General features: G+C 65.0%; 407 protein-coding genes, 14 tRNA genes, 5 other RNA genes, 4 pseudogenes and 2 riboswitches (1 of these 432 running past the window's edge). Of the genes and pseudogenes, 285 read left to right on the top strand and 145 right to left on the bottom strand.

The genetic code is table 11. The features are described from left to right. The 5 genes from dapF to hslU form a co-directional block, all read left to right on the top strand. Positions 1-701 carry the 3' portion of a diaminopimelate epimerase gene (gene dapF / locus HLH45_RS08040; protein WP_008571699.1) on the top strand. It extends 154 nt beyond the left edge of the window, so only the last 701 of its 855 coding nucleotides appear in the window; its start codon lies off the left edge, out of view; its stop codon occupies positions 699-701. Beyond that, complete coding sequence (locus HLH45_RS08045; protein ID WP_008571700.1) at positions 698-1369, top strand: DUF484 family protein; 672 nt, start codon at positions 698-700, stop codon at positions 1367-1369. The genes dapF and HLH45_RS08045 overlap by 4 nt, the downstream gene beginning before the upstream one ends. Before the next feature lie 180 nt (positions 1370-1549). Further along, entirely contained in the window at positions 1550-2467 is a 918-nt protein-coding gene (gene xerC / locus HLH45_RS08050; RefSeq protein ID WP_008571702.1) for a tyrosine recombinase XerC, read from the top strand. Positions 2468-2663: 196 nt separating this feature from the next. Continuing rightward, the gene (gene hslV / locus HLH45_RS08055) at positions 2664-3215 is read left to right on the top strand and encodes an ATP-dependent protease subunit HslV (protein ID WP_005997221.1); all 552 of its coding nucleotides are present in this window, start codon (positions 2664-2666) and stop codon (positions 3213-3215) included. Between the two features lie 100 nt (positions 3216-3315). Continuing rightward, a complete protein-coding gene (gene hslU / locus HLH45_RS08060) occupies positions 3316-4683 on the top strand; it encodes an ATP-dependent protease ATPase subunit HslU (protein ID WP_008571704.1) in 1368 nt (455 codons plus the stop codon). Between the two features lie 202 nt (positions 4684-4885). On the opposite strand, the gene HLH45_RS08065 is transcribed toward hslU, so the two are convergent. From HLH45_RS08065 to HLH45_RS08080, 4 genes are all read right to left on the bottom strand, one after another. Beyond that, positions 4886-5341, bottom strand: coding sequence for a nucleoside deaminase (locus tag HLH45_RS08065; protein WP_008571705.1), 456 nt, complete (start codon positions 5339-5341; stop codon positions 4886-4888). After that, positions 5338-5838 (bottom strand): GNAT family N-acetyltransferase, encoded by a 501-nt coding sequence (locus HLH45_RS08070; RefSeq protein ID WP_008577306.1) that lies wholly within the window; start codon positions 5836-5838, stop codon positions 5338-5340. Before HLH45_RS08070 ends, HLH45_RS08065 begins: the two co-directional genes overlap by 4 nt. 113 nt (positions 5839-5951) lie before the next feature. Next, complete coding sequence (locus tag HLH45_RS08075) at positions 5952-7040, bottom strand: HlyD family secretion protein (RefSeq protein WP_008577304.1); 1089 nt, start codon at positions 7038-7040, stop codon at positions 5952-5954. Next, the gene (locus HLH45_RS08080; RefSeq protein ID WP_008577302.1) at positions 7037-8689 is read right to left on the bottom strand and encodes an MFS transporter; all 1653 of its coding nucleotides are present in this window, start codon (positions 8687-8689) and stop codon (positions 7037-7039) included. The genes HLH45_RS08075 and HLH45_RS08080 overlap by 4 nt, the downstream gene beginning before the upstream one ends. An 87-nt stretch (positions 8690-8776) precedes the next feature. Here HLH45_RS08080 and ubiE point away from each other — a divergent pair, with 87 nt between their 5' ends. The 11 genes from ubiE to HLH45_RS08135 all read left to right on the top strand — a co-directional run bounded on the left by ubiE (position 8777) and on the right by HLH45_RS08135 (position 24143). Then, positions 8777-9538 carry a bifunctional demethylmenaquinone methyltransferase/2-methoxy-6-polyprenyl-1,4-benzoquinol methylase UbiE gene (ubiE, locus tag HLH45_RS08085; RefSeq protein WP_008577300.1) on the top strand — a complete coding sequence of 254 codons (762 nt, stop codon included), beginning with the start codon at positions 8777-8779 and terminating at the stop codon, positions 9536-9538. A 190-nt stretch (positions 9539-9728) separates the two neighbouring features. Next, on the top strand, positions 9729-10619 hold the full coding sequence (locus tag HLH45_RS08090; RefSeq protein ID WP_008577298.1) for a GGDEF domain-containing protein: 891 nt from the start codon (positions 9729-9731) through the stop codon (positions 10617-10619). Between the two features lie 120 nt (positions 10620-10739). Continuing rightward, on the top strand, positions 10740-12686 hold the full coding sequence (locus tag HLH45_RS08095) for a M1 family metallopeptidase (protein ID WP_014089316.1): 1947 nt from the start codon (positions 10740-10742) through the stop codon (positions 12684-12686). Between the two features lie 197 nt (positions 12687-12883). Beyond that, positions 12884-13603 carry a hypothetical protein gene (locus HLH45_RS08100; protein WP_008577295.1) on the top strand — a complete coding sequence of 240 codons (720 nt, stop codon included), beginning with the start codon at positions 12884-12886 and terminating at the stop codon, positions 13601-13603. 346 nt (positions 13604-13949) lie between these two features. Further along, positions 13950-14603 (top strand): HAD family hydrolase, encoded by a 654-nt coding sequence (locus HLH45_RS08105; protein WP_008577294.1) that lies wholly within the window; start codon positions 13950-13952, stop codon positions 14601-14603. Positions 14604-15085: 482 nt separating this feature from the next. Next, the gene (locus tag HLH45_RS08110) at positions 15086-17110 is read left to right on the top strand and encodes a methanol/ethanol family PQQ-dependent dehydrogenase (RefSeq protein WP_074053240.1); all 2025 of its coding nucleotides are present in this window, start codon (positions 15086-15088) and stop codon (positions 17108-17110) included. Continuing rightward, positions 17107-18867, top strand: a complete 1761-nt coding sequence (locus HLH45_RS08115) for a quinoprotein dehydrogenase-associated putative ABC transporter substrate-binding protein (protein WP_033479303.1) — start codon at positions 17107-17109, stop codon at positions 18865-18867. Before HLH45_RS08110 ends, HLH45_RS08115 begins: the two co-directional genes overlap by 4 nt. 26 nt (positions 18868-18893) lie before the next feature. Further along, positions 18894-19562 carry a c-type cytochrome gene (locus HLH45_RS08120; protein WP_031420966.1) on the top strand — a complete coding sequence of 223 codons (669 nt, stop codon included), beginning with the start codon at positions 18894-18896 and terminating at the stop codon, positions 19560-19562. Further along, the gene (locus tag HLH45_RS08125; RefSeq protein ID WP_033478736.1) at positions 19559-20605 is read left to right on the top strand and encodes a beta-propeller fold lactonase family protein; all 1047 of its coding nucleotides are present in this window, start codon (positions 19559-19561) and stop codon (positions 20603-20605) included. Before HLH45_RS08120 ends, HLH45_RS08125 begins: the two co-directional genes overlap by 4 nt. A 35-nt stretch (positions 20606-20640) precedes the next feature. After that, positions 20641-21747 carry an S-(hydroxymethyl)glutathione dehydrogenase/class III alcohol dehydrogenase gene (locus HLH45_RS08130; protein ID WP_008573360.1) on the top strand — a complete coding sequence of 369 codons (1107 nt, stop codon included), beginning with the start codon at positions 20641-20643 and terminating at the stop codon, positions 21745-21747. 11 nt (positions 21748-21758) lie between these two features. Then, entirely contained in the window at positions 21759-24143 is a 2385-nt protein-coding gene (locus HLH45_RS08135) for a TonB-dependent receptor (protein ID WP_033478735.1), read from the top strand. Positions 24144-24227: 84 nt separating this feature from the next. Here HLH45_RS08135 and HLH45_RS08140 read toward each other — a convergent pair whose 3' ends face one another. Together HLH45_RS08140 and HLH45_RS08145 are read right to left on the bottom strand one after the other, a co-directional pair. Continuing rightward, positions 24228-26213, bottom strand: a complete 1986-nt coding sequence (locus HLH45_RS08140; protein ID WP_008573358.1) for a sigma-54-dependent Fis family transcriptional regulator — start codon at positions 26211-26213, stop codon at positions 24228-24230. Positions 26214-26469: 256 nt separating this feature from the next. Then, the gene (locus HLH45_RS08145; protein ID WP_008573357.1) at positions 26470-27402 is read right to left on the bottom strand and encodes a carbohydrate kinase family protein; all 933 of its coding nucleotides are present in this window, start codon (positions 27400-27402) and stop codon (positions 26470-26472) included. A gap of 275 nt (positions 27403-27677) precedes the next feature. Here HLH45_RS08145 and HLH45_RS08150 point away from each other — a divergent pair, with 275 nt between their 5' ends. From HLH45_RS08150 to HLH45_RS08195, 10 genes are all read left to right on the top strand, one after another. After that, positions 27678-28724, top strand: coding sequence for a rod shape-determining protein (locus HLH45_RS08150; protein ID WP_003482734.1), 1047 nt, complete (start codon positions 27678-27680; stop codon positions 28722-28724). 172 nt (positions 28725-28896) lie between these two features. Next, positions 28897-30240, top strand: a complete 1344-nt coding sequence (mreC, locus tag HLH45_RS08155; RefSeq protein WP_008573356.1) for a rod shape-determining protein MreC — start codon at positions 28897-28899, stop codon at positions 30238-30240. Beyond that, positions 30237-30722 (top strand): rod shape-determining protein MreD, encoded by a 486-nt coding sequence (gene mreD, locus HLH45_RS08160; protein ID WP_005911183.1) that lies wholly within the window; start codon positions 30237-30239, stop codon positions 30720-30722. The genes mreC and mreD overlap by 4 nt, the downstream gene beginning before the upstream one ends. A gap of 3 nt (positions 30723-30725) precedes the next feature. Beyond that, complete coding sequence (gene mrdA, locus HLH45_RS08165; protein ID WP_008573355.1) at positions 30726-32786, top strand: penicillin-binding protein 2; 2061 nt, start codon at positions 30726-30728, stop codon at positions 32784-32786. Continuing rightward, complete coding sequence (rodA, locus tag HLH45_RS08170; protein WP_008573354.1) at positions 32783-33901, top strand: rod shape-determining protein RodA; 1119 nt, start codon at positions 32783-32785, stop codon at positions 33899-33901. Before mrdA ends, rodA begins: the two co-directional genes overlap by 4 nt. Before the next feature lie 288 nt (positions 33902-34189). Then, complete coding sequence (locus HLH45_RS08175; protein WP_161597853.1) at positions 34190-34408, top strand: hypothetical protein; 219 nt, start codon at positions 34190-34192, stop codon at positions 34406-34408. 719 nt (positions 34409-35127) lie between these two features. Beyond that, positions 35128-36522, top strand: a complete 1395-nt coding sequence (locus tag HLH45_RS08180; RefSeq protein WP_008573353.1) for a glycoside hydrolase family 28 protein — start codon at positions 35128-35130, stop codon at positions 36520-36522. A gap of 357 nt (positions 36523-36879) precedes the next feature. Next, the gene (mltB, locus tag HLH45_RS08185) at positions 36880-38028 is read left to right on the top strand and encodes a lytic murein transglycosylase B (protein ID WP_011346339.1); all 1149 of its coding nucleotides are present in this window, start codon (positions 36880-36882) and stop codon (positions 38026-38028) included. Beyond that, positions 38025-39437, top strand: a complete 1413-nt coding sequence (locus HLH45_RS08190; RefSeq protein ID WP_046932245.1) for a septal ring lytic transglycosylase RlpA family protein — start codon at positions 38025-38027, stop codon at positions 39435-39437. Before mltB ends, HLH45_RS08190 begins: the two co-directional genes overlap by 4 nt. A 442-nt stretch (positions 39438-39879) precedes the next feature. Next, on the top strand, positions 39880-41085 hold the full coding sequence (locus tag HLH45_RS08195; RefSeq protein WP_008577895.1) for a D-alanyl-D-alanine carboxypeptidase family protein: 1206 nt from the start codon (positions 39880-39882) through the stop codon (positions 41083-41085). A 124-nt stretch (positions 41086-41209) separates the two neighbouring features. Here HLH45_RS08195 and HLH45_RS08200 read toward each other — a convergent pair whose 3' ends face one another. Beyond that, a complete protein-coding gene (locus HLH45_RS08200; RefSeq protein ID WP_008577896.1) occupies positions 41210-42271 on the bottom strand; it encodes a lipid A deacylase LpxR family protein in 1062 nt (353 codons plus the stop codon). 271 nt (positions 42272-42542) lie between these two features. On the opposite strand from HLH45_RS08200, the gene HLH45_RS08205 reads away from it, so the two are divergent. From HLH45_RS08205 to HLH45_RS08220, 4 genes are all read left to right on the top strand, one after another. Beyond that, positions 42543-42821, top strand: coding sequence for a YbeD family protein (locus HLH45_RS08205; RefSeq protein ID WP_008577897.1), 279 nt, complete (start codon positions 42543-42545; stop codon positions 42819-42821). Then, a complete protein-coding gene (lipB, locus tag HLH45_RS08210) occupies positions 42809-43507 on the top strand; it encodes a lipoyl(octanoyl) transferase LipB (RefSeq protein WP_008577898.1) in 699 nt (232 codons plus the stop codon). The genes HLH45_RS08205 and lipB overlap by 13 nt, the downstream gene beginning before the upstream one ends. Positions 43508-43522: 15 nt before the next feature. Beyond that, entirely contained in the window at positions 43523-44536 is a 1014-nt protein-coding gene (lipA, locus tag HLH45_RS08215; protein WP_008577899.1) for a lipoyl synthase, read from the top strand. Positions 44537-44954: 418 nt separating this feature from the next. Continuing rightward, positions 44955-47114: a carboxy terminal-processing peptidase gene (locus tag HLH45_RS08220; protein ID WP_008577900.1), complete on the top strand. Its 2160-nt coding sequence runs from the start codon at positions 44955-44957 to the stop codon at positions 47112-47114. Between the two features lie 84 nt (positions 47115-47198). Here HLH45_RS08220 and HLH45_RS08225 read toward each other — a convergent pair whose 3' ends face one another. Beyond that, the gene (locus tag HLH45_RS08225) at positions 47199-47942 is read right to left on the bottom strand and encodes a sulfite exporter TauE/SafE family protein (protein WP_014089333.1); all 744 of its coding nucleotides are present in this window, start codon (positions 47940-47942) and stop codon (positions 47199-47201) included. Between the two features lie 87 nt (positions 47943-48029). Here HLH45_RS08225 and HLH45_RS08230 point away from each other — a divergent pair, with 87 nt between their 5' ends. After that, positions 48030-48935 (top strand): LysR family transcriptional regulator, encoded by a 906-nt coding sequence (locus HLH45_RS08230; RefSeq protein ID WP_008577903.1) that lies wholly within the window; start codon positions 48030-48032, stop codon positions 48933-48935. Between the two features lie 89 nt (positions 48936-49024). Here HLH45_RS08230 and HLH45_RS08235 read toward each other — a convergent pair whose 3' ends face one another. Beyond that, a complete protein-coding gene (locus tag HLH45_RS08235; protein ID WP_008577905.1) occupies positions 49025-49888 on the bottom strand; it encodes an endonuclease/exonuclease/phosphatase family protein in 864 nt (287 codons plus the stop codon). 183 nt (positions 49889-50071) lie between these two features. Here HLH45_RS08235 and HLH45_RS08240 point away from each other — a divergent pair, with 183 nt between their 5' ends. The 8 genes from HLH45_RS08240 (at position 50072) to gnd (ending at position 58640) form a co-directional block, all read left to right on the top strand. Next, entirely contained in the window at positions 50072-51127 is a 1056-nt protein-coding gene (locus HLH45_RS08240; RefSeq protein ID WP_008577907.1) for a bifunctional nicotinamide-nucleotide adenylyltransferase/Nudix hydroxylase, read from the top strand. Between the two features lie 122 nt (positions 51128-51249). Next, on the top strand, positions 51250-52653 hold the full coding sequence (locus tag HLH45_RS08245; RefSeq protein ID WP_008577908.1) for a nicotinate phosphoribosyltransferase: 1404 nt from the start codon (positions 51250-51252) through the stop codon (positions 52651-52653). Positions 52654-52675: 22 nt separating this feature from the next. Further along, positions 52676-53776, top strand: coding sequence for a hypothetical protein (locus HLH45_RS08250; RefSeq protein WP_008577909.1), 1101 nt, complete (start codon positions 52676-52678; stop codon positions 53774-53776). Then, positions 53769-54833, top strand: coding sequence for a DNA methyltransferase (locus HLH45_RS08255; RefSeq protein ID WP_008572104.1), 1065 nt, complete (start codon positions 53769-53771; stop codon positions 54831-54833). The genes HLH45_RS08250 and HLH45_RS08255 overlap by 8 nt, the downstream gene beginning before the upstream one ends. A gap of 74 nt (positions 54834-54907) precedes the next feature. Then, positions 54908-55666, top strand: coding sequence for a DUF2242 domain-containing protein (locus tag HLH45_RS08260; RefSeq protein WP_008572106.1), 759 nt, complete (start codon positions 54908-54910; stop codon positions 55664-55666). 124 nt (positions 55667-55790) lie between these two features. After that, complete coding sequence (locus tag HLH45_RS08265) at positions 55791-56171, top strand: glycine zipper 2TM domain-containing protein (RefSeq protein ID WP_008572108.1); 381 nt, start codon at positions 55791-55793, stop codon at positions 56169-56171. A 163-nt stretch (positions 56172-56334) separates the two neighbouring features. After that, positions 56335-57678 carry a hypothetical protein gene (locus HLH45_RS08270; protein ID WP_033478622.1) on the top strand — a complete coding sequence of 448 codons (1344 nt, stop codon included), beginning with the start codon at positions 56335-56337 and terminating at the stop codon, positions 57676-57678. A 20-nt stretch (positions 57679-57698) separates the two neighbouring features. Next, positions 57699-58640 carry a phosphogluconate dehydrogenase (NAD(+)-dependent, decarboxylating) gene (gene gnd / locus HLH45_RS08275; protein ID WP_008572111.1) on the top strand — a complete coding sequence of 314 codons (942 nt, stop codon included), beginning with the start codon at positions 57699-57701 and terminating at the stop codon, positions 58638-58640. Positions 58641-58715: 75 nt separating this feature from the next. Here the strand turns inward: gnd and HLH45_RS08280 are convergent, their stop codons facing one another. After that, positions 58716-59771 (bottom strand): oxidoreductase, encoded by a 1056-nt coding sequence (locus tag HLH45_RS08280; protein ID WP_008572112.1) that lies wholly within the window; start codon positions 59769-59771, stop codon positions 58716-58718. A gap of 150 nt (positions 59772-59921) precedes the next feature. Between HLH45_RS08280 and HLH45_RS08285 the strand changes: the two genes are divergently transcribed. The 5 genes from HLH45_RS08285 to folK all read left to right on the top strand — a co-directional run bounded on the left by HLH45_RS08285 (position 59922) and on the right by folK (position 64937). Next, the gene (locus HLH45_RS08285) at positions 59922-60293 is read left to right on the top strand and encodes a BON domain-containing protein (RefSeq protein ID WP_008572114.1); all 372 of its coding nucleotides are present in this window, start codon (positions 59922-59924) and stop codon (positions 60291-60293) included. A gap of 281 nt (positions 60294-60574) precedes the next feature. Next, a complete protein-coding gene (locus tag HLH45_RS08290) occupies positions 60575-62386 on the top strand; it encodes a sensor histidine kinase (protein ID WP_008572116.1) in 1812 nt (603 codons plus the stop codon). After that, entirely contained in the window at positions 62383-62823 is a 441-nt protein-coding gene (locus tag HLH45_RS08295; protein ID WP_003482689.1) for a response regulator, read from the top strand. Before HLH45_RS08290 ends, HLH45_RS08295 begins: the two co-directional genes overlap by 4 nt. A gap of 3 nt (positions 62824-62826) precedes the next feature. After that, positions 62827-64329 carry an ATP-binding response regulator gene (locus HLH45_RS08300; RefSeq protein ID WP_008572118.1) on the top strand — a complete coding sequence of 501 codons (1503 nt, stop codon included), beginning with the start codon at positions 62827-62829 and terminating at the stop codon, positions 64327-64329. Positions 64330-64421: 92 nt separating this feature from the next. Continuing rightward, a complete protein-coding gene (gene folK / locus HLH45_RS08305) occupies positions 64422-64937 on the top strand; it encodes a 2-amino-4-hydroxy-6-hydroxymethyldihydropteridine diphosphokinase (RefSeq protein ID WP_008572120.1) in 516 nt (171 codons plus the stop codon). A 144-nt stretch (positions 64938-65081) separates the two neighbouring features. On the opposite strand, the gene HLH45_RS08310 is transcribed toward folK, so the two are convergent. Further along, positions 65082-65819, bottom strand: a complete 738-nt coding sequence (locus HLH45_RS08310) for a pteridine reductase (protein ID WP_008577850.1) — start codon at positions 65817-65819, stop codon at positions 65082-65084. On the opposite strand from HLH45_RS08310, the gene HLH45_RS08315 reads away from it, so the two are divergent. Both HLH45_RS08315 and HLH45_RS08320 read left to right on the top strand, forming a co-directional pair. Further along, on the top strand, positions 65818-67071 hold the full coding sequence (locus HLH45_RS08315; RefSeq protein WP_008572125.1) for a class I SAM-dependent methyltransferase: 1254 nt from the start codon (positions 65818-65820) through the stop codon (positions 67069-67071). The two genes, HLH45_RS08310 and HLH45_RS08315, sit on opposite strands and share 2 nt — an antisense overlap. Beyond that, a complete protein-coding gene (locus HLH45_RS08320; protein WP_008572126.1) occupies positions 67059-67478 on the top strand; it encodes a VanZ family protein in 420 nt (139 codons plus the stop codon). The genes HLH45_RS08315 and HLH45_RS08320 overlap by 13 nt, the downstream gene beginning before the upstream one ends. Before the next feature lie 251 nt (positions 67479-67729). On the opposite strand, the gene HLH45_RS08325 is transcribed toward HLH45_RS08320, so the two are convergent. Continuing rightward, positions 67730-69775, bottom strand: a complete 2046-nt coding sequence (locus HLH45_RS08325; protein ID WP_008572129.1) for a TonB-dependent receptor — start codon at positions 69773-69775, stop codon at positions 67730-67732. 297 nt (positions 69776-70072) lie between these two features. Then, on the bottom strand, positions 70073-70933 hold the full coding sequence (locus HLH45_RS08330) for a 2OG-Fe(II) oxygenase (RefSeq protein ID WP_008572131.1): 861 nt from the start codon (positions 70931-70933) through the stop codon (positions 70073-70075). 185 nt (positions 70934-71118) lie between these two features. On the opposite strand from HLH45_RS08330, the gene HLH45_RS08335 reads away from it, so the two are divergent. The 20 genes from HLH45_RS08335 to HLH45_RS08430 all read left to right on the top strand — a co-directional run bounded on the left by HLH45_RS08335 (position 71119) and on the right by HLH45_RS08430 (position 95254). Further along, positions 71119-72591 (top strand): beta-helix domain-containing protein, encoded by a 1473-nt coding sequence (locus HLH45_RS08335; protein WP_011346363.1) that lies wholly within the window; start codon positions 71119-71121, stop codon positions 72589-72591. A gap of 77 nt (positions 72592-72668) precedes the next feature. Then, positions 72669-75326 (top strand): TonB-dependent receptor domain-containing protein, encoded by a 2658-nt coding sequence (locus HLH45_RS08340; RefSeq protein ID WP_033478623.1) that lies wholly within the window; start codon positions 72669-72671, stop codon positions 75324-75326. Between the two features lie 159 nt (positions 75327-75485). After that, complete coding sequence (locus HLH45_RS08345) at positions 75486-76304, top strand: type II secretion system protein N (protein ID WP_008572136.1); 819 nt, start codon at positions 75486-75488, stop codon at positions 76302-76304. Then, positions 76301-78379 carry a type II secretion system secretin GspD gene (gene gspD / locus HLH45_RS08350; RefSeq protein WP_008572137.1) on the top strand — a complete coding sequence of 693 codons (2079 nt, stop codon included), beginning with the start codon at positions 76301-76303 and terminating at the stop codon, positions 78377-78379. The genes HLH45_RS08345 and gspD overlap by 4 nt, the downstream gene beginning before the upstream one ends. Beyond that, a complete protein-coding gene (gene gspE / locus HLH45_RS08355; RefSeq protein ID WP_046935158.1) occupies positions 78324-79871 on the top strand; it encodes a type II secretion system ATPase GspE in 1548 nt (515 codons plus the stop codon). The genes gspD and gspE overlap by 56 nt, the downstream gene beginning before the upstream one ends. After that, complete coding sequence (gspF, locus tag HLH45_RS08360; protein WP_046932238.1) at positions 79858-81060, top strand: type II secretion system inner membrane protein GspF; 1203 nt, start codon at positions 79858-79860, stop codon at positions 81058-81060. Before gspE ends, gspF begins: the two co-directional genes overlap by 14 nt. A gap of 28 nt (positions 81061-81088) precedes the next feature. Next, positions 81089-81553 carry a type II secretion system major pseudopilin GspG gene (gspG, locus tag HLH45_RS08365; RefSeq protein WP_014089352.1) on the top strand — a complete coding sequence of 155 codons (465 nt, stop codon included), beginning with the start codon at positions 81089-81091 and terminating at the stop codon, positions 81551-81553. 57 nt (positions 81554-81610) lie between these two features. Beyond that, positions 81611-82075 carry a GspH/FimT family pseudopilin gene (locus tag HLH45_RS08370; protein WP_033479187.1) on the top strand — a complete coding sequence of 155 codons (465 nt, stop codon included), beginning with the start codon at positions 81611-81613 and terminating at the stop codon, positions 82073-82075. Then, positions 82059-82439 carry a type II secretion system minor pseudopilin GspI gene (gspI, locus tag HLH45_RS08375; RefSeq protein ID WP_008576731.1) on the top strand — a complete coding sequence of 127 codons (381 nt, stop codon included), beginning with the start codon at positions 82059-82061 and terminating at the stop codon, positions 82437-82439. The genes HLH45_RS08370 and gspI overlap by 17 nt, the downstream gene beginning before the upstream one ends. Further along, positions 82436-83038, top strand: coding sequence for a type II secretion system minor pseudopilin GspJ (gene gspJ, locus HLH45_RS08380; RefSeq protein ID WP_008576733.1), 603 nt, complete (start codon positions 82436-82438; stop codon positions 83036-83038). The genes gspI and gspJ overlap by 4 nt, the downstream gene beginning before the upstream one ends. Continuing rightward, the gene (gene gspK / locus HLH45_RS08385) at positions 83038-84027 is read left to right on the top strand and encodes a type II secretion system minor pseudopilin GspK (protein ID WP_008576734.1); all 990 of its coding nucleotides are present in this window, start codon (positions 83038-83040) and stop codon (positions 84025-84027) included. Before gspJ ends, gspK begins: the two co-directional genes overlap by 1 nt. Next, positions 84024-85112, top strand: coding sequence for a type II secretion system protein GspL (gene gspL / locus HLH45_RS08390; RefSeq protein ID WP_008576735.1), 1089 nt, complete (start codon positions 84024-84026; stop codon positions 85110-85112). Before gspK ends, gspL begins: the two co-directional genes overlap by 4 nt. Beyond that, a complete protein-coding gene (gspM, locus tag HLH45_RS08395; protein ID WP_008576736.1) occupies positions 85109-85585 on the top strand; it encodes a type II secretion system protein M in 477 nt (158 codons plus the stop codon). Before gspL ends, gspM begins: the two co-directional genes overlap by 4 nt. 5 nt (positions 85586-85590) lie before the next feature. Then, positions 85591-86301, top strand: coding sequence for a type II secretion system protein N (gene gspN, locus HLH45_RS08400; RefSeq protein ID WP_008576737.1), 711 nt, complete (start codon positions 85591-85593; stop codon positions 86299-86301). 395 nt (positions 86302-86696) lie between these two features. Next, positions 86697-87419 (top strand): GntR family transcriptional regulator, encoded by a 723-nt coding sequence (locus tag HLH45_RS08405; RefSeq protein WP_008576739.1) that lies wholly within the window; start codon positions 86697-86699, stop codon positions 87417-87419. 43 nt (positions 87420-87462) lie between these two features. Beyond that, on the top strand, positions 87463-88740 hold the full coding sequence (locus HLH45_RS08410) for a sugar MFS transporter (RefSeq protein ID WP_008576740.1): 1278 nt from the start codon (positions 87463-87465) through the stop codon (positions 88738-88740). Between the two features lie 40 nt (positions 88741-88780). Continuing rightward, complete coding sequence (locus HLH45_RS08415) at positions 88781-89848, top strand: LacI family DNA-binding transcriptional regulator (RefSeq protein WP_003482633.1); 1068 nt, start codon at positions 88781-88783, stop codon at positions 89846-89848. Between the two features lie 6 nt (positions 89849-89854). After that, positions 89855-90883: an SIS domain-containing protein gene (locus tag HLH45_RS08420; protein WP_008576748.1), complete on the top strand. Its 1029-nt coding sequence runs from the start codon at positions 89855-89857 to the stop codon at positions 90881-90883. 2 nt (positions 90884-90885) lie between these two features. After that, positions 90886-92040, top strand: a complete 1155-nt coding sequence (gene nagA, locus HLH45_RS08425; protein ID WP_033479168.1) for an N-acetylglucosamine-6-phosphate deacetylase — start codon at positions 90886-90888, stop codon at positions 92038-92040. Between the two features lie 544 nt (positions 92041-92584). Next, complete coding sequence (locus HLH45_RS08430) at positions 92585-95254, top strand: TonB-dependent receptor (protein WP_033479170.1); 2670 nt, start codon at positions 92585-92587, stop codon at positions 95252-95254. A 47-nt stretch (positions 95255-95301) separates the two neighbouring features. On the opposite strand, the gene HLH45_RS08435 is transcribed toward HLH45_RS08430, so the two are convergent. The 10 genes from HLH45_RS08435 to HLH45_RS08480 all read right to left on the bottom strand — a co-directional run bounded on the left by HLH45_RS08435 (position 95302) and on the right by HLH45_RS08480 (position 105768). Then, positions 95302-95377, bottom strand: a non-coding RNA gene (locus tag HLH45_RS08435) — sX9 sRNA. Positions 95378-95573: 196 nt separating this feature from the next. Further along, entirely contained in the window at positions 95574-96806 is a 1233-nt protein-coding gene (locus tag HLH45_RS08440; RefSeq protein ID WP_008576751.1) for a multifunctional CCA addition/repair protein, read from the bottom strand. Between the two features lie 157 nt (positions 96807-96963). After that, entirely contained in the window at positions 96964-98634 is a 1671-nt protein-coding gene (gene betA / locus HLH45_RS08445) for a choline dehydrogenase (RefSeq protein WP_011346382.1), read from the bottom strand. Between the two features lie 124 nt (positions 98635-98758). After that, complete coding sequence (betB, locus tag HLH45_RS08450) at positions 98759-100231, bottom strand: betaine-aldehyde dehydrogenase (protein ID WP_008576753.1); 1473 nt, start codon at positions 100229-100231, stop codon at positions 98759-98761. Between the two features lie 40 nt (positions 100232-100271). Then, positions 100272-102251: a choline BCCT transporter BetT gene (gene betT / locus HLH45_RS08455; RefSeq protein ID WP_008576754.1), complete on the bottom strand. Its 1980-nt coding sequence runs from the start codon at positions 102249-102251 to the stop codon at positions 100272-100274. A gap of 143 nt (positions 102252-102394) precedes the next feature. Beyond that, a non-coding RNA gene (locus tag HLH45_RS08460) (sX9 sRNA) lies at positions 102395-102470 on the bottom strand. Between the two features lie 62 nt (positions 102471-102532). Beyond that, the gene (locus HLH45_RS08465) at positions 102533-103270 is read right to left on the bottom strand and encodes an endonuclease/exonuclease/phosphatase family protein (protein ID WP_010377815.1); all 738 of its coding nucleotides are present in this window, start codon (positions 103268-103270) and stop codon (positions 102533-102535) included. Positions 103271-103319: 49 nt separating this feature from the next. Then, positions 103320-104135 (bottom strand): thiol:disulfide interchange protein DsbA/DsbL, encoded by an 816-nt coding sequence (locus tag HLH45_RS08470; RefSeq protein WP_008576756.1) that lies wholly within the window; start codon positions 104133-104135, stop codon positions 103320-103322. A gap of 91 nt (positions 104136-104226) precedes the next feature. Beyond that, a complete protein-coding gene (locus HLH45_RS08475; RefSeq protein ID WP_008576757.1) occupies positions 104227-104877 on the bottom strand; it encodes a thiol:disulfide interchange protein DsbA/DsbL in 651 nt (216 codons plus the stop codon). Between the two features lie 93 nt (positions 104878-104970). Next, positions 104971-105768 carry a c-type cytochrome gene (locus tag HLH45_RS08480; RefSeq protein WP_008576758.1) on the bottom strand — a complete coding sequence of 266 codons (798 nt, stop codon included), beginning with the start codon at positions 105766-105768 and terminating at the stop codon, positions 104971-104973. Positions 105769-105911: 143 nt separating this feature from the next. On the opposite strand from HLH45_RS08480, the gene yihA reads away from it, so the two are divergent. Together yihA and HLH45_RS08490 are read left to right on the top strand one after the other, a co-directional pair. Further along, entirely contained in the window at positions 105912-106535 is a 624-nt protein-coding gene (gene yihA / locus HLH45_RS08485; RefSeq protein WP_008576759.1) for a ribosome biogenesis GTP-binding protein YihA/YsxC, read from the top strand. A gap of 391 nt (positions 106536-106926) precedes the next feature. Continuing rightward, positions 106927-108291 carry a glutamate--cysteine ligase gene (locus HLH45_RS08490; RefSeq protein WP_008576760.1) on the top strand — a complete coding sequence of 455 codons (1365 nt, stop codon included), beginning with the start codon at positions 106927-106929 and terminating at the stop codon, positions 108289-108291. 187 nt (positions 108292-108478) lie between these two features. Here HLH45_RS08490 and HLH45_RS08495 read toward each other — a convergent pair whose 3' ends face one another. Both HLH45_RS08495 and HLH45_RS08500 read right to left on the bottom strand, forming a co-directional pair. Next, positions 108479-109981 (bottom strand): ATP-binding protein, encoded by a 1503-nt coding sequence (locus HLH45_RS08495; RefSeq protein WP_008576761.1) that lies wholly within the window; start codon positions 109979-109981, stop codon positions 108479-108481. Continuing rightward, positions 109978-110697, bottom strand: a complete 720-nt coding sequence (locus tag HLH45_RS08500; protein ID WP_011050505.1) for a response regulator — start codon at positions 110695-110697, stop codon at positions 109978-109980. Before HLH45_RS08500 ends, HLH45_RS08495 begins: the two co-directional genes overlap by 4 nt. Positions 110698-110834: 137 nt before the next feature. Between HLH45_RS08500 and HLH45_RS08505 the strand changes: the two genes are divergently transcribed. The 6 genes from HLH45_RS08505 to fghA all read left to right on the top strand — a co-directional run bounded on the left by HLH45_RS08505 (position 110835) and on the right by fghA (position 116049). Then, a complete protein-coding gene (locus HLH45_RS08505; protein WP_014089370.1) occupies positions 110835-111935 on the top strand; it encodes a glycosyltransferase in 1101 nt (366 codons plus the stop codon). A 445-nt stretch (positions 111936-112380) separates the two neighbouring features. Then, entirely contained in the window at positions 112381-112737 is a 357-nt protein-coding gene (locus HLH45_RS08510) for a hypothetical protein (RefSeq protein ID WP_033479191.1), read from the top strand. 327 nt (positions 112738-113064) lie between these two features. Further along, positions 113065-113340 carry a metal/formaldehyde-sensitive transcriptional repressor gene (locus tag HLH45_RS08515; protein ID WP_005911021.1) on the top strand — a complete coding sequence of 92 codons (276 nt, stop codon included), beginning with the start codon at positions 113065-113067 and terminating at the stop codon, positions 113338-113340. Between the two features lie 66 nt (positions 113341-113406). Further along, positions 113407-114516 (top strand): S-(hydroxymethyl)glutathione dehydrogenase/class III alcohol dehydrogenase, encoded by a 1110-nt coding sequence (locus HLH45_RS08520; RefSeq protein WP_008576768.1) that lies wholly within the window; start codon positions 113407-113409, stop codon positions 114514-114516. 68 nt (positions 114517-114584) lie between these two features. Then, entirely contained in the window at positions 114585-115160 is a 576-nt protein-coding gene (gfa, locus tag HLH45_RS08525) for an S-(hydroxymethyl)glutathione synthase (RefSeq protein WP_029818656.1), read from the top strand. A 58-nt stretch (positions 115161-115218) separates the two neighbouring features. Continuing rightward, the gene (fghA, locus tag HLH45_RS08530; RefSeq protein ID WP_008576770.1) at positions 115219-116049 is read left to right on the top strand and encodes an S-formylglutathione hydrolase; all 831 of its coding nucleotides are present in this window, start codon (positions 115219-115221) and stop codon (positions 116047-116049) included. A gap of 167 nt (positions 116050-116216) precedes the next feature. Here fghA and HLH45_RS08535 read toward each other — a convergent pair whose 3' ends face one another. Together HLH45_RS08535 and ettA are read right to left on the bottom strand one after the other, a co-directional pair. Continuing rightward, a complete protein-coding gene (locus tag HLH45_RS08535; protein ID WP_008576771.1) occupies positions 116217-116555 on the bottom strand; it encodes a hypothetical protein in 339 nt (112 codons plus the stop codon). A gap of 187 nt (positions 116556-116742) precedes the next feature. Further along, complete coding sequence (gene ettA, locus HLH45_RS08540) at positions 116743-118404, bottom strand: energy-dependent translational throttle protein EttA (protein WP_005910999.1); 1662 nt, start codon at positions 118402-118404, stop codon at positions 116743-116745. A gap of 223 nt (positions 118405-118627) precedes the next feature. On the opposite strand from ettA, the gene HLH45_RS08545 reads away from it, so the two are divergent. The 5 genes from HLH45_RS08545 (at position 118628) to ribD (ending at position 122790) form a co-directional block, all read left to right on the top strand. Beyond that, positions 118628-119125 (top strand): RcnB family protein, encoded by a 498-nt coding sequence (locus HLH45_RS08545; protein ID WP_008576772.1) that lies wholly within the window; start codon positions 118628-118630, stop codon positions 119123-119125. 197 nt (positions 119126-119322) lie between these two features. Continuing rightward, positions 119323-120576: a serine hydroxymethyltransferase gene (gene glyA, locus HLH45_RS08550; RefSeq protein ID WP_008576774.1), complete on the top strand. Its 1254-nt coding sequence runs from the start codon at positions 119323-119325 to the stop codon at positions 120574-120576. A 102-nt stretch (positions 120577-120678) separates the two neighbouring features. Next, on the top strand, positions 120679-121203 hold the full coding sequence (gene nrdR / locus HLH45_RS08555) for a transcriptional regulator NrdR (protein ID WP_003490311.1): 525 nt from the start codon (positions 120679-120681) through the stop codon (positions 121201-121203). Continuing rightward, the gene (locus HLH45_RS08560; RefSeq protein ID WP_008576777.1) at positions 121200-121688 is read left to right on the top strand and encodes a GNAT family N-acetyltransferase; all 489 of its coding nucleotides are present in this window, start codon (positions 121200-121202) and stop codon (positions 121686-121688) included. Before nrdR ends, HLH45_RS08560 begins: the two co-directional genes overlap by 4 nt. Continuing rightward, on the top strand, positions 121681-122790 hold the full coding sequence (ribD, locus tag HLH45_RS08565; protein ID WP_008576779.1) for a bifunctional diaminohydroxyphosphoribosylaminopyrimidine deaminase/5-amino-6-(5-phosphoribosylamino)uracil reductase RibD: 1110 nt from the start codon (positions 121681-121683) through the stop codon (positions 122788-122790). Before HLH45_RS08560 ends, ribD begins: the two co-directional genes overlap by 8 nt. A 95-nt stretch (positions 122791-122885) precedes the next feature. Here ribD and HLH45_RS08570 read toward each other — a convergent pair whose 3' ends face one another. Continuing rightward, positions 122886-123509 (bottom strand): hypothetical protein, encoded by a 624-nt coding sequence (locus HLH45_RS08570; RefSeq protein WP_008576780.1) that lies wholly within the window; start codon positions 123507-123509, stop codon positions 122886-122888. 219 nt (positions 123510-123728) lie between these two features. Next, a riboswitch (FMN riboswitch) is annotated at positions 123729-123907 on the top strand. 168 nt (positions 123908-124075) lie between these two features. On the opposite strand from HLH45_RS08570, the gene HLH45_RS08575 reads away from it, so the two are divergent. The 13 genes and pseudogenes from HLH45_RS08575 (at position 124076) to HLH45_RS08635 (ending at position 140350) form a co-directional block, all read left to right on the top strand. Then, entirely contained in the window at positions 124076-124678 is a 603-nt protein-coding gene (locus tag HLH45_RS08575) for a riboflavin synthase (protein ID WP_008576782.1), read from the top strand. Next, positions 124675-125815: pseudogene (gene ribB, locus HLH45_RS08580) on the top strand (3,4-dihydroxy-2-butanone-4-phosphate synthase). The gene HLH45_RS08575 and the pseudogene ribB overlap by 4 nt, the downstream one beginning before the upstream one ends. Before the next feature lie 289 nt (positions 125816-126104). Continuing rightward, positions 126105-126569: a 6,7-dimethyl-8-ribityllumazine synthase gene (ribH, locus tag HLH45_RS08585; protein ID WP_003490334.1), complete on the top strand. Its 465-nt coding sequence runs from the start codon at positions 126105-126107 to the stop codon at positions 126567-126569. Continuing rightward, entirely contained in the window at positions 126566-127054 is a 489-nt protein-coding gene (gene nusB / locus HLH45_RS08590) for a transcription antitermination factor NusB (RefSeq protein ID WP_005910971.1), read from the top strand. The genes ribH and nusB overlap by 4 nt, the downstream gene beginning before the upstream one ends. A 110-nt stretch (positions 127055-127164) precedes the next feature. Beyond that, positions 127165-128139 carry a thiamine-phosphate kinase gene (thiL, locus tag HLH45_RS08595; RefSeq protein WP_008576787.1) on the top strand — a complete coding sequence of 325 codons (975 nt, stop codon included), beginning with the start codon at positions 127165-127167 and terminating at the stop codon, positions 128137-128139. A 457-nt stretch (positions 128140-128596) separates the two neighbouring features. After that, positions 128597-130177 carry a CocE/NonD family hydrolase gene (locus HLH45_RS08600; RefSeq protein ID WP_008576798.1) on the top strand — a complete coding sequence of 527 codons (1581 nt, stop codon included), beginning with the start codon at positions 128597-128599 and terminating at the stop codon, positions 130175-130177. A 224-nt stretch (positions 130178-130401) separates the two neighbouring features. Then, the gene (gene xopI / locus HLH45_RS08605) at positions 130402-131754 is read left to right on the top strand and encodes a type III secretion system effector F-box protein XopI (protein WP_008576800.1); all 1353 of its coding nucleotides are present in this window, start codon (positions 130402-130404) and stop codon (positions 131752-131754) included. Positions 131755-132201: 447 nt separating this feature from the next. Beyond that, complete coding sequence (locus HLH45_RS08610; RefSeq protein ID WP_005910961.1) at positions 132202-132294, top strand: potassium-transporting ATPase subunit F; 93 nt, start codon at positions 132202-132204, stop codon at positions 132292-132294. Positions 132295-132309: 15 nt separating this feature from the next. Beyond that, complete coding sequence (kdpA, locus tag HLH45_RS08615) at positions 132310-134103, top strand: potassium-transporting ATPase subunit KdpA (protein WP_033479173.1); 1794 nt, start codon at positions 132310-132312, stop codon at positions 134101-134103. Positions 134104-134115: 12 nt separating this feature from the next. Next, positions 134116-136164, top strand: a complete 2049-nt coding sequence (kdpB, locus tag HLH45_RS08620) for a potassium-transporting ATPase subunit KdpB (RefSeq protein WP_039419306.1) — start codon at positions 134116-134118, stop codon at positions 136162-136164. A 40-nt stretch (positions 136165-136204) separates the two neighbouring features. Then, on the top strand, positions 136205-136834 hold the full coding sequence (gene kdpC / locus HLH45_RS08625) for a potassium-transporting ATPase subunit KdpC (protein ID WP_014089384.1): 630 nt from the start codon (positions 136205-136207) through the stop codon (positions 136832-136834). Positions 136835-136983: 149 nt separating this feature from the next. Beyond that, complete coding sequence (locus tag HLH45_RS08630) at positions 136984-139644, top strand: DUF4118 domain-containing protein (protein WP_008571515.1); 2661 nt, start codon at positions 136984-136986, stop codon at positions 139642-139644. Beyond that, positions 139634-140350, top strand: a complete 717-nt coding sequence (locus HLH45_RS08635) for a response regulator (protein WP_008571514.1) — start codon at positions 139634-139636, stop codon at positions 140348-140350. Before HLH45_RS08630 ends, HLH45_RS08635 begins: the two co-directional genes overlap by 11 nt. On the opposite strand, the gene HLH45_RS08640 is transcribed toward HLH45_RS08635, so the two are convergent. The 5 genes from HLH45_RS08640 to HLH45_RS08660 all read right to left on the bottom strand — a co-directional run bounded on the left by HLH45_RS08640 (position 140331) and on the right by HLH45_RS08660 (position 145033). Next, positions 140331-140939, bottom strand: a complete 609-nt coding sequence (locus HLH45_RS08640) for a hypothetical protein (protein ID WP_046932260.1) — start codon at positions 140937-140939, stop codon at positions 140331-140333. The two genes, HLH45_RS08635 and HLH45_RS08640, sit on opposite strands and share 20 nt — an antisense overlap. 67 nt (positions 140940-141006) lie before the next feature. Further along, positions 141007-142404 carry an FAD-binding oxidoreductase gene (locus tag HLH45_RS08645; protein ID WP_008571512.1) on the bottom strand — a complete coding sequence of 466 codons (1398 nt, stop codon included), beginning with the start codon at positions 142402-142404 and terminating at the stop codon, positions 141007-141009. After that, the gene (locus HLH45_RS08650; RefSeq protein WP_033478494.1) at positions 142401-142940 is read right to left on the bottom strand and encodes a metal-dependent hydrolase; all 540 of its coding nucleotides are present in this window, start codon (positions 142938-142940) and stop codon (positions 142401-142403) included. Before HLH45_RS08650 ends, HLH45_RS08645 begins: the two co-directional genes overlap by 4 nt. Before the next feature lie 29 nt (positions 142941-142969). After that, positions 142970-143338, bottom strand: a complete 369-nt coding sequence (locus HLH45_RS08655) for a YraN family protein (RefSeq protein ID WP_008571510.1) — start codon at positions 143336-143338, stop codon at positions 142970-142972. Between the two features lie 3 nt (positions 143339-143341). Continuing rightward, the gene (locus HLH45_RS08660; protein ID WP_171309882.1) at positions 143342-145033 is read right to left on the bottom strand and encodes a penicillin-binding protein activator; all 1692 of its coding nucleotides are present in this window, start codon (positions 145031-145033) and stop codon (positions 143342-143344) included. Between the two features lie 120 nt (positions 145034-145153). Between HLH45_RS08660 and rsmI the strand changes: the two genes are divergently transcribed. Both rsmI and rnpB read left to right on the top strand, forming a co-directional pair. After that, the gene (gene rsmI / locus HLH45_RS08665; RefSeq protein WP_008571550.1) at positions 145154-145975 is read left to right on the top strand and encodes a 16S rRNA (cytidine(1402)-2'-O)-methyltransferase; all 822 of its coding nucleotides are present in this window, start codon (positions 145154-145156) and stop codon (positions 145973-145975) included. Positions 145976-146121: 146 nt separating this feature from the next. Beyond that, an RNA gene (rnpB, locus tag HLH45_RS08670) (RNase P RNA component class A) lies at positions 146122-146471 on the top strand. 478 nt (positions 146472-146949) lie between these two features. Here the strand turns inward: rnpB and HLH45_RS08675 are convergent. The 3 genes from HLH45_RS08675 to HLH45_RS08685 are packed head-to-tail and all read right to left on the bottom strand — an operon-like array spanning position 146950 to position 148345. Then, positions 146950-147267, bottom strand: a complete 318-nt coding sequence (locus HLH45_RS08675; protein ID WP_008571283.1) for a CcdB family protein — start codon at positions 147265-147267, stop codon at positions 146950-146952. Further along, on the bottom strand, positions 147264-147515 hold the full coding sequence (locus tag HLH45_RS08680) for a type II toxin-antitoxin system CcdA family antitoxin (RefSeq protein ID WP_008571282.1): 252 nt from the start codon (positions 147513-147515) through the stop codon (positions 147264-147266). Before HLH45_RS08680 ends, HLH45_RS08675 begins: the two co-directional genes overlap by 4 nt. Positions 147516-147562: 47 nt before the next feature. Then, a complete protein-coding gene (locus HLH45_RS08685) occupies positions 147563-148345 on the bottom strand; it encodes an NRDE family protein (RefSeq protein WP_008571281.1) in 783 nt (260 codons plus the stop codon). A 300-nt stretch (positions 148346-148645) separates the two neighbouring features. Here HLH45_RS08685 and mraZ point away from each other — a divergent pair, with 300 nt between their 5' ends. The 15 genes from mraZ to lpxC all read left to right on the top strand — a co-directional run bounded on the left by mraZ (position 148646) and on the right by lpxC (position 166472). Continuing rightward, positions 148646-149101 (top strand): division/cell wall cluster transcriptional repressor MraZ, encoded by a 456-nt coding sequence (mraZ, locus tag HLH45_RS08690; RefSeq protein WP_005910933.1) that lies wholly within the window; start codon positions 148646-148648, stop codon positions 149099-149101. 14 nt (positions 149102-149115) lie between these two features. After that, positions 149116-150159 (top strand): 16S rRNA (cytosine(1402)-N(4))-methyltransferase RsmH, encoded by a 1044-nt coding sequence (rsmH, locus tag HLH45_RS08695; protein WP_008571990.1) that lies wholly within the window; start codon positions 149116-149118, stop codon positions 150157-150159. Next, on the top strand, positions 150156-150419 hold the full coding sequence (ftsL, locus tag HLH45_RS08700; protein ID WP_005910928.1) for a cell division protein FtsL: 264 nt from the start codon (positions 150156-150158) through the stop codon (positions 150417-150419). Before rsmH ends, ftsL begins: the two co-directional genes overlap by 4 nt. Positions 150420-150630: 211 nt before the next feature. Beyond that, entirely contained in the window at positions 150631-152499 is a 1869-nt protein-coding gene (locus tag HLH45_RS08705; protein WP_008571988.1) for a peptidoglycan D,D-transpeptidase FtsI family protein, read from the top strand. Between the two features lie 8 nt (positions 152500-152507). Beyond that, entirely contained in the window at positions 152508-153983 is a 1476-nt protein-coding gene (locus HLH45_RS08710; protein ID WP_008571987.1) for a UDP-N-acetylmuramoyl-L-alanyl-D-glutamate--2,6-diaminopimelate ligase, read from the top strand. Beyond that, positions 153980-155491 (top strand): UDP-N-acetylmuramoyl-tripeptide--D-alanyl-D-alanine ligase, encoded by a 1512-nt coding sequence (locus tag HLH45_RS08715; protein WP_008571986.1) that lies wholly within the window; start codon positions 153980-153982, stop codon positions 155489-155491. The genes HLH45_RS08710 and HLH45_RS08715 overlap by 4 nt, the downstream gene beginning before the upstream one ends. Then, positions 155481-156566 (top strand): phospho-N-acetylmuramoyl-pentapeptide-transferase, encoded by a 1086-nt coding sequence (gene mraY / locus HLH45_RS08720; RefSeq protein WP_003485285.1) that lies wholly within the window; start codon positions 155481-155483, stop codon positions 156564-156566. Before HLH45_RS08715 ends, mraY begins: the two co-directional genes overlap by 11 nt. Beyond that, positions 156566-157942 carry a putative lipid II flippase FtsW gene (gene ftsW / locus HLH45_RS08725; RefSeq protein ID WP_008571985.1) on the top strand — a complete coding sequence of 459 codons (1377 nt, stop codon included), beginning with the start codon at positions 156566-156568 and terminating at the stop codon, positions 157940-157942. Before mraY ends, ftsW begins: the two co-directional genes overlap by 1 nt. Further along, positions 157939-159231 carry an undecaprenyldiphospho-muramoylpentapeptide beta-N-acetylglucosaminyltransferase gene (gene murG, locus HLH45_RS08730; RefSeq protein ID WP_031421105.1) on the top strand — a complete coding sequence of 431 codons (1293 nt, stop codon included), beginning with the start codon at positions 157939-157941 and terminating at the stop codon, positions 159229-159231. The genes ftsW and murG overlap by 4 nt, the downstream gene beginning before the upstream one ends. Further along, the gene (murC, locus tag HLH45_RS08735) at positions 159228-160661 is read left to right on the top strand and encodes a UDP-N-acetylmuramate--L-alanine ligase (RefSeq protein ID WP_008571982.1); all 1434 of its coding nucleotides are present in this window, start codon (positions 159228-159230) and stop codon (positions 160659-160661) included. The genes murG and murC overlap by 4 nt, the downstream gene beginning before the upstream one ends. Continuing rightward, the gene (locus HLH45_RS08740; RefSeq protein WP_008571981.1) at positions 160658-161614 is read left to right on the top strand and encodes a D-alanine--D-alanine ligase; all 957 of its coding nucleotides are present in this window, start codon (positions 160658-160660) and stop codon (positions 161612-161614) included. Before murC ends, HLH45_RS08740 begins: the two co-directional genes overlap by 4 nt. Positions 161615-161720: 106 nt before the next feature. After that, positions 161721-162548 (top strand): cell division protein FtsQ/DivIB, encoded by an 828-nt coding sequence (locus HLH45_RS08745; RefSeq protein WP_008571979.1) that lies wholly within the window; start codon positions 161721-161723, stop codon positions 162546-162548. Next, positions 162545-163780 (top strand): cell division protein FtsA, encoded by a 1236-nt coding sequence (gene ftsA, locus HLH45_RS08750; protein WP_003485272.1) that lies wholly within the window; start codon positions 162545-162547, stop codon positions 163778-163780. Before HLH45_RS08745 ends, ftsA begins: the two co-directional genes overlap by 4 nt. Positions 163781-164087: 307 nt before the next feature. Then, positions 164088-165326: a cell division protein FtsZ gene (gene ftsZ, locus HLH45_RS08755; RefSeq protein WP_008571978.1), complete on the top strand. Its 1239-nt coding sequence runs from the start codon at positions 164088-164090 to the stop codon at positions 165324-165326. Positions 165327-165560: 234 nt separating this feature from the next. After that, on the top strand, positions 165561-166472 hold the full coding sequence (gene lpxC / locus HLH45_RS08760; protein WP_008571811.1) for a UDP-3-O-acyl-N-acetylglucosamine deacetylase: 912 nt from the start codon (positions 165561-165563) through the stop codon (positions 166470-166472). Between the two features lie 185 nt (positions 166473-166657). Here lpxC and HLH45_RS08765 read toward each other — a convergent pair whose 3' ends face one another. After that, on the bottom strand, positions 166658-167104 hold the full coding sequence (locus HLH45_RS08765) for a DciA family protein (protein WP_008571812.1): 447 nt from the start codon (positions 167102-167104) through the stop codon (positions 166658-166660). On the opposite strand from HLH45_RS08765, the gene HLH45_RS08770 reads away from it, so the two are divergent. The 3 genes from HLH45_RS08770 to HLH45_RS08780 all read left to right on the top strand — a co-directional run bounded on the left by HLH45_RS08770 (position 167105) and on the right by HLH45_RS08780 (position 172211). After that, positions 167105-168046, top strand: a complete 942-nt coding sequence (locus HLH45_RS08770; RefSeq protein WP_008571813.1) for a M23 family metallopeptidase — start codon at positions 167105-167107, stop codon at positions 168044-168046. A 156-nt stretch (positions 168047-168202) separates the two neighbouring features. Beyond that, on the top strand, positions 168203-170941 hold the full coding sequence (gene secA / locus HLH45_RS08775) for a preprotein translocase subunit SecA (protein ID WP_011346428.1): 2739 nt from the start codon (positions 168203-168205) through the stop codon (positions 170939-170941). A gap of 322 nt (positions 170942-171263) precedes the next feature. Further along, complete coding sequence (locus HLH45_RS08780) at positions 171264-172211, top strand: Nudix family hydrolase (RefSeq protein WP_008571815.1); 948 nt, start codon at positions 171264-171266, stop codon at positions 172209-172211. Between the two features lie 111 nt (positions 172212-172322). On the opposite strand, the gene HLH45_RS08785 is transcribed toward HLH45_RS08780, so the two are convergent. The 3 genes from HLH45_RS08785 to HLH45_RS08795 are packed head-to-tail and all read right to left on the bottom strand — an operon-like array spanning position 172323 to position 175247. Then, positions 172323-172952: a hypothetical protein gene (locus tag HLH45_RS08785; protein WP_046932407.1), complete on the bottom strand. Its 630-nt coding sequence runs from the start codon at positions 172950-172952 to the stop codon at positions 172323-172325. A 45-nt stretch (positions 172953-172997) separates the two neighbouring features. Further along, positions 172998-173825 (bottom strand): methylenetetrahydrofolate reductase [NAD(P)H], encoded by an 828-nt coding sequence (metF, locus tag HLH45_RS08790; protein WP_008573251.1) that lies wholly within the window; start codon positions 173823-173825, stop codon positions 172998-173000. A 39-nt stretch (positions 173826-173864) separates the two neighbouring features. After that, entirely contained in the window at positions 173865-175247 is a 1383-nt protein-coding gene (locus HLH45_RS08795; protein ID WP_033478719.1) for a glycoside hydrolase family 2 TIM barrel-domain containing protein, read from the bottom strand. A gap of 411 nt (positions 175248-175658) precedes the next feature. Here HLH45_RS08795 and HLH45_RS08800 point away from each other — a divergent pair, with 411 nt between their 5' ends. Next, positions 175659-176636, top strand: a complete 978-nt coding sequence (locus HLH45_RS08800) for an NAD(P)H-quinone oxidoreductase (protein ID WP_008573514.1) — start codon at positions 175659-175661, stop codon at positions 176634-176636. A 239-nt stretch (positions 176637-176875) separates the two neighbouring features. Then, a complete protein-coding gene (locus HLH45_RS08805; RefSeq protein WP_033478758.1) occupies positions 176876-178633 on the top strand; it encodes a S53 family peptidase in 1758 nt (585 codons plus the stop codon). A gap of 79 nt (positions 178634-178712) precedes the next feature. Here the strand turns inward: HLH45_RS08805 and HLH45_RS08810 are convergent, their stop codons facing one another. Continuing rightward, complete coding sequence (locus HLH45_RS08810) at positions 178713-179117, bottom strand: VOC family protein (protein ID WP_033478767.1); 405 nt, start codon at positions 179115-179117, stop codon at positions 178713-178715. 374 nt (positions 179118-179491) lie between these two features. Between HLH45_RS08810 and HLH45_RS08815 the strand changes: the two genes are divergently transcribed. Further along, positions 179492-180427 (top strand): Gfo/Idh/MocA family protein, encoded by a 936-nt coding sequence (locus HLH45_RS08815; protein ID WP_008573520.1) that lies wholly within the window; start codon positions 179492-179494, stop codon positions 180425-180427. Between the two features lie 403 nt (positions 180428-180830). Here the strand turns inward: HLH45_RS08815 and HLH45_RS08820 are convergent, their stop codons facing one another. Further along, positions 180831-182258, bottom strand: a complete 1428-nt coding sequence (locus tag HLH45_RS08820) for an alpha-amylase family protein (protein WP_046932400.1) — start codon at positions 182256-182258, stop codon at positions 180831-180833. A 658-nt stretch (positions 182259-182916) separates the two neighbouring features. Between HLH45_RS08820 and HLH45_RS08825 the strand changes: the two genes are divergently transcribed. The 5 genes from HLH45_RS08825 (at position 182917) to HLH45_RS08845 (ending at position 187346) form a co-directional block, all read left to right on the top strand. Then, a complete protein-coding gene (locus tag HLH45_RS08825; protein ID WP_008573524.1) occupies positions 182917-183462 on the top strand; it encodes a DUF2058 domain-containing protein in 546 nt (181 codons plus the stop codon). A gap of 234 nt (positions 183463-183696) precedes the next feature. After that, on the top strand, positions 183697-184254 hold the full coding sequence (locus HLH45_RS08830) for a DUF3228 family protein (RefSeq protein WP_008573525.1): 558 nt from the start codon (positions 183697-183699) through the stop codon (positions 184252-184254). 150 nt (positions 184255-184404) lie between these two features. Continuing rightward, positions 184405-185091: a sulfotransferase family protein gene (locus HLH45_RS08835; protein ID WP_005910850.1), complete on the top strand. Its 687-nt coding sequence runs from the start codon at positions 184405-184407 to the stop codon at positions 185089-185091. A gap of 508 nt (positions 185092-185599) precedes the next feature. Beyond that, positions 185600-186532: a sulfotransferase domain-containing protein gene (locus HLH45_RS08840; RefSeq protein ID WP_033478759.1), complete on the top strand. Its 933-nt coding sequence runs from the start codon at positions 185600-185602 to the stop codon at positions 186530-186532. Between the two features lie 31 nt (positions 186533-186563). Beyond that, the gene (locus tag HLH45_RS08845; RefSeq protein ID WP_008573532.1) at positions 186564-187346 is read left to right on the top strand and encodes a class I SAM-dependent methyltransferase; all 783 of its coding nucleotides are present in this window, start codon (positions 186564-186566) and stop codon (positions 187344-187346) included. Positions 187347-187584: 238 nt separating this feature from the next. On the opposite strand, the gene ahcY is transcribed toward HLH45_RS08845, so the two are convergent. Next, entirely contained in the window at positions 187585-189027 is a 1443-nt protein-coding gene (ahcY, locus tag HLH45_RS08850) for an adenosylhomocysteinase (RefSeq protein ID WP_005910841.1), read from the bottom strand. 31 nt (positions 189028-189058) lie between these two features. Further along, positions 189059-189171, bottom strand: a riboswitch (S-adenosyl-L-homocysteine riboswitch). Between the two features lie 125 nt (positions 189172-189296). Between ahcY and HLH45_RS08855 the strand changes: the two genes are divergently transcribed. From HLH45_RS08855 to HLH45_RS08880, 6 genes are all read left to right on the top strand, one after another. Next, positions 189297-191831: a S9 family peptidase gene (locus tag HLH45_RS08855; RefSeq protein ID WP_046932397.1), complete on the top strand. Its 2535-nt coding sequence runs from the start codon at positions 189297-189299 to the stop codon at positions 191829-191831. A 351-nt stretch (positions 191832-192182) separates the two neighbouring features. After that, entirely contained in the window at positions 192183-194897 is a 2715-nt protein-coding gene (gene ppc, locus HLH45_RS08860; RefSeq protein ID WP_011346444.1) for a phosphoenolpyruvate carboxylase, read from the top strand. A gap of 136 nt (positions 194898-195033) precedes the next feature. After that, entirely contained in the window at positions 195034-195606 is a 573-nt protein-coding gene (locus tag HLH45_RS08865; protein WP_008573539.1) for a TetR/AcrR family transcriptional regulator, read from the top strand. Further along, entirely contained in the window at positions 195603-196640 is a 1038-nt protein-coding gene (locus HLH45_RS08870; protein WP_008573541.1) for a DUF4105 domain-containing protein, read from the top strand. Before HLH45_RS08865 ends, HLH45_RS08870 begins: the two co-directional genes overlap by 4 nt. Further along, positions 196637-198631 (top strand): esterase/lipase family protein, encoded by a 1995-nt coding sequence (locus HLH45_RS08875; protein WP_033478760.1) that lies wholly within the window; start codon positions 196637-196639, stop codon positions 198629-198631. Before HLH45_RS08870 ends, HLH45_RS08875 begins: the two co-directional genes overlap by 4 nt. Before the next feature lie 81 nt (positions 198632-198712). Further along, positions 198713-199975, top strand: coding sequence for an OmpA family protein (locus HLH45_RS08880; protein WP_033478761.1), 1263 nt, complete (start codon positions 198713-198715; stop codon positions 199973-199975). Positions 199976-200115: 140 nt separating this feature from the next. Here HLH45_RS08880 and HLH45_RS08885 read toward each other — a convergent pair. Further along, positions 200116-200468: pseudogene (locus HLH45_RS08885) on the bottom strand (hypothetical protein). Here HLH45_RS08885 and HLH45_RS08890 point away from each other — a divergent pair. Further along, a complete protein-coding gene (locus HLH45_RS08890) occupies positions 200467-203238 on the top strand; it encodes a TonB-dependent receptor (protein ID WP_033478762.1) in 2772 nt (923 codons plus the stop codon). The pseudogene HLH45_RS08885 and the gene HLH45_RS08890 sit on opposite strands and share 2 nt — an antisense overlap. Beyond that, positions 203228-204841, top strand: a complete 1614-nt coding sequence (locus tag HLH45_RS08895) for a histidine-type phosphatase (RefSeq protein WP_033478763.1) — start codon at positions 203228-203230, stop codon at positions 204839-204841. Before HLH45_RS08890 ends, HLH45_RS08895 begins: the two co-directional genes overlap by 11 nt. Positions 204842-205411: 570 nt before the next feature. On the opposite strand, the gene metK is transcribed toward HLH45_RS08895, so the two are convergent. Then, complete coding sequence (gene metK / locus HLH45_RS08900) at positions 205412-206623, bottom strand: methionine adenosyltransferase (RefSeq protein WP_005910819.1); 1212 nt, start codon at positions 206621-206623, stop codon at positions 205412-205414. Between the two features lie 244 nt (positions 206624-206867). Here metK and HLH45_RS08905 point away from each other — a divergent pair, with 244 nt between their 5' ends. After that, a complete protein-coding gene (locus tag HLH45_RS08905; RefSeq protein ID WP_008573554.1) occupies positions 206868-207968 on the top strand; it encodes a metal-dependent hydrolase in 1101 nt (366 codons plus the stop codon). On the opposite strand, the gene HLH45_RS08910 is transcribed toward HLH45_RS08905, so the two are convergent. The 5 genes from HLH45_RS08910 to HLH45_RS08930 form a co-directional block, all read right to left on the bottom strand. Next, positions 207962-208789 (bottom strand): class I SAM-dependent methyltransferase, encoded by an 828-nt coding sequence (locus tag HLH45_RS08910; protein WP_008573555.1) that lies wholly within the window; start codon positions 208787-208789, stop codon positions 207962-207964. The genes HLH45_RS08905 and HLH45_RS08910 overlap by 7 nt on opposite strands. 28 nt (positions 208790-208817) lie before the next feature. Then, positions 208818-209816 (bottom strand): tRNA dihydrouridine synthase DusB, encoded by a 999-nt coding sequence (gene dusB, locus HLH45_RS08915; RefSeq protein WP_008573556.1) that lies wholly within the window; start codon positions 209814-209816, stop codon positions 208818-208820. A 108-nt stretch (positions 209817-209924) separates the two neighbouring features. After that, positions 209925-212267 carry a glycoside hydrolase family 98 domain-containing protein gene (locus HLH45_RS08920; protein ID WP_008573558.1) on the bottom strand — a complete coding sequence of 781 codons (2343 nt, stop codon included), beginning with the start codon at positions 212265-212267 and terminating at the stop codon, positions 209925-209927. Between the two features lie 524 nt (positions 212268-212791). Continuing rightward, positions 212792-213742 (bottom strand): ribokinase, encoded by a 951-nt coding sequence (locus tag HLH45_RS08925; RefSeq protein WP_008573562.1) that lies wholly within the window; start codon positions 213740-213742, stop codon positions 212792-212794. A 90-nt stretch (positions 213743-213832) separates the two neighbouring features. Beyond that, positions 213833-215131: a NupC/NupG family nucleoside CNT transporter gene (locus HLH45_RS08930; protein WP_008573564.1), complete on the bottom strand. Its 1299-nt coding sequence runs from the start codon at positions 215129-215131 to the stop codon at positions 213833-213835. Between the two features lie 887 nt (positions 215132-216018). Between HLH45_RS08930 and HLH45_RS08935 the strand changes: the two genes are divergently transcribed. The 5 genes from HLH45_RS08935 (at position 216019) to HLH45_RS08955 (ending at position 221468) form a co-directional block, all read left to right on the top strand. Continuing rightward, positions 216019-216987 carry a potassium channel beta subunit family protein gene (locus HLH45_RS08935; RefSeq protein ID WP_014089419.1) on the top strand — a complete coding sequence of 323 codons (969 nt, stop codon included), beginning with the start codon at positions 216019-216021 and terminating at the stop codon, positions 216985-216987. A 161-nt stretch (positions 216988-217148) separates the two neighbouring features. Beyond that, positions 217149-217388: a hemin uptake protein HemP gene (gene hemP, locus HLH45_RS08940; RefSeq protein WP_031421158.1), complete on the top strand. Its 240-nt coding sequence runs from the start codon at positions 217149-217151 to the stop codon at positions 217386-217388. 259 nt (positions 217389-217647) lie between these two features. Next, positions 217648-219879 (top strand): TonB-dependent hemoglobin/transferrin/lactoferrin family receptor, encoded by a 2232-nt coding sequence (locus HLH45_RS08945; protein WP_008573571.1) that lies wholly within the window; start codon positions 217648-217650, stop codon positions 219877-219879. A gap of 5 nt (positions 219880-219884) precedes the next feature. Continuing rightward, positions 219885-220487 (top strand): hypothetical protein, encoded by a 603-nt coding sequence (locus HLH45_RS08950; RefSeq protein WP_033478765.1) that lies wholly within the window; start codon positions 219885-219887, stop codon positions 220485-220487. A gap of 57 nt (positions 220488-220544) precedes the next feature. Beyond that, positions 220545-221468: a DUF6607 family protein gene (locus HLH45_RS08955; protein ID WP_033478766.1), complete on the top strand. Its 924-nt coding sequence runs from the start codon at positions 220545-220547 to the stop codon at positions 221466-221468. A 126-nt stretch (positions 221469-221594) separates the two neighbouring features. Here HLH45_RS08955 and HLH45_RS08960 read toward each other — a convergent pair whose 3' ends face one another. The 7 genes from HLH45_RS08960 to HLH45_RS08990 form a co-directional block, all read right to left on the bottom strand. After that, positions 221595-221948 (bottom strand): DMT family protein, encoded by a 354-nt coding sequence (locus HLH45_RS08960; RefSeq protein WP_005910790.1) that lies wholly within the window; start codon positions 221946-221948, stop codon positions 221595-221597. Between the two features lie 79 nt (positions 221949-222027). After that, entirely contained in the window at positions 222028-222912 is an 885-nt protein-coding gene (locus HLH45_RS08965; RefSeq protein WP_008573578.1) for an ABC transporter permease, read from the bottom strand. Further along, positions 222909-223742 carry an ABC transporter ATP-binding protein gene (locus HLH45_RS08970; RefSeq protein ID WP_008573580.1) on the bottom strand — a complete coding sequence of 278 codons (834 nt, stop codon included), beginning with the start codon at positions 223740-223742 and terminating at the stop codon, positions 222909-222911. The genes HLH45_RS08965 and HLH45_RS08970 overlap by 4 nt, the downstream gene beginning before the upstream one ends. A 3-nt stretch (positions 223743-223745) precedes the next feature. After that, a complete protein-coding gene (locus HLH45_RS08975) occupies positions 223746-224792 on the bottom strand; it encodes an ABC transporter substrate-binding protein (protein ID WP_008573582.1) in 1047 nt (348 codons plus the stop codon). Between the two features lie 40 nt (positions 224793-224832). Beyond that, positions 224833-225750 carry a TauD/TfdA dioxygenase family protein gene (locus HLH45_RS08980; protein WP_008573584.1) on the bottom strand — a complete coding sequence of 306 codons (918 nt, stop codon included), beginning with the start codon at positions 225748-225750 and terminating at the stop codon, positions 224833-224835. 248 nt (positions 225751-225998) lie between these two features. Beyond that, positions 225999-228482: an ABC transporter permease gene (locus tag HLH45_RS08985; protein WP_008573586.1), complete on the bottom strand. Its 2484-nt coding sequence runs from the start codon at positions 228480-228482 to the stop codon at positions 225999-226001. Continuing rightward, a complete protein-coding gene (locus tag HLH45_RS08990) occupies positions 228479-229084 on the bottom strand; it encodes an ABC transporter ATP-binding protein (RefSeq protein ID WP_011346467.1) in 606 nt (201 codons plus the stop codon). Before HLH45_RS08990 ends, HLH45_RS08985 begins: the two co-directional genes overlap by 4 nt. Before the next feature lie 103 nt (positions 229085-229187). On the opposite strand from HLH45_RS08990, the gene HLH45_RS08995 reads away from it, so the two are divergent. The 3 genes from HLH45_RS08995 (at position 229188) to HLH45_RS09005 (ending at position 232075) form a co-directional block, all read left to right on the top strand. Beyond that, a complete protein-coding gene (locus HLH45_RS08995; protein ID WP_005910775.1) occupies positions 229188-229856 on the top strand; it encodes an arylesterase in 669 nt (222 codons plus the stop codon). Between the two features lie 91 nt (positions 229857-229947). Further along, positions 229948-230661 (top strand): response regulator transcription factor, encoded by a 714-nt coding sequence (locus HLH45_RS09000; protein ID WP_002811889.1) that lies wholly within the window; start codon positions 229948-229950, stop codon positions 230659-230661. A 142-nt stretch (positions 230662-230803) separates the two neighbouring features. Further along, positions 230804-232075 carry a sensor histidine kinase gene (locus HLH45_RS09005; RefSeq protein WP_008573593.1) on the top strand — a complete coding sequence of 424 codons (1272 nt, stop codon included), beginning with the start codon at positions 230804-230806 and terminating at the stop codon, positions 232073-232075. Between the two features lie 418 nt (positions 232076-232493). Here the strand turns inward: HLH45_RS09005 and HLH45_RS09010 are convergent, their stop codons facing one another. Continuing rightward, positions 232494-233195: an SGNH/GDSL hydrolase family protein gene (locus tag HLH45_RS09010; RefSeq protein WP_008573595.1), complete on the bottom strand. Its 702-nt coding sequence runs from the start codon at positions 233193-233195 to the stop codon at positions 232494-232496. A gap of 181 nt (positions 233196-233376) precedes the next feature. Here HLH45_RS09010 and HLH45_RS09015 point away from each other — a divergent pair, with 181 nt between their 5' ends. From HLH45_RS09015 to HLH45_RS09050, 8 genes are all read left to right on the top strand, one after another. Beyond that, entirely contained in the window at positions 233377-233757 is a 381-nt protein-coding gene (locus HLH45_RS09015) for a diacylglycerol kinase (protein ID WP_008573596.1), read from the top strand. 96 nt (positions 233758-233853) lie between these two features. Then, on the top strand, positions 233854-234492 hold the full coding sequence (locus tag HLH45_RS09020) for a LemA family protein (RefSeq protein WP_008573598.1): 639 nt from the start codon (positions 233854-233856) through the stop codon (positions 234490-234492). A gap of 343 nt (positions 234493-234835) precedes the next feature. Further along, complete coding sequence (locus HLH45_RS09025) at positions 234836-235732, top strand: TPM domain-containing protein (RefSeq protein WP_031421176.1); 897 nt, start codon at positions 234836-234838, stop codon at positions 235730-235732. Beyond that, entirely contained in the window at positions 235732-236223 is a 492-nt protein-coding gene (locus tag HLH45_RS09030; protein ID WP_014089431.1) for a TPM domain-containing protein, read from the top strand. Before HLH45_RS09025 ends, HLH45_RS09030 begins: the two co-directional genes overlap by 1 nt. 54 nt (positions 236224-236277) lie before the next feature. Further along, a complete protein-coding gene (gene lgt, locus HLH45_RS09035; RefSeq protein ID WP_008576385.1) occupies positions 236278-237168 on the top strand; it encodes a prolipoprotein diacylglyceryl transferase in 891 nt (296 codons plus the stop codon). Continuing rightward, complete coding sequence (locus HLH45_RS09040) at positions 237165-237959, top strand: thymidylate synthase (protein ID WP_008576386.1); 795 nt, start codon at positions 237165-237167, stop codon at positions 237957-237959. Before lgt ends, HLH45_RS09040 begins: the two co-directional genes overlap by 4 nt. A gap of 60 nt (positions 237960-238019) precedes the next feature. Continuing rightward, positions 238020-238532: a hypothetical protein gene (locus HLH45_RS09045; protein WP_033479102.1), complete on the top strand. Its 513-nt coding sequence runs from the start codon at positions 238020-238022 to the stop codon at positions 238530-238532. A gap of 1 nt (position 238533) precedes the next feature. Then, positions 238534-239028 (top strand): dihydrofolate reductase, encoded by a 495-nt coding sequence (locus HLH45_RS09050; RefSeq protein WP_029818724.1) that lies wholly within the window; start codon positions 238534-238536, stop codon positions 239026-239028. Between the two features lie 51 nt (positions 239029-239079). On the opposite strand, the gene HLH45_RS09055 is transcribed toward HLH45_RS09050, so the two are convergent. The 9 genes from HLH45_RS09055 to HLH45_RS09095 all read right to left on the bottom strand — a co-directional run bounded on the left by HLH45_RS09055 (position 239080) and on the right by HLH45_RS09095 (position 248408). Beyond that, entirely contained in the window at positions 239080-240036 is a 957-nt protein-coding gene (locus HLH45_RS09055) for a symmetrical bis(5'-nucleosyl)-tetraphosphatase (RefSeq protein ID WP_008576392.1), read from the bottom strand. 28 nt (positions 240037-240064) lie between these two features. Then, positions 240065-240448, bottom strand: a complete 384-nt coding sequence (gene apaG / locus HLH45_RS09060; RefSeq protein ID WP_007965232.1) for a Co2+/Mg2+ efflux facilitator ApaG/CorD — start codon at positions 240446-240448, stop codon at positions 240065-240067. A 36-nt stretch (positions 240449-240484) separates the two neighbouring features. After that, positions 240485-241273, bottom strand: coding sequence for a 16S rRNA (adenine(1518)-N(6)/adenine(1519)-N(6))-dimethyltransferase RsmA (gene rsmA, locus HLH45_RS09065; protein ID WP_008576393.1), 789 nt, complete (start codon positions 241271-241273; stop codon positions 240485-240487). 117 nt (positions 241274-241390) lie between these two features. Continuing rightward, entirely contained in the window at positions 241391-242362 is a 972-nt protein-coding gene (pdxA, locus tag HLH45_RS09070; RefSeq protein ID WP_008576395.1) for a 4-hydroxythreonine-4-phosphate dehydrogenase PdxA, read from the bottom strand. Between the two features lie 19 nt (positions 242363-242381). Continuing rightward, complete coding sequence (locus tag HLH45_RS09075; protein WP_008576397.1) at positions 242382-243773, bottom strand: peptidylprolyl isomerase; 1392 nt, start codon at positions 243771-243773, stop codon at positions 242382-242384. Beyond that, on the bottom strand, positions 243770-246193 hold the full coding sequence (gene lptD, locus HLH45_RS09080) for an LPS-assembly protein LptD (RefSeq protein WP_074053464.1): 2424 nt from the start codon (positions 246191-246193) through the stop codon (positions 243770-243772). Before lptD ends, HLH45_RS09075 begins: the two co-directional genes overlap by 4 nt. Positions 246194-246321: 128 nt before the next feature. Further along, positions 246322-247230 (bottom strand): histone deacetylase family protein, encoded by a 909-nt coding sequence (locus HLH45_RS09085; protein WP_008576401.1) that lies wholly within the window; start codon positions 247228-247230, stop codon positions 246322-246324. A 38-nt stretch (positions 247231-247268) separates the two neighbouring features. Beyond that, the gene (locus tag HLH45_RS09090) at positions 247269-247826 is read right to left on the bottom strand and encodes a cob(I)yrinic acid a,c-diamide adenosyltransferase (RefSeq protein ID WP_008576403.1); all 558 of its coding nucleotides are present in this window, start codon (positions 247824-247826) and stop codon (positions 247269-247271) included. Between the two features lie 3 nt (positions 247827-247829). Further along, entirely contained in the window at positions 247830-248408 is a 579-nt protein-coding gene (locus HLH45_RS09095; protein ID WP_008576405.1) for a hypothetical protein, read from the bottom strand. 340 nt (positions 248409-248748) lie between these two features. Between HLH45_RS09095 and ubiH the strand changes: the two genes are divergently transcribed. From ubiH to HLH45_RS09120, 5 genes are all read left to right on the top strand, one after another. After that, positions 248749-249957 (top strand): 2-octaprenyl-6-methoxyphenyl hydroxylase, encoded by a 1209-nt coding sequence (gene ubiH, locus HLH45_RS09100; protein ID WP_008572568.1) that lies wholly within the window; start codon positions 248749-248751, stop codon positions 249955-249957. Beyond that, on the top strand, positions 249954-251135 hold the full coding sequence (locus HLH45_RS09105; RefSeq protein ID WP_033478662.1) for a UbiH/UbiF family hydroxylase: 1182 nt from the start codon (positions 249954-249956) through the stop codon (positions 251133-251135). Before ubiH ends, HLH45_RS09105 begins: the two co-directional genes overlap by 4 nt. A gap of 127 nt (positions 251136-251262) precedes the next feature. After that, positions 251263-251985 (top strand): alpha/beta fold hydrolase, encoded by a 723-nt coding sequence (locus HLH45_RS09110; protein WP_014089440.1) that lies wholly within the window; start codon positions 251263-251265, stop codon positions 251983-251985. A 102-nt stretch (positions 251986-252087) separates the two neighbouring features. Then, positions 252088-252519 carry a nuclear transport factor 2 family protein gene (locus HLH45_RS09115; protein ID WP_008572574.1) on the top strand — a complete coding sequence of 144 codons (432 nt, stop codon included), beginning with the start codon at positions 252088-252090 and terminating at the stop codon, positions 252517-252519. A gap of 149 nt (positions 252520-252668) precedes the next feature. Further along, positions 252669-253700 carry a SphA family protein gene (locus HLH45_RS09120; RefSeq protein ID WP_033478659.1) on the top strand — a complete coding sequence of 344 codons (1032 nt, stop codon included), beginning with the start codon at positions 252669-252671 and terminating at the stop codon, positions 253698-253700. A 166-nt stretch (positions 253701-253866) separates the two neighbouring features. On the opposite strand, the gene HLH45_RS09125 is transcribed toward HLH45_RS09120, so the two are convergent. Next, positions 253867-254541, bottom strand: a complete 675-nt coding sequence (locus tag HLH45_RS09125; protein ID WP_005917283.1) for a GntR family transcriptional regulator — start codon at positions 254539-254541, stop codon at positions 253867-253869. 233 nt (positions 254542-254774) lie between these two features. Here HLH45_RS09125 and HLH45_RS09130 point away from each other — a divergent pair, with 233 nt between their 5' ends. The 3 genes from HLH45_RS09130 to HLH45_RS09140 all read left to right on the top strand — a co-directional run bounded on the left by HLH45_RS09130 (position 254775) and on the right by HLH45_RS09140 (position 257109). Then, the gene (locus HLH45_RS09130; RefSeq protein WP_011346486.1) at positions 254775-255671 is read left to right on the top strand and encodes a gallate dioxygenase; all 897 of its coding nucleotides are present in this window, start codon (positions 254775-254777) and stop codon (positions 255669-255671) included. A 10-nt stretch (positions 255672-255681) separates the two neighbouring features. Then, complete coding sequence (locus HLH45_RS09135; protein ID WP_011346487.1) at positions 255682-256041, top strand: protocatechuate 3,4-dioxygenase subunit alpha; 360 nt, start codon at positions 255682-255684, stop codon at positions 256039-256041. 66 nt (positions 256042-256107) lie between these two features. Further along, the gene (locus HLH45_RS09140; RefSeq protein ID WP_008572588.1) at positions 256108-257109 is read left to right on the top strand and encodes a LysR substrate-binding domain-containing protein; all 1002 of its coding nucleotides are present in this window, start codon (positions 256108-256110) and stop codon (positions 257107-257109) included. A 177-nt stretch (positions 257110-257286) separates the two neighbouring features. Here HLH45_RS09140 and HLH45_RS09145 read toward each other — a convergent pair whose 3' ends face one another. The 7 genes from HLH45_RS09145 to HLH45_RS09175 all read right to left on the bottom strand — a co-directional run bounded on the left by HLH45_RS09145 (position 257287) and on the right by HLH45_RS09175 (position 264312). Continuing rightward, positions 257287-258765 carry an AMP-binding protein gene (locus HLH45_RS09145; protein ID WP_008572590.1) on the bottom strand — a complete coding sequence of 493 codons (1479 nt, stop codon included), beginning with the start codon at positions 258763-258765 and terminating at the stop codon, positions 257287-257289. A gap of 206 nt (positions 258766-258971) precedes the next feature. After that, positions 258972-260441: an aldehyde dehydrogenase gene (locus tag HLH45_RS09150; protein ID WP_008572592.1), complete on the bottom strand. Its 1470-nt coding sequence runs from the start codon at positions 260439-260441 to the stop codon at positions 258972-258974. An 83-nt stretch (positions 260442-260524) separates the two neighbouring features. Further along, a complete protein-coding gene (locus HLH45_RS09155) occupies positions 260525-261352 on the bottom strand; it encodes a p-hydroxycinnamoyl CoA hydratase/lyase (RefSeq protein WP_008572593.1) in 828 nt (275 codons plus the stop codon). A 45-nt stretch (positions 261353-261397) separates the two neighbouring features. Then, positions 261398-261871 carry a MarR family winged helix-turn-helix transcriptional regulator gene (locus HLH45_RS09160; protein ID WP_008572595.1) on the bottom strand — a complete coding sequence of 158 codons (474 nt, stop codon included), beginning with the start codon at positions 261869-261871 and terminating at the stop codon, positions 261398-261400. A 129-nt stretch (positions 261872-262000) separates the two neighbouring features. Next, positions 262001-262402, bottom strand: a complete 402-nt coding sequence (locus tag HLH45_RS09165; RefSeq protein WP_029818729.1) for an EF-hand domain-containing protein — start codon at positions 262400-262402, stop codon at positions 262001-262003. Between the two features lie 200 nt (positions 262403-262602). Then, on the bottom strand, positions 262603-263325 hold the full coding sequence (locus HLH45_RS09170) for a hypothetical protein (protein ID WP_014089445.1): 723 nt from the start codon (positions 263323-263325) through the stop codon (positions 262603-262605). Positions 263326-263406: 81 nt separating this feature from the next. Beyond that, entirely contained in the window at positions 263407-264312 is a 906-nt protein-coding gene (locus tag HLH45_RS09175; protein WP_008572599.1) for an SMP-30/gluconolactonase/LRE family protein, read from the bottom strand. 123 nt (positions 264313-264435) lie between these two features. Here HLH45_RS09175 and HLH45_RS09180 point away from each other — a divergent pair, with 123 nt between their 5' ends. After that, positions 264436-265545: a Gfo/Idh/MocA family protein gene (locus HLH45_RS09180; RefSeq protein ID WP_033478660.1), complete on the top strand. Its 1110-nt coding sequence runs from the start codon at positions 264436-264438 to the stop codon at positions 265543-265545. A 490-nt stretch (positions 265546-266035) separates the two neighbouring features. Here HLH45_RS09180 and rlmM read toward each other — a convergent pair whose 3' ends face one another. From rlmM to HLH45_RS09195, 3 genes are read right to left on the bottom strand one after another with little or no spacing between them, the layout of a single operon-like run. Further along, on the bottom strand, positions 266036-267079 hold the full coding sequence (gene rlmM / locus HLH45_RS09185) for a 23S rRNA (cytidine(2498)-2'-O)-methyltransferase RlmM (protein ID WP_008572601.1): 1044 nt from the start codon (positions 267077-267079) through the stop codon (positions 266036-266038). A 39-nt stretch (positions 267080-267118) separates the two neighbouring features. Continuing rightward, a complete protein-coding gene (locus HLH45_RS09190) occupies positions 267119-267679 on the bottom strand; it encodes a nucleoside deaminase (protein ID WP_008572602.1) in 561 nt (186 codons plus the stop codon). Next, positions 267679-268059 carry a hypothetical protein gene (locus HLH45_RS09195; RefSeq protein WP_046932418.1) on the bottom strand — a complete coding sequence of 127 codons (381 nt, stop codon included), beginning with the start codon at positions 268057-268059 and terminating at the stop codon, positions 267679-267681. Before HLH45_RS09195 ends, HLH45_RS09190 begins: the two co-directional genes overlap by 1 nt. 265 nt (positions 268060-268324) lie before the next feature. On the opposite strand from HLH45_RS09195, the gene HLH45_RS09200 reads away from it, so the two are divergent. Next, positions 268325-268399: non-coding RNA, sX9 sRNA (locus HLH45_RS09200), on the top strand. Between the two features lie 326 nt (positions 268400-268725). Here the strand turns inward: HLH45_RS09200 and HLH45_RS09210 are convergent. The 3 genes and pseudogenes from HLH45_RS09210 to HLH45_RS09220 all read right to left on the bottom strand — a co-directional run bounded on the left by HLH45_RS09210 (position 268726) and on the right by HLH45_RS09220 (position 271778). Next, the gene (locus HLH45_RS09210; RefSeq protein ID WP_014089450.1) at positions 268726-269655 is read right to left on the bottom strand and encodes a DMT family transporter; all 930 of its coding nucleotides are present in this window, start codon (positions 269653-269655) and stop codon (positions 268726-268728) included. Positions 269656-269666: 11 nt separating this feature from the next. Further along, positions 269667-269873 (bottom strand): annotated as a pseudogene (locus tag HLH45_RS09215) (hypothetical protein). 165 nt (positions 269874-270038) lie between these two features. Then, a complete protein-coding gene (locus tag HLH45_RS09220) occupies positions 270039-271778 on the bottom strand; it encodes a glutamine--tRNA ligase/YqeY domain fusion protein (RefSeq protein WP_008572605.1) in 1740 nt (579 codons plus the stop codon). 416 nt (positions 271779-272194) lie between these two features. Here HLH45_RS09220 and HLH45_RS09225 point away from each other — a divergent pair, with 416 nt between their 5' ends. Beyond that, positions 272195-272836 carry a glutathione S-transferase family protein gene (locus HLH45_RS09225; RefSeq protein ID WP_008572606.1) on the top strand — a complete coding sequence of 214 codons (642 nt, stop codon included), beginning with the start codon at positions 272195-272197 and terminating at the stop codon, positions 272834-272836. Between the two features lies 1 nt (position 272837). Next, positions 272838-273068, top strand: coding sequence for a putative signal transducing protein (locus tag HLH45_RS09230; protein ID WP_014089453.1), 231 nt, complete (start codon positions 272838-272840; stop codon positions 273066-273068). A gap of 94 nt (positions 273069-273162) precedes the next feature. On the opposite strand, the gene HLH45_RS09235 is transcribed toward HLH45_RS09230, so the two are convergent. The 3 genes from HLH45_RS09235 to HLH45_RS09245 are packed head-to-tail and all read right to left on the bottom strand — an operon-like array spanning position 273163 to position 276238. Next, positions 273163-273627: a response regulator gene (locus HLH45_RS09235; protein WP_008572608.1), complete on the bottom strand. Its 465-nt coding sequence runs from the start codon at positions 273625-273627 to the stop codon at positions 273163-273165. Next, positions 273624-275534: an ATP-binding protein gene (locus HLH45_RS09240; protein WP_008572609.1), complete on the bottom strand. Its 1911-nt coding sequence runs from the start codon at positions 275532-275534 to the stop codon at positions 273624-273626. The genes HLH45_RS09235 and HLH45_RS09240 overlap by 4 nt, the downstream gene beginning before the upstream one ends. Next, a complete protein-coding gene (locus tag HLH45_RS09245) occupies positions 275531-276238 on the bottom strand; it encodes a helix-turn-helix transcriptional regulator (protein WP_008572610.1) in 708 nt (235 codons plus the stop codon). Before HLH45_RS09245 ends, HLH45_RS09240 begins: the two co-directional genes overlap by 4 nt. Before the next feature lie 124 nt (positions 276239-276362). On the opposite strand from HLH45_RS09245, the gene HLH45_RS09250 reads away from it, so the two are divergent. Both HLH45_RS09250 and msrA read left to right on the top strand, forming a co-directional pair. Then, positions 276363-276878 (top strand): SgcJ/EcaC family oxidoreductase, encoded by a 516-nt coding sequence (locus HLH45_RS09250; protein WP_011346501.1) that lies wholly within the window; start codon positions 276363-276365, stop codon positions 276876-276878. 95 nt (positions 276879-276973) lie between these two features. Beyond that, entirely contained in the window at positions 276974-277624 is a 651-nt protein-coding gene (gene msrA / locus HLH45_RS09255) for a peptide-methionine (S)-S-oxide reductase MsrA (RefSeq protein WP_008576346.1), read from the top strand. A 417-nt stretch (positions 277625-278041) separates the two neighbouring features. Here msrA and HLH45_RS09260 read toward each other — a convergent pair whose 3' ends face one another. The 3 genes from HLH45_RS09260 to rnk all read right to left on the bottom strand — a co-directional run bounded on the left by HLH45_RS09260 (position 278042) and on the right by rnk (position 280434). Continuing rightward, positions 278042-278611: a type 1 glutamine amidotransferase family protein gene (locus tag HLH45_RS09260; RefSeq protein ID WP_008576347.1), complete on the bottom strand. Its 570-nt coding sequence runs from the start codon at positions 278609-278611 to the stop codon at positions 278042-278044. A gap of 362 nt (positions 278612-278973) precedes the next feature. Beyond that, positions 278974-279942, bottom strand: coding sequence for a transaldolase (gene tal, locus HLH45_RS09265; protein WP_008576348.1), 969 nt, complete (start codon positions 279940-279942; stop codon positions 278974-278976). Positions 279943-279993: 51 nt separating this feature from the next. Next, a complete protein-coding gene (rnk, locus tag HLH45_RS09270) occupies positions 279994-280434 on the bottom strand; it encodes a nucleoside diphosphate kinase regulator (RefSeq protein WP_011346504.1) in 441 nt (146 codons plus the stop codon). Between the two features lie 81 nt (positions 280435-280515). On the opposite strand from rnk, the gene HLH45_RS09275 reads away from it, so the two are divergent. Continuing rightward, complete coding sequence (locus HLH45_RS09275) at positions 280516-280776, top strand: hypothetical protein (RefSeq protein ID WP_008576350.1); 261 nt, start codon at positions 280516-280518, stop codon at positions 280774-280776. 203 nt (positions 280777-280979) lie between these two features. On the opposite strand, the gene HLH45_RS09280 is transcribed toward HLH45_RS09275, so the two are convergent. From HLH45_RS09280 to ahpC, 3 genes are all read right to left on the bottom strand, one after another. Then, complete coding sequence (locus HLH45_RS09280) at positions 280980-281921, bottom strand: LysR substrate-binding domain-containing protein (RefSeq protein WP_008576351.1); 942 nt, start codon at positions 281919-281921, stop codon at positions 280980-280982. A 91-nt stretch (positions 281922-282012) separates the two neighbouring features. After that, the gene (ahpF, locus tag HLH45_RS09285; protein WP_008576352.1) at positions 282013-283605 is read right to left on the bottom strand and encodes an alkyl hydroperoxide reductase subunit F; all 1593 of its coding nucleotides are present in this window, start codon (positions 283603-283605) and stop codon (positions 282013-282015) included. A 186-nt stretch (positions 283606-283791) separates the two neighbouring features. Continuing rightward, on the bottom strand, positions 283792-284355 hold the full coding sequence (ahpC, locus tag HLH45_RS09290) for an alkyl hydroperoxide reductase subunit C (protein WP_003488826.1): 564 nt from the start codon (positions 284353-284355) through the stop codon (positions 283792-283794). 202 nt (positions 284356-284557) lie between these two features. Between ahpC and prmC the strand changes: the two genes are divergently transcribed. Further along, positions 284558-285418, top strand: a complete 861-nt coding sequence (gene prmC, locus HLH45_RS09295) for a peptide chain release factor N(5)-glutamine methyltransferase (RefSeq protein ID WP_008576354.1) — start codon at positions 284558-284560, stop codon at positions 285416-285418. A gap of 234 nt (positions 285419-285652) precedes the next feature. Next, a complete protein-coding gene (pip, locus tag HLH45_RS09300; RefSeq protein ID WP_008578123.1) occupies positions 285653-286594 on the top strand; it encodes a prolyl aminopeptidase in 942 nt (313 codons plus the stop codon). Positions 286595-286804: 210 nt separating this feature from the next. Here pip and HLH45_RS09305 read toward each other — a convergent pair whose 3' ends face one another. The 4 genes from HLH45_RS09305 to HLH45_RS09320 are packed head-to-tail and all read right to left on the bottom strand — an operon-like array spanning position 286805 to position 289692. Further along, entirely contained in the window at positions 286805-287593 is a 789-nt protein-coding gene (locus HLH45_RS09305; RefSeq protein WP_008578124.1) for an N-formylglutamate amidohydrolase, read from the bottom strand. Then, a complete protein-coding gene (locus tag HLH45_RS09310) occupies positions 287586-288137 on the bottom strand; it encodes an NUDIX hydrolase (RefSeq protein WP_008578125.1) in 552 nt (183 codons plus the stop codon). Before HLH45_RS09310 ends, HLH45_RS09305 begins: the two co-directional genes overlap by 8 nt. Further along, entirely contained in the window at positions 288134-289120 is a 987-nt protein-coding gene (locus tag HLH45_RS09315) for a 5'-3' exonuclease (protein ID WP_008578126.1), read from the bottom strand. The genes HLH45_RS09310 and HLH45_RS09315 overlap by 4 nt, the downstream gene beginning before the upstream one ends. Next, positions 289117-289692, bottom strand: coding sequence for a nitroreductase family protein (locus HLH45_RS09320; RefSeq protein ID WP_008578127.1), 576 nt, complete (start codon positions 289690-289692; stop codon positions 289117-289119). The genes HLH45_RS09315 and HLH45_RS09320 overlap by 4 nt, the downstream gene beginning before the upstream one ends. Positions 289693-290284: 592 nt before the next feature. Between HLH45_RS09320 and HLH45_RS09325 the strand changes: the two genes are divergently transcribed. Next, positions 290285-292642 carry a PacR family protein gene (locus tag HLH45_RS09325; RefSeq protein WP_033479528.1) on the top strand — a complete coding sequence of 786 codons (2358 nt, stop codon included), beginning with the start codon at positions 290285-290287 and terminating at the stop codon, positions 292640-292642. Between the two features lie 146 nt (positions 292643-292788). Next, positions 292789-293886: an NAD(P) transhydrogenase subunit alpha gene (locus HLH45_RS09330; protein WP_008578130.1), complete on the top strand. Its 1098-nt coding sequence runs from the start codon at positions 292789-292791 to the stop codon at positions 293884-293886. 419 nt (positions 293887-294305) lie between these two features. Here the strand turns inward: HLH45_RS09330 and HLH45_RS09335 are convergent, their stop codons facing one another. The 3 genes from HLH45_RS09335 to HLH45_RS09345 are packed head-to-tail and all read right to left on the bottom strand — an operon-like array spanning position 294306 to position 295713. Continuing rightward, the gene (locus HLH45_RS09335) at positions 294306-294797 is read right to left on the bottom strand and encodes a DUF3106 domain-containing protein (RefSeq protein ID WP_011346513.1); all 492 of its coding nucleotides are present in this window, start codon (positions 294795-294797) and stop codon (positions 294306-294308) included. A gap of 5 nt (positions 294798-294802) precedes the next feature. After that, entirely contained in the window at positions 294803-295153 is a 351-nt protein-coding gene (locus HLH45_RS09340; protein ID WP_008578132.1) for a hypothetical protein, read from the bottom strand. After that, positions 295150-295713, bottom strand: coding sequence for an RNA polymerase sigma factor (locus HLH45_RS09345; RefSeq protein ID WP_008578133.1), 564 nt, complete (start codon positions 295711-295713; stop codon positions 295150-295152). Before HLH45_RS09345 ends, HLH45_RS09340 begins: the two co-directional genes overlap by 4 nt. 123 nt (positions 295714-295836) lie before the next feature. Here HLH45_RS09345 and HLH45_RS09350 point away from each other — a divergent pair, with 123 nt between their 5' ends. Both HLH45_RS09350 and HLH45_RS09355 read left to right on the top strand, forming a co-directional pair. Then, entirely contained in the window at positions 295837-296142 is a 306-nt protein-coding gene (locus HLH45_RS09350; protein ID WP_008578134.1) for an NAD(P) transhydrogenase subunit alpha part 2, read from the top strand. Then, positions 296139-297596 carry an NAD(P)(+) transhydrogenase (Re/Si-specific) subunit beta gene (locus tag HLH45_RS09355; RefSeq protein WP_046932510.1) on the top strand — a complete coding sequence of 486 codons (1458 nt, stop codon included), beginning with the start codon at positions 296139-296141 and terminating at the stop codon, positions 297594-297596. The genes HLH45_RS09350 and HLH45_RS09355 overlap by 4 nt, the downstream gene beginning before the upstream one ends. A gap of 565 nt (positions 297597-298161) precedes the next feature. On the opposite strand, the gene HLH45_RS09360 is transcribed toward HLH45_RS09355, so the two are convergent. Beyond that, complete coding sequence (locus HLH45_RS09360; protein WP_014089469.1) at positions 298162-298581, bottom strand: hypothetical protein; 420 nt, start codon at positions 298579-298581, stop codon at positions 298162-298164. A 186-nt stretch (positions 298582-298767) separates the two neighbouring features. Between HLH45_RS09360 and sufT the strand changes: the two genes are divergently transcribed. From sufT to HLH45_RS09385, 5 genes are all read left to right on the top strand, one after another. Continuing rightward, a complete protein-coding gene (gene sufT / locus HLH45_RS09365) occupies positions 298768-299322 on the top strand; it encodes a putative Fe-S cluster assembly protein SufT (RefSeq protein WP_003488784.1) in 555 nt (184 codons plus the stop codon). A gap of 64 nt (positions 299323-299386) precedes the next feature. Then, complete coding sequence (locus HLH45_RS09370) at positions 299387-300472, top strand: branched-chain amino acid aminotransferase (protein ID WP_008578139.1); 1086 nt, start codon at positions 299387-299389, stop codon at positions 300470-300472. Between the two features lie 306 nt (positions 300473-300778). Next, positions 300779-302512: a serine protease ExpR gene (locus HLH45_RS09375; protein ID WP_014089471.1), complete on the top strand. Its 1734-nt coding sequence runs from the start codon at positions 300779-300781 to the stop codon at positions 302510-302512. Positions 302513-302771: 259 nt separating this feature from the next. Continuing rightward, positions 302772-304181, top strand: coding sequence for a S8 family peptidase (locus HLH45_RS09380; protein WP_008578141.1), 1410 nt, complete (start codon positions 302772-302774; stop codon positions 304179-304181). Positions 304182-304523: 342 nt separating this feature from the next. Beyond that, a complete protein-coding gene (locus tag HLH45_RS09385; RefSeq protein WP_033479529.1) occupies positions 304524-306221 on the top strand; it encodes a S8 family peptidase in 1698 nt (565 codons plus the stop codon). 198 nt (positions 306222-306419) lie between these two features. Here HLH45_RS09385 and ybaK read toward each other — a convergent pair whose 3' ends face one another. After that, positions 306420-306893: a Cys-tRNA(Pro) deacylase gene (gene ybaK / locus HLH45_RS09390; protein WP_008578143.1), complete on the bottom strand. Its 474-nt coding sequence runs from the start codon at positions 306891-306893 to the stop codon at positions 306420-306422. Between the two features lie 4 nt (positions 306894-306897). Further along, a complete protein-coding gene (locus HLH45_RS09395) occupies positions 306898-307383 on the bottom strand; it encodes an asparaginase domain-containing protein (RefSeq protein ID WP_008578144.1) in 486 nt (161 codons plus the stop codon). 511 nt (positions 307384-307894) lie between these two features. Here HLH45_RS09395 and HLH45_RS09400 point away from each other — a divergent pair. After that, complete coding sequence (locus HLH45_RS09400) at positions 307895-309115, top strand: glycoside hydrolase family 30 beta sandwich domain-containing protein (protein WP_014089476.1); 1221 nt, start codon at positions 307895-307897, stop codon at positions 309113-309115. Between the two features lie 222 nt (positions 309116-309337). Here the strand turns inward: HLH45_RS09400 and HLH45_RS09405 are convergent, their stop codons facing one another. Together HLH45_RS09405 and wrbA are read right to left on the bottom strand one after the other, a co-directional pair. Beyond that, the gene (locus HLH45_RS09405) at positions 309338-309682 is read right to left on the bottom strand and encodes a DUF2069 domain-containing protein (protein ID WP_008578146.1); all 345 of its coding nucleotides are present in this window, start codon (positions 309680-309682) and stop codon (positions 309338-309340) included. Further along, positions 309679-310275, bottom strand: coding sequence for an NAD(P)H:quinone oxidoreductase (wrbA, locus tag HLH45_RS09410; RefSeq protein ID WP_014089477.1), 597 nt, complete (start codon positions 310273-310275; stop codon positions 309679-309681). Before wrbA ends, HLH45_RS09405 begins: the two co-directional genes overlap by 4 nt. A 111-nt stretch (positions 310276-310386) precedes the next feature. Between wrbA and HLH45_RS09415 the strand changes: the two genes are divergently transcribed. The 4 genes from HLH45_RS09415 to HLH45_RS09430 all read left to right on the top strand — a co-directional run bounded on the left by HLH45_RS09415 (position 310387) and on the right by HLH45_RS09430 (position 313862). Further along, positions 310387-311664 (top strand): YihY family inner membrane protein, encoded by a 1278-nt coding sequence (locus tag HLH45_RS09415; RefSeq protein WP_008578148.1) that lies wholly within the window; start codon positions 310387-310389, stop codon positions 311662-311664. After that, positions 311661-312281 carry a TlpA family protein disulfide reductase gene (locus HLH45_RS09420; protein WP_008578149.1) on the top strand — a complete coding sequence of 207 codons (621 nt, stop codon included), beginning with the start codon at positions 311661-311663 and terminating at the stop codon, positions 312279-312281. Before HLH45_RS09415 ends, HLH45_RS09420 begins: the two co-directional genes overlap by 4 nt. Next, positions 312281-312547 carry an acylphosphatase gene (locus HLH45_RS09425; RefSeq protein ID WP_008578150.1) on the top strand — a complete coding sequence of 89 codons (267 nt, stop codon included), beginning with the start codon at positions 312281-312283 and terminating at the stop codon, positions 312545-312547. Before HLH45_RS09420 ends, HLH45_RS09425 begins: the two co-directional genes overlap by 1 nt. An 85-nt stretch (positions 312548-312632) precedes the next feature. Further along, positions 312633-313862: a hypothetical protein gene (locus HLH45_RS09430; protein ID WP_008578151.1), complete on the top strand. Its 1230-nt coding sequence runs from the start codon at positions 312633-312635 to the stop codon at positions 313860-313862. Here the strand turns inward: HLH45_RS09430 and ppk2 are convergent. From ppk2 to hemA, 5 genes are all read right to left on the bottom strand, one after another. Beyond that, on the bottom strand, positions 313844-314626 hold the full coding sequence (gene ppk2 / locus HLH45_RS09435; protein ID WP_008578152.1) for a polyphosphate kinase 2: 783 nt from the start codon (positions 314624-314626) through the stop codon (positions 313844-313846). The genes HLH45_RS09430 and ppk2 overlap by 19 nt on opposite strands. Before the next feature lie 32 nt (positions 314627-314658). Then, entirely contained in the window at positions 314659-315177 is a 519-nt protein-coding gene (moaB, locus tag HLH45_RS09440; protein WP_011346528.1) for a molybdenum cofactor biosynthesis protein B, read from the bottom strand. Between the two features lie 404 nt (positions 315178-315581). Further along, complete coding sequence (locus tag HLH45_RS09445; protein WP_008578154.1) at positions 315582-317288, bottom strand: O-linked N-acetylglucosamine transferase, SPINDLY family protein; 1707 nt, start codon at positions 317286-317288, stop codon at positions 315582-315584. Continuing rightward, entirely contained in the window at positions 317285-318370 is a 1086-nt protein-coding gene (gene prfA, locus HLH45_RS09450) for a peptide chain release factor 1 (RefSeq protein ID WP_008578155.1), read from the bottom strand. Before prfA ends, HLH45_RS09445 begins: the two co-directional genes overlap by 4 nt. After that, entirely contained in the window at positions 318348-319646 is a 1299-nt protein-coding gene (gene hemA, locus HLH45_RS09455; protein WP_008578156.1) for a glutamyl-tRNA reductase, read from the bottom strand. The genes prfA and hemA overlap by 23 nt, the downstream gene beginning before the upstream one ends. A 65-nt stretch (positions 319647-319711) precedes the next feature. Between hemA and HLH45_RS09460 the strand changes: the two genes are divergently transcribed. From HLH45_RS09460 to tuf (HLH45_RS09580), 25 genes are all read left to right on the top strand, one after another. Next, entirely contained in the window at positions 319712-321400 is a 1689-nt protein-coding gene (locus HLH45_RS09460) for a tetratricopeptide repeat protein (protein WP_046932505.1), read from the top strand. Next, entirely contained in the window at positions 321397-322050 is a 654-nt protein-coding gene (lolB, locus tag HLH45_RS09465) for a lipoprotein insertase outer membrane protein LolB (protein WP_008576040.1), read from the top strand. Before HLH45_RS09460 ends, lolB begins: the two co-directional genes overlap by 4 nt. Further along, positions 322032-322919, top strand: a complete 888-nt coding sequence (gene ispE, locus HLH45_RS09470) for a 4-(cytidine 5'-diphospho)-2-C-methyl-D-erythritol kinase (protein ID WP_008576042.1) — start codon at positions 322032-322034, stop codon at positions 322917-322919. The genes lolB and ispE overlap by 19 nt, the downstream gene beginning before the upstream one ends. Before the next feature lie 3 nt (positions 322920-322922). Next, positions 322923-322999, top strand: a tRNA-Gln gene (locus tag HLH45_RS09475). Between the two features lie 165 nt (positions 323000-323164). Beyond that, entirely contained in the window at positions 323165-324124 is a 960-nt protein-coding gene (locus tag HLH45_RS09480) for a ribose-phosphate diphosphokinase (protein ID WP_003486761.1), read from the top strand. A gap of 108 nt (positions 324125-324232) precedes the next feature. After that, the gene (locus HLH45_RS09485; RefSeq protein WP_003486759.1) at positions 324233-324868 is read left to right on the top strand and encodes a 50S ribosomal protein L25/general stress protein Ctc; all 636 of its coding nucleotides are present in this window, start codon (positions 324233-324235) and stop codon (positions 324866-324868) included. 51 nt (positions 324869-324919) lie between these two features. Then, a complete protein-coding gene (gene pth / locus HLH45_RS09490; RefSeq protein ID WP_008576043.1) occupies positions 324920-325501 on the top strand; it encodes an aminoacyl-tRNA hydrolase in 582 nt (193 codons plus the stop codon). A 77-nt stretch (positions 325502-325578) separates the two neighbouring features. Further along, a complete protein-coding gene (gene ychF, locus HLH45_RS09495; protein ID WP_011346536.1) occupies positions 325579-326670 on the top strand; it encodes a redox-regulated ATPase YchF in 1092 nt (363 codons plus the stop codon). A 154-nt stretch (positions 326671-326824) separates the two neighbouring features. Next, positions 326825-326910 (top strand) — tRNA-Tyr (locus HLH45_RS09500). A gap of 29 nt (positions 326911-326939) precedes the next feature. Continuing rightward, positions 326940-327013 (top strand) — tRNA-Gly (locus HLH45_RS09505). A 33-nt stretch (positions 327014-327046) separates the two neighbouring features. Further along, positions 327047-327122 (top strand) — tRNA-Thr (locus HLH45_RS09510). A gap of 46 nt (positions 327123-327168) precedes the next feature. Beyond that, positions 327169-328359 (top strand): elongation factor Tu, encoded by a 1191-nt coding sequence (tuf, locus tag HLH45_RS09515; protein ID WP_003486726.1) that lies wholly within the window; start codon positions 327169-327171, stop codon positions 328357-328359. A gap of 106 nt (positions 328360-328465) precedes the next feature. Beyond that, positions 328466-328541, top strand: a tRNA-Trp gene (locus HLH45_RS09520). A gap of 49 nt (positions 328542-328590) precedes the next feature. Beyond that, positions 328591-328998, top strand: a complete 408-nt coding sequence (gene secE / locus HLH45_RS09525; RefSeq protein WP_005917581.1) for a preprotein translocase subunit SecE — start codon at positions 328591-328593, stop codon at positions 328996-328998. A gap of 13 nt (positions 328999-329011) precedes the next feature. Continuing rightward, positions 329012-329569, top strand: a complete 558-nt coding sequence (gene nusG / locus HLH45_RS09530; RefSeq protein WP_011346537.1) for a transcription termination/antitermination protein NusG — start codon at positions 329012-329014, stop codon at positions 329567-329569. Positions 329570-329767: 198 nt separating this feature from the next. Beyond that, on the top strand, positions 329768-330196 hold the full coding sequence (rplK, locus tag HLH45_RS09535) for a 50S ribosomal protein L11 (RefSeq protein ID WP_008574191.1): 429 nt from the start codon (positions 329768-329770) through the stop codon (positions 330194-330196). Between the two features lie 3 nt (positions 330197-330199). Beyond that, positions 330200-330898, top strand: coding sequence for a 50S ribosomal protein L1 (gene rplA / locus HLH45_RS09540; protein ID WP_003486747.1), 699 nt, complete (start codon positions 330200-330202; stop codon positions 330896-330898). 542 nt (positions 330899-331440) lie between these two features. Further along, positions 331441-331974 carry a 50S ribosomal protein L10 gene (rplJ, locus tag HLH45_RS09545; RefSeq protein WP_005930748.1) on the top strand — a complete coding sequence of 178 codons (534 nt, stop codon included), beginning with the start codon at positions 331441-331443 and terminating at the stop codon, positions 331972-331974. 54 nt (positions 331975-332028) lie between these two features. Beyond that, positions 332029-332394 (top strand): 50S ribosomal protein L7/L12, encoded by a 366-nt coding sequence (rplL, locus tag HLH45_RS09550; RefSeq protein ID WP_008574194.1) that lies wholly within the window; start codon positions 332029-332031, stop codon positions 332392-332394. Positions 332395-332679: 285 nt separating this feature from the next. After that, a complete protein-coding gene (gene rpoB / locus HLH45_RS09555; RefSeq protein WP_029818764.1) occupies positions 332680-336831 on the top strand; it encodes a DNA-directed RNA polymerase subunit beta in 4152 nt (1383 codons plus the stop codon). 100 nt (positions 336832-336931) lie between these two features. Next, positions 336932-341146 (top strand): DNA-directed RNA polymerase subunit beta', encoded by a 4215-nt coding sequence (gene rpoC / locus HLH45_RS09560; protein WP_011346539.1) that lies wholly within the window; start codon positions 336932-336934, stop codon positions 341144-341146. Positions 341147-341364: 218 nt separating this feature from the next. Further along, positions 341365-341739 (top strand): 30S ribosomal protein S12, encoded by a 375-nt coding sequence (rpsL, locus tag HLH45_RS09565; RefSeq protein ID WP_002811712.1) that lies wholly within the window; start codon positions 341365-341367, stop codon positions 341737-341739. Positions 341740-341751: 12 nt separating this feature from the next. Continuing rightward, positions 341752-342219: a 30S ribosomal protein S7 gene (gene rpsG, locus HLH45_RS09570; RefSeq protein ID WP_005917592.1), complete on the top strand. Its 468-nt coding sequence runs from the start codon at positions 341752-341754 to the stop codon at positions 342217-342219. Between the two features lie 137 nt (positions 342220-342356). After that, complete coding sequence (gene fusA / locus HLH45_RS09575; RefSeq protein ID WP_008574200.1) at positions 342357-344474, top strand: elongation factor G; 2118 nt, start codon at positions 342357-342359, stop codon at positions 344472-344474. Positions 344475-344522: 48 nt separating this feature from the next. Continuing rightward, complete coding sequence (tuf, locus tag HLH45_RS09580) at positions 344523-345713, top strand: elongation factor Tu (RefSeq protein ID WP_003486726.1); 1191 nt, start codon at positions 344523-344525, stop codon at positions 345711-345713. Positions 345714-345992: 279 nt separating this feature from the next. Here the strand turns inward: tuf (HLH45_RS09580) and HLH45_RS09585 are convergent, their stop codons facing one another. After that, the gene (locus tag HLH45_RS09585) at positions 345993-346661 is read right to left on the bottom strand and encodes a hypothetical protein (RefSeq protein ID WP_031421265.1); all 669 of its coding nucleotides are present in this window, start codon (positions 346659-346661) and stop codon (positions 345993-345995) included. A 1010-nt stretch (positions 346662-347671) separates the two neighbouring features. Here HLH45_RS09585 and rpsJ point away from each other — a divergent pair. From rpsJ to HLH45_RS09725, 28 genes are all read left to right on the top strand, one after another. Continuing rightward, positions 347672-348007: a 30S ribosomal protein S10 gene (rpsJ, locus tag HLH45_RS09590; RefSeq protein WP_008571672.1), complete on the top strand. Its 336-nt coding sequence runs from the start codon at positions 347672-347674 to the stop codon at positions 348005-348007. A gap of 11 nt (positions 348008-348018) precedes the next feature. Next, positions 348019-348669, top strand: coding sequence for a 50S ribosomal protein L3 (gene rplC / locus HLH45_RS09595; protein ID WP_005917121.1), 651 nt, complete (start codon positions 348019-348021; stop codon positions 348667-348669). A gap of 12 nt (positions 348670-348681) precedes the next feature. Further along, complete coding sequence (rplD, locus tag HLH45_RS09600) at positions 348682-349287, top strand: 50S ribosomal protein L4 (RefSeq protein ID WP_005917124.1); 606 nt, start codon at positions 348682-348684, stop codon at positions 349285-349287. After that, a complete protein-coding gene (gene rplW, locus HLH45_RS09605) occupies positions 349284-349583 on the top strand; it encodes a 50S ribosomal protein L23 (protein ID WP_002811694.1) in 300 nt (99 codons plus the stop codon). The genes rplD and rplW overlap by 4 nt, the downstream gene beginning before the upstream one ends. A gap of 10 nt (positions 349584-349593) precedes the next feature. Further along, positions 349594-350421, top strand: a complete 828-nt coding sequence (rplB, locus tag HLH45_RS09610) for a 50S ribosomal protein L2 (protein ID WP_003486715.1) — start codon at positions 349594-349596, stop codon at positions 350419-350421. Positions 350422-350427: 6 nt separating this feature from the next. Next, positions 350428-350697, top strand: a complete 270-nt coding sequence (rpsS, locus tag HLH45_RS09615; RefSeq protein WP_005917128.1) for a 30S ribosomal protein S19 — start codon at positions 350428-350430, stop codon at positions 350695-350697. A gap of 12 nt (positions 350698-350709) precedes the next feature. After that, a complete protein-coding gene (rplV, locus tag HLH45_RS09620; protein WP_003486710.1) occupies positions 350710-351045 on the top strand; it encodes a 50S ribosomal protein L22 in 336 nt (111 codons plus the stop codon). Positions 351046-351062: 17 nt separating this feature from the next. Beyond that, a complete protein-coding gene (rpsC, locus tag HLH45_RS09625) occupies positions 351063-351797 on the top strand; it encodes a 30S ribosomal protein S3 (RefSeq protein WP_008571670.1) in 735 nt (244 codons plus the stop codon). Between the two features lie 5 nt (positions 351798-351802). Next, entirely contained in the window at positions 351803-352216 is a 414-nt protein-coding gene (gene rplP / locus HLH45_RS09630; protein WP_003486706.1) for a 50S ribosomal protein L16, read from the top strand. Then, the gene (gene rpmC, locus HLH45_RS09635; protein WP_003486703.1) at positions 352216-352401 is read left to right on the top strand and encodes a 50S ribosomal protein L29; all 186 of its coding nucleotides are present in this window, start codon (positions 352216-352218) and stop codon (positions 352399-352401) included. Before rplP ends, rpmC begins: the two co-directional genes overlap by 1 nt. 11 nt (positions 352402-352412) lie before the next feature. Next, entirely contained in the window at positions 352413-352682 is a 270-nt protein-coding gene (gene rpsQ / locus HLH45_RS09640) for a 30S ribosomal protein S17 (RefSeq protein WP_003486701.1), read from the top strand. Positions 352683-352696: 14 nt separating this feature from the next. Continuing rightward, a complete protein-coding gene (gene rplN / locus HLH45_RS09645; RefSeq protein WP_003486699.1) occupies positions 352697-353065 on the top strand; it encodes a 50S ribosomal protein L14 in 369 nt (122 codons plus the stop codon). A gap of 15 nt (positions 353066-353080) precedes the next feature. Beyond that, positions 353081-353398, top strand: a complete 318-nt coding sequence (gene rplX / locus HLH45_RS09650) for a 50S ribosomal protein L24 (RefSeq protein ID WP_008571669.1) — start codon at positions 353081-353083, stop codon at positions 353396-353398. An 11-nt stretch (positions 353399-353409) separates the two neighbouring features. Continuing rightward, on the top strand, positions 353410-353952 hold the full coding sequence (gene rplE, locus HLH45_RS09655) for a 50S ribosomal protein L5 (protein WP_008571668.1): 543 nt from the start codon (positions 353410-353412) through the stop codon (positions 353950-353952). A gap of 18 nt (positions 353953-353970) precedes the next feature. Then, positions 353971-354276, top strand: a complete 306-nt coding sequence (gene rpsN / locus HLH45_RS09660) for a 30S ribosomal protein S14 (RefSeq protein ID WP_008571667.1) — start codon at positions 353971-353973, stop codon at positions 354274-354276. A gap of 205 nt (positions 354277-354481) precedes the next feature. Beyond that, on the top strand, positions 354482-354880 hold the full coding sequence (rpsH, locus tag HLH45_RS09665; RefSeq protein WP_003486688.1) for a 30S ribosomal protein S8: 399 nt from the start codon (positions 354482-354484) through the stop codon (positions 354878-354880). Positions 354881-354895: 15 nt separating this feature from the next. Continuing rightward, positions 354896-355423: a 50S ribosomal protein L6 gene (rplF, locus tag HLH45_RS09670; RefSeq protein WP_008571666.1), complete on the top strand. Its 528-nt coding sequence runs from the start codon at positions 354896-354898 to the stop codon at positions 355421-355423. A 91-nt stretch (positions 355424-355514) separates the two neighbouring features. Next, on the top strand, positions 355515-355874 hold the full coding sequence (gene rplR, locus HLH45_RS09675; protein WP_003486684.1) for a 50S ribosomal protein L18: 360 nt from the start codon (positions 355515-355517) through the stop codon (positions 355872-355874). A 158-nt stretch (positions 355875-356032) separates the two neighbouring features. Continuing rightward, positions 356033-356575 carry a 30S ribosomal protein S5 gene (gene rpsE, locus HLH45_RS09680; RefSeq protein WP_003486682.1) on the top strand — a complete coding sequence of 181 codons (543 nt, stop codon included), beginning with the start codon at positions 356033-356035 and terminating at the stop codon, positions 356573-356575. Beyond that, a complete protein-coding gene (gene rpmD, locus HLH45_RS09685) occupies positions 356568-356759 on the top strand; it encodes a 50S ribosomal protein L30 (protein ID WP_003486678.1) in 192 nt (63 codons plus the stop codon). Before rpsE ends, rpmD begins: the two co-directional genes overlap by 8 nt. A gap of 4 nt (positions 356760-356763) precedes the next feature. Next, complete coding sequence (gene rplO / locus HLH45_RS09690; protein ID WP_003486676.1) at positions 356764-357207, top strand: 50S ribosomal protein L15; 444 nt, start codon at positions 356764-356766, stop codon at positions 357205-357207. A gap of 7 nt (positions 357208-357214) precedes the next feature. Beyond that, entirely contained in the window at positions 357215-358579 is a 1365-nt protein-coding gene (gene secY / locus HLH45_RS09695; protein ID WP_008571664.1) for a preprotein translocase subunit SecY, read from the top strand. Positions 358580-358911: 332 nt separating this feature from the next. After that, the gene (gene rpsM / locus HLH45_RS09700) at positions 358912-359268 is read left to right on the top strand and encodes a 30S ribosomal protein S13 (protein WP_003486672.1); all 357 of its coding nucleotides are present in this window, start codon (positions 358912-358914) and stop codon (positions 359266-359268) included. Positions 359269-359278: 10 nt separating this feature from the next. Continuing rightward, a complete protein-coding gene (gene rpsK, locus HLH45_RS09705) occupies positions 359279-359671 on the top strand; it encodes a 30S ribosomal protein S11 (protein WP_003486671.1) in 393 nt (130 codons plus the stop codon). A gap of 15 nt (positions 359672-359686) precedes the next feature. Further along, positions 359687-360313 carry a 30S ribosomal protein S4 gene (gene rpsD / locus HLH45_RS09710; RefSeq protein WP_002811641.1) on the top strand — a complete coding sequence of 209 codons (627 nt, stop codon included), beginning with the start codon at positions 359687-359689 and terminating at the stop codon, positions 360311-360313. A gap of 53 nt (positions 360314-360366) precedes the next feature. Next, positions 360367-361365: a DNA-directed RNA polymerase subunit alpha gene (locus tag HLH45_RS09715; protein WP_002811635.1), complete on the top strand. Its 999-nt coding sequence runs from the start codon at positions 360367-360369 to the stop codon at positions 361363-361365. A 180-nt stretch (positions 361366-361545) separates the two neighbouring features. Beyond that, a complete protein-coding gene (gene rplQ / locus HLH45_RS09720) occupies positions 361546-361929 on the top strand; it encodes a 50S ribosomal protein L17 (RefSeq protein ID WP_003486665.1) in 384 nt (127 codons plus the stop codon). Between the two features lie 441 nt (positions 361930-362370). Continuing rightward, positions 362371-362889 carry a disulfide bond formation protein B gene (locus tag HLH45_RS09725; protein ID WP_008571663.1) on the top strand — a complete coding sequence of 173 codons (519 nt, stop codon included), beginning with the start codon at positions 362371-362373 and terminating at the stop codon, positions 362887-362889. 145 nt (positions 362890-363034) lie between these two features. Here HLH45_RS09725 and HLH45_RS09730 read toward each other — a convergent pair. From HLH45_RS09730 to HLH45_RS21635, 3 genes and pseudogenes are all read right to left on the bottom strand, one after another. Then, a pseudogene (locus HLH45_RS09730) lies at positions 363035-363335 on the bottom strand (hypothetical protein). A 59-nt stretch (positions 363336-363394) separates the two neighbouring features. Next, complete coding sequence (locus tag HLH45_RS09735) at positions 363395-365518, bottom strand: TonB-dependent receptor (RefSeq protein ID WP_008571662.1); 2124 nt, start codon at positions 365516-365518, stop codon at positions 363395-363397. A 37-nt stretch (positions 365519-365555) separates the two neighbouring features. Then, entirely contained in the window at positions 365556-365741 is a 186-nt protein-coding gene (locus tag HLH45_RS21635) for a hypothetical protein (RefSeq protein WP_008571661.1), read from the bottom strand. A gap of 24 nt (positions 365742-365765) precedes the next feature. Between HLH45_RS21635 and HLH45_RS09740 the strand changes: the two genes are divergently transcribed. Both HLH45_RS09740 and HLH45_RS09745 read left to right on the top strand, forming a co-directional pair. Continuing rightward, positions 365766-367163, top strand: coding sequence for a class II 3-deoxy-7-phosphoheptulonate synthase (locus tag HLH45_RS09740; protein ID WP_008571660.1), 1398 nt, complete (start codon positions 365766-365768; stop codon positions 367161-367163). An 85-nt stretch (positions 367164-367248) separates the two neighbouring features. Then, a complete protein-coding gene (locus HLH45_RS09745; protein WP_008571659.1) occupies positions 367249-368376 on the top strand; it encodes a mechanosensitive ion channel family protein in 1128 nt (375 codons plus the stop codon). A gap of 240 nt (positions 368377-368616) precedes the next feature. Here the strand turns inward: HLH45_RS09745 and HLH45_RS09750 are convergent, their stop codons facing one another. From HLH45_RS09750 to typA, 3 genes are all read right to left on the bottom strand, one after another. Further along, a complete protein-coding gene (locus HLH45_RS09750) occupies positions 368617-370266 on the bottom strand; it encodes an amidase (RefSeq protein ID WP_008571658.1) in 1650 nt (549 codons plus the stop codon). A 104-nt stretch (positions 370267-370370) separates the two neighbouring features. Beyond that, positions 370371-370790: a DUF2127 domain-containing protein gene (locus tag HLH45_RS09755; protein ID WP_008571656.1), complete on the bottom strand. Its 420-nt coding sequence runs from the start codon at positions 370788-370790 to the stop codon at positions 370371-370373. Positions 370791-370857: 67 nt separating this feature from the next. Next, a complete protein-coding gene (typA, locus tag HLH45_RS09760; protein ID WP_003486646.1) occupies positions 370858-372687 on the bottom strand; it encodes a translational GTPase TypA in 1830 nt (609 codons plus the stop codon). A 241-nt stretch (positions 372688-372928) separates the two neighbouring features. On the opposite strand from typA, the gene HLH45_RS09765 reads away from it, so the two are divergent. Then, on the top strand, positions 372929-373423 hold the full coding sequence (locus HLH45_RS09765; RefSeq protein WP_003486644.1) for a peptidylprolyl isomerase: 495 nt from the start codon (positions 372929-372931) through the stop codon (positions 373421-373423). A 118-nt stretch (positions 373424-373541) separates the two neighbouring features. Next, positions 373542-374528, top strand: a complete 987-nt coding sequence (locus tag HLH45_RS09770) for a malate dehydrogenase (protein WP_008571655.1) — start codon at positions 373542-373544, stop codon at positions 374526-374528. Between the two features lie 83 nt (positions 374529-374611). Here HLH45_RS09770 and HLH45_RS09775 read toward each other — a convergent pair whose 3' ends face one another. The 4 genes from HLH45_RS09775 to HLH45_RS09790 form a co-directional block, all read right to left on the bottom strand. Next, complete coding sequence (locus HLH45_RS09775) at positions 374612-375226, bottom strand: glutathione binding-like protein (protein ID WP_008571654.1); 615 nt, start codon at positions 375224-375226, stop codon at positions 374612-374614. Between the two features lie 408 nt (positions 375227-375634). After that, on the bottom strand, positions 375635-376096 hold the full coding sequence (locus tag HLH45_RS09780; RefSeq protein ID WP_005915848.1) for a cell wall hydrolase: 462 nt from the start codon (positions 376094-376096) through the stop codon (positions 375635-375637). A gap of 1353 nt (positions 376097-377449) precedes the next feature. Continuing rightward, positions 377450-379489, bottom strand: a complete 2040-nt coding sequence (locus tag HLH45_RS09785) for an NADPH-dependent 2,4-dienoyl-CoA reductase (RefSeq protein WP_008571652.1) — start codon at positions 379487-379489, stop codon at positions 377450-377452. Between the two features lie 203 nt (positions 379490-379692). Then, positions 379693-380715: a zinc-binding alcohol dehydrogenase family protein gene (locus HLH45_RS09790; RefSeq protein ID WP_033478525.1), complete on the bottom strand. Its 1023-nt coding sequence runs from the start codon at positions 380713-380715 to the stop codon at positions 379693-379695. A gap of 415 nt (positions 380716-381130) precedes the next feature. Here HLH45_RS09790 and HLH45_RS09795 point away from each other — a divergent pair, with 415 nt between their 5' ends. The 3 genes from HLH45_RS09795 to HLH45_RS09805 all read left to right on the top strand — a co-directional run bounded on the left by HLH45_RS09795 (position 381131) and on the right by HLH45_RS09805 (position 383816). Continuing rightward, positions 381131-382228, top strand: a complete 1098-nt coding sequence (locus HLH45_RS09795; protein WP_008571649.1) for an OmpA family protein — start codon at positions 381131-381133, stop codon at positions 382226-382228. Between the two features lie 192 nt (positions 382229-382420). Continuing rightward, a complete protein-coding gene (locus HLH45_RS09800) occupies positions 382421-382936 on the top strand; it encodes a hypothetical protein (protein WP_007968908.1) in 516 nt (171 codons plus the stop codon). 19 nt (positions 382937-382955) lie between these two features. Then, a complete protein-coding gene (locus tag HLH45_RS09805; RefSeq protein WP_011346555.1) occupies positions 382956-383816 on the top strand; it encodes a pseudouridine synthase in 861 nt (286 codons plus the stop codon). On the opposite strand, the gene HLH45_RS09810 is transcribed toward HLH45_RS09805, so the two are convergent. Both HLH45_RS09810 and kbl read right to left on the bottom strand, forming a co-directional pair. Then, positions 383767-384159: an HNH endonuclease gene (locus HLH45_RS09810; RefSeq protein WP_029818779.1), complete on the bottom strand. Its 393-nt coding sequence runs from the start codon at positions 384157-384159 to the stop codon at positions 383767-383769. The two genes, HLH45_RS09805 and HLH45_RS09810, sit on opposite strands and share 50 nt — an antisense overlap. 2 nt (positions 384160-384161) lie before the next feature. Beyond that, complete coding sequence (gene kbl / locus HLH45_RS09815; protein WP_008571645.1) at positions 384162-385370, bottom strand: glycine C-acetyltransferase; 1209 nt, start codon at positions 385368-385370, stop codon at positions 384162-384164. A gap of 90 nt (positions 385371-385460) precedes the next feature. Between kbl and HLH45_RS09820 the strand changes: the two genes are divergently transcribed. The 5 genes from HLH45_RS09820 to HLH45_RS09840 all read left to right on the top strand — a co-directional run bounded on the left by HLH45_RS09820 (position 385461) and on the right by HLH45_RS09840 (position 390405). Beyond that, complete coding sequence (locus HLH45_RS09820) at positions 385461-386558, top strand: sulfate ABC transporter substrate-binding protein (RefSeq protein WP_029818780.1); 1098 nt, start codon at positions 385461-385463, stop codon at positions 386556-386558. A 3-nt stretch (positions 386559-386561) separates the two neighbouring features. Then, positions 386562-387422: a sulfate ABC transporter permease subunit CysT gene (gene cysT / locus HLH45_RS09825; protein WP_011346559.1), complete on the top strand. Its 861-nt coding sequence runs from the start codon at positions 386562-386564 to the stop codon at positions 387420-387422. Next, on the top strand, positions 387419-388372 hold the full coding sequence (gene cysW, locus HLH45_RS09830) for a sulfate ABC transporter permease subunit CysW (RefSeq protein WP_011346560.1): 954 nt from the start codon (positions 387419-387421) through the stop codon (positions 388370-388372). Before cysT ends, cysW begins: the two co-directional genes overlap by 4 nt. 7 nt (positions 388373-388379) lie before the next feature. Continuing rightward, positions 388380-389411: a sulfate/molybdate ABC transporter ATP-binding protein gene (locus HLH45_RS09835; RefSeq protein WP_008571641.1), complete on the top strand. Its 1032-nt coding sequence runs from the start codon at positions 388380-388382 to the stop codon at positions 389409-389411. Between the two features lie 277 nt (positions 389412-389688). Beyond that, the gene (locus HLH45_RS09840) at positions 389689-390405 is read left to right on the top strand and encodes a TorF family putative porin (RefSeq protein WP_011346562.1); all 717 of its coding nucleotides are present in this window, start codon (positions 389689-389691) and stop codon (positions 390403-390405) included. 664 nt (positions 390406-391069) lie between these two features. Here the strand turns inward: HLH45_RS09840 and tdh are convergent. Next, the gene (tdh, locus tag HLH45_RS09845; RefSeq protein WP_008571638.1) at positions 391070-392104 is read right to left on the bottom strand and encodes an L-threonine 3-dehydrogenase; all 1035 of its coding nucleotides are present in this window, start codon (positions 392102-392104) and stop codon (positions 391070-391072) included. 272 nt (positions 392105-392376) lie between these two features. After that, a complete protein-coding gene (locus HLH45_RS09850) occupies positions 392377-394800 on the bottom strand; it encodes a TonB-dependent receptor (RefSeq protein WP_074053227.1) in 2424 nt (807 codons plus the stop codon). A gap of 106 nt (positions 394801-394906) precedes the next feature. Between HLH45_RS09850 and HLH45_RS09855 the strand changes: the two genes are divergently transcribed. The 10 genes from HLH45_RS09855 (at position 394907) to HLH45_RS09900 (ending at position 408654) form a co-directional block, all read left to right on the top strand. Continuing rightward, the gene (locus HLH45_RS09855; protein ID WP_008571635.1) at positions 394907-396988 is read left to right on the top strand and encodes a phosphocholine-specific phospholipase C; all 2082 of its coding nucleotides are present in this window, start codon (positions 394907-394909) and stop codon (positions 396986-396988) included. A gap of 236 nt (positions 396989-397224) precedes the next feature. Then, positions 397225-399309 carry a S46 family peptidase gene (locus HLH45_RS09860; protein ID WP_170922818.1) on the top strand — a complete coding sequence of 695 codons (2085 nt, stop codon included), beginning with the start codon at positions 397225-397227 and terminating at the stop codon, positions 399307-399309. Positions 399310-399393: 84 nt separating this feature from the next. Then, complete coding sequence (locus HLH45_RS09865; RefSeq protein ID WP_008571633.1) at positions 399394-400038, top strand: histidine phosphatase family protein; 645 nt, start codon at positions 399394-399396, stop codon at positions 400036-400038. A gap of 329 nt (positions 400039-400367) precedes the next feature. Further along, positions 400368-401666, top strand: coding sequence for a bifunctional tetrahydrofolate synthase/dihydrofolate synthase (gene folC, locus HLH45_RS09870; protein ID WP_008571632.1), 1299 nt, complete (start codon positions 400368-400370; stop codon positions 401664-401666). 67 nt (positions 401667-401733) lie between these two features. Further along, on the top strand, positions 401734-402801 hold the full coding sequence (locus tag HLH45_RS09875) for an SPOR domain-containing protein (protein WP_008571631.1): 1068 nt from the start codon (positions 401734-401736) through the stop codon (positions 402799-402801). Between the two features lie 213 nt (positions 402802-403014). Continuing rightward, complete coding sequence (locus HLH45_RS09880; RefSeq protein WP_008571630.1) at positions 403015-403761, top strand: CvpA family protein; 747 nt, start codon at positions 403015-403017, stop codon at positions 403759-403761. A gap of 30 nt (positions 403762-403791) precedes the next feature. After that, positions 403792-405258 (top strand): amidophosphoribosyltransferase, encoded by a 1467-nt coding sequence (purF, locus tag HLH45_RS09885; protein WP_008571628.1) that lies wholly within the window; start codon positions 403792-403794, stop codon positions 405256-405258. Between the two features lie 174 nt (positions 405259-405432). Beyond that, entirely contained in the window at positions 405433-406278 is an 846-nt protein-coding gene (locus HLH45_RS09890) for a ferritin-like domain-containing protein (protein ID WP_014089506.1), read from the top strand. A gap of 568 nt (positions 406279-406846) precedes the next feature. After that, entirely contained in the window at positions 406847-408100 is a 1254-nt protein-coding gene (locus tag HLH45_RS09895; RefSeq protein WP_008571625.1) for a zinc-dependent metalloprotease, read from the top strand. 134 nt (positions 408101-408234) lie between these two features. Next, positions 408235-408654 carry a hypothetical protein gene (locus tag HLH45_RS09900; RefSeq protein WP_008571624.1) on the top strand — a complete coding sequence of 140 codons (420 nt, stop codon included), beginning with the start codon at positions 408235-408237 and terminating at the stop codon, positions 408652-408654. A 182-nt stretch (positions 408655-408836) separates the two neighbouring features. Here the strand turns inward: HLH45_RS09900 and lpxH are convergent, their stop codons facing one another. The 8 genes from lpxH to HLH45_RS09940 form a co-directional block, all read right to left on the bottom strand. Further along, entirely contained in the window at positions 408837-409580 is a 744-nt protein-coding gene (gene lpxH, locus HLH45_RS09905; protein ID WP_008571623.1) for a UDP-2,3-diacylglucosamine diphosphatase, read from the bottom strand. A 518-nt stretch (positions 409581-410098) separates the two neighbouring features. Further along, positions 410099-410641, bottom strand: a complete 543-nt coding sequence (locus tag HLH45_RS09910; protein WP_008571423.1) for a phosphatase PAP2 family protein — start codon at positions 410639-410641, stop codon at positions 410099-410101. Further along, positions 410622-411758, bottom strand: coding sequence for a glycosyltransferase family 4 protein (locus HLH45_RS09915; protein WP_008571424.1), 1137 nt, complete (start codon positions 411756-411758; stop codon positions 410622-410624). Before HLH45_RS09915 ends, HLH45_RS09910 begins: the two co-directional genes overlap by 20 nt. A 216-nt stretch (positions 411759-411974) precedes the next feature. Beyond that, complete coding sequence (gene ppx, locus HLH45_RS09920; protein WP_008571425.1) at positions 411975-413495, bottom strand: exopolyphosphatase; 1521 nt, start codon at positions 413493-413495, stop codon at positions 411975-411977. Between the two features lie 177 nt (positions 413496-413672). Beyond that, on the bottom strand, positions 413673-415775 hold the full coding sequence (ppk1, locus tag HLH45_RS09925) for a polyphosphate kinase 1 (RefSeq protein ID WP_008571427.1): 2103 nt from the start codon (positions 415773-415775) through the stop codon (positions 413673-413675). Positions 415776-415887: 112 nt separating this feature from the next. Further along, entirely contained in the window at positions 415888-417216 is a 1329-nt protein-coding gene (gene phoR, locus HLH45_RS09930; RefSeq protein ID WP_011346580.1) for a phosphate regulon sensor histidine kinase PhoR, read from the bottom strand. Between the two features lie 73 nt (positions 417217-417289). Next, the gene (gene phoB, locus HLH45_RS09935; protein WP_003483753.1) at positions 417290-417979 is read right to left on the bottom strand and encodes a phosphate regulon transcriptional regulator PhoB; all 690 of its coding nucleotides are present in this window, start codon (positions 417977-417979) and stop codon (positions 417290-417292) included. 183 nt (positions 417980-418162) lie between these two features. Then, the gene (locus HLH45_RS09940; protein ID WP_033837401.1) at positions 418163-419809 is read right to left on the bottom strand and encodes a M48 family metalloprotease; all 1647 of its coding nucleotides are present in this window, start codon (positions 419807-419809) and stop codon (positions 418163-418165) included. A gap of 149 nt (positions 419810-419958) precedes the next feature. On the opposite strand from HLH45_RS09940, the gene grxC reads away from it, so the two are divergent. The 3 genes from grxC (at position 419959) to HLH45_RS09955 (ending at position 421893) form a co-directional block, all read left to right on the top strand. Then, positions 419959-420267, top strand: coding sequence for a glutaredoxin 3 (gene grxC / locus HLH45_RS09945; protein ID WP_033478922.1), 309 nt, complete (start codon positions 419959-419961; stop codon positions 420265-420267). After that, positions 420264-420659, top strand: coding sequence for a carboxymuconolactone decarboxylase family protein (locus HLH45_RS09950; protein ID WP_008575003.1), 396 nt, complete (start codon positions 420264-420266; stop codon positions 420657-420659). Before grxC ends, HLH45_RS09950 begins: the two co-directional genes overlap by 4 nt. A gap of 226 nt (positions 420660-420885) precedes the next feature. Next, the gene (locus HLH45_RS09955) at positions 420886-421893 is read left to right on the top strand and encodes an isocitrate dehydrogenase (RefSeq protein ID WP_008575004.1); all 1008 of its coding nucleotides are present in this window, start codon (positions 420886-420888) and stop codon (positions 421891-421893) included. Between the two features lie 134 nt (positions 421894-422027). Here HLH45_RS09955 and HLH45_RS09960 read toward each other — a convergent pair whose 3' ends face one another. Beyond that, positions 422028-422789, bottom strand: a complete 762-nt coding sequence (locus tag HLH45_RS09960; protein WP_008575005.1) for a Bax inhibitor-1/YccA family protein — start codon at positions 422787-422789, stop codon at positions 422028-422030. Positions 422790-422939: 150 nt separating this feature from the next. Between HLH45_RS09960 and HLH45_RS09965 the strand changes: the two genes are divergently transcribed. The 4 genes from HLH45_RS09965 to HLH45_RS09980 all read left to right on the top strand — a co-directional run bounded on the left by HLH45_RS09965 (position 422940) and on the right by HLH45_RS09980 (position 423413). Further along, a tRNA-Pro gene (locus tag HLH45_RS09965) sits at positions 422940-423016 on the top strand. A 42-nt stretch (positions 423017-423058) separates the two neighbouring features. Continuing rightward, positions 423059-423135: transfer RNA gene (locus tag HLH45_RS09970), tRNA-Arg, on the top strand. A gap of 32 nt (positions 423136-423167) precedes the next feature. Next, positions 423168-423244, top strand: a tRNA-His gene (locus HLH45_RS09975). Positions 423245-423337: 93 nt separating this feature from the next. Next, positions 423338-423413: transfer RNA gene (locus HLH45_RS09980), tRNA-Lys, on the top strand. A 391-nt stretch (positions 423414-423804) separates the two neighbouring features. On the opposite strand, the gene HLH45_RS09985 is transcribed toward HLH45_RS09980, so the two are convergent. Beyond that, positions 423805-425073, bottom strand: coding sequence for a PAS domain-containing sensor histidine kinase (locus tag HLH45_RS09985; protein WP_008575006.1), 1269 nt, complete (start codon positions 425071-425073; stop codon positions 423805-423807). Between the two features lie 248 nt (positions 425074-425321). Between HLH45_RS09985 and HLH45_RS09990 the strand changes: the two genes are divergently transcribed. The 10 genes from HLH45_RS09990 to HLH45_RS10035 all read left to right on the top strand — a co-directional run bounded on the left by HLH45_RS09990 (position 425322) and on the right by HLH45_RS10035 (position 434742). Beyond that, positions 425322-425406: transfer RNA gene (locus HLH45_RS09990), tRNA-Leu, on the top strand. A 201-nt stretch (positions 425407-425607) separates the two neighbouring features. Continuing rightward, entirely contained in the window at positions 425608-426900 is a 1293-nt protein-coding gene (gene tig, locus HLH45_RS09995) for a trigger factor (RefSeq protein WP_005913863.1), read from the top strand. 92 nt (positions 426901-426992) lie between these two features. Then, the gene (gene clpP / locus HLH45_RS10000; RefSeq protein ID WP_002806026.1) at positions 426993-427619 is read left to right on the top strand and encodes an ATP-dependent Clp endopeptidase proteolytic subunit ClpP; all 627 of its coding nucleotides are present in this window, start codon (positions 426993-426995) and stop codon (positions 427617-427619) included. A 125-nt stretch (positions 427620-427744) separates the two neighbouring features. Then, positions 427745-429031, top strand: a complete 1287-nt coding sequence (clpX, locus tag HLH45_RS10005) for an ATP-dependent Clp protease ATP-binding subunit ClpX (RefSeq protein WP_003483788.1) — start codon at positions 427745-427747, stop codon at positions 429029-429031. 144 nt (positions 429032-429175) lie between these two features. Then, positions 429176-431647 carry an endopeptidase La gene (gene lon, locus HLH45_RS10010; RefSeq protein ID WP_008575007.1) on the top strand — a complete coding sequence of 824 codons (2472 nt, stop codon included), beginning with the start codon at positions 429176-429178 and terminating at the stop codon, positions 431645-431647. A 213-nt stretch (positions 431648-431860) separates the two neighbouring features. Then, positions 431861-432133 carry a non-specific DNA-binding protein Hbs gene (locus HLH45_RS10015; RefSeq protein ID WP_002806049.1) on the top strand — a complete coding sequence of 91 codons (273 nt, stop codon included), beginning with the start codon at positions 431861-431863 and terminating at the stop codon, positions 432131-432133. Between the two features lie 11 nt (positions 432134-432144). Then, a tRNA-Val gene (locus HLH45_RS10020) sits at positions 432145-432219 on the top strand. 28 nt (positions 432220-432247) lie between these two features. Then, positions 432248-432324 (top strand) — tRNA-Asp (locus tag HLH45_RS10025). A gap of 94 nt (positions 432325-432418) precedes the next feature. After that, a tRNA-Asp gene (locus HLH45_RS10030) sits at positions 432419-432495 on the top strand. 276 nt (positions 432496-432771) lie between these two features. Continuing rightward, positions 432772-434742, top strand: a complete 1971-nt coding sequence (locus HLH45_RS10035; RefSeq protein ID WP_008575008.1) for a peptidyl-prolyl cis-trans isomerase — start codon at positions 432772-432774, stop codon at positions 434740-434742. A 656-nt stretch (positions 434743-435398) separates the two neighbouring features. Here HLH45_RS10035 and HLH45_RS10040 read toward each other — a convergent pair. Continuing rightward, entirely contained in the window at positions 435399-436577 is a 1179-nt protein-coding gene (locus tag HLH45_RS10040; RefSeq protein ID WP_008575009.1) for a lytic transglycosylase domain-containing protein, read from the bottom strand. Further along, the gene (gene gloB, locus HLH45_RS10045; protein WP_008575010.1) at positions 436574-437341 is read right to left on the bottom strand and encodes a hydroxyacylglutathione hydrolase; all 768 of its coding nucleotides are present in this window, start codon (positions 437339-437341) and stop codon (positions 436574-436576) included. Before gloB ends, HLH45_RS10040 begins: the two co-directional genes overlap by 4 nt. Positions 437342-437353: 12 nt before the next feature. Between gloB and HLH45_RS10050 the strand changes: the two genes are divergently transcribed. From HLH45_RS10050 to dnaQ, 3 genes are read left to right on the top strand one after another with little or no spacing between them, the layout of a single operon-like run. Continuing rightward, positions 437354-438010, top strand: coding sequence for a class I SAM-dependent methyltransferase (locus HLH45_RS10050; protein ID WP_003483816.1), 657 nt, complete (start codon positions 437354-437356; stop codon positions 438008-438010). A gap of 27 nt (positions 438011-438037) precedes the next feature. Beyond that, a complete protein-coding gene (gene rnhA, locus HLH45_RS10055) occupies positions 438038-438490 on the top strand; it encodes a ribonuclease HI (RefSeq protein ID WP_008571574.1) in 453 nt (150 codons plus the stop codon). Positions 438491-438498: 8 nt separating this feature from the next. Next, a complete protein-coding gene (gene dnaQ, locus HLH45_RS10060; protein ID WP_008571573.1) occupies positions 438499-439233 on the top strand; it encodes a DNA polymerase III subunit epsilon in 735 nt (244 codons plus the stop codon). 41 nt (positions 439234-439274) lie between these two features. Here dnaQ and HLH45_RS10065 read toward each other — a convergent pair whose 3' ends face one another. Continuing rightward, positions 439275-439979: a PP2C family protein-serine/threonine phosphatase gene (locus tag HLH45_RS10065; protein ID WP_033478511.1), complete on the bottom strand. Its 705-nt coding sequence runs from the start codon at positions 439977-439979 to the stop codon at positions 439275-439277. A 197-nt stretch (positions 439980-440176) separates the two neighbouring features. Between HLH45_RS10065 and HLH45_RS10070 the strand changes: the two genes are divergently transcribed. Then, a tRNA-Ser gene (locus HLH45_RS10070) sits at positions 440177-440267 on the top strand. Between the two features lie 88 nt (positions 440268-440355). Continuing rightward, on the top strand, positions 440356-441837 hold the full coding sequence (locus HLH45_RS10075) for a site-specific integrase (protein ID WP_033478510.1): 1482 nt from the start codon (positions 440356-440358) through the stop codon (positions 441835-441837). A gap of 14 nt (positions 441838-441851) precedes the next feature. Here HLH45_RS10075 and mobQ read toward each other — a convergent pair whose 3' ends face one another. Then, the gene (mobQ, locus tag HLH45_RS10080) at positions 441852-443831 is read right to left on the bottom strand and encodes a MobQ family relaxase (RefSeq protein WP_008571572.1); all 1980 of its coding nucleotides are present in this window, start codon (positions 443829-443831) and stop codon (positions 441852-441854) included. A gap of 246 nt (positions 443832-444077) precedes the next feature. Here mobQ and HLH45_RS10085 point away from each other — a divergent pair, with 246 nt between their 5' ends. Then, positions 444078-444431 (top strand): conjugal transfer protein TraD, encoded by a 354-nt coding sequence (locus tag HLH45_RS10085; RefSeq protein WP_008571571.1) that lies wholly within the window; start codon positions 444078-444080, stop codon positions 444429-444431. A 185-nt stretch (positions 444432-444616) separates the two neighbouring features. Here the strand turns inward: HLH45_RS10085 and HLH45_RS10090 are convergent, their stop codons facing one another. Beyond that, positions 444617-445489: a DNA adenine methylase gene (locus tag HLH45_RS10090; RefSeq protein ID WP_008571570.1), complete on the bottom strand. Its 873-nt coding sequence runs from the start codon at positions 445487-445489 to the stop codon at positions 444617-444619. A 57-nt stretch (positions 445490-445546) separates the two neighbouring features. Between HLH45_RS10090 and HLH45_RS10095 the strand changes: the two genes are divergently transcribed. Together HLH45_RS10095 and HLH45_RS10100 are read left to right on the top strand one after the other, a co-directional pair. After that, positions 445547-445783 (top strand): type II toxin-antitoxin system RelB family anti-toxin, encoded by a 237-nt coding sequence (locus tag HLH45_RS10095; protein WP_008571568.1) that lies wholly within the window; start codon positions 445547-445549, stop codon positions 445781-445783. After that, on the top strand, positions 445780-446655 hold the full coding sequence (locus tag HLH45_RS10100; protein WP_050541573.1) for a DUF7687 domain-containing protein: 876 nt from the start codon (positions 445780-445782) through the stop codon (positions 446653-446655). Before HLH45_RS10095 ends, HLH45_RS10100 begins: the two co-directional genes overlap by 4 nt. Before the next feature lie 747 nt (positions 446656-447402). Here HLH45_RS10100 and HLH45_RS10105 read toward each other — a convergent pair. Both HLH45_RS10105 and HLH45_RS10110 read right to left on the bottom strand, forming a co-directional pair. Further along, positions 447403-447798, bottom strand: coding sequence for a hypothetical protein (locus tag HLH45_RS10105; RefSeq protein WP_008571567.1), 396 nt, complete (start codon positions 447796-447798; stop codon positions 447403-447405). Positions 447799-447809: 11 nt separating this feature from the next. Next, on the bottom strand, positions 447810-448553 hold the full coding sequence (locus HLH45_RS10110; RefSeq protein ID WP_223866290.1) for a hypothetical protein: 744 nt from the start codon (positions 448551-448553) through the stop codon (positions 447810-447812). A 134-nt stretch (positions 448554-448687) separates the two neighbouring features. Between HLH45_RS10110 and HLH45_RS10115 the strand changes: the two genes are divergently transcribed. Together HLH45_RS10115 and HLH45_RS10120 are read left to right on the top strand one after the other, a co-directional pair. Then, positions 448688-449023 carry a helix-turn-helix domain-containing protein gene (locus HLH45_RS10115; RefSeq protein ID WP_074038610.1) on the top strand — a complete coding sequence of 112 codons (336 nt, stop codon included), beginning with the start codon at positions 448688-448690 and terminating at the stop codon, positions 449021-449023. Positions 449024-449407: 384 nt separating this feature from the next. Then, a complete protein-coding gene (locus HLH45_RS10120) occupies positions 449408-449812 on the top strand; it encodes a DUF6165 family protein (protein WP_008571564.1) in 405 nt (134 codons plus the stop codon). 371 nt (positions 449813-450183) lie between these two features. Here the strand turns inward: HLH45_RS10120 and HLH45_RS10125 are convergent, their stop codons facing one another. Next, positions 450184-451233 (bottom strand): glycosyltransferase family 9 protein, encoded by a 1050-nt coding sequence (locus HLH45_RS10125; protein ID WP_008571295.1) that lies wholly within the window; start codon positions 451231-451233, stop codon positions 450184-450186. Positions 451234-451253: 20 nt separating this feature from the next. Here HLH45_RS10125 and HLH45_RS10130 point away from each other — a divergent pair, with 20 nt between their 5' ends. The 7 genes from HLH45_RS10130 to HLH45_RS10160 are packed head-to-tail and all read left to right on the top strand — an operon-like array spanning position 451254 to position 455367. Next, a complete protein-coding gene (locus HLH45_RS10130; protein WP_008571294.1) occupies positions 451254-452003 on the top strand; it encodes a 3-deoxy-D-manno-octulosonic acid kinase in 750 nt (249 codons plus the stop codon). Further along, complete coding sequence (locus HLH45_RS10135) at positions 452003-452752, top strand: MBL fold metallo-hydrolase (protein ID WP_008571293.1); 750 nt, start codon at positions 452003-452005, stop codon at positions 452750-452752. Before HLH45_RS10130 ends, HLH45_RS10135 begins: the two co-directional genes overlap by 1 nt. Beyond that, positions 452752-453783 (top strand): GTP 3',8-cyclase MoaA, encoded by a 1032-nt coding sequence (moaA, locus tag HLH45_RS10140; protein WP_008571292.1) that lies wholly within the window; start codon positions 452752-452754, stop codon positions 453781-453783. The genes HLH45_RS10135 and moaA overlap by 1 nt, the downstream gene beginning before the upstream one ends. Next, the gene (locus HLH45_RS10145) at positions 453780-454160 is read left to right on the top strand and encodes a nuclear transport factor 2 family protein (RefSeq protein ID WP_008571291.1); all 381 of its coding nucleotides are present in this window, start codon (positions 453780-453782) and stop codon (positions 454158-454160) included. Before moaA ends, HLH45_RS10145 begins: the two co-directional genes overlap by 4 nt. A gap of 24 nt (positions 454161-454184) precedes the next feature. Continuing rightward, positions 454185-454682 (top strand): cyclic pyranopterin monophosphate synthase MoaC, encoded by a 498-nt coding sequence (moaC, locus tag HLH45_RS10150; protein ID WP_008571290.1) that lies wholly within the window; start codon positions 454185-454187, stop codon positions 454680-454682. Beyond that, positions 454679-454924, top strand: a complete 246-nt coding sequence (moaD, locus tag HLH45_RS10155; protein WP_008571288.1) for a molybdopterin converting factor subunit 1 — start codon at positions 454679-454681, stop codon at positions 454922-454924. The genes moaC and moaD overlap by 4 nt, the downstream gene beginning before the upstream one ends. Next, positions 454921-455367, top strand: a complete 447-nt coding sequence (locus HLH45_RS10160) for a molybdenum cofactor biosynthesis protein MoaE (RefSeq protein ID WP_008571286.1) — start codon at positions 454921-454923, stop codon at positions 455365-455367. The genes moaD and HLH45_RS10160 overlap by 4 nt, the downstream gene beginning before the upstream one ends. A 161-nt stretch (positions 455368-455528) precedes the next feature. Here HLH45_RS10160 and ffs read toward each other — a convergent pair. From ffs to HLH45_RS10185, 5 genes are all read right to left on the bottom strand, one after another. Then, an RNA gene (gene ffs, locus HLH45_RS10165) (signal recognition particle sRNA small type) lies at positions 455529-455625 on the bottom strand. Between the two features lie 861 nt (positions 455626-456486). Continuing rightward, complete coding sequence (gene pycC, locus HLH45_RS10170; RefSeq protein WP_046932286.1) at positions 456487-457182, bottom strand: Pycsar phage resistance system uridylate cyclase PycC; 696 nt, start codon at positions 457180-457182, stop codon at positions 456487-456489. A gap of 8 nt (positions 457183-457190) precedes the next feature. Beyond that, positions 457191-458102 carry a Pycsar phage resistance system effector protein PycTIR gene (pycTIR, locus tag HLH45_RS10175; RefSeq protein WP_008573463.1) on the bottom strand — a complete coding sequence of 304 codons (912 nt, stop codon included), beginning with the start codon at positions 458100-458102 and terminating at the stop codon, positions 457191-457193. 72 nt (positions 458103-458174) lie between these two features. Further along, positions 458175-458534: a hypothetical protein gene (locus HLH45_RS10180; protein WP_008573464.1), complete on the bottom strand. Its 360-nt coding sequence runs from the start codon at positions 458532-458534 to the stop codon at positions 458175-458177. Between the two features lie 29 nt (positions 458535-458563). Then, positions 458564-458866 (bottom strand): DUF3892 domain-containing protein, encoded by a 303-nt coding sequence (locus HLH45_RS10185; RefSeq protein ID WP_008573465.1) that lies wholly within the window; start codon positions 458864-458866, stop codon positions 458564-458566. Positions 458867-458990 lie beyond the last annotated feature (124 nt).

Genomic DNA, 458990 nt, shown 5'->3' on the forward strand with positions numbered 1-458990 from the left:
ATCAGATCCTGACCATCGAGGCACCGCGCAGCCAAGGTGCCGTGGCGGCCTACGGCATCTGGAATTCCGATGGCTCGCCCGCCCGCCAATGCGGCAACGGCGCACGCTGTGTCGCCGCGTGGCTGGTGCGCGACGGCACGGCCCAGGGCGAGCGCTTCATCATCGACAGCCCAATGTCCGCGCACGCGGTCGAGCGCCTCGACGGCGACCGCTACGCGGTGGCGATGGGTGTCCCGCAGTTCGAGCCCGCCCAGATTCCGCTGGCCGGGTTTGCACATGCGCGCGACGAATATGCGCTGCCGGTGCACGGCGAGACCGTGCGCTTTGGCGCGGTGTCGATGGGCAACCCGCACGCGGTGGTCGAAGTCGGTCGCGTCGATGCAGCACCGGTGGAACGCGTAGGCGCGCTGCTGCAGCAGAACGCGGCGTTTCCCGATTCGGTCAATGTGGGTTTCGTGCAGGTGGTCGACCCCGCGCATGTGCGCTTGCGCGTGTTCGAGCGCGGGGTGGGCGAAACGCTGGCCTGTGGGAGTGGCGCCTGTGCGGCCGCGGTGGTGTTGATGCAACGCGGCCGTGTCGAGCGCGATGTGCAGGTGTCCTTGCCCGGTGGCGAGTTACGCATTCGTTGGCCCGGCGACCAGGAGCAGGTGGTCATGTCCGGCCCGGCGGTGTTCGTCTTCGATGGAGAATGGAACCGATGAGCGAGAACACGGACAAATTCGGCGCGCACGAAGTGGCCACCTGGTTGCGACGTCACCCGACCTTCCTCAAGCAGTTCCCGGATCTGGCGGTGAGCTTGCTGGTGCCGCGCGACGACGGCCCCACCGCTTCGTTGGCCACCTACCAGTTGGAAGTGCTACGCGACAAGAACCGCGAACTCTCGCGCCGCCTGCACGAGCTCGGCAGCAACGCGCAGGAAAACGAGCGGCTGTCAGTGCGCACGCATCAACTCACGCTTGCGTTGATGCGCCAGACCAGCGCGGCCGACACGCTCAAGGCGATGGCCGCCTCGCTGGCGGAAGATTTCAACGGCGAACTGGTGCGGCTGGTGTTGCTAAAGCCCGTCGATGCGCTGGATGCGGACTGGCTGCAGACCATCGCAATCGACGATGCACGGCTGGCGCCGTTCCGCGATTGCCTCAACGATGGCGAGCCCATCTGCGGCCGCCTGCAAGCTGAAAAACACACGCTGCTTTACGGCGCACAAGCGGGGCAGGTGCACTCCACCGCGTTGCTGCCGCTGCCGGGCATCGGCCTGATCGCGGTGGGGAGCAGCGATGCCAACCGGTTCTATCCCGGCATGGGCACGCTCTTCCTGCGCATGATGGGCGAATCGTTGAGCGTGGCGTTGCAGCGCTTCGACGTGTGAGGCCCATGGCTGCGCACACAGGCGTTGGCGACATGGGGCGCTGGTGGTGGCGCTGCTTCTGCAGCAGGGAGAGTGAGGTGTTGGCAGTCGAGTCTCTGCGTTGTCTGCACCTGCAGGGCGCGCGCGTCGCGCGCGTGTTGCAGATGACGGCAGTCACCCCGCGCAATCGGGAGCGCTGAGGTGTCATCGGTCGACGAGTTCCTGACGTACCTGCAGGTCGAGCGGCAAGTATCGGCGCACACGCTGGACGCGTATCGGCGCGACCTTGCAGCCCTGGTCGTCTGGGCGGCCGAGCAGGCGACCGAAGCTGGCGTGCAGGACGCTGCAGTGCCTGGCGAGACTGCACAGCTCGACAGCGCGCACTTGCGGCAATTCGTTGCGGCAGAGCATCGACGCGGGCTGTCGGCAAAGAGCCTGCAGCGCCGCCTGTCGGCATGCCGCAGTTATTACGCCTGGTTGCTCAAGCATGGCCGCATTTCGGCCAGCCCGGCGGCGGCGCTGCGTGCGCCCAAGGCGCCGCGCAAGTTGCCGCAGGTGCTGGACGCCGACGAAGCCGTGCGTCTGGTGGAAGTGCCGACCGATGCGCCACTTGGCCTGCGCGACCGCGCGCTGCTGGAAGTGTTCTACTCGTCCGGGCTGCGCCTGAGCGAGTTGTGCGCGTTGCGCTGGCGCGACCTGGACCTGGACAGCGGCCTGGTGATGGTGCTCGGCAAAGGCAGCAAGCAGCGCCTGGTGCCGGTGGGCTCGCACGCGATCGCCGCCTTGCGCGAGTGGCGACGCGACAGTGGTGCAAGCGCCGACAGCCATGTCTTCCCTGGCCGTGCCGGCGGTGCGATTTCGCAACGTGCAGTGCAGATCCGCATCAAGCAGCTGGCCGTGCGCCAGGGCATGTTCAAGGACGTGCACCCGCATATGCTGCGCCACAGCTTCGCCAGCCATATCCTGGAATCGTCCGGCGATCTGCGCGGCGTGCAGGAGTTGCTGGGCCATTCGGACATCGCCACCACCCAGATCTACACGCATCTGGATTTCCAGCACTTGGCCAAGGTCTACGATGCCGCGCATCCGCGTGCCAGGCGCAAGAAAGCTGCAGAGTGAGCGCCAAGCTGTAAGCGGCCGGCAGCCGGCGTCATCGATTCGTGCGGTTCATTGCCGCAGGTCGGTCTGCATGTCGCGTGCAACCGTGTTGCTGTCTCGCAAGTGAGCGCCGCCATCCCTGCCTGCGGCGACTGGTCGCGGCGTGCTTGAACCCGGCAGGGGCGTCCCCACCTCCTTGGAAACCCTCGGAGGATCCATGGACCCTAGCCAGAACCCCAATATCGTTCACGCCACCACCATCATTTCGGTTCGACGTGGTGGGCATGTCGCCGTCGCCGGCGATGGCCAGGTCACCCTTGGCCATACGGTCATGAAGGGCAATGCACGCAAGGTGCGTCGGCTGGGGCGCGAGGGCCAGGTGCTGGCCGGTTTCGCCGGTGCGGCAGCCGATGCGTTCACCTTGTTCGAATTGTTCGAAGCCAAGCTCGACAAGCACGGCCAGCTGACGCGCGCTGCAGTGGAACTGGCCAAGGATTGGCGCACCGAGCGCCGGCTGGGCAAGCTCGAAGCGCTGCTGGCCGTGGCCGACAAGGAAACTTCGCTGATCATCAGCGGCACCGGCGATGTGATCGAACCGGAAGACGGCATCATCGCCATCGGTTCTGGCGGCTCGTACGCCTTGTCGGCCGCACGCGCGCTGCTGGCGCACACCGAGCTGGATGCCAAGACCATCGCCACCGAAGCGATCAATATTGCCGGCGATATCTGCATCTATACCAATCGCAACGTGGTGGTCGAAGAGCTGTGATTCGGGATTCGGGATTGGGGATTCGCAAAAGCGCTCCTTTCCCTCCGCCCGGATATCCATCGATCGTTCCCATTCCGCTTTTACGAATCTCAAATCCCTAATGCCAAATCCCGATACCGCCACCATGACTCCGCGCGAAATCGTGCAGGAGCTCGACCGTCATATCGTTGGCCAGCACGATGCCAAGCGCGCGGTTGCCATCGCGCTGCGTAACCGCTGGCGCCGCATGCAGTTGCCGGAAGAACTGCGCAACGAAGTGATGCCCAAGAACATCCTGATGATCGGCCCCACTGGCGTGGGCAAGACCGAGATTGCGCGGCGCCTGGCGACGTTGGCCAATGCGCCCTTCGTTAAGGTCGAAGCCACGCGCTTTACCGAAGTGGGGTATGTGGGCAAGGATGTGGAGCAGATCATCCGCGACCTGGCCGATACGTCCGTCAAGCTGTATCGCGAGCAGGCCAAGGTGCGCGTGCGCAACCAGGCCGAAGAGCGTGCCGAAGACCGCATCCTGGACGCATTGCTGCCACGTCGCGCGGCCGGGATTGGGTTTGATCCGGAAGCGGCGCGCAACGAGCCCTCGTCGCAGGACAACGAAACCCGCATCAAGTTCCGTCGCATGCTGCGCAACGGCGAGCTGGACGAGCGCGAGATCGAACTGGAAGTGGCGGTGAACGCCAGCATGGACATCATGACCCCGCCGGGCATGGAGGAAATGGGCCAGCAATTGCGGCAGATGTTCTCCAATCTGGGCAGCGGCAAGTCGCAGAAGCGCAAGCTCACCATCAAGGCGGCGCGCCCGCTGTTGATCGAGGAAGAAGCCGGCAAGCTGGTCAACGAAGACGACGTGCGCACTGCGGCCATCGAGGCGTGCGAGCAGCATGGCATCGTGTTCATCGATGAGATCGACAAGGTGGCCAAGCGCGGCGAAGCCGGCTCCAGCGGCGGCGATGTCAGCCGCGAAGGCGTGCAGCGCGATCTGTTGCCGCTGGTGGAAGGCTCCAACGTGTCCACCAAGTACGGCACGGTCAAGACCGACCACATCCTGTTCATTGCATCCGGCGCGTTTCATCTGGCCAAGCCCAGCGATCTGATTCCGGAGCTGCAGGGCCGCTTCCCGATCCGCGTGGAACTGACCGCGCTGACCAAGGCCGATTTCGTGCGCATCCTCACCGAGCCCAAGGCCGCCTTGATCAAGCAGTACGAGGCCTTGCTGCAGACCGAAGGCGTGGCATTGACGTTCGCACCCGACGCGGTGGATCGGCTTGCCGAGATTGCCGCGCAGGTCAACGAGCGCCAGGAGAATATCGGCGCCCGTCGCCTGCACACGGTGTTGGAGCGTCTGCTGGATGTGTTGAGCTATGAAGCGCCCGATCGCGATGGGCAGAGCGTGACCGTGGACGCCGCCTATGTGGATGCGCAGCTGGGTGAGCTGGTACAGGATCCGGACCTGAGTCGCTACATCCTCTGATGGTGCTGCACGGCGACGTGCGAACGGTTTTAGAAAAGACCCGCCATTGGCGGGTCTTTTTGTTTGCAGAAGGCACTGCTGACAAGCCAGGTCTTGGCGCAGATCGGCACTGCGATGCAAGCCAAACAGCAGCGCCACTGCGCAGTGGCATTGCCTGTCATCTGTCACCGCGCACGGCTACGCACCTGCAGTGGCGCTGACGTCAATCCTCGCCAATATCTTCGTTCCACACATCCGGGTTGGCGGAAATATAGCCGCCAAGCAGGTCGATGCATTCCTGGCTCTGCAGATCGATCACGTTGACGCCGTGCTCGCGCAACCACGCGATGCCGCCCTGGAACGTGACCGATTCCCCGACCACCACCGTGCCGATGTTGAACTGGCGTACCAGCCCGCTGCAGTACCAGCACGGCGCCAACGTGGTGACCATGATGGTGTCCTTGTAGCGGCGCTGGCGGCCGGCCTTGCGAAATGCGTCGGTCTCGCCGTGTACCGAGGGGTCGTTTTCCTGCACGCGGCGGTTATGGCCGCAGCCGAGCAGGCGCCCGTCGTTGTGGTATAGCGCCGCGCCGATCGGGATGCCGCCTTCGGCCAGGCCCTGGCGTGCTTCGGTGATGGCGGTGTCCAGCAACGCGCGGTAGTCGGGGGTGGTGATCATGCGAACTCCAAAGGGGCCGCGCCGGCAGGGCGCAGCATGTCGAGATGGGGAATGCCATCTTCCAGGTACGGTGCGGAAGCAGGTGCAAACCCGTGCGCCGCGTAGAACGATTGCAGGTGCGCCTGCGCACCGAGCTGGATCGCGTGACCCGGCCACTGCGTGTGCACCAACCGGATGCCTTCGCCTAACAGCGCATGCGCCAGTCCAGTGCCACGAAATGCAGCGGCGACGACCACGCGGCCGATGCTCGGTTCGGAATAACTCAAGCCCGGCGGCAGCACGCGCAGGTAAGCCGCCAACGCGGCGTCATTGGCGGTGCCCAGCAGATGCAGCACCGCCGGATCGGTATCTTTGCCATCCAGTTCCGGATAGGCGCATTGCTGCTCCACCACGAACACATCCGTGCGCAGCCGCAGCAGCGCATACAGCTGCGTGGTGTTCAGTTGCGCAAACCGCAGGTGCTGCCAGTGCAGGGCAGGAAGGGGCATGGTGGGCATCACTGCATGATAGCGGCAGTGCCGCCGTTGAGCTGCGACGTCATGCCGGTGTGGGGTACTGGCTGCCTGACCTGCGCCGACACTGGTGCCCACGCGCGGATACCGGTTTGTGCCTAGTCGACTGCGCTGTCGGTATCGACGGCCACCACCACCGACATGCCCGGCCGCAGCCGCGGCGCCAACGGCTGGTCCGGATCGACGCTGATGCGCAGCGGAATGCGTTGGGCAATCTTGACGAAGTTGCCGGTGGCGTTATCGGCCGGCAGCACGCTGAATTCGGAGCCGGCAGCCGGCGAAATGTCCTGTACGCGGCCATGCAGGCGCGCGTTGTCCAGCGCATCCACGGTGAAGCTGGCGCGCTGGCCGATGCGGATCCTGGCCATCTGGGTTTCCTTGAAATTGGCCACGATCCACAGCGTGTCCGGCACCAGCGACATCAGCTGCGTGCCGTTGGTGACGTAGGCGCCCTGGCGCACGCCAAGCTGGCCGAGCTGGCCGTCGCGCGGGGCCAGGATGCGCGTGTTGTCCAGGTTGATCTGTGCCAGCTGCACGGTGGCCTGTGCATTGGCGAGCGCGGCTTCCAACGCGGCGCGGTTGACGGTCACGCTGCGGGCGTTTTCTTCGGCAGCCTGCACTGCGGCACGTGCCTGCGCCACGCCGGCATCGGCTTGCGCGCGCGCGGCAAATGCGGTGTCGCGGTCCTGCTCGGAGACCAGTTGCTGGCTGGCCAGCTGCTGCGTCCGTGCATAGGCCGAATGGGTGCGCTCGCGTTGTGCCTGGTTGCTGCTCAGCGCCGCGCGTTGCTCGGCGATCGTGGCTTCGGCGCTGTGGCGTTGTTGATCCCAGTTGGCGAGGTTGGCCTGGGCGGTCTGCACTTGCGCCTTGGCCTGTTCGAGTTGCTGGGCATAGATGCGATCGTCGATGCGTGCCAGCAACTGGCCGCGCTTGACGTGCGCAAAGTCCTGCACCGGTACCTGCGTGACATAGCCGCTCACCTGCGGCGCAATCACCGTGATCTGACCGTGCACCATCGCATTTTCGGTGCGTTCGATCGCACTGACGAACGGCGGCAGGCGCCAGGCATACAGCACCAGCGCCACGCCGATCAGGGCAAGCCCGCCGAAGCCGATGACCCCGGCCAGACGACGACGCCGACGACGTTGCCGGTCGGCAGGCGGGGAGGAATCTGCTGGTGTCTTCATGGGCGCGCAGTGGGAGCAGGAGGAGGAGGGGGCGATACCGAGGGGCGCAGATAGCGGCGCCACAGCAGCACGGACAGGATCCACACGCCGGTGGCGATGGCGATGCAGCCGATCAACAGGAACACGTCGTTGTACGCCAGCACATTGGCCTCGCGCGTGGCGACCGTGCCCAGCGTGCGCACGCCTTGGGCCTGACGCAGTGCCGGGTCGCCGATGCTGCGGCCATACAGGCTTGCATAGGCCTGTACGCGCGCGGCCACCTGCGGGTCGGTCAGCGCCAGATGTTCCACCAATTGGCTGGAATGGTATTTCTCGCGCACCACCTGCACGGTGCCGAGCAGGGCGCTGCCGAGCAGGCCGCCCATGTTCTGCGCCATGCCGAACAGCACGATGAAACTGATCAGGTTGCCCGGCTGCGCGATCACCCGGCCGATGCCGGCCACCATCGCCGGGCCGATGAAGAACGTGCTGCCGAAGGCGAGCAGGAACTGGCTCACATACATCTGTTCGGGGCGGGTGAGGCTGGTGGCATCGGCATCCATGAAGCAGCCCACACAGATGGCCGCCACCGCGATGATCAGATGTTCGGCAACCCGCGCCGGGTTGATCAGCCACGCGCTGGCCGCCACGCCGACCACCGCGCCCAGCAGCATCAGCGCAAACAGGGTCTGCAGTTGCGTGTTGGCCAGGCCCAGCGTCTGGAAGAAGCCGATGGCGCCGGTGCTTTGTTCCGACAGCACCAGGCGGATCAACAGGATCGCCAGCCCCAGCCGCAACATGTCCGCACTGGCCAGCCAGCGCGTGTTGATCATCGGATTACGGCGGTTGTGTTCGATCCAGGCCGCCGTGCACAGCAGCACGATGGACGCGGCCAGCACCACGCCCAGCCACGGCGTGCTGGTCCACCACAGCAGGCGCCCGAGCGAGAGCACCGCGGCCAGGCCGGCGGCGCCGGCGGCGAACAGGCTGAAGGTGAGGAAATCCAGCGGCTCGAACACGCGATACCGGTCGCTTGGCGGTAACTTGAGCGCCAGCACGCAGGCCAGCGCGAACACCGCCAGCCCGCACTCGAACAGGTACAGGCCTTGCCACTCGCCAAATTCCAGCAGGTCGGTGGAAAACACCCGCGCCAGCGGCAACGCCAGCTGGGTCATGCCCAGGCCCAGCACCACGGCCTTGAGCCGATATTTGCTCGGGAACGCCTGGATCACGTAATACAGACCCAGCGAGCTGAGCGCCGCGCCCACCAGCCCATGCGCGGCACGCACGGTGATCGCCGAGCTCAGGCTGTGCACGAACAGGTGCGCGAAGGCGATGAGCGCGTACAGCGCCAGGAAGATTTCGGTGAACCGGCGCAACCCGAACTGCTGGCGAAACTTCACCAGCAGCAGGTTCGCCGACATGTTGGTCATCACATAGGCGGCCGGCAGCCACGCCATTTCGGTGGCATAGGCGCCCAGCGTGCCTTGCAGGTAGGTGAGGTTGGCAGTGACCAGGGCGTTGCTCAGTCCTCCGGTGAGCGCCACCACCACGCCCACCAGGCCGTACTGAATACGCCGCCGGATAGGGTGCAGGGGGGTGGAGGCCGACCCCGGCAGGGTGGGCCGCTCGTGGGGCTGCCAGTCGCGCTGGACGTACTTGTCGCGCACTGAGTGCTCGCAGGGCCGGTCGCAGGTGAAAACGCGATTGTGGTCCGGTTGCGGTCATGGCGGCGTCAGCAGTGCGATAATCCAGCCATGAGCGAATCCCCCTATACCTCCGGTACCACCCATTTCGGCTTTCGCGATGTCGCTGCCAAGGACAAGCAGAAGCTGGTCGGCGAAGTGTTCACCTCGGTCGCGCGTAACTACGACCTGATGAACGATCTGATGAGCCTGGGCGTGCACCGCGCATGGAAACGCTACTTCGTGGCGACCGCGCAGGTGAAGCCAGGCGACCGCGTGCTGGACCTGGCCGGCGGTACCGGCGACATCGCCGTGCTGCTCAAGGAGCGCGTGGGCAATGAAGGTGCGGTGGTGCTGGGCGACATCAATGCCGGCATGCTGTCGGTGGGCCGCGACCGGCTGACCAACCGCGGGCTGGTGTCCGGTTTCGACTACGTGCAATGCAATGCCGAAGCGCTGCCGTTCCCGGACCAGAGTTTCGACCTGGTGACCATTTCCTTCGGCCTGCGCAACGTCACCGACAAGGACGCCGCCTTGCGCGAGATGTACCGCGTACTGAAGGTCGGCGGCCAGGCGCGCGTGCTGGAATTTTCCGAAGTCACCGCCGAGTGGTTCAAGCCGATCTACGACTTCCACTCGTTCAAGATCCTGCCCAAGCTGGGCCAGTTGTTCGCGCGCGATGCCGATAGCTACCAGTACCTGGCCGAAAGCATCCGCAAGCATCCGCCGCAGGAATCGCTCAAGGGCATGATGGGCGAGGCCGGGTTTGCGCGTTGCCACTTCAAGAACCTGACCGGCGGTATCGTGGCCATCCACTCCGGCTACAAGATCTAAGCAGGTCGTTTCAGCCTGGTTGGCGTCGGCGCGCGTAGCGTGCGCTGGCGCTCGCCCGCCGCGTGCACGGGATCGCGCGTGGCGTGGAAGCGGTGTCGCACATGGATACACCAGCGAAGTTCTGAGACTTCCGTCGCGTTGGCTCCACACGCTCTCGGCGACACTAAACGCTCTTTTGCCGGAGTGTTGGATGCGCTTGTACGCCGGGCTCTCGCGCGTGTTTCCCCGCTCCTTCAGCGCCAAACTGCTGGCGGTGACCTTCCTGGGCATCCATCTGCCGTTGCTGTTGTTGATCGCCTGGTTGGCAGCGCAGAGCGAACTGGACGGGCGCCCGCTGTGGTCGGTGGTGATCGTGGCATTGCTGGCCACCCTGGCCGGCACGGCGCTAACCTTGGTCGCGCTGTACCGGCTGCTGGCGCCGCTGCGCATCGCTGCCGATGCGCTGGATTCGTATTACGCCGATCAACGCCTGCCTACGCTTCCCGAACAGGGTGACGATGAATTGGGCCGCCTGTTGCGCGGCATCAACCGCAGCCTGCGCGGCATCGATGCCGGCATGCGCGATCTCAAGAAACACGCCTTGTTCGACCCGTTGACAGAAGCGCTGAACCGGCGCGGCTGCGAACAGGCGATGCGCGATTCGGTGATCGCCTCCCAGCGCGAAGGCTGGCCGTTCGTGCTGTTCGTGCTGGACATGGACAACCTCAAGCAGATCAACGACCGCTTCGGCCATCTGGCTGGCGACCGCGTGCTGGTGCGTCTGGTGAACTCGGCGTACGGCTGGTTGGGCGCGCAGGACTGGGTCGGGCGTTGGGGCGGCGACGAATTCCTGATCGGCATCCATGCCAGCGAAGACGACGCCACGCTCAAGCTCAACCAATGGCTCTCGATGCTCGAGCGCGAAGATGCCGACGAGGCGCCGCTGCATGTGAGCGCCGGCAGTGCGGTGTGCGAACAAGGGCTGGATGCCACCGAACTGTATCGCCGCGCCGATGCGGCGATGTACCGCGCCAAGTTCTCCGGCGGCCGGCGTCTGGTGCGCGACGGGCACGACGCCCCGCGCGGCCATCCGGTGGCCTGACCTGGGCAAGCCGGTTGCGACAGCGCGTGGCAGGCCATCGCGCGCATGGCCACCGATGGCACGGGCAGGCTGCGGCGCAGGGCGTTAAAATGCCTCATTCTCCTTGCTGCGGTGCCGTCGATGCGCTTCCCGTTCCTGTCGCTGTCCCTGGCCGTGTCCATCGCGCTGGCCGGCTGTTCCAATGACTCCACGCCGTCGGCCTCCCCCACCGCGCCGGCCGCCACTGCCAAGGCCCCCGTGAAAGCAGACGCCCGCAACCACGACGAAAGTTCCTACGCCCAGCCGCAGCTGGTGGTCATCAAGGACCTGGCGCTGGACCTGAAGCTGGATTTCGATGCCAAGCAGATCGGCGGCACTGCCACCTACACGCTGGAGTGGAAGGACAAGGCCGCCAAACAATTGGTACTGGATACGCGCGAGTTGAGCATTGCGCAGGTACAGGCGGACGATGGCAAGGGCGGCCTGTCGTCGCTGCAGTTCGCCCTGGCACCGGCCGACAAGACCTTCGGTAGCAAACTCACCATCGAAGCGCCGAATCAGCCGGGCAAGGTGGTGATCACCTATCACACCGCACCCACCGCCTCGGGCCTGCAGTGGCTGGAGCCGTCGATGACCGAAGGCAAGCAACTGCCTTTCATGTTCAGCCAATCGCAGGCGATTCACGCGCGCAGCTGGGTGCCGCTGCAGGACACCCCGAGCGTGCGCTTCACCTATAGCGCGCATGTCACCTCGCGCCCGGACGTGATGGTGCTGATGAGCGCCGACAACGACCCCAAGGCGGCACGCGACGGCGATTACAGCTTCAAGATGCCCGAGCCGATTCCGTCCTACCTGCTGGCGATCGCCGCCGGCGACGTGGTGTTCAAGCCGATTTCCGCGCGCTCGGGCGTGTGGGCCGAGCCGGCCATGGCCGACAAGGCCGCCAAGGAATTCGAAGACACCGAAAAGATGATCGGTGCCGCCGAAAAACTGTATGGCCCGTATCGCTGGGGCCGTTACGACATGCTGGTGCTGCCGCCGTCGTTTCCGTTCGGCGGCATGGAAAATCCGCGCCTGACCTTCGCCACGCCTACCGTAATCGTCGGCGACAAGTCGCTGGTCTCGCTGGTCGCGCACGAACTGGCGCATAGCTGGTCCGGCAACCTGGTGACCAATGCCAGCTGGAAGGACATCTGGCTCAACGAAGGGTTCACCACCTACGTGCAGGGCCGCATCACCGAGGCGCTGTACGGCAACGAGATGGCCGAGATGGAGCGCGAAATCGATCAGGGCGATTTGCTGGCCGAAGTCAAAGACATGCCGCCGGCCGACCAGGTATTGGAGTTGCCGCCGCTGGCCCAGCGCGACCCTGACGAGGCCTTGAGCCAGGTTGCCTACGTCAAGGGCGCGTGGTTCCTGCAGTTCCTGGAGCAGCGTTTCGGCCGCGAAGTATTCGACCCGTTCCTGCGCGGCTGGTTCGACGATCATGCCTTCCAGAGCGCCACCACCGACCAGTTCGTCGATTACCTGAAGAAGAACCTGCTGGACAAGCATCCCAACACGGTCAGCGCAGCCGAAGTGGATGCGTGGCTGAAGCAGCCTGGCATTCCGGCCTTCGCCGCCAAGGCGCGCTCGCGCAGCTTTTCGATCGTGGATACCGCACGCATCGCCTGGAGCGGCAGCGGCACCTTGCCGAACAAGCAGGTCACCAGCGAGTGGGGCACGCAGGAATGGGTGCACTTCCTCAGCGGCATGGGCGCCACGCTCAAGCCCGAGCAGCTCAAGCAGCTGGATGAGGCGTACCACTTCACCGGCACGCCGAATGGCGAGATCGCCATGCGCTGGTATCCGCTGGCCATTCGCAGCGGCTACACCGATGCGCGCGCTGCCGCGGGCGAGTTCATCGAACGCGTCGGCCGCCGCAAGCTGGTGCTGCCGATCTACGCCGAATTGTTGAAGACGCCCGACGGCATCGCGTTCGCCGAACAGGCCTTCGAAAAGGCCAAGCCCAGCTATCACCCGATCACCACCGCATCGGTGGCCGAGATGATCGCCAAGGCCAAGGCGGCACCGCCGGCGCAGCCGTAAGGGCAGCGGAGGGCGTTGCAGACGCCCTCCGGCCACCTCCATCGCTGCCGTAGGAGCGCACCCGGGCGCGAGGTGGCTTTACCGGGAATGCTCCATCGCGCCCAGGTGCGCTCCTACGGTCGCCGGCGGTTTGATCGCGGCTGTCGCGGGCAGGCTGCTATCGTGGCTGTCGTTTTCCATGCCTTTCGGAGTCGACGATGAAGTATCTGCTGAGCGCGGCCTTGTGCGTTGCCGCCTTGAGTGCCTGCACTGACCGCGAGGCGCAACGTCAGGCGCAGGCCACCGCGCAGGCGCAGGCCAGGGAAGCCCAGGCCGATGCGCTCGCCAAGCAATACGACGAAGCGGTGAAAGCGCAGAACTGGGACATGGCGCGTGCGCATGGTGCGGCCTTGATCGAAGGTTATGCCGGCACCGCGGCTGCCACGCGTATCGAACCGGGCTATGCCGATATCAAGGCCAAGGGCGAGCAGGCGCGCGAGCTGCGCCGCATGCAGGCGCTGTGGCAGTACTCGCAGGTGCCGGCCAAGGGCGGTACGCAGCGCTCGGCGATGATCGACGCCAAGCAACGTGTGGATGTGGATGGCAGCGGGCCCAAGCCGGTCAGCCTGGTGTTTCGCGATCATCCGCAGTGGAAGCGCCACAGCTACCTCGTGCTCAAGGCCGGCGATTTCAATTGCTACGGTGGCTGCAAGGTGCAGGTGGCGGCCGATGGCGGCGCGCCGCGTGCCATGGCGGCGCACCGCCCGGACACCGACGAAGCCATTGCCATGTTCATCGACGATGACAAGGCGTTGTGGAAGCTCGTACGCAACGCCAAGCGCATCAGCATCACGTTCCCGGTCAAGGCCGGCGGTACGCGCACCGCAGAGTTCGAGGTCGGCGGCCTGGACACCACGCAGATGCCCGGGTGGAAGTAGGCCGGCTCGCGATGACATGCCGGCGTACATCGAATGTGTGTGCGGGCTGGTGCAGCACTAGCGGGCTTGATCGACTGTGCGGTACCCCGGTGTGATGGCGCTGCAGCGCGTCGGCACTGCGCGCTCGGGGCGGTCGGCAAAGCTGGCGCGCATTCGTTCGGTGGCAGGCGCGCGCGCGTTGGAGTGTCCGCGCAAGTACATGCCGAGCGGGCGCCACACGCACCGGCTTGGCGGTGCGTGCAGACGCCATGTCGACCGCGTTGGGCGAAGTCGCTGATGGCGCCCTGCAAGTTGGCCGCACCGCCGCATGCCGCATCGAATCGATCACTTTCTTGTCTTTGCACGGATGGACAGCATGACACTCACCGCGCGCGCTCCCACGTTGTCCGACTACCGCCATTGGGTCTTCGACATGGACGGCACCCTGACCGAGGCTGCGCACGATTTCGCCTTGATCCGCCGCGCGCTGGACATCCCGCCAGAGGCGGACATCCTGCACCACCTGGCCGCGCTGCCGGCCGACGAAGCGGCGACCAAGCATGCCTGGTTGCTCGAACACGAGCGTGCGCTTGCCCAAGGCGCACGCGCCGCGCCGGGCGCAGTGGCGCTGGTGCGCGCGCTGCATGCTGCCGGTTGCCGGCTTGGCATGCTCACCCGCAACGCACGCGAGCTGGCAAAGATCACGTTGCAGGCGATCGGTCTGGACGATGCGTTCGCCTGGGACGACATCGTCGGCCGCGACGAGGCGGCCCCAAAACCTGCGCCCGACGGGCTGCACTATTTCGCGCAGCGCTGGTCGGTGCAGGGCAGCGCGCTGGTCATGGTCGGCGATCATCACAATGACCTGGCCTGCGGCCGCGCCGTCGGTGCGTGCACTGTGCTGGTCAATACACCCGGCGATCCCTGGCCCGGTTTCGCCGACTGGCGCCTGCACAATTGCACGCAGTTGCTCGCGCAATGGGAGGGCCAGGCGCGCGTTGTGCCTGTGCAACGCGGGTAACGTGCAGCCGATCGGGCATCGGAATGGTTAACTGCCTGCCGACGCCATGACGCGTCTCAAAGGGGGCTCGCCGTATCCGCATCCGCCTTTCGGACACCTGCTCCCGGCGGAAGAAGAAATGCGTGGCGCCACCGCGCGGTGTTGCTTGCCTTAGCGCATCGCGCTGCACCAGCGGCGCAGCGATCGGGGTCCAGCACACGCCCGGCATTGCTGAAACATCTTTCCCGACCGTCTGCACCACTGTGTCACAGCACGTTCGGCGCAAACTGTGCCAAAACCGTGACAGCGCCAAGTGCCCAGCTCGCCGTCATTGCCCCCAACCCTTGCCGACTCGACGTGGTGCGGCGCACCAGTGTGCTGGCATGACGTTTGCTCAGGTCTCTCCCGACGTTTCCTACGTCCGCATCGCCACGGCGGTGACAGCGCCTGCGCTGCGGGATGTTTCAACCGACTGGTTGTTCAAACGAGAGGGGTAGACGCACATGCACCAATCTTCCTGTCGCAGCGTATGCAGCACTGCGCTGCTTATGCTTGCGCTGAGCGCCGTTCTGTCTGGCTGCAAGAAAGACACACCGACCGAAACTGCGGCGCCGGCAACGGCTGCAACACCTGCCGCTGCGCCCGCCGCTGCACCTGCCGCCGCGGTCGATACCGATAGCGAGTTCACCGCCAATGCCAGCAATGCGGACAACTGGGGCGGTGTGGGGCGCGACTTCGCACTCACCCGGCATAGCCCGCTGGCCGAGATCAATCGCGACAACGTCAAGAATCTGAAGATGTCGTGGGAGATGAAAACCGACGCCACGCGCGGCCACGAAGGCCAGCCGCTGGTGATCGGCAGCATCATGTACATGGTCAGTGCGTATCCGAACAACGTCTTCGCCATCGATCTGGCGGCGCAGGACGACGGCGGCAAGGTGTTGTGGAAATACACCCCGCAACAGGACGAACGGTCGGTGGCGGTGGCGTGCTGCGACACGGTCAACCGGGGCGCCTCCTATGCCGATGGCAAGCTGGTCTTCGGCAGCCTCAGCGGCGATGTGATCGCACTCGATGCCAAGACCGGCAAGGAAGTGTGGAAGCAAAAACTCGCCCACCCGGACAAGGGCGAAACCATCACCATGGCGCCGATCATCGCCGACGGCAAGGTGGTGGCCGGCATCAGCGGCAACGAATTCGGCGTGCTCGGTCGCGTGGCCGCCTACAACCTCGCCGATGGCAAGCAGGCCTGGTCCTGCGGTGCGGCCGGCACCGACAAGGCGATCTGCCTGGGTCCGGATTTCAACAAGGCCAATCCGCAGCATGGCCAACTCGGCGACCTGGGCGTCAAGACCTTTCCCAACGAAGAATGGAAGCGCGGCGGCGGTGCAGCGTGGGGCTGGTACAGCTACGACCCGAAGTTGAAGCTGGTGTACTACGGCACCGGCAATCCCGGCCTGTGGAGCCCGTCGTATCGTTGCGGCAAGACCTCGCAGGAGGAGTGCAACAACGGCGAGCATGACAACAAGTGGTCGATGACCCTGTTCGCCCGCAAGATCGATACCGGCGAGGCGGTGTGGGGCTACCAGAAGACCCCGTTCGACCAGTGGGATTACGACGGCATCAACGAGCCGATCCTGGTCGACCTGACCATCGACGGCAAGCAAGTCCCCTCGGTGGTGCAGTTCGATCGTAACGGCTTTGCCTACGTGCTCGATCGGCGCGATGGCACGCTGCTGCGCGCGCACAAGTTCGTGCCGGCCAACTGGGCCGAACGCATCGACATGAAGACCGGTCGCCCGGTCAAGGTGGCTGCGCATTCTCCGCTGGAACGCGGCAAGAAAGTGCAGGCGTTTCCGTCGGCGATGGGCGGCAAGGACCAGCAGCCGTGCTCGGTGGATCCGGCCAATGCGGCGGTGTTCTTCTGCGGCACCAATAACTGGCACATGGAGCTGGAACCGCAGGAGCGCGGCAACACCATGATGGGCCTGCCGTATGTGTTCGCCAACGTGATGATGAAGCCGAACGAGCCGGGCGCGCTGGGCATCGTCAAGGCGTTCGACGTGGTGGAAGGCAAGTCCAAGTGGGAGATCAAGGAGAAGTACCCGGTGTGGAGCGGCACCTTGGTCACTGACGGCGGGCTGGTGTTCTACGGCACGCTGGATGGTTGGTTCCGCGCGGTGGACAAGGACACCGGCAAGAAGCTGTGGGAGACCAAGCTGCCGTCCGGCATCATCGGTAACCCCATCGCTTATAAAGCCAACGGCCATCAGTACGTGGCGGTGTTCTCCGGTATCGGCGGGTGGATCGGCCTGCCGGTCACTGCGGGCCTGGATCCGTCCGATCCGTATGGCGCGCTGGGTGCGGCAGGGCTGGCATTCGGTGCGGGCTTTGACAAGATCCCGCTCGGCGGCATGGTCCACAGCTTCCGTATCGATGGCGCCGGCAAGACCGTGACTGCCACTGCGACCGCCACTGCGGCCGCAGGTGGCGGTACCGCCAATGCCGCAGCGAAGACGGCACGATGATCTGCACGCAAGGCGTTGGACGCGCACCTCGGCAGCTTGCTGCCGGCGTGCGCGGCATCACCCGGCACCTGCAGCAGGTGCTGGTGCTGGTGCTGTGCAGCCTCGGACTCGTCGCCGCAGGCTGCACACGCGAGCCGTCTTCACCGACGGCTCGCGCTTCTCGTTCGGATGTGGTGCCCGCTGCGGCACCTGCATCAACCAACTCGCCGGCAACACCGCCGCCAGCGCCCGACCCGCACGTGCTGCGCGTGTGCGCAGACCCGGGCAACATGCCGTTGTCCAACAAGGCCGGCGAAGGCTTCCAGAACAAGATTGCCCAGGTCGTGGCCGCTGCCATGGGCCGGCGCCTGGAATACGAATGGCGCACCTACTACCAGCGCGGGCTGGCACGCAGCACGATCAACGTGGGCCGTTGCGATGTGCTGATGGATCTCAACAGCGATTTCGAGCAAGGGGTGGTCACGCGCCCGCTCTATCGCTCGACCTATGTATTGGTCACACGCAAAGGCTTGAATGTGCGGCCTGCTTCGCTGGACGACCCGGCGCTGAAGAAGCTGCGCCTGGGCGTGTTCCAGAGCTCGCCTGCGCGTCAGGCGCTGTACGAGCATGGCATCAGCGGTGAGGTGCAATACCTGTTCTACGACTCGGCCACTGCGCCGGAAGAACACCCCGGCAAGCTGGTCGAACGGGTTGCCGCCAACACGCTGGATGCGGCCGAATCCTGGGGCCCGGTGGCCGGGTATTACGCACAGCGCAACGGTCTGGGAATGGTGCCCTTGAACACCATCGACGATGCGGTGCTGGAGTATTCGATGGCCTGGGCGGTGTCGCGCAAGAATGCAGACCTGCGCGATGCGTTGAACACGGCGCTGCAGCAGAGCGCGGCAAAGATCGACCAGATCCTGCGCAGGTATCACGTGCCGCTGGTGCGCTGTAGCGACTGCGTGGTGGCCGGCGATCTGGCGTCGCACGGGCCGTATGTCACGCCGACACCGGCATCCACTGCACCCAGTCCGGCGGCCTCGTCGCAAGAGTTGGCGCAGCTGCAATTGCGCATCGCCGACGGTGCAGACCCGAACCAGGAACTGGCGCATGCACTGGACGCGGGCGATGCCGTGCGTGCGGCATGGCTGCTGCGCCATGGCGCCGATGCCAATCACGCGAACCTGCTGGGCGAGCCGCCGTTGCACCAGGCCATCCGCAACCAGGAGCCGGACCTGGTCGGCCTGCTGCTGGATGCCGGCGCGCGCATCGAGGCGCGCGACGCCAGCGGCTGGACCGCACTGATGAAAGCCGCCTGGACCAATGACGCCGACAGTGTCGGCAGGTTGCTGGCCAAGCGCGCGCCGGTGGACACCGTGTCCAGCGACGGCTGGAGCGCGCTGGATCTTGCGGTGTCCTATGCCGACGTGGGTGTGGTGCAGGCGCTGCTGGACAAGGGCGCGACCGTGCGGCGCGCCAACCCCACCGGGTTCACCCCGGTGATGTTTGCGGTGGCGCGCGACGACCCGGCCATTGTGGAGGCTGTGCTGGCACGCGGCGCCGAGGTCAACCACGCCAATCAGGCCGGTGTCACAGCGCTGATGCTGGCTGCCGCGGCCGGGCGCGAAGCGGTTGCCCGACGCCTGCTGGCCGCAGGTGCCGACCCGTCTGCGCGCAACCGCGACGGCAAGAGCGCTGCGGATTTGGCGCAGGCACGTGGCGACACCGCGCTGGCCACGCTGCTCGCCGAGGCCCGGCGCCCGGCACCCAAATGATTGCCTCACCCGTCGCGCGCACCGGAGTGCGCGGCGTTCCCTCCGATCAAAAAGGTTCGTTCATGCGCACGTCCACTACACGTTATCTCGATCGTTCCGTCCGCGCACCGCTGTGCGCGTTGATGTTCAGCGTCGTGTTGGCGGCATGCGGCAAGGACGCGCCGCCGGCCCCGGCCGCCGATGCGCCGCCGCCAGCGCCCCCGGCGGCCGCCAGCGCACCGGCGCCTGCGCCAGCCGCCGACAGCACAGCGTCTGCACCTGCACCTGCGGCCGCAGGGATGCCGAATGTGGCGGCCGGGCCTGCCCCGGATCCAGCGACGCCGGTCGCACCACCTGCCACGATCGTGCCGATTCCCAAGGGACCCGAGGTCAAGGTCACGCCCGAACTGGTCGCCGAAGGCAAGAAGATCTATTTCTCGGCCGGCTGTAATGCCTGTCATGGCGGTACCGGTGGCGGTGGCATGTGCCCGCCGCTGACCAACGACATCTGGGTGTACGGCAGCGACGACGACACCCTGCGTACGCTGATCAATGAAGGCACCGCGGCCATGATCACCCACGGCAAGACCCGCGTCGGGCACGAAAAGGTCGTCGGGCAGATGCCGCCATTCGCGCCGGTGCTCAAGCCCGGCGATACCGAAAAGTTGCTCGCCTTCATCCACTCGATCAACAAGACTGCAGGCAAGGCGCAATGAGGCCAGCGCCTGCTCGCTGGCCATGCATGCTTGCGGCAACGCTGCTGGCCACGCTGCTGCTGGCCGGCTGCCAGCGCGACGCTGCCTCGCCGGCCTCCACCGCCGCACCCGCGACGACGGGCCCTGCAGCACCGGCGCCGGCAACGCCGCCGGTGTTTGCGTATGTGCCCAATCAACGCAGTGGCACCGTCTCGGTAATCGATACGCACACCGATACCGTGGTGCGCACGCTCAGCGCGCAGGGCCAGCTCGGCAAGCGCTTGCAGCAGCTATTGCCCGGCCCACAGGGGCATCTGTATCTGATCGATGCCGAGCATCACCGGCTGGTCGAGCTCGATGCCGAAAAAGATGCGGTGTTGCGCAGCGTGGACATCGGCGAGAACGCCGAAGGCATCGCGTTGTCGCCGGACGGCAAGCAGTTCGCGGTATGCGTGGAAGGCCAGAATCAGGTGACGCTGATCGACGCGGCGCAATTTGTCGTGCAGCAGGTGATCGCCACGCGCGGGCAGGCGCCGGAGCATTGCGCCTACACCCCGGATGGCAAGTGGTTGCTCACCAGCAATGAAGGCTCCAACGACATGGACATGATCGAGCTGGCCACGCATCGATCGCGCGGCGTGGTGGCCACCAGCGGGCATCCGCGCGGCATGGCGTTCGCACCCGATGGGCACAGCGTGTACATCGCCCAGGAAACCGCCAATGTGGTGGACGTGATCGACCTGCAGACGCGTCAGCGGCGCGCCAGCCTGCCGGCCGGCGTGCGCACCGCCGGCGTCGCGCTGTCGGGAGATGGCGCGCGGCTGTATGCCTCCAACGGGGGCGCCGGCACGGTCAGCGTGATCGATCTCAAGACCGCACGCACCCTGGCCGAGATCCCGGTCGGGCAGCGTCCGTGGAATCCGGCGCTGACGCCGGCCGGCGACAAGCTCTACGTTGCCAACGGGCGTTCCAACAGCGTGAGCGTGATCGACACCGCCAGCTTGCGCGAACTCAAACAGATCCCCGTCGGCGAGCTGCCGTGGGGCGTGATCATCGCGCGCTGAGCGGCCGGCAGGCCGACGCGCGTCAGGGAGGCCGGATGAAGACACGCGCTGCGGTGGCCTGGGGTCCGCACCAGCCGTTGACCATCGAAGAGGTAGACCTGCAGCCACCGCGTCCCGGTGAGGTGCTGGTGCGCCTGGTCGCTACCGGCATTTGCCATGGCGATGCGCATGCGTTGGCGCATGGCCACGCCGGCAGCTTCCCGGCGATCCTGGGGCAGGAGGGTGCCGGTGTTGTCGAAGACGTCGGGATCGGCGTCACCAGCGTGCGGGCCGGCGATCACGTGATTCCGCTGTACATGCCCGAATGCGGCGTGTGCAAATTCTGCCGTTCCGGCCGTACCAATCTGTGCCAGGCGATTCGCAGCAGCCAGGAACGTGGCCTGATGCCCGATGGCAGCAGCCGGTTCTCGTTGCACAGGCGGCCGGTCCTGCATCACATGGGCACCAGCACGTTTTCCGAATACACGGTGTTGCCGGAGATTGCGGTCGCACGCATCCATCCGGATGCGCCGCTGGAGCAGGCCTGCCTGCTCGGTTGCACGGTCACTACCGGCGTCGGTGCGGTGCTCAACAGCACGCATGTGCGGCCGGGAGATTGCGTGGCGGTGTTCGGGTTGGGCGGCATCGGATTGTCGGTGATACAGGGCGCAGTGCTGGCCCAGGCCGGTCGCATCATCGCGGTGGACATCGACCCTGCGAAATTCGCACTGGCACGCAAGCTGGGCGCCACCGATTGCCTGGATCCGCGCGACTACGGTGCGCCGATCCAGCAGGTGATCGTGGACCTGACCGATGGCGGCGCCGACCACAGCTTCGAATGCATCGGCGATGTCGGTGCGATGCGCGCCGCGCTGGAGTGCTGCCACAAGGGGTGGGGCGAGAGCGTCATCCTGGGCGTGGCCGAGGACACGCAGGAAATCAGCACGCGCCCGTTTCAATTGGTCACCGGGCGGGTGTGGCGCGGCAGCGCCTTTGGTGGCGTCAAAGGCCGCAGCGAGTTGCCTGGCTATGTCGAACGCTATCTGCACGGCGACATTCAACTGGCGCCGCTGATCACGCGCACGCTGGCGCTGGACGACATCAACCAGGCGTTGGCGGACCTGCGTGCGGCACGCGGCATCAAATCCATCGTGGTGTATTGAAGGAGACGCACATGGCAGCAGGCAGATGCAGGACAGCGACGCTGCATCGCAGGGGATTGGCAGGCGCATGCGCCATGACCTTGCTCGCACGCAGCGCAGTGGCCGTTGCAGCGGAAGCGCCGCAAGTCACCTGGTTGGACCGTATCGAGGTGACCGCCACGCCGATCCCGGGCACCACCATCGATGCGGCGCAATTGCCGTACATGGTGCAGTCGGCAAGCAATGCCGAACTGTCGCGTGGGCGCAGCAACAACCTGAGCGATCTGCTGCAGCGCCGCTTTATTGGAGTGGACGGTAACGACGTGCAGGGCAGTGCGTTCCAGAACGATCTCACCTTCCATGGCTTTCGTGCGTCGGCGCTGCCGGGCGCCTCGCAGGGGGTGTCGGTGTATCTGGATGGCGTGCGCTTCAACGAACCGTTCGCCGATATCGTCAGCTGGGACATGCTGCCCGAAGCGGCAATCAGCGCCGTGACGCTGATGCCGGGTTCCAACCCGCTGTTCGGGCCGAACACGCTGGGTGGCGCGGTGGTGCTGTCTACCGCCTCCGGGCTGACCGCGCCCGGATTACAGGGGGAAGCGAGCATCGGCAGCGGCGCGCGCAAGCGGCTGGATGCCAGTTACGGCGTTGCCGGCGCCGACGGCTGGCATGGCTTTGTCGCGCTGACCGGCTTCGACGAAAACGGCTGGCGCGCTGCCTCCGAAGGCCGGCTTGGCACCGTGTTCGGCAAGGTCGGTAAGCAAGGCGAGCAGACCGACTGGAGCCTGTCGCTGCTGCACGGGCGCAGCCGTCTGATCGGCAATGGTCTGCTGCCCGATACACGCTACACCGACGAAGGTCCGGAGCCCGGCTTGTATCGCGCCGATCGGCGCTCGGTCTACACATCGCCCGATCTCACCCGCAATCGCACTACGCTATTGAGCGTGCAGTTGGACCATCGTTTCGATGCAGACACTGCGCTGCACGCGCTGGCTTATTCGAAGATGGGGCGGCGCGACACCGTCAATGGCGACATCGGGCAGGACTACGAGGAATTCGTCGAAGAGTGCGCTTCCGGTTACGCCACCGATGGCAGCGCACTGGATGCCGATTGCGACGTCGCCCGCACCGATGCCGACACGCTGCACACCGGCGCGCTCAACACCACCCAGATGCGTCAGCACGCGCAGGGCGTTGCGCTCAATCTGAGCATGCAATGGGGCGCGCATGCGCTCACCACCGGCGCCACTTTCGATCGCGGCCATGTGCGTTATCGGCAATTCGCCCGCGACGGGTGGGTGCAGCCCGACCGCTCGGTCGTTGCAGATCCGGCGACCGACCGCACGTTCTTTTCCGGCGTGCGCGGCAGTACGCAGACATTGGGCGTGTTCCTGGCCGACACCTGGGCACTGGACGATGCCACCCATCTCACCGCCGCGGTGCGCTGGAATCATGTGGTGGTGGACAACGTTCTTTCCACCGCCGACGACGGCGACCGCCCACGCGAGCGCTTCGTTTATGCCAAAGCCAACCCGTCGCTGGGGCTGACCCGGCGGCTCGCGTCGGCGGTGACGCTCTACGGCTCGGTCGCGCAGAACAGCCGTGCACCGACCGCCATCGAATTGGGCTGCGCTGATCCCACCCAGCCATGTCGGTTGCCGACCGGTCTGCAGGCCGATCCGCGCCTGGAGCAGATCATCTCGCGCACCTACGAACTGGGCGCGCGCTGGACGCCGTCGGCCGATCGCAACGCCACGCTGTCGGTCTACCGCGCCGACAATCGCGACGACATTCTGTTCTTGCGCGCACCGGACACGCAGTTGGGTTACTTCGACAATGTCGGCCGCACGCGCTATCAGGGCGTGGACGCGGCACTGCATCTGCGCAGCGGCGATTGGCAGTGGTCGGCCGGCTACAGCTACCTGGATGCCACTTACCGCAGCGACGGCCAATTGCTGTCCGGCGAGCGTGTGATCGCGCTGCGGCCGGGACTGCGGATCGCCGCGCTACCGCGGCACAACCTCAAGCTCGGGATGGAGTGGCAACGCGATGCGCTGACGCTGGGCGTGGGCGTGCGTGCGGTCTCCGGGCGGGTGGCCAGCGGCAACGAAGATGGCCAGGTCGACAATGCCGAAGAAGGCCAGGCCGCGCCCGAGCGTCTCGACATCGGCACCGCCGGCTATGCCCTGGCGGACCTGCAGGCGCGCTGGACCATCAACGCGCGGGTGTCGCTGTTCGCCCGGATCGACAACGTCTTCGACCGCCGCTACGCCACCTATGCCGCCGTGGCCGAAGACGTGTTTCCCGACGGCGAACTCGCACGCCCGCAGGATGCGCCAGTGGAAACCGGCCCGGCACGATTTCTCGCACCGGGGGTGCCCCGGCAGTACCTGATCGGCGTGCGCTGGGCGCTTTGATCGCGGGAAATCGGGAATCGGGAATCGTAGAGCGTCAGCGCGCTGCTTTTATCTATTCCCGATTCCCGATTCCCGATTCCCGATTCATCCGGTCTCCAGGCCGTGCTTGCGCAACTTGCGGTACAAGGTGTTACGGCTGATGCCCAGGGCATCGGCAGTGCGGCTGACATTCCAGCGATGGCGTTCGAGTTGTTGCTGCAGCACCAGCCGTTCGGCCTGATCCAATGCAACGCGGCCGGGCATATCGTCGGCCGCGACCGCGCGCGCATCGACCAGGCAAGGTGCGCTGCCCGCGTCGACGATCTCCTGCGGCAGATTCGGCAGGCGAATGACCTCGTCACTGCACAGCACGGCCGCCGTGCGCAGCACATTGCGCAATTGGCGCAGGTTGCCCGGCCAGGCGTAGCTGAGCAGCTTGTGCAGCGCATCTTCGCTGATGCGCACGCTGCGCTCGCTGTTTTCCTCGCGCAACAGGGTGCGGATCAGTTCGGCCTTGTCGCTGCGTTCGCGTAGCGGCGGCAGATGCAGCACCACGCCGTTGAGGCGGTAGTACAGGTCCTCGCGGAATTCGCCGGCGGCCACCATCTGCGCCAGGTCGCGGTGGCTGGCGCTGATCACGTGCAGCTCCAGCGGGATTGCCCGGTCGCTGCCCAGCGGGGTCACGCTCTGTTCTTCGAGCACGCGCAGCAGCCGCGTCTGCAGCGGCAGCGGCATGTCGCCGATTTCGTCCAGGAACAAGGTGCCACCGCTGGCCTGCAGCAGCTTGCCGTGGCGGCCTTCGCGCGCGGCATCGGTGAACGCGCCGCGCGCGTAGCCGAACAGTTCGCTCTCGATCAGCGCCTCGGGAATCGCCGCGCAGTTCACCGCCACGAACGGCCGCGCTGCCCATGGCGAGCCGCGGTGCACCGCCTTGGCGAACTCCTCCTTGCCGGTGCCGGTGGCGCCGCACAGCAGGATCGACACGCGATGCGCGACCAGCTTCAGCGCATTGTCCAGGTTGTGGCGCATGCGCGGATCGGAGCCGACGTGCTCGCGTGCGTAAGCGGCCTCGCCATCGTCGGCTGGGGTGGCGTGCGCGCCGCCAGCAACCGCGTTGCGGCGCGGCGGCTGCGCCAGGGCGAAGAAACGGCGCCCGTGGCAGGCGCAGCGGATCGACCACAGCGTGCTGGCAGCGTTGCGCGCACGCTGCTCCACGGTGTCGAAGTCCAGCTGCATCACCTGCGAGATGTCGCGCCCGACCAGCAGGCTGCGGTCGCCCTTGCCGAGCTGTTCCAGCGCCGCTTCGTTGACGGCCAGCACGCAGCCGTCGGCGCCGATCGCCATCAGCGCCTCGTGCAACAGGCCGGCGAACTCCGGGCGGCTGTGGAAGCGCAAGATCCACGCATGCCTGTACTGCTCCAGGAAATACGAACGCGCGATCTGTGCCGCCGACATGCGCACCAACGCGCTGGTGTGGCGCTGTACCAGCTTGGTGTCGCGCGCGTCCGGCGTGGACGCATCCAGCACCGCCAGCAATTGCCCGTGCGGGTCGAGGATCGGCGCACCGCTGCACGACAGCGGCAGATGCCGGGCCAAGTAATGCTCGCCGCGGTGCACGCCTAGCGCGCTGCGCTCCACCGCGCAGGTGCCGATACCGTTGGTGCCCTGGTAGCGCTCGGCCCAGCTGGCGCCGCAAAACAACCCGGTCTGGCGGAATTCGCGCAGCAGTGCCGGGTCCTGCACGCTGTGCAGCAAGGTCGCCTCGGCGTCGGCGAACACCACGGCATAGCCGCCGCCGGCGATCTGCTCGTAGAGGTTCTCCATCTCCACCTTGGCGATGCGCAGCACTTCCTCGAGCCGCTGCTGGCGCTCGCGCAGCCCGCTGCCGTCGTGGACCATCGGCAACGGGGGGGCATCCGGACTCAGCCCATACTCGTCCAGGCAGCGCTGCCACGAGCGCGCCAGCGCCGGCGGCAGCGGTTCGATCTGGCGGAAGCGGCGCATCCGCGCCAGCAGCGCCGATTCGGCCTGGGCATCGGACAAGGGCCCGGCCGTGGCCTGCAGGAGGTTGGCGACAGTCACTTCCGACACGTGGCGCTTCCTCGGTCCCTACCCGGGGCCAGAGCGGCAGTGACGCATAAACCGGGGCGAGGCTCAAACCGCGGTGCAGCAAACGCCGGGGATGCGGATTCGGGATTCGGGATTGGCAAAAGCGGCTCGGCTGGGGGCGGCTGCCTTTTCGCCTGGGCCAAAACGAAAAAACCGCGCCATCGCGCGGTTCCTCGTGGCCTCGAGGCGCCAGGACCCAGCTTTTATGACTCCCGACTCCCGAATCCCCACCTCCCGGCTACAACGCGTAGCCGAACTGCTGCTTGAACTGGTCGTTGAACTCGGCGAAGTCGAAGCGCTGGTTCTGGGTGCCCGGGTGTTCCACTTTCAGCGCGCCCATCAGGTTGCCCATGCGGCCGATGGTCAACCAGTCGTAGCCGCCCTGGATGCCGTAGATCAGCCCGGCGCGGAATGCATCGCCGCAGCCGGTCGGGTCGACCACGCGGCGCTCGTGCGCCGGCGGAATGTCGTAGGTCTTTTCCGGCGTATGCACCAGCGCGCCCTTCGGGCCCTGCGTGGTGATGTAGGCCTGCACGCGCGAGACGATGTCTTTTTCGTCCCAGCCGGTGCGTTCCTGCAACAGGTTCGACTCGTAGTCGTTGACCACTACGTACTGGGCCTGTTCGATGAACTGGCGCAGCTCCGGGCCGTTGAACAGCGGCATCGCCTGGCCGGGGTCGAAGATGAAAGGGATGCCGCCGGCAGCGAACTCTTCCGCGTTCTGGATCATGCCTTCGCGCCCGTCCGGGCCGACCAGGCCCAGGGTCACGCCCGGCACATCCTTCACGTGGTTTTCGTAGCTGCGCATCATCGCGCCCGGATGGAAGGCGGTGATCTGGTTGTTGTCGTGGTCGGTGGTGATGAACGCCTGCGGGGTGAACAGGTCGTCGATGATCTTCACCCGCGACAGGTCGATGCCCAGCGTTTCGAAGTGTTCGCGGTACGGGCCGAAATCCTGGCCGACGGTGCCCATCGGGATCGGCGCGCCACCGAGCAGATGCAGGTTGTAGGCGATGTTGCCGGCGCAGCCGCCGAACTCGCGGCGCATGCGCGGCACCAGGAACGACACATTCAGGATATGCACCTTGTCCGGCAGGATGTGGTTCTTGAACTGGTCCGGAAACACCATGATGGTGTCGTAGGCGAGGGAACCACAGATCAGTGCGGACATCGAGTCGGGCCTTTGCGTTGGGAAAACCCGCCAATTGCCGGGCATGGCAGCGGGACGGCGCGTGCGCCGCGGCGCAAAGGGTAACGGCTGCGGCCGATCAGGGCCACAACCGCATGCCATGGCCGGCGTGACCGCCACATGAAAACGGGGGCGAAATCGCCGATTTTTCCTTGCTCACCCCGGGGGGGATTGCTAGGCTAGCCGACTTCGTTTTCTGCCCAAATTTTCGCCAGTCTGGCGGCGGGCACGCGACTCACCCAGGAACGACTCCCTCGATGTTCAAGAAACTCCGCGGCATGTTCTCCAACGACCTGTCCATCGATTTGGGCACGGCCAATACGCTGATCTACGTGCGCGGACAGGGCATCGTGCTGAACGAGCCGTCGGTGGTTGCGGTGCGGCAGGATCGCGCAATCGGCGGCACGCGCTCGGTCGCTGCCGTCGGCGCGGAGGCCAAGCAGATGCTCGGCCGTACCCCCGGCCACATCACCACGATTCGCCCGATGAAGGACGGCGTCATCGCCGACTTCACCTACACCGAGGCGATGCTGAAGCACTTCATCAAGAAGGTGCACAAATCGCGCTTCCTGCGCCCCAGCCCGCGCGTGCTGGTGTGCGTGCCGGCTGGCTCCACGCAGGTCGAGCGCCGCGCCATCAAGGAATCTGCGGAAGAGGCCGGTGCGCGCGATGTGTATCTGATCGAAGAGCCGATGGCCGCAGCGATCGGCGCCGGCATGCCGGTGACCGAGGCGCGCGGCTCGATGGTCATCGACATCGGCGGCGGCACCACCGAAGTGGCGGTGATCTCGCTCAACGGCATCGTGTACTCGCAATCGGTCCGTGTGGGCGGCGACCGTTTCGATGAGTCGATCACCAATTACGTGCGCCGTAACCACGGCATGCTGATCGGTGAAGCCACCGCCGAGCGCATCAAGCTGCAGATCGGTTGCGCCTACCCGCAGGACGAGGTGCAGGAGATGGAAATCTCCGGCCGCAACCTCGCCGAGGGCGTGCCGAAGATGATCAAGATCAACTCTAACGAAGTGCTCGAAGCGCTGCACGAGCCGCTGTCGGGCATCGTCTCGGCGGTGAAGCTGGCGCTGGAGCAGACCCCGCCGGAACTGTGTGCCGACGTGGCCGAGCGCGGTATCGTCCTTACCGGTGGCGGCGCGCTGCTGCGCGACCTGGACCGCCTGATCTCCGAAGAAACCGGCCTGCACGTGCAGGTGGCCGACGATCCGCTCACCTGCGTGGCCCGCGGCGGCGGCCGTGCGCTGGAGCTGGTGGACATGCACGGCAACGAGTTCTTCGCGCCGGAGTAATGGAGCTGGGAATGGGGAATCGGGAATGGGGAATCATGAAAGCATTCCCCGCCTGCGGCCCTGAGCGGTTGCGACGCGATCCCGCCCCTGTGAGTTTTCGCCTCAATCGTCTCGGAGGCAGCCGACTGCTTCCCGATTCCCCATTTCCGATTCCCCATTCCCGGCCCTGACAGTGCCCTCCTACGCCGGTCCTCCCGTCGCCTCCCGTCCGGGCGAAGTCACCTCCACGCTGCGGCTGCTGGTCTATCTGGTGCTGGCGGTGGTGCTGATCGCGCTCGATAGCCGCGGTGGCTGGCTGAGCCAGGTGCGCATGCAGGCCAATCTGCTGATCCAGCCGATCTGGGCGGTGGCCGGGCTGCCGGGGCGCATCGGCTCGCAGGTGCGCGACAACGCCGCAACGCATGCGCAACTGGTGGAAGAGACCCGGGATCTGCGCAATCAGCTATTGGTCGCCAATGCGCGCCTGACCCGGTTGCAGACCGCGGCCCTGGACAACGCGCAACTGCGCGAACTGCTCAACGTGGCCGAGCGCCGCGGTCTGGATGTGCAACTGGCGCCGATCCTGAACATCGATCTGGATCCGACGCGCCAACGCCTGCTGCTGGACGCCGGTAGCCGCGAAGGGGTGGTGCTGGGCCAGGCGGTGATCGATGCCGGCGGCCTGATGGGACAGGTGATCGAAGTCACCCCGCTGCATTCCACCGTGTTGCTGCTCACCGACCCCGACCACGCCGTGCCGGTCAGCGTGGCGCGCAATGGCGTGCGGCTGATCGTCTACGGGCGCGGCGACCGCCTGGAACTGCGCGACATCCCGCTCAGTGCCGGCGTGCAGGTGGGCGATGAAATCGTCACCTCGGGGCTGGGCGGCCGCTTCCCGGCCGGCTTCCCGGTCGGCAAGGTCTCCGAACTGCATCCCGACGATACCCACGCCTTCCTGGTCGGCGAACTGACCCCGGCCGCCAAGCTCGATCGCGGCCGGGATGTGTTGCTGCTGCGTGCCGGCAAGCCGTTGCGGTTGGTGCCGGGGGCCGGGATTGGGGATTCGGGAGTTGGGATTCCCAATAGCGACAACAGCAACGGCGGCGCGGCAGCCGCCAGCGCGCCGGTGGCTGCCACGCCACGCACGCCGGTGGGCGGGATTTCCAACGTAATGATTGATACCGCGCGTCCGACGGCCGCTGCGGCATCGGGCACCGGCACTGTTCCCGCGCCGCGCACACAGTCCGTGTCGACACCTGCCGCGCCTGGTGTCCAGTCGGCCCGCGCATCAGCGTCAGCATCCAGCGGCCACGCCAGCCTGCCGGCCAGTCCTCCTGGGTCGAACGGCCCTGAACTCCAGACCCGCGGTTCCCGCGCAGCGTCATCGCAGGGCTCACAGGCTTCAGGGAGTGGAGACGCTGGAAGGGGCAACGGCAACGGCAACGGCAACGCCGCACCAGCACAGGCGGCCGCTTCTAACCAATCCCCAATCCCCAATCCCCAATCCCGTTCTTCTCCGCAGGAGACGGACCAATGACCCGCATGCGCAACACCTGGATCCTGCCGGCGAGCATCTTCATTGCGCTGGTCCTGGGCCTGCTGCCGTTGCCGATGGTGGTGCAGCCGCTGCGGCCGTACTGGCTGGCGCTGGTGCTGGCGTATTGGGTGATCGAGGAGCCGGACCGGGTTGGGCTGGGCCTGGCCTTCGTGGCCGGCGTGCTGGCTGATCTGCTGTATGGCGGGCTGCTCGGCGAACAGGCGCTGCGGCTGGTGATCATGACCTTCATCCTGCAGCGCTTCCGCGCGCGCATGCGTTTTTTCCCGGTCTCGCAACAGGCGCTGGCCATCGGCGGGCTGCTGCTCAACGACCGCATCGTGTCTTCGGCGGTGCATCTGGCCGTGGGCGAGCCAACCCTGCCGTGGAGCTACTGGTGGGCGCCGCTGCTGGGCATGGCGCTGTGGCCGCCGCTGTTCGTGGTGCTGGATGCGGTGCGGCTGGGCAAGCGGGGCAAGAAGTAAGCCATGCACGGGCGCCGTCATCCCAAGAATCCGCATGCGGAGGCCGAACAGTTCCGCCGTCGCGCGGTGCTGGGCTTTGTGATGGTGGTGATCTGCCTGGTCGGCCTGGGCGGCTGGTATTTCAAGTTGCAGGTGCTCGACCACGAGGTCTACGCCACCCGTTCGGAGGCCAACCGCATCAAGCCCAAACCGGTGGTGCCCGGGCGCGGCATGATCTACGACCGCACCGGCCGGCTGCTGGCCGAAAACGTGCCGGCCTTCCGTCTGGACGTGACCCCCGACAAGGTCGCCGACATGAACGCCATGCTGGACGCGTTGGGCAAGGTGATCCCGATCGCGCCGGAGGATCTGGAGCGCTTCAACCGCGAGCGCCGCGCACGCCGCAGCTTTTTGCCGGTGACGCTCAAGCTGCGCATGAGCGATGAAGAGATGGCACGGTTCGCGGTGGAGCGCTGGCGCTTCCCCGGCGTGGAGCTGGAACCGTATCTGACCCGGCGTTATCCCTACGGCCCGTTGTTCGCGCACATCATCGGTTATGTGGGCCGGATCGACGAAAAAGACCTGGCAGTGCTGGGCGAGGGCAATGCTGCGCTCACCCATATGGGCAAATCCGGGCTGGAGCGCTACTACGAGCAGGATCTGCGCGGGCAGGTCGGTTACGAGCAGGTCGAAACCAATGTGCAGGGGCGGGCCATCCGCACCGTCGGCCGGGTCGCCCCGCAGTCGGGTGCGGATCTGCGCCTGTCGGTAGACGCCGACCTGCAGCGCGCGATGGTGGCCGCCTTCGGCGAGCACGAAGGGGCGGCCATTGCGATGGACCCGCGCACCGGCGAGATCCTGGGCATGGTCAGCCTGCCCAGCTACGACCCCAACCTGTTCGTCAACGGCATCTCGCATACCGATTTCAAGATGCTCAACGACAACCCGTCCCGGCCGCAGTTCAACCGGCTGGTGCTGGGCGGCGTGGCGCCGGGCTCCACGCTCAAGCCGCTGATCGCGTTGGCCGGCCTGGACAGCGGCCTGCGCCGGCCGGAAGACCGGGTGCTGTCCACCGGCATGTTCTACCTGCCCGGCGTCAGCCGCGGTTGGGGCGATTCGCACCGCGGCGGGCATGGCTGGACCGACCTGCGCAAGTCGATCGCCCAGTCGGTCAATACCTACTACTACCGCCTGGCGGTGGATATGGGCATCGAGCGCTTCGACCACTACATGTCCGAGTACGGCTTCGGCCAGCCTACCGGGGTGGACCTGCTGGGCGAAATCGGCGGCATCCTGCCGTCGCCCGCCTACAAGTACAAGACGCGCAAGGAGCGCTGGTATCCCGGCGACACGGTCAACATCGCCATCGGCCAGGGCGACTGGAAGGTCACGCCGCTGCAGCTGGTGCGCGGCGTCTCGGCGATCGCCAGTGGCCTGCTGCTGCGCCCGCACCTGGTGCTGGAAGAACGCACCGGTTTCGATCATCCCTGGGAGCCGATGATCCAGCCGCCCGGCAAGCCGCTCAGCCAGAACCCGGCGCATCTGCAGGTGGTGCGCGAGGGCATGATGGACACCATGCGGCCCGGCGGCACCGGCTATGCGATCACCCCGGGCGCGCCGTACCAGATGGCGGGCAAGACCGGCACCGCGCAGGTGGTCAGCCGCAAGGGCGTGGCGGCAGTGGACCCGCGCAGCCTGCCGTTGCACCTGCGTCACCGCGGCCTGTTCGTCGGCTTCGCGCCGGCCGACAACCCGGTCATCGCGGTGGCGGTGGCGGTGGAAGGCGGCGGTTTCGGCACCAGTTCGGCGGCGCCGATCGCACGCAAGATCTTCGATGCCTGGCTGCTGGGCAAGATGCCCGCCGGTCTGGAGCCGCTGGACAGCGAGCTGGGCATGACCGCCGTGGGCGTCAATCAGTTCGAAGCCGGCGTCACCGACGCGCGCGCCGCCGGCGACGCCGCCGCTGCCACGCTGGACGAGCTGCCGGTGGTGATCGGCCAGAGCGCCGTTGCGCTGGACCCCAACACTCCCGCGCAACCGGTGGTGCCGGATGTGCCGGACGCGGTGCAGGAGACCGACCATTGAGCGACATCCTGCGCTGGTTGGTGGACATGGCTGCGCGCTTTACGCGCAGCCTGGACTGGGTGCTGTGCCTGGCGCTGGGCGGCCTGATGGCCATCGGCCTGTCGGTGCTCAAGAGCGCCGGCGGCACTGCCAATGGCGAGCACCTGATGCTGGCGCAGGGCATCCGCTTCATTATCGGGGCAGCAGCGATGTGGGGCATTTCACGCATGTCGGTACTGCGCCTGCGCGCCTGGACACCGTGGGTGTACGGCTTGTCGATGCTGCCGCTGCTGGCGGTCTTCGCGCTGGGCACCGGTAAGTACGGCCGGCAGTGGCTGGACCTGAAAGTGTTCTACCTGCAGCCGGCAGAACTGCTCAAGATCAGCCTGCCGATGATGGCGGCCTGGTATCTGCACCGCATGCCGCTGCCGCCGCGCATTGCCACCGTGCTGGTGACCGGCGTGATTATCGGCGTGCCCACCGCGCTGATCATGTTGCAGCCGGACTTCGGCACCGGCGTGTTGATTGCTGCCAGCGGCGTGTTCGTGCTGTTGCTGGCCGGCCTGCCGTGGTGGTGGGTGGCCGTTGGTGTGGGCGGTGTGTCCGCGGCTGCGCCGGTGGCGTGGTTCTGGCTGCTGCGGCCGTACCAGAAGGACCGCATCATGATGTTCCTCAACCCCGAAAACGACGCGCTTGGCGCGGGCTGGAACATCATCCAGTCAAAGATCGCGATCGGTTCGGGCGGGTTGAACGGCAAGGGCTGGGGTCTGGGCTCGCAATCGCACCTGAACTTCATTCCCGAACAGACCACCGACTTTGCGTTTTCCGTGCTCAGCGAAGAATTCGGCTGGATCGGTGTCGCCACCGTGCTGACCCTGTACCTGATCGTCATCGGCCGCTGCCTGTGGATCGCCTCGCAGGCGCGCGACACCTATTCGCGCCTGGTTGCCGGCGCCACCGGCCTGGCGTTCTTCGTCTACGTGCTGGTCAACGGCGGCATGATCTCCGGCCTGCTACCGGTGGTGGGCGTGCCGATGCCGCTGATGAGTTACGGCGGCACCTCGGCGGTGTCGTTGCTGGCCGGCCTGGGCCTGGTCATGGCAGTAAAGTCGCATCGCCCGGTGCACGGTTACTGAGCCGTGCCGGAAATATGCTCGTACGGCAGGCGCGCCTTGAACATTGTCCCTTTTGCTGGCGACGCGGCAGCCCCTGGCAGGAAGGGCTGCCGCGCGTGTCAGTGCTGAGCGTTGCAGCCTTATTGGGAAACTCGGATGCTGCCGTTAACGTCGATAAAGACTTGAAACACGTTGCCGACTGTAAACGTCGGCTGGTTCAGGGTTCGCAGCGCAGTGCCGAGTCTGCAGTCGGTCGTGCTGAATCCACCCACTTGAAATGTGGAGCCGACAAGAACCGAGGCAAGGGTTGTGGTCCTGCCGTTCGAAGGTACCGGGGTGCAGCTCCATCCGCTGCGAACGTTGACGTTCTGTACGAAAATTGCTTTTACGCCGGGGTTTTTATTTGTCGCAAAAATGGGAACGGCCTGCTGCGCGCTGGCCGTCGTGGCGACTCCCGCTGCCAATGCGAGCAAGGCACAGCATGCGGCTTTCCTGAAATCACGTGCGTTCGAATATATGGTCATTTAAATTTTATTTGGGTTGGAGAAGGGCGGCCTGTTGCAGGCTGCGGGGGATATCGCCAGTGGCGCATTTAATTGTTGCCTGAGCGTCGCGCATTTTGTCTATAGTGAAGTTAATGGATAAGATGGAATTGCGGAGAAAGTCACGAAAGCGCGTGGGTCGGATATGGATGTATATAACGGGGAATTTTATCTAATATAATTCGAGTAAATGGAGCGGTGGGCCGGGGTATTATTTGCCACTGAAAACTACGCGAATTAAATTCACTGGTGCCCTTGGATAAACTGGTCAAGCCGGCCGCGTGTGGTGACTGGAATGTTGGCTCAACAAGACCCATGCCATCGCGCGTGCAAGGCACCTAGGAGCGCAGTCCTGTGCAGCAGCCAGCGCAGGTGATCGTCGGCCGCTCGCCGTCGGGCAGATGCAGTGCATCGCCATGGCTGCTTCAGTCGGCATCGACGGCGATGGCAGTCGGCGTTCAGACGGAGGATCGCCACTCTGCTGAGGGCTCTTGATCCCGCGACCTTGAAGTCGCGTCGGCGTCTGGAGTTTTGCGGGAGCCTGTAAAAAACGGCTCCCTGGGCGACTGGTTCGGTGCCACGGTGGCCGATTCGCAATCGCTGCCGCCAGCTGCGCCGGGCGCTTGTAGAGTCCGCACGCTGGCGCGACTGCGTCGATCGCAACGTGCAGGCGACACATTCCTTCGCATTCGAGTGATCTCCCCGATGAAACTGCTCGCCACCGCCATCGGCGGTGCCTGTCTGGCGCTGGCCGGTCATGCCGCCGCCATCGATTTCGCCACTGGCGATTCCCGTCCGCTGTCCGAGCCGGTCGTTCCGGCCACCTGCAAGCTGCTGCGTGCCGGCCGGACCGCCAGCGATCGCCAATTCGACCCGGCATTGGAAAGCGCGCCGCCCGATACCCAGGCCATCCAGACCGCGCTGACCGATTGCGCCAGCAAGCACGGTAGCGTGTTGTTGACCACCGGCAGCGGCGACGCCTTCCTGACTGGCCCGTTGTCGATCCCCGCTGGCGTGACACTGGTCGTCGATCAAGGCGTCACCGTGTACGGCTCGCGCAACCCGGCCGACTACGGCAACGGTTGCGGTACGGCAGGCGCCAGAAGCGGAGGCTGCCTGCCGTTGATCGCCATCAAGGGCGCTCGATCCGGCGTGATGGGGGTGCGCCGCAATGGCCACCAGGGCACCATCGATGGCCGCGGCGATCTGCCCATGCTGGGCAAGACCACCACCTGGTGGGAGTTCGGCGAGGCCGCCAAAGGCGCCGGCCAGGTGCAGAACAGCCCGGACCTGGTCAAGTTGCAGAACGCCAGCGCTTTCACGCTCTACGACATCAACCTGGTCAATGCACCGTACTTCCATTTCTTTGCGCATATCGTCGACGGCCTGACCATTTGGGGCGTGCGCGTGAAGTCGCCGGCCACCAGTCCCAATACCGACGCGCTGGACCTGGACAGTGTGCTCAATGCCACCATCCAGGACAGCGACGTGATGAGCGGCGATGATGGCGTGGCGATCAAGACCATTGCGTCCAGGTCGGCCAACATCAGCGTGCTGAATTCGCGCTTCTATGGCACCCACGGCATCTCGATCGGTAGCGAATTGATGTCCGGTGTCAGCAACGTGCTGGTCGACAACAACGTCATCGTATCCACCGATGCCAACGGCAATCGCAGCACCGACAACAATGGCCTGCGCATCAAGACCAGCCTGGCCAAGGCAGGGGCGGTCGACCTGGTGACCTACCGCAACACCTGCCTGTACGGAGTGAGCAACCCGCTGGTGATCAATCCGTTCTACGGCAGCGCCCGCGGCGGCAACGTCCCGACCTTTCGCAGGATCGTGGTCGATGGCTTGCGCAGCGTCGACGGGCGCGGCGGCAAGGGATGGCTCCTGCAGGGCGCCGATGCGAGCGCTCCGCTCGATCTGGTGCTGGCGAACGTGGCGTCCGACAACCTCGGCAATACCACCGGCAATGCGCGGATCGGTCTGAGCAATAGCGCGTTGACGCCGAGCGGCAGCAACGTGGTGACCACCGCAGTCCAGCTCGACGGTGCGGTGCCTACCTGCCCGGGCGCTTCGCAGTTTCCAGAGCTATAAGCGGTGCGGCGCGACCTTCGCCGGTCGTGTCGCTGACGAACGCTCCTGCGCAGCAGCGCAGGCCGGCTGCGAGAAGGCAGCCTATGCTCCGGAGAAGGGGGCCGACGCCGGGCTTGGCCCGGCAGATCGGCAGGGCCACGCGACGATAGCGGCCTCATCCATCTGCCCGAGGCCGCGGTGCTGCCACCACCGCCAGCCGCAGGCCTTGGGAAGCGCCCTTCAGCGCCCGCCGCGGACCACTGGCCGGTTCGCTCTGGCGGAGGCGGCATGCTGCGGAGAGTCTTGACATTGGCCAAAGTTCTTCGTTTTCATGGCCTTATTGCCAGAAGTTCATCTGATGTCTGTTACCCTCGGCCGATGATTCGACGCACCCTGACCTGCCTGCTCACCCTCGGCCTTGTCGCCTGCGCGACCCAGCCCAGTCCTCCGTCGCCGCCACCGGCTGCCAGCGCGCCGCCGGCCAAGCCGCCGCTTGCGCCATCGGCATCAGCACCGCCGGCCAGCGCCGCCGCCGAGGCGCCCGCGCTTCCGCCAGTCGACCTGACTCCGGTGCCGTTCGAGATCGCCCGCGCCAACTTCGTGCGCGACACCTCGGCCAGGTACGGCATCGATGCCGCGCAGATCGAAGCGGTGCTGGCGCAGGCGCAATTCAAGGACGCCATTGTCACTGCGATGTCGCGCCCGGCCGAACGGGTCAAGCCGTGGAACGAATACCGGCCGATGTTCATCACCCAGGCGCGCATCGATGGCGGCCGCAAGTTTCTCGCCGAACATCGCGCCGAGCTGAGCAAGGTCGAAGCCGCCACCGGTGTGCCCGCGCAGGTGATCGTGGCCATCATCGGGGTGGAAACCAGCTACGGCAGCAACGCCGGCAAATACCGCGTGCTGGACGCGCTGTACACGCTGGCGTTCCGCTATCCGCGCAGCGGCGACCCGGCCAAGCTCGAACGCGAAGTGCGCCGCGAACTGTTTTTCCGCGACGAACTCGCCCAGTTGTTCGCGCTCGGCAAGGAAGAGCAACTCGACGTCAGCACCCTGATCGGCAGCTATGCCGGCGCAATGGGCATGGGCCAGTTCATGCCGTCCAGCTATCGCCAGTTCGGCGTGGATGGCGATGCCGACGGCAAGCGTAATCTGTTCACCGACTACAACGACGTATTCGCCTCGATCGCCAATTACTTCGTCAAGAAGGGCGGCTGGGTGCGTGGCGGGCAGGTCGCGGTACCGGCCACGCTGGCCGCCGGGCACGAAGAATTCAATCCCACCGACTGGTCGCCGGTGTACACGCTGTCCGACCTGTCGGCGCGCGGCTATCACCCGAGCGCACCGGTGGTGGCCGGCAGCACCGCTACCCCGATCAGCCTGGACGACGCCAACGGCAAGCAGTACTGGCTGGGCTTCCAGAACTTTTACGCGATCACCCGCTACAACATTTCCAAGATGTATGCGATGGCCGTGTTCCAGCTGTCCGAGGCCATCGCCGGCAAGGAGTTACCCCCGGCATGAACAACATTGCAGGCCCCAAGTGGCTGATCCCGATGGCGCTGATGCTCGGCCTGGCGGCCTGTAGCAGCGCACCGAAGAAGACCGCCGGCGGCACCGGCAGCGGCGCGATCAAGGGTGTGAAGGTCGAAGGCAAGGGCCCGGCGTATGTCGCCACCGGTTGCCCGTCCACCTCGCCGTATGCGCCCGCCAAGGAAGATCCGTCCACGCGCGGCGACTACACCGCCGGCGGCTTGTACAAGCCCGGCGTGAAAGACTCCACGCCCGATCATGTGCCCAATGTGGCCTGCATCCCCGAGCCGCTGGTGACCAACGAGCCGCGCTCGGCGGTGGGCAATCGTTCGCCGTACGAAGTGCTGGGCAAGCGCTATGTGGTGATGGACAACCCCGGCGACTATGTCGAACGCGGCACCGCCTCGTACTACGGCAACAAGTTCCATGGCCGGCTGACCTCCAACAAGGAGGTGTACGACATGTACGCCTTCACCGCCGCGCACAAGACCTTGCCGCTGCCCAGCTTTGCGCTGGTGACCAACACCGACACCGGCCAGTCGGTGGTGGTGCGCGTCAACGACCGCGGCCCCTTCCACGACGGCCGGGTGATCGATCTGAGCTACGCCGCGGCGGTGAAGTTGGGCATCACCGGCAAGGGCACCGGCAATGTCGAAGTCCGCGGCCTGACCGAAGCCGACAACGGCAATCTGCTCGCCAAGCGCCGCAGTGGCCAGACACCGGTGAATACCGCCGTTGCCGCGGCGCGGCCGGCTGCCGGCGCCAGCCAGATCGATGGCCTGGTGCAGCGCTTGCCCACCCGCACCGTGCCGCCGCGTGCGGTCGCCACCGGTACCGCCACCGCGGTTGCCACAACTGCCGCTGCACCCACTGCCGGTGCACCGGTCACTGCGGCCGGCGAGCGTTGGCGCTACCGCGTCGCCGATTCGCGCCAACCCGGCAATGCCGACAACTTCGATGCCTGGATGAAGGCGCAGGGCGTGCGTGTGGCCACCGGCAAGCCGGCTGCTGCGGCCCCGCGACCGGCCCCGTCAGCGTCCGCCGCCGTGCCCGCCGCGGCGCCGCCAGTGGCGGTTGCGGCGGTCAAGCCGTCCGAAAGCACTGCCTCGCGCCCGCTCAAGGCCGACCCAGCGCCCGCCAAGGCGCCCAGCGTGGCCGAAGCTGCGCTCGGCGACATCCTGCTGCAGGTCGCCAGTTTCGCCAGCCGCGAAAACGCCAATCGCGCACTGTCGCAACTGGCTTCGGCGGGGATTGCCGGCGCCAGCGTCAGCGACATCGTAAGTGGCGGGCGCACGCTGTGGCGGCTACGCGTGAATGCACGCGACCATGCAAATGCGTCGGAGATTGCCCAGCGCATCGCCGGCCTCGGGTTCGGTCGCCCGCAGATCGTGGTCAATTAGCGCGCCTGGGTGGGCCACTGCGACGCCGATCGGGCGTGAGCGCATCCGTGCTTGCGCGCTGGCTGCAGTGGCATTATCGGGAACGGCTGAGCCCACCCGGTCAGCGGGTAAACATTGCGCATCTGCATTGCGCATCTGCGAGGCGGATGCGGCCAAGGTCGGCTTCGATATGCACGTCGCGCACGTCAAATCCTTCGCGTCCTCTGCCTCCAGCTCACGCCTGCGCACCAGCGTCGCCCGTCGAATGCGCTGCAAGCAATGCCGCACGTGTGCGTGTCGCCGCATTCGGCAGTTCGCCTCGGGCACCGCAAGCGTCCGTGCGCCTGGCTGCCATCGCTGAACTGCGCAAGCGCACGCATCGCGCAACGCGTCGCCCTGATCGCCGCGGCGCCTTACAATTTCGCATTGCCCGGCTTTCGGGCCCGTCAGGAGTCGTTCTTCAATGAAATTCCGCTTCGCCGCCGCTGCCGTGGCCACGTTCGCCTTCGGCCTGGTCTGCGCCCAGACACCTGCGCCGCAGCCGACTCCTGCCGTGGCTGCCGCCCCGGCCGCCTTGCCGGTACCGCCGGCGCCCGCACCGGCCGTGTCCAAGTCCTGGATCCTGATGGACTACGCCACCGGGCAGGTGCTGGCCGGTGAAAACATCCACCAGCAGCTGGCGCCGGCCAGCATCACCAAGGTGATGACCTCCTACGTGGTCGCCGCCGAGATCAAGAACGGCAAGGTCAAGCGCGACGACCAGGTCATGATGAGCGAACGCGCCTGGCGCGAAGGCGGCGCGGGCACCGACGGCAGCTACAGCGGCTTCCCGGTCAACCAGACGGCGCGTCTGGAAGACATGGAAAAGGGCATGGCGATCCAGTCCGGCAACGATGCCGCCATCGCGCTGGCCGAGCACGTGGCCGGCAGCGAAGAAGCCTTCGCCTCGCTGATGAACAGCTACGCCGCCAAGATCGGCATGAAGGATTCGTACTTCGTCAACGCGCACGGACTGAGCGCCGAAGGGCATCACTCCACCGCCTACGACCTGGCCCTGCTGGGCCGCGCGATGGTGCGCGATTACCCGGAGACCTACGCCTACAACAAGATCAAGGAATTCCAGGTCGGCACCATCAAGCAGAGCAACCGTAACCGGCTGCTGTGGCGCGACTCGGCGGTGGACGGCATCAAGACCGGTCACACTTCCGAAGCCGGCTACTGCCTGCTGAGCTCGGCCAAGCGCGGCGATCAGCGCCTGATCGCGGTGGTGATGGGCGACAGCTCCGAAGAACAGCGCGCCACCGATAGCCTGGCGCTGCTCAACTGGGGCTTCCGCTTCTTCGAAACCCACAGCCTGTATGCGCCCGGCAAGGTCGTCACCAAGCAGAAGGTCTGGAAGGGTCAGCAGGATGAAGTGCAGCTCGGCGTGGCACAGCCGCTGCTGGTCAGCCTGCAGCGCGGCCGCTACAACGATCTCAAGCCCAGCATGGAAGTGCCCAAGAACCTGCAGGCACCGATCAAGCAGGGGCAGCAGGTTGGCACCGTGAAGGTCAGCCTGGACGGCAAGGTCATCGCCCAGGCCCCGCTGGTCGCCATCAACGCGGTCGAAGAGGGCGGATTCTTCAAGCGCCTGTGGGATGCGTTCTGGATGTGGTGGGAATCGGAGTGAAGAAAATGCCGGCGAAAGCCGGCATTTTTTTGGAATCGGGAATTGAGAATCGGGAATGGTTTAAAAGCTAGGGCACAGCCTTGGCTTTTGCGATTCCCCATTCCCCATTCTCGATTCGCCGCCCTCAAAGCATTCGACTGATAGTAAAACTGCCATACACCGGCGTTTCGCGCTGGGTGTCGAATTCGCGGGTACGGTGGTAGCGGGCGAGGGCGAATTTCCAGCGGCCGTACATCACTGCCAGGCCGTAGCCCACATCGCCGACGAACGGGCGCTTGTCCACGCTGTGGCTGTTGCGGAAGGTGTTGCCGTCCAGGGTGATGTCGCGGATCACCCAGCGCGCGTCGGTGGTGACGAACAGGTGGCCGGACCAGCCGCTGGCGCGCCCGAGCCGGCTGGGGGCGGTGTTTTCGCCCGCGGGGCGGGTCGGGGTGCTGCCGAAGTCGTCAGGCAGCTTCCAGCCGAAGCGCGCTTCGCCGCCGGCATTCAAGTGCGTGGCCATGTTGCCGACCGCGCCGCCCCAATGCGAAATGAAATCCCAGCCGAACCCACCGGCATTGCCGCTGGCATCGGCCGGCCAGCGATGCATGCGCTCGTGCACCAGGTTGATCAGCGGTTCGTTGTGCAGCTGGTTGTCCCAGCCCTGGAATTTCTCGTCCCCGAGTGCATCGTGGATCGCATCCTGCGCTTCCTTCGCAAGCGCCCACGGGCCGACAACGCCGACCTGCAACTGCGTGGTGCGCAGGTGCGCATCGTTACGCGCGTTGTAGCCGAAGCTCGCCAGCAGGATGCCGGCATAGGGGCGGTCGTCCGGGATGACGTCGCGGCGGGTGTAATCGGTCGGGGTGAAGATCGCCTGGCCGATGGAAAACACCATGTTCTGCTGGTCGAACTCGCCCGGGTGCAGCCGCTCCAGATAGCTGTTGACCCACCGCGCAGTCCGCGGCAGGCACGGGTCGTCGGTGTAATCGACCAGGTTCGGCGACACCAATGTCAGTACCGCGCCGTTGGAATACCCCTGGTCCTGATCCTCGCCGCCGAACAAGTCGTTATCGACACGGAAGTTCACCGCAGGCGGCGTGCGCCCAAGACGGCTGGAATCGCACTGATCCGCCGCCAGGGCCGGCAACGACAGCCCGGAGAGAGAAAGCAGCAAGGCAGCAGACAACGCGCGCGGTCGGAGCATGGAGGACCTGGGGGAGGAGAGCTGGAATCGGAAAAATGCCTGCGTCTTCTGTTGCGCCGTGTGAAGTGCGTGGTCGCGACTGCAGCCTCTGCCGCTTCGGCTTGCGACCGCGTTGCCAGCTACCCATGGCTGCGCTCGGTTCATCAGCGTGGTTGCGTCACGTTTTTTGGAAAGTTCGGTGCCGATTGCATGGCGGCACTACAGACCAACCAGGCGCGGCGATCGGCTGCAGAGGCTTGGGTTTGCCCATCGTCGGCCCGATAATGGGCGGATGGATATCAGCACCGACAACCCCGATCACGGTTTTCAGTTTCCCGGCACCTTCGAGCTCAGCGCCATGGGCACGGCCGAGCGCGGCCTGGAAACCGAGCTTCCGCGCCTGCTTGCTGCCACTGGCGTGGAGCTGCTGCAGGAGAGCGTGAGCTGGAAGCATTCTTCCAGCGGAAAGTATGTCTCGGTCAAAATTGGCTTCCGTGCTGAAAGCCGCGAGCAGTTCGAGGCCGCACATCAGGCGCTACGCGATCATCCGGAAGTGAAGTGGACGCTGTAGCGGCCGAGCCCGTGAGCAGCTCTACGGTTGGCTTGCCTGCGCAATTACGCGACCTCGGCCAGCAGGACTACGCGCCTGTGTGGCGTGCAATGCAGCGTTTCACCGATGCGCGTGGTGAACACACGGCCGATGAGGTCTGGGTGGTCGAGCATGCGCCGGTGTTTACGTTGGGTCAGGCCGGCAAACCCGAGCATGTGCTGGCCCCGGGCGAGATTCCGGTGCTGCAGGTCGATCGCGGCGGGCAGGTCACCTATCACGGCCCGGGCCAATTGGTCGTTTACCCGTTGCTGGATCTGCGCCGGCTGAAGATCGGTGTGCGCGATTACGTGTGCAAGATCGAGCAGGCGCTGATCGATACGCTGGAGGAGTGGAACATCGTGGCCGAGCGCCGCGACGGTGCTCCTGGCGTGTACGTGGGCGGGGCCAAGATCGCCGCGCTCGGGATTCGCGTGCGGCGTGGCTGCACCTTCCACGGGTTGTCGTTCAACGTGGCGATGGACCTGGAACCGTTCCACCGCATCAACCCGTGTGGCTACCAGGGTCTGCAGGTGACCTCGGTGCTAGACTTGGGCGGCCCCTCCGGGATGGACGCCGTCAAGGCGGTGCTGCTCGACCAGCTGGCGCGCCAGTTCGGCCTCGTGCTGCAGCCCACTTCCGCATTGCCCGACCTTTCGCTTCCGGCCTGAGCGCCCCGTATCGTCATGACCCAGCCTATCGCCCGTTCCATTCCCTTGCAGGTCGTCTCCGGCGACACCGCCGCGCCTGCGCCGCTGCAGACCGGCGTCAAGCAGATCGGTGGCGACAAGATCAACCGCTCGCCGGTGCAGTTCGTCGACGCGCCGGTGCTGCGGAAACCGTCGTGGATCCGGGTGCGGATTCCCTCCGGCAATGCGGTACAGAACCTCAAGGCCAAGTTGCGCGAAAACCGCCTGGTCACGGTGTGCGAAGAAGCCAGCTGCCCGAACATCCACGAATGCTTCAGCCACGGCACCGCGACCTTCATGATCCTGGGCGAGGTCTGCACGCGGCGCTGCTCGTTCTGCGACGTGGCGCATGGCCGGCCGAAGCCGCCCGACGCGAGCGAGCCGGCCAGCCTGGCCGCCACCGTGGCCGACATGGGCCTGAAGTACGTGGTGGTAACCAGCGTGGACCGCGACGACCTGCGCGACGGTGGCGCCCAGCATTTCGTCGACTGCATTTCGGCCATCCGGGCCAGTTCGCCCAACACGCGTATCGAAATCCTGACTCCGGATTTCCGCGGCAAGGGCCGCATGGACCGCGCGCTGGAGATCCTGGCGCTGAGCCCGCCGGACGTGTTCAACCACAATATCGAAACCGTGCCGGACCTGTACCCGAACGTGCGCCCCGGCGCGGACTACCAATGGTCGCTGACGCTGTTGCAGCGCTTCAAGGCGCAGCATCCGTCCATCGCCACCAAGTCCGGCATCATGCTGGGCCTGGGCGAAACGATGGAGCAGGTGCAGGCCACGCTACGCGACCTGCGCGCGCACGATGTGGACATGATCACCATCGGCCAGTATCTGCAGCCCACGCCGCACCATCATCCGGTGATGCGTTACTGGACGCCGGAGGAATACAAGGCGCTGGAAGACTACGGCAATGCGCTGGGCTTCAGTCATGTCGCCTCCGGCCCGATGGTGCGTTCGTCGTACCACGCCGATCGGCAGGCTGCAGGCGCTGGCGTCGCCGCCTGAGTCGGTAACAGCCGCCTGAGTCGGTAACAGGCAATCGGGCGACTGCCGCGGCCGTGTGCGATCGATGTCGGAACCAGCCCCGCGGTGCGGGTGCGTTCGATGCAGGCCGGTCCTGCGTGTTGTCGGTAGGCCGCTGATCGACCAGTGGCGACGCGCTACGGCCGGCCATATCGCGATGCCAATCAACGACAGCCCCGTGCATCGCGCGGGGCTGTGTCGTCTCTGGCCCATGCGGCGCGCAGCCGCAAGGTACGGTCTCGTTCACAATCCGCTACAGGCCCGGCGCTAGGCTGATTCAGCCAGCGGATGACAACGCCAGCAACTTTCGGCACTGTCATGCTGTCTGATCCGTTCACCGCCCTTCTTTCGTCGGCCTCGTGCCGAGAGCCATTCGATGACCTACAACGTTTCTTCGTGCATGAAGGCCGGCCTGCTGGCGCTGGTGTTGACCACTCCGATGGCCTTGCTTGCACGCGCCGATACTGCGCTGCCCGCCGCCGCCACGCCCGACCAGGCGACGGCCACCAAACTCGTCTACGGCCTGCTCTCCGACAGCCGCTATGCCTACCGGCCGCGCACGCTGGACGAGGCGATGTCCAAGGACGTGTTCAAGCGCTACCTGGAAACGCTGGATGGCGGCAAACAGTTCTTCACCCAGGCCGATATCGACAGCTTCGCGCCGCTCCAGGCCGGCGTGGGCGACGCGTTGCGAGGCGGCAACCTGGAGCCGGCGTTCCAGGTGTTCTCGGTCTACAAGAAGCGCGTCGATCAACGGGTCAAGTACGCGCGCGACCTGCTCAAGCAGGACTTCGATTTCAGCGGGAACGACAAGTTCGAGTACGACCGCAAGGACGTGCCGTGGGCTGCAGACGACAAGCAGTTGGACGTGCTGTGGCGCCAGTCGGTGATGAACGATTGGCTGCGCCTGAAACTGGCCGGCAAGAAGCCCGACGACATTCGCAAGACGCTGGACAAGCGGTATGTGGCACTGGCCGATTCGGTCAAGCAGCTCAAGGGCGAAGATGTGTTCCAGTTCTTCGTCAACGCCTATACCAATGCCGTCGACCCGCATACCGATTACTTCACCCCGCGCACTGCCGAAACGTTCAACCAGCAGATGTCACTGTCGCTGGAAGGCATTGGCGCGCAGCTGCAGAAGCAGGACGACATGGTGGTGATCCGCGAGGTGATCCCGGGCGGTCCGGCGGCGGTGGACGGCACGCTCAAGCCGGGCGATCGCATCGTCGGCGTTGGGCAGTCCAAGAATGGCGCGATCGAAGATGTGATCGGCTGGCGCATCGATGACGTGGTGGCCAAGATTCGCGGCAGCAAGGATACCCAGGTGCGCCTGGAGTACATCCCGGCCGAGTCGGGCATCGACGGCAAGCACCGCACGGTGACTCTGACCCGTCAGAAGGTGCGTCTGGCCGAGCAGGCTGCCAAGGGCGAAACCATCACCTTGCCGGCCACCGGCAGCGAGCCGCAGCGCCGCATCGGCATCATCAAGCTGCCGGGCTTCTACCAGGATTTCGAAGGCCGTCGCCGTAACGCAACCGACTACGCCTCGGCCACGCGCGACGTCGCCAAGCTGCTGGCCGGCTTCAAGACCGACAAGGTCGATGGCGTGGTGCTCGACTTGCGCAACAACGGCGGTGGGTCGCTCGACGAGGCGATCGAACTGACCGGCTTGTTCATCGAGCAGGGGCCGGTCGTGCAGGTCCGCGAATCCGGCGGCCGCGTCACCGTCAACGGCGACAGCGACCCCAAGGTCGCCTGGGACGGCCCGCTGGCTGTCTTGATCAACCGCGGCTCGGCGTCGGCATCGGAGATCTTTGCCGGTGCCATCCAGGACTACGGTCGTGGTCTGGTGATCGGCGAAACCAGCTTCGGCAAGGGCACCGTGCAGAACATCGTCGACCTGGATCGCTGGCCTGCTGCAGAAGGGCAGCGGTATGGGCAGGTCAAGTTGACGATCGCGCAGTTCTTCCGCGTCAGCGGCTCGAGCACCCAGCACAAGGGTGTGGTGCCGGATATCGCCTTCCCGGCCAGCGTGGATGCCACCGAGTTCGGTGAGAGCACCTACGACAATGCATTGCCGTGGACGCGTATCGCCGCTGCGCCGCACACCCAGTACGGCAACTTCGCACCGCTGCTGCCCAAGTTGCAGGCTTTGCACACTACGCGCATCGCCACCGACAAGGAATTCCAGTGGTGGGAAGAAGACGTCAAGCAGTTCCGCGACGAAAAGGCCAAGAAGTACATTTCGTTGAATGAGGCCGAGCGCGTTGCCGAGCGACAGAAGCAGGATCAGCAACGCAAGGATCGCCAGCAGATTCGCAAGCAACTCGGCCTGCCGCTGGATCCGCTTGCCGAAGACAGCGACGACGGCCTGACCGGTAACGAGCGCGACATCGTCAAGGACACTGCACGCGAAAAGGCCGCCGAAAAGCGTCCGGATCCGCTGCTGCATGAGTCGGCGGCCATCCTGGCCGATGCGCTGGGCTTGCTGTCGCAGGACAAGCCGTTGTCGGCGCAGGTGCTGCCGAAGTCGACCGCACCGGGACGTTGGGCAGACTGAGCCAGACTGCCGATTCAATGCATGGGCGCCACCGCTTGCCGGTGGCGTTTTCATTTGGACAGTAGGGTTGCCGATGGCAGCGTCTCAGGCGATGGCCTGCCAGCAGGCCTGCAGGCCGAGCAGCAGCAAGGTGCCGAAAAATATCCGGCGGAATGCCTCGGCAGAGATGCGGCGTCGCAGCTTCGTACCGGCCCACACTCCCAGCGCGGTGGGCAGCAACGCCAGCAGCGATGGCAGGCCGGCCGAGAGCGGCACGCCACCGTGCCAGACCAGTGCGATTGCCAGCGCAAGCGTTGCCGTGCCGAAGCACGCGGCCAGTGCGCGGATCAACACCTCGCGTGGCAGGCCCAGTGCAGAGAGGTACGGCACCACCGGGAGGACCAGCACGCCGGTGGCGCCATTGAGCAGGCCACCGACCAGGCCGATCAGCGGGCTGCCCCAGCGCTCGTGACGTGGCGGCAGGGTCCATTGCCGGCGGGCAAGCCCCAGCAGGGCATAGGCAACCAGCAGGACCCCAAGTGCGCCGCGCAGGTAACGCGGATGACCGCCAATCATCAACCCGGCGCTCAACCAGGTGCCCGCCACCACCATCGCCAGCACCGGCCACAGACGCCGCAACAGCTCGGTCGCAGCTGGCCCCCAGGCCTGTTGCAGATTCGTCACCAACGAAGGCAGCACCAGCAGCGCGGCGGCTTGGCTGGGCGGAAGCCACAGCCCCAGCAACCCCATTGCCACCGTTGGCAGCCCCATGCCGGCCACGCCTTTGACCGCGCCAGCCAACAGGAATACCGCGACAACCATGATCAGCTGCGAGACGTCTTCATTCATGGGGAGCAGCATCGGCGCGGGGGCGGTGCCCGGCAAGCTGTCTTTGTTTGAGGCAGACTTCGGCCACACCGAAGGCTGGAGGTGCAGATGCAGGTGGAATTCACCGACTTGCGGATCTTTGTTGCGGTGGCCGATACCGGCAGCATCACCGCCGGCGCCGACCGCGTGGCGCTATCGCTGGCGGCCACCAGTGCGCGTATTCGCGCGCTGGAGCTGCAGGTCGGCGCGGCCCTGTTCGAGCGTGGCCGGCGGGGCGTGACGCTCACCGCCGCCGGCCAGGTCCTGCTGCGTCATGCACGGGTGCTGGCACGGCAGGAACAGGCGATGCGCAGCGAGCTTGGCGATTACGGGCTCGGTGGACAGGTCACCCTGCGGCTGGCCGCGAACACCGCCGCACTCTCCGAATGGCTGCCCGAGTGCGTCGCGGATTTTCTGCTGGCCCATCCGCGGGTGGACCTGACCCTGGCCGAATGGGGCAGCGAGGAGGCGGCCGATGCAGTGCGCGACGAACGTGCCGACCTGGCCGTGGTGGCCGGGCATGCCGACTTCACCGGCCTGCAACGGCGCCCGTTTCGGCAGGATCGCCTGGTAGTCGCGGTGGCCGCCGGCCATCGGCTTGCCGGCGCCGACAGCCTGCGCCTGGCCGATATCGCGCCGATGCAGTTGCTGGCGCTATCGGCCGACAACGCCTTGCAGCGCCACCTGCGGACGCATCTGGCCCGTGCCGGCGTGCAGCTGCGCATCCGCGCACGCGTGCCGGGCATCGAAACGCTGTGCCGCATGCTGGCACGCGGCGTGGGTGTGGCCATCGTGCCGCACGCGGCGCTGGCTTGCTCCAGTGTCAGGCAGCAGCTGGCGGCAGTACCGCTGGAGGAGACCTGGGCGCGGCGCGAGCTGTCCATCATCTGGCGCGACGCCCCCTCGGCCACCCTGCAGGCCTTGCTGGAATGGCTGCAGGCCAGCGCCGCGAACGCCGGCATTCACCCGGCTTGATCACCGCAGCGCTGCGTGCATCGGCTGGACCGTGTCACCGCCGGCGCGCGCGCCGGCTGCCGGCCGCTGGCTCTTGCGCGCTCTTGTCCTCAGCGTGGCCAGTCGAACTCGGCCATCACCGGGTAATGGTCCGACGGCAGAATGCCGCCGGGACGATCGTCCAGGGTCGCGAAGCGGGTAGGACGCAATCCGCGATACAGGATCCAGTCGATGCGCCGGGTCGGGTGCGTGGTGAAGTCCTGGAAGGTGTTTTCCGGCCCGCTGCGCTTGCTGGCCTGTGCACGTGCATCGCGAAGTACCGCGGTCAGCGTGGGGTAGGTGATTTTGTCCGGATCGCTGTTGAAGTCGCCGGTCAGCACCACCGGGACAGTGGCGGGCAACTGCGCGATGCGCGACAGGATCAGGCGCGCGCTGCGCTCGCGGGCGGGCTCGTCCTCATCGCGATACGGAAAGTGCGTGTTGAACAGATAAAAGCGGCGTTTGTCGCTGCGTCGCTCGAACAGCGCCCAGGTGGCCATGCGTGGCAGCACATTGCCCCAGGTAATGCTGCCGGCGCGTTCGGGCGTGTCGGACAGCCAGAAGTTGCCCGACTCCACCACCTTCAGTACACGCGCGTCGTAGAACACGCCCATGTGCTCGTCGCTGTCATCGCCGCGCCGGCCCTGGCCGAACCAGCGGTAGTCGGGCAACTGTTCGGCCAGAAAGGCAGCCTGTTCGCTTACCAGTTCCTGCGTGCCGAACACGTCCGGATGCGTCTGTTTGATCAACGCGACCATGGCAGCGCGACGCACCTGCCAGCGTTTGTCGCCATCGGTATCGGCCGGCACGCGCACGTTGAACGACATGACCCGCAGTGGCGCGGCCGGCGCGACAGCCAGCGCGGGTAAGGCGATACACAACAGTGCACCGATTGCGAGAAGGCGGCGCAGCACCTGCGCGATGGAGCGTGGCATGCAGGGAAATTCCTTGAAGAAGCAAGAGCGCCGAGTCTAGCCAGAGATGATGACCGCTGCGTCACGGCGACGACCACCGATGCAGAGGCAATTGGCCGCTTGACGCCATCGTGCATCGGCGTAGCATTTGCACCAGGCAGGCGGACAGACCGCCAGCCCACCACTCAACCGTGAGGGATTCTCATGGCAACACCGTACGACTATCTCGTGTTCATCGGGCGTTTCGAGCCCTTTCATAACGGCCACGCCGCCGTCGCCCGCCATGCGCTGGGCAAGGCGAAAAAGCTCATCGTGCTGATCGGCTCGGCCGACACGCCGCGCACCATTCGCAATCCTTGGACCGTCGCCGAACGTGCGGTGATGATCGAATCCGCGTTGCCGGACGAAACTGCGCGGCTGATCGTGCGCCCGCTACGCGATCATCTGTACAACGAAAGCCTGTGGATTGCCGAAGTGCAGCGGCAGGTTGCCGAAGCGGTGCAAGCCGATGGCGGCTCGCTGGATGCGAACATTGGCCTGATCGGCATGGACAAGGATGCCAGCAGCTACTACCTGCGTGAGTTTCCGCAGTGGCCGCTGGAAGATGTGCAACACACCGCAACGCTGTCTGCCACCGAATTACGCCGCTACCTGTTCGAAGCCGGCGACATCGGTTTTCACGGCGGCCTGTTGATGCTGCGCGGCAATGTGCCGGCGCCTGTCTACGACATGCTGGAAGCGTTCCGGCGCAATTCCCCCAGCTACGCGCAGCTGGTGGCCGAATACCGCTTCATCGAGCAATACCGTGCTGCGTGGAAAGACGCGCCATATCCGCCGACGTTCGTGACCACCGATGCGGTGGTGGTGCATTCGGGCCACGTGCTGCTGGTGCGGCGTCGCGCCGAACCGGGCAAGGGCTTGTGGGCATTGCCCGGCGGTTTCGTCGGCCAGGAGGAAGGACTGCTGGACTGCTGCCTGCGCGAGCTGCGCGAGGAAACCCGGCTCAAGCTGCCGGTGCCGGTGCTCAAGGGCTCGTTGCGTGGCAAGCAGGTCTTCGATCATCCCGAACGCAGCCAGCGCGGACGCACCATTACCCATGCGTTCCATTTCGAGTTTCCGGCCGGCGAGTTGCCTGCGGTGCGCGGCGGCGACGATGCCGACAAGGCGCGCTGGATTCCGATCGCCGAAGTGATGGCGATGGGCCCGCGCCTGTACGAAGACCACCTGCATATTCTTGAATTCTTCCTGGGCCGTGGCTGACGCGCGGAACGACGACGTGCTGCCGCGATACCACCAGGGCCGCACATGCCGTGACCGTTTGAACCGTGACCTCCCGCCGGCGGACAGACCGCCGGTTCATTCGACGCGAAGGAGCTTCCGTCATGCATTACCTCGATAACCTGCTGCTCAACACCGATAGCTACAAGGCCAGCCACTGGCTGCAATATCCGCCCGGCACCGACGCGTCGTTTTTCTATGTCGAATCACGCGGCGGACTTTACGAGCAGACCGTGTTCTTCGGCCTGCAGTCGATCCTGAAGGAAGCGATCAACCGGCCGGTGACGCACGCCGACATCGACGATGCAAAAGCGTTGCTGGCCGCGCATGGCGAGCCGTTCAACGAAGCCGGCTGGCGCGATATCGTCGACCGGCTTGGCGGTCAGTTGCCGATCCGCATCCGCGCGGTGCCCGAGGGCGCCGTGGTGCCAACGCACAACGTGCTGATGACCATCGAGTCCACCGACGCCAAGGCGTTCTGGGTGCCGTCGTATCTGGAAACCTTGTTGCTGCGCGTGTGGTACCCGGTGACGGTGGCCACGGTGAGCTGGCAGGTGAAGCAGATCGTGCGCGGCTACCTGGAGCGCACCAGCGACGATCCGGAAGGGCAGTTGCCTTTCAAGCTGCACGATTTTGGCGCGCGCGGCGTGTCCAGTCTTGGCTCGGCCGCCTTGGGCGGTGCCGCGCACCTGGTGAACTTTCTGGGTACCGACACCTTGTCGGCATTGCTGCTGGCGCGTGCGCATTACCACACGCCGGTGGCCGGGTATTCGATTCCCGCTGCCGAGCACAGCACCATCACCAGCTGGGGCCGCGAGCGCGAGGTGGATGCGTATCGCAACATGCTGAAGCAGTTCGCGCGTCCGGGTTCGATCGTGGCGGTGGTGTCGGACAGCTACGACATCTACCGCGCCATTGCCGAGCATTGGGGTACCACCTTGCGCGAGGAAGTGATCGCCTCCGGCGCAACGGTGGTGATTCGTCCGGATTCGGGCGACCCGGTGGATGTGGTCGAGCAGTGCCTGCTGTTGCTGGACGAAGCGTTCGGCCATCAGGTCAATGGCAAGGGCTACAAGGTGCTCAACCATGTGCGGGTGATCCAGGGCGATGGCATCAATCCCACCTCGCTACGCGCGATTTTGGAGCGCATCACCGCCGCCGGCTACGCCGCCGACAATGTCGCCTTCGGTATGGGCGGTGCGTTGCTGCAGAAGGTGGACCGCGACACGCAGAAGTTTGCGTTGAAGTGCTCGGCGGTGCGCGTGGACGGCCGGTGGGTCGATGTCTACAAGGACCCGATCACCGACCAAGGCAAGCAGAGCAAGCGCGGCCGCCTGACCTTGCTGCGCAACCGCAACGATGGCAGCTACCGCAGCGCCTTGCTCGATGAGATGGACGCCTACCCCGACAGCGAAGACGCGCTGGTGACGGTGTGGGAAAACGGCGTGTCGCAACAGGAGTGGACGCTGGAGCAGGTGCGCGCGCGTGCCAACGCCGCACGTCGCTGACGCGCGGCGCGCAGGGTTCGCCATGCACGCTTCCATCGACGACATCTCCTTGTTGCCTGCTTCGGCGCTGTTGGCGCGCCTGCGCGCCGCAGCACCCCACCTGCAGCGGCGCGTGCCGCTGCAGGACGAGGCCAGCCGCTGGCATGCGCTGCGCATCGGCGCGCGCACCTATCGCGCAGCGTTGCCGATCACCTTTACCCCGTATGCCTCGGTGCGGCCGTGTTCGGCGCACTGCGGGTTCTGTTCGGAAAATCTGCGGCAGCACGGCGGCGGTCGTGCGGCAGCGACGTTGCGACCCGGGCCTGCGTATTTCCAGCAGCTGAGCGCTGTCTTGCAGTTGCTGCGCGATGTGCCGTTGTCGTATTCGTTGTCCGGTCTGGAAATGACCGACGATGCGGCGTGGTTGCAGACCTTGCTGCGGACCCTGGCAACCACGCCCAATGGCCCGCGCGTCGAGCAGCGCGTGCTGTACAGCAACGGTGCCGGGCTGGCGCGTGCGCACGGTGCGCGCTTGATCGAGGCGCTGGTCGCCTTCGGGCTGTCGTGGGTCGAGCTGTCGCGTCACCATCGGCTGCAGGAGCGCAACGACGCGATCATGCGTTTCCGCCCCGACGAGCCGATCGCCGATGTGGCGACCTTCGTACAGACGGCACGGCGGCTGGCAGCACGGCTGCCGCTGCGACTGGTCTGCATCGTGCAGCGCGGTGGCGTGGACAATGCCGACGCCATTGCGCAGTACATCGCGTGGGCGCGCAGCTGCGGCGCCAGCCAGGTGATCTTTCGAGAATTGTCGCGATTGGACGATGCCTATCGCAGCAACGGCACGCTGCGCTACATCGGCGAGCACCGCGTCGGCGTGGACACACTGCTGGAGGAGTGCATGCAGCAGCCCTGGTGGTCGCGCTGGCAACCCGATGGCCTGACCGAAGGCTATTACTTCTGGAATGTGCGGCTGCGCGATCAGACGGGCTTGCAGGTGGTCTTCGAAAGCGCCGACTACGCCGCGATGCATGCGCGCCACGCGACCGGCGATCTGTACAAGCTGGTGTTCTTCGCCAACGGCCGTCTCTGTGCGGGCTGGGATCCGGATGCCGATGTGCTGTGGGAGCCCACCGATGGATGAGTTCGATCAGCGCAGCTGGTGGACGCCGGCCCCGGACGATGCTGCCTGGGCGCTGCCCGACGATCTGCGCGCGGCCGACCCGCTGAGCGGGCGCGATTGTGGCTGGGTCAATCAGATGCGCCCGTTTGTGCGCCATTTCAGCCGGCCGGGCGAGCAGGTGTTCGACCCGTTCTGCGGCTTTGGCAGCACCTTGCTGGCGGCCGCGCTGGAAGGCCGCAACGCGCATGGCATGGAAATCGATCCGGCACGCGCGCAGTTGGCACACACGCGTCTGGCGCGGCATGCGGTGGCGGCGCCGGTGGTGGTCGGCAGCCTGGCCGATACTGCCCCGGCAGGGCCGATCGACCTGTGTCTGACCAACGTGCCGTATTTCGGCTGCCACTGGCATGGCGACGTGCTGCCCGGGCAGCTTTATGCGAGCAGCGACTACGCCAGCTATCTGACCGGCATGCGCGCGGTCTTCCATGCGCTGCGCAAGCAGATGCGCCCCGACGGCGTGGGTGTGGCGATGGTGCAAAACGTGGTGGTCGGCGGCCGCGTGATTCCGCAGGCCTGGGATCTGGGCCGCATCCTGGCCAGCCTGTTCACCCTGCGCGAAGAGCGGGTCCTGTGCTATCGGCGTCCGGCCGCAGCGCTGGCGCATGCCAAGACACAGAGCGATCGCAGCCACGAATACGCGCTGATTTTTCAGCATTGTCGTGCCCGGCTGGATCTGCGGCAGGCTGCGCAATTGCTGCAGGCGGTGCAGGCACAGGGCCTGCCGGTCGTGGTGCATGGCAGCTACGCGCGCTGGCTGGCGTCGCCGACCTTGGTGCCCGAAGGCCCGGCCGATCTGGACCTGATGCTGCGTGGCGAACAAGCGCTGTGGGACCGCCTCACCCTCTGGCTGCAGCAGCAGGGCTTCGCGTTGAGCCTGTGGGGCGAACCGTGCCGGGCGCCGGTGGCAGTGGCAGTGGTGCGTGCGCACCACTACCTGCGTGCCGAGCGCATCGGTGCCGATGGCCGCCGCCTGCAGGTAGACCTGCAATTGCCAGTGGATGAACCGCCGTTGCCCTGACCCGGCAGCGCGACGCCGCGCGCACACGGGTTGCCGCTATGCTCTGTGCCGGTTTTGGATGCCGGAATCTCCCTATGTCTTGTTCTTCCCTGATCGCGCGCGGCGCACTGCTTGGCGCGCTGGCAACCCTGGCTGGCTGCGGCGGCAGCAAGGGCGACACGATGCTGATGCGCGAGTCGTTCAATTCCGATGACACCTATTCGCGCAGCGTGGCGGCCAGTTCGCCGCAAGCCTGCGAGGCGGCGCGGCGTGTGCTGTTGAGTCAGGGCTACGCCGTCACGCGCGCAGATGCCGCCGCGGTGGAAGGCAGCAAGAACTTCCAGCTCAAGGAAGCAGACCAGAGCGAACAACTCAATCTGCGCATTTCCTGCGCCAGCCAGGACGGCGGCAAGGCGCAGGTCTTCGTCAGTGCGTTGCAGGACCGTTACGCACTGAAAAAGAGCTCCACCTCGGCCAGCGTGGGCGTCGGCGTGCTGGGCTCGTTATCGTTGCCGGTCGGCAGCAGCGGCGATTCGCTGGTGCGCGTATCCAGCACCACGGTGCAGGATGCGGCTTTCTACAAGCGCTTTTTCGAACGCCTGAATTCGTATCTTCCCAAGGTCACCGAAGCGGCACCTGCTGCGGTGAGTGCAGCGCCCGCACCTGCACCTGCAGCCACACCAGCGCCGGCAGCTGCGGCCGCGCCTGCCGCAACCACCACGACGTCGGCAGCTCCTGCTGCGGCTCCCACCACGGTTGCACAGCCTCCGGTTGCGCCATTGCCCGTCGAAGCGCAAGACCCCCCACCGGCACCGGCGAAGGTGCCGCAAACCGAGCCTGCCACGCAGCCGTGACGGCGCGGTTCACGCTCCGCTCCAAAGCCTGAATAGCGACTGCGCGCTTCACGTTGTGTTCTCGACCCAGCGGCCAGAGTGCGCCCATGCCTCGCCGAGCGAGCGAGAAACGTGGAGAACAACGATGAAAATGCGCACCTCCCTGCTGGGTATGTCCCTGATCGGCCTGATGGCGACGAGCACTTTCGCACAGGCTCAAAACTACGCGCATCAGCAGCGCTATACGGAAGCGGACGAAGGTCGCAGGTTCAATGACGGCACCCGCGTGCGCTGCCGCAATGTCGAAGTGCAAAAGAACTCGACCGACCCGAACCGCATCGGCGGTACGCTGGCCGGCGCTGCAATCGGTGGCCTGTTGGGCAACCAGGTTGGCGGCGGTAACGGCAAGAAGCTGGCGACCGTGGCAGGTGCCGTGGCGGGTGGCGCGGCAGGCCGCACCATTCAGGGCAATCGCCAGCAGGCCAACGGCAATCGCCAAGTTGAGCGCGTCTGCGAACGTCGCTGAAGTTCGGTGCGGCGATTGGTCTAAGTTGAGTCCTGCAAGCCCCGGCCATGCCGGGGCTTGCTACGTTTGAGGGTGGCGTCGTGCCGACGATTCATTGCGTATGCCATCGATGAGTGTTGTCCACGCGCATGGCAGTTCGTCATCGCGCGCACCATCGGCGCCGATGCCTCCGCGGTATGCGCGCCTGCGCCGGCTTGCCGCGCTGGCATGTGCAAGCGGTTTGCTGGCGGGGCAGCTGCTGCAGGTCGCCGATGCTGCACCGAGCCAGACCGCACGTGCTGCCAGCGCAGAGTGCCTGGAAGCACTGCTGCGACGGCTGGGCTGGACCATCCAACGCGCCGCAGTGAGCGAACCTGTACTAAAGCGTGGTGAACCGTGTACGCGCGGCACGCTTGCGCAGGCGCAGGCCGCCGGCGATCTGCAACTGACGCTTCCAGCCGATTGGAACACGCACCAGCGCGGCGCGGCGCTCACCGCTGTGCTGGACGATGCAGCCACGCACTGCGCCTACGCGTTCGAACTCGGTGCGGCCACCCGCCGCGCGGTCACGCAATTGCAGAACAACCCGCGCTACCGCTTCTCGGCGCTGCAGCTGGGTTGGGTCGGATTCGGCTGGCGGGGCGCAGCGGCGCAGGGCTGGAGCGGTTTTCGCAGTTTCGGTCGCGGGTATCAACCGCGCGGCAGCAATGCGCGGGCGCTGGATGCGTTCTATCGCGGCCAGGTGCGTTCCGAGTGCGGCGTGGGTCGACAAGTAGCTCAGCTCGCCACCCAGCGCGAATTGTTCGGCGATGCCGGGTTCGATGACGTATTTACGCCTGGCGAATTGTCGATCGGCACGTTCCTGACCTTGCACGACACCGACAGCATCCTGCTCGGTACGCATGCCGGCGACTTCTTTGCCGACGGCAAGGCGGTGAAAACCTCACAGCTCGGGCGGCAGGCGTTCGTGGGCGCACCAGGCTTCATCGCGCATGTGTTCGATAAGTCCTACCTGGATGACATCCACAATCAGGCCGAGAATTTCGTGGTGGTGGATGTCAGCGATGCAGCCGCGCAGGCGCTGGCGCAGCACGGTGGCTTTGCGTACTACGACGCGCGCAACCGGCAGATCTGGGAGCTGGCCAAACAGTTGCGCGGGCCAGGCAAGCGCCGCTTCGAGCGCCTGCTTTACGAGCGTGATGCAGCCCTGCGCGCCACGCTCGACCCGCAGCAGCAGACCCAGCTGCAGCAGCTGCAGGCGCTGCTGGACGACCCGTTCTACCAAGGCTTTTGGGTTTATGTGCACCCCAAGGGCACCAAGCCGATCGGCTACCACGTGGCACGCCTGCTCGACCGTAACCCGCGCACGCCGTACGCCATCGACCTGACCTTGCACAATCTGCGCACCACCTTGTACTGGCGATGGATCGACTGGCAGCTGCAGCAGTGCAGCGCCGCCACCGTCGCGGAACAATCCATTGAGAATTCCGCCACGCCAGCATACGCCGAGCGTGGCACCCTGCACTGATCAGATCATGAGGAGCGATTATGGAACTGGGTATGGTGGGACTGGGCCGCATGGGCGCCAACATGGCCGAGCGCCTGGTCAATGGCGGGCATCGCGTGCATGGCTACGATCCGGGCGCGAACGCGCGCACCAGCGCGCAAGCCAAGGGCATCGTCACCGCCGATGCGCTGGCAGCGCTGGTGTCGGCACTGCCGAGCCCGCGCGTGGTGTGGCTGATGGTCCCGGCCGGCAAGATCGTCGATGACACGCTGGCGCAGCTGCTGCCCCTGCTGCAGGCCGGCGACATCGTCATCGATGGCGGCAATTCGTACTACAAGGATTCGCAGCGGCGCGCAGCGTTGCTGCAGGACAGTGGCATTGCGTTTGTCGATTGCGGCACCAGCGGCGGCATCTGGGGTCTGCAGGAAGGCTATAGCTTGATGGCGGGTGGCGACGAAGCGGCGGTGACGGCCTTGCATCCGATCCTGGCAACGCTCGCGCCGGCGCCGGACAAGGGCTGGGGACGGGTTGGCCCGAGCGGTGCAGGCCACTTCACCAAGATGGTCCACAACGGCATCGAATACGGAATGATGCAGGCCTATGCGGAAGGCTTCGCGCTGATGCAGCACAAGGCCGATTTTGCGCTGGATCTGCACCAGGTTGCCGAAATCTGGCGCGATGGCAGCGTGGTGCGTTCGTGGTTGCTGGACCTGACGGCCGATGCGTTGACGCATAACCCGACCATGGCCGGCATCGCGCCGTTCGTGGCCGATTCGGGCGAGGGCCGCTGGACGGTTGCCGAAGCGATTGATCTGGAAGTCTCGGCACCGGTCATCACGTTGTCGCTGATGGAACGGCTGCGCTCGCGCGACAAGGATTCGTTTACCGACAAACTGCTCGCAGCGATGCGCAACCAATTCGGCGGCCACGCGGTGATGACCACCACCCCGGCAGCGCCGACTATCGGTAGCAAGGACGCGTAAGGACTTGGATGCAACCACGGTGCGCGCCGGGACTACGGCGCGCGCTGTTGGAAGTGCAAAACCGTTGCAGCGTGATCAACCGCGCGCGGCATCCAGCCACTGCACTCGGCCGTCCGCAGCGCTGCGTTGCGCAAGGTCCACCAACCGCATCAGTTGCACCGCATCGCTGCTGCTGACCGGCGCTGTGCCGGTGCCTGCCAGCGCGTCGCGAAAGGCGGCGTAGCACTGCCGATAGTCGCCCGGCAGGTTGTCGGGCTGATGGGTGTGGACGCGGCCTTCGTCATCGACGCGGGTGAGCGTGCCCGGTAACGGGTCCACGCCCCAGCCGACCGTGCCGGGGCGACGGCCGGCGCGCAGCTGGTCTTCCTGTGTATCCAGGCCGTGCTTGAGATAACTGCCGCGCGTGCCATGCACGGCGAAGCGCAGGCTGCCATCGGCCACCAGCGATCCCGCGTGCAGAATCACGCGCAGCCGAGGGTAGTGCAGGGTGACGTGGAAATAATCCACGCTGCGCGCCTGGTCGCGCTGACGTTGCAGATCCGCGCCAATGCCCTGCGGCATACCGAACAACTGCATTGCCTGATCGAGCAGATGCGGGCCCAGGTCGTACCACAGTCCGGCACCGGGGCTGTCGCTCTCGCGCCAACGGTCGCGCACCTGCGGGCGATAGCGGTCGAAGTGCGAATGAAATTCCACCACCTCGCCCAGCTGGCCTTCTTCGATCAGCCGGCGCACGGTGAGAAAGTCCGCATCCCAGCGGCGATTCTGGAACACGCTGATGATGCATCCCGCCGCATCGGCGGCATCGACCATCTGCTGCGCTTGCGCCGCATCCAATGCAAATGGCTTGTCCACCAGCACATGCTTGCCGGCGGCCAGGGCCTTCAGCGCGAAGGGTGCGTGGGTGTGGTTCGGGGTGGCCAGCACCACGGCATCCAGTGCCGGATCGGCCAGCGCACTGTCCAGATCGGCCACCACGGTGACGCCGGGAAAGTCGGCCTGTGGCTGTTGCGGCTTGGACGACACCACGCTGTGCAACTGCAGGCCGGGGGTGCTTGCGATCAGCGGTGCATGAAAGGTGCGGCCGACATAGCCATAGCCGACGACGGCCAGATTGAACAGTTTAGGCATTGAAAACGGTTCATCGCAACGACGGAGGGAGCCCGCATGGTATTGCACCTGCCCGTGTGCGCAGGGTTCACAACCTCTGCATGCAACGGTCACGTCTGCTCGACGAGCGCCACCGCAAGCTGCGCCCACATTCAACAGGAGGTGCTTGGTATGAAGAACATGACGCATGCACGCAAGCTGCTGGCTCTGTCGCTGTCGCTCGGTCTGACCCTCGGCGCGTCGCAGGCATTTGCGGCACCGCAGGAACATGCCGACCACAAGGACCACGCTGCCGGCATGAACGAGTCCAAGAAGCCGGTCACCGACACCTGGATCACCACCAAGGTCAAGGCCGACCTGCTGGCGACCGACAATGTCTCGGGTACCGACGTGAAGGTCGAGACCAAGAACGGCATCGTGACCCTGACCGGCGCGGTTGCCACCCAGGCCGAGCATGACAAGGCCGTTGCCGTTGCCAAGGGCATCGAGGGCGTCAAGAGCGTCAAGTCGACCGGCCTGAAGGTCACCGCTGCGAAGAAGTAAGCGCAGCTGCTGCGAATGCCGGGCCGCCGAGGCGAGGCGGCGACCCGAGCACCAGGCGCACTCCACGGAGTGCGCCTTTTTTGTTTTTGATGAACCGGCCGGCAAGCCGACAGCTGGCAGGGCGCTCGCGCCATTTTCACGCATGCTGCACGTATGCTATGCCCATTCAGCTATGTCACAGACTGACCTGATTTCTCTGAATCATTAATCTGGCAAGCTGCGTGATCGGAGACAATGCCGGTCAGCCCTTGGCCCTGCAGCGAGTGCAATTCGGTCCAGCAATGCAAACAACGGTCCAAGCAGACAAGTGGGATCGCTGGCGCCTGCCTCTGTTGGCGGCCGCCGTGTTCCTGATTGTGGTGGTGCCCTCCTTGTTGCTGCAGCAGATGGCCCGCAACGCCAACCAGGCCGCGTCCTGGGTGTCGCATAGCCAGGAAGTGCAGGAGACCGCGCAGCGCCTGGAGGCGGCGATGCGCGATACCGAATCGGCGGCGCTGATGCGCTCGCATGGCGTGGAGCGCGAGGCGCTGAACGAGCGTATGCGCCGCGGCCGGCGCGAATCGCTGGCCGCCGTGCAGCGACTGATCGAACTGACCAAGGACAACCCCGCCCAGCAAGTACGCATGGGGCGCATCCAGAGCACCATCGAACGGCGTCTGCTGTTGGCCGAGCGCATTGCGGTGACCACTGCGCCGGAGCAGATACGCGCGCTGATCAACGACATGACCCTGAACAACCCGATCCGTGTGCTGATCGACGACCTGCAGAGCGCCGAAGGCCGGTTGCTGGCGCTGCGCAATGCGCGCGCCGCAACCGAGCGCATGCATTACGCGGTGCTGAGCTGGGCGGCGCTGGCGGTGCAGTTGCTGTTGCTGGGCACGGTGACCTGGCTGCTGCAGCGGCAGATCCGCCGCCGGCTGGCGGCCGAGCAGGAATACCTGCGCGCCAACGGGCGCGCCAGCTCGGTGCTGCAAACCGTGCGCGAGCCGATCGTGCTGCTGGATGCCAGCCAGCGCATCGTGCTGCATAACCCGGCCTTCGCCGACCTGTATGGCCTGGAAGAGCGCGGCAACGAATTGATGCCGCTGGAAGAGGTGGGCGATGGCGTCTGGCGCGATGCGCAGATCCATCAACGGCTGGCGGACGTGTTGTTGCGTGGACGCGAGTTGTGGGATTTCGAACACGAGCAGCGCGCCGCCGACGGCGTGCTGCGCACCATGTTGATCAATGCACGCCGCATGCCGCTGCCCGACAGCACCGACGAAGACGTGGTGCTGATGACGGTGAGCGACATCAGCCTGCAGAAGGCCGCGCAGTTGCGTATCCAGGAGCTCAACCGGCAGATGGAAGGCAAGGTGGAGCAGGTCTCGGAAGTCAATCGCGAGCTGGAAGCCTTCAGCTACTCGGTCTCGCACGATCTGCGCGCACCGCTGCGGCACGTGGCCGGATTCTCCGACAAGTTGGCGCGCCATCTGGGCGATGCGGCCGACGAGAAGTCGCGCCATTACATGGAGGTGATCAGCAGCTCGGCGCGGCGCATGGCCTCGCTGATCGACGATCTGCTGGTGTATTCGCGCCTGGGCCGCGGTGCGCTGCGCCTGCAGGCGGTGGACATGCAATCGCTGGTGGCCGAAACGCGTGCGATCCTGGATTCCAACGTGCAGAGCGAGAACACCGGCCACCGGGTGGAATGGCATATCGCGCCGCTGCCGGTACTGGTTGCCGACGAAAACATGATGCGCCAGCTGTGGATGAACCTGCTCGGCAATGCGGTCAAGTACAGCGCCAAGCGCGAGGTGGCCAAAATCGAGGTCAGCTATACGCCGATGTCCGACGGCGGCCACCAGTTCAGCGTGCGCGACAACGGCGCCGGTTTCGATATGGAATACAGCGGAAAATTGTTCGGTGTGTTCCAACGTTTGCACAAGGCCAGCGAATACGCTGGTACCGGCATCGGCCTGGCCAGCGTGCGGCGCGTGTTGACGCGTCACGGCGGCCGGGTGTGGGCCGAAGGCGTCGTCGACGAGGGCGCCACGTTTTATTTCGTGTTACCTCCTGCGCTTGAAGCGCCCAACCAAGAGTTCATTGCATGACCGCCATCCGTACCATTCTTCTGGCAGAAGACAGCCCGGCCGATGCGGAGATGGCGGTCGACGCCTTGCGCGAAGCCCGCCTTGCCAATCCCATCGTGCACGTCGAAGACGGCGTGGAAGCCATGGACTACCTGTTGCGCCGTGGCATGTTCGCCGACCGCGAGGAAGGCCTGCCGGCCGTGCTGCTGCTGGACATCAAGATGCCGCGCCTGGACGGGCTGGAAGTGCTCAAGCAGGTGCGCAGCGACGAAACGCTCAAGCGCCTGCCGGTGGTGATCCTGTCGTCCTCGCGCGAAGAAAGCGATCTGGCCCGCAGCTGGGACCTGGGCGTGAATGCCTATGTGGTCAAGCCGGTGGACGTGGATCAGTTCTTCAACGCGGTCAAGACGCTCGGTACCTTCTGGGCGGTCATCAACCAGGCACCGGAGCTGGACTGAACCATGCCGCATGAGGGGGGCAACCTGGAGCAGCTGAAGATCCTTCTGGTGGAAGATTCACCGGAAGACGCCGAGCTGTTGTCCGATCAGTTGCTCGAGGCCGGACTGGATGCGGCATTCGAGCGCGTGGACAGCGAGCCGTCGCTGCGCGCCGCGCTGGATGACTTCCAGCCGGACATCGTGCTGTCGGACCTGAGCATGCCGGGCTTTTCCGGCCACCAGGCGCTGCGCCTGGTGCGCCAAAACGGCGCCACGCCCTTCATCTTCGTCTCCGGCACCATGGGTGAGGAGACCGCGGTCAAGGCGCTGCAGGATGGTGCCAACGACTACATCATCAAGCACAACCCGACGCGTTTGCCGAGCGCGGTGATCCGCGCGATCCGCGAAGCACGCGCGGATCTGGAACGCCAGCGCGTAGAAAGCGAACTGATGCGCGCGCAGCGCCTGGAAAGCCTGGCGATGCTGGCGGCCGGTCTGAGCCACGACCTGCGCAATATCCTGCAACCGTTGTTGATCGTGCCTGACCTGCTGGCCGGGCGCACCGACGACCCGCAGCTGCGTCAGCTGGCCAACGTGGTGGCCGAATGCGGCCGGCGCGGGCATGAGATGGCCGAGTCGATGCTGTCGTTCGTGCGTGGTTCCAACAAGCCACGCGAGCAGGTGTCCATCGCCAACCTGTTCCAGGCCGTGCAGATGCTGCTCAAGAGCAGCCTGCCCGATGGGGTACGCCTGCAGATGGACACCATCGCTGCGGATCTGACCATCGAGGCCAACTACACCGAATTGCAGCAATGCCTGCTCAACCTCGGCTTGAACGCGATCCAGGCGATGCCCGAGGGCGGCAGACTGATCCTGGCAGCCGATCGCTACGATGCCTCGCGCGTGCGCATGAGCGTGGCCGACACCGGCGTGGGCATGAGCGGTGAAACCCGCGCGCGCCTGTTCAGTCCTTTCTTCACCACCAAGGCCGATGGCACCGGGTTGGGACTGATTTCGTGCAAGCGCATCATCGAAAGCTATGGTGGCAGCATCGTGGTCGATAGCCGGCTGGGCGAAGGGACGCGCTTTGACATGATCGTGCCGATGCGTGCGGTGTCGGCGGCGGTGACCGAAGCCGAACTGCCGCTTCCGCTTGGCCATGGGCAGCGCATTTTGCTGGTGGATGGCGAGGCAACGCGCCTATCGCTGCTGGGCAATGCGCTCTCCAGCCAGGGCTATCAGCCGCAGCTGGCCAGCGATGGCGCCGCGGCGCTGCAGCTGGTGCAGCAGCACGCGATGCCGGACCTGGTGATCATCGACAGCGACATCATCCTGCTCTCGGCCGTGAGCGTGCTGCTGAGCATGCAGGAGCTGGGGTACCAGGGCCCGGCGATCGTGCTGGAAGATGTCGGTGCGCCGTTGCAGCGTGCGCATTTCCCGTCGGATCTGCCGGTGCATGTGCTGCGCAAGCCGCTGGAAATGCGCCGGGTGTTCCGCGCCGTTTCGCATGCGCTGGAAGTGGCCTGACACCACGTTTGCGCGCACCCGGCGCATGCGTCGATGGGTGCAACGCGATTGCAACAGTTGACGTCCGTGCCGGCCGCATGCGCGAATAACGTATGACCACCGTGCTTCTCAGCCTCGGCAGCAACGTCCAGCCGACCCACTACCTGCGCCTGGCTGTCGTCGCCCTGCGCGCGCGCTTTGGCCAGATCGTCGTGTCACCCGCGTACCGCACGCCTGCGGTGGGCTTCGAAGGGCCGGACTTCGTCAACAACGCGGTGGTCTTGCAGACCGATCTGGAGCTGGACGCGCTGGATCACTGGCTGCATGCACTGGAAGATGCGCATGGGCGCGATCGCAGCGGCCCGCGTTTCAGCGACCGCACCCTGGATCTGGACGTGGTGTTCTTTGGCGACCGTATCGTCGAAGGCCCCGGGCATCTGCGCATCCCGCGGCCCGAGCTGAAGCACGCATTCGTGCTCAAACCGCTGGCCGACATCGCGCCGGACTTCGTCGACCCGCTGAGCGGGCAGGCGTTGGCAGCCCTGTGGCAGGCGCACCCGCAGTACGGCAGCGCGTTTGCCACGGTGGAGCTGGATGCGGCTGCGCCGCAGTTGAGCGTCACGCAATAGTGCTGTTCTGGCAGCGCGGTTGAGCGCACGGACGTGTGCAACCGTCTGGCAATGTCGCATTCGGCGAGGTGGCAACCGGGCGCACGTGCATGACACGGGGGGCGTCCCTTTGCAGCGAAAGTGCGCAGGCCCCGGAAGCGTCGTTCAACTGAGCTGGCGGCCGCCATCGACGTGCAGGGTATGGCCGGTGACGAAGCTGGCCTCGTCCAGCAACCAGCGCACCGCTTCGGCAATTTCCTCCGGCGTGCCGATGCGCGCCAGCGGCGTACGCGCGAGCAACGCCTGCTTGGCATCGGCGGACTTGCCTTCTTCCGGCCACAGGATGGCGCCAGGCGCGACCGCGTTGACACGCACGTGCGGCGCCAGTTCCAGCGCCAGCGAACGGGTCAGCATTTCCAGCGCGCTCTTGGAGGCGCCGTACAGCGGGTGGTTGCGCATCGGCGCCTGCGCGTGCAGATCGGTGAGGTTGACGATGGCCCCGCGGCGCTGGCGCAACTGTGCGGCGGCCGCTTGCGCGATGAAGAACGGCGCGCGTGCATTGACCGCAAACAACTCGTCCCATTGCGCTGCAGTGGCCTCGCCAATGGCGGTGGAGTAGAACGCCGAGGCGTTGTTGACCACCCCATCCAGGCGACCAAACGCGGCGACGCAGTCGGCCACCAACTGCACAGGCGCGTCGGGCATCCGCAGATCGGCGTGCAAGGCCTGTGCGCTGCCGGCACGCTGGGCGCACAGTTCGGCCACGCGTGCGTCGAGCACCTCGGCGGAACGGTGTGCGTGCAGTGCAACGCGGTAGCCGGCAGCGTGCAGCGTGGTGGCGATCTGCGCACCGATGCGGCGGGCGGCACCGGTGATCAACACCACCTTGGAACTGTCTGTCATGGCGTACTCGCTCGGCGTTGCGGAGGGCTCGGCTATCCTGTGCATTGTCCCCGCAACCGGTGCCCGCATGCACGCCGACCTTCCCACACCCGATCCGGACGCGCTGGCCCACAGCGACCGGCTGGCTGCGCATGTGCGCGCCGAAATCCAGGCCGCCGGCGGTGCGATCCCGTTCTCGCGCTTCATGGAGCTGGCGCTGTATGCGCCTGGCCTGGGCTATTACAGCGCCGGCGCCAGCAAGTTCGGCGAGGCCGGCGATTTCGTCACCGCCCCGGAATTGGGGCCGTTGTTTGCGGCCACCGTCTCCGGCGCGTTGGCGCCGGTATTGCAACAGCTCGGGCCGCAGGCGCGGGTGCTGGAAGTGGGCGGCGGCAGCGGCGCGTTTGCCGAAGTCACGCTCAAGCGGCTGCTGGAACTGGACGCGTTGCCCGAGCGTTACGCGATCCTGGAGCCCAGCGCCGACCTGCGCGAACGTCAACGCGAGCGGTTGGGGCGCAGCCTGATTCCGCCGGTGTTCGATCTGGTGGAATGGCTGGATGCGCCGTTCCCGGACGATTGGGATGGCGTGCTGTTTGCCAACGAAGTCATCGACGCCTTGCCCACGCCGCGTTTCGCACTGCGCGATGGGCAGGTGTATGAAGAAACCGTGGTGCTGGATGCCCAGCAGCAATTCGCGCGCGGCGAGCAACCGGCCGATGCGTTGCTGAGCGCGGCCGTGCGTCACCTGGAGCGTTATCTGGAGCAGCCGTTCGCCGATGGCTATCGCTCCGAGTTGCTGCCGCAGTTGCCGTACTGGATCCAGGCGGTAGCCGGCGGTTTGAAGCGTGGCGCGATGTTGTTCGTCGACTACGGTTACCCGCGCGGCGAGTTCTATCGTGCGCAGCGCGAGGACGGCACGTTGCGCGCGTTTTACCGGCATCGCATGCACGAAGATCTCTACCGTTGGCCGGGCCTGCAGGATCTGACCGCATCGGTGGACTTCACCGCGTTGGCCGAGGCAGGCACCGGCGCAGGTTTCGAGTTGGCCGGGTATTGCACGCAAGCAAGCTTCCTGCTCGGCAATGGGCTGGACGCATTGTTGGCGCAGGCCGATCCGCGCACCGATGAAGTGGGGCGCATGCGTCTACGCGAACAGATCAAGCGGCTGACGCTGCCCAGCGAGATGGGCGAGCGCTTCCAGGTGATGGGCTTCTCGCGCGATGTCGATTTTGCCCCGGCATTCCTGTCCGGCGATCTCACATGGCGGTTGTGAGTTCGGCACTCCGGCCGTTTCACCGGCCGCGGTTGTGGGTGGGCGTGTGGATCGCCGCAATCGTCGTGGTCATTGCCGTGTGCCTGGGGCCGCCGCCGGAGTTTCCTGAGTTGCCGTCCAACAGCGACAAGGCCGAGCACTTCATCACGTTCGCGTTGTTGTGCTGGGGAGCGGTGCAGTTGTTTGCGACCCGGCGCGCGCTGGCGTTGGCTGCGTTCGGATTGGTGTTGCTGGGCATCGGCATCGAAATCGCGCAAGGCGCGCTGACCACCAATCGCAGCGCCGACCCGTACGATGCATTGGCCGATACCTTGGGCATTCTCGCCGGGCTCTGTCTGGCATGGACGCCGTTGCGATGTGTGATGTTGCGGATCGATCGGCGCCTGTTTGGACAGCGGCGACGGTGACGGAACGATGCCTCGGCAGGCCAGGCGCCTGCCCGCTGCCGTAAACGGAGCCAGGCGGCGACGCGATCCTGATCAGCCTGGCAGCGTATATCCGCAGCGATCTGAAGCATCGTACGCCAGGACCGCTTGCGCCAAGCGGCGTGCCGACGCCGCGACGGGGCGCCACGTGCCGGCTTGGCGATGACGGCTTGTGCAGCCGCTACGCTGCGTCGCGGACCCGTGGTTCGCACCTCGCCACCGCTGCCGCGGCGTTACAGCTTCATTCTCAGCCCGAGATACAGCTGCCGTCCGGCCGCTGGCGAGAACATGGGCTGCGCCTGTGCCCAGAAGAAGCTGTCGTACCACACGTAGGCATACTTGCGACCGGTGGCATTGCGGACCTGCACGTCCACGCTCCAGTTCGGGTTGATCGTATAGCGCGCGGTGAGGTCGAGCGTTGCAAAGCCGCCGTACTTGCCCGCCACGTTGCGCTCTTCCAGGTAGTAGTTGCCCTGGGCGCGTCCCTGCAGGCCCAGTTGCAACGCCTCGGTCGCGCGGTAATCCACGCCGATGTTGCTGATGTAGCGGGGCGTGGCGATGACTTCGTTGCCTTGCAGCGAAAGCGCGGCGGCACGGTCGTCGCGCGTGATCCTGGCATCCTGGTAGGCATGCGATGCCCAGAGCGTCCAGCGATCACCCAGCTGTGCGCTGATCTGCGCATCCACGCCGCGGCGACGCGTCTTGCCCAAGGTGACGGTGGTGCCGGTGGCCGGCATGTTCGATACCTCGTTTTCCGCATCCTGTTGCCAGACGGCGATACGCGCCTGGCTGCCTGCAAATGGGCTGAATTTCATACCCAGCTCGACGCCGGTGTTGGTGGAAGGGCGGATGCCGGCTTGCCCTGGGGTGAGATAGGCCGGGGCGGTGGAGCCGGTCAACACCTGGAAGGTACGGCCCCAGTTGGCGTACACGTTGGTGCTGGGCGTCAGGGCGTAGATCACGCTGAGTTTGGGTTGCCCGATGCTGCCGTAACGCTGCAGCGGTGCGCGCACCGCACCCGGTAGCTGCGTGTCGCCGTCGAAGCGGTCCACGCGATAGGCCGGCACCAGCTTCAGGGCCTCGACCGGCTGATAGATGGCCTGTACGTAGGCGCCCCAATTGTCGAAGGTATAGCGGTCGTCGTTCTGGATGCGCGCTGGCACTGCGGCAAAGTCGGTGGGCTCGGCATAGTTGAAGCGTTCGCGCCGGTACGCATTGTCCTGATGTTCGTAGTTGATGCCGCCTTCCAAGGTCAGCAGGTCGTTGGCGCGCCAGGTCAGGGTGTTGAGCATGCCCACCTGCGTTTCGTTCCAGCGCCGACGCTGGCGCGGGGCATTGCCGGTGGGCAGGTCGCTGAAGGTCACCCGGCGGTCGTCCTCGTAGCGGTTGTAGTAAAGCTTGCTGCCCAGGAACAGGGTGTCGGTCAGTTTCAGGTCCAGATGCACGCCGAGCTGCTGCATGTCGCGGTCGTCGCCATCGTTACGGTTGCGGCGGTCCGAGCTGCGACGGTCCGCCTGCAACTCTGCTGCGGTCATGAAGCCCGGCTCGTCGGCCTGGGTGCGGTACGCGCGTGCCGTCAGGCCGATGCGCATGCCGTCGTCGAGACTGCCGTAGAACCATTTGCCGCCCAGCACATGCTTGCTGGAGCGATCGTGCGCACGATAGCCATCCGACGCCTGTGCGCCGATGAAGTAGTTCTGCGCGAATCCGTCGCGTTCGCGCCCTATCGCGATCTGCGCATCGCGGCTGGCGTAACTGCCGTAGGCCACGCGGGCATCGGTGTAACTGCCGCCCTGGCGGGTGCCGAAGTTGATGTTGCCGCCGATGTTGTGCAGCCCATAGCGCGGATCGTTGGTGCCACGCACCACCTCGATGTAGCTGATTTCCAGCGGAAACAGCATGTCGATGAAGCGCTGGTTGCCGCTGTTGACGTTGCTGGGAATGCCGTCGATCAGGGTCTTGATGGCATTGAGATAGCCCTCGCCGTTGAAGGCGCGGAAGCTGACCTTGCCCGATTCGGCGCCCTGTCGGGTTTCGGTCAACTGCATGCCTGGCATCTGCCCCAGCAATTCCCAGCTGTAGGACACGTTCTTGTCCTCGATCTGGTCGGCGCCCAGGACATCCACCGACGTCAGCACCTGATGCGCACTGAGCTGGCCTTCGTGATGCTGATGGACGTCGACCTTGCCGAGCGTCAGCGCCGAATCGGAGGACTGCGCGCGTGCGTCGGCAGCAAACAGCAGAGCGGCGACAGTCGCCACGAGGGGATGGATCTTCATGAAGCGGGCAATACCTGCGGGCCAATGGAATCGTGTCAGTAATGACATGTTATAACATATTCTGACAAATTCAATTCGCGTCGCGCTGCTGCCGCCTTGGGGGACGATCGGCAAGTGATCGTGTTGCAACGCCTGATGGCCGCCTGCGTGTTGGCGATGTGCCGCTCGCGGCGTGGGGAACAGCCAACAGCCAATGGCGCTGCATCCGACAGCCGCAGCACGCAGGCGATGCAGGTGCCGTGTCGCTCCGCGTTGGCGGCGGACGGGGTCGATCCCGCCGGCGCGGTGTTGCGGTGCTTATCCGGGCATGCGCACTGCGCGCTCGCGCAGCCACTTGGTGGCTACCCACTTGTCGCCGGCCAATACCGGCGCACCGGCGTGCAGGCTGCGTGTCATCGGGTGCGGGCGGTCGTAGCTGAAAAACACTGCATTGCCCTTGACCGCAGCGACATCCAGATGCGCATCAGGAAAACGCGTCGCACCGCCGCGTTCTGGCGTGTTGAGGTACATCACCAGCGAGGCGACGCGTTGCCCGCCGGCCTGCACCAACACCGGGGTGCCGGCTGCGTCCGGATCGAAGTAATCGTAATGCGGCCGGTATTCCGCACCGGTGGCGTAGCGCAGCACTTGCAACCCTTCGCCGTGATCGACCGGCCAGTCGAGCAGGCGCGCGATGCGCGCTTCGATACGTTGACACAGCGCATCCTGGCCAAGGCGCAGGCACATGCTGTCGCTGGTGCGCGCGGCATGCACCACGTGCTCTCCGTTTGCATTGTCCACGGTGCGCGAGCGCGCCAGATGCGGCCGGGCCAAGGCGATCAATGCATCGCATTCCTCGTCGGAAAGAAAGCCGCCGAGTACCACCACGCGCGGCAGCAACAGGCTGACCAACACGCGCACATCGCGGTCGCCCAACGCAAGCAGCGAGGCATCGGCGTCTTGTTGCAACGCGGGCACGCGCACCGGCATCGGCAAGTCGTTCGCTTGCGCGTGTTGCCGGATGTGGGCACGGACCAGTGCCTCGACCGCATCGATGGCGTCCTGTTCGTTCCAGCCCTGATCCAGTAGCGGCTGTAGCGCTTGCTCGGGCGGATGGCCGGCCACGGCTTGCGCCACGATCCAGTCGGCCAGCGGGGTCGGGATATCGGTGTGTGTCATCGCTCTACAGTGCATGTCGGCATGTGGCATTCGTATGTCAATTGTGTCGTGGTAAGACAAATGAAACAGATGCCCTCTATAAAAGTGACGGGGATCTTGAACGTGCTCGCCACTGCAGTGCGCGGAACGCCACCAATTCTTGACGACTCCTCTTCATACCGACCTTTGACCTGGAGATCAGCCGCATGGCCGTTCGCAACAGCAGCAAGACACTTCTCATGACCTTTGGTACCGCACTGGCGCTGTCGGCCTGTGGTGGCGGAGCCGACCGTGTCGCCTCGCCAGGTGAAGGCGCATTCCCGCCGGCACCGGCCCCCACACCGACGCCGGCGCCCACGCCTGCACCAACGCCGGCACCCGCACCGAGCGGTCCGGCCGCCGATTGCCCGAGCGGTTTTTCCAACGTCGGCACCATCGCCAACAACACGCTACGCGCCTGCCAGTTGCCGGAAACCATCAACGGCAACCTGGTGGTGCCGGCGCGCGCGGGCACCGTTTACTCGATCAGCGGCCGCGTCAATGTCGGCACCGACCGCGGCGGCAACGCCACCGCACCGGCCGCCGGCAGCACGCAGGGTGTCTTGACCATCGAGCCGGGCGTAACCCTGTTCGGGTCGGCCGGTAGCGACTACATCGTGGTCAATCGCGGTTCGCAGATCTTTGCCGAAGGCAGTGCGACTGCGCCGATCGTCTTCACCGCACGTCAGGCGCTGGAGAGCACGGTCAGTGCCAATACCATCGGCCTGTGGGGCGGCATCGTGGTGCTGGGGCGCGCGGCGATCAACAACTGCCCGGGCACCACGGTGTCGGGGACGCCGGAATGTCAGGCGCAGGTCGAGGGGACCAACGCGTTCTATGGCGGCAACAACGCTACCGACAACAGCGGGTCGATGCGCTACCTGCGCGTGATGTATTCGGGCTTCGAAATTTCGCCCAACAACGAATTGCAGGGCATCACCCTGGCGGGCGTGGGAAGCGGCACCAAGCTGGATTATGTGCAGATCCACAACAGCTCCGACGACGGCATCGAATGGTTCGGCGGGACGGTCAACGGCAGCCACCTGGTCATCACCGGTGCCGACGACGATTCGCTGGATACCGATGCTGGCTGGAGCGGTGCACTGCAGTTCGGCATCGTGGTGCAGCGCGCCGGTGGTGGCGACCGCATGAACGAGTGGAGCAGCCTGCGTCGCCAGCCGTATTCGCGCCCGAAAGTGGCCAACTTCACCTACGTGGGTAACGCGCGCGCCGGTGCGGCGATCATGCTCAACCAGGGCACCCAGGCCGCGTTCTACAACTCGGTGGTCACCCGCCCAGCCGGCGGCACTGGTGATGGCCTGGTATGCTTCAACCTGGCCGATACCGACACGCTCGGCACCTTCAACTCGGTGTTCTTCGCCTGCCCGACGGCCTTCGGCAGCGACGCGCGTGCGGCCAGCCAGTTCGCAGCCGGCACCAACAATGTCGCCAACGGCGTGTCCACCTTGCAGAACACCTTCGTCAATGGCGCCAATGAATCGGCAGTACCGGCGTTCCAGGGCCTGAACGGGGTGAGCAGCTTCTTCCAGCAGGTGAACTACATCGGTGGCGTGCGCGATGCCAACGATACGTGGTGGCAGGGCTGGACCTGCGGGCTGACCGCCGACCGTCCCTGCTGAGGCATGGCATCGCACGGCGGCCATCGGTCGCCGTGCGATGCGTCCAGCTTCATCTTTCTGTTGCCAGGGCTCCCACGATGCGAACCTCTGCTGTTGCCCGTCTCTCGCGGACGGGCCTGTCTCTTTCCATTTCCACCTTGCTGATGTCCGGCGCCGCCATGGCGCAGTCGACCACCAGCGACGCCGACGCCGGCAGCAGTACGTCCAGCGCGGCCAGTACCAGTGTGCCCAAGCAACTCGACCAGGTCGTGGTGCGTGGCGACTACATTCCCGAGCCGATGCTGCAAACCTCCGAAGTGGCCTCGTTCGTGACGCGCGAAGACATGGAGCGCACCGGCGACAGCAGCGCCGCGGTGGCGCTGACGCGTGTCACCGGGCTGAGCCTGTCGCGCGGCAAGTATGTGTATGTGCGCGGTCTGGGCGAGCGCTATTCGTCTGCGTTGTTCAACGGTTCGCCGCTGCCCAGCCCAGAGCCGATGCAGCGCGTGGTGCCGCTGGACCTGTTCCCCAGCGATGTGCTGGCCAGCGTGACCGTGCAAAAGACCTATTCGGCCGATTATCCGGGCGAATTCGGCGGCGGCGTGATCGATCTGCAATCGATGGAGATCCCCGACACGCCGTTCCTGTCGTTGACCGTGGGTGGTGGGGCCAACAGCGTCAGCACCGGCGAAAAAGGCCTGACCTATTACGGCTCCGACGATGACGAGTGGGGTTTTGATGATGGCATCCGCAAGCAGCCTACCGCCTTGCGCGATGCGATCAGGACCGGCCGCCGAGTCGATCTGGGCAGCTTTTCGCGCGAGGACATCCGTCGCATCGGGCGCAGCTTGAACGATGCCAACCTGTATGTGCTGCAGGAAAAGGACAGCATCGCTCCGGACGTCAATGTCGGCGGCACCGCCGGCTACAGCATGGATGTGGGCGAGGCCAAGCTGGGCATCATCGCGGTGGCCAGCTACGACAACGAATGGCGCACGCGCACCGGCAAGCAGCAGGACGGCATCTTTGTCGGCGACAGCGTCGAGTTCAATTCCAACTACGACTTCGCCACCACCCGCAACAACGTGCGCAGCAACGGCATGCTGGGGCTAGGGTGGGAATATGGCCGGCATACCATCGGCTGGACCACGCTCTACGTGCACGACACCTTGAAGGTGGCGCGCAGCCGCGCCGGTCGCGACGAACTGGCAGGTTTCGACGTGCGCGACGACAACACCGAGTGGTACGCGCGGCAGTTGATCAACAACCAACTACGCGGCACGCACGCCTTCGGCGAATACGACGACCTGAAGATCGAATGGCGCGCTGCAGTGGCCAACGCCAGCCGCGATGTGCCTTACGAAACCGGGATTCGTTACGAGCGGCTGGACGGCTACTGGGCGCACGATGCCTCACGCGTGCAGAACTACACGCGTTTCAGCAAGGTCGACGACAAGGTGGCCAGCGGTGGCGTGGATGTCACCTGGCGCTTGCCGATGGAGCACGACCTCACCGTCAAGGGCGGGCTGGCCTATCTGGACAACGACCGCAGCGCGTGGAGCCGCGAATTCCGTTTCCTGGCGCTGGACGGGCCGCTGCCGTTCCTGAACCAGTACCAGCGCGTGGATTATCTGTTCTCCGATTACAACCTCAGCAACGATCTGCTGCGTCTGCGCGAAACCACCGGCAGTTTCGGTGCGGCTGCCTACGACGCGACCTTGAAGGTCAAGGCGGCGTATCTGCAGGCAGAGGGCGAGATCGTGCCGACGCTGCGCGCCACGGCGGGCGTGCGTTACGAAGACGCCACCCAGGCGGTGCACCCATACGACATCTTCAGCGGCACGCGCCAGGACGGCGTGGCACCGTTGCACAACAGCTATGCGCTGCCGTCGGCCACGGTCACCTGGAATTTTGCCGAGAACCAGCAGCTGCGCTTTGGCGCTTCCAAGACCATCGCACGCCCGCAGTTTCGCGAAATGGCGCCACAGCAGTATCTGGACCCGGACATCGACCGCCAGTTCTTCGGCAACCCGTTTTTGGTCGACAGCGAGCTGGTCAATCTGGACGCACGCTACGAATGGTTCTTCGAACCGGGCCAGTACGTCACCGTCGGCGCGTTCTACAAGAACATCGACAAGCCGATCGAAGCCATCGTCAACGACGCCCCCGGCGGCGGCATCGTGCAGAGCTTCATCAATGCGCCCAAGGCGACGCTGTACGGCGTGGAGCTGGAGGCCAAGAAGTATCTGGAGTTGCCGATCGCTGCCGACTGGTGGGGCGACAAACGCATGTTCGTGTCCGGCAATTACACCCGCACCACGTCCGAGGTAAGTGCCAGCGATGGCGATACGGTGCAGCCGTTCGGCTTCAGCGCACCGGTGCAGGCGACCTTGTTCATCCGCGATGGTTCGGCATTGCAAGGCCAGTCCGATGACATCGCCAACCTGCAGATCGGGGTGGAAAGCGAGCGCACGCTCAGCCAGGCGACGTTGATCGCCAACTACGTGGGCAAGCGGGTGTCCGCGCGTGGTCGCCCCGGGCAGCCGGATTACATCGACAAGCCGGGCACCTCGCTGGATCTGGTGATCAAGCAGGGCCTGACGTGGTCCGGCGAGACGGTGTCGGTGAATTTTGCCGCGCGTAACCTGCTCAAGACCAAGTACCAGGAGTACCAGAAGGTAGGGAGCAACCGGGTGGACCTGTACACCTACCAGCCTGGCATCAGCTATGACATCAGTGTGACAGCGCGCTTCTGATCTGAGGTGCAGTTGCCAGTGTCGCAAGCGCCCGCTGTGCGTTGCATGGCGGGCGTTTGCGTTTAGTCGTATGGCGCCGTGTGTCGGTCTGTGTCATCGGTTTCTTCGAACTGACACATTGCAGCCGCATTCTGTCATCCAATCGAAATCCTGAGACGGATGTCCGCTTTGCAGCGCGCCTGGCCCTCGTTGAATTCCTTGTTGCTGGCGCCAGGCGTTCGCACGGCGGTGGCGTGTTGCGTGGTTGCGTTGCTGGTGCTGCAAGGTGTGCGCCTGTTGTGGCTGGTGCTCACGCCGATCGGGCCGTTGGGCACTGCGCAGCGCGGTCGCGTCACTACTCTCGACGTGTCCGCATTGCGTCGCGATGTGTTCCATCGCAGCGCCTCCGACACCAATCGCGATGGCATGGTGCTGCATGGCGTGCGTGCTGGCGGCACCCAGGCGGCCGCCTATCTCAGCGGTAGCGATGGCCGGCAAGGCGTCTACCGCGTCGGCGACACGGTTGCGCCCGGCGTGGTGGTGCAGGCGATCGCGGCCGATCAAGTGCTGCTGCGCGCTGGCGCCAGTGTGCGTCGCATTGCATTGGGCGAGGCATCTGCTGCGGGTGCATCGCTCCGGCCTGCAGCAACGAGCGCAACCGCGCCGACCGTTGCTCCGGCAGCCGTGCAATCGAATGTCACCACGGCAGCAGGCGCGAGCGCAGCCACCGCCGTCGATGCGCAGCAGCTGCTCGCCAGTGCCGGCTTGCGCGCCAGCGCCGATGGTGGCGGTTTCACCATCATGCCGCGCGGCGATGGCGCACTGCTGCGTCAGGCCGGTCTGGCGCCGGGCGATGTGCTGACCCAGATCAACGGCCGCACGCTCGATGCAGAACATCTGCGCGAGCTGCAGGACGAATTGCGCGATGGCCAGAGCGCCACGCTGACCTACCGCCGCGACGGCCAGACCCACACCATGACCTTGAAGCGCCCGCAATGACTGCTGTTCGCCCGCTCTGGCTGCTCTCGGCCACGTTGTTGCTCGCGCTGCCCGCGGTGCCGATGACTGCGTTGCATGCCGCCGATGCACCGGCCGTGCGCCTGCAGGACGTGGACCTGCGCGCTTTCATCCAGGACGTCTCGCGTGCCACCGGCATTACCTTCATCGTGGACACGCGCGTGCAGGGCTCGGTCAACGTGGCGCGCGCGCAGGCGATGTCCGAAGCCGATCTGCTGGGCATGCTGCTGGCCGTGTTGCGCGCCAATGGATTGATTGCGGTGTCCAGCGGGCCATCGACCTATCGCATCATTCCCGACGACACCGCCGCGCAGCAGCCGGGTAGCGCCGCCAACGGCAACCTGGGATTTGCAACGCAGGTCTTCACCCTGCAGCGCGTGGACGCACGCAGCGCGGCAGAAATCCTCAAGCCGCTGATCGGGCGCGGTGGTGTGATCATGGCGATGCCGCAAGGCAACAGCCTGTTGATTGCCGACTACGCCGACAACCTGCGACGCATTCGTACGTTGGTGGCGCAGATCGACACCGACCGTGCGGCCATCGATACGGTGACGCTGCGCAACAGCTCGGCGCAGGAACTGGCGCGCACCCTGACCTCGCTGTTCGGGCAAGGCGGCGAGCGCAGCAATGTGTTGTCGGTGTTACCGGTGGAAAGCAGCAATTCCTTGATCGTGCGCGGCGACCCCGCACTGGTGCAGCGCGTGGTACGCACCGCAGTCGATCTGGACGGGCGCGCCGAGCGCCGCGGCGACGTGAGCGTGGTGCGCCTGCAGCACGCCAGTGCCGAGCAATTGCTGCCGGTGCTGCAGCAGCTGGTCGGGCAGACGCCCGGCAACGAGGCGCAGGCCGGGCAGGACACACGTTCCACTGCGATGGACGTGGCTGCGGCGAGCGGCGCGGCGCAGACGCAGGTGATCGCGCCGGCGGCAGGCAAGCGCCCGGTGATCGTGCGCTACCCGGGCTCCAATGCGTTGATCATCAATGCCGACCCGGAAACACAGCGCGCCCTGATGGATGTGATCCGGCAGCTGGATGTGCATCGCGAGCAGGTATTGGTCGAAGCGATCGTGGTGGAGATCTCAGACACCGCCGCCAAGCGCCTGGGTGTGCAGCTGCTGCTGGCTGGCCGCAACGGCACGGTGCCGCTGATCGCCACGCAATACAGCGGCGCCTCGCCGGGCATCGTGCCGCTGGCTGCGGCGGCGGCTGGCACGCGCAGCGGCAATGCCGACGACGATTCGGTGCTGGAACAGGCACGCAACGTGGCTGCGCAATCGCTGCTGGGCCTGAGCGGTGGCCTGATCGGCCTGGCCGGGCAAAGCAACGACGCGGTGTTCGGCATGATCATCGACGCAGTCAAGAGCGACACCGGCTCCAACCTGTTGTCCACGCCCTCGATCATGACCCTGGACAACGAGCAGGCGCGCATCCTGGTAGGCCAGGAAGTGCCGATCACCACCGGCGAAGTGCTCGGTGCGGCCAACGACAACCCATTCCGCACCATCCAGCGCCAGGACGTGGGCGTGGAGCTGGAAGTGCGCCCGCAGATCAACACGGCCGGCGGCATCACGCTGGCGATCAAGCAGGAAGTCTCGGCCATTGCCGGGCCGGTCAGCGCGCAATCCTCGGAGCTGGTGTTCAACAAGCGCCAGATCGAAACGCGCGTGGTGGTGGAGAACGGTGCCATCGTGGCGCTTGGCGGCCTGCTCGATCAGAACGACCGCCAGACCGTGGAGAAGGTGCCGCTACTTGGCGATGTACCCGGCCTGGGCGCGTTGTTCCGGCACAAGTCGCGCAACCGCGACAAGACCAATCTGATGGTGTTCATTCGCCCCACCGTCATTCGCGATGCAGCCGATGCCCAGCGCATGACCGCGCCACGCTACAACTACCTGCGCGAGCGTCAGCTGGCCGATGGCGATCCGGAAGCGGCGCTGGATGCGCTGGTGCGCGACTACTTGCGTGCGCAGCCGCCGCAGCTGCCGGCCGGTCCATCGTCGGTTGCGCCGGCACCGGCAACAATACCTGCGCCCGGCGCACGTCCCGTGCAGCGTTGATGCCATGAGCAGCGCCCGCGCCAGCATTTCCTATGCATTCGCCAAGCGTCACGGCGTAGTGCTGCTTGGCAGCGACACCACCGCGCAGATCGGTTTGCGCGAAGGTGGCGATGTGCAGGCCCTGATCGAGTTGCGCCGCGCGTTGGGCATGCCACTGCAGGTGCGCACGCTGGCGCCGCCAGTGTTCGACCGGCAGGTATCGGAGATCTACGCCGATGCCGGGCTGGAGCAAGGTGTGCAGGTGGAAGCGCTGTATCTGCATGGCAGCCTGGATTCGTTGATCGACGACATTCCCACCGCCGATCTGCTCGACAGCCAGGACGATGCGCCGATCATTCGTTTGATCAACGGCATCATCGCCGAGGCCGCGCGGCTGGGTGCATCCGACGTGCATCTGGAATCCTACGAGTCGCGCCTGCGCGTGCGCCTGCGCGTGGATGGCGTGATGCGCGAGGCAGCCACGCTGCCCGGACGCATCGCACCGCTGCTGGTGTCGCGCGTCAAGGTGATGGCGCGGCTGGATATCGCCGAAAAACGCATCCCACAGGATGGGCGCGTGTCGCTGGTGATGGGGGCCAAGGCACTGGACGTGCGTGTGTCCACGTTGCCCACGCGCGGCAGCGAGCGGGTGGTGTTGCGTATCCTTGATAAGGAGCAGGGCACGCTGTCGCTGGCGCAGCTGGGCATGCCACCTGCGGTGATGCACACCGTGCAGCGCGCATTGCAGGTGCCCAATGGCATCGTGCTGGTCACCGGGCCCACCGGTTCGGGCAAGACCACGACCTTGTACGCGGCGCTGCGCCTGCTCAACGATGGCTCGCGCAACATCCTCACCGTGGAAGATCCGGTGGAATACGCCATCGATGGCGTCGGCCAGACCCAGGTCAACGCACGTGTCGGCATGACCTTCGCCGCCGGCCTGCGCGCGATCCTGCGCCAGGACCCGGACGTGGTGATGATCGGCGAGATCCGCGATACCGAGACCGCGCAGATTGCGGTGCAGGCCAGCCTCACCGGCCATCTGGTGCTCTCCACCGTGCACACCAACGATGCGGTGGGCGCGGTCACGCGGTTGCGCGATATGGGGATCGAGCCGTTCTTGCTGGCTTCCAGTCTGCGACTGATCCTGGCGCAGCGGCTGGTGCGGCGCTTGTGCCCGCAATGCCGTAGCGAGCGTTCGATCGATACCGGCACGCGTCAACTGCTGGATGCGCCGGCCGATGCAGTGATCTACACCGCCATGGGCTGCAACGCTTGCCACCACAGCGGCTACGCCGGCCGCGTGGGCATCTACGAGGCGATTGCGGTAGACGATGCGATGCGCCGTTTGATCGGCGACAACGCCGACGAAGACGCGCTGGCTGCTGTGGCCTTCGCACGCGCGCCGCGGCTGGGCGATGCCGCACGCGCTGCCGTGCTGCAAGGCCTGACTACGCTGGAAGAAGCGCTGCGTGTGACCCGCCAACAGGACGACGCGCATGCCGCAATTTGATTACACCGTGCTCGATCTGCATGGGCGCAACCGGCACGGCGTCATCAGTGCCGACAGCGTGCACGGCGCACGTGCGCTGCTGGAACAGCGGCAATGGGTGCCGGTGCGCCTGGAAGTTGCGGCCGCGGCCGGCAGCACGGCCGGCCGCGCAGCGCGCTTCAGCGGCAAGGATCTGGTGCTGTTCACCCGCCAGCTTGCCACGCTGGTGGAGACCGCGCCGCTGGAAGAGGCCTTGCGCACCATCGGCACCCAGTCCGAACGCCGCGGCGTGCGTCGGGTCACCAGCCAGACGCATGCATTGGTGGTCGAAGGATTCCGCCTGTCCGATGCGATGGCACGCCAGGGCAAGGCGTTCCCTGCGTTGTATCGGGCGATGGTGGCCGCCGGCGAAAGCGCGGGTGCGTTGCCGCAGGTGCTGGAACGACTGGCCGATCTGCTCGAACGCCAGGCACAGGTGCGCAGCAAGTTGCAGTCTGCATTGGTCTATCCGGCGGCGCTGGCAGCGACGGCCGGTGCGGTGGTGATCGTGCTGATGACCTTCGTGGTGCCCAAGGTGGTGGACCAGTTCGATTCGATGGGCCGTGCCCTGCCGTGGCTGACACGCGCGGTGATCGGCGTGTCGCATTTTCTGCTGCATGCCGGTATCCCGCTGCTGATCGCGCTGGTGATTGCGGTGGTTGCGGCGTTGCAGCTGCTCAAACGCCCGGCACTGCGCCTGACGGCGGACCGCGCGTTACTGCGTGCGCCACTGCTGGGCCGGTTGCTCCGCGATCTGCACGCCGCGCGCATGGCGCGCACCCTGGCCATCATGGTCAACAGCGGCTTGCCGTTGATGGAGGGGCTGATGATTGCCGCACGCACCGTGGACAACCGCGCGTTACGCCTGGCCACCGACGGCATGGTCACCGCGATCCGCGAAGGCGGCAGCCTGGCCGCGGCCATGAAGCGCGCGGGGGTGTTTCCGCCAACGCTGCTGTACATGGCCTCCAGCGGCGAAAACAGCGGACGCCTGGCGCCGATGCTGGAGCGTGCCGCTGACTACCTGGAGCGCGAATTCGAGACCTTCACCGCCGCCGCGATGAGCCTGTTGGAGCCGGCCATCATCGTGCTGCTCGGCGGCGTGGTGGCGGTGATCGTGTTGTCGATCCTGCTGCCCATCTTGCAATTCAACACCCTCGCGCTTGGTTGAGCGCGTCCGCTTATCCATGGAGATCGTCATGCAGTCCATCCATCCACGTGCACGCCTTGGCTCGCTGACGGCACATCGACGCAGCCGTGGTTTCACCCTGGTCGAACTGATGGTGGTCATCGTCATCATCGGCCTGCTCGCCACGGTGGTGATGATCAATGTGATGCCCAGCCAGGATCGCGCGATGGTGGAAAAAGCCCGCGCCGACGTGGCGGTATTGGAGCAGGCGCTGGAAACCTATCGCCTGGACAACCTCAGCTACCCAAGCACCGAACAAGGGCTGCAAGCCTTGCTCAACCCGCCGGTCGGATTGACGCGGCCGGAGCGCTATCGGCAGGGCGGTTACATCCGCCGGTTGCCGGAAGACCCATGGGGCCATGCATACCAATACCGGCGCCCCGGCCGCCATGGCGGCTTTGACGTGTACTCGTTTGGCGCAGACGGTGCCGAAGGTGGCGATGCCGACAATGCCGATATCGGCAACTGGCGCTGAGTGACGGCCGTGTCTGCAATGCTGGGCCCTCCAAGGCCGTGTTCATCGCGCATGCCGATGCGCGTGGCGAACCGATGCGCGCGTGGCTTCACCTTGCTTGAGGTGCTTGCCGTGTTGGTCATTGCCGCGCTGGCCAGCACGTTGGCGGTGATGACCTTGCCGGATACGCGGCGCGATCTGCACGATCATGCCGACACCCTGGCCAGCGCGCTGATGCATGCACGCGACGAGGCGATCATGAGTTTGCGCATGGTGGAGGTCAGCATCGATGCCGGCGGCTATGGTTTCCGTCGTCAGGCCCAGCAGCAGTGGGTTGCCTTGGATCAAGCGCCATTTGCCGCGGTCCGCTGGCCGCAGGGCATCCAGGCGCAGCTGCCTGTCGACAGCAGACACATAAGTGTGCGCTTCGACCCCACCGGTGCGGCCACGCCGCAGCGCATCGCGTTGGGCGATGGCCGGCAACAGATGCAGATCGTGGTAGATGCCGCAGGCGTGGTGCAGGTCGATGCGCCATCTCGCTAACGCACGCGCATCAAGTGGATTTTCGCTGCTCGAACTGATCGTCGCGCTGGCGATCTTCGGCATGGCGGTGGTCGGCCTGTTGAACCTTTCCAGCGAGAGTACCCGCACCGCCGTGGTGCTGGAGGAGCGCGCGTTAGCCGCGGTGGTGGCGGAAAATCAGGCGATCGAGGCGACGCTGGCGCCAGCTGCCGCGATCCGCGCGCCGGCGAACGGGCAGGTGGTGCTCGGCGGGCGCAGCTGGGAGTGGCAGCGCCAGTCGATGCCGGCCGGCGCGGCAGGTTTGGTGCAAATCGAGGTGCGCGTGCGCCCTGCAGGCCAGGCGCAGGAAGTTGCCGATCTGAATGTCTTGCGGAGCGCCGAATGATCGGCAAGCAACGCACGCGCGGCTTCACCTTGATCGAATTGCTGGTGGCCCTGGCGGTGTTCGCGTTGGTGGCCGCAGCTGCGGTGGTGGTGATGCGGCAGAGCATCGACCAGCGCGATGCCGTGCGCGCGCGGCTGCAACAGATTCGCGACTTTCAACTGGCCCATGGCCTGCTGCGCAGCGACCTGCAGCAGGCGGCCGTGCGCCGCACCCGCAACAGCGAGGGCAGCGCCGCACGCAGTGCATTTGTCGCCAGTGCGCCCGGAACGTACGGGCCCTTGTTCGGGTTTGTGCGACGTGGCTGGAGCAATCCGGACCAGGCACCGCGTGCGTCGCTGCAATACGTGGAGTACCGCGTCGTGGATGGGCGGCTGGAGCGCAGCGCACGCTCTGCGCTCGACGGCGCGGCAGCTGGCACGCCGCAGGTACTGTTGCGCGGCGTGCGTTCGGCGGCGGTGGCATTCCATTACCGGGCGCAGTGGAGCGATGGCTGGAGCGGCGGGCTTGAAGCATTGCCGGACGCGGTCGCACTGGAGCTGGACCTGGAGCACTGGGGGCGCGTGCGCCAACTGTTCCTGTTGCCGGAAGGGCGCACGTGATGGCACTGCACGTACCTGCCAGACAACGCGGCGTGGCCTTGCTCACGGTATTGCTGCTGGTTGCCGTGATGACCTTGCTGATGGCGGCCGTGCTGGAAGACCTGCGCTTTGGTCTGCGTCGCAGCGGCAATGGCCAGGCGATGACGCAGGCGCAGTGGTACGCCCTGGGCAGCGAGGCCGTTGCGCGGCAGCGCTTGCAGGCGCTGTCCCAGCGGGATCCGCTGCGCACCACGCTGGACGGCGGCTGGAAAGACCAGCCGGTCCGCTTTCCGCTGGACGACGGTGCGGTGAGCGTGCGCCTGCGCGATCGCGGCGGCTGCTTCAATCTCAACAGCGTGGTCGTTGGTGCGCCCGAACAATGGCAGCGTAGCGATGAGGGAGCACGCCAATATCGCGCATTGCTCCAGGTGTTGGGCATCGCCCCGCAACAGGCGTATGCGCTGACCGACGCATTGGTGGACTGGATCGACTCCGACACACAGCCGGGCGTGCACGGCGCCGAAGACGACCGCTACCTGCAGGTCGCCGCGCCGCGGCGTACCGGTGCAACCTTGCTGGCAGGCGTCAGCGAACTGCGCGCCATCGCCGGTTACACGCCGCAATTGATCGCGCAACTGCAGCCGTATGTCTGCGCATTGCCGGAGGGGCGCTTGTCGCCGATCAATATCAACACGCTGCGCCTGGACGATGCACCGGTGCTGGTGGCGTTGACCGGAGGAGCGCTGGAGCTGCCGGCCGCACGACGCGTTATCGCTGCACGGCCGGCTGGAGGATGGCGCGATGTCAGGATGTTTCTCAGCCAGCCGGCGCTGATGCAGGCCGAGCTGTCCAATGCGGTATTGGAACAGCTCGAACTACGCACCCGCTACTTCTCTCTCTACAGCCAGGTCGACCATGCCGGCGCGCAGGTCATGCTGGAAGCGTTGCTGCAACAGGAAACGGCCGGCCGGGTCCGACTGGTCGCGCGCCAATGGAGTTCTGACCAATGACCACCACGTTGTTGTTGCTGCCAGCCGATGCAGCCGCCCAAGCCACTGCAGTGCGTGTGGACGCGCAGGGGCAAGTGCAATCGATGGGTCAGGCCGCCACGCCGCCTGGGCCATCCACGCGCAACCTCCTGGTGGTGCCGGGTGTGGATGTCCATCTGCGCTGGTTGAGTTTGCCTGGCCGCAGCATTGCGCAATCGCGGGCCGCTGCGCGCCTGCAATTGGCCGAGCATCTGGCTGTCGACGCGCAGGCCTTGCATGTGGTGATCGCCGCTGGCGCTGAGGCCGATGGCACGCGCCTGGTCGCCGCAGTGGACAGCGTGGTGATGCAGCACTGGCTGGCGCGCGCAACGCAACTGGGCTTCGTTCCCGATGCGGTGGTGCCGGATTGCCTGCTGCTGGAGCCCGGTGCCGATGCGAGGGTCGCGGTGATGCACTGGGACGGCCGATGGCTGATCCGCGGCGCACAGCTGGCCTGCAGCCTGGAGCCAGAGGCGGCGCGTCTGCTGTTGGGCGATCGTGTGCCGGCCGTGCCGCCGGTGCCCGACGCGACGCAGTCCATTGCCTGCGTTGCGCGCAATGCTGCCCACGTGCCGATCGATCTCCTGCAGCACCCGTTCGCGAACAAGGCCGCTGCTGAGCAACGGCGCGCTCCGCGCCGTCTGGCGGTGTTGGCCGCATTGCTGCTGCTATCGCCGGGGGTGCTGTTGCTGGGGCAGACCTTGCGCTACGAGATCGGTGCGCGTGTACTGCAGGCGCGCGCCGCCACGCAGTTGGGTGTGCGCGATGCAGCGGCGGTACCGGCCGCATTGCAGGCGCGTCGGCAGGCCGGCACGGCGACCGATCGCCTGGCGGTGCAACTGAGCACCTTGTTCGGCGCAGTCGATACCCTTCCAGCGGCAGAACTGGATCAGCTGGACTACAACGCCGCACAGCCGTTGCGCGCGACCTTGCTGCACACCGATGACGCCAGCCTGCAGCAGCTCTCGGCGCGGCTTGCGGATGCCGGCTGGCACGTGGATCCGGGCAGCAGCCAGGTCGAAGACGGTCGCATGCGGACACCGTTGGCGCTGGAGCCATTGCGATGAAGACATCTGTGCCAAGCGGCACGTACTGGTGGCAGACACGGGCGCCGCGTGAGCGGCGCATGCTGGGTGTGATGTGCGCCGCACTGGCGGCATTCGTGGGCTGGTATGCGCTTTACATGCCATTGCGGCACTGGCATGACCGGGCTTGGGCGCGCTATGCCGACGCTGCGCAGCTGGTGCTCGATGCATCTGCACAGGCGGCATCGACCAGACGCACCGCCGCACCGGGACCAGCGGCTTTGGCCGAGATCATCGCAAGCAGCGCACGCGATGCCGGCATCAACATCACCTCGCAACAGCGCAGCGCCGCGGGCGGGGTGGAGGTGCAGATCGAGGCCGTCAGTGCCGCCACGCTGTTCGGCTGGCTTGAGCGGTTGCGACAGGCGCACGGCCTGGCGCCGACCCAACTGCACGTGGCACGCGAGCAGGGCCAACTCCGCGTACGCTGCGGGTTTGCGGAATCGGAACCGTGACACGCATGCGCTGGGCCTTGCTCTTGGTGTCGATGGTGGGGGTCGCGCTGCTGGCGTTTGTCCCGTTGCGCCTGGTGCTGCCGCGCGAGGGACTTCCGTTCTCGGTGCTGGATGTGGAGGGCCCGATCTGGGCCGGCACGTTGCGGCAGGTGCAATGGCAAGGCATCGCCTTCGGCGATGTGGCGGTGCGGCCGCGGCTCTGGCCGTTGGTGCGTGGCGAACGCCAGGTGCAGTTGCAGTCCACACAGCTGCACCTGCTGTTGGTGGATGGGGCGCAACGCGGCATACGCAATGCACGGGGCCAATTGCTGGTGCGCCAGCCCGGTGGCGTGGCGCTGATCGATCTGGCGTTGCAGCTGCAGCAGGTGGATCTGCTCTTCGATGCCACCGGTTGCGTGCAGGCGCATGGGCGGGTCAGCCTGCAAGTGCTGGCAAGCGGTGCGGGCGAGCTGCCCGGTCTGCCGCCGCTGCGCTTGTCCGGGCAGCCGGCGTGCGTGGATCACACCGCCGTGCTGACCTTGCTGCCCGACACCGCATTGCCCGCCGGCGTGCAGGCCGAAGCACAGCTGCAACTGTGGCCCGACGGACGCTGGCAGCTACAGTCGCGTGTCGATCCGGCGCAGGACGCGGTGTTGGGCGTCGGCCTGCAATTGCTGGGCTTCGCCGCCACGCCGGAGCGCGGGATGGTGCGCAACGACCACGGTCAATTGCGCTAGTGGCGATGTGGCTGGCTGCGCGCCGTAGTGCCGGTTTTCTGCACCATGCACGTGCGCGCGGCACCGCTGGCGCATCCATTGCGGCCGATTAAGCGACACGCCGGGGCATCCGCCGACAAACCTGTCGTCATGGTGCGGTGGCGAGTGGTTACGGCACGTCAGCGCGCACGCAACCTGCATAGCAGCTCCGGCACGCCTGCACTTTGGCGGCCGAAGGAGTGCAGCCGGTCTGCCGCGGCCGGATGCGTCGCCGATCCGGCGCTTTCGCGATTGCACGCGGTCTGATGCGCGCGGGGCAAATTGGTACTATATTGGACCTAACAAATCCAAGTCGGTCCGGAGGACAGGCAGTGGCCAAACCGAGAACCAATGCCAGGACGGACGACGACCCCAGGATGGACGCGCTGGCGCTGGAGGCTTCCGCGCCGACGCCGCTGTATCTGCAATTGGCCGCCAAGCTCAGCGACGCCATCCGTGGCGGGCAGTGGAAGGCCGGCGAGGCGCTGCCGGCCGAGCGCCAGCTGTGCGAACGCCTGCAGATCTCGCGGGTAACCCTGCGCCAGGCGGTGGATGTGCTGGTCGAACAAGGCCTGGTCTCGCGCCGGCAGGGCGCCGGCACCTTTGTCACCACCCAGATCCAGCATCAGCTCAGCGGCCTGACCAGTTTCAGCGAGACGCTGCGCATCAAGGGCTATGAACCCGGGACGCGCTGGCTGGAACGGCGGCTGCGCCCGGCGCATGGCGAAGAAATCCTGCGGCTGGGCTTGTCGCCGGATGCGGCGGTGGCCTCGCTGACGCGTCTGCGCAGCGCCGACGACCGCGTGATGGCCTATGAGCACGCGGTGTTGCCGCAGCGCATCGTCACCGACCCGCAGCAGATCGGCGATTCGCTCTACAGCTATCTCGATGCCCAGGGCACGCCGGTGGTGCGCGCGCTGCAGTACTTCCGCGCCATCAATCTGCCCGCGCGGCTGGCCGAGCATCTGCGCATGAAAACCGGCGAGGCGATTTTGCATGTGGTGCGCGTGGGCTATGCCCGCGATGGCAGCGCGATCGAATTGACCGACACCTATTGCCACAACGACTTCTACGACTTCGTCGCCGAACTGCGCCGCTGACGCCAACGGCATTCCTTACGACAACCTCAGAGCCAGCCGATCCATGACTACCGCCAGGCCCGCAAATCCCGTTGTCTCGATCGCCATCGTCGGCGTGCTGTTTTTCATCATCGGCTTTTTTACCTGGATCAACGGGCCGCTGATCACCTTCGTGCGGCTGGCGTTCGACCTCAACGAGGTCAATGCGTTCCTGGTGCTGATGGTGTTCTACCTGTCGTACTTCTTTCTGGCCTTGCCCTCGTCGTGGATTCTCAAACGCACCGGCATGAAGAAAGGCCTGGCGCTGAGCCTGGTGGTGATGGCCGTGGGCGCAGCAGGCTTCGGCCAGTTCGCCACGCAGCGCTGGTATCCGGGCGCACTCGGCGGCTTGTTTGTCATCGGCAGCGGCCTGGCCTTGCTGCAGACGGCGATCAACCCGTACATCAGCATTCTCGGGCCGATCGAAAGTGCCGCGCGCCGCATTGCCTTGATGGGCATCTGCAACAAGATCGCCGGCATCCTGGCGCCGATCCTGATCGGCTCGCTGGTGCTGCACGGTATCGGCGACCTGTCCGCTCAGGTGGCCAGCGCCGATGCGGCGACCAAGGAAGCCTTGCTCACCGCCTTCGCCGCCAAGATTCACGCGCCATATCTGGTGATGTCCGGCGTCCTGCTGCTGCTGGCCATCGGCGTGCTGTTCTCGCCATTGCCCGAGCTCAAGCCCTCCGAGGCCAACGCCACGCCGGGCGCGACCGGTGGCGTGCAGAAATCCAGCATCTTCCAGTTCCCGCACCTGTGGCTGGGCGTGCTGTGCCTGTTCGTCTATGTGGGCGTGGAAGTGATGGCCGGCGATGCCATCGGCACCTACGGGCACGGCTTCAATCTCCCGTTGGACAGCACCAAGATCTTCACCTCCTACACATTGGGCGCGATGTTGCTGGGCTACATCGCCGGCCTGGTACTGATTCCGCGCGTGATCTCGCAGGCGCGTTACCTGAGCGTGTCGGCGGTGCTGGGCGTGCTGTTCTCGCTCGGTGCCTTGTTCACCCACAACTACGTGTCGGTGGGCTTCGTCGCCGCGCTTGGCTTTGCCAACGCCATGATGTGGCCGGCGATCTTTCCGCTGGCCATTCGCGGACTGGGCCGGTTCACCGAAATCGGCTCGGCACTGCTGGTGATGGGCATCGCCGGCGGCGCGATCATTCCGCAGCTGTTCGCCATCCTCAAGCAGCATTACGACTTCCAGGTCGTGTTCGCTGCGCTGATGGTGCCGTGCTATCTGTACATTCTGTTCTATTCGCTGCGCGGTCATCGCGTGGGCCTGCCGGCCCAGGCCAAGTGATCGCGGCGGCATGATGCGTTCCGACGGACAAGGTACCTCCATGCGCAGGCCCACCATCAAAGATGTCGCCGAACGCGCCAAGGTCTCGTTGAAGACCGTGTCGCGGGTGATCAACAACGAGCCGTCGGTGATGCAGGCCACGCGCGCGCGCGTGCTGCGCGCCATCGCCGACCTGGATTACGAACCCGACCCGTCCGCGCGCAATCTGCGCAGCGGCACGCCGTTCGTGATCGGCCTGGTGTACGACAACCCCAACCCGTACCACATCATCGGCATCCAGAACGGCGTGCTGGCCGCGTGCCGGGAAACCGGCTTTGGCCTGCAGATCCATCCCTGCGATTCCACCTCGCCGTTGCTGGCCGAAGAACTGGCCGAATGGGTGCAGCGCTCGCGCCTGGCCGGGGTGGTGTTGACCGCGCCGATGTCCGAACGCCCGGAATTGCTGGCCGGTCTGGCCGCGCGCGGCATCAAGAGCGTGCGCATCATCGCCTCCACCGACGACCCCGGCGACGGCCCGTGCGTGTACATCGACGACCGCGATGCCGCCTATGAAATCACCGAGCACCTGATCCAGCTCGGCCATCAACGCATCGGCTTCCTGTGGGGCGGCCCGCAACATCGCTCCAGCGGCGAGCGTTACGCCGGCTATGAAGCGGCATTGAAGGATTACGGCATCAGCCTGGACAAGCACCTGGTGATTCCCGGCGACTACACCTTCGACGATGGCTTCCGCGGCGCACGCCGGCTGTTGTCGCTGCGCGAACCGCCCACCGCCATTTTCGGCAGTAACGACGAGATCGCTGCAGGCGTGCTGGCCGCAGCCAAGTCCACCGGCATGAACGTGCCGTATCAATTGTCGATCGCCGGTTTCGAAGACAGCCCGTTCTCGCGCCAGTCGTGGCCGGCATTGACCACCGCCAAACAGGCCACCGATGACATCGCGCGGCACGCCGCACGCTTGTTGATCAGCCAGCTGCGCAGCGACGCCTACGACGACCAACCGGCGCAATTGCAGAGCCGTGGTTTCGTGCCGCAGTTGGTGGTGCGCGGCTCCACCGCGCCGGCGCCCGCGTCCACCGGCAAACCCCTTCCTCCTGAATCTGCCTGAGCCACGATGAGCCTTCCCTCCGAAACCGAGACCTTGATGTTCCGCGAAGCGGCGCAGACCGCCGATGTGGTGGCTGCACAGTTCGCGCGTAATGCCGACACCATCGCCGCGCTCGCGCAGTCGCTGCGCCAGACGCCGCCGCCGTTCGTGGTGACCTGCGCGCGCGGTAGCTCCGATCATGCGGCCACCTATGCCAAGTACCTGTTCGAAACCCAGCTCGGCATCGTCACCGCATCTGCGTCGCCATCGGTGGGCTCGGTCTATGCAGCGCCGCTGCAGCTGCGTGGCGCGCTGTACATCGTGATTTCGCAATCGGGCAAGAGCCCGGATCTGCTGCGCAATGCCGAAGCGGCCAAGGCGGCCGGCGCGCGCGTGGTCGCGCTGGTCAACGTGGAAGATTCGCCGTTGGCGCAACTGGCAGAGGTGGTGATTCCGCTGGGCGCAGGCCCGGAAAAGAGTGTGGCCGCCACCAAGAGTTATCTTGCCTCGCTGGCCGCGGTCCTGCATCTGGGCGCGGTGTGGAAAAACGACCCGGCCCTGCTTGTCGCGCTCGACGCATTGCCGCAACAGTTGCGCAGCGCGTGGCAGGCCGATTGGTCGGCGCTCACCGCCGGCCTGGTGCCTGCGCACAACCTGTTCGTGCTCGGCCGCGGCCTGGGCCTGGGCGCAGCGCAGGAAGCAGCATTGAAGTTCAAGGAAACCTGCGGCCTGCACGCCGAAGCCTACAGTTCGGCCGAGGTCAAGCACGGCCCGATGGCCCTGGTGGGGCCGGGCTTCCCGGTGCTGGTCTTCGCACAGCCCGACGAAACCGGTGCCGGCACCCGCGCACTGGCCGAAGAATTCCGCGCGCGTGGCGCGCAAGTGTGGCTGGCCGCGCCCGGTGGCGATCTGCCGCTGGCAGAAGCCGCGCACCCGGCTTGCGCGCCGCTGCTGACCGTGCAGAGCTTCTATCGCGCGATCAATGCGCTGGCGCTGCAGCGCGGCAACAATCCCGATCTTCCGCCGCATCTGAACAAGGTCACGGAAACCGTCTGATCATGCACGCTCTCGCGACTCAGGCACTGTGTAATGCACGCGTGCTCACCGACAACGGATTGCAGGACGGCCTGGTCGTGGTACTGGCTGGCACGCAGATCCAGGCGATCGTGCCGGCCGACGATGCGCGCGTTGCGCAGGCGCATACGCGCGTGGATCTGGGCGGCGCCACCTTGTTGCCGGGCTTTATCGACATCCAGGTCAACGGCGGCGGCGGCGTGTTGTTCAACAACGCACGCGACCCGCAGGCGCTGGCCACCATTGCGGCCGCACATCGCCGCTTCGGTACCACCGGCATGCTGCCGACCTTGATCAGCGATACCGCGCAGGTAATGGCCGAGGCGATCGATGCCACGCGCCAGGCCATCGCACAAGGCGTGCCCGGAGTGCTCGGCATCCATCTGGAGGGCCCGTACCTGAGTCCTGCGCGCAAGGGCACGCACGACGCAGGCAAATTCCGCGTGCCGGACGCGCACGAGATTGCCGTCGATACCTCATTGGACAACGGCGTCACCCTGATCACGCTCGCACCCGAGCGCGTGCCGCTGGACGATATTCGTGCCTTCGTTGCCGGTGGCGCGATCGTGTTCGCCGGCCACACTGCGGCCACCTACGAGCAGGCGTGCGAGGGCATTGCCGCCGGCGTCAGCGGCTTCACGCACGTGTACAACGCGATGTCCCAGCTGGCTGGCCGCGAACCCAATGCAGTCGGCGCAGCGCTGGAAGACCCCAACGTGTGGTGCGGCGTCATCGTCGACGGCGTGCACGTGCATCCGGCCAGCCTGCGCGTGGCGCTGGCGGCCAAGCCACGCGGTAAATTGCTGCTGGTCACCGACGCCATGCCGATGGTCGGCAGCGACAGCGCCAGCTTCGACCTCTACGGCGAAACCATCACCGCCGTGGACGGCGTGGTGCGCAATGCCGATGGTGCATTGGCCGGCTCTGCATTGGACATGGCCACCGCCGTGCGCAACAGCGTGCGCTTGCTGGGCGTGGACCTGGCCGAAGCTGCGCGCATGGCCTCCACCTATCCCGCGCAATGCATTGGCCTGGGCGAACGCCTGGGACGCATCGCACCTGGCTACCAAGCCGATCTGGTACTGGTGGATGACGATGTGCAGGTGTTGAGCACGTGGGTGGCTGGGCAGCGCGATTAGGCGGCACTGGCAACATGACTTGGCCAATCTACGCATCGTGCGCGCCGCATTGCGTAATGCGGCACGCGTGTCGTGTTTGATTTTTGAAATGCAGGGGCGTGCAGCGGCCCATGCACATCGAATTGGCGCATGTCGCATGCCTCGCCTTGCTTACCCGCCCCCTTATGCGAACAGGCCGCAAGGCGCAGTGGTCTGCATCGGCGCCAAGGGCAGTGAGACAGCGATCACGCCGTCATCCCGATATCTGCAGGGAAGCCGGTGTTTAGCGCATAAAAATAGACGTATGCAGCAGCGGGTTGACACTGCAACCCACCGAAGGCACCTTCGCTGGTAACGTTCTCAGCGAAGAAACGTCTGCTCCACGTTTGAGAAGACGACAACCGGCCGTTGTTCCAGCGGTCCGGCGTGTACCCGCATGTGGTCATGCAATGCGGGCAGTTGTTCGTATCCGGCACAGGGGACGGATCACGGGCATGGCACGCGCGTCGCGCGCCGTTGTGCAACCAGGCGGTTGCCATCCGACATCAGTGATGAGGTCCACGCAATGCTGCTTTCCCGTCTGTTCGCGTCATCCCCTTGCGTTCCGGTATCTGCGTTCGTCAACCCACTGCGCCGCTCATCGTTGAGCGCTGCTGTCAGGCGCCTGCTCATGGGTGGCGCCAGCCTGGCCTGCGTCGCAAGCCTTCCCGCATTTGCGCAGGAGCAGCCCGCACCCGCGCAGCAACAGACACCACCACAAACCAGTCCCTCGGTCTCCACCCTGGACGAAATCAAGGTGGTGGGTTACCAGGCCAGCCTGGGCAAGGCGCTCAACGTCAAACGCAACGCCGATGCGATCGTCGATGCGATCAGCGCCGAGGATATCGGCAAGTTTCCCGATACCAATGTTGCCGAATCGCTGTCGCGGTTGTCCGGCATCACCGTGGACAGACAGTTCGGCGAAGGCGAAAAAGTCAGCATCCTCGGTACCGATCCGGCACTCAATCGCGTGCTGCTCAATGGTCAGACCATTGCATCGACCAGCTGGGGCGGCGACCCCAACGACCCGGACAGCCGCTCGTTCAACTACAGCACGCTGGCGCCGGAAGTGGTCGGCCTGATGGAGGTCTATAAGACGCCCGAAGCGCGCATCGACGAGGGCTCCATCGGTGGAACCGTGATCGTGCATACGCGCAAACCGCTCGATCTGGATCGCAATACGCTCACCGGCACCGTGAGTTATGGCTACAACGATCGTTCCGACGAAGGCAAGCCGAACGCATCGGCGCTGTATAGCTGGAAGAATCAGGACCAAACGTTGGGCGTGCTTGCCTCGGTGATGCATTCGCAGCGCGTTCTGCGCCGCGACGGCGTTGAAATTTTCGGCTACGACAATGTGCAGGGCGCCGGGTTTCCGCCCGGTGTGGTCGGCAACAACACCGGCGTGTTTCCGACGTCGATCAACACGGCGTTATTCCAGCAGACGCGCAAGCGCGACGGTGTCAGCGCGGCGCTGCAATGGAAGCCGGACAGCGATTTCGAGCTCAACCTGACCGGTTTGTACGTCAAGGAAAGCTTCGACAACTACAACCAGAGCCGCTACGGCTACTGGGGCTCGACGCCCGGCGATGCGCAGGCCTTGGGCTTCGAAAACGGTATCGCCACTTCGGGTACCTTTGGCGATCAGTCCAACACCTATCTCGACGGCTATCTGCGCAATAGCCAGGTCAGCACCGGCAGCATCCACTTGCGCACCGACTGGCATGGCGAGGGTTGGAACGCCTCCAGCCAGGTGGGCTACACCAGTTCGCAAGGCGGCGCCGAGCGTATCTACGGCATCCAGTTCCGCAATCTGGCTGGCTACAGCTACGCCATCGACGGGCGCCGGACCGCGATGGACTACAGCACCGATCCCACCAATGCGGCGGCGATGCAGCTCAACAACGCCTCGGCCAGCCATAGCCCGCAATACGACAAGGAGCGCTATCTGCAGCTGGATTTCGATCATGCGGTGGAGTGGGGGCCATTCACGCAGATCCTCACCGGCATCAAGCTCACCAATCACGCCACCGGGCAATCGTCCTATAGCCGTACCTGGACCCCGAACGATGGCAGCACGCTGGCGGCATTCTCGCCGGGTACCACGCCGTCGGGCTATCTGGATGGGCTGTCGACCAGCACCGACATGCAACGCTGGTCGACCATCAACAGCGGTGCGATCGGTCGGTATATCGGCGAATTGGAAGGCGATGATGGGTTGCCCATCAGCTATGCGGGCAACTACAGCATCCAGGAGCAGAACCGTGCGTGGTTCCTGCAAGGCAATTTCTCCGGCGAGCGGTATCGCGGCAACATCGGCGTGCGCTATGTGCACTCACGCGATTCCACCGATGGCTACAGCTATGCGCCGGGCGGCGGCTACACACCGGTCAACTTTCTCAGCAGCTACGGCAAATGGCTGCCTTCGTTCAATATTGCCTACGACCTGCGCGACGACCTGATGCTGCGGTTTGCCGCCTCCAAAGTGATCGCGCGGCCGCGCTACACCAACATGACGCCGTACGTGGCTACCGATGACACCACGTTGACGGCCTCGACGGGGAACCCAGGACTGAGTCCATACGAGTCGACCAACCTCGGTGCATCGCTGGAGTGGTATTTTTCCGACAGCAGCTTGCTCAGTGGCGAATTCTTCTCGCGCGACATCTCCAACTACATCCTCACCACCGTGCAGGACCGTGTGTTCTTCAACAACGCTACCGGCGGCTCAAGCACCTACCAGACATCCGTGCCCACCAACGCCGGCGATGCCACGGTGCGGGGTGTGGCGCTCAATCTGCAGCACAATTTCGGCAATGGCTTCGGCGTGGTGGCCAACTACACCTATTCCGATTCCAACACCGACGGCGACTACAGCCTGCCGTACAACTCGCGCAATGCCTACAACATCAGCCCGTACTACGAGCAAGGCAAGTGGAGTGCGCGGGTGAATCTGGGCTGGCGCTCGGAATACTTCACCCAGATTGGCCGGCTCAACGGGCAGCAGATGACCGACGCGTTTACGCAGGTAGATGCATCATTCGGCTACCAGGCCACCGAGCGGCTGCGCATGGCGCTGGAAGCCACCAACCTGCTGGATGAAACCTATTTCAGCTACATCGGCAACAAGAACCAGCCGTACTACATCTACAAGAACGGTCGCTCTTTCATGTTGAGCCTGAATTTCAAGCTGTGATGCCCGGCCGGGGCGGCTGCTCGTGTGTAGCCGCCTTGGTTTAGAGCGGCTAACAAAACGTCGCGAGCAGTCGTCAGGCGGGTGCGGACGGCGCACAGGAACCGCAGTGTACGAGTGGTACATGAGGATTCCGAGCACCGGCCGCGCCCGCCTTGCGGCTGCGCAGTAGTTTTGTTAGCTGCTCTTAACGGCGTAAATCAGATCTCCAATACATCACTGACTTCGAATGGGCAGGTTTCGGTCCATGGGGTGCTGCAATTCCGTCCTTGCTCGCGTCCCCACATCGCGTCGCACCTGGACACAGGTGCGCGACATGCAGCTATGCACCGATCCGTCGCGCTGCCGCAATCGCGGCAATGCGCGCCTTTGTCAGTGCCTCGCCGATCTGCGGCCCTTGCAGACCTTCAGCCGCCAGATTTCGCGCATTGATCGCCAGCGCGGCGGCATGTAGCCGTTTGAGTGCTTCGCCCTGCGGGTACGCGGCTTCTTCACTGCACAGACGGCCACGCTTGTCGGCTTCGCAGACCAGTGCCAGCTGCGCGATACGCTCCGGGCGGCGAAACGCATCGCAGCGCACCAGCAGCTCGTGCAGGGTGCGGTCGCGCAGCTCGGCCAGGCGATGCACGTTCAAATGTTCGCGGCAGGCGATGATGGCAAGTTGCCGAAAGTCCTGCGGCACCTTGAGCCGCTCGCACAGCGCCTGCAATGGCGCCACGCCGCGTTGTTCGTGCATGACGTGGCGCGGCCATTCCTCAGGTGGTGTGAGTGCCTTGCCCAGATCGTGGGTCAGTGCGGCAAAGCCCACCAGCGCATCGCCGGGCGCGAGACGTGCCGCCATATCGCTGACCATTTCCTGGTGAATGCCCGTGTCGACCTCCGGATGGAATTCGGCGCGCTGCGGCACGCCGTACAGCGCATCGACTTCCGGCAGGATGACCCGCAGCGCATCGGCATCGTGCAGCGTGCGCAGGAACGCCGAGGGCTGCGCGCAGCTCAATGCGCGCCGCAGCTCCTGCCACACGCGCTCCGGCACCAGGCTATCGAGTTCGCCGCTGGCGGCCATGTCCCGCATCAATGCCGCAGTTTCAGCAGCGACAGTGAAGCCCAGCGGTGCCAGCCGCGCCATGAAGCGCGCGGCACGCAACACGCGCACGGGATCTTCGACAAACGCCGGACCGACATGCCGCAAGACGCGCGCCTGCAGATCACGCGCACCGTTGTACGGGTCGAACAACTCACCCGTCTCCTCATCGCGCGCGATCGCGTTGATGGTGAAGTCGCGGCGTAGCAGGTCTTCTTCCAGGGTCACCGATGGGTCGGCGTCCACCACGAAGCCGCGATATCCGCGGCCGGATTTGCGCTCGGTACGCGCCAGTGCGTATTCCTCGCCACTGCGTGGGTGCAGGAACACCGGGAAATCCTTGCCGACCGGCTTGAACCCCTGCGCTTCCATCTGCGCCTGATCGGCGCCAACCACCACCCAGTCGCGGTCGCCAGCCGGCTGCTCAAGCAATGCATCGCGGACTGCGCCGCCAACGAGATAGATCTTCATCAGCGCATGATGCCCGAGCAATCATGCGCCTGTCTGTGCGCTCTCCCGGCTGCTTGCGGGACCACTGGGGGCGAGGACGCCGCCAACGCGCTCATGGAAGGGTTCACGGTACATGCAAAAAGGGTTAGGGCACCGCACGCTCGACCCGGAGAAAAGGTCACCCGCGCACAGGTGCATCGCCAGCGATGTAGTAATCGGCGGTGCTGCGCGGCAATGGGGGGCGACCGCGCATGCGGTCGGCGATTTTCTCGGCAATCATGATGGTGGTGGCGTTGAGGTTGCCGGTGATGATGCGCGGCATGATCGAGGCGTCGATCACGCGCAGGCCCTCCATGCCGTGCACGCGGCCCTGGCCGTCCACCACCGCCATGTCGTCGGTGCCCATCGCGCAGGAGCAGGAGGGGTGATAGGCGGTTTCAGCGCGAGAGCGGACGAATGCGTCCAGCTCCGCATCGGTCTTGCAGTCCGCACTGGGGCTGATCTCGCGGCCGCGGTAGGGGTCTAGCGCCGGTTGCGCGATGATCTCGCGGGTGATGCGGATCGCGTCGCGGAATTCCTGCCAGTCCTGGTCGGTGGATTGGTAGTTGAACAGGATCGAAGGATGCTGGCGCGGGTCGCGCGATTTGGCGTGCACACGCCCGCGGCTGGGTGTGCGCATCGAGCCGACGTGCGCTTGGAAGCCGTGCTCCTTGACGGCATTGCTGCCGTTGTAATTGATGGCCACCGGAAGGAAGTGGTACTGGATGTTGGGCCAGTCGAATTCCTCGCGCGTGCGGATGAAGCCGCCGGCTTCGAACTGATTGCTGGCGCCGGTGCCGGTACCGGCGAATAACCATTCCGCGCCGATCGCAGGCTGGTTCCACCACTGCAATGCCGGATACAAGGACACCGGCTTGGTGCATGCGTACTGGATATACACCTCCAGGTGGTCCTGCAGGTTCTGGCCGACGCCGGGCAGGTCGTGCACCAGTTGCACATCGAGTGCGCGCAGCAGATCGGGTGCGCCTACGCCGGAGCGTTGCAGCAGCTGCGGCGAGGCGATCGCACCCGCGCACACCAGTACTTCGCGGCGTGCATGCGCATCGATTCCTTCGCTGCTGTTGCCCACCAGGTAATGCACGCCGATGGCACGCTTGCCTGCAAACAAAATGCGGTCGGTGGTGGCATGGGTGACGATATGCAGGCCATCGCGCGGCTTGGCCATGTCCAGGTAACCGCGCGCGGTGCTGGCGCGGCGCCCGCGTGGCGTCACCGTGCGGTCCATCGGTCCGAAGCCTTCCTGCTGGTAGCCATTGAGATCGTCGGTACGCGGGTAGCCTGCCTGTACGCCTGCCTCGACCATGGCATGGAACAACACGTTGTTGTCGTTCTTCGGCGTTGCCACGCTCACTGGACCGTCGCCGCCGTGATAGTCGTTGGCGCCGATGTCGCGCGTCTCTGCCTTGCGGAAGTACGGCAGGACATCGCGGTAGCTCCAGTCCTCCAGGCCGGGGCGCTTGGCCCAATGATCGAAGTCCAGCGCATTGCCGCGGATGTAGCACATGCCGTTGATCAGCGACGAACCGCCCAGGCCCTTGCCGCGACCGCATTCCATGCGCCGGTTGTCCATGTAGGGTTCCGGCTCGGTTTCATAGGCCCAGTTGTAGCGACGTCCCTGCAACGGAAAGGCCAGTGCTGCCGGCATCTGCGTGCGGAAATCCAGGCGGTAATCCGGCCCGCCCGCTTCGAGCAGCAGCACGGTCACGCCGGGATCTTCGGTCAGGCGTGCCGCCAGCACGTTGCCTGCCGAGCCGGCGCCGATGATGATGTAGTCGTATTCGCGTTGCATGGTGTTCTCCTGATGCGGTAACGGTGCGGTGGCGATCAAGGCATACGGCACAGACGCAAGCGTGCTCCCGGGGCGATAGCGGCGCGTTACTGCCACCGCGCTTGCGTGCGCTGGCTCTCTGCCCTCAGAACACCGACGCGTAACGTTCCAGTTCGATCTGGACCGATTTGGTGCGCGTGTAGGCCTGCAAGGTCGCCAGGCCGTTTTCGCGCCCCACGCCCGACTGCTTGTAGCCGCCCACCGGCATCGGCGCCGGCGACTCGCCCCAGGTGTTGACCCAGCAGATACCCGCTTCCAGGCGATGGATCAGCCGATGTGCGCGCGCCAGATCCGGCGTGACCACGCCTGCAGCCAGCCCATACGTGGTGGCGTTGGCGCGCGTCACCGCTTCGTCTTGGTCGTCGTAGGTGAGCAGGCTCAGGACCGGCCCGAAGATTTCCTCGCGCACGATGGTCATTACATCGGTGCAATCGCTGAAGATGGTCGGCGCCACGTAATAGCCCTGCGCCAGTGCGCCGTCTTGCAGGCGCTCGCCGCCGCACAGCAGACGTGCGCCTTCGGCCTTGCCCTGTTCGATATGCTCCAGCACGCGCTGCATATGCGCGGCGCTGACCAGCGGACCGAAGGTGGTGCGCTCATCGAGCGGGTCGCCGATATGAATCCGTTGCACGCGGGCCAGCAGGCGCGCTTCGAATGCGTGACGCAAGGCGCGCGGCACGAACACACGCGTGCCGTTGGTGCACACCTGTCCTGAGCTGTAGAAGTTGGCCATCATGGCGATGTCGGCCGCCAGGTCCAGGTCGGCATCGGCGCAGACGATCAGCGGCGACTTGCCGCCCAGCTCCATGGTCACCTCCTTCAGCGACGAACTCGATGCGCTGGCCATCACCTTGCGGCCGGTGGCGGTGCCGCCGGTGAAGCTGATCTTTTCGATCTGCGGATGTTCGGTGAGCGCCGTGCCCACGCTGGCGCCATCGCCGGGCAACACGTTGAACACGCCATCGGGCAGGCCGGCCTCGGTAAAGATTTCGGCCAGTTTCAGCGCGGTGAGCGGGGTGACTTCGCTGGGTTTGAAGATCATCGCGTTACCGGCGGCCAGGGCGGGCGCGGCTTTCCACAGCGCGATCTGGATGGGGTAATTCCACGCGCCGATTGCACCCACAACGCCCAGCGGTTCGTGGCGCGTGTAGAAAAAGCTGCCTTCGCGCAAGGGCACTTGCGCACCCTGCAGCGCCTGCGCAACGCCAGCGTAATACTCCAGCACGTCGGCTCCGGTGACCACATCCACGCTGCGGGTCTCGCTCACCGGCTTGCCGGTGTTGAGCGTTTCCAATTCCGCCAGCGCATCGTTGCGCTCGCGCAGCAACGCCACCGCACGCAGCAAAATGCGCGAGCGCTCCACCGTCGTCAGGGCCGCCCATTGTCGCTGGCCTGCCTGCGCGCTATCGACCGCGGCATCCAGATCGTCGGCACCGGCATTGTGCACGTTGGCCAGCACTTCACCGGTGGCGGGGTTGACCACTTCGAACGTGTGGCCGCCGCGAGCGGGAACATAACGGCCGCCGATATACAGCAACTGGTCGGAAAAACGTGGCATGACAAACCTCCTGTGGGACGGTCGCCGCAGCGACGCACCTTCAGCGGGTGAGGTGCAGAAACTGCAGGTGACGTTCGTATTGATCGATGATGTCGTTGATGATCTGTTCGCGGCTGTAGCCCACCAGGTCGTAGTCCTGGCTGCCTTCGTACAGGTAGACCTCGGCGCGGTAGTAGCGCTGGTTGCGGAAGCGCTGCGCGGCAAACGACGGAGTCAGATAGCCGCGCATCACGATTTGATAGCGGAAACCCTGCTGTTCGCCATGATCGACGCTGATTTCCATGTCGCCGTCGTCGATGCGGCTGCTGACCTTCCAGCCTTCCTCCTGCAGCTGTGCGGTGACCGCTTCGATGGCCGGGCGCACCTGGTCGTGCATGAAGCGATACACCTCATCGCGCGCCGGGAAGTGCATCGCCTGGCCCAACCGCTGGCGCCAGCCGCCGTGATGACGCGATTGCCCGATCAAGGGGCTGGGGCTGTAAAGCTGCGCGCGTTTGCGCTGCGATTCTTCGCTGAGGGCGCGTGACAGGCCCCAGGCCATCAGCAGCAGCACTGCAGAGAATGGCAGCGACGCCAGCACCACCGCCGATTTCAGTGCGTCCATGCTGCCGGCCAGCAACAAGCCTGCCGTGACCACGGCAGTGAGCACGCCCCAGAACACGCGCAGCCAGCGCGGGCCATCGTCGTGCGGTTCGCCGCCGTGGGAGGAGAGCGTGGACAACACCACCGTGCCGGAATCGGCGGAGGTCACGAAGAACACGAAACTGATCGCCACCGTGACCGTGATCACCGTGTGGCTCCAGGGATAACTCTGCAGCAGGGAATACAACACCGTCTGCGGTGCATCGATGGCCTGCTGCGCCCATGCTGCCTGGCCGTGATGCAGCAGCTGATCCAGCGCGCTGTTGCCGAAGATCGACAGCCACGCCAGGGTGAACCCGAGCGGGATCAGCAATACCCCCAACACGAATTCGCGAATGGTGCGGCCGCGCGAGATGCGCGCGATGAACAGCCCGACGAACGGCGCCCAGCCGATCCACCAGGCCCAATAGAACACCGTCCAGTTGCCCAGCCAATCGGCGCGGCCACCGTAGGCATACACGTCGAAACTCTTGTTGACCACGCTGCCCAGGTAGTCGCCCAGGTTTTGCATCAGCGCATTGAGCAGGTACTGCGTCGGTCCGGCGAACAGCATGAACAACAGCAGCGCAATGGCCAGCAGCATGTTGATGTCCGACATCCAGCGCACGCCCTTTTCGACGCCGGACACCGCCACCACGATGGCCGCGCCCATCATCGCCACGATCAGCGCCACCTGCACCCAGTGCGTATGCGGCACGTCCATCAAGGTGCTCAGGCCGGCGTTGAGATGCAGCACGCCAAAGCCCATGTCCGCGCCCAGGCCGAACACGGTGGCCACGATGCCTAACGCATCCACGGTATAGCCGATCGGCCCGTTGATGCGTTTGCCGATCAGCGGGTACAACGCCGAGCGCAACGCCAGCGGCAGGTTATGGCGGAAGGCAAAATACGCCAGCGCCATGGCGGCCAGTGCGAACACGCCCCAACCGTGCAGGCCCCAATGCAGGAACAGCACCTGCATCGCCTGTCGCGCGGACGCCTCGCCACTGCCGGTACCGCCCTGGGGCGGTTGCAGATAATGCGTGAGCGGCTCGGAGACGCAGAAGAAGAACAGCGTGATGCTGATGCCGGCGGCGAACAGCATGCCGGCCCAGGAGAGATAACTGAATTCCGGCTCGTCGTGATCGGCGCCGAGCTTGATGTTGCCGTAGCTGGACAGGGCCGTGGCCAGCACGAACACCAGATACAGCGTCATCGCCAGCAGGTAATACCAGCCGACATTGCGCGACGCCCAGGTCTGCGCATCCAGCAGCACACGCCCCGATTCCAGCGGAAACAACGACACCAGCAAGGCAAACGTGCACACGACCGTGGCAGCCAGCACGAACACCGGGCGCAGGGTGCGTACCGGCAAGGTGTGCGGCGCTGTCGCACTCATGGCAACGCACTCATACGCTGCGTATCACGTGTTGTGCTCCCAGCGAAAAACCGCCTGCGTTATCGCACAGGCGGTGTCGAGGGGGCGTCAGCGGTCGAGTTCGCCAATGCGAACCCGTTGTCACTTTTCCGGTTGCTTGAAGCGGCCAACACAACGTAGCGAGCAGTCGTTAGGTGGGCGTGGGCGGCGCGCTCAAAACCGGAGTGTACGAGCGGTAAGCGCCGATTCCGAGCACCGGCCGCGCCCGCCTGGCGGCTGCGCAGTCGTTGTGTTGGCTGCTCTTAACGCAGCAATTGCCTTGGCACGCGGATATCCATGCCCACCGCCAGGTGATCTGAAAACGCGGCCGGAATGGCTTCGGTATGTTCGATCACCAGGCTGTCGCTGACCAGGATGTGGTCGATCGCCCGGTCCGGACGCCAGCTGGGAAAGGTGTGCACCTCGCAACTGGGCGGTTGCAGACGGGTATGGCGATAGAGCGACTGCATCTCCGGGCGATCGGCCATGCAATTGAAATCGCCCATCAACATCGCGTTGGGATGGTCGGACAACAGTTCGGCGATGAAGGCCAACTGCGCCATACGCGAATTGGCGCCCAGCGACAGATGCGCCACCGCCACGGCCAGGCCATCGCGGCCCTCACCGAATTTCGCCAGCAGGATGCCGCGCCCGCCGATGCGGCCGGGCAGGGCGTGGTCCTGCACTTCCACCGGTTCCAGCTTGCTCAACAAACCGTTGGCGCTGGAGGCCACCCCGCCCATGCGGCGGTTGGGTTGGTGGCTCCAGTAATCGAAACCGGCGCGCTCGGCCAGATAGTGGGTCTGGTTGGTGAAACCCGAGCGCAGGCTGCCGGGGTCTGCCTCCTGCAGGCCGACGATGTCGCGTTCGCCGACCAGCTTGGCGATGCTGTCCAGGCTGGTGCGCTTGCTGCCCAGCGGCAACGCGTGCGACCAGCTACGCGTCACATAGTCGCTGTAACGGCGGGTGCTGGAACCGGCCTGGATATTGGCGGTCAGCACCCGCAGGGTGCGCGAGTCCGAAGCGTTCACGACGTTGCGTTCGCGCGACTCACTTGGCCAGCGTGGCGCGTTCGCGCGCGATCAGGTGATCGGCAATGCGCAGCATGTCCGGGAAGCTCTGGCCCTTGACCAGGTACTTGCCGTTGATGATCAGCGACGGAGTGCCGGTGATCTTGCTGCGGGTGGCGAACTGCTTGGCGCGGTTGGTCTTGGCCGAGACGCCGAAGCTGCTCATGGTGTCGATGAAGGTCTTCTGGTCCACGCCGTACTTGGCATAGAACGCGGCGATGTCCTGCACCGAATCCTTGCCGCGCTCGCCCTTGAGGGTCTGGTCGACGTGGATGGCCTTGTACAAGGCCTCGTGGGTCTTTTCCTGCACGCCCAGGGTTTCGGCGGCATAGAAGGCGCGGCCGTAGTCATCCCAGGTGCCACCGAACATGGCCGGCACATAGACAAAATGCACGTCCGACGGCAAACCGGCCTTCCACGGCCCGATCAGCGGCTGGAACGCGTTGCAGGCAGGGCAGACATAGCCGAAGACTTCGGCCACTTCGATCTTGCCGGCGGCCTGTTGGTAGGGCTGGCCAGCGTCGATGTCCAGATAATCGGTGCCGGCGACCGGCTCGGGGCCATTCGGTGCACGCGGGGCAGCGCTGGGCGCGGCGGGCGGTTGAGTGGTGGCGCTTTCGCCGACTGCAGGCGGAGCGGCCGGGTCTGCGGCCGGGGTAGCGGCAGCAGGCGCGGGCGCCGTTTCGGCAGCTGGGGTGGTGGCGGCAGGTGCGGTGTCGGACGAACCGTCCTGCGCCTTGCAGGCGACCAGGATCGGCAACAGCGCCATCAGCGTCAGGGCGAAGCGTGTCTTCATCGGATTGGATCTCCAGCGTGGGGCGAGAAAAGGGCCGGACGGCCGCGGGGCGCATGATGCCACGCGCGGCCGTCGCTGGCGGTTATGCGGTTCAGCGCTTGGCCGGCGCGGCGTGCTCGCGGGCGATCAGGTAGTCGGCAATGCGCAACATGTCCGGGTAATTGCGTGCGCCGATCAGGTAGCGGCCGTTGACGATGATGGCCGGCGTGCCGGGAATCTTGCTGCGCAGCGCGAACTCGCGCGCGGCCTTGAGCTTGGCCTCCACCGCCTCGCTCTTGTAGGTCTCGATGAAGCGCTGCTGCGGGATTCCGTAACCGGCATAGAACGCGGCCAGTTCTTCGGGCGCCACGTTCTGGGTGGGCACGGTCTGCTTTTCATGGATGGCGTCGAACATGGCGCGATGGCTGCGCTTGGCCACGCCCAGGATGTCGGCAGCGAAATAGGCGCGCGCAAACGCGTCCCAGAAGCCACCGAAGGCGGCCGGTACCGGGGTGAAGCGTACGTATGCCGGCTGCTTGGCCACCCAGGCTTCCAGCACTGGTTCGAAATGTGCGCAATGCGGGCAGGTGTAGCCGAAGACTTCGGTCACTTCGACCTTGCCGGCCAGCGGGGCGTACGGCTGGCCGCCGTCGATCAGGGTGTAGTCCTCGCCTTCGACCGGCGCGGCCTTCTTGTCGGCGGCGCAGGCCACCAGCGGCAACAGGAACATCAACAGCAGGGGCAGACGGGAAAGCAATTTCATGCGGGCTCCGTGGGGGCGAGGGGAGAGCGGTAAACGACGACGCCGGTCGCGGGACCGGCGTCGTGAAGCGGCGTGGCGACGGCAGGGATCAGCTCACGAACGTGCAGGCGTTCCTGCAGGTGGCTGCGCCGCTGCCGCGTCGTCGGCACGATCATGCAGGCCTTGCAGATAGCTGGCCAGCGCCTGGATCTCCTGCTCGGTCAGCGGATGCGCCACCTGCGCCATGATATTGAACAGCGCCGGATTGCGCTCCTGGGTGGTGCCGGCCTGGTATTCCTTCAGGCGCCGCGCCACGTAGTCGGCATGCTGTCCGCCCAGGCGCGGATAGGCCGGGCCCGGATTGCCGCCGCCCGATGGCCCATGGCAGGCCATGCAGGCCGGCACGCCGCGGGCGATGTCGCCGCCGCGGTAGAGCTTCTCGCCGACCTCGTAGAACTTCATGCCCTGGTAGGGGCCCTCGGCGATCGCCGCGTCGTCGGCGACACCGGCGGAGGCCTTCTGGGTGGCGAAGTAGGCGCCCAGGTCGCGCATGTCCTGCGCGGTGAGGTCCTTGACGAAGGGCACCATCACCGCCGACATCCCGGTATTACGTTCGCCGCTGGCAATCAACGCCACCTGATGCGCCACGTAGCGCTCGGTTTGCCCGGCAATGCGCGGGTACATCGCCACTGCCGGATTGCCGTCCGGTCCATGGCAGGCTGCGCAGGCAGCAGCCTTGGTCTGGCCGGCCTTGGCATCTCCCCAGGTGGTCTTGGCCAGGTCCACCTCCAGCGGCGCAACGCGTACCGGCGGCGGATCGGGGATCGGCGTGACTGCCGATTGCGCAAACGCCACGGCCGCAATGACCGGTACGGCGAGTGCGGCGAGGACTAGCACACGAGCATGGCGCATCAGCTAAAGCTCCGTATAGACCCGGCCCGCGCGCGTTGGGTACTGGCAGTGGCAGGCGTGCTTCGATTATCGACACGCCTTTGCGCCAGGGTCAACGAACAGTGCAGCAAAACTGCCGGGCCCGAACGTGCGATCCTAGGCGGATGTCGCTTCTTATCGAACAAGCCCGCTACCACCTGTCCGCCCACAACGCCCGGCAATTGCCCGACGATGGCGGCTACGAGGTGGCCTTTGCCGGCCGCTCCAACGCCGGAAAATCCAGCGCGCTCAATGCGCTGACCCGCCAGAACGCGCTGGCGCGCGTGTCCAAGACCCCCGGCCGCACCCAGCAGCTGGTGTTCTTCCAGATCCAGCCCGAGCGCTACCTGGTGGATCTGCCCGGTTACGGCTACGCCAAGGTGCCGCAGGACCTGCAGGCGCACTGGCAGGCCTTCATCGACCGCTATTTCCGCACCCGCGAGGCGCTGCGCGGGCTGGTGGTGGTGATGGATATCCGCCACCCGCTGAAGGACTACGACCTGCAGATGCTCGGCTATGCCGCCGAACGCGGCCTGCCCGCGCATGGATTGCTGACCAAGGCCGACAAGCTCGGCCGTGGCCAGCAGATGCAGACCTTGCAGAAGGTCAAGAAGGAAGTGACCTCGCGCTTTGGCGACAGCGTGACGGTGCAGACCTACTCGGGCGAGTCCCGCCAGGGTGTGGACGAATTGCGCGCAATTGTCGGTGCTTGGCTGGGACTGGATGTGGAAACCACTGCGGCCGAATGATGCCGTGCAACACGAGTGTCGGGCGTGGCTGGATGCCCAGCGCCTCGTCACGGCGGCAGACTTCGGTCTGCCGTTTGCGTTTCCAGCGGCAGTGATCGGTGGGTCGCCTTGCGGAGCGATGCGCGGCCTGAGCAGTGCGTAGGGCGCGCATGGCAACGCTTGCGGTGATGACCGGGCTGTGTCGGACGATGCCGGCGCTGCAGAACGCGCAGCCCGGTCATTTGATCCAGATCACGCCATCGCCGCGATCGATGGCGGGCATGCATCGGTGGAAATGTCATGCCCCGCCGGTGTCGCCAATCCTTTCGCGTCGGGCGGGTATAGTGCGGGCCTTGCGGTGGCAGGGGAGGATCCCCACATCGTCCCACCCCTTTCGTTTGCGAGCCTGCCCTTGTCGAGTCCCAGCCACGTTGCCGAAACGCCGATCACCGAACGCGCGGAGCTGGTCCAGGTGCTGGCTTCCGGCGAGAAGCCGAGTGCGGACTGGCGGATCGGCACCGAGCACGAGAAGTTCGGCTTTCAGTTGGATGACCTGCGTGCGCCCACCTTCGAAGGGGCACGCGGCATCGAGGCCTTGCTGACCGGGCTGACCCGTTTCGGCTGGGAGCCGGTGCAGGAAAACGGCCGCACCATCGCGCTGCTGCGCGATGGTGCATCGGTCACGCTGGAGCCGGCCGGGCAACTGGAGCTCTCCGGCGCGGCAGTGGAAACCCTGCACCATACGTGCGTGGAAACCGGCACCCATCTGGACGAAGTGGCGCAGGTCGCCGGCGAGTTGCAGCTGGGCTTTCTGGGCATGGGCTTCCAGCCCAAGTGGCGTCGCGACCAGATGCCGTGGATGCCCAAGGGCCGCTACCAGATCATGAAGAACTACATGCCCAAGGTCGGCTCGCTCGGCCTGGACATGATGACGCGCACCTGCACGGTGCAGGTCAACCTGGATTACGCCACCGAAGCGGACATGGTGAAGAAGTTCCGCGTGTCGCTGGCGTTGCAGCCGATCGCCACCGCGTTGTTCGCCGATTCGCCGTTCACCGAAGGCAAACCGAACGGCTACCTGAGCTACCGCTCGCACATCTGGACCGACACCGACGCCGATCGCACCGGCATGCTGGATTTCGTGTTCGAAGACGGCTTCGGCTACGACCGCTACGTCGATTACCTGCTCGATGTGCCGATGTATTTTTCCTACCGCGACGGTGTGTATCACGACGCCAGCGGGCAGAGCTTCCGCGCTTTCATGCAGGGCAAGCTGCCGGCGTTGCCGGGTGCGTTGCCGACGCTGCGCGATTGGTCCGACCACATGACCACCGCGTTTCCGGAAGTGCGTTTGAAGAAGTATCTGGAAATGCGCGGTGCCGATGCCGGCCCGTGGGATCGGTTGTGCGCGCTGTCGGCGTTCTGGGTCGGCCTGCTGTACGACCAGGCCGCGCTGGATGCGGCCTGGGACCTGGTCAAGGATTTCAGTCCGACCGAGCGCCATGCGCTGCGCGACGGCGTGCCCAAGTACGCGTTGGGCCTGCCGTTCCGCAATGGCACCGCGCGCGATCTGGCAGTGGAGGCAGTCAACATCGCGCGCGAGGGCCTGCGTCGCCGCGCACGCCTGAATCGCGACGGGCAGGACGAAACCGGCTTTCTGGATGTGATCGCCGAGATCGCCGAAAGCGGCGTCACCGCCGCCGAACGCAAGCTGGCGCTGTATCACGGCGCATGGAAGGGCGATATCGACCGCGTGTTCCGCGAGTTCGCCTACTGAGCGTGGGTTGGCCGGTCGCCAGCGCGTGCTGGCGCTGGCAGCAGTTGGCCGTGGGCGATTGCGTGCCGGAGTCGTCGCGTCAGCCGATGTAGCCAGACGCGCAAGGCCATGGCCGGAACAGCGGTGGTGGGCTCGGATCATGACAGCTGCCGCTTGCCCGGCCCGGCAGGCCGCACTCCATCACACGTCAGCGCCGCTCGGGCATGCAGGGCAGTCGTACGGTCACGCGCAAGCCGCCACGCGGGCGATTGTCCAGGCGTAGGTCGCCGCCGTGCGCCAGCACGATGCTGTGCGCCACCGACAAACCCAGCCCGATGCCGCCGGTGTCGCGATTGCGCGAAGACTCGCCACGCACGAACGGCAGCAACAATTGTTCGCGCTGGGTCGGGTCGATGCCGGGGCCGTCGTCGTCGATCCACAACACGCCGTCCTCGCCATCGCGCTGCAGTTGCAGACGGGCGCGCTTGCCGTACTTCAACGCGTTTTCGAGCAGATTCATGACCGCGCGGCGCAACGCCAGCGGGTCGCCGTCCAGGGTGATTTCCGGGCCGGGCAGCAGCTCGGCGTCGGCGCCGATATCGGTGGCGTTGTCCACCACGCTCTCCACCAGCAAGCGCAGATCCAGCGGCGCGCGCTCGCCGCGATGACGATCGTTCTGGATGAAGTCCAGCGCTGCGGAAATCATCGCCTTCATTTCGTTGATATCGGCCAGCGCCTTGTCGCGCAGCGGTGGCTGCAGGCCATCCAGACGAAACGACAGCCGCGCCAGCGGCGTGCGCAGGTCGTGCGCAATCGCTGCGACCATGTGCGTGCGTTCGTTGATCAGGCGGTTCAGGCGCGCCTGCATCGCGTTGAACGAATCGGCTGCGCGCACGATTTCCGGCGGGCCGCTGCGTTGCAGGGCGGCGGCATCGGGATTCCGGCCCAGGCGGTCGGCAGCTTCGGCAAAGCGCTTGATCGGTGCCGACAGCGCGCGCGAAAACCACCATGCCAGCGGCACGTTGGCCAGCAGGCCGGCCAGGAACAGCAGCACGACGTGGGTCTTGAACTCGCCCGAGAGGCGTCGACGCGGCGATTCCACCGTACGCCAACGGCCATCGGGTTGTTGCAGGGCGGCGGTGAAGCCGTCCAGCAGCGGTACGCCGGGGGTCAGGCGCTCGCTTTCCCAGGCGCCGGGCAACTCGTCCGGGCGCAGCCCGTCGCCGGGCAGCGCAGCAGGGTGGCCGTCACGCGGCCAGTCGTCCGGAAACGGCGGCAGAGGTTGCGTGCCAGGGCGTTCGTGCGCCCCGTCACCGCTCTCGCCCGCGTGGTTCTCGTTGGACCACCGCTGCGGCGGCAGCATGCCTGGCTGGGGGCCTTCACGATCATTGGCGTTGCGGTAGAACCGCACCTGGCCTTCGGGCACGTCCAGCCAGTGCGCAAGCAGCATTTCGGCGAAGGGGTCGCGCACCTGGCCTGTCGGCGGCACCGGGGCTTGCGCCGATTCGTGCACTTTCAGGGTCTGGGTACCGGCCGGCATGCGGGTGGAGAGCAGCGCCACCACTTCCGGCGGATGGACCGGAGGCTCGTAGACGGGGGTACGCATCATCAACAGGGCGATGCCCACCGCCTGGGCGGTGACCAGGGCCACCGCCAACAACACAAAGGTCCGCGCAAAGATCGACAGCCCGCGTCGTGCCGGTTTGCTCACAGGCGCGAGACGCTCGGCAGCAGCATGTAGCCCTCGTTGCGTACGGTGCGAATCAACTCGGTATGGACGCGCTCATTGATTTTGCGGCGCAGGCGGCTGATCTGGCTGTCGATGGCGCGGTCGTAGACGTCGGTGTCGCGGCCGCGGGCGTAGTCCAGCAGCTGGTCGCGGCTGAGTACGCGCTGCGGGTGTTCGACGAAGGTGCGCAGCAGCGCGAACTCGCCGTCGGACAGATTGATGAAGATGCCGGTCGGGTCGCGCAGGTCGCGGCGCACCACGTCCAGCCGCCAGCCGGCGAATTCGTAGACGTTTCCGCGCTGGTCGGCCTGTTCGTTGCTGGCCTGGCTGCGCCGCAGCAGGGCGCGCACACGGGCCAGCAATTCGCGCGGATTGCAGGGTTTGGCCAGGTAATCGTCGGCGCCGACTTCCAGGCCGATGATGCGGTCGGTGTCGTTACCCAGCGCGCTGAGCATGATGACCGCAGGTGAACCGCGCTCGCTGGCCAGGGCGCGCGCTGCACTCAGCCCATCTTCTCCCGGCATCATCACGTCGAGTACGATGAGATCCGGGCGGCGCTGCGCCATGACAGAGCGCATCTCCGCCACGTTTTCGGCCATATCCACCTGGTAGCCGTGAGCGCTCAGAAATTCGCCGATCAGCTTGCGCAGGTCCGGATCGTCGTCGACCACGAGAACGCAGGGTTGTTGCAGGTCCATAGGGATCATCGTCTGTGGCGCGGAGCTTGGCCCGCGCAAGGTGGTGGCTGCCGGATACATGGTGCTCGCAATTGCAGGGCTGGAGCACGCATCATAATGATCGAATTTGTCAACCATTGGCACACGTGTAACGCACCATGACAGACCAGGACATCGCGCAGGAAGCCACGGCATCGACACTATGCCGTTGTACTGGCGCGTGCGTGCATGACAAGGCATTTCCAATGATGCGGGTGATCAGTCGCGACAACGGCGTGGGGCTGACCCGCGACATGGTGCTGATGGCCGATACGCTGCGCGCCGGCGGCGTGCCGGTGCAGGAAGTGGGATTCACCAGTCAGCGCCTGCACGATACTGGGCGCGAGGCACGCCTGTGGGCCAGCCGCACGCTGTTCGGGCGGGTGCCGCTGCAGATCTTTTCCGAGCGCGTGTACAAGCGCTGCCTGCCGCTGGGGCAGATCAACCTGCTGGTGCCCAACCCGGAGTGGCTGCTGCCCAAGTGGCTGCCATTGCTGCCGCGCTTCGATGCGGTGCTGTGCAAGACCCACCATGCCGAGCGAATTTTCCGCAGCCTCGGGTGCGCCACGCGCTTCATCGGCTTCACCAGCCCGGATCGCCATGACCCACGCGTGTTTCGTCAGCGCGCTTTCTTCCACCTGGCCGGGCGCAGTACCGCCAAGGGCACGCGCGTCTTGCTGGACACCTGGCAGCAGCATCCGGAGTGGCCGCTGCTGACGGTGGTGCAGAACCCACGCACCGCCGGCAAGCCGGTCGTGGCCCCGAACATCGACCACCGCGTGGGGTATCTGGACGATGCCGAACTGCGCCGCATGCAGAACGCGCATCTGTTCCATATCTGCCCCTCCGAGGCCGAAGGGTTCGGGCACTACCTGATGGAAGCGCTAAGCGTGGGCGCGGTGACGTTGGCGACCGACGGCGAGCCGATGAACGAATTGATCAGGCCCGAACACGGGGTGCTGATCCCGGTGGCCGAGGTGCGTCAGCGTCGTCTGGCATCGTATTACTACGTGGACGCGGCAGGCATCGCGCAGGCAGTGGAAACCGCGCTGGCATTGCCACAGGCCCAACTGGACCAGTTGTCGGCCAACGCGCGCGCGTTCTACCAGGCCAACGATGCGGCATTTGCCGCGCGCTTTCGTGCTGCGGTGCTGGCCTCGCTACCGGAGCATGCAGTGGACGCTGCGGTCGCCGCGGCGCCGGCTGCCGTCGAAAACTGACGGCGACAACGCCTGCGTCGCCACTGTCGGACCCCGCATCTTCCCGTGCGTAAGCCGAAGCAGGTGCTGCACGCGCCTTGCATCTGCGTTGCGGATGCCGGCAAGCGCCAATCCACGCCGGCGCGCGGCGCGCGATGGCAAATGCGCAGCACAGTCAGCTGCAACTCTTCCCGGACCAGCGCGGCCCAGCCCGCGTCCGCCGTCTGCAGGCCGTGCGCAGATGTGCCATCCAGCCAGGGAGATCACGATGGTCCACGCACCACCACGCGTTGTCGTTACCACTGCAATACTCGCGGCGCTCAACCTGGCAGGTTGTGCCAATTTCTGCGGTGCTATGCACCATGCGCCTATGCCCTACGCGCATCGTGCGCCACCGCCACCACCACCGCCACCGCTGGGTGCAAGAAACATCGAAGCATTGCCGCCGTGTGCGCCGGACCACGAGGTGGTCCCGGCAGCGCCTGCCGACGTCGCGCACCGCGCTGCGCCGGAGCGGCAGGATCGGGGAAGCGGCGACGGCTGCCTGGTACATAGGGGCGTGGCACCGCCACCGCCGCCACCCTTCGATAGCGACCCATTCGACGCACCGGATGCCGCAGATGAACTGCCTGGCCTGCCGCCAGACGATTCCGAGTTCGACGCAGCGCTGCAGGCGTGCGCGACCGCCGAAGGCAGCGCAGCGCCGTTCCCGCAGGCGCCTTCGCCGGACCTGCCGCCCGAGTTGCTGGCGCAATGTCTGGATGCCGCAGGATTCGCTCCGCCACCGCCACCGCCGCCGCCGCCGTTCCAGCCCCGGCGCTGATGCGGGGACTCCACCCCAGCGGTCGGCAACGGTCGGGATGATCGAAGGGGCCGGTGCTGCGGCTATGGCGCGCAACCATCCTTGCGCTGGGTGCCTGGCGCGCCTGCGATGTGCGAGGCGTCGCCACGTCTGCGCAATGTGCGTGCTGCATTGCGGCTAACAGGTGGGCTCTTTATCCCCGTGCCACCGGCGGCATTGGGGGCATCGCGCCATGTGCCAACGCGTGGCGGTCATCGCGCTCGACAAGACCACGGTCGGCAGGCCGCTGGCCATAGCTTTTTTCGAAACAATCCATATACTGCCCCCCAGTATTTTGCTGGAGCTGCCATGCCGCATTCGCCGCACGAGAAAAAGCGAGCGCTAGCACGCGTGCGCCGGCTGCGCGGGCAATGCGACGCGCTGGAGCGGGCGCTGCAGGCGGGCGCGGACTGCGCTCCGGTCTTGCAGCAGATCGCCGCGATCCGGGGCGCCGTGAACGGGCTGATGTCGCAGGTGCTTGAAGCGCATATCCGTGAAGATTTCGGGCACGCCGCCGCATCCGATGCGCAACGCGCCGAGCGGGTGCAGGATCTGCTCGGTCTGGTCCGGTCCTACCTCAAATAAATCTCCCACCGGGTCGGCGCTTGTCGCGCCCCCGTCCTCGAACCTCATCGTCAGGAGCGTCATCCCATGAAATCCCGTGCAGCAGTCGCATTCGGACCCGGCAAGCCGCTGGAAATCGTCGAAATCGACGTCGCGCCGCCGAAAGCCGGGGAAGTGCTGGTCCGCATCACCCACACCGGCGTGTGCCACACCGATGCCTTCACGCTGTCCGGCGACGACCCGGAAGGCATCTTCCCGTCGGTGCTCGGGCATGAAGGCGGCGGCATCGTCGAGGCAGTCGGCGAGGGCGTGACCAGCGTCAAGGTCGGCGACCACGTCATTCCGCTGTACACGGCCGAATGCCGCAAGTGCAAGTTCTGCCTGTCCGGCAAGACCAACCTGTGCCAGGCCGTGCGCGCCACCCAGGGCAAGGGCCTGATGCCGGATGGCACCACGCGCTTCTCCTACAACGGCGAGCCGATCTATCACTACATGGGCTGCAGCACCTTCAGCGAATACACCGTCGTGCCGGAAATTTCGTTGGCCGTGGTCAATCCGGAGGCGCCGCTGGAGAAGGTCTGCCTGCTCGGCTGCGGCGTCACCACCGGTATCGGCGCGGTGCACAACACCGCCAAGGTCAAGCCAGGCGAGAGTGTTGCCGTTTTCGGCCTGGGCGGCATCGGTCTTGCGGTGATCCAGGGCGCGGTGCAGGCCAAGGCCGGGCGCATCCTGGCCATCGACACCAATCCGGGCAAATTCGACCTGGCGCGCAGCATGGGTGCCACCGATTGCATTAACCCCAAGGACTACGACAAGCCGATCCAGGAGGTCATCGTCGAGTTGACCGATGGCGGCGTGGACTTCAGCTTCGAGTGCATCGGCAACGTCAATGTGATGCGTTCGGCGCTGGAGTGCTGCCACAAGGGCTGGGGCGAGAGCGTCATCATCGGCGTGGCTGGCGCCGGCCAGGAAATCAGCACGCGTCCCTTCCAGCTGGTGACTGGTCGCGTGTGGCGCGGCAGCGCCTTCGGTGGCGTCAAGGGACGTACGCAATTGCCGGGCATGGTGGAGCAGTCGATGAAGGGCGAGATCGACCTGGACCCATTCATCACCCACACCATGCCGTTGGAAGAGATCAACGAGGCCTTCCACCTGATGCACGAGGGCAAGTCGATCCGCACCGTGATCCATTTCTGACCAGGCGGCCAGGAGCGGCGCGCGGCCGCTTCCGCGCACGTGGTACCCGACACTCCGGGAGGAGCGTGATGACTAACGTGTCGATTCATCCTTCGGTAGATGATGGTGTTGCGCGAGGTGGTGCAGAAGATTTTCAAGGCGGCACGCTTGAATGCCACTGCGCCAGCGACAAGGTGACCGTCGAGGTGTCTGCGCAGACCGCGCATAACCATGCTTGCGGTTGCAGTAAATGCTGGAAACCCGATGGCGCCAAGTTCTCGGTGGTGGCGGTGGTTCCGCGCGACAACGTCAAGGTCACCGCGCACCGGGAAAAGCTGAAGATCGTCGACGAAAGCGCGACGATCCAGCGCCATGCGTGCACCGGTTGCGGAGTGCATCTGTATGGGCGGATTGAAAACAAGGACCACGCATTCTACGGTCTGGATTTTGTGCACACCGAGTTGTCGAAACAACAGGGCTGGTCGGCACCGGGCTTTGCCGCGTTCGTCTCGTCGATCATCGAAACCGGTACGCCGCCGGAGCAGATGGATGGCATACGCACGCGCCTGACCGAACTGGGATTGCCGCCCTACGACTGCCTTTCCCCGGCGTTGATGGATGCCCTGTCGGCGCACGTGGCACGCAAAAAGGGTCTGTTGCATTGATGGTCCAACCTTGCAGCCGGCGATCCGGCTGCAGGGTTTTCTCTTCGTAAGGAATCTCATGGAACGTATCGAACACCGCGCCTGCTTCGGCGGCTGGCAGGATGTCTATCGGCATCAGTCGCACACCTTGAACTGCAGCATGCAGGTGGGCATTTACCTGCCGCCACAGGCCGCCGACGGCCCGTTGCCGGTGCTGTATTGGCTGAGCGGTTTGACCTGTACCGAACAGAATTTCATCAGCAAGGCCGGCGCGCAGCGCTATGCGGCCGAGCATGGGGTGATCCTGGTTGCGCCCGACACCAGCCCCCGGGGCGAGGATGTGGCCGATGCGGACGGTTACGACATCGGCAAGGGCGCGGGCTTTTACGTCGATGCCACGCAAGCGCCATGGGCGGCGCATTACCGCATGTACGATTACGTGGTGAGCGAATTACCGGCCTTGATTGAAGCGACCTTTGCCACTACCGGTGCACGTGCGATCAGTGGCCATTCGATGGGGGGGCATGGCGCGTTGACCATCGCATTGAAGAATCCGGGCCGCTATCGCAGCGTGTCGGCGTTTTCGCCAATCGTGGCGCCCAGCCAGGTGCCGTGGGGCGAGAAAGCATTTGGCCAGTATCTGGGGAACGACCGTACGACCTGGAAAGCCTACGATGCCACTGCATTGCTTGCTGACGCGCAGGAGCGGTTGCCGCTGCTCATCGATCAGGGCGATGCCGATGAATTTCTGCAAACCCAGCTGAAAACCGCATTGTTCGAAGATGCGGCCAGGTCCGCCGGCTACCCGGTGACGGTGCGGCTGCAGCCCGGCTACGACCACAGCTACTACTTCATCGCAAGCTTTATTGGCGAGCACATTGCGCATCATGCTGCGGCCTTGCGTGGTTGAGTGCAGCTGTTGGCGTATGCTGTTGGAGATGCAGTCCGGTGAATGAGGGTGGGGGCCACGCCGATGCAGTGCGTGGCGTCACGTGTAGCTGAGTGGCGTCACTCGCCCGCGCTGCCATCGGTGGCACTGTGCACTGCCAGCGCCGCCGACACATGACAGATTGCAGTTCAGCGAACGTCGCGCAGTTCCCAGTGCGAGCCAGCCAGGGCCTGCATGCGCTGTTTGAAAAGGTCGCCGGGAATGCTCGTCGTTGCAACCAGATCGATGCGCAGGTCGTGCTGCTTGCCGGTGACCGTCGCTGCCGGGTCGGTGATGCCCAGGCTGGGATCCACTTCGTCGGGGTCGGTCTGTAGCTGGCGCCAACGGTCGAACCACGCCGGATCGCGCAAAGCTGCCTGCAATTGCTCGGCAAAGGCCTCGGCGCCATTGGCGGTGAAGCTCACCGAGGGCGCACTGCCACGGGCGAGCTTGGGATCGGGCAGGCTGATCGAATAGCTGACAGGCATATGCAAGGCTCAGATGGATGACGCCGGCACGGTAGTGCAGCGCAAGTGAGCATCCCGTCGACGGGCGGGCAGGGGACTCCACACGCGCAGGTGGACGGCGCCAGCAGCCAACAGCCAAGTCTCCGTCCGCTGACTCCGCACACAAAAAAGGCGCCTTTCGGCGCCTTTTCTTTGGAACTACGACGACTTACTTCAAGGCCTTGAAACGCAAACGCTTCGGGCCGGCGTCGTCGCCCATGCGGCGGCGCTTGTCTTCTTCGTACTCGCGGTAGTTGCCCTGGAAGAACTCCACGTGCGAATCGCCTTCGAAGGCCAGGATGTGCGTGGCGATACGGTCCAGGAACCAGCGGTCATGCGAAATCACGAAGGTGTTGCCGGGGAATTCCAGCAACGCATCTTCCAGCGCACGCAGGGTTTCGATGTCCAGGTCGTTGGACGGTTCGTCCAGCAGCAGCACGTTGCCGCCCTGCAGCAGGGTCTTGGCCATGTGCAGACGACCGCGCTCACCACCGGACAGCGAACCGACCATCTTCTGCTGGTCCTGGCCCTTGAAGTTGAAGCGGCCGATGTAGGCGCGCGACTGGATTTCGATGCCGTTGATGTTGAGGATGTCCAGGCCGCCGGCGATTTCCTGGAATACGTTGTGGTTGCCCTCCAGTGCGTCGCGGCTCTGGTCCACGTACGACAGCTGCACGGTCGGTCCGACCACGATCTCGCCGGAGTCCGGCTTTTCCTGGCCGGTGATCATCTTGAACAGGGTCGACTTACCGGCACCGTTGGGGCCGATGATGCCGACGATGGCGCCCGGTGGCACGATCATCGACAGGTTGTCGATCAACAGGCGGTCGCCGAACTTCTTGGACACGTTCTTGAACTCCATCACCGCGTTGCCCAGGCGCTCGCCCGGCGGGATGAAGATCTCGTTGGTTTCGTTGCGCTTCTGGTAATCGACCGATTGCAGCTCTTCCAGGCGGGCCAGACGTGCCTTGCCCTTGGTGCGGCCGCCCTTGGCGTTCTGGCGCGACCATTCCAGTTCCTTCTGGATCGCCTTCTGGCGGGACTTTTCCTGGTTGTCTTCCTGCTTGAGGCGCTCGTCCTTCTGGGTCAGCCAGTCGGTGTAGTTGCCCTTCCACGGAATGCCGCGGCCGCGGTCCAGTTCCAGGATCCACTCGGCGGCGTTGTCGAGGAAGTAGCGATCATGGGTCACCGCCACCACGGTGCCGGTGTAGCGCGCCAGGAACTGCTCCAGCCATTCCACCGACTCGGCGTCCAGGTGGTTGGTGGGTTCGTCGAGCAGCAGCATGTCCGGCTTCTGCAGCAGCAGGCGGCACAGCGCCACGCGACGCTTTTCGCCGCCGGAGAGCTTGCCGACGATGGCGTCCCACGGCGGCAGGCGCAGCGCATCGGCCGCCACGTCCAGCTGGTTTTCCAGCGTATGCGCATCGCCGGCGGCCAGGATCGCCTCCAGGCGCTCCTGCTCCTTGGCCAGCGCGTCGAAATCGGCGCCTTCTTCGGCATAGGCCAGATACACCGCATCCAGCGCGGCCTGGGCCTGCAGCACGTCGCCCACGCCTTCTTCCACCGCCTCGCGCACGGTGTGCTCGGGATTGAGTTGCGGTTCCTGCGCCAGGTAGCCGACCTTGATGCCCGGTTGTGGGCGCGCCTCGCCCTCGAAATCGGTGTCCACGCCGGCCATGATCTTCAGTACCGTGGACTTGCCCGCGCCGTTCAGGCCCAGCAGGCCGATCTTGGCGCCCGGAAAGAAGCTCAGCGAGATGTCCTTGATGATCTGCCGCTTGGGCGGGACCACCTTGCTGACGCGGTTCATGGTGTAGATGTATTGCGACATGGGGGCTCCGTGGACGCAGGCAGCCCGCCGGCCGAGGCCGGAGGCAGCGGAAAAGGGGTTGCGCCAATTATACGGGCAAGTGGCTTGAGCCGCGGCAGCACCCTTGCAGCTAAACCGCACCTTACTTTCGACCTGAAAGGCTTTTTCGTAATCGATTCCAGCAAGAATGCGTTAAGGCGGTCCGCCCCTTAATGAAATTACGACACCGCGAACAGGAACTGTCATGAACCGCAAACGCATCGTTACCGTTGTGCTTTCCTCCATCCTGGCGCTCGGTGCCTTCGCACCTGCGGCGTTCGCCGGGGATTGGGACCGCGACCACGATCGCCGCGGCCATGACCGTCACCATGGCCACGATCATCGAAGAGACTGGCGCGACGCCCGCCGTGACGACCGTCGCGAGTGGCGCCAGGACCGCCGCTACTACAGCAACGGCTATCGCGAGGGTTACCGCGATGCCCGCTACCAGGACCGCCGCTACGATCGCAATCGCGTCTACGTCTACGATCGCCCCGCGTACTACCGCGCCGGCCCGCCGCCGCGTCCGTATTGGGCCCGTGGCCAGCGCTACCACGGCCCGGTCTATGTGGTGAACGATTACGACCGCTACGACCTGCGCCGCCCGCCGTACGGCTACCGCTGGCAGCGCGACGACCGCGGCAATCTGCTGTTGGTGGCCATCGCCACCGGCATCATTGCCGACCTGGTGCTCAACAACTAACGTGGCGCGGCTGCCGGGTCGTCCCCGGCCGCGACCGGCAATCGAGCCGGTCATCACGCAAAGGCGCATCTTCGGGTGCGCCTTTGTCATGTGCGCAGTGCGGGCACACGGGCGGCGCCGGCTGCGCGATTGGTCACCCGTGCGGCAGGGGCTTACAATCGGCGACCCTACTGGCAATAGCTGCCCCGGAGCTTGGAATGTTCTCGCGCGATGTCCGACTGGAAACCTACGACCCCGAACTGGCCAAGGCCATCGCTGCTGAAGCCGGCCGCCAGGAGGATCATGTCGAGCTGATCGCCAGCGAAAACTATTGCAGCCCGCTGGTGATGGAAGCGCAGGGCAGCCAGCTGACCAACAAATACGCCGAAGGCTATCCGGGCAAGCGCTACTACGGCGGCTGCGAGTTCGTCGACATTGCCGAACAACTGGCGATCGACCGCATCAAGCAGGTGTTTGGCGCCGATTACGCGAACGTCCAGCCGCACAGCGGTTCCCAGGCCAACCAGGCGGTGTATCTGGCGCTGCTGCAGCCGGGCGACACCATCCTGGGCATGAGCCTGGCGCATGGCGGCCACCTGACCCACGGCGCAAAGGTCAACGTCTCCGGCAAGCTGTTCAACGCGGTGCAGTACGGCGTCAACGAGCAGGGCCTGATCGACTACGACGAGGTCCAGCGCCTGGCGACCGAGCACAAGCCGAAGATGGTGGTGGCCGGTTTCTCCGCGTATTCGCAGAAGATCGACTGGGCCCGCTTCCGCGCCATCGCCGACAGCGTCGGGGCCTACCTGTTCGTGGACATGGCGCACATTGCCGGGCTGGTCGCCGCCGGGGTGTACCCGAGCCCGATGGAACATGCGCACGTGGTCACTTCGACCACGCACAAGACACTGCGTGGCCCGCGTGGCGGCATCATCGTCGCCAAGGGCGCCAGCGAAGAGCTGCAGAAAAAGCTGCAGTCGATCGTGTTCCCCGGCATCCAGGGCGGCCCGCTGATGCACGTCATTGCGGCCAAGGCGGTGGCGTTCAAGGAGGCGCTGGAGCCGGCGTTCAAGACCTATCAGCAACAGGTGATCAAGAATGCCCAGGCGATGGCCAATACCCTCATTGCGCGCGGCTACAAGATCGTCTCCGGCGGCACCGAGAACCACCTGATGCTGGTGGACATGATCGGTCGCGATGTCTCCGGCAAGGACGCCGAAGCTGCGCTTGGCAAGGCGCACATCACCGTCAACAAGAATTCGGTCCCCAACGACCCGCGCTCGCCGTTCGTCACTTCCGGTCTGCGCCTGGGCACCCCGGCGATCACCACGCGCGGTTACCAGGAACAGGACAGCATCGACCTGGCCAACTGGATCGCCGACGTGCTCGACGCGCCAACCGACGAAGCCGTGCTGGCGAAGGTGCGCGATGCCGTGACCGCGCAGTGCAAGCGCTATCCGGTGTATGGCTAAGGTGCCGGGATTGGTGATTCGGGATTCGGGATGCGCTAACGGCGCGTCCTTGCTTGTGCTGTTGCCAATCCCCAATCCCCAATCCCAAATCCCGGACGTCTGATGCATTGCCCCTTCTGCCAGCACAACGATACCCGCGTGATCGATTCGCGGGTGTCCGAAGACGGCACGACGATCCGTCGGCGCCGCGAGTGCGAGGCGTGCGGCGAGCGGTTCAGTACGTTGGAGACGATCGAGCTGAAGCTGCCCACCGTGGTCAAGAGCGATGGTGGACGCGAGGCGTTCGATGCACGCAAGCTGCGCACCAGCTTCGACCGCGCGCTGCAGAAGCGGCCGGTGGCCGAAGAGCAGATCGAGGCGGCGGTGCGCGCGGTGGTGCATCAGCTGCGCATGTCCGGCGAGCGCGAAGTGGGTTCGCTGCGGGTAGGCGAATACGTGATGGTGGAGCTGCGCAAGCTCGATCATGTCGGCTATGTGCGCTTTGCCTCGGTGTATCGCAGCTTTCAGGACGTGGCCGACTTCCGCGAGGAAATCGAAAAGCTCGAACGCGAATTGCCGGTCGGCAGCGAACAACTGCCGCTGCTGGAAGCGGCATTGGAACGCGCCGGCAAACCCGGCAAGCGATGAGCGCGATGCGCATCGCCTGCGTTGCGCAAACGCCGCAGTACCTGCCTGCGATTGCGCAAGCGCATCTACAGGCCTTCGGCGCGCTGCTGCCGGAGTGGAGCATCGATGAGGCGCTGAGCGAACTGCGCAGCCATGCGTGCGATGGCGTCATTCCTACGACCTGGGTGGCGCTGGATCAAACGCAGTGGCTGGGCTCGGTGAGCCTGCTCGAAAACGACGACGCACGCATCCGGCAATGGTCGCCGTGGTTGGCGTCGTTGTATGTGCAGCCGCAGGCGCGCGGGCAGGGCATAGGCGAGGCGTTGGTCGCACACTGCGTGCAGGCCGCAGCGCAGCTGGGCGTGCCGCTGCTATACCTGTATTGCCAGCCGGGCTTGGCGCCGTTCTACCAGCGCCTGGGATGGCAGATACATACCGGGTTCCTGCTGGGCCCGATGCAGATCGTGGTGATGCGCATTACGCCGGGAGTGCAACGCAATGCGTGAGGCCACAACGACCGCCAGCGCCGACGACCATCGCTGGATGGCGCAGGCGCTGCGTCTGGCCGAGCGCGGCGCCTACACCACCCGGCCCAATCCGATGGTGGGCTGCGTCATCGTGCGCGATGGCGTCTGCGTGGGCGAGGGCTTTCATCAACGTGCCGGCGGCCCGCATGCCGAAGTCTTCGCGCTGCGTGCAGCGGGTGAGTTGGCGCGCGGTGCCACCGCGTACGTGACGCTGGAGCCATGCGCGCACTATGGGCGTACCCCGCCATGTGCGCTGGCCTTGATCGATGCCGGCGTTGCGCGTGTGGTTGCAGCAATGGCCGACCCGTTTCCGCAGGTCAATGGCGGCGGGTTTGCGCTGCTGCGCGAGGCCGGGATCGAAGTGCTGAGCGGCGTGATGCACGCGCAGGCGCGCACGCTCAACCAGGGATTTCTGTCGCGGGTGGAGCGTGGGCGGCCGTGGCTGCGGGTCAAACTCGGCGCCAGCCTGGACGGACGGACCGCGCTGGCAAGCGGTGAATCCAAATGGATCACCGGAAGTCGCGCGCGTGCAGATGGGCAGCGCTGGCGCGCACGTGCTGGCGCGATCCTGACCGGTGCAGGTACGGTGATGGCCGACGACCCATCCATGACGGTGCGGCTGGGCGAGGACATGCCGGTCGTGCCGCCGCTGCGCGTGGTGCTCGATGCCGGGCTGCGGACGTTGGCGTGCAGGAACATTCGTCAGGGCAGTGCGCCAACGCTGTATCTGCATGGCGAAAATGTGGCTGCACCTTCGCTGGACGATGCGCAGTTCCTTGCGGTGCCGTTGCAAGCTGGACGCTTCGATCTGCCCGCGGTGCTGGCGCTGCTGGCCGAGCGCGGCATCAACGAAGTCCACGTGGAAGCCGGCGCCATGCTGAGCGGTGCGCTGCTGCAGGCCGGACTGGTGGACGAATTGCTGGTCTACATGGCGCCGGTGTTGCTGGGCGACACCGCAAGGCCGCTGGTCGCTGGCCTTGGCATCGAAACGATGGCGCAGCGACATGCACTGCAGCTGCTGGATGTGCGCCAGCTGGGGCAGGATCTGCGTCTGCGCTATGCGCCGGCTGTTGCCGGGTGAGAGCTGCATGGCGCCTGCGATGCTGCGCGGCCGTGCTATTGCGCGCATAAAAAAGGCCCCGCATGCGGGGCCTTGGTGTATCTGCGAAGCGCCGATCAGAAGCTCGCGCGCACGCCGACCTTGTACTGGTTGGCGTTGTCGACGAACTGCGCTTCGGCGACCAGGCCCCAGGTGCGGGTGAAGTTGACCTGGCCACCCAGGGTGCCGACGAACTCACCCTTGTCCACGTCGCTACCGTCGATGTAGCCGGCCTTGATCCAGGCTTCGGTGCGCGGCGAAGGCTTGCCACGCAGGCCCAGGTTGGCGAAGCCCAGGTTGCTCGAGTCCGACGCTTCACCCAGTCTGCGGCCGTTGACGCGCGATTCGACTTTGCCTTTGTTGCGCAGGACAGCGAACTCGGCGTTGAAATCCACGCGCTCGGTCATTTCCTGGCGATAGCCGATACCAGCGTGGGCCTGCTGCACAGTGATTTCTGCAGTGATACCAGCAAACGGGCTGTAATTCTCGGTCGCGCGCTGATAGCCAGCAAAAACGTAAACCGGCTCGGCAATCTGCCAAGAGCCTAGCAGGTAGCCACCGTCGAGATCATCGGCGTCGCTGTTTACACTGATTTCGGTACGGTTCCAGCCGCCTTCGACGTAGTTGTAGCTCAAGCCTTCCGCAGAAGCGGCAAACGGTGCGGCAGCCAGCAGGGCAGCCATGATCAGGGTGTTACGCATTGGATGTCTCTCTTCGAATTGATGTCCGTGTCTCCACCTCGTTGCGAGGTGGAAAAGAACGACGTCTCCCGTCGCGGCGCGTAAATTAACAGATCCTTCACAATCCTGGCTATGGGGGATTTCTCGACATGACGCAGTGTCCTGCCAGCCTTGGCCCCCGCTCGGCCATTGCGTCGATGTGCCCTGTTAAACTTTGCGAGCCGGTTCGCCGGTACTCACGAACGTCTTCAGGGCGGGGTGCGATTCCCCACCGGCGGTAGGCATGCGCAAGCGTGCGAGCCCGCGAGCGCTTGCACTCCAGGGTTGAGCGGATCAACGCCAAACGCCTGCTGGGCAAGGTCAGCAGATCCGGTCCGATGCCGGAGCCGACGGTATAGTCCGGATGAAAGAAGACGGCCAACGCGCGGCCTTGCGGCTGCGCGCGCGCCTGTTTGCTTTGCCTTGCGGCGTTTTTCGCTCAACTCCTGCGAGAAACGACTAATGTCCATGCACCACCTGCCGCGCTGCGCCGCGGCCTTCCAGCGCTCCGTCACGGCAGCCGTGCTGTTGCAAGCGGGGGCACGCTGATGTTCACCGGCATCATTGAAGGCGTCGGCCAACTGGCCGCGCGTCAGCCGCAGGGCGGCGATGTGCGCTTCACCTTCGCCACCGGCACGCTGCCGTTCGAAGCGGTCCAGTTGGGCGAAAGCATCGCGGTCAATGGCGTGTGCCTGACCGTGATCGCGTTCGACGCGGCCAGTTTTCAGGCCGATGCCTCGACCGAGACGCTGTCGCTGACCACCCTGGGCGCGTTGCCAGAGGGCGCACTGCTCAATCTGGAACGCGCGATGCGGCCTACCGACCGGCTTGGCGGGCACCTGGTCAGCGGACATGTGGATGGCCTGGGCCAGGTGCAGTCGGTTCATGACGATGCACGTGCGCAGCGTTGGCGGTTTGCTGCGCCGGCGTCGGTGTTGCGCTATGTGGCCAAGAAGGGCTCGATCTGCGTGGACGGCGTGAGCCTCACCGTCAATGACGTAGACGAAGACGGCTTCGAGGTCGCCTTGATTCCGCATACCGTGGCCCACACCGCGTTTGCGCAGACTGCGGTCGGTGCGGCGGTGAACCTGGAAATCGATCTGGTGGCGCGCTATGTGGAACGCCTGCTCGGCGCACGGGGGGCAGCATGAATTTCGCACCCGTTCCGGAACTGATCGAAGAATTGCGCGCCGGGCGCATGGTGGTCATCGTCGATGACGAAGACCGCGAAAACGAAGGCGATCTGATCATGGCCGCCGAGTTGGTGAAGCCGTCTGACATCAACTTCATGGTCACCCACGCGCGCGGGCTGGTGTGCCTGTCGCTGACCCGCGAGCGCTGCGCGCAGCTGGGTCTGGCGCCGATGGTGCGCAACAACACCGCGCAGTTCCAGACCAACTTCACTGTCAGCATCGAAGCGGCCGAAGGGGTGACCACCGGCATTTCGGCCTACGACCGCGCGCACACCGTGCGTACCGCCGTACGCCCGGATGCCCGGCCCCAGGATCTGAGCCAGCCTGGGCATATTTTCCCGTTGATCTCCCAGCCCGGTGGCGTGCTGACCCGTGCCGGCCACACCGAAGCGGCCAGCGACCTGCCGATGCTGGCCGGGCTGGAACCGGCCGGTGTGCTGGTGGAAGTGCTCAACCCGGACGGCAGCATGGCGCGCCGCCCGCAATTGGAAGTGTTCGCGCGCGAGCATGGCCTGAAGATGGGCTCGATCGCCGACCTGATCGCATATCGGCTTGCCAATGAGCACACCGTCGAGCGCGTGGACGAGCGGCAGATCACCACCGAATTCGGTCCGTTCAAGCTGGTGACCTACCGCGACCGCATCGCGCACGACCTGCACTTTGCGCTGGTGCGCGGTCGCGCCGATCCGCAGACGCCGACGCTGGTACGCGTGCAGGTGGAAAACCCGTTGGCCGACCTGCTGCACTGGCAGCGCGATGACTTCGGCGTGGCAGCCACCGACGCCTTGCGCGCGATCGCCGCCGAAGGGCAGGGCGTGATGGTGGTGCTGTCGGCGCCACGCGACAGCGAATCGCTGCTGGCACGGCTGCGCCAGCAGCCCGAAGCGGCCGCCAATGCCAAGGACGTGAGTCAGTGGCGGCGCAACGGCGCCGGCGCCCAGATCCTGGCCGACCTCGGCCTGGGCAAGTTGCGCGTGCTGGGCACCCCTCGGCGCCAGGTGGGGTTGGCCGGGTTCGGGCTGGAGGTGGTTGAGTATCTGGAATGCCACCCCCGGTGAAGGCGTGCGCTCGGTGCCGCCGTCTGCCGTTCCCTGAGATGGCTGCGAGCTCACTTGGCCGGTCCCGTTGGTCTGGACTGTCAGTTAGCTGACGGCGCGCGGCTGTCAGCTGCGCGCTGCGTGTGGCGGCGCTGAAGTGGCCTGGGGCCGGCTACCGGTTCCAGCCGTGGCCCGCCCCCGGCCGGTTGCGCAGTGGGCCATTTGCCACGCCCCGTGTTGCTGAAACGCATGGCCGGGTCTGCTTTGGCCGACCGGGCCCACACGCGTCGGCCAGGCCTGGGCCCGGCAGCTGTTAAACTTCCCGCCCCCTCGAGTTGCCGACCCGCATGACCCACTACGAAGGCGATCTTCGCCCCACCACCGCGCGCTTTGCGATCATCGCCAGCCGCTGGAATGCCCGCATCACCGACGTGCTGGTTGCCGGCGCGCGCCAGAGCCTGGCCGGCAACGGTATCGGCGAAGACGCCATCGACGTGATCCGCGTGCCGGGCGCCTGGGAGATCCCGATCGCCGCCAATCGCGTGGCGCAGTCCGGCCAGCACGGCGCGATCATCGCGCTGGGCTGCGTGATCCGTGGCGATACCCGCCACTACGAGCACGTGGCCGACCTGTGTGCCGAAGGCCTGATGAGCGTGCAGCTGCAGACCGGCGTGCCGGTGCTCAATGGCGTGCTGGCGGTCGAACGCGTGGAAGATGCCGAAGCCCGTGCCGGCGGCAGCCACGGCAATAAAGGCGAGGAATGCGCGCTTGCAGCGCTGGAACTGGTGAATTTGATGGAGTTGTTGCCATGAGCAAGCCCGGTGGGCATTCGCGCCACGGCCGTCGCGACGGCATCGACCCGGTGCTGCGCTCGCGCGCACGTCGACGCGCCTTGCAGGCGGTCTATGCCTGGCAGATCTCCGGCGGTTTTGCCAAGCAGGTGATCGCCCAGTTCGCGCACGAGCAGGCGCACGAAGTGGCCGATCTGGCGTACTTCGAGAACCTGGTTGAAGGCGTGCTGAGCAACCGCGCCGAGCTGGATACCGCGCTGACGCCGTACCTGGATCGCAGCGTGGAAGAGGTCGATGCGATCGAACGCGCCGTGCTGCGCCTGGCCGCCTACGAATTGCTGTACCGCCAGGATGTGCCGTACCGCGTGGTGATCAACGAAGCGATCGAAACTGCCAAGCGCTTCGGCTCCGAGCACGGCCACACCTACGTCAACGGGGTGCTGGACCGCGCCGCGGTGGAGTGGCGCAAGGTGGAGTCGGGCGCCAGCGGCGCTAGCGGCGCCTGAGGCGCCGCGGGAATGGAGAGTCGGGAATGGGGAATCGTAAGAGCACCATCTCCGATATCTCCTGACGCGCTTTTGCGATTCCCGATTCCCTTCTCCCGATTCTCGCCTACATGCCCGAATTCGATCTAATTGCCCGTCTGCGTGCGCGCATTGCAGCGCGCGCCGATGTGCCGCTGGGCATCGGCGACGATGCGGCGTTGCTGCAGCCGCCGGCCGGTGAACAGTTGGCGATCACTGCCGATACGCTCAATGCAGGCGTGCATTTTCCGCACGAGACGCGCGCTGACGATCTGGGCTGGAAGACGCTGGCGGTCAATCTCTCCGATCTGGCGGCGATGGGCGCGCAACCGCGTTGGTGCACCTTGTCGTTGTCGTTGCCGCACGACGATGCGGCATGGGTGGATGGCTTTGCCGATGGCTTCTTCGCGCTGGCTGATGCACACGACATTGTGCTGGTCGGTGGCGACACCACGCGCGGGCCGTTGTCGTGCGCGGTGACTGCGATCGGCAGCCTGCCGCCGGGCGCCGCGCTGCGGCGCGATGGTGCGCGCGTTGGCGATGACGTGTGGGTGACCGGCGCGCCGGGTGAAGCCGCCGCCGCGTTGGCGTTGTGGCAGGCCGGCCAGTTGGATGTGACCTGCGCGGCGGCCGACCCGTTGCACGAGCGCTGGCGCGGCCGCCTGCTGCGTCCGCAGCCCCGCGTGCAGGCGGGGCTGCGCCTGCGCGGGCTTGCGCATGCCTGCGTGGACATCTCCGACGGGCTGCTGGCCGATCTGGGGCATCTATGCGAACGCAGCGGCGTGGGTGCGCGCCTGGTGCTCGCGGCCTTGCCGGCGATGCCGCGCAGTGCCGGAATCGACGTGGTGCAGTGCCTGGGCTGGCAACTTGGCGGTGGCGACGATTACGAGTTGTGTTTCACCGCCGCGCCGCAGCATCGCGATGCCGTGGCGCAGGCAATGGAATTTGCAACGGTGGCTGCAACGCGCATCGGCCAGATTGTCGCCACGCCCGGCGTGGTGGTACACGACGCCGAGGGCAACCCCTGGCACCCACCGCAGCGCGGCTACCAGCATTTCGTCGGCTGAGGCGTGGGGTTGGAGCGTGCGGTGGATGCGGGCAGTGCCGGTGCGCTGCGCTGAGACGATGCTGCTGCGCTGATCGTTGGGTGCCGTAGTGGAGGCGGCGGTGGCGCCTGCTGCGAAGTTCGGTGGAGCGCATTGGAAACAACGGGTGCTGCCAGCCCTCATCCGCCCTCCGGGCACCTTCTCCCGCGAGCGGGAGAAGGCAGCGAACCAGTCTGCCCGGCCGCTCCCGCTTGCGCAAGCAACGAATCCCGAATCCCGAATCCCGAATCCCGAATCCCGAATCCCGAATCCCGAATCCCGAATCCCGAATCCCGAATCCCGAATCCCGAATCCCGAATCCCGGCCCTTGAGCCATACCGTACCGTCTGGTACGTTCGCCCCGTTCTCCCCCGAACCACGGATGCATCGCAGTTGCCGCTGGGCCATCCCGGCCTGGCCTCGCGTGGGAGACAGCAGCATGAGCAAGCGTTGGATCGGGAGCATCGCCGCACTGGCGTTGCTGTTGGCATCGGCGTCGGCCGTGGCAGGCGCCTTCAGCAAGACCTATGAACGCATTCCCGGCTGGGACGGTGCCCAGATGGGCGCATTGGTGTTGGTGCCGCAAGGGCAGGGCGCCGGGCCGTTTCCGCTGATCGTGATGCCGGCCAGCTGGTCGTTGCCCAATCTGGAATATCTGGGGCGCGCCACCCAACTGGCCAGCGACGGCTACGTGGTGGTCAGCTATACCTCGCGTGGATTCTGGGATTCGGCCGGGCAGATCGATATCGCCGGGCCGGACACGGTGGAAGACGTCAGCGCGGTGATCGACTGGGCGTTGGCGCATACGCCGGCTAACCCGGATGCGATCGGTGCGTCGGGCATTTCGTACGGGGCAGGCATCAGCCTGCTGGCAGCCGAGCGCGACCCGCGGATCAAGGCGGTGGCCGCGCTCAGCGGTTGGGCCGATCTGGAAGCGGCGCTATATTCCAATCGCACCGTCAGCCAGCAGGGCGTCGGCCTGCTGGTGGGTGCGGGCGCACTCACCGGCCGGGCCGGCCCGGATCTGGCGCAGATCGGCGCACGCGTGGCGCAAGGCGATTACGATGGCGCGGTGCAGGGCTTCCTGCCGCAGGCCGCCTCGCGCAGCCCTGCGACCGATGTGGCAGCGCTCAACGCGCGTGGGACCGCGGTCTTGTTGGGTAATGCCTTCAACGACGGCCTGTTTCCGCCGAACCAGACCATCGCGTTCTTCAACCAGTTGCGTGGCCCCAAACAACTGCTGCTCAGCCAGGGCGATCACGCCACCGCAGAGCTGCCTGGTGCGTTGGGATTGCCGAATGAGATCTATACCGCGACCACGCGCTGGTTCGATCGCCATCTCAAGCAGGTGCGTAATGGCGTAGATGCCGAAGCACCGGTGCGGCTATCGCCACGTGCCGGGCAATGGCTGGACTATCCGGACTGGGCATCGGTGCAACAGGCAACCACGCAGCTGGGTCTGTCCGCACCAGCCGGCTTGCTTAGTCCCACCGGTGGATTGACCGGCGGGACGTCCAGCGGGTGGCAATCGCGCATCGCCACCGGCGTGCCGACCGTGGCCGATTCCGGGGTGGTGCTGGTCAGCGGTTTGCTGCGAGGCATCGGCCTGCCGGTGAGCACCTCGATTCCGCTGGTCAACCGCGCCGGTGCCGCCGTGTGGGTCGGCTCGCCATTGACCAGCACCCGGCGCCTGACCGGTAGCCCGTCGCTACGCGTGACAGTGGTGCCCAGTCAGTCCAACGTCAGTCTGTTCGCGTATCTGTACCGCATGGATGGCTTGGGCGTCGCGCAACTGATCACGCATGCGCCGTACTCGTTGCGCAATTCCACACCGGGCCGTGCAGTCACGCTGGACTGGCCACTGCAGGCGGCGGCAACCGAGATTCCCGCAGGGCAGCGACTGGTGTTGGTGATCGACACCCGCGACGCGCGCTACACCGATGCCAGCGAGGGCGGTGGCACGGTGACATTCACCTCGCCAGTTGCAGCGCCCTCCGTGTTGAACGTGCCGCTTCGGTAGGGCAGCACGCCGTATCTGCATCGTCCCAGATCGTCCGCCGCGAGACTGGCGAACAGCGGCGGGTGGCGTGCCAGCCGCCGAACCCGCATCTGCATCGGTCACGTCGCGTTCGCCCAGGCGAACGCGATTTCTGGCTGTGCGCGCGGACACGAGGTCGCTTTCGGGAAAGTACGCACGAAGCCTAACTCGATGCCGCTGCTGCGGCACACCGCAGGAGACCCGAGATGCCGATCACCCGAACCGGTCTGCCGCACGCTGTGGCGTCAACCAGCCAAACGCAGGAGACGTCGCAGGCTTCGGCGAGCCAAGGAGTCCTCGACCCAGGCACAGTGCCACCCCGGCGTGCCGAGACGTTCGACGGGCTATCTGCGCTGCCGAATGATCTACGCCGCGAGATTGCGCAGCGGTGTGGACCGCGCAGCCTCGTGCGCCTGGGCAGCGTCTCGCGGCAGATGGCGGAAGACACCAGGGATGTGCGAGCGTTCCTGACAGCGCGGCCGCGCTATGACCCGAGCTTGGAGTTCGGGGACGTCCATACTGCAGAAAGCATGCGTGTCGCCCTGGACGAAGTGGCGCATTTCCCCTACCCGGACGATGAGGATCGCAGCGAGCAGATATTGCGCGGATACGGAAGGCTTGCAGCGCGGATTCCATCATTGCCGCAGGCGCAGCGATTTGAGGCGTTTACCGCGGTGTTGAATCACGCCACCCGCCATTCCGGGAACATGGCATTTCGCGTGGTGGCGCGCTTGACGGATGACCTGGGATGCTTGCCCGAGGACCTGCGCGCGCTCGCGTTCCATGCAATCTTGCCCAGTTTGATTGCCACGCGCCGGCAAGCGCTGCAGGCTGCTGCCGGAGCAGCGCACGTTGGCCACATAGGGGCAGTCGCAGAGGCTGATGCAGGGGGCGTGCAAGGTGATGGTGAGCCAGGGCCGCAAGGCGCAGTGGCTCCGGCCCAGGGTGGCGCTGCCGGAGGCATCGGCGGAGCGCTTCCGTTTAATTTGCTGGCATCGGCGATCAGGCATCTGCCCGAGGAGGCAGTCAACCTGGCGATCACCGAGGCTGCTGCACTCCAGACCGGCCCCCGCCTGCTGGCGGAGGTGACCCTACGGCTGCATCTTGTCGGATTGGAGCCGATCCATCGATTCCAGCAAGCGTATGCGCAGCTTGCCGAGCACCTCGCGCGTTCCGGCGATGGAGCCGAAGCCTTGACCCACCTGGTGGCCTTGTTGAACAGACTGCCCGATCCGGGAGTGCGCCAGGCTGCCTTCAGGGAATTGACGCGCGCCGTGCACGCATTGGACAGCACAGAGAGCGGCGCTGCGGTGCTGAGGCGGTTGGCTGGGGCGTTGCCGCACCAGCCTGCCGCGGTGCGTTACCTGTGCAGCCTTGATGTGCTTGCAGCGGCGGCGAGCCTCTTCCCGAGCGAGCAGATACCGGTCATTGCCGCCGTCCGTGCGCAGGCTGTTGCGATCCCGAACCAGGCCGCTGAACTTATCGCCAGATGCGACGACGCGATCGCCACGGCCAGCATGATGCTTGCGACTGTGTCGCGCAGGTATATGGACATGTGAGCACTGTTTGATTGAGTGTGGTCTGGTCACGCAGCGGACGCGCGTGCCTGGAGCCCCCCTGTCCGGCGCGACCCTTGAGCAGATGGAACTTCGCAGCGTCGCTGCCATCTGCGTGCCTGAAGCCGGCGCAGCCAGGCAAGCCAACCGTCGGAACGCGCGGCGGGCCATCTGGTTGAGGCGCAGCGCTGGCCCGCGCATTTTATGCGGACTTTACGCAGCGCCGGCGGCAGATCCATAGCGACTTTACGCGGCCCAGGCAGAGACTGCGCAGGTTGGCGGAGCGGTTCCGCCGTGGACGATCCCGATGCATCCCTTGACCTGTCTGCTCCATCGGCGCTGCGCGCACGGTGCGGCAGCGCTTTGCCATGTTGGCACGCACACGCCGCCTACGCCGTTGCACATCGCACTTATCGCGCCGCCGTGCGCGCGTTCGGGGGAGTGACCGATATGCCTGGCTGGTTGTCCCTGTTGTGCGGCGTGGCCGTACTCGTTGCTGCTGCGTACCTGCTGTACGTGGTGCTGCGGCCCGAAGACTTCTGATCCGAGCACGCCTCAATGACTGACACTTTTCTTGTGTACGCGCTGGCCATCGTGCTGGCGTGGCCCCTGGGCCGTTACATGGCTGCGGTGATGCGCGGTGCACCGATGCGCGGCGATGCGCTGTTCGGCTGGATCGAACGGCCGTTGTATGCCTTGCTTGGCACGCGTCCGCAGCAGGGCATGTCGTGGCGCGGATACAGCATGGCATTTCTGCTCAGCAACCTTGTCGTTGGCTTGCTGACCTGGGTGGTGTTCATGACCCAGGCATGGCTGCCGTTCAACCCGGATGCCATCCCCAACATGCGGTGGGATACCGCCCTGCACACCATGGTGTCGTTCGTCACCAACACCAATCAGCAGCATTACTCTGGCCAGGCGCAGCTGTCGTATCTGTCGCAGATGACCGGCATCGTCGGCCTGCAGGTGGTGACGCCGATGATGGGCTTGGCATTGGCGGTTGCAACGCTGCGCGCATTGTTCGGTGGGCGTGCCGCCAGACAGGCGTCGATTGCTGCAGCGAATCCGGACACGGCGGCCGTGGCGGAGAGTTCGGAGCCGGAACCGTCGCGTCCAGGGCGCCAGCACGGCGGGTCGGGATTGGAAGCCCTGCCTGAAGCGGACGTCGGCAATTACTGGGCCGACGTGATTCGCTCCAGCGTGCGCGTGTTGTTGCCGCTGTGCCTGCTGTGGACCGTGCTGCTCGGCTGGCAGGGCGTGCCGTCGACATTACAGGGCGCGGCGACGGCAACGCCATTGGATAGCAGCGCGGGCATGCCCAAGCAGACCATTGCGGTGGGCCCGGTTGCGGCGATGGTGGCGGTGAAACAGCTGGGCACCAATGGCGGTGGCTGGTATGGCCCCAATAGTTCGGTGGCGCTGGAAAACCCAACGCCGTTGAGCAATCTGCTTGAAACGCTCGCGTTGGTCTTGCTGCCGATGAGCGTGGTGTTCATGGTCGGCTACCTGACCGGGCGCAAGCGCCTGACGGCATTGGTGTTCGGCACGATGCTCACGATGTCGGCCGCGTCCACCGCGCTATTGCTGTGGTCCGAAGCGCATTCGGCCAGCGCCAACTCGCCGGCGCTGATGGAAGGCAAGGAAGTGCGCATCGGTGCCGATGCCTCGGCATTGTGGGCGGCGTTGACCACGCAGACCTCCAATGGCTCGGTCAATGCGATGCACGATTCGTTGGCGCCGTTGAGTGGCCTGGTCACGCTGGTGGACATGCTGATCAACGCCATCTGGGGCGGTATCGGCTGTGGTCTGCAGCAGTTCGTGGTGTATCTGTTGCTGAGCGTGTTTCTGGCCGGTTTGATGACCGGGCGCACGCCGGAGTTGTTCGGCCGCAAGATCGAATCGCGCGAAGTGCAGTTGCTGGCGCTGTTGATCCTGCTGCAGCCGCTGGTGGTGCTGGGCTTTACCGCAGTGGCGCTGGCTGTCCCGGCACTGACTGCCAATTCCAACCCCGGCTTCCATGGCATCAGCCAGGTGTTCTACGAGTACACCTCTGCATTCGCCAACAACGGTTCGGGTTTCGAAGGCCTGGGCGATGCCACGTACTGGTGGAACCTGAGCTGTTCGGCGGTGCTGGCGCTGGGACGGTATCCGGCGTTGATCCTGCCGCTGATGGTGGCCGCCCGCATGGCAGTCAAGCGGCGTGCGCCGGAATCGGCCGGCAGCCTGCAGGTCGAAACGCCCACCTTTGCGCTGACCCTGATGGCGATCGTGATCGTGCTGACCGTGCTGCAGTTCATGCCGGCACTGGTGCTGGGTCCTATCGCTGAACACCTCGCCCTGGCGGCGTCCTGAGAGTTTTGAGCAATGTCTACGATCGATACGACTGAAAAACGCGAGCGCGGTGACGCAGCGTTGTTCGATGCCGCCGTGCTGGTTGCGGCGATGCGTGCGGCGTTCGCCAAGTTGGCGCCGCGGCATCTGCTGCGCAGCCCGGTGATGGCGGTGGTGATGGGCGGCACCTTGCTGGCGGCGGTGATCACCGCCAGCGGGCATTCGCATGCCGGCTTCGGCTGGGCGGTGACGGCGATCCTGTTCGTCACCGTGCTGTTCGGCAATTTTGCCGAAGCCATCGCCGAAGCGCGCGGTCGCGGCCAGGCTGCATCGCTGCGGCGTGCGCGCAAGGACCTGGTGGCACGCAGGGTGGAAACCGCACTCGGTGGCCGCGAAACGCGTGTGCCGGCAGCGGAGTTGCGTCCGGGCGATTACGTGATGGTATCCGAAGGCGAGTTCGTGCCGGCCGATGGCGAGATCGTGCGCGGTGTGGCCACCATCAACGAAGCGGCGGTGACCGGCGAATCGGCACCGGTACTGCGCGAGGCCGGTACCGATCGCAGCGGCGTGATCGGCGGCACGCGCGTGCTCTCCGACGAGATCGTGTTCAAGGTCACTGCCGAACCGGGACACAGCTTCCTCGATCGCATGATTGCGTTGGTGGAAGGTGCCAACCGGCAAAAGACACCGAACGAAATCGCGCTGACCTTGTTGCTGGCCGCGATGACGCTGACGTTCTTGATCGTGGTGGCATCGTTGCCGGCGATCGCGGGCTTTGTTGGCGTCACGCTGGATCCGCTGCTGCTGATCGCATTGCTGGTGTGCCTGATCCCGACCACCATCGGCGGGCTGTTGCCGGCGATCGGTATCGCCGGCATGAACCGCGCGCTGTCGGCCAATGTGCTGGCCAAATCGGGCAAGGCCGTGGAAGTGGCCGGCGACGTGGATGTGCTGCTGCTCGACAAGACCGGCACCATCACCTACGGCGACCGCCAGGCCACCACATTCCATCCGCTGGCCGGCGTCGACCGTGCACAACTGCGCGATGCGGCCATGCTCGCCTCGCTGGCCGACCCCACACCGGAAGGCAAGTCCATCGTCAAGCTGGCGCGTCAGCAAGGTGCGGTCGCAGTGGAAGCCGAGGGTGGGCATTTCATCGCGTTCACCGCGCAGACGCGCATGTCCGGCGTGGATATCGGTGGGCGCAGCATCCGCAAGGGCGCCGGCGATGCGATCGTGGCGTATGTGCAGGCGCAGGGCGCAACGGTCTCGCCGGAATTGCAGGGCCGTATCGAGGAGGTCGCACGTGGCGGCGCCACACCGTTGGTGGTGGCCGAAGGCCGTCATGTGCTCGGTGTGGTCGAGTTGAGCGACGTGGTCAAGCAGGGCATCAAGGAAAAATTCGCGCAGTTGCGTGCGATGGGCATCAAGACCGTGATGATCACCGGCGACAACCCGCTCACCGCGGCGGCGATCGCTGCCGAAGCCGGCGTGGACGACTACATCGCCCAGGCACGCCCGGAAGACAAGCTGGCACGCATCCGTGCCGAACAGACGGGCGGACGGCTGGTGGCGATGGTCGGCGACGGCACCAACGACGCCCCGGCGCTCGCGCAGGCCGATGTGGGCCTGGCAATGAACTCCGGCACCCAGGCGGCCAAGGAAGCCGGCAACATGGTGGATCTGGATTCGGATCCGGCCAAGTTGCTGGCGGTGGTGGAAGTGGGCAAGCAGCAGCTGATCACGCGTGGCGCGTTGACCACCTTCTCGCTGGCCAACGACGTTTCCAAGTACTTCGCGATCCTGCCGGCGCTGTTTGCAGCCGCCATCCCGTCGATGGCAGCGCTCAACGTGATGCAGCTCTCCAGCCCGCGTCATGCGGTGCTGGCGGCCTTGATCTTCAATGCGTTGATCATTCCGGCATTGATTCCGCTGGCGTTGCGCGGGGTACGTTTTCGTCCTTCCAGCGCCACCGCGCTGCTGCGCCGGAACATGCTGATTTACGGCGTGGGCGGCGTGTTGCTGCCGTTCGCGGCGATCAAAGTGATCGATCTGGCGCTGGTTGCCGTCCTCGGTGCCTGAGCCACGCGTGATGCCCCTTTCTTCTTCCGGAAACATGTCCATGTCTTCTTCCTTGCCATTACGCGACGGCGGCATTCTGCGCGGTTCGCTGATGCTCGCGGTGTTCATCTTGTTCGGGTTGGGCCTGGCCTACTCGCTGATCGCCACCGGCATCACCGGTGCGCTGTTCTCCGAGCAGGCCACCGGTTCGCTGGTGCGCGTCGATGCGCGCGTGGTTGGTTCGGCCTTGGTGGCCCAGCCGTTCACCGATGCGCGCTATTTCCAGCCGCGTCCGTCGGCCGCCAAGTACGACCTCACCGCCGCGGCCGGCAGCAACCAGGCCCGCTCCAATCCCGATTTGCTGGCCCGTATCGCGACCACGCGTGCACAAGTGGCCGCACGCGACGGCATCGCCCCTGAAGCCGTACCGGGCGAGCTGCTGACCCAATCCGGCAGCGGCCTGGACCCGCACCTGAGCCCGGCCGGCGCCCAGGTACAGATCCGCCGGGTGGCCGCCGCACGCGGCTGGCCCGAGCAACGCGTTGCCGCCCTGGTGCAGGCGGCGACCGAAGCGCCCCAGTTCGGGCTGCTTGGGCAGCCGCGGGTGAATGTGTTGGCTTTGAACCTCGCGTTGGATGAGGCCGGGGGCCGGAACCCGGGACCGGGGACCCGGGAAATGCCGAAGCAGTAACTGCAGGATTACGCATTTGCTTGTTGCCAAGCGTGCTACCTGCCAACGCAGTCATCATGCAGCATTGCGCGGTAGGCTCTTCCGGGGCCCGGGTCCCGGGTCCCGGGCCCCGCTTCGCCCACTCCCAATCCCCGACTGTCCATTCCCGCATGTCCGATGCCCGCACCCAGCAAGCCGACGCCCTGATCGGCGAATTACAGCGCGAACATGGTGGGCGGCTGACGGTGTTCCTGGGCGCCGCGCCCGGAGTCGGCAAGACTTACGCCATGTTGTCGCGGGCGCGCGAGCGCCTGCGCCAGGGCATGGATGTGGTGGCCGGCGTGGTGGAGACGCACGGGCGCAGCGAAACCGCGGCGCTGCTGGAAGGCGTGCCGCTGCTGCCGCGCGCCCGGGTCAGTTACCAGGGCCGCATGCTGGAAGAACTGGATCTGGATGCACTGCTGGCACGCAAACCGCGGCTGGCCCTGATCGACGAGCTGGCGCACCGCAACGTGCCCGGCAGCCGCCATGAGCGGCGCTGGCAAGACATCGTGGAGTTGCTCGATGCCGGCATCGACGTCTACACCACGGTCAACATCCAGCACCTGGAAAGCCTCAACGACATCGTGCTGCGCATCACCGGCGTGCGCGTGTCCGAGACCGTGCCCGATGCCGTATTCGACCGCCTGCGCGACATCGTGCTGGTGGACCTGCCGCCACGCGAACTGATCGAGCGCCTGCAGCAGGGCAAGGTGTATCTGCCCGAGCAGGCCACGCAGGCGTTGCAGGCGTTTTTCTCGCCTTCCAACCTCACCGCGTTGCGCGAGCTGGCGATGCAGACCGCTGCCGATCGCGTCGACAGCGATCTGCGCGATACCCAGGCCGCGCGCGGCTTGCCTGGCACCGCTGCGTTGCGACGCCGCGTGGTGGTAGCCATCGATGGCCGTGGCAGCTCGGATTATCTGGTGCGCGTGGCGCGGCGCCTGTCGGAGCGGCGCGATGCACCGTGGACGGTGGTCACCGTCCAGACCCGCACCGTGACCGATGCGGCCTGGCAGCTGGAAATCGATCGCGCATTCGCGCTCGCCCATCGTCTCGGTGGCGACAGCGCGCTGCTGCACGGCACCAACGTGGCCGATGCCTTGCTGGATTTCGCTTCGCAAAACGGCATTTCCACCCTGGTGCTGGGGCGCACCCGCGAGCGCCCGCTGGCGCGCATGTTCAACCGCACGCTGACCCAGCAATTGCTGCAACGTGGCGCGCATTACGAATTGGTCATCGTCAGCTCCGCCGATGCGCGCGCACGTGCGCGCCAACGCTGGCGCAACCCGCGCCAATGGCTGCAGCGTTACGACATGGCGTTCGCTGCGATCGCGGCAGCCGGTGCGGTGGGCGTGGCGTGGTTGCTGCAACGCTGGACCGATATCGACGACCTGTCGATGGTGTTCATCGTCGCGGTGGTGCTGGTGGCCTCGCGCACGCGCATGGCTGCGGCGGTGGTTGCCGCATTGCTGAGTTTTGTCGCCTACAACTTCTTCTTCATCGAACCGCGTTTCACCTTGCAGATCAGCGCGCGCCAGGGCGTGGTGACGGTGTGCATGTTCCTGATCGCCGCGTTGGTCGCCGGCCGGCTGGCCTCGCGCCTGCGCAGCCAGGTACTGGCCTTGCGCGCGGCCAACGCGCATGCCAACGCCTTGCAGGCACTGGGTCGCCAGCTCAGCACCGCCGCCGATCTGGGGCAGGTGCTGGAAGCCGGCCGTCGCGCGCTGACCACTGCGCTGGATGCCGACGTCTGGCTACGCCTGGAGCAGCGCGAAAGCGACGCACCCGCCAGCTTCGGTGCGCTCGATCGCAGCGCCGCAGACTGGACCCAGCGCCACGGCCAACCGGCCGGCCGCTTCACCGATACCCTGGCCGGCGCGCAATGGTGGTGCCTGCCGGTGCGCCACGAGCGCGGCACGCTGGGTGTGGCCGCGCTGCGCTTTCGGCAGACTCTGCAACGGCCCGGCCTGGAACAACGCCGCCTGGCCGAAGCGATGGTGGAAGACATCGGCCAGGCCGCGCTGCGCACGCGTCTGGTCGCCGATCTGGAAGGCGCACGCGTCAGCGGCGAAACCGAGCGCCTGCGTTCTGCCTTGCTCTCGTCGGTCTCGCACGATCTGCGCTCGCCGCTGGCCTCGATGATCGGCTCGGCCAGCAGCCTGGCCAGCTACGGCGATGCGATGGACGCGCACGACCGCCACAGCCTGCTCGACACCATCCAGCTCGAAGGCGAGCGACTGGATCGCTACATCCAGAACCTGCTCGACATGACCCGGCTCGGCCACACCGGCCTGACCTTGAATCGCGACTGGATCGGCGTCGATGAATTGATCGGCTCGGCCACCCGCCGCCTGCAGCGCTACCAGCCGGAGGTGCGCCTGCAACTGGACCTGGCCGCCGACCTGCCGGCGATCTGGGTGCACCCGGCGCTGGTGGAACAGGCCATCTTCAACGTGCTGGAAAATGCGGCGAAATTTTCGCCAGCCGGCGTGCCGGTGACCGTGCACGCGCAGCTGCGCGCCGGCGCGCTGCAGATCGACATCGGCGACCAGGGGCCGGGCATTCCCGAAGACGAGCGCGCGCGGATCTTCGACATGTTCTACAGCGTGGAGCGCGGTGACCGCGGGCGCAACGGCACCGGCTTGGGTCTTGCCATCTGCCAGGGCATGATCGGCGCGCACGGGGGCAGCGTGGAGGCATTGGCAGGCGCGCATGGTCACGGCACCACAATCCGCATTACGCTGCCGTTGCTCGTTCCCGCCGCGCCACCTCGCCCCGATGCCGACTGACCTCACCGCCATCCCGCCCGCCCGCGTGCTGATCGTCGACGACGAGCCGCAGATCCGTCGTTTTCTCGACATCAGCCTGCGTGCGCAGGGCTATCGCGTGCTGCAGGCCGGCACCGGCGAAGAAGGCCTGGCCTTGCTGGCCGGGCAGGGCGCCGAATTGGTGGTGCTGGACATCGGCCTGCCCGATCGCGATGGGCATGAAGTCCTGCGCGAGATCCGCCAGTGGTCCAACGTGCCGGTGATCATGCTCACGGTGCGCGCCGGCGAAACCGAAAAGGTCGCCGCGCTCGATGCCGGCGCCAACGACTACGTCACCAAGCCCTTCGGCGTGCAGGAATTGATGGCCCGCATCCGCTCGTTGCTGCGCCAGGCCGGCGCCGGCAGCACGGTGGAAGAAAGCGTGTTCGACGACGGCCGGCTGCATATCCATCTGGGCCTGCGCGAGGTCACCCTGCACGGCGAGGCCGTGCCGCTGAGCCGCAAGGAATACGCCTTGCTCGCACTGCTGCTCAAACACGCCGGCCGCGTGGTCACCCAGCCGCAGTTGCTGCGCGAGGTGTGGGGCCCCACCCACGAAGAAGACACCCACTACCTGCGCATCCTGGTCGGCAAACTGCGCCAGAAACTGCAGGACGACGCCGCCGACCCGCACTACATCGTCACCGAGCCGGGCGTGGGGCTGCGGTTTATCGGAGTGATGCGTTGAGCGTATCTGGTGCGCCGGAGGTGGATGACTGCGTGTAACAGGGGACGCGTTGCTGCCGGTAATCGACGATGCCTTCGACGTACAGGATCATCTGCGCACACAGTTGCAGTCCGTGGTACCAGGGAAGGAAGTCATTGAGGGGAAGTCCAGCCATTGCAGCGTCGATGGTAAAGCTGCGCCATCGGACGGGAAGCTTGCTTCTCTTGCCGAAGTTCCAGATGTTGTTGTGGCTGAAGGCGTTGCGCAGGTGCATCGCGAAGGCGAACCAGTCCTGGTCGCGCAACTGGGTAAACTCGTTCTTTGCCGTAGCGTAATCCCCGGTGGCGGCCACGCTCTCCGAGAGCATGCGCGCATAGGCCGCGTCCATCGTCGACCGCGCCAGGCCGGCCTGCACGGCAGCGTTGAAGCGGATACGGTAACCATTGCCTGCCGGCCCTGGTGAGGCATCGTCCTGGGTAATGGTGAAGCCCGACTCGGTGATATGGATGCGATGCCGCGCTATTTCCGGACCGGTTTCCGGCGAGGTCAGCAGCGCATAGCCAGCGGCGCTGTAGTGAAACGCATCGCGTGCGATGAGCAGCCGTTCCATCGCCTGGTTGCGGTATGGATCGAGTGCTTTCTGAAGCAACTGACTCATGGTGTGGGTCTGCATCGGACTATCGCCCGGCAGGCGAGTGGGGCAACACCTTCCCCGGATTCAAGATGCCATCCGGGTCCAGCGCCGCCTTGATCGCGCGCATGGCCGCCAGCGTGGCTGGATTGAACGCCTGGCTCATGAAATCGCGCTTGGCCACGCCGATGCCGTGTTCGCCGGAGAGCGTGCCCTCCAGCGCCAGCACCAGCGTAAACAGCCGTGGCAGGGCGGCGTGTGCGCGGGCATCTTCGTCGGCATCGGCCGGGTCGTACATGATGTTGACGTGCAGGTTGCCGTTGCCGGCATGGCCGAAGGCGACGATGGGCAGCGCGAATTCCGCAGCGAGTGCTTCCACGCCGGCGACGAGTTCGGGAATGCGCGACACCGGCACCACCACGTCCTCATTGATCTTGCCCGGCTTGATGGTGCGCAAGGCCGGCGACAAGGCACGGCGTGCGGCCCACAACCTGTCGCGCGCGCTGCCATCGGCGGCCACGTCCAGGCCCAGTACGCCCTGGCCATCGGCCGCCTCGTGCAGGGCTTGCAGCGCGTAGGGCAAGGTGTCGTGATCGCCGTCGGCTTCGATCAACAGCATGGCGCCGGCGTCGGGTACGTCGCTGCCATTGCGGCGTAGCAGCGCAATCGCGCTGGCATCCATGAATTCCAGCATGGTCGGCGTGGTCGGTTGTGCCATCAGCCGCGACACTGCGGCTGCGGCGCTGGAGGCATCGCGATACAGCGCGCGCAGGCCGGCTTGCGCGATTGCGCGCGGGGTCAGCTTCAAGGTCGCCTCGACGATGATCGCCAGGGTGCCCTCGCTGCCCACCAGCAAGTGGGTGAGGTCGTAACCGGTGGAATTCTTGGTGTACGCACCGCCGCAGCGGATCACCTCGCCGGTGCCGGTCACCGCCACCAGGCCGAGCACGTTGTCGCGGGTGGCGCCGTATTTCACCGCGCGCGGGCCGCCGGCGTTGGTGGATAGATTGCCGCCGACGCTGCAGATCTCCGCGCTGGACGGATCCGGCGGCCAGAACAATCCGTGCGGCTGCAGCGCCTGCTGCAGGTCGCCATTGAGCACGCCCGGTTGCACCACCGCGCAGCGGTCTTGCGGACGCAGTGCCAGGATCTGGTTCATGCGCGCCATCGACACCACCACGCCGCCGGAAAACGGCACCGCCGCGCCGGTGGTGCCGGTGCCGGCGCCGCGCGCCACGATCGGCACGCCGTGCGCACGGCACGCCTGCACGATCGCCACCACCTCATCGGTGTCGCGCGGCAACGCCACTGCGGTAGGCAATGCCCAGCGGCGCGAATCGTCTTCGCCATAGCGGCGGCGCGCATCGTCGCCGGTCAACCAGCCATCGGTACCTAGGCGCGTGGCCAATACCTCGGCAAGTGCGGTGGGAAGTACATCGGTCATGACTTGCGATCCTGTGGTGCCGCGCGCTGGATGCATTTCCACCCCAGCACGGCGACGGTGAGCGGCAGCCAGACCCAGCGCAGCTCGGAGAGCAGTGTGCTCAGGCCACGCGCATTGAAGAAGCCGGTGGCAAATGGTGACACCCGGATCGGCCGCCATGGCGCGAACCAGCGCGTCTGGCTCCACGGCCAGCCCAGTGCCACGCCCAGGCCGCCGGAAGTCATCGCATCCAGCAGCGGGTGCGAGGCGGCACAGACGAACAAAAACACAGACGCCTGCACGGCATCCGCGCGCAACAGGCGATGTAACGCAACGCCGAGCAACCCCACGATTGCGGCGAACAACAGCGAGTGGCTGGCACCGCGATGGCCAAACGCATCGGCGTAGGGAATGTGCAGCGCGAACGCCAGCACATCGGCATCGGGCAGCATCGCCGCCGCCACGCCGGCCGCGAGCAGGCGTGGCGAGATGCGGCCGCGTTCACTGGCGCACCACAGCGCCAATGGCACGGCTGCGTGGGTCATGACGGTTGGCATAAAAACGTTGGCGTGAGCGTCGGTGGCGGTCAGCAATCGTCGGCGCGGAACGCGTCGCGAATCCAGTGCAATACCGGCGGTTCGCCGCTGGCATCGACCACATCGAAGCGGCACGGCAGCGCGGCCAGGGTCGGGTGGGCGCCAAGAAACAACTGCGCGGCCAGCACCAGCTTGCGACGTTTGCGCCAGTCCACCGATGCCGCACCGCCGCCGAAGCGGTCATCGCGCCGGTAACGCACTTCCACAAATACCAGCGCTGGCCCGTCGCGCATCACCAGATCCAGTTCGCCGCCACGGTAGTTGGCATTGCCAACCACCAGCCGCAGCCCGGCCTGCTCCAGCAACGCGCGTGCGGCCGCCTCGACCGCCGCACCACGCTGCTGACGCGCTGCCGGCATGGCTCAGCGGCCGTCGGCGATCGGCGTCGGGCGGCCGCCGCTGAAGGTGGACCAGGCCGGCGTGCGCAACACATTGCCGAAGCCATCCAGGTGCAGGGTGCCGGTGGCGCCGCGCAGGCCGCCATCGGTGCCGGTGGCGAGTTTTTCCAGGTACGCAGTGATCTTCCAGGCGTCGTAGCCGAACGCGAACAGGCGGGCGGCCGGGCCGCGTGCGCTGGGCAGGGTGCTGGCCACCTGGCTGACCGCCGGCAGGCCGGACACGCCCAGGGCGGTCCAGGTTTCGCTCGGGTAGACGATGCCATCCAGCGCCAGATCATCTTCGACCTTGCCGGTGCCGGCCACCAGTTGCGAGGTACCCACGCGCGATTTGCCGGCGAACCCGGCCAACGCCAGCTGCGGCGCCAGCGCACGCGCAGTATTGCCGCGCACTGCCAGAAACACTGCATCGGCAGTGCCGTAATTGCGCAACTGCGCACCGATATCGCCCGGCGCATCGGCCACGCTGATGCTGCCGGCCACCGTGCCGCCGCGTTCGCTGAAACGGTCGCGGAAGGCCTTGATGGTGCGCTTGCCGTTGTCGTCGCTGGTGCCGACGATCAGCACGTTGCGGCGTTCGCGCGAGAGCAGGTATTCGGCGGCCATGATGCCGTCGTCTTCCGGCGCCAGCGAGAAGCCTGCGCTGCCGGTGGGCGGGGCCTTGTTGTCGGTGGGGCGGTTGAGCGCCAGCACCGGCACCGCCAACTGGCCGCGCGCAAACAGCGCGCTGACCTCGTCGCGCCCCAACGGGCCGACCACGTAATCCACCCCGGCGTTGACTGCCTTGTCGTAGGCGGCATTGGCGCCGGCCGGGGTGCCGGCGGTGTCGAAGAACTGCACTTCCGGGCGGCGGCGGGTTTCGGCGTAGTAGCCGGCCAGCAGGCCATCGCGTACCGGCGCGGCGGCGGTGGCCAGGTTGCCGGTGATCGGCAGCAGCACGCCCAGCTTGACCGGTGGGCGGTAGCCATCGCGCTCGGCCGGCGGGCGCTTGCTGGTGTCAAAGCCCCACTGCGCATCGCGCTCGAAGGCGCGCGGCAACGCCAGGCCACGGCTGATCAACGCGCGCCCGGCAAAGTTGTACAACGGGTCGCCGGCCGGCAGTGCAGCGGTGCGGCCCTTGAGGGTGGCGTCGTCGAGCGCGGCAAGCAGGCGCACGATCGCGCGCTGGTTGTCGCTGCGCACGGTGCCGGTCAGGCTGGCATCGGCACGCGCGCGGTCGGCTGCGGCGCCGAACAGGTCGCCGGTGGCTTCCAGCGCCGCAGCGCGTGCCACCAGCCAGCGCGTCTGCAGCGGCTGGGTCAGCCCCTGCGGGCTGCCGCCCAGGGCCTGCAACGCCTGCGCGCCCTGCTTGTCGAGCACCGCCAGCTCGCCGGTGAGCAGCCCGAAGCGGGCCCGCTCCTCGCCGCTCAGGTGGCGTGGGTTGACCTGCGCCAGCAGCGTGCGGGCCCGCGCATCGTCACCGGCGTCGTGCCAGCCGAACGCCGCTGCCGCCAGCAACCGGCTGCGCTGCGCGCCGCTGGCACTGGCGGCTTCGGCTTCCAACTGCTGCGCGGCGTCGCGCGGTTTGCCCTGATCCAGCAGTGCCAGCGCTGCGCTCTGCGTCGGCGAGGCGGTCGGCGTGACGCTGCTGGTGGCGCAACCTGCGGCCAGCATCACCATCAGCGAAAGGGCAGAGATCCTTGCAACACGCTTGTTCATTTCAGATCCATTGGACAGGGGCCGCCGGGGCGGACCGTTAAAAACGCTACGATTCTACCCTTTGCCCCCGGAAAACCGCTGATGACGTTCCCTGGAACCCTGCACGTGGTCGCCACGCCGATCGGCAACCTGGCCGACCTGTCGCCGCGCGCGCAGGAGGTGTTGCGTGGCGTGGCCGCGATCTGCGCCGAAGACACGCGCCATACCCGCCAGTTGCTCGGCCATTTCGGCATCGACCGCCCGCTGCTGGCGCTGCACGACCACAACGAAGACGCCATGTCCGAACGCATCGTGGCGCGCCTGCGCGAAGGCGAGTCGCTGGCCATCGTCAGCGACGCCGGCACCCCGTTGGTGAGCGACCCCGGTTTCAAGCTGGTGCGCGCCGCCCGTGCGGCCGGCATCAAGGTCAGCCCGGTCCCGGGCGCCTGTGCGGCGATCGCCGCGCTCAGCGTGGCCGGCCTGCCCAGCGACCGTTTCGGCTTCGAGGGATTCCTGCCGGCCAAGAGCGCCGCCCGCCGCGAGCGCCTGGCGCGGCTGGCCGGCGAGACCCGCACCCTGGTGTTCTACGAGTCCTCGCACCGCATCGTCGAATCGTTGGCCGACCTGCGCCTGGCCTTCGGCGATGACCGCCCGGCGGTGATCGCCCGCGAACTGACCAAACTGTTCGAAACCGTGCTCGACGGCAGCCTGGCGCAGCTGCAGGCCCAGGTCGAAGCCGACGACAACCAGCGCAAGGGCGAGTTCGTGGTGATGGTGCAGGGCGCCGCCGACGCTGCCGACGGCCAGCTCGCCGAAGGCCGCCGCGTCTACGCCAAGCTCGCCGAGCACCTGCCGCCGTCCACTGCCGCCAAGCTGGCCGCCGAGCTGACTGGCGCGCCGCGGAAGGCGTTGTATGGCGGCTAATACGGTCATTGCAGGAGCGTGCCTGGACGCGACGGTGGTGGGTCGGTACCCCCTCTCGCGCACGGGTGCGCTCCTACAAGGCAAGGGCCAGCGTGAAATCGCCGCGCCGTTTTGCACTGCAGCGATAGCGTAGAATGCGCCCCGGCGGAGTCGGCCAGACAGTCGCGTCACTCGCAAGAGTGCCGAGGAAAGTCCGGGCTCCATAGGGCAAGGTGCCAGGTAACGCCTGGGCGGCGCAAGCCGACGGACAGTGCAACAGAAAGATACCGCCTACGTTCCCTTCGGGGAGCCGGTAAGGGTGAAATGGTGCGGTAAGAGCGCACCGCGAGTCCGGTAACGGACCGGCACGGCAAACCCCACCTGGAGCAAGACCAAATAGGGATCCATTGGCGTGGCCCGCGCTGGATCCGGGTAGGTTGCTTGAGCGCTGCGGTGACGTAGCGCCTAGACGAATGACTGTCCACGACAGAACCCGGCTTATCGGCCGGCTCCGCCGCCTTCGTTCGGGCGTTCGCCCTTCTCGAAGGCGCCCACGCTTTGTACCGCAGCAGGCGATACAAAACGCGGGTCCCGCTCCGGGCATTCCACATCCCCGCGGCTGTCGCCGCGCCCCCTTGACTCAAGGGGGCTTGCAGGTAGGCAGTTGGTCGAGGCGTAGGTCGTTGGTCGAGGCTCTCGCGACGCGTCGCCGCCTTCATTCGGGCGTTCGCCCTTCTCGAAGGCGCCCACGCTTTGTACCGCCGCAGGCGATACAAAACGCGGGTCCCGCTCCGGGCATTCCACATCCCCGCGGCTGTCGCCGCGCCCCCTTGACTCAAGGGGGCTTGCACTCGGTAAGTTGTCCGGTGCTTTCGGCTGTTTGCGATCAATGCGATTGCTGCTTCGATCTTTACTGCTTGGCTTGGGCTTTGCCCTCGCGGCGAACGCTGTGTGCGTTGCTGCGGCCTTGCTTGACGCGTTTTTCTGTTTTGCGCCTAACCGAACGAGCGGGTGAATAGCTCGTCCAGGGCGTCGATGATGATCTGGCCTTGGTCCTTCAATGTGCCGGCAGGTTTGTTGAGCACGGCCAGCGGCACCGAGGTCATTTCCAGAGGCTGCAGGATGACGCTGTGGCCGGCTACGGTGAGTTCCGGGGTGAAACGGGATGGGGTCGGGGAGTGGCCGGACTTGATGACCAGGGGCACGACGACGCGGCGAGGAGAGGCGTCGAAGATCTTCGACTGGACCACCACCACGTACGGGATGTTCTTGTTCTGGCCGACATTGGCGTAGACATCGAACTGGCCGGTCATAGCGTGGAGAACTCGTCGGCGAAGGAGCCGTGCGCTTCAGTGAAGACCTTCCATTCGCTCGCGGCGCGTTGCAGCTCAAGCGCTCTGGCGCTGTGGTTGTCGCGTTCCTTGGTGACGTACTCGGCCAGCAACTCTTCCACCTTTGCCGAAAGGTTGCCAGTCATCGCGCGGGCTTGCGCCGCCAGGTCGGCATTGATGGTCAGATTCAGCGGCTTCTTCTGCGCTGAAACGTCGTAATAGCGATTCATGCATTGGCTCCTGGTTATGCGCACGCTATGCGCATGACTGTGGCTTGTCAACGCGAGCCAGGGATCTCCAGGCGTGTCTCGCCCTGGAAACTCCCATTCGGCCCGAAGCGTCGTTCGTGGATGAAGCCGTGGCCGTGATGGTCTGCCGCAACGATGGTGCTGGCGCGGGTGCCGTAGCTGGGGCCGCTGATGAAGGCGGCCGAGAGCAGGCGTTCGGTGGGCAGGTCCACGCCGGTCTGCGGTAGCGCAGCGTCGGGGGCGATGGCCGGGTTGCCCAGGGCGGCCCACAGCGGCTGCAGGTCTTCCTCGCCGCTGGCGCACCAGCGGTGCAGCACCCTGGTCAGCGCGGCGGTCTTGGGCCACGGCGCATCCAGCGGTCCGTTGGACATGCCATGGATGCCCGCAGCCAGTCGCCGTGCCAGCGGTGGGTGGTTGCTCAGGTGCTCGCAACGGTCGGCGTCGCACAGCAACAGGTTGAAAGGTGGGAACTCGTGGGCGGCACCGGCCAGTGCGTTGCCGTAGGCAGTAGCGCTCAGGCTGCCGGACAGATAGTCGGCGATCAGATGCCCGCGCGAGCGCCCCGAGGCCGTGGCGAGCGGGTCACGCACGTTGGTGACCACCGCAGCGCGTCCGTCCCGACCCAGGCCAACCCAACTGCCACCGGAGCGTAGGTCGCGGCCGGCCAGCATGTTGTCGGCCGGCGCCGCCCAGCTCGCCAGTGCCGCAGTGGGACGTTCATGGAATTCGTCGCGGTTGCCCACCAGCAGCAAACGCCAGCGCGGGTGGGCTTTCCAGGCGAGAGCGACCAAGCACATGCCGCCGATTGTCATCTTGTTTGCGCAGTTGGGATACGTAGCTGGCGCAATGTGAAGTGAGACGGCAGTCGGGTTTACATGGCCTTCACCGCCCTGAATTTCCGTTCAATCTCAAAATATGAGACGAAACAGCAACTTGTGGATAACCTTTGAACAAGTCTCTAAAGAGTGCCGCAACTCATTGATGCAACTGGCGATTTGTGGTCTTGAAAACTGTTGACAACCTTTGACGCACTGCTAAGGTGGGCAACGGAGGGAAAACCAGGTGTTTTGTGGTTTTTCGTGGTTCAATGATCCCCCAGCGGGTATTCGAGGTTGCATTCGGTGTTTCAGGGCGAGACTGCCATCACGGTGGACGACAAGGGGCGTATGGCGGTGCCAACCGCATACCGCGACCTCGTTGCGCGTGTCAGCGGCAATCGCCTGGTCCTCACCTACAACCCCTTCGAAGCCGGATGCCTGTGGCTATATGCGGAAAAGGAGTGGGAGCGGGTGCGCGACGACGTGATGTCCAAGCCCAATACCCAGCGCGTGGTCCGCACGCTGCAACAGAAGCTGGTGGGTTCATCCGCCGTGCTGGAGCTGGACGCCAACGGCCGTCTGAGCATTCCGGCCAGCCACCGCAATGCGGTGGGCATCGAAAAAAAGGCCGTGCTGCTGGGCATGGGCGACAAGTTCGAACTCTGGAGCGAGCAGGCACATCGCGCACTGATCCAGCAGACATTGTCTGACGGGGATCTGGGCGATGAATTGCTCGATCTCAGGTTGTGAGCCGGGGTGCCCGGATGCGCGGTGAAGCGCAGCCCGGTCACCCGGTGTCGCAGCCGCCGGCGGCGCATGTGCCGGTGCTGTACACGCAGGTTCTGGATGGCCTGCAAGTGACCGAAAACGGAACGTATCTGGATGGCACGTTCGGGCGTGGCGGGCACGCACGCGGCGTGCTGGAACACCTTGGCCCGGGAGGTCGACTGCTGGTGATGGACAAGGACCCCGAAGCGATCGCGGTGGCCGAACACAGCTTCGGTGGCGATGCGCGCGTGTCCATCCATCGCGGCAGTTTTGCCGGACTCGGCCAGGTGGTGGCCGCGGCCACCGTCGACGGGATCCTGCTGGACCTGGGCGTGTCTTCGCCGCAGCTGGACGTGGCCGGGCGCGGTTTCAGTTTCGGCAAGGACGGCCCGCTGGACATGCGCATGGACCCGGACAACGGCCAGAGCGCGGCGCAGTGGCTGGCGCAGGCCAGCGAGCGCGAGATCGCCGATGTGCTGTGGACCTATGGCGAAGAACGCCAGAGCCGCCGCATCGCGCGCGCCATCGTGGCGCGGCGCGCCGAACAGCCGCTGCTGCGCACTGCACAACTGGCCGACCTGATCGCGTCGGTGATGCCGCGCGGCGACAGCAAGACCCACCCGGCCACACGCAGCTTCCAGGCCATCCGCATCCACATCAACCGCGAGCTGGCCGATCTGGAAGCCGGGCTGGACGCCGCCCTGGACGCGCTCAAGCCGGGCGGCCGGCTGGCGGTGATCAGCTTCCATTCGCTGGAAGATCGCATCGTCAAACAATTCATGGCCCGCTATGCCAAGGCCCCGCCGAGCAACCGCCGCTTGCCCGAAGCTCAGCCGTTCGTTCCCACGCTGCAGCTGGTGAGCGGCGCGATCAAGGCCGACGACGCCGAATTGATCGTCAATCCGCGTGCCCGCAGCGCGGTGTTGCGGGTAGCTGAAAAGCTGGGAGTCGGGATTCGGAATTCGGGATTGGAAGAGCGCTCCAAGCGAATCCCAAATCCCCAATCCCCAATCCCGGCGTCTCAAGGAGACGCCGCATGAGCCGCTTGCTGCTCGTCGTGCTGCTTGCCTGCAGCATCGCCTCGGCGATCGGTGTGGTGTACATGCGCCACATGCATCGCAAGCTGTTCGTGCAGTTGTCCAAGCTCGAGCACACGCGCGACGAATTGAATATCGAATTCGGCCGGCTGCAGCTGGAGCAGGCCACCTGGGCGGAAAGCAACCGGGTCGACCAGGTCGCACGTGCGCGCATCGGGATGAAGTTCCCCGAGACCAACGACATCGTGGTGGTGCGCCCATGAGCTTGTGGCAGGACAACCGCGTTGCACGACGCAGCTGCCCGCAGGGTGGCGCTTATGCAGGTGCCGCCATGACAAAACGGCAGGACAGCCGTTTTGCACAGCGCAGCTGCCCGCAGGGTGGCGCTTATGCAGGTGCCGCCATGACAAAACGGCAGGACAGCCGTTTTGCACAGCGCAGCTGCCCGCAGGGTGGCGCACACGGAGGTGCGCCATGAAAACCGGCCGCAACCGCCCCCGTAGCAATTTCAATCTCCGTGGTCGCCTGACCCTGGTCGGTATCGCGCTTGGCCTGTGCTCGGTGACGCTGATCGGCCGCGCGGCTTACGTGCAACTGGTCAATCGCGATTTTTACCAGCGTCAGGGCGAAGCGCGTTACCTGCGCGAACTGCCCATCGCCACCTCGCGCGGCATGATCACCGACCGCAACGGCGAGCCGCTGGCGGTGTCTACGCCGGTGGAATCGATCTGGGTCAATCCGCAGGAACTGCTGCGCAACCCGGACCGCATTCCCGAGCTGGCAAAAGCGCTCGGGCAGCCGCTGGACGAGTTGAACGCCAAGCTGGCACAGAAGGCCGGCAAGGAATTCATGTACCTGCAGCGCCGGATCAATCCGGACAAGGCGCATGCGATTGTCGATCTGAAGATTCCTGGCGTGTTCTCGCAGCGCGAGTTCCGCCGCTTCTATCCGCAAGGCGAGGCGATGGCCCATGTGCTGGGCTTCACCAACATCGACGACCGCGGCCAGGAAGGCCTGGAGCTGGCATTCGACGAATGGCTGCGCGGCAAGCCCGGTTCCAAGAAGGTGGTGCGCGATGCGCGCGGCGCCATCGTGGAAAGCGTGGACCTGGTGCGTCCGGCGCAACCGGGCAAGGACCTGACGCTGAGCATCGACCGCCGCATCCAGTTCCTGGCCTACAAGGAGCTGCGCAACGCACTGGTCGAAAACAACGCGGCCGGCGGTTCGATGGTGGTGATGGATGTGGCCACCGGCGAAGTGCTGGCGATGGTCAACCTGCCTACCTACAACCCCAATTCGGTCACCGGCATCAATCCGTCGGCGCGCCGCAACCGTGCGGTCACCGATCTGGTCGAGCCGGGTTCGACGATGAAGCCGCTGACCGTGGCCACCGCGCTGACGGCCGGCGTGGTGACCAAGGACACCGTCATCGATACCAACCCCGGCTACATGTCGGTGGGGCGTTTCACCATTCGCGATGTGCCGCGCAACAACGGTGTGCTCAACGTCACCGGCGTGATCACCCGCAGTTCGAACATCGGCGCGGCCAAGATCGCGGCCAAGGTGCCCGACCAGACCTTCTACCAGTCGATCCGCAACTTCGGTTACGGCAGCGCGCCGCATAGCGGGTTCCCCGGCGAATCGGCCGGCGTGGTGCTGCAGCCGGCGCGCTGGAGCGGCCCGTCCAAGACCACGATGTCCTACGGTTACGGCCTGTCGGTGACGCCGCTGCAGATTGCCCAGGCGTACGCCACGCTGGGCAACGGCGGCAAGCTCACTCCGCCGACCTTCGTGCGTGGCCAGCACAACGAAACCCGGCAGGTGATCACGCCGGAAGTGGCGCGCCAGGTCATCGACATGATGGAGACCGTGGTGACCCAGGGCGGCGCCAAGGGCGCGGCGATTCTGGGCTACCACGTGGCCGGCAAGACCGGCACGGCGCGCAAGAATGGCGCCAACGGCTACGAGCGCGGGCATTACAACGCCCTGTTCGCCGGCCTGGTGCCGGCCACGCGCCCGCGCTTTGCCACCGTCATCGTGATCAACGATCCGCAAGGCAAGGTGTATTACGGCGGTCTGGTGTCGGCGCCGGTCTTCCATCGCGTGATGGAAGGCGCGCTGCGCTTGATGGACGTGCCGCCGGACGATATCCAGTCGTGGCTGGCCGCACAGGCGGCCGGCAAGACCGGCCAGCCGGTGGTCAAGCCGCAATCGGCCGATCCGGATCCGGCCCTGGTGCCAGACCCGGTGGATGAAGTCTCTGCCGGCATTCCGACCGCACTGGCGCCTGCGCCGGCTGCCGCGCCAGCACAGCCCGCGCCGTTGCAGGAGAGCCGCCAGTGAGCCGCTCCATGGCGCTTTCGCAGTTGCTGCCGGATGTGGCATTGACGCACGACGTGCAGGTGTCCGGGTTGGTAATGGATAGCCGCGCCGTGCGCCCGGGCGATGCATTCGTGGCGATCGCCGGTTTCGGTGCGCATGGTCTGGGCTTTGTCGAACAGGCGCGCGCCAATGGCGCGGCGGCGGTGTTGTTCGAGCCGCCGGCTCCCGACGGTCTGCCGGTCCCGGCCGATGCGATTGCCGTGCCTGGCTTGCGCGCGCGCCTTGGCGTGATGGCCGATCAATTTCATGGCCGGCCATCGCAGGCGATGCGCATGGTCGGCGTCACCGGTACCAACGGCAAGACCTCCACCGTGCAGCTGCTGGCGCAGGCCTTGACGCTGCTCGGTACGCCCACCGGCACGCTCGGCACGCTGGGCGTCGGTCTGTATGGCGCGGCCGTGCCGACCGGTTTCACCACCCCGCTGGTGCTGCCCACGCACGCCCTGTTGGCGCAGTTGCGCGATGAGGGTGCGCAGGCCGTGGCAATGGAAGTCAGCTCGCACGCGCTCGATCAGGGCCGCGTGGATGCGGTGCATTTCGACGTGGCAGTGTTCACCAATCTCACCCGCGACCATCTCGATTACCACGGCGACATGGCGCAATACGGCGCGGCGAAAGCCAAGCTGTTCACCCGCGCGGGGTTGAAAGCGGCCGTGGTGAACCTGGACGATGGCTTCGGCCGCACGCTGTTCGCTGCGCTTGATCCCGCGCTGCGCGCGATCGGTGTGAGCTCGCGCGCGCATGCCGACGCCCGCGTGAGCGCGCAGGCACTGCAGCTGGACCACAACGGCATCAACTTTGCGTTGAATATCCAGGGCCAAGTGCATCCGGTGCATTCGCCGCTGCTGGGCCGTTTCAACGTGGACAACCTGCTGGCCGTGGCCGGCGCGTTGTGGGCGATGGAGTTTGCGCCTGCGCAGATCGCCAGTGTGCTCGGCCAGTTGCAGCCCATCCATGGCCGCATGAACCGCCTCGGTGGCGCACATGGCGCACCGTTGGTGGTGGTCGATTACGCACACACGCCCGATGCGCTGGAACAGGCATTGAGCAGCCTGCGTTCGCATGCGCAGGACCGCCTGATCTGCGTATTCGGCTGCGGTGGCGAACGCGACACCGGCAAGCGCCCGCAGATGGCGGCGATTGCCGAGCTCAAGGCCGACGTGGCGATCGTGACCGACGACAACCCGCGTGGCGAAGACGGCGATGCGATCGTGGCCGATATCCTGCGCGGCTTCGCGCGACCGGATGCCGCCATCGTGCAGCGCGACCGCGCCGCTGCGATCCATCAGGCCATCGGCATGGCCAGCCCATCGGACATCGTGTTGATCGCCGGCAAGGGCCACGAGCCGTATCAAGAAATTGCCGGTGTGCGGCACGCCTTCGACGACGCCCTCGTGGCGGCGCAGGCGCTGCTGCCGCGCACCGTGCTGGGAGTGCGGCCATGAAGCTCACGCCACTGTCGTTGATCGCACATTGGGCGGGCGGCGAGCTGCACGGCGACGACACCATGATCGATGCGGTCGGTAACGACACCCGCACGCTTGCCGACGGCAGCCTGTATGTGGCGCTGCGCGGCGAACGCTTCGATGGGCACGATTTCGCCACCGAGGCGGTCGCGCGCGGTGCCAGCGGTGTGCTGGTCGATCGCCTGCTGCCGGCGCTGAGCGTGCCGCAGGTGGTGGTGGACAACACCGAGCTGGCGTTGGCGCGCATCGCCGCCGGCATGCAGCGCGACCGCGCCACGCGTGTGCTTGCGCTGACTGGCTCCAACGGCAAGACCAGCGTCAAGGCGCTGCTGCTGTCGATCCTGCAGGAAGCCGGGCGCGTGGATGGCACCACCGTGTACGCCACGCCGGGCAACCGCAACAACGAGATCGGTTTGCCGCTGGCGGTGATCGCCGCGCCCGACGATGCGGACTTTGCGATCTACGAAATGGGCGCCGGCAAGCCGGGTGATATTGCCTATCTCACCGAGATTGCGCAGCCGCATGTGGCGTTGGTCAACAACATCGCGCCCGCCCATCTGGAACGTCTGGGCAGCTTGCTTGGCGTCGCACGGACCAAGGGCGCCATCTACGCCGCGCTGCCCGCCGATGGCGTGGCGGTGATCAACGCCGACGACGCGTTCGGCATGTGGTTCGAACAGCAGTTGCAGAGCCAGCCGGTGCAGGGACGTCGCGTGTTGCGCTATGGCTTGCAGGCCAGTGCCGAGATCACTGCGCGTCAGCTGCGTCTGCACACCGGCGGCGCGCAGTTCACCCTGGTCACGCCGCAGGGCGAGGCGCCGATTGCGCTGCCGCTGCCAGGCCGCCACAACGTGCTCAACGCACTGGCGGCAACCGGGCTTGCACTCGGTGCCGGCATCGCCTTGCCGGTGATCGCCGACGGTCTGGCGCAGGCGCGCGCGGTAGCCGGCCGGCAGATTGCGCAGACCTTGCCCAATGGCGCGGTCCTGATCGACGACAGCTACAACGCCAACCCGGGCTCGCTGGATGCGGCCATCGATGCCTTGGCCGCCGCACCTGGCGAAGGCTGGCTGGTGCTGGGCGACATGCGCGAACTCGGCGCCGAAGGCGTGGCACTGCATGCCGCCGCGGGGCGTCGCGCACGTGCGGCCAAGCTGCAGCGGTTGTATGCGCTGGGCGAACTGAGCGCCGCTGCCGCGCACGCGTTCGGCGAGGGCGGGCGTGTGTTCGCCACGCACGCCGAGTTGATCGACGCCTTGCAGGCGGATCTGGTCGATGCCACCAGCCAGCAACAGCAAGTGCCGCAGCACGGATCAGGAAATACGCAGGAACATGCAGTGATTCACCAACAGCAATCGCCATCCACCAACGCGCTTCCGGGCGTCGCCTCCATCACGATCCTGATCAAGGGCTCGCGCGGTAGCGCGATGGACCGCGTCGTCACCGCGCTGCTCGCATCGGCGGAGGACGCATCCCATGCTGCTTGAGTTGGCCCGTTGGCTGCAGCAACTGGAGAGCCTGTTCGGGCTGTTCAACTATCTGACCTTCCGCGGCATCCTGGCTGCGCTGACCGCGCTGTTCCTGTCGTTGTGGATGGGCCCGGCGGTGATCCGCAAGCTCGCCCAGTTCAAGGGCGGCCAGCCGATCCGCCAGGACGGCCCGCAAACGCATTTTTCCAAGGCCGGCACGCCGACCATGGGCGGTTCGCTGATCCTGCTCACCGTCACCTTGTCGGTGCTGCTGTGGGGCGATCTGCGCAACCGCTACGTGTGGTTGGTGCTGGCAGTGATGATCTGCTTCGGTGCGATCGGCTGGTACGACGACTGGATCAAGATCGTCAAACGCGATCCCAATGGCCTGAAGTCGCGCTGGAAGTATCTGCTGCAGTCGATCTTCGGTCTGGCCGCGGGCTTGTTCCTGTACTACACCGCCGACGTCCCGGCGGCGATCACCTTCTACATCCCGATGTTCAAGTCGATCGCGCTGCCGCTGGCCGGGGTGAGCTTCGTGGTGATCGCCTACTTCTGGATCGTGGGTTTCTCCAATGCGGTGAACCTCACCGACGGCCTGGATGGTTTGGCCATCATGCCGACCGTACTGGTGGCCTGCGCGCTGGGCGTGTTCGCGTATGCCTCGGGCAACGTGGTGTTTGCCGAATACCTGAAAATCCCGCTGATTCCCGGTGCTGGCGAGCTGATCATCATCTGCTCGGCGATCGCCGGGGCAGGGCTGGGCTTTCTGTGGTTCAACACCTACCCGGCGATGGTGTTCATGGGCGACATCGGCGCGCTGTCGCTGGGCGCAGTGCTCGGCACCATCGCGGTGATCGTGCGTCAGGAGATGGTGCTGGTGATCATGGGCGGCGTGTTCGTGATCGAAACGCTGTCGGTGATGATCCAGGTGGCCAGCTTCAAGCTGACCGGCAAGCGCGTGTTCCGCATGGCGCCGATCCACCACCATTTCGAGCTCAAGGGTTGGCCGGAGCCGCGCGTGATCGTGCGCTTCTGGATCATTTCGGTGGTGCTGGTGCTGATCGGCCTTGCCACGTTGAAGGTGCGCTGATGAACGACATGTCCCGCCAGGCCACACGACTGGACGCCATCGGCGGCCGCTACGACCCGTGGCTGCTCGGGGCGGCAGTCACGCTCGCCTCGCTGGGCGTGGTGATGGTGGCGTCCAGCTCGATCGAACTGGAAGCCAGCCCGTTCTATTACCTGACCCGCCACCTGCTGTTCCTGGGTGGTGGCATCGCGCTGGCGTTCTGGGCGATGCGCACCGAGCTCAAGACCATCGAACAGCACAACCAGATGCTGTTGCTGGCCTGCTTTGTGCTGCTCGTGGTGGTGTTCGTGCCTGGCCTGGGCAGCACCGTCAATGGCGCCAAGCGCTGGATCAACCTGGGCGTGTCGCGGTTCCAGGTGGTCGAATCGGTGAAGGTGTTCTACATCATCTGGCTTGCGAGCTATCTGGTGCGGTTCCGCGACGAGGTCAACGCGACCTGGCAGGCGATGCTCAAACCGGTATTTGTGGTCGGCTTCCTGGTCGGCCTGTTGCTGCTGCAGCCGGACTTCGGCTCCTCGATGCTGCTGCTGAGCGTGACCGCCTGCATGCTCGTGCTGGGTGGTGCGCCGATCGGGCGCATCATCCTGCCGATCCTGCTGCTGCTGCCGGCCCTGGTGGCATTGGTGATCTTCGAGCCGTACCGCATGCGACGCGTGACCTCCTTCATGGACCCGTGGGTGGATCAGCTGGGCTCCGGTTACCAGCTGTCCAACGCCCTGATGGCCATCGGCCGCGGCCAGTGGACCGGCGTGGGCCTGGGCGCTTCGGTGCAGAAGCTCAACTACCTACCCGAATCGCATACCGACTTCATCTTCTCGGTGATCGCCGAGGAGCTGGGCTTTGTGGGCGTGTGCGGCGTGATCGGGCTCTACGCGCTGCTGGTCGGTCGCGCCTTCTGGCTGGGCATGCGCTGCGTGGAGATGAAGCGGCATTTCTCCGGCTATATCGCCTTCGGCATCGGCCTGTGGATCGCGATGCAGAGCTTCGTGTCGATCGGCGTCAACCTGGGCATCCTGCCGACCAAGGGGTTGACCCTGCCGCTGATTTCGTCGGGCGGCTCATCGGTGCTGATGACCTGTCTTGCGATGGGTGTGCTGCTGCGGGTGTCCTACGAAGCCGATCGCGCCGAGCGCCTGCGCAGCAAGTTGTCTCCGCAGGGCGCGGCCACCTCGCCAGCTGAGCCGGCAGAGCCGGTGGTCGATTCGGTGCCGCCGGCGTACGCGCCTGCGCACAAGCCGCAGCGCGACACTGGCGCTACGCCTGCGCCGGCCGCTCCTCCGGTTGCCGCCGCCTACGTAGCGCCGGCGTCGGCCATCCTGCGCGGCACCAGCCGCATGCAACCGCGTGTGGAACCGACCTTCGGGAGGATTGCGTGAGCGTTTCTGCCCATGCCGCGCAAATGCCCGCACCGTCGTCTGCGATGATGCGGCCGGTCATGATTCTGGCTGGCGGCACCGGCGGGCACATCTTCCCGGGCTTGGCCGTGGCCAAGGTGCTGCGCGCGCGCGGCGTGCCGGTGACCTGGCTGGGCGCCGATGGCGCCATGGAAACCCGCCTGGTGCCACAGCACGATATTCCTATCGATACGCTGGCCATCAGCGGCTTGCGCGGCAAGGGCGTGGTGAAGCTGCTCGGTGCGCCGGTGCGGGTGATGCGCGCGGTGCGCGCTGCCGGCTTCGTGCTGCGCAAGCGCCGTCCGCGTGCGGTGATCAGCTTTGGCGGCTTTGCGGCCGGCCCGGGCGGCCTGGCTGCGCGCCTGCTCGGTGCGCCATTGCTGGTGCACGAACAGAATCGCGCCCCCGGCATGACCAACAAGGTGTTGTCGCGTTTCGCGCGCCGCGTGCTGACCGGGTTTCCGGGCAGCTTTGCTGGCGAAGAAGCGGTAGGCAACCCGGTGCGTGCAGAAATCGCTGCATTGCCGGCGCCGGCCGATCGCTTGGTGGGCCGCACCGGCCCGGTACGCGTGCTGGTGCTGGGCGGCAGCCAGGGCGCGCGTGTGTTGAACCAGGCGGTGCCGACAGCGCTGGCTGCACTGGGTCACCCGGAGGTCGAGTTGCGCCATCAGTGCGGCGAGAAGCTGCGCGCCGAAGCCGAAGCGGCCTACCTGCAGGCAGGCGTCAACGCCAGCGTCGAACCCTTCATCGCCGACATGGCTGCGGCCTATGCCTGGGCCGATCTGGTCGTGTGCCGCGCTGGCGCATCCACCCTGGCCGAACTATGCGCCGCCGGTGTCGGCAGCGTGCTGGTGCCGTTCGCCGCCGCCGTGGACGACCATCAAACCCGCAATGCCGAATACCTGGTCGGCGCCGATGCCGCCGTGCTGCTCAAGCAGGACGACAGCCTGGCAGTGCGCTTGCAGCAGGTGCTGCAGACGTTGCTCGCCGACCCGACTCGTCGCCTCTCGATGGCCAACGCCGCACGCACCCTGGCCAAGCCGGACGCCGCCGAGCGCATCGCCGACATCATTCTTCAAGAGGCCGGGAGTGGAGATGGCCAGCCTCCGGCTGTCCAAGAGCGAGCGGGATTGGGGATTCGTAACAAGCAAACGCACAAACAGGGCAGCATGCAGACATCCGTAAATGGCGACCGTTCGGCGCAGTTGATCGCCACCAATCCCCAATCCCGACTCCCCAATCCCGGCGCCTCCGCAGGAGGTGCCCCGTGATCCGCCGTCTGCAAGACAGTGGCGATTTGGTGCGGGCGTTCCCGCGCGTGCATTTCGTCGGCATCGGCGGTACCGGCATGAGCGGCATTGCCGAGGTGATGCTGACGCTGGGCTATGAAGTGTCCGGCTCGGACAACGCCGACAACGCGGCCACGCGCCGGCTGGCCAAGCTGGGTGCGCGCGTGATGCGCGGCCATTCGGCGGCCAACGTGCTGGGCACCGATTGCGTGGTGGTGTCCAGCGCCATCCGCGAAGACAACCCCGAGTTGATGGAAGCGCGCAGCCAGCGCATTCCGATCATGCCGCGCGCGGCGATGCTGGCCGAGCTGATGCGTTTCCGTCGTGGCATTGCGGTGGCAGGCACGCATGGCAAGACCACCACCACCAGCCTGGCGGCTGCAGTGTTGAGCGAAGGCGGGTTGGACCCGACGTTCGTCATCGGTGGCCAGCTGCTGGCTGCCGGTGCCAACGCAAAGCTCGGTGGCGGGCAGTGGCTGGTCGCCGAGGCCGACGAGAGCGATGGCAGCTTCCTGCGCCTGAATCCGTTGATGGCGGTGATCACCAACATCGATGCGGATCACCTGGAAAACTACGGCAACGATTTTGCCCGCGTGCAGGCTGCATTCGCCGAATTCCTGCAGCGCCTGCCGTTCTACGGCCTGGCGTTGCTGTGCATCGACGACCCGGAAGTGGCTGCACTGGCCGGCAAGACGCCGCGCCACGTGATGAGCTACGGCATGAGCGAAAACGCCGACGTGCGCGCCGAAGATGTCGTGCAGGACGGGCCACGGATGCGCTTCACGCTGCGCCTGCCCGAAGGCACCACCACGCCGGTGACGCTCGCACTGCCGGGCCGTCACAACGTGCTCAATGCGCTGGCGGCTGCCGCAATCGGCTGGCAGCTCGGCGTGGCGCCGGACACCATTGCGCGCGCGCTGGAAAACTTTGCCGGCATCGGCCGTCGGTTCAACGATCTGGGCGAAGTCACCACCAGCAGCGGCGCACGTGTGCGCGTGGTCGACGATTACGGCCATCACCCGCGCGAACTCGAAGCGGTGTTCGCCGCCGCGCGTGGCGGCTGGCCGGACAAGCGTCTGGTCGTCGCCTTCCAGCCGCACCGCTATAGCCGTACCCGCGACCAGTTCGACGCCTTTGCCGCGGTACTCAGCACGGTCGACGCATTGGTGCTGAGCGAGGTCTACCCGGCCGGCGAAGCGCCGATCCCGGGCGCCGATTCGCGCGCATTGGCACGCGCCATCCGTGCGCGCGGCCGCAGCGAGCCGGTGGTCGTCGGCCAGATCGCCGGGCTTGCCGAAGTGTTGCCGGACGTCCTGCAGGACGGCGACCTGCTGTTGATGATGGGCGCCGGCGATATCGGTTACGTGGCCCAGCACATCATCAACAACGGGTTTGTCGGAGAGCAGGCATGAGCGCGTTGGTCGGCAACGTTCGCACCAGCGATCCGGCAGCCTTTGGACGCGTCGCCGTACTGCTCGGCGGCACCTCGTCCGAGCGCGAGGTGTCGTTGAATTCCGGCAGCAACGTGCTGGAAGCGCTGCGCGCGCGCGGCGTCGATGCGCAGCCGGTGGATGGCATTCCGGCGTTGGCCAAGGCATTGGTCGCGCAGCAGTTCGATCGCGTGTTCAACGTGCTGCACGGACATAACGGCGGCGGCGAAGACGGCATCGTGCAAGGCCTGATGGAAGCCTTCGGCGTGCCCTATACCGGCTCGGACGTGCTGGGCTCGGCGCTGAGCATGGACAAGATCCGTACCAAACAGGTGTGGCTGTCGCTGGGCCTGTCGACGCCGCGCTACGCGCGGTTGGCTGCTGGCGCCAGCGCAGAGGCAATCCATGCCGCTGCACAGCAGATCGGGTTGCCGGTCATCGTCAAGCCGGCCAACGAAGGATCCAGCGTCGGCGTCAGCCGCGTGTTCGACCAGGCGCAGCTCGAAGAAGCAGTGACTCTGGCGGCGCGCTACGACGGTGCGCTGTTGATGGAGCAATTGATCGAAGGCGACGAACTCACCGTGGCCGTGCTCGGCGACACCGCGTTGCCGTCCATCCGCATCGTGCCCAAGGGCCAGTGGTACGACTACAACGCCAAGTACATCGCCGAGGACACCCAGTACCTGTGCCCTGGCCTGGAAGGCGAGGCCGAAACGCAGATTCGCCAACTCGCGCTGGACGCCTTCCGCGCTGCCGGCTGCCGTGGCTGGGGTCGCGTGGACGTGATGCGCGATGGCAGCAGCGGCCAGCTGTATCTGCTCGAAGTGAACACCGCTCCCGGCATGACCAGCCATTCGCTGGTGCCCAAGGCCGCCCGCCAGCTCGGCATCGATTTCGAAGAACTGGTCTGGCGCGTGCTGGAGCAGACGCTGTGAAGCCGGGAATCGTGAATCGGGAATCGGGAATGGGTAACAGCGGATGCGCTGTTGCCTTTGCGATTCCCTATTCCCGATTCCCAATTCCCGCGCGCGGAGCGCGCGCATGAACGCCACCCTGCGCATCCTGGCCTGGTTGCTCGCGCTGGCGTTGGTCGCGCTGCCGGTGGTGGCCGTGCTCAATGGCTGGGTCGGTGCCGAGCGCTGGCCATTGGCGAAGTTGCGCGTGTCCGGCGACTTCAAGCGGGTGCCGGCCGAAGAGTTGCGTGCGGTGGTGTTGCCGTATGCGCGTGCCGGCTTTTTCGCGGTGAAACTGCAGCAGGCACAGGACGCCATTGCGCGGTTGCCGTGGGTAGAAAGTGCGCAGGTGCGCAAGCGCTGGCCGGATGTGCTGGAAGTGCACGTGACCGAGCACAAGCCGTTCGCGCGCTGGGGTACCGACCGCATGCTGTCCGAGCAGGGCCGGCTGTTTCGCACCCCGCCGCTGTTGAAGGATTTCAAGTTGCCGCAGCTTGGTGGGCCGGACAGCAAGACCCAGGACGTGGTGGCGCTGTACAACGAATCGCGCGCGCTGTTCGCACCGACCGGGCTGGATGTGGAGCGTCTTGAAATGGACGCGCGCGGCAGTTGGTCGCTGGGGCTGAGCAATGGCGTGCAGATCGTGGTCGGCCGCGACGATGCACGCGCACGGCTGCAGCGCTTCGCCCGCGTGCTGCCGCAGCTGTCCGATCCACAGCGCCCGATCGCCCGCGCCGACCTGCGCTACACCAACGGATTTACCGTTGAAAGGCAGCGATTGGAAAGTGGGGATTCGGGATTGGAAAAAGCGCAGCCCCGGCATCGCGCAGCACCTTCCGCACCTCCCGTCGCCCAGGCAGTTCCGCGTTTTCCCAATCCCGTATCCCGAATCTCGAATCCCGGCTTTAAGACATGAATCGCAAAGGCGACAAATCCCTCATCGTTGGACTGGACATCGGCACCTCCAAGGTCGTTGCGCTGGTCGGCGAATACTCGCCCGGCAATCCGATCGAAGTGATCGGCATCGGTTCGCATGAATCGCGCGGTCTCAAGCGCGGCGTGGTGGTGGACATCGAATCCACCGTGCAGTCGATCCAGCGTGCGGTGGAAGAGGCCGAGCTGATGGCCGGCTGCGAGATCCGCTCGGTGTATGCCTCGATTTCCGGCAACCACGTGCAGTGCAAGAACTCGCCCGGCATCGTGCCGATCCGCGATGGCGAAGTGACCTGGAGCGATCTGGAGCGCGTGCTCGATGCCGCCAAGGCGGTGGCCATTCCGGCCGACCAGCGCATCCTGCATGCGATTCCGCGCGAGTACGTGCTGGACGATTCGCAGGAAGGCATCCGCAACCCGGTCGGCATGACCGGCGTGCGCCTGGAGGTGCATGCGCACCTGGTGGTGTGCGCGCAGTCGGCAGCCGCCAACATCACCAAGTGCGTACAGAAGTGCGGCCTGCAGGTCGACGATCTGGTGCTGTCCTCGCTGGCGTCGTCGGTCGCAGTGCTGACCGCCGACGAACGCGAGCTTGGCGTGGTGCTGGTGGACATCGGCGCCGGTACCACCGATCTGGCGGTGTACGTGCAAGGCGCGATCTGCCACACCGCTTCGTTGCCGATCGCCGGTGACCATGTCACCAACGACATTGCGCACATGCTGCGCACGCCGACGCCGGAAGCCGAGCAGATCAAGGTGCGTTACGCCTGCGCGCTGGCACAGCTGGCCACCGCCGAAGAAAGCATCCAGGTGCCGTCGGTGGGCGACCGCCCGCCGCGCCGCATGCCGCGCCACGCACTCGCGCAGGCGGTGCAGGGCCGTTACGAGGAAATCTTCGAGATGGTGCAGGCCGAACTGCGTCGTTCGGGCTTCGAAGAAATGGTGCGCGCCGGCATGGTGCTTACCGGCGGTGCCTCGAAGATGGAAGGCGTGGTGGAACTGGCCGAAGAAATGTTGCAGATGCCGGTGCGCGTGGGCATTCCGCAGCACGTCACCGGCCTGGGCGAAGTCGTCGGCAACCCGGTACACGCCTCCGGCGTAGGCCTGCTGCTGATGGGCAGCCAGATCGAACACCCGCGCCGGCCATCGATTCCGACCGGGCGCGCAGGCAGCTTGTTCAAGAAATTGAAGAATTGGTATCGCGGCGAATTTTGAAGTGCCGGGATTCGGGAGTTGGGATTCGGGATTGGAAAGAGCAAGAGCAAGAGCGAAAGGCAAAGCGGCGGCGGTTGCGAAGATTAAGTAGAGAGCGGCGAGCAGGTAGGCGATAAAATTATTTGCAGGCATTGCGTCGAGGAGTAGGTGACACGAGCCGTGGAGCGCAACAGCGAATCTACGGCTCCGGCACACGAATCCCGACTTTCAAACAACAACACTCGCCGTGGTGCGGAGTGGGCAGGGACCCTCGCTTGTGCGAATCCCCAATCCCCATTCCCCAATCCCGGCTCAAGAGGACACTGACATGGCACATTTCGAACTGATTGAAAAAATGGCTCCCAACGCGGTCATCAAGGTGGTTGGCGTCGGCGGCGGCGGTGGCAATGCCGTTGCGCACATGGTCAACACCAACGTCGACGGCGTGGAATTCATCACCGCCAATACCGACTCGCAGGCCATCAAGAACTGCGGCGCCAAGCTGCAGCTGCAGCTCGGCACCAACGTCACCAAGGGCCTGGGCGCAGGCGCGAATCCGGAAGTCGGCCGTCAGGCCGCGCTGGAAGATCGCGAGCGCATCATGGACGCGCTGCAGGGTGCGGACATGGTCTTCATCACCGCCGGCATGGGCGGCGGCACCGGTACCGGTGCGGCACCGGTCGTTGCGCAGCTGGCCAAGGAAATGGGCATCCTGACCGTGGCCGTGGTCACCAAGCCGTTCCCGTTCGAAGGCCGTCGCCGCATGCAGGTGGCGCTGAAGGGCATCGAGGAACTGAGCCAGCATTGCGATTCGCTGATCACCATTCCCAATGAAAAGCTGATCACCGTGCTGGGCCGCAACGCCACCATGATCCAGGCGTTCCGCGCTGCCAACGACGTGCTGCAGGGCGCCGTGCAGGGTATCGCCGACCTGATCGTGCGTCCGGGCCTGATCAACGTCGACTTCGCCGACGTGCGCACCGTGATGTCGGAAATGGGCCTGGCCATGATGGGCACCGGTTCGGCACGCGGCGACGATCGCGCGCAGGCCGCTGCCGAAGCCGCCATCCAGAACCCGCTGCTGGACGACGTGAACCTGGCCGGTGCCAACGGCATCCTGGTCAACATCACCGCCGGCCCGGATTTCACCATGTCCGAGTTCGACGAGATCGGCCGCACCATCGAAGCGTTCGCGTCGGAAGATGCCACCGTGGTCGTCGGTACCGTGCTCGACCCGGACATGCAGGACGAAGTGCGCGTGACCGTGGTGGCCACCGGCCTGAACCGCGCGGTTGCCCGCCAGGCCCAGCGTCCGGACCAGCGCGCGCCGATCAAGCTGGTGCGCAACGCCACCACCGGCCAGCCGGAATTCGGCGACTTCGACACCACCAGCGGCGATGCGGTGTCCAAGGCCGTGGGCGGCAGCATGGGGCTGGGCCTGCGCCGTCCGAGCAGCGACTCGGTCGGCAGCGGCAGCCACAACGGCGGCGGCTCCTCGACGCCGGCGGCGGACCTGCCCAACGATTACCTGGATATCCCGGCGTTCCTGCGCCGCCAGGCCGACTGAGGATCGTCGGCTGCGTCGCTACGGTGACGTAGCCCGTCCCGCCCGGGGCCCGCTTCGGGTAGCACTGCCATGTCATGTCATTCCTGCCGGATCGGTGCCGATCCGGCAGCTTTTGTTATCGCGTGACTGACTGATTACGGTTGCCGTCACGCGCGACTTGTTAAAATTCGGATAATCTCAGCGATTAGACAGTCGGTTCAGCGTCTGTCTGCATTGTTCATCCAGACTTCGCATATGACCCAGCAACGCACTCTCAAGAACACCATTCGCGCCACCGGCGTCGGCCTGCACAGCGGCGACAAGGTGTACATGACGTTACGGCCGGCTCCGGTCGATCATGGCGTGGTGTTCCGACGGGTGGACCTGGAACCGGTCGTCGAAGTCCCCGCAGATGCCGAACTGGTCACCGAGACCACGCTGTGCACCGGGCTGACCTGCAACGGCGCCAAGATCCAGACCGTCGAACATCTGATGTCCGCATTGGCGGGCCTGGGTGTGGACAACGTCATCGTCGAGCTGTCTTCGGCCGAGTTGCCGATCATGGACGGCTCGTCCGGCCCGTTCGTGTTCCTGCTGCAGTCGGCAGGCATCGTCGAACAGAGCAAGCCCAAGCGCTTCATCCGGATCAAGCAGACGGTAGAAGTGCGCGACGGCGACAAGGTGGCGCGTTTTGAGCCCTACGAGGGCTACAAGCTCGGCTTCACCATCGAATTCAATCACCCGATGATTCCGGCCAAGCAGTCGCGCCAGGAAATCGAGTTCTCCACCTCGGCGTACGTCAAGGAAATTTCGCGCGCGCGCACCTTCGGTTTCATGCGCGACCTCGAGTACATGCGCGAGCGCAATCTGGGCCTGGGCGGTTCGATGGACAACGCCATCGTGCTGGACGAGTTCCGAGTGCTCAACGAAGACGGCCTGCGCTACACCAACGAATTCGTGCGGCACAAGATTCTGGACGCCATCGGCGACCTGTATCTGGCTGGCGGCGCCATCCTCGGCGCCTACGAAGGCTTCAAGTCCGGCCACGCCCTCAACAACAAACTGGTGCGTGCGCTCCTGGCCGACCAGACCGCCTGGGAATGGGTCAGCTTCCCGGAAGGCACCGAACAACCACCGGTCACCTACGCCAGCCCCGTCTACGCCTGATGTCAGGGAATGCCCTGGTTGGCGTTCAAAGTGTGAATGCGCTCGAATTTCAGGCCCTTTCTTAACATTTATTTAAGACTTCTCTAACTCCTGCGGGCCACATGCCCGCTAGGATGCGTCGGGTCGTGTGCGGTCTTCGCAACGCTTTCACGCACTGGCGGCCGCTCCGGATGGGCGGCATGGCTTCACCGTTTGGTCGGTAACACGTCCTGCAGAGAAGCCAACGCGTCGCGCAAGCCTTTGTGCGTCGCCTCGGAAACAGGTTTAGGACGGTCGCGGTTCTGCTGCGTTGGGGAATGCAGCGGCACGGTTGCGGTCTTGACGGTCACCGCGGTGGCCTTCAGTCCGACGGATCGGGCGGCATCCAGGATTTGGGTTTCGGCAAGCCGCACCTTGGCATGCCAGACCGGCGAATCCACCAGAAAAACGAGCTGTTCGCCTCGGACATTGGCCAACCGGCAACGGGTCGCCAGATGAGGTGGTAACAGGGGGCGCAACTGCCGGTCCAGCGCATCGAGCCACAAGGCTCGGCGCAAGGGGTCGCCAGCCTTTTCCCCCAGCGCGGCCTCGATGGCCGGTTGTGGAGTGGAAGGGTTGCGTGCGTTGGACTTGGGCTTGGACATGACACTCATATGGCGTTGAAAAAAGTTGTAATCAAATCGCGGCAGACCCGGGCGCAGCGTGTGGCCCGACAGTTCCAGGACTTTGCAGCGGATCGACCGATGGTGGTGCTTGGCGCGGTATTGGGCCTGGGCATGTTGATCGGCGTCGGTGCCAGCACCGCCACCGGCATGGTGACCAATTCGGCGCTGCAGGCCAAGGTTGCGCAGCAGCAGGCCGAGCTGGCCCAGGCGCAGCGCGCCTCGCAGGCGCAGGTCAATGCACTGGCCGCCCGGCTGGGCGAGCTGCAGGCGCAAGCCACCCGCCTCAACGCGTTGGGCGAGCGCCTGACCGAAATGGGCAAGTTGAAGGACGGCGAGTTCGACTTCGACGAGCCGGTCGGCGTCGGTGGCGGCGATGAGCCGGTCAGCGACATGCCGGTGAAAGACCTCAAGGAGACGCTCGGGCAAGTGGAGCAGCAGTTCTCCGCCTCCGGCCAGCAATTGAACGTGCTGGCCTCGCTGATGTTCGATCATCAGCTGGAGCAGAATTCGGTGCCCTCGCGGATGCCGATCCGCAACACCTACATCACCTCCGGTTTCGGCGGCCGCGCCGATCCGTTCGACGGTGGTTCGGCCTTCCACAAGGGCGTGGACTTCCATGCCAACGTGGGCGACCCGGTGCTGTCGGTGGCCGATGGCGTGGTCAGCTACGCCGGCGTACGCGGCGGTTACGGCAACGTGGTCGAAGTGGATCACGGCAATGGCTATGTGACCCGCTACGCGCACAACTCGCGCCTGGTGGTGAAGGTGGGCGATCTGGTGCGCGCCGGCCAGCAGGTCGCGCGTGCCGGTTCCAGCGGCCGCTCCACCGGTGCACACGTGCATTTCGAGGTCTGGGCGGATGGGCGCGTGGTCAATCCGCGCAAATTCCTGGGCGAAGCCACGCCGGTGGGACGTCAGCGGCGCGGTTGACGGGGGCGCGGGCCGCGCTTGATTCGTGAAGGCCCGCCCCAAGCTACAATAGGGTGTTGCCATCGACAGGGCGCAGTGCGCCCTGTTTCGTTTACGGCGGTCGGGTCTGTGGGGACCGGCGTCGGTCAAACCGTTCCTTTTCAACCGGTTTCTTCAATGATCAACAGTCTGCTTACCCGTGTCTTTGGCAGTCGTAACGAACGCCAGCTGCGCCAGCTCAACCGCCTCGTCACCCAGATCAATGCGCTGGAGCCGACGATCGAGAAGCTCTCCGACGCCGAGCTGCAAGCCAAGACTCCGGAGTTCAAGCAGCGGCTTGCCGCCGGCGAGTCCCTGGACAAGATTCTTCCCGAAGCCTTCGCGGTATGCCGCGAGGCCAGCCGACGCGTGCTGGGCATGCGCCATTACGACGTGCAGCTGATCGGCGGCATGGTGTTGCACCTGGGCAAGATCGCCGAGATGCGCACCGGCGAAGGCAAGACCCTGGTGGCCACGCTGCCGGTGTACCTCAATGCGCTGCAGGGCGAGGGCGTGCACGTGGTCACGGTCAACGACTACCTGGCGCGCCGCGACGCCGCGCAGATGGGCAAGCTGTACAACTGGCTGGGCCTGAGCGTGGGCGTGGTGTACCCGGGCATGCCGCACAGCGACAAGCGCGAGGCCTACGGCGCCGACATCACCTACGGCACCAACAACGAATTCGGCTTCGATTACCTGCGCGACAACATGGCGCTGTCGCGCGCCGACCGTTACCAGCGCAACCTGCATTACGCGATCGTCGACGAAGTCGACTCGATCCTGATCGACGAAGCGCGCACCCCGCTGATCATCTCCGGCCCGGCCGACGAATCGCCGGAGCTGTACATCCGCGTCAATCGCATCGTGCCGCAGCTGACCAGGCAGGAAAGCGAAGAAGGCGAAGGCGATTTCTGGATCGACGAAAAGGGCAAGCAGGTGCATCTGTCCGAGGCGGGCATGGGCCACGCCGAAGAGTTGCTGTTGCAGGCCGGCATCCTGGAAAACGCCGAAGACGGGCTGTATGCCGCGCAGAACCTGAGCGTGGTGCACCACCTCAACGCGGCGCTGCGCGCGCATGCCATCTATCAGCGTGATGTGGATTACATCGTGCGCGATGGCGAAGTGGTGATCGTGGACGAATTCACCGGCCGCACGCTGTCCGGGCGTCGCTGGTCGGATGGCCTGCACCAGGCGGTCGAAGCGAAGGAAGGCGTGCCGGTCCAGCGCGAGAACCAGACCCTGGCCAGCATCACCTTCCAGAACCTGTTCCGCATGTATAAGAAGCTGTCCGGCATGACCGGTACGGCCGATACCGAAGCCTACGAATTCCAGAGCATCTACGGCCTGGAAGTGGTGGTGATTCCGACCAACCGCCCGACCGTGCGCAAGGACCATCCGGACCAGGTGTTCCTCAACCGCAAGGGCAAGTTCAACGCGGTGCTGGCCGACATCGAAGATTGCGCCAAGCGCGGCCAGCCGGTGCTGGTGGGAACCACCTCGATCGAGACCTCGGAGATGCTGTCCGAGCACCTGCGCAAGGCCGGGGTCAAGCACGAAGTGCTCAACGCCAAGCAGCACGAGCGCGAAGCGACCATCGTGGCCAACGCCGGCCAGCCGGGCGCGGTGACCATCGCCACCAATATGGCCGGTCGCGGTACCGATATCGTGCTGGGCGGCTCGTTGGAATCGGAGTATCACGCCCTCGGCGAAGACGCCAGCGAAGATGCGCGCTTCAAGATCAAGACCGAATGGCAGCGTCGTCATGACGCGGTCAAGGCGGCCGGCGGCCTGCATATCATCGGTACCGAACGCCACGAGTCGCGGCGTATCGACAACCAGCTGCGTGGCCGTGCCGGTCGTCAGGGCGACCCGGGTTCGTCGCGCTTCTATCTGTCGCTGGAAGACAACCTGATGCGCATCTTCGCCTCGGACTGGGTCCAGAAGGCGATGCGCATGATGGGCATGAAGGAAGACGACGTCATCGAAGACCGCCTGGTCAGCCGGCAGATCGAAAAGGCGCAGCGCAAGGTGGAAGCGCACAACTTCGACATCCGCAAGAACCTGCTGGATTTCGACGACGTCAACAACGATCAGCGCAAGGTGATCTATGCCCAGCGCGACGAATTGCTGGACGCCGAGTCGGTCAAGGACAACGTCGACGGAATTCGCGGCGATGTGATCTACGACCTGGTCGCACGCTTCGTGCCGCCCAATTCGGTCGACGAACAGTGGGATCTGAAGGGCCTGGAAGCCACGCTGGAGTCGGAGCTGGGCATGACCTTGTCGCTGACCGACATGGTGCGTGCGCAGGAAGAAATCGACGCCGAGCAGATCGCCGCCAAGGTGCAGACAGCGGTGGATGCGCACTTCGCCGAGAAGGAAGCTGCGATCGGCGCGGATACCATGCGCGCGCTGGAAAAGCACGTGATGCTGACCGTGCTCGACCAGGGCTGGAAGGAGCATCTGGCCAAGATGGATTACCTGCGCCAGGGCATCTACCTGCGCGGTTACGCGCAGAAGCAGCCCAAGCAGGAATACAAGAAGGAAGCCTTCGAGCTGTTCTCCGAGATGCTGGAGAACGTCAAGCGCGAGGTGATCAATCTGCTGGCGCGCGTGCGCATTCGCAGCGAAGAAGAAGTGGCCGAACTGGAAGAGCAGGAACGTCTCCAGGCGCAGGCGCGCTTGATGGCCTCGCAATTCCAGCACCAAGATGTGGGTGGCTACGGCGCCGAGGAGGAAGTGGAGCAGATGCAGGGCGGCAACGCGCCTGTGCCGGTGTCGCAGGTCACCCGCGACGAACCCAAGGTGGGCCGCAACGACCCATGCCCGTGCGGCAGCGGCAAGAAGTACAAGCACTGCCACGGTCAACTCAGCTGAGGCTGAGTTGACCGTGGAGCAGCCCGCTTTGCGGGCTGCTCACCCGCTATCCGCGTTGCCGATAGCGGGCTCACGGCGCTGCTCCCGATCCCCTGCGCCTTCGGCGCGCCCCCTTACCAAGGGGGGCTTTGCTTTCGGAATTATCGCGATGCTTTGCGGGCTACGAGGTTAAGCGGTAAGTGCGGCGTTGATCTGTTGCTCTGAGGCGGAGATTTGGGATTGGGGATTGGCAATGCCTGTGCAACGCCTGCGTTAGCAAATCCCGAATCTCCGATCCCGGCCTCATTGCGCTGTACCGCTCACTCGCGGCACTCTTGCCGCCATGCCTGATTCTCTTCGATCCATTCACGTCGTTGCCGGCGTGATCACCGACCCCCGCGGGCGCATCCTGCTGACCCGCCGCACCGAAACGCGCGACATGCCTGGCCTGTGGGAATTTCCGGGCGGCAAGCGCGAGCCTGGCGAGACCTCCGAACAAGCGTTGGTGCGCGAGCTCAACGAAGAGCTCGGCATCGAGGCGCAGGTGGGCGATTGGGTGATGGAAGTGCCGCAGCTCTATCCGGACAAGCGGCTGCGCCTGGAAGTGCGTCATATCACGAGCTGGAAAGGCAGCCCGCGCGGCCGCGAAGGCCAGGCCATGACCTGGGTGGCGGCAGACAAGCTGGCCCGCTATTCGATGCCGCCGGCCGACGTGCCGGTGGTGGGCGCGCTACGGCAGCCCGACCGTTACCTGATCACGCCCGAGCCGGAGGACGAGGCGCGCTGGCTGGAGGGCCTGGAGCTCGCATTGCACAACGGGATCACCCGGATCCAGCTGCGTGCGCGGCAGCTTGCGCCGGCGCGTTGGCAGGCGTTGTTGCAGCAGGTGATGCGCCTGCGTGGTCGCGCGCGCGCGCAACTGTTGCTCAATCGCGATATCGCGCTGGCTGCGGATCTGGGTATCGGCGTGCATCTGGGATCGGAGCAGCTGGCCGGTCTGCAGGAACGCCCGCTGCCTGCAGACCGACTCGTGGCTGCGTCGTGCCATGGCTTGGACGACCTGCGCCACGCCCAACGGATCGGCTGCGACTTCGCGGTGCTGGGGCCGGTGCAGGCGACCGCGTCGCATCCGGGCGCCACACCGATCGGCTGGGACGGTTTCGAGACCTTGCGCGAACAGGTCTGGCTGCCGATCTACGCGCTCGGCGGCATGCAGGGTGAAGATGTGCGTCAGGCGCGCTCGCATGGTGCGCAGGGTATCGCGGCGATCCGCGCGCTCTGGCCGCAATGAGCGCACCGCAGCGTCTGACGGCCGAACCGCCAGCGCAATGCCTTCGATCCCTGTTGCGGCGTGCAGCGGTCCTGCGGTGATCCCGCGCCGCCGGATGCCACGCATACGCTGCTAGAACGTCACCCAGAAGCAGTTGTATTGCCTGCGTAGCCGCAGCACGCTGCGCGCCGGCGTGCCGCTGGCGAGGTTCTGTTCCAGCCGCAGTCCCCAGGGGCGCGGGCGGCTGGGCGGGGTAGGCAGTGGCGCGTCGATGGCGCTGCCATCCAGCGACGATGTGGGCGCGGTGGTGTCGGCGTCCCAGGTGGGGGTGTCGCTTTGCGGATACATCGGCACGATATCCAGCAACGGGCGCTGCACGATGGCTTCCAGCCGGCTCAGCACCTGATTGGCGGCGGCATCGGATTGACCGCTCCACAGGTACAGGCTGGACAGGCGGTTGACGTCGCGGCTGTCCACCGCCAATTGCAGCAACGACACCAGTTCGCTCAGCCGCCGCGGGCAGCCGTAGCGATACAGGCCGGTATTGCCCTGCGGGCGGATGGCAGGCGGTGCGCGGCTGGCCGCGCCGACGTCTTCGCAGCGCCGGTCGGTGAACAGGGTTTGCCCGTCCGGCGCGACGCAGCGATGGATTTCCTGCGCCTGCACGCGCGCGGCGGGACAGGCGCAGAGCAAGAACAGCAGGGGCAGAAGGCGATGCATCGGCGCAGCGTAGCCGGGTAAGCGTGAGCTGGCGACATGCATGCGCGCGGGTGTGCGAGGGCGACGACTGGAATGCGAAGCAGGTGCTCAGCGTCCGAGCAGCTGCAACACCTGCGTGGTCGGCTTGGCCAGATTGAGGGTGTAGAAATGCAATGCCGGCGCGCCACCTGCGATCAGGCGCTGGCACAAGGCCGCCACGACCTCTGCGCCGAAGGCGCGCACTGCGTCGGCGTCGTCGCCGTAGGACTGCATCTTCTTGCCGATCCAGCGTGGAATCTCTGCGCCGCATTGCTCGGAAAACCGCCGCAGCTGCGAGAAATTGGAGATCGGCATGATGCCGGGAATGATCGGTATCTCCACGCCCATCCGCTGCACTGCGTCGCGGAAATGAAAGTAGGCATCGGCGTTGTAGAAATACTGGGTAATGGCCGCATCGGCGCCGGCATCGACCTTGGCCTTGAAATAGCGCAGGTCGCTGAGCGCGTCGGCCGCCTGCGGATGGGTTTCCGGATACGCGCCGACTTCGATCCGGAACGCGGCGCCGTGTTCGGCGCGGATGAAGGCGATCAGGTCCGAGGCGTAACGCAGGTCCCCGGGATGGCCCATGCCCGACGGCAGGTCGCCACGCAGCGCGACGATGCGGGTGCAGCCGATGGCGCGATACAGCTTGAGCAGCTCGCGGATTTCCTGCCGGCTGCCGCCGACGCATGACAGGTGCGGCGCCGCTTCGAAGCCATGCTTCTGCTTGAGGTGGCGTACCGTTTCGGAGGTGTAGCTGAGCGTGGAGCCGCCGGCGCCGAAGGTGCACGACACGTACTCCGGCGCGTAGCCTTTCAACCTGGCTGCAGTGCGGTCCAGTTGCGCGCGCTGATCATCGGTCTTGGGCGGGTAGAACTCGAAACTGAGATGCGTCATCGCGGCGGTTCCGGCGGATCGTCTGGCGATAATATCGCTTCATCGCGATGAATGCATATCAGGTTGCGACGGTTCCGATGCGCCCTGTCGCAGGGCCGGTGAGGGCGGCAGCACGCGGAATGGCAGGTTGGCATAGCCGGCGCGGCCGGCGTCATCGCGCACTTCCACAAACAAGCGGTAATTGCCCGGCGTTGGTGCGATCAGGCGCACCTCCTCGCCCGTAGCGCGTGCGCCGTTGCGACCACCGGGAACGCGGTTCGGCGCAATGGCGGCATCGACCAGCGGTGGCAACGTCTCGGGGTCGCCCCCGATGCTGCGCGCGGTGCTTTCGCTGCGCACGTGCCAGTCGTAGCGCAGTACGGATGCGCCGCTGGCACGAATGCGTGCGGTCACGGCCTGGCCCGGGCGAAGGCTCACGCTGTCGGTGGCGCGTTGGCCAGCCAGCGTGAGCGCCGCTACCGTTGGCGCCCGGGTGGCTGGCCATTGGCCGGTCCACAGCAATTGCAATGTGTCCACGCTGGGCGTGGCCTCGCCCGAAGGCAGGAACAAGCCATACCAGGTGGGCGTGCGCTCCTGCTTGTCGCCCCACAGGAACACGAACGAGCCCAGCCCCTGTCGGGTATCGCTGGCGATGTCGCTGCGGTAGCGCTGTTCCAGCAATAGCGCCTTGCGCGTGCTGTCGTCTTCGATCGGTGCGCCCCAGCGAGTGGTCGGCGATTCCCAATGCCCGGTGGGGCCCCACTCGGTGACCACGTAAGGACCGCGCCACCCGCTCTCGTGCAGCTTCTGCGGCAGCGCTGCGATATCGCCGTAAAGCTGCACGGCGATCAGGTCCAATGCCGGCGCGCGCGTCTTGAGTTGGTCGATCAGCTGCTTGTCGAAACCGGCCAGCGTGGTGGTGACCGGATGATCCGGGTCGATGGCATGGATCGCCTCGGCGATCTCGCCGACCGCGTTCCAGACCTTGGGATTGGTGTAATCCAGATTGAGTTCGTTACCGACCACCCACATCAGCACCGCCGGATGCGCCGCCGATTGCCGTACCTGCGCGAGGACGCGCTGCAGTTGCTGTTTTACGGCCGCTGCATCGTCGTAATCGAAGCCATGTCGCTGGTTGCCGAGCTCGATGCCGACCGCCACTTTCAGGCCGTTGCGTTGTGCGCGATCGAGCAGGGCGCGCTGGCGTTGCGGGTCTGGATCCACGCGCCAGGTGCGCAATGCATTGCCGCCGCGTGCGGCCAGCGTTTCCGTGCTGCCATTGCCCAGGCCGGCACCCTTGATCACGAAGGGAGCGCCATCCACCAATAAGCGGTAGCCGTCTGCTTCCTGCGCAATGCGCACCTGCGCCGCGCTGACCTGCGTGCTCGCGGACAGTGCAAACACGCAGACGGCGATGACACGCGCATTGCATGACAGTTGCATGGCGACTCCTGGTGGTCAGCAAGGCACCAGCATAGGCCGGGATACCGTGATGCGGGCGGCCGCGCAGCATCTGCCTGGTTGGGGTTGCTTGCGGTCAATCGCATCCGGTTCTGGGGCTGGGTTGTTGCAATCGCGCGCCGCTTGCCTGTTTGAAGTTGCGGCGCATTCGGTGAGCGCAAGCGTTTCGTTGCATTGGGCTGCAATGCGACATGCAGGAAGAGGTTGGCGAAGACCGCTTGTCCATGCGCATGGTGTCCTTCGAACATTACGCAGCACCGCGGCGTTGTCGAAGACCCACCATCGCTGGCTTGCCGCTGCCGTGGCAATACCTGCTGGAAACCGTGGGTGCATCTGCGCCGGGCGTTGACGCCTGCACGCCTACACTGGGCGCACTTTCCATGGAGCGCTTTCATGAGCGATACCACGATGACCGCCATCGCCATCCGCGATGGCAAGGGCGACGCCGACGCGCTGTACGCCACCGAACAACCGCGCCCGCGTCCGGCACCGGGGCAGGTGCTGATCCGCGTGCATGCCGCCGGCATCAATCGCCCGGATCTGCTGCAACGCGCCGGGCACTACCCGCCGCCACCTGGCGCGCCGGAAACGCTGGGGCTGGAAATCGCCGGCGAAATCGTCGAGCCGGCTGGTCGCTGGAAGGTGGGCGAGCGCGTGTGCGCGCTGCTGGGTGGCGGTGGCTACGCGCAATACGCCGCCGTCGATGCGCGTCACGTACTGCCCATTCCCGCCGGCATGGATCTGGTGCACGCCGCCGCGTTACCGGAAACCATCTTCACTGCCTATGCCAATCTGTTCGAACACGGCTGGCTCGCGGCAGGCCAATGGCTGCTGCTGCATGGTGCGACCTCGGGCATTGGCGTCACGGCGATCCAGATGGCCAAGGCGGCGGGCGCGCACGTGCTGGCCACCGCGCGCTCGGCCAGCAAGGCGGCACAGGCGCGCGAGTTGGGCGCCGATGTGGCGATCGATTCGACCACTGCGTCGTTTGTCGAGGTGGCCAAGGCGCACGGCGGCGTGGATGTTGCGCTCGACATGGTGGGCGCTGCGGTCTTCGCCGACACCCTGGAAGCGCTCAACCCGCGCGGACGCATCGTCTACATCGCCTCGCAGGCCGGCGCCACCATCGAGGTGCCGATTCCGGTGCTGATGCGCAAGCAGGCGGTCATCACCGGCTCGACGCTACGCCCGCGCAATGCAGACGAAAAAGCCCGGCTGGCGGCGGAAGTGGAGCGCGTGGTGTGGCCATGGATCGAGCAGGGCAAGCTGCGCGTACTGCTCGACAAGTGCTTCCCGCTGAGCGAAGCGGCTGCGGCGCATCGTTACCTGGAGCAGGGCAGTCACCTGGGCAAGGTGGTGCTGGAGATGTAGCACGTAGCCACTGGCCTCAACCAGCTCGGCGCCAGCGGCTGCAGGCGCCGTGCGCCCGGCGATCGACAAGCGCCGGCCGCGCCACCGCGCAATCGCACAGCTACCTCGGCACGAGGTTCGCGTGGCAGTTCGCGGCCGCATCGTTTTACGCACACAGAGTTCGCACTGTTGCGCCTGAAACCACTGCCGCCTCGTGAGAATCCGCAGCCTGTTAACTCACGATCAATGGCGGCACACGAATGATGACGCGCTCTTTCTCTCAGGCCGTCCTGGCTTGCGCCGTCGCGCTGGGTATGACCGGTGTCGCGCAGGCAGCCGAACAGGCACCTGCGCAACTCGCCGTCGGTGGCGCGCTGGCGCCGCAACGCATCCTGCAGGTGGGATTGGTGCTCAAGCCGCAGGTGACCATGCGTCAGCAACAAGCGGCGGTGGAGCAGTGGTTGACCCGCGATGGCGGCGATCCGGTGTTGCGCGGCCAACTGGCACGCGCATCGGCTGCTTCCACCCGCGATATCGCACAGGTCAAGGCCTATCTGAGCCGGTATGGCATCACCGATGTACGCCCGGCCATCGATGGCCGCCTGCTGCAGGTTCGCGCGACAGCGGCGGCATTGCAGGCTGCCCTTGGCACCCCGCTGCGTGCAGTGAGTGCCGATGGCCGCCTCGGCGTTGCCGCTGCGCAGGGCACGGTCGCAGTGCCGGCCGGCTTGCAGGCGGTGGTGCAAGGTGTGGTTGGCCTGGACGGCACGGCCGGCGCCAGGGTCACCCCGCACTGGGCGCCGCTGGGCGCCGCGCGCACATCGTTGTTGAACAGCAGCGCCGTGACGGCCGCCAACAGCGGCGGCGCAGAAGTCGTGCGCCACAGCATCGAAGAGCTCAATAGCGCGTACGGCGCCGATACGCTGGCACCGGCCAGCGATATCGTCGGTGCGGTCATTGCCGCCGGCAATCTGGAAAATACCCTCGCGCGGCTGCAGAGCTTCCAGGACCTGCACGGCCTGCACACCCCGGTCACGGTGGTGACGGTGGGCGACCCTAGCGCGCCGGGTTACCAGTCCGATGCCGCCAGCAAGGATTCGGAAGTCGAGTGGGACATGGATACCCAGTTGCTGGTCGGCAGCGCCGGCGGGTTGAAGCGCCTGATCATCTACAACATCCCGGACTTTTCCTGGAAGAGCATGATCGATGGCATGGCGCGCGCGGCCGACGACAATCTGGCCCGCGTGGTCAGCATGTCGATCTATGGGCAGGAAATCCAGGTCAACGACGCGGTCTTCCAGGCCATGGACGCAAGCCTGACCAAGGCGGTGCGTCAGGGGCAGAACTTCCTGATCTGCAGCGGCGACGACGGCGTCTACCTGCCGCTGAGCGCACGCGCCAACGCGCCTTATTACGACACGCTGGCGGGGCGCCCGGACCTGCGCCAGGTCGGTTGGCCGGCCTCGCACCGCTACGCGATTGCGGTGGGCGCCACCGAGTTGCTGACCCAGGGCGGCAACCCCGGCAGCTACGCCTCCGAGCGCGTCTGGAATGCCGGTGTCGGCCGCCACCTCAGCCAGGGCGGCCTCAGCAAGATTGCCTATGCGCCGCAGTGGCAGCGCACCCTGCTGCCGGGGCAGACGGCCTCCGGCTACCGCGCTGTGCCCGACGTCAGCTTCAATGGCTCGTTCTACAGCAGTGCGCAGATCCGCGGCACCGATGCGCAAGGGAACGAGGCTGCCTGGTATGTGTGGGGGACCAGTGCCGCCACCCCGACCTTCGCCGGCTATATCGCCCGGCTGTTGCAGTCGCATCCCACTCTGGGCTTCGTCGCGCCGCAGATCTATCAGTACGCGAGCCAGCGTCACGATGCGCAGCGCGCCCATGACGTGGTGGTCGGCAGCAATGGCCTGTATCGCGATGGATACAACGCGAGCTACGGTTGGGACTTCGCGTCGGGTTGGGGCAGCATGAACATCGGCGACTTCGACCGTTTCCTGACGCAGGCAGTGCCATGACCTTCACTGCGCATGGCGAGCTCGCTGTCGCTGCGCCTTAACCCACCGATATTCCAACGTTGCGTAGCGGCGGTGCTGGTTACCGTGGCGGCGTACAGTCGACCACCGCTTCGATGTGGTGGCCGTCCCGGTCATCGACGAACGCGGCGTCATAGTCATCGCCATAATCCGGTCGCAAGCCGGGTGCGCCATGGCAGTGACCGCCGTGCCGTAGCGCGGCTCGGTGAAACGCGTCCACGGCGGACGCGTCGGTGGCGGCAAATGCCAGATGGAATCCGACCCCCGGGGCACATTGCGTTGCCTGGCGTTGTTTCAACGCCAGGCAATCGTCGCCACCGGGCCTGCCATCGCCGACCGCCTGGTCGAGCGTGCCTGGCTCCAGATCGGACCACACCCGCACATAGCCAGGCGCACCCAGCGTTGCGTCGAAAAATTCGGCGGATATCTCGATCGTACGAACGCCCAGCGAAACGTGATGCAACATCGGTGCAGCCTTCGATGGCGACGGCACATCGGCGTGCCGACAGCGATACTTGTCTGCACGCGCGCCGGCGTCAATCGCATGCTGCAAAAGAGGCTAGTGGCGTGTGGTCGAGCACCGCCAATTCCAACCGCCGCGCCGACACCATCTGCAGCCGTCGCGCATTGTCTTCGTGGCGCAACTGAGCAGGCCCGGTAGGCAGCGGCTGGCATACAGGTATAGCAAAACAAGCAGGAGCGATGTCTCGCAGTGGGCTGCACGCTGACCGTACACTGCGCCGTCGCGTGCGCTCTCCGCATCGCGCCGCTGCAGCATTGGCCAGGCAGTGTGCGTGCAGGCGTTCGCATCGGGCCACCCCTACCAGCACGAAGGTTTCGATGAAGCATCCAGACGCATTGCGTATCGCCCTTGTCGGGATCGGCAAGATCGCCCGCGACCAGCACGTGCCGACCATCGCCGCGCGCGACGATGTGCAGCTGGTGGCCACCGTGAGCCGGCATGGCACGGTCGACGGTGTGCCCGCCTATCACACCCTGGAAGACGCATTTGCCGCCCAGCCGCAGATCGAAGCGGTGGCCTTGTGCACGCCACCGGTCGGACGGCACGCATTGGCGCAGGCCGCGTTGATGGCCGGCCGCCATGTGTTTCTGGAGAAGCCGCCGGCTGCCACGCTCGCCGAAATTCATGACCTGCAGGACGTGGCGCGGCGTGCGCAACGTAGCCTGTTCACCAGCTGGCATTCGCGTTGCGCAGCCGGTGTCGAGCCTGCCCGTGCATGGTTGGCCGACAAGCAACTCGTGCGCGCGCACATCACCTGGAAGGAAGACATTCGCCACTGGCATCCGGGCCAGGACTGGATTCTGGAACCCGGCGGCATGGGGGTGTTCGACCCCGGCATCAATGCGCTCTCCATCGCGACCCATCTGCTGCCGCGCAGCTTGGCGCTGCGCGACGCCGAGCTGCATACCCCGGAAAACCGCCAGGCGCCGCTGTATGCCAGGCTCGCATTCGTCGACACCGCAGGACTCCCGGTAACGGCCGAATTCGATTTCCTGCAGACCGGCCACCAGCGCTGGGACATCGAAGTGGAAACCACCGCGGGCCTGCTCATGCTCAGCGAAGGCGGGGCCAAGTTGAGCATCGATGGGCAACTTAAGGCGCTGCCAGCGTCCAGCGAATACGACGGCTTGTACGGGCGCTTCGTGCAGCTGGTACGCGCGGGCCAATCGGAAGTGGATATTGCACCGTTCGTACACGTGGCAGATGCGTTCATGCTCGGCGCACGCCAGGTCACCGCAGCGTTCGCCTGGTAAGTCGTTCTGCCGCTCGCCAACGGTGAACACCGCTGGTCAATGCCAGCGGTCCTGCGGCCGACTGCGATCGATGGAAGCGGGGTTCGGGGCACACAATCGTGCGCCGCTGCCAGCGTCGTCCGCCCACCGCGGTGCGCGGTGCGCAGGAAACGGGCCGACTGCAAGGCGTGTTGGCGGTTCATCGATGCGAGTGGGCGTGTACTGCACCCCGCGGCATCCTGGTGCAGTCGATCGGCGCCAGCACGTAAAGACAACGAAGCTCCCATACGCCGGCTGCGTCGGGGGGCTTCGCCTTGATCGCCCTGCGGCGTTGGCGTGCAACGTCGCACGCCAACGTCGCAGTCACCATTTCAAACGATGGGAGCACTGCAAGGTAGTGCCACCGCCATGCTGTGGTGGCTGCTCAGCGGCGCCACATGCGCGCCCCGCGCGCCGGCAGGGTAAAGGTGTACGAGCTGCTGGAAATGCGCACCACGTTGCCCGAGCCCAACGCGTCCACGTAGTCGGCATTCCAGTACAACACGCTGTTGTTCATTCCCACCGTGGTGGTGACCGGGTTGCCGCACTTGTTGATGCCCACGATGCCCAGGCTGCCGCGACGGAACAGGATGTGGCAGGAGCTGGACGACAAGACCTGCATGTCGGTGCCCTGCACGCCGTTATGGAAGCCGATCATGCGGCGCAGGTCGTCGCGGAGATAGGCGTTGACCCAGCGGTTGTCGCCGCTTTCGTTGTTGTCGGTATAGATCATCGGCATGCCGCCGTTGCGACCGATCAGGTATGCGTAGGCCAGCGTCTCATCCACCGGGTCGAGAATTGCGTAGCGGAAGCCGGCGTTGTTGGGAATGTCGTGGGTCACTGCAAAGGTCACGGCGCGATTGCCCGGCAATGCCTGTCCGGACGCGGCGGGGTCCACCAGCTGCTGCATGCTGGCGCCGATGGCGAACGCATTGCGCACCGCATTGAACAACGGAAAGTCGTAGGCTGCATGCGGCGTGGATTGCAGATACGGCGCCAGGAACTGGTCGTAATCGCCATTGCCAGTACCGCCGCCGGTAATCACTTCACCGAAGACATACACACCCGAGCGGATGCCGGCATCGAAGACGCGATTGAGATGGTCGAAGGTCATGTGCTTGGCCGCATCCACCCGGAAGCCGGTCACGCCAATGCTCTTGAGCGCTTGCAGATAGGCGCGCTGTTGCTGCACCACCCAGTCGTTGCCCACGAGATCCGGCAGGCCTGGATCGCTGCCGCCGCCGCAAATGCGGTAATTACGCACCTGGTAGGCGTCGTTGTAGTTGCTGATGCATTGCGCCGGGCCGAAATCGCTGGCGCTGAGGAAGTTTGACTGCAGCGTGCCGAACAGACGCAGCGAATCGTAACGGCCGGGGTTTGCAGCGTACTGCGACAGCACCGCGCTGCCCGGGTAGTTGAGATCCGAACGCGTGGCCGCTTCGTTGGCCATGTGGTTGAACACGATGTCGGCATAGGTTTCCACGCCGTTGTTGGCCAGCGCCTGGACCATCTTCTTGAATGCAGCGGTGTCGCCGAGCGGGTTGTCGATCAGGCGAATGTCCTGGGGCTGATAGCGCGCCCACCACGCGCTTCCTTCGGAGCGGTACGCGGGGGCGACCAACACCTTGCGATAGCCGGCATCGGCAATCTGCTTGGCGCGCGCTTCGACGGTGGCATACGGCCAGTTGAAGGCATGCAGGATGACATCGGCCTGCGCGTTGGCGGTGGTCAGCAGCAGGACCAACGCGGTCAGTAAGAGACGTGCACCGCGTTGTATCAGGGAAGGTGGGGCATGAGCAGGCGTGTTGCGCATCGGATCGATCTCCAGTGGTAAGCGCAGGCCGACGCGCAGTGCGCGATGCCCGCATCAAGGCTTCCGGCCCCTGTTCCGGAAAGCGCGCGCACGGCGTGCAGCGCGCGGTGATGCTAAGCGCGCATCGCGGCGCAGCATGGGGGTTGTGCATACGTATTCACTGCAGCGGGCCAGCAATCTGGGCGCGGGGTTGGGCGCCAACGGCGCGATTGGTCGCAAAAATCAGGGAACCACGCGGCCGTTGCGATCTCGCCTGCACTTGCCTTGTCACATCAAGGCTTGGCGATAGGCAATGCTCATCGTTAGCATGCGGCGCGTGCAACGCAGCCGTTGCAATCTCGCTGGACCGTCGCGGGTGACACAGATCAGCTGCTTCGCTGTTCGCCGCCGGCAGTGTGCACGTCATCGTTGCACGCTGCGCTGCCCTCGTGCGGCAAGGCCAAGGTGCCGATTTGCGGCTTGCATGCCGCATCCGCATCGCGCCGAGCAGCGATCGCCCGCCGCAGCGGCGATAAGCCCGAACCTGCGGCTGGCTGCGCCTGGCAGCGGCATGGCTGCAATCTGGATTGCAGGCGATCCCAACGGCTCGGCCCGGCCACGACGATGGGCCGGTGCTGGCCGCGTTAAACTAGTCGCCAGTCCACTGCCCGGCCTCCCGATGCGCAATCCATTGCAAGAACAGCTGCTCAAGGCCGGCCTGGTGAAAAAAGCCCAGGTGGACAAGGTTGCGCGCGAACAGGTCAAACAGCGCCATGCCAAGGGCGCGGCGGTGCAGCCGGCGGCGACGGACAAGATCGATGCGGCGCGCCTGCAGGCCGAGCGTGCCGAGCGCGATCGTGCGCTGGCCCAAGAGCGCAACGTGCAGGTGCGCCAGCAGGAAGTGCTCGCGCAGGTACGGCAGATCGTGGAGACCAACAAGGTCAAGCGCGAAGGCGAGATCGACTACCGCTTCAACGACGGCAGCGTGATCCGCAGCGTGCTGGTCAACACGACGCTGCGCAGCCAGTTGGCCAGCGGCGCGCTGGTGATCGTGCGGTACGGTGATGGTTTCGAGCTGATTCCGCGCGCGGCCGCCGACAAGGTTTACAGCCGCGATGCCAATGCGGTGGTGCTGGACCACGGACGCAACAGCGCGCCGGCTGCCGCCGACAGCGATGACGAGTACTACAGCCAGTTCAAGGTGCCGGACGATTTGATCTGGTAGCGCCGGCGAACGGCCGCGTTGGGTGATTGCCGGACGGTTCCCGCTCCGCCGCAGGCGCGACATTGCTGCATGCTGCGTACCTGCATGCTGTCGGTGCATGTTCGGTGACTGTCGGGAACCAGGCCAGGCACTCGGGTCAGTCCGATCGCCGCGCGGTCGGCTGATGCTGATCAACGTAGTCGTGCGAACGCCTGCGCGCTACCCTGGCGCTCTTTGTCGCCGCATACCCCACTCATGTCGATCGTCCTGACCCAGTTCGCCCGCACCCGCTTGTTTCCGCGCGATGGGCGTCGCAATGCCATCCAGGACTGCACGCCGGAGCAGTTCATCCAGCGGCTCAACGACGAGGCGCCGCTACGCGTGATCGAGGGCTATGCGCCGTTTTGCCAATTGCATGTGCACCGCAACTGGACCTCGACCCGCTGCCTCACCATTCCCATTACCGAAGACAACCGGCACCTGCTGCGTTCCGGCTACGAGGCACGCAGCACGCAGGAATTGGCCGTGCTGGTGCGGTGGTTCGAAGGTGTCGAGCCACCGGTGGCCGCCTATCTGCTGCCCATCCTCTACAGCCGTAAGCAGTTGGCCAAAGAAGGCACGCCCATCGAGGCAGACTGGGGTGTGGTGGGTTGTCTGTACACCGCAGAGCCGGACGAGATTCCGATGGCACCGATCACCATGTTGCGCAATGCGCTGGGCGTGGAAGAGGGCGGCTCGGGCACGCCGCTGGACCGCGAGGCGTATCGGCGTAGCGTGGCGTTCTGGGAGCGCAATGCCAATTGGCGCGGGTGAGCGCGTCGTTGCGATCCGCGTTCTTGTCCGCCACTTAAATCGCGCATGGCGCGTGTAGTTGCCACATCCATCCTGACTGCCAATGCCGGGACGTACGCCACGGCTGCGTGCTAGGTTGCCGCCCTGCGTGTAACGGATCGGAGAATCGCCATGTCGTTAGAAGTGCTTGGTGCTGGCCTAGGCCGAACCGGGACGCTGTCGCTGAAGTTCGCGCTGGAACATTTGGGATTTGGACCGTGTTATCACGCCACGGAGGTCGCCGCGAACATGCGTACGGCACTGCCGCTGTGGAATGCCGCCGAGCGCGGTGCCGCAGACTGGTCGACCATCTTCGCCGGCTACCGTTCGAGCACCGACCATCCTGGTTGCTATTACTGGCGGCAATTGATTGAGGTATATCCGCAGGCCAAGGTCGTCCTGACGGTGCGCGATCCCGACAGCTGGTTCGAGTCGGTGACCCAGACCATCCTGATGCCGGGCAGAAAGAGCACCTTCGTCGGCCCCGAAGGCGAAACATTCAGTACGTTCTTGAAGCAGCAGATGGGCGGGCGCAGTCAGGACCGCGCCTTCATGGTCGACTACTTCAATCGCTGGAATCAGGCGGTGATCGATACGGTGCCAGCCGAACGGCTGCTGGTATTTTCGGCTCGGCAAGGCTGGGCGCCACTATGCAGCTTCCTCGGCGTACCGCTGCCGCACAAGCCTTACCCACACTTGCACGCACGGCCGCGGCTGCGTTGGTTTACGCGCGGCTTGCGTCTGCCGGACGACGTTGCCGCACGCGAGCGACATGTGCGCGAATATCTGGAGTACCTGCGCGAAGATCTGTTCGGATAAACGCAAATTGCGTGGCTTATTCTGCGACACATGCCCGATAATTTGATTTTAAAAATAAAGTACCAACCATAACGTTGATTGGCCATATGACTATTGCTAGCCTGAATAAGGCGAATGTCAGAGTTCGCCATTTCTGAAACTTCCAGAAGAGGTGCGCGTGATGAAAACTGCCAAAGCCATGCTGTCACTCGTGTTTTCGAAGATTCTAAAAATGTTTGGTCCGCGCAAGGTGGCGTATATCTACACGCAGTGACTGCAATGCCAGGGCAGGCTTTGCCGGATGGCCCACATGCACGCGCATCGTCGGCGACGGCGATGCGCGCTGCCGCAGGTCACCGATGTGCTGCAAGTGCAGTGTGCGGATGTGCGGATGTGCGGATGTGCGGCAGACGTTATGCCGTCTTGCCGGGACTTGGAGCCAGGCGCGGATGCGGATCATGCGGTTGCGAAGTGTTCACGCGTGCATATCCGATGAGCCCGATGCGATGACAACCGACAGGACGCCGATGTGGGCATGCCCTCCAAGCAGCGCGAATATCCCAGTCGCTTTTTCGACTCGACAGTCTGGAACGACTTCGCCTTTCGCGACGACGATGTCGTCATCGCCAGCTATGCCAAGGCAGGGACGACCTGGGTGCAGCAGATCGTCGCGCAACTGATCTTCGGCGGCGCCGAGGAGATCGAGGTCTCGCGGCTGTCGCCCTGGTTCGACTCGGTGTATCCGGACAAGGCCACCAAGCAGCGGCTGCTCGCCGAGCAACGCCATCGCCGCTTCGTGAAAACCCATCTGCCCGCCGATGCGCTGGTGCTATCCGAACGCGCCCGCTATCTCTACGTCGGCCGCGATGCGCGCGACATCGTCTGGAGCCTGTACGACCATCAGCGAGCAGTCAGCGCGGATGCACAGGCGCGTCTGGATGCGGAGCCCTCCAGCAACGGTAAATTGAAGGTCATGCCGCCGCCCACGTGCTCGGTGGAGGACTATTTCCAGAACTGGATGCGCGCCGATGGTGCGCCGCTGTGGCCGTTCTGGGAGGGCGTGCGTTCCTGGTGGGCGCTGCGCGATTACGACAACGTGCTGCTGGTGCATTACGCCGCGTTGCTGCATGACCTGCCTGCGCAAGTGCGGCGCATTGCCGCATTCCTGGATATCCCGCTGGATGCCCAGTGCTGCGAGCGCGTGCTGGCGCACTGCAGTCTGGACTACATGCGCGCGCACGCGGCGCGCTACGTTCCACAGGGCGCCGGTTTCTGGCGCGACGGCGGCCGAGCCTTCTTCAATCAAGGTCTCAATGGGCGGTGGCGTGACCGACTGGCACCGGCAGTCGATGCGGCCTATCGCCAGCGTGTTGTCGCCGAGCTTGGCACCGAGTGCGCGCATTGGCTCGCCACCGGCGATGTTGCGTCGGCGGCGCATGCGACGACCGGGATGGTTGCTTAGGGTGGCCAGCGACTCTTTCGCGGAGAGGGGCATGGATGCATCGTCGGCGCACGCCTACGATCAGGTGTCGCAATACTACGATCGCCTGAGGGACCACTGGGCCGCTGCCAGTGCAGCGCAGTGTGCGCAGGCATTGGCGGCACTGGTCGGCAGTGGCACGGCGCTGGAGTTGGGGATCGGCACCGGCCGTATCGCGCTGCCGCTGGCGGCTGGCGGCGCGGCGGTCTGCGGCATCGACAACTCGCCTGGCATGTTGGACATGCTGCGTGCCAAGCCCGGTGCAGAGCGACTGACCCTGGTCTGCGCCGATTTTGTCGATGTCCCGGTCGCCGGGCCGTTCGACCTGATCTATTCGGTGTATTCGCTCGGCTATCTGTTGACGCAGGACGACCAATTGCGTTGCCTGCGCGCGGTGCGCGAGCGCCTGGCAACGTCCGGCGTGTTCGTCCTGCAGACGATGGTGCCGCAGGCGGAGACCTTGCTGGCGGACGGCAAAGTGAGGTCGTTGGAGGCGCCGGCCCTGGACGAGGGCGAGGTGCCGGTGATGCTGATGTGCTCCAGCGCCGATCCGGCCCGGCAGCTGATCCAGCAGCGCATCGTGATGATCGGGGAGTCGGCGACCCGCGTCTTCAACGATCGCTATCGCTACCTCTGGCCTTCCGAGCTGGATCTGATGGCACGGATCGCCGGCTTGCGCTTGCGGGCCAGATGGGGCGATTGGAGCGGGCAGCCCTACACTGCGCGCAGCCGTAGCCAGATCTCCGTGTATGAGCCTGCTGCGATGGATGCGGACGAGGCGAGCGCACGCGGCTGACAGTGCCATCGGCGAAGATCGGTCAATAGCGGCTGCAGCAAATGTCGGCGTGTCGTGGCCCTGGCCGCCGCGCGGTCTGTCACGTTCGGCCGACCACAGCGCAGGCGACAACGCGTAGTGCAACGCGTGCGCAGATTCAGCTTCGACGTCGTGCCGATCATGGCCTTGAAGCACAACGGGCGCCTTGCGGCGCCCGTTGATTGACACTGTCGAGGATGGGCGAACATGCGCCCACGTCTCAGTAGCGGTAATGATCCGGCTTGAACGGGCCTTCCACCGGCACGCCGAGGTAGTCGGCCTGGTCCTTGGTGAGGGTGGTCAGCTTCACGCCGATCTTTTCCAGGTGCAGACGCGCAACTTCTTCATCCAGGTGCTTGGGCAGGATGTAGACCTTCTTCTCGTAGGTGTCGCGCTTTTCCCACAGGTCGATCTGAGCCAGGGTCTGGTTGGCGAACGAGTTGGACATCACGAAGCTCGGGTGGCCGGTGGCGCAGCCCAGGTTCACTAGGCGGCCATCGGCCAGCAGGAAGATCGCGTTGCCATTGGGGAACACGTACTTGTCCACCTGCGGCTTGATGTTGATCTTCTGCACGTCCTTCAGCGCCTTGAGCGCATCGACCTGGATCTCGTTGTCGAAGTGGCCGATGTTGCAGACGATGGCCTGGTCCTTCATCGCCTGCAGGTGCTCGACGGTGATGATGTCCTTGTTGCCGGTGGTGGTGACATAGATGTCGGCACGGCCCAGGGTAGATTCGATGGTGTTGACTTCGAAGCCTTCCATCGACGCCTGCAATGCGCAGATCGGGTCGATTTCGGTGACGATCACGCGGGCGCCATAGGCGCGCAGCGAGGCGGCGCTGCCCTTGCCGACATCGCCGTAGCCGCAGACCACGGCAACCTTGCCGGCCAGCATCACGTCCATCGCGCGCTTGAGGCCATCGGCCAGCGACTCGCGGCAGCCGTACAGGTTGTCGAACTTGCTCTTGGTGACCGAGTCGTTGACGTTGATGGCCGGGATCAGCAGCTTGCCGGCTTCGGCAATCTGGTACAGGCGGTGCACGCCGGTGGTGGTCTCTTCGGAGACGCCCTTCCAGTCCTTGACCACGCGGCCCCAGTAGCCCGGGCGCTCGACGGCCACGCGCTTGAGCAACGCCTTGATGACGCCCTCTTCGTGCGAGGAGGCCGGCTCGTCCACCCAGGTGCTGCCGTTCTCGAGCTCATAGCCCTTGTGGATCAGCAGGGTGACGTCGCCACCGTCGTCCACCACCAGCTCCGGGCCGGTGAGGGTGCCGTCGGGCAGGGTGAAGGTCAGCGCGTCCAGGGTGCAGTCCCAGTACTCTTCCAGCGTCTCGCCCTTCCAGGCGAACACGGGGGTGCCGGTCGCGGCGATCGCAGCGGCGGCGTGGTCCTGGGTGGAGAAGATGTTGCACGAGGCCCAGCGCACGTCGGCGCCGATGTCCTTGAGCGTTTCGATCAGCACGGCGGTCTGGATCGTCATGTGCAGCGAGCCGGTGATGCGGACGTCCTTCAGCGGCTTGGCCTGCGCATGCTTGCGGCGGATCGACATCAGGCCCGGCATTTCGTGCTCGGCGATGTCCAGCTCCTTGCGGCCCCAATCGGCCAGGGAGATGTCGGCAATCTTGTAGTCGGTGTGCGGGGTGATCTTTGTGACAGCGTTCATGCAATGGCTCCGGTAGGCAAACGAATGTCTGCAATGCCGGGCGCCGTTGAACGGTAACTGCTGGTCGAGCCTGGCCGTGTACCTGCACCTGTGGTGCAGTGAGCGGATCAGTCCGCTCTACCGGTCGCAGCGCCCCTCGACGAGAGTGCCCGATTATATCGGCAGCACCCTCGCGCGGCATGAATTGCGGCCGACCCCCTACCAACGGCAGGGGAGCGGCCGACAGGCGGCTGCTATGGTCCGGAGTCGATCATCAGCGGGGACGGACGATGCGGGCGAAACGGCATGCGCAAGGCTGGCGGCAGCACACATGGGCGTTGGCAGGGGTGCTGGCATTGAGCGCACCGGTGATGGCCGGGACGGCTCGCGCGGCAGCGACCAACGCGGCAGTCGCTCCACCAGGCCCCGCGCCAGGCAGCAGTTACCAACTGCCGTCCAAGGCGCTGCAGGCGGTGGTGGATGCCCCGCGTGCGCCGCTGCTGCAGCTCTCGCCCAGGCGCGATCTGGCTGCGATGCTGCAAATGCCCGCACTGCCGGACATCGCCGAGGTGGCCCAGCCGGAGCTGAAGCTGGCCGGCCTGCGCATCCATCCGAAGACCTTTGCGGCCAGCCGCTTTTCGTTCGCCAGCAAGCTGTGGCTGCTGTCGGTGGCCGACGGCAGCGAGCGGCAGATCGCCGGGTTGCCCTCCCCGTTGTCGCTGGCCGATCTGAGCTGGTCGCCCGACCAACGCCATCTGGCGTTCCGCCGCGAAGATGCCGCCAGCGGCGCCAACGAACTGTGGCTGGTGGACGTGGCGGCCGGGCAAGCGCGGCGGCTGCTGGCCGGCTTGAACACCAGCGTCAACGACGACTTGCGTTGGTTGCCCGATGGCAGTGGTTTGCTGTTGCAGCAACAGGTTGCACGACAGGGCGCACCGCCGACCCGCGATGCGATCCCGACCGGGCCGGCGACCCAGCAGACCAGTGCGGCTGCCGGGGTGCGCTCGCTGCCCACGTATCAGGACCTGCTGCGCAACGAAGCCGATGCGCGCGTGTTCGAGTACTACGCCACCGGCCAGCCGATCATCGTCACGGTGGCCGGGCAGGTGCGCCCGATCGCCACGCCAGGCATCTATCTCAACCTGTCGGTGTCGCCGGATGGCCGTTACATCCTGAGCGAACGCAGCGAGCGGCCGTTTTCGTATCTGGTGCCGGTGGACAACTTCCCGCGCCGCATCCAGGTGCTGGACCTGCAGGGCAAACTGGTGCGTCAGATCGCGCAGCTGCCATTGGTGGAAGGCCTGCCGACCGGAAACGATGCGGTGCCGACCGGCGTGCGCGACATCGCCTGGCGGCACGATGCACCGGCCACGCTGGTGTGGGCCGAAGCGCAGGACGGTGGCGACCCGGCACGCGAGAGCAAGGTCCGCGACGCGGTGCGGATGCAGGCCGCGCCGTTCAACCGCGCGCCGGTCACGCTGGCGCAATTGGGCAGCCGATTCGAAGGCATCCAGTGGGGCCGCGGCGATCTGGCGATCTTGAGCGAAAGCTGGTGGAAGACCCGCCGCACCAAGCAATGGCGTATCGCACCGGATCAACCGCAACGCGCGCCCGAACTGTTGTGGGACCGCTCCTCGCAGGACCGCTACAAGGACCCGGGCACGCCGGCGACGGTGGCCGACGGCAAGGGCCGCCCGCTGCTGCAGACCAGCAGCGATGGCAACAGCCTGTTCTTGTTCGGCAAAGGTGCTTCGCCGGAGGGCGACCGCCCGTTCGTCGATCGATTCGATCTGCGCAGCAAGCAGGCCACGCGGCTGTTCCATTCGCAGGCGCCGACCTATTCGGCGCCGCTGGCCTTGCTGGACGCGCAGGCCACGCAACTGCTGCTCAGCCGCGAATCGCCGGAAGAACCGGCCAACTATGTCGTGCAGTCGTTGGGCGATGGCGCCGCGGCGCGCGCGTTGACGCACTTCGCGCACCCGCTGCCGCAATTGCGCGGCGTGCAGAAGGAGCAGATCCGCTACAGGCGCGCCGACGGCGTGGACCTCACCGCCACGCTCTTGCTGCCGCCCGGTTACGACCCCAAGCGCGACGGGCCACGGCCGTTGCTGATGTGGGCCTACCCGGGCGAATTCAAAAGCGCCGACACCGCCAGCCAGGTCACCGACTCGCCGTACCGTTTCAACGCGATCAGCTACTGGGGGCCGCAGGCGTTTCTGGCGATCGGCTATGTGGTGCTCAACAACCCGAGCATGCCGATCGTGGGCGAAGGCGATGCCGAACCCAACGACACCTATGTGCCGCAGCTGATCGCCGATGCGCAGGCCGCGGTGGACGAAGTGGTGCGGCGTGGCGTCACCGACCGCGAGCACATCGCCATCGGCGGGCATTCCTACGGTGCCTTCATGACCGCCAACCTGCTCGCACACACGCGCTTGTTCAAGGCCGGCATCGCACGCAGCGGCGCCTACAATCGCACGCTCACCCCGTTCGGTTTCCAGGCCGAAGAGCGCAATTACTGGCAGGCGCAATCGGTGTACCAGGCGATGTCGCCATTCAATTACGCCGACAAGATCAAGGACCCGCTGCTGCTGATCCACGGCCAGGACGACAACAACACCGGCACCTTCCCGATCCAGAGCGAGCGCATGTTCGCCGCGATCAAGGGCCTGGGTGGCACTGCGCGGCTGGTGATGCTGCCCAACGAATCGCATGCTTACCGCGCGCGGCAATCGATCATGCAGATGCTGGCCGAGAGCGAGCAGTGGTTGAAGACCAATGTCGGCGAGCCGGTAAAGGAGACCGGCGCTCTGCGCACGCGTTGATCGGTGGCGCGCTGGCACGGTAGGAGCGCGCTCGCGCGCGATGCGCCGTTACCGATGAAGCTTCGTCGCGCCCGGATGCGCTCCTACAGCGGATGAGGATGTGGCTGATGTGCTGCCGGCAACGGCTGCCGAGCATATAGATGGGTGCCGCGATCCTGTAGGAGCGGGCCTGCCCGCGATGGGGCATTGCCGGTAACGGCGCATCGCGCGCGAGCGCGCCACGACGAGATTCATCGCCACGTGCGCCAGCACACGATGGTTGGTGTTGAAACCGTCGTGCCGGTCGCGATCATCTAATCCTTTTGGGTTAGTCTTCGACGACTTTGCGCTTGAAGAGGGTGTGCGTTTCCGATGAACGAGTACCGCAGCAGTCTTGTGTTCGCTACCCCCGATCTTCCCTTGCGCGACGATGTGCGTCGGCTGGGTGCACTGGTGGGTGATCTGCTCGCCGAGCAGGTGTCTGCGGAATTTCTCGATGAAATCGAACGCGTGCGCACCACCGCCATCTCGCGGCGCGAAAGTGATGCCCCACCTTCCACGCTGAGCGAACAACTCACCGGTCGGCAGCCGCGTGACGCCGAAGCGTTGGTCCGGGCGTTCAGCACCTATTTCCAGGTGGTCAACATCGCCGAGCGCGTGCACCGCATCCGCCGCCGCCGCGAATACCAGCGCAGCGGCACCGATACGCCGCAGCCCGATGGCCTGCATGACGCATTGCGCCGCCTCAAGGCGCAGGGCGTGACCCTGGACGAACTCAGCCAATGGTTGCCGCGCATCGATGTGGAGCCGGTGTTCACCGCGCATCCCACCGAGGCGGTGCGGCGCGCGCTGCTGGAAAAAGAACAGCTGATGGTCGCCAGCCTGGTCGACAACCTGGACGGCATGCGCACGCCCAACGAACGCGCCAGCGACGCCGCGCGCTTCCGCATGGCCCTGACCGCGTCGTGGCAGACCGCCGATTCCTCGCCGGTGCGCCCCACCGTGGACGACGAGCGCGAGCACGTGGGCTTCTACCTCACCCAGGTGCTCTATCGCGTCATCCCGGTGATGTACGAAACGCTCGAACACGCCATCGAAGAAACCTACGGCAGCGTGCCGGCATTGCCGCGTTTGCTGCGCTTCGGCACCTGGGTGGGCGGCGACATGGACGGCAATCCCAATGTGGATGCCAAGACCATCGCCGGGACGCTGGACGCGCAGCGGCGCGCGGTGCTGGACCGCTATCAGAAAGAACTCTGGCAGTTGGCCAGCCTGCTCAGTCAATCGACCACGCTGGTGCAGGTGAGCGCCGAACTCACCGCACAGCTGGAGCGCTACCGCGCGCTGCTCCCCGATGCTGCCGCGCGTTCGCGCCCGCGCCATGGCGACATGCCGTACCGCCTGCTCAACGACCTGATGCGCGCGCGCCTGCAGGCCACACTGGACGATGCCGAGGGCGCTTACAGCGCGCCTTCGGAGCTCGAGCACGACCTGCAATTGATCCTGGACAGCCTGCAGGCCAACAAGGGCCTGCATGCCGGGTGGTTCGCGGTGCGGCGTCTGCTGTGGCGCGTGCGCAGCTTCGGTTTCCATCTGGCGCGGCTGGACGTGCGCCAGGAATCGAGCGTGCATGCGCGCGCGGTGGCCGATGCCTTGGGCCAGACCGATTGGGATGCGCAGGACGCCACCCAGCGCGCTGCGGTGCTCGGCCCGTATGCCGCAGGGCAGGAACCTTTGCCGCGCGTGGACGATGAAGGCAATGCACGGTTGGATGCGGTATTCGCCGCGCTTGCCGATGCGCGCACCCGCCATGGCGCCGATGCATTGGGCAGCTACATCATCTCGATGGCGCATAACCGCGCCGACGTGTTGACCGTGCTGGCACTGGCCCGGCGTGGCGGCTTGGTCGACGATGCCGGCGCGGTGCCGCTGGATATCGTGCCGCTGTTCGAAACCGTGGACGATCTGCGCGGCGGCACCGGCACCGTGCAGGACCTGCTCGCCGACCCGGTGTATCGCCAGCATCTGGCCGCGCGCGGCGATACGCAAATGGTGATGCTGGGCTATTCGGACAGTGGCAAGGACGGCGGCATCGCCGCCTCGCGCTGGGGCCTGCAACGTGCGCAGGTCGAGTTGCTGGAAGCGGCCGCCGAATTGGGCGTGCGGCTGACCTTCTTCCACGGCCGTGGCGGCTCGATCGCGCGCGGCGGCGGCAAGACCAGCCGCGCGCTGGATGCCGCACCGCGCGGCAGCGTGGATGGCCGCCTGCGCGTCACCGAGCAGGGCGAGGTGATCCACCGCAAGTACGGCATCCGCGCTCTGGCGTTGCGCTCGCTGGAGCAGATGACCGGCGCGGTGCTGCTCTCGAGCCTGCGCCCGCGTGCGCCCGAGCCGCGCGAGGCGCATTGGCGCCCGGTGATGGACCTGGTGGCCGAACGCAGCACGGTTGCGTATCGCGCCTTCGTCGGCGCGCCGGAGTTCATGCAGTACTTCCGCCTGGCCACGCCGATCGATGTGATCGAGCGCATGACGCTGGGCTCGCGTCCGTCGCGGCGGCTGGGCCAGGACGCGGCCTTGTCCAACCTGCGTGCGATTCCCTGGGTGTTTGCGTGGAGCCAGGCGCGTGCGGTGATTCCCGGCTGGTACGGCGTGGGCAGCGGCCTGCAGGCGGCGGTGGATGCCGGGCATGAAGACACCTTGCGCGAAATGGCGCAGGACTGGCCGTTCTTCCGCACCTTTCTGGACGACATCGCCATGGTGTTGTCCAAGGGCGACCTGAATATCGCCGAGTTGTTCTCGCGCTTGTCCGGCGACCTGCACACGCGGTTTTTCCCGCTGATTCGCGACGAACTTGCCTTGACCAAGGCCTGGGTGAAGGCGCTGCTGCAACAACAGTCGCTGTTGCAGCACGACCCTCGGCTGGCGTTGTCGATCCGTCTGCGCAATCCCTATATCGACCCGATCAGCGTGCTGCAGGTGGATCTGCTGCAACGCTGGCGCGCCACCGATGGCGAAGACGAAGCGCTGCTGCGTGCGCTGGTGGCCTGCGTCAATGGCGTCTCGCAGGGCGTGCAGAACACCGGCTGATTGCATGGCCGGCTGCAGGGGCGGGTAGGGAACAGGCCACCGCAAACCAACGGCAGTCATGCCGTTGGTCGGAGAGCGCGCACAAACGGCAAGCGGACTCTGGCGCAACCGGACAAATCTGTCCGATAATGCCGGCATGATGACGTCCCGCCCCGATGCCGCGCTGCGCCGCCGGCAGATTCTCGATGCCGCCGACGAGGTGTTCAGCGAACACGGCGTCAATGCCCCGCTGGAGCTGGTGGTGGAGCGCGCCGGTCTGGGGCGCGCCACGCTGTATCGCAATTTCCCCGACCGGCTGGCACTGATGACTGCATTGATGGCGCGTGGCCTGGATGGGCTGGAGCGCCTTGCCGCCGACCTTGCCGACCGTCCGGATGGCCTGGCGGTGCTGCTGCACGATGTCGCCGAGCACATCGCCCAGTCTTCGCCGCTGGTGGATTTCTGGCGCTCGATCGAACGCGCGCATCCGGCGGTGGAGGCGGCAGATCGGCGGGCGGTCGGCATCTTCCTGCCGTTCGTCCATCGCGCCCGCGACGCCGGGCTGTGCCGCGCCGATGTCGACGAGGAACAGGTGCTGTTGGTGATCGACATGCTGGGCAGCTGTCTGCGCGGTAACGATGAGGCCGAACGCAAACGGCTTGCGCATCGCTCGGCCGATCTGTTGATGCATGCGCTGGGCATGCGGGTACCCGAAGGCGGCACGCGATGACACCGGCCACACGCGCCCGCATCGGTCGCTGGGCCCTGCGCACTGCGCTGGTGCTGGCCGCCGGATGGGGCGCCCTGGCGATCTACTACGCACTGACCGGCAACGCCCTCGTACGCGCCGGGTGGGTGGCCTCGTGGTGTGCGATGGCGGTGGCAGCGTTGTGGGGGGTACGTCGTGGCCGCGAGAACTGGGCCCTGGTGGGCATCTTCAGTGCCGCGTTCGTGGTGCTGGCGGTGTCGTGGTGGCTGATGCAGCCCAGCCAGGACCGCGACTGGGCCGACGATGTCGCCCAGCGTCTGCAGCCGCAGGTGCACGGCGACATCGTCACCCTGCACAACGTGCGCAACTTCGATTGGCGCAGCGAGACCGACTATGTGCCGCGTTGGGAGACGCGCCAATACGATCTGAACCGCCTGGTCAGCGCAGATCTTGCGCTCTCGTACTGGATGGGCCCGGCGATCGCGCACACGCTGGTGTCGTTCGGCTTCGACGATGGTTCGCACGTGGTGTTCTCGCTGGAAATCCGCAAGGAACGTGGCGAAGCGTTTTCCGCGTTGGGCGGATTCTTTCGCAGTTTCGAAGAAACCCTGGTCGCCGCCGACGAACGCGACATTCTGCGCGTGCGCACCAACGTGCGTGGCGAAGACATGTACCTGTATCGCCTGGCGATTCCCAAGGCCGGGCTGCGCCGCATGTTCATGGGATATGTGGAACTGGCCAACGAACTCGATCGCAAGCCGGCGTTCTACAACACGCTTACCAGCAACTGCACCACCATTGTGTTCGCGCTGGTGCGGCAACTGCAGCCCACACTGCCGCTGGATCATCGCCTGCTGCTGTCCGGCTATGTCGACCAATACGCCTACGACCATCACGGCCTGATGCCCGGTTATCCCTTCGCCACCTTGAAGCAGCGCGGGCATTTCACCGCGCGTGCGATCGCCGCCGACAAGGCCACGGATTTTTCTGCGCGCATCCGTGCCGGCATGCCGCTGGCGCCGGCGCCAGGCACAACTGCGACCACGCCGCGATGAGGCCGCGCATGCCCCGAGCGCGTGCCGCTGCATTCCTGGCGGGAGTGCTGGCAACTATGTGGTTGAGCGGCTGCGCCATGGTGACGGTGCAGTCGCGCAACAGCGGCGACTACATCGCGCAAACGCGTGGCGATGTGCTGAGCACCGGTGAATTGAGTCAGTCCGGCAGCGAAAGCTTGCAGGTTGCCGGCCTGCAACCCAAGGCCTGCCGCGCTGCGCCGCTGCCGTGCCTGCAGCAGCTCACCAGCGAGGCCGGTATCGGCGATGAGCGGCGCTTGGCCACGCAGGCAGAACTGTGGACCGCGCGTGCCATCGCGCTGAGCGGGCGCAACCCCACCACGATGAGCGATGCCGCGGTGGAGGCCTGGTTGGAGGCCGCGCGGCATGCGTATGCGTACCTGTTCTTCACCGCGCGTGCACCCAGTGCGCGGGCGTTCGAGAATCGCCAGTCGCAGGTGCGCGATTACTACAATTACGCCGTGCAGCAGGTGGTGGAGCGCCTGTTCGCACGATCGCAGCAAGCCGGCGAAACCACTCCGGCATCCACCACGGTCGGGCGCTGGCAGCTCGACGTCGATCTGTCCGCCTACCGGCTGCCGGGCGACGGCAATACGCCACGTGCGATCTTTGCCGCCTCGGCGCTGCGCTTCAATGGCCTGCGCAGCACCTACCGGCGCGATGGATTCGGCGCCGAGCTGGTCGCGGAAGTGGACCCGCAAGTGGTTGGCGACCCCGCCGGGCTGGCATTGCAGCAGGCCGTCGCGGCGGGTGCGGCGCCCGATCGCCCGTTACCGACGTTCAGCGAAATGCCGTACGCGCCTGCAACGATCTTGCTGCGTTTCGAGGGCGAGACGCTTGCTGAGGTGTTGCGCAGCCACCTGGTCACCTTGGTGCCGTACGACCCGTATCGCCAGAGCGAAGTGGTGCTGCATGGCCAACGCGTGCCGCTGGCAGGCAACTTCACTGCCGCGTATGGATTGTGGCTGGCCAAATCCGGATTTGCGGAGCAGTCGCTGCGGTCGATGCTGGGCAGCGTACGCGGTATCGATCGTCCGCACCTGTATCTGATGCAGCCCTACGATCCCAACCGACGCGTGCTGCTGATGCTGCACGGTCTGGCCAGCAGCCCGGAGGCCTGGGTCAACGTGGCCAATGAAGTGATGGGCGATGAAACGCTGCGCCAGCGCTACCAGATCTGGCAGGTGTATTACCCGACCAACGCGCCGATGGCGATCAACCGCGCGGAAATCCAGTCACTGGTGGAACGCAGCCTGCAGCACTTCGATCCATCCGGCAGTGCGATCGCGTCGCACGACATGGTGTTGGTCGGGCACAGCATGGGCGGGGTGATCGGGCGGCTGCTGGTGTCGTCCTCTGGCGAGCAATTGTGGGATTCCCTGCTGCAGAACTACCGGCTGGACGGCGAACGCGGCGCGCGCATCCGCGCCAAATTGTGGCCGTTGCTGCACTTTTCGCCGATGCCGCAAGTGGACCGCGCCATCTTCATCGCCGCGCCGCATCGCGGTACGCCGTTGGCCGAGGGCGGGCTGGGGCGGTTTGTGAGCAAGCTGGTCCGTTTGCCGGGCGCGTTGCTGGATCGCTTCGGCGATGTGATGCAGGACCTGGCCAACAGCGAACGCGACGATCCGGGCGGCGCTCCCCGCCGCAAGGGCCGCGCGTTGGTGCCCACCAGCATCGACAACCTGCGCGACACCGATCCGTTCGTGCGTGCCACGATGGATCTGCCGATCTCTCCAAACGTGCAGTACCACACCATCATCGGGCGCGAGAAACCGCAGGTGCCGCTGGCCGATTCCGACGACGGCCTGGTGCCGTATCGCAGCGCGCATCTGGACGGCGCGGCCTCGGAGCTGGTGGTGACCTCCTGGCACAGCGTGCAGGAAACGCCGCAGGCCATTCTGGAAATTCGTCGCATCCTGCATGTGCAGTTGCAGGCAGAGCAGCAGGCCTCGCACGCGCCGGACCGCTAGCCTGCCGGTGGGGCGGCTGCCGTTTCGCGTGCTCCACTGGCGGCACCGGCATGCAGCGTGAAAGCCGCCGGTCTTAGCGCCATGTTGACCGCGACCGTGCTATCAGGCGGGTCTCGTACAGGCTCGAACAGGGAAGAGGCGATGCGCAAGCTGTCGGCGATGTTGTGGGTACCGGTGTTGTTGGTCGGATGCGGGCGTGGCGAAGCTCCAAAGGATGCAACCACTGCTGCCAGTGCCACGGGCGCTGCGCCGATGCAGCCTGCAGGCACCTCCAACGCTGCAGCGGCCGTCGACCAGGCCGCACCGGAATTTCCGGCCATCCCCACCATCGTGGTGCCGGAGATCGTCGGCGTCACTCCCGCGCAACGTGCACTGGAAGCATCGCTGCAGGACATTCTCGACCCGATCGAAGGCGTCAGCGTCGCCCCGGCACGCTGCGGCGATGGCGGTACCCTGATCACCGATGCCGGCATCACCAGCGTCGACGCCAACGGCAACCTGTTGCGCAATGGCGAGGGCGGTCTGTTCGATCTCAAGGCCGACGGCAGTGGCACCGCCAACTTCGAGGGCGGGCTGGTCAACGTCAATGCCGACGGCAGCGGTACCATCAATGCGATCGGCGAAGGCGGGTCCGGTGGGTCGCTCATCGATGTGCAGTCCGATGGTGGCGGCACCTACAACGGCCCGGCCGGCTTGATCAGTCTGGACGGCAAGGGCGCCGGAACCTGGAACAGCGAAAAGAGCGGGCTTGTCGACAATCGCGGCGATGGCAGCGGCACCTGGAACGGGCCACGCGGGCTGGTCACCATCAACGCCGATGGCTCGGGCACCTGGAACGGTCCCGATGGCCTGGTGCAGAACCACGGCGACGGCACCGGCACGGTCGGTACGCCGCCGCGCGAAGTGCGCATGCCGCCACTACCGAAAGTGCCGCCAGCAGGCCGCTTCCCGCCGCTGCAAAAGTTCGCACCGCCCGGCGCACCCTGCGGTTACCTGATCACCTTGAACGACCGCATCCTGTTCGACTTCGATAAGTCCGACATCCGCCCCGACGCGGCGCGCGTGCTCGACACCCTGGGCGCCGCACAGACCAAGGTCACGGCAAAAGACATGCAGGTGCGCGGGCACACCGATGCCAAGGGCAGCGACGATTACAACCAGGCGCTGTCCGAGCGACGCGCCAATGCCGTGCTGGCGGCCTTGCGCGCCCGTGGTGCCGCGCAGTCGGCCAATGCAAAGGGCTATGGCGAATCGCAGCCGGTGGCGCCCAATACTCTCAACGGCCAGGACAATCCGGGCGGGCGGCAGCTCAATCGACGGGTGGAGATCTTCCTGCGTACCTGACGCAGCGTGACGGGCGGGGGGAGCGCTTGACCGCGCGCTGGTGCGGACTGCCTCGCATGCCACCGCAATGCGCGTCGATCGCAGGCTGGCGGGCGGCCGAAGGCAGTCGGCAACACCTGCCGTTGGCGCGTGCGCAACCGTCAGATGATTGAGGTGTGTGTCTGCGCCACCACCTGGCCCCGTGCATCCAGGGTCCATGCATCGCCTCGCCGGCGCGCATGCCCTGCTGTCGGTGGATGCATGCGCCAGGCAGGCAGCGCACAGCGTCGACAATGTTTGCCTCCATACGGCAATGACTGTGCCGACTTGCGCATGCGTTGCGCGCATTTGTCATGTTCGCAACCACGGTCACCAAACTGACATACCGCATCACCACCATGCGCGGCGCCTGCTTGCAGGTGTGATGCAGTTCCGCCTGCGCGGGCTGCCTCGCTTCCCCACATTCGCGGCGGCGCAGCCTTGGCGCGCTGCTGCATTCATCGGATTGGATCATGATCGTTCGTTGCTCGCTGTTGCGTCCTTCGCGGTTGTCGCAGGCGCTGTGTTTGTCGTTGTGCGCCCTGTGCGGCCATGCCGCGGCCCAGGAGACGCAGGCCACCACGCCCGCACAGGGCGACATGGCCACGCTGGACAAGGTCACTGTCGCTGCCACGCGCTATAACGCGACCGACATGCAGATGGCCGCCACCAATACCGTCAACGTGTTGTCGGCCGACGATCTCAAGACCACTGCCGTGCACAACGTCGCCGAAGCGCTGGGCCTGATGCCGGGCGTCAACGTGATCAATACCGGGCAATCGTATTTCGGCGGCATCGACGGGGCCGCGCGCGGCGAAGGCATGTTTTCATCGGTGCGCGGCCTCAATGCCGAATACAACGTCAACCTGATCAACGGCATCAACGTCGCGCAAGGCATGCCGTACAGCCGCGGCGTGCAATTGAGCCTGCTGCCGCCGTCGGGCCTGCAGACCATCGTGTTGAACAAGACCTCCACCGCCGACATGGACGGCGATGCGATCGGCGGCACCATCGATTACCGCACGCCCAGCGCATTCGATTCGCCCGATCGCCAGGGCGGCAGCGTGACCTTGAGTGGACGCCTGGAAAGCCGTGCACGCGACTACGGCGATTCCGGGCTGGGCAGCGGCGCAGCCGGCGACTGGCATGCGCGTTTCGGCGGTGCCGGGCAGTTCGGTGTATCGGTCAGTGCGTATTACGACGAGCGCCATTTCGTGAACAGCGAAGTGGCCTCTGCCTCGGCTGCACGCAACGATGGCGCATGGAAATTCGCACGTGCCGACGCCAGCGGCAATCTGGCCGCAGGCGCCGACCCGCAAGAGGTCCTGCAGAGCACCGGCGTCAATATCGGCTACTCGCAGGGGCAGACCCGACGCTACGGCGGCAACGCGGCCTTCGACTGGCGTGTGGATCCCAGTTTGCATCTGTATGCACGCATGACCTACGCCTTCGCCAAGACCGAGCAGAACACCGGCTACACGCAGTTCGTGCCGGCCAATGTCAGCTTCACGCAAATCGGCAGCAGCGGCGTGTATCAGCCGCAGATCAACCGCGTTGCGGTGCGTTACTGGTACGAAACCAACCCGGAAGAGGCCGACCTTGCCACCGTGCAGTTCGGCGCAGAAAAGCAGCTCGGCCATTGGACGTTCGCGCCCAACATCTTCTACGGCACCGGCAATAACGACCGGCCGGATCACGTGGAAATCTCCGCGCGCAACGACCAGTACAGTTCGACCAACTTTGCCTATGGCGCCAACCGTTTCATCAGCTACGACGGCGACGGTTTCCCGGTTCCCTTGCTCACCCCGGCCATGCAGGCGCAGGCCTCGGACGTGGGTAGCCTGTATGCGCGACGTACCGGGCAGATTTCCAAGCAATACAGCGGCCAGGACAAGGGCGGCGGCAAGTTCGACGTGGCCTATGACTTCGATGCGGGGCTACTCAGCCGCATTGCCTTTGGCGTGAAGTATGTCGACAGCTCGCGCAGCTTCACCGATCGCGATTGGACCAATGCCAAGTACACCGACGGCACCTTGTTGCGCGATACCGGCCTGATCGCGCAGCGCTATGATGCGGTCTATCCAGGCCAATACGCGTTTCCCACCGTGCGCCTGAGCAATGCAGCGCTCAATGACCTGATCGCACGCACGCTCACCCCTGCCAGTTTCGACAGTTGCGGCCAGTTGGCCATCAACAATCTCAACTGCAACACCATGCGCGCGACCGAAGCGGTGAGCGCTGCCTATGCAATGGCCACCTTGCGCGCCGGCAACTGGGAAATCCTGCCGGGCGTGCGCTTCGAACATACCGCCATCACCAACACGTTCTGGGCGCAGCCGGCCGCCATCAACGGTGCCGAGCAGGTCGGCGCATTCGCCAACAACCACACGCGCTACAACGTCGCCTTGCCCAGCGTGTTCGTCAATTACCGGCCCGATGGCGATGGCGCGGTGTATCGCGGCTCGGTGTGGACCAGCTACACGCGCCCGGCCTTCGTGCAGCTGGGCGGCGGCCGCTCCACCGACATCTCCAGCGATGGCCAGACCACCATCACCGAAGGCAACCCGGATCTGAAACCGATCAAGTCGCTCAACGTGGACCTGTCGGGCGAATGGCAGAACGACAGCGGCGGCCACGCCATGCTGGCCGGCTATTACAAGCGCCTCACCGATTACATCTATGAAAGCGGTTCGAACGCCGCCAATGCCGGCGAAAGCGAAAGCGGCAATATCCGCTTCGTGCGTCCTCAAAACGGTGGCGACGGTCGCGTGCTGGGCATGGAAGCGGCCGTGCGGCAAACCTTCCAGGGCCTGCCCGCTCCGCTGGACGGCTTCGGCATCGGTGCCAACATCACCCGCCAGACCACGCGCGTGGACCTGGGAGAAGAAGGCTTCGCACACGAACGTATCCAGAACGCGCCGAACCTGCTCGCCAATGCGGAGCTGTTCTACGAAAAGGGGCCGTGGTCGGTCAACCTGAGCTATCACTACTCCGGCGAATACGTGTCGGTGTACGACTATCTCAACCAGGGCGCAAACTGGGACAACCTGTGGATCAAGCCGATCACCCGCGTGGACCTGCATTTGGGCTATGCACCGAACGATCACCTGCGCGTGGATCTGTCGGTGGCCAACCTCACCAAACAGCACAGCTACTGGGCGCACGTTGGCCATGACACCGATGCGATTTCCGACATCGTCGATTCCGGTATGACCAGCCTGTTGACCGCCAAGTATGTGTTCTGATCGCGCACGATTCGCATCCGACGACCTTCCAGGTGCGCAGCAGGATGCAGATGTCATGACGGACGCGATGCATAGCGCAGGCCGTGCACGCGCCTGCGGTGAAACGGAGCAGTGGGCATTGCAACGCGCGCCGTCGGCCAGCGGTGGGGAGCCGCGATGGGCCGCCCGCGTTGTCGCGAGCGCAGGTGCCGCGATGGGGATCGCGGCACCTGCGCGGCAGGCCAGGCGCAGGCAGTGCGTCGGCATTGCACCGAGGTCTGGCACGCCCCGTAGCACGCCAGTGGCAACCGGCAGCGTGCTGTGCCTGGTACTGACGGCTGCGCTGGCGTTGGGCGGCTGCACCACGTCGATCCCGAGCGTGTCCACCGCGCGCGGCTCCACAGCGCACGGTGGCGATCAAGCGACAGGCACCGCCGGCAAACAGGTGGGCACCGGAGCGCCGGCATCGACGCAGGCCGCGCAACTGGAGCGCGTGGTGGTGGTGTTCCGGCATGGCGTGCGCGCACCGCTGCAAGGCGAGGCCGCCGCCGCGCACTATGCCGACCAACCCTGGCCGCAATGGTCCACGCCCGCCAGCCTGCTCACTCCGCATGGTCGCCAAGGCGTGCGCTTGAGTGGCGAGTACCTGCGTCAGTGGCTGGTGCAGCAGGCGTTGTTGCCGAGCAACGGTTGCCCGGTAACCGGCAGTGTGTCGGTGTGGGCCAATACCGATCAACGCACCATCGATAGCGGCGCACTGCTGGCCGACGCGCTTGCACCCGGCTGCGGCATTCTTGCCGGGCATCGGGAGGCTGGCAGCAACGATCCGCTGTTTCGACCGATCGAGGCCGGCACGGTGCCGTTCGATGCGGCGGCAGCGGTCGCATCGATCCAGCAACAGACCGGAGGCCCTGCCGCCTTGCTGCAAGGCCATGCTGCCGAGCTGCAGGCATTGCAGCAGATTCTGGGCTGCACGCGGACGCCGTGCGAGTTCGCGCAGATGCCTTCGACGCTGGCGCCGTCGGCCAACGGGCGCGGGCTCAAGTTAGGTGGGCCAATTGACCTGACCTCCGGCACCGGCGAGGTGTTGCTGCTGCAATACGCAGAAGGCCTGCCGCTGTCGCAGGTCGGTTGGGGCCGTGCGACGCCCGAGCGCCTGGCCCAGGTCTCACGCCTGCATGCATTGCTGTTCGATATTTACGCACGGCCGCACTACATGGCCTCGCGTTCTGGCGCACCGCTGGCGCGCGAGGTCTTGCAACGCTTCGGTGACGCGCAGGCGCCGAAGGTCTCGGTGTTCGTCGGCAGTGACACGCATATCGCCGCGTTGAGCAGTTTGCTGGGCGTGCACTTTCATCTGCCCGGCTACGGCGCCGACGATCCACCGCCGGGCGGCGCGTTGCTGCTCGGCCTTTGGCGCGAGAGCGACGGCCGCCAGCTCGTGCGCGCCCGTTACCTGGCGCAATCGCTGGATCAACTGCGCACGCTGGTACCGCTGGATCTGGCCCATCCGCCGCTGCAGCAGGAACTGTCGCTGGGCTTGTGCGCTCCGGAGCAACGCATGGCCTGCCCATTGGCGGATTTTGCGATGGCGCTCGAACAGCAGTTACAGCTCGATCGGTAGCAACAGGTTCGCGACCGCTGTTCTGCGGTGGTCCACATGGCATGTGGCTTCGCCCCGTACCCTCACCCCAACCCCTCTCCCGCGGGGAGAGGGGCTTGAGCGGCGTGGTGTCGTTGTCCCTTCTCCCGCAAGGCGGGAGAAGGTGCCCCGTAGGGGCGGATGAGGGTGCGTGCGCAGCCACGTGCTATCTGGCAGGTGAGTGGCTTTGCCCCGTACCCTCAACCCCCCTCCCGCGGGGAGAGGGGCTTGAGCGGCGGTTGGCGTCGTTGTCCCTTCTCCCGCAAGGCGGGAGAAGGTGCCCCGTAGGGGCGGATGAGGGCACGTGCGCAGCCACGTGCTATCCGGCAGGTGAGTGGCTTCGCCCCTTATCCTCACCCCAATCTCTCTCATGCGGGGAAAGAGACTCTATTTCGTCACGCCCGTACGCGTGCGGGACCGCCGTTAGCCGAAGCCTTCGCAACCTGCCACTTCCTGGCGTGGGTAACCCACCGACGACCCCAAAACCGCAACTGGGCCGCATCAGCGGCCCAGTCGTTATGCGTCTACCTAGCTCTCGCAAAAGCGGGGCGATTATTTCAGCTTGGCGGCGGCACGCAGTGCGTCGGCGCGGTCGGTCTTTTCCCACGAGAACGAGGTCGCGCTGTGCTGCGCGCCAGTGCCGTCGGTGTAGGTGAAGTCCTTCGGCTTGCGGCCGAAGTGGCCGTAAGATGCGGTCTGCTGATACATCGGGTGGATCAGGTCGAGCATCTGGATGATGCCGAACGGACGCAGGTCGAAATGCTTGCGGATCAGCTTTTCGATCTGCTCGTCGGCGATCTTGCCGGTGCCGAAGGTGGTGACCGAAATCGAGGTCGGCTCGGCCACGCCGATGGCATAGGAGACCTGCACTTCGCAACGGTCGGCCAGACCGGCGGCCACCACGTTCTTGGCGACATAACGCGCGGCATAGGCAGCCGAACGGTCCACCTTGGACGGATCCTTGCCGGAGAACGCACCACCACCGTGACGCGCCCAGCCGCCGTAGGTGTCGACGATGATCTTGCGGCCGGTCAGGCCGCAATCGCCCACCGGGCCGCCGATCACGAACTTGCCGGTCGGGTTGATGTGGAACTTGGTGCCCTTGTGCAGCCACTTGGCCGGCAGCACCGGCTTGAGGATTTCCTCGCGCACCGCTTCGATCAGGTCCTTCTGCTTCACGCCCGGGTCGTGCTGGGTCGACAGCACCACTGCATCGATCGCCGTCGCCACGCCATCTTCATAGCGCAGGGTGACCTGCGACTTGGCGTCTGGACGCAGCCACGACAGCGCCGAGTTCTTCTTCTTGCGGATCTTGGCCTGCTGCTCGACCAGGCGGTGCGAGAGGTGGATCGCCGCCGGCATAAAGCTGTCGGTTTCGTTGGTGGCATAGCCGAACATCAGGCCCTGGTCGCCCGCACCCTGCTGCTCGGGATTCTTGCGATCCACGCCCTGGTTGATGTCCGGCGACTGCTTGCCGATCAGGTTGAGCACGCCACAGGTCTCGCCGTCGAAGCCGACGTCGGAGCTGTTGTAGCCGATGTCCAGGATGACCTTGCGGGTCAGCGCTTCCAGATCGATCCAGGCACTGGTGGTCACTTCGCCGGCCACGATCGCAACGCCGGTCTTGACCATCGTCTCGCAAGCCACGCGGGCGCGCTTGTCCTGGGCCAGGATGGCGTCCAGCACTGCGTCGGAGATCTGGTCGGCGATCTTGTCCGGATGGCCTTCGGAGACCGATTCGGAGGTGAACAGGTAGCTGGACATCAGGCTTATATCCCTTGATTCGGATGAAAAGATGGGTGCGGATGATACACGCCCCGTGTGTCGGTTGCATTGTGCGCCTGAATGGATCGGTTTGGGGTTAAGCCGACGTCGGTCCGCCGCCCGGGCGCACGGGCCTGTGCGTTGCTCGTGACGATTAACTGCCCGGTGACGCAGCGGTGCCGGCCGGCCGCACCCCGCCTCAAACATCCCGATCCGTGCAGGTCCGGCCTGCTAGCATCGGCCGATGGATTCATTGACCCAGATCGTTCTCGGCGGCGCCATCGCTGCCGCCATCGCGCCGCCCGGACAGCGGCGTGCCGCCTTGTTGGCAGGCGCGGCACTGGGCACCTTGCCCGACCTCGACTCGCTGGCATTGCTGCCGCTCACCGACGACCCGGTCACCCTGATGACCGTGCACCGCAGCGTCAGCCATTCGTTGTTCGTGCTGCCGCTGGTGGGTTGGTTGATCTGGTGGCTGTTCCGCCGCTACGGCAATGGACGCGTGGCCAGCGCACCCACGCGCTGGTTCTGGGCGATCCAGCTGGCCTTGATCACGCATCCGCTGCTGGATGCGTTCACCGTCTACGGCACCCAGCTGTGGTGGCCGTTGCAGCCGCATCCGACGATGTGGTCGAGCGTGTTCATCATCGACCCGGCATACACGGTGTGGCTGTTGCTCGCCTGCGTGGTGGCCTGGTTTGCGCGCGCGCGCCCGTTTGCGCAACACGTGCTGGTGATCGGGTTGGTGGCCAGCACCGCGTATCTGGGCTGGTCATTGATTGCCAAGCAACTGGTCGACCGCCAGGCCGATCGTGCGCTGGCGGCGATGGGCCTGGCCGATGCGCGGCGGTTCTCGGTGCCGATGCCGCTCAACACCTTGCTGTGGCGCGTGGTGGCGATGACGCCCAACGGCTATGTCATCGGCGAGCGCTCTCTCGTGGCCGACACCGGCCCGATGCACTTCCGTGGGTTTTCCAGCAACACCCAGGCGTTGGGCGAAGTGGCCAGGTTCGATTCGGTGCGTCGACTGACCTGGTTCAATCGCGGCTTCATGCGCGCGCGCCTGGTCGACGATGACCTGATGCTCAGCGACCTGCGCATGGGCCTGGAGCCGGACTACAACTTCAACTTCGTGGTGGCCCATCGCGACAACGGGACGTGGCAGCCGATCGTGCCGCGGCAGGTGCAGGCGGCATATCGTGCGCCGGTGGCACGCGACCAGATCGTTGCAGTGCTGGGGCAGATGTGGCACCGCATCTGGCACGAGCCCCGCAGCACCGTGCTGACCGGTGACCTGGAAGCTGTCGGCGCTCCGGTCGTCGCGCCCGCATCGGCAACTCAATAAACCGTGGCGCGCGCCTGCACGAACGAATAGAAGAACACGGCGTCCGGGTCGCTGTGCACCTGCGCCAGTTCACGACGCATGCCATCCACGGTGGCGGCCTCGACCGCGCCGGCCTGCAGTAATTGATCGGCCGCCGAGAGCAGCACTTCTTCCCAGAACCCGATCATGGTCTTGCGCCGGCCCGGTTCGCGGTTGTCCAGATGCAGCGTCTTGATCTGCGTGTGCACATCGCGAAAGCCCCCGGCCAGCAGCAGGTTGCCCAGCTTGGCACCGACGAACGGGTCGCCGCCCTGGTCGTGCTGGAAATCGTTGAATGCCATCCAGTAGCGCCACAGGTTGGGCGAATACGGATGCAGCAGGAACGAAGCATTCATCACCTCGGTCACGTACACCGGCGAGCCGGGCAGCAGCACGCGCCGCACTTCGTTGAGCACGCGCGCAGGCGAGGGCACGTGTTCGAGCACCCAGCACAGAAACGCCGCATCGAACTGACGCGCCTCGAACGGCAAGTCGCTCGCATCGGCCTGCTGCAGTGTGTAGCGCGCGCGGCACCACGCCAGCCGTTCGAGATTTGCCCGCGCCGCGCCCAGCTGCGCCTCGCTCAGATCCACGCCGGTGACATGCAGTTCGGGAAAACGGCGCAACAGGATTTCAGTCTGCGCGCCGACGCCGCTGCCCACTTCCAGCAGGCGCCGCGCGCCGCTGTAGTCGATCTGATTGAACAGCGTGGTTTCCAGCAAGCGCGCCTGTTTGAGCAGACGCGCCTGTTCGGTGGCGGAAAAGCCGTGCAGATAGGTGGGGGTGTCGCTCGGTGCGCTCATGCGTGCGGCTCCAGCAAGGCAGGAAAACTCAGGCAGCGTCCGATAGTGCGGGCGGCACGCCGGCGATCAAGGCATCGAAGTAATCACGCGTCAGGGCCAACTGGGCTTCGGGCGTTTCGGCGCGATTGACCACCGCCCGGAAGTCGGCGCTTTGCGGGTGGTCCTTGGCATACCAACCCAGATGCTTGCGTGCGATGCGCACGCCCTGCGGTTGGCCATAAAACGCGTGCAGCGCTTCCAGGTGGCCGAGCAAGGTATCGCGCACGAACGCCAACGACGGCGGCGGCAATACCTCGCCGGTGGACAAAAAATGTGCCACTTCGCCGAAGATCCACGGGCGGCCTTGTGCGGCGCGGCCGATCATCACGGCATCGGCGCCGGTTTCGCGCAGCACCTGAGCGGCTTTCTGCGGCGAGTCGATATCGCCATTGGCAACCACCGGGATCTGCAGCGCGGCCTTGATCTGCGCAATCGTCGCGTACTCGGCGCTGCCGGTGTAATGCTGGTCGCGGGTGCGTCCGTGTACGGCGAGCGCGGCGATGCCGCAGTCCTGCGCGATCCGCGCGATCGTCGGGCCGTTGCGGTGGTCGCAATCCCAACCGGTGCGGATCTTCAACGTCACCGGCACGTTCACTGCCTGTACCACCGCGGTCAGGATGCGTGCCACCAGGTCTTCGTCGCGCATCAGCGCCGAGCCGGCCCACGCGTTGCAGACCTTCTTGGCCGGGCAGCCCATGTTGATGTCGATCAACTGCGCACCGTGGTCGACGTTGTAGCGCGCCGCCTCGGCCAGTTGCTGCGGCTCGGTGCCGGCGATCTGCACGCTGATCGGGTCCGGCTCGCCGGCATGGTCCATGCGGTGCAGCGATTTGCGCGTGCCCCAGAAGCGCGGGTCGGAAATGGTCATTTCCGACACCGCCAGGCCCGCGCCCAGCCGCTTGCACAGCAGCCGGAACGGTTTGTCGGTAACGCCCGCCATGGGCGCGAGGATCACCTTGGGAGCGATGGAGTAGGGGCCGATCTGCATGGCGCTAGTGTAACTTCAGCGGTGACGGCCCTTCGTGCTGCCAACCCTGCGGCGGCCGGGCCGGCAGCAGGCGGGCCGGCTTGGCCGGCACCGCCGCTGCGGTATCGCCTACTGCCAGACGGCCAGATTATCCAGGTACAGCTTGGCCTGGGTGCCTGCACTGGCGCGGTATTCGACGATGTTGTTGCCGGCACGCAAGGTCGCCGTCAGCGGACTGCTGGCCCAGTCGCTGGCCGAACTGGTCTGGGCGAAGGCCGGGGTGCCGACACGCAGGCCATTGACGTACAGGTCTACGCTACCGACGCTTGCGCCCGGTGCGGAATAGCGCGTGGCCAGCGTATAGCTTCCCGCCTGCGGCACGTTGATGGTGGTCCGCAAACGCGCGCCGGGGTTGCCGCCGAAGTCGACATAGCCCAGCCCCTGGTAGTTGTGCACTGCGCCGGAGACGCCATTGGCGACAAGGCTGCCGATGCGCAGGAAGTCGAAGTTCTCCGCTTCGTATTGCCGCACGCCGGTATAGGCGGGTGGCGCGGCCGGTGCCTGCAGTGGTGTGACCGCCGCGGCGCTAGCGCGTCCGGTGGCCGAGCCGGAGCACTGGATGGTGATGTCCAGCGGCCCGTTGTGGGCGACGTTCAAGGTCAGGCCATCGCCGCTGGGCGTGGCGGTGACGGTACTGGCCTGGTGCTCGCCGCGATCGGCAAAGGTATAGGTCGGCGTGGCGCTGGCGCCGCGGATGGTGATGGTGTCGGTCTTGAGCGGGCCGGTTTCCGAATCGAAATTGGTCAGGTAGACCGACACCGCGTCGGCGAACTCCTTGACCACGCCCGTCGTGTAGGGGCCGTAGGTCATGTTGAGCGCGGCGCAACTGTTGTACTTGAGGTTGAACGCGCCGCTGGCGGTCTTGTTGGTCTTGTAGGGGTTGTAGGTGACCCAGGTGTTGTCTTGACGTGCCACATAGAGATCGCCGGTGGATTCCTGCGGGAACAAGGCATTCAGTTCCTGGGTCTTGGCGGCGATGGAGGGCCAGCGGGTGGCGTACGCGCTGCGCTTGACCTGTACGGGGAAGGACTTTGCAAGGTCATCGCTCAACTGCCATACGGTCGGGATGGCGGGGTAGCGCCCGGTCTTCTTGTACCAGCTGTGCTGGTTGAGATAGGTGCCGTCGTCGTCCATCAGATACAGGCCGGAGAACAGCGTTTCCGGCGATGCATACAGACTCTGATCGTTGCCGCTGGTGGTGTCGTCGACCACTGCCAGCTTGGTGCGGTCGATCACCTGCTGGCGATCGAGGATGTGCAAGGTGCCGTCGAGAATCTTGCGGTAGACATCCATATGGATGTTCTTGAACTGCGGGAAGAACTGCCAGCGCCGCGTGTTGTAGCCGTCGGCGGTGGTCCCGTTTGGCAGGCTTTGAACGGTATCGGTCCAGATCAGTTCCGGGCCATCGAAATAGGTTTCGCCGGTCAGCGTCAGGTGCTCGATCAGATGCGGGGCGCCCGCGGCCAGAGGATAGGCGCTGCCATCGGCGGCGTACCAGCCGCTGCTGTCAGGACGGATGCCGTAATGGCCCGCAAATCCCGACAGAAACATGCCCAGGCTGACGCTTTCGATGTCGTGGTAGCCGTAGTTCATCGTGAACTTTTCTTGGATGATGAAATTCTTGGCATAGCTGCCCAGGGCCGTGCGCAAGGCCTCGTTGCGCTTGACCATTGCCAGCGGGTTGATGTTTGCGCCCCAGAAGCCGCCGGTGAAGCTCACCGCCAGATAGCCGCCGTACTTGTTGGTCAGCTTGAGCAGGTTGGCCCAGTGCTCCCAGCGCTGCGCTGCCGAGACCGAGCAGGCTTCGTCGAATCCCCAGAACTGCTCGGCGTAGTTGAAACCCAGGAAGTTCGGGTAGTCGCGGAAGAACTCACCGTAGACCGTCGATTCCAGATCGGTGCCGTTGGGATAGTCGGGGAAGTGGCTGAAGCCGCCGCTGGACGGTTGCACCATCGCCCAAACACCGTTGGCCGCAGCTGTCTTGATCCACGAGCGTGCCGTCTCGATCCCGTTCGCCACCTGGTTCCAGTTGCACTGATTGTTGGTGGCGCCTTTGTGACTGATCGAGAGCGAGATTAGCAGAACCGTGTAGGGGCGCAGGTCTGCAGGAATCAGGTCGATGATCTTCTGCGGATCGGCGGCGTTCCAGGTGTCGGCATGGATCACGAACATCGGCTTGTCGGGCGCGAGGCTGCGCCGGAATGCCGGGTCGATACTGGCGCTCGCCGTTGCCGTGGACGCCTGCGTGGCGGTTGGCGCCATGGCGCGCGGGGCGCTCACGGTGACCGTCGCCGCCGGCGATGGGGTCGCAGCGGTGCCGGCATCGGCGGCATCGCCGCCACAGGAGCTGAGCAGGCAGGGAAGTAAGACGCAGGGCAGCAGGAATGGCGTGCGCGATCGACGCAGGATCATCGGTAGTTCCGTTGAGCTTGGGGGGCAGGGCCAGGCATACCGCGTCACTGCCATTGCGTGAGGCGGTAATGCGCCAGTCGACGATGCAGACGCATCTCGGTAAGCCGCGCCGCCAGGAGCGTCCTCGCATGACAACAGGCAATGGTCGTGGTACGCCCGGTGGTGCGGCGATAGTAGGCAAGCGCAGATAGCGCGCTAGCGCGTGCAGCCGATCAGCACGCTTTATGCGATGCGCTTTCGTTTTTCGAGCACCCAAAACAGCGCTGGGTCACGTGGCGTCGCGATGGCGCAGCCGGTGGTGTGACGTTGGCAGCAGAGCGTGCGCAGCGTGGCGAAAGCAGACATGCGCTCGTTGCAGCGTCACATCGTTCGGCGCGATGCGCAGCGACGCGGCCAACCTTGTCGCGATCGTCGTTGGGCGCGGGACATGCACGCGCATTCCTGGGAAAAACCTGGGCGCCTGCGTGGGTGCGGTGTCGAGGGCATGCGCGCGTGGCGCACGCCAATGGCAGTGAACCGTGGTCTCAGTCGTCCGCGCGCAGCCGCGGCATCGACACCGCCGCACCTTCCACCTCGGTGGAGCGCGCCGCATAACGGGTGGCAAAGCGCACGTGGGTTGCGAAGCTCGCAGCCGGCACCTGCGCCAGCGAGGCAACCAGCGCACCGTTGAAGGCATCGCCCGCGCCGGTGGTATCGATGGTCTGCGCGCTTTCCGCGCCCACGCGGTAATGCGCCTGGCTATCGCCGCGCAGCTGTTCTTCGGCGTGCGAAATGAAGGCGCCCACCGCGCCCAGTGTCACCACCACGGTACCGCCCGGCAGCAGCTTGCGGCACAACGAATGCAACGTATTGCCGTCCAGCGCGGCGACGTCGTCGGCATTGATGCGCTCGCCGACATGGCGACCGAGCAGTGCGGCGAATTCGGTTTCGTTGGGCGTCAGCACATCCGAGAGCTTGAGCAGGCCAATCGAGGTCGGTGCATTGGCCGGCGCGGCATTGAGCACGGTCAGCACGCCACATTCGTGCGCCAGCGCCAGTGCGGACTCGATCGTCTCGGCCGGGGATTCCAGCTGCGCCAGCAACACCTTTGCCGCAGCCACCAGCGGGCGTTGGTTCTCGATGAAGGCGGGGCTCAACACGGCGTTGGCGCCGGCGCCGATCACGATGGTGTTGCGGCCGTGCCCGTCGACATAGATGCCGCCGGTACCGGTCGGTTCATTACTGGGCTCGGCGATCAGCGAAAAGCCGTCCTGCGCGGCCAGCGAGCGCGCCAACGCACCACCGGCGTCGTCGCCCAGCGCGCACAAGAAATGCGTCTTGGCGCCAGCGCGTGCGGCCGCAACCGCCTGATTGAAGCCCTTGCCGCCCGGGCCGGTGCTGTAGCGCCCGGCGATGGTCGCGCCCGGCACCGGCAAGGCATCGCAGCGCCACACGTGATCGACATTGAAGGACCCGACAACGACGACCGAACTCATAAATACCTTGCCTTGAATGACTGACTTGAAAGACTGGATGAAACGCGGCGTGCAGTGATTAGACCGTCACGCCGATGAACCCGCACCGCCTCAACCGAAATGCGACAGCACACCGGCAATGGTAGCGGTCATGAAGGTAGCGATCGAACCGCCGAGCACCGCACGCAGGCCGAACTTGGCCAGATCGTGACGACGTTCCGGCGCCAGCCCGCCGATCCCGCCGATCTGGATCGCGATCGAGCTGAAATTGGCGAAGCCGCACAGCGCGTAGGTGGCGATCAGGCGACCTTCTGCGCTCAGGCCTACGCCCGGCACTTCGCCCTTGACGATGCGCGACAACTCGCTGTAAGCGACGAACTCGTTGATCACCACCTTCTGGCCGATCAACGACCCGACCGTGGTCGCATCCACCCACGGGGTACCGATCACCCAGGCGATCGGCGCCAGCACGTAGCCGAAGATCGTCGACAGGTTGGTCGGGCGGCCCAGTAGCGCGGCGGCGCCGGTGACCTCGCCCAGCCAGGTCAGCGGTGCGTTGATCAGCGCGATCAGCGCGATGAAGGCCAGCAGCATCGCGCCGATGTTCAGCGCCAGGCGCAGGCCATCGCCGGCACCGGCCGCGGCCGCATCGATGACATTGCTGGTGGTTTTTTCCACTTCCATCTTGACGGTGCCGCGGGTCAGCGGGGTGCCGGTTTCCGGCACCAGCAGCTTGGCGACCACCAGCGTGGCGGGCGCGGCCATGATGCTGGCGGCCAGCAGGTGCTTGGCATAGAACGCCTGTTGCGCCGGATCGCTGCCGCCGAGCATGCCGACGTATGCAGCCAGCACGCCACCGGCGATATGCGCCATGCCGCCGATCATCATCGTCAGCAGCTCGGACTGGGTCATCTTGGGGATATACGGGCGCACCGTCAGCGGCGCTTCGGTCTGGCCGATGAAGACGCTGGCGCACACGCTGGTGGTTTCCGCACCGGAAACGCGCATCACCTTGGTGATCGCCCACGCCATCGCACGCACCACCATCTGCATCACGCCCAGGTGGTAAAGCACGCCCATCAGCGCCGAGAAGAAGATGATGGTGGGCAGCACCTGGAACGCAAAGATGAAGCCGTAGCTGTCGATGTTCATCAGGTTGCCGAAAATGAAGGTGGACCCTTCATTGACGAAACTCAGCACCTTGACGAAGCCCTTGCCCAGCGCGTCGAACACGTCGCGCCCGCCCGGCACCAGCAACACCAGTGCGGCGAACGAGATCTGCAGGGCCAGACCGGTGGCGACCAGCTTCCAGTCGATCGCGCGGCGGTTGCTCGAAAACAGCCAGGTGATGCCGATGAGCACCGCCAGACCGAACAGGCCGAAACCGATCCTTCCCAAACCTTCGACCATTCCAATCCCCGGGCTGCTGACGGCAAAACGGGAAGCCTAGAGCAGGGGGTGACAGGGGGCAAGGCGAGGGGCATTCAGATGGCCTCGGTCGGCCCACAGACGAGAGGGGGCGGGCAGGGGCAGGCCCGCGCTGGCGCGCTGTGGGACCGTGCTTGCGCAAAGTCGGGAGTCCGCATGGGCGAGGTGGGCGGTGTTCATCGCGTGGCGGCGCGGCTGTGGCGGTCGTGGCGCCCGCCCGGATGCGGTGTTCACCGTCATGCGTCAGCGTTCGGGGGAACTGCCGCGCAGCCTGGAGTGGCTGAAGCGCGTGATTGGATCTACTGCTGCGACTGCTACGGCTGTCGTTGCTGCTCCGCTTCATCGGGCGGGGTGTCTTTGGTGCAGATGGCCTGGGACGGTTGGCGTTTGTGCGCGAGTGCTGCTGACCGTTGCACGCATGTCCGCCGGCGTCATGCGCTGGTGTCTCCAGGCACGGTGCCGCATCCGGTGTCGGGGCACGCCGTCAATCCGTCCATGCGGCTGGTTGGCGCATGCATGCCACCAATGGCCCCACCCTGGTTGCGACGCCACACGCCGGCGATTTTGCCTGTTGATCGGCAAGCAGTCGCTGCAGCAAGGTCTCGCGTCTGTCACGTGTGGATAGGCGTGGAAACGCCCATGCAAGCCGAGGCATTCGGTGCAGATAACCACCAACGGCAGACCAACACCGACAAAAGCGCCGATCACGATGCATGCGCAGTGCAGGCGGTGCTGCGAACACGCAGTCGAGCCGGGAACAGGTCGATGCACGGCGCTGCACACGCCGCGCGCTGTGCCTGCCCGACGCCACGGCCTACACTGCGCACGCCGGTCCAGGGCAGGTGCCCTGGAGGTTGCGGGAGTTCGCCATGCTTTACCGACGTCTGGGTTCCACCGGGCTGCAGCTATCGGCCTTGTCGTTCGGGGCCTGGGTCACCTTCGGCAAACAGATCGGGCGCAGCGAAGCGCGCAATCTGATTGCCGCCGCCTGGGACAACGGCATCAATTTTTTCGATAACGCCGAGGTCTACGCGCGCGGCCGCGCCGAGGAAGTGATGGGCGATGTGATCGCCGATCTGCGTTTGCCGCGCGATGGCTTCTGCGTGTCGAGCAAGGTGTTTTTCGGTGCGGTCGACAGCCCGCGGCCGACCCAGCGCGGGCTCTCGCGCAAGCATGTCACCGATGCCTGCCACGCCGCGCTCAAGCGCCTGCGCGTGGAGTACCTGGACCTCTATTACTGCCATCGGCCCGATCCGGACACCCCGATCCAGGAAACCGTACGCGCCATGGATGCGCTGATCCGCCAGGGCAAGGTGCTGTACTGGGGCACATCCGAATGGAGCGCCGCGCAGTTGCGCGAGGCCATCGCGATTGCCGAACGCGAACATCTGCATGCGCCGGCGATGGAACAGCCGCAATACAACCTGCTGCATCGCGAGCGGCTGGAGCGCGAATACGCGCCACTGTGCGAGAACGGGCTGGGCACCACGATCTGGTCGCCGCTGGCCTCGGGCCTGCTGACCGGCAAGTACAACGCGGGCGTGGAGGCCGACAGCCGTCTGGGCCAGCCGGGCAACCAATGGTTGCAGGACGAAGTGCTGGGCGCGCCGGAAGCGCGCCGGCTGGAGCGCGCCCGCGCGTTCTGCGCGGTGGCGGCCGAGCTTGGCCAGTCGCCGGCGCAGTTGGCCATCGCCTGGTGCCTACGCAACCGGCATGTGTCCAGCGTGATCCTGGGCGCGAGCCGGGTCACACAGTTGGAAGAGAACCTCGGTGCCCTGGACACCCTGGATCAGGTCGATGACGCCGGGTGGGCACAGGTGGAGTCGAGCACGCGCTGAGCCATTGGGTCGATCGAGTGCTGCGGTGGATGCTTGTAGTAGTCACCGCAGCTGAGGGCAGCGACACACGTCCGTTCGATTGGCGCGATCAATCGAAGACTAGAGAGCGATTTAAACATCCGGCCTTTCAAATGAGAATGGCTCTTGATCATTAAATGAGAATGGTTATTATTTGTCTGGCCAACCGACTGGAGAACCAGATCATGACCGCCCACCCCGTGCTGCTTCGCTCCGAACCGGTCAATCTGCGCGACCGCGCCACGCCGCGCGCCGTGCCCACCGAAGACCTCATCAGCAGCCAAGCGCTGCTCAAGGGCCGGCGTGAAGTGCTGATCCAGCACGGCGATCGCGTCTATCGCCTGCGCCACACCAGCAACGACAAGCTGATCCTGACCAAGTAATTCCAGCCACTGGGCTGCGCACAGCCACTGTGCGCAGCCGCTGCCGCAACGATCGTCATGCGCCGTCAGTGCCGATGGCGCGATCCTGCTCCACGCGCAACGCTCGATTGCCATGGCATCCCATCTTTGCGTACTCGCTCAACGCGTGTGCGCAAGATCGCAGCGGGCGCTGCCGCCGCCGCCCGCCACTCAACTCCATCTTCCCTGCCGCGTTTGGCTTATGCCGCACGCGCCGCCGGGGGACGCGTAAAGGTTCCTGATGATCCGCCTGCATCCGCTGGTGGTCGCGCTGTCGCTGGCGCTGCCCGCTATTTCCTTGTGTGCCCGTGCTGCCGAACGCGATGCCGGAGCGGAGGGTGCGCGTGAGGTGCACGACTTCGACCGGCTCCAGGTCACCGCCACGCGCACCCAGCGCGCGCTGGTGGATGTGCCCAGCACGGTGGATGTGATCGACCGCGAACAGCTCGACAACCAACTGGTGCGCGAACTCAAGGATCTGTTCCGCTACACGCCGGGCGTGTCGGTCACCAGCACCAGCGGCCGCTTCACCGGTGCCAACGGCATCCGCATCCGCGGGCTGGATGGCAACCGCGTGGCGATGCTGGTGGATAACGTGCCGGTGTCGGACACCTTCAGCTTCGGCAGCTATCTCAACGCCAACCGTAACTTCGTTGACCTGGAAACGCTCAAGCGCGTGGAAGTGGTACGCGGGCCGGCCAGCTCGTTGTATGGCTCGGATGCATTGGGCGGCGTGGTCGCTTTCGTCACCAAGGATCCGTCGGACTATCTGAGCGCAGACAAGCACAGCTACGCCGGCCTGAAGTTCGGCTACGAAGGCGACTGGAACGGCCTGTTTGCCGGTGCCACCGGCGCGTTCGGTGGCGAACGCTGGAGCGGCTTGGTGGCGGTGAGTCATCGCCAGGGCCAGGAGGCGCAAAACCAGGGCGATGACCGCAGCCGCGATTTCACCCGCACTGCGGCCAATCCGCAGCGCATCGATGGGCGCAGTGTGCTCGCCAAACTGGTGTACGCCCCAAGCGCACAACAGCGCTTCAAACTCACGGTCGAAGGCAACGAAGACTACGGCAGCATCGATGCATTGACCGGCGTCGATACGCGGAGTCCGACGGCGTCGCTACGCATCCTGTCGCAGCAAGGACGCGATCATCAGACACGTGCGCGGGTCTCGCTGCGGCATGAAGTCGATGCGCTGGATTCCGTGTGGACCGACGATCTGCAGTGGCAGCTGTATCGCCAGGACAGCGAGAGCCTGCAACGCACCAACGAACTGCGCGGCAACACCACGCGCCGGCATAACGAACATAATTTCGATCAGCGTGTTTACGGCCTGCTGGTCAACGCGCATAAGTCCATCGAAACCGGCACCCTCAGCCACGAAATCACCTATGGGCTGGATGGCACCTGGACCGATACGCGCGCCAAGCGCGACGGCTATTCGGTCAATCTGGCCAATGGCGTGGTGAGCAATCGCGTCGGTCAGGACGTGTTTCCGGTGCGCGACTTCCCGATGAGCGAAACCACCAAGCTCGGGTTGTATGCGCAGGACGAGATCGGCCTGCTCGATGGCCAGCTGTCGCTGGCGCCGGGCGTGCGCGTGGATTATTTCCGGCTGTCGCCGCAGGTGGACGACATCTTCCGCGAAGACAATCCCGGCGTTGCCGCCGAGACCATCGACGAGACCCAGGTGTCTCCCAAGTTCGGTGCGGTGTGGCGGTTTTCGGACGCCTGGTCGGCGTATGCCAATTACGCGCATGGCTTCCGCGCGCCGCCGTACAACGACGTCAATATCGGTTTCACCAATCTGCAGGCGCGCTACACCGCCATCGCCAATCCGGATCTGAAATCGGAGACCAGCCGCGGCGGCGAACTGGGCCTGCGTTTCAACGATGCGGTCGGCTATTTCGGGCTGGCCGTGTACTACACCGACTACCGCAACTTCATCGAATCGTATGCGCCGGCTGGCGTGAATGCCGACGGGCTGGCGCTGTTCCAGTCGCGCAACGTGGACGATGTGGTGATCAAGGGCGCAGAGGCGCGCGCGGGCATCGATCTGGGCATGCTGGCGGGTTGGCAAGGCTGGTCGTTGAACAGTGCCGTTGCCTATGCGGAAGGCGACAACCTCACCGACGGCACGCCGCTCAATTCGGTCGACCCGTTGCGCGGCACGCTTGGCATGGCCTTCGACAGTGATCGCTGGGGCGCAGAAGTGATCGGTACCTTTGTGGCCCGCAAACATCGCCCGCAGCTGGACAGCTATTACGTGCCGGCCGGCTACGCCACGCTGGATCTGATGGGGCATTGGGAATTCGCGCCCGGCGCCAAGCTCACCGCAGGCGTGTTTAACCTGGCCGATCGCCGTTACGTGGACTGGAACGCGCTGCCCAACGGCACGCTGGCCAGCAGCACGGTGCTGGACCGCTTCACTGGCGCCGGGCGCACTGCCTCGGTCAGCCTGGCCGTGAGCTGGTAGCGGCCATGCCCAACCTCCGCGCCATCCCGTTGCCCCTGCATGCACGCGCTACCCGCGCGGCACTGCCGCGACCACGGCAGTTGGCGGCGCTAGGGACGGTGCTTTGCCTGTATCGGCCTGCGTTGGGCAACGAACTGGATGGTTGGCAGCACGCGGTCGCTGCAGCCGCGTCTCGTCGGGTGGACAGCGATGGCGTGCACGAGGGCATCTGGTTCTTCGATGCGGCAGGACACTGCTGCTGGCGGCTCTGCCTGTTGCCCGACAGCGATTTCCTGAGCTGGGACCGCCTGGTCTCTCGGCTGCCACCACTGCCGATGGACACGCACGAACTGGGCGTCGGCGAACGGCTATGGCGCCGCCTGGCCGGACGCATGCGCGGCGATGCATGGCGCTTGAGCGCACTGCGCTTGCAGCCTGCGGCCAGCCACGGTCACCCCATCACCGCCAGCCTGGCCACCGTCTCTGCGCTGAGCGCTGAGGTTGCTGCACGGTTGGTGCGCGAAGAGGGCATCGACGGCCGCGTGGTCGTGGACGATTGTTGCTGTGCGCGCGCTGCAGCGCTGCGTACTGCCGCGGTGAATGCCCGCGGTGCCGACCCCGTGTCATGACGATGTCGCTGCTGCGCGCGCGTCCCTGATGTTCCCCAATGACTACCGAGAGTGCCGATGAGCCGATTGTTCTCCCGCTGTGTCGCCGCCACACTGAGCCTGTTGCCGTTGATTGCCGCCGCCGATGCTCAGCGCGATCGGCAGAGCATCCTGGCGATGCAGGGCGAATACGCGGTGGATTTTGCGTTCGACGAAACCGTGCTGCTCAAGCCCGGCTACGAGCGCGCTTCGGCGATGCGCAGCGGCGCCAGCGAAGTGGTCATCGTGGTGGAGGATTCGCCGCGCAGGCTGGTGCTGCAGCACGTGCTGGTCGACGAAAAGACCGGGCACGTGACCAAGCATTGGCGGCAGGACTGGACCTTCGAGGCACCGCAACGGTTTGAATTCACCGCCGAGCAGACCTGGACGGTGCATGCGCTGACGCCGGCCATCACCAGCGGCGCCTGGACGCAATGTGTGTACGAAGTCAGCGACGCGCCGCGTTATTGCGGCACCGGCCGCTGGGACTACGCCGATGGCCACCCCACCTGGACCAGCGATCCCAGCTGGCGCCCGTTGCCGCGGCGCGAGTACACCAGGCGCAGCGACTACAATGCGCTATCGGTGATCAACCGGCACACGCTGACGCCGAACGGCTGGACCCACGAACAATTCAATACCAAGGTGCTGCGCAAGCCCGACGGCACCCAGGAAGCGATTGCACGCGAGTTCGGCTTCAACGATTACCGCAAGACCACCGAGGTGGACTTCGCCCCGGCCTATGCGTACTGGAAAGGCACACAGGGGTATTGGGCCAAGGTGCGCGCGCGCTGGGCCGCATTCCTGCAAACGCCACCGGGTCTGCATCTGAAAACCAAGCCGGACGGCATGGCGATGATCGTACCGATGTTCGAGCAGGCCGAGTCAGCGCAGAAGGGCAAGCCGGTCAAGGACGCGCAAATCGATGCGGTGTTCGCACGGTGGGTCGAACCGGCGAACTAGGCACCCTGACGCCGTAGGAGCGCATCCGGGCGCGATATGGCATTCCCGGTAAGGCCCACGCACCGCAGGGGGCTCTTGCGAGGCCGACCCCGGGTGCGCGCCTACGAGCGAGAGGGCGCTTTGCCTCTATTCCTTGAACATCAGGAACGCGGCCACCAGGATCAGGCCGAACGCGGCCCAATGGTTCCACTTCAGCGACTGCCCCAGGTAGAAGGTGGAGAAACCGGCAAAGACCAGCAGCGTGATCACTTCCTGCATGCCCTTGAGCTGCGGCGCCGAATACACCGCGCTGCCCAGACGGTTGCCAGGCACCTGCAGGCAGTATTCGAAGAACGCGATGCCCCAGCTGACCAGGATGGCGATCATCAGCGGCGTGGTCTTGTACTTCAGGTGCCCGTACCAGGCGAAGGTCATGAACACGTTGCTGGCGATCAGCAGCAGAACCGGGTACAGGTAGGCGGTGAAGGGGGCAGTGGGCATGGCGGCGAGCGGCAGAGAATGGGGGCCGAAGCATAAGCCAACTTCGTTAAGCGCACGCGACCGTGCCGCCGGGGCCGCGCTAGCGCTGCATGCCCCAGCGACGCACCGTGAGCCGCTCGATCGCCTGGAACACCACGCCCTCCACCAGCAGCCCCAGCACGATCACCATCGCCAGCCCCGCGAAGACCTTGTCGGTGTAAAGCTCATTGCGGTTCTGGAAGATGTACCAGCCCAGGCCGCCCTGGCCGGAGGTGGCGCCGAACACCAGTTCGGCGGCGATCAGGGTGCGCCAGGCGAATGCCCAGCCGATCTTCAGCCCGGACAGGATCGCCGGCAGCGCCGCCGGAACCAGCAGTTGCACCACATAGCGCGGGCCGCGCAGGCCGTAGTTGCGCCCGGCCATGCGCAGCGTGTCCGGTACCGCCTGGAAGCCGGCGTAGGTGGTCAGCGCCAGCGGCCACAGCACCGAGTGCACCAGCACAAACACTAGGCTGCCGGTGCCCAGCCCGAACCACAGCAAGGCCAGCGGCAACAGCGCAATGGCCGGCAGCGGGTTGAACATGGCGGTCAGCGTGCCGAGCACATCGCGGCCCCAGCGCGTGGAAGCGGCCAGCGCGGTCAGCACGAACGCCAGCAGCACGCCCAGCGCATAACCTTGCGCCAGCACACGCAACGACGCACCGACCCGGCGCAGCAGTTCGCCCGACAGCAGCCCGTCGTAGAACGCGCGCGCGGTCTGCACTGCGCCGGGCAGCATCAGATCGTCGCCGACCAGCCGCGCGGCGATCTCCCATGCCGCGACCAAGACCACCAGCACCAATGCCTTGCGCAGCCAGGGCGGTGCGTGCCAACGCGTGGGCGTGGTCGCGGCGCCCAGGGCAGGGTCCAGCGGGGTCAGTGCCACTTCGTACTCGGGCCGCACCGGTGGAATCGGCGGCACTGCGCTTGCGGTGCTGCGGCTCATGTCAGCGCCTGGCGTTGGCGCAGGGACGGGCGACGCAGCGGTGCCACCTTGTCGTCGTCCAGCGTGTCATCGGGCAGATCGAACAGCAGCCGGTGAATGCGTTGCGCGGTCTGCTGGAAGGCCACGCTGCCGGCACTGTGCGGGCCGAAGGCATGCGCGTTGAGTTCGGCGCGCACCTGGCCCGGGTGCGGCGACAACAGCAGCACGCGATTGCCGACCACCAATGCTTCTTCGATGGAATGGGTGACGAACAACAGCGTGAAGCGCAATTGTTCCCACAATTCCAGCACTTGCTCCTGCATGCGCGAACGCGTCAGCGCATCCAGTGCCGCGAACGGTTCATCCATCAGCAGGACACGCGGGCGCATCGCCAGGGCGCGTGCGATGGCCACACGCTGCTTCATGCCGCCGGACAAGGTGTGCGGGTAAGCATCTGCAAATCCGCTCAGCCCGACCTGGGCCAGACTGTCGTCTGCCCGCTCGCGCGCCTCGGCACGGCCGAGTTTGCGCGCCGCACGCAGCCCGAACACCACGTTCTCGCGCACGGTTTTCCATGGTGCCAACTGGTCGAATTCCTGGAACACCACCACCCGGTCCGGCCCGGGACCGGTGACCGCATGACCCTGCAGGCGGATCTGTCCTTCGCGCGGCGCAACAAAACCGGCAACCGCCTTGAGCAATGTGGATTTACCGCAGCCTGAGGGCCCCAGCAGCACGAAGCGGTCGGCTTCGTGCACATCGAAGCGCACGCGATGGGTCGCGCGCACCACGCGCTGGGCCGAGGCATATTCCAGGCTGACATGATCGACCTGCAGCAGGGGCGTGCTCATCGCTCAGCTCCCGCCCGCAATCAGCGGGTCGTCGAAAAAGTAATCGCCCACCTTGCCCGGCGCCTGCTTGATCGCCCCGCTGTGCTGCATGAACTTGCCCAGCCCCAGCGTGTTCTGCGGTGCCACGGTGAACTGCACTTTCGGGTCCTTGAGGATCTGCAGCACCAGCGCGCGGTCGATGCCCGAGCCATTACGACGCAGGAAGATATCGGCCGCCTGCTCCGGATGGGCCGTGACGAACTTCGCCGCCTGGTCCAGTGCGGCGACAAACGCGCGGTAGGTCTTGGGATTGTCCTTGCGGAATTTTTCGGTGGCGTACAACACCGTTGCCGACGACGGGCCGCCTTCGATCTCGTAGGAACTGGTGACGATATGCGCGGCCGGGTTGCGCGCCAGTTCCTGCTCCTGAAACGGCGGGCTGGCAAAATGCGCGGTGATTTCGGTACGCCCACGGATGATCGCCGCGGCGGCATCCGGATGCGGCAAGGCGACCTGTAGCGCGTCGAGCTGATGGGTGCCCTTGTCGCCCCAGCGTTGTTGCGAGGCATGCTGCAGAAACCGCGACTGCACCGAGACACCTGTTGCCGGCACCGCAATGCGGTCCTTTGGCGTGAAATCGCCGATGGACTTGATGCGCGGAGTGTTGCTGATCAGGTAGTACGGGAAATTGCCCAGCGATGCGACGCCGCGGACATTCTGGCGGCCGCGCGTGCGGTCCCAGATGGTGAACAGCGGCCCGACACCGGCACCGGCGATATCGATCGAACCGGTCAACAACGCATCGTTGACTGCCGCCCCACCGGAGAGCTGCAGGAATTGCACGTCGATGTCCACACCGGCGGCCTTGCCCTGCTGTTCGATCAACTTCTGGTCCTGCGCCACGTCCAGCAGCAGGTAAACGATGCCGAATTGCTTGGCGATCCGCAGCTTGCCTTCGGCCTGCGCATGCGCGCTGTGCAACAGCGGCAGCGCGGCCAACACCAGCAGCGCGATGCGCCGCGAAAAACGCCGGCGCGGCGCAGGAGCGTGGGAAGTGACGGTCAAACGCATGCGGCGCTCCAGTCGGGAAGGGGAGGGAACAGGTGCAGGCTCAGAACGGTGCATCGCCTTCGATGGTGGTGCGGTTGAGCCGGCGCCGCAGATGATCCGGCGTGCCTGCAGCCAGATGCATCACCGAACGGTTGTCCCAGAACACCATGTCGTGCGGCTGCCAGCGATGCCGATACACCAGCGCAGCATGCGTGGAGTGTTCGAACAACCTCTGCAACAGCGCGCGGCTTTCGTCCTCGGGCAAGCCGACGATGCGCGTGGTGAAATGCTCGCTGACGAACAGTGCCTTGCGGCCCGTCTCCGGATGCGTGCGCACCACCGGGTGCTGCACCGGTGTCACTTCGGCAATCTGCTCCGGCGTCAGTGCCGGCCGCCACGGATTGCGGGCGCGCAACTCCTCGTACTTGGCCAGATAACTGTGTTCGGCACGCAGGTCCTGCACGGCGCGTTTGAGCGATTCGGGCAGCGTTTGCCATGCCAGGTGCTGGTTGGCAAAGAGGGTGTCGCCGCCTTCGCCGGGCAGCTCCTGCGCATGCAGCAGCGACCCCAGGCTCGGTGTTTGCTTGTACGACAGATCCGAGTGCCAGTAATGCCCGGCATCGCCCAGGCCGATCGGCTCGCCGTTCTCCTTGATGTTGGACACCACCAGCACTTCCGGGTGCCCGCGCAGTTGAAAGTTGCGCAGCACGTGAATCTGCAGCGGCCCGAAGCGACGGCTGAATTCCACCTGCTGGGCCGGTGTGATGCGTTGATCGCGAAACACCAGCACGTGGTAATCCAGGTGCGCGCGATGGATACGCGCGAAGGTGGCGGCGTCCAGCGGCTGCGCAAGGTCCAGCCCGATCACCTCGGCGCCCAGCGGAGCGTCGAATGGCACGATCCTGACGCTGGAGCTCTGCACGGGGGAAGACGCATCGCGCGGCGTGTGCACACGCGCTGCGGAAGTGATGCTGGCCATGACGTGGCACCTCGACGGCAACGAAAGGCCGCCTGGGCCGGCGGCCGGACATACCACTCTAGGCAGTCGTGTCACTGCTGCGAACGTACGATTTGCAAGGTGCTTATGCGCTGCAGACATATGCAGCACTCACAGAAGAGCAAGGCCCCTCACGCTGCGCGCCACAGCGTCCGTGAGCTGGCCTGCAGCACAGCCACCGGGCCGCGCGTCGCATGCCGTTGCCCGCATGCGACGCGTTTTACCCGCGCTTATTCGCTCCGCAATGCCAACGCCGGCGGCGTGGACAGGATGCGCCGCGTGCCCGACCAACCCGCCAACAGACTCAAGGCCAGCCCGAATGCGCCGCCGAGCAGCAGGCGCGGCCAATCCGGTGTCAACGCCATCTCGAACGCCTGCTTCCCCACGACCGCGCCGATCACGGCCGCAGCGGTCACCGCCAGCGTCGCCGCCAGCAAGCCAAGCGCGCCGAATTCCACCAGCACCGCACCGCGTAGCTGGCCACGGCGTGCGCCCAGGGTGCGCAACACTGCGCTGTCGTAACGGCGTTCGCCCGCGGTGGCCTGCAATGCGGCCAGCAACACCAGCATGCCGGCCAGCAGGCTGAAGCCCATCACCAGTTGCACCGCCTGTGCCACCTGGTCGATGACCTCGCGCACGCGGCCCAGGATGGCATCGATATCCAGCAACGAAATGTTCGGATAGTCGCGACTCAGCGCCGCCAGCTTGGACGCATTGCCCGGCGGCAGGTGGAAGGCGGAAATCAGGTTGTACGGCGCATCGCCGACCGATCCTTGATTGAGCAGCAGGAAGAAGTTGACCCGGAACGAATCCCAATCGGCCTTGCGGATGCTGGTCACGGTGAACGTGCGTTGCTGTTCGCCCAGCAGCAGGGTGATGCGATCGCCCAGTTTGAGCTGGTAGCGCTGCGCCCAGCCTTCTTCCACCGAGGCTTCCGCCGCGGTGCTGTCGGCCGCCCAGAACTTGCCCTGCAGCAGCGTATTTGCCGGCGGGAACGCGTGACGCCAGGAAAAATTCACCGGGCGGTTGTCGCCGTCGCCGTCGTCGGCCGGGTCGCGGTCGCCACGCACCGGCGGTTTGTCGTTGATGGCCACCAGGCGCCCCGTGGAAAACGGCTCCACGGCCGCATCCTTCACCCCCAGGCCGCGCAGCGTCTGCAGCACCGGCTGGGTTTGTTCGGGCTGGATGTTCATCAGGAAGTAGTTGGGCGTATCGGCCGGCAGGCGGTCGCGCCATTGACCGAGCAGGCCCGGGCCGACCACCGCCAGCAGCAACAGCGCGCACAACGACAGCGACAGCCCGACCAGTTGCACCACGCTCAAGCCGCGGCGCCGTGTCAGCGAGGCCAGGCCAAGTTTCCAGGCACCGCGCAGACGGTGCTGAATCGGTCGCAGCAACGCGAGCAGGCCCAGCCCCAGCAACATCGCCACCAGTGCCAGCGCGGCCAGGCCGCCCAGCACCCAGCCGGCCAATACCAGGTTGCCGGTGGCATAGACGGTGAGCGCCAGCGTGGCGGCCAGGGCGGCGCCATACACCAGCAACGAGCTGGGCGGCACTGCAGCAAAGCTGCGGTTGAGCACGCGCATCGGTGGCACGTTGCGCAGCCGCAGCAGCGGCGGCAGGCCGAAGCCCAGCAACAGCACCAGGCCGATGCCCGCACCGGCCAGGGCCGGGGTGGCCTGCGGCAGCGGCAACCGGTTCGGGATCAGGCTGCCCAGCGCCTGTACCAGGCCTTCCTGCGCAAGCATGCCAAGCCCGATACCGACCAGGCAGGCCGGAATCGCCGTCAGCAGCAACTGCAGCGACAGCATTGCCAGGATGTCGCGCTGGCGGGCGCCCAGGCAGCGCAAGACCGCCACGGTGTCGATGCGTCGCATCGCAAACCGGTTCGCTGCCAGGGCCGTGGCCACGCCGGACAACAGCACCGCCAGCAACGCCGACAAGGCCAGGAAGCGGCCGGCGCGATCAAACGCTGCACGCATGCCGCGTTGGGTGTCTTCAATACCCACCAGGCGATACTCGCTGGCGCGTGGCTTGAGCCAGGCGCGCAAGTCGGCGATGGCATCCGGTGCGCCGGCGAACATCAACCGATAGGAGGCGCGGCTGCCGGGGCCGAGCAGGCCGGCGCCGTCGATATCGGCGCGATTGACCAGCAGCGGCGGCGAGAGCTGCATCAGCTCCCCGGAGGCATCGGGCTCGGCGCGCAACACGCCGGTGATGGTCAGATGGCCGGCACCGAATTCCAGTTGCTCGCCCACGTGCAGGCCCAGCGCTTCGAGCAGACGCGGATCGGCATAGGCCTGGCCCGGCGGCGGTGCGCTGGCGACGCTGCCTTCCGTCCCGGTGCCGTCCTTGGACACCAGCAACTGCCCGCGCAGCGGGTAGCCGGGGCCGACGCCGCGGATATTGGCCATCTGGCTGGCATCGCCATGGAACAGCACGCTGGGAAAGCTGACCATGCGCGTGCTCTGCAGGCCGCGTCGCTGGGCTTCTGCGGCGAAGTCGGCCGGGATCTCCTGCCGCCCGGTCACGCCCAGATCACCGCCGAGCACTTCGGCCGCGCTGGAGGTCAGCGCGAGCGTCACCCGGTCGACCAGGGTGCCCACCGCGGTCATCACCGCCACGCCCAGCACCAGCGCGGCGAACACCGTCAGCAGATCGCCGGCCAGGAATTCGCGGCGCACGGCGCGCGCGGCTTGGCGCACGACGTTCATGCCGCCGGACCGGTCTGTGCGTGCAGGCGGCCGCTGTCGATGCGGTAGATGTGCCTGCAGCGCTGCGCCAGGCTCATGTCGTGGGTGACCAGCACCAGGGTGGTGTCGCTGGTGGCATTGAGCGCGAACAACAGGTCGCTGATCTGCGCGCCGGTAGCCTGGTCGAGGCTGCCGGTGGGCTCGTCGGCAAACAGGATGCGCGGGCGGGCCACGAAGGCGCGCGCCAACGCCACGCGTTGCTGCTCGCCACCGGACAGCTGGCGCGGGTAATGCCGCGCACGTGCACTCAGGCCCACGGCCTCCAGCACTTCGCGCACCCGCGCCGGATCCTCGCGCCCGGCCAGTTCCAGCGGCAGTGCGATGTTTTCTTCAGCAGTCAGCGCCGGCAGCAGGTGAAAACTCTGGAACACGAAGCCGACGTCGCGGGCGCGCAGCGCAGCGCGCGCTTCTTCGTCGAGCTGGCCCAGGTCCTGGCCCGCCAGCGCAATGCTGCCGCGGCTGGGCAGGTCCAGCCCGGCCAGCAGGCCGAGCAGGGTGGTCTTGCCGGAACCGGATGCGCCAACGATGGCGATGCTGTCGCCTTCACTGACCGTCAAGCTCACGTTGTCGAGGATGTGGAGCGTTCCCTCCGGGCCACTGACGGACTTGCCGACCTCGCGAACGTCGATGGCGGTGCGGGTGCTGGAGCGGGGGGCCAGACTGTCGATGAGGAATCTCCGAATGCGTGAAAGAACACTGCGATATGGCGTGCTGGCCCTGTGGCTGCTGACACTCTCCCTGCTTGCGCCGGGGATTGCCTCTGCCAAAAGTCCGGTCGCCACTGCGCCGGTCCTGGTGGTGGGCGACAGCCTGAGCGCTGCGCACAACATCCCGGTGCAGTCCGGCTGGGTGACCTTGCTGGACCAGCGCCTGAAGCGTGACATGGCGACGCCCCCGGCAGTCGTCAATGCCAGCATCAGCGGCGAAACCACCTCCGGCGCGCTGACCCGGCTGCCGGGCCTGCTGGAAAAGCACCGCCCCGGCGTGGTGGTCATCGAGCTCGGCGGCAACGACGCGCTGCGCGGGCTGACCCCGGCCCAGCTCAAGGGCAACCTGGAAAAGATGATCCAGCTCAGCCAGCACGCCGGTGCCAAGGTGCTGCTGCTCGGGATCGACGTGCCGCCCAATTACGGCCCAGCCTACCGCGAGCGGCTCAAGGCCACCTATGCGGACCTCTCCACACAGTACAAGACCGCGCTGGTGCCGTTCTTCCTGGAAAAGGTCGCGCTGCAGCCCGGCCTGATGCAGGCGGACGGTCTGCACCCCACCGCCGCCGCGCAACCGAAGGTGCTGGAGACGGTATGGCCGGCATTGCGCCCGCTGCTCGGCCGCTAAATGCCGCGGAACACGAAACGTTATCCGGTCTTCACGCTCTTTCCACCGTCGATCCGGCATGTTTCACAAAGCTGAAGACCGAGGAAAGTCCATGCGTCAGACCAAGGAAACGTCCGGCCTCGTGCTGGTCGTCGAAGACAACCGCAATATCTCCGAAATGATCGGCGAGTACCTGGAAGGCCGTGGCTTCGAGGTCGACTACGCGCAGGACGGCCTGGACGGCTACCGTCTTGCCGCGGAGAACAGCTACGACGTGGTCGTGCTGGATCTCATGCTGCCACGCCTGGACGGCATCGAAGTGTGTCGCCGCCTGCGTAACGACGCACGCAAGTCCACCCCGGTGTTGATGCTGACCGCCCGCGACACGCTGGACGACAAGCTCACCGGCCTGGGCTTTGGCGCCGATGACTACCTGACCAAACCGTTCGCGATTCAGGAACTGGAGGCGCGCCTGCGTGCCCTGATCCGCCGCGAGCGTCGCCAGGTGGGCTCGGAAGTGCTCAAGGTCGCCGACCTAGTGCTGGACCCGGTGAGCATGCGCGCCACCCGTGCCGGCACCGAGCTGCAGCTCTCGCCGATCGGCCTGCGCCTTTTGACCATCCTGATGCGCGAATCGCCGCGTGTGGTCACCCGCCAGGAAATCGAGCGCGAAATCTGGGGCAACGGTTTGCCCGATTCGGACACCCTGCGCAGCCATCTGTACAACCTGCGCAAGATCATCGACAAGCCGTTCGACCGTCCGCTGCTGCACACCGTGCAGAGCGCCGGCTATCGCATCGCCGACATCGCCCAACCGATGGCGTGATGTCACGCGCCGGCCGCCGTTCTGGCGGCCGGCCGCTGTATAGGCGCTCATGCGCCGATCGATCTCCTGTGCTGCCGGCTGGTTGCACGAAGGACTCACGGAAGCGTTGCCTATACTCCGGCGCTCTTCCCTGGATGCAGTAATGCCACACGGGCTTCCGAGAAAAATACGTCTCGCCTTCCTGCTGCAGGTCGCGCTGGCGAGCCTGGCGCTGGTGCTGGCCGGGTATCTGGTGTCGTTCGTCATCAAATACAGCCTGGTGCGCACCGTGCTCGCCGACGAGGCCGTGCATTTCTGGCAGATGCAAAAGAGCGTGCCGGACAACCGGCCGCCCAATACTCGCAATATCCAAGGGTATTTTTCGCCCGCCGGCACCGCCGCCGAGGCTGCACCGGCCGCACTGCGCCATCTATCTCCGGGTTTCAGCGAAGTGGCTGCCGCCGATGCGCTGGTGTATGTCGATCAACGCCCGGAGGGGCGGCTGTATCTGGTGTTTCCGCGCTCGCGTGCGGCGCATCTGACGCTGTGGTTCGGTGTGGTGCCGGCAATCGTGGTGTTGGTGGCGATCTATGGCGTGTCCTGGTTCACCTATCGGGTTTCCAAGCGGCTGGTCTCGCCGATCAGCTGGCTGGCCCGGCGCGTCTCGCATTGGGACCCACGCAACCCGGATGTGGACGAACTGGCTCCGGAGCGGCTGCCTGCCGAATTGCAGGGCGAAACGCGCCAGCTGGCCGCCGCGCTGCATGCGCTGGGGCTGCGCGTCAGCGAGCATGTCGCGCGCGAACGCAATTTCACCCGCGATGCCAGCCATGAATTGCGCACTCCGCTCACGGTGATCCGCGTGGCCAGCGACATGGCCTTGGCCGACGACGAGTTGTCGGCGCGCACGCAGCGCAGCCTGCGTCGCATCCAGCGCGCCGGCCACGATATGGAAGCGGTGATCGATGCCTTCCTGATCCTGGCGCGCGAAGCCGAGATCGACCCGCAGAGCGAAAATTTCGATGTGGCCGAGCTTGCCAGCGAAGAGCTGGAAAGTGCGCGCGAATTGCTTGGCGACAAACCGGTGTCGTTGCGCATGGTCGGCGACCGCAGCCTGCAGATGTTCGCCCCGCCCAGGGTCATGCGGGTGGTGCTCAGCAACCTGTTGCGTAACGCCTGCGCTTACACCGATACCGGCAGCATCGAGGTGGAGGTGACCCACGACCGCATCGTGGTCCGTGATACCGGCATTGGCATGAGCGAAGAGGCGCGTGCCCGCGCGTTCGAACCGTTTTTCCGCGCCGACCCCACCCGCCCGCAAGGCACTGGGCTCGGCCTGTCGATCGTCCGTCGGCTATGCGATCGCTTCGGCTGGCGTATCGAACTGCAGAGCCAAGCCGGCGTCGGCACGTCCGTGGCGGTGGTCGTCGCCTGAGGCGTCACTTTGTGGTCCTGCCGCCTGCTGATGACGCCTTGCTGCCGCTCAACAGTCAGGCGGCATGGCCGGAAGACGACGACCGGCTGCTGCACGCGCTTGGCTAACCGCTTCGATCACCCTATTTACCGCTCGGCAGCCGGAACGCTCAACGTGGTGCCAACAGTGCGCCGGCGCGTGGGCGTTTGCAGTGCCTTCAGCGACGTTGCAGGTGCCTGGCATTGCCGGCATTTCTTGCGCACACCGCCAATGCGGTCGCCACGTGCCCAAATCGCAGACGCCTACGTCCGTTGTGTGTGGGAACAGGGCCGGCAGGCTGCCGCCTTGAAAAAACGCGCCGGCATGGAGCGGCAGCCAAGGTCTCCCCTGCAGGCCGGCCGATCCGGCGACAGCCGCGCCGGATCGGCTCGGTTGCGTTCTAGCGTTGTTCCAATACCGGTGCCACGACCTTGCGCCAGATCGCGTAGCCATCGGCCGTCATATGCAGCCTGTCGGCGCGGAACAGTTCTGCGCGCGGTTTGCCGCTGGCATCGAGCATCGGGGTGTAGATGTCCACGAAGTCCACACGCGGCAGCGGGGCTAGCGCGTCCTTGATCAGGCGGTTGGCCTTGATCACGGCCGGCAGCAGTTGCGCGCGCGACGGGCTGGGCTTGATCGACAGATAGCTGATGCGTGCCTCGGGCAGGTCGCGGCGTACACGTGCCACGAATGCCAGCACATCATCGCGCACCTGTTCGGGTGTGCGGCCACTGTTGAGGTCGTTGTCGCCGGCGTACAGCACGACCTGGCGTGGCGCGTATGGAATCACGATGCGGTCTGCGTACCAGGTGCTGTCGCGCACTTCCGAGCCGCCAAAGCCGCGATTGATCACCGGTTTGCCCGGGAAATCCTGGGCCAATGTCTCCCAGAACCGGATCGATGAACTGCCGACGAACACGATGCCGTGCTTGGGCGGCGGCTGACGCGCGTCGCTCTCGGCGAAGCGTTGCATGTCTTGTTCCCAAGCGGCATTGGAGACCTGCGCCGGCACCGCCGGAGCGGTGTGCAGGGCGTCGGCATACGCATGGCCGGACAGAAGGGCTAGGGCGCACAGCACGCTGCGCAGGCGATGGATGGTCATGCAGGAACCTTCAAAGTGAAGCGGGCTGCCATGGTGCGCCAGGCTGGAAGCTGAGGGCAAACCTGCAGGCAGCTGGCGGGGCGGGGCGCCACGGTGCAAGATTCGCACTTTCCCCAGCAGCGACCATGCCATGCGTTTGATTTGTTCCCCTCTTCGCCCATGCGGCAGGACGCACTGACGCATGGCCGATCAATTGGGGCACGTCCCGCGCGGCCCGCGTCGCATGCTCAAGGCGGCGATCTGGTCATGGCAGGGATTGCGCGCGGCGTGGCTGCACGAATCCTCGTTCCGCCTGGAGGTCTGTCTGGCGGCAGTGCTGGTGCCGCTCGGTCTGTGGCTCGGGCAGTCGGGACTCGAGCGCATTGCACTGCTTGCACCACTGTTGATCGTGCTGGCGGCCGAACTGCTGAACTCGGCCATCGAAGCGGTGATCGAACGCTACGGCCCGGAACATCACGTATTGGCCGGGCGTGCCAAGGACATGGGCTCGGCGGCGGTGTTCGTGCTGCTGATCAATGTGCTGCTGTGCTGGGGATTGATCCTGTTGCCGCGGCTGTGGTGACGCGCGGCAGGCAGGGCGAGCCGGGCAGGGGCGTGTGCATGCGGGCTTGACCTGGCACGTGGCATGCTCGGGCTCTCTTCCAATGGAATCGCCTGCATGCCTGTCCTGATTCGCGCCTTGGTGTTGCTGATCCTGACCGCGTCGCTGTCCGGTTGCGGCTACAACGCGATCCAGCAGAAGGAAGAGGGCGTCAAGGCCGGTTGGTCGGAGGTGCTCAATCAGTATCAGCGCCGCGCCGATCTGATTCCCAACCTGGTACGCACCGTGCAGGGCTACGCCCAGCAGGAACGCCAGGTCCTGACCGAAGTGACCAATGCGCGTGCGCGCGTGGGCCAGATCCAGGTCAACGCCGATGACGAAGCGTCGTTGAAGCAGTTCCAGCAGGCGCAAGGCGAGTTGGGTAGCGCGCTGTCGCGGTTGTTGGTGGTCAGCGAAAACTATCCGCAGCTCAAGTCGGACCAGTCGTTCCGCGATCTGCAGGTGCAGCTGGAAGGCACCGAAAACCGCATCACCGTGGCACGTGGCCGCTATATCCAGACCGTGCAGGACTACAACACCTACATCCGCTCGTTTCCGCAGGTGATCACGGCCAAGATCTTCGGCTACCAGCCCAAGCCCAATTTCAGCGTGGAAAACGAAGCGCAGATCTCGCGCGCCCCGCAGGTGGATTTCGGTAATCAGCAGACGCCGCAGCAGGCACCGCAGCAACAGCCCGCGCCGCAGCCTGTGCAGTAATCAGTTGCTGTGCGTGCACGGCGCTTGTGCAGTGGTCGCTAGCAAGCGCAGTACGCGCGCTGTCGAGCAACGTACGGGCACGCGCCAGGTGATGCGCGCCGAGCTGCACATCAGCACGAATCTGCGGACCAAGCCGACAGACCGTGTCGAGGCGAGACCTAGCCCTCTCCCATCGAGGAAGGGCTTGGTGAGGGTAGGCCGCCAGGCTTCGCGGTCGTTCGACCACCCGTGGCTTCGCTTCAGGCGCACACGTTCTCTGTAAGTGGCAACGTCCTGCAGGGAAGACGCAATCGCAAAACCCCGCGCTGATGGACGATCGGCGCGCATCAGGTAGGAGTTGGCAATGCGACGAATGTGTTTGCGAGTGGTGTGGATGATGGCGTTGCTGCTGCCGGCATCGCTGCTGGCGCAGGAGTTGGCTGCCATCCCGCCGCTGCGCTCGCCGGTGGTCGACGTCACCGGCACCCTGGATGCGGCGCAGATCCAGCAACTCGAGCAACAGGCGCTGGCCTTGCAGCAGCGCAAGGGCGCGCAGTTGCAGATTTTGATCGTGCCGACCACGCAGCCGGAAGCGATCGAGCAATACACCCAGCGCGTGTTCGACCAATGGAAGATCGGTCGCAAGGGCGTGGACGACGGCGTGCTGCTACTGGTGGCCAAGGACGACCGCCGCGTCCGCATCCAGCCGGGCTACGGCCTGGAAGGCGCCATTCCGGACATCACCGCCAACCGCATCATCCAGGAATATCTGGCGCCGCGCTTCCGTGAGGGCGATTACGCTGGTGGCATCACGGCGGCGACCGCAACCCTGGCCGGCCTGATCGAGGGCGAGGCCCTGCCGGCGCCGGTCAGCGGGCATGCCGAGGGCGGCAACGGCGCGGGCGGCGGTGGCTGGATCATGGCGCTGTTCATCGGCTTCGTGGTGGCCATGGTGGCGCGCGGCATCCTGGGCGCGCTACCGCGCCCGCTGCGCGCCGTGCTGACCGGCGTTGCCGCCGGCGGTGCGGCGTTGCTGTTGACGTCGTTGCTGTTGGCCAGTGCGGGCGCGGCGCTGATCGGCCTGCTGGCCGGCCTGTCCTCCGGCTCGCCCGGCCGCTTTGTCGGTGGCGGAGGCTGGGGCGGCGGCTTCGGCGGCTTCGGTGGATTTGGCGGCGGCGGCCGCGGCGGTTTCGGCGGCGGTGGTGGCTGGGGCGGTGGCGGCGGGTCATCAGGAGGCGGTGGCGCCTCGGGGAGCTGGTAATGCGGTGGCTCAGGCATATCTTCGCGCCCTCGGCGCAGCGCACTTTTCCAGCCGCATGCATGGACGCCATTGCGGCGGCGGTGACCGCGAGCGAGCGCTCGCACACCGGCCAGATCATGGTCGCGGTCGAGGCCGACCTGCCGCTGGAGGCGTTGTGGCGAGGGCACAGCGCGCGGCAGCGCGCCGAGCAGGCCTTCGCCCAGCTGCGGACCTGGGATACCGAAGCCAACAACGGGGTGCTGATTTACCTGCTGCTGGCCGACCACGCCATCGAGGTGGTGGCAGACCGCGGTCTGCGCAGCCGGGTGCCGGAAGCGCGCTGGGCAGAGGTGTGCCGGCGCATGCAGCAATTCCTGCGCGAAGGCCAGCACGAAGCGGCTGTCCTGGCCGGCATCGAGGCGGTGACCGAGCTGTTGGCCGAGCATTTCCCGGCCACAGACGGCGCGCAGCATGAAGACGAGCTACCTGACCGGCCGCGGATTTTAGGCTGAGCGCGTGCGAGGTGTCAGAATAGCGGCCTCGCTTGTTTGTGATACGCGGTCCGCATGATCTATCTGCACGCCATCGACCCCATCGCCTTCTCGCTCGGCCCGGTGCAGGTGCACTGGTACGGCTTGATGTATTTGGCGGCGTTTTTCTCGGCCTGGGCGCTGGGCCGTTCGCGCATCCTGCGCGGTCGCCTGCCCGGGGTAGACATGGATGGTTTTTCCGACCTGCTGTTCTACGGCATGCTCGGCGTGGTGTTGGGCGGGCGCATCGGCTACATGCTGTTCTATGCGTTCGAGACCTTCCTGGCCAACCCGCTGATCCTGTTCAAGGTCTGGGAAGGCGGCATGAGCTTCCACGGCGGCCTGCTTGGCGTGTTGATCGCCTGCTGGCTGTGGGCGCGCAAGCACCGGTTGCACTTCTTCGATGTGATGGACTTTGTCGCCCCGCTGGTGCCGCTGGGTCTTGGTTTCGGGAGGCTCGGCAATTTCGTCGGCGGCGAATTGTGGGGCAAATTCACCCAGGCCGGCTGGGGCGTGATCTTTCCGCACGCGCCGGAACTGGCGGACCGGTTGCCCGCGCAGATCCAGGCGCAGTACGCCGCCGGCGCGTTGAACCAGTTCGCACGCCACCCATCGCAGCTCTATGAAGCTGCACTGGAAGGCGTGGTGATGTTCGTGGTGTTGTGGACGTTCTCCATGAAGCCGCGCTCACGGTATGCGGTCTCTGGCCTGTTTGCATTGCTGTATGGCGTGTTCCGTTTCATCGTCGAATTCGTGCGCGTGCCCGACGCGCCGATCGGCTACCTGGCCTTCAATTGGCTGACGATGGGCCAGATTCTGAGCCTGCCGTTGATTGCGGTTGGCCTGGTGCTGCTGGCGATGTCGCGCCGCGCGCCGGTGTTGCAGCCGGTGCTGCCGGCGCCCGCAGGCGTGGAGGCTGCCAAGTGAAGCCGTACCTGGAGTTGTTGCAGCACGTGCTGGAACACGGTGCAGAGAAGTCCGACCGCACCGGCACCGGCACGCGCAGCGTGTTCGGCTGGCAGATGCGCTTCCATCTCAACGACGGCTTCCCGTTGGTGACCACCAAGAAGCTGCACCTGCGCTCGATCATCCATGAGTTGCTGTGGTTCCTGAAGGGCGACACCAATATCGGCTACCTCAGCGACAACCAGGTACGCATCTGGGACGAGTGGGCCGACGACAACGGCGATCTCGGTCCGGTGTACGGCAAGCAGTGGCGGCGCTGGACCGGCCCGGACGGTGTCGAAATCGACCAGATGCAGTGGCTGGTGGATGAAATCAAGCGCAATCCGGATTCGCGTCGGCTGGTGATCAGCGCCTGGAATGTCGGCGAGCTGCCGCAGATGGCGCTGATGCCGTGCCACAGCCTGTTCCAGTTCTATGTGGTGAACGGCAGGCTCAGTTGCCAGCTCTATCAGCGCAGCGGCGACATCTTCCTGGGCGTGCCGTTCAATATCGCCAGCTATGCGCTGCTGACGCATATGGTGGCGCAGGCCACCGGCCTGGGCGTTGGCGATTTCGTGCACACGCTGGGCGATGCGCACTTGTATTCCAATCATTTCGAGCAGGCACGCGAGCAACTGACGCGCACGCCGCGCGCGCTGCCCACCTTGCGTTTGAATCCCGAGGTCACCGACCTGTTCGCGTTCCGCTTCGAAGACATCTCCATCGAAGGCTACGACCCGCATCCGGCGATCAAGGCGCCGGTGGCGGTTTAAAACTCATTACTCAAAGAAGAAATTATGCAGAGACGTCTGTTCCTTTCGGTTGCGGGTCTCATGTTGGCTTCGACCAGTACACTGGTTTTTGCCGAGACTGTGCGTGGTCCGGCAGGTAGCATTGAGCTTCCTAATGGCATTACGGGTACGCTAGCCCCGTCTAACCTGGTGCATCCTGATATTGACAGAAGCGCAATCATTACGTTGAACAGCGCGCAGTTCGATGCAAACAGGCCGGTCACGGTTGAGATGAGCTGCGCACCGGCGATCGGTCCGTTGGATTCGGCAACAGGCATGGAGCGATTGGCGGCGGCAACGTTTCATCTCGATAAAAAGCTAAAGCGTGAAAAAGGCGAGTGGATCAAGTTCGGTCCTCTTCAGGCTTATCGCACCGATGCCTCGCGTGTAGATGGTACGCGGCTCACGCAATGGATGATTCCATTAGTTACCTCGTTTGCCTGGGTCAAGTTCAACCGGCCCAGCACAGCGCCCATGGAGCAAGACGTGTTGAACGCTGTCGCCGCGATGAAAATCCTGTGTGGTCCTTTTGCTGAAGATAAGAAGAGTGATTGATTTGAAACTTTCGTTGATCGTGGCGCTGGACCGCAACAACGCCATCGGTCGCGATAACGAGCTGCCGTGGAAGCTGCCCGATGATCTCAAGCGCTTCAAGGCGCTGACGCTGGGCAAGCCAATCCTGATGGGGCGCAAGACGGCGCAGTCGCTGGGGCGTGCGTTGCCGGGGCGGTTGAATCTGGTGCTGACCCGCTCGGGGCAGGTGCCGTTCGACGGCATGCAGGCGGTCGCATCGGTGGAGCAGGCGATCGAACGCGCCGTGCAGGAGGGGGCGCAGGAGCTGTGCGTGATCGGTGGCGGGGAGGTGTATCGCCTGACCATGGAACGCGCCGATCTGCTGGCCGTGACCGAAGTGGACACCGCGGTGGATGGCGCCGATACGCACTTCCCGCCGATCGACCCTGCGGTGTGGTCGCCGGCGAGGCGCGAGTTACATGCTGCCGACGCCCGGCATGCCCATGCGTTTTCGTTCGTGGATTACGAACGCCGCTGAGCGATGCAGGGTCGCGCCCGGCACCGCGATGGCGACGGGCGCCTCGCGCGCTCAGTCCTGTGGCGTATCGACTGACGGCTTGGGGCCGGCCGCTGCGTTCCCCGCAGTGCCGCGGTTGCCGCGCGAGCGCTGACGCCCCTGACGCTCACGTGGACGCCGCGGTGCGCGTGCGACCGGTGCCGGCCCGGTCACTTCCCGTCCGGGCACCTGCACCACGCGCAGCTCCTCGCTATCCAGCTGCAACGCCGTGAGCTTGCCGCCCCAGACCGCGCCGGTATCGATCGCATGCACACCCTGGGTGATCGTCAGGCCCAGTGCGGACCAATGCCCGCAGACGATCTTCAGGTCGCGCTCGACCCGTCCCGGCACTTCGAACCAGGGATACAGGCCCTGTGCCTGCGTCCCCGGCGTGCCCTTGTCGTCGGTGGCGATGCGCCCACGCGGGGTGCAGTAGCGCATGCGGGTGAACAGGTTGATGATGGCCCGGCTGCGGTCGTAGCCGCTCAGGCCCGGCGACCAGCCCGGCTGGTCGCCGTACATATTGCGCAGCAGCTTGCGATAGCCGCCGCCCTGCAGTTGCTGCTCGACCTCGCGTGCATGCTTTTCGGCCATCTGCGTGGTCCACTTCGGCGCCAGCCCGGCATGGATCATCATCCAGCCCAGGGTGCGGTCCACGTGCGCCAGCTTCTGCATGCGTAGCCAGTCCAGCAACGCATCGCGATCTTCGGCCATCACGATGCGCAGCAGATCCGGGTTGACCTTGCGCTGCTCTTCTTCCGAACGCGCACCGATCGCCAGCAGCGACAGGTCGTGATTGCCCAGCACCACCACGCTGTGCGCGCGCAGGGAATGCACCAGGCGCAGCGTTTCCAGCGATTGCCCGCCGCGGTTGACCAGATCGCCGCAGAACCACAGCGTGTCCTGGGCGGGGTCGAAATTGATCTTCTCCAGCAACCGCTGGGTGATGTCGTAGCACCCTTGCAGGTCGCCGATGGCCCAGACGCTCATTGCGCGCGCTCCCTTACTCCGGCATTCATCAGTGCAGCGTCCTGGGCACGCTCAGCACGAAGGCGGCGATCGGAGCGATAAATTCGGTGCCATCGTCGGCCACCATGTCGTAGTGGCCCTGCATCTGTCCCTGCTCGGTCTCCAGCAGTACGCCGGAGGTGTAATGGAAAGCTTCGCCCGGTCGCAGCCACGGCTGTTCGCCGACCACGCCTTCGCCATCCACCTGCTCGGTGCGCCCGTTGCCATCGGTGATCTGCCAATGACGCGCGATCAGGCGCGCAGGCACCGCGCCCGCATTCTGGATGCGGATGCTGTAGGCAAAGGCGTAGCGGCCTTCGTCCGGGGTGGATTGATGGGCGAGGAAGCGGGGCGATACCTCGACCTCGACGCGGTAGCGCGGATCATCTTGCATGGCGAAAGTCTAAATAAAACGGTGTGGGAGCGGCGCTCAAGCCAGCTCGACATTGGCCAGCCGGATGAAATCCGCGACCTCCAGTTGTTCGGCGCGTGCATCCGGGCGCACCTGCGCGGCGTCGAAATGGGCCGGTTCGCAAATGGTGGACAAGGCATTGCGCAGGGTCTTGCGGCGCTGCCCGAACCCGGCGCGCACCACATCGGCGAAGCGGCGGCGGTCGTTGATCTGCACCGTGGCCGGGTCGCGCGGCACCAGCCGCACCACGGCCGAGTCCACCTTCGGCGGCGGCCGGAATGCGCCCGGCGGCACCACGAACAGCGCAGTCACCTCGCAATACGCCTGCAGCATCACGCTGAGCCGTCCGTACACCTTGCTGCCGGGGCCGGCGGCCATGCGGTCGACCACTTCCTTTTGCAGCATGAAATGCATGTCGGTCACGGCAGCGGCATGGTCCAGCGCATGGAACAGGATCGGCGAGGAGATGTTGTAGGGCAGGTTGCCGACCAGGCGGATTGGCGTGCCATCGGCCAGTGCAGTGAAATCCACGCTGAGCACATCGCGGTGGATGATGCTCAGCGCGCCGATCGGGGCCGCCGCTTCGGTCAACGGCGCGATCAGGTCGCGATCGAATTCGATCACGGTCAGCGCGCCATGCCTGCGCAGCAACGGAAAGGTGATGGCACCCTGGCCCGGGCCGATCTCGACCAGATGCTGGCCGGCGCGCGGGTCTACCGCCTGCACGATGCGGTCGATGTAATACCGGTCGGCAAGAAAGTGCTGGCCAAGCGACTTCTTGGCCGGTGCGCTAAAAGAAGAATTCATCTGCGCAGTTTAACGGAGGCCGCGCCTGCACGCGGTGTCGTTCGCGTGCCCGCCTGGCCTGGCGGATCGGCGGCGTGCGCCATGCGGCAGGCCCGCGCCGAGCAAGCACGCGTGGTGTTAGCGGCGCGCCGCCAATCGGGCGCACAACGCAGTGGCTGCCATCAGGCTGGAGGGGTCCGCGATTCCGCGGCCGGCCAGTTCCAGCGCAGTACCGTGATCCACCGCCACGCGCGGGTAGGGCAGGCCCAGGGTGATATTTACAGCCTGCTCGAAGCCGCTGTACTTGAGCACCGGCAGGCCCTGGTCGTGATACATCGCCACCACCGCGTCGAAACCGCGCAGTTTCTGCGGCAAGAACGCGGTGTCCGCCGGCAGCGGGCCGATCAGCTGCATGCCCTCGCCGCGCAGCTGCTCCAGCACCGGAATGACGATATCCAGTTCCTCGCGGCCCAGGTGACCGTCTTCGCCGGCATGCGGGTTGAGGCCGAGCACGGCGATGCGCGGGTGCTCCAGACCGAAGTCGCGCTGCATCGCTGCATGGGTAATGCGCAGGCATTGCAGCAGCGCATCGGCGGTGATCGCATCGGCCACCGCACGCAGCGGCAGATGGGTTGTCACCAGCGCGACGCGCACGATGCTGTTGGCCAGCATCATCACCACCGGGCAACCGGCTTGTTCGGCCAGCAGTTCGGTGGTGCCGGTGTAAGCAATGCCGCCGGCGTTGATCACTGCCTTGTGCACCGGGCCAGTGACGATTCCCTGCAGGCGGCCGGCGAGGCAGTCACCCGCGGCGCTGCGCAGGCCGGCGATCACTGCTGCCGCATTGGCCGGGTCGGGTGCGCCCAAACGCGTGGTCACGGCCTGGCGAACGGGATGCAGCGGCAGGTCGCCGGGTGCACGTGCCGGCTGGTCGGGATCGAGCAGCCGTACAGGCAACGACAGCGCCGTTGCGGCGCTGTGCAGGGTGTCTGGGTCGGCGTAGGCAATCAGATGCGCGTCCGAGCGCGGCTGCTGCGCAAGCCGGATGCATAGCTCCGGCCCGATTCCGGCCGGCTCGCCTGGCACCAGCGCGAGCGACGGGACCATCATGCTATCCGGCTGCCCGGTCTCAGCGCGTCGGCTTTGCCGGCGGCGGCGAAGGCGCTGCCGGGTCTGCCGATTTGGCCGGAGCGGCAGTGGCATTGTCATCGGCGCGGTCGCCGGTGCGGTAGCTCACGTACGCTTCGCCACGCAGTTCCTGCAGATAGCGGTTGTACTCTTCTTCCAGCTTGCGGCGACCGATGGTTTCACGCACCTGCGCGCGCTGGTTCTCGGCGCTGACGTCGGTCTGGCGGCTACCGACGCGCTGCACGATGTGCCAGCCCGCCTGGGTCCGGAACGGTTCGGAGACTGCGCCGTCGGTCAGGCTTTCGACCTGCTTGCCGAAGTCCGGGCCGAACGCATCGGCGGGGAACCAGCCCAGATCGCCACCCTGACCGCGGCTGTTGGTGTCCTCGGAGGACTCCTTGGCCGTCGCCTGGAAATCGGCACCACCAACGATGCGCGCGCGAATCGTATCGATCTTGGCCTTGGCCTGCGCCTCGGTCTGGTTCTCGCCGATCCGCACCAGGATGTGGCGTGCGTGGTACTCGGTGACCATCTTCTTTTCGCCGCCGGCATTGGCGTCGCGCATTTCCACCAGCTTGAGCAACTGGAAGCCACTCGGGCCGCGCAGCGGTCCGGCCACCTGGCCGGGCTGCATGTCGCGGATCAGCTGCGCAAATGCGTTCGGGATTTCATCCAGGCTGCGCCAGCCCAGATCGCCGCCTTCCAGCGCATTGGGGCTATCGGAATAACGCACCGCAGCGGCCGAAAAATCCAGCTCGCCCTTGTCGATCAAGGCTTTGACGCCATCGACCTTCTTCTGGCCGGTGGCGATCTGCTCGGCAGTTGCCCCTTCCGGCAAGCCGATCAGGATGTGCGCCAGGTGGTACTGGCTACCGGTGGCGGCCTGTTGGGCCAGTGCGGTATCCACTTCGCCTTCGCTCACGCTGATGCGGCTTTGCGCAAAACTCTGGCGCAGGCGCTGCACGATGATCTCGTCGCGCACCGATGCGCGGAAATCGGCGTAGCCCATCCCGTCGGCTGCCAGCTTCTGGCGCAGGCCGTCCACGGTCGTGCCGTTCTGCTGGGCGATGCTGGCGATGGCGCGGTTGAGTTCTTCGTCGCTGACGCGGATACCGTTGCCATCGGCACGGCTGACCTGCAGCTTGACCAGCACCAGGCGCTCAAGCACCTGCCGCTGCAGCACATCGTCTGGCGGCAGCTGGTTTTCGCGACCGGCGTACTGCGACTTGACGTTGCGGACTGCGCGATCGAGCTCGCTCTGCAGCACCACGTCTTCGTCGACGATGGCAGCGATGCGATCCAGCGGCTGGGATTGCTGTGCCGAGGCCAACGGCGAAACCGTGCTGGTGATGGCCAGCAGCGAGGCAAGAACAACAGAGAAAGGCTTGGTCATGGAATCAGGTTCGGATCGTAATCGTCCGGATTGGTCGTGGTGTTGCTGGGCGGGACCAGGTAGAGGTCGTCGCGGTAATAGCCGAGAATAGCACGGCGCAAAGTGCGGTCCGTGTTCTGCCCGAACGAGCTCAAGCCCTTCAGCACGAACTCAATCTGGATCGAGTTGTCCATCTCGCCATCGCGGTTGCGCACGAACCGGCGCACCAGCCCGCGTACCGCCAGGCAGCAGCTGTCCCATTGCACGCCACCGATGATTTCCAGCGGCTTGCGGTCCAGCAGCGAGTAGTAGTACCGACCGACCGCGCTCCAGCTGGGGTTGATCGGGTACAGGAAGGAGAAATCGGCCTGCTTGAGCTGGTCGCTGTTGTCGGTGAGGTTGCGACGGTAGCGATACGCCAGGTTGATGATGCCGTCGTTGTTGAGCAGATAGCGCGTGCGCAGGCTGGCCAGATCTTCCTTGCGCGAGTTCGGGTTCCACTGGTAGGTGGCGCCCATCGACCAGCGGTCGTTGATCATGTAGTTGGCGTCGGCCACCCAGGCGGACTTGCCCTGTTCGACGGTCTGCTCGCTGCCGGCTGCCGAATTGTTGCTGTTGTTGATGGTGACCAGCGAGTCGCTGAAGTACAGGATCTGGCCCGCGCTCAGCGAGAGCTTTTCGCGGCCGTCGTCCTGGCGCAGCCAGCGCGAGGTCACTGCCAGGGTCAGCTGGTTGGCATCGTTCTGGCGGTCGGCGCCGGTGTAGCGGGTGTCGCGGAACAGCTGCCCGTAGCTGAAGGTGAACGGACGGGTGTCGAACACCGGCAGATCGTCCTGGTCGCGGTACGGCACGTACAGGTAGTACATGCGCGGCTCCAACGTATTGAGATAGTTGGTGCCAAACAGCGAGGTTTCGCGATCGAAGTACAGGCCGGCGTCCAGCGAGGCGATCGGCAGGCTGCGCGTGGGCGTGCGGTTGCCGGTCAGCGGTGCGGTATCGGCCAGCGTGGAATCCAGCTGGTACGCGGTGTAGCGCCACGCCACGGTAGGCGTCAGGAACCATGCTGCGCCCGACAGCGGCATCGAGATGTAGGGCTTGACGTCCAGGCGCGCGCCGCTGCCGTATTGCTTGTTGCGGATATTGGTACGGACGTACTCGTCGCCATTGTTGTTGTTGGCGTTCGGGATGAAATTCACCTGGTACGAATCGTCGTGGGTGAAGCGCACTGCCTCGGCATAGATACCGGCCTCGAAAATGCCCAGCGGCTTTTCCCAGGTGAAATACGCGCGCGGCTGCCGGTTATAGGGCAGGGCCTGCTCGTCCAGCGTGTAGTCGGTGAGCTGCCAACGGTCGGCCATCAGGCCCGCGGTCCAGGTCTCGCCGGTGCCGTAGATGCCCACGGTGCTCTGCAGGCTGGAGGCCGAGCCCATGCCGTTGATGCGGCTGGTGAAATCTTCCACGTAGCGCGTGTCGCTGACCCAGGAGATGCTACTGCGCGCCTGCCAATTGCTGTTGACGTTGTGGTAGCCGCTGTAGAACACGCTGCCACGGTCCTTGTCGCGCAACTTGTCGTTGGGCAGGTAGTTGCCGGTGACTTCGCCGCGACCGCCCTCGTACAGGTACCGGAATTCGGTGCCGAACATGAAACCGCGCTTGCTCATGTAGCGCGGCAACAACGTGGCGTCGTAGTTCGGCGCCAGGTTCAGATAGATCGGCTGCAGGTAGTCGAAGCCGTTACGGCCGGACAGACCGAATTGCGGAAACAGCAGGCCGGTCTGGCGGCGGTCGTCGATCGGGAACTTGAACCACGGGAAGTACAGCACCGGCACCTTGCCGATCTGCAGCACCGCGTTGCGCGCGGTACCGAAACCTTCCTCGTTGTCGACGTCGATCTCCGGCGCGCGAACGCGCCAGATCGGCTGCGAGGGGTCGCAGGTGGTGTACGTGGACCGATGCATCTGCCCGACCTGGCCCTGCAGGTCCACCGATTCGGCGTCGCCATTGCCGCGGCGCTCCACCAACTGGTACTGGATGTTGGTGACCTTGTGGGTGTCGGTGTCCTGATTGCCCTCGGCGCGGTCGGCGACCATGCGGAAAGAGGTGTCCTGGTAGCGGACATTGCCTTCGGCGATGTAGTTGCCGGTTTCGGTGTCCATGCGCAGGTTGTCGGCACCCAGGAACTGGTCGCCGCGCTTCAACGCAACATTGCCTTGGTATTGCGGGGTGGTGCTGGTGCCGGAGAGTTGGTCGCCTTCGATGTCGGTCGGCAACTGCTGGCGCATTTCTGCGGCCTTGGGGTCGGCGGCGGGGGCGCCGTCGAAGCCGGGTAGCGGGTCTACGGCCGGGCACAGTCCCCAGTTCAACGGCTTGTCGGCAGCCATGGCCGGGAGGCAGATGGCGATGCTCAAAGGCAGGGGCAGCAGGCGGAGAGCTCGGCGCACGCGTGGGTTCAACCAATAAAATGGCGACTAGCTTGCCGCATACCCCGCATAGGGGCAATGAAGAGCGCCGGCGCCGGGAGGGCGAGGTTCATCGCACTCGGTGACGCGACCGGCGCCCTGGCCGGGGTTCAGCGCAGCGCTGCCACGTGCGCCACGCTGCTTTCGCGCAGCGCCTGCAGGTCGTAGCCGCCTTCCAGCATCGAGACCACGCGGCCGCGTGCATGGCGGTCGGCGAGTGTGCGCAGCGCGCCGGTGAGCCAGGCGAAATCGTCGTCGTCCAGCATCAGGTCGGCCAGTGGGTCGCGCAGATGCGCATCGAAGCCGGCGGAGATCAGGATCAATTGCGGGCGGAAGGCATCGACGAGCGGCAGCATCTCGTCTTCCCAGACATTACGGAAGCGCAGCCCGTCGCTGCCCGGTGGCAGCAGCAGGTTGTGGATATTGCCGACGCCGCGCTCGTACACGCTGCCCGAATGCGGATACAGCCCGGACTGGTGGGTGCTCAGGTACTGCACGGTGGGGTCGCGTTCGAAGATCGCCTGGGTGCCGTTACCGTGATGGACGTCGAAATCCACGATGGTGATGCGTTCCAGCCCATGCCGGTCGCGGGCGTGGGCGGCGGCCACGGCGATGTTGTTGAACAGGCAAAATCCCATCGACACCTGTGCGGTGGCGTGGTGACCGGGCGGACGCACGGCGCAGAAGGCGGTGCGGGCCTGGTCCTGCATCACCGCATCGACCGCGGCGATGCCGGCGCCTGCGGCGCGCAAGGCGGCCGCGCGCGAGGCCGGCACCATGCGTGTATCCACGTCCAGCTGACGATAGCCGTCGAAGGCGGTTTCCAGCACCGCATCCACCTGCTCGCGCTCGTGCACGCGGCACAGGTCGCCCAGCTTGGCCAACGGCGCTTCGCGCCAGTCCAGATCTGGGAATGCGCCGCGCAGGGCCTGGACGACCGCTTCCAGGCGGGCGGGGCTCTCCGGGTGCTCAGGGCCGGCGTCGTGACCGAGGCAGGCGGGATGGGTAAAGACCAACATGGGGCAACTCTAGCCTCTGTGCCGACCCGGGCACATGCTCAACCGCGTCGGCGGTCGTGCCGCCACAGGACTTCCTGCCGACCATCGGCACGCGCCAGCACGCGCGCCAACACGAACAGCAGGTCGGACAAGCGGTTGAGATAGCCGATCGCCTCGCTGCGTACCGCTTCCTGGCGCGACAGCGCAACGGTCTCGCGCTCGGCCCGGCGCACGATGGTGCGGGCCAGATGGCAGCGCGCGGCGGCCTCACCGCCGGCCGGCAAGATGAATTCCTGCAGTGCGGGCAGCGTCTGGTTGAAGGCGTCCAATTGCGTCTCCAGCGCCTGGATGTCGGCCGCGTCGATGGCCGCGTGGCCGGGGATGCAGAGCTCGCCGCCCAGGTCGAACAACTGGTGCTGCACGGTGGTCAGCAGTGCGGCGATCGGCTCCGGCACACCGGGGGCGGCCAGCAGCACGCCGATGGCCGAATTGGCTTCGTCCACGGTGCCGTAGGCATTGACGCGCAACGCATCCTTGCCGGTCCGGCTGCCGTCGCCCAGGCCGGTGCTGCCGTCGTCGCCGGTCCGCGTATAGATACGAGAGAGTCGATTGCCCATGGCTTAGCCGGCGTAGGGCTGGCGACGCGGTGCGGACAGACGCTCGGCAGCCACCTGGATCACCGCGGCGGCCGCCACGTACAGCGCGGCACTGCGCAGATAGGGCCCCAGCCAGTCGGTGTAATTCTTGAACCAGCCGGCCACGGTCGGGTCGGCCACGCTGGCGCTGATCCAGTAGAAGCTGCCCTGGGCGATCAGCTGGCACAACGCCACGGCGATCAGCAGGGCCGGCACCAGCCGCGCCAGCGCGCTCCACTGTGCGCCATGATAGTGCCGGCGCAGCCACATGCCGCCGGCCCACAGCGCGAAATACGCCGGGATCAGGCACCAGTAGGCCGGCGACACGCAGTAGTGCTGCCAGAAGCTCAGGCCCTGGCCGGTGATCACCAGCCAGTCCACCGCCACGGCCAGCAGCATCAGCAGTGGAAATGCCAGCTTGGTGCGCGCAGCCAGATGAAATCCGCCGATGAAGAACACCGCCCAGGACGCATCCGGAACCGGCGCGAAGTGATTGATCCGCGTGGCTGCCATCAATACGGCGAGCAGACTCAGAATCAGGGTGTCGTGCGAGCGAGAAGTCATGCGCGGAGCGGGCCGGATTACAGGCCCTGGAGTGTAGCGTGGAAGTGGTGCTGCCCGCGGCTTGGGCACGGCAGCTGCAGAACGAGTGCGCAGTGCCAGGCGCGCGTGGGCGGCGCCCGGAATCGGCCTGCACCACGCCTAGATCGCCGCGTCCGGGTGCGCCGTCCGCGCCCGCCCTGCGACTGCCCGCCACGCTGTGCCAGCCGCTGCATGCGTTTTGGGGAGCGCGTGACGCGCTGCGCTGCGTGCGAGCCGGGCAAGGCGCAGGTGGGCAGCGGGCGCGGCAGATGTCCCGCCCTTTGGCGGCAACGCGCAGGGGGCGAAGGCTTATCATGTGGGAATGACACATCCCCATGACGTTCTGATCGTTGGCGGCGGCCTGGTCGGCTCCAGCCTTGCGATTGCGCTGGACCGCCTCGGCCTGGATGTCGGGCTGGTGGAGGCCACCCCGGCCGGCACGCCGCCGGCAGTGTTTGATCAACGCAACCTCAGTTTCGCCGCGGCCACGGTGAACGCGCTGGGTGCGCTCGGGGTGATGGCCAAGCTGCGCAGCCCGCCCGGGCCGATCCGGCGCATCCATGTCAGCCGCGCCGGGGACTTCGGCCGCGTGCAACTGGACGCGGCCGATTACGGCCGCGACGCCTTCGGCCAGGTGGTGGTGGCACGCGACTTCGGCGATGCCTTGCAGACCCGTCTGGACGAACTGACCCATCTGCGGCGTTACCGGCCTGCGCGGTGCATCGGCATAGAGCCGGTGCAGGACGACGTGCGCGCGGTGCGCCTGGCCACCGATGCGGGCGAGCAACGTGTGCAGGCCAGACTGGTGGTCGGCGCCGATGGCAGCCATAGCGCGGTGCGCGAGCTGCTGCACATCGGTACCGATGCCCACGATTTCCTGCAGACCCTGTTCGTGGCGCGCGTGCGTGCGTCACGACCGCCCGATGGCACGGCCTGGGAGCGTTTTGGCGAACATGGGCCAACTGCGCTGTTGCCACGTGGCGACCGCCATTACGGTGCGATCCATTGCGTGGCGCGCGCCGAGGCCGAGGCCGTGGCTGCGCTCGATGACGCCGGCTGGCTGGCGCGCCTGCAGCGTGCCGCCGGCTGGCGTGCCGGGCGCTTCGTCGCCACCGGCGAGCGCAGTGCCTATCCGCTGGTGCAGGTGCTGGCCAACAGCCTCATCGCCGAGCGCGTGGTGCTGTTGGGCAATGCCGCGCAGACGCTGCATCCGATCGGTGCGCAGGGCTTCAACCTGGGGCTGCGCGATGCGCTGACGCTGGCCGAATTGATCGAGCACGATCGCAGCGATGCCGGTGCCGGTGCGTTGCTGGCCGAGTATCTGGCGCGGCGGCGGGTGGACCGCGAGCACACCATCGGGTTTTCCAGCGGTCTGGCGCGGCTCACCGGCAACCCGGCGCCGTTGCTGCGGCCGTTGCGTAGCCTGGGCTTGTTTGCCACGTCGCAGGCGGCCCCGCTGCAATCGATGCTGGTAGGCGGCGCCATGGGCTTTCGTGGCGATGTGCCGCAGCTGTGCCGGAGCAGCGCATGAGCCGGCGCAGCACGCGTGATGCGGTGATCGTCGGCGGTGGCGTCGTCGGCGCCGCCTGCGCGCTGGCGTTGAACGATGCCGGCCTGAGCGTTGCCCTGGTCGAAGGGCGTGAGCCTGTCCGCTGGCACGCCGATCACCCCGATCTGCGTGTCTATGCCTTCGCCGCCGACAACGCTGCGTTGCTCGACAGCCTGGGCGTGTGGAATGCGGTGTGTGCCGCGCGTGTGCAGCCTTACCGGCGCATGCGGGTCTGGGATGCCGGTGGCGGTGGCGAGCTGGGCTTCGACGCGGACACGCTGGGACGCGAGCAACTGGGATGGATCATCGAAAACGACGTGCTGGTGGACCGCTTGTGGGCCGCCGTGCATGCGGCCGGCATCGAAGTGCATTGTCCGGCACGCGTGGTCGAACTGGAGCAGGACACCGCCAGCGTGCGCCTGCGCCTGGACGATGGCAGCCGGCTGGAAGCGGCAATGGCCATTGCCGCCGATGGTGCAGCCTCCACCCTGCGTGAACTCGCCGGGCTGCCGGTCTCCCGGCATGCCTACGCACAGCGCGGCGTGGTTGCCTTCGTGGAAACCGAGCACCCGCATCAGGCCACCGCCTGGCAGCGCTTCCTGACCACCGGGCCGCTGGCCTTCCTGCCGTTCGCCGATGGCCGCAGTTCGATCGTGTGGACCTTGCCGGATGCCGACGCCGAGCGCGTGCTGGCGCTGCACGATGCCGATTTCTCGCGTGAGTTGACCCAGGCCTTTGCCGCGCGCCTGGGCGAGGTGCGCGTGGTGTCGGCACGCACTGCCTTCCCGCTGCAACGGCAGCTGGTGCAGCAGTACGTCAGCGGCCGCGTGCTGACCCTGGGCGACGCCGCGCATGTGGTGCATCCGCTGGCCGGGCAGGGCGTCAACCTGGGCCTGCGCGATGTGGCGGCATTGCGGCAGAGCGTGCGCGAGGCGATGGCCAAACGTGCCGATTGGGCCGCGCCGCATCGCCTGCAACGCTGGGCACGTACCCGGCGCAGCGAGAACACCGTGGCCGCCTACGGCTTCGATGCGATCAATACGGTGTTTTCCAACGACGAAATGCACCTGACCTTGTTGCGCGGATCGGTATTGGGCCTGGCCGGCACGTTGCCGCCGTTGGTCGATGCGCTGTGGAAGCGCGCCTCCGGCGGCGCGTGAGCCAATCGCACCCGCCGCCGGAATCGGCGTCGGCGGCTGTCTGTCATGCCTTGATATGCCTTTGATGCTATAGCGAAGGCAGCAGGTTCCATACGACGTGCGTGGCTGCCATGGCTACAGTCGCGCCATGACCTCGTCTGCGCCTCCTTCGTCCAAGCCGGCAGTGCTGTTGTTGTGCGGCCTGCTGTGCGACGCCGCCATCTGGCAACCGCAGCGCGTCGCGCTGCGCGATCTGGCCGATGTGCAGGTGATGGATTTCGCCGGCTTCGACAGCATCGCGCAGATGGCCGCGCATGTATTGGACGTTGCGCCGCCGCACTTTGCGCTGGCGGGACATTCGATGGGCGGGCGGGTCGCGCTGGAAATCATGCGCCAGGCGCCAGCGCGCGTGCTGCGGCTGGCCCTGCTCGATACAGGCATCGCGCCGCGCCGCGACGGCGAACGCGAAGAGCGGCTTGCATTGGTGCGACTGGCGCATGCCCAGGGAATGCAGGCGCTGGCTCAGCGCTGGTTGCCGCCGATGCTGCACCCCGATCACCGCGCCGATGGCGCGTTGATGGATGGCTTGATGGCCATGGTGCAACGGCAAAGCGCGCAAAGTTTTGCTGGGCAGACCAATGCCCTGCTGGAACGCCCCGATGCGGCACCGGTGCTCGCGCACATCACATGCCCGACGTTGTTGGGAGTCGGGCGACAGGACGCGTGGAGCCCATTGGCGCGGCATCAGGACATGGCACGACACATTCCGCAGGCGCGGCTGGCGATTTTCGAACACTGCGGGCACATGGCGCCGGTGGAAGCACCTGCCGCCGTCAGCGACGCGCTGCGCGACTGGTTGCAGGCCGCGTGATGGCGCGCCCGCCGAACGCATGGGACTACGGGGCCACTGCTGCCGAAACACGCAGTTCGCCGGGTGTCGAGATTGCCTTGGTCACGCCTTGAGGAACGCTGCATGCACGACGACGTCTCGATCATCATTGCCTGCGAGCAAGCGATCCGCCGGTTCGCGCTGTGCAACGACCGCCATGATCATGCCGGCCTGGCCGCGTTGTTCACCGACGATGGTGTGTTCGCGCGTCCCAGTGCACCGGATGCGCCCGTGCGGGGGCGCGAGGCCATCTTGCAGTCGTTTCGCGAGCGTGCGCCGCGCACCACGTGCCACCTGATGCTCAATACCTTGGTCAGCGTCCAGTCGCACACGCTGGCGCACGCGCACAGCCATGTCCTGCTCTACACCGCCGGCGATACCTCCGCAGCGCCGCCGTGGACGGCGCAATCGCCGGCATTGCTGGGCAGCTTCGAGGATGTGCTGGTGCTCGAGCAGGGGCGCTGGTTGTTCCAGCAACGGCTCGGGTCGCTGCTGCTGCGGGTCGGCACCGGCTGAGTCGGCGCATCCGGGCTGCAGACAACACCGTTACCCATCGCTGTCCCGATGGCGCATGTCGCGTGCCGCCGTCTTTGAGTCCTGTTTTCTCCCCTCCCCGTCGCGTCGCATCGCAGTCATCCATTCCCTTTGCATCGGAGATTCGCCTAGTGGAACGCGTCCGTTCGTCTGTTCGTTGTGGTTCGGTGTTGCCGCATGCGCTGTCGCCTCGTCAACCTGCGCTGATCATCGCTGCCTTGCTGGCCGCAGCGTCGCCAGCAGCGTGGGCGCAGGCCGTGCCGGAAACCGCGGCGCCACCGCAAGGCATCAATTTGGGTGGCACCAGTTTTCTAGATGGCTTCAGTTCCATGAAGCCTGGATGGACGGCCATCGAGTATCTGCGGTACTACGATTTCGATGCGATCAAAAATGCCAACGGCGATAATTCGCCGGCGTTCCGCGACCCCAACGTCGGGGTCAGCGTCGCGTTGACCCAGCTCATCTACGTCACGCCCTACACCTGGAAGGGCGGTTCGTTGAGCTTCAATGCGATCGTGCCGCTGGTCAATTACGACACCTCCGTCGCTGCCGATAGCCCGGTGCGCTTGAGCAGCAATGGCTTGGGTCTGGGCGATATCTCGTTCGGGCCGGCGCTGCAGATGCCGCCGGTGATGCGCGATGGGCGGGTGCTGTTCTTCCAGCGATTTGCCATCGACGCCTTCGCGCCCGTGGGCAAGTTCGATCGCGATGTCCCCATCAACCAGAGCACCGGTTTCTGGTCGGTCGCACCGCATTGGGCCTTCACCGTGCAACCCAGCGACAACTGGGAAATCAGCGGGCGGCTGAATTACCTCTACAACTTCCGCACCAGCCGCGCCGGCGGTGTGCCGCCGATTCCCGGGTTCCGTTTTCGCAACGGCCAGGCCGGCGATGTGCTGTGGGCAAACTTCGCCAGCTCGGTCAAGGTCACCGAACAATTGCGTCTGGGCATCAATGGGTATTACCTGCAGCAGTTAAAGAACAACCGCACCAACGACCAGAGCATTCCCGACAGCAAGCGCAGGCAGTTCTACGTTGGTCCCGGGTTGTCCTGGCGGTTCGACGAAAAGAACCTTCTCAACTTCAACGTTTACCTCCCCATCGAGGTCGAGAACTCGGTGGCGGGCAATAGCTACAACCTGATGATTGTGCACTCGCTGTAACGTGTGCGGGTCATGTGTCCTGCATTGCCTGTGCCGCGGTGCCGGCATGTGGACGATGCTGATGCGATGCGATCCGTCACGCGAACCTGCTTGCGCGGGAGGTCCGGCCTCATCGCTCAAGCCGGGTGCTTGGCGCGCAGGGGTATCGACGAGCAAAGCGCTCGTCTCACAGTCCCATGCTGTGCCGTTGCGTGTTGGCGTGTTCGCGGAACAGCAATTCCGCGCGTGCGCCATCGCGTTGCTCGATGGCCGAGACGATCGCGCCGTGTTGCCTGTGTCCGTAAAACAGATCGTCGTAGGCAAGCGCGGCAGTGCGTTGGCCGAACACGACGTTGACCGGGCTGACGAACGGCACCAAGGTGCAGCGCTCCACCGTTTCGGTCAGGATCGGCTTGTTGGCCGCCTCCACGATGGCGCGATGGAAACGGGCATTCATTGCGCCATATGCCTGCTCGTCGTCGGCACGGAGATTGCGGCTGGCCAGGATGCGGTCGCCTTCGCCCAGGCAGGCGTACAAGGTGGCGAGCAACTCGGCGGGGGCGCCCCGTTCGGCGACGGTGCGCGCGGCCATGCCTTCCATCACTGCGCGCACCGCCAGTGCATCCAGGCTTTCCTGCTGGCTGAAGCGCCGCACGGCGTAACCACGGTTGCCTGCCTGCACCAGCAGGCCTTCCTGGCACAACGCCGGCAGGGCCTGGCGGATCGGCGTGCGCGAAAGCGCCAGGCGCTCGGCCAGTGCCGCCTCGGTGAGGCGCTCGCCCGGCGCGAAGGTGCCGCACAGGATCAATTCGCGTAGCTGCTGGATCGCTTGCAATCGGTGGTTGTTCGCCATTGGCTCCATTCTCTCGCGCCATACCGCAGCGCACGTTCCTTCGACAGGGAAAACTCGCACTTACGTGTATAAAAACCTTGCGGATGAGATCGCTTGATGGCAATTTGGATCCCAAGGATACCGTTTTGGCGATCCGAAGTCGTTGGTCGTCCTTTGTTGGGATCCATTGCGTTGCAGATCCCAATCACCCACTGATGCGCGCCTGCCCCGACCGGGCCCGGCCCGCGTCGCAGGAGCACAACATGGCAAGCATCATCGGCGGTATCGGGACCTCGCACGTTCCCACCATCGGGGTGGCCTACGACAAGGGCAAGCAGCAGGACCCGGTATGGAAACCGTTGTTCGACGGCTACACGCCAGTGGCCGCGTGGCTGGCCGAGCAACGGGCCGACGTGCTGGTGTTCTTCTACAACGACCACTGCACGACGTTCTTCTTCGATCTGTATCCCACCTTCGCGCTGGGCGTGGGCGAACGCTTTCCGGTTGCCGACGAAGGCGCGGGGCTGCGCGAGCTGCCGCCGATCCGCGGCGACGTGCAGTTGCAGGCGCATATCGCCGAATGCCTGGTCAATGACGAATTCGACCTGACCGTGTTCCAGGACAAGCCGATCGACCACGGCTGCGCAGCGCCGCTGCCGCTGCTGTGGCCGCATGTGCCGGACTGGCCGGGCACGGTGGTGCCGATCGCCATCAACGTGCTGCAGTACCCGCTGCCGACGGCGCGGCGCTGCTATCGCCTGGGCCAGGCAGTGCGCCGCGCGATCGAATCGTATCCGGAAGATCTTCGGGTGGTGGTGGTGGGCACCGGTGGGCTATCGCACCAGATCCATGGCGAGCGCACGGGGTTCAACAACACCGAGTGGGACATGGAATTTCTGGACCGGTTCCAGCATGCGCCCGAGACACTCACCGATCTCACCCACACCGATTACGTGCGCCTGGGCGGTGCGGAGAGCGTGGAGCAGATCATGTGGCTGGCGATGCGCGGCGCGCTGGATGGGCCGATCCGCAAGCTGCATCAGAACTACTACCTGATGACCACCACGGCGATGACCGTGGTGCTGTACGAGCCGGGCGAAGAAGCGGCCGGCGCGCCGCGTTCGGCCGAGCTGCTTGCGCGCACTGCCGCTGCGGCCTGAGGAGGTGCTGATGAATCCGCAAACCCATGGCATGGAGCAGATCGGCGGCACGTACCTGTTCGATCTGCGCACCAGCAATCGCGCGCTGCGCCTGAACCGCTTTTTCTGGCACATGATCCGCGCCCCGTGGCGCGATCGTTTCTTGCAGGATGCAGAAGCATTGATGCAGGAAGCCGAACTCACCGAGCAGGAGAAGGCGCTGATCCGTGCACGCGACTGGCTGGGCCTAGTGCAGTACGGCGCCAACTTCTTCGTCATCGAAAAATTTGCGCGCGTGGTGCGCATGACCAACCTGCAGGTCTACGCCATCATGCGCGGCGAATCGTTCGAAGACTTCATGCAGACGCGGCGTGTGCCCCATGCGCGCTGAGCCGGGTGTATCGGCTCAGCGCCGCATCGTCGCGTTACCCGACTTCCCAACCCAAGGTCTCCCCCAATGACCATGTCCTCCGTGTTCTTCGAACACCGCATCAAGGTGCGGCACCTGCGTGTCATCGAGGCGCTGGACCGACAGAAAAGCCTGTTGCGCGCCTCACGCGTCTTGAATGTCACCCAGCCTGCGCTCACGCGCGCCTTGCAGGAGATCGAAGAGATCGTCGGTGCGCCGCTGTTCGAGCGGCATTCGCGCGGCGTTCGCCCCAACGCGATGGGCGAGGTGCTGGTGCAGACGGCGCATGTGGTACTTGGGCAGCTGCGACGCGCCCAGGACACCTTCGAAGGGCTGCTGCAGGACGATGCGCTCACGATCACCGTGGGTGCCTTGCCGGTGGCGGCCAGCGGTCTGCTGCCGGCGGTGCTGGCCGCGCTGTATCGCACCGAGCCCACGCTGCGGGTGCGCCTGCTGCACGGGCGCACCGATGAGCTGTTGCCCAAACTGGCCGGTAACGAGATCGATCTGGTGGTCGGGCGGTTGTATCCGCTGGCCCGCTACGACGCACTGATTCGCAAGGTGTTGTACCAGGACCCGATTGCGCTGGTGGCGCGCAGCGACCACCCGCTGTTCGCCAATGGGCCGGTGCGCGTTGCCGAGGCGGTCGCGTACCGGCAGGTGCTGCCGACCCTGAGCCAGCATGTCGAACGCGACGTGGCGCAGGTCATGCGCGAGCACGGTCTTGCAACGCGCGACCAGTTGCGTTCCAGCTCGGCCAGTTTCACGCGCGAGATCCTGCTCGGCACCGACAGCATTGCGGTGATGCCGAGCATGATGGTGGCCGGCGACATCGCACGCGGCGAGTTGCGTGCCTTCCAGCTGCAGCAGCCCTCGCAGGCGCGCGCAGGCGGGGTGATCTATCGCGATGGCGCCGCAATCCACAAGCCGGGCGTGCGCTTGCTGATGCGCGAGCTGGAGCACCAGCTGGCCCTCATGGCCGAACAGGGCGCGGTGTGGGTGGACGACCGCGTTGGCGAAGACGATGTGTTGCTGGATGCCTCTGCGTGATCGCGTAAGGCCGGCGCAACGCGCGGCGCTTCGCGATTTCTGCTGAGCTGTATCAACGCGCAACGGGTTGTCGCGCGCGGCTGCACACGGCGGGTCGTGCGCCGCGCCACAGCAACGGGCAGCCCAGGCTGCCCGTTGCAGTTGGCGGTGCGCATGCGCGCCCGATGCGACGGCACCTCAAGTGTCACTGGCCAAGGTGTCCTTCAAGCGCGCTTTTTGTAATTTGCCGGTCGCCGTGCGCGGCAAGGCATCCACCAACCGCAGATGCTTGGGCACCTTGTACTTGGCCAGCCGTGCGGTCAGATAGGTGCGGATCTCCTCCAGGTCCGGCGCCGCAGCGGCCGGCACGATCGCCAGATAGCCCACCTCGCCCCACTGCGGGTCGGCCAGGCCGACCACTGCGCACTCGCGGATGTCCGGATGGTCTGCGAGCAACGCTTCGATCTCTGCCGGGTACACGTTCTCGCCGCCGGAAATGAACATGTCCTTCTTGCGGTCGACGACCCAGAAGAAGCCGTCGGCATCGCGCTGCACGATATCGCCGGTACGGAACCAGCCCTGCCCATCGAGCACGTCCGCGCTCGCCTGCGGGTCGCGCCAGTAACCGGGGCTGAGGTTGGGACCGCGCAAGAGCAATTCACCGGGAACGCCCGCCGGGCAGTCGTTGCCGTGGTCGTCGACCACGCGCGTCTGCACCGATGGCGTTGCGATGCCGGCCGCACCCAGCTTGTTGCGGATCACATCGCAGTCCACCGACATGCCGAACACCGTGCCGGCTTCGCTCATGCCGAAGCCGCAGACCATGGGGATGCCATCGTCCAGCCAGCCAAGCAGATCGTCGCTGGCGTGCGGCGCGCCGCCGCTGACCAATGCGGTGAGATGGCGCAGCGCTGCCGCATCGAAGCCGGGCTGATTGCGAAATGCCTGCATCATCTGCGGCACGCCGACGTAATGCGTGATTCCCAGCGATGGATCGGCAAGCCAGCCCAACGAGCGTTTGGGATCGAAGCCATTGGAGACCTGGATCGAACCGCCCACCGCCAGCGCCGAGCGCACATTGGTGACCAGGCCGATGATGTGGAACATCGGTGCTTCGCACAGAAAGCTGCTGCGTGCGTCCACGCGTGTGGTGACGCCGAAGTTATGCGCGGCATGCTGCAGGTTCTGCTCGCTGAGCATCACGCCCTTGGGCTGACCCGAGGTGCCGGAGGTAAACAGGATCAGGCTGACACGATCCGGCGGAATCGATGGCGTGTCGGCAGGCTCCAGTGCATCGGCGCTCGCGATAAAGCCTGCCAAGGCTTCCATGTCCGTGCGACCGGCAGCGACATCGTCGCCCAGCAATACGCGTGGCTCTGCGCGTTGCAGCAGCGCATCGAGCTCGCTCGCGCTCAACCGCCAGTTGAGCGGTACATAGATCGCGCCGACCCGCCCGCAGGCGAAGTGCAAGGCCACCTGCCACACCGAATTGCGCGCCAGCACGGCGAGCCGCTCTCCATCGACGCAGCCACGCCGGCGCAACAAGGCCGCCAGGCGGCCCACCAAGGCGTCCAGTTCGGCATAGGTCCATTTCAGGCCCAGCACTAGGTCGCGTGCGGCAAACTGTTGCGGCGAGAGACGGGCGTGGAAGGCGATCGAGTCGGTCGGCATGGCCATGGCGCGGTCTTCTGGAAGAGTGGGAAGTGACTGGGTGTGAGTGCGAGTGCTGCGTGCGAAAGGTTTAGACGTCCCGGAGAACGTGATGCGCACGTGGCGGATGCAGCCCACGCGTGCGCCTGCGCATAGCAGGCACGCAATGCGCTATCGGTTGGCGATGTGTGCATGCCAGTCCGCACGCAGGCGCGCGTTGTTTCGACTGTGCGCTAGCTCAGGTAGAGGGTTTTGGTTTCGAGGAAGGCATGCAGACCTTCGATACCGCCTTCGCGGCCGATACCCGAATGCTTGAAGCCACCAAACGGCATGCTGATATCGACCCACATGCCGTTGATCGCATGACTGCCGCTGCGCACGCGGCGCGCGATGCGATAGGCGCGTTCGGCGTCTTCGCTGTAGATGGTGCCGTGCAGACCGTAGTCGCTGGCATTGGCCTTGGCGATGAGGTCGGCTTCGTCGTGGTAGTCGATGAAGCTCACCACCGGTCCGAAGATTTCCTCGCGCGCAATGGTCATGTCCGGCGTCACCTCGGCAAACACCGTCGGTTCGACGAAGAAGCCGCGCGACAGGTGTGCCGGGCGGCCTCCCCCCATGGCCAGGCGTGCGCCCTGCGCCTTGCCTTTGGCGATGTAGGACTGCACACGCTCGAGCTGGCGGCCCAGGGCCAACGGGCCCATCCCGGTGTCTGCCGCAAACGGGTCGCCCAGCTTCACTGCGCTCAGTGCCGCGCAATATGCCTGCAGGACTTCTTCGCGGCGCTGCGCCGGCACCAGGACGCGCGTCAACGAGAAGCACACCTGTCCGGCGATCGGCATGGAGTAGGGCACCAGGGTGGGCAGCACCTTGGCGATGTCGGCGTCCTCCAGCACGATTGCTGCCGATTTGCCGCCCAGCTCCAGCCCAACCCGTGCCAGGCGCTCGGCGCAGGCGATGCCGATCGAGCGGCCGGCCTGGGTGGAGCCGGTGAAGCTGACCTTGTCCACGTGCGGGTGGCGGATCAATTGCTCGCCCACCTCGCGGCCGGCGGGGAGCAGGTTGAACACGCCATCGGGCACGCCGGCGGCGCTGATGCACTCGGCCAGGATATAGGCATCGATCGGCGTTTCCGGCGAGGGCTTGGCCACCACCGTGCAGCCGGCAGCCAGCGCGGCGGCGACCTTGTAGCACAGCAATACCAGCGGCGCGTTCCAGGGCGTGATCGCGGCGACCACGCCGACCGGCTCCTGCACCACATGCACGCGGCCACCGTTGGGGCGCACACGTGGTTCGACGAATGCGTGGGTGGCAATCAGGTCGGCGTAGTAGTCGAATAAATCCGGCGCCTGCTGCGAGGCGCGCTTGCTGAAGCCAAGGGTCGCGCCGACCTGGCCCGTCCATGCTTCGGCCAACTCCGGCATGCGTGCACGCAAGTGGTCGGCCACCCGCTTGAGTGCCACGCTGCGCGCTTGCGGGGAGAGCTGCGGCCAGGGGCCGTGGTCGAAGGCGCGGCGTGCAGCTGCGATGGCCGCTTCGGTATCTGCGTGCGAGGGTTCGGTGTAGCGCAGCAGCCGTTCTTCGGTATGCGGCGCGATCACATCGACCGAGCGATCGCCGGTGCTTGCGCGCCATTGCCCGTCGATGAACAGACCCAGGGGACCTCGCGCGGCGATGCCGCGCAGCGTTTCGAATAAGGCTTCCATACTCCCTCCTCGGTGCAGAAAACCACTGGCAGCGCCAGCGATGCACGCACAACGCGCACCGCTTCGGACGCCGTAGGACGCGCTTACGCTCGGTGTTTGCTGAGGTCGTACTCGCCCAGGCCGGGCTTGTAGCTCTTCTCGTCGATGAACTGACGGATGCCTTCCTTGCGGGCGTTGTTGTCGAACGAATTGGCCGCTTCCTGCATGCGCACCAGGTAATCTTCGGCTTCGTCGTAGGTCATGGTGCCGACGCGGCGCACCGCATCCTTGGCGTACTTGAGCGCGACCGGGTTCTTGCGCAGCAACAGTTCGGCCACTTCGCGGGTGCGTGCCTCCAGGCGTTCCAGCGGCACGCTTTCGTTGACCAGGCGCCATTCGGCAGCCTTCTTGCCATCCACCATTTCGCCGGTCAGCGTCATCCACATCGCATCGCGCATCGACAGCAGTTCCACCGCGACCTTGGTGACGCCACCGCCGGGCAGGATGCCCCAGTTGATTTCCGACAGGCCAAACTGCGCCTCATCGGCGGCAATCGCCAGGTCGCAGGCAAACAGCGGGCCGAAGCCGCCGCCGAAACACCAGCCGTTGACCATGGCGATGGTCGGCTTCTGATACCAGCGCAGGCGACGGAACCAGCCATACGATTCGCGCTGCGAGCGCCGCACGCCACGCAGGCCCTGCGCTTCGGTTTCGCGGAAATATTCCTTCAGGTCCATGCCCGCCGACCAGGCGGTGCCTTCGCCGCCGAGCACCAGCACGCCGACGTTGTCGTCGAACTCCAGCTCGTCCAGCACGTCCATCATGCGGCGGTTGAGCGCCGGGCTCATCGCGTTGCGCTTGTCGGGGCGCGCGAACTTCACCCAGGCGATGCGGTTTTCGATGCGAACCGATACCACGTCATGCTCGTTCAAGCGGCGTCTCCTTCGAGTCGTGAGAGTGCTGGTGTGTTGATGGGCTCAGAGTGCTTCGGCCAGCGCCGTGTCTGGCGCGGCGGCGCGCTCCAGTGCAGCGCTGGCGTTTAACTTGCAGAGCAGGCGCAGCAGGGTCTGTTGTTCGCTAGCCTGCAGGCCGGTGCAGGTGCGTTCGCCCGCACGCGCCAGGCAGCCCTGCGCAACCAGCAGCGTGCGCTCGCCCGAGTCGGTGAGGTACAGGCCCTTGCTGCGACGGTCGCGGCCAGCGAGGCGTTCGATCAGCCCTTGCTCGGCCAGCGCATTGGCGATCTTCATGCCGGCGGCGCGGTTGACCAGCAGACGGTTGCCCAGCTCGGTCTGGTCGCAGCCGGGTTGATCGCGGATGTGGATCAACGCGGTCACGCGCGCCGGGGTGAGCTGTAGCTCGGCCAATTCCTGGCGCGCGGCGTGGCTGGAGGCCAGGGCGGCGAGTTGCAGCTGGTAGCCAAGGTCGGCGGCAAGTGAAAGGCGAGCAGTCATCGGTCCGTCCAGATTGTATCCGTTAAATACAATCTATCCGACCGAAGCGGGCCCTGCAAGAGGGGGCGATGGCGTGATGCGAAGCACAGTGCGCGGTTGCGTAGTACAGCCGCGCCTGCCGTAAGACGATCAGCGGATCAGCCAGCCAGCGAGCTGTTCGCGGGTCAGGTAACCGCTGTGACGGGTGTCGAGCGCGTCGAATTCATCGGCCAGGGCAGGGTTGGCCTGCGCCTCCGCACGGCTGATGCGGCCATCGCCATCGGTATCCATGGCTTCAAAATCGATGCGGTAGCTGCCGACCACGCTATTGGGCTGGATCGAACGCACGATCACGCTGGATTCGCCGCGCGGGCGCTCCAGTTCGGTTTGATGGGTGACTTCGCCACTGGACAGCGGCTGGGTGCGGATGGCACTGGGCACGTCGATCAGCGGCATGCTGCTGGCCGGCGTGGGCGCCTGCTGCGCATGTGCGGCAGTGCAGAGCAATAGCGACAGCGTGGAGACGAGTGTGGCAAGACTGCGGTTGGTCATCAGATCCCCCTGATGCGGAACAGCCCACAAGCATAGAGCCTGGCGGCCTTTTGCGCTGTGCGTGACGGTGGCGCGCCGCTTGGCGACGGGGATACGCTGTTGAATTGTCAGAGGCGGCGAACGGGTCTTGTCGCGCTGCTGCATCGTTGCCCTGAGCGAGCACTGCGCATTGCATCGCGCAGTGCTCTGGTTGGCGCCACTCAGCCGGGAATGAAGGGGAAGACGATCTTCAGTAGTCCCTTCAGGCCGCCCTCCGCCGTGCTTGTCACCGCCTTGGCACCCAGGCTGTTGAGTGCGCGGCGCACGTCGTCCCAGCGCAACTGCGCAATGTCCTTCTTGAGCAGATCCGACACCTCTTCTGCGGTGGGCGTGAGCTTCTGCAATGCGCGCACAGTGGCGTGCGGATCCGGTTGCAGGTAGCCCCAGCGCTCGGCGATTTTCAGCAGCGTGTCGAAGCGCACCGCGACCACTTCGCGGTTGCGTTCGTACACCGGCAGCGCACCGACATCGAGAATGGCTTGCTCGAACTGTTGCGCGTCGTCGGGATGTTCGATGCGCACCGCCAAAAAGCCTTCCTTGCGGCTGCGTTCGCTGACATGTTTTGCACCCGAGCGCAGATTGTCTTCGGTGAGCACGTTGGCAACGATGCGCTGCATCGCGGCGTCGCCCTCTTCGGGCACCAGCGAGCGCCAACGCGCATAGCCATCGCGCCGCAGCGCCTTGACCTTGGCCGAGGTCACCCGCAACTGCAATGCGACCGCAGCGTTGGAGCTGTTGCGCGAGATGGCGCCATCGCGTTCGAGCAGCACGAAGATCAACAATTCCAGGTCACGCTTGGTCAGCGACTGGAACCCCTGCAACAGGGTCAGGCGCAGAAATTCGCTGCCGAAGGCGGCCGCGTCCTTCAATTCGATCGGTTGCATGGGGAGTCCTCCACAGGTGACCTGCAGCATGCCAGGACGCTGTTGCGCGGCCTGAGAACCAATGCGACGCACACGCCAGTTTCAGTGTCCGGTTTCGCGCCCGCGACGATCGGACCTGAACGTTTCAACTGCGCCGCGGTCCTGCAAGGTGACGAACACCTGCTTGCCATCGGCGCCGCCGAAGGCCACGTTGCTGGCCTTGCGCCCCTTCAATGCCACCGTACGCAGCAGCTTGCCCTGTGGCGACACCACTGCAATCTGCCCGGCATCGTAGCGGGCGATGTACAGATTGCCGTCGGCATCGCAGCGCATGCCGTCCATGCCGAAATCGGGGAAGCTGATCAGCAGCCGTTTGTTGCGCAGGCTGCCGTCGCTGCCACGGTCGTAGGCCCACACCTTGCGCGACATGCTTTCATTGACATACAGCTGTTTGCCGTCGGGGCTGACATCCAGGCCGTTGGGCGTGGTCATCCCTGCCTCCAGCAGCCGCACCGCGCCGTCGCGGCCGATGTGCCACAAGCGCCCGCCATTGTCCTTCCAGTTCGGGTCGCTGGCGTAGAAGCTGCCATCGGGCGCCAGCGCCAGATCGTTGGGGCCATCTGCCTCGGGCAACGCCGCGAACGTGCTGACCGCACGCGTCTGCATGTTGACCTGCAGGATCTTGTGGCCGGTGTAATCGGCGACATACATGGTGCCGTCGCGAAAGCGGATGCCATTGCCGGTGCTTCCCTCGGGCAAGGTGACGAACACCTCGGCACGTGCGCCGCCGTCGGCCTGCAGCGCGATGCGCGCGATGGTGCCGTCCTTGCCCAGGTTCACCGCGTACAGCGCGCCATCCGGACCGGTCGCCGGGCCTTCGGCATTGTGTGTGAATGCGCCATCGCCGATCAGATCGCGCGCAACGAAGGGTGTGTCGGCAGCGCTGGCGAGCGAACTGGACAACAGGAGCGCCAGCGGCAGATAGCGAAGATGGGCAACGACGGTCATGCGCAATGCTCCGGATGTGATCGCCAGCAGTGTGCCAGAACGTGCAGCGCGACCATGGCGGTGATCACACCCGATCAAGTAAGGTGCGCGAGCAGTACGCCCACACTCGCGAAGGAGGTTTGCATGTCCGTGGAATCGATCACACGTCGCCGCTTGCTTGCCGCCTTTGGCGGTGCAGGCATCCTGCTGGCTGCACCGACGTGGGCAGTGCCGAAGAAAAAGCCCGGAAAACCGCTCAATGTCGCGTTGGTCGGGTTGGGCAGTTATGCCAGCGAACAGCTCGCGCCCGGCCTGGCGCTGACCAAGCATTGCAAGCTTGCCGGGATCGTCACCGGCACGCCGTCGAAGATTCCGCAGTGGCAGTCCAAGTACGGCATCGCCGACCGCAATGTCTACAACTACGAGAACTTCGATCGTATCGCCGACAACGACGACATCGATGTGGTGTACATCGTCACGCCAACGCATCTGCATGCGCCACTGACCCTGCGTGCGGCTGCCGCGGGCAAGCATGTGTGGTGCGAGAAGCCGATGGCGATGCACGCCGGTGAATGCGAGGCCATGATTGCTGCCTGCAAACGCAACAAGGTGGCGCTGACGATCGGCTACCGCATGCAGCATGAGCCCAACACGCGGCGCGTGATTGCGATGGCCAGCGAAAAACCGTTCGGCGCGATGCAACGCGTGCGTGCCGAGGCCGGGTACAACGGCTATCAAGGCACCGCCAAGGCCGACCGCCCGTGGCGGTTGCGCTCGCAGTTCGGTGGCGGCGCGATGTACGACATGGGCGTGTATCCGCTCAACGCCGCGCGTTACACCGTGGGCGCCGAGCCGCTGGCAGTAACGGCCAAGCGCTGGACCGACCGACCCGATTTGTTCGATGAAGTCGACGAGCACATGGACTTCACCCTGGAGTTTCCCAATGCGGTGCGCGCCGAGTGCAAGACCAGCTTCGGCAAGAACATGAATGTGCTGCGCGCCGAGTGCGAGCGCGGTTGGTACGAGTTGTCGCCGTTCCAGAGCTACCAGGGCGTGACCGGCAAGGCCAGCGATGGCCGCGTGTTCGACGCCAAGGTGCCGCATCAGCAAGCGCTGCAGATGGACGAAGACGCGCTGGCCATCATGAACGGCACGCCATTACGTGCGCCGGGCGAAGAAGGCCTGCGCGACATCCGCATCGTCGATGCGATCTACCGCTCGGCGCGCGAGGGCAGCAAGCGCATCGTGCTGTAAATGAGCTGGTTCCGGCGGCCAAGTGCCGCCGGGGCCACCGCAATAGCAAGCAGCGGCCCAGGGCCGCCAGGCATGGCAGCACACAGCGGCCAACACACATTCTGACTGTGGAGCGAGCAAGCGGCCAACCGGCCGCGGTGCGTCACGCCCGCAATCAATGGCCGACAGCTGCAAGCAGCACACCAGCGGCAACCAGCGGCCGCAGAAATGTTGATTCAGTGAGAAGAGCAAGCGTCAATTTCGCAAAAGCGAGTCGCGCTAGTCGGGAAGCAATTTCTACTACAAGGCACGGGACCAACCATCACGAGGATTCCCGTTGCACGCCTCAGGCGCGCTTCAAACGCGCAGAGCATCGCTGTGCAGGAATGATTCAAAACGCTCAGTGAACGTCGCGCGGTGGTCGAAGGAATCGACGACAGCATATACAGCCGAACCGGCCAACCGCTTTTACGATTCCCGATTCCCGATTCCCGAATCCCGATTCCCAGCCTCACTCCCGCATCGCCAGTACCGTGATCTCCTCGCGATCGTGATACAGCTGCTTGGCGCGCACGATCAATGATTTTTCTGCCTGTTGCTCGAACAGGTCCAGGCACAGGCGGGTCTCGTCCCAGCGCTTTTTCATCGGCAGCTTGAGGTTGAAGATGGTGTTGCGGCACCAGCCTTCGCGCACCCAGGTGGCCATGCGTTCGGCCACGCGGCGCGGTTGCTCCACCATGTCGCAGACCATCCAGTCCAGCGGCTGCGCGGGCTTCCAGTGGAAGCCGTCGGCGCGCAGGTGCTCCACCAGCCCGGTCTCCAGCACATGCTCGCGCAGCGGGCCGTTGTCCACGCTGGTGACGTGCACGTGCTGCCGCGTCAGTACCCAGGTCCAGCCGCCGGGCGCAGCGCCCAGATCGGCCGCGCGCATGCCCGGCTTGACCAGTGCGTCGCGTTCTTCGGGCGTGAGCAGCGTCAGCAGGGCCTCGTCGAGCTTGAGAGCAGAGCGCGAAGGCGCTTCCGGCAGCAATTTCAGGCGTGGAATGCCCAGCGGCCACGGCGCGCTGTCGGCGTTGTCGGCCACCGCCAGCAAGGCGTGGTCGCCGTCGAGAAAACAGACGTGCAACCGCGGTTGGCGCGGCTGCGGCTTGTCGGTGAGCAGGCCGGCCTTGCGCAGGGCCGGTCGCAGTGCATTGCCGAAGCTGCGCGCCAGGCCTGCAAGCGGCTTGCCAGCGTCCGAATCCGGGTGTTCCACCCACAGATCGCCAAACCGCTGCTGCCCGTCCAACGCGGCCAGGATCGGCGTGATGCGGTCCTTGGGGTCGATACCTTTCAGCTCGGCAATCACTACCAGCTTTTGCCGGGCGAAGATCAACTCGCGCCACTGCAGTTTTGCTGCAAGTTGCGCAGCCTCGTCGCAGACGAACAGCACATAGCCGTCGTTGCGTTGGGTGCGCGCATACCCGGCGATGCCGACGAATGCAGCGCGCGCGCTCAGTTCTGCGGCCAGCTCAGGTTCGAAACCCTGCCGGCAATAACACAGCAGGCCGCTCATCGCTGCACCTGCAGGAGGGCGCCCGCTGCGCCGGCGACATCAGTAATGGTCACCGCCGCCCTCGCCATAGTTGCGCAGCACTGCACACGCCTGGTCGCGCAGTACGTCGCGCACCACCTCGATGCCGCGGCGGCTCAGTTCACCCACCCAGTCGGCCGGCAACGGGCCTTCGTCGAATTGCGTCAGCGCCATCACGTCGTCGGCGCGCGCGCCGATCAGCAGGCGGTCGATGCCGGCCCATACGGTCGCGCCGTAGCACTGGCAGCACGGCTGCGCGGAGGTGGCCAGCGTCACCGGCGACAGCACATCGTTCAAGCGTGGCGTCTGCAGGCGCTGTTGCGCCAGCATGTAGGCCATGTTTTCGGCATGCGCCAGCGAGGTGGTCTGCGGCACCACGCGGTTCACTGCGGCGGCGATGATGCGATGGTCCGGGCCGAACACCACCGCGCCGAACGGGCCGCCGCTGCGTTCGCGCACATTCATCCGCGACAGCTCGATCGCCAGGGCCACCTTGTCCTCATCGCTGGGATAGGCGCGGCTGTCGTCGACATGCGCGTGGATCCAGTCGGGCAGGGTGAGGTGGATGTGCGCGTAAAGCATCAGTGGACCGTTTCTGTAGGGGGAGTGGCGGGGCGCAGTGTATCGGCCTGCGCGTCCTTTGCGGCACATTGACCGGCCACGCACTGGCAGGCGCTGATCTCGCGGAAGCCGCACACGCTCATCATGCCGCCAGCCTGGCATTGCGCCAGTACGCCGTTGGGGTCGGTGGCGCTGTTGACGTTGACGCAGGCCGGAAACGCACCGCAACAGTTGCCGACGTTCTTCACTGTGCAATCGGCATCGGTGCGGCAGGTGGTGGTGACGACGACCGCTTTGCCGGCTGCCGGGCCGCGTGTCGAGCCGGTCGCCGGAGGTGGCGTGGCGGTATCGGTCGGTGGTGCGGCCACGCAGCCAATCGACCCAAGACAGGCCAGCAGCAACAGCGTGCTCAGACACCGGGACAAAAGACGGGACATGCGGCCGCTCCGATCAGGATAGGTGAGCGGCCATGGTAAGCCCCGGGTGCGCGGAATGTGGCACGCGCAGGATCAGCTAGAAAATTCCGCAATCCAGATCGTGCGCGCGTTATGGCTGATGACGCTGGCGACGGCGTCGCGTGTGACCGAAACACGCCTGCAGCCTTGGAGCAGCTAACGAAACGACTGTGCAGCCGCCGGGCGGGCGCGGCCGCTGCCCGGAATCGGCATGTACCACGCGTCCACTCCGGTTGCTCCGCGCCGTCGTATCCGCCTGACGACTGCCCGCTCGGTGTTGTCAGCTGCTCTTGGTGAAGTCAACGCCGTCTGCGCAGTGACCGGTGGCAGCGCGTGGCAAGGTCCAGTTGCTGCATGCTTTCGTCGCGGCGATCGCTGGGCAGATCGTCATCCGGCCGACCCGGAAGCAGCGTACAGAACACCTCGGCCGGAGTCGCCGCGTTCGAAACGGGCGGCTGCGGCGAGCAGGCCGCAAGGCCGATCGACAGCGAAAACACCGCGCCGCGCAAGGTATTTGCAGGTGGGCGTAAGCATGGTCGCGGGAGGCACATGGCGGCATCGCTGGCTGATACAGCCTGCAATCTAGGCCGCTGCGTGCATCAGGTACCGGGGTCATTTCGCTTCCGCATGCAGTGCTGCGCACCACAGCACGCCGACCAGCAGGCAGGCGATGGCGGCCAACTCCAATGGCGTGGGCAGCCGCATTTCCCAGGCGAAGCCGTACAGCAGCGCAAACACCGTCTCGAATACGATCATCTGCCCGACCAGGGTCAGCGGTAGCACGCGGCTGGCACGATTCCACAGCGCATTGCCGATGATCGAGGCCAGGATGCCCAGCAACAGCGACACGCCCCAGAAACTGGCCCACTCGAGCGGTGCATGCGCGGCACTGCCGATCAGGGCCGCCGGCGCCAGCAACAACGCCAGTGCGCCGGTGACCACGCCGGTCAGCAGCGACCAGTCGCCGCCGGACAGATCCGGGCGCCGCCGCAACCAGCGTGCATTTGCGATCGAATAGGCCGACCACGACACCAGCGCACCCGCCGCGCACAGCAGGCCGGCGATCCGGGTCAGGCGATCGCTTGCCTGCTGGCCGGAGTCGTCCTGCACGGTATCCACTGCCACCAATGTCACGCCGATCACGCACAAAACGCAGGGCGCGGCCAGACGTCGCAATTGCACCGCACCGGCGGCACGCGTCCCGATCACGGTGACCACCACCGGCAACAGCCCGATGATCAACGCCGTTGCCGCGCTGCCTGCCCACTGCACGGCGCTGCCAAGCAGCACGTAATACATCAGGTTTCCCATCAGGCTCAAGCGCACCAACGCCCACCATTCGGCAGCGCCCAGCCGGGCAGCGGTCTGCCGCGCGCGTGGCGCCAGCAGCAAGGTCGCCACGGCGCCATACGAGAGATACCGCGCCACCGCCAATTGCAGCGGCGTAAAAGCGCCCAGCAATTGCGGCGCCAGAAACACCAGCCCCCACAGCGCGCCCGCACCGATTCCGCAGGCGACACCCACCATCAAGCGTTCACGCATCGTGCTGTTCCTCAGGGCATGCATTGCAGCGTGCCGTGCGGCAGGGCGTTGATCAAGGCGGGCGCTGCAGACGGATGCAACGCCGCACGCTGCATCAGTGCGCTGTTCCAGCTTCTGTGATGTCGTCGGTCACACGCATGGCGCCGCGTGCGTGCGATGGCGCTGCGCAAATCAATGGGATGCCATCGCAGCGCATGCGCCACCGCCACGATCGTGATGGCCTAAAGCGGTCCACGGCGTGGCAGCCGCTTGCTGCGCATCGGCGTTGCGGCCAAGAGGGTGCGTGACGACGCAGGTGCCGCCTCTGCAGCCGTGCAGCCGCCGCCCAACCTAGGGAGCAGCGACGCCCGCTTTGCAAGAGCGCCGCTGTCTGTCCTGCGTGGTTACTTGGCCCAGGTATCGCGCAAGGTCACGCTGCGATTGAAGACCGGCGTGGCCGCGCTATGGTCGCGACGGTCGGCAACGAAGTAACCGCTGCGTTCGAACTGGAACGCCTGCTCCGGCGCAGCCATCGCAGCGCTCGGCTCCACGTAGCCGCGCACGTTGCGCTTGGACTCGGGGTTCAGATAATCGCGGTAGGTCTTGCCTTCGGATTCGTCGTCGGGCTTTTCCACCGAAAACAGGCGGTCGTACAGGCGGATTTCCGCTTCCACTGCGTGTGCGGCGCTGACCCAGTGGATGGTGCCCTTGACCTTGCGGTTGGCGCCTTCCATGCCCGGACGCGATTCCGGATCGAGCCAGCCGCGCAGTTCGACGATCTCGCCGTCAGCGTTCTTGATCACCTCGTCCACGCGCGCAATGCCTGCGCCGCGCAAGCGGATTTCGCCGCCCGGCACCAGGCGCTTCCAGCCCTTGGGCGGCACCTCGGCAAAATCCTCGCGCTCGATCCACAGCTCGCGCGCAAACGGTACTTCGCGTGTGCCGAAGCTCTCGTGCTTGGGGTGGTTGGAAAACTGCAGCGTTTCGGTATGGCCTTCCGGCAGGTTGGTCAGCACCAGCTTGAGCGGGTCGATCACTGCCATGCGGCGCGGCGCCGCGGCGTCCAGATCCTCGCGCAGGCAACCTTCCAGCACCGAGAAATCGATCAGCGAGTTCTGCTTGCTGATGCCCACGCGGTCCACGAACAACCGCATCGCCGCCGGCGTATAGCCACGCCGGCGCAGGCCCTGCAGCGTGTACATGCGCGGGTCGTCCCAACCGTCCACCAGCTGCTCTTCCACCAGCGCGGTGAGCTTGCGCTTGCTCATCACCGTGTAGTTGATGTTGAGGCGCGAAAACTCGATCTGACGCGGCTTGGCCGCTTCGCGCGGTAAGCCCTTGTCCAGCAGCGGCTGCAGCAGTTCCGGGTGACCGGCCAGGTCCACCTTGTCCACGCACCAGTCGTACAGCGGGCGGTGGTCTTCAAATTCCAGCGTGCACAGCGAGTGGGTGATGCCTTCCACCGCATCGCCGAGCGAATGCGCGAAGTCGTACATGGGGTAGATCGGCCACGCATTGCCGGTGTTCTGGTGCTCCACATGCTTGATGCGGTATAGCGCCGGGTCGCGCAGGTTGATGTTGCCGCTGGCCATGTCGATCTTGGCGCGCAGCGTGCGCGCGCCGTCCGGGAATTCGCCGGCACGCATGCGTGCGAACAGCTCCAGGTTTTCTTCGACGCTGCGCTCGCGGAACGGCGAATTGCGGCCGGGCTCGGTCAGCGTGCCACGGTATTGCCGCACCTGTTCTGCGGACAGGTCGCACACGAACGCATGGCCATCGCGAATCAGCTTCTGCGCGGCCAGGTAATACACCTGGAAATAATCCGAGGCGTGGCGCAGTTGTGCCCACTCATAGCCCAGCCAGCGCACGTCGTCCTGGATGGCCACCACGAACTCGGGGTCTTCCTTGGCCGGGTTGGTATCGTCCAGGCGCAGGTTGCACAGCCCGCCGAACTCGGCCGCCAGGCCGAAATCCAGGCAGATCGCCTTGGCATGGCCAATATGCAGGTAGCCGTTGGGCTCGGGCGGGAAGCGGGTGCGGATGACCGTGTGCTTGCCGCTGGCCAGATCCTCGCGGACGATCTGGCGGATGAAGTCTTTCTTCTCCGCCGGGGCGGTGGCGTCGGTGGCTAGGGTCTCGGACATGCGCGCATCAGCAATGGGTAAACCGCAAGTTTAGGCGGTGGCACCGGTTAGGGGTAGGCGCGGGGCGCGGCGGGGCGGCTTCCGGGCGTTGGTTTGCGCGGGGTTGGGTCCCGGGCAGCCCCCGCAGGCCGTGCCGGCGATGTGCGGATCTGTCGTCGCCGGTTTCACGATGCAACCCACGGCACGCCAGGCGGCGCCGACGGATCTGGCGAGCAGGCGCGGTCGGCGTGCCCATTGCGCAGCAACCACGGCGCAAGGCCCGCTCTCACCTCACGCTTGGCCTTTTCACGTTGTTGGCCCGCACGCGCTGCCTTGCGCGCGTGCTGCAGGACCAGGCGTGCCTGCGACCGGGCATGGCTGGCGGGTATCGGCCGCGACGCGTACGCTGCGCCGACCCCGTTGGAGCGCTCGAGCCCATGCCACTGCCCCGTCTGGTGATCGGCGACAAGACCTTGTCTTCCTGGTCGTTGCGGCCGTGGCTGCTGTTGCGACACTTCAGGGTGCCGTTCGAGGAAGTCGCGCTGCCGCTGGCGACGCCCGAATTCCAGGCGCGCATTGCCGGGTATTCGCCGACCCGCCAGGTGCCGGTGCTGTGGGACGACGCCCTGCATGTGTGGGATTCGCTGGCGATCTGCGAATACATCAACGAGCGCTGGTTGGACGGCCGCGGCTGGCCGACCGACCTGGCCGTGCGTGCACAGGCGCGCGCGGCCGCGGCAGAGATGCATTCAGGCTTTGCGGCCTTGCGCAGCCAATTGCCGATGAATCTGGCCCGCGCGCCGGGCCCTGCCCAGTGGGATGCCGCGGCCGAGCGCGACATCACGCGCATCCAGGCGCTGTGGGCCAGCCTGCGCGCCGAGCACGGCCATGCCGGGCAGTTCCTGTGCGGGCAGTTCGGCATTGTCGATGCGATGTATGCGCCGGTGGCGCTGCGTTTTTCCAGCTACGGCGTGCCGCTATTTGAAGCGGCCGGAGATTATGTGGCGGCGCTGGATGCATTGCCGGCGCTACGCGACTGGCGCAATGGCGCGCAGCGCGAACGTGCAGAGCGCAGCTGAGATGCAGATCGCCTACCGCGCCAGTCACCTCATCGATGCGCATCTGGCCAAGCACGCGCTGGAAGATGCCGGCATCACCGCGTTTGTCTTCGGTGAATCGCTGCTGGGCGGTGCCGGCGAGCTGCCCGCCTTCGGCGTGCTGCAGGTCTGCGTGGCAGATATGCATTTGACTCAGGCCCAGGCGGTGCTGGCGGAGATCGGCTTGTGCGGGCAGGTCACGCGGGCGCTGTAGCGCAGCGCCAGTCGTAGGAGCGCACCCGGGCGCGACGAGGCTCTGCCGATAAACGCCACGTCGCGCCCAGGTGCGCTCCTGCGATGTATGCGCGTCATTCCTGCTGACGCCACCCCGGCGGCGCTGCATCCGGCGCGGCCAATGCGCGCAGACGCTTGAACAACACGGTGGTTTCGGCCACGTTCCAGACCCGCAGTGCGACTTCGAAGGTATCCAGCGGCTTGGTCAAAAAGTCCTTGGCGCCCAGGCCCAGGGCGCGGTGGCGCGCGCTGCGGCTGGGGTCGGCGGTGAGCACGATCACGGGCAGGAACCGGCCAGGGTCTGACAGCCGCGCCAGCTGTTCCAGCAGCGCGTAGCCGTCCAACTCGGGCATCTTCAGATCCAGCAGGATCAGGTCCGGGGCAAATGCCGAGACCAGGCCCATGACCCGTAGCGGATCGGTGGTGGCGATCACTTGCTGGAAACCTTCGCGTTGCAGCAGGTCTTCGAGCAACCGCACGTTGGCCGGCTCGTCGTCGACGATGAGGATGCGGGAACCGAGAATTTCGTCGCGTGTCATGCCAGCAACCCGTCGATCACGGTGAAGAATTCCGCCACGTCGAGCGGCTTGGTCAGATAGGCGCGCACGCCTTGATTGCCCACGCGCGCCAGTGTGGCGGTGGTGGCATCGGCACTGATCACCACCACCGGGATGGCCGCCAGCGCCGGCTGCGCCTGCAATTCGCGCAACAGCTCTTCGCCGTTGCCATCGCTTAGGTGCAGGTCCAGCAGGATCAGATCCGGCGCGCCGTGCTGCAATAGCGCACGCGCCTGCGCCAGGCTGGCCGCCTCGAGCAGCTGCCACTGCGGGCGACGCTCGGTGAGCGTGCGGATCAACGCCTGATTGGATGGATTGTCTTCGATGCTCAACAGCCGGCACACGCCGCTGCCGGCACTGCTTGGAGGTACCAGCGGCCGCGCCGGTTCACTGTGCCGATGCTCGCCCTGCGGCAGCGAAATCCAGAACCGCGCGCCATCGCTGCTGCTGTGCACGCCGATCTGTCCACCCATCGCCTCGATCAAGCGCTTGCTCAGCGCCAACCCCAGCCCGGTGCCTTCCACCGCAGAGCGCTCGGCGCCCAAGCGCTCGAACGGTGTAAACAGGCGGTCGATCTGCGCCGGGGTCAGCCCCGCGCCCTGGTCGGCAACCGTAATACGCACCTGTTCGCCATCGGCCTGCGCGCTCACCTGCACCTGCCCGCCAGTACGATTGAACTTGACCGCGTTCGACAGCAGATTGAGCAGCACCTGGCGCAGCCGCTGCGCATCGGCGCGCACCGTCCACGGTCCGTCGATGGAGGCCGGTTGCAGCGCAATGCCATGCTTGTCGGCATCCGGTGCGATCAGTCCCAGGGCTTCGTGCACGGCCGCGCGTACCGAGACCGGCTCCGGGCTCAGATCAAGTTGATCGGCTTCGATACGCGCGATGTCCAGCAGCTCGGTGATCAACCCGAGCAAGTGCCTGCCGGCACCCAGAATGTGCTGCAGATGCCGCCGATGACCCGGCTCGGGCAGATCCATTTCCAGCACCTGCGCATAGCCCAGGATCGCATTGAGCGGAGTCCGCAGTTCATGGCTGCTGCGCGAGAGAAATTCGGTTTTTGCGCGGTTGGCGGTTTCGGCCTCGCGCCGCGCCAGTTGCGCTTCGGCTGCGCGTGCGGCCAACAATTCGCTGGCTTGCGCCAGACGCTGGCCGACCTGGCCCAGTTCGTCGCCGGCACGCGGCTGCGGTGCCAGCGGCAGGCCTTCGCCCAGCCGGTCGGCGTTGGCGGCCAGGGTGCGCAGGCGCCCGGACAATGCCGAGGCGAACCATGCCACGGCAAATACCGCGCCCAGCCCGCCCAGCATCGCCGCGCTCAAGGTGATGATGAGGTTGCGCTGGCGCAGCCCTTGCGCCTTGGCGGTACGTACCTGCAACTGCGCGGTTTCGTAGTTGCGCAACTCGCGCAGTTCCGCACGCAGGATGTCGAGTTTGTACTTGCCATCCCACAGTTGCCGGATCTCTTCTTCGCGGCTCAGATCCGGTGCCAGCAATCGGCGCCAACCCTGCATTTTTTCCGCAAAAAGCGGCTTGATGCGCGCAAAGCGCCGCGCTTGGCTGGGATCGGTGATGCGTTGCGAAAGACGGTCGGCCACGCGCTGCAGCCGCGGCTCGGCATCGCGATACGGGGTCAGGAATTCATCGCGCCGCACCAGACGATATCCGCGCACGCCGGCCGCGGTTTCGGCCAACAGTGCGTGCGCTTCATACAGATCGCTGAGCACTTCCAGGGTCTGCCGCACGTCGTTTTCGGCGGCGATGTTCTGCCGTTCCACGCTGTAGATCGCCATCAACGCAACGGCCAGCAACAGCAGCGGCAGGGTGACCACCGCCAGGCTTTTGCGGGTAATCGGCCAATCGTTCCAACGCACCGCCAATGCATTCATAGCGCAAGTCCGGATTGGACCGCGTACACCGCGGCCTGGGTGCGATCTTTTACCTCAAGTTTCTGCAGGATTCGCTCCACGTGCACTTTCACCGTGCCGGGAGAAATCCCCAGTTCAGCTGCGAGGGTCGCGTTGGTGAGTCCGCGCGGAAGCAACGACAACACCTGTTTTTCGCGCTTGCTCAGCGCGCCCAGACGGTCGTCCTGCAGCGGTTTGCGCCGCCGCGTGGCAATCGGTTTGGCCGGCTCCGCCACCATCGCCGGCAGCAGCAGCGCGAACGCCTGCAGCGCCTGCACGTCGTCATTGCCGGGGGCCGGGCGGCCTTCGCTCCAGGCCACGCAGAGCATGCCGTGCGTGGTGCCCAGCGCGTGGATCGGCACCCTGGCTTCGCGGATGTCGGACGGGCGCGGTGGCATCAACCAGGCCGCTTCCTGGCCGTCGCCGGCGGCGCTGGCACCGGGCGGCAATGCACGGCCGCGGCTGGCCAACACTTGCGCGCGCGGGCCGCGCTGCGCCAGTACTGCGCCGTGTTCCAGGCCCAGCAGCAGCAGCACCCGGCCAAGGACCGCATCGCAGGCCTGCTCGGGGCTGTGCACCTGGCGCAGTGCAACGGCAGCTTCCCACAGCGCCTGCCAACGCGCGCTATCGGAGGCCTCGCGGCGCAAGGCTAGGCGCCAATCGCCAGCATTGGTGGGAGTTTCCATAGGCTCGCTCTAGGCCGATCAGCATATTTGAGTATATGCCACCCGGCAGAATTGTTGGGGCTGCTTGATTTCGATACTGAGCCTGCCCGCTGAGGCACCCCCATCAATCACACGGAGATTTCCCATGCGTCGCACCCTCTTCTCTCTGGTTCTGGCTCTGGCTGCCACCCCGGCGCTGGCTGGCGGCGTGATGCATTACACCGACAAGGCCAAGCTGCCGGCCGGCGGCGAGGAACGCGAAGTCGCTGCGCTGTTCGACACCTGGAACGCGGCGTTGGCCACGGGCAACCCGCATAAGGTGGCCGACCTGTACGCACCGGACGGCGTGCTGCTGCCGACGGTCTCCAACGAAGTGCGCGCCTCGCGCGAGCAGATCGAAAACTACTTCGCGATGTTCCTGACCAAGAAGCCGCAGGGCGTGGTCAATTACCGCACCGTGCGCGTGCTCGATGACGACAGCGCCGTGGATGCCGGCGTGTACACCTTCACGCTGACCGACAAGCACGGCAACAAGAGCAACGTGCAGGCCCGCTACACCTTCGTCTACGAAAAGCGCGACGGCAAGTGGCTGATCATCAACCACCACAGCTCGGCGATGCCGGAAGTGGACACGCGCGCGGCGGTTGCCAAGGCGAAGTAATGCGGCGCGGGCGACAGGCGCTGGCCGGGCAGGCTTGAAAGTGGCTCTGGCCGGCGCCATCCAGCAGGCAATCCTCACGATTGCGGAGTTGCACCATGCTGGGAATCGGCGCCTTCAAACAACGTATGCCACGCCCGGGCGAGGCACTACCCGGGCGCGAGCAAGCGCTGCCGCTGCATAACACGCACCTGGTCAACGGCCATCCGTTGCGCGGGGAGTTCACCGGTCTGGCCCAGGTGCAATTCGGGCTCGGCTGTTTCTGGGGCGCGGAACGCAAGTTCTGGAACGTGCCAGGGGTCTACACCACAGCGGTGGGTTACGCCGGCGGGCAGACGCCGAACGCGACCTATTCGGAAGTGTGTTCCGGGCAGACCGGCCACACCGAAGCGGTGCTGGTGGTGTTCGACGAACAAGCGGTGTCGTTCGCACAATTGCTGCGCACCTTCTGGGAAAGCCACGACCCCACCCAGGGCATGCAGCAGGGTAACGATGTCGGCACGCAATACCGTTCGGCGATTTACTGCACCACGCAGGCGCAGTACGACGCCGCGCTTGCCAGCCGCGATGCGTATCAGCAACAACTGACTGCAGCTGGGTACGGCGCAATCACCACGGAGATCCGTTTCCCGGCGCCCACGTTCTATTACGCCGAAGACGATCACCAGCAATATCTGGCCAAGCACCCCAATGGTTATTGCGGGCTTGGCGGCACGGGAGTGAGCTGCCCGATCGGGCTGGATGCCTGACGGAAAGGCGGGCCGGATTGAAACGCTGTCGTCCACATGATCGTGGCAGCGTGCCGATGGCCGACAGTGACCGGCAGCGTTATCACGATCAGGCACTGCATGGGAGTGCGTGCTAGGCAACTTGAATGGCTGCGTCGGAGACGGCGCGGCCATTTTTTTTAACGGAGATCGCAACACACGCTGGCGATGGGACGATATGTCTGTAAGGTGAACCGGCTCGGCGACGCTGTACAGCGAATCGGTGGTGTGAGTTGTTGCGGCGAGCGCCGCAGAGGGCCGGGCAGCACATCATCGGAGGCTGCTCAGCGCGGGCAAATACTCCTGGTGATTGGCCGCGAACGGTATGCAGACTCGATACAAGCAATCAGCACGGTGAGCCAGGGCGGGCATCAGCTGTACCGGCTTAAATCCGTTGGATTAAACGAATTCTCCGGCAAACATGCCGCGCAACTGGGCGAGCGTATCGGTGCGCTCCGGATGCAATTGCCGCATGCATGCCAATGCAAAATTCACCGGGCTGGTGCCAGGTGCGGTGATGACGCCATCGGCGCTGACGACCTTTTCGTGGCGATAGTGCGCGGCGCCTGCGTACGGCACCACGTGCTCCTGCAAGAAGGCCAACGCGTTGCTGGTGTGCGCGCGCTCATCGAGCAGGCCGGCATAGGCGAAGGCGAGGGTGGCGCCGCAAATCGCCGCGACCGGGCGCTGCTGCTGCACGCGCTCGACCAGCAAGCCGCTCAGCCCGGGAATTTCGCCGGCTTGCCAGCGTTCGCTGCCGGGCAGGATCCATAGATCGGCCTGCAGTGGCGCCAGATCGGAGAGGGCGAATTCCGGCGTGATGCGCACCCCGCCGATGGACTGCAGCGGTTGCCCGTCGATACTGGCAATGGCGACCTGGTCGCCGAACCATTCGCGTGCTGCCGGCAGCACCACGCCGATTTCCCAATCGGCCACGCCATCGACCATCACCACTGCAATGTTTGCCATTGTCCGTTACGCCAGTTGAGTGAATCCGGATTCTAGGCAGTGCGCGCGCAGCGGGTGTAAGCGATATGTGGAGAGCAGGGGGTTTGGTCCAAGCGGTACACGGCGCAGGCATGGCTGTACTGTGCCGCGCGGTCTTCTGTCTGTCGTGCAGGGGCGCTGACAGGCGGCTGCTGTTCGATCCCCGCCAATGCCGGCTGCGGAAGCGGCAACGCCCACGTCCACGTCCACGAGCTGCCCGCATCCTTACCCGTTATCGCGATGCAGACCGGCTTGGCCGCACATCTCTAAACCAGACTCAAAAACGACAACGCCCGCAGCCAGGCAGCTGCAGGCGTTGTATGCAGAACAGGCTCGCTGTGTGATTAGCCAGCGAGCTTGTCGGCGATGGTCTTGCGCAGTGCGTGCAAGTCCTTGGCGAACGTGTCGATACCGCCGGCCAGCTTCTCGGTGGCCATCGGGTCGGCGGCCAGGCCCGAAGCGAAGCTGTCGCTGTCGATCGGGGTGAACTGGGCATTGTCGGCCTTGGCCGGCGAGAGCTTGCGCGGCAATTCGCCGTGCTCGGCGTCGAGCTTTTCCAGCAGGTCCGGCGAAATAGTCAGGCGGTCGCAACCTGCCAACGCTTCGATCTGCGCGGTGGAGCGGAACGAGGCGCCCATGACCACGGTGGACGAGCCGCGCTGCTTGAACTCGTTGTAGACGGTGCGCACGAAGACCACGCCCGGGTCTTCGTCGATGCTGGCCGGGGTCTGCCCCTGGGCGACGTAGTAGTCCAGGATGCGGCCGACGAACGGCGAGATCAGGAACACGCCGGCTTCCGCACAGGCCAGCGCCTGCGCGCGGTTGAAGATCAATGTCAGGTTGCAGTCGATGCCTTCGCGCTGCAGCTGGCGCGCAGCCTCGATGCCTTCCCAGGTGGCCGCGATCTTGATCAGGATCTTGTCCTTGGACACGCCGCGCTCGGCGTACATCGCAACGAACTTGCGCGCCTTGGCGATGGTGGCCTGGGTGTCGTACGCCAGGTCGGCATCGACTTCGGTGGAGACACGGCCCGGGACCAGCTCGGCCAGCTTGACGCCGACGCCGACGGTGAGGCGGTCGGCCACTTCGTTGACGGTGCTGGTGCGGTCTTCGCCACCGTGTTCGCGGCCCCAGGCCAGTTCGCGCTCGATCAGGTCGGCATACACCGGCAGATCCAATGCCTTTTTGACCAGGGTGGGATTGGTGGTGCAGTCGACCGGCTGCAGGCGCTTGATGGCGTCGTAGTCGCCGGTATCGGCAACGACGACGGACAGTTCACGCAGCTGGGCGAGCTTGGAGGGGGATGCAGTCATGCGGGTTCTCTCGAATCGTGGAACGGGTCGGGGATGGCGCAGCGCGCTACGTTAGCGCGCCGCGCGCCGGAAGTCGCCCGCTGCTGCGGGTTGGTCGTGCACGGCAGTCACGCGCAGGCGCAGGTCGCGTCCGTCGGGCGTACGCCAATCGATGCTCTGGCCGACCGACAGGCCGAGCAACGCGCTGCCGACCGGCGCGAGCACCGAGATGCGGCCGTGCTGCACATCGGCCTCATGCGGGTACACAAGGGTGAGCGTATGCCGTTCGCCATGCAGTTGGTCCTCGCATTCGATGCGTGAGTGCATGGTGACAACATCGCCGGGAATCTGGTCGGGCGGCAGCACGCGGGCGCGGCCCAGTTCGTCGCTCAGCGCAGTGGCGGCGGGATGCTTGTTGAAGGCTGGCGAATCGAGCAATGCCTCAAGCCGGGCAAGGTCGTGGCTGGACACCAGGATGGATGGCGGCAAGCCGCTGTGGTGTTGCGAAGTCATGGCAGTCTCCTCATAGAAACGGCTCGCCGACATGGCAAGCAGCACTGACAAGATGAGGGCGCCGGCGGCTGATCGCAATGCATGGATGGCAAACCCAAGGCCCTGGCAAGGGCCGCCACGCAGGCGCTGCAGGCCTGGTGCAGCGAGCAAGCGCTGCGGTTGGATCAATTGGAGGAGGGCATGACGGCCGCTGCACACGAGCCTGCTTCCAGCGCATGCCGCAAACGCCGCACTATCGGTCTCAAGCAAGCGAACAAGACGCTACGCGTAAATCGCATGGTCGCATGGTCGCGTGGGCAGCGTGCCCTCGCCAGCCGCGTCGAGCAGACAGCGGCGGATTGATGCTGGGCAAGAGGGCTGTACACAAACAAGCTGGGCAAGAGGGCTGCACACAAACAAAAAGCGACGCTCGCGCGCCGCCCAATTCCAAACCTCCAACCGCAGCCAAAGCGACCGCAACCGCGATACGCTTTTACGATTCCCGATTCCCGATTCCCGATTCCCGATTCCCGATTCCCGAATCCCGAATCCCGAATCCCGAATCCCTAAGCCGCAACCGCCTTCGGTCCCGTCGTAGGCTGATCCAGGGTGAACAGGCTCTCGGGCAATTCCTTGAACAGTTGCGACAACTGCTCCAGAAACGCGGTCATGGCCGAACTGCGCCGCCACGCCATCGCAATGCGGCGGCTGGGCTGCTTGTCTTCACGGAAGCGGATCAGGCGGATGTTTTCCGAGCGCGCAACCGGAGGCTTGACCGCCAGCAGCGGCAGCAAGGTCACGCCGACATTCGCCGCGACCATCTGGCGCAGGGTTTCCAAACTGGTGGCCTGAAATTCGGATTTTTCCATCGCCCCGGCCAGGTGGCAGACATCCAGTGCTTGGTCGCGCAAGCAGTGGCCATCTTCCAGCAGCAACAGGCGCTGCTCGGACAAGTCGTCCAGGGTCATGCTGTCGTGTCGCGACAGCGGGTGGCCTTCCGGCACGGCCAGCACGAAGGGTTCTTCGAACAGGAATTCGGCATGCAGTTGGTCGTCCTGCAATGGCAATGCAAGCAGCGCGGCATCCAGCCGGCCTTCGCGCAACTGGTGCATCAGCTGGTCGCTCTTTTCTTCGATCAGCAGCAATTCCAGACGCGGAAAACGCTCGCGGATGCGCGGTACCACGTGCGGCAACAAATACGGGGCCAGGGTGGGAAAGATGCCCAGACGTACCGTGCCCGCTTCCGGGTCCTGGCTGCGGCGTGCGGCTTCCTTCATCTGTTCCACCTCGGCCACGATGCTGCGCGCACGCACGGCAGCTTCGCGGCCGGCCGGGGTCAGCATGACCTTGCGCGGCGCACGCTCCACCAGCGACACGCCGAGTTCGTCTTCGAGTTTCTTGATCTGGGTGGACAGCGTCGGCTGGCTGACAAAGCAGGCCGACGCAGCGCGGCCGAAATGCTTGTGGTCGGCCAGGGCTACCAGATATTTCAGGTCACGCAGATTCATGTGCAGCAGCCTTCATTGCGGTGACGGGGAACGACTGGCGCGTGTTGCAAGCCTAGCGCCCGGGTCGGCCGGGCGCTAAGCAGGCGCTCGCTTATGCCGCCTGGGCCACGCTGTCGGCAGTGGCCGGTGCGCTGGTGCGGATCAGATGGTCGAATGCGCTCAACGCGGCCTTGGAACCTTCGCCCATCGCGATCACGATTTGCTTGTACGGCACCGTGGTGGCGTCGCCCGCGGCGAACACGCCGGGCACATCGGTCTGGCCGCGGTCGTCGACGATGATTTCGCCGCGCGGCGACAGCGCCACCGTGCCGCGCAGGAACTCGGTGTTGGGCAGCAGGCCGATCTGCACGAACACACCTTCCAGCTCGATGTGCTGGATATCGCCGCCGGTGCGGTCCTTGTAGACCAGACCGGTCACCTTCTGCCCGTCGCCCAGCACCTCAGTGGTCTGCGCGCTGGTGATGATGCGCACGTTGTGCAGGCTGCGCAGCTTGCGTTGCAACACTTCGTCGGCGCGCAGCTTGTCGTCGAATTCCACCAGCGTGACATGCGCCACGATGCCGGCCAGATCGATCGCCGCTTCCACGCCGGAGTTGCCTCCGCCGATCACCGCCACGCGCTTGCCCTTGAACAGCGGGCCGTCGCAGTGCGGGCAATACGCCACGCCCTTGTTCTTGTACTGGTCTTCGCCGGGCACGTTCATCTGCCTCCAGCGCGCGCCGGTGGACAGGATCACGGTCTTGCTCTTGAGCGAGGCACCATTGGCCAGCTTGATTTCGATCAGGCCGTCGGCACCGGCCGGAATCAGCTGCTCGGCACGCTGCAGGTTCATGATGTCCACGTCGTACTGGCGCACGTGCTGCTCGAGCGCGGCGGCCATCTTCGGGCCTTCGGTTTCCGGCACGGAGATGAAGTTTTCGATCGACATGGTGTCCAGCACCTGGCCACCGAAACGCTCGGCCGCCACGCCGGTGCGGATGCCCTTGCGTGCGGCATACACCGCCGCTGCCGAACCGGCCGGGCCACCGCCCACCACCAAAACGTCGAACGCTTCCTTCGCGGCGATTTTCGCTGCGTCGCGCTTGGCGGCATTGGTGTCGAGCTTGGCGACAATCTGCTCCAGCGTCATGCGGCCCTGGTCGAACAGCTCGCCGTTCAAGTACACGGTGGGCACCGACATGATCTGGCGGGCCTCCACTTCGTCCTGGAACCAGGCACCGTCGATGGCCACGTGCTTGATGCGCGGGTTGAGCACGGCCGCCAGGTTCAGCGCCTGCACCACGTCCGGGCAGTTCTGGCACGACAGCGAGAAATAGGTTTCGAACTGGTAGTCGCCCTCCAGGTGCTGCACCTGCTCGATCAGTTCGGCTGCCGCCTTGGACGGGTGGCCGCCCACCTGCAGCAGCGCCAGCACCAGCGAGGTGAACTCGTGGCCCATCGGCAGCCCGGCAAAGCGCAGCGAAATGTCCTGGCCCGGCGTGGTCAGTGCGAACGACGGCTTGCGCTGGTTGTCGTCGCGGTGGATGTCCAGGCTGATCTTGTCCGAGAGCAGGACCAACTCTTCCAGCAGGTCGAGCATTTCGCGCGAGCCGGCACTATCGTCGATCGAGGCGTTGATTTGAATCGGCCGCGTCACCCGTTCCAGGTAGGCGGTCAGCTGGGTCTTGAGATTGGCATCCAACATGGAGAACTCCTGGGAATGGGCAAGGGGAGGGCGTGGCGTCGCTGCGCTGAGGCAGGTCGCCGGGAAGGAAGGGAGTGAACCGCAGCCGGCGCGAGGTCGGGATGCGTGCTGGCGGCGGCTGGCGGGCAGCCCGGCACCGGCTCCGGTTCACCCCCGGCCCTTATCGGGCCGGAGGTGACAGCCGGCTTAGATCTTGCCGACCAGGTCCAGCGACGGAGCCAGGGTCTTGGCGCCTTCCTTCCACTTGGCCGGGCAGACCTGGCCAGGATTGTTGGCCACGAACTGTGCCGCGGTCAGCTTGCGCAGCGTCTCGGTGACGTCGCGAGCGATGGAGTTGTCGTGGATTTCCAGGGTCTTGATCACGCCTTCCGGATTGATGATGAAGGTGCCGCGCAGCGCCAGGCCTTCTTCTTCGATATGCACGCCGAACGCGCGGGTCAGCTTGTGGGTCGGGTCGCCGATCAACGGGAACTGCGCCTTGCCCACGGCCGGCGAGGTCTCGTGCCACACCTTGTGCGAGAAATGCGTGTCGGTGGTGACGATGTAGACCTCGGCGCCAGCCTTCTGGAAGGCGGCATAGTTGTCGGCGGCGTCTTCCACTTCGGTCGGGCAGTTGAAGGTGAACGCGGCCGGCATGAAGATCAGCACCGACCACTTGCCCTTCAGGCTGGCTTCGGTGACTTCGATGAAGTTGCCGTTGTGGTACGCATTCGCCTTGAACGGCTGGACCTGAGTGTTGATGAGAGACATTGAGTTTCCTCGTGCGGTGAAAAGGGGGCGGGGGATGGAACAGGCGCCATGGTAGGCAGGATCGATAGATTCCTCAAATCGATTGATGGAATTGCATAGATAGTCTTAGGCTATCGACTCGTCAGATGGCATCTAGCGCAATCGCGGTGCACGCCATGGTCGATAATGGTCAGCCGATGTTGCGTGTAGGTGAACAGCCCGTATGTCCGACGATCTCGCCGCCATTCCCGCCGATCAGCTGCTTCGCCGCGCCGCCGGGCGGGTCGAGCGCGGCGATGCCGAAGCACTGCTGCTGCACGCGCTGGGCCGTGATCGTGCCTGGTTGTTCATGCACGGGCGCGATGCGGTGCCTCTATCGGTCGCGCAGGCCTTCAATGCCCTGGTGCAGCGCCGTGAGGCCGGCGAGCCGGTGGCCTATCTGACCGGCTCGCGCGGATTCTGGACGCTGGACCTAGCGGTCTCGCCGGCCACGTTGATCCCGCGCGCCGATACAGAAGTGCTGGTCGAGCTCGCGCTGGAGCGCCTGGACACCGTGCCAGGCCGTCGTGTCGCCGATCTGGGGACCGGCAGCGGCGCGATCGCGCTGGCCATCGCCAGTGAACGTCCGCAGGCGCAGGTGATCGCCACCGATGCCAGCGCCGCGGCGCTGGCGATGGCCCGGCGCAATGCAGACAGCCATGGGCTGCGCAATGTCGACTGCCGGCAGGGGAGCTGGTTTGCGCCGCTGGCTGGCGAGGCTTTCGACCTGATTGCCAGCAACCCGCCGTATATCGCCGCCCACGACCCGCACCTGAAGCAGGGCGATCTGCGCTATGAACCGGCCAGTGCCCTGGCGTCGGGCAGCGACGGGCTGGACGATATTCGCCTGATCGTGGCCGATGCGCCTGCGCATCTGGTGCCCGGCGGCTGGTTGCTGCTGGAACACGGCTGGGATCAGGGGGCGGCGGTGGCCGAACTGCTGGCCGCACGCGGCTTCGCTGCGGTGGCCACGCATCAGGATCTGGAGCGGCGTGATCGCGTGACCTTGGGGCGCTGGTCGCCAGCTGCGGGCCAGGCCGGCTGAGCAATTGCCGCAGCGTCATTGTCGGCAGACTGGCCGCGCGTTCCGAAGCGGAGCACGCGCGTTCGATCGAGCGGTCGTGCGCACCGAGTGCGCCCGCCTGCCGGCAAGCGCGCAAGGTCGATGTGCTCTTCAGCGCCTCGCCCCTCACCGCGCACCGGTCTTTTCGATCACATGGCGTTGCCCGTGTGCGCCCGCAGCAGCCGATACACTAGCGGTTTCCCGCAGGACCGACGCATGCGCACGCTCTATCCCGAGATCACGCCCTACCAGCAGGGCAGCCTGAAGGTCGACGACCGCCACACGCTGTATTTCGAGCAGTGCGGCAATCCGCAGGGCAAGCCGGTGGTGATGTTGCATGGCGGCCCTGGCGGCGGATGCAACGACAAGATGCGGCGCTTCCACGACCCGGCCAAGTACCGCATCGTGTTGTTCGATCAGCGCGGTTCCGGCCGGTCCACGCCGCATGCCGATCTGGTGGACAACACCACCTGGGATCTGGTGGCCGATATCGAACGGCTGCGCACGCATCTGGGCATCGACCGCTGGCAGGTGTTCGGGGGCAGCTGGGGCTCCACGCTGGCGCTGGCCTATGCGCAGACCCACCCGCAGCAGGTCACCGAGCTGGTGCTGCGCGGCATCTTTCTGCTGCGCCGCTTCGAACTGGAATGGTTCTACCAGGAAGGCGCCAGCCGGCTGTTCCCGGATGCCTGGGAGCACTACATCGACGCGATTGCACAGGATGAGCGCGGCGACCTGATCGCTGCCTTCCATCGCCGCCTCACCAGCGATGACGAGGCCACGCGCCTGGCCGCGGCCAAGGCCTGGAGCGTGTGGGAAGGCGCCACCAGCTTCCTGCATGTGGACGAGGACTTCGTCACCGGGCACGAAGACGCGCACTTTGCCCTGGCCTTCGCACGCATCGAAAACCATTACTTCGTCAACGGCGGTTTTTTCGAGGTCGAAGACCAGTTGCTGCGCGACGCGCATCGCATTGCCGACATTCCCGGCGTGATCGTGCACGGCCGCTACGATGTGGTCTGCCCGCTGCAAAGCGCGTGGGACCTGCACAAGGTGTGGCCGAAGGCGCAGTTGCAGATCAGCCCGGCTTCCGGGCATTCGGCGTTCGAGCCGGAAAATGTCGATGCGCTGGTGCGTGCCACCGACGGGTTTGCGTAAACGACCGCATGCACATCGATCAGAGTTCGCTTTGGTCGATGTGCATGATCACTCCGCGGCACGCGCTGAGGGGCGATGACATACGCATGACGTGTAGGAGCGCGCTTGCGCGCACTGCGGCATTACCGGTAACGCTCCATCGCGCGCAAGCGCGCTCCTACAGATTGCAGATGTTCAACGTGCCGGCATGCAGGCGCCAAACGCTGCTGCTCAAGGCGCCAGCAAGGCATCATCTGCCAGCGGCGGCAGGATGCGCGCCAGGCGCGCTGCCCAGGCCTGTTGCCCGGCCGCGTCGGCAATCAGGTCCTGGCGGATTTCCAGTTCCACATGCAGCAGGCCGCGGCCCTCGCCATACACCGGGATGGCGTAATCGGTGGCATCGCTGACCGCATACGGCTGGTTGTCGCCCACCACCAGGTCGGGTTCGGCACGCAGCGCCTGCAACAGGCGATGCGCCAGCCGCGTATCGCGGTGGTAGAGCACGCCGGCATGCCAGGGCCGCGCGTTGCCGGCCATGACCGGGGTGAAGCTGTGCATCGACACCAATATTGTCGGCTGACTGCGCTGTGCACGCGCATCCAGTTCGGCGGCGATGCGTGCGTGATACGGCGCGAAGATCGCAGCGATGCGCTGCTGCCGGTCGCTGTCGGTCAGGTGCTGGTTGCCCGGAACCAGGGTGCCGTCGCTGACCGCCGGCATCAGGCTGGGTGCGTCGTGCGGGCGGTTGCAGTCGATCACCAGGCGCGAATAGGTCTGCGCGATGGCCAACGCATCCAGCGCCTCGGCCAGCCGCTGCGTGACCTGCGCAATGCCGATATCCCAGCCGATATGGCGATCCAGCTCAACCTGCGGCAGGCCCAGGTCGGCCAGCCGCGCCGGCACGCGCTGGCCGGCGTGGTCGGCGATCAACAGCCACGGCGATGCGGCCTGCGCGTTGTGCACGGTGAACGGCGCCGGATCGTCGGCGCCGAGCAAGGGTTCGGTGGCTGCGTCAGCCACGCGGGGTGCCGTCCAATGCGTGATCGGCCAGATACAGGCCGGCCCACAGCTTGGGGTCCATCTGATAGCCCTCGGCCATCTTCTGCACCAGCCAGGCACCGACCTGCTCGCGTGGAATTTCGTGCACGGTGATGTCTTCGCTGGCATCGCCGCCGCCGTCGCCGACCTTGCGCAGACCGGTGGCGCGCACGAAGGCGATCTTCTCGCTGCTGGCACCGGCCGAGGTGGGGCCGATCATCAACACTTCGGCATGCTCGGCGGTCCAGCCGGTTTCTTCTTCCAGTTCGCGAATGGCCGACAGTTCGATCGACTCATCGGCATGCACATCGCCTACCAGTCCGGCCGGCATTTCGATGGTGCGTGCCTGCAGCGGCACGCGGAACTGTTCGACGAACAACATCGCATCGTCCGGCGTCACTGCCACGATGATCGCGGCCAGGCCGCCGGCATGCACACGTTCGGAATACTCCCAGGTGCCACGTACGACCATGCGCTGGTACTTGCCTTCGTAGACCACGGTGGGCGGGGTGTCGTGTCGGTTCATGGGCGGGGACCTTGTGCCAGGGAAACGGGAGGAAACGGTGCGGCGGCGCCGGTGCTGGCGGCCAACAGACGGCGCCGGGTGAGCGGGCCGAAGCGCAGGCTCTCGCACAACCCGGTGAGCATGTCCGCATCGGCGTGGGCACGCGTGAAGCCGGCTTCGGTCAGCGCCAGCGGCGCGTCGAGCGCGATGGTGGTGAGCTGACGCCACAGCAATGCGTGTTCGCGCTGTTCGCGCAGCCGCACCGCCATCTGCGCCGCGCCGCGCAGGCGCAGGAAGGGAATCTCGTCGATGCGCTCCAGCAGCGCATCCAGGCTGCCGAAGTGCGCCAGCAGCACCGCTGCCGATTTGGCGCCGATGCCGGTCACGCCGGGGATGTTGTCGATGGCATCGCCGCATAACGCCAGGTAGTCGGCGATCTGGTGGGCATGCACGCCATGGCGCGCCTTCACCCCGTCGATGCCCCAGCGCTGGTTGCGCGCGTAGTCCCACTGCTCGTCATGCTCGAGCAATAACTGCGACAGGTCCTTGTCGGCCGACACGATCACTCCGCGCAAGCCGTGCGCCCGCGCGCTGTGCAGCGCGCTGCCGATCAGGTCGTCGGCCTCGTAATCGCGGTGGGCCAGCACGCTCAGCCCGAGCGCTGCGCACAGCGCCTTGCAATGCGCGAACTGGCGGCGCAACGCATCCGGCGCAGGCGTGCGGTTGCCTTTGTAGGCCGGGTAGATCGCATGCCGGAAGCAGCTGTCCAGGGCTTCGTCAAAGGCAATGGTGATGTGCTGCGGATCCTCGCGTTCGAGCAGGTCCAGCAGAAACCGCGCAAACCCGTGCACCGCATTGGTCGGCCAGCCCTGCGCATCCTGAAATTCGTCCGGGATGGAATGCCAGGCGCGGAACACGTACAGGCTGGCATCCACCAGATACAGCGGGGTCGGGCGCCGGATGGCCAGCGGCGCAGCGTCGAGCGGGTCGGTCGGTGTGGTCACGGGGTCCAGTCGCGCAGCAAGGCACGCGGGTCCGGGCGCTCGCGTTCGGGCACCTGCATGCGCGGCGTGCCGATGTGGATGAAGCCGGCGATGCGTTCGTTGTCTTCCAGGCCCAGGTAGCCCGTCACCGCCGGGTCGTAGGCCATCCACGCGCTCAACCACTGCGCGCCGAAGCCGTGCGCCTGCGCGGCCTGCAGCAGCGCGAAACAGACGCAGCCGGCGGTGAGCAGTTGCTCCTGCACGGGCACCTTGTGCTCGGGGCGCAGCGAGGCGATCACCACGATCACCACCGGTGCGTCGCTGAAGCGTCCACGTTCCTTGGCAAGGGTGGCCGGCGATGCCAGCGGGTCGGCGGCCAGGGTGCGCTCGGCGAGGAAATCCCCCAGCGCAGCGCGTGCGGCGCCGCTGATGCGCAGAAAGCGGAACGGCACCAGCTTGCCGTGGTCGGGCACGCGCACCGCCGAGGTGAGCATGCGCAGCAAGGTGTCTTCATCCGGCCCGGGCGCGCCGAGTTGTTTGGAGGGAACCGAACGGCGCGCGTCCAGCGCCTGGAGCGAATACGGTGCGTGCATAAATCCGGGTCGGGGCAACGAGGCATTGAATTATAGACGGCCGCTTCCCAACGCTCGCCGCAGCATGGCCGGTGGGGGCCGTGGCCGCCGCGATCGACCTGATGTAATGGCACCCACCTGGATTTCATTGGCCGCGACGTTCTCGGAAAGTAGGCACGCTGTCGTGGATCAGCCCGACCTCCCGAGCGCCCGATGTTCGCCAACCGGCGTGGTGGCAGCTGTGCCTCGCTTCACCGGAGGAGCTGGCGATGATGGCGTTGCTGGACGGCCTGCGCCTGCACTGCGATGCCGCTGCGGCTGCGGCTGCGGCTGCGGCGCGATGCAAGGCGTGGCTGATGGTCCGGAAGCGCCCGCGAAGCTGAAGGCTTAACACCCGCAGGCGCAGAATGACTGCCGGCAAGCTCCACCGCGACGTGGCGAGCTAGGATGGCCGCTTGACACGCAAACCCTGGGCGGTCACGAGTAAAGTGAGTAACATGTCACACTTAACGGATGCGCGAACCGCCTACCATGCACGGGCGGAATTTGGGGCCGCGTCTGTTTTTTCTCGTTCGAAAATTTTCACGCCTGCAGAGGCGGGGAGCCTTTGCGCATGACTTTTCAGCCCAGTCCGTCGGGACACCCGGGCCGTGACCAACGCTTGCTCGAGCAGGCCCACGACGTGTTCGTGCCGGCGCTCGCGCAGGTTTTTGCTGCTGCAGTTGCGCATTTCGATGATGTGCTGTTCGACCGTGCCGAATCCGCTGGCGCGTCGCAGTTGCTGTTTCTCGATGGCATGCGCGAACTGCGCCGCAAGCGCGAAGAGGTCGCCCGCCAGTTCCGCCAACAGCTGGAAGACGGCTGGCAGGCGTTGGTGCTCGGCACGCCGTTGTCGGCCGAAGTGGTGCTGGCTGGCGACATGGGCAGCGGCCCGCTGAGCCTGGTGCCCGAGCACGTGCTCGAATCGCGGCTGGCTGTGCGCAATCTGGCCACGGTGCTGTTGCGCGATTTCAAACAAGTGCTGGCACGGGTGGACCGCCGACTGGGCTGGATCGCCGGCGGGCTGGAGCTGATGGCCGACACCAACCCGATTGGCCCCGAACATCTGGGTGTGGCGATCCACGAAGCCTTCGCCACCTGCGATCTGGCGCCGGAAGTGCGACTGGTGCTGATCAAGCTGTGCGAGCGCGATCTGGCCGAGCCGATCGGCAAGTTGTACGCACGCCTGGACGAAACCCTGGCCAAGGCCGGGGTGATGCCGGAAATTTCGCAGGCCAAGCGCGCGCCGCCGCGCGTGCAGCCGCGTGGCGAGACGCCGGAAGAGCGCGCCCAGGTCGAGGCGCAGGGCGGTCACGCCGAGGTAGGTGGCGACGATCAGGGTGATCAGTACGCACCGGCCTGGGCCAACCGTTTCCTTGACCGTTGGGCGCATAGCCGCGGCCGCATGCAGGCTGCGACGCAGCGCGGGCATGCCGATGGTGGCGGGGCTGGCGGCATGGACGGTGAGGCCGACCATCCTGGCGGTAGCCAGGGCATGCTGCTCGAGGCGCTGCACGAGTTGCTGCAACAGACCCGCAGCGTGCGCGACACCGCCGCTTCTGCCGCCACCGTCGCGGTGGGGCAGCAACGCCCGTTGAGCCAGCGCGAAATGATGTCGGTGCTGTCGCTGTTGCAGGCCACACCCAGCGCGACGCTGCAGGCGGCCATCGGCGACGACACCGAATCGCTTGCGCAGCGATTGAAGAACGAGGTGCTTTCCAGCGCCACGCGGCTGGGCGTGGACCCGGCCACTGCAAAGCTCGACCCGATGGACGAAGACGCCATCGACCTGGTCGGCATGCTGTTCGATGTGATGCTGGACGAGCGCGATCTGGAAAATCGCTCGCGCGAAATGATCGGCCGCCTGGTGGTGCCGTTCGTCAAGGTCGCGCTGCTGGACCGCAAGATGTTCGTGCAGAAGACCCACCCCGCGCGGCGCCTGCTCAACTCGCTGGCCGAGGCCTGCGAAGGCAACAACGGCGACAGCGCTGCCGAGCGCGTGCTGATGGGCAAGGTCGAAGAGATCGTCGACCGCCTGGTGGCCGAATTCAACGAGAACCTGGCGATCTTTCTCACCCTGGAGGAAGAATTCCGCGACTTCCTGTCGCAGCACCGGCGCCGGGTGGAAATTGCCGAGCGTCGTGCTACCGAGACCCAGCGCGGGCAGGAAAAGCTCGAACTGGCACGCAGCCGCGCGCTGTCGGAACTGGAGCAGCGTGCCCCCGAAGACGCGGGCCTGCCCAAGGCAGTGGACGACTTCCTGCGCCAGCCATGGCTGCATCACCTGACCATGGCGATCCTGCGCGACGGCGAGGAAGGTCCCGGCACCATCGAGGCCCTTGCGCTGGCCGACGGCGTGCTGGAAGAACTGGCCGAAGCGCGCCGCCATATCGTCGGCAAGCCATGGCTGCAGGTGTGGCAGCCGGCGCTGCACCGCGTGTTCGCCAGCGTAGGCCTGCACGGGGATGCGGTGGTGGTGGCGATCACCGCCTTGCACGACACCCTGCAGGCGATCGCCGAAGCGCGCCCGGAACTGGAAAAAGCCCTGCCGGAACTGCCGCAGGTCAATCTGCCGCCACCGGCTGCCGAAAGCGTCAGCGTGGTGCTGGGTGCCGAAGCGGTCGCGCAGAGCATCGACAGTGCCGACGCCGAACGTTTCCGCGCGATGGATATCGGCACGTGGCTGGATTTTGTCGACAAGGACGGCAAGGTGCAGGCCGGCAAGCTGTCGTGGGTGAGCCCGATTTCGCAGCGCCTGCTGTTCGTCAATCGACGTGGCGTGCGTTTCTGCGTCGCCTCGCCGGAAGAACTGGCGGTAATGGTGCGCCTGGGCCGCCTGCGCGAGCACATCAACGATGGCGCTTTCGACAGCGCCATGCAGGGTGTGATCGATCGTCTGGATCCGTTGCAGAACAACAGCACGGTGCACTGAGCGGTCCCGCGCGCATGGGTAGCCGCTGCGGCTTCCCGTAGACATGTGGCACGCGCGCGCTGCACTGGCGTCGTTGCCGGTACCGCCGGCAGTGGCGCCGCGCTCTGCTAGCATCGCCGCGACTGGGCGCAAGACCGGAGCAACGCATGGCTGTGCAGGTGCTGGTGCTGAAAGAACGGGCCGCTGGCGAACGCCGCGTGGCCGCGACGCCGGAAACGGTCAAGAAACTGGTCGCGCTCGGTGCCGGCGTGTGGATCGAGCCGGGAGCCGGCCGGGCCAGCAGCATGGACGATGCCGCGTATCTGCAGGCCGGTGCGCAGCTTGCCGGCGCCGACGCCGTGGCACAGGCCGAGATGGTGCTGTGCGTGCAGGCGCCCTCTACCGGGACCTTGCTCGGCTGCAAACCGCACACGGTGGTGATCGGCATGCTGGCGCCGGACACGGATCCGGCGCGCGCGCAGGCATTTGCCGCGCGGCAATTGATCGCGTTTCCACTGGAGCGCCTGCCGCGCACCACGCGCGCGCAATCGATGGATGTGTTGAGCTCGCAGGCCGGCATGGCCGGCTACAAGGCGGTGCTGATTGCCGCGCAACTGGCGCCGCGCTTTTTTCCGATGCTGACCACCGCGGCCGGCACCATGCGCCCGTGCAAGGTGTTGGTGATCGGTGCGGGCGTGGCCGGCCTGCAGGCGATCGCAACGGCCAAACGGCTGGGCGCGCAGGTGGAAGGCTTCGATGTGCGGCCGGAAACGCGTGAGCAGATCGCCTCGCTGGGTGCGCGATTTCTGGACCTGGGCGTGAGCGCTGCCGGCGAAGGCGGCTACGCGCGCCAGCTCAGCGACGACGAACGCGCCGAACAGCAGCGCCGTTTGGCCGAACATCTCACAGGTGTGGATGTGGTGGTGTGCACCGCAGCGGTTCCGGGCCGGCCGGCGCCGAAGATCATGACCACCGAGATGGCGCGTGGCATGCGCGCCGGCAGCGTGATCGTAGATCTGGCGGCGGAAACCGGCGGCAATTGCGCGGCCACCCGCCCGGGCGAAACGTATGACCTCGACGGCGTGGTCATCGCTGGCCCGCTCAATCTGGCCAGCCAGGGCGCAGTGCAAGCCAGCGAGATGTTCGCGCGCAACGTGTACGCCTTCGCCGCCTTGTTGATCAAGGACCGTGCGTTGACGCTCGACTGGGACGATGAGTTGCTGGCGAAGACGCGGTGGTCGGCGCCGGCGCCGACCACCGCGTAGGCGTCGCAGAAAGTTCGGTGCGTGCAATGCGGCAAGGGCAGCACGCTGCGCATCGCGAGCCGTCGTCGGTCCGGCGCTGAAGAGCGCTCTTTCGGGCAGGTTGAGATTTGGCGCGGTCAGGGATTTCGTGGTTGTCCTTGCAACCAGCGACGCAGCGAGGCCACCGATGCCACCGATGCCAGCACGGGTGCTGGCGTGCATCTGGTTGCCGCGACGTCATGCAGCTGCGTGCGCTACACACACTTACGCGGCCGCGCGCGCGGGGTGCGCAGGGTGCGCGTCGCTGCCGCGACTGGCCCTGGCATGCTGCAAGATGCCAAGCGCGACGGCTGGATCATATCCAGCGCCCATCGCAACCCTGCGCGGCGCCTGAGCAAACGCAATCCGCTGCTGCGACCGCTGCGCAGTGCTGGGAAACGTCAGTCCTCGACCGGCGGATGCTCGCGCAACCAAGCGCTGCGCTCGGCCGGGCTCATCTTCTGCCAGCGTTGCTGCAGTTCGTTGCGCTGTTGCGGGTTGAGCGTGCGCATGCGGTCGAACAAGGCCTTGGCCTCGCGGCGTTGCTCCGGACTCATGTTGCGGAAGCGGTCCATGCCGGCCTTGGCCTGCTTGCGCTGCTCGGGCGTCATGTCCAGCCAGCGGCGGGCGTGCCGGTACATCCTGGGACGTTCTTCGGGCACGTCGTTCCAGCGCTCGCGCAGCGCATCGATCATGACCTGGCGCTGCTGCTTGGTCAGTTGGTCCCACTCGGGCATGGGCGTCTCGTCACGCGGACCTTGGCCGCGTGGGCCAGGCGCGTCCATGGGCGGACCCGGGGGAGGAGGTCCGGGTGGGCCGTCCTGAGCCAGCGTGGAGGCGCATGGCCCGGTGCACAGCAACAGGGTCAACAGCAGGCGGGTGGTGTGGGTCATCGTGCTTATTCCATGGCCAGGGCGGTGTCGGAGCCGAGCCAGACATACAGGTCCGGGTTCTGGGCCAGCAGGTCGTCTGTCTCGGTGGTGGCGCTGGTGCTGGCAACCGGCGAGGTCGGCGCGGTGCCAGAGGAGACGCTTTGGCTCGGATGCAGCTGCAGGCCGATGCCGATCGCCAGCAGGCCCGAGCACGCGGTGGCCAGCAACCAGTAGCCACGTCGGCTGCGCGTCGGGGCCGCGGCGTGGCGGGCCTGGCGCAGGCGCGCCAGGGTTTGCGGCGGCAGGCTGGTCAGCGCGGTGGCGTGCAGCTGGCGCAGCTGCGCATCCAGCCGGGCGGGGTCGTGGGAGCGGTTCACAGGAAATCCTCGAACTGTTTTTGCAACGCGTCGCGCGCGCGCGACAGGTGGGTTTTGACCGAGCCTTCGGAGCAGCCCATCGCCTTGGCAGTGGTGGCCACGTCCAGGTCTTCGAGCACGCGCAGCGTGAAGGCTTCGCGCTGGCGCGCCGGCAGTGTGCGCAATGCATCGACCAGCCGTTGGTAGGCCTGTTGATGCTGTTGTTCGTCGACCGGTCCGGTGCCGGGGTCGGCCCAGTCGATCGGACCTTCGTCGTCGGCGCGCTCGGCCGGTGCCCAGAACTTCAGGCGAAAGCTGCGTCGCCGCTGCAGGTCGATGATGCGGCTGCGCAGGATGCTCCAGAACAGCGGCGTCCATTCCTCCGCCGGCCGCTCTCGATAGCCCAGCAGCTTCACCATGGCGTCCTGCACGGCGTCCAGCGCATCTTCGCGGTGCCGCAAGCCGGCCTCGGCAAAACGGAAGGCACGCGGCCCGATGCCGGCCAGAAATGCATCCAGCGACACCGGTGTGGTGGCGGCCGGTGCGGTAGCTTGCGGATCGAAAGGAGTTCCCACCAGCACAGCGTAGCTTCCGCGGAGACGATACGACGTCAACGAGCGAGCGCGGATTCGGTTGACAGGCGCCCGCACGGGCGTGGCGTGGGTATGATCGGCGGGCCGCACCGGCCAGTGGAGCCAGAGACGATGAGCGACGGATTCGTAGCGCTGTACATCTTCATGCTGGCGGCCATCGCCGGCCATGTGATCATCTCGCGGGTGCCGGTGATCCTGCATACGCCGCTGATGTCCGGTTCCAACTTCATCCACGGCATCGTGTTGATCGGGGCGATGGTGGTGCTGGGGCATGCCGACACCACACTGGAAAAAGCGCTGGGATTTGTCGCAGTGGCGCTGGGCGCGGGCAACGCAGCGGGCGGTTATGTGGTGACCGAGCGAATGCTGGAGATGTTCAAGTCCAGCAAGAAGCCGCCGGGCGGGGATGCGCCATGAACGTGTCTATTGCCCAATTGCTGTCGTGGCTGGTGAAGTCGAGCTATCTGGTGGCAGCGACCTTGTTCCTGCTCGGCCTGCAGCGCATGGCCTCTCCATTGAGCGCGCGCAGCGGCATCCGCTGGGCCGGGCTGGGCATGTTGATCGCCACCGTGGCCACGTTCTTCCTGCCCGAGCTGCACAACGTGCCGCTGATCCTGGCGGCATTGGCGATCGGCACCGGCGTGGCGTGGGGGTCGGCCAGGAAGGTCGCCATCACCGACATGCCGCAGATGGTGGCGCTGTACAACGGCATGGGCGGCGGCTCGGCGGCGGCGATCGGTGCAGTGGAGCTGCTGCGGTTTTCGTTCTTCGCCAATCGCGACACGGCGCACTGGAGCGCGCAGGCGATTGCGCAGCTGGCGGCGCGGCAGCCGGACACCACCACGGTGGTGCTGGCGGTGATCGGTTCGGCGATCGGGGCGGTGTCGCTGTCGGGGTCGGTCATCGCGTGGGCCAAGCTCGACGGCCGGCTGGACCGGCGGGTGACCTTCCCCGGTCAACAGGTGTTCAATCTGGTGGTGGCCGTGGCGGTGCTGGCCCTGGCCGTCTGGGCGGCGAGCAGTCTGCAGCCGTTGGCGATCATTGCGTTCTTCGTGGTGGCGTTGGCCTTGGGCGTGCTGATGACGCTACCGATCGGCGGTGCCGACATGCCGGTGGTGATTTCGCTCTACAACGCGTTTACCGGGCTGGCGGTGGCGTTCGAGGGCTATGTGCTCGGCAATGAGGCATTGATCATCGCCGGCATGATGGTCGGCGCCGCCGGCATCTTGCTGACGCGGTTGATGGCCAAGGCGATGAATCGGCCGATCGGCGGCGTGCTGTTTTCCAACTTCGGCGGTGGCGGGCAGGCGCAGGAAATCAGCGGTGTGCAGAAGCCGATCGAGGCCGGCGATGTGGCGGCGATGATGGCCTTTGCCGAGCGGGTGGTGATCGTGCCCGGCTATGGCATGGCAGTGGCGCAGGCACAGCACAAGATCTGGGAGCTGGCGCAGCGCTTGATGGCGCGCGGGGTCAAGGTGAAGTTTGCGATCCATCCGGTCGCCGGGCGCATGCCCGGGCACATGAACGTGCTGCTGGCCGAGGCCGGTGTGCCCTACGATCTGATCGCCGACATGGACGACATCAATCCGGAATTTGCCAGCACCGACGTGTCGCTGGTGATCGGTGCCAACGACGTGGTCAATCCGGTTGCCAAAACCGATCCGGCCAGCCCGATCTACGGCATGCCGATTCTGGACGTGGTCAATTCGCGCAACACGGTGGTGATCAAGCGCGGCAAGGGGACGGGCTTTGCAGGCATCGAGAATGCGCTGTTCTACGCCGACAACACGCGCATGTTGTACGGCGATGGAGCAGAAGCCGCTGGTGCGCTGGTGAGCGAATTGAAAGCGCTGGATGGCGGCGGGCATTGAGTGCTGGTGTGTCGTCAGGCGCGCTCGGATGCTTGAGGCAACGCACGGTCGGTCGTGTCCTGTTGCGTTACAGGGGACGCTTACACGCGCGGATCAACGCCAGGGTTAGTCGAAGGCGCGGCGCCCTCACCGCTCGCGGGACACGCCGTCAATCCGTGCCTGGAGGCTCGATGGCGGCATTCATGCCGCCAACGGTCCCGCAATCGGCAAGGGCACCGCGCCAGACAGTTTGCTGATTGCCTTGTTCAAGAACAAAGGCACCGGGGCAGTTTTGCTTGCTGCTCTTTTGAACGCTACGCACCCGACCAACGTGACTGGTCCTTGCCCGCCCACCGTCGCGGAACCCCCGGCGGCATGGATGCCGCCAAGGAGCTTACAAGGACGTACTTGCAGCGTGGCTCGCGATGGTGGGCGGGCACGGATCCTGCGGCAAACGCGCAGCGCTTTCCGATGTATCTCTGATGGGAGCGATGGCGCTTGACGAGCACCGGCGCTCGAATCTGTGCAGCTGACGCGTCAGCTTCGACGACGTGCGATGTTGGCTACTGAAACAATCGCGCCTGGCTCAACGCGCCGCCCACCACGCCACCAACAGTGCGGCGGCGTAGCACAGCAAGTCGAAGCCGTTGTTGGCCAGTTGCAGCAGCGTCCAGGCCAGGCCGGTGCCCATCTTCTGTGCCGAGGTCCACGGGTCCAGGCCCAGCGGTCCGCCCAGTTGCGCCGAGGCGATGCCCCAGTTGGCGCCCGCGATGATCAGCGCCGTCGCCACCATGGCCACGCCGATGCGCAGGCGGCCTGCATGCAGGGTGCCCAGGCGCAGCATCCAGACGATCTCCAGTGCTGCGACCACGGCCATCCAGCCGGCCTGGTTGCCCAGGGCCAGGGCGATGAGCAGCCAGGCGATGAGGGCGGTGACGCATCCCAGCAACAGGAGCGGGGGCCAGAGCCAGTGGGCCGTTCTGGCGGACGCGGTGGTGGGCGGCATTGGAGCTCCTGACAGTGCGCACATGATAGAGCGCGCGCCGGCCTTTGCGACGCACGCCACGCCACGACAGTGCGGCTGATGGAATGCAGCGTCGTTCCCGGCTGGCGCGGTGGCCGGCGGCGGTGGCGTCGTGGTCGGCTAGAATGGCCGACTTGCGCGCGACCTGCGCGGCCCCATATCCAGCCCATGTATTCCCGTAGCAGCGAACCCGTCCAGTTCGAACGCGATTGCGATGCCGTCATGGTGCCGCAGGGCGATTCGGTGACCCTGCCCGCAGGCAGTTACGGCTATATCACCCAGGCGCTGGGTGGCAGCTATACCGTCTTTGTCGAAGGCAATCTGTTCCGCATTGCCGGCAAGGACGGCGATGCGATCGGCAAGGAGCCGCCGCCGGGGCTGGAACTGCCCGCCAATGCCAGCGACGAAGAGGTGGAAGCGCTGGTGTGGCAGCAGCTGCGCACCTGTTTCGACCCGGAAATTCCCTTCAATATCGTCGATCTGGGCCTGGTCTACGAGGCGGTGGTCAGCCATCGCGAGGAAGACGACCAGCGCCGGGTCGACGTCAAGATGACCCTGACCGCGCCCGGTTGCGGGATGGGCGAAATCCTGGTCGACGATGTGCGCAGCAAGGTCGAGATGATCCCGACCATCGCCGAGGCCGACGTCGAGCTGGTGTTCGACCCGCCGTGGGGCCGGCATATGATGTCCGAAGCGGCCCGTCTCGAGACCGGCATGCTCTGATCGTCACGCGCCATGTCCACGATGTGGCGCTGCGTCCTTTCGCCCGCCATACAGGAATCTCCCGGTGTCCGTGTCCTTCGCTTCCACCCGTTCTCCGTCGCCGCGCAGCGCCGACGAATTGTCCGTGATCCTGGCCGCACCCGGTTTCGGGCTGCATTTCACCGACCACATGGTCGCCATCTCCTGGAACAACGAGCAGGGCTGGCACGACGCGCAAGTGCGCGCGTACGGCCCGCTGCAGCTGGATCCGGCAGCGTCGGTGCTGCATTACGGCCAGGAGATCTTCGAAGGCATCAAGGCCTACCGGCACGCCGACGGCTCGATCTGGACCTTCCGTCCGCAGGCCAATGGCGAGCGCCTGCAGCGGTCGGCGCGCCGTCTGGCGCTGCCGGAATTGCCGGTGGACCTGTTCGTCGAATCGTTGCGCCAGCTGGTCGCCGTGGATAGCGGTTGGGTGCCGTCGGCGCCGGAGACCAGCCTGTATTTCCGCCCGTTCATGATTGCCGATGAGGCCTTCCTGGGCGTGCGTGCGGCGCACAAGGCGTCGTATTACGTGATCGCCAGCCCCGCCGGCCCGTATTTCGCCAAGGGCGTGGCACCGGTATCGATCTGGTTGTCCACCGAGTACGCACGTGCGGCCAAGGGCGGCACCGGTGCGGCCAAGTGCGGCGGCAACTACGCCGCCTCGCTGTTGCCGCAGCAGAAGGCCTATGCCCAGGGCTGCTCGCAGGTGTTGTTCCTGGACCCGGTGGAAGGCAAGTACATCGAAGAACTCGGTGGCATGAACGTGTTCCTGGTCTACAAGGACGGCACGTTGGTGACCCCGGAACTGTCCGGCAGCATCCTGGAAGGCATCACCCGCGACAGCATCCTGCAACTGGCCCGCGACCGTGGCATGCAGGTGATCGAGCGCAAGGTCGCCATCGACGAATGGAAGCAGGGCGTGGCCTCGGGCGAGATCACCGAGGTGTTTGCCTGCGGTACCGCGGCGGTGGTGACCCCCATCGGCGAGCTGAAGGGCGAGGGGTTCGCGGTGGGCGATCTGTCCGCGCCGGCGGGCGAGGTGACCATGTCGCTGCGCCAGGAACTGACCGATATCCAGTACGGCCGCGTGCCGGACCGCCACGGGTGGTTGGTGCGTTTGTCGTAAGCAGACATATTCGTCAAACAAGGGCCTCCGTGTGTCAGCACGGGGGCCTTTTGTTTGCGTAACAGCAAAAAGACCCTTTTTCGCCTGGGAACCGGTCGAATTCAGCATGAGTCAAGTGTGATTGAAGTCACGCAATGACATTTTGATTTCGAAAATTACCAACTCCGTATTGTCCAGTTCGGTTTCTTTGGGATAGGTTCGCTGAACGGATCGATAACAGGGGCGGTCCGGGGCACTGGGCCAGTCGCCATCGCGACGGTTTCGGAACTACCGCTTCGGCGGTTCTCTTGACTGGAAGGGAATTCGATGTCTAACGCGTCGTTTCGTCCGCGCCACCGTGCGCTCTGCATCCTGGGTGCTTCGGCACTTACCTCGCTGTTGCTGGCAACGCCGGCATTTGCCGGCGATGTCTACCTGGGTGGCCTGGCCACCGCGCAGACCCACCAGAAGTTCATCGTGACCTACAAGGACGGCAGTAGCGCCCTGAGCAGCCCCAGTGTGTTGACCACCTCGTTGCGCACCGCTGCACGTGCGTTGCCGGCCAAGGCCGGCAAGCCGCTGGGCCTGAACAGCGTGCGTCGTCTGGCCGTGGGACCGGAGCTGATTCAGGCCGACCGCGCGCTGGATCGCGCCGAAGCCGAAACCCTGATGCGCCAGCTGGCCGCCGACCCCAACGTGCAAAGCGTGGAAGTGGACCAGATGCTGTACCCCACGCTGACCCCCAACGACAGCCGCCTGTCCGAGCAATGGGCCTTCGGCACCACCAACGCCGGGCTCAACATCCGCCCGGCCTGGGACAAGGCCACCGGTGCCAACGTCGTGGTTGCGGTGATCGACACCGGCATCGTCAGCCACCCCGACCTGGACGCCAACATCCTGCCCGGCTATGACTTCATCAGCGATGCCACCGCCGCGCGCGACGGCAATGGGCGCGACAACAATCCTGCCGACGAAGGCGACTGGAACTCGACCAGTGGGTGCGCCACGTCCAATTCCAGCTGGCACGGCACCCATGTCGCCGGCACGGTGGCGGCGGTGACCAACAACACCACCGGCGTGGCCGGTACCGCGTTCAACGCCAAGGTGGTGCCGGTCCGCGTGCTGGGCCGTTGCGGCGGTTCGCTGTCGGACATCGCCGATGCCATCATTTGGGCCTCCGGCGGCACCGTCAGCGGTGTGCCGGCCAATCCCAACGCGGCCGAAGTCATCAACATGTCGCTGGGCGGCGGTGGCACCTGTTCGTCCACGATGCAGAGCGCAATCAACGGCGCCGTCTCGCGCGGTACCACGGTGGTGGTGGCGGCCGGCAACAGTGCCGCCAACGTGTCCGGTTCGTTGCCGGCCAACTGCGCCAACGTGATCGCAGTGGCGGCCACGACCTCGGCCGGTGCCAAGGCCAGCTATTCCAACTACGGCAGCGGGATCGACGTCTCCGCGCCAGGGTCGGGGATCCTGTCCACGCTCAACAGCGGTACCACCACGCCGGGCAACGCCAGCTACGCTTCGTACAACGGCACCTCGATGGCGGCGCCGCATGTGGCCGGCGTTGTTGCCCTGGTGCAGTCGGTGGCGCCCACCACGTTGACGCCTGCCGCAGTGGAAACACTGCTGAAGAACACCGCACGCGCCTTGCCGGGCGCCTGTTCGGGCGGTTGCGGTGCGGGCATCGTCGATGCCGATGCGGCGGTGACGGCGGCCATCGCCGGCAGCAGTGGCGGTGGTGGTGGCGGAACCGGCAACACCTTGACCAACGGCACGCCGGTGACCGGCCTGGGTGCAGCCACGGGCGCGGAGTTGAACTACACCATCACGGTGCCGGCCGGCAGCGGCACGCTGACGGTGACCACCAGCGGCGGCAGCGGCGATGCAGACCTGTACGTGCGGGCCGGTAGCGCGCCCACCGACACCGTCTATGCCTGCCGTCCGTATCTCGATGGCAATGCCGAAACCTGCAACATCACTTCGCCGTCGGGAACCTATTACGTGCGGATCAAGGCTTACAGCACGTTCTCCGGCGTGACCCTGACCGCCAGCTACTGACGCTGGATCGCTGCACGCGTTCCCTGGCATGACCGCCAGGGAACGCGCCTTCCTCGCTTCAACCCCATCTGCGATACCTCGCCCAGGTCTGCCGTTTCGGCAGGCGCAGGCGACGTGTTGCCGCTTGGCCGGAATGGACACCGGCCAGTCGCCCCGACGGGCCTGGCGCCCGTGCAGTTTCCGGCTCCGAACCGCAGCGTGCGGCAACGGGCCGGCCCTCTCGCCGCAGCTGCGGTACCTCTCCAATAAGGAACGATCGATGTCCAATGTGTCGCAACGTCGTGCGCCCACGCGCGCGCTGGTAGTCCTGGGTGTTTCCGCGCTGACCTCGCTGCTGGCCGTGCCGGCGTTTGCCGGTCAGGTCAATCTGTCCGGGTTGGACTCGCAGCCCACCCTGGACCGCTTCATCGTCAAATACAAAGACGGTTCCAGTGCGGCGGTCAGCCCGACCTCGATGCGCGCATCGCTCAATTCGGTTGCCGGCGCGATGCCGGCACGCGCCGGCCGTGCGCTGGGCCTGAACCACGTGCGCCGCACGGCGCTGGGTTCGGAAGTGCTCAAGACCGATCGTGGCCTGGACCGCGCCGACGCCGAAACCCTGATGCGCCGCATCGCCGCCGACCCCAGCGTGGACTACGTGGAAGTGGACCAGATCATGTACCCGGTGCTGACTCCCAACGACACGCGCCTGTCCGAGCAGTGGGGCTTCGGTACCTCTTCCTCCAGCATCAACGTGCGCCCGGCCTGGGATACCGCCACCGGCACCGGCGTGGTGGTGGCCGTGATCGACACCGGCATCACCAGCCATCCGGACCTCAACGCCAACGTGCTGCCGGGTTACGACTTCATCAGCGATGCCACGCGTGCACGCGACAACAACGGGCGTGACAGCAATCCGGCCGACCAGGGCGACTGGACCACGGCCGGCCAGTGCGGCAGCGGTACGTCGGCCGCCAATTCCAGCTGGCACGGCACCCATGTGGCCGGCACCATCGCGGCGGTCACCAACAACAGCACCGGCGTGGCTGGTACCGCGTTCAACGCGCGCATCGTGCCGATTCGTGCGCTGGGCGCATGCGGCGGCGCGACCTCCGATATCGTCGATGCGATCGTGTGGGCCTCGGGTGGCACCGTGTCCGGCGTGCCGGCCAATGCCAACCCGGCCGAAGTGATCAACATGTCGCTGGGCGGCAGCGGCAGCTGCTCGAGCAGTTACCAGAACGCCATCAACAGCGCGGTGTCGCGCGGCACCACCGTGGTGGTGGCGGCCGGCAACAGCAATGCCAACGTGGCCAACTTCACCCCGGCCAGCTGCGCCAACGTGATTTCGGTGGCATCGATCACCTCGGCCGGCGCGCGTTCGAGCTTCTCCAACTACGGCACCGGCATCGATATCTCCGCGCCGGGTTCGGCGATCCTGTCGACCTTGAACAGCGGCACCACCACGCCGGGTTCGGCCAGCTACGCCAGCTACAACGGCACCTCGATGGCGGCCCCGCACGTGGCCGGCGTGGTGGCGCTGGTGCAGTCGGTCGCCAGCCGTCCGCTGACGCCTGCGGCGGTGGAAACGCTGCTGAAGAACACCGCACGTCCGCTGCCGGGCGCCTGCTCGGGCGGCTGCGGCGCGGGCATCGTCAACGCGGCCGGCGCGGTCAGCCAGACCCCGTAAACCTGCGCCGACGACCGCGATGCCGGCGCGATGCCGGCAATGCGTCGGGTCTTTTCCGACGCCGGTGTCGGTGCTTTGAAACCTGCACTGCCCCGCTCTACGCGGGGCAGTGTGCGTTCGGGAAGCGGCAATGGCCGCACCGCCGGCCAGGGCCGCCAGCGCTGGCTGAATGAAGCGCGTGCCAGCACGGCATGGCTGCCTTCAGTGCGCCCGGTAGCACGCCGATAGCCAGCCCACGTGAGGCATGCAACATCTGCATGCACGCGCAACGGGCACGGCGCAGCGCAGTGGCTTCAGTGCGTTGCCAACCGGGTTGCAAGATCCTTGGGGAGGGATGAAGTCATGCCGTATCACTCAGTGCGCGCACTGCGCCGCGTTGCATTCGTCTGTGCGTTGTCATGCACGTTTCATGCCGCCGCTGGCGAGGTCAGTCTGCAAGGATTGAATTCCAGCAGCACCCATCAGCGCTTCATCGTCAGCTACAAGAACAGCGTCGGCAGCGGCCGGGCGACCGGGTTGTCTGCGCCATGGGGCGACATCGCGCGTGCCGTGCCGCAAGCGCGCGGGAAGGCGCTGGGCCTGTCGGCCACGCGCCGGCTCAGTGGCGGGCCGATGTTGCTGGTGGCCGACCGCAAGCTGGACCGCGTGGATTCGGAAAGCCTGATGCGGCGCCTGGCCGCCGACCCGGCGGTCAAACGCGTGGAAGTGGACATCCTGATGCGGCCACTGCTGGTTCCCAACGACCCCGGCGTGCCGCAGCAGTGGGCGATGGGCGCGACCGCCGCCAGCCTCAACATCCGTCCGGCCTGGGACCGTTCCACCGGCAAGGGCATCGTGGTGGCGGTGATCGACACTGGCATCACCAATCATCCGGACCTGGCAGCCAATGTGCTGCCCGGCTACGACTTCATCGTTGATCCGGCCACTGCGCGCGATGGCACTGCGCGCGATGCGAACGCGGCCGACCAAGGCGACTGGGCCGCGGCCAATGAATGCGGGGCCGGAGCGTCGGCGTCCAATTCCAGTTGGCATGGCACGCACGTGGCCGGCATCGTGGCGGCGGTGGGCAACAACGCGGTGGGCGTGGTCGGTACCGCGTTCAACGCCAAGATCCTGCCGTTGCGGGTGCTGGGCCGCTGCGGCGGCTACATGTCCGATATCGCCGATGCGATCGTGTGGGCGTCCGGCGGCAAGGTCACCGGCGTGCCGGCCAACCCGAATCCGGCCACGGTGATCAATCTGTCGTTGGGCGGAGCGGGCACCTGCTCGGCGACGTTGAACAACGCCATCACCGCAGCCGTCACGCGCGGCAGCGCGGTGGTCGTGGCCGCCGGCAACAGCAATATGGACGTCTCCACCAGCGTGCCGGCCAATTGCGCCAACGTCATCGCCGTGGCGGCCACCACCTCGGCCGGCGCCAAGGCCAGCTTCTCCAACTTCGGCAAGGGCGTGGATATCGCCGCGCCCGGGCAATCGATCGTGTCCACGCTCAATACCGGAACCACGGCACCGGGCAATCCGGCATATGCGGTGTATAGCGGCACCTCGATGGCGGCGCCGCACGTGGCTGGCGTGGTGGCGCTGATGCAGTCGGTGGCCCTGAATCCGCTGCCGCCGGCAACAGTGAAAGCCCTGCTCAAGGCCAGCGCGCGGCCCATACCGGTGGCCTGCACGCAGGGGTGCGGGGCCGGGCTGGTGAATGCCGATGGCGCGGTGGCGGCGGTGATCGAGTCGACCACCTTGAGCAGGAATGTGGCACGCACCGGGCTGAGCGCAGCGCTTTCCGATTCGCTGTATTACCGGGTCAATGTGCCGGCCGGCACCCGTTCGCTCAAGGTCACGCTCACCGGTGGCAGCGGCAACGCCGACCTTTCGGTACGGGCCGGAGCGTTACCGACCGACGCCGCGTACAGCTGCCGCAGCATGTTGCCGGGCAATGGCGACAGCTGCACGCTGGCCGCGCCGGCTGCGGGCGTCTATTACGTGCGCTTGAAGGCAACGCTGGGCTTTTCCGGAGTCAGCGTCACTGCGGCGTATTGAGTGGTTCCGGCGCGGCGTCGTTGCCGTGCCGAAACACGCGACATGGTGTTGTGGTGCGGCAGTGGTGCATGCGTGAAGTGCGAAGACACTGGCGGAAGATCGAAATACGCAAGCGGTCCGTCGAGAGGCATCGCGTGAGTTAAGTCCCAAACGCGTCACGCGCATGCCAAGCGGCATGCGCGCATTGCGTCTACGCGTTCACTCGCACAGCGCGCAAGCGCGTGCGGCGAGTGCATGCACCAGCTGGGTACCGGGCAATTCCAGCAGCAGTCCCCGCTGGCCGGCGTTGATCCACAGCGCCGGTGCGTCCAGCGCGGTGATTTCGACCAGCACCGGCGCCTGCCGTTGCTGGCCGAGCGGGCTGATACCGCCGACCTTGTAGCCGGTTCGCCGTTCGGCATCGGCCACGTCCATCATGCGTGCCGACTTGCCACCGTAGGCGCTGGCCAGTTTTTTCAACGACACCCGGCGGTCGCATGGAATCACCACGCACACCGCCTTGTCGTCGACCCATGCCATCAATGTCTTCAACACGGCATGCGGCGGCAGGCCCAACGCATGTGCGGCCTGCAATCCCTTCGCATCGGCATCGGCCTGGTAGTCGTAAGGATGCAGCACATAACCCACGCCGGCCGCGTCCAGTGCCTTGGTGGCGCGGGTGGCCTTGCTCATGCACTCAGACCGATTCGAAGCGGTTGGCGGCCACGTTCTTGCGCACTTTTTGCGGATTCCAGATGCGGCCGTTCATGGCGATATAAACACCCGACGGCAGCGATTGCACTGCGCCCACGGCGCAACCGATATTGAATTCGGCATCCGAGCCGCGAAAGCGCGCCGGATTCAAGGCGCCGGTCATCACGATGGTCTTGTCGGCGATCGTCTGCAGCACCTTGCCGGTTTCCACCATCGAATCGGTGCCGTGGGTGATCAACACGTGGCGGGTGGGCTGGGCGGCGATGGTGGCGCGGATCAGTTCGCGGTCGGCATCGGTGATGTGCAGCGAATCCTTGCGGATGATCGGAATCACCGAAAAACGAAACGTCACGCCCAGTTCTTTCAGAATCTGTCCGATCTGCGGGTCGCCGATCTGGTAGTCCGATTTGTCGTCGAAGTAGATCTTGTCGATCGTGCCACCGGTGGTGACGATCAGGAGGTCTTCCATTGCTGCGGATCCTGTAGGGCTAACGCGGCGCAGGCCGCGCGCGGGCCGCCATGATACCGCCCGGCCAGGGGGCTGGCAGTACGGTAGCCATCGCGATAGACCAGCGGGGGGCGAGACCGGCGCCTGGCTGCCGAATATGTGGCGGCGCTGCATCCGATTGAGATGGCCTGGCGCAGGCGCACGCCGACATGCCCAAGGGTGCCTGCATGTTCGAGGCGCAGCGGGTGTCGTGCAGGCTGGCGTAGCCCTGCCCATGGCGTGCTTGCGCCAAGTCAGCGTGCAACTGGAGTTGCCACTGAACGCGTTGCTTCAGCGTTGCCCGTGCCCAGCCTCCACATGCCGCAGCGCAAAACGCAGTGTGATCCACGCACCGCTCCGCTGCGCCGGGTGCGTGTGCTATGTCACGAACTCAATAAAGAGACATTACGGAAATTGACTTGACATTTGTGCGGTCGATAGTCGGCGAGCCGTCGGTACGCATGCCGTCGGCATTCCCTTCCCGGAGAGCCTCATGAACAAGTCCTTGTCGATGTTACGCGCACTTACCTGCGCGATGGCTGTGCTGCTGGCGGGTCATGCCGCTGCGCAGACGGTGACGATCACGCCCACGCAGACCTACCAGACGGTGCGCGGGTTCGGCGGCATGAATGGCGCCGGCTGGATCAACGACCTGACACCGGCGCAGGTGGATCTGGCTTATGGCAGCGGCACCGGGCAGATCGGGTTGTCGATCCTGCGCATGCGCATCGACCCCTCCAGCTCAGGCTGGGCCACCCAGGTGCCGACGGCAACGCGCGTGCATGCGCTGGGCGGGCTGGTGTTCGCAACCCCCTGGACGCCACCGGCCTACATGAAGTCCAACAACAGCCTGACCAATGGCGGCAAGCTGCTGACGAACTATTACGGTGCCTACACCCAGCACCTGCTGGATTTCGCCAATTACATGTCGGGCAAGGGTGCGCCGCTGTATGCGATTTCCCTGCAAAACGAGCCGGATTGGCACCCGGATTACGAATCGGCCGACTGGAGCAGCAGCGACTTCGTCAATTATCTCGTGAGTCAAGGCAGCAGGTTCGGCAGCCTGAAGGTCATCGTCGGCGAATCGGTGGGGTTCAACTTCTCCATCACCGACCCGGTCCTCAACAACGCCACTGCCAATCAGGCCACCTCCATCGTGGCCGGCCATCTGTATGGCGCAAAGCCGCGCGACTATGCCTTGGCGCGTAGCAAGGGCAAGCAGGTGTGGATGACCGAGCATTACACCGACAACACCGATGGCAACGCATGGCCGTCGGCACTGGGAGTGGCCAGCGAACTGCACGCCAGCATGGCGGCCAATTTCAACGCCTACATCTGGTGGTACATCCGGCGCAGCTACGGGCTCATCAGCGAAAACGGCGCGGTGAGCAAACGCGGCTATGCGATGTCGCAGTTCGCACGCTTCGTGCGGCCAGGGTCGGTGCGCGTGGGCGCCACCGAACACCCGTACAGCGATGTCTCGGTGACCGCCTACCGCACGCCGGACAACAAGTTGGTGGTGGTGGCGGTCAACACCGGCAGCGGCCATCAGCGGCTGGACCTGACGCTGCCCTCCGGCACTGCCACGCAGTTCGCCAAATACAGCACCTCGAGCACGCTCAATGTCGGGTTCGGCGGCAACTACAGCGTGGTCAACGGCAAGACCTCGCTGTATGTCGACCCGCAGAGCGTGGCCACGCTGGTCGGAAACTGACAGCGGCCGCCGAAACGCCGCACGTCCTCGTCAGGTGGCGTGGACGGCGCGCTCGGGCCAGAGTGCAGGCTGTGCATGCCACCTGATCGCCGGCCGCGTTCGCCTGACGATGATCGAAGTTGGTGTCGTGGTTGCCTTGGGGTAGTCGCGGCTGACCACCTCGGCTAGCTGCATGCGCAGCTGCATCGCGCAGCTGCGCCTACGGTTTGATCGGCTCGCCGATCAACGTGGCGGGCGCTTCCTGCCCAAGCGCGCCGCCATGCCGGGACCACCTACCAGGCCCACCACGGCCAGGGCGAGCAGTAGTTCCATCCACGCCATTCCACGTGCCTGCGGCTGGCTCCAGGCGGCCATGACGCCGTGGCTGAACCAGCCCAGCGCAAACACACCGGCCCAGAAGCGCGCACGCGCGCTGCGCACTGCCAGTACACCGGTCAGCGCGGCCGGCAGCACGAACACGATGAGCGCGGCCAGTGGGCGCGGGTCGTCGTGGAACCACACCGCAAACAACGCCGCCAGCGCCAGCAGCGCAGCGCTCAGCAGCCAGTGCGTGGCGCGCACGCTCACGGGGTTGCCAGCCGCTGTGCGACATCGGCCACCCGGCGGCCCAGCGCACGCGCCAGCAGCGCTTCGTCCTCGCTCGGTTGCGGGTCGCCGCCAGCGCCGGAGACATGGCTGGCGCCATAGGGCGTGCCGCCACTGGTGGTATGGCTGAGCGCAGCTTCGGTAAACGGAATCCCCACGATCAGGCAACCGTGATGCAGCAGCGGCAGGTGCATCGACAGCAAGGTGGATTCCTGTCCGCCATGCATCGACGCGGTAGAGGTGAACACGCCAGCCGGTTTGCCGGCCAGGGTGCCACTGGCCCATTCGGCGCCCAGGCTGTCGAGGAAATGCTTCATCGGTGCGGCCATGTTGCCGAAGCGGGTGGGGCTGCCCAGCAGCAGGCCGCTGCAGTCGGCCAGATCGGCGCGGTCTACATAGGGCGCGCCCTCGTCCGGGACCGGCGGGGCGCTGGTCTGGGTGACCGCAGCCACCGGTGGGACGGTGCGCAGCCGCGCGCTCATGCCGGGCACTTCGCCGATGCCGCGTGCGATCTGCCGCGCCAGCCGCGCCACCGAACCGCCCCGGCTGTAATACAGCACCAGAATCTCCGCCATCGTGTCGTTGCCGCCTGTGTGAGTTGCCGCAGTATCGGCCAAGCCAGCCTGTTGCTGCACGCCGCAGCTGCGGCAAGGCCGCGATGACGGCGCATCGGGTACCCTTGCGCGATGTCGCGCGTGAACAAACTCCACCAATGGAAAGAACGTCTGCGCGACCGTGCGCGGACGGTGAGTTTCGGGCGCTTTCTGTGGCGCCGCTTCCTGGACGACCGGCTGTTCCAGGCCGCCGCCTCGCTGGCCTACACCACCGTGTTCGCGCTGGTGCCATTGGCGATCGTGGTATTCGGCGTGCTGTCGGCGTTTCCGGCCTTCAACGAGTGGAAGGACGCGCTTACCGACTTCATCTTCAACAATTTCGTGCCAGGCGCGGCGCGCTCGGTACAGAACTATCTCAATCGCTCGCTGGAAGACCTGGGCAAGTTCACCGTGGCCGGCATGGTCGCGCTGGTGGCCTCGTTGCTGATCACCCTGCACAGCATCGAACAAACCTTCAACAGCATCTGGCGGGTTGCCGCCGCCCGTCCCAAGGTGACGCGCTTCCTGATCTACTGGACGGTGCTGACGCTGGGCACGATGCTGGCTGCCGCCTCCATGGCGATGGCGGCCTACGTGTTCGCGCTGCCGCTGTTCCGCACCACCGAGGGCCAGTGGCTGGCCGAATTCGCCTGGCGGCTGGCGCCGATGGCGGTGGAGTTCGTGTGCATCGTGCTGATCTACCGGGTGGTGCCGCAGCACGTGGTGCGGCTGCGGCATGCGCTGCCGGGCGCGCTGCTGGCGGTGATCCTGATGGAAATCGTCAAATGGGGGTTTGGCTTTTACCTGGGTAATTTCCAGACCTACCAACGCATCTACGGCGCGCTGTCGGCACTGCCGATCCTGCTGTTGTGGATCTACCTGAGCTGGGTGTCGGTGTTGCTGGGCGCCTCGCTGGCCTCCTCGATGTCCGCCTTCCGCTACCAGCCCGAGGCCATGCGGCTGCCGCCGGGCTTTGAGATTTACGGCCTGCTGCGTCTGCTCGGCCGGTTCCGCCAGGCGCGCGTCCACGGCGATGGCCTGGACGAAGACCGCATCCTGGCGCTGGAGCCGATGCTCACCGACACGCTGATGCAGGAACTGCTGTGCGAGCTCAAACGCATCCGCCTGCTGCGTCGCGACGAGCGTGGGCAGTGGCTGCTGGCACGCGATCTTGACGTGGTGCCGCTGGCCGAACTCTACGAAAACTGCCAGCTGCGCGTGCCGATCGAAGACCGCCCGTTGCCGTGCCGCGACGATGCCTACGGCCAGGCCGCCGCCGCCGCGCTGGAACAGCTGCGCCAACCCTTGCGCAGCGTGCTGGCGCAGCCGGTCGGCGACCTCTACACCCACCTTCCCGGAGATCCTCCATGACCGTGCGTCTTGTCCGCAGCGCCTGTGCGCTGCTGTTGCCACTGCTGTTGCTGAGCGCCTGCAAGCCGGCCAGCGAGGCCACTCCCGCTGCCGGCAACGGCGCTGCGCCTGCCGCCACGCCCCAGGCGCCAGCCACGCCAGCCACCCCAGCCACCCCGGCCGACCCGGCTGCACCGCCCAACAGCTCGGTGGTGCAGCAGACCGCCCAGATGCCCAGGCTCTCGCTGCCGACCGTGACCGGCGAGACCTACGACCTGGCCGCGCACCGCGGCAAATGGGTGGTGGTGAATTTCTGGGCCACCTGGTGTGCGCCGTGCCTGAAGGAAATGCCCGAACTGTCGGCGCTGCACACCATGCGCGACACCGTCGAGGTGGTGGGTCTGGCCTACGAAGACATCACCAGCGCCGACATGCAGGCGTTCTTGAAGGACCACCCGGTGTCGTACCCGATCGCCATCCTCGACCCGTACCAGCCGCCACAGGACTTCGCCACCCCGCGCGGCCTGCCGATGACCTACCTGATCGGCCCGGACGGCAAGGTCGCCAAGCAATTCCTTGGCCCGGTGACCGCACGCGATATCGAGGCCGCCGTCGGCATCACCGGCAAGGCGGGTTGATGCAGGCGGCGCGTTTCGTGGTGAGCGGGGTGGTGCAGGGCGTGTGGTACCGCGCGTCCACCCGCCAGCGCGCAGTCGCACTCGGCCTGGTCGGGCATGCCCGCAACCAGGCCGACGGCAGCGTGGAAGTGGTCGCCGCCGGTAGCGCGGCGGCGCTGGACGCCTTGGAAGCATGGCTATGGCAGGGCCCGCCGGCCGCCACGGTTGCGGCGGTCACGCGCACGGCCTGCGCGGTTCCGCCGACTGAAGACTTTGTAACTGGGTGAGCGTGCGTCACTGAAGCGGGGCAACAGAGTTGGGTTGCCTCGCCGATAACCTTGTCAACGCGATCAGGCGTGCACGGGGAATGTAATGGCCGCTCCATCTCAAGACCGCAACGACGGGCACGACCTGCCCGCGCATCGCCGCCACCGCCAGATGGCGCAGCTGGCGCCGTGGTTGTATCTCGGTGTCCTGCTGGGCAGCGGCTGGTTGTTGTTCCTGCACCCGCAAACCCGCGTGCTAGCAACCGGACAGGCGGCAACCAGCTGGCTGCTGGCCTGGATCTTTGGCGGCATCGTGATCGGCGCAGTGGTGTGGAGCCTGCGTCTGGCACGCCAGGGGCTGGGTCAGCCCTCGGCAAGCTTCCCGCTGTCGGCGCGCTTGCCCGATTCGTGGGCCGATGCCTACGCCGCACTCCTGCGCCCGGCCACGGCAGCTCCGATGGCCGCGGCCCGGCCGGACCCGGCCGGCGCCCAGCGTGGCGCAGCCTGGCATCGCTTCGGCGGCGGCATGCTCAGCGCGGAAACCTTCGACCCGAACGACGCCACCCGTGCGCCGTGGGACGGACTGGATGCGCAGTCCTGCATCCTGCGCCTGGACGATGTGCGTCAGGCCTGGCACAACGCTGCCGCCAACCGCACGCTGCAGCAGGAGCGCCGTTACTGGCTGGATGTGGTGTTGTCGCTGCTCGACCACGGCGTGATGCGCCCGCTGCAGGACGGCTACCTTCCCGACACCGCCGCGCTGCGTACCGAACGTTTCCTGCTGGGCGCCGATGCCGGCCCGATCGTGCTGTCCGAGGTGCCGGCGTTGTTTGCGCGGCGCCTGGCACTGGCCATCGAGGCCATGCCGACCGCCCAGCGCGAGGCCGCCGGCGTGCAATGGCGCCTGCTGCAGCAATTGCATGCGCTGGTCGCCGAAGGTCGCATGCTGGACGAACGTTCGCAGGTGATCCAGGTGCTGGCATGGAATCCGGATGTGGACCTGGACCAGGTCGAAGTGGCCTACATCCTGGCCGCCGAATACCGCGAAGGCATGCGCGACTGGCTACGCCGCGCCGCGCTGGTGCGCCTGCCCGACAGCGCGCTGCGTCTGGACGAAGTGCTGCTGTCGTCCTGTAGCCCGCTCGGCGCGCAGGCCGACGATGTGGACTACATGGAAGCGATGCGCCCGCTGCATCGCGGTTTCATGCAATTGTTCAGTCAGCGCCTGAGCCAGCTGGTGCTGCAGGCCGAGCAGGCCGAACGTCAGGCCGGCCTGCACCCGCTACCGCGTGCCACCGCGGCCAGCGACGAAATCTCTCAAGACTGGGCGGCGTAATCGTCGATCGGCTCCAGCACGCCATAGCGTTCCTTGTGCAGCTTGCCGGGCAATGGCGGCAGCTGCACCAGCTCGTCGGGCACTGCGGTGTCCGGTAGCCGGTCCAGCAGATCGCGGATCAGGCTCAGGCGGCCACGCTTCTGGTCGTTGAAATCCACCAGCGTCCACGGTGCATCGGGCGTATGCGTCGCCTCCAGCATGCGTTCGCGCGCGGCGGTGTAGTCGTCGTACTTGGTGCGTGACTGCAGGTCCACCGGCGAGAGCTTCCAGCCCTTGAGTGGGTCTTCGCGGCGTTCGGCAAAGCGCTTTTCCTGCTCGGCCTGGTCCACGCACAACCAGTACTTGAACAGCAGGATGCCGTCGTCGACCAGCATCTGTTCGAAACGTGGCGCCTGCTCCAGGAACAGGTCGTATTGCGCGTCGGTGCAATAGCCCATCACCTTCTCGACGCCGGCGCGGTTGTACCAGCTGCGGTCCATCAGCACCAGTTCGCCGCCCGCCGGCAGGTGCGTCACATAGCGCTGGAAATACCACTGCGTGCTTTCGCGGTCGTTGGGCTTGGGCAGCGCCACCACGCGACACTGGCGTGGGTTGAGATGGCTGGCGATGGTCTGGATCACGCCGCCCTTGCCGGCGGTGTCGCGGCCTTCCACCAGCACCAGGGCGCGCTGGTTGGTGTGGCGCAACCAGCGCGCCATGTCCACCAGCTCCAGCTGCATCGGCGCCAGCAACTTTTTATAGGCCTTGCGTTTCAGGTGCGACATGCGCGTTCCAGCAACAGTGGAGAGCGCGCAGGCTATTGCCCCAGGCGTGGACGCAATGTCGCCAGATTGCAGGGCCTGGTGCGCGCATCCAGCTGCGCACGCACGATCTTCTCCCAGGCCGTGCGGCAGGCCGAGGTGGAGCCGGGCAGGCAGAACACGAAGCTGTGATTGGCCAGCCCGGCAAAGGCGCGCGACTGCAGCGAGGAGGTACCGATTTCTTCCACGCTGATCGCGCGGAACATCTCGCCGAAGCCAGGCATGACCTTGTCCAGCAACGGGGTGATCGCTTCCGGGGTGCTGTCGCGACCGGTGAAGCCGGTGCCGCCGGTGATCAGGATGCCGTCGACCTGCGCATCGGCAATCCAGCGCGACACGATCGCACGCATGCGGTAACGGTCGTCCGGGCACAGTGCACGTTCGTGCAGCACATGGCCTTCGTGGGTGAGGGCATCGGCCAGGTAATCGCCGGAGCGATCGTCGGCCAGCGTGCGGCTGTCGGACACCGTCAGCACGCACAGGCGCAAGGGAATGAAGTCGAGAGTGGAAGGCATGCCACAAGCCTAGCGAGCCGGGACGACCGGGTACAGCACCACGGCGTGAAGCCGCACAACGCAGCTGCTGGCGTCGGTCAGGGCGACAGCGCGGCCGCGGATCGGCTCCTCGGCCCGGCACACATCCTGTCTGGCTCGCCGTCGCGGCACATCCGTGTGCCGCTTTCCGCCAATCCCCGGCCACGCTGCCGACTCGGCGCGTTGCTTCCATGGCAGGAAAAAGGTCTCGACGAAACTCGATGACGCTTTCAAGCGCTCTCCGGCCCGGGGTGGGGAAGGACGGCTGCGCGCCCTGGGTGCACGTGCCCCGGAGCGCCCGCGCCGCAAGCGCCGGCCACGGCGGGGCGCGGAGGTTGGGGGCAGGGTGCGGCGGCAGACAGCGATCCATCACGTAGCGGCCGTTGCTAAACCCCTAACCAGCCATGCTTTGCCGCGACCCCACGCACCAATTCTCCAAACGCATCCGCAAACCCGTCCATATTGAACAGGCCCGATTCGCGCCGACGCTCCGCCACCCGAGCACGCAACGCACCCAGTGCCGCTGGATCGCTCGCCAACGCCACCGCCGTGGCCACGAACGCAGCGTCATCGGCCACGTTCAGTTCATCCAGCCCCAGATGATGATTCAGGCTGCCGGCCACACGCGCGGCAAACGTCTGGCCAGGTGTGGTCAAGACCGGGCAACCTGCCCATAACGCATCGGAGGCGGTGGTGTGCGCGTTGTAGGGGTGCGTATCCAGAAACAGATCCGCATGTCGATAGCGCGCCAGATACTGCGGGTGCGGCAGTTTGGGCATGAAGACCAAACGCTGCGCGTGCACGCCCTGTGCCTGCGCTGCTGCACGCAATCGCGCATCCGCCTCACCCGGGCCGGACAGCAGCCACAGCACGCTGCCAGGCACCGCGCGCAACACCGCCAGCATGCGCGCCATGCTGCGTGGATTGAGCTTGTAACTGTTGTTGAAGCAGCACAGCACCACAGCGTGCTCAGGCAGCCCGCACTGCGCACGCGATGGCGGTTCGGCTACCGTGCGCGAGGTGTCCGATGGCTGGAAGGCGCGCGGCAGGCGCAGCACCTGTTCGCTGTAGAACGGCTCAAGCGACGTCGGCAATGCAACGGTATCGCCAAGCACATAATCCATCCACGGCGCGCCCGAGGTGCCCGGATACGCCAGCCAGTTGAGCTGCACCGGCGCCGGCCGCAATGCGAAGACTTCCGGCCGTCCGCCACCGCCCCAGCCGCGCAGGTCGAACAACAGATCGATGCCCTGGTCGCGGATATGTTGCGCGGTTGCCAGATGCCCCAGCGCAGTGACCTCGTGCATGCGCGTTGCCTGCGCCAGGCGCGCGCGAATGTCGCTGCCATCGTCCGGGCTGGTTGCAAACAGCTGCACGTGCAGATCCGGTTGGCGTTGCTGCAACGCTTCGAACAAGGCCACCGTCAGTAAGCCCGTCGGGTGGGCGCCAAAGCCGTTGGACACGAACCCGAGTTGCAGCGGGCCGCGGCTGCGCAGCGTGGACGCTGGCAGCGGGCGCACCGAGGAGGCAATGGCCTGCGCACGGGTACGGGCGCACGCCAGTTGCTCCGCGGCGCTGGCGTCCTCGCTCAGGAACGCGAAAGGCTCCACGGCCGCCTCGCCTTGTGTGACTGCGGCGCGCACCTGTGCAGCCAGTGAGTCCAGCTCGCGCCAATCGCATAGGCGGCGTCGCCAGTTGAGCAGTTGTGCGGTGATGTAGGGCTCGTCGGGCAGCAGCTTGTGGGCGCGCGTATAGGCGGCCGCGGCCTGTTCCGGTTGGCCTGCATCTTCGAGCGCGTGCCCAAGCCACAGGGCGATCCCCGGATGCTGCGGTACCAGGTCCGAGGCCTGTTGGAGCAGCGTGGCCGCTTCTGCATGGCGCTGCTGCGCCCAGCGCACCCGTCCCAGCCGCGCCACCGCTTCCGGATGACCCGGATGCAGCGCCAGCGCGCGCTGCACGGCCGCCTCGCCGGCAGCGGTGACGCCCATGCCCAGCTCGGCATCGGCCAGCATCAACCAGGCGACGAAATCGCCGGGCTGGCGTCGCACTTGCTCGCGCAGCTGCAGCAGCTCGCGCGGGACTTGCGCACTCACGGACTATCGCTCAACCGTGCCAGTTCGTCGGCTTGATGTTCGTGCAGCAGCCGGCCGATCAATGCATCCAGATCGCCTTCGATGATGTTGGGCAGGTCGTACAAGGTCAGCCCTTCGACGCGATGGTCGGTGATGCGACCCTGCGGAAAACTGTAGGTGCGGATGCGCTGGCTGCGGTCGCCGCTGCCCACCTGCAACTTGCGCGTCTGCGCTTCGGCCGCTGCCGCCTTGCTGCGTTCGGCGTCCAGCAGCTGCGCCTTCAACCGCTTCATCGCCTTGTCGCGATTGGCATGCTGGCTGCGCTCGGTCTGGCATTCCACCACCACCCCGCTGGGCACGTGGGTGATGCGGATTGCCGATTCGGTCTTGTTGACGTGCTGGCCGCCCGCACCGGACGAGCGGAACGTGTCCACCTTCAGATCGGCCGGATTGATCGTGATCTCTTCCACGTCGTCGGCTTCGGGAATGATCGCCACCGTGGCAGCCGAGGTGTGGATACGGCCTTGCGATTCGGTTGCCGGCACGCGTTGCACGCGATGGGTGCCGGATTCGAATTTCAGGCGCGAATACGCACCGCGCCCGACCACCCGCGCCACCACTTCCTTGTAGCCGCCATGCTCGCCGGGGCTGTCGGATTCGATTTCCACCTTCCAGCCCTGGCGCTCGGCGTAGCGTGCGTACATGCGGAACAGGTCGCCGGCAAAGATCGCCGCTTCGTCACCGCCAGTGCCGGCGCGCACTTCCAGAAACAGGTTGCCGTCGTCGCGCGGATCGCGCGGTACCAGCAGCGATGCAAGTTGTGCATCGAGTTGTTCCAGGCGCGCCTGTGCAGCGGCGATTTCCTCTTCGGCCAGTTCGCGCATCTCCGGGTCGTTGCGCAGCGCTTCGGCCGTGGCCAGGTCGGCCTTGGCGCGCGCCTCCTCTTCCAGCGCCACCGCCACCGGCTCCAGTTGCGACAGTTCGCGCGAGAGCGTACGGAACGTGTCGTTGTTGCCCACCACGTCGGGGTCGGAGAGCAGGTGCTGCAGTTCTTCGCGGCGCTCGGCCAGCGCTTCGAGCTTACGGCGCAGGGTCGGCGTCATCGGTCCTCACGATCGGGGTAGCTATGGGGGGGTGTTGGTAACCCGGCTTTTCCGGAAACAGCCGGTCGGCCGCAGTGGTCAATTCCAGGTCGTTGTTGAGCGCCGCATTGCGCAATGCGGCCGTGGGCGGATGCAGCAAACGGTTGGTCAGCGCATGCGCCAACTGTTCCAGCACTTCGTCGGCCGGCTTGCCGTTGTGCAACTGCTGGCGTGCCTTGGCCAGCAGCTCGTCGCGGGTGCTATCGCCAAAGGCGCGCAGCCGTTTGAGGGGTGCCTGGCGCGCAGTGGCCTGCAGCGTTTCGACATAGCGCGCCACTTGCAGGTCGATGATGGCTTCGGCCTGGTCGGCCGCTTCGCGGCGGCCACGGCGGTTGTCTTCGACCGCGCGTTCCAGATCGTCCACCGTGTACAGGTAGGCGTCGCTCAACTCGCCCACCGAGGCCTCGATATCGCGCGGCACCGCCAGGTCGAACAGCAGCATCGGCTTGCGCTTGCGCGTGCGCAACGCCTGTTCCACCTGTGCGCGGGTCACCAGCGGCTCACGCGCAGCGGTGGCCGAAAACACCACATCCGCCTCGGCCAGGTGGCGTTCCAGATCGGTCAGCGGCAAGGCGAAGCCGCCGTGCTGGCTGGCCAGCGTCTGGGCATGGGCCAGGGTGCGGTTGGCGATCAGCAGGCGGCGCACGCGGCCTTCGCTCAGATGCTTGGCCGCCAGTTCGATGGTTTCGCCGGCACCGATCAGCAACACCGTCGACTCGTTGAGCCGGGCAAAGGAGTCCTGTGCCAGCCGCACCGCCGTGGATGCGACCGAAACCGGATTTGCGCCGACACGGGTGTCGGTACGCGCGCGCTTGGCCACCGAAAAGGTCTGTTGGAACAGCCGGTCCAACCCGCTGCCCAGCGCGCCGTGCGCCCGCGCCACCGCCCAGGCGTCCTTCACCTGGCCCAGAATCTGCGGTTCCCCCAGCACCATCGAATCCAGCCCGGTGGCGACGCGGAACAGGTGGCGCACCGCCTCGGCTTCCCGGTGCTGGTACAGATGACCGCTCAGCCCGGGCGCGTGCGTTTCCAGCCAGTTGACCAGGCTGTGCGCCTCGTCGGCCATTGCATACAACTCGGTACGGTTGCAGGTGGCCAACAGCGCGGCCTCGCTTACCTGGGGCAGCGCACGCAGCGATTCGAGCGCGCGCGGCAGCGCATCACCTGCGAACGCCGCGCGTTCGCGCAGGTCCACAGGTGCGGTCTGGTGATTCAGTCCGAGCACCCACAACGTCATTGTTCAGTTGCTTGCGATAAGCTGGCGGCCATTCAGGGCCCCATTTTACGGCCCGGTTGCCCCCGATGCCTGTACCGATTCGCATCCTGAGTGTTCTTTTGCTGGTCGCAGTCTCCGCCAGCGCCACTGCAGCACCCAAGAAAGCACCACCCGCTCCGCCCCCAGGCAGTGCCGGCACCTCGTCGCTGGAACCCGTGCTGGCCGGCGAATTCGCCTTGCAGGCCGGGCAGCTGGACGATGCCGCGCGCGCCTACCTGGACGCCGCCAAGGCCGAAGCCGGCGATGCCGGGCTGGCCGAGCGCGCCGCCCGCATCTCCATGCTGGCCAACGACGACCCGCGCGCGATCGAAGCGCTGGCGTTGTGGCGCGCCCGCGCGCCGTCGTCGATGTCCATGCGCAGCACCGAGGCCTCGTTGGCGCTGCGCCGCAACGACCTGCGCACCGCGCGCCGCGATTTGCTCGGCTTGCTCAAGGAGCCCGATCCGCGTGGCTGGCGCTTTGCGCTGATCGCCCTGGCCAACGGCGGCCGCGAGCCGGAAGCCTCGGCCGATGTGCTCGAAGACCTGGTCAAGGCCGGCGCCATCCCGAATCAGATCGAAGCCTGGCAGGAATTCGGCCGGCTCGCGCTGCGCATGGAGCGCCCCGCGCTGGCCAAGCGCATCGTCGACGAGGTGGTACGCCGCTTCCCCGAAGAGCCGCGCGTGGCCTTGTTGCATGCCACCCAGTTGCAGCAGGAAGGCAAGAACGACGAAGCGCTGGCGCTGCTGAAGAATATCGAACCGCAGGCGGTCAAGGACTCCGAGCTGCGCGGCGCGCTGGCGTTTGCCTACGACGCCATGGGCCAGACCGAAGCTGCTGCACGCGTGCTTTCGACCGGGCCGCAGGACACCCAGACCTATGGCTTGCGTGCCTCGATGCTGGCCAAGGAGAAAGACCGCAGCTCGCTGGAGGCGCTGTACGCCGAGCTCAAGAGCAACGCTACCAAGCCCGATCCGGACCGCCGTCTGCTGCTGGGCAAGATCGCCGAATTCCTCAAGCGCTACGACGAGGCGGTGGAGTGGTATCGCGGCGTGCCGGGTGGTCCGCAGGTCAGCGAGGCGCGTCTGCGCACCGCCAGTGCCTTGTACGAACTGGGCCGCAAGCCCGAAGCGCTTGCCGAAGCCCGCGCCCTGCAGGGCGACGCCAGTGCCGACGATGACGCGCGCCGCGACGCCTACGTGCTCGAAGCCGAGCTGCATCAGCGGGCCGACGATGCGCCGGGCGAACTGGACGCCTTCGAACGTGGCCTGGCCGCCTACCCGGACGATAGCGCGTTGCTGTACGCCCGCGGGCTGGCCTGGGAGCGGCGCGACGATGTCCCGCGTGCCGAGGCCGATCTGCGCAAGATCCTGGTGACCGAGCCGGAAAACGTCGCGGCCCTGAACGCGCTGGGCTACACCCTGGCCGACCGCACCACCCGCTACAAGGAAGCATTGGCGCTAATCGACCGTGCCCGCACCGCCGACCCGGACAACCCGGCCATTGTCGACAGTTATGGCTGGGTGCTGTACCGGATGGGCCGCACCAAGGAAGCGTTGGTGCAGCTGCGCCGCGCCTGGGCGCTGGTCAAAGACCCGGAAATCGCGGCCCACGTGGGCGAAGTGCTGTGGGTCAGTGGCAAGCAGGACGAAGCGCGTCGCTACTTCGATGAAGCGCGCCGCCTCGACCCGGACAACCGTGCGCTGCAGCGCGCCGTGGAAAAGTCCGGGCTATGAGCAGGGCGGTTCGAACGTTGGCCCTGGGCGGGCTGGTGCTGGTCGGGCTGTCGGCCTGCGTCAGCGTGCCGCGCGGGCAGGGCAGTGGGGCGGCCGTGGCCGATCACGTCTCCGACAGTGCGCGCCAGGCCGAAGCCGCTCGCCAGGCCTGGTTGCAGGCGCACCCCAATTGGTCCTTCCAGGGCCGGGTGGCGATCAGCAAGGACCGCAATGGCGGCAGCGGCCGCATCGACTGGCAGCAGGATGGCCCAAGCTACCGCGTGCAACTCAGTGCGCCGGTCACCCGGCAAAGCTGGGTGCTCACCGGCGACACCACCAGCGGCGCCGGCCGGCTGGAAGGGCTGGACGGCGGTCCGCGCAGTGGTCCTGATGCCGAGCAGGTGCTGCTGGAAGCAACCGGCTGGACCATCCCGGTCAACCAGATGCCTGACTGGGTGCGCGCGCTGCGCATCGCCGACGCCGGTGCCGCACGCGTCGACCTGGATGCCGCCGGGCGCCCGCGCACCGTGCAGCAGGATGGCTGGACGATCGAATTTTTGGCCTGGACACCAGCCGGCGCCGACCAGCCCGAGCTGCCGCAGCGGATCGAAGCCCGCAACGGCGAGGCAAAGGTGCGCCTGTTGGTCGACCAATGGACCGTGTCGCCCTGATGGACGCGCCGGGCACTGATTGGTCGGCGTGGCCTGCGCCGGCCAAGCTGAATTTGTTCCTGCAGATCACCGGGCGCCGTGCCGACGGCTACCACCTGCTGCAGACCGTGTTCCGGCTGCTGGACTGGGGGGACACCGTTCATCTTCGCGTGCGTCGTGACGGCCAGATCCGCCGCCTCGGCGAGAGTCTGCCCGGCGTATCCGAAGACGATGACCTGGTGATCCGCGCTGCGCGCCTGCTGCAATCGGCAGCCGGCACCCAGGCGGGCGCGGAGATTCGGGTCGACAAGCGCATCCCCGCCGGCGGCGGTTTCGGTGGCGGCTCCTCGGACGCGGCGACTGTGCTGGTGGCGCTCAATGCCTTGTGGGGCCTGGGCCTGGCGGCCGATGTGCTGGCCGAGCTGGGCCTGCAGCTGGGCGCAGACGTGCCGGTCTTCGTGCGCGGCCGCAATGCCTGGGCCGAAGGCGTGGGCGAACAACTGACCCCGATTTCCCTGCCGGAAGCGGCGTATCTGCTGGTCGATCCCGGCGTTCATGTACCGACCCCGGCGTTATTTCGATCACAGGAATTGACGCGGGATGCTGCGCCCGCGAAAATAGCGGACTTCGCTTCCGGTTCCCTGCTCGACAATGCGTTCGAGCCGGTCCTGCGGCGCCGCGAACCCGCCGTCGAGGCCGTGTTCCAGGCGCTTTCCAGGGTCGGTACACCGCGTTTGACCGGGTCGGGAAGTGGCTGTTTCGTCGAGTTCGCCACGCGCGCTGCTGCAGAGCAGGCGCTGGCGCAGTTGCCGGGCAGCCTGCGGGCGTGGGTGGTGGAGGGTGCAGCGCACTCGCCATTGCTCGATGCGCTGGACGCGACACAGGTTTGATGCAGGGGCGTCGCCAAGAGGCCCAAGGCACCAGGTTTTGATCCTGGCATTCGTAGGTTCGAATCCTACCGCCCCTGCCAGTTTGTCGAGAAAGGCAGGTCCGCCTGCACCAGGTTTCACTGCAGATCCTTCTGCAATACCTCGCGCATCCTTGCGCGGGAATCGAACGAAAGCCCGGCATTGGTTCGGCTTTGTCCTGCTCCACCATCGATCCGCACGCTCTTCGCCGCCGCCCGAGAGATCTCATGCAAGACCAACGTAATCTGCTGGTGTTCTCCGGCAATGCCAACAAGCCGCTTGCCCAGAGCATCTGCAAGGAACTCGGCGTTCGCATGGGCAAGGCGTTGGTCACGCGCTTTTCCGACGGCGAAGTGCAGGTGGAGATCGAAGAGAGCGTGCGTCGGCAGGAAGTGTTCGTCATCCAGCCCACCTGCGCGCCCAGTGCCGAGAACCTGATGGAACTGCTGGTGCTGATCGATGCGCTCAAGCGCGCCAGCGCCCAGTCGGTGACCGCGGTGATCCCGTACTTCGGTTATTCGCGCCAGGACCGTCGCATGCGCTCCTCGCGCGTGCCGATCACTGCCAAGGTGGCTGCCAAGATGATCTGCGCCATGGAGGCGGACCGCGTGCTGACGGTCGACCTGCACGCCGACCAGATCCAGGGCTTCTTCGATGTGCCGGTCGACAACGTCTATGCCTCGCCGCTGCTGCTGGCCGACATCTGGCGCGCCTACGGCACCGACAACCTGATCGTGGTGTCGCCGGACGTTGGCGGCGTGGTGCGCGCACGCGCCGTCGCCAAGCGCCTGGACGACGCCGATCTGGCCATCATCGACAAGCGCCGTCCGCGCGCCAATGTGGCCACCGTGATGAACATCATCGGCGACGTGCAGGGCAAGACCTGCGTGCTGGTCGACGACCTGGTCGACACCGCCGGTACCTTGTGCGCCGCTGCCGCAGCGCTGAAGCAGCGCGGCGCGCTCAAGGTCGTGGCCTACATCACCCACCCGGTGCTGTCGGGTCCGGCGGTGGACAACATCAACAATTCGCAGCTCGACGAGCTGGTGGTCACCGACACGATTCCGCTGAGCGAAGCGGCGCGTACCTGCGCCAAGATTCGTCAGCTGAGCGTGGCCGAACTGCTGGCCGAGACCATCCGCCGTATCGCCTTCGGCGAATCGGTCAGCTCGCTCTACGTCGACTGATACCCCATTCGGTGCCCGGATTCCCGGGTGCCGCCACACGTCTCACCTGGTCGCGGGTGAGACGCTTCATCGCCGCGAGGCGGTGTTCCAACTAGGTAGTGAAATCCAATGGCAAAGACTCATGAAATCAAGGTCGAGCGCCGCGCTGACGAGGGGAAGGGTGCGAGCCGCCGCCTGCGTCACGCTGGCGTCATCCCGGCCATCGTCTACGGTGGCGAACTCGAGCCGGTCAGCATCCAGCTCAACCACGAGCAGATCTGGCTCGCCCAGCAGAACGAGTGGTTCTACTCTTCCATCCTGGACCTGAACCTCAATGGCGACGTGCAGCAGGTGCTGCTGCGTGACATGCAGCGCCATCCGTTCAAGCAGCTGATCATGCACATCGACTTCCAGCGCGTCAGCGCCAACGAGAAGCTCAGTGCTGCCGTGCCGCTGCACTTCATCAACGAAGCGTCTTCGCCGGCTGGCAAGTCGAGCGAAGTGGTCGTCACCCACGAACTCAACGAAGTCCAGGTGGTCTGCCTGCCGAAGGATCTGCCGGAGTTCATCGAAGTGGACCTCGGTGCACTGGAAGTGGGCAACGTGATCCACCTGTCCGAAATCAAGCTGCCGGCCGGTGTTGAAATTCCGGAACTGAAGCTGGGCAAGGAACACGACGTTGCCGTGGTGGCTGCCAAGCACGTACGGATCGAAGAAGACGACGCTGCCGGCGAAGAAGGCAGCGAAGGCGCCGAGACCAAGTAATCCGTTGGCCGGTCCCCCGCATTGCGCGCGGGATCGGCTGCGGTCACTGGCATGTCTGCACTTCGTCTGATCGTCGGGCTGGGAAACCCCGGCCCGGAACACGCGCAAACCCGGCATAACGCCGGGTTTCGTTTCGTCGATGCCCTCATCGAGCGCAGTGGCGCCCGCTGGGCATTGGATAGCAAGTTGTTCGGCGAGACCGCCAAGGTCCAGGTCGCGGGACAACCGGTCTGGCTGCTCAAGCCGGCCACCTTCATGAATCTCAGCGGCAAGTCGATCACCGCCGCATTGCGATTCTGGAAGATCGAGCCGGAGCAACTGCTCGTTGCACACGACGAACTGGATCTTGCGCCGGGCATCGCGCGGCTCAAGTTCGATGGCGGTCACGGCGGGCAAAACGGCTTGCGCGACACCATTCGCCTGCTCGGGCACGGTAAATTTCACCGTCTACGCGTTGGCATCGGTCATCCCGGTCACAAGGACCGCGTGGTGCCCTGGGTGCTGGGACGGGCAGGGCGCGAGGACGACGCAGCGATCGGCGCTGCGGTGGATGCCGCCATCGATGTGCTGCCGCTGGCGATGGAAGGCAATTTCAACGAGGCGATGAAACGCCTGCATACCGAAAAAAAATAGAGAATGGGGAATAGGGAATGGACAGGGCGCTGCTCCTGCCATTCTCCATTCCCGATTCTCCATTCACTGGAAAACCCATGGGTATCAAATGCGGCATCGTCGGCCTGCCCAATGTCGGCAAGTCGACCCTGTTCAACGCGCTGACCAAGGCGGGCATCGCTGCGGCCAACTTCCCGTTCTGCACCATCGAGCCGAACGTCGGTATCGTGCCGGTGCCGGATCCGCGTCTCAATCAGCTGGCTGACATCGTCAAGCCGCAAAAGCTGATTCCTACTGCGGTCGAGTTCGTCGATATCGCCGGTCTGGTGGCTGGTGCGGCGAGTGGCGAAGGCCTAGGCAACAAGTTCCTGGCGCACATCCGCGAAGTCGATGCGATCACCCACGTGGTGCGTTGCTTCGAGAACGACGACGTCATCCACGTCAACAACAAGGTCGACCCGATCGCCGATATCGAAACCATCGATACCGAGCTGGCGCTGGCCGATCTGGATAGCGTGGAAAAGGCCCTCAACCGTGCCGAACGCAGCGCCAAGGGCGGCGACAAGGATGCAGCGGCGCGCAAGCCGGTGCTGGCCAAGTTGCAGGCCGCGCTGGCCGACGGCAAGGCGGGGCGTGCCGCCGGTCTGGACGATGAAGAAAAGGCACTGGTGCGCGATCTGTTCCTGCTGACGCTCAAGCCGGTGCTGTACATCGCCAACGTGCTGGAAGACGGCTTCGAGAACAATCCACACCTGGATGCGGTGCGTGCGCATGCGGCTGTCGAAGGTGCCGAAGTGGTGCCGGTCTCGGCGGCCATCGAAGAGGAGCTCTCGCAGCTGGACGATGCCGATCGCGACAGCTTCCTGGCCGATCTCGGCCTGGAAGAGCCAGGCTTGAATCGCGTCATCCGTGCGGCCTATACGCTGTTGGGCCTGCAGACCTATTTCACCGCAGGCGTCAAGGAAGTGCGTGCCTGGACGGTCAAGGCCGGTTCGACTGCGCCGCAGGCTGCAGCCGTGATCCACACCGATTTCGAGAAGGGCTTCATTCGCGCCGAAACGATCGGTTTCGACGACTTCATCAAGTACCGCGGCGAAGCCGGTGCCCGCGATGCCGGGCGCCTGCGCCTGGAAGGCAAGGAATACCGCGTCCAGGAAGGCGACGTGCTGCACTTCCGCTTCAACGTGTGATCGGCTGTGCGTGGCGCCTGACGCCGCGTATCGTTGGGAGTGAAGAATTGCTCAAAATTTTTGTTGACACTGCATGCGTCCCACAACAAAATAACGGGCTGCTTCACCCCGAACCGAATATGCCTCGCGGCGCACCGGTCCGGTAGTAAAAGCTGGAGGGATACCCAAGCGGCCAACGGGGGCAGACTGTAAATCTGCTGGCTTACGCCTTCGGTGGTTCGAATCCACCTCCCTCCACCAGTTTCACGTTGTGGCATGCAGTTCCCGGCGCGGGAGTAGTTCAACGGTAGAACCTCAGCCTTCCAAGCTGATGGTGCGGGTTCGATTCCCGTCTCCCGCTCCATTGAACGCAAATGCATGGCATAATGCAAAACTCGCTCACGTAGCTCAGTCGGTAGAGCACCTCCTTGGTAAGGAGGAGGTCGAAGGTTCGATTCCTTTCGTGAGCACCATTACTCAATCGTCTTCAACTCCAAACGATTACCGAGACACGCACCCATGGCAAAAGCTAAATTCGAGCGCACCAAGCCGCACGTGAACGTCGGCACCATCGGTCACGTTGACCATGGCAAGACCACGTTGACCGCTGCGCTGACCAAGATCGGTGCCGAGCGTTTCGGTGGTGAGTTCAAGGCGTACGACGCGATCGACGCGGCGCCGGAAGAGAAGGCGCGCGGCATCACGATTTCGACCGCACACGTCGAATACGAATCCCCGACCCGTCACTACGCGCACGTTGACTGCCCCGGCCACGCCGACTACGTCAAGAACATGATCACCGGTGCAGCGCAGATGGACGGCGCGATCCTGGTGTGCTCGGCCGCTGACGGTCCGATGCCGCAGACCCGTGAGCACATCCTGCTCTCGCGTCAGGTCGGTGTGCCGCATATCGTGGTGTTCCTGAACAAGGCCGACATGGTCGACGACGCCGAGCTGCTCGAGCTGGTCGAAATGGAAGTGCGCGAACTGCTGAGCAAGTACGACTTCCCGGGCGACGACACCCCGATCATCCACGGTTCGGCGCGTCTGGCGCTGGACGGCGATCAGAGCGACATCGGCGTGCCGGCGATCCTGAAGCTGGTCGAGGCGCTGGATTCGTTCATTCCGGAGCCGACCCGCGACGTGGACCGTCCGTTCCTGATGCCGGTCGAAGACGTGTTCTCGATCTCCGGCCGCGGCACCGTGGTGACCGGTCGTATCGAGCGCGGCATTATCAAGGTGGGCGACGAAATCGAAATCGTCGGTATCCGCGACACGCAGAAGACCACCGTCACCGGCGTGGAAATGTTCCGCAAGCTGCTGGACCAGGGTCAGGCAGGCGACAACGCCGGTCTGCTGCTGCGCGGCACCAAGCGTGACGACGTCGAGCGCGGCCAGGTGCTGTGCAAGCCGGGTTCGATCAAGCCGCACACCGAGTTCGAAGCCGAAGTCTACGTGCTGTCCAAGGACGAGGGTGGCCGTCATACCCCGTTCTTCAAGGGCTACCGTCCGCAGTTCTACTTCCGCACCACTGACATCACTGGCGCCTGCCAGCTGCCGGAAGGCGTGGAGATGGTGATGCCGGGCGACAACGTGAAGATGGTCGTGACCCTGATCAACCCGGTTGCGATGGACGAAGGTCTGCGCTTCGCCATCCGTGAAGGCGGTCGTACCGTCGGCGCCGGCGTGGTTGCCAAGATCATCAAGTAAGTGCCTGTATCCAGCTGCCTATGGGCGGCTGGATTCAAACGAATGGCGGGCCGGCTGAACCGCGGTCCGCCTTCGTTGTCTTGGGGTTTGCGGTAAACGAGTACATACGCCAGTAGCTCAATTGGCAGAGCAGCGGTCTCCAAAACCGCAGGTTGGGGGTTCGAGTCCCTCCTGGCGTGCCACTCCTCTTTCCGGCCCAGCGATTCGGGTCAGATCGGTAACTAGAGCCGGATGAATAGCAAAATCGAGCCTTCCAAGAGCGCGTCCTCCAGCGCTGATGTCGTTAAGTACGTTGTCTCCGCTGCCCTGGTGGTTGCGGGGCTTTTTGTGTGGTTCTGGTTCTCCGCTCCCGAGCGCGCGACCCAGCTGGGCGCGTGGACGCCGCAGTTGCGTGCGTTGGCTGTCATCGTTGGGTTGGTGGCGGGCGCATTTGTGTTTTTGGGTACCGGCAAGGGCCGGGAGACCCGCGAATTCCTGTCCGAATCCAGGTTCGAGTTGCGTAAGGTTGTCTGGCCGACGCGCCAGGAAGCTATCCGCACCACCTGGGTCGTGATTGTGGTTGTAATCATTCTGAGTTTGCTGTTGGGCGGCTTCGACTTTGTCATCCAGAAGCTCACGCAGTGGTTCCTGGCTCGTTGAGGAGAATCAAGCAGTGAAGCGTTGGTATGTCGTTCACGCCTATTCAGGCTTCGAAAAATCCGTTGCGCAGGCATTGCGTGACCGTATCGCGCGCGCCGAAATGGAGGACCGTTTCGGCGACGTGCTGGTGCCGACCGAAGAGGTCATCGAAATGCGCGCCGGCCAGAAGCGTCGGTCCGAGCGCAAGTTCTTCCCCGGCTACGTGCTGGTGCAGATCGAAACGCATGAAGAGGGCGGTATTCCGCGCATCGACAACGAAAGCTGGCACCTGGTGAAGGAGACTTCGAAGGTGATGGGTTTCATCGGCGGTACCGCCGACCGTCCTCTGCCGATTCGCGACGAAGAAGCGGATGCGATCCTGCAGCGAGTGCAGGATGGCGTCGAAAAGCCGCGTCCGAAGGTGTTGTTCGAGCCGGGCCAGATGGTGCGCGTCACCGAGGGTCCGTTCAACGACTTCAATGGCGTTGTCGAGGAAGTCAATTACGAAAAGAGCAGGCTGCGGGTTGCCGTGCTCATCTTCGGCCGCTCCACGCCGGTCGAGCTCGAATTCGGTCAGGTCGAGAAGGGCTGACCCTGCGGGCGCCAGCTAGGCGCTCGCCCCAAATGCTGCTATAGTGCGCGGCTAGCTGTCCTGGCGAACCGCCTGGAACCAATGGCTGCCGCATGGCGGCCATCTGCGTGTGTGGTCAACAACGTGAAGCCGGGACACGTGAATCCCGGTCCGATGGGGAGCCTGCAGGTCAGGCGCTAGCACCCGGAGAGTATTGAAATGGCTAAGAAGATTACTGCTTTCATCAAGTTGCAGGTCAAGGCCGGTCAGGCCAACCCTGCACCGCCGGTCGGCCCTGCACTGGGTCAGCGCGGTCTGAACATCATGGAATTCTGCAAGGCATTCAACGCCGCGACGTCGAAGCTGGAGCCGGGTCTGCCGACGCCGGTGATCATCACCGCGTATTCCGACCGTACCTTCACGTTCGTCACCAAGAGCACTCCGGCCAGCGTGCTGCTCAAGAAGGCCGCAGGCGTGACCTCCGGCTCGAAGCGTCCCAACACCGACAAGGTGGGCAAGGTGACGCGCAAGCAGCTGGAAGAAATCGCCAAGGTCAAGGAAGCCGATTTGACGGCAGCCGAGCTGGAAGCGGCGGTGCGCACGATTGCGGGTTCTGCCCGCAGCATGGGTTTGACGGTGGAGGGCTAAGACATGGCACAGAGCAAGCGCGTTAAGGCCATCACGGCCGCTGTCGTTCCGGGCAAGACCTATGCCTTCGAAGACGCAATCAAGATCCTGAAGACTGCCACCAAGGCCAAGTTCGTCGAGTCGATCGACGTCGCCGTGCGCCTGGGCGTGGACGCCAAGAAGTCCGACCAGCAGGTGCGCGGTTCCACCGTGCTGCCGGCCGGTACTGGCAAGAGCGTGCGCGTTGCAGTGTTCGCACCGGCAGGCGCCAAGGCTGACGAAGCCCTGGCTGCGGGCGCCGAGGCGGTGGGCATGGACGACCTGGCCGAGAAGATGCAGGCCGGCGATCTGAACTATGACGTGGTTATCGCGACCCCGGATGCCATGCGCGTCGTCGGTAAGCTGGGCACCCTGCTGGGTCCGCGCGGCTTGATGCCGAACCCGAAGGTCGGCACCGTGTCGGCCAATCCGGGCGAAGCGGTCAAGAATGCCAAGTCGGGCCAGGTGCGCTACCGCACCGACAAGGCCGGCATCATCCACTGCACGATCGGCAAGGCCAGCTTCGACGACGAAGCGCTGAAGTCGAACCTGCAGGCGCTGTTGCTGGATCTGGTCAAGGCCAAGCCGGCCACCTCCAAGGGTACCTACCTGCAGAAGGTGTCGGTCAGCTCGACCATGGGTCCGGGCGTGACGGTGGATCAGTCGAGCCTGTCGTTGAAGTAAGCGAATGCGTCCGGCGTCATGCGCCTGACGTATTTGGCAGTACAGCATTGTTTTTCCGGCCCGGGTCACCGTGTGCTGGGAGTCCGTTCCCTCCTTTGGGGCAACGGACATTTTGAAGGCGATCGCCGGCACGTCCGGCGGTAGCCGTCAAAGACCGCAGGCGCGGTCAGCGCAGATCGACGACGGGCACGGATGCTCGCACTGGCAAGGAGTCGCCGTCGATGCAGCGGGATCGCTTAATTGGTTCGTGTCGAACCGGCCGGCGTAGATGGTGTCGCCCTTCTGGAGCTTTCTGGTTTACGCGCGTCTGGGACATCCCGGATCGAGTCCACTCCAGGTCTAGAACGGCCACCAAAGGAACATCGGTCGATGTTCCCGGCTTCCAGGAAGGAGGCTGCCCTGGACCGCAACCGGCAGGAGCCGCGAGCGGAGTAGTTTGAAGCGGGGATGACGATTCGGCATGTGGGATCTGGCAACGGCGTGATTGCTGTGACGGATTCCGAAGTACCAATCCCGAATCCCGGCTTTAACGGAGGAGTGCAATGGCTCTCAATCTGTCCCAGAAGCAAGAAGTAGTCGCCGAGCTGGCAGACATCGCCGCCAAGGCCCACTCCCTGATCGCCGCCGAATACGCTGGCACCACGGTCTCCCAGATGACCGCGATGCGTAAGCAGGCCCGCGAAACCGGCGTGTTCTTGAAAGTTGTCAAGAACACCCTGGCCGCGCGTGCCGTTGAAGGTACTGATTTCGCTGTCGCTGCTGACAAGCTGGTCGGTCCTTTGCTGTATGCGTTTTCGATGGAGGAGCCCGGCGCAGCCGGTCGCCTGATCAAGGAATTTGCCAAGAGCAACGACAAGCTGCAGGCCAAGGTCGTGTCCATCGGCGGGGAATTGTTCCCGGCGGGTCACGTCGACGTGTTGGCCTCGCTGCCGACCCGTGACCAGGCCCTGGCCATGCTGGCCCGCGTGCTGTCCGAACCGGCTGCCATGTTCGCCCGTGCCGTCAAGGCCGTTGGCGACAAGCAGGGTGGTGGCGACGAAGCCGCCGCGCCGGTCGCCGAGACTGCCGAAGCTTGATGTCCTAGCGTTCGCTAGAACCCCAATCCAGAAAATCATTTAAAGGTAATCACAATGTCCCTTACCAACGAACAGATCGTCGACGCCATCGCCGAGAAGTCCCTGATGGAAGTGATGGAGCTGGTCAAGGCCATCGAAGAAAAGTTCGGCGTCTCCGCCGCTGCCCCGGTCGCTGCTGCTGCAGCTGGCCCGGCGGCCGTGGTTGAAGAGCAGACCGAGTTCAACGTGGTGCTGACCAACTGTGGCGCCAACAAGGTTGGCGTCATTAAGGCCGTGCGCGCCGTGACCGGCCTGGGTCTGAAGGAAGCCAAGGATCTGACCGAAGCCGGTGGCATGCTGAAGGAAGGCGCTTCGAAGGACGAAGCCGAGAAGATCAAGAAGGAACTGACCGAAGCTGGCGCGACTGTCGAAATCAAGTAAGCAGTACCTTGCATCGCCAGCGTTTCATGGTGATGCACTGAAGGCTGGGAGCGTAAAGCTCCCGGCCTTTGGCCGTTTCGGAGGGGAATCGGGATTGGACAATCGCAGTGCAACATCGCGCGATCATCCGATTCTCGATTCCCGATTCCCGGCCTCACCGAGTTGGTAGTTGGAAGTAGCGGGAGAAGGCGTGCTGGTGCCGGCAATACCAGCGACTTCCAACTGACAATTTTGTTATTTCAGGGCCGCCGCGATGTGGCCCCCGCAGCCTAGGGTGAAGACCTCATGACGTCTTATTCGTTCACCGAAAAAAAGCGTATCCGCAAGGACTTCGGTAAGCAGCGCTCGATCCTCGAAGTGCCGTTCCTGCTTGCCATCCAGGTGGATTCCTACCGCGAATTCCTGCAGGAAGACGTGGAGCCGAACAAGCGTAAGGACCTCGGTCTCCACGCGGCATTGAAGTCGGTGTTCCCGATTTCCAGCTACAGCGGCAACGCTGCGCTGGAGTATGTCGGTTACAAGTTGGGTCAGCCGGTGTTTGACGAGCGTGAATGCCGTCAGCGCGGCATGAGCTATGGCGCGCCGCTGCGCGTGACCGTGCGCCTGGTGATCTACGACCGCGAGTCGTCGACCAAGGCGATCAAGTACGTGAAGGAGCAGGAGGTCTATCTCGGCGAGATTCCGCTGATGACCGGCAACGGTACCTTCATCGTCAACGGCACCGAGCGCGTGATCGTTTCGCAGCTGCATCGCTCGCCGGGCGTGTTCTTCGACCACGACCGTGGCAAGACCCACAGCTCGGGCAAGCTGCTGTACAGCGCCCGCATCATTCCTTACCGTGGCTCGTGGTTGGACTTCGAGTTCGACCCGAAGGACGCGCTGTTCACCCGTATCGACCGTCGCCGCAAGTTGCCGGTATCGATCCTGCTGCGTGCGCTTGGCTACAGCAACGAAGAGATGCTGGCCGAGTTCTTCGAGATCAATACCTTCCACATCAACCCGGACGAAGGCGTGCAGCTGGAGCTGGTGCCTGAGCGCCTGCGTGGTGAAACGCTGAACTTCGACCTGGCCGATGGCGACAAGGTCATCGTGGAAGCGGGCAAGCGCATCACTGCGCGCCACGTCAAACAACTGGAAGCTGCCGGCGTTGCCGCGCTGGCCGTGCCGGACGACTACCTGGTCGGTCGCATCCTGTCGCACGACGTGGTCGATGGCTCCACCGGCGAACTGCTGGCCAATGCCAACGACGAGATCAACGAAGACCAGCTGGCTGCCTTCCGCAAGGCCGGCGTCGATGCGGTGGGCACCCTGTGGGTGAACGATCTGGATCGTGGTCCGTACCTGTCCAACACCTTGCGCATCGATCCGACCAAGACGCAGCTGGAAGCGCTGGTCGAAATCTACCGCATGATGCGTCCGGGCGAGCCGCCGACCAAGGAAGCGGCGCAGAACCTGTTCCACAACCTGTTCTTCACCTTCGAGCGCTACGACCTGTCCACGGTCGGCCGCATGAAGTTCAACCGTCGCGTCGGCCGCAAGGACGTGCTGGGCGAGTCGGTGCTGTACGACAAGAAGTACTTTGCCGAGCGTAACGACGAAGAATCCAAGCGCCTGGTCGCCGAGCACGCCGACACCTCCGACATCCTGGAAGTGATCAAGGTGCTCACCGAAATCCGCAACGGTCGCGGCGTGGTCGATGACATCGATCACCTGGGCAACCGTCGCGTGCGTTCGGTGGGCGAAATGGCCGAGAACGTGTTCCGCGTGGGCCTGGTCCGCGTCGAGCGCGCGGTCAAGGAACGCCTGTCGATGGCCGAGTCCGAAGGCCTGACCCCGCAGGAACTGATCAATGCCAAGCCGGTGGCTGCTGCGATCAAGGAATTCTTCGGCTCCTCGCAGCTGTCGCAGTTCATGGACCAGAACAATCCGCTGTCGGAAGTGACGCACAAGCGTCGCGTCTCCGCGCTGGGTCCGGGCGGCCTGACCCGCGAACGCGCCGGCTTCGAAGTGCGCGACGTGCACCCGACCCATTACGGCCGCGTCTGCACCATCGAAACGCCGGAAGGTCCGAACATCGGCCTGATCAACTCGCTGGCCGTGTTCGCCCGCACCAACCAGTACGGCTTCCTCGAGACGCCGTACCGTAAGGTGCTGGACGGCAAGGTCTCCGACGACGTCGAATACCTGTCGGCGATCGAAGAAAACGAGTACGTGATCGCCCAGGCGAACGCGCTGACCGATGCCAAGAACATGCTCACCGAGCAGTTCGTGCCGTGCCGGTTCCAGGGCGAATCGCTGTTGAAGCCGCCGTCCGAAGTGCACTTCATGGACGTCTCGCCGATGCAGACCGTGTCGGTCGCAGCGGCGCTGGTGCCGTTCCTCGAGCACGACGACGCCAACCGCGCACTGATGGGCGCCAACATGCAGCGCCAGGCCGTGCCGACGCTGCGTTCGCAGAAGCCGCTGGTCGGTACCGGCATCGAGCGTGCGGTTGCGCGCGACTCGGGTGTGACCGTCAATGCGCTGCGTGGTGGCGTGATCGAGCAGATCGACGCAGCCCGCATCGTGGTCAAGGTCAACGAGGCAGAAATCGGCGGCGGCACCGATGCCGGCGTGGATATCTACAACCTGATCAAGTACACCCGCTCCAATCAGAACACCTGCATCAACCAGCGCCCGCTGGTGAATGTGGGCGACGTGATCGCGCGCGGCGACGTGCTGGCCGACGGCCCGTCCACCGACATCGGTGAACTGGCGCTGGGCCAGAACATGCTGATCGCCTTCATGCCTTGGAACGGCTACAACTTCGAAGACTCCATCCTGCTCTCCGAGCGCGTGGTGGAAGAGGATCGTTACACCACGATCCACATCGAGGAACTGACCTGCGTTGCGCGCGACACCAAGCTGGGGCCGGAGGAAATTTCCGCCGACATCCCGAACGTGTCCGAGCAGGCCTTGAACCGTCTGGACGAAAGCGGCGTGGTGTACATCGGTGCGGAAGTGCGCGCCGGCGACATCATGGTCGGCAAGGTCACGCCGAAGGGCGAGAGCCAGCTGACCCCGGAAGAAAAGCTGCTGCGTGCGATCTTCGGCGAAAAGGCGTCCGACGTGAAGGACAGCTCGCTGCGCGTGCCCCCGGGCATGGACGGCACCGTCATCGACGTGCAGGTCTTCACCCGCGACGGCATCGAGAAGGACAAGCGCGCCCGCCAGATCGAGGAAAACGAGATCAAGCGGGTCAAGAAGGACTTCGACGACCAGTTCCGCATCCTGGAAGCGGCCATCTACGCACGTCTGCGCTCGCAGATCGTGGGTAAGGTCGCCAACGGCGGCGCCAACCTGAAGAAGGGCGACACCGTCACCGACGCGTACCTGGACGGGCTGAAGAAGTCCGATTGGTTCCAGCTGCGCATGAAGGACGAAGACGCTGCCGACGCCATCGAGCGTGCGCAGAAGCAGATCCAGGCGCACGAGAAGGAATTCGAAGCACGTTTTGCCGACAAGCGCGGCAAGATCACTCAGGGCGACGACCTCGCACCGGGCGTGCTGAAGATGGTCAAGGTGTTCCTGGCCGTGAAGCGCCGTATCCAGCCGGGCGACAAGATGGCAGGCCGCCACGGCAACAAGGGTGTGGTCTCCAACGTGGTGCCCGTGGAAGACATGCCGTACATGGCCACCGGCGAGTCGGTCGACATCGTGTTGAACCCGCTCGGCGTGCCGTCGCGTATGAACATCGGCCAGATTTTGGAAGTGCATCTGGGTTGGGCCGCCAAGGGCCTGGGTCGCAAGATCCAGCGCATGCTGGAAGCCCAGGCCGCCGTCAGCGAGCTGCGCAAGTTCCTCAACGACATCTACAACCACGACAACGCGATCAATGCACAGCGCGTGGACCTGTCGCAGTTCAGCGATGAGGAATTGCTCAACCTGGGCAAGAACCTGATCGACGGCGTGCCGATGGCGACCCCGGTCTTCGACGGCGCCAGCGAAGCGGAAATCAAGCGCATGCTGGAACTGGCCGACCTGCCGCAGAGCGGTCAGACCCAGCTGTACGACGGTCGCACTGGCGAAGCGTTCGATCGCAAGACCACGGTCGGCTACATGCACTACCTGAAGTTGAACCACTTGGTCGACGACAAGATGCATGCGCGCTCGACTGGCCCGTACTCGCTCGTGACCCAGCAGCCGCTGGGCGGCAAGGCACAGTTCGGTGGTCAGCGCTTCGGTGAAATGGAAGTCTGGGCGCTGGAAGCCTACGGCGCGGCCTACACCCTGCAGGAAATGCTGACGGTGAAGTCCGACGACGTGCAGGGCCGCAACCAGATGTACAAGAACATCGTCGATGGTGAGCACGAGATGGTCGCGGGCATGCCGGAATCCTTCAACGTGTTGGTGAAGGAAATCCGCTCGCTGGCGATCAACATGGAACTGGAAGAGTGATCGAGACGGATCCCGGCGCCGCAATGCGCTGCCGGGATCCGGAACGTAACGCCCTCGGTTTCATCTCAGATACGAAATTCCTCCGACCCGGAGATATCAAATGAAAGACCTGCTCAACCTCTTCAATCAGCAGCGCCAGACGCTGGATTTCGACGCGATCAAGATCGCGCTGGCGTCGCCGGACCTGATCCGTTCTTGGTCCTACGGCGAAGTGAAGAAGCCCGAAACCATCAACTACCGTACCTTCAAGCCCGAGCGTGACGGCCTGTTCTGCGCCGCCATCTTCGGACCGATCAAGGACTACGAGTGCCTGTGCGGCAAGTACAAGCGCATGAAGCACCGTGGCGTGGTCTGCGAAAAGTGCGGCACCGAAGTCACCCTGGCCAAGGTGCGTCGCGAGCGCATGGGTCACATCGACCTGGCCTCGCCGGTCGCGCACATCTGGTTCCTCAAGTCGCTGCCGTCGCGCATCGGCCTGATGCTGGACATGACCCTGCGTGACATCGAGCGCGTGCTGTACTTCGAAGCCTATGTCGTCACCGAGCCGGGCCTGACCCCGCTCGAGCGCCGCCAGCTGCTGACCGAAGAGCAGTACCTGACCGCACGCCAGGAGTACAACGACGACTTCGACGCCGCCATGGGCGCCGAGGCGGTGTACGAGCTGCTGCGCACGATCGACCTGCAGTCGGAAATGACCCGCCTGCGCGAAGAAATCGCCAGCACCGGTTCGGAAACCAAGCTCAAGCGCCTCACCAAGCGCATCAAGCTGATCGAAGCCTTCCTGGAATCGGGCAACCGTCCGGAGTGGATGGTCATGACCGTGCTTCCCGTGCTGCCGCCGGACCTGCGTCCGCTGGTGCCGCTGGATGGCGGCCGCTTCGCGACCTCGGATCTGAACGATCTGTACCGCCGCGTGATCAACCGCAACAACCGTCTGCGTCGCCTGCTCGAGCTCAATGCGCCGGACATCATCGTGCGCAACGAAAAGCGCATGCTGCAGGAATCGGTCGATGCGCTGCTGGACAACGGCCGTCGCGGCCGTGCCATCACCGGCACCAACAAGCGTCCGCTGAAGTCGCTGGCCGACATGATCAAGGGCAAGCAGGGCCGGTTCCGTCAGAACCTGCTCGGCAAGCGCGTGGACTACTCCGGTCGTTCGGTCATCACCGTCGGTCCGTACCTGAAGCTGCACCAGTGCGGCCTGCCGAAGAAGATGGCGCTCGAGCTGTTCAAGCCGTTCGTGTTCGCCAAGCTGCAGCGTCGTGGCCTGGCCACCACCATCAAGGCCGCCAAGAAGCTGGTCGAGCGCGAAGAAGCCGAAGTCTGGGACATCCTGGAAGAGGTGATTCGCGAGCATCCGGTGCTGTTGAACCGTGCGCCGACCCTGCACCGTCTGGGCATCCAGGCGTTCGAACCGGTGTTGATCGAAGGCAAGGCCATCCAGCTGCATCCGCTGGTGTGTACTGCCTTCAACGCCGACTTCGACGGCGACCAGATGGCCGTCCACGTGCCGCTCTCGCTGGAAGCCCAGCTGGAAGCGCGTGCGTTGATGATGTCCACCAACAACATCCTGTCGCCGGCCAACGGCGAGCCGATCATCGTGCCGTCGCAGGACGTGGTGTTGGGCCTGTACTACATGAGCCGCGCCCTGGAGAACAAGAAGGGCGAGGGCATGGTGTTCGCCAACACCAGCGAAGTGAAGCGCGCCTACGACAACCGCGTGGTCGAACTGCACGCCAAGGTCAAGGTGCGCATCACCCAGGTGGATGTGGAAGCCGGCGGCAAGCGCAGCAGCGGTACCTCGATCGTGGACACCACGGTCGGCCGTGCGCTGCTGAGCGAAATCCTGCCTGAAGGCCTACCGTTCCAGCTGGCCAACACCGAGATGACCAAGAAGAACATCTCGCGTCTGATCAACTCCAGCTACCGTCTGCTGGGCTTGAAGGACACCGTCGTGTTCGCCGACAAGCTGATGTACACCGGCTATGCCTACGCAACCCGCGCCGGCGTGTCGATCGGTATCGACGACATGCTGATCCCCGACGAGAAGAAGGGCATCCTCACCGAAGCCGAAGCCGAAGTGCTGGAAATCCAGGAGCAGTACCAGTCGGGCCTGGTCACCGCCGGCGAGCGCTACAACAAGGTCGTGGACATCTGGTCGCGTACCAGCGAGCGCATCGCCAAGGCGATGATGGACACCATCGGTACCGAAAAGGTCGAGAACGCCAAGGGCGAGACCATCGACCAGAAGTCGATGAACTCGCTGTACATCATGGCCGACTCCGGTGCCCGTGGTAGCCAGGCGCAGATCCGTCAGCTGGCCGGCATGCGCGGCCTGATGGCGCGTCCGGACGGCTCGATCATCGAGACGCCCATCAAGGCGAACTTCCGCGAAGGTCTGAACGTGCAGGAGTACTTCAACTCCACCCACGGTGCCCGTAAGGGTCTGGCCGATACCGCGCTGAAGACGGCGAACTCCGGTTACCTCACCCGCCGCCTGGTCGACGTGGCGCAGGACGTGGTGATCACCGAAATCGATTGCGGCACCACCGAAGGGTTGATCATGACCCCGATCGTGGAAGGCGGCGACGTGGTCGAGCCGTTGCGCGAGCGCGTGCTGGGCCGCGTGGTGGCCGAGGACGTGTACCTGCCGGGCAACGACGAAGAGCCGATCGTCACCCGCAACACGCTGCTCGACGAAGCCTGGGTGGCCAAGCTCGAAGACGCCAGCGTGCAGTCGGTGAAGGTGCGTTCGACCATCAGCTGCGAATCCTCGTTCGGCGTGTGCGCACGTTGCTACGGCCGCGACCTCGCACGTGGTCACCAGGTCAACATCGGCGAAGCGGTCGGCGTCATCGCCGCGCAGTCGATCGGCGAGCCGGGTACCCAGCTGACCATGCGTACGTTCCACATCGGTGGTGCGGCATCGCGTGCGGCTGCGGTGGACAATATCACCGTCAAGACCACCGGTTCGGTGAAGTTCAACAACCTCAAGTCGGTGGCGCATGCCAGCGGTTCGCTGGTTGCGGTCTCGCGTTCTGGCGAACTGTCCGTGCTCGACGGCCATGGCCGCGAGCGCGAGCGTTACAAGCTGCCGTACGGCGCGACCATCACCGCCAAAGACGGCGATGCGGTCAAGGCCGGGCAGAGCGTTGCCAACTGGGATCCGCATAACCACCCGATCGTGTCGGAAGTGGCTGGCTTCATCCGCTTCATCGACTTCGTCGACGGCGTCACCGTCATCGAGAAGACCGACGAGCTGACCGGTCTGGCGTCGCGTGAAATCACCGACCCGAAGCGTCGCGGTGCACAGGCCAAGGAACTGCGCCCGATCGTGCGCATCGTCGATGCCAAGGGCAACGACCTGACGATTCCGAATACGGATCTGCCGGCCCAGTACCTGCTGCCGCCGCGCTCCATCGTCAACCTGCAGGACGGCGCTGCCGTCGGCGTGGGCGACGTGGTGGCCAAGATCCCGCAGGAAGCGTCCAAGACCCGCGACATCACCGGTGGTCTGCCGCGCGTTGCCGACTTGTTCGAAGCACGCAAGCCGAAGGATCCGGCGATCCTGGCCGAACGCTCGGGCATCATCAGCTTCGGTAAGGACACCAAGGGCAAGCAGCGCCTGATCATCAAGGACACCGATGGTTCGGAACACGAAGAGCTGATTCCCAAGTACCGCCAGATCATCGTGTTCGAAGGTGAACACGTGACCAAGGGCGAGACCGTGGTGGACGGCGAGCCGAGTCCGCAAGACATCCTGCGCCTGTTGGGTGTCGAACCGCTGGCCGCATACCTGGTCAAGGAAATCCAGGACGTGTACCGCCTGCAGGGCGTGAAGATCAACGACAAGCACATCGAGGTGATCACGCGCCAGATGCTGCGTAAGGTCGAGATCGTTGACCAGGGCAACAGCAAGTTCCTCAACGGCGAGCAGGTCGAGCGCCAGCGCGTCATCGAGGAAAATGCCCGCCTAGTCAAGCGCAACGAACTGCCGGCCAAGTACGATCCGGTGTTGCTGGGTATCACCAAGGCGTCGCTGGCCACCGAGTCGTTCATCTCGGCGGCATCGTTCCAGGAAACCACCCGCGTGTTGACCGAGGCGGCCGTCCGCGGCACCCGCGACAACCTGCGCGGTCTGAAGGAAAACGTGATCGTGGGTCGCCTGATCCCGGCCGGTACGGGTCTGGCGTATCACGCCGGACGTCGCAAGGCCTCGGGTCTGACCGACTCGGAAATGGAAACGCTGTCGGGCAAGCCGGCAGCCGCCGAACCGGTCGCTGCAGTGGCCGACGCTGGCGCGGACGAGGAGTAAGCGCTCCGACGGCGGCCGCAAGACCGCCGTAAGCCAGGCGAAAAGGAGGGCAGGAGGCCCTCCGTTTTCCGGCCTTGGATGGGCCAGCAGGTTCAGATTCCGTGAAGTTGACGGAGTTTCGTCCTGCCAGCTATACTTCTCTGTCTCGGTGGGCCGGTCTCGGCCTGCCTTTGTTTTCGTGCAGGCCGTCTCGGCCTATCAATCAGAAGAATCAACTGATGACGACGATCAATCAGCTGGTCCGCAAGCCTCGGCAAGCGACCACCTACAAGAGTGCCTCTCCGGCACTGGACAAGTGTCCGCAGCGCCGTGGCGTCTGCACACGCGTCTACACCACTACCCCGAAGAAGCCGAACTCGGCCCTGCGTAAAGTCGCCAAGGTGCGCCTGACCAACCAGGAAGAGGTCATCAGCTACATCGGTGGTGAAGGCCACAACCTGCAGGAGCACTCCGTTGTCCTGATTCGCGGTGGCCGCGTCAAGGATCTTCCCGGTGTGCGTTATCACACCGTCCGTGGTTCGCTGGACGCCGCCGGCGTCGCCAAGCGTCGTCAAGGCCGTTCCAAGTACGGCGCCAAGCGCCCGAAGAGCTAAGGAAATACTCAAATGTCCCGTAAAGGTTCTACTCCGCAGCGCACCGTCCTGCCAGATCCAAAGCATGGCAGCGAAACCATTGCCCGCTTCATCAATATGGTGATGCAGAGTGGCAAGAAGTCGGTTGCTGAGAAAATTGTCTATGGCGCAATGGACGTCATTGGCGAAAAGAATCCGAATGCCATCGAACTGGTGCAGAAGGCACTGGACAACGTGGCCCCGGCTGTCGAAGTTAAATCGCGTCGCGTCGGTGGTGCTACCTATCAGGTGCCCGTCGAAGTGCGTTCCTCCCGTCGCATGGCGCTGGCAATGCGCTGGTTGATCGATTCCGCGCGCAAGCGTGGCGAGAACACCATGCCGCGTAAGCTGGCTGCAGAACTGTTGGACGCCTCGGAAAGCCGCGGCGGCGCGATCAAGAAGCGCGAAGAGACCCACCGTATGGCGGAGGCGAACAAGGCGTTCGCACATTACCGCTGGTGACCTCGGGGGCCTTGGTAACGGGGCCCTTCAGCACCATATGAGTGCTGTTTGCGACGCATGTTGCGTCGCATCCAATCCGAAGGCCGCCGAAAGGCGGCGTTCGGCCATCCGAAATCCAAGAAATTGAGAGGCTCCCCGTGGCCCGCACCACCCCTATCGAGCGTTACCGCAACTTCGGCATCATGGCCCACATCGATGCCGGCAAGACCACCACTTCCGAACGCATCCTGTTCTACACCGGTGTGAGTCACAAGATCGGCGAAGTCCATGACGGCGCTGCAGTGATGGACTGGATGGAGCAGGAGCAGGAGCGTGGTATCACCATCACCTCCGCTGCGACCACCGCGTTCTGGTCGGGTATGGACAAGTCCATGCCGCAGCACCGCTTCAACATCATCGACACCCCCGGGCACGTCGACTTCACCATCGAAGTGGAGCGCTCCTTGCGCGTGCTCGACGGTGCGGTGTTCGTGCTGTGCGCCGTCGGTGGCGTGCAGCCGCAGTCCGAGACCGTGTGGCGCCAGGCCAACAAGTATTCCGTGCCGCGCATGGCCTTCGTCAACAAGATGGACCGTACCGGTGCCAACTTCGACAAGGTCGTTGAGCAGCTGAAGGCCCGTCTGGGTGCGTACGCCGTGCCGATGCAGGTGCCGATCGGCGCCGAAGACGGCTTTGAGGGCGTGGTCGACCTGCTGAAGATGAAGGCGATCCATTGGGATACCGCATCGCAGGGCACCACCTTCGAATACCGCGATATTCCGGCCGACCTGGTCGATGTCGCGACCGAGGCACGCTCGTTCATGGTCGAAGCGGCTGCAGAAGCCAGCGAAGACCTCATGGACAAGTACCTCAACGAGGGCGACCTGAGCGAACAGGAGATCCTGTCGGGTCTGCGCGAGCGCACCTTGAAGGTGGAGATCGTGCCGGTGTTCTGCGGCTCGGCGTTCAAGAACAAGGGCGTGCAGGCCATGCTCGACGGCGTCGTGCACCTGCTGCCGTCGCCGGCTGACCGTCCGCCGGTGCAGGGTATCGACGAAGACGAGAAGGAAGACACGCGCGCTGCCACCGATACCGCGCCGTTCTCGGCGTTGGCGTTCAAGATCATGACCGACCCGTTCGTGGGCTCGCTGACGTTCTTCCGTGTCTATTCGGGCACGCTGAACTCCGGCGACCAGGTCTACAACCCGGTCAAGTCGAAGAAGGAGCGCGTGGGCCGCATCCTGCAGATGCACTCCAACAATCGCGAAGAGATCAAGGAAGTGCGTGCGGGCGACATCGCCGCTGCCGTGGGTCTGAAGGATGTCACCACCGGCGACACGCTGTGTGCGCAGGACAAGATCATCACCCTGGAGCGCATGGTGTTCCCGGAGCCGGTGATCTCGATGGCGGTGGAGCCGAAGACCAAGTCGGACCAGGAAAAGATGGGCATGGCCCTGGGCCGTCTGGCGCAGGAAGATCCCTCGTTCCGCGTCAAGACCGACGAAGAATCCGGCCAGACCATCATCTCGGGCATGGGCGAGTTGCACCTGGACATCATCGTCGACCGCATGCGTCGCGAGTTCAATGTCGAGGCGAACGTCGGCAAGCCGCAGGTGGCCTACCGCGAAACGATCCGCAAGTCCGACGTCAAGTCTGACTATAAGCACGCCAAGCAGTCCGGTGGTAAGGGTCAGTACGGTCACGTCGTGATCGAGCTGTCGCCGATGACCGAGGAAGAGCGCAAGAGCGAGAACGTCAAGGACGATTTCCTCTTCATCAACGACATCACCGGCGGCATCATTCCGAAGGAATTCATCCCCTCGGTCGAAAAGGGTCTGCGCGAAACGATCACCAGTGGTCCGATCGCCGGCTTCCCGGTGGTGGGCGTGAAGGTCAAGCTGGTGTTCGGCTCGTACCATGACGTCGACTCCTCGGAAATGGCGTTCAAGCTGGCTGCATCGATGGCGTTCAAGCAGGGCTTCGCGAAAGCCAGCCCGGTGTTGCTGGAGCCGATCATGAAGGTCGAAATCGTCAGTCCGGAGGATTACCTGGGTGACGTGATGGGCGACGTGAGCCGCCGTCGTGGCGTGTTGCAGGGTCAGGACGACAGCCCGTCGGGCAAGATCATCAACGCGATGATCCCGTTGGGTGAAATGTTCGGTTACGCCACTTCGCTGCGCTCGATGAGCCAGGGCCGTGCGACGTTCTCGATGGAGTTCGACCACTACGAAGAGGCACCGGCCAATATCGCCGACGCCGTCACCAAGAAGGGCTGAGTTCGCTCAGCCGCTTCTCACAAATTTTTCAATTAGAGGTAGTTAGTCATGGCAAAAGCTAAATTCGAGCGCACCAAGCCGCACGTGAACGTCGGCACCATCGGTCACGTTGACCATGGCAAGACCACGTTGACCGCTGCGCTGACCAAGATCGGTGCCGAGCGTTTCGGTGGTGAGTTCAAGGCGTACGACGCGATCGACGCGGCGCCGGAAGAGAAGGCGCGCGGCATCACGATTTCGACCGCACACGTCGAATACGAATCCCCGACCCGCCACTACGCGCACGTTGACTGCCCCGGCCACGCCGACTACGTCAAGAACATGATCACCGGTGCAGCGCAGATGGACGGCGCGATCCTGGTGTGCTCGGCCGCTGACGGCCCGATGCCGCAGACCCGTGAGCACATCCTGCTCTCGCGTCAGGTCGGTGTGCCGCACATCGTGGTGTTCCTGAACAAGGCCGACATGGTCGACGACGCCGAGCTGCTCGAGCTGGTCGAAATGGAAGTGCGCGAACTGCTGAGCAAGTACGACTTCCCGGGCGACGACACCCCGATCATCCACGGTTCGGCGCGTTTGGCGCTGGACGGCGATCAGAGCGACATCGGCGTGCCGGCGATCCTGAAGCTGGTCGAGGCGCTGGATTCGTTCATTCCGGAGCCGACCCGCGACGTGGATCGTCCGTTCCTGATGCCGGTCGAAGACGTGTTCTCGATCTCCGGTCGCGGCACCGTGGTGACCGGTCGTATCGAGCGCGGCATCATCAAGGTGGGCGACGAAATCGAAATCGTCGGTATCCGCGACACGCAGAAGACCACCGTTACCGGCGTGGAAATGTTCCGCAAGCTGCTGGACCAGGGTCAGGCAGGCGACAACGCCGGTCTGCTGCTGCGCGGCACCAAGCGTGACGACGTCGAGCGCGGCCAGGTGCTGTGCAAGCCGGGTTCGATCAAGCCGCACACCGAGTTCGAAGCCGAAGTCTACGTGCTGTCCAAGGACGAGGGTGGCCGTCATACCCCGTTCTTCAAGGGCTACCGTCCGCAGTTCTACTTCCGCACCACCGACATCACTGGCGCCTGCCAGCTGCCGGAAGGCGTGGAGATGGTGATGCCGGGCGACAACGTGAAGATGGTCGTGACCCTGATCAACCCGGTCGCGATGGACGAAGGTCTGCGCTTCGCCATCCGTGAAGGCGGTCGTACCGTCGGCGCCGGCGTGGTTGCCAAGATCATCAAGTAAGCAACACCTGCAGCACGGCAGCTTCGGCTGCCGTGTCGCTGGAAAAGAAAAGGTCGGCGAGAGCCGGCCTTTTTCTTTGTCCGCGTGTTGGCCGGGCTCTGACTGGCGCGGGAATGCGCTTGCCGATGCAAAGAGAAAGATGAAGAAAATAGGCGCCTGCCCCACTCATAACGCTGCATCCGGTGGGTGCGTGCGCAAGTCGCATCGGCGGCATGATCGCGGATTGGCAAACCGGCTGTCATGACGTGAGGCGGCATGGCGCGCAGATGCCGGCAACAGTCAGCGAATGCCGTTGATCAAGCCGCTTGTCGGGCTCTTGAGCAGATTCAGGCCGGGCAGGTCGAAATTGTCCAGCTCCTGTTTGGTGGTTGCGATGTTCAGCCCGACGATGGCCAAAGTGTCCGGGTCCACGTCAATGCCCAGTGGCATGGCGGAGAACTGGACGTAATCGCGGCTGGCATTCCATTGCGGGCTGCCGCCGATCGTTTGGAGGATGCGGTTGATGTGGGTGCCGACCGGATGGCCGAGCAGATGGAAGGGCAGGGGCGCCCTCTGATCGGCGAAGGCGATCAGGTTGCTGACACGGTCATTGCGCAATCCCACCGCCAGCTCGCCTTGCACGACAGCTCGACGCGGATGCTGCGCCAGCTGTGCTTTGATGTCGCGCGGGTACAGATACAGCAGGCTGAGTCTGTTCGGATCCACCGCATCGGTGTGGGTAACGTCAGGCTGCCCTAGCGCGGCCAGTACCTGTTGCTTGCGCATTCCAAGTGCGAGCGGACCGATGTGCGCGCATGCCGCCGGCAACGTGGTCGCGCTGGCGGAGGTAATAAACGTCAGGTGCAACGCGCGCGAGCAGGCTTTGCCATCGTTGCTGGCAGCGCGGGAAGGCGGGGCGACGAGTCCGAAGAGTAGTAGGCCGCAAAACAAGAGAGAGTGCCGGGGCATAGGGGGTGTCCGGTGGCGAAATCCTGCAAGGACGAGGCCGGGTGGGAAAGAAAGGTTGGTTACTTATATTGGTTGATACGTCTACCTTATGCCGCCTTTGCAGCTGTCGGTAATCCGGTCCGCGACGGAGGTCGACCCGATAAGCGCCGGTGGGGCCGTCGATGTCGCTGAGACCGGAAGCGTCCACCGCGATACGGTCTAGCATCAGCGCCGTCAAATGGCGCGCCGCTTGCGCGGATACGGACGTCGTTGGTGAGTTCGATATGGATGGCGTTCCCAGTGTAGTGGGCGGATTCTTGCCGGTGGTCGACACCCTGCCACCGGGCGGATCGGGGGGGCGTGCTGCTTAGGTGTTATCTGCAGGGCCATCTTCGGAAGCAGCATTGCTGCAGTCGTGGCAGGCTTTGCCTGCACCAGCACACCGGTGATGCAAACGCGTTGGCAAAGTAGGGCCCTGCAACGATCACCGCAGTATCCCGGCAACGCCGCTGGGGTTAGATATTGCCTGGAGCCAGGGCCGCTATACACCGGCCGTTGTCCATGTCCGTCGTGTTTGATTCCCGGCCCTGAGTCTGGTCAGTCCGGACTAGCGCCACGACAAAGGTGGTGTCCGGGGCGGGTTTATGCGTCACAGCTGCTACCGGGCTAACTCCGGATCAGAGTCGCGCGCTTGCAGGAGCGGAGGTGAGCCGCTAGAATGCGCGGCTCGGTGTCCCTGGGTAGGGCGCTGAGTTACAGCGAAAAGAACGGCAGGATGCCGCTCGTGTTCGCCAGACCGGGAAGGTCGCGTTGCATGGAGCACTCAACAACTCTCACGTTGTTGACCGTGCTCTTGTTGCGCATTATACTTTTCCGTCTGGGCAGGCCGGGTCACCGGGCTGCCTCAGTTTTTGGGCGGAGGAAATGCCCTCGCCAGCAGGATGCGCGGCGATTTCATCAACGTCAGGAATATCGGGGCAGGTATCCCAGAGGCCTTGCCCGTCGCTCTTTTAACGAAGGAACCCACCGTCATGGCGGAGCAAAAGACCGGTCAGAAGGCGGATCAGAAGATCCGTATCCGGCTGAAGGCGTTCGATCATCGCTTGATTGACCGTTCGGCCAGCGAGATCGTCGAAACGGCTAAGCGGACTGGCGCGCAAGTGCGTGGCCCGATCCCGTTGCCGACCAAGATCGAACGTTACACTATCCTCGTATCCCCGCATGCTGACAAAGATGCGCGTGACCAATACGAAACCCGCACGCACAAGCGTGTGCTCGATATCATCGACCCGAACGACAAGACCGTGGACGCGCTGATGAAGCTCGAGCTCGCGGCTGGCGTCGACGTCCAGATCAAGTTGACCTGAGGACTACGACCATGACGAAGAAATATTCGTTGGGCTTCGTGGGCCGCAAGGCTGGTATGAGCCGCGTCTTCACTGAAGACGGCCGCTCGGTACCGGTCACGCTGATCGAAGCAACTCCGAACCGCATCGCGCAGATCAAGACCGTCGAAGTTGACGGCTACAGCGCCGTGCAGGTCACCGTTGGCGCCCGTCGTGCCGCGCTGGTCAACAAGCCGGCTGCAGGCCACTTCGCCAAGGCGAAGGTGGAAGCGGGTCGCGGCCTGTGGGAATTCCGTGTTGAAGATGCCCAGCTCGGCGATTTCGCCGTCGGTGGCGAAATCAAGGCGGACATCTTCGAGGTCGGCCAGAAGGTCGACGTCCAGGGCGTCACCAAGGGTAAGGGTTTCCAGGGCACCATCAAGCGCTACAACTTCCGTATGGGCGATGCAACCCACGGTAACTCGCTGTCGCATCGCGCGCCGGGTTCGCTGGGTCAGCGCCAGACCCCGGGTCGCGTTTTCCCGGGCAAGAAGATGTCGGGCCACATGGGCGCAGTGCAGCAAAGCACGCAGAACCTGGAAGTGGTCAAGGTCGACGTCGAGCGTGGTCTGATTGCTATCCGCGGCGCCGTGCCTGGCGCAGCTGGTGGCGATGTGATCGTCCGTCCGGCGAGCAAGGCATAAGGAGAGATGACGATGGAACTCGTTATCACGGGTAGCAACAACAAGGTCTCGGTCTCCGATGCCGTGTTCGGTCGCGAATTCAGCGAAGATCTGGTTCACCAGGTCGTTGTCGCTTATCGCAATGCCGGTCGCGCCGGTACCAAGGCACAGAAGACGCGTTCGGAAGTTGCGGGCACGACCAAGAAGTCGAAAAAGCAGAAGGGCGGCGGTGCGCGTCATGGCGCGCTGACGGCTCCGATCTTCGTCGGCGGTGGCGTGACCTTCGCGGCCAAGCCGCGCAGCTTCGAGCAGAAGGTCAACCGCAAGATGTACCGTGCGGCCATCTGCGCGATCTTCTCCGAGCTGAACCGTCAGGGTCGTCTGATGATCGTCGACGCGTTCGACCTCGAAGCGACCAAGACCAAGGGCTTGATCGAAAAGCTCAAGGGGCTGGAAGTGGGCAAGCGCCCGCTGATCGTTACCGAAGAGGCTTCCGAGCACCTGTATCTGTCCGCTCGCAATCTGCCGTATGTGCAGGTGCGTGACGTGCAGGGTCTGGATCCGGTCGCTCTGGTCGGGGCCGATACGGTCGTGATCACCGCCGATGCGGTCAAGAAGGTCGAGGAGTGGCTGGCATGAGCAGCAACGAAAAAATCTTCAGCGTGCTGCGTGCTCCGCGAGTCTCCGAAAAGACCGCGCGCCTGCAGGAAATCTCCAACCAGTATGTCTTCGAAGTTTCGAACGAAGCCACCAAGGCCGATGTAAAGGCCGCGGTTGAGCAGCTGTTCGACGTCAAGGTCAAGGCAGTCAACGTGGTCAACGTTAAGGGCAAGAGCAAGTCCTTCCGTAACCGTGCTGGCAGCCGCGGCAATTGGCGCAAGGCGTACGTCCGCCTGGTTGATGGTCAGTCCATCGACGTAACGGCCAAGGCCTGAGGTCCATCCCATGCCATTGATGAAGTTCAAACCCACCTCTCCCGGCCGTCGTTCCGCCGTGCGCGTGGTTACTCCCGATCTGCACAAGGGCGCACCGCACGCGGCGCTGCTCGACTCGCAGAGCAAGTCCGGTGGTCGTAACCACCACGGCCGCATCACCGTGCGTCACGTCGGTGGTGGCCACAAGCAGCACTACCGCATCATCGACTTCAAGCGCAACAAGGAAGGCATTCCGGCGCGTGTGGAGCGGATCGAATACGATCCGAACCGTACCGCTCATATCGCCCTGCTGTGCTACGTCGACGGCGAGCGCCGCTACATCATCGCCCCCAAGGGCCTGAAGGCCGGCGACCAGGTCATTGCCGGTGCCAACGCACCGATCAAGACCGGCAACACGCTGCCGCTGCGCAACATCCCGGTCGGTACGACGGTTCACGGTATCGAGCTGAAGCCGGGTAAGGGCGCTCAGATCGCACGTGCCGCCGGTGCAGCCGTCCAGCTGGTCGCTCGCGAAGGCATCTATGCCACGCTGCGTCTGCGCTCGGGCGAAATGCGCAAGGTGCCGGTCGAGTGCCGCGCCACCATCGGCGAAGTCGGCAACGACGAGCACAACCTTGAGAAGCTGGGCAAGGCCGGCGCCAAGCGTTGGCGCGGTGTTCGTCCGACCGTTCGCGGTGCGGCCATGAACCCGGTCGATCACCCGCACGGTGGTGGTGAAGCGAAGGCTGGTCAGGGTAATCCGCATCCGGTCACCCCGTGGGGTGTTCCGACCAAGGGTTACAAGACGCGCAAGAACAAGCGCACCCAGCAGTTCATCGTCCGCGATCGTAGGGGCTAATCGACCATGGCACGTTCACTTAAGAAGGGCCCGTTCGTCGATCACCACCTTGCAAAGAAGGTGGAGTCCGCTGCGGGTAGCAAGAAGCCGATCAAGACCTGGTCGCGCCGTTCGATGATCCTGCCTGAAATGGTAGGCATCACCATCGCCGTGCATAACGGCAAGAACCACATTCCGGTGCTCGTCAACGAGAATATGGTCGGCCACAAGCTCGGCGAATTTGCCGTCACCCGGACCTTCAAGGGTCACGGTGGCGACAAGAAGTCGGGCAGGTAAGGAGAGATGACGATGGAAGCGAAAGCAATCCTGCGCACCGCGCGCATCTCCCCGCAGAAGGCCCGCCTGGTCGCTGACCAGGTGCGTGGTTTGTCCGCCGAACGTGCGGTCAATCTGCTGAAGTTCTCGGACAAGAAGGCTGCACACCTGATCAAAAAGGTGGTGGAGTCGGCGATCGCCAATGCCGAGAACAATCAGGGCGCGGATGTCGACGAGCTGAAGGTCAAGACCATCATGGTTGATGAAGGTCCCTCCCTGAAGCGTTTCATGGCGCGGGCGAAAGGCCGCGGTACCCGCATCCTCAAGCGCACCAGCCACATCACTGTGGTTGTGGGCGCCGCCAAGTAAGCGGAAAGGAAAAGACCATGGGTCATAAAGTTCATCCGACTGGAATCCGCCTCGGCATCGCCAAGGACTGGAATTCCAAGTGGTACGCAAACAAGGCCGAGTTCGCCTCCTATCTGGCAGCCGACCTGAAAGTGCGTGAAATGCTGCGCAAGAAGCTCGCGCAGGCAGGTGTCAGCAAGATCTTGATCGAGCGCCCTGCCAAAACCGCCCGCGTGACCATTCACACCGCCCGTCCGGGTGTGGTGATCGGCAAGCGTGGCGAGGACATCGAAAAGCTGCGCAAGGAAGTGAGCCAGCTGATGGGCGTTCCGGCGCACATCAACGTCACCGAAGTGCGCAAGCCGGAGCTGGATGCGCAGCTGGTCGCCGAGTCGATCGCGCAGCAGCTTGAGCGTCGCATCATGTTCCGCCGTGCAATGAAGCGCTCGGTCGGTAACGCGATGCGCCTGGGTGCCTTGGGCATCAAGGTCAATGTGGCTGGCCGCCTCAACGGTGCAGAAATTGCCCGTTCGGAGTGGTACCGCGAAGGCCGCGTGCCGCTGCACACGCTACGTGCCGACATTGATTACGGTTTTGCCGAGGCGTCCACGACGTACGGCATCATCGGCATCAAGGTCTGGATCTATAAGGGCGAAGTCTTCGACTTCTCTCAGGTTGGCCAGGAAAAGCAGGACGACAGCCCGCGCAACGATCGTAACGATCGCGGCGACCGTGGTGACCGCCCGTCGCGCCCGGCTCGTGAAGCGAGGTAACGGCAATGTTGCAACCCAAGCGAACCAAATATCGCAAGATGCACAAGGGCCGTAACGACGGCCTGGCATGGAGCGGAAACGCCGTCAGCTTCGGCGAGTACGGCCTCAAGGCCACGGCGCACGGTCAGCTGACCGCACGCCAGATTGAAGCAGCACGCCGCACGATCAGCCGCCACGTCAAGAAGGGCGGCAAGATGTGGATCCGTGTGTTCCCCGACAAGCCGATCACCAAGAAGCCGATCGAAGTCCGCATGGGCTCCGGTAAGGGCAACGTGGAGTACTGGGTCGCGCAGATTCAGCCGGGCCGCATGATCTATGAAATCGAGGGAATCCCCGAAGAGACCGCACGTGAGGCGTTTCGCCTTGCCGCTGCCAAGCTCTCGGTGACCACCACTTTCGTGACCCGGACGGTGCGCTGATGGATATCAAACAACTCCGCGAGAAGTCGGCTGACGAATTGAAGGCCCACCTGACCGATCTGCGTAAGGAGCAGTTCTCGCTCCGTATGCAGCAGGTCACCGGCCAGCTGCCGAAGACCCACGAAACCCGCCGGGTGCGCCGCGAGATTGCTCGCGTCAAGCACCTGCTCGGCAGCACCAAGTAAGGACGGCCGCGATGAGCGACAATAACGAAAAGCAAACGCTGCGCACGGTCGAAGGCCGTGTCGTCAGCAACAAGATGGACAAGACGGTCACCGTGTTGGTGGAGCGCCAGGTCAAGCATGCGCTGTACGGCAAGTACATCAAGCGCTCGACCAAGCTGCACGCACACGATGCCGACAATGCCTGCAACGAAGGCGACGTCGTGCGTGTGACCGAGATTGCTCCGATGTCCAAGACCAAGAACTGGCGGGTGGTGGAAATCGTCACCCGTTCGGCCGAATAAGGGAGATCTGAATCATGATCCAGATGCAGAGCTACCTCGATGTCGCCGACAATTCGGGTGCCAAGGAAGTGATGTGCATCAAGGTGCTGGGCGGCTCCAAGCGCCGTTACGCACACATTGGTGACATCATCAAGGTGACCGTCAAGGACGCCATTCCGCGTGGCAAGGTCAAGAAGGGCGAAGTCTACGACGCCGTCGTGGTGCGTACCCGCAAGGGTGTGCGCCGTCCCGACGGTTCGCTGATCCGCTTCGATGGCAACGCCGCTGTGCTGTTGAACAATAAGCAGGAGCCGATCGGGACCCGCATCTTCGGGCCGGTGACGCGCGAGCTGCGTTCCGAGAAGTTCATGAAGATCGTCTCGCTCGCTCCCGAAGTGCTGTGAGCGGAGGACATACACATGGCTAACCGTATCAAGAAGGGCGACCAGGTCGTCATCAACACCGGCAAGGACAAGGGTAAGCAGGGTGAAGTGGTGCGTGTGGAGGGCGATCGCGTGATCGTCTCCAACGCCAACGTCATCAAGCGCCACACCAAGCCGAACCCGCAGGCAGGCGTTGCCGGCGGCGTGGTCGAGCGTGAAGCGTCGATCCATATCTCCAACGTCAATATCGTCAACCCGGCAACGGGCAAGGGCGAGCGCGTTGGCTTCAAGGTGCTGGAGGATGGACGCAAACTGCGTGTGTTCCGCTCCAGCGGTGAGGCGCTCGACGCCTGAGGAATGAGATCATGAACACTCGTCTCGAAAAGTTTTACAAGGAAAACGTGGTGCCGGCCCTGATGAAGGAATTCGGCTACACCAATCCGATGGAAGTGCCGAAGCTGGTCAAGGTCACGCTCAACATGGGCGTGGGCGAAGCCGCTACCAACAAGAAGATCCTGGAAAATGCGGTCGCCGACATGGCCAAGATCTCCGGCCAAAAGCCGGTGGTCACCAAGTCGCGCGTTTCGGTCGCATCCTTCAAGATCCGTGACGGTTGGCCGATCGGCTGCAAGACCACCTTGCGTCGCGCCAAGATGTACGAGTTCCTGGATCGCCTGATCAACATCTCGTTGCCGCGCGTGCGCGACTTCCGTGGTGTGTCCGGTCGCTCCTTCGACGGTCGTGGCAACTTCAACATGGGTGTGAAGGAACAGATCATCTTCCCGGAAATCGACTTCGACGCCGTCGACGCGATTCGCGGTATGGATATCGCCATCACCACCACCGCCAAGACGGATGCGGAAGCGAAGGCGCTGCTGGCAGCGTTCAAGTTCCCGTTCCGTAACTGACCGTCGAGGACATCCGAAATGGCAAAGACCTCCATGATCCACCGCGACATCAAGCGTGCAAAGCTGGCGAAGAAATTCGCCGGCAAGCGTGATGCGCTGAAGAAGATCCTCTCCAGTCAGGATGCGTCCTACGAAGAGAAGATCGAAGCGTCGACCAAGTTGCAGAAGCTGCCGCGCGATTCGTCGCCGAGCCGCTATCGCAACCGTTGCGAGCTGTCCGGTCGTCCGCGCGGTGTCTACCGCAAGTTCGGTCTGGGTCGCAACATGCTGCGCAAGGCCACGATGAACGGCGACGTTCCGGGCCTGCGTAAGGCGAGCTGGTAACAGCATTCCGGCCGTTCGCGGCCGGATTTGAACAGGATGGTTCTGTTCAACAAGAGAGTCCGACGCAAGTCGGGCTCTTTTGTCGTATACTTCCGCTTCTGTCTTGCCCGTTCGGGCTTGGCATGGCGTCAAGGGTCCTGGCCCGTCCCCAGGAAAACACAAGATTTTCGCGAAAGCGGATATCGGTGCACTCAAAGGTACTCACATGAGCATGACTGATCCCATCGCCGACCTGCTGGTTCGCATCAAGAATGCGGCCGCGGTTGGTAAGCAGACGGTGAAATTGCCGTCGTCCAAGATTAAGGTTGCGATCGCCCAGGTCCTGAAGGACGAGGGTTACATCACCGACCTGCGCGTGACCCAGACCGAAAACAACAAGGCGGAACTGGAAATCGTGCTGAAGTATTTCGAAGGCCGCCCGGTCATCGAGACCCTGAAGCGTTTTTCGCGCTCGGGTCTGCGCCAGTACCGCGGCAAGACCGAGCTGCCCAAGGTCCTCGGTGGCCTGGGTATCGCCATCATCTCCACGTCGAAGGGCATCATGACCGATGCGCAGGCTCGCGAAGCCGGCGTTGGTGGTGAAGTTCTGTGCTTCGTGGCCTAAGGGAAGGAATCGAACATGTCCCGTGTAGCCAAGAAGCCTGTCTCCCTCCCGAAGGGTGTTGAACTCAAGGTCCAGCCTGAGCTGGTCAGCGTCAAGGGCCCGAAGGGCACGTTGACCCTGCCCAAGCCGGCTGGTGTCGAAATCGCCATCGATGGCGACGTTGCCACGCTGTCGGCTAACGATCCGTCGCAGATCGCCCTCACCGGCACCGTGCGCGCCATCCTGGCCAACATGGTCAAGGGCGTCTCTGAAGGCTTCGAGCGCAAGCTCGAGCTGGTCGGCGTCGGTTACCGTGCTGCCATGCAGGGCAAGGACCTGAGCCTGGCGCTCGGTTTCTCGCACCCGCTGGTATTCGTGGCGCCGGATGGCATCACGCTGTCGACTCCTACCCAGACCGAAATCGTGGTCCAGGGCGCCGACAAGCAGCGCGTCGGCGAAGTTGCCGCCAAGATCCGCGGTTTCCGTCCGCCGGAGCCCTACAAGGGCAAGGGTGTGAAGTACGCCGGTGAAGTCATCATTCGCAAGGAAGCCAAGAAGGCGTAAGGCAGGTCCCTCTGCGAGGAGCCCGGCCATCCATGGCCGGACTTTTCAATGTACAAGCCTGTTTTCCTTCAGCTTTCGTAGGATAAATATCATGAGCATCAACAAGAACATCGCCCGTCTGCGTCGCGCCAAGTCCACCCGTGCGCACATCCGTGAGCTCGGCGTTGCCCGCCTGTCGGTGCTGCGCACCGGTCAACACCTGTATGCGCAGGTCTTCACTGCCGACGGCTCCAAGGTGATCGCTGCTGCGAACACCCTGCAGGCCGACGTCAAGGATGGCCTGAAGAACGGCAAGAACAGCGATGCGGCCGCCAAGGTCGGCAAGCTGATCGCCGAGCGCGCCAAGGCTGCAGGCATCGAGAAGGTCGCATTCGACCGCTCGGGCTACCGCTACCACGGCCGCATCAAGGCGCTTGCCGACGCTGCGCGCGAAGGCGGCCTGCAGTTCTAAGCACTGCTGCGGAGGTGGTCATCGACCACCTTCGCGATACCGCCGGCAGGGAGATGCCGGACCGTCCCGTTCTTTTGCAACGGTGCCGGGAACACCGCTTCACTTCACAACCATAAGCGGCTTCGAGCCGTACATACTCAATCAATCAAGGAATCAAGATGGCAGAAGAACGTGCACCGCGGGGTCGTGATCGCGACCGTAACCGCGAAGAGAAAGTCGACGATGGCATGATCGAAAAGCTGGTCGCGGTCAATCGCGTCAGCAAGACGGTCAAGGGCGGTCGCCAGTTCACCTTCACCGCGCTGACCGTGGTCGGCGATGGTCTGGGCAAGGTCGGTTTCGGTTATGGCAAGGCGCGCGAAGTGCCGGTTGCCATCCAGAAGTCGATGGAACAGGCGCGCAAGAATCTGGCCACTGTCGATCTGAACAACGGCACCTTGTGGCATGCCGTCAAGTCCGGCCATGGCGCAGCACGCGTCTACATGCAGCCGGCTTCGGAAGGTACGGGCGTCATCGCAGGCGGCGCCATGCGCGCTGTGCTGGAAGCGGTTGGCGTCAAGAACGTGCTGGCCAAGGCTGTCGGTTCGCGTAATCCGATCAACCTGGTCCGTGCGACCCTGAAGGGTCTGTCGGAAGTGCAGTCGCCGGCACGCGTTGCGGCCAAGCGCGGCAAGAAGGTGGAGGAGCTCAACCATGGCTAAGGACACCAACAAGACCGTGAAGGTGCGCCTGGTGCGTGGCCTGCGTGGAACCCAGTCGCGTCACCGCCTGTCGGTGCGTGCGTTGGGCCTGAATAAGCTGAACGATGTGCGTGAACTGAAGGACAGCCCGCAGGTGCGTGGCCTGATCAATACGGTTCATTACCTCGTCAAGGTTGAGGAGTAATCCCATGACTCTGCGTCTTAATGACCTCAAGCCGGCCGACGGCGCCCGTACCGAGCGCACCCGCGTCGGTCGTGGTATCGGTTCGGGACTCGGCAAGACCGCTGGTCGCGGTCACAAGGGCTCGTTCGCTCGTAAGGGCGGCGGCAAGATCAAGGCCGGCTTCGAAGGCGGCCAGACCCCGATGCAGCGCCGTCTGCCGAAGATCGGTTTCCGCTCCAAGATGGCGCGCGATACGGCAGAAGTGTTGTCCTACCAGCTGGACAAGCTGGATGCCGGCGATGTCGACTTCGCAGCGCTGCGTGCGGCCAATCTGGTCCCGAGCCGCGCCAAGAAGGCGAAGATCGTGCTGAAGGGCGAGCTGAGCAAGAAGTTCGTGCTGAAGGGCGTTGCGGCAACCGCAGGCGCCAAGGCGGCAATCGAAGCTGCCGGCGGCAGCGTAGAGGAGTAATCGGCAGATGGCGCAGGCTGGCATTGGTAACCTCGGTGGCGGGCTCGGCAAGTTCACGGAACTTCGCCAGCGGCTACTGTTCGTCCTCGGGGCATTGATCGTCTATCGCATCGGCTGCTATGTGCCGGTGCCGGGCGTGAATCCCGATGCCATGCTTTCGTTGATGCAGGCGCAGGGCGGCGGCATCGTGGACATGTTCAACATGTTCTCGGGCGGCGCCCTGCACCGTTTCAGTATTTTTGCGTTGAACGTGATGCCGTACATCTCGGCGTCGATCGTGATCCAGTTGGCCACGCATATCTTTCCCGCCCTCAAGGCGATGCAGAAGGAAGGCGAGTCGGGTCGACGCAAGATCACCCAATATTCGCGCATCGGTGCGGTGTTGCTGGCTGTGGTGCAGGGCGGCAGTATCGCGCTGGCACTGCAGAACCAGACCGCGCCCGGTGGCGCTCCGGTGGTGTATGCGCCGGGCATGGGCTTCGTGCTCACCGCGGTGATCGCATTGACCGCTGGCACCATTTTCCTGATGTGGGTAGGCGAGCAGGTCACTGAGCGCGGCATCGGTAACGGCGTGTCGCTGATCATCTTTGCCGGCATCGTGGCTGGCCTGCCGTCGGCGGCCATCCAGACGGTCGAAGCTTTTCGCGAAGGCAATCTGAGCTTCATTTCGCTGCTGTTGATCGTCATCACGATTCTGGCGTTCACGCTGTTCGTCGTATTTGTCGAACGGGGGCAGCGCCGGATCACGGTCAACTACGCGCGCCGCCAGGGCGGTCGCAATGCGTACATGAACCAGACCTCGTTCCTGCCGCTCAAGCTCAACATGGCCGGCGTGATTCCGCCGATCTTTGCGTCCAGCATCCTCGCTTTCCCGGCGACACTGTCGATGTGGTCGGGCCAGGCGGCGTCGGGTGGGGTGGGGTCTTGGCTGCAGAAGATCGCCAACGCGCTTGGGCCCGGTGAGCCGGTGCACATGCTGGTCTTCGCTGCGCTGATCATCGGTTTTGCGTTCTTCTACACTGCGCTGGTGTTCAACTCGCAGGAAACCGCCGACAACCTCAAGAAGTCGGGCGCGCTGATTCCGGGCATCCGTCCTGGCAAGGCCACCGCCGACTACGTCGATGGCGTGCTGACGCGTCTGACCGCGGCCGGTTCGCTGTACCTGGTGATCGTGTGCCTGTTGCCGGAAATCATGCGCACGCAGCTCGGCACCTCGTTCCACTTCGGCGGCACCTCGCTGTTGATCGCAGTGGTCGTGGTGATGGACTTCATTGCGCAGATTCAGGCGCATCTGATGTCGCACCAGTATGAGAGCTTGCTGAAGAAGGCCAACCTCAAGGGCGGCTCGCGCGGCGGTCTTGCGCGCGGTTAAGTGGTACACTAGATCTTCATTGCGTGAAGACGGCCCGGTTCCCGGGCCACGATCTTCCGATCAGAAGGGCGGCTCGCGCGACGTCTCGCGCGCGGGTGTGACGGGGTGGTCCTGTGCGGGAGTAGCACAGGCGATTCGGAGCAGTTTTCTGGATCAACATCGTCCGGCGCCGGAGCGAGGGCACACTCCCCACGCCGGGTCCATGGAACCTCTGGTTCCACGGGCTTCAAAGCAATCCGAGGCCTTGCTATAATCCCGAGTTCACTTTTGATCCATCCTGCCGGATGGCGCCTGGGCGCTGTCGGGCCATCACTCAGTTGGAGAATCGCGTCATGGCGCGTATTGCAGGCGTCAACCTGCCAGCCCAGAAGCACGTCTGGGTCGGGTTGCAAAGCATCTACGGCATCGGCCGTACCCGTTCGAAGAAGCTCTGCGAATCCGCAGGCGTTACCTCGACCACGAAGATTCGTGATCTGTCCGAACCCGAAATCGAGCGCCTGCGCGCCGAAGTCGGCAAGTATGTCGTCGAAGGCGACCTGCGCCGCGAAATCGGTATCGCGATCAAGCGACTGATGGACCTGGGCTGCTATCGCGGTCTGCGTCATCGCCGTGGTCTCCCGCTGCGTGGTCAGCGCACCCGTACCAACGCCCGCACCCGTAAGGGTCCGCGCAAGGCGATCAGGAAGTAAGGGATAGATCATGGCCAAGCCAGCAGAAAAGAAAACGAAGAAGAAGATCAAGCGCGTCATCACTGACGGCGTCGCTCACGTCCACGCTTCGTTCAACAACACCATCGTCACCATCACCGATCGCCAGGGCAACGCGCTGTCGTGGGCTACGTCCGGCGGCGCCGGTTTCCGTGGTTCGCGCAAGTCGACCCCGTTCGCTGCCCAGGTTGCCGCCGAGAAGGCTGGCCGCGCTGCGCTCGATTACGGCGTGAAGTCGCTGGAAGTGCGTATCAAGGGTCCGGGTCCGGGCCGTGAGTCGGCCGTGCGTTCGTTGAACAACGTGGGCTACAAGATCACCAACATCATCGACGTGACGCCAATCCCGCACAACGGGTGCCGTCCGCCGAAGAAGCGTCGCGTCTAAAGGGAGCGATAAGAAATGGCTCGTTATATCGGTCCTACCTGTAAGCTCGCGCGTCGCGAAGGCGCCGACCTTTCCCTCAAGAGCCCGGCGCGTGCGCTGGACTCCAAGTGCAAGCTTGAGCAGAAGCCCGGCCAGCACGGTGCGGCTCGCAAGGGCAAGCTCTCCGACTACGCCACCCAGCTGCGCGAAAAGCAGAAGGTCAAGCGTATTTACGGTCTGCTGGAACGTCAGTTCCGCAACTACTACAAGAAGGCCTCGACCAAGAAGGGCAACACCGGCGAGAACCTGCTGCAGTTGCTGGAAACCCGTCTGGACAACGTCTGCTACCGCATGGGCTTTGCCGTCACCCGTCCGGCCGCGCGCCAGCTGGTGTCGCACCGTGGCGTGCTGGTCAACGGCAAGTCGGTGAATCTGGCCTCGTACCAGATCAAGGCTGGCGATGCGATCACGCTGTCGGAAAAGGCACAGAAGCAGCTTCGCGTGCAGGAAGCCCTGACCGTGGCTGAGCAGCACGACATGACGCCGTCGTGGGTTGAAGTCGATTCGAAGAAGTTCAGCGGCGTGTTCAAGGCCGTTCCGGATCGCGCTGACCTGCCTTCGGATATCAACGAAGCGCTGATCGTCGAGTTGTATTCGAAGTAATTCACATTGGAGAACCTCCGGTACTGCCGGAGGTTCGCAGGAGACCCCGCAACATGACGGTTACCGCCAACCAGGTTCTGCGCCCCCGTGGTCCGCAGATCGAACGTCTTACCGACAACCGCGCCAAGGTCGTGATCGAACCCTTGGAGCGCGGTTACGGGCACACGCTGGGCAATGCCCTGCGTCGTGTGTTGTTGTCGTCGATCCCCGGTTTTGCGATCACCGAGGTCGAGATCGACGGCGTGCTGCACGAGTACACCACGGTGGAAGGTTTGCAGGAAGACGTGCTTGACGTCCTGCTGAACCTGAAAGACGTGGCGATTCGTATGCACAGTGGCGACAGCGCCACGCTGTCGTTGTCCAAGCAGGGTCCGGGTACGGTCACTGCGGCAGACATCAGGACCGATCACAACGTTGAGATCATCAACGGCGACCACGTGATCTGCCACCTGACCAAAGACACCGCATTGAACATGCGCCTGAAGATCGAGCGTGGCTTTGGCTACCAGCCGGCTGCTGCGCGTCGTCGCCCGGATGAAGAGACCCGCACCATCGGTCGTCTGATGCTGGATGCGTCGTTCTCGCCGGTGCGTCGCGTTGCCTACGCCGTGGAAGCTGCGCGCGTCGAACAGCGTACCGACCTCGACAAGCTGGTCATCGATATCGAAACCAACGGCACGATCGATGCCGAGGAAGCCGTGCGCACCGCCGCCGACATCCTCAGCGATCAGCTGTCGGTGTTCGGCGATTTCACCCACCGCGATCGCGGTGCGGCCAAGCCGGCTGCCAGCGGCGTGGATCCGGTGCTGCTGCGCCCGATCGACGACCTTGAGCTGACCGTGCGTTCGGCCAACTGCCTCAAGGCCGAGAGCATCTACTACATCGGCGATCTGATCCAGAAGACCGAAGTCGAGCTGCTCAAGACCCCGAATCTGGGCAAGAAGTCGCTGACAGAAATCAAGGAAGTGCTGGCACAGCGCGGCCTTGCGCTGGGCATGAAGCTGGAGAACTGGCCGCCGGCCGGTGTCGCCCAGCACGGCATGCTTGGTTAATGCATCAAGGCATGGGCGTCTTCGGGCGCCCATGTTTGTTTTCTACATCGACGGGTTAAAGCCTGCGATGACATCCGGTTCAAGGACGGCCGGCTCGGACCAACCGCAGTCCATTCAACAGCGCCAGGATGGCGACAACGTTTCTCAAGCAGTCTCAACATTCCCTAGGAAACCATACTCATGCGTCACCAGAAATCCGGCCGTAAGTTCAACCGCACCAGCGCGCATCGCGAAGCCATGTTCCGCAATATGGCCGCCTCGCTGTTCAAGCACGAGCTGATCAAGACCACCTTGCCGAAGGCCAAGGAACTGCGTCGCGTCGCCGAGCCGCTGATCACCATCGGCAAGGTCGATGGCGTTGCCAATCGTCGTCTGGCGTTCGCTCGCCTGCGCGACAAGGAAGCCGTGGGCAAGCTGTTCGTCGAACTGGGCCCGCGTTACGCGACCCGTCCCGGCGGCTACCTGCGCATCCTGAAGGCCGGCTTCCGTGCCGGCGACAATGCGCCGATGGCGTATGTCGAGCTGGTCGACCGTCCGGTCGTCGCCGAAGAAGTGGCCGAGTAATCGGATCGCTGCTGCACAGATTCTCGAAGAAGCCCGGCTGACGCCGGGCTTTTTTGTTGGCTGCTCGAAACTGCGTGTCTGCCGACGGCTGTCGACTGCACGGGCACGCGTGCGTGCGCGTGGATGTGTGCGTTACGCAGCAAGCAGGGCGACGTCGCCAAAGCCTATGTGCCAGTGCAGGCGCTGCCGCTTGCTCGGCCAATTGCAATCTCCTTCCGGCTGGTCGACGACGGCTTGCGGGCTCTGGATTGCCGCTCGCGGGTGGGCGTGCGGTGGGCCCTGGTCTTTCGGACATCGCATGCGTGTCACCCCGTGTCGCCGCGGCGCTGCAGCGCACAAGCACCAGGCGCTCGCGCGATTGGACTGCCCGCTCAGTCATGCGTGGTCACGGCCGTGGCGATGGCTGATAATCGACGACTTGACCCAAGGCAAGCAGTGACGATGAATCCATTTCGCTGGAGTTTCCGGGCGCAGTTTCTGCTGGGCTTTCTTGCATGCGCAGGATTGCTGGCTTACGCGATCTATGTGCAGTTGCATCTGGGCCTGGAGCCTTGCCCGCTGTGCATCTTCCAACGGATCGCCTTCGCGGCGCTGGCCGTGTTTTTTCTGCTCGGCGCGCTGCATGGGCCGCGTGCCGCCGCCGGGCGCAAGGTCTATGGGGTCTTGAGTTTCATCGCCGCGGGCGTGGGCATGGGCATCGCTGCGCGGCATGTGTGGGTGCAGATCCGGCCCAAGGACATGATGTCTTCGTGCGGGCCGCCGTTGAGCTTTCTGAGCGAGACCATGGGGCCCTTCGAGGTGTTCCGCACCGTGCTGACCGGCACCGGCGATTGCGGCAATATCGATTGGCGCTTCCTCGGGTTGAGCATGCCCATGTGGAGCATGGTGTGGTTCGTGGGGTTGGCGCTGTGGGCGCTGTACGCGGGCTTCAAGGCGCGGCGTAGCTCGGTTCATCACTGACGCATGACAGGTCTAGCGGCTCGCAAAGCCCTGCGGCAGCCTTGTAGGCGTGCAGTGGGATCGTGATGGGCAACGGGCGCTGTGCGCTGCTCAGGCGAGGCTGCTGCGCGGTTTGCGGTTGAAGGGCCGCCTGATCCGCTGCAGGTCAGGCGGCTTGATTCGTCGCAAGGCGCCCGCCCTGCGCTGCGCTTGCTCGACGCGTCTGCTTCCTGGCATTGATACTGGATGCCGTTGCTGCCGCTTGCATGCGTCTGCGGCGTGTCGACCGCGAGCGCCAAGAACGACATTGAAGACGTGACTGATTCCTGGCTCTTTCCGCTGGCTAGCGCTGGTGGATCGCGGCATTGCTTCAATCGATAAGCCGATATTTACGTGTCTGCCAAACGATGCGCATCAGCCATGCAGGCGGTCCGCAGCGTGGCCAGCCGTGCTGCAGGCTTGGTCATCGGACTTCGGCAACGAATGGGCCGGTATTGTTCCGGTCCATTCGCTGCCTTGCACCGCGTCAGAAGTCCTGCTGCAGGCTCACATAGACGCCGCGGCGCGGCGCCCACTGCGGCGCGAAGACGCCGATACCGCCGCCATCGCGCAACTGGTAGCTGCGGTTGAGGACATTGACCGCGGCCAGTTGCACATGCAGCGGATGCGTATTGACGTCGAAGTCGTGGCCGACGCTGGCATTCAACTGGAAGTACGACGGAAGCGAGGCGCCGTTGGGCACGGTGTCGGTATCGGTGCGCAATCCGCTGCCGAACAGATAGTTGAGGCCGACCTTGCTGCCTTCGCTGAAGGCGTAGTTGATGCCGCCGGACGAGGTCAGCTTCTGATCGTGATCCAGGTGGATCCAGTTGTCGTAGGTGTAGGCCAGCGCATCCGGATCGAAGTTGTACAGGCTGGTCATGACCCGCTTGCCCATGGCTTTGCTGTAGGCGAGGTTGAAATATGCCGTCACTGGCCCGTTGGTGTAGTCGGCGCTGAATTCGGCGCCGCGGATGCGGCCATAGCGGTAATTGAAGGTGGAATAGATATAGGCGGCACCGAACTGGCCTTCGTCCTGCAGCCGGTCGGCCTTGCGGTAATAGGTGTCCAGGCCAAGCGTCAGATGGTCGGTGACCACTTGCGAGATGCCCAGGTCGTAGTAGTCGCTACGTTCGCTCAGTGGCGTGGTCGGGCCGTCACCGGCCGACTGCTGGTTGGTGGTGCCGTCGTAGAGCGCGATGTCGCTGGTGGAGATCAGCTCGCTGGCCGGCGGGGTGAAGTAACGCGCGTATCCGGCATGCACGGTGGTGCTGTCGGTGGCGCGCCAGATGACGCCCAGGCGCGGGCTGAGCTGACCTTCGGTCGTGCCGAAGGCCTTGTACTTGTCGCCGCGCAACCCGTAATTGACGGTCCAATCTTCGCCGATCTTCCACTCGTCCTGCAGGTAGAGCGCGTAGGTGCTGGCATGGAAACGGCTGCCGTCGGGAATGAACAGCGGCACGTTGCTGCTCTGGCTGCCGTCGTCGTTGGCGGGGAAGACATACGAATTGTTGCTGGCGATGGCGTGTTCGAAATTGCCGTATACGCCGTAGCGCAGCGTATGCGAGCCGCCCCATGGCGTTGCGAAGTCCGCCTGCAGGGTATTGGCGCGGTTGCTGCGGTCCACCTGCGAGGCGATGCCGTTGAAGATCAGGTCGCCGGCAACGTCGGGGGAGAAGGCGACGCTGCTGTAACGCTGGCCGGCGGAGAGCTGATAGTTGGTGTCGCCGAGCGTGCCTTGCAGGGCCAGGGTGCCGAAACGGGTGTTTTCGCGCTGGTTCTCGTCCAGGCGCGAGGAGTCGAAATCGGTGGTACCCAGGTAATCGAAGGCTGGCGTCTGCCCCGGATTGTTGGGGATCTGGAAGCGGTTGTTCGCGTAGCCGACCAGCAGGCTGAGACGGGTGTTCTCGTTGACCAGGTAGGTCAGATCGGCGAAGCCCTTGCCCTGATGGGTTTTGTCGTGGATGGGGTTGAGGCTGTCGACCGGGTTTTCAAGGCCATTCTTGTTCTGGTCGTAATCGCCGCTGACGAACCAGCTCCAACGCCCGCTGCTGCCCCACAGCGAGGCGTTGGGGTTGATGGTGCCGAATGAGCCGGCGGTGATGCCGACGCTGCCGCCATTGCCGAGTTCGGCACCGCTCTTGGTGGTGATGTCGACCACGGCTGCGGTGCGGTCCCCGAACTGCGCCGGCAGCGCACCATCGAGCAGCTTGAGGTTCTTGATGATGCGCGGCTCCAGACTCTGGCCGAAACCGGAGATGGATTCGGGAATCATCACCCCGTTGATGCGGTACTGCAGGTTGGCGTGGTCGCCGCGGACGTGAATGCCGCCGTAGGAATCCTGTACCACGCCCGGCGCCTGCAGCAGGACCTGATTGAGTGGAGTCGCCGCGCCGAGCGGCAGGCGATCGATATCGTCAGCGGTGATGGCAAATTGGCTGCTGCCGATGTCCGGCGACAGGGCATTGCGCGCCGCCTCGAGCTTGGCGATCACGTTAACCGTGTCCAGATCGGTCGTGCGTTCGGAGTCGGCATCGGCGGCAAACGCCGCACCGATGGGGGCGGCCAGCAGGGCGGCGGTGATGGCAGCAGACAGAAGACGAGGAGTCATGGCAGTTTCGCGAGGCGGGTGAGGGGAGGGGGTGTTGTTATTTTGTAACGTTGAGCGCTTTGGCGAGCGCTAGCGTAGGTCGAAAGTCATGGCTCGACGGGCGATGTTGTTTGCTGTTCAGGTCGAAATGGCCGGCGCGCGACCGCGCGTCGGACGAACGCGGCGGCAATTCGGTGCCATTGGCCTCCAGGCGCTTTGCGTAGCGTTCCGGCTCTGCGAACATCGCAGGCTGCCTAGGAGTCCTTTCATGAATCTTTCCGCTGCCACTTCCGCTACCGATTCGGCCGCCGCAGTGTGGGCGCCGGACAGCTGGCGCGGCAAACCTGCATTGCAGCTGCCGGTGTACCCGGATGAGAACGCGCTGCAGGCGGCCATGCACGAGCTGGGGCGGCTGCCGCCGCTGGTGACCTCGTGGGAAATCTTTGCGCTCAAGCGCCAGCTGGCCGAAGCGCAGGAAGGCAAGCGCTTCCTGCTGCAGGGTGGCGATTGCGCTGAAAATTTCAGCGATTGCGAATCGGGCACCATCTCCAACCGTTTGAAGGTGCTGCTGCAAATGAGCCTGGTGCTGGTGCACGGCCTGCATTTGCCAGTGGTGCGGGTGGGTCGCTTTGCCGGGCAATACGCCAAGCCGCGCTCGGCCGACACCGAAACGCGCGATGGCGTGACCTTGCCGAGCTATCGCGGCGATGTGATCAATGCGCCGGCCTTCACCGAGGCCGCGCGCGTGCCCGATCCGCGCCGCATGATCACCGCACATTCGCGCTCGGCAATGACGATGAACTTCGTGCGCGCGTTGATCGACGGCGGCTTCGCCGACCTGCATCACCCCGAATACTGGAATCTGGACTGGGTGGGCTATTCGCCGCTGGCGGCGGACTACCAGAAGATGGTTGCCTCGATCGGCGACGCCGTGCGCTTCATGGAAACGCTGTCCGGGGCAGAGGTGTACAACCTCAATCGCATCGATTTCTACACCTCGCACGAGGCGTTGTTGCTGCCGTACGAAGAAGGCCTGACCCGTCAGGTGCCGCGTCAGTGGGGCTGGTTCAATCTCAGCACGCACTACCCGTGGATCGGGATGCGGACGGCCGCGCTGGATGGCGCGCACGTGGAATACCTGCGTGGCGTGCGTAACCCGATCGCGATCAAGGTGGGGCCGTCGGTGCAGCCGGACCAGCTGCTGCGCCTGATCGATGTGCTCAATCCCGAGGACGAGCCCGGGCGTTTGAGCTTCATCCATCGCATGGGCGCGGCGCAGATCGCCGACAAGTTGCCGCCGTTGCTGGATGCGGTCAAGCGCGACGGGCGGCGGGTGCTGTGGGTGTGCGATGCGATGCATGGCAATACCGAAAGCACCGGAAATGGCTATAAGACGCGGCGTTTCGACAATATCCGCAACGAAGTGGAGACCTCCTTCGACCTGCACGCGGCCGCCGGCACGCGGCTGGGCGGCGTGCATCTGGAACTTACCGGCGAAGATGTCACCGAATGCACCGGCGGTGCGCGCGAGCTCACCGAGCGCGATCTGGAACGGGCGTATCGCTCCAGCGTGGATCCGCGGCTGAACTACGAACAGTCGCTGGAAATTGCGATGGCGATCGTGCGCAAGCAACAACAGGTGGCTTCGCAGCCGCTGGGCGGATGATCAACGTGTGCGCATGACGTGATGCTCATGCCGCGTGCGGCATGCTCTGGCAGCCATCCCTCTTTCCCCCCACAGGAGGAACGGTTTGACTGCCGATTGGAACGTCATCCGCGAATATGCAATTCCGCTCGGTGCCTCGCTGCTGGCGGGCATCGTCACCTGGTCGTTGATGCTGTGGCTGTTTCGCCGCATGCAGGGTCGCGACTACCGCCGTGCGCGCATCATTCGCGTGATCACGCTACCGGCGGCGTTTATCTTGCCGCTGTTGTTTCTGGGGGTTGCCACCGAAGCGACCCCGTTGGCCGGCAAGGCGCTGGCAGCGGTGCAGCATCTGCTGCACCTGGGAATCGTCGGCTGCGTCACCTGGTTGCTGGTACGCGCGGTGGCCGCCGGCGAGGCGGCGATCTTGCGCAGCAATCCGATCGAGGTGTCGGACAACCTCACCGCGCGGCGCATCCAGACCCAGACGCGGGTGCTGAGCCGCGTGCTGATGGGCACGGTGATCTTGCTCGGCATTTCGGTGGTGCTGCTGACCTTCCCGCAGGTACGCCAGATCGGCAAGACCTTGCTGGCGTCGGCCGGCATCATCGGGCTGGTGGCCGGTATCGCGGCCAAACCGGTGTTCGGCAACCTGATCGCCGGTTTGCAGATTGCACTGACCCAGCCGATTCGCCTGGATGACGTAGTGATCGTGGAAGGCGAGTGGGGCCGCATCGAAGAGATCGGCAGCTCGTACGTGGTAGTGCGGATCTGGGACGAGCGCCGCATGGTGGTGCCGCTGACCTGGTGGATTGAAAACCCATTTCAGAACTGGACGCGCAGCAGTGCCGATCTGCTCGGCACCGCGTTCCTGTGGCTGGATTACCGTACGCCGATTGCAGCGGTACGTGCGGAACTGGAGCGTATCTGCCACAGCGAACCGCTATGGGACGGCCGCGTGTGCGTGACCCAGATTACCGACACCAGCGACAACACCATCCAGGTGCGACTGCTGGTGAGCGCGCGCAATTCCGGCGATGCCTTCGATCTGCGCTGCCTGGTGCGCGAACGCATGATCGATTTCCTGACCCGCGAGCATGCGTATGCCTTGCCGAGGCTGCGCGCCGAAATCGCAACGCAGGAAAGAACGCCATCACGCCCTGCCGAGCCGATTGCACAGGAGAGCGTGCGCTCGCCGGGCGCAGAAGACGGCGAGCCTGCGGCCAGCATCTAGCGCGCCAAGAAAACGACGGCATCCCAGCCAGGCGCGTGCGGCCGGTGCCCGGAACCGGCATGTATTCCGCGGGCAGGCGGTTCTTGCGCGCCGCCCACGCCCGCCTGGCGACGCTCGTTGCGTTTGTGGGACTGCTTTTATCGGGTGGTGTTGCGCAACTGCCGGCATCGAATGTGTTCGGCAGGCAGTTGCACAAGCACCCGCCAGGGCATTCTTCTTGGGCGCCAGGTATAGCGGCGGTCAATCATGCTGGCGCGAACCGGGCGCAGGCGCGACGGGTGTCGTGCCTGACGTGGCCCCACCTGGCGCAGCCGGCGCACTCGGCGCATAGCCAGGCGTAAAGCGCGCATGGCTGCGTTGCTCGTATGCATACGCCAGCTCGATCAGGCGCGGCTCGCTCCAGGCCGTGCCCATGAACAACAGGCCCAGTGGCAAGCCCTGGGTCTGTCCCATCGGCACGCTCAGGCTTGGATAGCCGGCCACCGCCGCGGCACCATAGCCGGCGCCGGGGAAGGTATCGCCCTTGCCGAGTGTGGTGATCCACGCCGCGCCCGTCGTGGGCACGATCAAGGCATCCAGGCGATCTGCCTTCAAGGCTGCGTCGATGCCTTCCGGCCCCGCCAACCGCTTGGCGTTGGCGCGCGCGCTCAGATACCCCGCATCGTCGAGACCGGGCGCTGCCTGCGCCTGTTCGAACAATTCCTGTCCGAAGTACGGCATTTCGCGCTGCGCGTGCTTGCGATTGAACGCAATCAACTGCTCCAGGTTCGCCACAGGCGCGTGGTGGTTCTGCAGATACGCGTTCAAGCCGGCCTTGAATTCGACCAATAAGACCATCTGCTCGGCAGCATCCCACTTGCCATCGGTGACCAGGGCGGTCTCGACCACGGTAGCGCCTGCGGCACGCAGCGTCTGCACGGCGCGGTCGAGCACCGCGGCGATTGTCGGATCCTCGCGCAGCGGGTTGCGCAACAGGCCCAGGCGCGCGCCACGCAGGCTGTCGGGTTTCAGGTGGGCGAGATAATCGACGCTGGTCGCCGGTGCCTTGGCGGTGGCGGGGTCCTGCGGGTCGGGTGCGGCGATGGCCTGCAGCACTGCAGCCGCATCGGCGACGCTGCGGGTCATCGGGCCGGCGGTGTCCTGGCTGGCAGAAATCGGGATGATGCCGTCGCGACTGATCAGGCCAACGGTCGGCTTGAGCCCGACCAGGCCGTTGACCGATGTCGGACAGGTGATGCTGCCATCGGTTTCGGTACCGATGCCGACGGTGGCCAGGCTGGCCGCGATGGCCGCACCGGTGCCGGCACTGGAGCCGCAGGGATTACGATCCAGCGCATATGGATTGCGCGTGAGCCCCCCGCGTCCGCTCCAGCCGGAACTGGATTGGGTGGAGCGGAAATTGGCCCATTCGCTGAGGTTGGTCTTGCCCAGGATCACCGCGCCGGCGGTGCGCAGGCGCTGCACCATAAACGCATCGCGAGCGGGGCGGAACTCGGCCAGGGCGAGGGAGCCGGCGCTGTTGACCATCGGCAGCGCGTCGATATTGTCCTTGAGCAGCACCGGGATGCCGTGCAGCGGCCCACGCACGTGGCCGGCTTTGCGTTCGGCATCCAGGGCGCGTGCGTCGGCTTCGGCCTGTGGATTGAGTTCGATCACCGCGTTGAGCCTGGGGCCGGCGCGATCGATGCCGGCAATACGCTGCAGATACGCGCGCGTCAGTTGCAGGCTGCTGCTCTGGCCGCTGGCCATGCGCGCCTGCAGGCCGGCCACGTCGGCCTCGCTCAGATTGAGAGGGTGGGCGGTGGACGCGTCGGCAGCGCCTGCCGCAGAACGCGACGGATCATCGGCATGCGCACAGCCGCACAGCGCGGCAAGCAGCGCGAAGGACAAAAGGGTGGATCGCATGGATGGTCGTCCCCGGGGAGAAGTCGCAGGCTAACGGCGCTGCGTCGGGGTGACAACGTAAGGACGTGCCCGCCAACGGGCAGGCAGGCTCAGCGACGGCGGCGTCGCACCAGGTCGCGTGCCAGCACGCCGACCACCAGCAGGTTGATCGCCAGCACGCCCCAGGCGGTCCAGCCGGGATGACGCACGATGGCGTAGATATCGAATGGCAGATAGATGGCCGCCGACAGGCAGCCCAGCACCGAGGCCCAGGCCTTGGCACGCCAAAGACCCCAGGCTTCCACCACATGCAGCAGGCCATAGGCCAGCATGGCGGCAGCGGCCAGATGCACCGCATCGGGGCTGATGGTCTTGAGCAACGACGGCAGTGCGCCGTGGTCGGGGTCCAGGTTGAAGCGGCGGATCAGGGTGATGACCGCGTTTTGCAGCGGGAGCGGGCCCAGAATTTCCAGGCCCGTCGCCGCCAACAGCGCAAGCGTCCCCTTGACCGCCTCAAGCAAGGCGATCATATGCAGTCCCGGATGCGCGCGCGGATCCGGGCTATAGGGTTTGTTACTCACGCGTCAGCTCAACAACTCAGCCCGAACGGCCAGCGCGCTTGCGGTCGCTTTCGGTCAGGAATTTCTTGCGCAGGCGGATTTCCTTCGGGGTGACTTCCACCAGCTCGTCGTCCTCGATGAAGTCCAGCGCCTGTTCCAGCGTGTACTTGATCGCTGGGGTCAGCTTGATCGCATCGTCCTTGCCCGAGGCGCGCATGTTGGTCAGCGGCTTGGTCTTGATCGCGTTGACGGTCAGGTCGTTGTCCTTGGAGTGGATACCCACCAGCTGGCCTTCGTACACGTTGTCGCCTTCGGCGGCGAACAGGCGGCCACGCTCTTCCAGCGGCCCCAAGGCATATGCCGGGGTCGCACCCGGTGCATTGGCAATCATCACGCCGTTCTGGCGCTTGGCGATGGCGCCCTGTTCCTTCGGACCGTAGTGGTCGAACACGTGGAACAGCAGGCCCGAGCCCTGGGTCAGGGTGCGGAATTCGTTCTGGAAGCCGATCAGGCCACGCGCCGGGATCATGTAATCCAGACGCACGCGGCCCTTGCCGTCGGGCTCCATGTTCTTCAGCTGGCCCTTGCGGGTGCCCAGCTTTTCCATCACGCCGCCCTGGTGCTGTTCTTCGATGTCCACCACCAGCTGCTCGATCGGCTCCATCAACTTGCCGTCGATTTCCTTGATGATCACTTCCGGACGCGACACGGCCAGCTCGTAGCCTTCACGACGCATGTTTTCGATCAGCACCGACAGGTGCAGCTCGCCACGGCCGGAGACCAGGAACTTGTCGGCGTCCGAGCCTTCCTCGACCTTCAGCGCCACGTTGTGCACTTTCTCGCGGTCCAGACGGTCGCGCAGCTGGCGGCTGGTCAGGAACTTGCCGCCGGACAGGTCCTTGTTGCCGGCGAACGGCGAGTTGTTGACCTGGAAGGTCATCGAGATGGTCGGTTCGTCCACGGTCAGCGCCGGCAGCGCTTCGGGATGATCGAGCGCGCACACGGTGTCAGAGATGGTCAGTTCCTGGATGCCGGAGATGGCCACGATGTCGCCGGCCTCGGCGGTGTCCTGCTCAATACGCTCCAGGCCCAGGAAGCCCAGCACCTGCAGCACCTTGCCCTGGCGCTTCTTGCCTTCGCGGTCGATCACGCTGACCGGCATGTTCTTCTTCAACGTGCCGCGCTGGATGCGGCCGATGCCGATCACGCCGACGAAGTTGTTGTAGTCCAGCTGGCTGATGCGCATCTGGAACGGGCCGTCCGGGTCCACGTCCGGGGCCGAGACGTGCTGCATGATCGCTTCGTACAGCGGGGTCATGTCGCCTTCGCGCACGTCCGAATCCAGGCTGGCGTAGCCGTTCAGTGCGGAGGTGTAGACGATCGGGAAATCCAGCTGCTCGTCGGTGGCGCCGAGCTTGTCGAACAGGTCGAACACCTGGTCGATCACCCAGTCAGGGCGTGCGCCGGGACGGTCGATCTTGTTGACCACCACGATCGGCTTGAAGCCCATCGCAAAGGCCTTCTGGGTCACGAAGCGGGTCTGCGGCATCGGGCCGTCCATCGCGTCGACCAGGATCAGCACCGAGTCCACCATCGACAGCACGCGCTCGACTTCGCCACCGAAGTCGGCGTGTCCGGGGGTGTCGACGATGTTGATGCGGTTGCCCTGCCAGGTGATGGCGGTGTTCTTGGCCAGGATCGTGATGCCACGTTCCTTTTCCTGGTCGTTACTGTCCATCACGCGTTCAGCCAACACGGTGCGTTCGGACAGGGTGCCGGACTGCTTCAGCAGGCAGTCAACGAGGGTGGTCTTGCCATGGTCGACGTGCGCGACGATGGCGATATTGCGGAGTTTTTCGATAGACATGCGGAAAGGGCCCCTGTCTGGCGCCAGTCTTGAGATGAGGTAAGCCCGACATTATAGCGGTTTCGTTGCGCTGCCGTTGCCGATTGCCCGGAGTCGATTCAGATCGCCCATTCAGCGAGCGTGACGGGCCGCGCGCCGGGCGGGCGGGAGCGTTGAACGATGGTCGTACCCATGCGGCCGGCCACGCACCCGGGTGTATCCTAGCGGGCTATTGATCACCCCAGAACCTGCAAGGATTTCTATGTCCCTGATCGCCACTTTCGACACCTCCCGCGGCCCGATCGTCGTCGAGCTGTACCCGGACAAGGCCCCGCTGACGGTTGCCAACTTCGTGAACCTGGCCAAGCGCGGCTTCTACAACGGCCTGAGCTTCCATCGCGTCATCGCCGACTTCATGATCCAGGGCGGTTGCCCGGAAGGTTCCGGCCGCGGCGGCCCGGGCTACCGTTTCGAAGACGAGACCAACAATGGCGTCGGCCATGAGCGCGGCGTGCTGTCCATGGCCAATGCCGGCCCGAACACCAACGGCAGCCAGTTCTTCATCACCCACACCGCCACCCCGTGGCTGGACGGCAAGCACACCGTGTTCGGCAAGGTCACCCAGGGCCTGGACGTGGTCGATAGCGTTGCCCAGGGCGACACCATCAACACGCTCACCATCGAAGGCGACACCGACGCCGTGCTGGCCGCCAAGGCCGACCGCGTTGCGGAGTGGAACAAGATCCTCGCCGCCTGATCGCATCCCGTCGAACGGCCGCCATGTGCGGCCGTTCGCTTGTCAACGCGCGCCGCCAGGCCCTGCGCCCCGCCAGCGTGCGACCCCCACCAACGTTTTTTAGCAGAGGAAACACCCCATGAAAGCACCTGTTCGTGTTGCTGTGACCGGCGCTGCCGGCCAGATCGGCTATGCCCTGCTGTTCCGCATCGCTTCCGGCGAAATGCTGGGCAAGGACCAGCCGGTCATTCTGCAGTTGCTTGAACTGCCGATTGAGAAGGCCCAGGCCGCCCTCAAGGGCGTGATGATGGAACTGGAAGACTGCGCGTTTCCGCTGCTGGCCGGCATGGTCGGTACCGACGACGCCGAAGTGGCCTTCAAGGACGTTGATATCGCCCTGCTGGTCGGTTCGCGTCCGCGCGGCCCGGGCATGGAGCGCAAGGACCTGCTGCTGGCCAATGCGGAGATCTTCACCGCACAGGGCGCGGCCCTGAACAAGGTCGCCAAGCGCGACGTGAAGGTGCTGGTGGTCGGCAACCCGGCCAACACCAACGCCTACATCGCCATGAAGTCGGCGCCGGACCTGGACCCGAAGAATTTCACCGCCATGCTGCGCCTGGACCACAACCGCGCGCTGAGCCAGCTCTCGGCCAAGCTCGGCAAGCCGGTGGCCGGCATCGAGAAGCTGGCGGTGTGGGGTAACCACAGCCCGACCATGTACCCGGATTATCGTTTCGCCACCGCCGATGGCGCCTCCGTCGGTGATGCGATCAACGACCAGGAGTGGAACGCTTCCACCTTCATCCCGACCGTGGGCAAGCGCGGCGCAGCGATCATCGAAGCGCGTGGCCTGTCCTCGGCCGCCTCCGCCGCCAATGCCGCCATCGACCACATCCGTGACTGGGTGCTGGGCACCAACGGCAAGTGGGTGACGATGGGCGTGCCGTCGGACGGCTCCTACGGCATTCCGGAAGGCGTGATGTTCGGCTTCCCGGTCACCACCGAAAATGGCAAGTACACCATCGTCAAGGATCTGCCGATCGACGACTTCAGCCAGAAGTACATCGACAAGACCCTGGCCGAGCTGGAAGAAGAGCGCAGCGGCGTGGCGCACCTGCTGGGCTGAGTTATTCGGTCACTGCTGTCATGAAAACGCCGGGCATTGCCCGGCGTTTTTTTATTGCGCCTCGCGTGGCAGAGACTGCGCGGTCAGGCCAGGCCTTCGGCCTTGAGCGCAGCCTGAACATCGGCATCGGCCAGCATGCGTTGCACGAACGCCTGCAGCGCATTCAATCCATCCAGATTCACCGCGACTTTCTGCGCCCACAGCAAGGTGACGAACAAATACGCATCGGCACCGGTGTGGCTGTCGCTGGCAAGCCAGGTGCGACCTTGCAGATGCGCATCGACGCGCTCGTACAGCGTGCGCAATTTGCTGCGCGCATCGTCCTGGCTGCGCGCAATCAGCGCCGGGTCCTGCAGATACGCGGTGCTGCCGAAGATCGGCTTGAAGGTGGGGTGCACGTCGGCATTGACGAAGGCGATCCACCGATTGATCTCGGCACGGCTGCGCGCGGTGCCATCGCCGGATAGGCCGGTGAGTGGTGCGATGTCGGCGATGTAATTGAGAATGGCTGCATTCTGGGTCAGTGCCCAATCGTCGACCATCAGCAATGGCACCGAGCCTGCCGGATTCAGACGCAGATACTCTGGAGATTTCATCGTTGCCGCATCGACCACGCTCAGGTCGAACGGCAGCCCCGACCAACGCAACACGATGTGATCTGCCAGCGAACAAGCGCCGGGCTTGGTATACAGCTTCATGGACGATCCACGCGGGAATGAAGACCCAAGCTTAGCGGGCAGACGATGCCGTGTGGAGCGCGCAGCGGGAATTGGGCTTCAGCAGGGCGCCGCTCATTGGCCCATGGCTCGCTCGCGCTGGTGTCGCGCCGATATGAACGGCATCACCGAACTTGCAGCGCGCACGTGGCGGCTCCGGCCTGGTCAGGCTCTTCTTTGCAACCTGTCCGGGCGCGGGAAGCGAGTCGGTGCCTGATAAGGCTTGCTGCCGCGCTGGTCGATCGCCATGCGTGCAGTGTGTCCGTTGTATGCGACGCATGAGCGTCTTGAGATAGGCGCTTGAAACACGTCAAACGCAGCGGCACTGCGTCTCGATGATCAACGATCCCAGCGACGTATGACGCTCAGAGGTACCGCGACAGTCCGCGCTTAGGACGCGTTGCGCGGGCGCAGCGATTGCACGCGATAGAACGTGTGGTCGCCGATGGTGGCCACCTGATAGGCATTACGCCAGCTGGGGCTCGCAATTGCGCTTGCGGCAAAGTGGCTGGCGCCCGGCACGATCTCCTTGCGTTGGCCAACCGGCAATGCCCAGTTGCGCTGCGCCGCCAGTGCCACGCCCAATGCCTTGTTCCAGGCATCGTCGTTCTTCAGCTGCGTGCCTGGCGCGACGATCGTCGGCGCGAACTGCTTGCGTGCAGTGACCACCTGACACATCGAATCGCCCCACAAACCACTATCCAGGCGACGCAACGCAACTTCTGCAACGGCCTGTTGGCCACGCAAGGTCTGGTCGCGCGCTTCCAGATAGACGGTCGTGCTCAAACACAGCGAATCTGCGGCTGGCTGCGGCAACACATGCGACAGCCAGAGTATCCAAACAAGTTTCATAGAACTCCTTGCTCCGTATGGGCCGGTCCGCAGAGCATCCAATGTGGATGCACCAGTGCAGAGGGCTTGGCGTCATGGGGAGGCGACCTGCCACCGGTCGCCAAATGCTTCGGCGAAAGACCATCTGCCGAAGGCGCCCACCAAATGCGGTGGGTCAAAAAGTTGGCGCAAGGTAGGCGTCGATCACACAATCGCGGCTGAATGAGAGGGGTTGACGATTGCAACTGCCCGCAACGCATGGCGCTGCACACCCGCGTCGCGTGCATCGCAACAGCGCATCTGCGTCGCATCGTTGCAGCGACTGTTGTGTTGCCTGGATTTTTTGCCACATCGCGCACGCTGCGGCATTGCGCGTTGGTTTGGGAAGATCGCCTGGCGGCCAAAAAAGCACCCTCCGCATAAGCGAATTTTTCTTACACGCGCTCGTCACGCGTTGTTGTGTGGTCCACTGGAGTTGCGCAGTTGGGTTTCGTACATCGACCACGAATGCGCGAGAAAAAAGAGCATTGCGGTGACGCCAGCGATGGCGGAAGTGCTACGTGTCCGAGATACATCGTCGTGCTGCAGTCTTGGCGATTTAGACATCATCTTGGATGCGTACAGATGCGCGGTCTCGACGCATCTTGCTGATAACGCCATCGGAAGCAGCACAGACGCCATCCGCTGCAGCGAAAGCTATCTGCCATTACGACGCGATTTCCGTCACTGCATGACGTTCGGAGGATGCGTGACCATGTTTCGACAGCTCGTCGATCATTCGATGCGCCAGGGGTGCGCCCTACTGCGTTGCGATGTGTTCCGAGGTCGCCTGCTTATGCGCGCAAGAGCACGAAGATGCTCAAGTGCAGAAGTGCCAAGCACATAAGTTTCAAAACGAATGGACCCCAAAGCGAAGGAGGCGATGAGGCGCCAGGTGCTGCAGTCAGTGCAGCATGCACTGTCGGCATCGCGTGCATGCAGCTTTCGAAAATCTTTATCCAAGTGACAAAGCGTGCGGTGTATTCGCATCCCATAACCGCGTTGATGCTCTCGCAGTAACTGCGAATCGACAGCGCAAGAAACAAGCATCGACCCGAGCGCGTTTCAGGTGCGCGAAGTGCCCACCCGTCTACCAGGCAGGCGCGTGTCGAAATGTGCTGTCGTGCAGGCACGCAATATGGCAGGCGGCAGTGCGCGCGGTGACGATGCATGCGGCACTTATCGCCGAGCCGCACGACAAAAAGAGGGAATGCGCGTCGCAGACCGCCACATCCGCGTGCATGTCGACGTCGGTAACGCCGCATGCACGTCAGTCGTGCAGCCAGGACGCGAACACAACGACGGCGTCGTGGTGACGCCGTCTTCGAAAACCCCTTACAGAGTCGCGGCCAGCCGACTTGCCTGGTTGATCGCGCGCTTGGCATCCAGTTCGGCCGCCACGTCCGCGCCACCGATCAAATGCGGCTGCTGGCCATTGGCCTGCAGCGCAGCCAGCAACTCGCGACGCGGCTCCTGCCCGGCGCACACCACCACCGTACCGACATCCAGCAGCTGTTCGCTGCCTTCCACGCGAACGCGCAGGCCGGCATCGTCCACGCCCAGATATTCCACGCCGCCGAGCATCTTGACGCCCTTGGCCTTGAGCGTCGCGCGGTGGATCCAGCCGGTGGTCTTGCCCAGGCGTGCACCAGGCTTGCCGGGGCTGCGCTGCAACAGCCAGACCTGGCGGGCGGCGCGCTCGGGTTGCGGTTTGGTCAACGCACCGCGCGCTTCGAAGTTCGGGTCTACGCCCCATTCGGCCATCCAGCGCTGCGGATCCAGCGCAGGCGATTGGCCGGTGTGCACCAGAAACTCACCGACATCAAAGCCAATGCCGCCGGCACCGATGATCGCCACCTTGTCGGCGGCCACGTGGCGGCCCAGCACCACGTCGAGGTAGCTCACCACCATCGGATGATCGGCACCGGGGAAATCCACCTTGCGCGGCTCGATGCCGGTTGCCAGCACGACTTCGTCAAAGTCTTTCAGATCGGCCGCCTGTACCGGGGTGTTCAGACGCAGCTGCACGCCGGTCGCTTCGATACGATGGCCGAAGTAACGCAAGGTCTCATTGAATTCTTCCTTGCCCGGAATGCGCCTGGCGACATTGAATTGCCCCCCGATCGCATCGCTAGCCTCGAACAAGGTCACCCGGTGCCCGCGTTCTGCCGCCACTGTCGCGCAGGCCAGACCGGCCGGGCCGGCCCCGACCACGGCGACGCGCTTGGGCGTGGCAGTCGGGGTGTAGTTGAGTTCGGTCTCGTGCACGGCACGTGGGTTGACCAGGCAGCTGGCCAGCTTGTTGTCGAAAACATGATCCAGGCAGGCCTGATTACAGGCGATACACGTATTGATGGTGTGCGACTGCCCGGCGCGCGCTTTATTGGTCCACTGCGGGTCGGCCAGCAGCGGCCGCGCCAGCGACACCATGTCTGCGGCACCGTCGGCCAGGATGCGCTCGGCCACCTCCGGCATGTTGATGCGGTTGGTGGCCACCACCGGAATGCGCAGATGCGGTTTGAGCTTGGCGGTGACCCCGACAAACGCGGCGCGCGGCACCGAGGTGGCGATGGTGGGAATGCGCGCTTCGTGCCAGCCGATACCTGAATTGATGATGGTCGCGCCGGCCGCTTCGATCGCCTGTGCCTGCGCCAGGATTTCCTGCCATTGGTTGCCGTCTTCGACCAGATCCACCAGCGACAGCCGATAGATGATGATGAAGTCCGGCCCGCAAGCCTCGCGGATGCGTCGCACGATCTCCACCGCAAAGCGCATGCGCTTGCTGGCATCGCCGCCCCACGCGTCGCTGCGCCGATTGGTGCGCGCGGCGGTGAATTCATTGATCAGATAGCCTTCCGAGCCCATGACCTCGACGCCGTCGTAGCCTGCCTCGCGCGCCAGCCGCGCGGCACGCGCATACGCGGCGATCTGCCGGTCGACCGCGCCGGCCGACAACGCACGCGGAGTGAACGGGTTGATCGGTGCCTTGAGCCTGGACGGCGCAACCGACAGCGGGTGGTACGCATAGCGCCCAGCGTGCAGCAGCTGCAGGCAGATCTTGGCGCCGTGTTCGTGGACTGCGCGGGTGACCTGGCGATGCGGGCGTACTTCCCACGGCCACGATAACTTGCCGCCGAATGGCTTGAGCCAGCCCACCACATTGGGCGAAAACCCACCGGTCACGATCAGGCCCACGCCACCGGCGGCGCGCTCGGCGAAATACGCCGCCAACTTGGGGAAGTCGCGCGCACGGTCTTCCAGGCCCGTGTGCATCGAGCCCATCAGGACCCGATTACGCAATTGCGTGAAGCCCAGATCGAGCGGGGTGAACAAGTGCGGGAAGGACAAGGCGGAGGGGCCGGTGGCGGGCGACATGATGTGGATACGCTGGCGTACGGATTGCGCACGATGCCGGCAAACCGGTCTGGCGGCAAGTCCTGGTGCATGCAGCGGCGCGCCGATGCTGCAGACGCCCGTTCGGCACCACGCCTGTGCTGCCGCCCGCACAGGCGCGCTTCGATGCGCAGGCGCCTTTCGCACCAGGGCATCGGGGCAGCGACCTTGGCCCGCCGGCCGCCTTACCAGCCGGCCAGCACCAGCTTGCCGATCGTGCCGCCGCTTTCCAGCCGACGATGCGCCTCGCGCAGCTGCTGCGCATTGATCGGCGACAGCGTCTCGGTATGCGTGGTGCGCAGTTCGCCGGCATCGATCAGGCTGGCTGCCCGGTTGAGGATACGGTGCTGCTCGACCATGTCCTCGGTCGCGTAGCGCGCGCGCGTGAACATCAGCTCCCAATGGATGCCGATGCACTTGGATTTGTAGGGGTCGCCGATCGGCAACGGTCCGCGCGGCTCCACGATCAGGCCCACATGGCCCTGCGGCGCCAGCACTTCGCCCAGTGGCTGCCAGTAGCGGTCGGTGTCGGCCAGATTGAGCGCGGCGTCCACCGTGTCCAGCCCCAGCGCCTGCAGTTGCGGCTGCAGCGGTTGGTGATGATCGATCACGTGATGCGCGCCCATTTGGCGAACCCACTCGATGCTCTCCGGGCGCGAGGCGGTGGCAATCACCGTGAATCCGGCATGCCGCGCCAGCTGGATCGCGATGGAGCCCACGCCACCAGCGCCGCCGATGATCAGCAGATGCCTGCCGCGATTGCGTGCACCGTCGAACGAAAAGGGCATGCGCTGGAACAGCAGCTCCCATGCCGTCAGGGTGGTCAGCGGCAACGCGGCCGCCTGCGCGAAGCTGAGCGAGGTCGGTTTGCATCCGGCAATGCGGGCGTCCACCAGCTGGTACTGCGCATTGCTGCCCGGCCGCCCGATATCGCCGGCGTAGTAGACCTCGTCGCCGACCGCAAAGGCGGTGACCTCCGGGCCGACCGCCTCGATCACCCCGGCGGCGTCGTAACCCAGGATCTTCGGCGCGTGCAGCGGTTGCGGCTTGGGCGCGCGCACCTTCGTATCGACCGGGTTCACCGAGATCGCTTCCACCCGCACCAATAAGTCATACCCCGACGGCGCCGCAGGTGTCGGAAGTTCCATATCAAGCAGCGATTCGGGATCGTCGATCGGAAGATGGCGGGTGAGGGCGACAGCTTTCATTGGAGCGCTCCAGAGCGGGAGGTTCAGGGTGCGTTGTGGAGCAAGTCGCCCGCAACCACCGACCCCACAATTCAGCTCGGACGGGGCCTGGCGTTCACCAATGTAGTTTTCGAGGCCGCCTGGAACGCTAAAAACCAGTCAGCCTGAAAGCGTATTCAAGTGACTTAATTGGGCTGCGGTTCATGCAGGTGCGTTATCCGAATTGAGCGCGCGGTCCTTTCCTTCATGAAGCTGTATACGTAGTATTGCTTGGCGTTGCGGGACCTGGTGATTGCTTTCACATGTTATATGACCGTTAACGCGATCTTCACCGAGGCCGGCTTAATCTGCGCCCCGATGGCTCTGGATGTGACGAGCATCTTTACCAAGCACAACGCCTCTATCGGTTTTATCTCCCAAAGAAGGAGCTGTATAAATGAACAAGAAAATTCTCACTGCCGCGTTGCTCGGCGGTCTGGCAGTTGCCCAGGCTGCTTCCGCGCAGGAGTTCGACGACCGTTGGTACCTGACCGGTAGCGCTGGCTTCAACTTCCAGGACAGCGATCGCCTGACCAATGATGCCCCGTTCGTCACCCTGGGTCTGGGCAAGTTCGTCAGCCCGAACTGGTCGATCGACGGTGAGCTGAACTATCAGAACCCGAACTTCGATGCCAACCAGGATCTGAACTGGAGCCAGTACGGCATCTCGTTCGACCTGCGTCGCCACTTCATCCAGGAAGGCCGCGGCTGGAACCCCTACCTGCTGTTCGGCCTGGGCTACCAGCGTTCGGAAGAAGAATTCGACGCGACCCCGAACCCGGTTTCGCCGGGCCAGCAGAAGGACGGCAACTTTGCCGCCAAGGCTGGTGTCGGTCTGCAGACCACCTTCGACAAGCGCGTCGCCGTGCGTGCCGAGTTGGCCTACCGCGCTGACTTCAACGACCAGAGCGTCGCCGCTCCGCGCGAAGACTGGTTCGGTGACGTGCTGGCTTCGGTCGGCGTCGTGATCCCGTTGGGACCGGCTCCGTCGACCGCTCCGCCGCCGGCTCCGGCTCCGGTTGCTCCGAGCTGCGCCGATCTGGATGACGACGGTGACGGCGTCAACAACTGCGACGACAAGTGCCCGAACTCGCAGCCTGGCCAGACCATCGGTCCGGACGGTTGCCCGGTTCCTGTCTCGATCGACCTGAAGGGCGTGAACTTCGACTTCAACAAGTCGACCCTGCGTCCGGATGCCGTCTCGATCCTGAGCGAAGCGACCGAAATCCTGAAGCGTTACCCCGACCTGAAGGTCGAGGTTGCCGGTCACACCGACTCGAAGGGTACCGACGCGTACAACCAGAAGCTGTCCGAGCGTCGTGCGACCACCGTGTACGACTACCTGACCAAGAACGGCGTCGATGCGTCGCGTCTGGTCGGCCCGATCGGCTACGGCGAGAGCCGTCCGATTGCTCCGAACACCAACCCGGATGGTTCGGACAATCCGGAAGGTCGTGCGAAGAACCGTCGTACCGAGCTGAACGTCCAGAACTAATTGGACCGCTAGCTTTGCTGCATACAAAACCCGGCCTTGCGCCGGGTTTTGTCTATGCAGGCCCTGGAAAAGCGCGCTCAGGCGCTGCCGATCCTGTCTGTGTTGCCATCCAGGCACGGTTCCTGTTGAAACAGCGTTCATCGCTGCCTACACTCGCCGCGTCAATACCACACTCATACTTGGAAGAACCCGATGCTGCGTACCGCTACGGCAGGACTGCTCTGTCTCGCTCTGATCCCCGCCGCCTACGCCGCTCCGAACTGCGCCGGCAGCATGGTGTCCCAGCCACTGCCGTTGCCCGCCACCGTGGTTGCACCGGCGGCTGCCGAGTTCTACACCCGCAGCGTGCAGCTGGGCATGCCCACTGGCGTGCTGGCACAGCCCTATAGCAGCGACCAGTCGGTGGATCGCGTGCTGCTGCGCCTGCGCGTGGAAGGCTGCCAGGATCTGGCCAAGGTCATTCCGCCTGGCGGCACCGTCAACCCGAACGACCCGGCGGCCTACAAGGCGACCACCGCGTTCGACAACACCCCGTGGCGCTTCGACATGAGCCAGAACGGCAAGCGCATGACGGCAGAAGAATTCGATGCCTGGATGAAGGCCCGCGGTGTGCGCGTGGTCAAGGCACGCCCGGCCGCTGGCGCGGCACCTGCCGCGGCAGCGCCCGCAGCACCTGCAGCCGACGCCAAGTCGGTCGAAAACAAGTAAGCCCTGCGGTCGGGACGGCATGCCCCGGCGACCTGCGCCGGCAACGTCCCGGCAGCGTCAGCGTGGTCCGGGAGCGGCCGGTGCAGTGCGCACGTCCGCTGCCGCATCCGCCAATGCCGCGCCACGCCATGGGCTGGCGCGTGTGCTGTCCAAGCTTGGTGTGTGTTCGCGCACCGAGGCAGCGCGCTGGATTGCCGATGGCCGCGTCAGCGTGTCGGCGCGTGTGGTGCGCGACCCAGAATTTCCGATCCGCGGCGATCAGCAATCGTCCATCACTGTCGATGGGCAGCCGCTCGCGGGGCCGGCGCGTTGCTATCTGATGCTCAACAAGCCGCGTGGCGTGGTCACCACCGTGCGCGACGAGCAGGGCAGGGACACTGTCTACCGTTGCTTCGATGGCGCCGGCCTACCGTGGATCGCGCCGGTGGGGCGCCTGGACAAGGCCAGCGAAGGCCTGCTGCTTTTCAGCAACGACCCCCAATGGGCGGCGACGGTGACCGACCCGGCGAGAGGGCCGGACAAGACGTACCACGTGCAGATCGATTGCCGCCCCAGTGCCGCGCAACTGACGCAGCTGCAGGCCGGTGTGGCAGATACCGATCCTGAGGGGGAGGGCGTGCTGTTGCGTGCCAAACAGGTCAGCGTGCTGCGCGAAGGCGAGCGCAATGCCTGGCTGGAAATCGTGCTGGACGAAGGCCGTAATCGGCAGATCCGCCGGCTGTTGGCCGCAGTCGATATCGGCGTACTGCGGCTGGTGCGGGTGGCGATCGGCCCGCTGGCGATGGGGGAGCTCGGCAAAGGCGCGTGGCGGATGCTGAGCGCCGAGGAAGTCAGGACGTTGGTGCCGGCGGCGCGCGCCAGCGCGCCAGACGCGCGCTGAGCAGGGCGCTCACCACTTCGTAAGCGCGTGCGTCGCCGGCGCCGTTGGCATCGTGGCGGCGCCCCTTGGCGTGATTGCAGCCGGCACAGGCCAGCGCCAGATTGCGCGCATCGTTGGCATCGCCGCCCACCAGCGCGCACAGCGCCGCCGCCGCGCGACGACCGAACCAGGCCTGCGGCACCACGTGTTCCAGCGTCGTGTGGCCAAGCGGTTCGCCGTCGGCGAGCACCTGCAGATGCCGACGGCAATGCAGGCAGCGTGTCTCCCAAAGGCCGTCGTGCAGCTGCGCCTGCGCATCGGTCTGCGCCGCCAGCAGCAGCCGTTGGCGCAGCACCGTGCGCATGCTCAGGCGTCGATGACCTTGAGTTCGCGCCCGATCTTGATGAACGCTTCGATCGCTTGATCCAGGTGCTCGCGCGTATGCGCTGCGCTGATCTGGGTGCGAATGCGCGCCTGGCCTTTCGGAACCACCGGGAAGAAAAAGCCGATGGCGTAGATGCCTTCTTCCAGCAAGCGCTCGGCGAATTTTTGCGCCAGCGGTGCGTCGTACAGCATCACCGGGCTGATCGGATGCACGCCCGGTTTGACGTCGAAACCGGCGGCAGTCATGCGTGCGCGGAAATAGGTGGTGTTTTCGACCAGCTGCGTGCGCAGCTCGCCCGCGGCATCCAGCATGTCGAAGGCCTTGATGCCGGCAGCCACCACGTGCGGGGGCAATGAATTGGAGAACAGGTAGGGGCGCGAACGCTGACGCAGCAACTCGATCACTTCGCGCTTTGCGGTGGTAAAGCCGCCGAGTGCGCCGCCCATGGCCTTGCCCAGGGTGCCGGTGAAAATATCGATCTGGTCCAGGACGCCCTTGACCTCGGCCGAGCCGCGGCCGGTGGCGCCGAGGAAGCCGGTGGCGTGGCATTCGTCGATATGCACCAGCGCGTTGTACTTGCGGGCCAGGGCAGTGATTTCGTCGAGCGGGGCGATGAAGCCGTCCATCGAGAACACGCCGTCGCTGGTGATCAGCTTGGTCTTGCAACCGGCGGCGTCGGCGGCCTGCAGCTGCGCCTCCAGATCGGCCATGTCGCAGTTGGCGTAGCGGAAGCGCTTGGCCTTGCACAGGCGCACACCATCGATGATGGAAGCATGGTTGAGCGCGTCGGAAATGATGGCGTCGTGCTCGCCCAGCAGCGGTTCGAACAGGCCGCCGTTGGCATCGAAGCAGGCCGCGTAGAGGATGGTGTCTTCGGTGCCGAAGAACTCGGCGATGCTGCGTTCCAGTTGCTTGTGCAGGTCCTGGGTGCCGCAGATGAAGCGTACCGAGGCCATGCCGAAGCCGTGGCTGTCCAGCGCGTCCTTGGCGGCCTGGATGATGTCCGGGTGGTCGGCCAGGCCCAGATAGTTGTTGGCACAGAAGTTCAGCACGCGGCGGCCATCGGCCAGGGTGATCTCGGCCGACTGCGGACCGGTGATGATGCGCTCGGACTTGAACAGGCCTTGGGCCTGGATGGCCTCCAGTTCGGCGGCGTAATGGGCAGTCAGCGCGGCGGGAGCGGTGGTCATGGCGGTCGCAGTGGCAGAAAGAAGCGCAATTTTAACGATCACGGTGGCATACCACTACGTCATGCAAAATCGGCATAAGAGGCGGCGCTGATGTCATTTCACCGCCTGCGTGCCGCTGCGCAGCATGGCATGCTTGCTGTTCAGCTGTGCTCAACCGGCCAGGAGATCGTCGTGACATACCCCCGTTTCCGTTTTGCCTCCCTTCTTTGCGCCTTGCTGGTCCTGGCCGGGCCGGCTGGCGCGCGCGAGATCGGGCTGCTCAACGTGAGCTACGACCCCACCCGCGAGTTCTACCGCGACTACAACGCCGCTTTCGCCGCGCAGTGGAAACAGCAGCACCCGCAGGACACGGTGACCGTGGAAACCTCGCACGGCGGCTCTGGCAAGCAGGCGCGCGCGGTGATCGATGGCATCGAGGCCGACGTGGTGACCCTGGCGCTGGCCTACGACGTGGATGCCATCGCGCAGAAGGCCAAGCTGATCAATGCCGATTGGGAAAAGCGCCTGCCCGACAACAGTGCGCCGTATACCTCGACCATCGTGTTCCTGGTGCGCAAGGGCAACCCGAAGAACATCCACGACTGGCCGGACCTGCTGCGGTCTGGCGTGGCGGTGGTGACGCCGAACCCGAAGACCTCCGGAGGCGCGCGCTGGAACTATCTGGCCGCCTGGGCGTATGCCGACCACATCTTCAAGGGCGACCGCCAGCGCATCCTGCGCTACATGCAGGCGCTGTTCCGCAACGTGCCGGTGCTGGATACCGGCGCACGCGGTGCCACCACGACGTTCGTGCAGCGCGGCATCGGCGATGTGCTGCTGGCCTGGGAAAACGAAGCGCTGCTGGCGCGCGAGGAACTGGGCAAGGACAAGTTCGAGATCGTGGTGCCGAAGCTGTCGATCCTGGCCGAGCCGTCGGTGGCGCTGGTGGACAAAAACGTCGACAAGCATGGCACCCGCGAGGTGGCCGAAGCCTACCTGCGCGATCTGTATGCGCCTGAAGGGCAGAAGCTGGCAGCCAAGCATTTCTATCGCCCGCGACATCCCGAATTTGCCGACCCGGCCGACATGGCGCGGTTTCCGGACATCAAGCTGGTGACCATCCAGCAGGCGTTCGGCTCATGGGAGAAGGCGCAGCAGGAGCACTTCGCCGACGGTGGCGTGTTCGACCAGATCCAGGCCAACAAGTAGGCGATGTCGATGTCGGTTGCACCCCACCCAGCGCCGTCATCGCGCCGACGCGTGATGCCGGGGCTGGGCCTGAGTCTGGGCATCACCCTGACCTGGCTTGGCCTGATCGTGCTGATCCCGCTGCTGGGCATCTTCATCAAGACCAGCGGTCTGGGCTGGGAGGGCCTGTGGCGGGTATGGAGCGAGCCGCGCGTGCTGTCGGCGCTGCGGGTGAGCTTCGGCACCGCGTTTGCGGCCGGTGCCTTCAACGCGGTGATGGGCACCTGGGTGGCCTGGGTCTTCGTGCGTTACAGGTTCCCGGGCAAGCGCTTTTTCGATGCGGTGATCGATCTGCCGTTCGCGTTGCCCACCGCGGTGGCCGGCATTGCGCTGACCGCGCTGTACGGCGGCAACGGGTGGGTGGGGCGCTGGCTGGAGGCGATCGGGATCAAGGTGGCTTACACGCAGCTGGGAATCGTGCTGGCGTTGGTCTTTGTGGGCCTGCCTTTCGTGGTGCGGGTGGTGCAGCCGGTACTGGCAGAGAGCGATCGTGAAATGGAGGCTGCCGCCGCCACGCTGGGTGCCTCGCGCTGGCAGACGGTATGGCGGGTGGTGCTGCCGGGGCTGTGGCCAGCGGTCCTGACCGGGTTTGCGCTGGCATTTGCGCGCGGCGTGGGGGAGTACGGCTCGGTGATCTTCATTGCCGGCAACCTGCCCAATTCCACCGAGATCGCCCCGCTACTGATCACCATCCGGCTGGAAGAATTCGACTACGCCGGCGCCACTGCCATTGCCGCGGCCATGTTGTTGCTGTCGTTCGTGATCCTGCTGGTGGTCAATACGCTACAGGCACGGCTGCTGCGCTATCAACGGAGGCCCGTATGAACGATGCCGTTTCATCGCTGCCTTCCATGTTGCCTACCCACGCCATGACCAAGCAGGCGCGCCGCATCAGCGATTCGGCCACCAATGAGCCGCGCTGGGTGCAATGGCTGATGATCCTGGGGGCCGTGCTCTTTCTGCTGGCGTTCTTGCTGCTGCCGCTGGTGCTGGTGTTCGCCGAGGCATTGCGTGGCGGTTGGGAAACCTTCCTGCGTGCGGTGGTCGACCCGGACGCGTTGTCGGCGATCAAGCTGACCTTGCTGGTGACGGCGATCGTGCTGCCGTTGAATCTGGTATTCGGCGTGGCCGCGGCGTGGGCCATCAGCAAGCATCAGTTCTGGGGCAAACGTCTGCTGGTCAGCCTGATCGACCTGCCGTTTTCGGTGTCGCCGGTGGTGGCGGGCTTGATCTTCGTACTGATCTTCGGCCGCAGCGGCTGGGCCTGGCCGCTGATCGACGAAGGCTGGCATGTGCAGCTGCCGGTGCTGGGCGAGTTGGTGATTCAGCTGCCGCGGATCGTGTTCGCGTTGCCGGGCATCGTGCTGGCGACCACGTTCGTGACATTCCCCTTCATCGCGCGCGAACTGATGCCGCTGATGGAGCAGCAGGGCAGCGACGAGGAACTGGCGGCACTAAGCCTGGGCGCGAACGGCTGGCAGATGTTCTGGCGGGTGACGTTGCCCAATATCCGTTGGGGCCTGCTGTACGGCGTGCTGCTGTGCGCGGCGCGCGCGATGGGCGAATTCGGGGCGGTGTCGGTGGTGTCCGGGCATATCCGTGGACGCACCAATACGCTGCCGCTGCATGTGGAAATTCTCTACAACGAATATGCCTACAGCGCCGCATTTGCCTGCGCGTCGCTGCTGGCATTGACCGCGCTGCTGACGTTGGCGCTGAAGACGTATCTGGAATGGCGACACGGCGATTCGCTGGCCGCCAACCACCGCCATTGAGGTGACCATGGGCATCCGCATTCATCGCCTGCGCAAGCAGTTCGAGACCTTTACCGCGCTGGACGACATCAATCTGGAAGTGCGCCAGGGCGAGTTGCTGGCCTTGCTTGGGCCCTCCGGCTCGGGCAAGACCACGCTGCTGCGGATCATGGCCGGGCTGGAGCATGCCGATGGCGGCCAGGTGCTGTTCGGCGATGAAGATGCCACCCGCATGAGCGTGCAATCGCGCCGGGTCGGCTTCGTGTTCCAGCACTACGCATTGTTCAAGCATATGGACGTGTTCGAGAACATCGCGTTCGGCTTGCGCGTGCGCCGCGGCAACGCGCGTTGGGCCGAAGCACGCATCCGTGCGCGCGTGGAGGAACTGCTGGCGCTGGTGCAGCTGCAGGGCCTGGAACAGCGTTATCCCACCCAGCTCTCCGGCGGCCAGCGGCAGCGCGTGGCGCTGGCGCGCGCGCTGGCGATCGAGCCGCGCGTGCTGTTGCTGGACGAGCCATTCGGGGCGCTGGATGCGCAGGTGCGCCGCGACCTGCGCCGTTGGCTGCGCGAGTTGCACGAACGTACCGGCCTGACCACGGTCTTCGTCACCCATGACCAGGAAGAAGCCCTGGAACTGGCCGACCGCGTGGCCATCCTCAACCGCGGCCGCATCGAGCAACTCGACACGCCGGCCATGATCTACGACAAGCCGGCCTCGCCATTCGTGTATTCGTTCGTGGGTGCGGTGAACCGTATCCCCGGGGTGCTGGCGCAGGGGCAGATCCAGGTGGCTGGGCACGCACTTCCCCTGCCCAATGCCGCGCTGGCTGCAGGGCCGGTGGAGGTGTATGTGCGGCCGGAAGATCTGGTGCCCGACGAGGCGGGCTGGCCGGCGACGGTGGCGTGGTCGCAACGCAGCGGGCCACGCCTGCGGCTGCGCGCAACGCTGGAACCGGCGGGCAACGAAGTGGAGGTGGAACTGCCGGCCTCTGCCGGTAGCTTCCAGCCAGGGCAGCAAGTGCGCTTGGCAGCACGGCAGTACGGGATATTTCCCGCGTAAGCGGGCGCCGGCTGAGATCGCAGGGCGCAGGAATGGATGAGCGAGGCGCGTTTCGCCTTTGCTGTGACCAATTCCGCTGCCCGATTTCAACCCGAACATCAAGATTCGGCGCAAGCGGTCGATGACATCGACACCTGATTCGCGCATGGGCTCTTGAGTGTGTGCGCTGGATCAAGCGAACGCGACTTTCATGTTGCGCTGCAATGACAGTTGGACTAATAAGTCCTTGCAGCCTCGCTTCGCGCCATCCCACCGTTCATCGCTCCAGGAGATGCCCATGAAGTCGTCCCCGCTCGCTTGTTGTCTTTCGTTACTCCTGTTGGGCGTTGCACCGCTTGCGCAGGCGCAGGACGAAGATGCGTCTACATCGCCGTTCAGCGGCACCTTCGCGGTGACCAGCGATTACCTGTTCCGCGGTATTTCGCAGACAAATGAAGAGCCTGCGTTTCAGGCCGGTTTGACCTACAAGACGCCATTCGGGTTGTACCTGGGGACCTGGTCGTCCAACGTCGATTTCGGCGCCGGCGACCCGGATTGGGAAGTGGATGGTTTCGTCGGCTACAACACCGACCTGGGCACCCACTGGAACTTCGACGTCATGATCAACCGTTACCAGTATCTGGGAGCGGGCGCATCCAACTACGCCGAGTTGATCACCAAGACCACGTTCCTGAAGACCTATAGCGTGACGGTCGCCTACACCGACGATCTGTACGGCAGCAAGACCGATGGCTATTACTACGCCTTCGATGCCAACTGGACGTTGCCGTACGACTTTACGCTCGGCGCGCACGCAGGGCACAGCGTCTACACCTCGTCGCTGAGTCAGGTGGACCACGACTACAACGATTTCGGCGTCAACGTCGGCAAGACGTTCGGCCCGCTGGGTTTGAGCGTGGGTTATTACGACACCAGCAAAGCCGCCGAATTCGGCTTCGGTCGTCAGAATTCGCAGAACCATCTGGTGGCAACGGCGACCGTCACCTGGCCGTGATGGCGACTGATTGAAGCGACTCTGACAACGTGCAGAGTCGTCGTCATGCGGGAAGCGTCGACGCACTGGGTTGTCTGCCTCTGCGTCCAAACTCGGTCAAGACTCGAGGCTTGGCTGGTTCGATTCTTGAATGACTGCAGCTTGTGGATCGATCACTTGTGGAGCTGCCGATCGGCGGACCGTCTGCAGGGGCCTTGCCCGCCCACCATCGCGCAGCACGCGGCACGTGCGTCCGTGCAAGCTCCGTGGCGTCGTCCATGTCGCCACGGGTCCCGCGACGGTGAGCGGGCAAGGATCAGTTGAGCTGGTCGGTGCGTCGAGTTCCAAGGAGGCATTCAGTGGACGATCTGCTGCGGTGTGTTCGTTCTTCAATGAATCCACCAGCAAACTATCCGGTGCGGTGTCCTTGCCGATTGCGGGACCGTTGGCGGCATGGATGCCGCCATCGAGCCTACATGGACGTACTTGCGGCGTGTCCCGCGAGCGGCGAGGGCACCGCGCAATCGGCCCACTAGGCGTTTATCCAGACCCTAGCCCACCCCGCGTTGCTTGAGACGCTTCGCCAGCTCCTGAAAATCGCTCGCAGCATTCGTCAGCAAGCGCATGTCTTAAAAACGCAAAAGGCGCCTCGCGGCGCCTTTCGCAGATCTGCAGTGTCAGCCGATCAATTCCAACTCAGCACGACCTTGCCGGCCTTGCCTTCTTCCATCAGGTCGAAGCCTTTCTGGAAATCGTCGATCGGCAGCTGATGGGTCAGCACCTTGTGCAGCGGAAAACCCGACAGCACCAGCTGCGTCATCTTGTACCAGGTCTCGTACATCTTGCGGCCGTAGATGCCCTGCACGGTGAGGCCCTTGAAGATGATCTTGTCCCAGTCGCAACCGGCGCCACGCGGCATGATGCCGAGCATGGCGATCTTGCCGCCGTGGTACATGCAATCGAGCATGTCGTTGAACGCACGTGGGTTGCCGCTCATTTCCAGGCCCACGTCGAAGCCTTCCATGTGCAGGTCGGCCATGACGTCCTTGAGCGAGGTCTTGGAGACGTTGACCACGCGCGTGGCCCCCATGTCGGCCGCCAGCTTGAGGCGGAAATCGTTGACGTCGGTGACCACCACATTGCGCGCACCGATGTGCTTGCAGATGCCGGCGGCAATGATGCCGATCGGGCCGGCGCCGGTGATCAGTACGTCCTCGCCGATGACGTCGAATTCCAGCGCGCAGTGCGCGGCGTTGCCGTAGGGGTCGAAGAACGCGGCAAGCTCGGACGGAATCTGGTCCGGGATCGGCCACAGGTTGCTGGCCGGCATCACCATGTATTCGGCGAAAGCGCCGTTGACGTTGACACCGATCCCGACCGTGTTGGGGCACAGGTGCGGACGGCCGCCACGGCAGTTGCGGCAATGGCCGCACACGATGTGGCCTTCGGCCGACACCCGCTGGCCGACCTGATAGCCGGTCACGGCCGAACCGAGCTCGGCCACGCGGCCGACGAATTCATGACCGATGGTCAGGCCCGGCCTGATCGTGCGCTGGCTCCATTCGTCCCACAGGTAGATGTGCAGGTCGGTGCCGCAAATGGCGGTCTTTTCCAGCTTGATCAGCACCTCGTTGGGGCCGGGCGTCGGCACTGGCACCTGTTCCAGCCAGATGCCCTTGTTCGCTTCGCGCTTGACCAGCGCCTTCATCGTCTGCGCCATCTGGCGGAACCTGCTGAGTGAAAGTAAGCCGGCGATTATAGGCGTCGCGGCCTGTATGCCATGCGGCGGTGCGGGAATGGACGTGATGCGGCCCTGGATCCACGGTGGGGCAGGGCCGGTCCGGCCCGTGCCCGTTGCGACGAAGCTGGCGCCTCGGCCCAGGATGGGAACCACGCTCCAGACCTGCCGCCGCCTGCCAGGGCTAGCGCGTTGGCCAAACGGCAGGCGTGCGTCATCGGCGCCAGCACCGCTCCAATGCTTGTCAGCCGCGCCTAGAACTTCACATCCAGGCTCATGAAGTACTGCCGCGGTGCGCCGACCACCATGGTCTGGTTGTAGCCATCCGGATCGGAGGCGACATAGCCGTTGGTGCCGGTGCTGGCGAAGTAGCGCTTGTCGGTGAGATTGCTGATGTTGAGCGCCAGCGCCACATCGGCCACCCCGCCGACACGGCCGAAGTCGTAACGTGCCCCGGCATTGAACAGCCAGTAGGACGGCACCTGCGAATCGTTGAGGAAGGTGATGTAGCGCTTGTCCACGTACTTGCCGTCCAGATCCAGGCGCAGGTTGCCGATCTGGTAGCTGGCGCTGGAAGAGAACATCAACGCCGGGATGCCCACCACGTCCTTGCCGGAGGTGGCGACCACGCCGTTGTTGAGGTAATCGTCCTGGTAACGCGAGCGATTCCACGACAACGAGTTCAACCAGCTCACTCCTTCGGTCGGGCGCCACATCAGTGCCAGATCCGCGCCGGCGCTGTGCACCGCACCGACGTTGCTCAGGATCGAGGCGCAGGTCTGCACCGCGGTGCACGGCGAGGTGGTCAGCAGGCGGTTGGAGAACTTGGTGAAATAGGCGTCGGCCGAGAGCTGGAACTGCGCATCCTGCACGCGGTAACCCACCTGCACGGTCTGCGATTGTTCCGGTTCCAGCGTGGAGCGGCTGCGGTCGAACGCCGCCTGCGAGGTGGCGAACGGGGTGAAGCCGAACGCCGCGATGTTCTTGCTGTAGGACGCGTACAGGTCTTGGCGTTCGTCGAGCTTGTAGTTGATGCCCACTTGCGGCAGGAAATTATCTTCGGCGCGAATGCGGCCTTGCGCCAGTGCGGTGGTCGGCACCAGCGATTGTGCGCGCGTGGTGGTGCTGAGCGCCTTTGCGCCGTAGTTGAGGGTCAGACGGTCGTCGAGCAAGCGCACGGTGTCCTGTAGATACAGCATGCGGGTCTGGGTGGTGTAGCGCTGCAGGAAGTCGCGACGGAACGGGGTCTGTGCCTCGTATACGTTGTACAGCGAGGTGTAACCTTCGTTACCAAGCGCGAAGTAATTGCGGCCCTGCGTGGTGCGCGCGTTTTCTGCCCATGCGCCCACTTCCAGATCGTGATTGCCCCACGACCATTTCAGTGCGCTGGTCCCGCCGAAGCGATCGAGGCCGTAGTCGGTGGTGCGCATCGACAGCGGCATCTGCGCGGAGGTGGGCACATACGGTGTCACCCATTGGCCTTCGCCACGATTGCCGTGGTAATAGCCGCTGGCATCGAGCGTGGCACCGCCGAAGACAAACGTGCCCGACAAGCCCGCCAGGTTGTCGCGACGCAGTCCGCCGCCGGCGTAATAGCTGGCGTCGAGCCAGCTGTAGTCGCTGGGCAGACCGGCAAGCGATTGCGGGTAGCCGTTGGCCACGCCGCTGGTGGCCCCGGTGTTCTGGTAGGCGCGCGCCATCTGCACGGCAGTGGCCCAATCCGGTTGCAGGTAATCGTAGTCCCAGCCGAGCGCGCGCTGGCTGGTCAACGACAGATCCATGTAGTCGTATTCCTTGCGCCGCGAGGTATCAACGAACAGGCTCAGGCGGTTGCCGTCGCCCCACTGGTACACCGTCTTGAGATTGGCCTGTTCGGATGTCTGATCGCCATAGCCCTTCCATTTGTCGGTGCTGGCATTGGCATACGACAGATACGCCGACAACCCATCGCGATCGCCGGTGTCGGCGCGCACGAAGGTGCGGCGCGTTGCATCGCTGCCCACTGTCTGCACCGACCGTGCGCCAGGCGTGGTCTGCGGGTCGGCCGAGTAGAACTGCATGGTGCCGCCGAGATTGGTGTTGGACGCAGTGCCTAGTGCACCGGCGCCCTGCGCAATTTCCACCGAACCGAGGTTTTCCGAAATGATGGCGCGCGTAATGTGCAGGCCATTGGTCACGCCATAGCTCATGTTGCCCAGTGGAATGCCATCGAGCGTGTAACCCAGGCGGCTTTGGTCGAAGCCATGCAGGGTCACCTGCGTGGACCATTCGTAGGTGCCGAATGGATCGGCGGACTGGAACTGCACGCCAGGCAGTTTTTCCACTGCCTTGAATGCGCTGCTGCCGGGTGTCAGCTGCTCGATGTCCTGCTGGCTGATGCGTTGCACCTGGCGCGTGCTGCCTTGCGACACCACATTGATTGCATCCAGTTGCGTTGCATTGGCGGCGTCGGCCACAGGTGTCGCTGCCTCCGCTGCCGGAGCAACGGCAACCGGCTCGGCCGGCGACGCGGCCTGCGAAATGACGGGAAGCAGCGTTGCCAGGGCAAGCGCCAGCGGTGTGACATGAAAGCGACGAGCGGAAGTCATGGGGGAGTCCTGTTCGGCCACGGCTGAGGGCGGACGCACGGTGCAAAGCCGGCGTTTCGCGACGCAGGGTGTCAACGGCTCATGAAACATTGATGACGGTCGCTGTCGCAAAACTGTCGCGCTCGCCCGCTATACGTGTCGTGTCCAACCGCGCTGCGCGGTGGAAAAAGCGCCACTTTTTGCAGGTTCTGCCGCCATGACATCTTCCTCTTCGCGTCGCGATTTCCTCAAGCGCGTCGCTGCGCTCACTGCTGCCGGCGCCTTGCCGTCTTCGATCGGCCGTGCGCTCGCGCTGCCGGCCAACGCGCGGACCGGCACGTTGCGCGATCTCGAACATGTGGTGATCCTGATGCAGGAAAACCGCTCGTTCGATCATTATTTCGGCGCGCTACGTGGCGTGCGTGGCTTTGGCGATCCGCGCGCGCTGCAACTGCGCGATGGCCATCCGGTATGGAGTCAACCCACGTCCGATGGACGACGCTTGCTGCCGTTCGCGTTCGATTCGCAACATACCTGCGCGCCCTTGATCAAGAGCCTGGATCATTCCTGGAAGGCCGGTCACGGGCAGGACCCGGCACGCTGGGCCGAATACGATGCGTGGGTGCCGTACAAGGGGGAATTGACGATGGGATACTTCCAGCGTCACGACATCCCGTACTACCACGCGCTGGCCGACGCGTTCACCATCTGCGACGGCTATTACTGCTCGCTGCACGGGCCGACCAATCCCAACCGCATGTATCTGTTCACCGGTACCAGCGGCCCAAGCGTGGGCAACGTCGGCGCGCAGGCGGTGACCAATGCCGACGATGGCAACTGGACTGCCGACATGGCGCGCGACAAGCCCGGCTACGCAGCACTGCAGTGGACCACGTACGCGCAGCGTTTGCAGGCTGCCGGCGTGGACTGGCGCGTGTATCAGGAATACGACAACTTCGGCTGCAACTCGCTGGCGTACTTCTCGCACTACCGCGATCTGCGCACCGACGACGAACGGTACCGGCGTGCACGTGCGTGCGTGCCCGGGTCCACCGCGGACAATGCCGCCACCACCCAGGCCGAGCATCTGGTCGCGGCGATCGCTGCCGATGTGCAGGCCAATCGCCTGCCGCAGGTGTCGTGGGTCATCCCGCCCACCGCGTACTGCGAACATCCCGAAGCGCCGCCTGCCTATGGCGAGTCGCTGGTGGCGCGTCTGATCGATGCGCTCACCGCCAATCCCGAGGTGTGGGCCAAGACGGCACTGATCATCAATTACGACGAGAACGACGGCTTCTTCGATCACGTGCCCGCGCCGTTGCCGGCAGTGGACGCACGCATGGGGCGCAGCAATGTCGACACGCGTGGCGAGGTCTACGATGGCGTGCCGATCGGCCTGGGCATTCGCGTGCCGATGCTGGTGATCTCGCCGTGGACACGTGGTGGCTGGGTCAACTCGCAGGTGTTCGATCACACCTCGGTCCTGCGTCTGCTGGAACGCCGCTTCGGCGTGGCCGAGCCGAACATCAGCCCATGGCGGCGTGCGGTCAGTGGCGATCTCACCAGCGTGTTCGACTTCCGCAAACCGGACGATTCGGCGTTGAGCGCATTGCCGTCGGTCGAGGACTATCGCGCACGTACCGCTACCGTGCGCGACAAACCGCTACCGTCGGTGCCTGCCGCCGCAGCGATGCCGCGCCAGGAACCGGGGCAACGGCCGGCGCGCGCACTGCCGTATGCCTTGCAGGTGCATGCACGCGTGCAAGAGGGCGCCACCGTGCAGTTGCAGTTCGTCAACAGCGGCGCGGCGGCCGCGGCGTTCAACGTCTACAGCAGCGCGGCCAGTGGCGGCCCCTGGTATTACACGGTGCTGCCCGGCACGCAGCTGGAGGATGCGCCGGTCGGGGCCACGCACGCGGGTGCATACGCCTTGCGCGTGCACGGGCCGAATGGCTTCTTGCGCGAGTTCGCCGGGCAGGTGCCAAGTGCCTCTGCGCCATCGGCCGCGCCATGGGTGGAGGCGCGGCAGGAGGGCGACGCCTTGGTGCTGGAAATCGGCAATGCCGGGCAGCGCGCCTGCACCGTGCAGCTGCGTGCGCTGGACTACGCAGACCCAGATGCGCGCACCTTCCCGCTGGCCCCAGGTCAGCGCGAGACCATTCGCCTGGCGCTTGCCGCCAGCGATCACTGGTACGACCTGGTGGTGGAACAGCCGGGCAGCGCTTTCCGCCGCCGGCTGGCCGGGCATCTGGAAACCGGCAGGCCCAGCCGCAGCGACCCCGCGTTCGGCCGCGTCTAGGCGGGCGCCCGGCCACGGAGCTGCAGGCGAACCGCGGGCGCCTGCTGCGCGGCATACGTGCGTGCGTGGGGAAAGGGCGCGCGCCGATCCTGTCATCGGTCGTGGATTTGCCAGCAGACGTTGGCGTTACACTGTAACGACAATAACCCTTGGGGCTGTCGATGCGTCCGAACCTGTTCGCTGTTTCCGTGCTGGCCACGCTGGCTGTCGTTTCGTCTGCACAGGCGGGCGAGGGGATGTGGGTTCCACAACAGCTGCCCGAGATCGCCGGGCCCCTCCAGCAAGCAGGCTTGCGGCTTTCGCCGCAGCAGCTGGCCGACCTGACCGGCGATCCGATGGGCGCCGTGGTCGCCCTGGGTGGTTGCACCGCCAGCTTCGTCTCGCCGCAGGGTCTGGTCGTCACCAACCACCACTGTGCCTATGGCGCGATCCAACTCAACTCCACCGCGCAAAAGAACCTGATCAAGGACGGGTTCAACGCTGTACGTCCCGCCGACGAGCTCAGCGCAGGTCCCAGTGCGCGTATCTACGTGCTCGATGCCATTACCGACGTCACGGCACCGGCAAGGGCAGCGATGGCCACTGCAGGCGACGATGCGCTCAAGCGCACGCTGGCCCTTGAGGATTTCAGCAAGCAACAGATCGCGTCCTGCGAAGCGCAGCCGGGTTACCGCTGCCAGTTCTTCAGTTTTGCCGGGGGCAACGCCTACCGGTTGTTCAAGAACCTGGAGATCAAGGATGTGCGCCTGGTCTATGCACCGCCCGGCAGCGTGGGCAAGTTCGGCGGCGACATCGACAACTGGATGTGGCCGCGCCACACCGGCGATTTCTCGTTCTATCGCGCCTATGTCGGCAAGGACGGCACGCCTGCTGCCTACGCCAAGGACAATATGCCCTACCAGCCCAAGCACTTCCTGAAGTTCGCCGACCAGCCGCTGGGCGCTGGCGACTTCGTGATGGTGGCCGGCTATCCGGGCCGCACCAATCGCTACGCGCTGGCTGCCGAATTCGACAACACCGCTAGCTGGACCTACCCGGTGGTCGGCCAGCAATTGAAGGACGTCATCGGCCTGATCGAACAGGCAGGCAAGCAGGATCCCGACATCCAGGTGAAATATGCCAGCACCGTCGCCAGCCTCAATAACTCCGCCAAGAACTTCGACGGGCAACTGGAAGGTTTCAAGCGCATCAATGCGCAGGCCACCAAGCAGGCCGACGAAGCGGCCGTGCTGGCCTGGCTCAAGGGGCGGGGTGCGAGCGGGCGTAATGCGCTTGCCGCGCACGACACCTTGGTCAAGCTGCTCAAGCAGACCCAGGCCACGCAACAGCGCGACTTCGTGCTGCGCCAGTTCGACTCCACCGGCACGGTGGGTGCCGCGGTGACGCTGTACCGGCTGGCGCTGGAGCGTGCCAAGCCCAATGCGCAACGCGAATCCGGGTACCAGGACCGCGACCTGCCGTCGATCGAAGCGACGATGAAGCAGATGGAGCGCCGTTACGTGCCGGCCATGGATCGTCAGCTGCAGCAGTACTGGCTCAGCCAGTACCTGAAGCTGCCGGCCAACCAGCGCATCGCCGCGCTGGACCAGTGGTTGGGCGGTCGCGATGCGGCGGCCGTGCAGGCGGCCGTGGGCAAGCTCGATGGCACGGCGTTGGGGAGCACGCAAGCGCGGCTGACGTGGCTCACCGCCGACCGGGCCGCCTTCGAAGCCAGCACCGACCCGGCGATCCAGTACGCCGTGGCGGTGACACCGGCCCTGTTGCAGATCGAGCGCGAGGACAAACTGCGTACCGGCGAGCAGCTCAAGGCGCGGCCGGTGTATCTGCAAGCCCTGGCCGACTACAGGAAGAGCCGGGGCGAATCGGTCTATCCGGATGCCAACCTGTCGCTGCGCATCACCTTCGGCAACGTCAAGGGCTACGCCCCGAAAGATGGCGTGGCCTACACACCGTTCACCACCGTGGAAGGGGTGGTCGCCAAGGAGACCGGCGCCGATCCGTTCGATTCGCCCAAGGCCTTGCTGGATGCGGTCAAGGCCAAGCGCTACGCCGGGCTGGAGGACAAACGCCTGGGCTCGGTGCCGGTCAATTTCCTGTCGGACCTGGACATCACCGGCGGTAACTCCGGTTCGCCGGTGATGGACGCGCAAGGCAAGCTGGTCGGCCTGGCATTCGACGGAAATTGGGAGTCGGTGAGCAGCAACTGGATCTTCGATCCGGCAATGACCCGCATGATTGCCGTGGACAGCCGCTATCTGCGCTGGATCATGACCGAGGTCGCTCCGGCGCCACAGCTGTTGAAGGAGCTAGGCGTGCGCTGACGCGGCGCCGGTGCGGCAGGGGTTATCATGCGGTCCCGTTTTCGCTGCGGCGAGCGGGCCCCTCCCCCAAGGAACTCCCAGCGCATGCGCATCCTGCTTGCTCGTCACGGCGAGACGCCGTGGAACGCCGAAGGCCGTTACCAGGGCCAGATCGATATTCCGCTTTCGCCGGTTGGCGAAGGCCAGGCGCGCGCATTGGGCGAACGGCTGCACACGCTGCAGATCGACCGCGCGGTGGCATCGCCGTTGTCGCGTGCGCAGGCCACTGCCAAGGCCGCGCTGGGCGCGTCGCGTCAAGCGCTGCTGCAGACCGATGCCGACCTGCAGGAAATTGCGCACGGCGAGTGGGAGGGCCTGCTGGCCAGCGAGATCAACGACAAGGACCCCGCACGTCTGCGCGCCTGGCGCGAAGAGCCCGATACCGTGTTGATGCCGGGTGGCGAATCGCTGCGTCAGGTGCTCGATCGCAGTTGGCGCGGCCTGGTGCGTGCCACCGATGGGCTGGGCGCGCACGACACCTTGCTGGTGGTTGCGCACGATGCGGTCAATCGCGTGATCCTGTGCAAGATCCTGGGCCTGCCGTTGTCCAAGCTATGGAGCTTCCGCCAGGCCCCGACCACGCTGAACCTGCTCGAAGGCGATGACGTGGAGCATCTCGAAGTGGTGCGCCTCAACGACTGTGCGCATCACACACCGTTCTTTGGTGAGGCAAAGCATCGGGCGTTGTAAGGCGAGGCAAGGACGCTGGATCACCAATGACACGCCATGTCGTTGCAGGTGCCAAAATGCCGAACGTCGTTGATACACGCTTGCAGGTTTGGGTGAGTTGGTGGAACAGGCCTCGGTGCGGTTGCGTAGTCAACGCTCCGTGTCGGGGCTGCGTCTTGGGGTGATCGCTAAACGTCCTGGGATGCGCTGGTGACGGCGTTCGCCACCATGCGCGATCAACCGAGCTGCGTCGTACTAACCAAGCACGCGCGATACATCCAACACCGACGTGGCGTGCGTTGCGCAAGCGCAAATGGCGATAATGTGCCCCTCTCTGCGCAGCCCTCCCCATGAACGCAACCGACTCCCTCTCCGCCTGGCTCGCCTATATCGAGCAGCAGCATCCCAGTGCCATTGCGATGGGCCTGGAGCGCGTGCGCGCGGTTGCGGCGCGGTTGCAGCTTGCCGCGCCGGCCACGCATGTCATCGTCGTGGGCGGCACCAATGGCAAGGGCTCGACGGTGGCCTTCATCGAGGCGATCGGGCGTGCTGCCGGCTGGAAGGTGGGGGCCTACACCTCGCCGCATCTGCTGCGCTACAACGAGCGCGTGCGCATCGATGGCGAAGAGGCCAGCGACGCGCAGCTGGTCGACGCGTTTGCAGCGGTCGAAGCAGCACGCGGCGACACCGCGTTGACCTATTTCGAGTTCGGTACGCTGGCGGCGCTGTGGTTGTTTCAGCAGTCGGCGCTGGAGTTGGCGGTGCTGGAAATCGGCCTTGGCGGGCGCCTGGATGCGGTCAACATCGTCGATTCGGATGTGGCAGTGATCACCACGGTCGATCTCGACCACACCGACTGGCTGGGCGAGGACCGCGAGGCCATCGGCGCCGAGAAGGCCGGCATCATCCGCGCATGGAAGCCGGTGGTGCTGGGCGAGATCGACCCGCCGTCCAGTGTGCTGCGTCGCGCCTACCAGCTGGGTGCCAATGCCATCCGTGCCGGCAGCGATTATTTCTTCGAGCCGATCGACACACGGCACGCCGAGAGCCCGCAATCCGACGCGCCGCGCTGGCGCTGGCGCGATGTGGCAGTGACGTTGGAACTGCCGATGCCGGCACTGCGTGCGCCAGTGCAGCTGGCCAACGCCGCTGCCGCGATCGCCGCGTTGCAGGCATTGCCGGTGGAAGTGCCCGACGCGGCCTGGGCGCAGGGCATCGGCAACGCGCAAGTGGCCGGGCGACTGCAGCGGCTTGAGGTCAATGGCGTACAGGTACTGCTGGATGTCGGACACAACCCGCAGGCCGCACGCGCGCTGGCCGCCGCGCTCGGTACGCAGGCGCATGCCGGCCGCACCTATGCGATCTACGCCGCATTGGCCGACAAGGATGTGCTGGGCGTGGTGGAGGCAGTGGCTGGGCAGATCGACCACTGGGCGCTGGCGGGGCTGGAAGGCGCGCGCGGCCAATCGGCGCAAGCATTGCATGCCCGTCTGCAAGGCAGTGCCGCCGCGCAGGCGCCGTGTCATCGCGATGTTGCCAGTGCAGTGCGCGCGGTCCTGGACAGGGCCAGCCCCGGCGACCGCGTGCTGGTGTTCGGCTCGTTTCACACCGTGGCCGACGCGCTCGACGCACTTCATTCAGCCCGCTGAGGTCGTCGGGGTGGCGCCGGCCTTATAATCGCCGCGGCACCCCGCCACGCCGCCTCTCGTCTCTTCCGTGGATACTGCTCTGAAACAGCGACTGATTGGCGCCATCGTTCTGGTGGCGCTTGCCGTGATCTTCCTGCCGATGCTGGTCAAGGGCCCCGCGCCGTCGAGCGGTGTGGCCGATGTACCGCTCGAGGCGCCCGCAGCGCCCGCCAATGGCGAGTTCGAAACCCGCGAATTGCCGCTGGTCACTCCGGGCAATGCGCCGGCCGGTGGGGCGCTAGGCATGGCCGGTGCGCCGGCGCCGGTGCAGAACAACCCCGATGCCGCCGATCTGGCCGCTCCGTCCAGCACGCCCTCGGCTCCGGAAGTGGCTGCCGGCAACTACGCAGTGAATTTTGGTGCATACGCCACCAGCGCCGACGCCGACGCGGTGATTGCGCGGCTCAAGCAGGCGCAATTGCCCGGCTTCAGCGAAAAGACCCAGATCAACGGCCGCCCCGCCTGGCGCGTGCGCGTGGGGCCGTATGCCGACCAGGCGCAGGCCGAATCGGCCCGGCTGCAGGCAGTGAAGGTACGCAGCGACGTCAACGCCCAGGTGGTGACGTTGGACGCCAACGCCGCCGCGCCGGCGCCTGTCGCCAGCGCACCGGCGCCTGCGCCTGCCGTCAAACCCAGCAGCAGCGTCGCCGCCGCCAGCACCACCGCACCGACCAAGACCGAAAGTCTGCCGCCGGAGCCCGCCAAACCGGTGGCCGCCGCGCCCAAGCCGGCCGAGGTGGCCAAGCCCGTGCCGGCCAAGCCTGAGGTCACCAAGCCCGCCCCCGCCAAGCCCGAGCTTGCCGCCAAGCCTGAACCCGCCAAGCCGGTGGCCACCGCGCCGGCAGCGCCTGCGGCCAGTGCGGTCGGGTTTGCAGTGCAGCTGGGCGCGTTCGGTCGTGCCGAAGATGCCGATGCCTTGCGCGACCGCGTGCGCGCTGCCGGCTTCAGTGCCTTCGTCGAACAGGTGCGGACCGACAAGGGCGCGTTGAACCGCGTGCGCGTCGGCCCGGTCGCCAATCGCAGCGATGCCGAACAGTTGCGTGCCCAGGTGGCAGCCAAGGTCGGTATCTCCGGCATGGTGCGTCCGCATCCGTAACCGCCATGCCGGCCGCAAGCAAACGCGGCCGCCGCGCAGGTGGCCGCCGCTCGTACACTGCACTGCCGGCGGACCGTCACGTGTCTGCCAACTGCCTGCACTGCGCGCCTGCAGCTGCTGGATTTTCCAACGCCTCGCACCCATGGAGGGGAGGGCAATGACGACCGAGCCCCATTGCATTCACGGCGCGCGCGCCACGCGGAGAGGTTGCCCATGATCGACATGGTGCTGGGCGTCATCATTCTGGTGTCGGCCCTGTTGGGCTTGTTGCGCGGCTTTGTGGCCATCGTGGTGGGTACGTTGTCGTGGTTGCTGGCCGGCTGGGCCACCTTCATGTTCGGCGGCGCGGCCGCGCGCTGGCTGGCCGATGGCAAGCATCCGTCTGCGACCGAATCGTTCGGCGGCTACGCCATGGTGTTCGTCGGTGTGCTGATCAGCGTGGCGGTGATTGGCATGGTGATCCGCGCGGGCGTGGATGCGATCAAGCTCGGCGGCACCGACCGCATGCTCGGGTTCGGCCTGGGCGTGGTGCGCGGTGCGTTTCTGGCCAGCGTGCTGGTGCTGCTGATGGGCTTCACCCCGCTGCCGCGCGAGCCGGCATGGCGCCAGTCGGTGCTGCTGCCCATGCTGCAGCCGGGCGCGGGCTGGATGCGGGCACAACTGCCGGCCTGGCGAATGCCATCGATGGAGATGCCATCAATGGAACTCGGCAACTTGCCCACGGAGTTGGGGAAGTTGCCTTCGGCAGGCGATAATACGGACCTGGGCAAGGCACTTGGCGGTTCCGGGCTGAGCGACACCATCACCCGTGCGCTTGGCAACCCCGGCAAGACGGCTGGCGACGGACGCGATCCGACGCAGGCGATGCCGGCCAACATCGATCCGGCGCAGGTTCGCGGCGGAGAAAGCGACCCGGCTCGGGTCGAATCCCAAGGCCAGGCACGGCCACCTTCACAGTAACGGCGCAAGCCGAAGCGGAGAACGCGCACCATGTGTGGCATCGTCGGTATTGTCGGCAACCAGAACGTCGCCGGGCAGCTATATGACGGCCTGACCGTCCTGCAGCATCGTGGGCAGGACGCCGCGGGCATCGCGACCGCAGATGGCACGCGCCTGCGCGTGCAGAAGGCCAACGGCCTGGTGCGCGACGTCTTCGACGAAAAGAAGATGGCGGTGCTGGAAGGGCGCGTCGGCATCGCCCATTGCCGCTACCCGACCGCAGGCTCGGAAGGCATGGACGAGGCGCAGCCGTTCTACGTCAACTCGCCCTACGGCATCGCGCTGGCGCACAACGGCAACCTGATCAACACCGAGGCCTTGCGCCAGCAGGTGTTCGAAGCCGACCGCCGCAACATCAATACCGATTCGGACAGCGAAGTGCTGTTGAACGTGTTCGCCTACGAGCTGGACGCGCAGCGCATGCTCACCCCCGAAGCGGCGATCCGCGCGGTGGCCGGCGTGCACCGCCGTTGCAAGGGCGGTTATGCGGTGGTCAGCGTGGTGCTGGGCCTGGGCCTGGTGGCGTTCCGCGACCCGCACGGCATCCGCCCGCTGGTGCTGGGCAAGCGCGAACACGCCGAAGGCACCGAATACATCGTGTCCTCCGAGTCGGCAGCGCTGGATATCCTCGGCTACCAGCGGATGCGCGATGTGCGCCCGGGCGAAGCGCTGGTGATCACCGCGCGCGGCGAGCTGTTCTCGGAAGTCTGCGCCGCACCGACCAACAACGCGCCGTGCATTTTCGAGTACGTGTACTTCGCGCGCCCCGATTCGATGATCGACAACATCTCGGTGCACAAGGCGCGCATGCGCATGGGCCTGAAGCTGGGCGAAAAGATCCTGCGCCTGCGACCGGACCATGACATCGACACCATCATTCCGATCCCGGACACCTCGCGCGATGTGGCGCTGGAGATGTCCAACGTGCTCGGCGTGAAGTACCGCGAGGGCTTCGTCAAGAATCGCTACGTGGGCCGCACCTTCATCATGCCGGGGCAGGGCGAACGGCAGAAATCGGTGCGCCGCAAGCTCAATCCGATCCACCTGGAATTCCGTAACCGTGTGGTGCTGCTGGTGGACGATTCCATCGTGCGCGGCACCACCAGCCGGCAGATCGTGCAGATGGCGCGCGATGCCGGTGCGCGCAAGGTGTACCTGGCCTCGGCCGCGCCGCCGGTGCGTTACCCCAACATCTACGGCATCGACATGCCGGCGGCCGAAGAGCTCATCGCACATGGCCGCAGCGAGCTGGAAATCCAGGAGTTTCTGGGCTGCGACTGGCTGATCTACCAGGATCTGGAAGACCTGGAAGTGGCAGTGCGCGAGGGCAACCCGGACATCAAGCAGTTCGATTCCTCGTGCTTCAACGGCGAATACATCACCGGCATCGAGCCGGGGTATTTCGAACGCATCCAGCAGCTGCGCTCGGACGATGCCAAGAAGCGTCGCCGCGCCTGAGTCACCGAACCAGGGCGGCCGATTGGCCGCGCTGGTTGGCGTGCGGAGAGGGTCGGCGAGGTGCGGCAAACAAAACACCGCAGCTATCGACACGCTCGATGAAGCGCGCCTGCGCAACGGGCAGCTACCTGCGGCCGAACATGTGCAAGCGCAGTGCGTTTCTGCAGCGCGCCAGTGCCCCGTGCGGCCAACGGCGTGAGCAGCGATCCGTTCGCAAGCGCGGATCTGTTCGACGCTGCGCGGCTGTGCCTGGACCAGGCCGACCCGCGACAGAAAGTCGCGCTGACCCAGCACTACGCGGCCGCCTTTCGCGAAGGCGTCTTGACGCTCGATCCGGCAGCGCCTGCGCCTGCGCCGATCCGTATGCCAGGCCGTCCGGCAACGCCACTGCTGGTGCATCCGCGCCACTTGCCGCGCCGTGGACTGGGCACGCCGGAAGGGCGCGCTGCGTTTATCCATGCCATTGCGCACATCGAACTCAACGCCATCGATCTGGCCTGGGATGCGGTGTATCGCTTTCGCGGGCTTCCCGCGGCGTTCTATGCCGATTGGGTCGCGGTCGCCGACGATGAATCGCGCCACTTCATGCTGCTGCGCGCACGATTGCAGGCGCACGACCACGACTACGGCGATTTCGCCGCGCATAACGGGCTGTGGGAAATGTGTGAGAAGACTGCACACGACGGCCTGGCGCGCATGGCCCTGGTGCCGCGCGTGCTCGAAGCGCGCGGCCTGGACGTGACACCGGCGATGATCGTCAAACTTCGTTCGCTCGGCGACGCTGCCACTGCCGAGGTGCTCGAAACCATCCTGCGCGAAGAGGTGGCGCACGTGGCCGCCGGCTCGCGTTGGTACCGGTGGTATTGCGAGCAGGCCGGTGTCGAGCCGCGCGCACGCTTCAAGGCGCTGCTGCGCGAATACGCTGGCGGGTATCTGCATGGGCCGTTCAATCTGCAGGCGCGCCTGCTTGCCGGTTTCGACGAGGACGAGCTGGCCGACCTGGTGGAGCAGGCTGGCTGAGCGTGCCTGCACGGGAGCTGCGAATCTGCGTTCGTGACCTGTACTGTGAATCTACCTGACGCATGCGTGCGCGGATTCCAGTGACGCCACACACGCCGCGTCACGCGCCACAGCTTGGAGCGCACCTTCACGTCATGGCCGATGAGGCGGGCATCCATGCACGCGATGCCATGCATGACGACCTGGCGTCACTCGCCATCTGCACCGACGCCGACGCAGCGGTGTCCACGACACAGGCGAGGATCGACGCAGCCAATCGCTGGGCGGACGCAATCGGGTCCATGTGCATCGATCCATAGGGCGACGCAGGATCGCCGTATTGTCCGTGAAGACGGCTTGTGCTCGTTTGACGCACGCCTTCAGCACGCGCTCTTTCAGTACGACTGTGCGCTGGTTCCCGTTCGAGAGCTGCTGGAATCGCATCCAGGGATTGGTAAACATCACAGAAACATAATTTTCCGTTGTAACAACTTGCATTCTGTGCAGTGCCACGCGCCCTAATGGCGTCCCGGGGACAGGGGCCCGGTGTTTCACATCCGTAACTTTCATGTCTTAGGAGAGAAAGACGATGAAGTCGAAGTCGATGTGCACCACGGTCGGTCTGATTGCCATGTGCCTGGCCGGCTCGGCCGCCGCTGCCGGCAAGCCGTTGTATCAAACCGGCCCTGCGCTGAGCCGCAGTGCCGCCGCCACCGCTGCAGCCGAACCTTCGCTGCAACGCCTGTTGAGCGCCCCGTCCACTGCCAACGCGCAGGTGGTTCAGCTCGATGCCGGCGCGGTAACCGCCTCGGAAAAATTGCTGGAGCTACAGCTGGATGGCCAGACCATCACCGCTACCCAGGCCAAGGTCGATGCCCTGGAGGGTGGCGACAGCGTCTGGTACGGCAACCTCGGGCCGCGTGCCGGCACCCGCGCACGCACGCTCTCGGGCGTGGACCCGCTGAACTCGGCCATCTTGGTGCGCAGCGGCGACACCGTGACCGGCACGATTCGCTACGCCGGCAAGCTCTATCGCCTGCGTCCGCTGGCCGATGGCCGCCACGTGCTGGTGCAGGTGGATGAGCAGCGCATGCCGCAGGAGCATCCGGCCGAATACAGCCTGCTGCCGAAGTTCGACATGCCCGGCGACGGACGCGTGACTGCCGCTGCTGCCTCATCAGGTAGCCCGGCCACCATTCGCGTGCTCGTGGTGGCCACCAACAAGGCCGTGACCGCTTACGGCGGCAACATGCAGTCGCTGGTGCAACTGGCGGTGGCCGAAGCCAACCAGGGCTACATCAACAGCAACGTGGGTATCACCCTGCAGCTGGCGCGCTACGAGACCACCAGCTACACCGAGACCGGCAACTTCACGACCGACCTGCAGCGTTTCCGCGTGACCAACGACGGCTACATGGACAGCATCCACACCAGCCGCAACACCTACACGGCCGATGTGGGAGTCATCGTGCTGGACAACAGCAGCTACTGCGGCCTAGCGTCGGGTATTGGCTCTAACGCCGCGAGCGCATTTGCGTCGGTGTACTGGGATTGCGCCACCGGCTACTACAGCTTCGCTCATGAAATCGGGCATCTGCAAAGCGCACGCCACGACGCCACCAACGACCCGAGCACCTCGCCGTATGCGTATGGCCACGGCTACCGCTACGGCAACAGCTGGCGCACCATCATGGCCTACGACTGCACCAGCGGTTGCCCACGCCTGAACTACTGGTCCAACCCCAACATCAGCTACAACGGCGTGCCCATGGGCAATGCCAGCACCGCCGACAACCAACGCGTGCTGGTCAATACCAAGGCCACGATTGCGGCCTTCCGTTGAGCGGTTGTTGACCGATCCAAGCCCGGCCCGGCACCGCAAGTGCCGGGCGTTTTGGCTACACCCGCGCGCATGGATCGCGCAGACTAGGCGCACCGCCGGTGACTGCCGGCCTTGTCCTGTCGAGCGGAGCCCTCATGTCCACGTCTCTGCGTCATGCGCTTGTGTTCCTGGCCGCGCTGACGGTTGCCGGATGCAAGCAGCAACCGGCCGACCCTGTCGCCACGCAACCCAAACCTGCCGTGAGCGCACCGGCGCCACCCCCCGGCGGCGACGCGCAGGCCCGCGCACTGCAGGCGCTCGAAAGCCGCTTGCAGGGCGACAAGGTGTACCCGGATAACTGCATCAGCATCATGGCCGAGGACGGCGATGCGCCTGCGCCGGACACGTTCGATTTTGCGGTGCGCGAACGCCATGGCGACGGCTGCCCCGGCGACCCGCAGACCAGCCCGGTACGCGACCGTTTCCGCGTACAGGCCGATGGCACGCTGCTGTGGTACGACGTGGTGAATGCCGATTTCGTCGACTACGCCGAGCGTGCGCGAAGCCTGCAGTGATGCGGTGCGGTCATTGATTGGCACGCTCGACGATGCTGCGTACCTCGATCGGCAAGCGCTGCCGATCCATCGTTGCATCGCCGCGTGTCTGTGGCGTCAGGCGCGCTTTCGATCTTGCTGCGTGCCTTGAATGCAGCACCGCGTCGCTGCGCCTGCCATGGCAGGCGCGTGGATCTGCCGCGCTATAACGCCAACTGCTCCAGCGACACGCCATCGGCATCCACGCGCAGGACCGATCCTTGCTCGTACCAGTCGCCCAGCACGATGCGCGTGCAGGTGTTGCCGCCGGCCTGCAAGGTGTGGATGGCAGGGCGATGGGTGTGGCCATGGATCAGCCGATCCAGCCCGTAACGCACGAAGGTGGCTTCCACTTCGGCGGGCGAGACATCGGTGACGGTTTCGAAGCGCGACTGGTCGCCCTGCTTGAGTTCTGCATGCCGCGCCTGGCTGGCAGCGCGCGCCTGCTGCGCGAACGCGACGCGTGCGGCCAGCGGCTGGGCCAGGAACTGCGCCTGGAACACCGGGTCGCGCGTCTGCGCGCGGAAGGCCTGGTAGGCCGTGTCGTCGGTGCACAGCAAATCGCCGTGCATCAGCAGCGTGGTGTGCCCGTACAGATCGATGACGGTGGGGTCGGGCAGGATCCGGAAGCCCGCGCGCTGCGCATAGGTTTCGCCTACCAGGAAGTCGCGGTTGCCTGCCATGAAGAACACCGGCACCCCGGAATCTGCCACTGCATGCAGGGCCACCGCCACTGCATCGGCGGCGGTGGATGGGGTGTCGTCGCCGATCCAGGCTTCGAACAGATCGCCCAGGATGTAGAGCGCGTCGCTGCCGGGAACCTGCGTGCGCAGGAACTCCAGAAACAACTCGGTGATTGCCGGCCGGGCCGGATCCAGATGCAGGTCGGAAATGAACAGGGTCGTCATTGCGCCATTGTACGGCGGCAGCGCGGGGCGGGAATCGGGAATCGGGAATCGGGAATCGCAGAAGCATTGCAGCTTCGCGGCGATTGGTGTGCCAACTTGCAACGACGCCGCAGGCTGGCGATCGCCATTCAGACATCCTGCGGGTCGCACGCGCCGTGGGACATGCGCGTGGGTGGGCAACCTGCCGTCAGTTCACCGCGTACCGGCAGCGCAAGATCCCCTCTCCCTGCGGGAGAGGGGTGGGGGGGGGGGAGGGTACGGGGCGAAGCCACGCGCTGGAGTCGCAATTGCTGCGCTGGGGCTCTTTTCGGCTTTAGCGAAAACACCCATCGACGGCGAGTGCATGAGGCTTCGCACGTACCCTCATCGGCCGTTCTCCCCCATAAAGGAGGACAATGTCCCGAAGGGAGAAAGATGAGGCGAAGAGGCCTTGTTGCTGACTGGGCAGCGTCTTGGTACCTGTCCGTTTGCCGTTACGCTTACCTGTCAGCGAGCCGCCATCACGCAACCCCTAGCGCTTATCCCAACACCACCGGCAAGCCCCACAGCGACAGGCTGGCCAGCAGCACGCCGATCAGCGTGGCGGCCAGCACGTCGCTGGGATAATGCAGCCCCAGCACCACCCGCGAGAGCGCCACGCCGGCCGAAAACGGCACCAGCAAGGGGGCCAGCCAGGGGTAATAGGCCAGCGCCACGATGCTGAAGGACACCGCGTGCAAGGTATGGCCGGAGGGAAAGCTGAACTCGTCCAGCGGTGCCACCCATGCGCGAATACGCACGTCCGCCGCATATGGCCGCGGACGCCGGGTCCAGCGTTTGAGCGCCTTGTAGAGCGTCAATGCAAGCACGCCGGTGGCAGCCATGTGCGCCGATGCACGTACACCGTCCATGCCGTCGAGCACCACCAGCAACCCCATCAAGGCGTACCAGAACACGCCGTCGCCCAGGCGGCTGATAGTGGCGAAGACGCGCCGTACCGGGTGGCGTCGGCACCACAGATTGGCGCGTCGGCACCAGCGCGCTTCGTGACCGCGCAAGACCTCAAGCCGCGTTGACGACATAACGCCCCCGTGCAGCGCTGATCCCCAGCAACAAGGCTTCGAAGTCGCAGACCACATTGTCCGGATGCAATTTTTTCATCGCCTGCGCCGCCGCCGTGCCCATGCGCTGGCGCAGGGCGTCGTCTTCGGTGAGCGCGACGGCGGCCTGGATAAAGGCCTCGTCGGTGTCCACCGCCGCGCCGGTATGGCCGTTGCGCAGATATTCGCGGGCCGCGCCGTAATCGAAAGCGACCGTCGCCACGCCGCTGGCCATCGCTTCCAGCGTCACGTTGCCGAAGGTTTCGCTGCGGCTGGGAAACAGGAACAGATCGCCGCTGGCGAAGTGACGGGCCAATGCATCGCCACGCTGGACGCCGCAGAAGATGAAGTCCGGATTGTCGTGCGCAAGCTTCTCGCGCGCCGGGCCATCGCCCACCCAGACGAAGCGTGCCTTCGGGCGGATCTGCTGCAGTTTGCGAAAGGCGCGTACGGCCAACGGCAGATTCTTTTCGCTGGCGATGCGCCCCACATAGATGGCGGCAAAGCCTTCGCCTTCGATGCCCCAATCGGCGCGCAATGCGCAATCGCGACGGCTCGGATCGAATTGCTGGCTATCCACTGCCCGCGCCAGCAATTGCACACGCTCAAAGCCATCGTTGCGCAGGAACTGCTGCAGCTCGCGCGTGGGCACCAGGGTGGCATCGGCCTGGTTGTGGAAGCGCCGCATCCAGCGCAACGCGGTGCCCTGCAGCCAGGCAGCGCCGTAGTCGGGCAGGTATTCGTCGAAGCGGGTGTGGAAGCCGGTGGCGACCGGAATGCCGAGCCGGCGGGCTGCGCGCATTGCCGACCAGCCCAGGGGGCCTTCCGTGGCCACATAGATCGCGTCCGGCTGCGTGCTGCGCCAATGACGGACGAGGCGTTGCGTCGCCGGCAGGCCGAATTTCAATCCCGGGTAGCGCGGCAACGAGGCGCCACGCACCAGCAGCGCATCGGTCGGGGCGGTATCGGCGCTCTGGCGTGGCCGCACCACATCCACCTGGTGTCCGCGCGTGCGCAGACCGGTTTCCAGACCATGCACGGTCAACGCAACACCGTTGACCTCGGGGGGATAGGTTTCGGTAACGATCGCGTAGCGCATGCCCGTTCTCCCGTTTTGACTAGCTTCCGGGAGTGCGATGGCATTGATGTTGCGCTAGTAAGACGTGGCGGTGACAGCTGTGACGGGAATGGAGAATCGGGAATCGGGAATCGCAAAGGCAGCGTGCTGCACCGGTTCGGCGCCATCGACACCAGTCAGAAACTTCTAAGAGCCCCGTGGTGGTCTATTCCCGATTCCCGCCTGAGGCCGCAGGCCTCAGGTCACAAACGGTTTGAACGCAATTCCCAGCCCGGCCATGCTGTCGACTTCGCCGATCAGGTCGGCGCGCAGCAGCGGGCGCGAGTCGATCCAGCTTTGCGACAGGATCAACGACAGCCGGGTGTCGTCGGCGGTGAGTTCCAGGGTCGGAATCGGGTCGGACTCATGCGCGCGGTGCAGCAACACCGCCAGTCGCAGCAGCGCAGCCTTGCGTCGGGTTGGCAGCAGCAGGCGGTCGGGCAGCGCATCGAAGGCCGTCTTGGGCACATTGCGCCGGTGCGTGCGTACCAGCGCCGCCAGCACCTGCTGTTCCTGTCGCGAAAAACCCGCGATATCCGAATGTTCCAGGATGTAGCTGCCGTGCACGTGGTACTGGCTGTGCGCGATGATCAGCCCCAGCTCGTGCAGGCGCGCGGCGCGGCGCAGCACCTGCGCATCGTCGCCATCCAGTTGCCAGGATTCGCAGACCTGGTCGAACAGGCGGCAGGCGGTCGCTTCCACGCGCTGCGCCTGCACTTCGTCGATGCCGTAGCGCTGCATCAGCGAGGTCACCGAACTGTCGCGCGGGTCGTTCTCGCCGCCGCGGCCAAGCATGTCGTACAGGATGCCTTCGCGCATCGCCGCCTTGCTGACCATCAGTTTCTCCAGCCCCAGCGCCTGGAACGCAGCCTCCAGCACCAGGATGCCACCGGCGATGATCGGCCGCCGTTCGGCCGCCAGGCCGGGCAGCTGGATGTCTTCGATGCGCTTGGCCTTGAGCAACTCATCGCGCAGCGCCGGCAATGCCTGCGCCGTGATCGCGCCCTTGGTCAGCTTCATCGCAGCGCACATCTCGCCGATGGCCTTGTGCGTGCCGGACGAGCCGATCGCCTCGTGCCAGCCCAGTGCCTTGTACTGGCCGGCAAATTGCTGGAACTCGGCGCCGATCTCGGTCAGCGCGTCCTTCCATTTCTTCTTGGATAATTTGCCGCCGGGGAAAAACCGCCGCGTGCTGGCAATGCATCCGGCCTGCAGACTTTCGCGTTCCAGTGTCTGAAACCCGCGGCCGATGATGAACTCGGTCGAGCCGCCGCCGATGTCGATCACCAGCCGGCGTTGGTCGGGCTTGGGCGGTTGCGCATGCGCAACACCAAGATAGATCAGGCGCGCTTCCTCGCGCCCGCTGACCACTTCGATCGCATGGCCCAGCGCGGTTTCGGCCGGCATCAAAAACGCCTGTGGCGAACGCAGCTGACGCACCGTGTTGGTCGCCAGCGCACGCACGCGCAGCGAAGGCACGTCGCGAATGCGCTGGCCGAACCGCGCCAGGCATTCCAGTGCGCGCTGTCGCGCTTCATTGGAGAGCCCACCTTTGCCATCCAGGCCATCGGCCATGCGCACGGTCTCGCGCAGGCGATCGACGACGCGCAGCTGACCCATCAGGTAGCGCGCAATGACCATGTGGAAACTGTTGGAGCCTAGGTCGATGGCGGCAAGAAAATCGCCATCGCGCAGGGGCGGAATCGTGGGGGAGGGCATTGGCATGGCCGCATGGTAGCCGATGGGCTGTTGGCCACGTGAGAGGCCATGCGTGCGCCCAGCGGCAGGCGCACCAGATCTGCATTCGCAAGCGCGGCAAGCGGGCGGTCAATCGCCGTGATGGGCATGCCGCATGCCTGCGCAAGCGGCTTGCACCTGGCGTGCGGCAGTGCGCGCTCAGATCCGCTCGAGCAAGGTCATCTGCGCCGAATGCGCCGGCTCGCCCGGGGCGGGCGTGCGCTTGTGGTACACGCCCTCGGCGTCCAGCTCCCAGGCGCTGACGTTGTCGTCCAGATAGTTCTGCAGCACTTCGCGGTAGATGCGCTTGGCCAGGTCCGGTTCCAGGATCGGGAAGCAGGTCTCCACCCGCCGCAGCAGATTGCGTTCCAGCCAGTCGGCACTGGCGCAGTACAACTCGGCGGCCCCGTCGTTGCCGAACCAGTACACGCGGCTATGTTCCAGAAAGCGGCCCACGATCGAACGCACGCGGATGTTGTCGGACACGCCTGGCACCCCGGGGCGCAGCGTGCAGGCCCCGCGCACGATCAGATCGATCTGCACCCCTGCCTGCGAGGCCATGTACAACGCACGCACCACCTGCGGTTCGTTGAGGGCGTTCATCTTGGCGATGATGCGGCCCGGACGACCCTTGCGGGCCAGCCGTGTCTCGCGATCGATTCGCTTCAATACGCCCGCATGCAGCGTAAACGGCGACTGCAGCAACTGGTCCAGCTTCATGCGCGGCGCAAGTCCGGACAACTGCTGGAACAGCATGTGCACGTCGTTGCCGATCTCGGCATCGGCGGTGATCAGGCTGATGTCGGTATACAGGCGCGCGGTGCCGCTGTGGTAATTGCCGGTGCCCAGGTGCACGTAGCGTTTGAGCTTGCGGCCCTCGCGGCGCACGATCAGCAGCATCTTGGCGTGGGTCTTGAAGCCGACCACGCCGTAGACCACCTGCACGCCGGCTTCCTGCAGCTTGTCGGCCAGGCCCAGGTTGGCTTCTTCATCGAAGCGCGCACGCAACTCCACCACCACCGTGACGTCCTTGCCGTTGCGCGCGGCCAGAATCAGCGCATCGACAATCAACGAATCCTTGCCGGTGCGGTACAGCGTCTGCTTGATCGCCAGCACGTTCGGGTCGACCGCGGCCTGGCGGATGACATCCAGCACCGCGGTAAACGCATCGAAGGGGTGATGCAGCAACACATCGCCTTTTTTGACGATCTCGAAGATGCCCTCGCTGTCGCGCAAGGTGCGCGGATTGAACGAGGGATACTTGAGTTCGGGGCGCTGCACCAGGTCATAGACCTGGGTGACGCGGCTCAGGTTGACCGGCCCGGTGATGCGGTACACCGCGTTCTCGTTCAGGCCGAAATTCTGCAACAAGGTGCGCAGGATCGGCGCCGGGCAATCGTGCGCGATCTCCAGCCGCACCGCCGGACGGTAGCCGCGCGTGACCAGTTCATCGCGCAGCGCCAGTGCCAGGTTTTCGACTTCTTCCTCGTCCACCACCAGTTCGGAATTGCGGGTGACGCGGAACTGGTATGAGCCCATCACCTGCATGCCCGGGAACAGCTCGTCGACGAATTCGGACAACACCGACGACAGGAACACGAAGCTCTGCGTGCCCTCCGGCGACAGGCTGGCCGGCAGCTGGATGATGCGCGGCAGCGAACGTGGTGCGCGCACGATGGCCAGATGCCCGGCGCGACCGAACGCGTCCTGGCCTTCCAGCACCACCACGATGTTCAAGGTCTTGTTGAGGATCTTCGGGAACGGGTGCGCCGGGTCCAGGCCCAGCGGCGACAGCACCGGCATGATCTCGTTGCGGAAATACGCACGCAGCCAGCGTTTCTGCCGCGCCGTCCATGCCGAGCGGCTGAGTACGGCAACGCCTGCGTCTTCCATCGCCGGCCGCAGCACCTCGTTCCACGCGTGGTATTGCTGCTCGACCAATTTGGCGGCGCGATCGTGCACGGCGTTGAGGATGGCGGTCGGGCTCAGCCCGTCCGGTGCCGGCGGCAGCCCGAACTCCTGTGCGTGCCGCACGGTGGCCGCACGGATTTCGAAGAACTCGTCCAGGTTGGTGCACGAGATGCACAGGAAGCGCAGCCGTTCCAGCAATGGCACCTGCTCGTCGAGCGCCTGCGCCAGCACCCGGAAGTTGAAGTCCAGTTGCGACAGCTCGCGGTTGATGTACAGCGCCGGATCACGCAACGGATCGGTGGCGATGTCGTCGCCGGGTGTGATGTCGTGCAGTTCTTTGGCGTGGCCCATGGAATCGATCGTCAAGACGGGTTGTGTAATTGCCTGGGGCGCGCAACGCAGGCAATGCGGCGCGTGGCAGGCGCGTCCATCGCAGCGCGCTGCGGCGCGCACTGACTACATATCACGCCGAGCGTGACAGTGGCACCGATTGCTCGCGCTGCACGACGCGCGCAGGCACGAAATGACACGAGAATTCGCTGCCGCGTCCCACTTCGCTTTCGATGTCCAGGCGCGCCTGATGCAGCCCCAGGATGTGCTTGACGATCGACAGCCCCAGCCCGGTGCCGCCGCTCTCGCGCGAGCGGCTGCTGGACACCCGGTAGAAGCGTTCGGTGATGCGCGGCAGGTGCGAGGCGGGAATGCCATAGCCGGTGTCGCGCACGGCCAGCGCCGCACCATCGCCTTCGCGCACGAAACGGATCGTCACCGTGCCGCCGCCGGGCGTGTAGCGCACCGCATTGGTCACCAGGTTGGAAAACGCACTGTGCAGCTCCTTGTTGGAGCCGAGCAGATCCACGCCGGCCTCGTCGATCACCTCCACGGTGTGGCGGCCCTGGCTGTGCGCCTCGGCCTCGCGGCGCAAGGTCGACAGCATCGGCGCCATCGCCACGTGTTCTTCGCCGAGTTCTTCCTGCGATTCCAGCCGCGACAGCGTCAGCAGGTCTTCGACCAGCTGCGCCATGCGCTGGGATTGCTTGCGCATTTCCGCCAGCATCGGACCCGAATCGGGGAAGTCTTCCGGGTCGAGCATGTCCAGATAACCGTGCACCACCGTCAGCGGGGTACGCAGTTCATGCGAGACGTTGGCCACGAAATCGCGGCGCACCTGTTCCAGCCGCAGCAGCTTGCTGACATCGCGCGCCACCAGCAGCCAGTAGTCGTCGGAGTAGGGGATCAGGCGCAGATTCAGGCGCAGATCCGGGTCTGCCGGCGAGGCGGCATCCAGCATCGGCTCGGCGTTGCGCCCGGCCGCCAGCCAATGCGCCAGCGGCAACGGCTGCAGCCGCTCCACGATCGACACGCCCATGTCGCCGGGATGGTGCAGGCCGAGCAAACCGCCGGCCGCCTTGTTGAACCACTGCACGCGCTGGCTGTTGCGATCCACGACCACCACTGCATCCGGCAGCGCCTGCGCTGCGGCGCGGTAGGTGCGCAACATTTCGATCAGGCGCCGCTTGCGCGCGCGCATTTCGTCCTGGCTGCGATACAGCAGCCGGTCCAGTTCGTTCCAGGCCCCGATTCCGGCCGCAGGCTCGGCACGCTGGCGTGCAGTCAGCCGCCGCAGCACCTGGCGCAGCCGCCAGTAATGCCAGGCCAGCACGCCCAGGGCGGTGAGCGTCAGCGCCATCCACACATGTCCGATCAGCACGCCGACGACGACGGCAGCGCCCAACAACAGCGCGAGGGTGCCGAGCGTCTTGAGCCAGGCGGAACGGATGTGTTGAGGCATGGAAGGCGTTACCACGAAGCGTCAGGTAGGCAGCCACCCGGCCGGACTGCGGCCAGGGCGGCTTTGCGGCACGTCAGGTCGCCGAGGAAAAACGATAGCCCGAGCCGCGCACGGTCTGCACCATGTTTTCCAGCCCGAACGGTTCCAGCGTCTTGCGCAGGCGGCGGATATGCACGTCGATGGTGCGCTCTTCCACATACACGCTGCCACCCCAGACATGGTCCAGCAGCTGGGTGCGTGTATACACGCGCTCGGGGTGTGTCATGAAAAAGTGCAGCAGACGATATTCGGTCGGGCCGATCGGCACCGGCGCATCGCCGGCGAACACCCGGTGCGCGGCGCCGTCGATGCGCAGCTTGCCGACCGCCACGCTACCGTCTTCGTCGTCTTCGCGGGTGCGCCGCATCACCGCGCGGATGCGCGCCAGCAGCTCGCGTGCCGAGAACGGCTTGACCACGTAATCGTCGACGCCGGCTTCCAGGCCGCCCACGCGGTCGTTTTCTTCGCCGCGCGCGGTGAGCATGATGATCGGAATCTCGCGGGTCAGCTGCTCCTTGCGCCAGCGCCTTGCCAGGTCCAGCCCGCTGGTGCCCGGCAACATCCAGTCCAGCAGGATCAGGTCCGGCACGCGGTCGGCGATGGCGGTCTGCGCCTCGCGGGCATCGCCGGCATGGATGGGCTCGAACTCGCCTTTGCGCAGCGCGAACGCCACCATGTCGCGGATCGCGGGTTCGTCATCGACGATCAGAATGCGTTTCTGCACGCGGGGCTTACCGTCTGGCTTTGGTTGATCGCCAGTAGACTACGGTTTTGTGACTCTAATGTGACATCGCCGGCGGCGCCTGCGTGGCGAAACAGGGGCGTGAAGCGGACTGGGCAGTTCCGTTACCGGCCGGCGGCCGCGCGATACCGTGCCGTCGTGAACAGGCCGGCAATGCATCGGCGATCAGCGCGTGGACAAATCCGGGTCGCGGATCCCCTGGCGACGCAACTCCAGCACGGTTGGGGTGATCGCGGCGATGCGCGCATCCACGCGCGCCCGTGTCACATAGTCGAGATCTTTCTTCTTCAGTGCTTCCAGCTGGATCAGGGCCTGTTCGGCGCGGCCGTTCAAAAACGCCGCCTCCGCATACGCTTCGCTGGCGCGCAATGGGTCGCCGGACAGCTCGCAGGCCCGCGCGTAGCTCTGTTGCAGCAATGGGTCGTCGCTGCTCCGGTGCAACAACGGTTCCAGCACCTGGCGCGCGCGCTGGCCGGATTCCTTGCTGGCCTGCTCGTTGAGCGCAGTGGCATAGGTCAGCGCAACCGCGCGGTTGTTCGGCAATTGCTTGAGCAACGCATCGAAGCGGGCATTGGCCGCCTCGCGCGGGCCCACGCGCGCCTGCGCCTCGCTCAGGCCCAGCGCCAGCCACACATTGTCCGGATGCGCCTCGAGCAGGCTGGTCAGCTCGGCTACCGGCTCGCCCGGCCGCCCGCCGCTGTTGCGCAGCCGCGCCAGCGCCAGGCCATAGCGCTGCGGATCGCTCAAGCCTTGTTTGGCGCTGCGGCGCAGGTTTTCGTACTCGCGAATGGCCGCATCCGGCGTGGCTGCGCTGAGCACGCGCAGGCGTTCCTTGGCCCAATCGAAACCCTGCTGGTCGCCGCCGCGGCTGAGCGCATCCACCGGCAACCGCAGCGCGTAAGGGAGCAGCGCGTTGCCATTGCGACTGAGCGGCTCCGACAGCGACGGGTCGGCCGGGTCTACGCGCTCCTGGCGCGTCCCGCCCGGCACCGAGGTGGTCAGCACCACGGTGTTCTTCTTCATCTGTTCGGCGCGCGACTTGGCCTCGCTGATGCGGGTGACGGTCACCGGATGGGTCTGCAGGAAATCCGGCGCGCTGTAGCCGCCCTCGTTGGCGCGCATCGCCACCGACATGCGCTCGAAGAAGCCGGCCATCGCATCCACGTCGTAGCCGCTGCGCGCCAACGTGCGGATGCCCAGCCGGTCGGCTTCGGATTCGTTGGAGCGGGTGTAGTCGATCTGGCGCTGCTGCATCAGCCCCATCGCGCTGGTGATGGTGGCCATGGTGGCGTCGCCCTTGGAGTTGCCCCCGGCCTGCTGCGCTGCCACCACCGCCGCCAGCATGCCGAGCAGGATCGGAATCTGGTCGCGCTGCGCTCGCTCCACTCCACGTAGCACGTGCTGCTGGGTGACGTGGGCGATTTCGTGCGACAGCACCGCCGCCACTTCGTCCTCGCGCTCGGCGGTCAACACCAGCCCGGCATTGACGGCGATGTAGCCGCCCAGCGTGGCGAATGCATTGATCTGGCGGTCGCGCAGCATGAAAAACGTAAACGGCTGCTGCGGTTGGTCGCTGTTGGCGCCCAGCCGGGTGCCCATGGTCTGCAGCCAGTCTGTGATCAGCGGGTCGTCCAGCACGTAGTCGTAGTTGCGCAACTCGGCCAGCATCATCCGGCCGTATTCGGCCTGGCGGGCCGGGGTCAGCAACTCGCCGGCCGACGAACCGATATCGGGCAGGCGGCTTTCCTGCGCAGGTGCCACGCCCATGGCGACGGCCAGCGTGAGGGCAGTGGCGAGCGGTAGCAGGCGCAAGTGGAACTCCCAGGTGGTGCGCGGAGCATGCGGGCAGCCCGGCGCAGAGGCGTGAATCATCGGTTAACCCACAGTGTTGCGGTGACGACATGGAAATTCCAGTCGCCCGGTACCATGTGTCAGACCTCACACCAACCACGGAGTTTCCCGTGAGCCAAGACCATACCGAGCAGGACGCGGCCTCCGGCCCGCAGATCACCCTGTATTCCTCTGCCATCTGCCCGTATTGCGTGGCGGCCAAGAACTTCCTCAAGAGCAAGGGCAAGACCTGGACCGAGGTGCGGATCGACCTGGACCCGGCCGAACGCGACAGGATGATCGCCCTGGCCAAGCGCACCAGCGTGCCGCAGATCTTCGTCGGCGACGTCCACGTGGGCGGCTACGACGACATGATGGCCATGCATCGTGCCGGCAAGCTCGAGCCGCTGCTGGCCGGCAGCGCGGGCGGCCAGGCATGAGTGGTCCCGACGACGGCAGCGCCGACCGCCTGCGCGAGTTCACGCAATTCCGCCAGCGCATGAACCAGCGCATCCTGGCCGAGCCGAATCAGGTGGTGCGGCGGTTCTTCGCGCTGGACACCCAGACCTACCAAGCCGGCGCGCTGGACGTGAAGACCAAGGAACTGCTCGGCCTGGTCGCCTCGATGGTGCTGCGCTGCGACGACTGCATCAGCTATCACGTGGCCCAGTGCAAGGAAGCCGGCGTGACCCGGGAAGAGTTCTTCGAAACCTTCTCGGTCGGCCTGGTGGTCGGCGGCTCCATTGTCATCCCGCATCTTCGCCGCGCGGTGGATTTCCTGGACCAGCTCGAAGGCGGTGCGCAGGCGCCGGCCCAGCACGCACACGACTGAACGGGTCGCTGCGGCACGCAAGTGTCGATCAGGGTTCGTCAAAGCGAGTAACGCACGCGCCGCCCACCGAGGCGGCGCGTTGCGTTCGGGCGCCTGCACCCTTAGACCAAGGTCGGTTTGGGCGCCTTCACCGGCATCGGGCATAATTGCCCGTGAAACCTCCTTGCGCCGCTCTGCCGGGTATCGCGGCTGGCGCTCCCCCCTTCAAGTTCGGAAACCCAACGTTATGACGCAGACAATCACGGTCATCCGCGGCGACGGCATCGGCCCGGAGATCATGGATGCCACGCTGTTCGTGCTCGACGCGCTGCAGGCTGGCCTGACCTACGAGTACGCCGACGCCGGCCTGGTCGCCCTGGAAAAGCATGGCGATCTGCTGCCCGAGTCCACTCTGGCGTCGATCAGCAAGAACAAGGTGGCGTTGAAAAGCCCGCTGACCACGCCGGTCGGCGAGGGTTTCAGCTCGATCAACGTCGCCATGCGTCGCAAGTTCGACCTGTACGCCAACGTGCGTCCGGCCAAGTCGTTCCCGAACACCAAGTCGCGTTTCGCCGACGGCGTGGACCTGATCACCGTCCGCGAAAACACCGAAGGCGCGTACCTGAGCGAAGGCCAGACCGTGTCCGAGGATGGCGAGACCGCGTTCTCCGGCACCCGGATCACCCGCAAGGGCTCCGAGCGCATCGTGCGCTACGCCTTCGAGCTGGCCAAGAGCACCGGCCGCAAGAAGGTCACCGCCGTGCACAAGGCCAACATCATCAAGTCGACCTCGGGCCTGTTCCTGAAGGTGGCACGCGATGTCGCCGCGCAATATCCGGACATCGAATTCCAGGAAATGATCGTCGACAACACCTGCATGCAGCTGGTGATGCGTCCGGAGCAGTTCGACATCATCGTGACCACCAACCTGTTCGGCGACATCATCTCCGACCTGTGCGCCGGTCTGGTCGGCGGCCTGGGCCTGGCCCCGGGTGCCAACATCGGTCTGGACGCGGCGATCTTCGAAGCCGTGCACGGCTCTGCGCCGGATATCGCAGGGCAGGGCAAGGCCAACCCGTGCGCGCTGCTGCTGGGCGCAGCGCAGATGCTGGACCACATCGGTCAGCCGCAGAACGCCGAGCGCCTGCGCGAAGCCATCGTCGCCACCCTGGAAGCCAAGGATTCGCTGACCCCCGACCTGGGCGGCACCGGTAACACCATGGGCTTTGCCAAGGCCATCGCCAGCCGCCTCTGAGCGCACTGGCAAATTGCACAAAAAGAAAGGGCGCCTAGGCGCCCTTTCTGTTTGCTCGGGATTCCTCCTGAGCCGTCCTCGGTCATCGAGCGCAGGGGAAACGCTGTTGCGATTCCCCAATCCCGATTCCCCGCTCAATTGCGCGACTGCAGCTTCGACAGCAGGCGCAGGAACTCGATGTACAGCCATACCAGCGTCACCATCAGGCCGAATGCGCCGTACCACTCCATGTGCTTGGGCGCACCGTGTTCGACGCCGCTCTCGATGAAGTCGAAGTCCAGCACCAGGTTCAGTGCCGCCACCACCACCACGAACAGGCTGAAGCCGATGCCGATCAGGCCCGAGTCGTGGATGAAAGGGATGCGCACACCGAACAAGCCCAGCACGATGGTCGCCAGATACACCAGTGCAATGCCGCCGGTTGCTGCGACCACGCCCAGCTTGAAGTTCTCGGTGGCCTTGATCATGCCGCTGCGATACGCGAACAGCAGCGCGAACAGGGTGCCGAAGGTGAGCAGGACGGCCTGGAACACGATGCCGTTGAAGCGCGCTTCGTACACCGCAGAGATCGAGCCGAGGAAGAAGCCTTCGATCAATGCATACAGCGGCGCCGTGATCGGTGCCCAGGTCGGCTTGAAGCTGGTGGCCAGCGCGAATACCAGGCCGCCGATCGCGCCGGCGATCATGTAGATGCGCGCGACGGGCAGCGGCATGCCATCGGCCCCGATCGATTGCGACCAGGCGAAGGCGGCCGTGATCACCGCCATCAGCAACAACGCGCCGGTCTTGTTGACCGTGCCGTTGAGGGTCATCGCCTGACCGTCGCGGGTGACGATCGAGCCGGAGCCGGAGTCGAGGAATGTGGATTCCCGAAGGGCAGGGTTACCGCTACGCATGCATGTTCTCCATGAAAATAGTGCTCACCCTACTGGCGAACGTTGGTGTGAGGATAGCTGATCGTTCAAGTTACACAGGGTGATTGACAGCGAGGCCAATCATTCCCAAAATAGCCGACCTTTCGAGCCTTCGGGATTGAAAGGTCCCGCCGGGGTATAGCGCAGTCTGGTAGCGCGCCTGCTTTGGGAGCAGGATGTCGGGGGTTCGAATCCCTCTACCCCGACCATTCCGAGCTTTCGACGGCGTGGGAATGCGAAGTTCGGTCCGGGCGCCCGTAGCTCAACCGGATAGAGCACCGGCCTTCTAAGCCGGCGGTTACAGGTTCGAGTCCTGTCGGGCGCGCCATCGGCGGTACGGTAGGGAGCAGGTTTTCAGTGGTGGCTGTAGCTCAGCTGGTTAGAGTACTGGATTGTGATTCCAGATGTCGGGGGTTCGAGTCCCCTCAGCCACCCCACTGATGACGAGCGATTGCAGGAATGTTCGACCCGATGTGTCACGGGGTGTTGCAACGAAGCAAAAATGCACATACAATGTGCGACCAGTTTCAGGGCCGTTAGCTCAGTTGGTAGAGCAGTTGACTCTTAATCAATAGGTCCAAGGTTCGAATCCTTGACGGCCCACCAAATAAAAGCACTTAGGCGTCTGCCTAGGTGCTTTTCTTTTTCCCGGACTGAAAACAGAGGCGCGCTCGTTGGCCTGCTGTGAACGCATCAAGGCCGCGATAGTTTGGCGTCGCCCGCGCAAGATCCGGCTGGATACCAATGGCTTTACAACGCCCTTGGGCAACGCTCGCTATCGAATGCCTTGGCTGGAGCGCGCTTGCCGCAGCCGCGGTCAGCGATCGAACCCCGGTGAGATCGTCGGCGATGCCAGAAGTAGCGCCGTGCGCCACTCCTGCACCCCGTCGTTGCCTGTGCTGAGCGCTTGGCGCGACGTGCTCTGCGATCTGCAAGCAGTTGCAGGAAGCAGCCATGTCACTCATAAGCGCGTCCGTGCAACACCCGCAACAGGCGTCTAGCCTCGCTGCACGCGCGGAAATGCCAGCACGAAGCGCGCGCCCTGGCCCGGCGCCGAGAAAACGTCTATAAAACCGCCGGCCTGGCGCACGGCGCTATAGACCTGCGCCAATCCCAGGCCAGCGCCCTTATTGGCGTGCTTGGTGGTGAAGTACGCCTCGAATAACCGCGCCTGCACCACGCTGTCCATGCCGTGCCCGGTATCGGCAACCGCGATGGTCATGTAGTGCCCGGCCGGTTTGGCCAGTCGCGCCTGCTCCTCGGTGACGAAGGTTTCGCCGGTTTCCACACTGATGCAGTCGCCGCTGGTGCAGGCATCGCGCGCATTGATCACCAGGTTCAAGATGGCGCGCTCCACGGTGTGGCGGTCGACCATCGCGCAGCATCCGCCCTCTGCGGTGCGCAGCTGCAACCGCAGGTCTGCGCCGACCACCTGTTCCAGTAACGGGCTGAGCTGTTCTGCCAGTTCGGCCAGGTCCACCGCTTCGGGGCTGTAGGGGTACTGACGCGAGAAGCCGACCAGGCGCTGCGCCATCACCGAGCCATGTTGAAGCGCCGCGTCGGCCACGCTTAGCAACTTGGCGTCGTGCGCGTCGATCTGCGCGCGCTGCACGACCAGGTCGATCGCCGATGTGGCAGCCTGCAGCACGTTGTTCAAGTCGTGGACCACGCCGGCCAGCAGTTGTCCTACCGCTTCGCCTTTCTGCGCCTGCTCGGAGATCTTCTCGGCGGCGTTCTGCGCGGCGCGCGCGATGTCCAGGTCGCCTTCGATGCGCTCGTGCAAGTCGCGCAGGCTGTGCAGCTCGGTCGACAGCGAGGTTTCGCGCGCGCGCGCCAGCATCAGGGCACTGGTGGAAAACGCGCGTTCTGCCGACAGGGTGCTGTCCAGGGTGTGACAGGCTGCCTCCAGCGCACGGCGGTCGGAGACATTCCTGCTGACCGCCAGGATGGCCTCGACCTTGCCCAGCTCGTCGAACAATGGGCTGGTGACGACCTGCCAGGTCTGGCGCACGCCGGCCAGGTTCACGCAGCTGGCCTCGAATTCCCGGGTTGCGCCTTTGGCCGCCTCGGCCATGGCCGCATCCACCATGGCCGCCGCCTCGAGTGGCCACAGCTCGCGCCAGGGGCGGGCAACAACCTGATCCGCAGAACTGGCCCCAAGTCCGACCAGGCCGTTGCGGTTGACCGACGTGATTCGCCCATCCAGGTCGATCTCTTTGATGCAATCGCGCGACAGTGCCACAATCTGCCGATATCGGTCTGTCATTGCAATTGCTGCCCCCGGAATGGAATTAACGGAATTTTCGCAAATCCGGTTGCTGCAAAGTGCCGGTAGCGAACATGGGCTTTGTCTGGATTCAGGCGGGCTGGCCGCTGCCGCCCCTCTGCAGTGCGTGAAGCCTCAAGTCACCGCGCCAAGCAGCCCATGCCCACTGCAGTCATCACGCGCCCAGGCCTCGCAGCGCTTTTTCTTTACCGGCATCCCTGCAACAATAGCCGGGCATCTACGGCATTGCGAAAGTGGCGGAATTGGTAGACGCACCAGATTTAGGTTCTGACGCCGCAAGGCGTGGGGGTTCGAGTCCCCCCTTTCGCACCAACGCCGCGCGGCCGTGTGGGTTCCGGCCGCTGCATTTCCTGCAAACCAGTCGCTTCTGTCCGTGAGGCCGCTGCACGCATGCCGCTGGCAGCGGCCGCCGTTATCGGCGAAACTACAAGGCTCGGCGGCATTCTCGCCATCCGTCAACCCGCATCTTCCATCTCGTGCCGACGCTGTGCGCTGTCGGTGGCAGGAGTCAACATGCAAGCATCGATCGAATCCACCGGCAATCTGGAACGCCGCCTGACCTTCACCCTGCCGCAGGAGCGCCTGGAGACGCACGTTGGTGGCCGCCTGCGCGAGCTTGCGCGGACCACGCGCATCAAGGGCTTCCGTCCCGGCAAGGTGCCGACCAAGGTGATCGAGCAGCGCTTCGGTCAGCAGGTGCGTGCCGAGGCGATGGAAGGCCTGCTGCGCGAGACCTTCGATTCGGCCGTGCGCGAGCATTCGCTGCGCCTGGCCGGCAACCCGCGTATCGATCAGGGCGAGACCGATTTCGACTTCGTCGCCACCTTCGAAGTGGTGCCGGATTTCGGCGACATCGACGTGACCAAGCTGTCGGTGGTGCGCGCGACCGCTGAAGTGACCGATGCCGACATCGACCAGATGATCGAAAACCTGCGCCTGCAGCGCCGCACCTGGAATCCGGTCGAGCGCGGTGCGCAGGTCGGCGACCTGGTGGCGCTGGAGACCTGGTCGCAGGCCGGCGACGAGCGTCTGCCCGCCGAAGGCGTGGAGACCGGCAGCAGCGTGCTGGGTTCGGGCGTGATGTTCGACCAGATCGAAAAGGGCCTGGAAGGCCTCACCAAGGGTGAAGAAAAGACCCTGACCGTCGATTTCCCCGCCGAATGGCGCGTGCCACAGCTGGCCGGCAAGACCGTGCAGGTGCACGTCAAGGCGGTCGAAGTCTCCGAGCCGGTGTTGCCGGCAGTGGACAAGGAGTTCATCAAGAGCTTTGGCGTGAAGAGTGGCGATGCCGAGCAGTTCCGCGCCGATATCCGTACCAACCTGGAGCGTGAGCTCAAGGGTGCGCTGATGAACCGCCTGCGTCGCGAAGTGGGCGAGCAGCTGATTGCCGCCTACGCGCATGTCGAAATGCCGCCGCGCCTGGTCGAGAACGAAGCGCGTTCGATGCTGGCCCAGCAGGTCGAGCAGGTCCGCCGCAGCGGTCGCGATCCGGGTCAGGTGCCGGCGGACGCGCACCAAGGATTCATGGATGCCGCCGCCAAGCGCGTGCTGGTCGGCCTGCTCGTGGGCGAGGTGGCGCGCCGCAACGAATTGCGCCTGGAATCCAAGCGCGTCAGCGAAACGCTGCGTCTGATCGCTTCGACCTACGAAGAGCCGGAACAGGTCATTGAGATGTACCGCAACGACCCCCAACTGATGAACGGGCTGCAGAGCCGCGTGATGGAAGAGCAGGTGATCGACTGGATCGCCGAGCGCGCCCAGCACACCGAGCAGTCGCTGTCGTTCCAGGACGCCATCCGCGTCTGATCCGGCAGTAAGAGAAGAACCGCGCCCGCAGTCTGGGGTGCGGATGTCGAACACGGGCAGCGGCACAGGCCGCTGCCACAACGGGAAGACTGATGAGCATTGTGACCAAAGCCCTGAACCTGGTGCCCATGGTGGTCGAGCAGACCAGCCGTGGCGAGCGTGCGTACGACATCTACTCGCGTCTGCTGAAGGAGCGTCTGATCTTCCTGGTCGGTCCGATCGACGACCATATGGCCAACGTGATCGTGGCCCAGCTGCTGTTCCTGGAAGCGGACAACCCGGAAAAGGACATCAGCATCTACATCAATTCGCCCGGTGGCGTGGTCACCGCCGGCATGGCCATCTACGACACCATGCAGTACATCAAGCCGGACGTCAGCACCATCTGCGTCGGCCAGGCCGCCTCGATGGGCGCGTTGCTGCTGGCGTCGGGTGCGGCGGGCAAGCGTTACGCGCTGCCGAATTCGCGCGTGATGATCCATCAGCCGCTGGGTGGCTTCCAGGGCCAGGCGACCGATATCGACATCCACGCGCGCGAGATCCTGACCCTGCGTTCGCGCTTGAACGAGATCCTGGCCAAGCACACCGGCCAATCGCTGGAGACCATCGCGCGCGACACCGAACGCGACAACTTCAAGAGCGCGGTCGATGCGCAGGCCTACGGCTTGGTGGATCAGGTGCTCGAGCGTCGTCCGGAAGAGTCGATCCAGCCCTCTTGATCGTCAAACCACTGAAATTGTAGGAAAAACCGGCAGGGTCGGGCGGGGCGAATGTCCTCCCGACCCTGTGCTATTCTCGAAATCGAACCCCCGTGCATCGGGTGGGGTAACTGGGTAACAGAAGCATGAGCGAAGACCGCCAAGGTCGTTCCGGCGACAGCAACAAGATTCTCTACTGCTCGTTCTGCGGTAAGAGTCAGCATGAAGTCCGTAAGCTGATTGCCGGTCCCAGCGTATTCATCTGCGATGAGTGCGTTGAGCTGTGCAACGACATCATCCGCGAGGAACTCGAAGAGAAGGCGCAGTCGGCACGTTCCAGCCTGCCCAAGCCGCGCGAGATTCTCGAGGTGCTAGATCAATACGTGATCGGGCAGTTGCGCGCCAAGCGCACGCTCGCCGTAGCGGTGTACAACCACTACAAGCGTATCGAGAGCCGCAGCAAGAACGATGACGTCGAGCTGGCGAAATCCAACATCCTGCTGGTCGGCCCGACCGGTTCGGGCAAGACGTTGCTGGCCGAAACGCTGGCGCGCCTGCTCAATGTGCCGTTCACGATCGCCGATGCCACCACGCTCACCGAAGCCGGCTATGTCGGCGAGGACGTGGAAAACATCATCCAGAAGCTGTTGCAGAAGTGCGATTACGACGTCGAAAAGGCGCAGCAGGGTATCGTCTACATCGACGAAATCGACAAGATCTCGCGCAAGAGCGAGAACCCGTCGATCACCCGTGATGTGTCCGGCGAAGGCGTGCAGCAGGCGCTGTTGAAGCTGATCGAGGGCACGGTTGCCTCGGTGCCGCCGCAGGGTGGCCGCAAGCATCCGCAGCAGGAATTCCTGCAGGTGGACACCAAGAACATCCTGTTCATCTGCGGCGGCGCGTTCGCTGGGCTGGACAAGGTGATTCAGCAGCGTTCCAACGATGCCGGCGGCATTGGCTTCGGCGCCAAGGTCAAGAGCAGCGAGCGCAAGCAGGAAGTGGGCAAGATCCTGGCCGAAGTCGAGCCGGAAGATCTGATCAAGTTCGGCCTGATTCCCGAGTTCGTCGGCCGTCTGCCGGTGGTCGCCACGCTGGAAGAGCTGGACGAGCCGGCGCTGATCAAGATCCTGACCGAGCCCAAGAACGCCATCACCAAGCAGTTCAAGAAGCTGTTCGACATGGAAGGCGTGGAGCTGGAGTTCCGCCCCGATGCCCTGTCTGCGATCGCCAAGAAGGCGCTCAAGCGCAAGACCGGCGCCCGCGGCCTGCGCACCATCGTCGAATCGGTGCTGCTGGACACGATGTACGAGCTGCCGTCGCAGGAAAATGTCAGCAAGGTCGTGGTGGACGAGTCGGTGATCGAGCATAAATCCGAGCCGTATCTGATCTACCAGGCGCAACCGGCGCCCGCCAAGGCTGCGTCCGGAGACTGAGTCCGTTGGCCGCCTCGCCAGGCCTCGGCCTCGCTGGTGGATAACCGCTTTCCGAACGCTACTTGCAACACCTCGCCGATGGCCCCATAACGGGGCCATCGGCTTTTTACTGCCCCAAAAACCCCCATTCCTGCGGAGTGCCCCATGGCCCAGTCCCAACCAGAAATTCTCGATCTGCCAGTGTTGCCGCTGCGCGACGTGGTGGTGTTTCCGCACATGGTGATCCCGCTGTTCGTCGGCCGCGACAAGTCGATGCGTGCGCTGGAAAAAGCGATGGAGGCGGACAAGCGCATCCTGCTCGTTGCGCAAAAGTCGGCCGAGACCGACGACCCGGCTGCCGGCGATCTGTATACCGTCGGCACCCTGGCGCAGGTGCTGCAACTGCTGAAGCTCCCCGATGGCACCATCAAGGTGCTGGTCGAGGGTCTGTCGCGGGTCACCGTGGACAAGGTGGTCGAGCAGGACGGCGCGTTGCAGGGGCAGGGCACCGAAATCGAAGCCAGCGATGCGCGTGAGCCGCGCGAGGTGGAAGCGATTGCGCGATCGCTGATGTCGCTGTTCGAACAGTACGTCAAGACCAATCGCAAGCTGCCGCCGGAGCTGCTGCAGACCTTGGCGGGCATCGATGAGCCGGGCCGCCTGGCCGACACCATCGCCGCCCACATCGGTGTGCGTCTGGCCGACAAGCAGCGCCTGCTGGAGATCACCGACATCGGCGAGCGGCTGGAATTGCTGGTCGGCCTGGTCGATGGCGAAATCGACGTGCAGCAGCTGGAGAAGCGCATCCGCGGCCGCGTGAAGTCGCAGATGGAAAAGAGCCAGCGCGAGTACTACCTCAACGAGCAGATGAAGGCGATCCAGAAGGAACTGGGCGACCTGGACGATGCGCCCGGCGAGCTGGAAGAGCTGGCGCGCAAGATCGCCGAGGCGGGCATGCCCAAGCCGGTCGAAACCAAGGCCAAGGCCGAGCTCAACAAACTCAAGCAGATGTCGCCGATGTCCGCCGAGGCGGCCGTGGTGCGCAACTACCTGGACTGGCTGCTGGGCGTGCCGTGGAAAAAGCGCACCAAAGTGCGCAAGGACCTCAAGGTTGCCGAAGACACGCTGGACGCCGATCACTACGGCCTGGACAAGGTCAAGGAACGCATCCTTGAGTACTTGGCCGTGCAGTCGCGCGTGAAGCAGATGAAGGGGCCGATCCTGTGCCTGGTCGGGCCGCCGGGCGTGGGCAAGACCTCGCTCGGGCAGTCGATCGCCAAGGCGACCAACCGCAAGTTCGTGCGCATGAGCCTGGGCGGCATTCGCGACGAGGCCGAAATTCGGGGCCACCGCCGGACCTATGTCGGTTCGATGCCGGGCCGCCTGGTGCAGAACCTCAACAAGGTCGGCAGCAAGAACCCGCTGTTCCTGCTGGACGAGATCGACAAGATGTCGATGGACTTCCGTGGCGACCCGTCGTCGGCATTGCTGGAGGTGCTCGATCCGGAGCAGAACAACTCGTTCAACGACCACTATCTGGAAGTCGACCTGGACCTGTCGGAGGTAATGTTCGTCGCCACCTCCAACTCGCTCAATATTCCCGGTCCGTTGCTGGACCGCATGGAAGTGATCCGCATCCCCGGCTACACCGAGGACGAGAAGCTCAACATCGCCACGCGCTACCTGGTGCCCAAGCAGATCAAGGCCAACGGCCTGAAGCCGGAAGAGATCGAAATCGCCAGCGATGCGATCCAGGACATCGTGCGCTACTACACGCGTGAGTCGGGTGTGCGTAATCTCGAACGCGAAGTGGCCAAGATCTGCCGCAAGGTGGTCAAGGAGATTGCGCTCGCAGGTCCGCAGCCGGCGGCAAAAAAGGCGGTTGCCAAGAAGGGCAAGCCGAAGGCACTGGTCACCGTCAACGCGAAGAATCTCGACAAGTATCTGGGCGTGCGTCGCTTCGACTTCGGCCGTGCCGAAGAAGAAAACGAGATCGGTCTGGTCACGGGTCTGGCATGGACCGAAGTCGGCGGCGAACTGCTGCAGGTCGAGTCCACCTTGGTGCCGGGCAAGGGCAACCTGATCCTCACCGGCCAGCTCGGCAATGTCATGAAAGAATCGGCATCGGCTGCATTGTCGGTGGTGCGTTCGCGCGCCGAGCGGCTTGGCATCGATGTGGATTTCCTGCAGAAGCAGGACGTGCATGTGCATGTGCCTGACGGCGCCACGCCCAAAGACGGTCCAAGCGCAGGTATCGCGATGGTGACCTCGCTGGTGTCGATACTGACCCGGGTGCCGATCCGCGCCGACGTGGCGATGACCGGCGAGATCACCCTGCGTGGGCGGGTATCGGCGATCGGTGGCTTGAAAGAGAAGTTGCTGGCGGCCCTGCGCGGTGGCATCCGCACCGTGCTGATCCCCGACGAGAACCGCAAGGATCTGGCCGACATCCCGCCGAACGTGACCCGCGATCTGAAGATCGTGCCGGTGAAGTGGATCGACGAGGTACTCGATCTGGCGCTGGAACGTCCGCTCGCGCCGAAGAAGGCCGGCAAGGAAAAGGCACGCAAGGCGGCCTCGCGCGTGACCGTGCGCGGCAAGTCGCGTAGCACGCCGGGTACCCGCGTCAAGCACTAACGAGGGCTGTCTGAGCCTCGCCAAAACAAGCCAAAACCCGCGTCGTTATTGGGTTTTGGCTTGCGTGCTGTTGGGGGCGCTGGTATAAATGCACGACTCGTGGGCGCGGCAAATGTGATGCGTCATGCGATACCACTTGTGTCGGGTTCTTCGCTTACGGCAAGAGCGCCGATTGTCGATTCCGCGGCATCTGCCGCAAAGGGAGTTTCAAGAATGAATAAAACCGAATTGATCGATGGCGTTGCCGCTGCCGCTGACATCTCCAAGGCTGAAGCTGGCCGTGCTGTTGACGCGGTTGTGAGCGAAATCACCAAGGCACTGAAGAAGGGCGACGCCGTCACCCTCGTTGGCTTCGGTACCTTCCAGGTCCGCGAGCGCGCCGAGCGCACCGGCCGCAATCCGAAGACCGGCGACAGCATCAAGATCGCTGCTTCGAAGAATCCTGCATTCAAGGCTGGTAAAGCCCTGAAGGATGCAGTAAACTAATCGACTCGCTAGGGTGCTTAGCTCAGCGGTAGAGCGTCTCCCTTACACGGAGAGGGTCGGGGGTTCGAAACCCTCAGCACCCACCATTAAGCACCAGGCAAATGTTTCAAGCGCGGAGCGGTAGTTCAGCTGGTTAGAATGCTGGCCTGTCACGCCGGAGGTCGCGGGTTCGAGTCCCGTCCGCTCCGCCAGTTACACGCGAAGCCCCTGAGCAATTGGGGGCTTCGTTTTCTCCACGAAATTCGTCATGCGAATGGAGTGGGGGCAGATGTCCAAGTTTAAAGCGGAGCGGTAGTTCAGCTGGTTAGAATGCTGGCCTGTCACGCCGGAGGTCGCGGGTTCGAGTCCCGTCCGCTCCGCCAGTTATACGAAGCCCTCGGCCCTGTGCCGGGGGCTTTTTTTTGGATGTCGGTTGATGGGTGTGGGTCCATGCAGGCATGCCGGTGTGGCGTATTGCAGCGCATCCGGCAGCAGCGCGTTCTGCTGCGTCTGAAGGTGCTCGGGTATTTGGCCCGAGCTGGCGCCTTCCACCCTGGACCGATGAATGCGCCACGACGCCATCGTAACGGGCATTGGGCTGGGTGCCTGGCGTCAAGCGCGTTACACTGCGCGGCTCGCCCACAGGCCGTGATTTGCCAATGCTGCAGAAACTTCGCGACAAGACGTCAGGCTGGATCGCTACCGCCATCCTGGGGTTGCTGATGATTCCGTTCCTGTTCGTCATCGACAACAGCTACCTCGGCGGCATTGGCGCCAACAACGTGGCCAAGGTGCAGGCGCCGCCGACCTGGTGGAAATCGGCACCGTCGTGGTGGCCGGTCTCTTTGCTGTGGCAGCACCATGAAATCAGCACGCAGGATTTCCGCGCGCGCTTTGAGCAGGCGCGCATGCAGGAGCGTCAGCGTCAGGGCGAGAAATTCGATCCGCGCACCTTCGAGTCCCGCGAAAACAAGCTGCAGGTGCTCGACCAACTGGTCGACGAACAGGTGGTGCGACTGGGGGCGGAAGATGCTGGAATCGTCATCGGTGATGCGACCGTGCGCGATTACATCGCCAACATTCCCGCATTCCAGGTCGATGGCAAGTTCAGTCCCGACCAGTACCGCGCCGCACTCGCGCAGGGCACGCCGCCGCGCACGCCAGCGCAGTTCGATGCGCTGGTGCGCGATAGCCTGCAGCAGTCGGTCATCCCGCAGGCGGTGGCGGAGTCCGGCTTTGCCACCAAGTCCGAGTTCGAGCGCCTGCTCAAGCTGATGGGCGAAACGCGCGATGTGGAGCTGGCGATGCTGCCGCCACCGGCCGCAGATACCGCGCCGGTGAGCGATGCGCAGATCAAGCAGTGGTACGACGGTCACGCGCAGGATTTCCGTCAGCCGGAAACCGTGACGATCGAATACGTGGAGCTCAACGCTGCCACGATGCCGCCAGCCACTGCGGCCGACGAGGCCACGCTGCGCAAGCGCTATGAAGACGAGAAGGCACGTTTCGTCGAGCCGGAGCAGCGTCTTGCATCGCACATCCTGATCAGCGCCGGCGCCGATGCCGCCGCGCAAAAGGCTGCCGAGGCAAAGGCTGCCAAGCTCGCTGCCGAGGCCAAGCAGCCGGGTGCCGACTTTGCTGCGCTGGCCAAAGCCAATTCGCAGGACCCCGGCTCCAAGGATGCCGGCGGCGACCTGGGCTGGGTCGAGAAGGGCACGATGGTCAAGCCGTTCGAGGACGCGCTGTTCTCGATGAAGGCTGGCGAGGTAGTCGGCCCGATCAAGAGCGAATTCGGCTACCACGTGATCCAGTTGCGTGAGGTCAAGGGCGGCCAGGGCAAGTCGTTCGAGCAGGTGCGCGACCAACTGGCGGCCGAGCAGCTCAAGGCTGACGCAGACAAGGCCTTTGCCGATGTCAGTGGCAAGTTGGTGGACCAGGTTTACAAGAACCCCACCGCACTGGAGCCGGCGGCCAAGCAGGTCGGCTTGCCGGTGCAGACCTTGGGGCCGTTCTCGCGCAGTGATGCCAGCGGTGTTGCTGCCAACCCGGCTGTGCTGCGCGCGGCGTTCTCAGAAACGCTGGTGCAGGACGGTACGGTGAGCGATCCCATCACCATCGCGCCGAACCATAGCGTGGTGTTGCGTGTCACCAACCACACCGCCGAACAGGCCTTGCCGTTGGACAAGGTGCGCGACAAGGTGACCGCGGCAATCCGTGCGGACCGTGCCGAGAAGGTCGCCGCGGCTGCTGCCGATGCCTTGCTGGCACGCTTGCAGAAGGGTGAGACGCTGCAGGCGCTGGCCGACAGCGAGAAGCTGCAGGTGCAGCCGATCCCGGTGCTACCGCGGACGGCACCGATCCCGACCCCGGCTGCGAACCGTGCGATCTTCAGCGCGCCGCGACCGACCGAAGGCAAGCCGTCGGTTGGCAAGGTGGAGCTGGATGGCGGGCGCTTTGCTGTCTTTGTCATCAGCAAGGCGACGCCGGGCGATCTGAAGCAGATGCCGGCCGAGCAGCAGACGATGCTGCGCGAGCAGTTGAGCCAGATCGACGGAAACAACGCTGCGCAGGCTTACGTCAAGGAAATGCGCAAGCGCTACAAGATCCAGATCGAAGAAGCCCAGCTGTAAGGCTGGATAATCGATTGGTGAGAAAAGCCCGGGCAACCGGGCTTTTTCTTTGGGCGTTTGTCGTGGAGAACACCGGCCGGCTGGCGCGCAGTCGCCGTCGATCTTACGCGGCGCATATCGATTTGCCGGCGGTGTCTGCGCGCTGCATGGCTGCCGGGAGCTGCGATTCCTGGGCGCCAATCGCCGGTTGTCGGCTAGTCGCCTGACGATCTGGCAGTCGTCGCTGACGCTCGATTGGGCGACGGCGCGCGCGGGGAGCGCTCCTGACAGACATGCCAGGTGTCCCGCTGATGATCTCTGGTGGCCGGGTCAGCTGAATGGCTAGGCGGGATTGACTCGCCGGGGAGCACCGCACACATCGTGGCGCGCATTGCAGAGAGGCCTGCAAGCTTCGAGTTTTGCCGGAGCTCGGCTGGCCCGTACAGCGCCAAGTCGGTTGCCCGGCGCGACGCGCAGCAGGCGCTAACTGTGCCTTTGCACCCAGGCAACGCTCAAGATCCATCTTTCGCGACCGAAGCGGCCTGACGAGAAGGCTGGGTTGGTGAGCGAAGTTCAGGATCGGCGCGATCATGCCGCCTACCGCCTACCGCCTACCGCCTACCGCCTGCCTGTGCCCACGACAACGTCTAAGGTGCGTCGCACCTTGGCGCGTCACTTTAGGGCGAGTCGTCGAACGACAGCACCATGCCAGGCTTCAGAATGGCGCTTTTGTCCAGGCCATTGGTGGCGAGCAGCGTCGTCACGGTGATGCCATAGCGGCGTGCGATCGCCCAGGCCGATTCGCCATTGCGCACGGTGTGGGTACGTGCTGGCGAGGTCGACGCTTTGCTGGCTGCAGAGGCAACGGCGGTCGGTGCGGGAGTGCTGCTGGCGGCGCCAGTTCCCACCTCGGCAGAGGCGACCATGGCGCTATTTGCACCGGGCTGCGGCGGCGCAAGCGGCGCAAGCACGTGCACGCCGCGCGGCGCAGCGCGCGCGCCAGCGAGGGCGGGATTCAGGCGCGCGAGCAGTTGCGGCTCGATCGCGCGCTGTCCGGCCCAGGCGTTGAGACTGGTGCCTGCCGGCAACGCATGTTCGGTGAGGACGGGCACCTGGCGATCCAGCGACGTCAGCAGGTTGCCCTGCTGTTGCGCGTGATCCAGCACGCAGGCAAGTGCGTGCAGTTTCTCCACATAGTCGTAGGTGACCTTGGACATGCCCGGCAATTCGGAGGGGCGTGCGTTTTGCGCGTTCATCCCGGCGCTGCGCATTGCCTGCAGCACGCGGTACTCGCCGGCGTTGTAGGCCATCAGGGCCAAGCGCCAGTCTCCGCCGAACATGCCGTAAAGGGTTTTGAGATAGCGCACCGCCGCAGTGGTGGAGTCCACTGCCGACAGGCGTCCGTCGTATTGCGCACCGACCGGCACCTGGTGGTTGCGCGCGGTGGTCGCGATGAACTGCCACAGGCCGGCAGGGCCGCTGCCGTTGCGGGCCCCGGGGCGGTAGCCGCTTTCCACGAACGGGATCAGCGCAAATTCGGTCGGCATGTCGGCCTTACGCAACTCGTCGACGACATAACCGAATAACGGCAGGACATCCTGCGCATCGTCTGCCAGACGTGCCGGGGCGCGCGAAAAATGCTGTTCCCAGCGGGCATCGCTATGGGCGCTGTCGCAGCCCGGGTCGGCGCGACCGTCGAGGAAGGCCGAAAAAATCTCGCGCCCGTTGCGGAGGCTTGGCGCGCTGGCTTGCGCGGTCTGGCTACTGGCGGGGGCGGAGCTTGCGTCATTGGGCGATGCGGCTGCCGGTGCGATGGCCGAACAGACGGCCAGCACTGTCAAAACCAGGCGCCTCATGCGCGAAATTCGTCTTTCCAGCGCCGAAGTTCGGCGAAAACATCGACTTCAGAGGAAAGCTCGCCGGCTGCGCGCGGTGCCACTGCAGCGCGGATCTCGGGGCGGCCGGTGCGTAAGAACGGATTGGTGGCCAGTTCACTCTTGAGCGAAATCGGCAGGGTAGGACGGGCTGCATGACGCATGGCCTGGGCTTCCTGTTGACGGCGCTGCAAGGCAGCGTTGGTGGGATCGACGTGCAGCGCGAAGGCCGCATTGGCCAAGGTGTATTCGTGGCCGCAACACACAAGCGTTTCGCCAGGCAGGGAGGCCAGGCGCTGCAACGAGTCGAACATCTGGGGAGCGGTACCTTCGAACATCCGCCCACAGCCTAGGCTGAACAGGGTATCACCGCTGAACAGGTAGCCGTCAGCGACGAAGGCGATGTGGCTGCGGGTGTGGCCGGGCACCTGGAGCACCTGGAACTCGACATCGAGCAGGCGCAGGCGCTCGCCCTGGCCTACCTGATGCGCGTGGGCCGGGATGCGTTCGTCGGCCGGGCCGAACAACGCCAGGTTCGGCCAGCGCTGCTGGAGCTCGGCAACGCCGCCGATATGGTCGCCGTGGTGGTGGGTGAGCAGGACGGCGCTCGGCACCAGGCCCTGGTGCTGCGCGGCAGCCAGGACCGGCTCGGCCTGACCGGGGTCGACAATGATGGCGCGGCCATCTGCAGCGATCAGCGCCCAGATGTAGTTGTCGTCGAATGCGGGCAGGGCGATCAGTCGCATAGAATTGGGACCATGCCTGCCCCGCCATTCTCACGTCAAGCTGGCGTCTCATCCTGGTTTGAAACCGGCGCGGGGCGCGGCCTGCTTCAGCTGGAGCGTCGTCTGGCGTTGGAAGCGCTACAGACACGGCCGTCGCAGCCGTGGTTGTGGCTGACGCCGACCGCCGACATGCCTGCGCGCGAGTTGCTGCAAGGGCGCGGTTTGCGCCTGCATCGCAGTGCCGGGCGCTTTGCCGGCGACGCACGCTGCGCGCTGCCGTTTCCGCTGCCGACCGAGAGCCTGCAGGCGATCGTGGCGCAACATGCGGTGGTTGGCGGGGCAGCGGACTTTCTGGCCGAATGCGAGCGTCTGCTGATGCCCGGCGGCCGTCTGTGGCTGTTCACGCTCAATCCGATGAGCCCCTACCGCTTCCGCTGGGCGCGGCGCGGGCCGGTCGCGTTGCGCCCGGATCGCTGGCGCCTCCTGGCCCAGCGTGCCGGTCTGCACAGCGTGCAGGCCGAGCGCTACCTGGGGCCGATCTGGCGCCCCAGCGGCGAGTCCACCGACCCCGGCCGGGCACCCTGGCGCGCGGTGTATCTGCTGGAAGTGGAAAAGCGTGCTGCCGCGGCGATCGGGCCGACGCCGATCGCCCTGCCTGCCCGCTGGCCACAGCCGGTGGCCACGATCTGACCTGTTTACGTTCAACTCTGGAACCTGATGAAATCCATTGAAGTGCATACCGATGGCTCCTGCCTCGGCAACCCCGGCCCGGGCGGCTGGGCGGCCTTGCTACGTTACAACGGCCGCGAAAAGGAGCTGGCCGGCGGCGAGGCGGTATCGACGAACAACCGCATGGAATTGATGGCGGCGATCATGGCGCTGGAAACGCTGACCGAGCCGTGCCAGATCGTGTTGCATACCGATTCGCAGTACGTGCGCCAGGGCATCACCGAATGGATGCCGGGGTGGGTGCGACGCAACTGGAAGACCGCCGGTGGCGATCCGGTCAAAAATCGCGAGTTGTGGGAGCGGTTGCACGCGGCCACGCAGCGCCATCGCATCGATTGGCGTTGGGTGAAAGGCCACAATGGCGACCCGGACAACGAGCGCGTCGACGTGCTCGCCCGCAATCAGGCCATCGCCCAGCGCGATGGTCTTGCGACATCGTAAGAGGACACATGCGTCAGATCATTCTCGATACCGAAACCACCGGCCTGGAATGGCGCAAGGGCAACCGCGTCGTCGAAATCGGTGCGGTGGAGCTGCTGGAGCGGCGCCCGAGCGGCAACAATTTCCATCGTTACCTGAAGCCGGACTGCGACTTCGAGCCGGGCGCGCAGGAGGTGACCGGGCTGACCCTGGAATTTCTGGCCGATAAACCGCTGTTCGGCGAGGTGGTGGATGAGTTTCTCGCCTATATCGACGGCGCGGAACTGATCATCCACAACGCTGCGTTCGACCTGGGGTTTCTGGACAACGAACTGGCGCTGCTGGGCGATCACTACGGGCGCATCGTCGAGCGCGCCACGGTGGTCGATACCTTGATGATGGCGCGCGAGCGCTATCCGGGGCAGCGCAATTCCCTGGATGCCTTGTGCAAGCGTCTGGGCGTGGACAACTCGCATCGCCAACTGCACGGCGCGTTGCTCGATGCCCAGATCCTGGCCGATGTGTATATCGCGCTGACCTCCGGCCAGGAGGAAATCGGGTTTGCCAGTGCCGACGCCGGTCAGCAGACCGATGCGGCGAGCGGCGTGATTGCGTTCGACCCGGCGCTGCTGTTGCCGCGTCCGCGCATTGCGGTGACCGCTTCCGAATTGCAGGCCCACGAGGCACGCTTGGCGCAGCTGCGCAAGAAGGCAGGGCGTGCGTTGTGGGATCCGCCGGTCGAGGAGATTGCGGTCGCCGGGTGAGGCGTCTTGCCTGAGGTATTTTGCTCGCGCGCGGCGCTACATCAGTAACTGCGCACCAGGATCGCGGTGATGTTGTCCGAACCGCCGCCATCCAGTGCGGCGGCGACCAGGCATTCCACGCATTCCTGCGCGCTGCAATCGGCCTGCGACAACGTGGCCGCGATGGCGGCATCGTCCACCTCTTCGGTCAGGCCGTCGCTGCACAGCAACAGCTGCATGCCGGATTTGAGTTCGCCTTGCATGATGGCGACATTCAGATGTGCCGGGTCGGTCACGCCGAGTGCCTGGGTCACCACGTTGCGATGCGGGTGCGCGCGTGCCTGCTCGCTGGTCAGCGTGCCCTGGGCGATGAGCTCCTGCACATAGCTGTGGTCCTGGCTCAGCTGCGCCAGCCGGCCATCGCGCCACAGGTAGGCGCGGCTGTCGCCAACCCAGGCCACTTCGAAACGCTGGCCGATTACGCGCGCGGCGACCACGGTGGTGCCCATCGGCAAGGTGTCGTTGCAGCGGCGCGAGGTCTTGATGATCTCTTCGTCGGCGATGCGTACCGCCTGCGCCAGCGGGGTACCGGCGCGGACTTCGCGCACGATGGTCTCGCGGGCCAGTGCGCTGGCCACTTCCCCGCAGGCATGCCCCCCCATGCCGTCGGCGACCAGCCACAATCCCAGCTCACTGTCGCCGTAGTAGGTGTCCTCGTTGAGGTCACGGCGCAGGCCGACATGGGTGAGGTGTCCGAATTCGAGCATGGGGCCGGGTCGCCAAGGAGAAGATGCGCCACCATCATCGCGGCCCGGCCGGTTAGCGGCAACACGCCACGCACGGGTGCCGCAGCACCGGTTCACGCCTGGACGCGCGCCTGGCCCTGCCTGCGCCGGCCCGGGCCGCTTGTGGCGCGGGCCATGTGCCCGTATGATGCACGGCCCCAGGACACTGGGGACCATCTGGAGAGGTGGCAGAGCGGTTGAATGTACCTGACTCGAAATCAGGCAGGCGTTTATAGCGCCTCGGGGGTTCGAATCCCCCCCTCTCCGCCACTTTCAGATAAGTTGTTGTAGAACAGCAACTTACACGCAACAAGGAACGAGCGCCGAGGACACTCAACGGGACAACGTTGGGACACTTGTGCGCTTACCGACCTACCTTGTTCGCCGTTCTGGCGGCTTTTCCTTTCGTATTATTGTTCCCTTGCGCCTGCGCAATACTCTGCGCCGTAAGGTCATCAAGCATGCTTTGCACACAACCGATCCACGTCTTGCACAAGTCAAGGCGCTGTATCTGGCTGTACGCTATCAACAAGCGTTCGTGCAGATTGATGGGGGTGGTGTGACCAAATCATTAGAGGACCTTCTCAGAAGCGCGCAGACAGCGTTTGGAGAGGATCAGACACGTGATTACACCTTGGAGGTCAGTTCAAACGGGGGGCTGCGTGTTGAAACCGATGGAACGCAAGCGGATGCCGATAATTTGGTTGCGGCGCTCCCAATGCTGTTGCGGCTAAATGAACAGGCACGGACACAATCGTCTCCGCCGACGCTTGCGCCTGCTACGCTGCCTCCTGTCTCGGCTGTACTTGGCGCACCCCCGGGAGTGAAGGCGATTACCATCGCCATCGCTAGAGAAAAATATATTGAAGTCGTACGCAAGCGGCTAGGTAAAGCAAAGACGTTTGGCCGTGTGGTCAAGACAATCGATGAGTTTACGGCTTACATCAAACCCCGCTCGTTTGTGTACGCAATTCAACGCCACCAAATTGCGGCATTTCTCGAACAGGAACTAACAAAGGGATTGCAACGCAGTACGGTCAATAGTACGCAAATTTGGCTTGCGGGATTTTTCAAATGGGCGATGGCATCAGGGTACTTCGAGGATGGGAAAAACCCTGCTCACGGTCACATTACGATCACTAAAAAGGAAAAGCGAAAAGCGGCGGCGCTTGGATCGGAGCCATTCAATATTGAGCAGTTGAAGAATATTTTCGATTTCAACCATTTCCACGACTTGGGCAATGAGCGCGACCGCTGGGTAGCCTTAATTTGTGTGTACACAGGTGCCCGCAGCAACGAAATTGCGAAAATGGAAGTGGCTGACATCGTGCAGGAAGAGGGAGTGTGGGTGTTCGACTTCAACCTGTTGGGAGAATACAAAAGCACGAAAAGCGAAGCCAGCGAACGCAAAGTTCCAATCCATCCGGATTTGATTGAATTAGGGATTCTAGAGCGTGTGGAGCGACTAAAAATTGCAAAGGAACAGTATTTTTTTCCAGATCTGACGCAGGCCGCGAACAACGGGCCCGCAGGTGCCCCACAACGTGCTTTTATTCGCTATATCGCGCGGCGAGGCATCAAGCCAAGGATGGGACAAATGGGACTCCATTCATTCCGCGACACTGTAATTACGCAGATGACACGACATGGCGTTTCTCAGGGCTGGCGCGAACGGTACGTAGGACACGAACAAAGCGAAAAGCCCAGCACCTTGGATACGGCGCACAGTTTAAACTATAGTCAAAACGCTTATGAGCAGTTGTCGAAACAGTGTCACCCGTCATTGTGTTGGGAACAGCAAGGTGTGTTGAACATCAAGAAATTGAAGGAGTTCTTGTAAAGCTAGCCGCTTATTCAGCCAATGGGCCTTCTGTATCCCGGTGGATTTAGAGCCGGAAATCTTGCCCAGCGACTGCGCGCAACTTTGGGTGTATCGCGCTGCGGCTCCATGATGGGCGGTTGCGGTGCAATGGGTAAAGCGATTTGTTGCTCATGTTCGCTGGGAAGCATAGCAATGGCCTGACGGGCTGCGGTGGCCCGTGCCAACTGTCTTTGCATTTTGATGCGTTCGCGTCCCAACTTCTGCAAGGCTGGCAAGTCGGCATTGGTTTTAGCCAACTTATAATCTATGTCTGCCGTTCGTAGTGACTTCGTACGTTCTTCCAATGCAGACGCCCAATGCTTGTGTTTTGGGAAAAATTGCCACGGCTCGGGATTGGTTTGCTTCCACTGTTGCAGCCGTGCCCATTCCGTATCTCTCACACGTTTGCGCCGCTCACGCTCAGCGAACCGGTGCTGCTCCTCGTGTTCGTGCGTGGAGAGCCAAGCACGCGCCTCCGCAATTCGGCGGTTCTGGTCGCGCCAATGCATTGCCTCCAACGCAGTCAACGACTCCAATAATGCTTTAACTTCCGCATCCCGTTGTCGCCCTTGCCGTGCCGCGTCGGCTTCCATGTCTAAGCGCTCTTGATCCAACTGCATCATCCTGCGGTCGTACTCACTTCCAGTCACAGAAATCCGAGCGTTGCTGCCCCCTCCGCTAGGCGCGGAACTGAAGATTTTTAGCGCCCCCTTTGGGGCCACTGTTCCACGCGCTACGCGCGCGGGCTGCGATGGATCCAAAGCGGGTTTGGCTACCGCCCCTAATGCTTGAACAATCGGTGTTTCAGTCAGTGAACCGCCTCGGATGACTGTGGAAGATGTGAAGTGCAGCGCGCCACCGTCACCTGAATGTCCCTCGAAAGTGCTGCGCAGTGAATGACGGCCGCGTTCTGGACTCCATCGGGACTGGACAACTGCAACACGGTGGCTTGGCGACACTGAAAGCACAGGCTTTCGGCCAGGTCCGTCAACTCGCAATCGATCAGTATTGACCGAATCACTGGTGAGAGGTGCCGGACCTTTTCGGCTTCTTCGTGCTCGGGATCGGGCAACGGTTCTTGCTCCATCTTCATTATTATTTTCTCCGGGTTTTCGATCATGGTGCGCGGGCATCAGCCGCGCTTCGTTGTTCGCCTGTATTTCCATTTGGTCCCACTCTCGCTGTCTGACGGCATTCTCTTCGCGGATTTTTGCGTTGCGAATGCGCGCATGTCGGCGTCGTGACGGTGCGCGGCCTTCCTTTACTGTGGGAAGCCTGTCCAGTTCGCGCATCTCATCTAAACTGCCGCGCTTGGCGGCGTCCACCGCCTGGGCTTCAAGAGTGCGGTGGTCAACGCGCACATCGTGACCTGCGTTCTTCAGGTGCTTATTGGTTGTACTGGCGACCTGCTCACGCCAGTAGAGCACCTCTTTAGGTCCCTGCTTGAAGTCGTCGAACGCCTTAGCCGCGTAATCGGTAAGGCCGTCGGCGCCAACTTGCCGTGATGTAAACAAAATATGAGCGTGGTGGTTGCGCTGGTCACCGTGTTTGTCCGGTGTATGGATCGCAATCTGTACGGCTGCGTTATATCGATCAACCAGTTGCCGCCCAATATCACGCGCCAGTTCTTCACGTTGCAGTTCGGTCAACTCACACGGCAAAGCAATTTCCATCTCCCGTGCAACTCTTGCATTGCTACGGGTTTCAGCGGCTTCGGCCGCGTTCCACAATCGCGACGGATCAAAGATCCAAGCGGGAGACCCAGATGGGGCAAGGATTTCAAAGGAGGCGACACCACTTCGTTTTGTGTAGTCCTGGATTACTCCCAAACGGTCGTCCTCTATGCGAATACCGGCACGATAAGCGGCAGCGGCGGTGGCACTGTGGCCCTTCGCTCGGCTTATGCTATTTATCTCACAATGGTATATCGCCACGCCCACAACTCCGCAAAATATAAAACACAGAAAAACCATCCCCAACCACACAGAAAAGCCAATCGGCCTTTTGGGGTGTCGGGGGCGTAGCCCCTGACCGCGCGTTTTCACACGAAGGGGAAAACATAAGTGCGCTATTACTACACCCTTCGGGCGTCGCAAAAGAACCAATCGGGCGGGTTTCGCTACGTTCAACCGTCACCCTAGTATATTGAAACAGAAAAATTAGATTCGACAAGTGCCAATTTTCTGTTTGAATGGAATGACCAGATTTTGGATATTTCTATGAGTACAAAAAAAACACTAGGCGAGCGTATAAAGCAAACTGAAAAACACTTGCTGCAACTCAAAGCTCAAGAAAAGCTAAAAGTCCAAAAAGAAAAAAGCCGAGCCGCTGCGGCATTAAAACGCCAGCAGTTCGATGAGGCGTGGAAACTAACACGGGAAAAAGACGCGCACCGAAAAATTCAGCTTGGTGGAGTAGTGATTGCTGCGGGCGCAGATCACATGGATCCGGCCGAATTGTGTGGCGTGTTGCTGGTAGCCCTGCGTAACCTCACTCCAGACAAATTGCCGGCACTGAAGGAAATGGGCCTACAACATTTTGCGGCGCGCAAGTCCGCAAGGGATTCCGGATAAACAAGGAAACATGAGAGGTCTTTGAAAATTGAGCACTAGTCGACCCGTCCTCATTCAAATCCTCTCATGCCATGTCCAGTTTGCGAAAAGCGCACGGCTGCATTGCCCGCAAAATGTAACTAGGCGAAATCGTTGGCCTCAATTTATGCGCTGGCAAGTCCAGATCTTACTATGTTGCTGACAACTTAGTACGTCAGCAGCAGGCGATCTGCGACAAGTTCAGATTCAAGTGTCTGACCATCCATTTGAAATCGACGCAGCATGGACCTTCCACAGTTCACTAATACTTCTCGTTTAAACAGGCCTGTTGGCGGGTCAATCCGAACGACATTGTTGCCAGACTTCTTAGTGCCGTCGATGCTCAATGCTACATAGACCCCCCGCTTCTTACACGCAGCAATAGCATGAAAAAGTTCTGAGAGCCGAAAGTCTTGCGCGCCATACAAGATCGACTGCGAGTCTACGTAGGGGGGGTCACAGTAAATGAGATCGCCAGGTTTGGCACGCTCCATCAAGTCGCGGTAGTCTGCGTGGTGGAACTGCGTGCCTTTCACTCGGCGATGCCAAATATAAGCGCGAGCCGCGAAATTATCGGGTGGCATTGGGGCATGGGGCCCACACGGAGTGGACATAAAACCATCAGACTTCCGAAACCTGATAACACCACCATAACAAGTGCGCGATAAAAAGAGTAGATCAGCACCGTTAGCAGTACGATTATAGGATGACAGAACTGACTTATATGCCTCAACTTTTCCAATTTCGCCAATAAGATTGTGGCGCTGCTGATACCATGCAATTACCAGTTCGGGATCGTCTTTGAGAGCCTTCCAGATTTCTAGGAGGGGCGCAAAAATGTCTCCAGCGATGGCACTTTTCGGAGCCAGCGTTCCCAAGACAGCGCCACTACCAACGAATGGCTCAATGTACGTGTTGAACGTTGGGGGGAAATACGAGATCAACTCCGAAGCGACGCGTTGCTTATTGCCAACCCATTTCAGAAGCTGGCTTTTGAAGTTGACGTGGTCGAGAGTGCGTAGGGGGAGGGGACGATACATGCCCAAAGAATATCCTGAATTGGGATAGATGGCAAGTCCACTCTAAAGTTGTCGTCAATGAACACTATCCACGACCGTTACGCACTGCTTGCACTACTGCTTCGCGACTTGCGAAACCAGTCAGACATGACTCAAACCGACTTGGCGAATGCCCTTGGCAAGCCGCAGTCGTATGTCAGCAAGTACGAAAGTGGCGAACGCCGCTTAGACCTGATTGAGTTATCTGACCTGTGCAGTGTGCTGGGTATAAGTCTTTATGATTTCGTTTCATTACTTGAGAGGGGAGAGCGGTGAGGGGAAATCCAGAATTCATGAGGCAGCAACAGGGATTTTGGGCCTTGGTTCGGACGTTATCAGAAAAGCTGGGGTATACGAATCGGTCTCCGCGCGGAGTGCCCAAGGGTTCCGGGACCGTAAAGATCCATAGCGTTGAGCAGATGGCAGCGGCACTGCTCGATTTGGGTCTTAGCCCTGCACTCTTATTGGTGGATAACCAGATAACTCAGTTAGGAGAACGGCTGCAAAATTATTTTGCTTACCGCGCGGACATACTCAATCATACGGTGCGGCCCAATCTTATGGATGTAGAAGAAGCTGACGCACTTTTTCAGCAGGTAAGTGCGCGGGTGAGCCCAGCACACTTCGTTCCGCTCCCAATGAATAAGCAAAAGGGCATGATGGCTGCGCCCGCTTTTCTGACAGGTCTAGTTAATATGTTACTACACGAGGTGATCGGTGATGCGCCGTGTAACTACAACCCGGGCCAGTTAACAACGTTTACAAAAAATGGCATTCCACTGCGGACGTTGGCCCGTCGTGTTGATGGAGCGTTCCCATCTACTGTCAATCCTATCGCGGTGTGGGAGATAAAGGAGTACTACTACACTACTACGTTCGGAAGTCGTGTAGCAGACGGAGTATACGAAACACTTTTGGACGGTCTTGAGCTCCAAGAGTTGGAGCAGAATGAAGGAATGAGGGCGCAGCACATTCTGATAATTGACTCGCACCGCACTTGGTGGGTGAGCGGTAAATCTTATCTATGCCGCATTATCGATATGCTGAACATGGGCCTTGTAACTGAAGTCATATTTGGCCGCGAGGTCGTGGACCGGATTCCACAGATTGCACAAGAGTGGATTGACAACGCTCGCAAACCGGTATAATTGTGCGCGCTCCAATTTGTTTATCTTTAATGTGATTTTTCTATATGATTTACTTAAATATGTAATTAACCCGAAGGGGTATAACCCCTTCCCACCCCCGCTACGTGCTTATAATATTGCTTTTCTATAAAAAATTTAGCTTAGCTTTACTATGAAATTATTTAGCTTTTCTAAAGTATAAGGTCGTTAGACTTAGGGTGGATATATATCCACTCTTGCAAGGGTGTTTACAGATGTTATTCGTTTTCCCATGGGAAAACCTCCCTAGGCGGGCAACGAACCTGTCCGTGAACGCCCAGAATGTGATTTCAAACCCACCCTGCCGTAGTCCACAAACAACACATGGTTTATCAGTGTTGTCAGCCCCGTGCGCGGAATAAACTCCGCCTTGAACCTGGTCAGGGCCAGTACGTCGGGGGGAAATCGTCCAACCCTTCGTACCTAGTTATGCAGAGCGCCGTGTTCAATAATCCCCGCCTTGCGCGACAGTCACGAATATTTGCGGCGTGGTTACTTGCCCCGTTTCTTCAATATCCGATGGCTATTCAGACAGATTGGTGACGAATAAGGGGCTTGATTTTTTCGCGTGCGTTGCTAACTTAGATGAAAGGAGCAACTGCTTGGGTAGCGCAAACTCTCTTTTTGCCTTACTCGCCACATAGTCGCCTAAACTGTGTGGCCATATATCTAAAATAATAAACCCCGCCAATTTGTCAAGCGGGGTTTATTTTTTACAGCTTGATCTTTCTAGACGCGTGCGGCGCCATGTTTTAATAGGGTATTGCTACCGCTGTTAATTGCCAATTCTCTGATCGCCGCAATGATGAAGAATAGCCCGATCACAAATGGTAGTCCGATAATTCCGACCCCTAAAATGAAGAAAGAGCCAATCGGGTTCTTTTTCCAGCAATATGTTTTACCGTCCGGAAGTGTTACGCCATAAATAAAATTTCCTTCGACGTACAGCGATGTTGGGCCATTCATGCGGACGGCGCGCTGTAAGTAAGTGTTGATACCTGCGGGAGCGCGATGTTTTGAGTAGACTTTTCCGCCGATTTCGATTACCGAATATTGGCGAACTCCGTTGGCGCTGAACTGTGCGTCGCCCAACAACGTTAGCTCGCCCGTAATTTTATATCCCATACTTCGTGCCTTTAGCCTTGGTCGCGGTTGCCTGTGGGTTCAAAGCCGGCGATCCACATCCGATAGTCATAAAAAATGGACGCGTGGGACAGATCATTGCCCTGACCGTAGAAGCCAGACACCCAAGCCGAGTTGATGACGATATCGCGCAGTTTGTCGCGCATAGCCTTATCCACATCGACTTGAAACAGCAGTCGCGGTGGGTTTGGGCCGCGCGTACGAGTGTCGCCCGTGGTGGGCACGGCTCCAAAACGCGGTTCGGCGTTGAGCAGTCCAACAAACCCGATGGAGCGGCCAAAGGTACTGACTTCTCCCAAATCGTTCGTTTTGGTCAATTTAGCGGTCGTGCACGTTCTAAATGTTTCGTCATGCGAGGACGTAGAACTGGTCCAAATGGTCGCTTTGACTGTCCAGCACGGTAGATTTCGGCCGTACTCGACAAAGGTCAGGGCCGCGCGAGGCCACTGCAAGCGTCCTTGAATGGCTTGGTCGTGGTCCTCGTTGCGAAACAAAGTACGGAAGGTTTGCCCACCGCTAAGGGGAGCGTAGAGAACACCCCCGGCGCCACCCTGCGCCGGCCGTTCAATCCGCAGACCCAATTTGTTTTTCACGTCAGAAAATAGATTGCCAATCTTTTGACCTGCGCTTTGTGGGCTGTCTTGCGTGTTGCCGACGAAAGGCACAAGAAGGCCGAAGGTCAGGGCTAGCGCCGTGGTGTGAGGTCGTGGTGCGGTATTTCTAAGTGTGGGCGTCATCGCCATGTCCTGTGCTGAGCAGCGGGCCGGCCGTGTGCCGGCGAAACGAGCTTATGCCATAATTTGCGACAAACGCAAATGATTGAATTGGCCGGACTTGTCACAATGGAGAGGTGTTTTCGGTACACCCCCCAATGCCTCCCATCAAGCCGCCTGCATCACTGTTCGGACGACGATTGCGCACGGCCCGGCTGTCCTTGGGCCTGCGTCAAGCAGACTTGGGAAGGATGTTGGGAATGGAAGAGCAAAACACCGGTGCACCTCGCATCTCGCGCTACGAGACGGGGCAACACGATCCGGATCCTGAAACCGCAGCAGAATTGGCTCAGGCGTTGGGTTTGCCGTTGGCTTACTTCTACGCGACACCCGACATGCTCGCCGAGGCCATTTTGTTGATCGCGAAGTTGCCCGAGGATCGTCAGCAGGAGGCGATAGCCGCCTTGAGAGCCATTGCCGAGAAGAAGGGTTGACGATGGGCGGCAATTTGGGACATTCTTTGGACTCGTAGGGGACACTTCCCACTGAGGGTTTCCCGGCGTAAGTTCCTGAACAATTTGCGGAAATTGGTGTGGGTCGTATTGTCCCCCCCTCTCCGCCAGATTGAGGCGAGTAGGTGCGCCAGTGCCGCGTGGGTTTCGCCGGCGGCATTGGGGGGTGAGAATCCCCGGGTTCGACAGGCAGCGCAGCTGTCTGCACGGCGAAGCCGCCCGTAGGGCGAAGGCACGAAGTGCCGAGTGAATCCCCACTCTCCGCCAGATTCGCATCAGCCCCCGCAAGGGGGCTTTTGTTTATGTGTGGCAGTCGCCGGCCGCGGCGATGACTACAATCCGCCCGATCCCCGTTGGAGGCCTGTCATGTCCGAGATCCTGGTGCCCGTGTCTTTTGGTGAACTGCTCGACAAGATCGCGATCCTGCAGATCAAGTCCGAGCGCATGCGCGATGCGGCCAAGTTGACCAATGTGCGCAACGAGCTGTCTGCGCTGGAAACCAGCTGGATGGCGCATCCGGCCGCCGGCCACGACATCGTGCGCCTGCGCGCCGAGCTCAAGGCCGTCAATGAGCGGCTGTGGGTGATCGAGGACGACATCCGCCTCAAGGAGCAGGCGCAGAGCTTCGACGATGCCTTCGTGCAGTTGGCGCGCAGCGTGTATATCGAGAACGACGAGCGCGCGCGCATCAAGAAGGAGATCAACCTGGCGCTGGGTTCTTCGTATGTGGAAGAAAAGTCCTATCAGGACTATCGCGCCACTGGCGGCTGAGCGCATTGACGTGGTGATTGCGCGGGTGGTCTGAACGGCGCGATTGGTTGCAGGACGCGTTCGCTCGATCTCAGCCCACTTGCGCAGGCGCCGCTGCAACTTGCTCGGCGCTGGATTGCCGAGCCACATACAGCGGCTGATGAAATGACTGCACGGCAACGAGGCGCGCGTAGTCGGTGCGTAGGCGTTGCATGTCACGCGTCGACTCGGGTGGTGAGCGCCCGCCGTCCACGCCACCCGGCAACTGCCGTGGTCAGTCTTGCTCGATCCTGTAGCGAGTGCGTCGTGGTGCTGCGCGCGGTGTCTGCCGCACCAACTATGCGGCGCTGTGGCTGTGGCGGCGATCGATTGCCGATCGCCGGTGCCGAGAATCAGCGTGAGTGGTCGGCGCGATAACGCTCGAAGGCGGCGATCGCATCGTCCACGGTGATCAGCGACATCACCTCGTCGAATTCGATCTTCGTTCCCCAGCGTAGCTGGTCGGCTGGCTTGTGCAGGAATTTGCGCGCGGCGGCGTCGTAGCGGTCCACGCAATAGCGCACGTCCGAATACGGGCCGCTTCGTCGCGGGTTGCTGGCCGCATGCAGGCCGAGCACCTTGGTGCCCATGGCGTTGGCGATATGCATCGGCCCGGAATCCGGCGTGACCACCAGGTCCGCGCGCGCAAGCAGTGCGGGCAGTTGTTTGAGGGTGTCCTTGCCAACCAGATCCAGCACCGGCGTGCGTGCGGCCGCAACGGTGGCATCGGCAGTGCTGCGTTCCAGGTCGCTGCGGCCGCCGCACAGCACGATCCGCCAGCCCTGCGCGGCGGCATGATCGGCCAGCGCGGCGAGGCGATCGGGATACCAGTTGCGACGCGGGTGGCTGGAGCAGGGCGAGATCATCAGTACAGGGCGGCCATCGTCGTCCCATTGCGCGCGTGCCCAGGCATGCGCCTGGTCGGGCACCGGCAGGTCCCAGCGCACCTGGGTCTGGCGCAGGCCCAGCGGCTCGGCAAAGCTGCCGATGGCGTCGAGCACGTGGATGCCGGGGCGATCGGCGATGCGCTCGTTGACGAACAGGCCGTGCAGGTCCTTGGAGCGGCTGCGGTCGTAGCCGATGCGTCGCCGCGCCGGCACGAAGGCCGACAGCACATTGGCCCGAAAGGCCACCTGCATCTGCAGCAAGGCATCGAAGCGGCCCAGCGGTGCCAGCGACCGGCGTAGTGCGCGCATGCCGGCCACCCCGCTGCGTTTGTCGTAGGCGTGGAATTGCACGCCGGGCAGACCCTCGAGCAATTTCAGCCCGGCCTTGTCGATGACCCAATGCAGTTGGGTTTCAGGAAACCCGGCCTGCAACGTGCGTACCAGCGGCACCACGTGCGTGACATCGCCCAGGGCGGACAAGCGCAGCAAACACAGCGATGCGGGCGTTACAGCCATGGTGTTGTTAGACTCGATAGATGGTTTCTTTCGATGCCACCGAAGCGCTGGCGCCGTACCGCGAAGGTCGCGGGTATGGCGCCATTCTGTTCGACCGCGAACGGCTGCGGCAAGCCGATGCCAGCCTGTTTTCGCCGCAATCATGGGGCGACAGGGCGCGGCCGGTGGACGCGGGCGGGCGTGGCGGCGCGTGGTTCGTGGATGCGCCATTCGGGCATAGCGTGTTGCGGCAGTACCTGCGCGGCGGCATGGCCGCACGCGTGAGCCGCGATCGCTACCTGTGGAAAGGGGCAGGGCGCACGCGCAGTTTTGCCGAGTTCCGGCTGATGCGCGAACTGATCAAACGCAAGTTGCCGGTGCCGCGCCCGTTGGCCGCCTGCTATCTGCGCGAAGGCGTGGGCTATCGCGCTGCGCTGTTGATGGAGCGGCTGGAAAACGTGCGCTCATTGGCCGACCACGCCCAGGTGGCCGGTCGCGGTGCGCCGTGGGAGGCGACCGGCCAGCTGATTGCACGCTTCCATCGCGCTGGCCTGGATCACGCCGATCTCAACGCGCACAACATCCTGTTCGATGCCGGCGGGCATGGCTGGCTGATCGATTTCGACCGCGGCGTGCTGCGCATTCCGGCCACGCGCTGGCGCGAGCGCAACCTCAGGCGGCTGCATCGCTCGCTGTTGAAGCTGCGCGGCAACCGCAGCCGCGAGGATGTCGACAAGGACTATGCGCGCCTGCATCGCGCCTACGAACTGGCCTGGGGCCGGGGCTACTGATGGACTGGGGCTTGCGGGTGCAGGGAGTCGGCAATGCGTCGGCGGTGGCCCTTGGCTCGCCGATGGCCACGCTCGAGCGCGCCGGTGCGCCCTGGCTGACCATCGATTGCGGCAGCGAGGGGCTGACCGCCTATCAGGCTCACTATGGCCAGCTGCCACAGGCAATCTTCATCACCCACGTGCATCTGGACCATGTCGGTGGCCTGGAACGGGTGTTCGTCGACAGTTATTTTTCCGAGCGCCGCGGGCGCACGCGCCTGTACGTGCCGGCGCCGGTCGTGCCGCTGCTGCAGCGGCGCATCGCCGATTACCCGAATGTGCTGGCCGAGGGCGGGGCGAACTTCTGGGACGCATTCCAGCTGGTGCCGGTCGGCGATGCGTTCTGGCACGACGGCGTGCGGCTGGAAGTGTTCCCGGTCCGCCACCACTGGCCCGAGACGGCTTACGGGTTGCGTTTGAAGGGGGCGCTGGTCTGGACTGGCGATACCCGACCGATCCCCGAAATGCTGAAGCGTTATGCGGACGACAGCGAACTCATCGCGCATGACTGCGGCGTTCACGGCAACCCGTCGCATACTGGCGTGGACGATTTGGAGCGGGAATACCCGCAGGACCTGTTGAACCGCATGCTGCTGTACCACTACGCCAGCGACGCCGACGGCGATGTGCTGCGTGCACGTGGCCACCGCGTCGCCGTGCCCGGCCAATACCTTGCGCTGGCGAACCCGACCGCAACGACGGTGCCCTGATGGGCGCCTTGCTGCTGCCGGATCTTGCCACGGCGCCGATGCAGGACCGCTACGGCCGTCCGCTGCGCGATCTGCGCCTGTCGGTGATCGAGGCCTGCAATTTCCGCTGCGGGTACTGCATGCCGGCCGATCGCGTGCCAGACGATTACGGCTTCGACTCGCAGCAGCGGTTGAGTTTCGATCAGCTGGAAACCCTGGTGCGTGCCTTCGTTTCGGTCGGGGTGACCAAGGTGCGCCTGACCGGCGGCGAGCCGCTGCTGCGGCGCGACTTGCCGAGCCTGATCGCACGGCTGGCCGCGATCGAGGGCATCGAAGATCTGGCGCTGACCACCAACGGCACCTTGCTTGGGCGCCAGGCCGTCGCGCTGCGACAGGCTGGGCTGCGCCGCATCACCGTCAGCATGGATGCGCTGGAACCGGCGTTGTTCAGGCGCATGAGCGGCGATCGCGGCGAAATTGCGCAGGTGCTGGCTGGCATTGCCGCCGCCGAGCAGGCCGGTTTCCAGCGGCTGAAGATCAACTGCGTGGTGCAGCGTGGCGTCAACGAAGATCAGGTGCTGCCGTTGGTGGAGCACTTCCGCGGCACCGGGCACGTGCTGCGCTTCATCGAATTCATGGATGTGGGCAGTTGCAATGGCTGGACGGCGGATGCGGTGGTGACCTCGGCGCAATTGCACGAACGCATCCATGCGCGCTGGCCGTTGGTGGCGCTGGACGCCAATTACACCGGTGAAGTGGCGCAGCGCCACGCGTTTGCGGATGGCGCTGGCGAAGTGGGCTTCGTCAGTTCGGTCAGCGTGCCGTTCTGCGGCGATTGCCAGCGTGCGCGCGTCTCGGCCGACGGGCATCTGTATACCTGCCTGTTCGCCAGTCAGGGCCACGACCTCAAGCCGGCCCTGGCCGACGGCGAGCCTGCGCTGGCGACGCATCTGCGCCAGCGCTGGAGCGTGCGTGGCGACCGCTACAGCGAAGTGCGCGCCTCGGTGCCGCGGCGCGGCAAGCCGGTCGAGATGTTCTTGATCGGCGGATGAGCGAGGACGCGCTGCTGATGCAACTGCGCACGCTGGAGCTGCGTCTGCTCGTTCCGCAGCAGCGTGCCGATGTGCAGGTGTTGGAAGCGCTGCTCGATCCGGCCTTTGTCGAGTTCGGTACGTCGGGCCGCCGGTACACGCGGAGCGAGGTGATCGCGGCCCTGCGCGCCCCCGGTGTCGCTGCCGAGTACTGCGCAGAAGACTTCGAATGCGCGCGGCTGGCACCGGATCTTGCGCAGGTGCGCTATCGGTCGGTGGATCGCCGTCAGGGTGTTGAGCGGCAGGCCTTGCGCAGCTCGTTGTGGCGCAGCAATGCTGCTGGATGGCAGCTGCTGTTCCATCAAGGCACCTTGTTCACCGAGAATGCCGCATCCTGAGTGCCTGTCTTCGCGTCGCTTCCCATGCCTGCAAATTCCCGCTCCGCCCGCCTGACCCATCTGGATGATGCCGGGCTCCCCACCATGGTGGATGTCTCGGACAAGGCGGTTACCGCCCGTAGCGCCACTGCGGAAAGCCGCGTGCGCTTTCCGGCGGCCGTGGCCGCACAGTTGCGCGCCAACGGCTTGCGTAGTGCCAAGGGCGGCATCGTGGAGACGGCGGTGATTGCCGGCACCATGGCGGTCAAGCGCACGCACGAATTGATTCCGTTCTGCCATCCATTGCCGATCGATGCCTGCCGTTTCGAGATCGACTGGGCGGGCGAGCAGCTGCTGGATATCCGTTGCACGGTGCGCTGCGTGCATCGTACCGGCGTGGAAATGGAGGCGCTTACCGGTGCCAGCGTGGCGGCGCTGACGGTGTATGACATGTGCAAGGCGTTGTCGCACAGCATGAGCATTGGTCCGACCAAATTGGTGTCCAAGCGCGGCGGCAAGCGCGACATCGGAGCGGCACAATGACCGCCACGGTGACGGTGCTGTATTTCGCCAGCCTGCGCGAGGCCGCAGGAATTGCCGACGAGCGCGTGCAGAGCGGCGCGCAGGATCTGCGCAGCCTGTACGCGGAACTCGATGCGCGGCATGGCCTGCGCTGGACGCCTGCGCAGTTGCGTGTGGCCGTGGATGGCGCATTCGCGCGCTGGGAGGATGCGCTGCGCGATGGCAGCGAAGTGGTGTTCATTCCGCCAGTGTCGGGAGGTTGAGCGTGAGCGAACAGGTTGCAGCGATCTTTGCGCTTTCCGAGGTGCCGTTGCCGATCGATCGGCTGCGTGCGGGGGTGGAACATCCGCATGCCGGCGCGTTCGCCAGCTTCGAAGGCTGGGTGCGCAATCACAACGAAGGCCGCGGCGTGGCCGGCTTGCGCTACGAAGCCTATGCCGCGCTCGCACAGGCCGAAGGGCAGCGTGTGCTGGACGAAGCAATGCAGCGATACGCCATCGTGCACGCGCATTGCGTGCACCGCGTGGGCGAGCTGCGTATAGGCGACATGGCGGTGTGGGTCGGCGTCAGTGCGGCGCACCGTGGCGCCGCATTCGATGCGTGCCGCTACATCATCGATGAGGTCAAGGCGCGCGTGCCGATCTGGAAGCACGAGCATTACCTGGAAGGCGACGCGGATTGGTTGCATCCCCAATCGCAACCGTAGCAGGCGGATGCGGGTCCGGCGCGCACCTGCGCGCGAGCCGGCGCCGGCCTTGCATAGCCGCGCGGCGCAGCACGAGCTGACTGCCGCTTTTTGCTGGATCGATCGTGCGCAAGTCGATGCTCCGGGAAGCTCGCCTGGAGTCTTGCGAAGTTGGGGTGGTGTCCCCGCCGGTTGACCTCGGCGCCCGCATCAATCGATACCGTTGCTGCCTTCCGGCCCTGGCGGGATTTTCGATCTAGCGTCGCGAGGGACCGACGGGGCCACCATAAGACGTGGGCCATTGGCATGGCCCTGCGATTTGCGACATGGGTGTCATTGCGCAAATCATGAAACTGGCGGAGAGAGGGGGAGGTACTGATCCCGCTCGAACGTCCTGACTCTCCTACAGTCACGCAAACCAGGAGGGTGTCCTGCTTTGTGGTCTGCCATTGTAGCCGGTCAGGCGTTCCCGCGGCTAGCCTGAGGGTCGCCCCCATCGCCAATTTGATCCAGCAGCTCGCCGCCTGGGCCATCGCCGAGGCGTCGGGCGAGGAGTACGAAACATGAAAGGCGCGTCCCCCTTGTCAGGGTCGCGAAAGCAATCCAGGAGAACAAGCAGGTCGAGCGCAACGCACGCCCAACAAGATGAAGAAAAGCGTGCGGCAACCACTCGCCGCGGACGCTGACCGAATCGGGGGCGCGCGGGGTGGATGTATTGCATCCGCTTCGTCCGCCGGGACACTCTGACCAAACAGCGACCCTCGGCGCGGACATGAATGACGCCGTAGGCGACGGCGCCGGGGAAACTGCTTTACGACAGGAAATCGCCACGCGGAAGAAGATTGCCCGGCCATGGCCGATCCCCGCTACCGCGCACGCATATCCGCGCAGATGAAGGACAGATGGGCGGACCCTGCCTACCGGGAGCGCGCCCGAGGCTTCCATCGCGACGAACGCACCTACCGCTGGCAGCACATCGAGTCCGGGCGGATCGCCTCCGGACCAAGCTCGAAATGCGCGAGGAATACGGCTGGCGGCCCGATTCGCTGGACGGCCTCGTGGCCGGGCGCATCCAGACCGCCTAGGGCTTGCGACTCGCGCCGCGGTTCTGCTGGGCGAGGGGCCGCGGTGGATTTTCCCTTAGTCGATGCGCCAGCGCCAATTCGAGCGGTAAATTGTGGAGTTGTTGAACGTGTTCCATGTGACCTTCTCCCACATGGACTTTCCGTTTGAAGTCTTTGCTTCGTCCGCCAGCATCTTGTAGACGCTTTCGGTGATGTAAGTGTAGGTCGAAGGAAGCGAGGTCAACTTGGCTGCGTAGTTCGCCGCCCTTCCAACCCAGACCAAGTCATTCGCGCCGCGAGCGCCCGTTTTTGCCACAAATAGGGAGCAAGTGTCGATCCCGGTCACATGCTTTAAAGCAAACTTGTTGCTCGTGTAGCGTGCATCCTTTTTGGGCATGATGATTTCATCAACGGCCCACTTGATCTTCATGGCGGCTCTGGCAGCTCTCGTGTTCTTCCTTTCCCCGATGAAAAGCGCCATAACGCGGTCACCATCGTAGGCGGTTACAACTCCCCCTTCCGCAGCTATGATCCGCGCGCAGCAATAAAGGTAAGTCTTGTAGATTTCAGCGGCGAACCAGTTCTTGTAACCGTCCACCATCGCGGTCGATCCGTCGAGGTCGGCGTACAAGACAGTTCCGTCAATGGTAATCGCCGTGTTCTTGAGGGTGAGCCTGCTGTCTTCATCGGGAACATTCTTGCCCTCCGTTGTCTCCCAGTTTCCGTTGAATACGTCGTGACAAAAAGTCGTCAACTCATCTTTGAGTCCCATGTCGCCCCCTAGTCCTTCGCGCCCGCTGCCAGAATCAATTCGCGGAGCCTCGCGCACGCGGGCGCGATGTAGTGTTCCGCATCTTTACCCTTCACGTAGCGATAGGGGATGGTCGTCAATCCTGCCAAGTCGCTCGGCAACTTCAAATCCACATCACGAGGCTCCATCAGGAAAGCCCGACGCCGCCCAAGGCGACCCATGAAAAGGCCAAACTCCAAGATGACGTTGTCGCGGATGGTCGGCCATTCGTCGTCTCGCGTGATAAGAACATCGTCCCCGTGCGCGACGGCAACGGCGAAATCCGAGTCGTCCAGTTCGGCTTCTAACTCGTCAAGCGTGTATTGAGATGCCCGAAATACGCCGTTTTTCCACGCCACCGCCAGAAACGGATCGTGTGCGAATTGCTTGATAAGTAAGTCTACGATTGGTAGCGCTTCCACGGAAGACATGATGAATACCCGAACCCGCTCTCGCTGGGCCGTCACCAAGTGATTTCGCTCTGCTAGCCTCCGCGCGAGCGTTGCCGCAATCCGCCTCCACACATCGGGGAACTGCTCCGCAGCAGCCGAGAATTCGGCCTCGCTGACTTTGATCAATACCGTATCTTCAACGGGGATGACCGATGCCGCCCGGGGCTGAGATGGTTCGATTGCGGCCATTTCTCCGACGCTATCACCCGGGAAGCGGTTCGCTACAACTTTGCCGTTGACCCGAACTTCTACCTTGCCGGCGATGATGAAGAAAACCTCCGAGGTCTGGTCTCCCTGATTGATGAAGGTGGTCCCAGCGGGAGCCTCCATCAATTCGCCCACGGCCACAAGCCGTTCCGCAAGCTCCTGCCGGTTTGCTACCAGTCTATGTTCTGTGAGGGTCGCGACCAAGCGCCGCCGTCCCTCGTCCCCCTGAAATCGCTCGATCATTACGACCCCCGTGGCGCCTATGTCTGTTTAGGATGGAGCGCCGCAGCCCTCTATTCAAGGTGAGTGCCTGCCTCAGGTGTACCGCTTCGCAGACTGATGGGCCACGTCGCAGGCGTCATGAATCAGACGGGTGTTCTGAAGCGTGTAGCCATTGATGGCCCGGGCACGGTCCAGCACCGCTCCTCGCTCGGGCAGCAGCTCCCTGCAGAGCGGGCAAAGCCCTTGCTGCTCCTTCATCTTGAGCTGCTTCAAGCGCCGCCGGACCATCGGCTTGCTGCGCTCGTCGTGCATCAGCTCCTTGTAGACCTTGCGGCGGTAAGCAAAGAGCAGTTCCTTGTCGCCGCTGCTCAAGTTCACGAGCCTCGCCCGCACTTCATCGAGCAAGGTGCGGGCGAGGTCGAGTTGGTCGGGCGTCAGTCGCGGATTGGCCATGCGCCAAAGATAGTCCGAGTGCCCGCCGGTCAGAACTCGGGCAGGTTTTCGAGGTTGTCCTGCTCTTTGCCGTTATCCACGGTCTTGATGTACTCGACCCCGTTGACCTTGATGATGTAGACCGGCTGTCCCTTCTGCCAGTTGCCGCCACTCGAAACGATGGTGATGAAGCTGTATCCGTCCTTGATTGCTTTGACGATGACCGCTCGCTCATATTCCACCGCAGCACCAATCGTGTCCCCGTTGTCTGGATGTGCCCGCACGCGGTTGATATGCGTATGCGCTGCGTTGTACCGGACAGCCGAAATGCCGTAATCTGCCCACTTAGCCATACTGCCCCCTATGATGGTTGGTAGGGTTATTGTAGTGGGGCTGCGTCTCACAGCCTGCGACTGAACAACAAAAAGGCCACCTCGACGGGTGGCCTTCTCGCCCACATAGGCCAGCAAATAAAAC

The organism is Xanthomonas euvesicatoria, assembly GCF_013112235.1.
GTDB lineage: Bacteria > Pseudomonadota > Gammaproteobacteria > Xanthomonadales > Xanthomonadaceae > Xanthomonas > Xanthomonas euvesicatoria.

What these genes read in the sequence shown, in the direction of transcription:
- folC (WP_008571632.1), top strand. Translation starts at nt 400,368, where the DNA reads ATGAACGCAACCGACTCCCTCTCCGCCTGGCTCGCCTATATCGAGCAG.
- ubiH (WP_008572568.1), top strand. Translation starts at nt 248,749, where the DNA reads ATGACACATCCCCATGACGTTCTGATCGTTGGCGGCGGCCTGGTCGGC.
- HLH45_RS10105 (WP_008571567.1), bottom strand. Translation starts at nt 447,798, where the DNA reads ATGGGATATAAAATTACGGGCGAGCTAACGTTGTTGGGCGACGCACAG.
- HLH45_RS10040 (WP_008575009.1), bottom strand. Translation starts at nt 436,577, where the DNA reads ATGAGGCGCCTGGTTTTGACAGTGCTGGCCGTCTGTTCGGCCATCGCA.
- HLH45_RS10180 (WP_008573464.1), bottom strand. Translation starts at nt 458,534, where the DNA reads ATGGCCAATCCGCGACTGACGCCCGACCAACTCGACCTCGCCCGCACC.
- lon (WP_008575007.1), top strand. Translation starts at nt 429,176, where the DNA reads ATGGCCCAGTCCCAACCAGAAATTCTCGATCTGCCAGTGTTGCCGCTG.
- pth (WP_008576043.1), top strand. Translation starts at nt 324,920, where the DNA reads ATGTCTGCACTTCGTCTGATCGTCGGGCTGGGAAACCCCGGCCCGGAA.
- HLH45_RS08430 (WP_033479170.1), top strand. Translation starts at nt 92,585, where the DNA reads ATGCTGCTTTCCCGTCTGTTCGCGTCATCCCCTTGCGTTCCGGTATCT.
- HLH45_RS08190 (WP_046932245.1), top strand. Translation starts at nt 38,025, where the DNA reads ATGAACAACATTGCAGGCCCCAAGTGGCTGATCCCGATGGCGCTGATG.
- hslU (WP_008571704.1), top strand. Translation starts at nt 3,316, where the DNA reads ATGCCAAATCCCGATACCGCCACCATGACTCCGCGCGAAATCGTGCAG.
- HLH45_RS08610 (WP_005910961.1), top strand. Translation starts at nt 132,202, where the DNA reads ATGCCTGGCTGGTTGTCCCTGTTGTGCGGCGTGGCCGTACTCGTTGCT.
- rplQ (WP_003486665.1), top strand. Translation starts at nt 361,546, where the DNA reads ATGCGTCACCAGAAATCCGGCCGTAAGTTCAACCGCACCAGCGCGCAT.
- HLH45_RS08995 (WP_005910775.1), top strand. Translation starts at nt 229,188, where the DNA reads ATGAGGAATCTCCGAATGCGTGAAAGAACACTGCGATATGGCGTGCTG.
- HLH45_RS09105 (WP_033478662.1), top strand. Translation starts at nt 249,954, where the DNA reads ATGAGCCGGCGCAGCACGCGTGATGCGGTGATCGTCGGCGGTGGCGTC.
- HLH45_RS08865 (WP_008573539.1), top strand. Translation starts at nt 195,034, where the DNA reads ATGATGACGTCCCGCCCCGATGCCGCGCTGCGCCGCCGGCAGATTCTC.
- HLH45_RS08145 (WP_008573357.1), bottom strand. Translation starts at nt 27,402, where the DNA reads ATGTCCGCACTGATCTGTGGTTCCCTCGCCTACGACACCATCATGGTG.
- thiL (WP_008576787.1), top strand. Translation starts at nt 127,165, where the DNA reads ATGCCCGAATTCGATCTAATTGCCCGTCTGCGTGCGCGCATTGCAGCG.
- HLH45_RS08960 (WP_005910790.1), bottom strand. Translation starts at nt 221,948, where the DNA reads ATGCCCACTGCCCCCTTCACCGCCTACCTGTACCCGGTTCTGCTGCTG.
- HLH45_RS08920 (WP_008573558.1), bottom strand. Translation starts at nt 212,267, where the DNA reads ATGATCCTGCGTCGATCGCGCACGCCATTCCTGCTGCCCTGCGTCTTA.
- gspF (WP_046932238.1), top strand. Translation starts at nt 79,858, where the DNA reads ATGCCGCAATTTGATTACACCGTGCTCGATCTGCATGGGCGCAACCGG.
- HLH45_RS09755 (WP_008571656.1), bottom strand. Translation starts at nt 370,790, where the DNA reads ATGATCGCCTTGCTTGAGGCGGTCAAGGGGACGCTTGCGCTGTTGGCG.
- lpxC (WP_008571811.1), top strand. Translation starts at nt 165,561, where the DNA reads ATGACCCAGCAACGCACTCTCAAGAACACCATTCGCGCCACCGGCGTC.
- HLH45_RS09220 (WP_008572605.1), bottom strand. Translation starts at nt 271,778, where the DNA reads ATGTCCGAGACCCTAGCCACCGACGCCACCGCCCCGGCGGAGAAGAAA.
- HLH45_RS08475 (WP_008576757.1), bottom strand. Translation starts at nt 104,877, where the DNA reads ATGAAATTGCTTTCCCGTCTGCCCCTGCTGTTGATGTTCCTGTTGCCG.
- HLH45_RS08970 (WP_008573580.1), bottom strand. Translation starts at nt 223,742, where the DNA reads ATGAGCACGCCCCTGCTGCAGGTCGATCATGTCAGCCTGGAATATGCC.
- HLH45_RS08640 (WP_046932260.1), bottom strand. Translation starts at nt 140,939, where the DNA reads ATGGAACGGCTGCTCATCGCACGCGATGCGTTTCACTACAGCGCCGCT.
- HLH45_RS08830 (WP_008573525.1), top strand. Translation starts at nt 183,697, where the DNA reads ATGTCGATCGTCCTGACCCAGTTCGCCCGCACCCGCTTGTTTCCGCGC.
- gspK (WP_008576734.1), top strand. Translation starts at nt 83,038, where the DNA reads ATGGCACTGCACGTACCTGCCAGACAACGCGGCGTGGCCTTGCTCACG.
- secE (WP_005917581.1), top strand. Translation starts at nt 328,591, where the DNA reads ATGAATAGCAAAATCGAGCCTTCCAAGAGCGCGTCCTCCAGCGCTGAT.
- rpsJ (WP_008571672.1), top strand. Translation starts at nt 347,672, where the DNA reads ATGGCGGAGCAAAAGACCGGTCAGAAGGCGGATCAGAAGATCCGTATC.
- HLH45_RS08890 (WP_033478762.1), top strand. Translation starts at nt 200,467, where the DNA reads ATGATCGTTCGTTGCTCGCTGTTGCGTCCTTCGCGGTTGTCGCAGGCG.
- HLH45_RS09915 (WP_008571424.1), bottom strand. Translation starts at nt 411,758, where the DNA reads ATGCGCTACGCGATCGTTACCGAAACCTATCCCCCCGAGGTCAACGGT.
- HLH45_RS08200 (WP_008577896.1), bottom strand. Translation starts at nt 42,271, where the DNA reads ATGCTCCGACCGCGCGCGTTGTCTGCTGCCTTGCTGCTTTCTCTCTCC.
- HLH45_RS09110 (WP_014089440.1), top strand. Translation starts at nt 251,263, where the DNA reads ATGACCTCGTCTGCGCCTCCTTCGTCCAAGCCGGCAGTGCTGTTGTTG.
- HLH45_RS10050 (WP_003483816.1), top strand. Translation starts at nt 437,354, where the DNA reads ATGCCTGCCCCGCCATTCTCACGTCAAGCTGGCGTCTCATCCTGGTTT.
- HLH45_RS10110 (WP_223866290.1), bottom strand. Translation starts at nt 448,553, where the DNA reads ATGACGCCCACACTTAGAAATACCGCACCACGACCTCACACCACGGCG.
- HLH45_RS10135 (WP_008571293.1), top strand. Translation starts at nt 452,003, where the DNA reads ATGGACTGGGGCTTGCGGGTGCAGGGAGTCGGCAATGCGTCGGCGGTG.
- tuf (WP_003486726.1), top strand. Translation starts at nt 327,169, where the DNA reads ATGGCAAAAGCTAAATTCGAGCGCACCAAGCCGCACGTGAACGTCGGC.
- HLH45_RS08520 (WP_008576768.1), top strand. Translation starts at nt 113,407, where the DNA reads ATGAAATCCCGTGCAGCAGTCGCATTCGGACCCGGCAAGCCGCTGGAA.
- HLH45_RS09740 (WP_008571660.1), top strand. Translation starts at nt 365,766, where the DNA reads ATGAATCTTTCCGCTGCCACTTCCGCTACCGATTCGGCCGCCGCAGTG.
- HLH45_RS09000 (WP_002811889.1), top strand. Translation starts at nt 229,948, where the DNA reads ATGCGTCAGACCAAGGAAACGTCCGGCCTCGTGCTGGTCGTCGAAGAC.
- HLH45_RS08230 (WP_008577903.1), top strand. Translation starts at nt 48,030, where the DNA reads ATGCAGGTGGAATTCACCGACTTGCGGATCTTTGTTGCGGTGGCCGAT.
- HLH45_RS08330 (WP_008572131.1), bottom strand. Translation starts at nt 70,933, where the DNA reads ATGACACACACCGATATCCCGACCCCGCTGGCCGACTGGATCGTGGCG.
- HLH45_RS08805 (WP_033478758.1), top strand. Translation starts at nt 176,876, where the DNA reads ATGATGACGCGCTCTTTCTCTCAGGCCGTCCTGGCTTGCGCCGTCGCG.
- metF (WP_008573251.1), bottom strand. Translation starts at nt 173,825, where the DNA reads ATGACGCATCTCAGTTTCGAGTTCTACCCGCCCAAGACCGATGATCAG.
- pdxA (WP_008576395.1), bottom strand. Translation starts at nt 242,362, where the DNA reads ATGATGGTCCCGTCGCTCGCGCTGGTGCCAGGCGAGCCGGCCGGAATC.
- tal (WP_008576348.1), bottom strand. Translation starts at nt 279,942, where the DNA reads ATGACTGCATCCCCCTCCAAGCTCGCCCAGCTGCGTGAACTGTCCGTC.
- HLH45_RS08780 (WP_008571815.1), top strand. Translation starts at nt 171,264, where the DNA reads ATGCCTGATTCTCTTCGATCCATTCACGTCGTTGCCGGCGTGATCACC.
- HLH45_RS08545 (WP_008576772.1), top strand. Translation starts at nt 118,628, where the DNA reads ATGAACCGCAAACGCATCGTTACCGTTGTGCTTTCCTCCATCCTGGCG.
- HLH45_RS09225 (WP_008572606.1), top strand. Translation starts at nt 272,195, where the DNA reads ATGCCACTGCCCCGTCTGGTGATCGGCGACAAGACCTTGTCTTCCTGG.
- HLH45_RS09115 (WP_008572574.1), top strand. Translation starts at nt 252,088, where the DNA reads ATGCACGACGACGTCTCGATCATCATTGCCTGCGAGCAAGCGATCCGC.
- rlmM (WP_008572601.1), bottom strand. Translation starts at nt 267,079, where the DNA reads ATGAGCGGCCTGCTGTGTTATTGCCGGCAGGGTTTCGAACCTGAGCTG.
- HLH45_RS09095 (WP_008576405.1), bottom strand. Translation starts at nt 248,408, where the DNA reads ATGACTTCTCGCTCGCACGACACCCTGATTCTGAGTCTGCTCGCCGTA.
- HLH45_RS09985 (WP_008575006.1), bottom strand. Translation starts at nt 425,073, where the DNA reads ATGACAGACCGATATCGGCAGATTGTGGCACTGTCGCGCGATTGCATC.
- lipA (WP_008577899.1), top strand. Translation starts at nt 43,523, where the DNA reads ATGACCCAGCCTATCGCCCGTTCCATTCCCTTGCAGGTCGTCTCCGGC.
- HLH45_RS08800 (WP_008573514.1), top strand. Translation starts at nt 175,659, where the DNA reads ATGAGCGATACCACGATGACCGCCATCGCCATCCGCGATGGCAAGGGC.
- rpsN (WP_008571667.1), top strand. Translation starts at nt 353,971, where the DNA reads ATGGCAAAGACCTCCATGATCCACCGCGACATCAAGCGTGCAAAGCTG.
- mltB (WP_011346339.1), top strand. Translation starts at nt 36,880, where the DNA reads ATGATTCGACGCACCCTGACCTGCCTGCTCACCCTCGGCCTTGTCGCC.
- HLH45_RS08270 (WP_033478622.1), top strand. Translation starts at nt 56,335, where the DNA reads ATGCCTCCGCGGTATGCGCGCCTGCGCCGGCTTGCCGCGCTGGCATGT.
- HLH45_RS08205 (WP_008577897.1), top strand. Translation starts at nt 42,543, where the DNA reads ATGGATATCAGCACCGACAACCCCGATCACGGTTTTCAGTTTCCCGGC.
- HLH45_RS08440 (WP_008576751.1), bottom strand. Translation starts at nt 96,806, where the DNA reads ATGAAGATCTATCTCGTTGGCGGCGCAGTCCGCGATGCATTGCTTGAG.
- HLH45_RS09585 (WP_031421265.1), bottom strand. Translation starts at nt 346,661, where the DNA reads ATGCCCCGGCACTCTCTCTTGTTTTGCGGCCTACTACTCTTCGGACTC.
- HLH45_RS09325 (WP_033479528.1), top strand. Translation starts at nt 290,285, where the DNA reads ATGACTTTTCAGCCCAGTCCGTCGGGACACCCGGGCCGTGACCAACGC.
- HLH45_RS08335 (WP_011346363.1), top strand. Translation starts at nt 71,119, where the DNA reads ATGGCCGTTCGCAACAGCAGCAAGACACTTCTCATGACCTTTGGTACC.
- yihA (WP_008576759.1), top strand. Translation starts at nt 105,912, where the DNA reads ATGTCGCTTCTTATCGAACAAGCCCGCTACCACCTGTCCGCCCACAAC.
- HLH45_RS08125 (WP_033478736.1), top strand. Translation starts at nt 19,559, where the DNA reads ATGAGGCCAGCGCCTGCTCGCTGGCCATGCATGCTTGCGGCAACGCTG.
- HLH45_RS09375 (WP_014089471.1), top strand. Translation starts at nt 300,779, where the DNA reads ATGTCTAACGCGTCGTTTCGTCCGCGCCACCGTGCGCTCTGCATCCTG.
- HLH45_RS09025 (WP_031421176.1), top strand. Translation starts at nt 234,836, where the DNA reads ATGCGACGAATGTGTTTGCGAGTGGTGTGGATGATGGCGTTGCTGCTG.
- HLH45_RS09395 (WP_008578144.1), bottom strand. Translation starts at nt 307,383, where the DNA reads ATGGAAGACCTCCTGATCGTCACCACCGGTGGCACGATCGACAAGATC.
- HLH45_RS08745 (WP_008571979.1), top strand. Translation starts at nt 161,721, where the DNA reads ATGAACGCCACCCTGCGCATCCTGGCCTGGTTGCTCGCGCTGGCGTTG.
- HLH45_RS09320 (WP_008578127.1), bottom strand. Translation starts at nt 289,692, where the DNA reads ATGCACGCACCGTATTCGCTCCAGGCGCTGGACGCGCGCCGTTCGGTT.
- rpsE (WP_003486682.1), top strand. Translation starts at nt 356,033, where the DNA reads ATGGCAGAAGAACGTGCACCGCGGGGTCGTGATCGCGACCGTAACCGC.
- HLH45_RS08870 (WP_008573541.1), top strand. Translation starts at nt 195,603, where the DNA reads ATGACACCGGCCACACGCGCCCGCATCGGTCGCTGGGCCCTGCGCACT.
- HLH45_RS08765 (WP_008571812.1), bottom strand. Translation starts at nt 167,104, where the DNA reads ATGAGTGTCATGTCCAAGCCCAAGTCCAACGCACGCAACCCTTCCACT.
- kdpC (WP_014089384.1), top strand. Translation starts at nt 136,205, where the DNA reads ATGTCTTCTTCCTTGCCATTACGCGACGGCGGCATTCTGCGCGGTTCG.
- rsmH (WP_008571990.1), top strand. Translation starts at nt 149,116, where the DNA reads ATGCGCGGTGAAGCGCAGCCCGGTCACCCGGTGTCGCAGCCGCCGGCG.
- rsmA (WP_008576393.1), bottom strand. Translation starts at nt 241,273, where the DNA reads ATGAATTCTTCTTTTAGCGCACCGGCCAAGAAGTCGCTTGGCCAGCAC.
- HLH45_RS08810 (WP_033478767.1), bottom strand. Translation starts at nt 179,117, where the DNA reads ATGTTGCATCACGTTTCGCTGGGCGTTCGTACGATCGAGATATCCGCC.
- moaB (WP_011346528.1), bottom strand. Translation starts at nt 315,177, where the DNA reads ATGCCTTCCACTCTCGACTTCATTCCCTTGCGCCTGTGCGTGCTGACG.
- HLH45_RS08150 (WP_003482734.1), top strand. Translation starts at nt 27,678, where the DNA reads ATGTTCAAGAAACTCCGCGGCATGTTCTCCAACGACCTGTCCATCGAT.
- HLH45_RS08950 (WP_033478765.1), top strand. Translation starts at nt 219,885, where the DNA reads ATGCCCAACCTCCGCGCCATCCCGTTGCCCCTGCATGCACGCGCTACC.
- gspJ (WP_008576733.1), top strand. Translation starts at nt 82,436, where the DNA reads ATGATCGGCAAGCAACGCACGCGCGGCTTCACCTTGATCGAATTGCTG.
- ribH (WP_003490334.1), top strand. Translation starts at nt 126,105, where the DNA reads ATGACCCACTACGAAGGCGATCTTCGCCCCACCACCGCGCGCTTTGCG.
- tuf (WP_003486726.1), top strand. Translation starts at nt 344,523, where the DNA reads ATGGCAAAAGCTAAATTCGAGCGCACCAAGCCGCACGTGAACGTCGGC.
- secY (WP_008571664.1), top strand. Translation starts at nt 357,215, where the DNA reads ATGGCGCAGGCTGGCATTGGTAACCTCGGTGGCGGGCTCGGCAAGTTC.
- ppk2 (WP_008578152.1), bottom strand. Translation starts at nt 314,626, where the DNA reads ATGTCGCACCTGAAACGCAAGGCCTATAAAAAGTTGCTGGCGCCGATG.
- ppc (WP_011346444.1), top strand. Translation starts at nt 192,183, where the DNA reads ATGAACGAGTACCGCAGCAGTCTTGTGTTCGCTACCCCCGATCTTCCC.
- HLH45_RS08645 (WP_008571512.1), bottom strand. Translation starts at nt 142,404, where the DNA reads ATGACCGATGTACTTCCCACCGCACTTGCCGAGGTATTGGCCACGCGC.
- HLH45_RS09790 (WP_033478525.1), bottom strand. Translation starts at nt 380,715, where the DNA reads ATGAAAGCTGTCGCCCTCACCCGCCATCTTCCGATCGACGATCCCGAA.
- HLH45_RS08685 (WP_008571281.1), bottom strand. Translation starts at nt 148,345, where the DNA reads ATGACAATCGGCGGCATGTGCTTGGTCGCTCTCGCCTGGAAAGCCCAC.
- folK (WP_008572120.1), top strand. Translation starts at nt 64,422, where the DNA reads ATGACCACCGTGCTTCTCAGCCTCGGCAGCAACGTCCAGCCGACCCAC.
- HLH45_RS09430 (WP_008578151.1), top strand. Translation starts at nt 312,633, where the DNA reads ATGGCCGCTCCATCTCAAGACCGCAACGACGGGCACGACCTGCCCGCG.
- tig (WP_005913863.1), top strand. Translation starts at nt 425,608, where the DNA reads ATGCAAGCATCGATCGAATCCACCGGCAATCTGGAACGCCGCCTGACC.
- HLH45_RS09425 (WP_008578150.1), top strand. Translation starts at nt 312,281, where the DNA reads ATGCAGGCGGCGCGTTTCGTGGTGAGCGGGGTGGTGCAGGGCGTGTGG.
- HLH45_RS08235 (WP_008577905.1), bottom strand. Translation starts at nt 49,888, where the DNA reads ATGCCACGCTCCATCGCGCAGGTGCTGCGCCGCCTTCTCGCAATCGGT.
- HLH45_RS08325 (WP_008572129.1), bottom strand. Translation starts at nt 69,775, where the DNA reads ATGAAGATCCATCCCCTCGTGGCGACTGTCGCCGCTCTGCTGTTTGCT.
- HLH45_RS09785 (WP_008571652.1), bottom strand. Translation starts at nt 379,489, where the DNA reads ATGTCGCCCGCCACCGGCCCCTCCGCCTTGTCCTTCCCGCACTTGTTC.
- HLH45_RS09045 (WP_033479102.1), top strand. Translation starts at nt 238,020, where the DNA reads ATGTTGGCTTCGACCAGTACACTGGTTTTTGCCGAGACTGTGCGTGGT.
- sufT (WP_003488784.1), top strand. Translation starts at nt 298,768, where the DNA reads ATGTATTCCCGTAGCAGCGAACCCGTCCAGTTCGAACGCGATTGCGAT.
- HLH45_RS08500 (WP_011050505.1), bottom strand. Translation starts at nt 110,697, where the DNA reads ATGGACCTGCAACAACCCTGCGTTCTCGTGGTCGACGACGATCCGGAC.
- rplV (WP_003486710.1), top strand. Translation starts at nt 350,710, where the DNA reads ATGGAAGCGAAAGCAATCCTGCGCACCGCGCGCATCTCCCCGCAGAAG.
- HLH45_RS09140 (WP_008572588.1), top strand. Translation starts at nt 256,108, where the DNA reads ATGACCATGTCCTCCGTGTTCTTCGAACACCGCATCAAGGTGCGGCAC.
- rpmD (WP_003486678.1), top strand. Translation starts at nt 356,568, where the DNA reads ATGGCTAAGGACACCAACAAGACCGTGAAGGTGCGCCTGGTGCGTGGC.
- rpsM (WP_003486672.1), top strand. Translation starts at nt 358,912, where the DNA reads ATGGCGCGTATTGCAGGCGTCAACCTGCCAGCCCAGAAGCACGTCTGG.
- mraY (WP_003485285.1), top strand. Translation starts at nt 155,481, where the DNA reads ATGCTGCTTGAGTTGGCCCGTTGGCTGCAGCAACTGGAGAGCCTGTTC.
- HLH45_RS09865 (WP_008571633.1), top strand. Translation starts at nt 399,394, where the DNA reads ATGCGCATCCTGCTTGCTCGTCACGGCGAGACGCCGTGGAACGCCGAA.
- HLH45_RS08845 (WP_008573532.1), top strand. Translation starts at nt 186,564, where the DNA reads ATGGATGCATCGTCGGCGCACGCCTACGATCAGGTGTCGCAATACTAC.
- HLH45_RS08240 (WP_008577907.1), top strand. Translation starts at nt 50,072, where the DNA reads ATGGCAACACCGTACGACTATCTCGTGTTCATCGGGCGTTTCGAGCCC.
- HLH45_RS09795 (WP_008571649.1), top strand. Translation starts at nt 381,131, where the DNA reads ATGAACAAGAAAATTCTCACTGCCGCGTTGCTCGGCGGTCTGGCAGTT.
- HLH45_RS09190 (WP_008572602.1), bottom strand. Translation starts at nt 267,679, where the DNA reads ATGCTTTACGCGCACATCCACCTCACCCTGCCCGACTGGATCCACGCG.
- HLH45_RS08295 (WP_003482689.1), top strand. Translation starts at nt 62,383, where the DNA reads ATGACCGCCATCCGTACCATTCTTCTGGCAGAAGACAGCCCGGCCGAT.
- HLH45_RS09950 (WP_008575003.1), top strand. Translation starts at nt 420,264, where the DNA reads ATGAGTGGTCCCGACGACGGCAGCGCCGACCGCCTGCGCGAGTTCACG.
- gspN (WP_008576737.1), top strand. Translation starts at nt 85,591, where the DNA reads ATGCGCTGGGCCTTGCTCTTGGTGTCGATGGTGGGGGTCGCGCTGCTG.
- HLH45_RS08340 (WP_033478623.1), top strand. Translation starts at nt 72,669, where the DNA reads ATGCGAACCTCTGCTGTTGCCCGTCTCTCGCGGACGGGCCTGTCTCTT.
- rpoB (WP_029818764.1), top strand. Translation starts at nt 332,680, where the DNA reads ATGACGTCTTATTCGTTCACCGAAAAAAAGCGTATCCGCAAGGACTTC.
- rplX (WP_008571669.1), top strand. Translation starts at nt 353,081, where the DNA reads ATGGCTAACCGTATCAAGAAGGGCGACCAGGTCGTCATCAACACCGGC.
- ftsW (WP_008571985.1), top strand. Translation starts at nt 156,566, where the DNA reads ATGAACGACATGTCCCGCCAGGCCACACGACTGGACGCCATCGGCGGC.
- rplC (WP_005917121.1), top strand. Translation starts at nt 348,019, where the DNA reads ATGACGAAGAAATATTCGTTGGGCTTCGTGGGCCGCAAGGCTGGTATG.
- HLH45_RS10120 (WP_008571564.1), top strand. Translation starts at nt 449,408, where the DNA reads ATGTCCGAGATCCTGGTGCCCGTGTCTTTTGGTGAACTGCTCGACAAG.
- HLH45_RS09350 (WP_008578134.1), top strand. Translation starts at nt 295,837, where the DNA reads ATGAGCGACGGATTCGTAGCGCTGTACATCTTCATGCTGGCGGCCATC.
- HLH45_RS09085 (WP_008576401.1), bottom strand. Translation starts at nt 247,230, where the DNA reads ATGTTGGTCTTTACCCATCCCGCCTGCCTCGGTCACGACGCCGGCCCT.
- HLH45_RS09150 (WP_008572592.1), bottom strand. Translation starts at nt 260,441, where the DNA reads ATGGAAGCCTTATTCGAAACGCTGCGCGGCATCGCCGCGCGAGGTCCC.
- lpxH (WP_008571623.1), bottom strand. Translation starts at nt 409,580, where the DNA reads ATGACGACCCTGTTCATTTCCGACCTGCATCTGGATCCGGCCCGGCCG.
- rsmI (WP_008571550.1), top strand. Translation starts at nt 145,154, where the DNA reads ATGACGTTCCCTGGAACCCTGCACGTGGTCGCCACGCCGATCGGCAAC.
- HLH45_RS09715 (WP_002811635.1), top strand. Translation starts at nt 360,367, where the DNA reads ATGACGGTTACCGCCAACCAGGTTCTGCGCCCCCGTGGTCCGCAGATC.
- HLH45_RS09055 (WP_008576392.1), bottom strand. Translation starts at nt 240,036, where the DNA reads ATGAGCGTCTGGGCCATCGGCGACCTGCAAGGGTGCTACGACATCACC.
- HLH45_RS08820 (WP_046932400.1), bottom strand. Translation starts at nt 182,258, where the DNA reads ATGCGCAACACGCCTGCTCATGCCCCACCTTCCCTGATACAACGCGGT.
- HLH45_RS08075 (WP_008577304.1), bottom strand. Translation starts at nt 7,040, where the DNA reads ATGAAGACACCAGCAGATTCCTCCCCGCCTGCCGACCGGCAACGTCGT.
- gfa (WP_029818656.1), top strand. Translation starts at nt 114,585, where the DNA reads ATGACTAACGTGTCGATTCATCCTTCGGTAGATGATGGTGTTGCGCGA.
- HLH45_RS08575 (WP_008576782.1), top strand. Translation starts at nt 124,076, where the DNA reads ATGTTCACCGGCATCATTGAAGGCGTCGGCCAACTGGCCGCGCGTCAG.
- ettA (WP_005910999.1), bottom strand. Translation starts at nt 118,404, where the DNA reads ATGTCGCAATACATCTACACCATGAACCGCGTCAGCAAGGTGGTCCCG.
- ahpC (WP_003488826.1), bottom strand. Translation starts at nt 284,355, where the DNA reads ATGTCTCTCATCAACACTCAGGTCCAGCCGTTCAAGGCGAATGCGTAC.
- HLH45_RS09135 (WP_011346487.1), top strand. Translation starts at nt 255,682, where the DNA reads ATGAATCCGCAAACCCATGGCATGGAGCAGATCGGCGGCACGTACCTG.
- rpsG (WP_005917592.1), top strand. Translation starts at nt 341,752, where the DNA reads ATGTCCCGTAAAGGTTCTACTCCGCAGCGCACCGTCCTGCCAGATCCA.
- HLH45_RS09310 (WP_008578125.1), bottom strand. Translation starts at nt 288,137, where the DNA reads ATGAACCGACACGACACCCCGCCCACCGTGGTCTACGAAGGCAAGTAC.
- ppk1 (WP_008571427.1), bottom strand. Translation starts at nt 415,775, where the DNA reads ATGGGCCACGCCAAAGAACTGCACGACATCACACCCGGCGACGACATC.
- HLH45_RS10130 (WP_008571294.1), top strand. Translation starts at nt 451,254, where the DNA reads ATGGTTTCTTTCGATGCCACCGAAGCGCTGGCGCCGTACCGCGAAGGT.
- HLH45_RS08250 (WP_008577909.1), top strand. Translation starts at nt 52,676, where the DNA reads ATGCACGCTTCCATCGACGACATCTCCTTGTTGCCTGCTTCGGCGCTG.
- betB (WP_008576753.1), bottom strand. Translation starts at nt 100,231, where the DNA reads ATGCCACGTTTTTCCGACCAGTTGCTGTATATCGGCGGCCGTTATGTT.
- HLH45_RS08985 (WP_008573586.1), bottom strand. Translation starts at nt 228,482, where the DNA reads ATGAACGTCGTGCGCCAAGCCGCGCGCGCCGTGCGCCGCGAATTCCTG.
- gspD (WP_008572137.1), top strand. Translation starts at nt 76,301, where the DNA reads ATGACTGCTGTTCGCCCGCTCTGGCTGCTCTCGGCCACGTTGTTGCTC.
- HLH45_RS08405 (WP_008576739.1), top strand. Translation starts at nt 86,697, where the DNA reads ATGGACGCGCTGGCGCTGGAGGCTTCCGCGCCGACGCCGCTGTATCTG.
- HLH45_RS10185 (WP_008573465.1), bottom strand. Translation starts at nt 458,866, where the DNA reads ATGGCTAAGTGGGCAGATTACGGCATTTCGGCTGTCCGGTACAACGCA.
- msrA (WP_008576346.1), top strand. Translation starts at nt 276,974, where the DNA reads ATGCTGGGAATCGGCGCCTTCAAACAACGTATGCCACGCCCGGGCGAG.
- rpsD (WP_002811641.1), top strand. Translation starts at nt 359,687, where the DNA reads ATGGCTCGTTATATCGGTCCTACCTGTAAGCTCGCGCGTCGCGAAGGC.
- rpsL (WP_002811712.1), top strand. Translation starts at nt 341,365, where the DNA reads ATGACGACGATCAATCAGCTGGTCCGCAAGCCTCGGCAAGCGACCACC.
- HLH45_RS09765 (WP_003486644.1), top strand. Translation starts at nt 372,929, where the DNA reads ATGTCCCTGATCGCCACTTTCGACACCTCCCGCGGCCCGATCGTCGTC.
- HLH45_RS09335 (WP_011346513.1), bottom strand. Translation starts at nt 294,797, where the DNA reads ATGACCCACACCACCCGCCTGCTGTTGACCCTGTTGCTGTGCACCGGG.
- HLH45_RS09835 (WP_008571641.1), top strand. Translation starts at nt 388,380, where the DNA reads ATGGGCATCCGCATTCATCGCCTGCGCAAGCAGTTCGAGACCTTTACC.
- HLH45_RS08925 (WP_008573562.1), bottom strand. Translation starts at nt 213,742, where the DNA reads ATGAGTTCGGTCGTCGTTGTCGGGTCCTTCAATGTCGATCACGTGTGG.
- HLH45_RS08855 (WP_046932397.1), top strand. Translation starts at nt 189,297, where the DNA reads ATGCGGGCGAAACGGCATGCGCAAGGCTGGCGGCAGCACACATGGGCG.
- HLH45_RS08710 (WP_008571987.1), top strand. Translation starts at nt 152,508, where the DNA reads ATGGCGCTTTCGCAGTTGCTGCCGGATGTGGCATTGACGCACGACGTG.
- HLH45_RS08795 (WP_033478719.1), bottom strand. Translation starts at nt 175,247, where the DNA reads ATGCAACTGTCATGCAATGCGCGTGTCATCGCCGTCTGCGTGTTTGCA.
- HLH45_RS09775 (WP_008571654.1), bottom strand. Translation starts at nt 375,226, where the DNA reads ATGAAGCTGTATACCAAGCCCGGCGCTTGTTCGCTGGCAGATCACATC.
- HLH45_RS09180 (WP_033478660.1), top strand. Translation starts at nt 264,436, where the DNA reads ATGTCCGTGGAATCGATCACACGTCGCCGCTTGCTTGCCGCCTTTGGC.
- HLH45_RS10085 (WP_008571571.1), top strand. Translation starts at nt 444,078, where the DNA reads ATGAGTACAAAAAAAACACTAGGCGAGCGTATAAAGCAAACTGAAAAA.
- HLH45_RS09900 (WP_008571624.1), top strand. Translation starts at nt 408,235, where the DNA reads ATGTCCACGTCTCTGCGTCATGCGCTTGTGTTCCTGGCCGCGCTGACG.
- HLH45_RS09420 (WP_008578149.1), top strand. Translation starts at nt 311,661, where the DNA reads ATGACCGTGCGTCTTGTCCGCAGCGCCTGTGCGCTGCTGTTGCCACTG.
- HLH45_RS08370 (WP_033479187.1), top strand. Translation starts at nt 81,611, where the DNA reads ATGCGCGTGGCGAACCGATGCGCGCGTGGCTTCACCTTGCTTGAGGTG.
- ribD (WP_008576779.1), top strand. Translation starts at nt 121,681, where the DNA reads ATGCGTGAGGCCACAACGACCGCCAGCGCCGACGACCATCGCTGGATG.
- ybaK (WP_008578143.1), bottom strand. Translation starts at nt 306,893, where the DNA reads ATGAGCAAGGCCACCCGCGCCACCAAGGCACTGGACGCGGCCGGCGTG.
- rnhA (WP_008571574.1), top strand. Translation starts at nt 438,038, where the DNA reads ATGAAATCCATTGAAGTGCATACCGATGGCTCCTGCCTCGGCAACCCC.
- purF (WP_008571628.1), top strand. Translation starts at nt 403,792, where the DNA reads ATGTGTGGCATCGTCGGTATTGTCGGCAACCAGAACGTCGCCGGGCAG.
- rplJ (WP_005930748.1), top strand. Translation starts at nt 331,441, where the DNA reads ATGGCTCTCAATCTGTCCCAGAAGCAAGAAGTAGTCGCCGAGCTGGCA.
- cysT (WP_011346559.1), top strand. Translation starts at nt 386,562, where the DNA reads ATGTCGATGTCGGTTGCACCCCACCCAGCGCCGTCATCGCGCCGACGC.
- HLH45_RS08515 (WP_005911021.1), top strand. Translation starts at nt 113,065, where the DNA reads ATGCCGCATTCGCCGCACGAGAAAAAGCGAGCGCTAGCACGCGTGCGC.
- HLH45_RS08935 (WP_014089419.1), top strand. Translation starts at nt 216,019, where the DNA reads ATGCTTTACCGACGTCTGGGTTCCACCGGGCTGCAGCTATCGGCCTTG.
- HLH45_RS08675 (WP_008571283.1), bottom strand. Translation starts at nt 147,267, where the DNA reads ATGACCGGCCAGTTCGATGTCTACGCCAATGTCGGCCAGAACAAGAAC.
- HLH45_RS08180 (WP_008573353.1), top strand. Translation starts at nt 35,128, where the DNA reads ATGAAACTGCTCGCCACCGCCATCGGCGGTGCCTGTCTGGCGCTGGCC.
- HLH45_RS08980 (WP_008573584.1), bottom strand. Translation starts at nt 225,750, where the DNA reads ATGGCCAGCATCACTTCCGCAGCGCGTGTGCACACGCCGCGCGATGCG.
- ftsA (WP_003485272.1), top strand. Translation starts at nt 162,545, where the DNA reads ATGAATCGCAAAGGCGACAAATCCCTCATCGTTGGACTGGACATCGGC.
- HLH45_RS08130 (WP_008573360.1), top strand. Translation starts at nt 20,641, where the DNA reads ATGAAGACACGCGCTGCGGTGGCCTGGGGTCCGCACCAGCCGTTGACC.
- HLH45_RS09275 (WP_008576350.1), top strand. Translation starts at nt 280,516, where the DNA reads ATGGATGGCAAACCCAAGGCCCTGGCAAGGGCCGCCACGCAGGCGCTG.
- HLH45_RS10095 (WP_008571568.1), top strand. Translation starts at nt 445,547, where the DNA reads ATGAACACTATCCACGACCGTTACGCACTGCTTGCACTACTGCTTCGC.
- HLH45_RS08285 (WP_008572114.1), top strand. Translation starts at nt 59,922, where the DNA reads ATGAAGAACATGACGCATGCACGCAAGCTGCTGGCTCTGTCGCTGTCG.
- HLH45_RS08705 (WP_008571988.1), top strand. Translation starts at nt 150,631, where the DNA reads ATGAAAACCGGCCGCAACCGCCCCCGTAGCAATTTCAATCTCCGTGGT.
- HLH45_RS09005 (WP_008573593.1), top strand. Translation starts at nt 230,804, where the DNA reads ATGCCACACGGGCTTCCGAGAAAAATACGTCTCGCCTTCCTGCTGCAG.
- HLH45_RS09090 (WP_008576403.1), bottom strand. Translation starts at nt 247,826, where the DNA reads ATGGGCAATCGACTCTCTCGTATCTATACGCGGACCGGCGACGACGGC.
- HLH45_RS08105 (WP_008577294.1), top strand. Translation starts at nt 13,950, where the DNA reads ATGGACAGCATGACACTCACCGCGCGCGCTCCCACGTTGTCCGACTAC.
- HLH45_RS09280 (WP_008576351.1), bottom strand. Translation starts at nt 281,921, where the DNA reads ATGAATCTGCGTGACCTGAAATATCTGGTAGCCCTGGCCGACCACAAG.
- HLH45_RS09075 (WP_008576397.1), bottom strand. Translation starts at nt 243,773, where the DNA reads ATGACCAAGCCTTTCTCTGTTGTTCTTGCCTCGCTGCTGGCCATCACC.
- HLH45_RS09415 (WP_008578148.1), top strand. Translation starts at nt 310,387, where the DNA reads ATGTCGCGCGTGAACAAACTCCACCAATGGAAAGAACGTCTGCGCGAC.
- HLH45_RS09330 (WP_008578130.1), top strand. Translation starts at nt 292,789, where the DNA reads ATGGCTGTGCAGGTGCTGGTGCTGAAAGAACGGGCCGCTGGCGAACGC.
- rplN (WP_003486699.1), top strand. Translation starts at nt 352,697, where the DNA reads ATGATCCAGATGCAGAGCTACCTCGATGTCGCCGACAATTCGGGTGCC.
- rnk (WP_011346504.1), bottom strand. Translation starts at nt 280,434, where the DNA reads ATGACTTCGCAACACCACAGCGGCTTGCCGCCATCCATCCTGGTGTCC.
- HLH45_RS08110 (WP_074053240.1), top strand. Translation starts at nt 15,086, where the DNA reads ATGCACCAATCTTCCTGTCGCAGCGTATGCAGCACTGCGCTGCTTATG.
- HLH45_RS09400 (WP_014089476.1), top strand. Translation starts at nt 307,895, where the DNA reads ATGAACAAGTCCTTGTCGATGTTACGCGCACTTACCTGCGCGATGGCT.
- prfA (WP_008578155.1), bottom strand. Translation starts at nt 318,370, where the DNA reads ATGACGCCGACCCTGCGCCGTAAGCTCGAAGCGCTGGCCGAGCGCCGC.
- HLH45_RS08895 (WP_033478763.1), top strand. Translation starts at nt 203,228, where the DNA reads ATGTGTTCTGATCGCGCACGATTCGCATCCGACGACCTTCCAGGTGCG.
- HLH45_RS08195 (WP_008577895.1), top strand. Translation starts at nt 39,880, where the DNA reads ATGAAATTCCGCTTCGCCGCCGCTGCCGTGGCCACGTTCGCCTTCGGC.
- HLH45_RS09485 (WP_003486759.1), top strand. Translation starts at nt 324,233, where the DNA reads ATGGCAAAGACTCATGAAATCAAGGTCGAGCGCCGCGCTGACGAGGGG.
- lolB (WP_008576040.1), top strand. Translation starts at nt 321,397, where the DNA reads ATGAGCAGGGCGGTTCGAACGTTGGCCCTGGGCGGGCTGGTGCTGGTC.
- HLH45_RS09385 (WP_033479529.1), top strand. Translation starts at nt 304,524, where the DNA reads ATGCCGTATCACTCAGTGCGCGCACTGCGCCGCGTTGCATTCGTCTGT.
- rplL (WP_008574194.1), top strand. Translation starts at nt 332,029, where the DNA reads ATGTCCCTTACCAACGAACAGATCGTCGACGCCATCGCCGAGAAGTCC.
- HLH45_RS09240 (WP_008572609.1), bottom strand. Translation starts at nt 275,534, where the DNA reads ATGAATGCATTGGCGGTGCGTTGGAACGATTGGCCGATTACCCGCAAA.
- gspI (WP_008576731.1), top strand. Translation starts at nt 82,059, where the DNA reads ATGCGCCATCTCGCTAACGCACGCGCATCAAGTGGATTTTCGCTGCTC.
- HLH45_RS08875 (WP_033478760.1), top strand. Translation starts at nt 196,637, where the DNA reads ATGAGGCCGCGCATGCCCCGAGCGCGTGCCGCTGCATTCCTGGCGGGA.
- HLH45_RS08770 (WP_008571813.1), top strand. Translation starts at nt 167,105, where the DNA reads ATGGCGTTGAAAAAAGTTGTAATCAAATCGCGGCAGACCCGGGCGCAG.
- rplP (WP_003486706.1), top strand. Translation starts at nt 351,803, where the DNA reads ATGTTGCAACCCAAGCGAACCAAATATCGCAAGATGCACAAGGGCCGT.
- kbl (WP_008571645.1), bottom strand. Translation starts at nt 385,370, where the DNA reads ATGACCACCGCTCCCGCCGCGCTGACTGCCCATTACGCCGCCGAACTG.
- HLH45_RS08135 (WP_033478735.1), top strand. Translation starts at nt 21,759, where the DNA reads ATGGCAGCAGGCAGATGCAGGACAGCGACGCTGCATCGCAGGGGATTG.
- HLH45_RS09175 (WP_008572599.1), bottom strand. Translation starts at nt 264,312, where the DNA reads ATGACCGTCGTTGCCCATCTTCGCTATCTGCCGCTGGCGCTCCTGTTG.
- prmC (WP_008576354.1), top strand. Translation starts at nt 284,558, where the DNA reads ATGTCCGACGATCTCGCCGCCATTCCCGCCGATCAGCTGCTTCGCCGC.
- HLH45_RS10090 (WP_008571570.1), bottom strand. Translation starts at nt 445,489, where the DNA reads ATGTATCGTCCCCTCCCCCTACGCACTCTCGACCACGTCAACTTCAAA.
- rpmC (WP_003486703.1), top strand. Translation starts at nt 352,216, where the DNA reads ATGGATATCAAACAACTCCGCGAGAAGTCGGCTGACGAATTGAAGGCC.
- HLH45_RS08785 (WP_046932407.1), bottom strand. Translation starts at nt 172,952, where the DNA reads ATGCATGTCGCCAGCTCACGCTTACCCGGCTACGCTGCGCCGATGCAT.
- ispE (WP_008576042.1), top strand. Translation starts at nt 322,032, where the DNA reads ATGGACCGTGTCGCCCTGATGGACGCGCCGGGCACTGATTGGTCGGCG.
- rpsS (WP_005917128.1), top strand. Translation starts at nt 350,428, where the DNA reads ATGGCACGTTCACTTAAGAAGGGCCCGTTCGTCGATCACCACCTTGCA.
- glyA (WP_008576774.1), top strand. Translation starts at nt 119,323, where the DNA reads ATGTTCTCGCGCGATGTCCGACTGGAAACCTACGACCCCGAACTGGCC.
- HLH45_RS08245 (WP_008577908.1), top strand. Translation starts at nt 51,250, where the DNA reads ATGCATTACCTCGATAACCTGCTGCTCAACACCGATAGCTACAAGGCC.
- HLH45_RS09460 (WP_046932505.1), top strand. Translation starts at nt 319,712, where the DNA reads ATGCCTGTACCGATTCGCATCCTGAGTGTTCTTTTGCTGGTCGCAGTC.
- mreD (WP_005911183.1), top strand. Translation starts at nt 30,237, where the DNA reads ATGACCCGCATGCGCAACACCTGGATCCTGCCGGCGAGCATCTTCATT.
- ahpF (WP_008576352.1), bottom strand. Translation starts at nt 283,605, where the DNA reads ATGTTGGATGCCAATCTCAAGACCCAGCTGACCGCCTACCTGGAACGG.
- HLH45_RS09245 (WP_008572610.1), bottom strand. Translation starts at nt 276,238, where the DNA reads ATGGAAACTCCCACCAATGCTGGCGATTGGCGCCTAGCCTTGCGCCGC.
- ahcY (WP_005910841.1), bottom strand. Translation starts at nt 189,027, where the DNA reads ATGAACGCTGTCACAAAGATCACCCCGCACACCGACTACAAGATTGCC.
- HLH45_RS10035 (WP_008575008.1), top strand. Translation starts at nt 432,772, where the DNA reads ATGCTGCAGAAACTTCGCGACAAGACGTCAGGCTGGATCGCTACCGCC.
- HLH45_RS08300 (WP_008572118.1), top strand. Translation starts at nt 62,827, where the DNA reads ATGCCGCATGAGGGGGGCAACCTGGAGCAGCTGAAGATCCTTCTGGTG.
- HLH45_RS09130 (WP_011346486.1), top strand. Translation starts at nt 254,775, where the DNA reads ATGGCAAGCATCATCGGCGGTATCGGGACCTCGCACGTTCCCACCATC.
- clpX (WP_003483788.1), top strand. Translation starts at nt 427,745, where the DNA reads ATGAGCGAAGACCGCCAAGGTCGTTCCGGCGACAGCAACAAGATTCTC.
- HLH45_RS09360 (WP_014089469.1), bottom strand. Translation starts at nt 298,581, where the DNA reads ATGCCGCCCACCACCGCGTCCGCCAGAACGGCCCACTGGCTCTGGCCC.
- HLH45_RS09780 (WP_005915848.1), bottom strand. Translation starts at nt 376,096, where the DNA reads ATGAAACTTGTTTGGATACTCTGGCTGTCGCATGTGTTGCCGCAGCCA.
- HLH45_RS09880 (WP_008571630.1), top strand. Translation starts at nt 403,015, where the DNA reads ATGATCGACATGGTGCTGGGCGTCATCATTCTGGTGTCGGCCCTGTTG.
- lgt (WP_008576385.1), top strand. Translation starts at nt 236,278, where the DNA reads ATGATCTATCTGCACGCCATCGACCCCATCGCCTTCTCGCTCGGCCCG.
- HLH45_RS08975 (WP_008573582.1), bottom strand. Translation starts at nt 224,792, where the DNA reads ATGCGTTTGACCGTCACTTCCCACGCTCCTGCGCCGCGCCGGCGTTTT.
- HLH45_RS09210 (WP_014089450.1), bottom strand. Translation starts at nt 269,655, where the DNA reads ATGCGTGAACGCTTGATGGTGGGTGTCGCCTGCGGAATCGGTGCGGGC.
- HLH45_RS09160 (WP_008572595.1), bottom strand. Translation starts at nt 261,871, where the DNA reads ATGACTGCTCGCCTTTCACTTGCCGCCGACCTTGGCTACCAGCTGCAA.
- HLH45_RS09955 (WP_008575004.1), top strand. Translation starts at nt 420,886, where the DNA reads ATGACGCAGACAATCACGGTCATCCGCGGCGACGGCATCGGCCCGGAG.
- HLH45_RS09770 (WP_008571655.1), top strand. Translation starts at nt 373,542, where the DNA reads ATGAAAGCACCTGTTCGTGTTGCTGTGACCGGCGCTGCCGGCCAGATC.
- pycTIR (WP_008573463.1), bottom strand. Translation starts at nt 458,102, where the DNA reads ATGATCGAGCGATTTCAGGGGGACGAGGGACGGCGGCGCTTGGTCGCG.
- hemP (WP_031421158.1), top strand. Translation starts at nt 217,149, where the DNA reads ATGGTTATTATTTGTCTGGCCAACCGACTGGAGAACCAGATCATGACC.
- HLH45_RS08560 (WP_008576777.1), top strand. Translation starts at nt 121,200, where the DNA reads ATGAGCGCGATGCGCATCGCCTGCGTTGCGCAAACGCCGCAGTACCTG.
- moaC (WP_008571290.1), top strand. Translation starts at nt 454,185, where the DNA reads ATGCCTGCAAATTCCCGCTCCGCCCGCCTGACCCATCTGGATGATGCC.
- HLH45_RS08045 (WP_008571700.1), top strand. Translation starts at nt 698, where the DNA reads ATGAGCGAGAACACGGACAAATTCGGCGCGCACGAAGTGGCCACCTGG.
- hslV (WP_005997221.1), top strand. Translation starts at nt 2,664, where the DNA reads ATGGACCCTAGCCAGAACCCCAATATCGTTCACGCCACCACCATCATT.
- rplK (WP_008574191.1), top strand. Translation starts at nt 329,768, where the DNA reads ATGGCTAAGAAGATTACTGCTTTCATCAAGTTGCAGGTCAAGGCCGGT.
- HLH45_RS09860 (WP_170922818.1), top strand. Translation starts at nt 397,225, where the DNA reads ATGTGGGTTCCACAACAGCTGCCCGAGATCGCCGGGCCCCTCCAGCAA.
- HLH45_RS10115 (WP_074038610.1), top strand. Translation starts at nt 448,688, where the DNA reads ATGCCTCCCATCAAGCCGCCTGCATCACTGTTCGGACGACGATTGCGC.
- HLH45_RS09020 (WP_008573598.1), top strand. Translation starts at nt 233,854, where the DNA reads ATGCCTGTCCTGATTCGCGCCTTGGTGTTGCTGATCCTGACCGCGTCG.
- HLH45_RS08070 (WP_008577306.1), bottom strand. Translation starts at nt 5,838, where the DNA reads ATGCCCACCATGCCCCTTCCTGCCCTGCACTGGCAGCACCTGCGGTTT.
- HLH45_RS09840 (WP_011346562.1), top strand. Translation starts at nt 389,689, where the DNA reads ATGAAGTCGTCCCCGCTCGCTTGTTGTCTTTCGTTACTCCTGTTGGGC.
- HLH45_RS08930 (WP_008573564.1), bottom strand. Translation starts at nt 215,131, where the DNA reads ATGGTCGAAGGTTTGGGAAGGATCGGTTTCGGCCTGTTCGGTCTGGCG.
- dusB (WP_008573556.1), bottom strand. Translation starts at nt 209,816, where the DNA reads ATGCAGATCGGCCCCTACTCCATCGCTCCCAAGGTGATCCTCGCGCCC.
- HLH45_RS08660 (WP_171309882.1), bottom strand. Translation starts at nt 145,033, where the DNA reads ATGGTGATGCTGGCCGCAGGTTGCGCCACCAGCAGCGTCACGCCGACC.
- ychF (WP_011346536.1), top strand. Translation starts at nt 325,579, where the DNA reads ATGGGTATCAAATGCGGCATCGTCGGCCTGCCCAATGTCGGCAAGTCG.
- HLH45_RS08260 (WP_008572106.1), top strand. Translation starts at nt 54,908, where the DNA reads ATGTCTTGTTCTTCCCTGATCGCGCGCGGCGCACTGCTTGGCGCGCTG.
- nagA (WP_033479168.1), top strand. Translation starts at nt 90,886, where the DNA reads ATGCACGCTCTCGCGACTCAGGCACTGTGTAATGCACGCGTGCTCACC.
- rplF (WP_008571666.1), top strand. Translation starts at nt 354,896, where the DNA reads ATGTCCCGTGTAGCCAAGAAGCCTGTCTCCCTCCCGAAGGGTGTTGAA.
- rplE (WP_008571668.1), top strand. Translation starts at nt 353,410, where the DNA reads ATGAACACTCGTCTCGAAAAGTTTTACAAGGAAAACGTGGTGCCGGCC.
- ppx (WP_008571425.1), bottom strand. Translation starts at nt 413,495, where the DNA reads ATGCCCTCCCCCACGATTCCGCCCCTGCGCGATGGCGATTTTCTTGCC.
- HLH45_RS08815 (WP_008573520.1), top strand. Translation starts at nt 179,492, where the DNA reads ATGAAGCATCCAGACGCATTGCGTATCGCCCTTGTCGGGATCGGCAAG.
- HLH45_RS08655 (WP_008571510.1), bottom strand. Translation starts at nt 143,338, where the DNA reads ATGCCGGCAGCGCGTCAGCAGCGTGGTGCGGCGGTCGAGGCGGCCGCA.
- HLH45_RS10125 (WP_008571295.1), bottom strand. Translation starts at nt 451,233, where the DNA reads ATGGCTGTAACGCCCGCATCGCTGTGTTTGCTGCGCTTGTCCGCCCTG.
- HLH45_RS09725 (WP_008571663.1), top strand. Translation starts at nt 362,371, where the DNA reads ATGAATCCATTTCGCTGGAGTTTCCGGGCGCAGTTTCTGCTGGGCTTT.
- moaD (WP_008571288.1), top strand. Translation starts at nt 454,679, where the DNA reads ATGACCGCCACGGTGACGGTGCTGTATTTCGCCAGCCTGCGCGAGGCC.
- HLH45_RS08825 (WP_008573524.1), top strand. Translation starts at nt 182,917, where the DNA reads ATGCGCAATCCATTGCAAGAACAGCTGCTCAAGGCCGGCCTGGTGAAA.
- HLH45_RS08095 (WP_014089316.1), top strand. Translation starts at nt 10,740, where the DNA reads ATGCGCTTCCCGTTCCTGTCGCTGTCCCTGGCCGTGTCCATCGCGCTG.
- HLH45_RS09735 (WP_008571662.1), bottom strand. Translation starts at nt 365,518, where the DNA reads ATGACTCCTCGTCTTCTGTCTGCTGCCATCACCGCCGCCCTGCTGGCC.
- rpsK (WP_003486671.1), top strand. Translation starts at nt 359,279, where the DNA reads ATGGCCAAGCCAGCAGAAAAGAAAACGAAGAAGAAGATCAAGCGCGTC.
- HLH45_RS08680 (WP_008571282.1), bottom strand. Translation starts at nt 147,515, where the DNA reads ATGAATCGCTATTACGACGTTTCAGCGCAGAAGAAGCCGCTGAATCTG.
- metK (WP_005910819.1), bottom strand. Translation starts at nt 206,623, where the DNA reads ATGTCCAGCTACCTGTTCACCTCCGAATCGGTCTCCGAAGGCCATCCG.
- HLH45_RS08320 (WP_008572126.1), top strand. Translation starts at nt 67,059, where the DNA reads ATGGCGGTTGTGAGTTCGGCACTCCGGCCGTTTCACCGGCCGCGGTTG.
- gspM (WP_008576736.1), top strand. Translation starts at nt 85,109, where the DNA reads ATGAAGACATCTGTGCCAAGCGGCACGTACTGGTGGCAGACACGGGCG.
- HLH45_RS08315 (WP_008572125.1), top strand. Translation starts at nt 65,818, where the DNA reads ATGGCGTACTCGCTCGGCGTTGCGGAGGGCTCGGCTATCCTGTGCATT.
- HLH45_RS08280 (WP_008572112.1), bottom strand. Translation starts at nt 59,771, where the DNA reads ATGCCTAAACTGTTCAATCTGGCCGTCGTCGGCTATGGCTATGTCGGC.
- HLH45_RS08345 (WP_008572136.1), top strand. Translation starts at nt 75,486, where the DNA reads ATGTCCGCTTTGCAGCGCGCCTGGCCCTCGTTGAATTCCTTGTTGCTG.
- rplW (WP_002811694.1), top strand. Translation starts at nt 349,284, where the DNA reads ATGAGCAGCAACGAAAAAATCTTCAGCGTGCTGCGTGCTCCGCGAGTC.
- HLH45_RS09235 (WP_008572608.1), bottom strand. Translation starts at nt 273,627, where the DNA reads ATGACACGCGACGAAATTCTCGGTTCCCGCATCCTCATCGTCGACGAC.
- HLH45_RS09800 (WP_007968908.1), top strand. Translation starts at nt 382,421, where the DNA reads ATGCTGCGTACCGCTACGGCAGGACTGCTCTGTCTCGCTCTGATCCCC.
- HLH45_RS09960 (WP_008575005.1), bottom strand. Translation starts at nt 422,789, where the DNA reads ATGCGTAGCGGTAACCCTGCCCTTCGGGAATCCACATTCCTCGACTCC.
- phoR (WP_011346580.1), bottom strand. Translation starts at nt 417,216, where the DNA reads ATGCCTCAACACATCCGTTCCGCCTGGCTCAAGACGCTCGGCACCCTC.
- HLH45_RS08630 (WP_008571515.1), top strand. Translation starts at nt 136,984, where the DNA reads ATGTCCGATGCCCGCACCCAGCAAGCCGACGCCCTGATCGGCGAATTA.
- clpP (WP_002806026.1), top strand. Translation starts at nt 426,993, where the DNA reads ATGAGCATTGTGACCAAAGCCCTGAACCTGGTGCCCATGGTGGTCGAG.
- HLH45_RS09125 (WP_005917283.1), bottom strand. Translation starts at nt 254,541, where the DNA reads ATGGAGCCAATGGCGAACAACCACCGATTGCAAGCGATCCAGCAGCTA.
- ftsZ (WP_008571978.1), top strand. Translation starts at nt 164,088, where the DNA reads ATGGCACATTTCGAACTGATTGAAAAAATGGCTCCCAACGCGGTCATC.
- HLH45_RS09015 (WP_008573596.1), top strand. Translation starts at nt 233,377, where the DNA reads ATGGCCGATCAATTGGGGCACGTCCCGCGCGGCCCGCGTCGCATGCTC.
- HLH45_RS09805 (WP_011346555.1), top strand. Translation starts at nt 382,956, where the DNA reads ATGCCCCGGCGACCTGCGCCGGCAACGTCCCGGCAGCGTCAGCGTGGT.
- HLH45_RS08965 (WP_008573578.1), bottom strand. Translation starts at nt 222,912, where the DNA reads ATGAGCCGCAGCACCGCAAGCGCAGTGCCGCCGATTCCACCGGTGCGG.
- betA (WP_011346382.1), bottom strand. Translation starts at nt 98,634, where the DNA reads ATGCAACGCGAATACGACTACATCATCATCGGCGCCGGCTCGGCAGGC.
- HLH45_RS08880 (WP_033478761.1), top strand. Translation starts at nt 198,713, where the DNA reads ATGTTGACCGCGACCGTGCTATCAGGCGGGTCTCGTACAGGCTCGAAC.
- HLH45_RS08420 (WP_008576748.1), top strand. Translation starts at nt 89,855, where the DNA reads ATGAGCCTTCCCTCCGAAACCGAGACCTTGATGTTCCGCGAAGCGGCG.
- HLH45_RS08115 (WP_033479303.1), top strand. Translation starts at nt 17,107, where the DNA reads ATGATCTGCACGCAAGGCGTTGGACGCGCACCTCGGCAGCTTGCTGCC.
- wrbA (WP_014089477.1), bottom strand. Translation starts at nt 310,275, where the DNA reads ATGGCGGAGATTCTGGTGCTGTATTACAGCCGGGGCGGTTCGGTGGCG.
- rplO (WP_003486676.1), top strand. Translation starts at nt 356,764, where the DNA reads ATGACTCTGCGTCTTAATGACCTCAAGCCGGCCGACGGCGCCCGTACC.
- secA (WP_011346428.1), top strand. Translation starts at nt 168,203, where the DNA reads ATGATCAACAGTCTGCTTACCCGTGTCTTTGGCAGTCGTAACGAACGC.
- xopI (WP_008576800.1), top strand. Translation starts at nt 130,402, where the DNA reads ATGCCGATCACCCGAACCGGTCTGCCGCACGCTGTGGCGTCAACCAGC.
- HLH45_RS08220 (WP_008577900.1), top strand. Translation starts at nt 44,955, where the DNA reads ATGAAGGCCGGCCTGCTGGCGCTGGTGTTGACCACTCCGATGGCCTTG.
- HLH45_RS08065 (WP_008571705.1), bottom strand. Translation starts at nt 5,341, where the DNA reads ATGATCACCACCCCCGACTACCGCGCGTTGCTGGACACCGCCATCACC.
- HLH45_RS09010 (WP_008573595.1), bottom strand. Translation starts at nt 233,195, where the DNA reads ATGACCATCCATCGCCTGCGCAGCGTGCTGTGCGCCCTAGCCCTTCTG.
- HLH45_RS09145 (WP_008572590.1), bottom strand. Translation starts at nt 258,765, where the DNA reads ATGGCCATGCCGACCGACTCGATCGCCTTCCACGCCCGTCTCTCGCCG.
- gnd (WP_008572111.1), top strand. Translation starts at nt 57,699, where the DNA reads ATGGAACTGGGTATGGTGGGACTGGGCCGCATGGGCGCCAACATGGCC.
- cysW (WP_011346560.1), top strand. Translation starts at nt 387,419, where the DNA reads ATGAACGATGCCGTTTCATCGCTGCCTTCCATGTTGCCTACCCACGCC.
- HLH45_RS10015 (WP_002806049.1), top strand. Translation starts at nt 431,861, where the DNA reads ATGAATAAAACCGAATTGATCGATGGCGTTGCCGCTGCCGCTGACATC.
- HLH45_RS08945 (WP_008573571.1), top strand. Translation starts at nt 217,648, where the DNA reads ATGATCCGCCTGCATCCGCTGGTGGTCGCGCTGTCGCTGGCGCTGCCC.
- HLH45_RS21635 (WP_008571661.1), bottom strand. Translation starts at nt 365,741, where the DNA reads ATGTTCGCAGAGCCGGAACGCTACGCAAAGCGCCTGGAGGCCAATGGC.
- kdpB (WP_039419306.1), top strand. Translation starts at nt 134,116, where the DNA reads ATGTCTACGATCGATACGACTGAAAAACGCGAGCGCGGTGACGCAGCG.
- HLH45_RS08715 (WP_008571986.1), top strand. Translation starts at nt 153,980, where the DNA reads ATGAAGCTCACGCCACTGTCGTTGATCGCACATTGGGCGGGCGGCGAG.
- HLH45_RS08255 (WP_008572104.1), top strand. Translation starts at nt 53,769, where the DNA reads ATGGATGAGTTCGATCAGCGCAGCTGGTGGACGCCGGCCCCGGACGAT.
- HLH45_RS08415 (WP_003482633.1), top strand. Translation starts at nt 88,781, where the DNA reads ATGCGCAGGCCCACCATCAAAGATGTCGCCGAACGCGCCAAGGTCTCG.
- HLH45_RS09170 (WP_014089445.1), bottom strand. Translation starts at nt 263,325, where the DNA reads ATGCAACCGATCGAATTGAAGGACGCGGCCGCCTTCGGCAGCGAATTT.
- rplR (WP_003486684.1), top strand. Translation starts at nt 355,515, where the DNA reads ATGAGCATCAACAAGAACATCGCCCGTCTGCGTCGCGCCAAGTCCACC.
- HLH45_RS09820 (WP_029818780.1), top strand. Translation starts at nt 385,461, where the DNA reads ATGTCATTTCACCGCCTGCGTGCCGCTGCGCAGCATGGCATGCTTGCT.
- HLH45_RS08265 (WP_008572108.1), top strand. Translation starts at nt 55,791, where the DNA reads ATGAAAATGCGCACCTCCCTGCTGGGTATGTCCCTGATCGGCCTGATG.
- moaA (WP_008571292.1), top strand. Translation starts at nt 452,752, where the DNA reads ATGGGCGCCTTGCTGCTGCCGGATCTTGCCACGGCGCCGATGCAGGAC.
- HLH45_RS08410 (WP_008576740.1), top strand. Translation starts at nt 87,463, where the DNA reads ATGACTACCGCCAGGCCCGCAAATCCCGTTGTCTCGATCGCCATCGTC.
- HLH45_RS10065 (WP_033478511.1), bottom strand. Translation starts at nt 439,979, where the DNA reads ATGCTCGAATTCGGACACCTCACCCATGTCGGCCTGCGCCGTGACCTC.
- typA (WP_003486646.1), bottom strand. Translation starts at nt 372,687, where the DNA reads ATGTCTATCGAAAAACTCCGCAATATCGCCATCGTCGCGCACGTCGAC.
- HLH45_RS08480 (WP_008576758.1), bottom strand. Translation starts at nt 105,768, where the DNA reads ATGCGCCATGCTCGTGTGCTAGTCCTCGCCGCACTCGCCGTACCGGTC.
- rpoC (WP_011346539.1), top strand. Translation starts at nt 336,932, where the DNA reads ATGAAAGACCTGCTCAACCTCTTCAATCAGCAGCGCCAGACGCTGGAT.
- hemA (WP_008578156.1), bottom strand. Translation starts at nt 319,646, where the DNA reads ATGACGTTGTGGGTGCTCGGACTGAATCACCAGACCGCACCTGTGGAC.
- HLH45_RS09480 (WP_003486761.1), top strand. Translation starts at nt 323,165, where the DNA reads ATGCAAGACCAACGTAATCTGCTGGTGTTCTCCGGCAATGCCAACAAG.
- HLH45_RS09355 (WP_046932510.1), top strand. Translation starts at nt 296,139, where the DNA reads ATGAACGTGTCTATTGCCCAATTGCTGTCGTGGCTGGTGAAGTCGAGC.
- HLH45_RS08100 (WP_008577295.1), top strand. Translation starts at nt 12,884, where the DNA reads ATGAAGTATCTGCTGAGCGCGGCCTTGTGCGTTGCCGCCTTGAGTGCC.
- HLH45_RS09895 (WP_008571625.1), top strand. Translation starts at nt 406,847, where the DNA reads ATGAAGTCGAAGTCGATGTGCACCACGGTCGGTCTGATTGCCATGTGC.
- dnaQ (WP_008571573.1), top strand. Translation starts at nt 438,499, where the DNA reads ATGCGTCAGATCATTCTCGATACCGAAACCACCGGCCTGGAATGGCGC.
- HLH45_RS09910 (WP_008571423.1), bottom strand. Translation starts at nt 410,641, where the DNA reads ATGTCGTCAACGCGGCTTGAGGTCTTGCGCGGTCACGAAGCGCGCTGG.
- pycC (WP_046932286.1), bottom strand. Translation starts at nt 457,182, where the DNA reads ATGGGACTCAAAGATGAGTTGACGACTTTTTGTCACGACGTATTCAAC.
- apaG (WP_007965232.1), bottom strand. Translation starts at nt 240,448, where the DNA reads ATGCAAGATGATCCGCGCTACCGCGTCGAGGTCGAGGTATCGCCCCGC.
- HLH45_RS08600 (WP_008576798.1), top strand. Translation starts at nt 128,597, where the DNA reads ATGAGCAAGCGTTGGATCGGGAGCATCGCCGCACTGGCGTTGCTGTTG.
- mrdA (WP_008573355.1), top strand. Translation starts at nt 30,726, where the DNA reads ATGCACGGGCGCCGTCATCCCAAGAATCCGCATGCGGAGGCCGAACAG.
- rpsC (WP_008571670.1), top strand. Translation starts at nt 351,063, where the DNA reads ATGGGTCATAAAGTTCATCCGACTGGAATCCGCCTCGGCATCGCCAAG.
- HLH45_RS08225 (WP_014089333.1), bottom strand. Translation starts at nt 47,942, where the DNA reads ATGAATGAAGACGTCTCGCAGCTGATCATGGTTGTCGCGGTATTCCTG.
- HLH45_RS08570 (WP_008576780.1), bottom strand. Translation starts at nt 123,509, where the DNA reads ATGCGTAACACCCTGATCATGGCTGCCCTGCTGGCTGCCGCACCGTTT.
- rpsQ (WP_003486701.1), top strand. Translation starts at nt 352,413, where the DNA reads ATGAGCGACAATAACGAAAAGCAAACGCTGCGCACGGTCGAAGGCCGT.
- HLH45_RS08905 (WP_008573554.1), top strand. Translation starts at nt 206,868, where the DNA reads ATGGATTCATTGACCCAGATCGTTCTCGGCGGCGCCATCGCTGCCGCC.
- HLH45_RS08310 (WP_008577850.1), bottom strand. Translation starts at nt 65,819, where the DNA reads ATGACAGACAGTTCCAAGGTGGTGTTGATCACCGGTGCCGCCCGCCGC.
- rplB (WP_003486715.1), top strand. Translation starts at nt 349,594, where the DNA reads ATGCCATTGATGAAGTTCAAACCCACCTCTCCCGGCCGTCGTTCCGCC.
- HLH45_RS10145 (WP_008571291.1), top strand. Translation starts at nt 453,780, where the DNA reads ATGAGCGAGGACGCGCTGCTGATGCAACTGCGCACGCTGGAGCTGCGT.
- betT (WP_008576754.1), bottom strand. Translation starts at nt 102,251, where the DNA reads ATGAGTGCGACAGCGCCGCACACCTTGCCGGTACGCACCCTGCGCCCG.
- HLH45_RS08505 (WP_014089370.1), top strand. Translation starts at nt 110,835, where the DNA reads ATGACAGACCAGGACATCGCGCAGGAAGCCACGGCATCGACACTATGC.
- HLH45_RS09250 (WP_011346501.1), top strand. Translation starts at nt 276,363, where the DNA reads ATGCGTCGCACCCTCTTCTCTCTGGTTCTGGCTCTGGCTGCCACCCCG.
- kdpA (WP_033479173.1), top strand. Translation starts at nt 132,310, where the DNA reads ATGACTGACACTTTTCTTGTGTACGCGCTGGCCATCGTGCTGGCGTGG.
- HLH45_RS09810 (WP_029818779.1), bottom strand. Translation starts at nt 384,159, where the DNA reads ATGCGCACGGTGCTGCGCCAACGGCTGCTGCTGGCGGCGCAGACCGAT.
- HLH45_RS08910 (WP_008573555.1), bottom strand. Translation starts at nt 208,789, where the DNA reads ATGAGCGCACCGAGCGACACCCCCACCTATCTGCACGGCTTTTCCGCC.
- gspL (WP_008576735.1), top strand. Translation starts at nt 84,024, where the DNA reads ATGACCACCACGTTGTTGTTGCTGCCAGCCGATGCAGCCGCCCAAGCC.
- HLH45_RS09230 (WP_014089453.1), top strand. Translation starts at nt 272,838, where the DNA reads ATGCAGATCGCCTACCGCGCCAGTCACCTCATCGATGCGCATCTGGCC.
- HLH45_RS08650 (WP_033478494.1), bottom strand. Translation starts at nt 142,940, where the DNA reads ATGCCAACCGTCATGACCCACGCAGCCGTGCCATTGGCGCTGTGGTGC.
- ftsL (WP_005910928.1), top strand. Translation starts at nt 150,156, where the DNA reads ATGAGCCGCTTGCTGCTCGTCGTGCTGCTTGCCTGCAGCATCGCCTCG.
- ubiE (WP_008577300.1), top strand. Translation starts at nt 8,777, where the DNA reads ATGAGCGAATCCCCCTATACCTCCGGTACCACCCATTTCGGCTTTCGC.
- mobQ (WP_008571572.1), bottom strand. Translation starts at nt 443,831, where the DNA reads ATGGTTTTTCTGTGTTTTATATTTTGCGGAGTTGTGGGCGTGGCGATA.
- HLH45_RS08740 (WP_008571981.1), top strand. Translation starts at nt 160,658, where the DNA reads ATGAGCGCGTTGGTCGGCAACGTTCGCACCAGCGATCCGGCAGCCTTT.
- nusB (WP_005910971.1), top strand. Translation starts at nt 126,566, where the DNA reads ATGAGCAAGCCCGGTGGGCATTCGCGCCACGGCCGTCGCGACGGCATC.
- HLH45_RS09260 (WP_008576347.1), bottom strand. Translation starts at nt 278,611, where the DNA reads ATGGCAAACATTGCAGTGGTGATGGTCGATGGCGTGGCCGATTGGGAA.
- HLH45_RS09165 (WP_029818729.1), bottom strand. Translation starts at nt 262,402, where the DNA reads ATGACCAACCGCAGTCTTGCCACACTCGTCTCCACGCTGTCGCTATTG.
- rplD (WP_005917124.1), top strand. Translation starts at nt 348,682, where the DNA reads ATGGAACTCGTTATCACGGGTAGCAACAACAAGGTCTCGGTCTCCGAT.
- pip (WP_008578123.1), top strand. Translation starts at nt 285,653, where the DNA reads ATGCGCACGCTCTATCCCGAGATCACGCCCTACCAGCAGGGCAGCCTG.
- gspG (WP_014089352.1), top strand. Translation starts at nt 81,089, where the DNA reads ATGCAGTCCATCCATCCACGTGCACGCCTTGGCTCGCTGACGGCACAT.
- HLH45_RS08835 (WP_005910850.1), top strand. Translation starts at nt 184,405, where the DNA reads ATGTCGTTAGAAGTGCTTGGTGCTGGCCTAGGCCGAACCGGGACGCTG.
- HLH45_RS08090 (WP_008577298.1), top strand. Translation starts at nt 9,729, where the DNA reads ATGCGCTTGTACGCCGGGCTCTCGCGCGTGTTTCCCCGCTCCTTCAGC.
- HLH45_RS09855 (WP_008571635.1), top strand. Translation starts at nt 394,907, where the DNA reads ATGACATCTTCCTCTTCGCGTCGCGATTTCCTCAAGCGCGTCGCTGCG.
- fghA (WP_008576770.1), top strand. Translation starts at nt 115,219, where the DNA reads ATGGAACGTATCGAACACCGCGCCTGCTTCGGCGGCTGGCAGGATGTC.
- HLH45_RS08470 (WP_008576756.1), bottom strand. Translation starts at nt 104,135, where the DNA reads ATGAAGACACGCTTCGCCCTGACGCTGATGGCGCTGTTGCCGATCCTG.
- nrdR (WP_003490311.1), top strand. Translation starts at nt 120,679, where the DNA reads ATGCATTGCCCCTTCTGCCAGCACAACGATACCCGCGTGATCGATTCG.
- HLH45_RS09380 (WP_008578141.1), top strand. Translation starts at nt 302,772, where the DNA reads ATGTCCAATGTGTCGCAACGTCGTGCGCCCACGCGCGCGCTGGTAGTC.
- HLH45_RS09850 (WP_074053227.1), bottom strand. Translation starts at nt 394,800, where the DNA reads ATGTTTCATGAGCCGTTGACACCCTGCGTCGCGAAACGCCGGCTTTGC.
- HLH45_RS08955 (WP_033478766.1), top strand. Translation starts at nt 220,545, where the DNA reads ATGAGCCGATTGTTCTCCCGCTGTGTCGCCGCCACACTGAGCCTGTTG.
- rplA (WP_003486747.1), top strand. Translation starts at nt 330,200, where the DNA reads ATGGCACAGAGCAAGCGCGTTAAGGCCATCACGGCCGCTGTCGTTCCG.
- HLH45_RS08635 (WP_008571514.1), top strand. Translation starts at nt 139,634, where the DNA reads ATGCCGACTGACCTCACCGCCATCCCGCCCGCCCGCGTGCTGATCGTC.
- rpsH (WP_003486688.1), top strand. Translation starts at nt 354,482, where the DNA reads ATGAGCATGACTGATCCCATCGCCGACCTGCTGGTTCGCATCAAGAAT.
- HLH45_RS08535 (WP_008576771.1), bottom strand. Translation starts at nt 116,555, where the DNA reads ATGCCTGTCAGCTATTCGATCAGCCTGCCCGATCCCAAGCTCGCCCGT.
- HLH45_RS09030 (WP_014089431.1), top strand. Translation starts at nt 235,732, where the DNA reads ATGCGGTGGCTCAGGCATATCTTCGCGCCCTCGGCGCAGCGCACTTTT.
- tdh (WP_008571638.1), bottom strand. Translation starts at nt 392,104, where the DNA reads ATGGCGCAGACGATGAAGGCGCTGGTCAAGCGCGAAGCGAACAAGGGC.
- gloB (WP_008575010.1), bottom strand. Translation starts at nt 437,341, where the DNA reads ATGCGACTGATCGCCCTGCCCGCATTCGACGACAACTACATCTGGGCG.
- HLH45_RS08290 (WP_008572116.1), top strand. Translation starts at nt 60,575, where the DNA reads ATGCAAACAACGGTCCAAGCAGACAAGTGGGATCGCTGGCGCCTGCCT.